Below are 461,373 nucleotides of genomic sequence, written 5' to 3'. Positions count from 1 at the left end.
ACGAACCTATTTTTCTGAATACCCAAGGGCAGATCTGTGAAGGGGCAACCACAAATCTTTTCTTTGTCAAAAAAGAAAAACTTTTCACTCCGCAGACTGAATGCGGACTCCTAAACGGTATTCTTCGCGATTATATACTCCGACACTATCCCGTGACGCAGACCGTCATCCGACCGGAACAGGTTTTCGATTATGAAGAGATCTTCCTGACCAATTCCCTTCTAGGAATCATGCCAGTCTCAGTGTGGAACCAAACGCCTCTGTCCGAGCACGCACTCACAGACAAGCTCAGGAAAGAGTATGAAGAATATTTAAATCATCTCATCTAGCTGCCGCGATCCCACAGCCAGCTTCAACTCCCCAATCCCCTCAATTTTTGAGGGCACAGCTCACTTTGCGCACCAAAGTACAATTTTATAACACAAGACAAAAGCCCTACCGTCTTTCCTTCACCGGAAACGGCAGGGCTTTTTCTTTAAATATCAATGGATTCTATTTCCGGTTCCTCCTGCATCAGCCTAAACAAATCTTCCAACCGATACTCTTTCGGAAACGAAACTGCTAACTTAACCCTCAAGCAGCCTTCACTCTCCCGTGTCACATGCACAGAGACAATCTCTATTTTTTTCGCCTGAAAGACTCTGTCCAGAAATCTGGTCAAATCCTGTTCCTGGCCGATTCGGATGACAATCTCCTCCACAGAGGCAGACTTGGCAAACGGAACATTTTTGTGAGAGAGAAGCTGCAACAAAATCACCAATACAGTGGTTACGATTCCCGCCACATACATACCGGCACCCACGGCCAGACCGATTCCCACCGTGGCCCACAGCCCTGCCGCTGTCGTCAGCCCTTTCACATTCTGTTTTCTGGTAAAAATTACACCGGCACCTAGAAAACTGACAGCCGTAATCACACTCGCTCCCACACGGGAAGGGTCTAAATTCACATTTCTTGCGAGAACATCCGAAAATCCATATTTAGACACCACCATCATCAAAGCTGCCGCGAGAGCAACGATGGAGTGAGTTCGAATTCCTGCCATTTTCATTCGATTGTCCCGTTCATAGCCGATGAAAATCCCACAAAATGCTGCCAATAGCAGACGTAATAGATACATTCCCTGTACAATCCAGAATTCTTTCATCTCTATCCTCCTCTCGCACTTTTCTTCTTCCTATTCTTCTAACAAATGAATCAATCGGCTGGTTCCCAGACGGTCCGCCCCTAGACGAAGAAACTCCTGCGCATCGTCCACACTAGAGATTCCACCGGCAGCTTTCACCTTGATATTTGCTCCCACACAACGCCTTAATAAAGCCACGTCTTCAAATGTCGCACCTCCACCTGCAAATCCAGTGGAAGTTTTGATATAATCCGCTCCTGATTCTGTCACCACCTGGCAGAGTTTCATTTTCTCCTCCTCTGTCAGCAGACAGGTCTCGATAATCACCTTCAAAACTTTTCCCTGACTGATTTTGCGAAGTGTCTCAATCTCCTGCTGAACCGCCCCATAGTCTCCTTCCTTTACCATTCCCACGTTGATCACCATATCAATCTCATCCGCACCAGCTTCCAGAACTTCCTTGGCCTCCGCTTCCTTTGCCTGCGTCGTGGTATTCCCATTTGGAAAACCGATCACCGTACAGATTGCCAGATGGTCCCCCACATACTCCTTTGCCCGTCTTACAAAACAAGGCGGAATACACACAGAAGCCGTCTGATATTTTAACCCTTCGTCACAAAGCTTTCGTATCTGTTCCCAGGTCGCAGTCTGTTTCAGCAAAGTGTGGTCCAATCTTTTTAAAATTTCTCTTTTCTCCATGTGTCTTCCCTCTCATTTCAGCTTATTTAGAATTGAAGTTCCAATGGTACCCTCAGGCATTTCCACCTGAAAATTCTCTGCTATCGTCGCTCCTATCACCGCGAAATTCTCACTCTCCGCCAGCTTTTCTCCCCCTCTCATGGAAGGAGACCAGGCTAAAAACGGCACCTTCTCACGGGTATGATCTGTACCAGAATAAGTGGGGTCATTGCCGTGGTCTGCGGTCAGAATCAGAAGGTCATCTTCTCTCAAAACCTGCATCAGCTCCCCTAATTTCACGTCAAAACGTTCCAACTCCCGGGCGTAGCCCACAGGGTCTCTTCGGTGCCCCCAGAGCACATCAAAATCCACCAGATTTACAAAACACAGGCCGTGAAAATCTCTCCCTGCAAGTTCAATGGTCTGATCCATTCCCTGAACTGAGGATTGGGATTTCTGGAATTCTGTAATTCCCTCACCGCTGAAAATATCGTAGATCTTTCCCACAGAAATCACATCATATCCCGCCTCCTTCAAAGTATCCAAGACCGTCTTTCCAAATGGCTTCAAAGCATAGTCATGGCGGTTCGCCGTCCGTCTAAACTCTCCTTTTTTCTTTCCCACATAAGGTCTGGCAATCACTCTGCCTACCTTCCACTCATCTTTCATAGTCAGCTCTCTGGCAATCTCACAGTAACGATACAGGTTTTCCAGACCCATCGTCTCCTCATTTCCGCAGATCTGCATCACAGAATCCGCAGAAGTGTAGACGATCAGATGTCCCGTAGCGATCTCCTCTTCCCCCAGCTCTTCGATGATTTGAGTACCGCTTGCGCTTTTATTTCCAATAATTACCCTTCCCGTCCTTCTAGAAAGCTCCTGAATCAGTTCCGGCGGAAATCCATGCTCTGTAAAGGTTCGAAATGCCTTCTTTGTCCAAAGCCCCATCATCTCCCAGTGTCCAGTCATAGTGTCTTTTCCTCTACTGGCCTCTCTGAGCTTTCCATAGTACCCCAAGGGCTTTTCCACACTCTTTACCTGTCGGATTGGATGCAGATTTGCGAGTCCCAGCTTTTGCAGATTCGGAATCTTAAACTCCTCCACCGACTCAGAGATATGCCCCAGAGTATCCACACCCACATCTCCGAACTGCGGGGAATCCTCCATCGCCCCCACGCCGAAAGAGTCCAGCACAATCGTAAAAATTCGTCTGTAAGCTTTTTTCATAATCATAACCTCTTTCCATTGACCCTTTGCCGCCGAAACCCTTCGGCAGACAATATTTCCGCTGATCTTTGCTTTCATGATACTATATCTGTTTCTTACTTGTAAAGGCAAAGGCTGCCGCGCTGTCCCTGACGGAAACAGCTTGGCAGCCTTTATAAATTCCCGGGTTTTTACTTCATTGCTTCCACCCGATTGGCGATATTTTGTTTGAAATTCAGCACGTTGTGCTGATATTCCTCATCCATGAACTTCGAAGTGACCATGAAGTCCGCTGTAGCCTTGTTGTTGGCTATGGGAATGTCATAGACCTGGGCGATGCGAAGCAGAGCCTTCACATCCGGGTCATGGGGCTGTGCCTCTAATGGGTCTGAAAAAAAGATAACGAAGTCGATGCCGCCCTCCACGATCTTAGCTCCAATCTGTTGGTCACCGCCCAGAGGACCACTGTTATACCCTTTGACTGGAAGTCCAGTATGCTCACTGATCAGTCTAGCTGTCGTCCCCGTCCCACATAGAAAATGCCTCTGAAGAATTTCCTTGTGCTGGGCACACCACTCAATCAGCTCAGATTTCTTTCCGTCGTGAGCGATCAGCGCAATCCTTTTTTGCTTTCCTATTGTGAATGTGATATATTTATTGTCCAAATTTTGTTCCATACTCAATCCTCCTTATTCCCATTCGATTTTTGATGCACTCCCCTGCATCTACTCTCAGTTATACGGGATTTGCATCTCTTTTTCAAGAGATACTATGTAAAAGTTTTATAAATTAGAACAGACAAGATAACTTTATTTAGACAATCTATTCCTTTTCACTCTCATTTAGAAGCGTATTCTCTTTCAAATACCTCCGCCAAGGACGCACTCAAAGGAACCTGAAGGCCTCTCATCGCACAGTCCAGAGCTTCCATGGTCTCCTTGACATTTTCATAGGTGGCATTGGCCCCCATATGTCCGATTCGAATCACTTTTCCCTCCAAAACATCGAAAGAACCTGCAAGCAGGATACCCGAATCCTCCAGCACCTTATTCAAAATCTGTGATGCCGTCACGTCCTTTGGCACGTCAAACACCGAGACCGTATTGGAGTAGCCGCTTTTCAAATGCAGCCCCAGGCCAGACTCTCTCAATGCCTTCCTCACAGCCTTTCCAATTCTCTCATGACGTCTGTAGAGATCTTTATCATTCCGAATATCTTCCATTGCTTGGTGCAGGCCATAAATGTCACTGGATGGCATCGTATACGGGAACCACTGTTTCTCATAATACCCTTCGAAGATTCGCAGATTTGCGTAAAAAGATGCGACCGGAGTCTTTCTTTCTGCCATAGCCTTTTTCGCATCCTCACTGACAGTCACAAAGGTAAGTCCAGGAGGCGCGGAAACTGCTTTTTGTGAACCACCACAGAGAATGTCCACCTGACTTTCTTCGGCATAGACTTCATTGCCGAACATCCCAGCCACAGAGTCCACTACGGTCAAAATTCCATATTTTTTCAGAAGAGGACAGATACTTCGAATATCGTTCAGCATACCGCTGGGAGTATCACAATGCACCACTGTCGCATATTTAAAGTCATGATCCTTCTCCAGATATTCTTCCAGTTCTTTTACATCCAGAGTCTCAAGATAATCTCTAGTATAGAGCACCGGAATACCGCCGTACATACTCACGAAATCCGCGAATCCCTTTCCATAGATTCCATTGTCCAGCACCAATACCCGATCCCCCGGCTCCGTCATGGATGCGCAGGCCGCCTCTAATCCTAAAATTCCTTCTCCGCTTAAAATCAGTGTCTCCTCGCTGGTATGCAAAAGACTGCTGATCAACTCACAGGTTTGCTTATAATAGTCAAAAAATGCTGGGTCCAAATCAGAGTTGGGACATTCCAGACTTCTTGCTTTTCTCACACTTTCTCTCACCTGCGTCGGCCCAGGTGTCATAATCTTGTACATCTAACTTCCTCCTCACATCAGTTTTTTTACAATCAAGTCCAACCTTCCTACAATTGGAAGAACCAACACAGCCGCCACCGCAATCTGCACGAAGTTCCCGGGAATCGAGGAAAGTGGTGCCGCCCAATTGCCGTACAAAAGTACTTCGGCCAAGTAATATCCCACAATCTTAATCACACAGACCACGAGAATTGCCAAAGCTCTCCAACGAAAAGTGCGGTGTCTCTCCGTCATGGCTCCCATCACGTAACCCATAACACCTACAATGACCAGAGTAAATGGTGCCCACATCGTCCAGCCCGACATCAGATCAAACAGCCCCATTCCTATGCCGCCGGCAATCATCCCAGTCTTTCGTCCACAGATCATCGCTGCCAAAAACAATGGTACATTTCCCAAATGAACCAGTCCTCCGTTGGCCGCTATGGGAAGGCGCACATTGATAAACGCCGTAAAAATATAGGTCAACGCTGTGAGCACAGCTGTGACCGTCAAAAAATATACCTGTGATGTCACTTTTTTCTCTGGTGTCCGTTTCAAAGTCTCCTGCATCTTTTTTCCTCCCTTCAAGCCCTCCGCGTGCGGAACCTGAGTTTTCACTCATTATAGCACAATCTGATATTATAAAAATATCCAGTTTTGTACTATTTTATAAGGTCAGATGCGCTTCTCACGAATTTCTTTTGGGAGGCCGTATCATCGCCTCATCCTCATGAATCACAATCTCGTCTCCTTCCGCCCCATCTCCCACATCAATAAAATACAGAATATCCCCGCAGGGTCTCTCTTTCCCATCTGTAAGGGAATTGATGACTCTTCCCTTGAAGACCAAGGTCGTGGAACCACCACCGTCCAGGTTATAGGCGTATTCACAGTCCAGATCCAAAAAAACCTGCTGTAACTCTTCATAAGTCATTCCCTGGGAGCCGCCCACTCCTTTTCCGTCCACAATCACGAGATAATAATCTCCCGGGCTGATCATCCCAACAGCAGTCCTCTGATACCGGTAGGTCTGCTGAAACTGTTCAGAGATCTCAAAAGCTTCCCCATTTTCCACTAAGGTAGGACCAAAGCAATAGGTATCCTTCACGTCTCTTTGTAACATCTCCTGAACTGTCATCCCGGCGGGAGCCGTGAACATTCCTCCTTCTCCGGTCACACACATAATATTTCCATTGGAGTAGACATCCTCATAGACCGTTCGGTCTTTAATCATACTTTTCCCAGGTGCCGGAATCCCACTGCTGTAAGAAAAACCGCTTCCATTGATTCCCAGTACTCCATTGTGGTCTGCCAACTCCTGAGAAACTGTTCTCCTGGGATTTCCATAGGTTCCGCCACACAGAGCAGAACAGAGCTGGTCTGTGCTGAAGGTCTGTACATGGCATATCCAGTAATGCGTATAGTCTGTCTCCACCGGTTCCACCGATATTTTCAAAGTACCAGTCTCATAATTCCAGTCATCATTGACATAATTCCACTCCTTGGAAATCCGTTCAATCACCTGGTCATACTCTGCCCTCTTTTTGGGATAATCCTTGGGTATCTTCCAAAGCTCCTGCTGCACTTTCCGAAAAATCTGACTGTTCTTTCCCGTATCCATAGCTACTGTACCATTCTTTCTATCATAGAGAACCTGGATTTTCTCTTCTATGTTACGCATCCTAAGCAGAGAATCTGCCCTCTCCTTCGCCTCTTTTAGAATCCCATTCGCGTCGGCTATAAGCTCTTCTTCGTCTTCCCGGTATTTCTCCTGAAACTCTTGAATCTCTAAAATTGCCAGATTCGCCGCCGTCCATACGCTCTGCATATCCTCGCACAGCCGTTCGTCTGAACTGGCTTGACGCAGCCGGTCCAAGACCGCCTGCGCCTCCTTTGTCCTTTGCTTTCTCTGATGTTGTAACTCTTCCTCCCGCTTCCTCGCTTCTTCTTTTTGTATTCGTGCTTCTTCTCTTATCTGATACTGATGGTATCCTGTTCCCGCCCCAACAGCCAGAATCGCCACCGCCAGTATCACACAAATTCTTCTCCTCATGCCCTCTCAAATCCTCTTTCCATCCTCTGCCTCCTAAGTCCTGACTCTTCTCCCCAATCATAACACTTGACTGACACCGGCACAAGGAAAGAATATAGCGCTCAATCCTTACTCGCGGTGGACTGCTGGACCGTATTTTACATACAGACGGAAACGTCCGGCGCCAAATTTTCTTATCTTTACAACATCAAAGCATCTCCCATCCTCACAGCTCAATTCTCTTAACTGTCTCTCCAGAATCCTGCATATTTTCCATTTCGAGAGCTCCCCCTCTCCCATATCAGGATAGGCAAAAGCTCTCAGATGACGGTTAGCATTCACAACCTTCGTGATATATTCCAGATATCCACATGGCAAAAGCCCCACAAGATCAAACTCCCCCTCGTCTCTGAACTTTCCAAAGGAAAGCAAAATACCTAAAACATTTTCTGGTAAAATGAAATATTCCTCTTTTCCTCTGATTTTTTCTCCCATACAAGCCGTCCCTCTAAAGAAGACTCAGCTCCTTTTGGACCTTGTGCAGAGAAGCCCGATACATCAGATACTGAAACGCCATCATAATCAAAGTAATCACTGCCAGGACTGGAAGCATCTTAAGCTCCTGCTTCGTGAGCCTGCCATCATTGATCTGACACATTAAAATCTCAAAGGCTAAAATCCCCAGGCCACCCACCAGAGTCGGCAAAAAGTATACCTTCTGAATCTGGCTTCGCAGAATTCTTCTCAGATATCCATGGTCAGCTCCCAGTTTTTCCAAATCTTCAAACACCTGTCTGCTGGAAAGCCCCACACTCTGGCTTCTAGCATAAGCTACCACCACCACTGCGGCCAGGCAGATCACAGACACATAGAGAAAAATCAGCAGATAAACCGCATAAGTCATCAGACCGTTTTTCTCCTTCAGCACTAACAAAGTCGGCTCATACTGCCAATCACTCTCCTTGACAGGATTATCCGCATCATAGATTGCCTCCATGGCATACATGCTGTCCGGTTCACTGGTCTTTGCCTTATATGCATCGTAGTTGCTTCCTACCTTCATGGAATCTGACATTCTCTGGGCAAAAATTTTATACAATTCGTTGTTGAATTCCACCGCCTTCTCAGGCTTGTCACTGTCAAACAGTACCTGCTTTACCCTAGGGTAAGTCATTGTATGAGCTGCGATTTTTTTATAATCTCCATCACTGACCACAAATCTGGCATTAATATCAAAGCCCCAATCCCCATTTAACAAAGACTGATAAATAACATTTCCCTGGTACTCCATAGGCAGATAGCTATCCTCTCGTTCCAAATAGATCTGGTCCATATCGTCGAATCGGTTAAAAACATTTTCGTAGGCATCCTCTGACTGTATCATGTAATAGGTTCCGTCTTCCACCGAAGCCTTCTGTCCCGTCATCTGTTCATACTGGCTGGCACTTATACATTCATACACCGCATGTTTTTTCTCATACTGTTCCAGTAGATTTCCGCTCTCATCCATATGGTCCCGATCTACGCCGCTTCCCAACACCTGTAAAAATTCCGCCTCACGGTAATTTGAAATCTGGACACCATAATCTGCCGCCAGCGCAAAGACCTCGTTTTTGGAAAGTTCCTCCGCGTCTTCCGTGTAACAGTAGGAATACATAGCCTCATAGGCATCCAAGCTCGCATTCATAGAATTCATCTGGGAGGGTGTATAAAAAACCGCAAACATTCCCCCCAGCAGCAAAAGTGTAATCACCAGCATATTGCGAACAATGGAAGCGCCCTGAAATTTTAAAAGACCGTAGCTGACCAGATGCTTATAGTATTTCTGAGGATTTCTACCTTTCTTATGACAGGAGACTGAGTAAACCATAATCCGGTACAGCCCCCACAAAGTCAGAATGTAAAAAAAGTTCGTCCACCCGCCCAGCCAGTGATGAAACACAGACGCAATCACATTCGGCACGACAAAGCCAATGACCACTCCCAGAACCGTAAGCACGATTCCTGTCAGCAAATAGCTAAAGGAGACTTGTCTTTTCAAGGGTTCCTGTTTTCTGTGTTCGTTCAGGATATCCATGATATTACTCCGCTTTAGAAAACGCGCAGTCAAAATCATGATGACTCCAAAAAGCACCGCCGTGTACAAAATCCCGTACAGCCATCCCGTGCCGGTAAACACAAAGAAACTGACCGCCGCACCTTTTGCAATCGCCTCAAACAGCTTTCCGACGAGAAAGGAAACCACTCCTCCTGCTGCCAGTCCCACCACAGAGACAACCAAGGTACATTTTCCCAGTTCAGCAAACAAAGCTTTAGATAGCTTTCCCTTGTCTGTGCCCAATGCCAGGAAAACGCCAATTTCCCTGCTCTTATAGCGCAGAAACAGGTTCGCGGCATAGACCACGAAAATCATACAGCCAACCATGGCTAGACACAGCATCATATAGACCTGTTTTCTAGAGTCTCCTCCGTCTGGGAGAGTCTTCTGCACCAGAGGGCTGTTCAGCATTAGCAGATAGGAGCTTACCAGCATCACAGCGAAGCCGACACAGAAATAAAACTGACGGTACTGTTCCCAGTTTCTTTCACGTAATTTCTTCCATACCTTTGTCAAAGTCATGCCTGATCACCACCATTCATTCTGCCTAAAACTTCCAGCAGCTCTTCCATAAACACTCTCGGCTCCCCTGAATTCACCAGCTCCTGAAAGACCTTCCCATCCTTCATCACAATCACCCGGTCACAATAGCTAGCGGAAAAGCTGTCATGGGTCACCATAAACGTGGTCGCCCCAAGTTTTCTCTTTGCCTCCAAAAATGCTTTGATCACCGCCTCACTAGAACGGCTGTCCAGATTTCCGGTGGGTTCATCCGCCAGAATCAAAAGCGGCTCATTCATCAGCGCCCTCGCCACCGCCGTCCGCTGTTTCTGTCCGCCTGAGATTTCAGCAGGATATTTATCTTTGATCTGTTCAATTCCAAACATGGCTAAAAGCTCTTTGGCTTTTTCCTCCATCTTTCTGTAGGGTTCCTCACGAATCACTTTGGGAATACACACGTTCTCAAAAACGGTCAGCCCGTCCAAAAGCATGAAATCCTGAAACACAAATCCCAGTTTCTCGTTTCTCACCTTCGCAATTTGTCGCTCCTTTAATTTAGACAAATCCTTGCCGTCCAACAAAATCTCCCCTTTGTCATGGGGAATAAAACAAGAAATACAATTTAAAAGAGTGGTCTTGCCGCTCCCTGACGGCCCCATCACTGCCACGAACTCCCCTCTTTTCACCTCAAAACTCACATCCTTCAGCACTTCGTAAGTGACAGTTCCAGTCTGATAGCTTTTATATAGATGATTCACTCTCAGCATCTTTTTTTCTCCCTTCTTACCCTAGGCGGACAAACAGATACGCGGCTACAATCCGTAAACTTGCTGTCCTGCCTTTCAATTAAGTTTATTTTATAAAAAGTTTTCCGTTCTTCCAATCTCACCGGTATGCAAGTTTTGTAGAGTTTTTTGCAAGTTTGGATGCTCCCACTTGGTGCGCCGCCGCAACAACGCTTTACTGTGAAATTCCTTATTGCGGCCTGCGCATCCTTAACGGAGCGTTTATGTTATAGGAAAGACCTTTTACGATTCAGCGTGACAAGGTCTTTCCTATAACAAAATAAATAATTACAATTACGGGGGAATGTGTTAAAATGTAACTATTCAGCCATAACAGCTCGGATTAGCTGCTACACAGCTTATATTGCCGCATATGCGGCTAAATCCTCGCTTATGGCTAAGCGTCATATACCTGATAAGAGCAAAACTCCTCTGCAAGTAAGCTTGCTCCGGATTTTTGCTCTTATCAGTCGCATGGCTGAATAGTTTCTCAGTAATTTAAGAAAGGCCCATAAAGACATGTTGGAACTGATTATTTGTGACGATGAAACCGTCTTTCGAAAAGATCTCAGAAAAACACTGGAGACTGAGCTGGATTTATCTGGAATCTCCTACAAGTCAAAGGAATTCTGCTGTGCGGAAGACATGATAAAAGATCTCTGCGCGTCTAAAGACCGACAGATCTTTTTTCTGGATATTGAAATGGATAAATTAAACGGAATGGATGCTGCCCGCCTGATACGGGCACAAAATCCCTCCGCCGTCATCATATTCGTCACCTCATACACGGATTTTGTATTTCAAGGCTACGAGGTAAAAGCCTTAAACTATATTTTAAAACCTTATAAAAAAGAGAAAATTCTGGAAGTTCTGCACTCCGCCCTAAAGGAATTGGAACTCTCTGACGATACAGGGCTCTACGTGGAGCAGCGCACCGGAGGCATCCGCCTTCCCTTTCGTACAATCCGTTACCTGTTCAGTGAAAAACATTCTGTCCACGTAGTCACCAACACAGATACCGTGACTTTCTACGGAAAACTAAACGAGGTCGAAACCCATCTGCCGAACTGTTTTGTTCGCATCCACAACCGTTACCTCATCAATCTACGCTATCTGAAGGCGATCGAGAAAACTTACGCAATTCTCGGTCAGGACGTTCTCCCTGTCAGCCGTTCCTGTAGACAGGAGTTATCCGTCGCCTACGCCAGATATCTCTTAAATTAAGGAGGAAAATACCAATGCTTTTCTTTACTGCCGCTGGCTTTCTGATTATGGTACTCTACTCCTATTGCCTTTATCTTTTGCTGAGCCAGCTGCTGGAATTTCGCCCTTCCCGCTGGGCCAGATTTTTGGCTCTGTTTATTTTGATCGGAATCGCCAACGCGATCATTTATCCTAGGGAGCTCACTGGATGTTTGATCTGCCTGGCTGGCTTTCTGCTTATGATCCTAGCCTGCTGTACCGGTGATTTAGCTGTCAGATTTTCCGCCGTCCTGATCTTTTATCCAATCATGGTATCTATCAACTATCTCACGGAAGATTTGGGCTTCACAATCTGGCTGCACCTGTTTCAGGAAAACATGACTCCTCTGTCCGAGAATCTGCTCTCGATGTCGATGGTCGCGCTGCGGATTCCTTTTTGGTATCTCCTGTATCGCTTTACCGCCGAATGGCTTCGGCAAATCCCTCAGAATTTCACCCGCCGGATGTGGGTGATTCTGGATATTGTATGCCTGTCCTCTTTTACAGGCATTCTCACAACAATCTACCACGGAGATATGTTTACCTCCTACCAGACCTATCCTGCCTGTATAGCCTGCATCATCACCAGCCTAGGCATCTGCCGACTCGGCGCGCTGCTCTCAAAAAATCTGAGAGCACAGATGGAAATCCAGGCACTCAAATATCAACAGGTCTACTATGAAGAACTAGAAAACAACCAGGAACAAATTCGCAAGCTGCGCCACGACATGAAAAACCATCTGAATGTCCTAAGCCTCCTACTGAAAGAACAAAAAGACGAAGACGCCAGAGAATATCTAAAGAGCCTGTCTGGAGAATTCTCCGCCAATCTTCGCCTTTTCTGTAAAAATCCCACATTAAACGCAGTCCTGAATGCCAAATACCTTCTGGCCTGCCAAAGACAAATTAACTGTCAGATTCAGACAGACATCGAACAACTCGGTGGCTTAGACCCTGTGGTTTTGTGTTCCTTATTTGCCAACACACTGGATAATTCCATCGAAGCCTGTGAACAGATTCCATACTCCTCCCAGCGCCGTATCCAGCTAAAAGCCCGCTGTGTAAACGGATTTCTCAGCTGTGAAATTCGAAACTCCAAATGCAATGAGATTGTCCAAAAAAACGGCAAATTCCTTACCGGCAAACCAGATGCAGTTTCCCACGGTTACGGACTTCAAAACGTTCAGGACATGGTTCGGCGCTGCAAGGGTACCGTCAAGATCAGTTACACCGATCAAGAATTCATCGTCACCGTACTGCTGCCAGTCTGAGGAGCTCTTTTTCACGGTAAAATAAGCGCCGGGTGAAAATTCAGAAAATCCCCCGATACCAGTATATAGCGGACTCCCTGAAATTCCCCGCGGATACTGTCGGCAAACCGCTGCTCCCCATGACAATGGGAATACACAACGGCAGAGGCACCATATTCCCTCGCGATCTCTGTAAAAGGTGAGGTTTCTTCCAATATATTGGTGGGAGGGTAGTGCAAAAACATGACGAACTTCCGGTATCCTGCTTCTTTGGCTTGCCAAAAAGATTCCCGAAGACGCATCATCTCCCTGGAAACGAGTTTTTTCGCCTGCTCTTCCTGCCTGAGATCCCAGCCGGTTATATTTCCCCGGCCATCCAAATAAAACGGCCCCTCAAATGTAAAGCCTTTCGTTCCCACCAGTGCATAATCTTGATAGGCTACAAAATTATTCTGAAGAAAAAACAGCCGCCCGTCGAACTTTTCGTTCAGACTCTTCGTCTTCTTGGCATCCCAGAACATATCATGATTGCCACGCAGCAGAATTTTTCGCCCGGGCAGTCTCTCAATGAAATCCAAATCTTCCCTGCATTCTTCCAGCTTTCTGCCCCATGAATGGTCCCCGGTCAGCACAAGAGTGTCCTCCGGAGACACGATCTGGCTTACGTATTTTTCTATTTTACGTTCATGGTGTTTCCATACTTTTCCAAAAACCTCCATCGGCTTCCTCACTTGAAACCCCAGATGAAGATCTCCTAACGCGTACAGTGCCATTCTCTGCCTTCCTCCGAACTTTGCCTAATACGCCCCCTCCATTCCTGTTCAGGGGACTGCAATACCATCAGCTCCTTATTTCACCTCAACCAATTCAATCTGAAAATTCAATTCTTTGCCCGCCATCTCATGGTTAGCGTCAAAGGTGATCGTCGACGCATCTTTTGCTGTCACCTTGACGGGGAAGGGCTGGCCATTTTGATTGGACAGATAGGCCTGCTGACCAACTTCTAGCTTCTCCGCTCCCGGAAGATTCGCAATCTCAACGGTAAAGACGGCATTGGGGTCTGGCATCCCATAAGCCTCCTCCGGCATTAAATGCACGTTCACAGTCTGTCCCACTTCCATATCCGCTACGGCCGCGTCAAAGCCTCTAATCATCTGGCCTGCGCCGCAGACGAACTCCAGTGGCTCTCCCCTGTCATAGGAGGAATCAAACTGCGTCCCGTCATTGAATGTCCCTCTATAGTGGGTACGGCACGTTTTTCCTACGTTGCGTCCAGTCAGAGCAGTTCCAGAGCCACAGCCGCCTCCGCAGCTATCTGAACAGGAATGCCCCTCTCCATGGTGGCCGCAGCTATGACCTTCTTCATGGTGATGGTCACAGTTTGCCCCGGTAGACACCAGCTCTCCCCTCAGATAAGCTTCCACGGCCTTGTCTGTATCTCCTGAAGCTCCAGCGCATAGCTCAACACCTGCTTCCTGGAGTGCAGCCTGGGCCCCTCCTCCGATGCCTCCACAGATCAGCACGTCCACAGACTGCCCCGACAAAAGCCCTGCCAACGCACCATGTCCGACGCCATTAGAGGCAATCACTTCACTGGATACCACTTTGCTGTCTTCCACCTCATAGACTTTAAAAAACTCCGTTCTTCCAAAATGCTGAAATACATTTCCATTGTCATAAGTCACTGCTATTTTCATTTTTCAGTCCTCTGCTTTCTTTTATATTTTAATTATCACCTTTTCTACGTTATCTAGTAGAAACAGGTTCATCGTTTATCTGAGCTTCCTCTTGCGTTGCCTCCAACTTAAAGATCACTGGGCGAAGTCCATCGTTGCAGCTACAGATCGCAACCCCCGGCTTGCGAATCCAGTCTCCATAATAAAACAACTCGTTTCCCGCGCCATGTGCCAAGGCAAACACATACTGATAGATCGCCTTCCATGCCTCGTCACACAGACCTTCTGGTTTCGCGTAGTCCGCGAAAAATACCTGACCCTCTCTCATCATCGGACAGGCAGTTAATCCCTCCACTCCATACTCTGCTGCCAGCTCCTTGTCCAAAGTCGTCTTCAATACTGTAATTTTCACTTTCTTCATCTTGAAATCCCCTAACTATAAAAAAAATCCTGCCCCGCAGGATTCTCCGCCTGCGGCGGGTTGCGTCAGTAACATTTTCGTCTCCGCCGCAGTGCGATCCTACGGAGTATTTGTGTTATAGGAAAAACATTCACGTTTCACTGTGATAATGTATTCCCTATAACACAATCAATCCCCTCAGCAAACGAGGGTAGTTTTATTATAGCATACAGTTTCTCCGTTTCCTACTCTGGATTTTTCCATTTTCCATATGTCCTCTTTCGCTAATACATAAAAAAAAACATGCCAAAAGCTTTTCTCTGACATCTTAAATATATCACATAAAAACTCCCCAGCAGTTAAGACTGGGGCATTGCTATCACAAAACAAACTCACTTTTCCTGATGCAGTTCTCACATCCATCCTCGCCAGCCCGGTATAAGTAAGAAGCAGGAACGTACCTGTATCAGGCCCATAAAAACCGTCGTAACCACCGATCAGAAAAGCGGCCGCTGTTACAATAAGATATTTTTTCCTTTTAGATATTTCTGATTTCTTCGCGTCCGTTTTTTTGTGTGCCCAGTTTATAGTCCACATACTTATTACTCATTCAGATTTTCGTATTGTAAAAATGGGACATATCAGCTTTCTTTTCTATATTAACTGCATGTATTTGTTAAGCGACATTCCTATATCTCTTCGAAATACTTCATTAATATAATGCCGACTGTACTCCATTCTGCCGGCCAATTCCGACACTGTGACGTTGCCTAAACAAGCCTTCACGTCTCTTACCATATTTCTCGTAAGTCTATCTGCATGGTTTTTTCCAAATATCCAATCCTGCTCCAAAAAATTATTGCTTATCAGCCTTCCTATGTCTCCTAAAAAGACTTCTGAAATTGATAGTATCATCTCTTGCTGCTGATTGATAATCTCATAGAATTTGTGAAACAATTCGTGTTCTGGCTTAAATTCACAATAGGTAGTATGACTGTTTTTACAAAATGTTTTAAACTCCATACTTTTCTAACCTCCAAAAGGGAATCGTGAGCCATTCCCACAATTCCCTCTTCCTCCATTCAGCCATCTGCAAAATCCACTGATTCACGCCCTGCTTAGAAATCATTCACACAGAACCCCATCCTTATACACATAGTGGCTATCCACAATGCAAGTAGGTTTCTTCATAATCAAGTCAATGTGTATCGGTGTATTGCAGTTTCCTCCGTAGGACAGATTATTCCCAATACCAATGTGCATAGTTCCAAATACACCCTCGTCTTCCAGCATTCTCCCGCTCAAGGATGCAGCAGGGTTCAATCCGAAGCCGACTTCCGCCGCTAGATATACCCTGGGATCCTGAAAAGCTTCCAAAGATTTTCTCAAGATGTCCGCTTCCTCTCCGCCCTCAATTTTTCGGAGATACCCGTCCTCAACTTCAATTCGGATCGGTTCTTTGATAATTCCAAGTCCCGGCAGAGGGATGCTTCCATCAATCACTAGAACCCCTCTTGCAGTATCTTCCACTGGCCCGACTGCACACTCAGCATCTGGTGGGGAAGACGCCTCCCCTTTATGAATCGACGTGCCGTATCCAACATCCGCATGCCGGCCTTCAATGGATGTCCAGAAGTCTGTACCGGCAGGCGTTGTAATCCTCAGTTCTTTTCCTACAATTTTCTTCGCTGTGCGGTCTACAAGTTTGCGGATTTCCTCCCAATCTGTAAATAAGCACCCTTTTTTCAGCATATCCAAACTATAGTCCGCCATGTTTATAAAACGGGCTCCTTTTTCACAGGCTTTGATTCTCGCGTCTGTGTTGTACAATGAGAAAGTCGTCGCTGAAAATATCACATCTGCCTGGGCCATAGCCGCCGCCACACAATCTGTCGGAGCTTCCCCATGGGTAGTACGATCTTTTGTACATATTAAAGTGGCATCCGTATATTCAACCGCACACTGATACATCGCCTCTCCAATCTGTCTGCTAGTCTCATCTGTTACCACCAGTACCTTCTCATTCTCCTTCACCGCCCCACATGTGTGCAGTAATATTTTGCAGCCTTCCAAAATCTCTTTTCCCATACACGTTACCTCCTGAAATAATTTTTTATCGTATCTATGACATACTGCATCTGTTCCTTCCCATACCTCTGGTCGCAAGACAACATCAGATTGTGATCGGACAGATACTGTGCCGCCTCACCAGGACGATAGTACTCCGTGGGTAAAATCCATTGGATTTCACCTATAATTCCTCTCTCTGCCAGATACCAATAAAATTCATCTCTGTTTTCAACCAGAACCACAAATCCAAATGGTACATAGTTCCCTTTTTGATCAATCTGTGCAACTGGCAGCTCAACTTCCTCTATTCCTTTCAAGCCTTCATATAAAGCGTGATAATTTTCCCGCCGTTTTTGAATTGACTTAAGGTGATCATATTGAAAGAGAATTCTTCTCGTCGCTTCTGTCATCTTCCTCGGGGTAAAGTCCAAATACCGTGCTGCATTTGCCTCTTTTTCCAATTTTATATAAGCTGCAATATCTGCATCCTTGTCCTTCTCCACCTGATCTCTGGCCAGGGAAATTAAGAGCTGTCGATAAACTGCTTCATCATATCCCTCTTCCAATGTCTTTTTTTCCAACGGCACGCCATTTCTAACCGCCAGCAGACCTCCATCCGTGACAGGCAACCATTTTCTCGTACTGGCAACTAGATAATCCCCAAAGCCAATTCTACCATCTTCCATTGTGTATAACGTTTGAGTGAGATCTTCTATAATCCATAAATCAAATTCCATCTTTGTTTTTTGAATGAATTCAACTACTTTTCTCGGCTGAGGCATCCCAAAATAATGAATCACATACAAAACTTTGACTTTTTCATCCAATTTCTCTTTTAGATCTTCCAAATCAATCGTTAAATCCCTATTGATATGATAAAACCGAAATTCTGCTTCCGTTACTTCCAGGGAGTTTAACACAGAGATACACAAATAGTCTGGAACTAAAATAATAGCACCTTTCTCTAACTTTATTCCGTTTTGTAAAGCATATACTGTCGCAGTTCGCCCATTATTCGTATATACCTTACGATCATAGTTTTGATTCCGATCACAGCGTAACGGGAACATTTTACTCTGAGGCTCGCTTTTTATCAGCTCCATATCTATGTGATAAAATCCTCCAATTAACATATCTTTTCGCCCTTTCTATTTCAGCACTTCCAGACAAGTCAACGCATAAATTTCACAAGCTTCTTTTACTTCATCCAGCAGTACATATTCATTCGGCATATGAGCCAGAAGGCCAGTCCCCGGTCCATATATTACTGTCGGAATATGACTGTAGTTGGTCAGAAAATCAGCATCATCATGTTGTGGTGTTCCACATAACGGACAATTTCTTCCTGTCGCTTCATGAGCTTTTATCACTGCTTTGACAATCTCTGCCTCCTCATCCACGATAGATGGGTTTGAATCATAGGTAAGCTCTGCTGTAGCTTGGAATGTTTCATCCTCTGCTTTTAATTTCTCTATAATCTCATTTACCTGTTGCAAGAACTGTGCCCCGGTCTCTCCCGGAACTGTAAATCTGGAAACTTTCATCTCACAGCGGTCCGGTACAACGCTAGACCGCTCACCGCCACTGATAACACCTGGATTAATGGAACCGCTGCCCGCATATTTGTTTACTCCTGGCACGATCTTTTGCAGCTCTTGATATATTTTACACATGCTGCCAATTGCATTTACTCCTTTAAATGGAGTTGCTCCATGAGCTCCCACACCGTAAGTAGTAATTTTTATTTCCAGCATTCCTTCACAAACCAGACAAACCTTCAAATCCGTATCTTCCCCATTGATGCACATATCTGCTTTAAATCCATCCTGAAGCATTTTCAGGGTACCCTTGCGGCTGATGTCCTGCACTTCCTCATCCACCGGATACATCAAGGCAATTTCTCCGGCAAAATCAATGCCTGCGTCTATCATCGACTTTGCGGCAATAATAGACGCCGCAATGGCTGCTTTACAGTCTGTGCTCCCCCTCCCATATAATTTTCCATCCTCAATTTCTGCACAGAAGGGATCTCTGCTCCAGCCATCTCCCACTGGTACCGTGTCCAAATGACTATTAAAAGCAATTCTCTTCCCTGGTCTTTTTCCTTTCACCAGAGCTAAAACGTTTCCATGCCTGTCAATTTCACTCTCAAATCCTAAATTTTTACAGTATTGATCTATGAATTTTGCTAACTCTTTTTCATTACCGCTGACACTCGGTATTTTCACTAAATCCGCTAACAACTGAATCATTTGACCTTCATTGTTTTTTACGCTCTCCAGCAATCTTTCCTTCATCTTTAAATACCTCTCTGTTCTTATATGTAATTTTAAATTTCTCCTTTAGAACATCGCAAGAATACTTTTTCCAACACTAATTAGAGCATTCAATGCAAATATTGTTGTCAAAACTGTCACACATCCCATCACAATATTTTGTCTCAAATTATTAGCATATGTACCAAGTAAGTCCTTTTTATTACACAAAATCCAACAAATCACACACACCATAGGAAGTGCAATACCATTTAAGGCTTGTGCCGCAATAATCAACTGTACTGGCGACTGTCCTAAAAAAGCGATCAAAATTACTGGAATCAACACTACTGCTGCTACCACAGCCAAATTATGTTTCGCCTTCGGGTCTTCGTCCACATGGAAGGCTGTTGGAAACAGAGTATTATGAATAGACACATGATATAATACTGAAGAAATCGCGGCTGCCCACAGACCAATAGAAAATAAAATTCCTGCAAATCGTCCCAATAATGGTACTAACTGAGTAGCCATATCTGCTGCCGAAGTTATCTCTTTTCCAGTAGGATGAATGACTGTAGCCGAGCAGACAATAATAGAACCTGTGATCAGAAATGTTACAAACATGTTCAAACCCAAGTCTGCCTTTGCCAGCTTAATATCTCTCGCTGGTGTCTGCGAATCCGCATATTTTTTACGCAGAAATGCTGAATACCCCAATACTAAGTTCGGAGTCACAGTCGTAGCCAACAAAGAGACTGCCAGTACTGCATTACCTCCTGGAATTTTAAAAGAAAATCCTTCCGTGACTAAATCTCCAATATCTGGCCCTGATGTAAAAGCAGTCAATACAAATGCAAAAACCATCATCAATATTAAAACTTGATTGACATTCTCAATAACTTTATAACGATTAAGCATGACTATAATAAACGCCAACAGTGACATAACTACTGCCCACATGAGATTAGACGTACCAGGCACAAAATACTCTAATGCCATAGATGCGCCGCTCAAGTTACCTGCTTGGAAAGCAATACTTCCAACAAAGATGACTATCCAAAGAAACTTAGCTACGCCCGGACTTAAATGTTCACGAACTCCAACCATTACCGATTCTTTGCATCCAATAGAGATACGCATTGCCGGTTCCTGAAAAAAATAGGCAATCACACAGGCAACAAGCAGAATCCACAGGGACGTAAATCCATACAGCGCGCCCTGCTGCGAAGCTGTCGTTACTGTTCCTGGACCAATAATTGCAGCCGACATAATTGCCCCTGGTCCCATCGCTTTAATATAATCTTTCAAAGTCAGTTTTCCTTCAGACATAATCTGCCTCCTCTACTTAAATCCCCGTTTCCTGTAAATGCTTAAATTACTGCCTAACATAAAACAGTCATGCTCTCAGGGTATTCTAATCATTTCGAGTATCACTCTATGTTTAAAATTTCATGGGCCCATTTCAATTTTTACGTATACAATAGTTACCTAATAAAACTCACATCTAACAAAATCGTTTACACGAATTCAAAAATCTTAGGCTTTAAAAAATTAATAAGCGTAGTTGCTGCCAATCTTGACGTATTCTGAGTCAAATCTAAATTCGGTGCTACCTCTACCACATCAATTCCACCAACATTATACTTAGACAGTTCTGACGCAATCTGCAACAACTCACATGCAGTAATACCGCCATAGATAAAAGATCCAGTGCCACAGGCGTATGCTTGGTCCACAACATCAATGTCAATCGTCACATAAATGGTGTCGCAATCTTTCCCCGCAATTTCAGCTGCTCTTTGTATCACAGCTGGAACACCCTCCCGTTTAATATCTTCTGTGGTAATAATCGTGCCTCCATTGCCAATAACATAGTTGTAGGCTTCTAGTCCTGTAGTCCCATTGATCCCAACCCATACCATGTTTTTTACATCGACACTTTCCAACTCACTAATCCGCCTTGCCGGTGAACCATGGTAATATTTTCCCCAGGTATCATTCTCGTTATAAGCATCCAAATGGGAATCTACATGGATGTATCCAATCTTCGCTTTACGGCCAAGACGTGACTGCATTCCTCTTTCAAATCCCTTCATTACTGGATAAGTAATGTAATGATCTCCGCCTAAAGTGACAGGAAAAGCCATAGCTGATACTATCTGGCAGATTCCTTCTGCTATGCTCTCCGTAGTCTTTGCAACATTAGAAGGATACACCCTCAAATCGCCTGCATCTTTCACTACACCAATCATATTTGATTTCATACGTTTCTTCGTCACAACATCTATAACTTCTCCATCAATGGCCGTCAGATGATACAAAAAGTGGCCTGACTCCTGCCGAATCGCATTCGGCGCGTATCTAGCGCCTGGTCTGGAACCCAGCGTGGTATCATACGGCGCCCCGACTACCACGTATTCTCCCGCCGAAGCTTCCTCCGGCAATATGTACGGAGAACGAAGAAATGTCGCAATTCCCGAAAACGACGGATAAGTAAACCTTTTGTCCATATAATCCTCTCCTTATCATTAGCAGAAGCAATCAAAATGACTACCTCATAAAATAGTTCTATCTGTTAAAACAACACACGATTTATTTTCAAAAAAGTCCAATAATCGTAGGAATTGATGTATAAGTAAGTAAAATTACCACAATTGCAACGACGGCCATGGCAACATTCTGTCGGAAAGAACTCGCACATTCCCCCAATATCTTTCTTCTGTTCGCCAAGATAGCAATTAAGACGACGCTCAAAGGTAAAATAAATGTATTTAATACCTGAGCTGCTACGATAATAACAGTAGGCACAGTACCTCCCATTGCGAACGTAACGATAATTGGAAAAGCTGCAATAATTAAAATACATATCCTGCTGGAAAGACTTTTAGGATTATCTTCAAATCCAAATGCCTCCTGCATCATAGGAGGAATACAGGAAGTCATGTAAACTGCCGATGAAAATCCTGCCGCCCAAAGCCCCAAAGCAAATAACACAAAGGCATAGGTTCCCAAAACTGGTGTCAGCGCCTGCGCCATATCTGCCGCCGACGACACAGTAATTCCTCTTGGAAATAAATTGGTCGCCGCACAAATTGTAACGGCGCAGGTGATAACTCCCGTCGCCACCATATTAAATTTCAAATCATTATGAGCCGCTTTCAAATCTTTTACCCCGCCAACCCATTTTTTCTTTGCAAGACTGGACATTGCAAAAGGAATATCTGGACAGACTGTTGTCCCAATCAATCCCAACACTAATAATTTTCCACCGTCTGGTATATGTGGGACTAATCCTTGGGCAATACCGGAAATACTTGGTCTCGATGCAACCATCGTAATCAAAAATGCAAACATCATCAAGGCAACCAATCCAGTGTTCACATTTTCTAACACCTTATATTTTCCTACAAAAGCAATAATCACTGAGAAGACTGCCAATATCACAAGAGCTCCTTGTATGGATAGCGCTGGGATTAATAAATTAATCGCCATAGCTGCCCCTAAGTAATTTCCCGTCTGATAAGCCAATGCTCCAACAAACAGTGCCACAAAAGTAACCTTTGCCAGAACGGGATTCATTCCTCGTATTCCTTCTAGCATAGTCGTGCGTGTTTTCAACGTCCATCTCAAACCAGGTTCATTTAAGATGTAGGCCAGTATGGCACTGATCACAGAACACCACAACAAGGCATATCCATACTCTGCCCCGGTACTGGAAGCTGTCGTCACTGTCCCGGGGCCAATAATACTGGCTGCTATAATAATAGCCGGTCCAATACAGCGAAATACTCTGGTAATTCTCAACGCCTTTAGCGCATTATCTTTTTTCTCCATATTGTTTTCTCCAATCCAAATACCTATTCTCAATGGGCTATCTCATTCCGTCTTTCCCTCCCAGTCTTTCCCATAACCTCTATGTCATTCTCTAAAACCTCATCTGCTCTTTCACCTTTACCCCTACAAACTGTACCGCTCTGGACGCCAAAACCAGCGTGGGGTCCAGTGCTGGCTGGGTGAACTTCCATCTCTGGAACGCCACTGGAAGTTCCGTACATCCCAGAACTAAGACCTGTGCCCCTCTTTGCAGAAGCTTATCCATTGCCCTCTCAAATTTTTTAGTATCAAGGCTATAGTTACCTGCTTTGACACCATCATAGATCAGTTCCATCACCGATTCCTGTTCCTCTTTCGCAGGCAGCTCCAAAGAAATTCCCCGTTCTTGAAATGCTTTCTCGTACACCCCTGATTTCACCGTACCGTCTGTAGCCAGAAGCCCTGCCTTTGTGATACCCATTTTCACTGCTGCGTCCGCAGTCTCTTCCAACATATTTAAAAAAGGAATGTCCACAAAGGGCAAAAGTTTCTTATAAAAATAGTGAGCTGTGTTGCAGGGCATAATCAAGACATCGGCCCCCATTCCTTCCAGACGTACAGCGCTTTTTATCATCTGCGGAAGAGGGTCCCTCCCTTTGTGCAGGATTGCTGCTGTCCGGTCTGGAATCCGTGTATTCCCATCTATGCAGACCCGGACATGTTCCTGGTCTTTATCCGCCTGGGTCACCTGAATAATTTTCTGATACAAATCACAGGTCGCCAAAGGTCCCATTCCTCCGACAATGCCGATGGTCTTATTCATCTTGTCGAGCTCCTTTCCTATTTTTCGATATGAATAACAAAATCCGGACAGGATATCTCACACTTATGACAGGCAATACAATCTGCTTCCCGCACAGCCTCCACGTAGTTATATCCTTTCTTATTCACCTTATGTGTGATCGCATACACATTTTTAGGACAGGTATTGATGCAGATCTTGCAGCTTTTGCACAATTCCTGATCGATATATACTGCCATAATTTTCATCCTTTCTACTTTTCTGGCGAGCCGCCTTTTACAGCAGCTCTTGCATCATGAAAGCAATGCTCGAATCACCTTTACCATCTCCACGGGATTTTTTACCACGTGTACCCCCGCGTCTTGCAAAGCTTCTATTTTCGTTTTCGCCGTTCCCACATTGCCGCTGACAATTGCACCTGCATGTCCAAGGCTCTTTCCTTGAGGTGCATTTCTGCCGACAATCAAGGACACCACCGGTTTTGTCACATGCGCTTTGATATATGCAGCTGCTTCCTCCTCGGAACCTCCTCCGATCTCCCCCAACAATACAATCACTTTCGTATCCGGGTCTTCTTCATACAATTCAATGGCATCTCTTTGGGTAAATCCCCAGATAGGCCCTCCACCGATTGCCACAACACCAGACTGCCCGATTCCATTGTCTGTCAGCGTCTTTCCGATCTCATAGGATAAGGCTCCACTCTTTGAGACAACCCCCACCTGGCCAGGACAGAAGAAGCGAACTGGATGAGCTCCCACCTTGCAAGTTCCCGGGGCGATCACTCCTGCGCACCCCGGTCCTACCAGAGTCGTCCCATGTGCTTTCGCGTACGCGATAATCTCCACCACATCCTGAAGCGCAATTTCCTCAGTGGTCAGAACCAACAGACGAATCCCTGCGTCAATGGCCTCAAAACAGGAGTCCTTTGCTGCCGCCGGCGGCACAAAGCTGATTACTGTATCAAAATCATGTTCCTTTTTCGCCTCACTGATATAGTCGTAGACAGGAACTCCATGGACTTCCTGACCGCCTTTTCCTGGAGTCACACCTGCCACAATCTTCGTTCCCGCATCCAGCATCACCTTCGTCTGCAAAGAACCGGACTTTCCAGTGATGGCCTGAACCAAAACCTTGGTCTCTTTCCCTATTAAAATTGCCATGGCTCATCCCTCCTTCACTGTCTTAGCCAGATCTTTTACAGTCTCTGTCAATACGTTGTATGTACTCATTCCCGCAGCTTCCATAGTTTTTAATCCTACTTCTTCCATGGTTCCGCACATTCTGGTATAGATAGGAATCTTTACCTGATGCTCTTTGACATACTTTGTAATTCCGAGAGCCATGTTGTCCATCCGGTTAAAGCCTCCGATCAAGACAATCAGCACCCCTTTGATCTGTGGATGTCCAGTCAAAGTCAAATCCATCGCACGGTACATGACCTCTTCCGTCGTCATCCCTCCCAATTCACAGAACGACGCCACATGAAGTCCTTCATCATTCAGCAGGTCTAAGGTCAGCATGCCGGTACCTGCTCCGTCTGAAATCAATCCGATGTCTCCGTCTAATGGGACATAAGTAATTGTCGTCATTTCTTTTTCCGGTGCCTGATACCTATAGAGTTTCTCCCGGTCCTTCTCCAATTGCTCTACAGTCCCTTGCATTTTCTTAACATGGTCGTCTAGAGAAAATTTGGAATCCATAGCCATCAGTCTGCCATCCACCACGCCCAGTGGATTGATTTCTACCAGTTTGGCCCCTGTGTCAAAAAACGCACGCTCCACTTTTCCGATAAATTGATAAAAGTCCTGCTTATCCTCAATCTCCAGCCTCTTCGCCAGATACTTTTTTTGATATCCTTTCAGTCCGGTAAATGGGTCAATCTCCATCTTTACAATTTCATCCGGGGTTTCTCTTGATATCTGTTCAATGTCCATTCCTCCCATCCTGCTGGCTATTAGAGTTGGTTTTGATACCCCTTGCAGGGTGATCGAAAGGTACAATTCTCTTTTCGCCTTCACCATTTGCTCCGCCAAAAGGCCATGTACACGATGGTTTTTGATCTCCATATTCAGAATATTCTTCTTATGGATTTCAAACTCCCTCTCATCTGCACAAACCTTTACTCCCCCGGCTTTTCCTCTGCCCCCTGTCATCACTTGGGCTTTCAGCACAAAAGGATAAGGCATCGGCGGCGTCGCTTCTGAATCGGTAATCAGACAGCTTTCGGGAACCGGAATCTCAAACTGCCTCATCAGCTGCTTTCCTTCATACTCAAATAAATCCATAGTCCTCTCCTTTTTCAGCTTTTACTTGTCAGCATACAAATTGTGTTCCTTGGCATAAGCGATCCCGGCATCCACCGCTTTGAAATTCAATTCCACAAAGCGCTCTGCCACATTTTCTTTTACCACTTCCAAAAGATCTTCCCTTTTGATAATTCCTAACGCTTCACTTAGGAAACCTAAGACCACCATATTGGCAGCCATTCGGTTTCCTAAGTCCACCGCGATTTGGGTGGCGGGAAGTTCGAAGGTATGTCTAATGGGACGGGTAATCTTCGTCACCAGTTGGGGGTCAATGACTAGATACCCTTCCTCATCTAAGGTCTCAATATATTTCTCGTAAGCGGTCTGAAACAGCGCTACGAGCAGATTTTTTGTCTCCGCGATGGGAGAATTAATCGGTTCCTTGTCAATAATCAATTCTGCCTGGCATTGTCCTCCTCTGGCCTCAGAACCATAAGATTGCGTCTGAACTGCGTAAAGATCTCCTTTTGTCACAGCTGTCGTCCCTAAAATGACCGCAGAAAGAATGATTCCCTGACCGCCAAAGCCGCACAGGCTGATTTTCTGTGGATATGCTAACATGCCTTTTCCTCCTCACATCATATTGGTTGTTCCCGCATAGACAGGTTTCTCCACGCAGATATACTGGCCGCAGCGGAGCTTACCTTCCAGTTCCTCTGGAGACATCTTCTTTGCCTGCGCATCTGTGTAGGTGTAACCCTTAATCCATTCCAGAACAGCGTTGGGGTCGCCGGTCTTCAAGGCATACCTTCCAAAATGCGTCGGGCACTGAGAGACAATCTCAATCAGTGAAAACCCTTTATGGGTAAGCGCCCGCTCCATGGCCTTTTTGCACTGTGCAGGCTGAGCTGTCGTCCAGCGCTCCACATGGGTGGCACCTGCTGCTTTTACCAGTTCGCAGACATCAAATCTAGGTTCCGCACTTCCATACGGAGTGGTCATTGTCCTGCTGTCTTCCGGGGTCGTGGGAGCTACCTGTCCTCCAGTCATTGCAAAGTTCAGATTATTCACCATAACCACTGTAACGTCTAGGTTTCTTCTTGCCGCATGAATCAGATGATTCCCTCCTATGGAAGACACATCTCCATCACCTGCAAAGATCACCACCGGAACATCTGGCCGCATCATCTTAACTCCAGTCGCCCAGCCCAAAGTCCTCCCATGGACACCGTGAAACATATCTGTCTTTAAATAAACCGGAATACGTGCCGTACAACCAACTCCACCGATATGGACCATATATTCAGGGTCCATATTCAACTCCTCTAGTGCCTGGGTATAGTAATTTAAAACCTGCCCGCAACCACAGCCTGAACAGAAAAAATGAGGCAGTTTCTCCGGTCTTAAAAACCTTCTTCTGGGATTTTCTTTCTGTACACTCATTTTACTTTACCCCCTTTTTAATCTCTTCTAGAATCTCCAGCCCTGTATGTACCAGACCTAAGTTCTTTGTCACGGGGAGTACCTGGCATTTTCCAGACGCTGCGCGTTCGATTTCACGCACGTATTTTCCCATATTCATCTCCACTGCAAAAATCTTAGATACGTTCCCGGCTACTTCATGGATCGCTTTCTCCGGCACAGGCCATACGTTGCAGAGCTTTAAGACTCCCATCTTAATTCCGCACTCTCTGGCCATCTGTGCTGCCTCCATGGAAGGTCTTACCTCACTTCCATAAGTAACAATCGCATACTGGGCATCCTCCATCATATAGCTCTCTGTCCTACAGATTTTGTCCTTATTCTCTGTGATTTTTCCGCAGACTCTTTTGTATAACTTATCAAAGACAACCGGGTCCCACTCGATATCACCTCTCTCATCGTGAGGGTTCAGTGAATAGATCGTGTGGTATCCTTCTCCCAGAGGAGCCATCTCAGGACATCCATTTTCCGGCGCCGCAAATGGTAGATATTCTTCTGGTGACTTCGTCGTGTACTTCCTGTTAAAAATAGAAATGTCCTCTGCCTTCGGTATATCCAGACGTTCTCTCATCAGTGCGATCGTCGTCTCAGACATAATAATTACCGGATTGCGGTATTCCTCCGCCAGATTAAATGCCCAGATCGTATAATCGTAAAGCTCCTGAACTGACGATGGACACACGACAATCGCCTCATAATCGCCGCTGGCCCCATATCTCATCTGATAGACATCGGCTTGACTGGCATAATTTTCACCTCTACAACGCTGTACGTCTGCTACCACCACCGGTGCCTCAATCGCGTAACAATAGCCCAGTCCCTCCTGCATATAGTTGTAACCTGCACTCGCCGTTGCCGTCATGACTTTTCCACCTGCCAGGGACGCTCCGGCACAGGCGTAGATCGAACACAGTTCGTCCTCTCCCTGAACAAATTTTCCGCCTACCTGCGGCAGCCTTTGTGACATTCTCTCCGAAATTTCGTTCGCCGGGGTGATGGGATAACCGCCGAAAAAATCACAGCCGGCGCTGATCGCTCCTTCTACCAAGGCGTAATTGCCCAGCATAAAATGGACCCCCGTCATCACCCTGTTTCGTGATGCAGTTGTAATTGGCATAGTTTTTCTCCTCTCTTTTTGTCTATTGTAGACAAAATATATTAAAAAATTATTTTAACTTTCTCAACGCAGTTTCTATCCGATTCATACCTTCTACAATTTTATCCATAGAATTCGTATAGGCTATCCGTACAGTATTTGGTGCATAAAATGCCGCTCCCGGCACAATCGCCACATGAGCCTCATTGAGAATATAATTGCAGAAATCAAAAGAATCTCTGATCTGCTGTTCTCCATATCTCTTGCCGAAATAGTAGCTGATATCCGGCAGCAGATAAAACGCTCCATCCACATTGTTGCATTTTATCCCTTCCATTCTTACCAAACGCCCATAGGCATAGTCTTTTCTCTTCGAAAACTCTTTTACCATGGCTTTGATCGTCTCATCATTGTTCTCCAAAGCCTCCACTGCCGCCCACTGCACAAAAGTGGTGCTGTTCGAGGTGGTATGTCCCTGGATAGCATTGATTCCCTGTGCGATTTCCTTCGGTGCCGCCGTATAGCCGATTCTCCACCCGGTCATGCAGTATGCCTTTGACATTCCATTGATCAGAATCGTGTGCTCATAGGCTGTCTCTGAAAATGAAGCCACACACTCATGTTTTGTGTCTCCATAAATCAGTTTTTCGTACACCTCATCAGAGATAATATAAAAATCATGCTCCGCTGCCAGTTCAGCTAACTTTTCAAGACTTTTCCTCGAGTACACGGCTCCTGTCGGATTATTTGGCGTGTTGATTAAAATTGCTGCTGTTCTTGGGGTGATTGCCTTTTCGATTTTTTCCAAATCTAGCTGATAATCCGGTCTGCATTCCACACAGACTGGAACCCCTCCCACCAGCTTTACAATTTCCACGTAGCTGACCCAGCCTGGTATCGGAATAATGACCTCATCCCCTGGATTTGTCACCGCCAATACTGCATTGTTCAAAGCTTGTTTCGCTCCGGTTGATACACAGATCTGATCTGGCTCATAATGTACTCCATTATCTCTCCGAAGCTTCTTTGCAATCGCCTCTCTCACTTCTATGATTCCCGGCACATTGACATATTTCGTTTTTCCCTCTGCCATAGCAGCTTCGCACGCACGCTGGATATTTTCCGGTGTCTGAAAATCCGGTTCCCCAGCGTTCATCCCTATGATGTCCACGCCTTTGTGCCTGAGATCAGCGACGGTTCCCTCCAGCTCACAGGTAGCTGAAGGGGTGATGTTGCTCACAATTTTACTTAACATTTTGTCTCCTCCTCGTTTCATTTGGCTGTTGCTGATTAAAGAAGACTTCCCTGCTCCGTTCGCTCCAATAATCGCATAGATTCCTTTTTTCTCTATTTCAATGGACACATTGTGCAAAGCCTGAATAACACCGTAATGACAGCTAAGATTCTCAATTTTTAGGAACATTATTTTCCACCCCGTTTTCCCAGATAAATATTGATGACATCTTCATTATTCTGAATTTCCTCCGGCACCCCTTCTGCGATTACAGCACCGGAATTTAAGACGGTCAGACTATCACACAACGACATTACAAAACGCATATGGTGTTCGATTAATAAAATCGTCTTTCCATTTTCTCTCAATTTCTGGACCAGCTCAGCCGCCTCAGCACTTTCCTGTTCATTCATCCCAGCCACAGGCTCATCCAACAAAAGTAGTTTGGGCTCTGTCGCCAATGCTCTCGCAATCTCCAAAAGCCTCTGTTGTCCATAGGGAAGATTCGTCGCCATTGTGTTCTCTTTTCCATCCAGTCCCACGAATTTCAACAATTCCCTTGCTCTGTCATACACATGGCTTTCTTGCCGCTTCAACGCCTTCGTCTGGAAAATTGCTGAACTCAGGTTAATCTTTTGGTGAATACAGGCAGCCGTGACTACATTTTCCAAAGCAGTCATCTCAGAGAAAAGATTGATGTTTTGAAAGGTCCGACACAATCCTGCTTTTGCCACCTGATTTGGCGTCCGACCAGATATCACATTCTCTCCCATCTCTACAGTCCCCTTCGTAGGCGCATAAAACCCTGTAATGACGTTGATCAGAGTGGTCTTTCCAGAACCATTAGGTCCAATCAGTCCGCGAATCTCTCCTTCCTTGACAGTCATATTCACATTGTTTAACGCTACCAGACCTCCAAAGTGCATAGATATATTCTTTACACTTAACATTGCTTCATCCCTCCAATCATCCCCATAATGCTCCTACATTTCTCTCAATTCTCTCTTTTGACTATATGACAAAATCAAACGTTCCGTCAGCTCTCCGGACTGAATCAACTGTTCTACATTGACTTTTTCATTCAATGCATGAGCATTGGAATTCCCCATTCCCACACTGATACACGGAATTCCATGCGCACAGAATATATTTCCATCACAGCCTTCCATAGTCAGAGATAACTGCGGTTCAACCCCCATTTGTTTTAACTCTTCGGCTGCCAGCTTCACGACCTCATCATCTTCACAAAAGCAGACGTTTCCATGCTGAATCTCATACTGGAACCTAAGTTCTGCTCCGGTGCCCTTGATGTGCTCTCTACAGTAATTCTCGAAATATCTCAGGTAGTTCATCAGCTTCTCCTGCTGCACACTCCTGGCCTCACATCGAACTAAAACTCTGTCACAGACAGTACCTGGTTCCTTAGGCCCGCCATGAATAACTCCTATATTTGAGGTGCTCTCAAAATCCAATCTTCCTTCTCGAATCCCTGTCAGCATCTGGCAAGTAGCAGCAATCGCATTGATGCCTTTCTCAGGACTGCCACCATGAGCTCTCTTTCCCAATACCTCAACATCAATCATTGCCTTATATGGCCTTTTTATATCTAACTGTCCCAGAGGCCCAGTCGTATCCATGATGTAGCCCATCTGTGATCTCAGACGTGACAAATCCATCAGCCTTGCTCCCAAAATTCCGTTTTCTTCACAAATCGAAAGAACAATCTCCAATGTAACATGCCTTTTACCCCCTGCTTTTATTCTGCGAACTGCATCCAGAATTACTGCGAGTCCCGACACGTCATCCGCTGCCAAAATTGTGGTTCCATCTGAGACAATCTCTCCATCCACAATGGACGGTCTAATCTCGTATCCATTGCTTACCCGGTCCATATGAGCTGATAGTAGCAAACACCCCTCAATTTCTCCTGGAAAATACGCAAAAACATTCCCGGCGTTGCCTCCTACCTTTGCCCCGGCATCATCTTCAAAGACCTCACAACCCAGCGCTTCCAAATGAGACTTCATATAATCAGCTATTTTCCGTTCATCACCAGAAGCCGCACCAATCTTCACCATCTCCAAAAAGTCTCTGACGATTTGTTCCATCCATGATCTCCTTTCTTTTTATAATCTTCTCAGTTTTGTTCTTTGATTTTTATCTATTGTTTATTGTAGACAATGTATACTTAAAAAATAATCATATCTTTACGATAAGATTTAAAAAGAAACCTATTTATTTCAGAAAATTCAAATATTATGTCTTGATTATATGCAATGTATTTTATAATGTCAATTCATTTCTGCATTTGTCTTTTATCTTTGTGAGTTTTGACCGAAATTTAAAAAATATTTTCGTTAATAATTTTTTATGCTTTAACGTCTCAAACTCTCATTTTCCCATCCCCTCAATCTTTGAGGGGCGCAGTCCCACTTTGCGCGCCGCCGCAACACCGCCTTGCGGTGCACTACCTTCTTGCGGCGTGCGCATCCTTAGCGGAGCGTTTATGTTATAGGAAAAGGCTTTCACGTTTCAGCGTGACAAAGTCTTTTCTATAACATAAAAAACGTGTGTAAAAGATTCCTTCTTAATCTCTCACACACATTTTTTAATTGTTTTATTTCTCTTAAATCGACTGATTACCACTTGATCTAATTTATTCTCTGTCATTCCTTCTTTAAATTTTGACCTGCAGAGGGAAAAATTCGTTCCCTGCTATTTATCAGATGGTCATAAACCGTCTGATAGACAGCTTTTTCGTCCTTTCGTTTTAAAGCGTCCAAAATCTGTAAATGTTCTTTCGTCGACTCAAACTCGATATCCGAGCGTATTCCAGGATGTCTGTTTTCCACAGCCCAACGCATTCTCAAAGAATGCGCTCTCATATTCTCCAGCGTATCTTTCATAAAATGATTTTCCAGATTCTGGAAGAGCATTTCATGTAGTTCTATATCTGAATCCATGTACAATTTAAGATCATCTGGATTTTCCAAGACTTTTTTTAAATCATTTTCTAGCTTTGCAATTTTCTCGTCAGAAATCAACGACATGGATTTTACTGCGGCATATGGCTCCAAAATTGCGCGCATCTCCCAGATATAATCCCGTTCTTCCTCTGTCGCCTCCGCCACAACCGCTCCTTTTCTTGGAACAATTACCGTAAAGCCGTCCCTTTCCAACATATTAAAAGCTTCACGTATCGGCGCCCGGCTGATATTCATTTCCACAGACAAATCCTCTTCTCTCAACCTAGTTCCCGGCTTTAATTCTCCACTTATAATTCTCTCTTTCAAATTGTCATAAACCAGCCTTTTCAGAGATGGTATTTTCCCAATATCCATTAAATTGCCCATTCTTTTCCCCCCTTTCATCACCTGCACTCCCTCTGACTTTTTTCTTTTCCACCCCATGACTCTTCCACCCATTACACATATGTCTCATCTATACATACCTCTCAAATCTGAAAAACCTCCCTAAGTCTTCTTTTGTCTAATTCTGTGTATTTATAATGTTATGATAGTGAGAATTCCAATTAATGTCAAGTAATTACTTTTTCACACTTTGACCAGTTAAATATAGATGTCTCTTTCCTATAACAGAAAAAAGGCAGCTTCAGATCTTCGTCTCCAAAGCTGCCTTTCGCATCTGTGCACTGATGCAATGTTCTCAATGGTTCTCTCCACCTCGTCATCTGCTATTCAGCACCGACAAATGTGCAATATTTCTTAATTCGTCAAACTCTTCAATCAATTCCCATCAAGTCACACAGAGAAAGAATATAAATCAAGCCTGCTTTCTGAACATCCTCAATGTCCACCGTCTCGTTATAAGAGTGAATTCCCACCGTGTTCGACGGTCCAAACTGAATCGTTGGAATACCTTTCTGTCGGTAATCCCTGGCATCACTGGACGCCCACTGATAAGCAGGGAGAACCTCTTCCTGCCATAGCTCTTCTGCATATTTTTTGATTGCCTCCACGATTGGCGCATCAATCTCTGTATAGTTTCCGAGCATCTGGCAGCCCAGTTCATACTCAACGCCTTCTACGCCACTCTTGGCAATCATCGCTTTGATGCGCTCTTCCACCTCTTCAATCGTCACACCGATAGGAAGACGCAGATCTACAATCGCCTCACAGTAATCCGGAACCATATTCGGTCTGGTTCCCCCTTTGATGATTCCCACATTGGCGGATACATGATCGATCACATCCCCTGTGCCCGCTCCGTTTTTCTCTCCTGCAATAATTTTAGAGTTGATTAATGCCTGCTTCTGATTCTCACCATATTTTCCTTCAATCTCCCGCAGCATATCTACATGTTCCAGAACCTTACCCAGTTTTAGGATCGCATTCTCTCCTCTATATCCTGCAAGGCTTCCGTGAGCAGATTTTCCGTAGGACTTCAGAATCAAGTCGATCTTACCCTTCTGGCCGATCTCAATAGTCTTGTGAGACGTAGGCTCCGCAACCAGGCAGGCGTCCGCATTCTCCGCATAGCCATTCGCACACAACCACTGGGTTCCATACTCCCCGCCGCTTTCTTCATCAGATACGATATGCAAACGGATATTTCCGTTTAATTCGACACCTGCTTCTACTAGAGTCTTCATCGCAAACAGAATTCCTGCCACTCCTGCCTTCATGTCAGAAGTTCCTCTTCCCAGGATGCATTTGTCCGTAATCTCTCCGGAAAACGGGTCAAAATCCCACTGATTGCGATCTCCAGCCGGAACTACATCCACATGACCATTCAAGATCACACTGAACCCCTCTTCCTTGCCGATTTTTGCCACAACACAAGGATGCTCCGGGTTACAGCCTACTTCTTCACAAGCAATACCTGCCTCAGAGAGATATTTTTTCACAAAATCCACCACATCTCTTTGCGTCCCGATGGGATTCTCGCTAGGAATCTTAATCAAATCGGAAGTAAGCTGAACGAGGTCATCCAGTTTACTTTTCGCCAGTTCTAGCACTTCATTTCTAGTTGTACAACTCATTACCTGTCTTCTCCTCTCTAATTGTTTTCATACAGGAAGCACGCTACCTGGTGTCCCTTCGACACTTCTTTTAGTTTTGGAATATCCTTCATACAGCGTTCTGTACAATTCGGACACCGCTTTGCCAACGGACATCCTATCTGATCTCCGATCGGACTGGGAATCTCACCCGTCAGCACAATTCTCTCTTTTTTCTCAAACGGAGATTCCTGGGGAATTGCTGAGAGAAGCGCCTTTGTATAGGGGTGAAGCGGATTCTCATAGATGCTGTCCGCGTCACAGAGTTCTACAATACGTCCCAGATACATAATCGCGATCCTGTCACTGATATGCTTAATCACGCTCAAATCATGGGAAATAAACACATAGGTCAAATGGTACTCTTCCTGCAGACGGTTAAAAAGATTCAGTACCTGCGCCTGAATCGACACATCCAAAGCAGACACCGGCTCATCACAGACAATCAGCTTGGGAGTCAGAGAAAGTGCCCTCGCAATATTGATACGCTGCCGCTGACCTCCTGAAAACTCATGGGGATAGCGGTGCACATGCTGTACATCCAGACCGACGGTCTGAAGAAGCTCCAAGGCTTTTTGGCTCCTGGCCTTTTTATCCGCGATAATTTTGTGAACAATCATGGGTTCTTCCACCAGTTTCCCCGCTGTCATTCTCGGATCCAGAGATGAAAATGGGTCCTGAAAAACCATCTGAATATCGCTTTTCAACTTTTTCAGCTCTTCGTTTTTCAAATCGAAAATGTTTTTTCCCTCGTATTCCACAGTACCTGCCGTCGCTTTGTGCAGTTGCACGAGACATTTTCCAAACGTAGACTTTCCACAGCCGGACTCCCCGATCACTCCCAGAGTCTCTCCCTCATAAATGTCTACCGAAACGCCTGTCAAGGCATGGAGAATCTGAGGTTTTTCCCCCAGCTTCTTGCCTCGAATTTTAAATTCCTTGGTGAGATTTCTGACTTTCAGCATTACTTTCTTTTCACTCATTTGGGTTCACCTCTCCTCTCACCAAATTCTGCTCTCCGTTTTGTCTATGACAAGCCACAAAATGTCCTGGCTCCAACTCTTTGAGCTCCGGAACTTCCTTCCCGCAGATTTCCTGGGCATAGGGACAACGATTATAAAAATTGCAGCACTTCCCAGTCAGACGTAGATCCGGCGGAACACCCGGTATCGCTTTTAGCTCTCCTTTTACCTTATCGCTGAGTTTTGGAATAGAATCCAGCAATCCCCAGGTATAAGGATGCAGAGGTTTTGCATACAGCGTTTTCGTATCTGCATACTCTACAGTCTTTCCTGCGTACAACACCATAACCGTGTCGCACATTTTCCACACAACTCCCAGATTATGTGTAATCAACAAAATAGAAGTATCCATCTCATCCTGAAGCTCCTGAAGGAGTTCCAGCACCTGAGCTTGCACCGTTACATCCAGTGCTGTCGTCGGCTCATCCGCAATGATCATCTTAGGTTTACAGCAGACTGCCATCGCAATGATAACACGCTGACACATACCTCCGGACAGCTCATAAGGATAGGATTCCATACGTTTTTCCGGCTGCGGAATTCCCACCTTCTTCAATGCCTCGATTGCCACTTTCCTGGCATCTGCTTTTGACATATCTTGATGAGCACAGATCATCTCCACCATCTGATTTCCAATTTTAAACACTGGATCTAAAGACGTCATGGGGTCCTGAAAAATGACCGCTATGTCTTTTCCACGGAAGTTTAAAAGATCTCTTTTATTCAGCTGAATAATATCCTTTCCCTCGAAGTCTATCTGTCCTCCCACAATCTTTCCAATCTTCGGAGGAAGAAGACGAATAATCGATGAGGCGGTCACACTTTTTCCAGATCCAGACTCACCTACGATGCCCATAGTCTCACCTTTTTTTAAGGTAAAGCTGACACCGTCAACTGCTTTTGAGACCCCGCTAGCTGTGAAAAAATACGTCTTTAAATCTTTTACCGTAAGCAAATTTTCGCTCATATTTTCGTCCTCACTTTTCTTCTATTTTTTCATTTTCGGGTCTAGCACGTCACGGACACCATCTCCGAGAAGATTGAATCCAAGCACTGTCACAAGGATGAAAATACCTGAAATAGTCGCAATATGCGGCGCTGTATTCAGACAGTCTTTTCCCGCACGCAGGATGTTTCCCCAGGAAGCCGTAGGCTGAGAAATTCCTAGGCCTAGGAAACTCAAAGTTGCCTCTGAAATAATCGCACCCGCCACATTTAAGGTCGCATATACAATAATCGGAGAAATCGTATTCGGAAGGATATGACGCAGCAGCATCCTCACATTGGACACACCTATTACTCTTCCCGCATTGCAGTACTCTTCGTTCTTGACAATATGTACCTGTCCTCGAACGACTCGTGCAAAACTTGGAACGTTTCCAATCCCAATTGCCAAAATTACATTTTGTAGACCGGAACCTAGAATTGTCATCAAGATAATGGCCAGCAGCACAAAAGGAAATGCCAGCATTCCATCCATGAGACGCATGATGACTGCATCTGCCGCACCGCCCAGATAACCGGCGATCAGTCCTAAAATGATACCAATAATTGCACCTACAATCGTACCTCCTATAGCTGCAATCAGTGAGATTCTAGCTCCGTAAACTACTCGTGAAAATAAATCCCGTCCAAATTCATCTGTGCCAAAAATATGCCCGTTCTCGCCCAATCCCAAATAAGTTTCTGACGGCTTAATTGCGTTGGGATCGTGAGTCGCGATCAGAGGGGCAAAAATGGCAATGATAATCATAAATACCACTATGACAAGACCAATCATCGCAGTCTTATTTCTTCTCAGCTTGTTCCAGACGTTGTTCGCCTTACGTTCTCTTTTGATTAACTGTGAATGGGCCTCAGCTCCGAGAACGGCTGTATTCGCTGTCATATTTTTCTTGCCTGCCATTTAATTCCCTCCTTTCCCACTCTCATAACTTACTTTCGGATTAATAATCGTATAGACAATGTCTACGATCAGGTTGATTACGACAAACACAACCGCAGTAAACAAAACCACTCCCTGTATCAAGGCATAATCTCGGTTATCTATGGCACTCACGATCAGGGTACCCATACCTGGCCATGAGAAGATACTCTCTGTCAAAATCGCTCCGGTGAAGGCGGAGGCCAACTGTAATCCCAACACAGTGACAATAGGAGGAAGTGCATTCTTTAACGCGTGTTTCCAAATTACAACGCCCTCTCTCAAACCTCTTGCGCGCAGAGCTTTTACCGCATCATTGTTCACTACTTCCAGCATACTAGAACGGGTAATTCTGGCAAATGTTGCCATCGGAATTGTGGAGAGACAGAAACACGGCAGAATCATATGACTGATTACATCCCAGACGCCATTAGCCATGCTTCCCATTCCCATTGCAGGAAGCCATCCTAAATTTACGCTGAATACCAGCACCAGCATCAAACCCAGCCAGAAAATAGGCATCGAGACTCCAATCAGAGCTAGTACCATAAATATGTAATCCAAAATGGAATACTGTTTCACCGCTGACACAATACCAACGATCATACCGAGAACCAACGCAATCAAAAGACTGGTCAGTGTGATCACTAAGGTATTCGGAATCCTCTCTTTAATCAGTTCTACCACTGTCTTATTATAAGAATAAGATCGGCCGAAATCTCCTTTCAAAATCTGTTTCAAATAAATAACATACTGTTCTCCCTTGCTTTTGTTCAAGCCCAGCTCTTCTTCCAGCTGCTCAACAGATTCCTTCGGCGCCTGCGGTCCCAACATTGTGAGCGCTGGATTACCAGGAATCATTCGTGTTAGAATAAAAGTGAACGTTATAACAATCAACAAGGTGGGAATGCTTTGCAAGATTCTTTTCAAAATAGTTTTTAACACGGTTTTTTCACCACCATTTCCTTATTTTCGGAATCTCAGGATTCCAGTAATGCAGGACTTGCCTCACATACTCTAACATCTGAAAGGCAGACGTAGCAAACTACGTCCGCCTTTCTGACGATATTTTGATTCATCAGCCATTGTTATTAGGCCGTCTTTTCAATTATTACTACTGAACCACCCAGACATTCTCTTCTTCAGTAAACAGATGGATAGTACCATCAGAACGCTGATGGAAATCCTGAACCTTAGGATTGATTCCCAAGCACTCCATTGGATTTCCATAGAAGATACCAGGATCATCATCTGTGATCAGCTTCAGAGCCTTCTTATAGATCTCTGCACGCTTCTCCTGATCTGTCTCAACCAAGGCATCTGCCAGGAGCTGATCTACTTCCTCATTGCTATAGCACTGTCCATTGCCCAGAGTTCCGATTGCAGATGTCGCAAACATCTTGTCAAAGAAGAAATATGGGTCTGGATACCAGGACCACGCCATCGCAAACACGTCGGCCTTTCCTGTAGAACAGGTCTCACTGAAAGTACCCCACTCTACGGTATTGATATTCAGCGTCACACCGATCTGCTGCCAATAAGACTGAAGAATTGTCGCTGCTTTCTGGCGGAAAGTTTCGTTGGTGATGTACATCTCCAGAGTAAATCCATCTCCATATCCTGCTTCTTCCAAAAGTGCCTTTGCTCCTTCTGGATCGTAAGATGGAACATCAGCTTCTACAGCTTCATCATATCCCCAGGAAACCTTCGGCAGCGGCAGACAAGCTTCCTCGCCCTCGCCGTACTGGAACACTCCCGATGCCAGCTCGGAATAATCAACTGCCTTAATCAGGGCTTCTCTCACCTTCGGATCCGCTGTAGGACCTTCTTTCATGTTAAAATAAGCATAGCTAATCTGAATTCCCGGTTTCTGAAGAAGATTTACTGTCTCATCCTCTGCCACCAATTTTACAGTCTCTCCGGTCAGCTGTGTCGCAATGTCAATGTCCCCTGTTCTTAGGGCATTTACTTCCTGGTTCGGATCTGTAATTACCTTAAACACTACAGTGTCCAGGTTTGGCTCTCCCAAGAAATATTTATCATTCTTTTTCAGCACTGTCTGCTGATCCAGCTCGAATTTTTCCATCGCATAAGGGCCAGTTCCAACCAGATGGTTTCCGAATTCGTCTCCCCATCCCTCTACTTCTTCTTTCGGCACAATCGCATTTCCTGAATTTGTCAGAGCGGTCAGGAACACGGCGCTCGGCGCCTTCAAAGTCGCCTTTACGTGAGTAGCATCAATGGCCTCCGCATGATCTAACATATCCAAACGGTTCATCGCTGACTCCTGCGCGGAACGGTTCATACTATAAGCTACATCCTCCGCAGTCATCAATCTTCCGTCCTGATATTCTCCCGGCTGAAAATACACGTCGTCACGAATCGTGAAGGTATACTCCATTCCATCGTCACTGATCGTCCAATCCGTAGCCAGCGATGGGAGAATCTCTTCCAGTTCTTTGTCATAGGTTACTACTGTGTCACAGACCTGATAGATAATCTGAGACTCGTAGGTTCCTGTGTACTTTACTGGATCTAGGTTTTTGGGAGAAGAGGTGAGAGCGATCTTCAGTTCTCCACCCTTTGTGACTTCGTCCGGTACCTCAATGGTAGCCTCTTTGTTCACGATCTTCGTGGTTTCTCCTGCTGACTCCTCGGTCGAAGCCGAACTCTGGTCTTCCGAGGCAGAGTCATCGCTCTTGCTTCCACATCCAACCAGTGCTGTAGCTACCATAGCTCCAGCTAAAAGCAAAGCAATTAGTCTCCTTTTCATACAACTTCCTCCTGAATATTTTTCATTCAATCCGCCCTTTTTCTTCATTTCTTAAGAAAAATTGTGCGAATTTCTAATAAAATTATACATGTAATGCTTTCAAAAATCAAGTCTTTCTGTTTAAATCGACAAAGCATTCACAAAAAAATGTTAAATTTCTCTCCCTTATAATCCAAAAATATATTGACTTTTTTCCGCACTATTGTAAACTTAGGTTGATATTAAATAGTAATTTCACCAAATTATTATTTGATTTCTATACTTAATCTATACGTTAATGACAGAAGGCGATTCCCGCACTGTCAAAGGAGGAGAATATGGTATTAAAACAAATCTTAGAAATCTTTGAATTAATGGATAAGCCTCAGGCAAACGGAAAAGAAATCACTGAGCTTTTAAAACAAAGAGGAGCTACGGAAGTCTCTGTGAAGACTGTCACAGGAGAACTCGGCGACACCGATTGCATCAAAATTCTGATTGCGGGTTCTGAAGGAAAAACGAATGGTGGTTCCGCTCCCACACTGGGAATTATCGGTAGACTCGGAGGTATTGGCGCCCGCCCGTCTCTGACTGGTTTTGTCTCTGATGGCGATGGAGCTCTGGCCGCAGTGGCCGCCGGTTTAAAGCTGTCTGAAATGCACGCCAACGGAGACATTTTAAAAGGCGATGTCATCATTTCCACCCACATCTGCCCGGACGCTCCCACCCAGGACCACAAACCTGTTCCTTTTATGAATTCACCAATTGATATGGCCACCTGTAATTCCAAAGATGTGGACGAGAGAATGGATGCCATCCTGGCCATCGACACCACAAAAGGTAACAAGGTCATCAATGTAAATGGCTTCGCCATCTCTCCCACAGTAAAGGAAGGTTATATTCTGAAAACTAGTGCTGATCTTTTGGATATCATGACTAGAGTCACCGGAAAGCTCCCAGCAGTTTTCCCGCTTGCACAGCAGGATATCACTCCGTATGGAAATAACGTATACCATTTGAACAGCATCCTACAGCCTGCGACTGCCACCAGTTCTCCCGTTGTCGGAGTCGCTATCACAACAGAGCAGCCCGTAGCAGGATGTGCCACCGGCGCCAGCCATCCTTTGGATGTAGAATCCGCGGCTCGTTTCGCCATTGAGGTGGCCAAAGTATTCGGAGAAGGCCAGTGTTCCTTCTACGATGAGGAGGAATATCAATATCTGTTGAAACTCTACGGAGATTTGAAGAGATTTCAAACTTTCGGAAATATGGACAAATAACAGGGGAAAACTATGGGTAAGATAAAAATTGGTGCTGTTACCATCGGACAAGCGCCCAGAACTGATATTACAGATGATATTCGTCCGATGCTTGCTTCAAATATTGAGCTGAGTGAATATGGTGCTCTAGACCCATATTCCTACGAAGAAGCCTGTGAAAGATTCGCTCCGAGCGGTGAGGGAGCTGTTCTGGTCTCTCGAATGCGGGATGGACGTCAGGTAACTATGTCCGAAAAAGCAGTAATTCCGCTGGTTCAAGACTGTATTGCACGTGCAGAACAAGACGGAGTGGATGCCACAGTATTGCTGTGTACCGGAAGATTTCCAAAACTGATTCACAGAAAGCTTCTGATACTACCTCAGTCCATCATCCATTCTCTGGTCCAAAAATTAACTCTCGGCCAGTCTATTGGTCTGTTTGTCCCTGATCGTGCTCAGATTGCCCAGGTAAAAGAATGGTTCCATGAAAGCCAAATCCCCTTTGTCCCTGTGATTGCCTCTCCTTACCAGGAAGCTCACCTGATGGGAGAACGCGCGCAAGCCCTAAATGGTCAGAACTTGTCCTGTGTTCTCTTAGACTGTATGGGATACGGCTGTCAGATGAAAAAGGATATTCAACAGGCTTGCGGTCTTCCTGTGATTTTGCCCAGAACTTTTATCGCTCGTCTGTTAAATGAAATGTTTGAACAGTAACCATGGCTGCCATCACAAGATGGCGGCCTTATTTATCAGGAGGTATTATCATGTATAAAAAAACTTCAGAAGAACTGTTGGCTTTTCTCAGAAAAAGTCCTAGCTGTTTTCACGCAATCGCACAAATCAGAGAAGCTCTGTTGACCTGCGGCTGCACAGAACTTCATGAAGAGGAAAAATGGGAATTGCAAAAAAGTCATTCTTACTTTGTAACCCGCAACGCATCCTCTGTGATCGCCTTTACAATTCCTGAACACACAGATACCGGCTACCGCATTATGGCCAGCCACAGTGATTCTCCTACTTTCAAAATAAAGGAAAACCCTGAGATGGCAGTGGAAAATAAGTACGTCAAATTGAATGTGGAACGCTACGGGGGAATGTTGTGTGCCCCCTGGTTTGACCGTCCTCTCTCTATTGCAGGCCGCGTCATTGTAAAAGAAGGAGAAAATTTCGTCACTCGTCTGGTGAACATCGACCGTGATCTGGTCATGATTCCGAATCTTGCCATCCATATGAACCGCGAGGTGAACGACGGTTACAAATATAATGCCCAGAAAGACATGCTCCCCATATACGGAGATATCACAGCCAAGGATACCTTCATGGAGACCGTCGCTAAGGCCGCCGGTGTAAAAAAAGAGGAAATTCTCGGCCATGATCTGTTCTTGTACAACCGCCAGCCTGGTACCATCTGGGGAGCTTCAGAGGAGTTCCTCTCCAGCGGAAGGCTGGATGACCTTCAATGCGCTTTCTCATCCCTCCAGGGCTTTTTAAAAGGCCAGAAAAAACAACACATTTCCATCTACTGTGTACTGGACAATGAAGAAGTCGGAAGTGGCACCAAACAGGGAGCGGCATCTACCTTCCTGTACGATACTTTGATGAGAATCAACGCCTCTCTTGGCCTCACCTACGAGGACTATCTGGTAAATCTGGCGAAGAGCTTCATGATCTCTGCGGACAATGCTCATGCCATCCATCCAAATCACACGGATATGGCAGACCCAGTCAACCGTCCTTACCTCAACGAGGGAATCGTAATCAAGTTCAACGCCAACCAAAAATACTGCACAGACGGTGTCTCCGCAGCTATGTTCAAAGCCCTGTGCCAGGAGGCCGGAGTTCCATACCAGACCTTTACCAACCGTTCTGATATCCTCGGTGGCTCCACTCTGGGCAATATTTCCAATACCAAGGTAGCCCTGAACACCGTGGATATTGGTCTTCCGCAGCTGGCCATGCACTCACCCTATGAGACTGCCGGCGTGAAAGACACTTGGTATCTGGTTCAAGCCGCGGAAAAGTTCTACTGTTAAAGAGAGCTTTTGTACTTCAATATATAACATAGCAAATAAAACCACTAAAACGCCCGGCAGGTGAAAACCTACCGGGCATCTCTTATTTTTTCCTCCATTTCAGTAAGAATGCCGAATTTATAATAACAAGGACCGAACCTGCGTTATGTACCAAGGCCCCCACGACGGGATTCAGAATTCCCGTGATCGCTAGCACAATCGCGACAAAGTTCAGCATCATGGAAAACGTCAGATTGCACTTGATCGTGACCATCATTCGCTTTGCCAGGCAAATCAGGTGGGGAAGCTCCCTGATCTCATCATTGACCAGTGCGATATCCGCTGCATCCACTGCGATGTCACTGCCGACTCCGCCCATAGCAATGCCCACGTAAGCCTTCTTCAGAGCAGGCGCGTCATTGATTCCATCACCGATCATGCAGACCTGTTTCTTGGCCCGCTGGTAGGAATCAATCCAGTTCAGCTTATCCTCCGGTAAACAGTTCGCATGTACCTCGTCGATATGCAGCTGTCCGGCGATATGATGGGCAGCATTCTCATGGTCTCCCGTCAGCAGCACCGGAGTCACTTTCGCCTGTTTCACCTCGTCGATGGTGGCGCACGCGTCCTCTCTCAGAGTATCTGCCAACGCCAGAAATCCAGCCAAACGCGCTTCCACTCCTAGATAGATCACCGTACAACCTTCTTTCAGATAGCTCTGCACTTCACAGAGCACCTGCTCGGACACTGGAATTTTTCTCTCTTCAAAAAGTTCTCTGTTTCCGGCTAAAATCTCTCTGCCTTCCACGACCGCCTGTACACCTCTGCCCGGCAGCATCTGAAATTCCTCCATCTTCGGCAGCTTTTTCTTCTGAGAATCCCGATAACAACGCACAATCGCTTTCCCCAGAGGATGCTCTGATCTCAACTCCGCGCCTGCGGCATAAGCATAGATGATCTCCTCAGAAAACTCTTCCGTAAGACTCCTCACTGCTGTGACTCGGGGCGTTCCATAAGTCAAGGTTCCTGTCTTGTCAAAAGTGATCTTAGATACAGCCGCCAGTCTTTCCAGGGCATCCCCCTCTCTCACCAAAAACCCGTGCTTCGTGGCGTTCCCAATGGCCGCCATGATGGCTGTGGGCGTAGCCAGTACCAGCGCACACGGACAAAAAACAACCAGGATGGTCACTGCCCGTATAATTTCACCGCTGATTAGCCAAGTAAGGGCTGCCGCTGTCAGCGCGATCACTACAATCCAGGTAGCCCATCGGTCTGCAATTCCTACGATTTTCGCCTTTCCTGCGTCAGCAGACTGCACCAGCCGAATCATCCGCTGTATAGAGCTGTCCTCACCCACCTTCGTAGCTCTCATATCGAAAGTTCCAAACTGATTGACTGTACCACTACAGACCTCGTCTCCTACCCCTTTGTCCACTGGCAGTGACTCACCAGTCATAACCGCCTGATTGATGGATGTCTGCCCAGACTGAATCACTCCGTCCACCGGAATTGTCTCCCCTGGCAGTACTCGTATGATATCTCCCACCTGTACTTCCTGAGCGGGAATCATTTCCTCCTTGGAATTCAAAACTCTTCTGGCCGTCCGAGGTGTTAGATGTACCAATCTCTCAATTCCTGCTCTGGCTTTTGCCACTGTCAAATCCTCCAGCAATCCACCCAACTGCATGATAAACGCTACTTCCCCAGCAGCGAAATCCTCCCCAATCACCACGGAGGCAATCAACGCAATGGATACGAGCACGTCAGCTTTGATATCAAAGGCAGTTACCAGACCGATAATCGCTTCAAGGATAATAGGCACACCACACAAGATAATCGCGATCCAGGCCGCATCAAACGGAAACGGCGTAAAATCAAAAATACTCATCACAAGAGCAAGACCGGAAATCACTAATAAAGTGACGTCACGCTTTGTCCCGCCCCATTCCAAAAGTTCCTCTAATTTTTCCAAGATGAATCCTCCTCTCATATACCCCTATGGGTATATACACATTGTACCCATAGGGGTATGGGTTGTCAAGAGGGTACTTAAAAACCTTGAACGAATTGTAACTATTCAGCCATAACAGCTCGGATTAGCTGCTACGCAGTTTCTATCGCCCAAGGTTTTTCTTTGAAGATCACCGCGACAGTCTGATTTTTCTATCATTTCCAGATAAAATTATCAGTTCCTGCCCCTATCTCAAAATGGTATTTTACAATTCCCAAATCCATCTTGCTGTAAAAGCCCATCCCCGGCTTTGCAGTCACTTTTTTATCTTCCAAAATAAAGGTAAATTTCTGTTGATTCACCGCAGTGGGAGCAAGCAGCGCCGCTTTCACACCTTCGCGAAACCAGTCTGGAATATCCCGTCCCGTCTTCGTCACTTTCTCAAAGGGTTTCGACTTATGGGGAATTCCCTGAGTCGTTCCGTAGCCAATAGAAATTACACAGTACAGCTTCTCTCCGTCTTCTAGGACAAAAGCATCCTTTACCTTACTATAGGTCAGCCCTACCCAACAGGTATTCAGACCTAAAGTCTGCGCGTACAGCACCAATTTTTCTCCATAGTAGCCGCAGGTTTCATCTAAATCCTCTGACTTTTTTCCCACCACAGCTACATAATTTTTTACACCTGAAAATTTACCATAGTGGGCTAAAAAACTGTCAAACGCCTTTGGTTCATCCAAGACAAGCTGCATATGAAGTCCACTTTCCCGATTGCATTCCTCGATCTTTTGCTGTAGCTTCTCTCTCACCGGACCTTCTATCTTTTTGTCTTCATAAGCCCTCACAGAATGCCTCAGCATAATTGCCTCTAAAAGTTCCATGTTACTTCCTCCTAACATACCCTTAGTGTAGCATTCCATTTTTCTAAATTCAAGCCCTTTACTGATTCGCTTTCATCTTCCAGCTAATCGCCTCTTTCCTGCCCAACACAAAGCCTGCATAGATTCCTTTTTGCTGAATCAAACCACCATGCTCTTTCTCTCCCAGTTCCCAAAGACGAAGCAATGGGTTCTTTAACTACATACAAATCCCTCCTTGATATTAGTTTAGCCTAATCCACATTACAAAAAAAATGGTTGCTATCTGCCTGTGAGATGTCAGACGCGCCTTCTCTTTTCAACGTATCGTCAGTTTACAGGTTCAATCTTTCATAGGTGAAAAAATGGTATCAAAACCGGCTATGTGATATTTTCCCAGCATATCCACATAGCGCAGTGCGGCATCTTTATCCAACTGATGGCGAATGATCTCAAACACACCGTTGAAATAAGCAGTAGTCACAATATGAATAAAATCTTCAGTCACTAACCCGCTTTTTACACTCTCACAGCCGATGGTCTCCATATATTTGTAAGTGTAGCTCACTTCGATGTCCACCATCTCGTCCACAAAGTTTTGAAATTCTGTACCATAGGAAGCATCCAGCAAAAGGTAGAACTCATTAAAATGTTCATACATAAAAATCACGATTCCCCTCATACCCTCGGCGCTGTAGCTTTTCATATCGGCCATCTGCTGTTCTTCGTCCATCTTATGAAAATCTTCCTGTACCTGGATAAACCTGTGTCGCATCTCCTGTACTACTGGCTCCACAATCGCTTTGAACAGACCTTGCTTGTCACCAAAACGAGTGTAAATAGAACCTGTGCTAGTCACGGCGTTTTTTGTAGGCGTTCTCAGAGACGCGTCTTTGTATCCATTGAGCAGAAACTCTTTTTTAGCGCATTTCTAAAACCCGCTCGTTCAATAACTTTTGTGGAAACGCCAAAATTGGATTCGGTTGCCTGGCAAATGTCCGTGAGTACAGCTGCTGCTGGCCAAGCTTATCGCGCAGAAAGAGACAAGAAAAAGCTTCCCGCTTTTTCCTGCCTCTTTCTTATAGTTCTCCATTTATCAAGAAAGCTCCAATTTTCCAGTGTATAGCTGGTAATAGGTACCCTTCATGGCAAGAAGCTCCTCATGGTCCCCTCGTTCTATAATTCTTCCATGTTCCAGTACCATGATCGCGTCACTGTTTCGTATCGTGGACAACCGATGAGCAATCACAAATACTGTTCGCCCTTTCATCAGATTATCCATCCCCTGCTGAACAATACTCTCCGTTCTGGTATCAATGCTTGAGGTAGCCTCATCCAGTATCAGCACCGGAGGATCCGCAATCGCTGCTCTGGCAATCGCCAAAAGCTGACGCTGTCCCTGGGAAAGCTCTTCCCCGTCTCCACTTAGATATGTGTGATATCCTTTGGGAAGCATCTGAATAAACTGATCCGCATGCGCCAGTTTTGCCGCCCGATAGACTTCCTCCTCCGTGGCGTCCAGCTTTCCGTATCGGATATTCTCCATAATCGTGCCGGTAAACAAATGCGTATCTTGAAGCACGATTCCCAAAGACCGGCGAAGATCTGCTTTCTTAATCTTATTGATATTAATTCCATCGTACCGGATTTTTCCGTCCTGCACATCGTAGAAACGGTTGATTAGGTTCGTGATTGTAGTCTTTCCTGCTCCTGTGGAGCCCACAAAAGCCAGTTTCTGTCCAGGCTTCGCGTACAGTGACAGATCGTGAAGAACCATGTGATCTTCATCGTAGCCGAAGGTCATGTCGAAAAATCTTACGTCTCCCTTTAACTCCGTATAGGTCACAGTGCCATCCGCCTGGTGGGGATGTTTCCACGCCCACATACCAGTTCGTTCCTGGGTCTCTGTAATCGTGCCGTCCGGATTCTTCTTGGCATTCACTAGCGTGACATACCCCTCATCCTTTTCCGATTCCTCATCCATCATATTGAAAATACGCTCCGCTCCTGCCAGTGCCATGATGATGGCGTTAAACTGCTGAGCCACCTGCATAAAGGGCTGGGTAAAACTCTTTGTAAACTGCAGATAAGAAGCCATAACACCCAAGGTAATATTTCCGATTCCCATAATCGAGAGAAACCCTCCGAGAATCGCAGTCAGCACGAATTGGAGATTTCCAATATTCCCGATGATCGGCCCCATCATACTGGCAAACGTATGAGCTCTAGATGCACTGACGAACAGACTCTCATTCAACTCATCGAACTCTTCTTTGGAGATTTGCTCATGATTGAATACTTTGATGACCCGCTGCCCATTCATCCTTTCCTCCACAAAGCCTGTAATCTTTGCCAGGTCCAGCTGCTGCCGGATAAAATATTTTCCACTGTTTCCACCAATTTTTCTGGATACCAGAAACATAATACCAATCATAACTACCGCCAACAAAGTCAATGCTGGACTCAAAACCAGCATGGCGATAAAAGTGACCACAATCGTAAAAGATGACATCAACACCTGAGGAATCGACTGACTGATCATCTGTCTCAGCGTATCGGTGTCATTCGTGTACAAACTCATGATGGAACCATTGGTATTCTGGTCAAAATACCGGATAGGCAGAGTCTGCATATGTTCAAACATCTCGTCACGGACCCGCTTCAGTACGCCCTGGCCAATTACCACCATCAGACGCGTATACAGAAATGTCGCCAATACTCCCAGCAAAAAGATACATCCCAGTATACCGAGGGCTGTGTACAGTTCTGAGAAATTTGGGCTCTCCTGTCCAATCAGTGGAATGATAAAATCATCCAGCAGATATCTCAGCGACAAAGAAACAGAGATCGTCGCGATGGAGCTGATCAAAATACAGATCAAAACCAAGACAAACTGAACCTTGTAAGTGCTAGTCACGTACCCCAACAGTCGTTTCGCAGTCTTAATTGTATTCCTGTTCATGGAAGCTCCTTTTTGCTCACTCATTCTCAGCGCCTCCTTTCACCTGTGACTCATATACTTCCTGATAAATCTTATTGCTTCTTAGCAGTTCTTCGGAAGTACCGATACCATTGATCTCACCGTTTTCCATGACGATAATCACATCCGCATCCTCCACAGAAGAAATTCGTTGGGCAATGATAATCTTCGTAGTGTCAGGAATCTCTTCTCGGAAAGCCTGACGAATCAACGCATCCGTCTTCGTATCTACCGCGCTGGTAGAGTCATCCAAAATTAAAATCTTTGGTTTTTTCAGCAAAGCCCGAGCAATGCATAGTCTCTGTTTCTGACCTCCTGAAACATTATTTCCGCCTTCCACAATCATAGAATTATACTTTGCTGGAAATTCCTGAATAAAGCCGTCCGCCTGCGCAAGCCGGCACACTCTTTGGACTTCTTCGTTGCTGGCCTTCTCGTCTCCCCAGCGGATATTATCATAGATACTGCCCGTAAACAGCACATTTTTTTGAAGTACCATAGAAACCTGATCGCGCAGCGCCTTCAGATTATATCTGCGCACGTCAATTCCGCCGACCTTCACGCTTCCTTTTGTCACATCATACAGTCTGGGAATCAATTGTACTAGCGTAGACTTCGCACTTCCTGTACCACCGATAATACCCACAATCTGGCCACTCTTTATATGCAGGTTCACATCTTTTAACGAGAGATTTCCATCTTTTCCGCTGTAGCTGAAATCCACATGCTCAAAGTCAATGTCCCCGCTTACCACTGTATCCACTGCATTCTCTTCGTCTTCCATCTCTGGCACTTCGTCAAATACCTCCTGAATACGCTCCGTGGACGCTTCTGCAATCATAATCATCACAAACACAAAAGATACAATCATCAAAGACATGAGAATCTGAAGCGCATACACAATCACGCTAGTCAATTCTCCCGTCTGCATGGAACCAAAGATAATGCTCTTTCCGCCCAAATATACCATAATCAGCACAACCGCGTACATGGTAAACTGCATAACAGGGGAGTTAAACGCCACAATTTTTTCTGCTTTCGTGAACAGCTGAAAGACCTTCGTAGAAATTTTCCCAAACTTCTGATTTTCAAAGTCATCTCTCACATAGGCTTTTACCACACGGGCAGCGTTGACATTCTCCTGCACTGTATTGTTTAAAACATCATACTGGTTAAAAACCTCTATGAAATGCGGATGAGCCTTCTTCGCAATATAGATCAAAAGCCCGCCCAACACAGGAATCGTAATCAGCAGCAACAATGCAATTTCTTTATTGATCGTCACTGTCATCACAAGAGAAAGTACAATCATGATTGGCGCTCTAGCTAGCAGACGAATCGTAAACATATACGCCATCTGCACGTTCGTGATATCTGTCGTCAGTCTTGTGACCAGACTCGACGTAGAAAAATGATCGATATTTCCAAAGGAAAAATCCTGTATCTTGTAGAAAATATCGTGTCTAAGATTTTTCGCATAGCCAGCTGCCGCCACAGCCGCAAGCTGACCGGCCTTCGCGCCGAAAAATAACGCCAGCATGGCCATAACTACCAGCATCAGCCCTACTTTGACAATATATCCCATGTCGCCCTGAACCATCCCGACGTCAATGATCTTGGCCATCATAAGTGGGATTAATACTTCCATCAGCACTTCGAGAGCTACCAAAATCGGTGCGAGAATGGACTCTTTTTTGTATTCCCGGACAGACTGGAGCAATTTTCTATTCATGCCTATACCCCTTTCTTTTTTCTTTACCCAACAAATTTTCGGACATTTGACTTAGTACTTTCACACAAACTGCCAGATCCTCCCTGGAAATTCCCTTCTTCAGCAGTGCCTCCATTCTAGCTATATTTTCCAGGATTCTTTCCCTTAAATTCTGCGCCTTACCTGTGGGCACTATTTTTTTGAGTCTGGCGTCCTGCTGCACGCTTTCTCTACGGATGAACCCGTTTCTTTCCAGAAGCTGCAAGGTTCCCGTCGCCGTGGACCTGCGGATTTGGAATTCTCTCTCCAAATCCTTCTGATAAATTTCACGGTGAAGCGACTCCAACAGAATATAATGCAGAACATGCTTCTGCATATTTGTCAACCCATCCTCATCTTCAAAAAAGCACATCTGTCGCCTGAGCTGGTGAGAGACAATGTTAATCAGTTTTCCAATATCCTCCTCTGACCACTCTTTTTTCTCTTCCATCTTGATTCTCCTTAATTGTTCGGTATCTAACAGTATTTATTATATGAATTTCTTTTTTATTGTCAATACCCAAAATTTCATAAATATTACCGAAAAAAGTGGTGCGGCATGCGCATCCTTAGAGGAATGTTAGTGTGATGGGAAAGAACTTTTCGCATCAGCGTGACAAGGTCTTCCCCATTACACAAAAAAGAAGGCACAGCCTTCATCTGTTCAAGCTGTGCCATCCTTTTTATAAAATTTCTGCAATCTCAACGCAATAGTGTACCACTGACTCCGCTAAAATCTGAGTGGGGTCTGCCACGGGATAATCCCATCCGTAACGACTCACCGCCACCGGCAGTTCCGTACACCCCAATATCAGTACTTCCGCTCCTCTTTCCAGCAGCTTTTCCATCGCTCTCTCAAATCGTCTTGTGTCTAGATCTGTTCTGCCTGCTTTGACTCCCTGATAGATCATCCCCATGACGGCCTCCTGGTCTTCCCCATCCGGTGTGAGAAGCTCGATGCCCTCCCGTTTCATAGCTTCCCGGTATACCCCGCAGTTCAAAGTACCGCTGGTGGCCAGCAGCCCCGCCTTCTGGATTTCCTGCGCTTTTAAGTGCTTGGCGGTCTCTCGAATCATATGAAGCAAAGGTATGTCAAAATACGGAACAATGCTGTCGTAGAAATAATGTGCCGTATTACAGGACATGACCAGTACATCCGCTCCCATCCCCTGCAGCTTGATACCGCTTCGCACAAGCTGCGGAACCGGTGAAGCCCCATGCTCTAGGATCGCCGCAGTTCGATCTGGAATGTCCGTGTTGCAGTCTACCACAAGATGCAGGTTTTCCTGATCGGTCCTAGCCTTCGTCAGCCGGATAATCTTTTCCATCAGATCACAGGTGGCCAGAGGACCCATTCCGCCTATGATTCCCACAGTCTTTTTTTCACTCTGCTTCATAGATAAACTATGCCTCCGAATCCATAAAATCTCTTCTCCCGATTCCTAAGAAAATCGTGGCGAACATCACGGCAGTCATCGCAAAAGTAAAGAAACAGTACGGAGTAATCTGAATACCGCTAAGCGGTGCCTCTGTCCCAATGGTAAAACTCAAAATATACATCATCGTACAGGTCCACGGCAAACTGTAGCACCAGGTACAGGACTGGGCGTCCATAAGATTTGCCATTCGGTAAGGGCTGATTCCCTGCTTCTTCGCGAGAGGTCTGGCAAAAGACGGTCCGACAGTCAAAATGGCCGGTGCGTTCAGTCCCATGATGGAAGATAAGATGATAATCATAAAAGAAATTACCGTCTCAGAACCTCTGGCTGTCTTGGTCATAAAGCTCAGAGACTCCAAAATCTTAATATCGCCATACCCCATCTTCATAATATGGATAGCGCTGAACAAAAGCAGCACCAGCACAATCATCTGCGTCATACTGGACAGTCCGTCAAAAACCACACCATTTACCACACGGTCCATCCCTTCCCCGCTGACTGCAAACAGAGCTGGCCGCACTGCATCTGCCTGATCAATCTGAATAAAGTCCATCAGACCAAAGACTACTGCTGTGGCGCCGGCTAAAAGAGAACCAGCCGTAGTAGCCAAAATCAAATCACCTGTACGCACTGCAATGTACATGGTAATCATCACCGGAACAATCATCAGAAGAGTCTTTGGGTCATAGGACAGTGTTTCTTTCATATTCGTGGACTGGTCTAAAAGGTTCCCCACTATGACGGTAAGCACGAGGGTGATTCCCGCTGCCGGCAGAGAATATTTCAGACGGCTGCGCACACATTTCGGCACATCCACCTTCATGGCCGTAGCGGAAGCAATGGTAGAATCAGACACTGGCGCCAGATTGTCCCCAAAGGCTGCTCCACCCAGAATTGCCCCAGCTAAAAATGCAGGCTCCACGCCCAACTCTACACCGGTGGGATATAAAACGCCCATACAGGCTGCAATCGTGCCAAATCCCGTACCTGTCGCCGAGGAAAACAGGGTTGCTGCCAGAAATGAAATGACGGTAAACAACACAGGGCCAACTCCAAAGGACCCCGCCAGACCTGCCAGACCTGCGGAAAATCCAGATTCTCTTAAAATTCTAGAAAAGACGCCTGCAAAAATCCAGGTAGCAATGGGAAAGGCGGTATCCTTGCTGGCCATCCCAGAAATCACTGCGCTGCTGTATTCCTTTTTATTTTTGGCCAGAAAAAATGGGATCACCACCCCTAAAAAAATGGGAATCCAGAGCGCTCCATCCGATGTGGACCCCCACCAAAAAGTAGTGACAAAAATCAAACCGATAAAAATAATAATCGGTGACAAAGAAACCCATTCTCCCCCATAAAATTCCAATTTCTTCTCCATACGTCTCCTCCTTCGTTCTGACATATAAGTCTAATACTGTTTAAATATTTCCCCAATTTCACCCTGTCCTGCCCCCATAGCCAGAGCAAGCGTCAGCAAAATTCTGGCCTTTACCGGCGTAAGAGTCCCGCCTGGTATCGTTCCCAGCTCCTCATCACAGTGGTCTTGGCTCACCATTCCGTTCCCCACCCGTGACGAGCGCACCACAGGAATTTCCCTCGCTATCCCCCGAATCTTTTCTTTCCAAGGCTTCGAGAATAATCCGCTGCCTGCGCCTGCGATCACCAGCCCCTCCGCCGTCTTTCCATAGAATTCCAAGATCTCAGGGTCTGCGTCCGCGCTGAAATAGGCAATCTCTACTCGCGGGATCCTCTTTAATGCCTCTGTGGTAAACCTCGTATGTGTCGTGTGATTTTCCACAGGATACTGTAAAAATTTCGGTACCGAATCCTGCATATATCCGATACAGCCGAAATCCCTGCCCGAAAACGCATCTGTACGGAAGCAGTTCACCTTCTGTATTCTGTCCGCACTTAAAATCAAATCTGAGAAAGCTGCCAATACCCCCTTGCCCTTTGCTTCTTCGCTGGCTGCCAAAGCAATCGCCTCATACAAGTTCTGTGGTCCGTCTGCACTGTTGGCAGTGGCCGGCCTCATGGACCCAGTCAGCACTACCGGTTTCTCCGTTTTTAGCACCAAATTTAAAAAATAAGCCGTCTCTTCGAGAGTGTTCGTGCCATGAGTCACCACAAAACCATCCATATCCGATCTCAGAGAAAGCTTCTCTATCTTTCCTGCCAGTGACAGCCAGTCTCCCCAAGTGATATCATCACTGGAAATATTCAATACCTGCTCTCCTTCCAGCTTCGCAAGCTTTTCCGCCCCTTTCACACGTGCCAACAAATCCTTCAGCTCAAATTTTCCATCGTGATACCCCGTTGTCTTCCCCTCGCACCCGGCGGCCGATATGGTGCCTCCAGTTGCCAGAATATACACTTTTTTCATAGTCTTCTCCTTTTCTAAATCAAAGTGGACACCCCTACTTCAACTCCCTCATTCCCTCAATCTTTGAGGGGCGCAACTTACTTCGCGCGTCGCCGCAACACCGCTTTGCGTGCCCTACCTTATTGCGGCGTGCGCATCCTTAGCGGAGTGTTTCTGTTATAGGGAAGGTTTTTCATACATTAGCGTGACAATGTCTTTCCTATAACAGAACAAAAAGGAATTTAAAAGATTTCTCTTCTAAATCCCTTCTTGAATACTCACTCTATTTTATCCTTCCACTAGGGATTCAAAGTATGCTTTTCATGCCTTTATTATCCCATCTGACCTGCTTTGGAACTATTAACTAATCTCTCACTTTATTCCACAGATCAATCCTTCTTGAATTTTCTTTGAATATATTCCTTCGGAGGAACCTGATACTTTTTTTTGAAGATTCTGTAAAAATAATTCAGATTGCGGTATCCTACACTGGCCGCAGCGTCCTTGATCGGCACTCCCTCTTCCAGCATCTCTTTTGCCTTTCTCACTCTCACATCATTATAGAATTCCGTAAAACTCATGTTTAAATATTTTTTACAGAGTCTGGCTATATTGCTCTGGCTCATATGAAACTTCCTGGCACAGTCCGCACAGTTAAGCTCCTCCATATAGTGTTCGTCAATATATTCCATCAACTGATTAAAAAAGGGATTGTCACAGTATCCGTAGCCTACGACTCTTTTCATCGTCTCACAAAATTGCTCATACATGACTGGTTTCAGCAAAAAATCCTTGGCTCCCAGACGAAGTGCCTGCTGAGCATAGGTAAAAGTGTCAAACGCTGTGATGATAATAAAATCAATTTTATGGTTTACCTCCTCATTGATCTTTTCCATCACTTCCAAACCGTTCAGCCCCGGCATCTCAATATCCAGAAACACAAGATCCGGCATCCATCTCTTAATCTTTCTCACCGCATCTTTTCCGTTACGAGCCTCACCGATAATCTCCAGCGGGAATCTGTTTTTATGAATCAGAAAACGTATGATCTCGCTGGAGGCCTGCTCATCGTCTACCAACAGTACCCGTTTCATCTACTCTCCCCTCCTGATGCTATGATCCGTATGCTCACTTCGGTGCCTTCCCCTGCCTTAGACTTCACATCATACCAGAAAGAATTTCCATAGACTGACTGAAGCTTACGGACAACCATTGAGGTTCCATGGGGTTCATTGCCCCGCTCGATCTTGTCCCTCAAAAGTTTCATGGTTTCCTTTGGGATTCCGCAGCCATTGTCTTTTACCTGAATCAAACACTGTCCTGCCTCGCTGTAGGCCCGGATTTCAATTTTCATCTTTCTGGTACGGTCCAAAAAACCATGTTTAAAACAGTTCTCCACAATGGGCTGCAAAAAATTAAATGGAACTTCCTGAGACTCCATCAGCTCCTGCGGAATTTCATAGACTACCTCCAACTGATCTTTGAACCTCAGCTTTTGAAGATTCGTATAATTGCGCACATAACTGATCTCATCTGCTAACGCCACAAAAGGACTGTTTTCCCTCAATGTATAGCGAAACAACTGTGCCAAGTCCCCCACTGCCTGATAAGTGTTCAGAGCATTCTCTTTGACAGCCATACCTGCAATCGTGTTCAGGGTATTGAACAAAAAATGCTGATTGATTTGCAGATTCAGTATCTTATCACAAGTGGTCTTTAACCTGCCCTGCAGTCTGTATTCCTCTCTGGTTTTGTCTGACAGTACTCTGGCATTCTCACTTAATTTCACCTGCATCCGGCAGTACTGGTAGTGACTGCAAATAGACTCCGCGATATTATGAATCATATTCACCATTCCGTTGGCCGTACTCTCCGGAACATTGAACAGCAATCTGTCCTCCTCCCCCCTGCCTAAGCTGGTGCGGATATGTCCCGTCTTGATAAAACCCAATAATTCCTGCTCATACACAATGGGCAGCACATACAAAGACAGCCCATGTCGACAGACATAGGCGGAAGCTCCTTCCCAATAAGGAGGCATAAAGGTGGGCAGATGGCGGTATACCTCACAATTTTCCAGCTTCTCTTCAATCTGGCAGCATTTTTTGCAGTACTGCGGAAATTTCTGGTTCGTATAGACCGGGTTATGGTTCTCATCAAAAATAGACAACGGCACCCTCAAGGGTTTTAAATTATGGCGCAGTAGTTCTTTGACCGTCTCCTTTAAAAACTCCTTTTTGTCAATACTCTCCATCTTTCGAGTTTTCTCTCTGGTATCTGGCGCTACCTTCGGAGGCATGAACACCGCAGGCAGAGAAATCAACAGTTTCACGATAGGTTCCGTACCTGTGTTAAATGTCTCATGGTCCATTCCCGCAGAGATATGAAAATATTTCCCAGGTTCTATCGAACATTTTTCTTCCCCGATTTTCTGCCACCCATGACCACTTATGATGTACATAAACTGCTCGTCTCCGTAATGAATATGACGCGGCTGAAACGCCTTCGGATACATCACACTGATTCCCACCTTCAGGTGATCTGACGACCCCTGTTCCGGCTCATAAATCCACTCAATCACTCCCCAGTCCAACTTCTGAATTTTCCCCATACCTGCCTCCTGACTGTCCTGGCTTTTCTTCTGTACTGCCTACAAATACTCATCTTTTTCTGTACATTTTCGTAACTATTCAGCCATAACAGCTTATATCGCCGCATATGCGGCTAAATCCTCGCTTATGGCTACGCCATACGCCTGATAAGAGCAAAACTCCTCTGCAAGTAAACTTGCTCCGGAGTTTTGCTCTTATCAGCCGCATGGCTGAATAGTTACACATTTTCTCGTATATATTACAAAACGAACTGCCTATGCGGCAGTCCGTTTTGCTTCTAAAATAACGAATTACACTTGGTCATTATAGCAAACCCAAATTCGAATATCTAGGAACAAAATCTTCTAATTTTTGCACTATTCTCCAAACTTTAGGCCGAAATCCACTCTTTTGCAAACATCGGATACCTCATAGCTTTCTCCCTCACTTTTGCGGAGATCTCCTGTAATTTTTCCCGATTGTCACAGTGTTTCAGCGTCTCTGCCAGAAGTCTAGCAGTCTCCCGGATATCCTCTTCTTTAAACCCTCGAGTCGTCAGTGCCGGACTGCCGATTCGGATACCGCTGGCCAGGTTCGCCGGCTGAGGGTCATAAGGAATCATATTCTTGTTTACCACAATTCCCACAGATTCCAGCACTTCCTCTGCCTGCCGCCCCGTAGAAATCAACCCTCGCACATCCACCAACACCAGATGGGTCTGCGTACCGCCAGCCACCAGACGCAGCCCGCACTTTTTCAGTTCATCTGCAAGCGCCTCGGCATTCTTCGCCACCTGCTGCTGATAGGCTCTGTATTCAGGCGTCATACACTCTTTAAACAGCACCGCCCTAGACGCAATCATGTCCATCTTTGGCGCCCCTTGCATTCCTGGAAAAATTTGCTGATCTATCCTCTTTCCCAGCCCTTCTTTGCACATGATGATTCCGCAGCCTCTCGGCCCCCGAAAAGTCTTATGCGTGGAGGTGGTCACCACATCCGCATAGGGAATCGGAGATGGGATAACTCCCGCCGCAATCAAACCCACAGGATGAGCAATGTCCGCCATCAGATAGGCACCGACCTCTCTGGCAATCTCTCCGAATCTCTTGTAGTCCACCTTTAGAGGATAAGAAGAGGTCCCACAGATAATCAGTTTTGGTCTGTGTTCCTTTGCCAGCCTCTCCACCTGTTCCATATCTATCACCTCTGTTTTGGGATTCAGCCCATACTGAATCACCTGATAGCTCTTCCCACTGTAGTGGAATTTTGCTCCGTGACTCAAATGTCCTCCCTGATTTAACTCCATGGACAATATCATATCTCCCGGCTTTAAAAGTGCACGCAAAACTGCCACATTGGAGAGAGTGGAGCTCATCGACTGGACATTCGCGTACTCACAGCCAAAAAGTTCCTTGCACCGTTTTACTGCCAACCTCTCCACCCGGTCTGCCAGTTCGCAGCCTCCGGCAAAGCGCCGTCCAGGGTAGCCTTCCGCATTTTTATTTGCCCAAACAGTACCCTCCATCCCAAGTGTCATTGGAGACGCATAATTTTCTGAGGCGATCAGACACAGCGTGTTCATCTGCCTCGTTTCTTCCTCCACAGTCATCTGTGCGATCTCCGGGTCAAATTCTCGAATGAGTTCAAAACTTCCATCCATGTACATAGGTACACTCCTCCTTATAAAATGTTAATATCAGACGCTTTCTTCAAGCATTGTCTTCTTCGCATCCAGCTCCCCTTCACTTCTTGCCACAATGGCGGAGCACATCAAATCTCCAATAATATTCACAGAAGTTCTGGGCATATCAATCAATTTATCTACACCGGCCACAATCGCTACGCCTTCCATAGGAAGCCCTACGGAAGTCAAAACCACACTTACCATAATAATGCTTGCTCCAGCCACCCCTGCAGTTCCGACAGAAGCTAAAACTGCTGTGGCAATAATCAGAATTTCCTCTGTGAGCGATAAATCCACTCCAAATAAATTCGCCACAAAAATCGCTGTCACGCCCTGGTAAATCGCTCCGCCATCCATATTCACCGTAGCCCCTAGTGGAAGAGTAAAGCTGCGAATCGGAAGCGGAATACCCAACCTTTTTCCACACTGCATGGTGGCAGGAAGAGTCGCTGAACTGCTACAGGTAGAAAAAGAAATGATAATTGCCTCCCAGCTTTTTTTCATAAATTCCAGTGGATTCATACCTACGCCAAACCGGATTCCCATGCCATAGATCAAAATCAAATGTAGAACCAGCCCAGCATACACCACCAATACAAAGCTCAAAAGCGGGAGCAGAACTTCTTTTCCGTTAGACGCAATCACCGGGGTAATCAAGGCAAACACCGCATACGGAGTAAAACTCATAACGATATCTGTGATTTTATACATGATGTCTGAAAAACCATCAATAAACCCCTTTACGGGCTCTGCCTTTTTCCCTACTATAACAATTCCTGCCCCTACGAATAGAGCAAATACAATGATCTGGAGCATGTCTCCATTTGCCATAGCCTGAATAGGATTAGACGGGATTATATTCGTCAATGTCTCCACGAAATTAGGTGTCTCCACAGCTTCAACCGCGACATCTGTCTTCAGATCAAGTCCTGTTCCCACATCCGTCAAATTACCTAAAATCACACCGATAGATGCTGCAAAAAACGTAGTCAAAAGATAAATTCCCATGGTCTTCAAGCCAATCCTGCCGAATTTTTTTACATCTCCCAGACCACAAGCTCCCATCACCAAAGAGCAAAAAACCAATGGCACAATCAGCATCTTCACTGCATTCAAATACAGCGTTCCAAATGGTTGTATAAACGTGGAAGCAAAATCCGCATACGGCTGAAGAATAATACCGATTACAATTCCCAAACCCAATCCAATAAGCACCTTTACAGAAAAATGTAATTTTTTCCGTTTTTTCTCCATGTTGCCCCTCCTTTTCTTTATCAACTTCTGATTCGGTTCCTTTTTCTAAAACCATTATCTCAAATAAAGTATTTCTAATATAGGAACAGAATTTCTCGATTCTTGCACTATTTTCTCTTCCTTAACACCTTACATTTCTGTAAGCCTGGAAGAAAAACAAAGATTCTGTGCTATAATAAGACAGTGCCCCTATACACGAAGGGCACCCTAAACTTTTATAATATCAGATAACTACAGGAGGGGATTTCACTTGAACCGACTATTCCTTTTAGAAGACGATGAAGATTTGATCGAAGGCTTAACCTATACTCTCAAGAAAAACCAATTTGAACTGGATGTCGCGCGGACGGTGCACAGTGCGAGGCGGCTGCTGGCAGACCAGAAAAATACTGCCGGCTGCTCCCTGCCAAAGCCATATGAGCTCCTGCTGCTGGACGTATCTCTACCTGACGGTACAGGCTTTGAAATCTGCGAGGAGCTCAGAAAAACAGGCAACCTGACACCGATTATCTTTCTGACGGCTGCCGACGAAGAGACCAGCATCATCCGCGGCCTGGACAGCGGAGGCGACGACTACATCACCAAGCCTTTCCGAATCGGAGAGCTGTGTTCCCGCATCCGTGCCCTATTGAGAAGAAGTTCTCATTTTTCCCATTCCAACCCCGATTTGCTGCTCTCAGGTCCTCTGACCATTGATCTTCTTGCCAGCAAAACTACATTGAATGGAGTCCCCCTAGAGCTCACCGGAGCAGAGTATCGCCTGCTGTGTCTCCTAGTTAAAAATTCTGGGAGAATTCTTGCCCGCAGCACAATTTTGGATGTTTTGTGGGACGGCAACGGCAGCTTTATCGACGACAATACTCTGTCTGTCTACATCCGACGGCTCAGGGAAAAATTAGAACAGGACCCCTCTCATCCGGAACACCTGATAACAGTCCGAGGATTCGGATATCAATGGAAGGAGGCAGAATCATGAATCCCCTGAACGAACGGCAGACCCGCGGTTACTTTTTATTTCTGGCAGTGTTTTCTGCCATTCTAGTTTTCCTCGCATTTCTGGGCGGCTGGGTACAGACGCAGCTGCTAGGGGAAGCCATTGCACAGCGGGAGGCTGCCATTGCCTCTTCTTTGACAGAACAGGGAGTGCCTCTAACTGCTCTAGCTACTGCCTTTAAAAACACCGAAGTAACGAAAAGCGGTCTGAGCTTTCTCACCAAAATTGGACACTCTAAGGACACTCCCATCTGGCTTACTGCCTCCACAGATAAGAGCTCTGCCTGGTTCCTGACCTTTGGTGTCTGCGCTATGCTGCTGACTGCCATCCTGCTGGCCGTCTCCTTTTTCCATCTTTCTAGGAGGGAACGGCTCTATACCCAGGCGGCAGATATCCTCTCCAAATTCGCTGCCGGAGACTTCAGCGTCCGGCTTCCCCGAAACCAGCCGGGCGCCCTCTATCGGATGTTCACCCGGGCTGACCAGTTGGCCATGGCCCTCTATTCTCAAAACGAAGCGGAACATAAATCCCAAGAATTTCTCAAACAGACCATCTCCGACATCTCCCATCAGCTGAAGACGCCACTATCCGCCCTCAGCATGTACCTAGAGATTCTGCAAAATGAGACAGAGAATCCCGGCACCGTACGAAAATTTTCTGAGAAAGCGTTGCGTTCCCTGTCCAGAATAGAAAATTTCATCCAGACACTCCTGAAAATCGCCCGCCTGGACGCAGACAGCATTTCCTTTGAGAGCAAGCCCTGTAACATTTCCTCTCTGGCTGCGCAGGCCACAGAGGAATTTCGGACCCAAGCCGCTTCAGAAAATAAAAAGCTTCTGATGGAAGGCCCCTCAGACGCCTATCTGCTGTGCGATTCTCTGTGGACAAAAGAGGCTCTCGCAAACCTGGTTAAAAATGCTCTGGAACACACTTCTTCAGGTAGCACGATACGAATCACCTGGCAGAATACCTCTCTCACAACCAGAATTCTTGTGTCAGACGACGGCTGCGGAATTCCCCCTGAAGACATCCATCACATATTTAAGCGTTTTTACCGCAGCCAGACTCCTAGCCACAGCCAGGGCATCGGTCTGGGGCTTCCATTGGCCAAGGCAATCGTGGAAGGCCAGAGCGGAATTCTCTCCGTCCAGAGCCATCCCGGGGAAGGAACCACCTTCACAATGTCCTTCCTTACAAAACCGTAAGCTCAAATTCACCGGAATGTAAGCGGAACGTGTTACTCTTAGTTCAGAACAACGATTCAAGAAAGGAAGCGCAAAACTATGGAAATACTGAGAGTAGAAAAACTCTGCAAGACCTATCACACAGGGGCCATCCAGATCAAAGCCCTGCAAAATGTGTCTTTCACTCTGCAAAAGGGGGAATTCGCAGCCGTTGTCGGAGAATCCGGCTCAGGAAAAAGTACTCTGCTAAACTGTATTGGCGGACTGGACGTTCCCACTTCCGGCAAAATATACCTGGACAAAGAAGATCTCTTCTCCATGGATGAAACCAAAAGAACGATCTACCGGCGACAGAACATCGGATTTATCTTTCAGTCCTTTCACCTGATCTCCGAGTTAAATGTGGAACAGAATATCATCTTTCCCCTGCTTTTAGACCATCAAAAACCTGACAAAGAACAGGTAAATGAGATTCTTCGCCTGCTTGGACTCCTCGACCGCCGGCACCATCTTCCCAGTCAGCTATCCGGCGGCCAGCAGCAGCGGGTGGCTATCGGCCGGGCCCTTATCACAAGGCCCGCCTTGATATTGGCAGACGAGCCCACGGGAAACCTGGACTCCAAAAATAGCCAGGATGTAATGGAGCTGCTCTTAGAGGCTTCCCGCCGTTACCAACAGACCGTCCTGATGATTACCCACAACGCAAACCTAGCCGCCGGCGCGGACCATGTTCTGAATGTCACTGACGGTATTCTGAGAGATCTGGGGAGGCTTGAAAATGAAACATTATCTTGATTTGATTCCTATTTCGGAAAAGGTACATCGAAGACAGAGCCGTATGACCCGGGCCTGCATCTTTCTGGCAGTTTTTCTCGTCACGGTCATCTTCAGCATGGCTGACATGCAGATTCGAACGGAAAAAAACCAGGCCATACAGTCTGATGGAAAGTGGCATGCGTGCTTCGCAGGACTCACGGAGGAGGAAGGTCAGCTTCTGTCCGCACGCCCCAAAATTCAAGAGATCTCCTGGTACGGAGTGACAAACTACGGCCTCGACATGGGGTACACCGTTTCCGGCACGCAGACCGTTCTGTGCGGTTTTGACAAATCCTTCCTTGAGCTTTTTCCCGTGGCCAAGACAACCCAAGGAACCTATCCGGTCAAGGACAACGAAGTCATAGCCACAGAAAGCCTGAAAGACCAGCTGGGCATACAAATCGGTGACACCTTGTCTTTGAAAACTCCTGACCGCGTCTTGACTCTCACGGTCTGCGGCTTTACAAAAAATACTTCCATGCTGACAAAGCATGACGCCTTCGGCCTTTTTTTCAACACCTCCGGCTACCAGAAGTTTTTTTCAGAAGACACCCTGGCCTCCGACAGTGTCTACTATGTCCAGTTCACCCCTTACTGCAACATTCAAAAAGAAATTTCTGAAATTCAGACACAGTTTGGCCTCTACGAGAAACAGATCACACAAAATACGAAGCTTCTGGCTATGATGTTCCAAAGCAACGACTCTTATATGCTTCAGTTATATCTGACTGCCGCCGTTCTCGCCTTCCTGGTGATGGTCGCCGGCATTTTGATGATCACCAGCAGCCTGAACAGCAATATCTCCCAGAGAATTGAATTCTTTGGCCTGATGCGTTGTCTGGGCGCGACATCAAAACAAATCCGGCGTTTTGTCATACGGGAAGCGCTCTGCTGGTGCAAAACCGCAGTTTTTCTAGGCCTTACGGCAAGCATCCTCGTGACCTGGGGACTGTGCGCTATGCTCAGATTCCTAAGCCCCGGCCTCTTTTTGCAGATGCCTGCCTTCAGTGTCAGCTGGGCCAGCCTCATTCTCGGTCTGTCCATTGGGCTGATAACGGTCCTGCTGGCCGCGATTTCCCCCGCAAAGAAGGCCTCGAGGGTGTCCCCTTTGACCGCCGTCAGTGGCAATACTCACGCCTTCGCCCAGCCTTCTAACAAATCTGCGAGCACCCGGCTTTTTTCTGTGGAAATCGCCCTTGGCATCCACCATGCGGCAGGGAGCAAAAAGAACTTGATTTTGATGGCTGGTTCCTTTGCGTTCAGTATCATCCTGTTCCTAGCTTTCAGTCCCGCCGTCAGTTTCTTAAACCATGCCTTTAACCCATTAAAACCCTATGCCCCGGATCTGACCATTTCCAGCGACGACAGCAGTCTCACCATCTCAAAAAATCTAGCTAGTCAGATAGCAGAACATCCGGCTGTCAAACGAGTTTATGGACGGAGTATTTCTTCAAACCTGACAGTCAGAACAAAGGGAAAAGACCTTGCTGTCAATCTGGTCTCCTATGAAGAACATCAGCTTCAATGGGCCAAAGACGCCCTGCTGGAAGGAGAAACGAAACAACCCAAGGTGGAAAGATCCTTGATCTTCACGGTCTATTCCCAGGATAATCCGCTGACGCTTCACAGCACGTTTTCTGTGAATGCAGACTCCTCAAAAGAGTTCTCTGTGGACGGAGTGGTGTCTTCCTACCCGTTTCACTCCATGGACGGGACACCGACCATAATCTGTTCAGAACCGCTGTTCCTGGAGCTGACGGGAAAGAACGGCTACTCTGTCATAGATGTTCAGCTAAAAAAAGAAGCCTCAGACGAAGATGTCCAAGAGCTTCGCACTCTGCTCCCAGAAGGCGTTTCCTTTTCCGACCTCAGATTGAGCAATCAGGAGACCACTGGAGCTTTCTACTCCTGCGCACTGTTCATCTACGGTTTCTTGGTGGTGATCGCTTTGATCTCTGTCTTCAACATCGTCAACAGCATTGCCCTGAGCGTCACCTCCAGAATCCAGCAGTATGGCTCCATGCGTGCAATCGGAATGAGCAGCCGGCAGCTCACAAAAATGGTAGCGGCCGAGGCTATGACCTACGGATTCTGTGGAATTCTCGCCGGCTGCGCAGCCGGACTCCCGCTGAACCGTTTTCTCTTTCAGCGGCTGGTCTCCTTCCGCTGGGGCGATGCCTGGACTCTGCCTGTCTTTGCGCTGCTTGTGATCCTCTCGGTCGTTTTACTGTCCGTACTGCTCTCCATTCTTGGACCCACAAGACGCATCCGTAACCTGGTGATCGTGGATACCATCAATGACTTATGAGCAAAGTGGGCAAGCCCACTTCAACTCCCCATTTCCCCAATCTTTGAGGGGTGCAGCTCACTTTGCAGTGCACTACCTTACTGCGGTGTACATCCTTCGCAAAGAGTTTCTGTCATAGGAAAGAGCTTTCACACACTAGCGTGACACGGTCTTTCCTATGACAAAACAAACCACGCTGGGTGCTAAGCACGGCAGCGTGGTTTCTCCTATTTCCCCATGCAGTCCAACATATTTTTGAGTCTCCTTAAATCTCCATCCAAATGCTGATACATCTCCACATAATAAGGATATAACTTATCATACGCCTGTACCCACTCGTCCACAGGCTGTATGATCTCATTTACCTTGACAATCTGCTCTACTGCTTTTGTCAAATTTGGAAATACTCCGACCTTATTTCCCACGATAAACACATCGCCCACTGGTACGTCGCCGGACTTTTCATCCAGCAAATACACAGGCATTTTCAGCATAGACGCTTTAATCTGTGACCAAGTACGGCTCTTTGCCCCTCCGCCACAGATCCGCAGCACCTTCGCTTTCGCCCCTGACTCCTTCACTGTCTCTATCACATGGCGCAGGGCATAGGCAGTACCTTCAAATACCGACCGTACCAAGTCCGCCCGCTTCATTTCCATTCCCATGCCGATGAACATCCCTCTGGCATATTCATTCCACAGAGGCGCTCTCTCGCCCAGCAGATATGGGAAAAAGAACACACCGCCGGCACCCGGCTTTGACTCCAAAGCCAGCTCGTTTAGGTAAGTATAGATATTTTTATCATGCTCTTTCGCGTACTGCCGTTCTTCTGCCGCCATTGTCTCTATAAACCATTTCAGCGCTGCCCCGCTGGTCTGAATCGGCGCGTCATATACCCAGGGCATCCCGCTGATGGCGCAGGGCTTCGTCACCACCGGAAGATCCGGAGCGCTTTTGATATCGCTTCCCACGAATACCAAAGAAGTCGTCCCGGAAGACTCCCCTGCTTCCCCTAAGCGGCTCATACCTGTAGCATACATGGCCGCCATGGCATCACTACAGCCTGCCACCACTGGAATCCCCGCAATCAAACCAGTTTCCTTTGCCGCCTCATCCGTGACAAAGCCAATAATCTCATCTACCAGCCGAGGCTTGGGCAGATAGTCATCCAGGTTTACTCCAATCACATCCCCGATCTCTTTTGACCATTCCATTGTGCTGATATCCAGACACTGTGTCCGGGATGCCTGGTCGATATCCGTCGTCATGTTCCCCGTAAGCTTGTAATTAATAAAAGAACTGGCCTGCAAAAAAGCCTTTGTCTTGCAAAACAGCTCCGGTTCGTTTTTCTTAAACCACAAGATTTTATTAGGCATAAAAGCCACGGAGGGCTGGCCGCCTACAATCTGTACGAAACGTTCAAATCCAATTTTATCTACAATATAGTGCAGCTCATTGGCAGAGCGCCCATCCTGATAAGTAATCGCATTGCGAAGCGGTCTTCCCTGTACGTCCACCGGCAGTAGCGTGACTGTATGGGAACTGATGGAAATTCCACGGATACGTTTCACTACATCCTCACCCGCCTGTTCCGTTATCTGGCGGAAAATTTCCACCGTATTGGCCCACCATTCCTTAGCATCCTGTTCCTGCATATCCGGTCCCGGATTTAAAAAACGGCTGGGCCTGGCAGCCTCCGCAGCAACCGTCCCATCCTCTGCCATAATAACTGCCTTTATGTTCGTTGTTCCGCAATCCATCCCCAACAGGTAGTTTTCCACTCTTCCCATGCTTATTTTCCTCCATTTTTCGTGCTCTTATCTACACATTTTTCTCCTTACACCAAGCTTAACAAAATCCTCTGTTTAACTCAAAACAGTATTTTCCTTATGCAAGCGGAAAAATTATTACTTCCGTTATATAACGGCAATTTTAAATTTGAATTTGTCCGCATCGAAACCTATACTGAGTCCATAGACAGAAAATCAAAAAAACCGAAAGGAGTTTTTACTATGGAAATGAAAGCAGCATTGATGTACGGACCAAACGACATCCGCGTGGAAATGGTGGAAAAGCCTACCTGCCCAGTGGATGGTCTGATCTTAAAAATTATGGCCGTGGGACTTTGCGGTTCTGACATCCGCAACCTGACCAGCGATTCCAGAAAAGGCAATTATCCTTTTATTTACGGGCATGAGATTGTGGGAATCGTGGATGAAACCGGGCCTAAGGAAAGTAAATATCAGGTTGGTGAACGGCTCTTTTTGTTCCCCGGTACTTACTGTATGGAATGCGAGGAATGTATCAGCGGCCACAGTGAAAACTGCTCTAACACAGAAGTAGCACACCTGGCTGGAACCGGCGGTTTCGCTCAGTTCGTAGCGGTATCCGGTGAGAAAATCCGCCGGGGCGGCATCTACAAAATTCCTGTGAATGTCTCCTTCGAAGCTGCCAGCCTCGGCGAACCGCTGACTTCCGTGTTCGCCTGCCTGGAAAATGTGAACGTGGGCTATCCTGACACCCTGGTCATCATTGGTGCCGGCCCCATCGGATGTTTCATGGCACAGCTCGCAAAACATAGAGGCGCTCAGCGTGTCATCATGCTGGACTTAAACGACAGGCGCCTGGAAATGGCCAAAAACTTCGGCGTGGACGTCACAGTGAACAGTTCAAAAGAAGATCCTATTCAAGCCGTTCTGCGGCTGACAAACCAAAAAGGTGCGGATAAGGTAATCTCAGCCACCCCCGCCAACACTACCCAGACCCAAAGCATTCATATGGTAAAAAAAGGCGGACTGGTCGTCTTCTTCGGCGGCGTGCCAAAGGGCTCCATGACCGAGCTGGACTGCAACCTGATTCATTACAACAACATCTGGATTAAAGGCCATTTCGGTGCCTCCTACAGCCAGTCCCAGAGAGCTTACCAGCTGGCGATCTCTCCTAGCTTTCCAACCGAAAAGTTCATCACCCACATTCTTCCGCTGAATAAAATCAATGAGGGAATTCAGCTCACAAAAACCGGAGAGGCCATCAAAGTGGTTCTGCATCCTTGGGATTAATTTTTTATAGAAGCAGTTCAGTTAGGAAGCTGAACTGCTATTCTTTTTTGCTATCAGCTAACTGCGGTACCACGATGGATAGCAGTAGGAAATTTTCACCGATAGCTACATACTATATGAGTAAATAGTGACCTTGTTTTCGAAAACTCCTATTTTCTATATTGACATATTGCAGATTTTATTCTACAGTCACACTAATAAAATTTTCTGGCCTCTATAATCTGTGCTGTACAGTTTATGTTCTATGGCTCTAATAGTCTTTATAGCGTTTTCCCACCTTTAAAAAAGAAGAAATGTCAGCCCATCTTTATAAATCAAATCGTAGATGCAATACTTGCTCAACAATAGATTTACCTGGACAGCCAGTAGAACGGCTATGGTTCTCCGTCCTGAGTCTTGACAGGAGGGGATGCTTATGAGTGATTATGAGATACTTATGATAATTCTGACAACTGCCAGTTTAATCGTAACAATCCTTACATACACCCATAAGAAATAGCCGCCCTGCTCTCTAGAAAAGAATAGGCGGCTAAATCCTTAGCATTATATTCACCAGGGCAGGGAGCCTTATCCTCCCTTACTGGCTGTCTTGTTAAATGTATTATATTACACAACATTTTTTTTGTCAAATCCCCAAAACGTTGTACTGTGTTCTGACCGGCATGCTGTATTTATCGTCCTGGCAGCTTTTCATAAATTCGATAGGGAAAGATCTATTCTCCCTGAGAATCCAGAGCCTGTGCATCCGTTGTCGGTGCTTTTATACATGCCACTAGACCGATCACAACCAAAGCCGCTGCAGATACCAGAAAACGGTTGGCGATATCATCGCCCAGAATGCTGGCCATGGCATTGACCACATACGCGGAAATAAAGTTGCCGACGTTATAGGTTGCCGATACAATTGCGATCGCCAGCGATGCCTGCGCCGGATGCACCATATTGGCCGCAAAGGTAACCGCTCCCGGATTTCGGATGGCGAAACCAAATCCTACAATGACCGCTCCGACACAAATCACCAGATAGCTGGTGGAAAATCCAACCATGGCAGTACCCGCCGCCATTAAGAGAATCGCCGCGCCAATGGTAAAACGCTTGAAAATTTTCACCGTCGTTCCCAGTACCAGGCCGCCCAGGATACCCACTACCTGCATAATCGCAGCCACGGTACCCGCCGTGCTGGCATCACCGATTCCCTTGCGGTCCAGATACATGGCAATGTTTGTGTTGAAGGTTGCGACAAAAATCCCGGTAATCAGGCACAGAATGCCAAAATAAACCATACTGCCGGAAATTGCGCTTCCTTTTCCTTTTTCCACCCTTGGAGTGGTTTCTCCCTTGGGAACCGTCAATAGAATGATAAGAATAATCGGCAGCGCAATTAAGAAGACCAGATATCCTCTCTTCCAGCCTGCCATTGCTGTCAAAAGACCGGAACCTTTCGCGATGATCGTGCCACCGATGCTTACAAAAATGGACTGAAAACCCATAATCCTGGATTTTTCCAAGCCAGTAAAATAATCCGAAATCAGCGACGAACTGGTAACTACTACAAAAGACAGGCCCACGCCGATGATAATGCTAGACAAATACAGCATCCAAAGCTGTGAGCTCAATACCTGCGGAAGCAGCGCACCCGCCAGCATCAAAAAAGTTCCGATCATTGCAATATCTCTCTTGGTAATTTTAGATTCCAAAAACGGCTCCAAAATCATTGCTGGCAAAGTAACTAGATTAATCAGTGTCAGAACAATCTGAATCGCAGAATCACTTGCATCTGGGAAGAATTTCCCTACTTCTGCCAAGATAGGCGCCAACGCGCTGTTGCAGGCCATGGTCAAGGACATCACCAGCAGACCGGCCGCTATTACTTTTTTGCTTTTTCCCTGTGACATTTTTCGTCCCCCTTCTTCTGGTGTATGAGCTTTTGCCGTATCCGTCGCCGAATACATCAAAAGCCCATACATCCGGTAATTGTCATCGGTTCCAGATATACTTTCTTTCTTCGCCTTTCACATAGGCCAAAACTTCCTGAGCCATCATCTCACCTGACCAGTTATCCACATCTGTAGTAAGTCCCGCCATATGAGGGGTGCAGACCACATTGCGCATGGACAGCAGCGGATGGTTTGCCGGAACCGGTTCCTCCCAGTACACATCTACGGCTGCTCCCGCTATCGCTTTATTTCGCAGAGCTTCAATAAAATCCTTCTGATCAATCACTGCCGCCCGCGCGGTGTTAATTACATAGGCCGTAGGTTTCATCTTAGAAAACCATTCCTTGTTTACCATTCCCTTCGTGGATTCCAGCACCGGCAGGTGAATGCTTAACATATCGCACTCCCTTAACATCGTATCCAAATCCACTGCTTTCGCGCCGTCTGCTTCGATCTTTTCTGCCGGCATATAAGGGTCATAGGCCAGAATCTCCATACCGAATGCCTTCGCCCGAACGGCCACCTCCCGGCCAATCGCTCCATAGCCTGCGACTCCCAGCTTCTTTCCATACAGTTCAAAGCCGATTCCATAATCTGTAAAAGGATGCTTTTCATCCAGCGGCCCAAACGTGACGTTCTTGACGTCCGGCACATCGTAAATATTTTCCTTAGCCGGTCCTGTATGCTCTCCTTTCAGCAACCCCGTAGCGCTCAAGGTCAGATGTCTGGCCGCCGCAATCATAAGTCCCATGTTAAATTCTGCCACTGCGACCCGGTTTCTGCCGGGTGTGTAGGAAAGCCTTAATCCCGCGGCTTTGACCGCTTCATTGTCCACAGTAACCGGAGTTCCCTTCGCTGCCCCGATAAATTTCATCCCGGCCTCTGCCCAGGTCTGGATCGTGTCTGCTCCGGCATACTCATCACCCAGCACCACAATCTCAAAGCCCGTACACTCTTCTTTTGTCATCTCTTCTGTCACATTGCCTTTTCCATGCTTTAATTCCCCGGCAATGGTAATATCACAAAATTCCTTGATCTCTTCCATCCTTTTTTCCGGAAGCTTTGTACATAGTACCATCTGCTTTTTCATAGTTATCCGTCCCCTTTCTTTTCTAAGCCTACACCAGAAGCGCAGAATAATAACCGTTATTTACAGCGTCATAAATTTTTCCTACCTTCCGGCAATCCCCGATGATATGGTATTCGTCCACCAAGTCTGCCAGGGCATCCACCTTGTCATAAGGAGAAGCAAATCCCAACGCACAAACTACCGTATCGCCAGCGATCACAAACTCTTTCCCGTCTCTTTTACAGAGCACGCCTTCCGGCAACACTTCTTTTACCTTTGTATTCACATGACAGACTGCCGCCTTTTCAACCTGCGGCATCAACCCGCCCCGGTAAAAAGAATTTACTTCCATGGCAATCTCCGGCTTCATCTCCACAATGACGCACTCTTTTCCTTCATGGGCAAAGCCTACCGCACCTTCCGCACCCACCAGGCCTCCGCCGAGAATAATAAGCTTCTGTCCCAGTTTCTCCGGATGCAGCTCCGCGTCAACAGCCATAACCACATGCTCGCCATCCAGCCCTTTGATGGGCGGACGCAGTTCTCTGGAACCAATGGCCACAAACAGGGCGTCCGGCGCAAATGCTTTCACGTATTCCGGAGTCACCTCCGTATGAAATTCCACCTTTACGCCCGCTTCTTTTACCCGGTTTTCCAGCACAGTAATCAGCTTACGGATATCCTCTTTGAAATAGGCAGCCCCCGCCGGATGCAGATTCCCTCCAAGCCGGTCTGTCTTCTCCACTAAGGTCACATCGTGTCCTCTCTTAGCCGCCGTAATGGCGGCTTCCATCCCTGCCGGCCCGCCTCCTGCCACCAGTACTTTTTTCCTCTGCTTCGGTGCAGACTTTGCAAATCTATCCGCCAGCTGTTCGCCCATAACTGGATTCACCGCGCATTTTACCATCTCCAGTTCACCAGTAGCTCCAAAGCATTCATAACATCTCAGGCATGGCGTGATATCCTCCTCACAGCCATAGGCCGCTTTATCCGGCAGATACGGATCCGCCAGGCTTGCGCGCCCCAGCTCCACTACATCCGCCTGTCCGGACGCAAGAATTTCTTCCATCTGCGCAGGGTCATTCAGGGAACCCACACAGGCTACTGGAGTTTTCACATGCCTCTTAATTTCCGCCGCCAGATACACATTCACTCCCCTCGGGAAAAAAGCGGAGGGATGGGTTCGGCAGAACATCGCGGGATCCTCATGATTTCCGCAGGAGACATTAATCAGATCTACTCTGCCGTCAATCATCTTGGCCAGTCTGGTGCAGTCTTCCAAATTCAGGCCGATCTCCGAAAAATCATCACCAGAAATTCTGGCTTCGATGGGGAAATGAGGTCCGACGCCTTCCCGGACCGCGTCCAGAGCCAGCAAAAAGAATCTGGCGCGATTCTCAAAGGAACCGCCGAATTCATCGGTACGCCGGTTCCAGACCGGAGACAAAAACTGCGAGAACAGCCATCCATGGGCCGCATGTACCTGCACCATGTCAAATCCTGTCTCTTTGCAGAGCTTTGCCGCTTTTTTGTAGGATTCTATAATTTCATAAATTAACTCTCTTGGCATCTCCTGTACCTCTCCGGCCGGCATCTGCATATGGCTGGGCCCGTAGGCCACCTTACAGGTGTCCACATCGCCACCCACACTGGCCAGGCCACCGTACATGCCCCCATGAGAAAGCTGTATATTCGCATAAGCACCTGCATTGTGGATGGCCCTAGCTGCCTCCGTCATACCCTGACGCACACCAAAAGCATCCAGCTGCAGTTGCTTATTGTGAGATTTTCCTGTGGCTGAATGCACAATGGCTTCCCCGTAGGTCACCACTCCTGCTCCACCTTTTGCCTTCTCCTCCAGATACGCGATCATCTCCGGTGTAAAATGGCCGTTTAAATCAATCATACTGGGGCTGGTAGGCGCGCAGATGATACGATTTTTCATTCTTATATTCCCAATTCGGATAGGTGAAAACAGGTGCGGAAATTTTTCCCCATATCTACACTTCTTTTTGATCTCCATTTTATCCTCCCTTCTCCCAATTCCTCTTTTTACTGAGGAAGGTCTCAGAACGCTTTTTTCAAAATTGACAGTATGTCTTCTTTGGTAATTCCCTGTCTTGGATTAAAATTCAGCACTGGCTCTTTTAACACATCGTCCGCCAGCATCTCGAAATCCTTCTCCTCAATCCCCTGCTGCGACAGCGTCTTGATCTGCAGCTCTTTCGTCAACCTTAAAAGTTCCCTCGAAAGCAGATATTTATCCTCTTCCAGATTTCCCGTCACCGACAGCTCAATCGCTCTGGCCAGCTCTACCATTTTTTCCGGGCAGCTCTCTGCATTATATTCCATAACATAGGGAAGTACTGCCGCGTTTGCCATACCATGCGCGAGATGAAAATGCGCGCTTAACGTATGAGCAATCCCGTGCACCAGTCCCAAATTGGCATTGGAAAAACCAAAGCCTACGATAATACATCCTAGCATCATCTGCTCTCTGGCCGCCATATCAGAACCATCCTTTACCGCCAAAGGCAGATTTTTATGAAAAATCTGCAAACTCTTTAAAGAATGGTACTCTGTCAACGGCGTCGCCATATTGGAAATATAGCTCTCCACCGCGTGTGTGATTGCGTCCATTCCCGTAGCCGCAGTCACAGAGGGCGGCGTACTCTTTGTAAATTCCGGGTCTGCAATCACCTTGTTCGCTGTGATTTTGTTGTCAATAATCACATACTTGCAGACAGCTTTTGTATCCGTCAGCGCCACCACGTTGGTGATCTCACTGGAAGTCCCTGCCGTGGTAGGAATCGCTATCAGCGGAAGAACCGGGGTTTTTACCAGTCCAATGCCGCCGTACCGTCCAATAGGCCCTTCATTTGTCATCAAAATATTCACTGCCTTAGTCAAGTCAATACAGCTTCCGCCTCCCACAGCCACAAATACATCGACGTTTTCCCTGCGCGCTATTTCAGCCGCCTCTTCCACCACCTCGTTGGTGGGATTGGGAATCACGCCCTCAAAAACCGTGATCTTTACCTGCGCTTTCTCCACTTCGTTTAGAACCTTTTGAGCAATACCAACCCGCTTCACGCTGGAACCATATACCACCATCACGCTTTTGGCTTTGTAAGCTTTCAAGATTTCCGAAAGCTTATGTACTGCGTCTTTTCCAAATACCACATCACTGCTTGCGTAAAATTCTTTCGCCATTTCGCCGTCCCCTTCCTATCAGTCAAAACGGACATTTACAGTCCGTCTTGCTGCTTGTTCATAGCCTTACTGCCATTTCTCTGCTGAGATCAAACCGCTTTGTCCGCCGCAATCAGCGCTTTCATCGCCGCCACGCCTTCTTTTGGCATGGGCTCATAGGTGCCAAGTACCTTCGCATAGAATGCGGTGGTAGCCATTTCTTCTGTATACACCGTCGCAGACATCGCTGCTTTCATATCTTTTCCACAGCAGAACATGCCATGATTTTTAATCAGAACGCTTCTTCCATCTTTACCCAGAGCTTCCACCACCTTGTCTGCAACATCGTCACTGCCCGGCATGGTAAAAGGAACCTTACGAACCGGAACAAATTCACACTGAGGCGGCGTAATCGCCTCCAACTCTTCATTTCCCATCGCCATGATCGTCGCAAACATTCCATGCGTATGCACGGTTGCCTTCACATCCGGACGGGCACGCATGACCGCTGTATGCATGGGAACCTCTGAGGAAGGTTTATATCTTCCGTCCAGCCATTTCCCATTTAAGTCAACAATGGCAATATCCTCTAACTGCATACCTTTATAGGGAATACCACTAGGTGTAATTGCAACGACATCATCTTTCTCATCCCTCAGTGCGATATTGCCGGAGGTTCCTTTAATCAGTCCCTGATCTACTGCATCTAAAATAGCCTCTAACACAATTTTGCGGATTCTCTCATATTTCATTGTCTTAATTCCTCCTGGTCTCTTTTCGTTTTCTGAGCTTATTGTATGACATCTCTCTTCCATCCAGCAATCGCATTTTTTCCTTTTTAAAGCGGAAATAAAATCCGATTTTTCTTGACTTTTCCGGTACTTACTTTTTATGATAGACTTAAATATATAATAATCTCCTCCACCATGAGGAAATTTTTAAGGAGGTTCTTATGGTAGATATCCATCTTTCTCTGCGGCAACGCAAACTGCTGCATTACATCCAAGACCAGCACAGCTATGTGACAGGCACAGAGCTGGCCAATCATCTACAGGTTTCCGCCCGCACTATCCGCAGCGATGTAGCGGAAATCAATGAAAATCTGCAGGGCACAGGAATTTCCATTATCTCCAAGCGCAGTCTGGGCTATCTGCTAAAGGTGGAAGACAAAAAGCTGTTAAAAGAACTAAATCAGGTCAGCAACACGTTTCTTACCCGTGACGACCGAACACGACATATGGCCTTTTGTCTTTGCCTGGCTGAAGAACCCATTAACCTCTATACACTGGAAGATGAAATGTTTATCAGCCGTACCACTTTGGAGCATGACCTGGCCGCCCTGCGAAAAAAATATGTGCTTCCCTATCCCCATATCAACTACTGTAGAAGCAAAAACCACATTTTCTTTGAAGACAACGAACGAAAGAGACGAATTATCTTAAATACTTTATTCTCAGAAAACTGGAACTACAATGCCAGGGGAAACGCTTTCTATCAGTATCAATATCTGGACGAAGAGCTGGTGGACTTAATTATGCTGGAAAGCCAGTTTTATCTGAGAAAATACGGTATCGTACTGGAAGATATCAACATGATCGTACTGAATCTGGCGATTGCCATCGCCTGCTGCCGTATGAATGACGGCCATTTTCTGGAAAGCAGAAAAGAACCACTGCCTCTGGACCCGGCCTGTGTTCATGCCGCGGACGATCTGCTGGAATCTCTCGAAAAAAAATTAGGCTGCATATTCCCTGATTCCGAACGCCAGGAAATTTATCTGCATCTTTCCTGTGCCCGGCTTTTGGATTCCTCCGCCTTAAGCTTTGGCACTTTAGAGCTTTACTTCGCGCCGGAGACTATCGCTTTTGCCAACGATTACCTGGCGTTGATCCGAGAAAAATTTCAGTTGAGTTTTTCGGACAATGAAGATTTTTATATTACCCTCCTACAGTATCTGCGCTATTTATCCATGCCGCTCCATTACTTAAATACCATTCAGACTCACACAGATATCGTTCGTTCCAATCTGCTCATTGAATACGAAATCGCTATCTTAATTCAGCCTCTGGCCCTGTCCTATACCGGAGACTACTGGGATGAGACAGAACTGATGTACCTGGCTTTTTGTATCTCCGGAGCACTGGAAGCCGCAAACCGCACGTATCCAAAACTGAAAACTGTAATCATGGCTCACTTGAATATGCCTGCGTCCTGGCATTTAAAGCAAAAACTTCTGAGTGCCTTTCATGATTATCTGGAACTGACTGCTCTGCTTCCGGTGTACAGCAAGGACACCTATGACTTTTCCAAAACGGATCTTATCATTACAACTGCAAATAAAACCCTGACATGTGACCCTCACTGCAAGACCCTGCTGATCTCTCCGTTTTTTACGAAGACAGATCAGATGAACTTGGAAAAACATATTTTCCAGATACACATCAACCGGCTTTACGGCCAAAAGCTGCCTTCTTTGTTTCAACTTTTGCAGGAGGCTTTCTGGCATGAGGCAATCCTGACAGACAGCCGTGTCTCCATCATTGAACTGCTGTCCCGCGATTTTCTGGATGCAGGCTACGTGGAACTGGACTATGTGGAAGACCTCTTAAGAAGAGAGGCCATCCTGCCCTTTGCCTTTCAGCCTGGCGTAGCATTTTTATCTTCCCTTGTGCCCAGCAAGAAAACCTGTCTCTCTGTGGCTACTTTGGAGCACCGTATCAAATGGAACTCTTACAAAATCCGTACCGTCATCCTCGCCGCAGTCTGTCCCGGCGACAGCACCCTGGTATTCAAGCTGCTGAATGAGCTCTATTACAGCTCCCGTAATTACGAGGATGCAAAGTTCCTAAAGACGAAAGAAGAACTGTTGAATTTCTTTGCAGACTTCGCTTATCGCACATAAACGCAAAAGCAAGCTACCCAAAAACGTGGAAGGAGCCGGCATACACATGCCCGCTCCTTCCACAGGAAGATATCATTTTATTATCATTTTTCCATCAATTCCGGATGTTTTAATTTGTCCCATTTTCCTTCTTCTGTCCTCGCCACAATCAGGATGTTTACCAGAAATAAGCACATATACACAATATAAGCCCCTGTCAGACTTCCAGTGATTTTCATAACCACCGCATTCACCAAAAAGTTAAGGCATCCGATACAGTAATTGATAGGGAAAATCACACCGTTAACCTTCGGATAATCCAGCACTCCAAAGACAGAAGCCGGAAAAGATAAGGACATATTCGTGCTGCCTCCAAGGGAGAATCCTACAATAAAAATCGAAAGATAGACAAATGGCAGCCAAAAAGCGGCCAGCAGGTTAAAGAAGATTCCAAGAGCAAAAATTCCGCAGTAGATCATACAAGCTCTTTTGGTTCCGATCTTCGTGTCCAGATAACCAATCGTATAGCTGCCTAAGATTCCTATCAGCCCTGCCGCCGTCATGGCACCGATGGCCACTTTCCCGGACAGCCCAAGAGAGATGTTGCGCTGTACGAACTGGGTAATGACTCCCAAAAGCCCCAAGGTGATAAATCCAGGCACCATGGCCGTCAGCCACACCTCTTTACATTTGAGCATCTTGGGAACCGTCCAGTTGCTGACATAGGCAGCCTGTCCGGCGATCTTCCGGTACTCTTTTTCGTATACTTCCTTCGTCACATTGTCCGGATAAACACCCGCCTCCTGGGGAGTATCCCGTAGAAATACCCACGCAAACACGCCCAGCAGCACCGCGGCCACCGCAAACACCGATAAACTCGTCTTATACTGCGCCATCGTCAAAAGCACTGTCATAAGCGGAGCCAGTACTGCCGTGCCGATATTCGCTCCGATGGTGCTGATTCCATTTACCACACCGCGTTTTTTGGGAAACCAGTCGGACTGCATAGGGCCTGTGCACAGATAAAAACAGCCCTGCCCGCAGCTTACCATGATACACTGGCTGACAGCGTACATTACAATATTCTCCGCCCGTAAAAACAAAAAATAAAATGTCAGTCCAAAAATGATAAACAGCACCGCGCTGACTTTTCTTCCGCCAAACCGGTCACGGAATTTCGCAATGACAAACATCATAATTACGCCCACAAAACCTGCCACGGTCCCCATACTCAGACACAATTCATAATCCAAACCCGCTCCTGCTGCAATCTCTGGTAGCGCCACATTTAACCCGTCGTTTACACCCGCATTCGTCACCATCATTGCCAAGATCGCAAAAATCATCAAATACCAACCTTTTCCGAGACGGAAACTCTCCCGGACCGTTAATTTTTTCTCCATTGCAACACCTTCTCCCACACCGTTTTCTCACAAATATCCTTTGCTTTTGTCGGTATTCGATGCATCAAATTTGTAACCAACCGTTGAGTTTACAATAACCTATTTTGTTGTTTTCTGACAACTAAGTTTTTTCCGCAATAAAGCGGAAAAAGAAAAGACAAGAAGTGTCATTTTGACAGCTTTCTTGTCTCTTTTTGTCATTCCTATTTCGTCAGCACAGTTCTCACGGCCTTTTTCCAGCCCTGGTACTTTCTCTCTCTGACTTCCTTTTCCATCTGAGGCTCATACTTCGTGCGTTTCAATTTACAGAAAATTTCCTGTCCCCATACGCCCAGAGCCAGCCCTGCCGCATAAGCGGGGCCAATGCCGGACAGTTCCTCTGAATCCGGAACCTGTACCCCCGCATCGGCGATATCACTTTGAAACTGCATCAGATAGGAATTCCTTGTGGGGCCTCCATCCACCCGCAGTTCTCCCACCTTGACGCCAGCGTCCTCGCTCATGGCCCGAACAATATCGGTGATCTGGTAGGCGATACATTCCACTCCTGCCCGAACCAGTTCGGCTTTCCCAGTCGTCCTGGTCATACCCACAATAGAGGCTGCCGCATGACTGTCCCAATAAGGAGCGCCCAGTCCCGAAAACGCTGGAACCAGATACAAGGAATCGTCAGAAACCGCCTTCCTCGCCAAATCCTCCGTCTCCGCCGGGGACTGTATCAGCTTCAAATCATCTTTCAACCAGGTGATGACCGCACCTGTATAATTGAGATTGCCTTCCAGCACATAGTTCACCTTTCCGCCGATCTTCCAGGCCAGGGAAGTCACAACCCCATGGCTGCTCAGCACCGGAGTCTCACCGATATTCATCATGATCGAGGAACCGGTTCCGTAGGTGGACTTCGTCATTCCTGAGTGCAGGCAGCCCTGCCCGAACAGAGAACCATGGGAGTCTCCCAGCACCCCGTGAATGGGCACCGGATGCGGCAGCGTTCCCTCAAAGTCCGTCTCTCCAAAATCAGAATCCGAGTCGCATACCTGCGCCATGTTGGCAGGGTCAATCCCAAACATCCTGCATACTTCCTCATCCCATCTCAGCTCAAAGATGTTGAACAGTTGCGTGCGGGAGGCATTGGAATAGTCCGTCTTGTAGGATTTTCCACCTGTCAGCTTATAAATCAGCCAGCTATCCACAGTTCCATGGCAAATCTGCCCTTTCTGTGCCTTTTCGGCCGCTCCATCCACATTTTCCAGAATCCAGGCAATCTTCGACGCTGGAAAATAGGGAGACAGCGGAATCCCCGTAGCCTGACGGATTCTCTCAGCATTTCCGTTCTTTTCCACACGCTCGCAGAGCTTGGTCGCCCTAGCACACTGCCAGACAATTGCCTGTCCTAGAGGTTCTCCGGTGACTTTGTCCCAGGCCAGAGAAGTCTCTCTTTGATTGCTGATTCCCGCGCAGACCACCTGAGCCGGGTCAATTCCTGACTCTTCCATCAGATTTTTCACCACGGTGATGGTGTTCTCATAAATCTCCATGGGATCATGGGAAACCCATCCTTTCTCATTGACAATTTGACGGTGAGACTTATCCGCCCTCTTTATCAGACTCCCACTCTCATCGAACAGAAGCGCCTTCGTCCCCTGGGTGCTCTGATCTACGCTGATGATATATCTCTGTGACATACTTACTTTTCACTCCTTATGCTATTCTTGGCAAAGACGGGGCCCCTACCAGTCCACACTTTCTACCTCCGCTTTTACGGGAATCGAAGCGGTCGCTCCTTCCCTGGATACCGCGATTGCAGACGCCTTCGCTGCCAGTTTAAGCCCTTCATCCACGGGCATTCCCTCCAAGATAGAGGAGATAAAATATCCGGTGAAGGTGTCTCCCGCCGCCGTCGTATCTACTGCCTGTACTGAGAAGATTCCCTGACGATATACCTGATCTTTGTACTGATATACAGAACCGTCTTTTCCCAGGGTCAGTACCACCTGCATATCCGGGTACAGCTCCTTTAAACGGACCAAAATCTTTTTCTCATCCTTCTCTCCTGTCACCTGTGCTCCTTCCACCTCGTTGAGAAGAAGCATGGAAATTTTTTTGAAATCGCAGCTGTCAAGCTTCTCATTATAAGGCGAAGGATTCAGAATAATCATCATTCCCTTTTCATAGGCCTGGTTGATGATATAGTCCAGCAGATTGATCTCATTTTGCAAAAGCAGAATATCCCCTTTCTCAAAATGAGACAGCACCTCGTCCACATACTCTCTGGTTATGCTCTGATTCGCTCCTCCGTACAGCAGAATACAGTTCTGTCCATCCTTATCCACCTGTATGATGGTGTGACCGGATTTCTCCGTGGTCTTCCGGATATACCTGGAATCTACACCGCCCTCCTGACAGGTTTTCAATAGGATCTCTCCTTCCTCCCCGATCAAACCGGCATGGTATACCTCCACTCCTGCCTTCGCCAACGCGATAGACTGATTCAGTCCCTTTCCCCCGCAGAATACGTTCATACCATAAGACGCCAGAGTTTCCCCCGGCGTCACCATATGGTCGACGGAATATACATAATCCAGATTCAGTGAGCCAAAATTTAAGACTTTCATAGTATAATTCCTTTCGATTTTTTGTTTCTATTATAGTTCCTGCCGCAACTAGAATGCAACACCCGCCCTGAGTATCATATTTGGATACGGTGTGAACTCCCCAGTACGGATGGCGAACTTTAAATCTTTTGACATCTCTTTGAGCTGTACGTGACTGACCATCTCGCTATCCACCCCTTGAAGTTTCTCCCGAATATAGCAGAGGAGTTTCGGATTATTCTCTGTGATCTCTTCTGCCAGAGTGTAAAACTCCACCTCTACCTCCTCTAACACTGCGTCCATCACCTGCTGAAAAGTGGGAACTCCCCCGCAAAGAGCCAGGTCCACAATCGTCACCCCTTTGGGAATTGGCATTCCGCCATCCGCAATCATGAAGGTATCCTTATGTCCCAGTCCTGCAATCAGCCCGGACAGCTGCGCGTTGATAATTCCTCTTTTTTTCATACGAAATCCTCTTACTTGTTCTCGTTGCGTGCCTGCAAAGCCATCTTTGCCTGCATATTTCTCTGTACCTGGTCAATGATAACTGCCAAAATAATCACGAGTCCACGGATAACTTTCTGCCAGAACTCTGTGACACCACACATGGTCATACCATCATTGATGACACCAATCACGAAAGCACCGACTACGGTACCGCCGATGTTGCCCACACCGCCTGCCATGGAGGTTCCGCCAAGTACTGCCGCTGCGATAGCGTTCATCTCCCAGGTATCTCCGGTTGCTGGATGCGCGGATACCAACTGAGAGGTCGCGATGATACCTACGATCGCGGAACAGAAGCCTGAGAAGGTATATACCCAGATCTTCACTCTGTCTACCTTGATACCGGACAGGCCTGCCGCCTTCTCATTACCGCCCACAGACAATACATGCCATCCAAACGGAGTTTTCTTTAACAAAATGCCTGCAATCACTGCAATAATCGCTAGAATGATAACACCTACCGGAATTCCGGTTCCGCCCAGATTTCGTCCGAAAAATTCAAATCCGGTATTCCCAAGTCCTTCTTTTCCGGCCAGCTCCGAAAACGTCGCACCGTCCGATCTCAAGTTTGCAAAACCTCTCCAGATATACATCGTACCCAGAGTCGCGATAAACGGAGCAACTTTAAATTTCGTGATGACGATACCGTTGATCGCTCCCAGAAGTGCTCCGATGATTGCTGTAATGATAACAACCATAGGAACACTGAAATACAGTGTCACGCCGAACATTTTCAAGGTCAGCCCCTGCTGAATCAGACCACCCGCGATCATGCCGGCCAGACCAACGACAGAACCTACAGACAGGTCGATGCCGCCGGTGATGATGACATAGGTCATACCAATTGCGAGAATACCGTACAGTGCCACGTGCTTCGCAACAGTCAAAAGTGCGTTTGCAGTCAAGAAGTTATCTGCTGCCACACTGAAAAAGATCAATAATACAATTAACACGATGAAGGTTCTGCCCTTTAAGAGGGTCATCGCCAGTTGATTATTCCCTGATTTTGTTTTCGCTGCCATGATTAATTCTCCCTTTCCTCTTTTTGGTGATGGCCCTTGTAGGATGCCAGTACCAGTGTATCCTGCTGGATCTCACTGCCATAGAATTCTCCGGTCTTCAGACCGTTTGACAATACGATGACCCTGTCCGCTATCGCCACAATCTCCTGCAGCTCAGAAGAAATGACGATAATTGACAGTCCTTTTTCTGCGTATTGATTGATGATATCGAATACCTCCGTCTTCGCGCCGATATCAATTCCACGGCTGGGTTCGTCCATCAGAAGAATCTTAGGCTCTGTCAAGAGACCTTTTCCGATAACCACCTTCTGCTGATTACCGCCTGACAAGGATAAAATCGGAAGCTTTTTGTCCGCAACCTTGATATGTATGTCAGAAATCTGCTCGTCCACCTTCTGGCCTTCCTTCTTGTGGTCGAGGAAAATTCCTTTTTTATACCGTTTCATTGCCGAAAGAGAACAGTTCTTCTCAATATCCAGAGTCTGAACCAGCCCCTGTGCCTGTCTGTCCTCGGGAATCAGCGCGAAGCCATTGTCGATCTGCTGGGAAACGGATTTAATCTTCAGCTTTTTCCCTTCCAGATAAATATCACCGGTGTGCTCCGGGTGAAGCCCCATGATACACTCAAAAACCTCGCTTCTGCCTGCCCCCATCAATCCATAAATTCCAAGCACCTCGCCTTTTTTCAGCTCGAAATTCAGATGATCTACCAAATAGCCGCCACCTGCTTTGGGAAGACAGAGATTCTTCACTTCCAGCACGTTTTCCACCTTGCTCCAGTCGACCTCCCGGTCCCTCTTGGGATAAGATTTTTCTCCGCCGGTCATCTGATGTACAATCCACGGCACGTCGATATCTTTTACATCGGCATCCGCCACATATTTTCCATCTCTCAAGATCGTCACATGGTCTCCGATCTCCATGATTTCTTCCAGTCTGTGGGAGATGTAGACAATGGAGATCCCTGACGCGGTCAACTCTCTCATAATCTTAAAGAGCACCTGCACCTCCTGCTGGCTTAGAGAGGATGTCGGTTCATCCATAATCAGCACCTTCAGATCATCCTCCACCAGATTTCTGGCAATCTCGATCATCTGCTGCTGGCCAACACGCAACTCTCCCACCTTCGTGTGAAGGTCCAACGGGTGCTCTAGTCTCTCCAGTACTTTCTTGGCACCTTCCATGTGTTTTTTATCGTCCAAGACCATCTTTCCCTTGGTCTTTTCTTTGTTCATGTAAATATTCTGATATACATTCAGATTTGGAAACAAGCTCAGCTCCTGGTGTATGATACCAATCCCATGCTTCCTGGCCTCTGTCGTATTCTTGAAGTAGACCTCCTGGTCTCCGATGTACATCTTGCCTTCATTGGGCTGCTCGATTCCAGCTATCATTTTCATCAGTGTGGATTTTCCGGCACCGTTCTCACCGATCAGCACGTTTACCTTTCCCTTTAAAAGATCAAAAGATACCTGATCTAATGCTTTGGTACCGGGATAGATCTTACTTATCTTTTCTGCATGGAGAAATACATCGTCTCTGCATTTATACATCTCACCCATAGTTCTTCTCTCCTTTTTCGCTGCATCCCTACTTTAGTTTGCTTCCAGAACAACTGGGGTAATCAATACTTCTGTACTTCCGGTGGATACCGTGAAGGCTCCCACAAAGGATACGCTTTTGCCTTCCAGAGAGCTTGGATCCGCCGGCTCCACTACGGTCTCGGCGACAACCTGGTTGATGCTCTGAGAAACAGCCGCCCAGTCTTCCTGGTTTGTGTAATCTCCGAACTTCAGGAAGCTTAAAGAATCACGAATGGAAGAGCCTCTGTACACCGGCCCGATTTGAATCTTTACTTCCTCGGTTCCGTTATAGTCATCCAGTTTTATCTTCATATATCCGGCCTGGGATTCTGTATTGACTTCCTCGACGGTTCCGGTTCCCTTCACTACATAGCTCAGCTCTCCGGAAGTTCCCATGGAATACTTGCCATGTTCCTCGGCCAAGGCAGTGAAATCCCCGTTGGACTGTGTCAGGAATTCTTTCAAATCCATGGCTTTTTCATTCAACTCCGGCAGCGCAGACGACTCCCAGATCGCCGCCACGTCGTCTCCGGCATTAAATTCCACTTCTCCGGTATATTTTCCTTCTTCTCCGATTTTTACTACTTTCACGATCCCGCACCCGGTAAACGTCGCTGAAGCGGCGAGTGCCACTGCCAGGCCCAGTGCTACGATTTGCTTCTTCATAGAGGTTTCCTCCAGTCAATATATTTGTATATCTCTTAGAAATTAGGAGACATTTCTTTCGGTTTTGATTTAATACTTAGCTCAATAAAGAGTATCTTATAGATTGGGAAGCGTCAGCGACGCTTCCCGGTCAATGTACAAAATTCTCTGTTTATTTTTCGGTATAAACGAATGTCTGCAGATTATCTACGTTGTCTGCTGTAATTGCGATACAGTCCACAAGCTGTTTTTCTTCCTGTCCTGTGGTTCCTTCTTTCAGGTACTGATCTGCCTGCTCTACTGCCATCTCCGCAATCAGTGCGAACTGCTGAAGAGCGGTACCGGTAGCCTGTCCAGATTTAATCAGAGCTGCCGCTTCGTCAGAGCCATCCACACCGATAACCGGAAGGGTCATGTCATGAGCTGCCAAAGCCGCACATACACCCTCTAACATAGTATCGTTACCACAGATGACACCGTCAAGATCTGGATTTGCCTGGATGATTGCTTCCATCTTCTCATATGCCTCTGTCTTTTCCCAGTTTGCAGTCTGCTGAGCTACCATTTCCAGGTCCGGATACTGGTCAATCACTTCATGGAATGCAGAAGAACGAACGCCAGCGTTGGTGTCAGACTCTTTCCCCAACAGTTCCGCGTATTTTCCTTTTTCACCCATTGCCTCTACCCATTTCTCGGCAATGGCTTTTGCGCCTTGATAGTTGTTTGCTACGATCTGGGAAATTGCCACGCCTTCTTCGTTGATCTCACGGTCGATTAAGAAAGTCGGAATTCCCGCTTCTCTTGCTTTTCGTACAGCTTCTACCGTCGCATCTGCACCTGCGTTGTCACAAATAATTGCTGCTGCCTTATCAGCGATCGCATTGTCAAACAGCTCTGTCTGTTTCGTCGGGTCGTCATCATGGGAAGCGGCTTTTACTTCATAGCCCAGCTCCTCTGCCTTTGCTGTCGCTGTGTCAGCCTCGGTCTTAAACGCCGGGTTGGATACAGAAGGTGTGATGACATAGATAATGTTGGAACCACCTCCCGGCAGTACTTCTGCTTCCTCTGCTGTTTCTTCTGTTGTTTCTTCTGCTGCCTGCGTGGTCTCAGCAGACGCATCACCCTCTGTACTTGCCTCCTCAGATGAAGAGCATCCCATCATCATAGTGCCGATCATAGCTGCTGTCAAAAGTCCGGCTAATAATTTTTTGACTTTCATACTTTTCTTCCTCCTTACATTTTGAAAGTATTAAATCCCTATATCAACAGGTGTCCCCTGCCAATATCCTCCTAATTATGTAACAGCCTTTTCCTCTGCGCTTTTACATGTTCTCTTTTACGGTCTTCGCGATTCCCTGTGCATTCAATCCATAATAGTCAAAGACTTCTTTGGAGGTCCCTGTGATCACCGGAGCATCCGGCAAAGACAAATTCACCACTTTTTTCGGGCATTCCCTTCCTACCACCTGGCTCACCATGGAACCCAGGCCGCCAAACGGTGAGTGCTCTTCTGCCGTCACCACCAATTTCGCATTCTTGGCTGCTTTCACGATTGCATCTTTGTCCAAAGGCTTCACACAGTACATATCCAAAACGGTGACACGGATTCCCTCTGCCTCCAACAGCTTAGCAGCATCCGCTGCCGGTTTTACCATCTCTCCACAGGCGACAATCACTGCGTCCTTTCCTTCTGTCACTACTGTAGCCTTGTCCATCTCAAAGGGAACCTTTCCCTCCTCGTATACCGGGTCTACCGCATTACGCCCCACCCGGATATAAGCTGGCTTCTCATCCTTCAGCAGAGCTTTCATCAGACACTCTGTCTGAAGATGGTCGCTGGGAAGGTAAACTCTCATATTCGGAATCGCCGCCATCGCCGCGATATCCTGTGCAGAGTGATGGCTCATTCCCAGCGCCCCATAGCTGATTCCACCGCTGATTCCAATCAGTTTCACGTTGGTGTTGGAGTAGGCAGCGTCAATTTTGCACTGTTCATAGCTTCTCGTGGATAAAAAGCAAGCCGGAGACACCGCATACGGTTTTTTGCCGCATTTCGCCAATCCCGCGGAGATGCTCACCAGGTTCTGCTCCGCAATTCCTGTCTCCACGAACTGCTCAGGATACTGCTCTGCAAATGGGGTAAACGACGCACTTCCTCTAGAATCACTACAAAGAGCCACGATATCTTTGTCCGTCTTTGCCGCCTCCATCAACACTTCACAAATCTTTTGTTTATTTGCAATCTTAGACATGAAGGGCTGCCTCCTTTCTATCTGCCAGATCTTTTCTGATCTGAGCAAGCTCTTCTTCACTTGGAACTTTATGATGCCAATTTGCCTTGTTCTCCATCACAGAGGAACCCTTTCCTTTTACAGTGTTGGCAATCAATACCGTAGGTTTTCCCTTCACGGTCTTTGCTTCCTCAAAAGCCTCGTGGAGCTGGTCGATGTCGTTTCCGTCTTTTACGTCAATCACATGCCAGCCAAAGGATGAGAATCTCTCATGCAGATCGTCATGGGCCATGACATCCTCCGTATTTCCTGAAATTTGAAGGCGATTTCTGTCCACCACTGCACACAGATTGTCCAGCTTATAGTGGCTAGCAGCCATCGTACCTTCCCAGACGGAACCCTCTGCCAGTTCACCGTCTCCCATCACTGTGTATACACGGTAGCTCTGTCCATTCATTTTTCCCGCCAGGGCCATTCCCACACAGACTGGAAGACCGTGTCCAAGGGAACCGGAGTTCATCTCTATTCCTGGAATCTTGTTGTTCGGATGTCCGATAAACTTTGAGCCAAATTTGCTGAAGGTGCTCACCAGCTCCTCCCTGTCAAAGAAGCCTTTCTTCGCCAGAACCGCGTAATAAGCTTCCACAGAATGTCCCTTACTCATGACAAATTTATCACGGTTTGGGTCATCCGCATTTTCTGGGCTGATGTTCATCTGTCTGAAATACAGCTCTGTCAGAATTTCCATCACACTCATGTCACCGCCGATGTGTCCAGCTTTCCCGGCCATAATCTCATCCATAACAGTTTCTCTGAGTTCATAGGCCAATGCTTTTAGATTCTCCATAATCATTCTCCTCTTAAATATGCTTTTACATCTTCTTCAATCGGGTCATAGAGATCCGGTTTTATTCCGATATATTTACAAGCTTCATACAGTACAGGGACCACATTCTGGTGAATTCCCACACAGTGATGGATATAAGGCCCTTCCACAATCTTCGCTTCCAGCCGTTTGATATTGTCCACTTCCACCCACAGGTAGGTTCCCATTCCCTTAGGCCCATCCACACCCTTTGCATTTCCCAGAAGCAGAGAGTACTCTCCGTTATCTCCGTCGAATCTGCACAAGGTGACATCTCCGTGCTTTGCCTCTGCCGTCAGGCTGCCCGGATGGTCAAATGCCAACGGATAGGTAAGCTGCGGTCTTTCTTTTGCCACTGAGATCGGCCATGGGCCGCAGTGCTGGAGCAGCTCTCCATTTTCGATGTCGGGATGGCGGATGGTCCAGTCTGCGAAGAAGCTTCTCTTCTCTCCCATACCTGCCGCCTCTACCATAAGAGCGGTAACTGCTCCATGGATGTCCGTCTCACACACCACCGGGATTCCTTTTTCATTCAGAATCGCGTTGGCCGCGCAAGGCATAATTCCCAACTCTGTCTGCAGAGCGTTCCAACACTGAATGGCACCTGCATTACAACCGTATTTGTCTATTAAGGATTCCATCGCCACCGCCAGGGCTGCTACATTTTCCACTTCATTTTCTTTGATCTTCACTTCCATATTTTCATGGATGTATGTAAGCAGTTCTTTTACTTTCGTTCCCTCAGCCTTGGCCGCCTTTACTTCTTCTGTCAGCTCCGTCATCGGAATCGGAGAAAGCTGAATATTGAATTTTTCCAACAGCTCTCCTTCGTTGCACATCGTAGACCAGAAATCAAAAGGTCTTGTAGAAATCTGAAGAATCCGAATATGGCGGAAGGTCTTCACCACGTTACAGACTGCCATGAAATCTCTCACGCCTCTCTCGAACACGGGGTCATTGAGTCTGCAGTTGGTCACATAGGTAAAGGGAATACGAAATCTGCGGAATACCTTTCCAGTTGCAAACAATCCACACTGTGTATCCCTAAGGCGTACTCCGCTCGGTTCCGGTCTCTCATCGAGAGGCCCCCACAGCATCACTGGAAGATTCATCTCCTTTGCCAACCTCGCACAGACATACTCCGTACCAAAGTTGCAGTGCGGAAAAATGATTCCGTCTACTCCTTCTTTTCTGAATTTCGCCACAATTTTCTTCACATCATTGTCATCGTACAAAAGACCTTCCTCATTGATGTCATCAATGTCCACAAAGTCAATCCCCAGTTCCCTTAAACGGTCTGCCGTGAGTCCTCTGTACTTGATCGCGTCCGGTGCACTGAAGATGCTTCTTCTGGTCGGCGCGTATCCCAATTTAATTGCTGCCATTTTGTAACCTCCATTCTACTTTGTCATAGCTCACAGAAGTTCTCTCACACTATCCCTCTCTGTAAACTCTGTATATACCTGAATTTTCATTTTAATCTTGCTATCAGAGTATCGAACGTGATCTAAAACCCTGCGCACAGCCACCTCCCCCATCTCCTGTTTAAATACATGGATGGTAGTGAGTGCCGGAACCGACACCGTCCCAAAATTAATATCATCGAAACCGACGATAGAAACCTGCGCTGGTATCTCAATGCCCTTTTCCTGCATCGCCTTCATCACTCCCAGGGCAATCACATCATTGTCGGCAAAAAACGCGGTCGGTAGTTTCGGATTCTTCTCCAGATAACGTCTCATCCCCTCGTAAGAACTTTCAAGCTGTGTACCCACCGTAACGATTCCATCGGGCGGACTAGAGAGACCGTGTCTTTGCAAAGCCCGGTGATAACCGTATTCCCGATATTGAAAGCCTTTAATCCGGTAATCCCCTCTCAGATAGCCAATCTCCCTATGCCCTTTTTTGATCAGATATTCCACCGCATTGCAGGCGGCATCTGTATTGTTAATCAGAATACCGTCGAAACTCATATCTTCGTCCCAGCCGTCCAGAATAATCATATGGCCTTTGAATTTGTGAAATGGAAGATAATCCTCATGCAGCATCTCCGTCCCCAATAGAATGAGCACACAACTGCTGTCCGTTAAAACCTCCTGAAGACAATATTCAAAATTAGAAGCCTCGCGATTCAAATGACTGAATATTGTCTCATACCCAAGAGCCTTGGCCTGCCTTTCCACTCCTTCAATCATCGCCGGGAAAATTTGACTGTTGTCAATAATCAATCCATTTTTCCGATAGGTGACAAATTTTATTTTTGTGACTTCTTTATCCTGTTGATATCCCAGCTTTTCCGCTGCTCTTATGATTTTTTCAGAAGTCGTCTGATTGACACCTCTCTTTCGATTCAGAGCGTTTGAGACAGTAGCCGGAGAAAACCCTGTTGCTTGACTAATCTGTCTAATACTAACTTTCACTTCATCACCGCCTCAACTCTTTATATCTGCATTATAAACATTTATATAAATATTTCAAGTATTTTTTTATAAATTTTTATGTAAATTTCATATTTCATTCAATTATCACGAAATCAACACTATATTTTTGTGTATATTTCCTATTTTCTCTCTGTGTTCTCGACAAATTCCGTCAAAACACGATTCAAAATTTTTATATAAACATTTATATAATCATTTTATAAATTTTTAACAATCGCGTTTATTGTTTGTATATATCCCATCTCCCCAATCTTTGAGGGATGTGTCCCACTTTGTGCGTTGCCGCAACACCTCTTTGCGGTGCATTACCTTATTGCGGCGTGCGCATCCTTAGCGGAGCGTTTTGGTAATAGGAAGGAACTTTCACGCATTAGCGTGACAAGGTCTTTCCTATTACACTAAAAAACAAATCTGCCCTCAGCAGGCAAGGACCCTTATGAAATACCACGCCGAGGCATGGAGGTCCCTGCCCCTGAGGGCAGATTCTTTCATGAAATAGAATGATATTTAAATGATTTGAAACTCAGCAAAATGGGCAAGCCTACCTCAGCTCCTCCCTTCCCCTCATACTTGAGGGGCTTAGTTCCTTGACGCTGTCTCTCTCGACAAAGTCTGTACATACCTGGATTTTCATTTTAATCCTGCTGCCACCTTCTGCAACGCGCACTAACTCCCGTACTGCCATCTCTCCCATCTCATGTTTGTGTACATTGATGGTCGTCAGCGGAGGCTCTGAGATCGCCCCATATGAAATATTGTCAAATCCAATAATTGAAATATCTCCAGGAATGTCGTATCCCTGCTCTTTGATGGCTCTCATAGCTCCGATCGCTATCGTATCGTTATCGGCAAAAAATGCTGTGGGTAGCTCTTTCACCTGCTGCAAATATTTTTTCATCTCCTCGTAAGCAGTCTCAATTTTCGTCCCCACTGTGGCTATATACTCTTCATTGATCTTCAGACCATACCGCTCCATCATTCTCTTATATCCGATTTCCCGATAACGGAATGCCTGAATTCGAAAATCCCCTCTGAGATAACCGATCTTAGAATGCCCCTTTTGAATCAGATATTCCACTGCCTTCGCTGCGGAGTCTGTATTGCTGATCAGAACACTATCAAAAAAATACTGATCGCTCCATCCATCCAGAAGAACAATGCGATTTTCCGCCGACTGAAACTCTTTAAAATCTTCCTCCAGCATCTCTGTGCCCAAGAGTACGACCGCACTCTCTGTGTCCGAGAGAATTTCCTGTATCTGGCTGCCGTATTCCAAGTCATGAACATCTACATGGTTAAATACTGTTTCAAGTCCCATAGCTTTTGCCTGCCGTTCCACCCCTTCAATCACTGCCGGATGAAAAGGACTGTCATCAATAATCAACCCATTCTTTCTAAATATTACAAAACGAATCTTCCGAATTTTCTCATCCATGCGATATCCCATTTCGGAAGCTGCTCTCAAAATTTTTTCTGCGGTCTCCTTATTCACACCTTTTTTGCGATTTAACGCATTTGAAACTGTCGCAGGAGAAAAACCTGTCGCTTCGCTAATTTTTCTCACACTTACTCTCATAATCCAGTCCTTCCTATCTCTGATACCACCCTGCGCAAGTACAACAAAAATGACTCACCCCACATACTCAGAATGGTCGATTTAACTGTATCACAATTAGCAGAGAAAAAAAAGAGAAATTTCATATCGTTTTTTATCGACAGTCTATTCAAGCTCTATTTTGCGCTGACACAATCAACATCATCGGCCTTCTCATCTCATCTTCCATTCCCGGAAGGTCTCTCACATTTTCCAGAGGCTGCGGCTAGCTCCACAAAGTCTTCAATTCCAAGGCTATCTTTCAGCAGAACTTTCAGATGTGCGGTCAACGTCCGATGATATTTTATCACTCTCTCCCCGAGAAAACCTGCTTCCCCCTCCCTTTCGTAATAGTACCTATCGACCGGAAAATAGAGAATCCTCTCTTCGTCAGCCACCCGTGAACGTTCTTCATCAATCCCTCATAGTCCTTTATATAGTTCAAAGCTAAAGAGTTGAAAATCCAATACTTTCTTCCACCTCTTTTCACCTTGCTTCTTATTTTTAACGCAAAACTATACAAATCCAAAGAAAAGTTACAGGTTCTCCAAAAAATCCCCATCCATAAGCGAATGCTGATTGCTTTTTTCTCGAAAATTGGATAAACTACTATGGAATAAAAAAGAAATTTCAGTCTCAGAAAGGATTTCTATGAAAAGAATTGTTATGATAAACACCGGCGGTACCTTCTCTTCCCAGCGAGGGGAGAATGGGCTATCCCCTAAGCTCACTGGAACACAAATTCGAAACTTTTTAGGAGAGTTCGAGGAAGATTTGGAGTTGTCCACAGAAGATTACTGTGCTTTGGACAGCTCCAACATCACTCCGGAAGACTGGGTCCAGCTGGCAGACAAAATTAGCCAAATTATCTATTCCTGTGACGGCGTCGTCATCATCCATGGCACAGATACCATGGCCTACACCGCCTCAATGCTTTCTTTTATGCTGCAAAATCTTCCCATCCCAGTTGTGCTCACCGGCAGCCAGCTCCCCATCGGAGTTCCCATGTCTGACGCGGTTAACAACTGCCGCTGCGCCGTACAGATGGCTGCCAGTGGACTTGGCGGGGTGTATGTCGCTTTCGACCACAAGCTGATGCTAGGCTGCCGTACCTCCAAAGTGCGCACGGTCAGCTTTAACGCCTTTGAGAGCATCAACTATCCCTACGTAGGCGAAGTCAATGCTCTGGGAATGCAACTTTATCCTACACGCTTATCTAAGCCTACCGGAGAATTTCAGCTTCAGACCGCCTACTCAGACAAGATCGCAGTCCTAAAGCTCTTTCCCGGAATGCGCCCAGATCTCTTTTCCTTTCTCCAGGAAAAAGGCTATGAAGGAATCTATATCGAGGGTTTTGGACTGGGAGGCGTTCCCTTTGTCAAAAATGACATCACCGAGGAAATCAGCAAAGCCAGCAAAGCGGGCATTCCTATCCTGGTCGGCAGCCAGTGCAGTTATGAGGGTAGCAATCTCGGCATCTATGAGACGGGACTGAGAGTTCTAGAGAGTGGTGGAATTCCTGTCCATGATATGACCCAGGAAGCAATTGTCACAAAACTGATGTGGTGCCTGGGACAGACAAAGGACCGTGAGAAAATCCATCAGCTCTTCCACACAAATCTGATACAAGAGGTAACTCTTCCCTACTAAATCATATTTTCTATCTGTGCTGCACTGCGCACCGACGCAGCAGCACAGCCCCGGTCAATCTGAATCTCTCCCGTCTTAAACCGTTTTTCCTGCAAACAAAGTCCCTACACTATTTCCTTTTACAATTTCATACAGCGCTTCCGGCGCTTTACCGTTGGTGATAATAGTGTCTATCCCTTGTGCTATGGCCATCTCAGCCGCCCGCAGTTTTGTTTTCATACCACCTGTTCCACGCTTTGAACCTGCGCCCCCTGCAAGGGTATATACTGTCTCGTCTATTTTTTCTATTCTATTTATCAGACTCGCATGAGGGCAAAACCGTGGGTCTGCATCATACAGACCATTGATATCCGACAGAATGATTAGGCGCTTTGCCCTGCACAAAACTGCCGCTACCGCTGAAAGCATATCGTTATCTCCAAACAACCTGTCTTCTGACTCTATCTCTGTGTAACTTACAGAATCGTTTTCATTCACAACGGGAATGACTCCCATTTCCAATAAAGTATCAAAGGTATTGGTCAAGTTTTCCTTTTTCTCTTCCTGCTCCACATCCTCTGCATTGAGCAGAATTTGAGCAATGGTCTTATCATAATCACTAAAAAATTTGTCATAGAGAAACATCATCTCGCACTGTCCCACGGCAGCCGCCGCCTGTTTTTTTCTCATAGTGGCAGGACGTTCCCCCATCTTCAGCTTATTTGTTCCAATAGCAATCGCGCCGGAAGACACCAAAATCACCTCACCCCCCATATTCTGAATATCTGACAGAACACACGCAAGACGGTCAAAGGAACGCAGATCACTTTTTCCCCTTTCATTGGTAAGCGTAGAGGTTCCTACTTTTACAACTATCCTATTCTGATAAAGTCCCATATCATACACTCCTACTTGACTTTTTTATATCTTCAGTTTACCATGTCTTTAACCATAACAAAATCAAATGTTTTTCATATATAACATGAGAAAATCAGATAGTAAATACCAGGTGACAACATAGATATGAACATTCAAAAATACATGGCTTTTGTCAAGGCCGTCGAGTATGGTAGCTTCACAAAAGCCGCTGAAATATTAAACTATTCTCAATCCGGCATCAGCCGCATGATTCATGATTTGGAGACAGACTGGAAGGTTGTCTTGCTAGAAAGAAGAAAATCTGGCATAAAATTGACAAGTGATGGAACAAAGCTGTTACCTTATATCCAAAAAATTTGTGCCGAGTATGAAAAACTCCAAATGGAAGTAGATGAATTAAACGGCTTGCAGTCAGGACTTATCCGTATCGGCACATTTTCTAGCGTGGCGACGCACTGGCTTCCAAACATCATCCGGGAATTTCAAAGAGCATATCCCAACATTGACTATGAATTACTGCTTGGGGACTATACAGAGATTGAACAATGGATATCCGACGGACGTGTAGACTGTGGATTTTTACGTTTGCCTACCTGCTCTGACTTTGAAACCATTTTTCTGGAACAGGACCGACTGCTCGCCATCCTGCCAGAAAATCATGCTTTGCAAAGCCTTGAAAAAATCCCCGTCACAGCTCTCTGTAGCGAGCCCTTCATGCTCTTGGAGAAAGGTGAAAAAGCGGAGATATCCGAAATATTTGAGCGCTGCGGTCTGACACCCAACGTACATTTTACAACCTGGGACGACTATGCGATCATGTCTATGGTGGAAAGTGGTCTCGGCATCAGTATTTTACCCGAATTAATTTTGAGGCGTGTCCCATACCGAATCGCCGCAAAGGAATTAGATGTGCCTGCGTACCGAAAAATAGGAATTGCCCTGCGAAGTAAAAAAAACGCCTCACCTGCGGTGAAACGTTTTTTAGAGTATCTTCAATATCGCTAAGCTCTTCCTATTTTTCCCGGATACAGATCACTGCCTCGTAGGGCTTCAGCTCTTCTCCCAGCTTGCCCTGCACATTGTGTATCAACTGCTTGGCCTGCCGCCACTCTGACAACAGCTCACAGTTGACGTTTTGACCGCTGAAATTTGCGCACACCAGCATCTCACAGCTCTCATTCGTCCGCGTATAGGCGAAAATCTGCTCGTCTTCCTCTAGAAGCAGTTCAAATTTTCCTTCCACAAAGACTGGATATTCCTTTCTCAGCTGAATCAGCCTGCGGTAATAGTGGTACACGGAATTAGGATTCTCCCTCTCTGCCTTTGCGTTGATCTGTCTGTAATTGGGGTTGACTCCAATCCATGGCGTCCCCTCGGTAAATCCCCCATGAGTACTGCCATTCCACTGCATAGGCGTGCGGGCATTGTCCCGTCCTTTCGCATAGATGGACTCCCAGATCTCACTCTTAGAATATCCCTGCTGCATACGTTCTTTGTACATATTGAAAATCTCAATATCCCGATATTGACTGATGTCCTCAAAACGCACATTGGTCATTCCCAGCTCTTCCCCCTGATAAATATAAGGAGTTCCTTGCATACCATGCAGTACCGTGGCCAACATCTTCGCGGACATCTCCCTGCATTCTCCATCATCTCCCCAGCGGGACACGATTCTAGGCAGGTCATGGTTGTCCCAGAACAGACTATTCCAGCCGCAGCCATAGAGCTGTGTCTGCCATTTCGCCAAATTCTTTTTCAGTTTCACAAAAGGCAACGGAACTAAATCCCATTTGTCTTTTCCTTCCTGCTGGTCCATCACCATATGTTCAAACTGAAATACCATGGAAAACTCACTGCCATCCGGGTTGCTGTAGAGTTTTGCATTCTGGGTGTTCGCTCCCCAGGCCTCGCCCACCGTCAAAAGCTCTCCCTTTTGGAAGGTTTCTTTGCTCAGCTCACGCAGGAAATCGTGCAGTCTCGGACCATTGTTCGTGATCTTTTTATCCGGCTCCTTCGCGATCTGATCAATCACATCCAGTCGGAACCCACCGATCCCTTTCTCCATCCACCAGAGAATCATATCATAGATCTCCCGGCGTACCTTAGGATTTTCCCAGTTGAGATCTGGCTGTTTTACGGAAAATTGATGAAAATAGTACTGCCCTAGCTGCGGTACCCATTCCCAGGCTGGTCCTCCAAAAACTGCCCTCATATCGTTTGGCAGTTCCCCTTCTTTGCCATCTCTCCAGACATAATAATCATGATAAGGATTGTCTTTGCTCTTTTTGGCCTCCTGAAACCAGATGTGTTCGTCAGAAGTGTGATTCAGCACCAAATCCATGACAATACGGATGTCTCTTTTTTGGGACTCTCGAATCAGTTCCTCCATATCTTCCATTGTCCCAAACATGGGGTCGATATTCCGGTAATCCGAGATATCGTAGCCATTGTCATCCTGAGGAGAACAATACATTGGAGAAATCCAAAGCGCGTCCACTCCCAGTTCTCTTAAATAATCCAGCCTGCTTATGATTCCCTGAATATCGCCGATTCCATCCCCATTGCTGTCCTGAAAGCTCTTCGGATAGATCTGATAGACCACCGCTGTCTTCCACCATGGCTGTTTTTTCTCTGTCATCTCATTCTTCCTCCTCGTTGTTCAGATTCCCAAGCTACGGACCAGAGTTCCCTTTGGCCCCAGCCTGCCCTCCTGATAATTTCTCGAGAACAGAACTTCTCCCGTTCCATGGATTTCAAGTTTCTCCTCAGAACAGTTCAAAATCACTTCCAACTTTCTGCCTGCCTCATCCAGCTTCACATACTCCACGCACCTTCTGTTCTCATACTCATTGGGAAAATGAAAATACAGGCTCCGGCAGGATTGATGCGTCTTTCTCATGCGTATCAGTTCCTTCATGAGCTCAATTCTTTTTTGATTCTCCTCATTCTTCAACTCTTCCCACGGCATACAGCGTCTACAGTCGGGGTCATGTCCCCCTTCTAGAGCAATCTCCGTGCCATAATAGATACAGGGACTACCCGGCATCGTAAATAAGACCGCCAACTGCTGATAAAAGATATCCAAATCTTTAAAACGGTTCATCAACCGCTCCGTATCATGGGAATCCAGCAGGTTGAACATCACATTGTTGTTCTGCTGCATATACATGGTATAACACCGGTTCACCATATACTCAAACGCTTCCTTTCCCAGAGATTTATCCAGGAAAAAGTCATGGATTCCACTCATCAGCGGATAATTCATCACCGAGTCATACTCATCTCCCTGAAGCCATTGGCTGGCATCATGCCAGATTTCACCCAACAGATAAATATCCGGCTTCAGGCTCTTTAAATGCTCCCTCAGCCTTTTCAAAAATCGGTGGGAGACCTCGTTTCCCACATCAAAACGGATTCCGTCGATCTCATAGCTGCGCACCCAATCCTCGCAGACCTTGCAGAAATACCGAATCACCTGTTCACTGTTGGTATTCAGCTTCGGCATTCCGTCCGCAAACGCAAAGGAATAGAATCTGCCGTCTCTGGTATCCGCTCTCTTTTTCAGCTCCTCCCAGTTCTGTACCATGAACCAGTCTGCATACTCTGATTCCCGGCCTTTTTTCTGTACATCCAACCAAGGACCGAATTTCCTTCCACAGTGATTAAACACGGCGTCCACCATGATTTTGATTCCCCTCTCATGGGCTTCGCTCACGAGAAGCCTCATGGTCCTCTCATCTCCAAAGGCAGGGTCAATTTTTGTGTAGTCCTTGGTGTCGTACTTATGGTTGGACTCCGCCTCCATAATCGGATTCAGGTAGATTCCTGTGATGCCTAAATCCTGCAGATAGCCGAGCCTCTGGCGTATCCCTTCCAGATTTCCTCCGAACCTCTCCTCATTGGTGACAGGCCCCAGCCTCCAGGGAGTCAGACCCTCTTGCTGATCTTCAGGCTTCCCATTGCAGAAGCGGTCTGGGAAAATCTGATACCAAACCGTCTCATTCACCCAGTCCGGCGTCCGGTTTACATCCGCCGGATTCATCCACGGCACCGTGAAGCACTGAAGCATCCGTCCTTCCAGTCCCAGCTGTTCCTCTGTGAGAAAGCCGTCCTCAAAATAGTACCAGACTTCCGTATCCGTGTGCAGCTCAAAGTAATACTTACAGCGCTTATAGGCAGGTCTTAGAGTCGTCGTCCACCAGATCTGATGAAGAAGCCTCTTTTTATAGACGATCTCCTCCCTTTTTCCAACCCACTTTTCCTTTCCGCCCAGGATACCTGCTTCAAACGGGTCTCCATAGTGTATGAAGACCCGTCTTACGTCATAGCCCGTTTTCAGATTTACCACCAGTTCTTCTTCATTTTGAGCATAACTGAACTGCTCTGAAGTTTTATGATATACTCCTGTAAATTCCATGCTGTCTCTCTCCTACTTTCGGCAGAAAATCGTATTTTTATATTTCACAAGTTCCCGTGAAGCCCTCTCAAAATCCGGCATTCGCCACTCCCAGTTGGGTGAGCCCACCGTTCCTGGCGTGTTCAGATGCCCTTGTGAGCCAAGGCCTAAAATATCCCCCATAGGAACAATCGCGTACTGTGCTTTACTTCCCATAGTATAAGCCAACAGACGGTCTTTGACGGAACCGTCTTTATATCCCTGGCGTTTTAAGAAGCCGCGGATTTTTCTCCTTCTGGCCGTACTCAAACCCAGATACCACTCCATCAGCGTATCGTTGTCATGGGTCCCTGTGTAAATAATCATATTCTCCTTGTCCGGCAGCTCGTCATAGGCATATTTCCCATCAGAGTTGATGGCAAACACCAGAATTTTCATCCCCTTCAGGTGATAGTAATCCCTAAGCTTCAGGACCTCGGGACGCAGTTCACCCAAATCCTCTGCCGCCAGATTCACGCCTGGAATTTTCTCTTTCAGCGTGTCGATCACCTCATAACCCGGCGCCTCCACCCACTCGCCTTCCATGGCAGTCGGACAGGAAGCCGGAATCTTCCAGTAAGTATCAAAAGCCCGGAAATGATCGATTCGCAGAATATCAAACATCCTGCTGTTGTAGCCAATTCGGTCCACCCAGAACTGATAACCGTCCGCCTTCAGCCGTTCCCAGTCATAGATAGGATTCCCCCACCTTTGCCCAGTCGCGCTGAAATAGTCCGGTGGAACACCCGCGATGAAAATCGGCCTGCCATCCTCATCCAGAAGGAAGTTCTCTTTCTGGCTCCAGACATCCACAGAGTCGATTCCCACGTAAAAGGGTACATCCCCCATAATTTGGATTTCCTTATCCGCGGCAAGCTTCTTAATCCGCATCCACTGCGTGTAAAAGAGATACTGCAAAAATATCTGATACTGCGCCTCTTCTTCCACAGCCTTTGACAGCTCGCCTCTTTTCTCAGGCCACTGTCTGTCTTCCTTTGGCCACTCATTCCAGCAGATGCCCCCGTTTGCCATTTTCAGCGCGCGGAATACACCATACATCTTCACCCATTCTTGTCCGGCAAAGCTCTCGTAATCTTCCGTCTTCTGAAACTTCCCATAGGCCTCCCGCAGATAAGGCTCTTTAAATGCCCGCACTGCCTCATAGTCCACCTTCCGTTCCTTTTCCCTAAAGGAAGGAGGCAGCTCTTCCAACAATCCTTCCTCATACAGACTGTCCAGACTGATGTAGATCTCATCTCCCGCACAGGATGAGTAGGGCTGATACGGGGAATTTCCGTAGCCCACCGGGTTCATGGGAAGAAGCTGCCAGATACCGACTCCATGGTCTCCTAGAAGCTCCAGCCAGCGGCAGGTCTTCTCTCCCAGCTCTCCGATTCCTGTACGCGATGGAAGAGACGACAACGGCATAAGTATTCCTGTCTCTTTCATGCTAAAAACTCCTTTGTCCTTCTACAGATGCCAGATATCACGGTTGTACTCCGCGATCGTACGGTCAGAGGAGAAAAAGCCTGCCTTCGCAATGTTCACCAGCATTTTCTGTTCCCAAGCTTTTTCGTCTTCGTAATCCTCCAGCACCTGCTCTTTTTTCTGAATATAGTCTTTTAAATCCAGCAGAGTCATGAACCAGTCTTTGCTCACAATCTCTTTGTACAAACGTCCCAAATTCACCGGATCACCGATGCGGATTAGTTCTTTGCTGATGATGAAATCCACCAGCTCTTCAATCATCGGATCGCTGTTATAGATATCCGCAGAACAATAACCGGAAGTATCGTACAGTTCAATGACCTTCTTTGATTTCTCACCAAAAATGTAGATATTGTCATCTCCCACCAGCTGATGAATCTCCACATTGGCGCCATCCTCAGTTCCCAGTGTCACCGCTCCATTGAGCATGAATTTCATATTGCCCGTACCGGACGCCTCCTTAGACGCCAGAGAAATCTGCTCTGAGATATCGCAGGCCGGTATCAGCTTCTCTGCCTTGGTCACGTTATAATTTTCCACCATCACAATTTTCAGGTATTTGTTCACCTGTGGGTCTTTCTCTACCAATTCCTGCAGACAGAGAATCAGGTGAATGATATCCTTCGCAATGGTATAGGCAGGAGCCGCTTTCGCTCCAAAAATCATCGTGAGCGGGCGTTTTGGCAGCTTGCCTTTCTTGATCTCTTTATATTTATAAATCGCATACAGCGCATTCATCTGCTGTCTCTTGTACTCGTGAAGACGCTTGATCTGAATGTCAAAGACAGAGTTTTCATCAATCTCGACACCCTGAGTCTGAAGCAGATAGCTCTTCAGCTCCTTTTTTGCATCCTTCTTGATTGCCCGCAGATTCTGAAGCACTTCCTGGTCATCTTGATAATCCAAAAGTTTTTCCAAAGCAGAAGCATCCTCCAGATAGGTCTCTCCCACCAGTTCTTTTAAATACTCCGCCAGTTTTGGATTACAGTGCATCAGCCAGCGGCGGAAGGTAATGCCGTTGGTCTTGTTGTTGAACTTCTCCGGATAGAGATCGTAAAAAGGCTTCAGCTCTGACTGTTTCAGTATCTCCGTGTGCAGGGCGGCCACGCCATTTACCGCATATCCATAGTGAATATCAATATGTGCCATGTGTACCCGGTCTGACTGGTCGATAATGTAGACTCTCTCATCGTGGAAATCTTTTCTCACCCTTGCATCCAGCTCCCGGATGATCGGCATCAGCTGAGGAACCACTTTTTCCAGATAAGACACTGGCCATTTCTCCAATGCCTCCGCGAGAATCGTATGGTTGGTATACGCACAGGTCTTTCTCACCACATCAATGGCTGTGTCCATGTTAAAGCCCTTCTTCTGCGTCAGCAGACGAATCAACTCCGGAATCACCATCGTCGGATGGGTATCGTTGATCTGAATCGCCACGTGTTCATGCAGACGGTACAGATCACAGCCTCTCTCCTCGGCCTCCTTTAAAATCAGCTGAGCTGCATTGCTGACCATGAAGTACTGCTGATAAATTCTCAGAAGGTGACCATTCTCATCTCTGTCGTCTGGATATAGGAACAAGGTCAGATTTCTTTTGATATCTGTCTTGTCAAAATCAATTCCATCCTGGATAATTCCCTCATCCACCGTGTCCACGTCAAACAAGTGCAGACGATTGCTGCCATTCTTATATCCTGGAACATCAATGTCGTACATCGTGGAAGTCAGCGTAAAGTCCCCAAACGGAACCTCAAAATGGCAGTCCGTCTTGGTCAGCCAACTCTGCTTGGTAATCCAAGGGTTGGGCTCTTCCTTTTGCTTGTGGTCCACAAAAGTCTGACGGAATAGTCCGTCGTGGTAATTCAGTCCAACACCGTCGCCGGGCAGTCCCAGTGTGGCGATGGAATCCAAAAAGCAGGCAGCCAGACGCCCCAGACCTCCATTTCCAAGGGAGGGCTCTAACTCCACCTCTTCTACTGCCGTCAGATCATGTCCATATTTTTTCAGTACCTGACGGGTCTCCTCAAATACTCCCAGATTAATCAAGTTATTGGACAACAGTTTTCCAATCAGGAACTCCGCGGAAATGTAGTACAGCTTTTTACTGCCCTCATTTCTCTTCATTCCTTTCATTTTATCCTTTACAATACACAGCAAAGCCGCATAGATCTCCTGGTCAGAAGCTTCCTGAATGCTCTTTTGGCACTGTTCTTTTAAGATTTGCGTTAACGCCTGTTCCATAGTAGCAATCTCCTTTCAAAACTCAGTTTCCTCTTTCTATTTTCTCAAAGACACGGAGCAACTCTCCCACGCTCCACGCCTGTGCGAAACATCCTTTAGAAGAAGTCGGATTTTCCCCGTCGTAAATTTCCGGCAGTTGGCCGACACAGCCCTCTCTCAGAGCACTTGCCAGCACTTCCAGCTGTTCTCTCACCGTCTCCTTCGCCTCCCCACTATTGGAATGAACCTTCAGGTAGGAAAGGTAATATGCCCCCAGCGGGAAAGTCCACACTGTCCCCTGATGGTAGGCCATATCCCTCTGCTGCATCGGCCCTCCGTAGGTTCCATGAAATTGTGGGTCTGATTTCTCCAAGGTCCGCAGTCCATAAGGAGTATACAGTTTTTCAAACACAGTTTCAACCACCTGTCTCTCCTTTTCCCTATCCAACATTGTAAAGGGCATGGACACAGCCCAAATTTGATTGCAGCGAACCTGACAGTCCGCCTCTGTTCCCGACAACACATCTTTCAGACAATGTCTGTCCTCCATCCAGAACTGGCCGCAGAAAGCCTCCTTAGCCTTCTTGGCCAGAGCTTCGTACTCTGCTCCTTCTTTGCCCAGAATCTCCGAAAAGCAGGCCATAATCTGAAGGGCATTGTACCAGTAAGCATTGATCTCCACCGGCTTGCCGTGGCGTGGTGTAGGGAGAAACTCTCCGACCCTCACATCCATCCAGGTCACCTGGTCTAGCTCCTGGCCTGCCATAATCAAGCCGTCCTCATCCATATGAATCCCAAAATGTGTTCCCTGTCGATAGCTTTTCACAATCCTCTCCGCCACCGGATACATCTCTCTTACGAAAGCCTTTTCTCCTGTGGCCTGATAATACAGGTATACACAATTAATAAACAGCAAAGCCGCGTCCACCGTATTATAGAGAGGAGCTTCTCCTCCCTCCGGAAACAGATTCGGCATCAGCCCATCCTTCTCATAGGCCGCAAAGGTTCTCAAAATCTCCCTGGCCGTCCCATACTGCCGGGTACTGATGCAGATTCCCGGAAGTGCGATCATGGTATCCCGGCCCCAGTCCTCAAAAAACGGAAAACCTGCCAAAATCGTCTCGCCGTCTGTAGACTCCCGCCTTGACACAAATTGATTGGCACTCTTAGCCAAAAACGCCGCCAGCTCAGAGGAAAAGCCTGCCAGCTCCTCCAATTTTTTCCGGTATGCTCTGTGTCCCGCCAGGATACTTGCCGCCTTCTTCTCCGTCGTTTCCATGCTGTATACCAGTTCCAAGCGGCATTTTTCCCCCGGATTTACCGTCTTGCAAATCCGGTGATTCGCCTTTGCCAGCCCAGTAGGACGCCTGCCGTCACAATCGTCGTAGCTGTAAAAGTAAACTTCGCTGATCTCCGGTATTTCTTTCACTTCCGCGTCAGTCCAAAAATACAGACTCAGTCCATTGCTGCGGACACAGCCTTCTTCTCTCTCAAAGACCTGAGAAGGCTTTGGCTCACTCCCTTTCGGAGTAAACTGAAAGAAAGGCGTCACTGTGAAGTCACACATTCTGGAACTTCGGTTCGTGATCTCATAGCACACCGCAGCAGTGTTCGTCCCCTGTTCCACAGAAATCTCTTTTCGGACCTGCACGCCTTCCACCAGGAATCTCCACACAGGCGTATCCTCATAGGAAAATTCCTCCAGATAACGCCAGCCGTCCTCCCGCGTGCCGTCCGCGAACTCCTGACTGGAAATCATGTGGCTGTCTCCTTCCAGAGTCACTTGTTCGGACAGCCGATGCACCATATTGTACCGGTGATTGGGCGCGTGCACGCAGGCCATCAGCAGCGCATGGTCGTTTCTGGAAACCGACCCGATCATAGTCGCCGAGGAAAAGCCTCCCAGCCCATTGGTCAGCAGATAACAGTTCTCCTGTCCCCTCTCAAAACTCTTCCAATCCTGTTTTCCGTAAATCCATTTCATACAGTCTGTTCTCTTTCTCCCTTTTCTTCTGACGGCTGTCCCAAAACCAGAACACTGATCGGTTCCACCTCTATCTTAGGTCCCGCCAATTTTGGCTCTCTCCAAAGATCGCTTCTATGAATATCCAGCAGAATCTCCCAGGCTCCCTCCGGGGGAACCAACTCCTGAGCTTTTCTTCTGCTATTATAAATCACATAGAGACTTTTCCACCGAGAAGTATCGTTCTCATCCCGGTTATCCACCATAAAAGACACCAGGCCCGGCCGAAGCTCTATGTCCGAAAATCTTCTCTTCGCAGCCACTGATTTGTCACACAAACCTGGCAGCCGTTTCCTCAGGCCAATCAAACCCTTATAATACTCCACTAAATCCCTCTCTCGCCAAGCCTGCTCCCAGTCCAGCCGGTTCAGGGAGATTGGAGCATTGTAAGTGTTCTCGTGCCCCTCCTTTGTTCTGGCAAATTCCTCACCTGACAGAAAGAATAAATTTCCCTGGCAAGTCATATAAAGAGCTGCGGTCATACGGTTCAGTCTCATTAGCTCCGGACGATTCGCCGTGTCGGCCAATTTATCCCAAAGAGTCTGATTGTCGTGGGAAGACACGTAAGTCACAATCTGCGAAGGCGCTTTGGCTCTGGCCGGTTCTTCTTCCCAGATCTTTTTCACATCCAAACACCAGGCCCCCGCACTCTCCAAAATATCTTTTTCCAGCCCAGAGGCTCCATTTACGAAACCAGGCTCCTCGATTCGAAGTGCAGAACCCTTGATGCCGTCCCGGGTATCATCACAAAAAATCCCCACATTCTCATCCAAGAGTCCCAAATTCCTCTTCAGCGCTGGAACAGCATCCTTCTCCATCGCTGTCTCATCCGCAGCCCAAGGCTCTCCAAAGAGAAGTTTCTCTCCTTTTCCATACCTCTGATCCAACTCATAGCGAATCCGGTTCATCAGCTCCACATCCAAAAGCCCCATCAAGTCAAACCGAAAGCCGTCGATGTGATACTCTTCCGTCCAATAAAGCACCGATTCCAGAATATACTTCCCGCACATTGGCCGTTCACTGGCGATGTCATTGCCGCAGGCAGAGCCATTAGAGACCTGCCCATCCTCCCAGACCCGGTAAAAATACCAGGGGGCCGTCCTTTGCAGCCAGGAATCCAAAGAGTAGGTATGGTTATAGACCACGTCCATAATCACACGAAACCCCTGTCTATGCAGCGACTGAATCATTTCCTTCATCTGTGTAATTCGCACATTTCCATCTGCCGCGTCCGTGGCATAGGAACCTTCCGGCACGTTGTAGTTCACCGGGTCATAGCCCCAGTTAAACGCATCCTTATCTCCGGCTTCGTCCACGGAGCCATAGTCATAAGCCGGCATCAGTTGTACATGGGTAATTCCTAAGTCCTTTAGATACTCCATTCCTGTGGCGTGAATTCCATCCTGATAAAGCGTCGTGTTCTCACAGGTAAACGCTTTGAATTTTCCTCTGTACTCTCCCGGAAAGCCCCCGGATTCGTCCCAGGAAAACTCCTTCACATGCAGCTCGTAGATGATATTCTCCGCCGGCTTCTTTGGCGCCTTGTCTTCCTCCCAGCCATCAGGGTTTGTCCTCTTTAGATTTACAGCCATGCTCCGCCTGCCGTTCACACCGCAGGCCTTCGCATAAGGGTCTGCGGACCGTACCGTCTCACCTTCGATTTTCAGCACAAAATCATAGTATATTCCGTGGAGCTCTTCTTTGGTACGCCAGCTCCACACACCTTTTTCGTTCCTTTCCATGGCCACTTTCAGATATGCCTCTTTGTCTTCTCCCTTTCGGTAAAAATTCAAGAAGACTTCCTGCGCCATGGGACTCCACAGGAGGAAGGAAGTCCCTTCCTCTGTGCAGCTCATCCCTAAATCTTTTCCCTCGTAAAAATATTTCTCATGAAATTCCGGGTTAGAATAATATCGCTTCCATTCTGCCGCTGTCCTCATATCCTGTCTCACCTTTCTGCCCTTATTTCTCAATCCGTCCTTATCAACCTTTTACAGCACCAGATACTCCATCCACATAGTATCTTTGCATAAACAGGAACAGCGCCGCAATCGGTATGGAGATCAGCACAGCGCCTGCCGCGAAGCTGGTATACCAGTTGTCAATGTATTCTTTTTCCAGCATCTTCCACAGTCCGATCGCAATGGTGTACTGGTCCGAGTTGGCACGGCAGATAACCTTTGCGAAGATGAAGTCCAGCCACGGAGCCATGAAAGAAGTCAAGACCGTGTACACGATGATCGGTTTACTCAGCGGCAGAGTGATCTTGCTGAAAATCTGCCATCTAGTACAGCCGTCCAACAGTGCTGCCTCATCGATCGCTGTGGGAATCGTGTCAAAAAACCCCTTCGCAATCTGGAAGGTCAGACCGGCACCTCCTGAGTAACACAAGATCAATGCCAGTCGGATGAGATTTCCCTCCGTCAGTCCCATGGCCTTCAAAATGAAATAGACCGCGATCATGGACATAAAGCCCGGGAACAGGCCCAGAATCATCGCCATATTCATGTAGGGCTTTCTCAGCTTAAATTTCATTCTCGACAGGCAGTAGGATACTGCCAGTACGTAGAAGGTGGCGATGATGCAGGAGCAAACCGCGATAAACAGCGTATTCGTGAACATCCTTGGGAAGTTTAAGATTGTCGTGTCTGTAAACAGTTTCGTATAATTGTCCAAAGTAAAGCTCTGTGGGAAGAACGTGGACACATAGGAGCCCTTCTCAGCGCGGAAGCTCGTGAGAATCACCCACAGAATCGGAAAGACCCAGACACACGCCAAAATCGCCAAAATCACATGGACAATACTATTGTTGATAAAGCGTTTTCTCTTTGCAGAGTGAAATTTGTTGACTGCCATGATCAGAATCCCCCTTCTTCTTTGTATGATTTACTGTTGCGGTAGGTGATAAGTGCACCGATCGCCAGGATAACAAAGGTCAAGATACCTATGACTGCACCAATATTGTAGTACTGTTTATCAATAGTCAGCTTATATAGCCACGTGACTAGAAGGTCCGTCTTGCCGGCCGTCGACGACAGGTCTGTGATCGGATCGCCTCCCGACAGCAGATAGATGACATTGAAGTTATTCACATTTCCAGTGAAAGTCACAATCAGATACGGTGTTGTCACATACAGCATATAAGGCAGCGTAATCTTTGTAAACGTCTGAAATGCGTTGGCGCCGTCCACCTTAGCTGCCTCATAGAGCTCCCCTGGAATATTTTGAAGCACTCCGGTAAGCTGCAGCAAAGTGTAAGGTACACCCACCCAAATATTGATGACGATGACTGTCACCCTCGCCCAAGTAGGGTCCGTGAAGAATGGCAGACTAGCGTCCTGGGCAATCCATCCCAGATTCCGCAAAAGCACGTTCACCGCACCGTTTGGCTGAAGCATCGTTCTCATAATCAGTAGGGAGACAAACATCGGTACCGCACAGGAGAGCACGAAACAAAATCTCCAAAAGCCTTTTGCTCTCGTCCCCTTACGATTAATCATCAGGGACAGAATCATACCAAAAATATAGTTGCTGAACGTGGCAAAGAACGCCCAGATTAAAGTCCACCCCAGGACTGACCAAAACGTACTTCCCAGGATACTGCTGCTGTCAAACAGCGCCTTGAAGTTGTCCAGACCCACCCAGTCAAACAGCATCAGATGGTTGTCCAGTCTGCTGTAATTAGTAAATGCCATACAAATCATAAAGATCAGCGGCAAAATCGTGAACATAAAGATAAACGCCATCGGCGGAGTCATGAACAGACGGTACAGATTTTCGTGGAACAAAGATTTCAGGTCCTCCGCGAAGTTGTTCACATGCTTTCCTGCCTTGTCCAGACACTCAGCCTTGTACGCGCTACGCAGTGCACCACGCCACATGCATACCATAAAAATAGTCAGCAGCACGGTTGCCACACCGTATAAAAGTATCAGCACAGACTGGTCGCCTTTTGTGTAGAGATAGACCTGACTGGCCTCATCCCAGATTTCCTTTTGGGGTTCGCTCCCCAGAGAGCCTAGCATCCGTAAAAAACCGACTCCGTTTACTGCCATGAATACAAGATAGATTACTTCCACCGCCAGATACAGGAGGCCTTTCACCTTCTGTCCATGTACCATATTTCCAAATCCCATCAGGAACATGGAAAGCTTTGTCTCCAATCCACCCTCTCTGACTGCGTTCATGCAGGTATAGGGAGTTGGAAAGTCATTGACCCTTTTTCTAAATTTTCCCATCCTCTTCACCTCATCAGATACCGTCACTGTTCATTGCATCGTTCATCGCCTCTGTCTGTTCCGCCGCATTTTCATGCGTCACACTTCCGTTTCGAATTCCTTTTCCCATATTTTCCACCGGTGTCCAGCAGTTACTCATCTTAGAGACAAACGGCTGAAGAATGGAAGTCTCTTCAAAGGTTCTCGTCTGTGCCAAAACCAGCGGCTCAGACGCCATCTCTCCGCCTTCTAACAGTTCTTCATTACATGGAATCACATTTCTCATCTCATAGTGCATTTCCTGGGCCTTCGCTGAACCCAGATAGACCGCCAGCTCCACGGCCGCCACCATATTTTTGCTGTTGGGATTCACACCGATCGCCTTGGAACCTGCGTAAGACAGCATCTGTTTTTCCTCTCCATTTAAAGTGAACGTGGGCAGAGCCGCGACTCCCATGTTTTCACCCAAGGCTTCCTTCACCGAATTCGCATCCCAGGAACCGGAGAAAATCGCGCTGATGCTGCCGTCTCGAAGTCCTGCGATACCGGAACCGTCCTGATCAATCTTGAAATTCGGATTTGACTTCAGATCAATTAAATAATTTGTCACGTCCACAGCTTTTTCTCCGCCAAAATCCACACCTTTTGACTCATCCGTTCCATCCCCGAACAGGGTACAGCCATTTCCCAGATAAAACGCCGGCAGATACCAGGAATTCACAAACGGAAATGACACAACGCCCTTTTCTAGCATCATGTCCAGATTCTGAATATCTTCCTCTGAAAACACGCTCTTGTCGTAATACATAAACCAGGTATTCGTCGTAAACGGCACTCCATACAGTTCACCGTCTTTCATGAGAGAATTCAACACACCCTCCGAATTCATGGCTTCAATCTCTTCCCTGTACTTTCCTCCGAATTTCGTCAGTCCATTGGCATCCGTCATCGTTGTGAGCGTATCATTGGCATACATAAACACATCCGCACTGGCCTCCGGGTCCTGAGCCACCTGTGTTGCCGCACTGGCCTCGTCCGCTACCCCATAGACAAAAGTAATATCCCACTCTGGATGTTCCTGGGCAAAAGCCTCACAATTGGTCTGCAGCCACTCACCACTGTCCTTTGACTGGTCCTCAGACGGCGACCATACCATCAGCCGAACTTTCTCTTTGGCACTGTCCCCGGAAGCATTTTGGCAACCTACCAGACTCACCGCTGCGAGGACAACTGCCAATAATCCAGCCAATCTTTTTTTCCACATCTTCTGCATCTCCCTCCTCAAAAGTTTCGCAATGTTTCGTATAGTCTTATCATAGTCTACCCGCAAAGCTACGTCAAGACTCTTTTGTGGTATTGCCCTGTATTTTCTCTGTTTTCCATAGATTTTTGATTTCATTTTTGTGCACTTTTATTTCCCTTTCTTCATTTCTTTTCGAAACTTTACAAAACCCCATGAAAAATACATTGATTTTACTCATTTTTTTCTATATAATAATCCAGACATCAAATTTACACTTAAAAATGTGATAAACTTTTCATTTATTTAACAGGGGGACAGACATGACGACAATTCAGGATATCGCCGATAAACTTGGCATTTCCAAGGGAACAGTGTCCAAAGCCTTGAATGGTGCCTCGGATATCAGCGAAACTTTACAAAAACAAATTTTAGAGACCGCCGTAGAACTTGGATATACGAAGCTGCGCCGTCAAAAAGGCTGTGCAAAGAAATTGTGTGTACTGGTAGAAAATCAGAATATAGAATACGAAGAACCCCATCACTTCGCTTATGACATTATCATGGGATTTCGTCAAAAAGCAGAACCTGCCGGTTTTGATGTGGACATCGTCCCGATGGATGAAAAAACTCAGCGTTCCTCCTCCTACGACGTATTTATGCTGCAAAATAACTACCTCGGAGCCTTCGTTCTGGGATTTTCCTATACCGATCCTTGGATGCAGGACTTTCAGATTAGCCACACCCCGGTAGTTCTTTACGACAATTATATTCAAGTAAATCCCACTACCGCCTACGTGGGAATCGACAACAATGAGGGAATGGAATTGGCTGTCTCCCACCTAAAACAGCTCGGACACCGAAAAATAGGCTATCTCAGCAGCGCTCTAGGTTCCCATGTTATGCAGGTGCGCCACAAAGCTTTTTTCAGTGCTATGCGCCAGTATGGACTAAAGACTGATTCTACTTATGCCGGAAGTTCTTACTATATCACCCAATGCATGGAAAAACATCTTCCTCGTCTTTTGGATATGGGAGTTACTGCCATTATCTGTAGTCACGACTTAATCGCCAACGCTGCCATGATTCAATGCCAGCAGCTGGGTTATTCCGTCCCCAAGGATATCAGCATTATAGGATTTGACGATCTTCCGATCTGCCCTTACACTTCCCCGCCTCTGACCACCGTACAGCAGGAACGGACAGAACTTGGAAAATGCGGATATTACGCACTAGACAGTCTGATTAACAACGTCTCCATTGGAACCATTCTTCTGCACACCAGGCTCATTGTGCGGGGGTCTACCGCGAAAACAGCCTCGGCAGCAGAGGAGTGTTCTTAGTTCTCAGTGTTTTCTCAACCTGATAATTTTATGCACTATGGGGGATTTCCCGCTCTGACTGCGGAAAATCCCCCATAGTAAAACAACAACCACACTTCACCAGATTTTGATATTTTTTCTAAATTCTACATAGGTAGCCACAAAGTAGACCACATAAATTCCCACAAAAATCACCAAGGAAATTCCAAAATATAAGAATACTGGCGTCTGTGTTCCCACATAAAAGTTAAATTTTCCTCCTACATAAAGTGCAATCATTCCACTGATCGCCGCCGCAAACAAGACCGGGCACAGATAATATCCAGACAACTGTTTCAAGACTATTCCAGACAATTCTTTTTTGCCAACTCCCATCTTTCCCAAAACTCCGTACCGAAATCTATATTTTGCCGAGTCACTCAGCTGCTGTACAGATAAAACTGTCAGCGCCACACATAGGAACACCAGTCCTATATAGAACATCGGAAAGATAATCGCAGACGTTACATACTTAATCTCAGGAATCAAATTGTCCACTACCAGATTCTTGGCGTAATAAGAGACAATGGTATCTGAACCACTGCAGAAGTTTCCCATGATTTCCATCATCACATCATCGTCTGTCAAACGGTCTAATTTCCCAGACAAATCAGACGGCGCCTTTCCCTGAATATCCACAACTAGCTCAGAATAATAGGGCCTCATTGTCCCCACTGCCGCATCCGGTACAATCAAAAGATAATCACCCCCATTGTGTCCATCCTGTGAAAAAGGTTCGGTATAATAACCCGCGAATTTAAGCCTTTCCATCCCTGCTTTGATCTGTAATCCCTTTGAAAAGTCTTTGGCCTCCCGATAGACCCTATCTTTTATATGAATGGCGTACTCCCCATTTTCTAAATGAATGGGCTCATAACCCAGCATCCTTCGAAGCTGATTGTAATCGGACAGCTTCATGTAGGTGTCTAAATCACAGTAAATTTTCTCCTCGTTTTTATAAATTTTGTCCATGTTCGGACTGCCGTCTCGATTTCGATATGTGTCCCCAAAGGTTTTCAGATTCGTATACAGCCAGGTATTTGCCTGGTTGGTACCGTTTTCATAGATACGATAGATATAGTGCTCTTTCATTACGGTCTCGCGTTTCAAAACCCTCAGCTCTTTTCGGAAATTATCATCCGCATTGCTGCTGTAAACCTGAACATCAAAGGGAAACTTCTCCGTCAGCACCTGATTTTGAAAGCTATGAAACATCATGGCCACCGAACAGCCTAAAAGTGACAAAGTAAACAGTGAAGTCAACGTACCCATCGTAAACCACATCGTCTTGATTTTTGACGAGAACTGCCGAAGCAAAAACAGGTTTTCTCCTCTGTAAATCCACCTTCCCTTTTTTCTGATATAACAGATGATGTAGGAAGCCAGCCCCAGATAAAACAGATAGATCACACAGATTAGCCCTACAAGGAACAAGAGCACTGTCCCAGTGTTCCAGGAGTTTCCTCGAAAAAGCCAGATTCCGAAGAATACCAACAATAGCAATGATGCCGGAAGCAACCACCTTTTCCAGCCCTCCCGCTTCTCCCTAACCTCCTCATTTTTTCTCTGGGCATTCATCAGGTCGGAAATATTCATTCTTCGGAACTTTCTTCCACATCGAACTAAAGCCAAAAGATAACATCCGGCATAGCAGGCAGCTGTCATCAGAACACAGTACTTATCCAAACCAAATTTCAGATGATAGTCCATCTGCACTACGCTGTAAAACACACTGAGCAGAATCTGCTGAAGCAGCATTCCCAAGAGAATTCCGGCCAGAAAGGCTCCCGTGCCAAGCAACGCATTTTCCCTCATATACAACCTGGAAATCTTCTTTTTTTCCATACCGATCAACAGATAGATTCCAAACTCTTTTCCGCGTTTTTCCAACATAAAGCGCACCATGTAGTTTATCAGCCACGAGATAATCAACAGAACGAAAAAAGTAGCAATTCCCACCATCACCGCGACGATGCCTGCCATCTCAAACATCCTCTGAACATCCTTCGAAAAAATCAGTCCGTCAAAGGCAAACATCAAAGCTGTAATAAACGTCATGGTAAAAAAATAGATCAGGTAGTCTCTGGCTGAACGCTTGACATTTCTCCACGCGAGTTTAGCAAACATCACAGCTCTCACCTCCTGTCAAAGACAAAACATCTAGAATCTCGTTTAAAAATTCCCTCCTGCTCCTCTCACCGCGAATCAGCTCATGGAAGAGCCTCCCATCCTTTAAAAACAGGATTCTGCTGCAATAGCTGGCAGAAAATGCATCGTGAGTCACCATGAAAATCGTCGCTTGAATGGTCTGGTTCAGCCGCACAAAGGTCTCTAGCAGCGTCTGAGCCGCCTTAGAATCCAAAGCTCCGGTGGGTTCGTCTGCCAAAATAAGCTTGGGCCTGTGTATCAGCGCCCGTGCACAGGCACATCGCTGTCTCTGCCCGCCAGACACCTCATAAGGAAATTTTTTTGCAACCGTCTCAATGTCCAGCAGCTTCATAATCTCCTGACACCGTTGCTTTGCCGTCCTTTGGTTCTCTCTTTGCAGAGTCATCGCCAGCAAGATATTCTCCTCAATGGTCAGAGTGTCCAAAAGATTGTACTCCTGGAAAATAAAGCCCAGATTTTCTTTCCGAAATTTTGCCAGGCTGTCTTCTGTCAGTTCCGTAATGTCCAACTCTTCATAAAAAATGTGACCTGCTGTCACCCGGTCTATGGTGGACAGCACATTCAAAAGTGTGGATTTTCCAGATCCAGAAGCTCCCATGACACCCATGAACTCTCCCCTGTTCACTGTAAAGCTCACACGGTCTATGGCCTTCGTCACACTCTCCCCGTTTCCGTAATATTTTTCCACATCACATACCCGGATATAATCTCTCATATTTGTTCACTCCCTACTTCTTTGATACTGTCCACTCTATCAAATCCGCCAGGCAGATGGTATCTGCTTTCCTTTCAGCCATCTTACAATTTTGAAAGATAACTGCTGACCGGGAATTCCAAGACAATCCTCATTCCCTCAAAGAGCCTTGAGTCAGCCCAAATCTGCACACCCAATTTCAGACACAGCTTTCTGCAAAGGTACAGTCCCATACCTGTGGAACGCTCCTGCCTTCTTCCATTGGTTCCGGTGAAGCCTTTCTCAAAGATTCTAGGAAGTTCCTGCACGCTGATTCCCATTCCGTTGTCCCTCACGGTAAGTCTCACCCCATGTTCATATTTCTCGGTAAAAATCCAGACGCGGGCACCTTCATCACGCTTGTACTTCATACTGTTTAAAAGTATCTGGTTCAAAATGAACCCAATCCACTTTTCATCCGTAAAGACTCGGTGCCTGCAATCCACCTCCACCTGCATCTGATTCTGAATAAAATACTGTCTATTCCGGGCCACTGTTTCCTCCGCCAATGCCTGCAAATCCGTCTCTTTTATCAAATAATCCTTATAAACCTCGTCAGACCGGGCATAATACAGCGCCATATTCACAAAGTTCTCCACTTTTTGATTCTCCTGCAAAATCATCCTGGTACACTCATCTTTGTGGTTCTCACACAGCAAAACAATACTGGTGAGCGGCGCCTTAACTTCATGCACCCAACTTTCAATATATTCCCGATATTCCTTCTGTCCGTCCTCAATCCTACGGAGCTGCTCAATCACAGACTGGTTGGACTTTCGTATCAGCTCTCGATAAAGCCTGTCTTCCAAACGAAAAGAGTCTGGCATCAGCTCTCCTAGCAAAAAACGCTGGTCCACATTTTCTAAGATGCCTTCTAGCCTTCGGAAATATCCTCTCCTTTGCCGATACTGTCCCAGCAGCCAAAAAGACAATACTGCCAGCCAGACAATCAAAATCAAAAAGACACAGTCCACAGAATATCCTGTCAGACACAAAAAAGCTGCCAATCCCAGCATACATCCGAAGTGGAACAGCAGCAAAAAAATTTTGTCTCTCAGAAAGTCTCTCAACTTCATAGGCAGTATCCCATCCCTCTCTTGGTCTTTATAAACCCGTGAACTCCTATCTCCTCTAGCTTAGCACGAATACGCGTCATATTCACACTCAAAGTGTTATCATCAATAAAAACTTGATTATCCCACAGATACTCAATCAGCTCCACACGGGAGACAATTCTGTCCGCGTTCAAAAAAAGAAAGTGCAGAATCTTCAGCTCATTTTTGGTCAATTCTACTTTCTGTTCCTGAAATTCCACACATCCCTTTGCTAAGTCCAATACCACTCCCCTGTGTTGCAAGATTGATATCTCCTCCGGCCTTTTGTATCGTTTGAGAACTGCTGCAATATGTGCCAGTAAAACTGGAGGGCTAAACGGCTTTGTGATATAATCATCGGCACCTTTTAGCATCCCAGTCAACTCATCCATAGAATCTGTTTTTCCAGTTACAAATATAACCGGGACTTCCGAAGCCGCTCGAATTTTCGCGCAGATCTCAAAGCCTGATTCCTCAGGAAGACTCAAATCCAAGAGCACAAGATCTGGAATAGTCCGAAGCACTACAGCCGCCACATCCGAAAAATCTTCCAAAGCCGTCACTTGATATAGAGAATTCTCCAAAAGTATCTTCAATTCCTGTCTAATATTCTTCTCATCTTCTACAATCAGAATATGCACTCTTCGACATCCTTTCTGTTTCCACAGCAAAGCCCTCTTTGACACCTTGTTTAGTCCCTGTGATGGTCTTCGCTAGAAAATTAAATCCTTCCGTGTTTCTTCCCTTTTATAAACCCTAAACACATCCGAAATACGATGGTTGTCACCATGATTCCCGCCGACATGCTAGCTGCAAACAGCAAAGCGTAAATGCTTTGTTCTCCAAAATCTTCTAGCTGTCTCGCCATCAGATGCTTCATCCCACGATACAAAGCCGCCCCGGGGACCAAGGGAATCGCCCCTGACACCAGAAACACCGTGACCGGTGTCTTTTGAATCCTTGCCATATACTCCGCATACACCGTCAACATGATGGAAGCTGCAAAACCACAGAAATAGTCACTGGCCCCAAACAGATTCTGTACCAATAAAAAGCCCCCCCAGCCGATCGCACCTCCCACAGCCGCCAAAAATGCTTTTTTCCCTCTGATATTAAATACGCACGCAAAGCCAAGCGCTCCGCCAAATGCGCTTGCCAACTGAATAAACTGAGCCATTTTCTCTCCCCGATCTTTCTCTCAAAATAATAACCCTGTAAAGGTAAAGCCCAGAGCAATAACAATCGCCAGTATGATGGATTCTGCGAAACGAACTCCACCAGCGATCATATCCCTGGAGAAAATGTCTCGAATCGCGTTCGTAAAAGCCATTCCCGGGATAAACAGCATAATATTGCCTATACTAATCAAGTCTGCATCCTCTCCGAGCCCGAATTTGACAGCTAAATTCGAGAGCAGCCCTCCTACCACTGCACACAGCAGCGTGATAATCATAGGATTCGAACTACCTTTCTGCAAAAAAGTTTCTGCCACTTTCAACATCACTCCAATCACTGCTGAAGCCAACGCATCTTTGAGACTACCGCCAAAAAAGATACAGAATGAGCAGGACACCAATGCATAGAAAAAAAGCTGCGCAGCAAACGGATAAGGAGGCTCACTGCTAATTCTCGCGACCTCCTCCTTGATTTCCTCCGGCTTTAATCTCTGATCGCAAATCCTTCTGGAAAGTCGATTCAGCTCGTCCAGCATGTGAAGATTATTTTTCATCTCTGCTACCCGCCGTGTCTGAGTACACGCATCAAAAGCCTCCCCATACACAGTAGCTATAATGCAGGAAGTAATAGAAAAGACATCCACTCGCTTTGCCCCATACGCCATACAAATTCTTCGAATGCTGTCTTCTACTCTTCCCACCTCGGCACCGCTAGTCAACATCTTCTCTCCAATCTCCATTGCCCAGAAAAGATAGTGCTCTGCGTCCTCTCTCTGTAAAATCTCCGTACTTGTCATTACTTTCTCCTTTCAGAGAGTTTTCATCACTGTCACCCATTCTAACACAATTTTGTTCAAAGAACACCCATTAAATATAAGGGAGGAATGAAAAAATTTATTTTTTTTTGGAAAATTCTAATCTTCTTTTAATCTTCGCTGGTTATACTACGTATAAATAAAAAACAAACAGATTGATATAGAATATTTTTAGGAGGATTCAAAAATGAAAAAGAAAATCATAACTGCATTATTGGGAACTTGTCTGACACTCTCACTGTTCACCGGATGCGGTGGCGGAAGTTCTTCGGAAAATACCGCAGAAAATCAGCCTACCACCCAGACACAGACCACTCAGGACACCACGACCCCGGCTGCTCAAAATACACAGCAGACCACTGCACCGACACAGAATACCCAGGCTTCCGTCACCGAAGAGGATGCCAAGAAAACGGCTCTGGAAAAATCCCAAGTGGCTGAAGCCGACACCATCGGCCTCACCGTCAAAATGGATTATGACGATGGAATGCAACTCTATGAAGTAAATATTTATACTCCAGAAAAGGATTATGAATACGAAATCAACGCCTCTGACGGCACAATCATAAAAGAAGACATGGAAGCCACCGATCAGGTAGCCAATATTAATTCTCAGACCAGTATCACACCAGATGAGGCTGTGAATATAGTCCTCGGCAAAGTAAGTGGAGCTACAGAAAAAAACGTGCGAATGAAGCTGGAAATGGACGACGGTCGCTCTCTCTATGAAGGAGAAGTGATCTACAACAACACCTCCTATGAATTCGAGATGGATGCAGAGACAGGTACCATCTACGAGTGGAGCCAGGAAACCTTGTAAAAAGATCGACTGCTGCTGTAAAAGTGAAATTCCCCTTTCGTTAGACCAAACAGAAGTCTAAGGAAAGGGGAATTTTGTTTCCACTTAGATATCGCCGCACGTAGATGGAACTCGCCTAATAAATTAAAATCTTGTCTTCATAGACCTGAATATGGTATGCTTCTCTCATAATGGAAAAAAAGAATCCTGCCCCGCAGGATTCTCCGCCTGCGGCGGGTTGCGTCAGCAACATTTTCGTTTCCGCCGCAGTGCGATCCTACGGAGTATTTGTGTTATAGGAAAGAGCTTTCACGCATTAGCGTGACAAGGTCTTTCTTATAACATGAAAACGATTGGCATGACTCCCAATCTGAGCAGGAGATATTATGAATATAAAAGATTACCATTTGAAATCTGGCACACTGCTAGATGAGCGTTATCAAATAGAAACTGTCATCGGTGAGGGTGGATTCGGAATCACCTATTCTGGTTTTTCTCTTCATCAAAAAGACAAAAAGATAGCAATTAAGGAATTTTATCTCAAAGATTGTATGGACCGGGACTGCCGTAGTTCTAATGTCGTCCAGATTCTGCGCGAAGAAGACGAAGAATATTGTAAACGCCAAAAACAGAGATTTTTAAAAGAAGCCCGTACCGTCAGCGATTTTGCCCAGGAGCCCGGAATCGTCCGCATCACAGATTACTTTGAGGAAAACCAGACTGCCTATATCGTCATGAATTATCTGGAAGGCCAAACTTTAAAAAAATATATGAAGACACAGCCTCCCATGGAAGCGGAATCCGCGTTTCGCCTCATGTTGCCGCTGATGGGTACTCTGGCAAAAATCCACAGCTACGGTATCATCCATAGAGATATCAGCCCTGACAACCTGATTCTCGGGCCTGACGGCAAACTGACCCTCATCGATTTCGGAGCCGCAAAGGCTTATTCTCCAACGATAGATCAGACCTGTTCCATCATCTTAAAAGGAGGATATGCCCCCTGTGAACAGTATGACAGCCGCGGAAAACTAGGGCCTTGGTCAGACATCTACGCCCTATGCGCTGTCATCTATTTCTGTATCACCAAACATGCGCCTGACGACGCGTTCCAGCGAATGCTCCACGACGAGCTGAAATCTCCCAGTGAATTGGGCATCTCTATAAGCCCGGCCCTGGAGCGTATCCTGATGAAAGGGCTGTCTATGGATATCCCCTCCCGTTATCAGCATATGCAAGACCTGATTTGCGATGTCAAAGAGCAAATCCGCGAAGTGGACCCAAAGATCATTCGACTTCGATGGATAAAACGAATCAGCTTCGCGCTTTGTATCTTAGCCGTGCTGTCTGGAATCGCCTTCTGGTACTATCAAAGCCATCTAGAACAGTTTAAATTCCACGGGGCGGAAACTTTCACCATGACCTTTGGACAGAGTCATGAGCTCTCTGACTCCGGTTACTCCCAGGCAAAGGATATCTTAAAACAGAGAGTTGAAATTCTCGCAGGTGAAAAAAACTATATCCAGTCTCAGGAAAAAAACGGCGACGTCACCTATGTCCTGCCTGCTAAGACCTTCCGTTCCATTTCCAAGAAAGCCGCAGAGCACTACGTCTCTCTCAACGATATTCTGAAACATTTTCTGGCAGGCGCAGGCCAGCTATCTCTGTCAGATCTGGATTTGAACACTGAGACTGTGAAAGGCGTTCAGATAAAAAAGGGGGTACTCGAAGGTTTCGACTCTGAGGAATACGCAGACATTCCAGAAAACGAAGCCTACTATTATCTGGAAATTACGCTGAATGATAAGACCAAAAAACAAGTTCAAACATATCTTCAGAAATATCCTGACGACTCTCTGACGTTGTTCAGAGACTACACATGGACAACCGAAAACTATTATAAAAGTTCCCTGGGTTCTTTCATATATACCATCTATGACCGCGACAATTTTCAAAAGCTGTGCCTAACCAGCTGGATTCAGGATAAATCCTTCTACGAACTGCTCACATACGATATCACCCACGAGTCCTATGAGTCAGACCTTGCCTATTCCTACCTTCCGCCCACTACCTGGGAAGAAGTGGAATCCTCCATGATCGCGGGAGATAATCAGGTCAATGAAGCCTCCATCGAAGACCCCGCCGTATACCTGCAGTATACCTGCAGTCCTCTGGCCGAGCTGTCCAATGGAGAGTGGTATGAGACACTGGCTGACTTCAAGATACTGATGGATACCCTGGATGTTCCTTACGCCTTCGGCATCTCCTCCTTTCAAGAACAAGACATTACTCTGAAAATCGCAAAGAAAGATCTATATCTTGAAATGGCGTCACTGCTGATTCAGCGCGGTGGAATCAAACTGTCCGATCTGGGAGGTGCATCCATGTACCTCTCATCTTCTTCCGCGGGAGACATGATATTTGAAGAAAAGCAGCCCGCAAATACCTGGATGATGAAATTCAGCGATGAATATGATATCGAGAATCTGCAGACATGTACCAAAACAATGCTAGACCATGGGAGAGACACTTTATATCTGACCTTTGGCGGTTATAAACTGGCCTCCTGCAAAATTTCTGATGTTATCACAGACGGAACCGTAGAATTAACCCCTGCTAAGACTGCCCGCATGAAAACGAAAACTCTCGCTGATTTCCTGTACACAATGATGACAGAAGTCAAGAGTACAAGCAACTACTCCGCAGACACCATCAGCTATACCTGTGCAGACGGAACACTGGATTTGGATGTGGACATTGACAAAGACTGGATTTTAGAAAATCCGTTTCTGGATAAGATCCAGACAGAGGCCAAGAGCATCGATCCTGATATCGAAGTCAAAAGTTCTTCCCCTGAACAGTTAACAGTCACGCTTCCCTACGAACCGGAGCAAGATCTGATATCCAAATTCACCAAAACCGTCGAAACCTTGTATGAACGCTGCGATCTCGGTAATGGTTTTTATCAGACTATCTATTTCCAGCTAGACACCAGCCTGCTAAATGACAGAGAAGACTTTTATTACCGTTTCTCCTGCTACAGTGATTATGAGGTTTCCCTATACGTGTACCTTGGTCAAAACCGCATGGAGAAATACCAAGATGAGATGGAGAAAACCCTCAAGGAAAACAGTTTCCTCCATCCATTTACCCAATCTGAATATTTCGAGTTTTATTCTGCCTCCCAGGAATCCTGAAAATTCCAGCGTTTCTACTTCGGAGGAAAATTTTGTTTGGATTTTTTCACAACACGGAACGAGGGTATCGCTCCATCATAGACAATATGATTTTGCGACACCCTCAATAAACAACTATACGGCCGATAAGTACAAAATCCAGAGCAGTTTTATTTGCAAAAAACATCCTTGTCTTTCACAATCAAATCTGTTAGAATAACTGAGTAAACCATTTCGGGTGAGCACCTACCGTATGCAAGGCTAACTTACATACGGTTTTTATTTTATAAAAAATTCCTGTTTTATATTTTACAATGCCAAATAGGGAGAAAGAAACATGGAACTTAAACATACCATAAAAAACTCAAAACAGCCATCTGCTATAGATACCCAGCACGGCATCGCCTACGCTTTGCTAAAATTCAGCCTCCCACTCATTTTAAGCGGCATACTACAGCAACTTTACAATTGGGCTGACGCCTTTATCGTCGGAAACATCGAAGGAGAATTAGCCCTGGCAGCCATTGGTTCCACCACTACAGTCATTAATTTTTACTTGACGGCAATCACCGGTTTTACCTTAGGGCTTTCCATCCTATTCGGACAAAAATACGGCAGCGGACAATTCAAAGACATCCCTCATATTTTGTCAACCTTCTGCATATTTCTCGGGGCCGTCTTCTTGTTCTTCGCCGCAGCCGCCATTTTTCTAGCTTATCCCTTGCTTCGCCTTTTACACACGACACCAGAGACCCTTCCCTTAGCAGGCAGTTATCTACAGATCGTTCTGGCAGGTATTCCCTACCTGGCCGTGTACAACGTCTACTCTGCTGCTTTGCGTGGAATCGGTGACAGCCGGACCCCGTTTCTGGCAGTTTTGTTTTCCTCTGCCATAAACGTTGTGATGGACATCCTTTTTGTGGCCTTTTTTCGCTGGGGTGTCCAAGGGGCCGCAAGCGCCACTGCGATCTCCCAAGGGGCAATGACCGTCTTCTTAATCGTCTACGCCACAAGAAAGCACACGCTCCTGTGTTTCCAACTTCATTGGTATCCACTAAATCTGTCATTGCTAAGGCAAGGGGTTCGCTTTGGCCTTCCACCCATGATTCAATCCAGCATCAGCGCCTGCGGAAGCCTGATACTCCAAAATTTCATGAACGGATTTGGCACTCAGACTGTGGCTGCCATCACCACTGCGTATCGTATTGACACCATCGTTTTGCTTCCCATCATTAATCTAGGGTCTGGGATTTCCACCTTTACCGCTCAAAGCTACGGTGCCGGAGAAGCTAAAAAGGCAAAAAAAACACTTTTCGTGGGACTTATCTTAATGGCTGCCGTCTCTTTACTGCTGACCGGGCTAGTCATTCCCACAGGCGGCCGCCTAATTGCTTTGTTCGGGGCAAGTGAGGAAGCCGTCGGAATAGGTCAAAACTTCTTCCAGAGAATCGCGTGTTTTTATATCATCTACGGTCTTGCCACCGCAGTACGCGGGTACTTAGAAGGACTCGGGGATATGGTCTATTCCAGCGCTGCAGGCATCCTATCGTTACTGTTTCGAATCACCACTTCCTACGGGCTCGTCTCTCTCTTCGGCAATATGATTATCGCCTATGCGGAAGGCTTTTCCTGGGGAGTCCTTCTGTTATTATATCTGCTTCGGCTTCCATTTAGACGTTCCTCAAAAAAAGCAAAACCCCCAACCCTCCACACCCCATAAGTACTTTTGGCACGCAAAGAACCCAGACCTTCCTAGAAGATCTGGGTTCTCCTCTTCCGCCATCATTTCAAAGCCAATCCGTCCTTAAACGCATTGCCGACTTTCTCTCCCAACTTCAAATATGCCATGTTGACAGGGTCAAACACGATCGGGTCAAGCTTTGCCGGGTCAATTTTTCCGTTCTCACCGAGTACGCTCTCATCCGCGCTGACATTCACGATCTCTCCTACCATACGGCAGGACTGCGCATCATAGCTTACCAGCCTGCACTCCACCGCCATAGGCAGCTCCTCAATAAGCGGAGCGTCCACAAATTCTGATTTTACCGCGTGAAATCCAGCTTTTTCAAATTTATTTTTTACCTTATTTCCTGACTCCACACCCACGTAATCGCAGGCCACCACATGGGCCGCGTCTGCCATGCTGACGGTGAACGCCTTGCGCGCCAAAATATTTTTTACCGTCTTATGGCCTGGACTTAAACACATGGAAATCTGGGTGTCATCGCTGATTCCGCCCCACGCAGCATTCATCGCGTCCGGCGTACCATCCTCATCGTAGGCCGCTACAATATAGACGGGCTGCGGATAGGTATATGGTTTTGCTCCAAAATTTTTTCTCATTTTGATCTCCTCCATTGACAATCATTCGCAATTTTACTTCTGTCTGACTTTTTTCAGTCATCTTTCCGTCCTCTATGATAACAGGACATGAGGCCTGTCTGCAACTGTTATTTTTCATACTGCTCTTCTGTCACTGCCTCACACCACTCATTTTCCGTATCCTCACCCGGCACTTCCACCGCCAGATGAGAAAACCAACTGTCCTTTACTGCCCCATGCCAATGTTTCACACCCGCCGGAATATTCACCACATCCCCCGGCTTTAGCTCTCTGGCTTCTTTGCCCCACTCCTGGTACCTGCCTTTTCCGGCGACACAGATTAAAATCTGTCCGCCGCCTTTTTTTGCGTGATGAATATGCCAGTTGTTCCGGCATCCCGGCTCAAAGGTCACATTGAAGATCCCCATCTGCGACGCTGACAGAGGCGCGAGATAACTCTTCCCGGTGAAATACTGCGCAAATCCATCGTTTGGCTCTCCAATGGGAAAAATCATGGACTTTGCATGGTTCGCCATGGCGTCATCCGTTTTAATCTCCTCCTCCCACACCTCCTTCGCCATATAAAATGCCGCCCAGGCTTTTGGCCAGCCCGCGTAAAAAGCCGTATGGGTCAGAATCTCAGCGATTTCCGTCCTGGTCACTCCATTGTTTTTGGCGGAAATCAGATGATACTTAAAGGAAGAGTCCACAAGCCCCTGGGCCATCAGTGCCACCACCGTCACGACAGAGCGGTCCCTGAGGGAGAGCTGCCCCTCTCTGCTCCACACCTCCCCAAACAATACGTCATCATTCAGCTGAGCGAATTTCGGTGCAAATTCCCCTAAATTTTTCCTTCCCGCTGTCTGCTTCACTGCCATTTTTCTGCCTCCTTACTCTCTATACCACTTTTCCAAAGCGCTTCCCGATTTTCCTGCTTTGCTTCCATAGATCGGCAGGCCCTTTCCCACAACTGCTCCCGGGCAGAGCCTTCGAATATCCTGCTCACTGCGCCCCATGCCGCTCCCTTCATGGGTACAGAATGGACGAATCACCTTTCCGCCAAAATCAAAATGCTCCAAAAACGTAAACACCGCCATCGGCATCGTCCCCCAATAGTTAGGGTACCCAAGATAAATCGTGTCATAGTTTTCCAAATTCCGTGGATATGCTTTCAGTTTTGGGCGGGCATCCATCTTCTGGTCTGCCTGCGCCTGAGCAATGCATTCATTATAATTGGGGGAATATCCCTGGACCGGCTCTATCTTAAACATATCCGCCTGGGTCAGCTCCCTTAAAAGCTCTGCCGCGACTTCCGTGTTGCCGACGGTCAGATTCTTCAGCATACCACTGACGTAATTTTCATCTCCCCTTGAAAAATATGCGATAAGTTCCGCCATACGTCATCCTCCTTTATCTCTCAGCGCTGTCCGTTCACGCAGCCTAGACCGGCCGGGCCGCCGTCGTCCGCTTTTACAGTGAACGGCATCCGCTATATCTTGATTCCATTATAGACCCTTTCGCTTTGACTCGGAATCTCCGTTGTGTTATCATTGTATAAACTTATTGTTCATACAAATTTATTTTCCACAGACAAGGAGGAGCCTATGTTTAACCCACAGCTAAGCGTTTTCGTCTGCGCGGCAGACTGCGGCAGCTTTACAAAAGCTGCTGATTTACTCTTTATCTCCCCCACTGCGGTCATGAAAAAAATCAACGCCCTGGAGGCACATCTGAACTTGACATTGATAGAGCGAAGCCCCGCTGGAATTCGCCTGACTCCTGCCGGAGAGTCCATCTATAGGGACGCTAAATTTCTTTTCGAGTATTCGAGACGTTCCATTGAAAGCGCCAGAAAAGCAGCCGACATCGACAGCCGCACCTTTCACGTGGGCACTTCCCTGCTGAACCCGGCAAAGCCTTTTATGGACCTGTGGTGCCAGGTCAGCGCAGAATTTCCTGATTACAGGCTCCATCTGGTTCCCTTCGAAGACAATCATGAGGGAATCCTCTCAGAGATCTCACAGCTGGGGGAGAAATTTGATTTTTTAATCGGAGTTTGCGATTCCAAGCTCTGGCTGGACCGCTGTAATATGCTGCCTCTGGGCAGATATAAAAAGATGGTCGCCGTCTCCAAAGAGCATCCTCTCGCGGGCCGGTCCCGCATCGAAATTGAAGATTTGTACGGGGAGACTCTGATGATGGTCAAACGAGGAGATTCCGACACCAACGACTCCATCCGAAAGGATTTGGAAACCTTCCACCCGCAGATTCAAATCGAAGACACGCCCCAGTTCTACGACATCTCCGTCTTCAACCGCTGTTCAGAAACCGGCAAGGTTCTTCTCACACTGGACTGCTGGACAGAAGTCCACCCGGCATTGGTCTCCATCCCCGTAAACTGGGATTACAGCATTCCCTACGGCCTGCTGTACAGCTTAACTCCCACGCAGGATGTCAGACGTTTTGTAAACACGGCAGCAGAGAACCAGAAAATCGAAGGCACCGCTCATCTTTCGCACCGCCATGGCGCCTCTGTGCGGTGAGTTGCCTTATCGCGGCATACTGTACCAGCAGCATTTTCCTCTTCGCCGCAGTGCGGTCATATAAAAGCAAAGCATCCAGCACTTATTGCTGAACGCCTTGCTTTTGTCTTCTACTGCACCGTGGAATGGCTGAGTATATAAAATTCTTCCTGGCTCGGTTGATGTCTTTTTTCCATTTTTTCCAAGCTGTCATCAAACCTCTGGGCTTCCGTTTCATCAATCTGCATAACCGGGCTGTCATAGTAGAACCATTTCCGTCCATCCAGGGCGCCCTCTTTCAGCTCCTTTACCATCATCGCCGCCGGATAGCTCCCGCCCTCCAGACAGACATTGTACTTCTTACAGCTTCGGAAGCCTCTGCTGACATAATTGCCCGGATTTCCGAATATGACGATCACCTCGTACCCAAGCGCGGCCGCTTTCCCAAAAGAGTATTCTATCAGAGCTTTTCCATATCCTTTTCTCTGGTACTCAGGTAGGATGCTGACCGGGCCAAAAGTCAGAATCTCCTTCGTCTCCCCCGCCTCGTCCCTCAGCTTTGCCTTCGTGTACATGATATTTCCAATCACCTCACCATCCAGCTCAGCCACGAAATCCAGCTCCGGCAGGAAATCCTCATGCTCTCTCATAATATGAACCAGATAGTGCTCCACACACCCTGGGACATACAAATTATAAAACGCTTTCCTCGTGATCTCTTCCACCGTTTTATAGTCCGTTCTCTTCTCGTTTCTAATCTGAAACATTGCTAACTCTCCTTTTTAATTCCTTATTAGGGCTTATAAACTCCATTTTTCTTTTATCTTTCCACTTTCTTATAAATCATTGCCGATATGGCATAAGACCCCATATACGCGGCCACTGTCACAACCAAAATAATCACCAGGCTCACATAATAAGTGAAATCAGACACCGTCTCGCCCTGAACAATCACATTGGCGAGCATACTCAGGGCAACGACAATCCCTGCCGCTCCCAGCACAGCCAAAACCATGGCGATCTCCGCCCTTTCTTCTCCCCACCAATAATACAGAGGATAGGCCACTGCACCAATCAAGAAGGCCAGGATGCCTCCTCCCAGAACCAAAGTGACCGCATCACGAAAACCATAATAAAAGTAAACATTTCCATGAATCAAGACAGACACTGTCAAAAAAAGTGCCACTGCTGCACAACCTGCCGCTCCACAGACCGCATGACTGATATATTGACTCTTCACAATATCTTTTCGTCTCACCGGTAAAGTACATTTATATTGACACCATCTCGAGGCACTCTCTTTTCTCAGACATGAAACGGCGAGAATTGCCATCACTGGAGCCGGAATAAATGCAAAAACACTGACCATGGAAGTATCTCCTAAAATTGAAAAAATCACTCCCGCAAAGACAATCACTCCTATAAATATTTTCACATTCTCCGCAATTCCATAAAAATTATTTATCAACAGACCTCTCATCTTTTCTCCCCTTTCGTCAGCAATACCACCAATTCGTCAATAGAAACATGATCGACCACCGTCCCCGGATACTTTTTCAAGATCTTTTCCCTGTCTGATACCAACACGTCGATCTGATAGTCCCGCCTGCGCCAAGCAATTTTGTCATTTTCCTCCATCGCATTAAATTGGCCCTTCCCGCATCGCATCACTCCATAATGGTAAACAATTTTATCTTTTTCCTCCGTCAGCAGGATTTTCCCTTTATGAATGAGAACGATATAGTCTGCAATCTTTTCCAAGTCACTGGTAATATGAGTAGAGAATAAAATGGAACGTTTTTCTGTGCCGACAAAGTCCAAAAAAATATCCAGCATCTCATCCCTCATACTTGGGTCAAGCCCACTGGTAGCCTCGTCCAAAATCAACAAGTCTGGATGATGGGAAAGCGCTGCTGCGATTGCCAGCTTCATTGTCATTCCCTTGGAATAGGTCTTGATTTTCTGACCTTTACTGAGCCCAAATTCTTTCAGATAAAACTGAAAAAGCGCGTCATCCCATTTCTCGTAAATTCCTCTAAAAATGTCAGAGAGCTGTCCCGCTGAATAATATCCAGGAAAATTCTCTCCATCATAGACAACCCCAATCCTCTGCTTTATTTCTACATCCTGTTCCTGCATTTCCCTTCCAAATACCTCTATGGAACCGCTGTCACGGGATATTGTGTTTAAAACGCATCCGATTGTCGTGGATTTTCCCGCTCCGTTTTCTCCAACAAATCCCACAATAGAACCATAAGGTACAGAAAAGGAAATCTGTTCGAGTCGAAAATCAGATTTTTTATAAGCCTTTGACACCTCTTTCAGTCTTAGAATACTCTCCATTTTACTCGTCCTCCATATAAAAAATCGTTAGCAACTCTTTTAAAGTCTCTAGAGAAATCTGATTGATTCTCCCTATCTCTGCCGCAATCTGTAAATGTTCTTCTGCCAACCGCTGCTGTTCTTCCTGGTAAAATTCCTTATTTCTCGCCGCCACAAAGCTTCCTCTGCCCACAGCAGTTTCTATGAACCCCTCCCTGTGCAGCTCTTCGTATGCCTTCCGAACGGTGATGACACTGACATGAATCGACTTTGCCAGCGCTCTCACAGAAGGAATTGTATCCCCGGCATGCAACTCTCCACTCATAATCATAGCTTTAAACTGTGACGTAATCTGCTCATAAATAGGTTTATCTGCATTGTTACTGATAATAATCTGCATCTTTCACGACACCTTTCTTTAAACTGTGCTTATTGAGTAAGCACATTATATTCACTTTACATAAATTTGTCAATACCTCTGCGGTATGTTTTATCGATTGTAATCAATACTTCATTCTGCTAAAATAAACATAGAACCATTTCGTTTTATAAGGAGAAAATTTATGTTTCCATTGCTCATGGATCTTCCTATGGGATTGATCTCGCTCCTTCTCGGACTCTATTTTTTCCGATCAAATGGCAAAGCTGCCTCTCTCCTGTCCGGCTACAATACAAAGTCCGTCAAAGAGCGCGAAAAATTTGATGAGAAAGAAATGTGCCGTTGTTACGGAAAAAAAATGATCATCATGGGAATAGTGTTTCTGTTCGCGGTTGTGATTGATCTAATCCAGCCAGGCCTGGGCTGTACTCTGGCTTGGTGCATATGGACTGTACTCTTTATTCTGTTGCTGAGAGACCGAGCAAGACGGGAAAAATAGTGAGCAAACCCACTTTAACTCCCCTTTCTCTCAATCTTGGAGAGCACAGTCCCACTTTGCGCGCCAAACACAATTGTCTATGGCGACCACCTCTTGTGCGACATATTGACTCACTTAGTGAACAAGTATACAAGGTAATGCTCATCTATGACGAAGTGTTACTGTTATTTAAAAATACTCTTACACATTGTCATGATAACGTCTTTCCCGTAACAAAAAAAGGTCTTCTATGCTATTTCACCATAGAAGAACCTTTTGAACTATTTATGCCTTTCATACACGAAGTATTTGTACCCCTTCACAGGCATACTGTTCTTTTCTCCTCTCTCTTTGAACAGTTATGCCTATAATCCATTTGATAATTAAGAATTTTTCCGCTTAATTATTTTTCTCACATTCCCCATCAATTCACATTAAGCATATTACTTTCTAAAGTATGGCATTTCTGTCGGATACTCTTCCCGGACATAATCCATAATAAGTTTCACAATTGCAGAGACGGGACTAGACGGATGGGTGTTTGTCAAAGTGGCAATGCCTATCAATCGGTAAGGTGCGCTCTCAATCGGATAGACATTTATGCCTCTGCTGTTCTTTTCCAGTACCAGCTCCGGCATGATACTGACACCAAGGCCACTTTCCACAAGAGCAATGATGGAGCTGTCCTCCTGTATTGAGTGTACTGACTTAGTATCAAGACCGTTTGCTTCCATGAAAGCGATTGCGTCGAAATCTGAACCTGGTCCAGGTATAATAAGTTCAAAATGTTTTATTTCCTCAAGAGTTATATAAGAGACGTTGACAGGTATAAAACTGCTAGGAGTAATACACAACAGACGATCATGCAGCAGAGGAATTGCGGCAAGGTTTTTGCGCGTAGGAAGGCTTACAAACGCCAGCTCAAGAGAACCATTAAGCAGACCGTTCTCCAGTTCGTCGTAACCACCTTGATAAATATTGATACTCACGTCGGGCAGACTCTCATGCAGCCGCTGCAAAATTGCCGGCAGCCACGCACAACAAACACTGTTGATGACACCAATCCGCACAAGGCCGTTCATATCACCTTTGATACGCTGAAGTTCTGAGTGCAGGCGCATGTCCGCGTCCAGTATTGTGCGTATATGTGGCAAAAGCATTTTACCGTACTGTGTAAGTTCCATACTGCGACGGCCACGCACAAACAGAGGCAGTCCAAATTCCTTCTCTAATTTAGCCAACGAATGACTGACTGCTGCCGGCGTCAGATGCATGGACTCTGCCGCTTTTCTAAGATTGCCCTCTTTCACGATAAGATCTAATATTTTATAATCCCACAATGACATATCTCTTCCCCCATTTGTGTTTGTACATAAATTATACAACATTTTTATAAAAAAGATATAATATTTCTATATAATTTATATTTATTTGCAAATTATATAATATTTCCATGACAAAAATATAAAATTCCAATAAATTAATCAAATATTTTTGAACTGACATTATAAAAATATTTGTCTAAAACCAATCAATGCCTGTATTTTATTTTTGATCTTTTCAGAAAATGAACCGTATTGATATCAAAACAGGATTGGAATTCTGTCTTTCATTTAAACATCCCGTTTAATATTATTCGTTTTACAGAAACGCACAGATGCATTAAAATTAAATTAGTTTCTCGATTTAAACTGATGAAAGGAGACAAATCATGACTAAAAAAAAGTGTATACATGACCTATATAAGATGAAAGAAAACGGAGAAAAGGCCTGCTGGATTGTAGTATACGACAGCGTATTCGCCTCCTATGCTGAGGAAGCTGGGGTGGATATGATACTCTGCGGTGACTCCATGGGCATGATTGTCTATGGCTGGCCGGGTACCGTTCCCGTCACCATGGACATGAGCATTGCCCATTGTCAGGGTGTGCGCCGCGGCGCTCCCAACACCTATCTTATCGGCGATATGCCGTTCGGTTCTTATCATAAAAGCTGTGAGGATGCTGTCGCCAACGCAATTCGCTTCTACAAAGAGGCAGACGTGGACGCCATTAAACTCGAAGGCGGCGTCGCCGTCGCAGATAAAATACGCGCCATCGTCAACGCAGGGATGGTCGTCTTCGGTCACATTGGCCTCACTCCGCAAAGCTCCGCTTCTATGGGCGGTTTCAAAGCACAGGGGCGCACCACAGATTCCGCCCGCGCGGTCATCGAGGATGCTGTCGCTGTTTACAAAGCCGGCGTGCGCACACTACTTCTCGAAGGCGTACCTGAAGAGGTCTGCGCCTACATACACAAAATGCTGCCTATTCCGGTCTATGGCATTGGTGCCGGCGCGGACTGTGACGGACAGGTACTGCTCAGCGCTGACCTGCTGGGTATGTACAGAAACTTCACGCCTAAGTTTGCGAAGAAGTTTGCCGACATCGGAGATATTGCTACTCAAGGCATGATCGACTACGTGAAGGAAGTCAAGGACGGAGTCTTCCCTGCACCGGAACACAAATACAAACTTTCCGGCGGTGCTGCTGAATTTGAAAAACTATTTGATGAAATGTCTCCGCTTTTCGAATGACTAAACCTTTCCCCTCTTTGTCCGATACATCGTCCTTTGCTGTATTAGAAAATTCATCGGTGGAGATAACTTTAAAGAAGGAGGAAACGCTATGCCGAAATTTGCACAGAGAATATATGACATGGAAAGCTCTGCCAAAATCATTCGCGCACTGTTCGGCGCGATGGATTCCCCTAACATTATATCTCTCGGCGGCGGCGCCCCTGCAAGCGATGCGCTGCCAGTAGAAGCAGTTCACGACATCTGTACTGATGTTATCACCCGCAACAAACGCGGCGTGGAGGCGTTACAATATGGCTCCGTTCTCGGCGTATCCGACCTCAGAAAAAACGTCGCAGACATTCTGCTCAAACCTAAGGGGCTGGAGGCAGAGCTTGACGAGATCATCATCGTTAACGGTGGTCTTGAAACCATGAACCTGCTCTGTCAAGTCTATATCAACCCCGGTGACGTTATTCTGGTGGAATCGCCCACCTTTGTCCACTGTGTGGAGATCTTCGAGATGTTCCAGGCTAGGTGCGTCGGTGTTGAGTGTGACGACTGTGGCATGATACTCGAAGATGTAGAAAAGAAAATACAAAAGCTGCATCCCAAACTTGTATATATCATTCCCACCTTCCAAAACCCAACTGGCAAGACTTTCCCTCTTGAACGTCGGAAAAAGCTGGCTGAAATAGGCAGCAAGTATGATGTTATCATCCTTGAAGACGATCCATACCAGGAGTTGCGGTATAGTGGAGAACCTCTCCCGCCCATCAAGTGTTTCGACAAGACTGGCCATACCGTATACGCCAACAGTTTTTCAAAGATATTCTCACCTGGAAGCCGACTGGGATTTTGTCATGCAAGCCACGATATCATCACAAAGCTTTTCGACGCCAAAACTGCAACGAATTCGCACACCTCTACCTTCGCTCAGGTCGTCTGCGCCGAATTCTTCAACCGCGGACTGTTTTCCTCTCAGCTCAAAAAGCTCTGTGAGATCCACCGTGAACGCCGTGATGTGATGATGAACTGCTTCGCTAAATATATGCCAGGCGGCACGAAGTGGGTACACCCTGACGGAGGGCTCTTCAGTTGGGTGGAGCTGCCAGGAGGCATTGACACTGCTGCACTGCTGCCTGAAGCCAATGCTGCCGGTATCCACTACATAGCTGGTTCCAGCTTCTACGTTCAAGGCGGTAACATGGGTTCAAATGCTATGCGCGTAAGCTTCGGTAATGTTACACCTGAAAAAATCGACATCGCCGTACAGCAGCTCGCCTCACTTGTCAAAAACAAACTGTAAGGACGCAAAACTGAAATACAATGCGCCCTCAGAAAAAGGAGGAAAACAAATGGAGAATCTTAAACTTTGGGAGGATCTCAAGAACTGGAAAAAAAACTGTGATTTTGTGGAACTCTCTCATGAGTTCTCACCAGACACGCCGCATTGGTCCGGTTTCCCAGCCATGAACGCAGAAATGATTTTTGACTATCCAGATGTATTCCGCGTTCATATAGTACAAGTCGCCACACAGTATGGCACCCACGTAGACGCCCCAGCACACTTCGTGCCTGGCAAACGGATGCTTAACGAACTACGCGCCGACGAGATGGTGCTGCCACTCTGCGTCATAGATCTCAGCGCAAAATCAGCCAAAAACTGTGACTATATCTTCACAGCCGAAGATCTGCACCAGTGGGAGGCGATCCACGGCGAAATCCCATCCGGCAGCTTCGTCGCCGTGCGCACAGACTGGAGCAAGCGCGCCGACCTGGACAACATGGATGAAAAAGGCATGAAACATTATCCCGGCTGGGGGCTTGACGCGCTTAAATTCCTCGTAGAACAGCGCAATGTCACCGCCATTGGCCATGAGACCAGTGATACTGACGCTCCAGTCAGCTCAGCAAAAATCGGTTATGTGGGAGAATACTATATTCTCGAACAGGAGCGCTATCAAATTGAACTCCTGAAAAATCTCGACAAAGTTCCCGCAACCGGCGCTGTCATCATCTGTGGTTTTCCACGCGGAGTGAATCTTACCGGTTTTACCGCCCGCTGCATTGCCGTCTGTCCTAAAGATTAAACCTTCCTGACAGAAAAAAGGAAACACCGCGGTATAGATTCAAGCTTTTGCAAAGCCATGAATCTATACCGCGGTGTTTCCTGAACTTTCCGATTCACCCTCTCCCTACCGTAGAAGGATCTGCACAACCCTCTTCTTACTCTCCGATTCCTGGAGTTGCTCTGAAAGCATTTGCCGACTTATCCATGATTACCTGGCTGTCCATTCCTGTATCCAACACGGTATTTTGTATGGATTCCTTTTCCACCAGTACCGCTATCACCTCCAACGGCACCCTTTGATCCGTCATCGTCAGCGCATCTACCTGCGCGGAAAAACAAGAATCGGATGCTTCTGTCTGCTCACTGGAAGCTTCTGTCGTGGCAACTATATGGTTGGAAGAAATATAATTTCCCATGCCCGACGTAAGATGGATAATCACCGGTTTTTCACCGGCCGGATGAATGCTTTGTCCATGAATGGATTCTGAAATATGATTGGCAATAATGGAATTATAATTGCCGCTGATACACAGAAGACCATATAGATCGTTCAAACCATTGTTATATTCTAGCATCGGCGCCCACGGTTCATTGTCACGCAGAAAATGATTGGAAGAGACCAGATTTTCTGAACAATTTCCCTCAAACACCAGCATTCCCGGATAAAAAGAATGAAAACGATTCCCGGTGATACTCGAACGTGCCACGTTGTCAAAATGAATACTGCTCTTTCCTCTGGGAAAAATATTATTGGAGCCGATCAAAAGTCCCCCAAAATTCTGGGCATAAATTGAATATCCTTTATACCCCGCTCCCATGAGGTTATCGGTAATCTTGGACGCCTGGCCCCAGCCTCTTAATTCCAGGCAGTTTCCACATTCAGCGATAAAATTATCATGCACAGACAACGCATCCGCATGATAAATCGTGACGCCATGTTCTAGATACACAATTCCCATTCCGGTAAGCCGAAAGGAGTCCTGCGCACTGGCTACATAGATTCCCGTTTTTCCATTCGTATAGGTATTTTCTGGGTTCTCCACTCCTGAGCCATCATCTGTAAAATGCAGTCCGTCAATGCAGAAATTCTCAAATTCCACCGAGCTGATACGAGGATTTCCGTTTCTCTCCACATAAAACGCTGCTCCTGCCGCTTCCTCCCCTGTGTCTTTCGCAGAAATTTCCACCAGAATACGGCTGCCTCCCGGCCATACTTCGTGTAAATCCGCCCATTCGCTCTCCGGCAGATTATAACGAATACTGGAAGACACAAACCCATGTCCTGAACCCATAATTTTCAGATAGCTGATGTCAATCACTACCTGCGTGCGAAGATGGTAATCCCCCGACGGGATATAGATCACCGCACCTGGTTTTCCGCCTTCCTCAACATCAGCCTCCGATTGTCTGCACTTTATATCTGCGATGATACTGTTGATCACTTCTCCGATGTCCTCGTAAGGATTTCCAGTGTTCCAATCTGTTACATCATAATAATTTTTACCAGCCATCCTTTTGCCCTCCTACGTGATTGTCCATACTCAGCCTTTCCCTGACAACAGCTGTTCTATCTCCACTTTTTCAGGCATCACCTTTAAAGCTCCTTTTTTCGTCGTAATCAATGCCGCAGCGGCATTGGCGAAACGAAGCATCTGCCTGAGATCTTCCTTTGTAAGTTCCTCTAAGCCCTTTTCAAGCACTGTATCCAGAATACATCCGGTGAAAGTATCCCCCGCGCCGGTGGTCTCTATGGTATTTTCCTGCAAAAACGGCTCCGCCGCGGTAATCCAGTCCTTATAGTAAGCCCTACTGCCATTTTTCCCCAGTGTCACACAGACCAGGGGAATCTGATACTTTTCTTTAAGGTACAGTGCCCCTTTGTCATAGTCCGTCTCCCCAGTTATAAACGTCAGTTCATTGTCCGCAATCTTTAAAATATCACAGCATTCCATTCCGTATTCCATGGCTTTTTTCGCTTCCTCCAGATTCTCCCAAAGCGGTTCCCGCAGATTGGGGTCAAAAGAAATCCAAGCTCCAGCCTCTTTTGCACACTGAATCGCATATTCTGAGGCTTCCTTTACACTCTCATGGGTAAAAGATAAAGTCCCAAAGTGAAAAATCCTGGAAGCCTGAATCTTTTCCTTTAAGACTTCCTCTCTTCTCAGCATCATGTCGGCTCCCGGACTACGGTAAAAAGAAAACTCCCGGTCCCCGTCAGGAAACGTATGCACGAATGCAAGCGTTGTATGTACGTCTTTGTCCATCACCAGCCCCTCAGAATTGATTCCCACAGCTTCTATCGTCTCCCGTAACGTACTGCCAAACAAATCCTGTCCTACCTTTCCGATAAACGCCGTCTTTCTTCCCAGCTTCTGTAGCATCGCCAGCACATTGCACGGCGCTCCGCCTGGATTCGCTTCCAACAGAGGATTCCCCTGCCCGCTACTTCCATTCTCTGTAAAATCAATCAAAAGCTCTCCCAAAGCCGTCACATCGTATTCCTTACGCATTCTCTTTGCCCTCCTTCGCGCCGTTTGTTCTTACGCTCTTAATCCATAAGTCTCAATATCTCTAAGGACTGCATTGCCTCCACGGGCACGAACTCTCAGCTGATTCTGCGAAGCTTTTGCGAATATATTGTTGGAATGATTATTCTGATACTGGTCCGTAAAAATTTCAAGGGAACTCTGATCAGATAAAATATGCACATCCAATTCTTTTTTCCCTTGCAAATACAGAACGCTCCTGGAAACTCCCTTACTCCAGCCGTCCGCCGCGTTTCTGTCCACACGCATTTCCCCTTTTTTGAAATGAAACAGACAGATCGTCCTTCTTTCTGCTCCGCAGCGCAGATCCAATTCCAGTTCATCCGCATTTGTTCTTTGAAGATCTATCTTCAGCTTCAGCTCAAAGCACACACCATCTCCGGCTTCCAGCTCTGTGTATTCCTCCGAGACCGCCAGTTCTGCTATTCTTTTTGGATTCTCCCGTATCGTCTCCACCTCTCTGATCGGCAAAAACTGCAGCGTGCCATCTTTCCTCATGCGCACTTCCCTTGGGATATTGAAAAATCCGCACCAACCTTCCTTATAGGTCGGCCCCCAATCTTTCCACAAAGGCATCCACTCCCATTCATTGGACCATCCGACGATAATCCTTCTCCCATCTGGGGCCAAGAAAGATTGAGGTGCATAATAGTCTAACCCCCAATCGATTTCACCGCTTACATGGCAGCAGAATTTTCCTGTCAGGTAATCAAAATCACCCACCAGATATACCGAGGTATGTTCTCCGGCACCCATGGGCGAGAACGTCAGCACATATTTATCCCCCATAGGATAAAAGTCCGGACATTCCCACATATATCCCCATTCTCCGCGGCTCTCAGCCAGTACATTAAAATAGGTCCAGTGAATCATATCCTTCGACCGGTACAGCAGCGCCTGTCCCTTATTGTCTCGGCTCGCCCCGCACACCATATAATAAGTGTCTTCATGTTTCCACACCTTCGGGTCTCGAAAACAGTCCGTCGGAACACCCTCTGGAGCAATCAGCACAGGATTTCCCGCATATTTTTCAAAATGAATTCCATCTTCACTGTATGCAATACACTGTGTCTGCTCATTTCCTTTTCCCTCATTCGTGGCCCCTGTGAACATTAAATACAGTTTGCCGTCATGTTCAATAGCGCTTCCAGAAAAGCAGCCTCCTCTCAAGTGATTATCATAGGTCTCACTGGGCGCCAATGCCAAAGGAAGGTATTCCCAGTGTAGCATATCATCGCTGACCGCGTGTCCCCAATGCATACTGTCCCAAAATCCATTATACGGATTATGCTGAAAAAAGAAATGGTATTTTCCTCTAAAATAAATCAAACCATTGGGATCATTTAACCATCCGGTCTGCGCCATAAAGTGATAACGCTGACGCATCTTTCCTTTCTTTACAATATCTTTCTTACTATCTATCTCTCGCTGAGCCTTTTCAATATTCTGTTTCATCAACTCTTTAGACATAAGACTCCTCCATTACTTTTAACCTTTTACTGCCCCTGCCGTCATTCCCTGTACGATATATTTTTGGGCTGCCAGTGAAATAATCATCACTGGGAAACTAAATAAAAATGCTCCTGCACACATTGGTCCCAAATCCAAATTATAGGCCGACAAGAACCCTGCCAGTCCAACGGTAAACGTCTTTGCGTTCGTGCTAGTCAATAACAACGCCACAAGGAAATCATTCCAGGCAAGGAATAATGTAAAAATAAATGCAGTCGCCAAACCAGGCTTACAAATCGGCAAAATCACCTTTCGGAATGTTTGCAGACTGCTCGCACCGTCCACATACGCCGCCTCGTCCAATGATGTAGGAATTCCCTCATAAAAACTCAGCATTGTCCACATCACAAAGGGCATATTAATAGCTGAATACACAATAACCAAGGCAATTCTCGTATCATATAGACCCAGATTGCAAATCAATTCATAAATTGGCACGACAATACTTGATGTAGGAATCATCTTCAGACACAGCACCAGAACGACCAACAGAATAGAAAGCTTTGCACCTGAACGCTGAATCGCATATGCTGCGAGCGCTCCAAGAATCAGCGCAATGACTGTGCTTATCAGAGAAACACTCAAACTGTTCAGCAAATACTTCATCGCATCCATTCTCTCTAACAATCCTGAAAAATTCTCAACAGAGAAAACCTTTGGGAAAAAGCTTGGCGGAACCGCAATTACTTCTGAGCCCGGTTTAAAGGAACAACAAACCACATATAAATACGGAAAAAGCCAAAATACCGTAAGAATCACTGACAAACCGATTCCCAGTCTTTTCCAGACTTCACCTTTTTTCTTCACTCTTTTTGCCTCCTCTCAAACCAACTAGCCGTTCTTTTTCTTCGGATTCCATAAGCTCTGCATAAATACCAGTGTAAAGATCACTAAAACTACGATAAAGATTACTGCCATTGAGCTCGCATAACCGATATCGTTATAACGCGTCAGTGTCTTATAGATCGTAATGCTGATTGTCTCAGAGGAACTATTCGGACCGCCCTCCGTCATCGCCCAGATAATATCAAAAGTCCTTGCAGCATCTATGATTCTCACAGACAACGCTGTGAGCAGAACCGGTTTGATCACCGGAAGCTTCACATAGAAAATCTGCTGTAACATATTGGCCCCGTCAATTTTGGCCGCCTCTACCATACTGGAATCCAGCCCTTGCAGGCCAGCCAGTATCATCAGCATCATAAAGGGTGTTGTAAGCCAGATATCTGCAATACAGCAGGCCAGCAGCGACCACCTCTCATCAGCCAGCCAGAGAATATCGCTACTGCTGGACAAAATTCCGATTCTTGTCAGAAGTTCATTGACAATTCCAAAGCTGGAACTCATCATCAGTTTCCAGGTAAGACCTGCAACCAGTGGTGCAATCATAAGAGGCGCCATCATAAGGGAACGGACAACTTTACTCCCTTTATAATTCAGTTCAAAAAACAGCGCGAACAGCAGGCCGATCACCGTCTCCACTCCCACAGCCACAACAATGTAAATCAATGTATTTTTCAACTGCTTCAAAAAACCGCCGGCTGTAAACGCATGGATATAGTTTTCCAGTCCAATAAACGTTTTATCTCCCGTGAGCCCAATTTCAAAGAAACTGTCAATTACCATTGTGATAATCGGATATATAAGAAACGCACACATGAATATGGCGCCCGGCAGAAAGAATAACAGTAAGGTTTTTCTCGAAATCAATCTCATCTTCTCTTACCACCTCTTCAAATAGAGGGCCTTCCTTTTTGTCAGCTGCCGCTTTCTGGAACGCCCTCTGTCAATTCATTTCTTATGATTATTTGCCTATCGTCTCAATTTCAGTCTTTGCCGTCTCCAAAGTTTCCTCTACATCTGCTCCGCCCAGACAGGACTCTACGACTCCAGTCAGAACTTCTTCAATCTGAGGCCAGGTGCTTACCATAGGTCTTGGCTGAGACTGCTCAGCGCCCAGAGTCTCTAAAACTGCTGTAGTGTGCTCATTGCCCGGTTCTTTTGCTGCCTCCTCATATACGGAAGTTCTGCCCGCAATCTTCAGCGTCAAATCCATGTAGTCAGCATTGTGGTCATACATGAACTCCACATACTTCTGTGCCATCTCTTTATTTTCAGAGCTCTTCATCACACACTCATACCATGGGCCAGTCGTCGCTCCGATACCGGCATCTCCTGCGATCATTGGCGCACAGCCGACTTTATCTTCTCCGAGAGCTTCCACTGCCGCCGGATACTGATGACTCCAGTTCAGCTGCATTGCAATCTTTCCATTGGTAAACAGCTCCTGAGACTCTGTAGCTGCTGTAGACAGAGAATCGTCTGGAGTATAATCCGCATTCGCATTCTCCACCATAAAGTTCAGAGCATCCACATAAGCCTGATCTGTAATGTTCACGTTGCCATCCTCGTCAAAAATCAACCCCTCTGCACCAGCTTGGCAGGCGAAGTCAAGGAAAGAACACACACCATCAGAACCACTACCAAATACCGTTGTACCAGTCATCTCCTCTGTCGTCAGTTCTTTGGCCAGGTTTTGATACTCTTCCCAGGTCTTTGGAACCTTCTCCTCAGGAATCAGATCTTTTCTGTATATCAGTATCTTCGAGTTTACCCACATCGGATATCCAAGAAGATTTCCGTCGATCGTACCGCTGTCTTCCAAAGTCGGAAGAAAATCGCTCGTGTCTGCCCCAGTCACCGGTTCGATGGCATCGGCAAATGCTGCCAGCCATACCACATCCATACATGCCACATCGTGCGCAGCCTGTTTTGCCTTGATCTCTGTAGAAAGCTTATCATACATTCCAGTATAGGCAACCGCATCCACTACAACCTCACAGCCAGTCTCTTCCTCAAAAGCTGCCGCTGTCTCCTTTGCCAGAGCCTCTGCAGGAGAGCCGCTCTCCACCAAGACTGTGATGCTGTTTCCATCACCTTTTTGTGCCTGCTCTTCTTCCTTTGAACCGCATCCAGACGCCATTGTTCCCACCATTGCTGCCGCCAGCAAAACACTTAGAATCTTCTTTTTCATTCTTGTCCTCCCTTTCGTCTTATAAATTGTTGTGATTCCGTTTCCATAATTTATTCCCCATCTCTCTCTCAGACATTCATTTTACTGCAAGCAGTGCTTGTCTGTCCACGTTCATTCACTGCCCGAAGCCCTTCTGAAATCACGCTGGAGCTGCATACGGAATTTATATAATGTCCCTTTTCCAAAATACCGTCCAAAATTTCTATCTAAATATTTTGGAATGGTTCATCATATTCTGCTTTTATAAAAAAGAATCCTGCTTGCAGGATTCTCCGCCTGCGGCGGGGCGCAAAGCGCCATCTTTCACTCCGCCGCAGTGCGATCCACGCGAAACGTTTGTGTAATTAGGAAAAGACTTTCGCGCATTAGCGTGACAAGGCTTTTCTTATTTACACAACAAATGTGGAACGCGTTCCATATCTGCTCTAAAAATATGTGGAACGCGTTCCACATAAGTTTAAAAACAAATAAAGAGAAATCCTCTTTACAATTTCATTATATTACTTATGTCCTGTTTGTCAATGTATTTTTACTTATTTCTCTACACTTTGTGCAATATACCAGATAATATACATATCATTTTGTGCAATTCTCATTAAGAAATTGTAGTATTTCCCTTTCTGATCTGTACGCCTAGAACAACCCGCTTATTTTTATATTCTCTTCCGCCTATCAGCTCATTTAACAACCGCACAGACTCTTTTGCAAGGCTGGCAATCGGCTGTACAACAGCCGTCATCTTAGGCTCCACCATCTCCGTGATAAAAGTCCCGTCATAAGCGACAAACTTCACGTCCCGGGGCACTTTGAAATGTCTCCGTATCGCCTCATTCATACATTCAATGGCCAATTCGTCTACCGCAAATACACCGTCGAAATCAATTTCTTTCGAAAACACATCTGCGACGACTTCTCGATAATACTCAGAATCAAAACGATTCCATTCCAGTTCATATGAATAGGTTTCTACCTGATTCTTCTTCATAACACGCTCAAACTCATAGTGCCTGTCATGATAGGGGGATTTCACCGCTGTCGCACCTTTAAAATGCAGAATTTTTCTGCATCCACAATCAATCAGTGTCTCTGCTGCCAAACGACCACCTTCCTTATGGTCGACTGCTACCACTGGAATATGCTCTCCCAGATATCTATCCAAGGCTACAATAGGCTTATGAATCTTTTTGTACTCTTCCACATCCAGAGAGTGGACTCCTGTAATCACCCCATCCACAATGTGACGATTCAGCATATCCAGATACTCGCGCTCTGCGCTGCATGCCTTTGCCGCATTGCAGAGCATCATCTTAAATCCGGTTTCGTATAGCTCAGCCTCCACGTGATCGACAAACTCTGAGAAAAAAGGATTCGACACATTCGGGACAAGAACCGCAATAATCCCTGTCCGCTTATGATATAGATTTCTGGCAAGTTCATTGGGAGTATAATTCAGTTCTTTCATAGCAATCTCAATCTTTTCCCTGGTTCCCTCAGCCACATAGCCGCTATCGTTCAGCATCCGGGATACTGTCCCCACACCGACACGCGCTCTCTTGGCCACATCCTTAATCCCTGCCACTTTGTTCCACCTCCGAAAAAAATGCTCTAATCTCTCGAACAAATAAATGTCTCTTCAATACAGACATTATACTTTCAACCCGTCTTTCTGACAATACCATCTGAAAAAATTCACTTTCATCGCCGCAGACAATCGAAATAAATTTCGGCAGACCACTGTAAACAGCACAAACAACAATATATTTTTAATATACGTGCCTGTCCAGACAACGGACTTGTGATTGACATCTGCTCTAAAGCAAACTATACTGATTGTATCAAAAGGCAGGGATTGATATGGATTTTCAAAATATTTTTCCAGTATGGAATCAACTGAATACGATTCAAAAAAATCAAATACTCGGCAGCCTGAACGCCCAAAAAGTCAAAAAAGGAACGCTTCTTCACAATGGAAACGCAGACTGTGCAGGGCTGTTTCTCATTAAATCAGGGCAGCTTCGAGCTTACATTCTGTCTGACGAAGGGCGGGAGATCACAATCTACCGCCTATTCGATATGGATATATGTCTGCTCTCTGCCTCCTGCATCATGCGTTCTATCCAATTTGAAGTAATTATTGAAGCTGAAAAAGATACGGAGCTTTGGGTCATACCGGCAGAGGTCTACAAAAACATCATGGAACAGTCCGCGCCCGTGGCGAACTACACCAATGAGCTGATGGCCAGCCGGTTTTCCGATGTCATGTGGCTTCTGGAACAAATTCTGTGGAAGAGTCTGGACAAACGTGTGGCAGCCTTTCTTCTGGAGGAGTCTTCCATCGAACAAGCCAGTGAACTGAAAATCACCCATGAGACCATCGCGAAACACTTGGGATCTCACAGGGAAGTCATAACCAGAATGCTCCGGTATTTTCAAAATGAGGGCATCGTCCAGCTCTCCCGCGGTACTATTGTGATTTTGGACAGAAAAAAACTAGAACAATTACAGAACCCATAAAAAAGAATCCTGCTCCGCCTGCGGCGAGCTGCATCAGCAGCATTTTCATCTCCGCCGCAATGCGGTCATGTGTTTCTTATATTTTATAGTTTTCTATTCTTCACCTTGCAGATTAATTGGGTCATTGTTCCCATAGGACAGTAAACACACCAGCTTCGCGGCTTGAACAGGATCATTGTAACAATTCCCAGCACAGTAGAAGTCAGCATCACACTGTAAAAACCAAAAGCAAACTGAGCCGCACCGGCATGAAACAAGGTACCATGATATGCCCAGTGCCACGGTACCTGAAAGGTCCACAGCAGAGTAACCATCTGTCTTAAATCCTGAGTTCCCGCAAATACTAAATATGTATTCCAAAGCATCTGGAAAAACATAAGAAAGAAAAATACCAGAAAACCATACCGAAATCCTCTGCTCTTCATCCATTTCGGGATATCCTTTTTGCGTGAAAATCCAAATCTCCCGCCCAGAAGTGAAAACAGCTGCCCTCTGCCGCAATACCGATTACAATACCCCTTGGTTCCCACTGTGACAGAAATCAAAATAGGAATAAAAAAGCAAAGCAGCCCCAGCCATGCAAAAAGAATATTAAAGAATCCCAAAGCCAGATATGTCAGTGACAAAATCCACAGATAATCATACCACTTTCTCTTCATACTGCCGCCTCCTGGATTTCAATGACTGAAGCCGGACATTCCTTCTTACATTTACCGCATCCGACACATTTTTCCGCATTCACCCTCGCTGTGATTCCTCTGATAACTTCGATTGCCTTTTTCGGGCATACCTTCACACAACACCCACAAGCAACGCATGTTTTCTCATCTACAACAGCCCTTTTCCGTCTTTTCTTTATACTCATTAAAATGTCTCCTGATTCGCAGCGGCAAAACAGCCCTAAAAGCTTTCTCAAAACCTTCTACCCGTCCATTCCGCAGGCGGCCGCCGTCTCGATCAGGCAGCGGTCATTCATCACCGCGTCGTAGAAACGGAATCCTCCTGAAAAATTATAGGCTTCATAGCCGTTTCCCTCCAGAATCCGGACAGCTATATAGCTTCGCAGGCCGCTTTGGCAGATTACATAGACGGGCTTGTCTCTCTCAATCTCTCCCAGACGCTCCCTCAGCTCGTCCACCGGAATATTCTGGAACCCGTCGATATGGCCCCTGGCAAATTCCTCTGCGGTCCTGGTATCCAGCAGTACTGCGCTGCCATCACGTGGCAGCAAAGCGGCCTCTTCCAAATGCCATTGCTTCAGCCTACCTTTGGATATATTGTCAACCATAAACCCTGCCATATTGACTGGGTCTTTTGCTGAGGAATATGGAGGAGCATAGGCAAGTTCTAAATCTTTGAGCTGCGTAGCTTTCAGACCAGCATGGATGGAAACAGCCAGCACATCTATCCGTTTGTCAACCCCTTCATAACCCACAATCTGCGCTCCCAGCAATCGGTAAGTCTCCTTTTCAAAGACCAATTTTATGGTCATTACTTTGCCTCCCGGGTAATAACCGGCATGGTTCATAGGAGATAAAATCACCGTGTCCGTATCCAGTCCTGCTTTTTTTGCGTTAGTCTCATTGATGCCTGTGACAGCCGCGGTCAGATCAAAAACCTTGATGACAGAACTGCCCTGAGAGCCTAAATAACAGCTGTCGCCGCCGCAGATATTGTCCGCGATAATTCTCCCCTGTTTATTGGCAGGTCCTGCCAATGAAATCAAGGCATCCGTTCCCGTAACATAGTGTTTTACCTGAACCGCGTCTCCCGCCGCATAGATATCCGAAACAGAAGTCTCCATTCTTTCATTGACCACAATACTCCCTTTGATTCCCAGTTCCAGTCCAGCCGCCTTTGCCAGATGGGTATCGGGAACAACCCCAATCGCAAGAATCACCATATCCGCATGGAGGGGCTTTGAATCCTTCAAGAGTACGTCCACACCACTGTCTCTTTCCTCAAAACCTTCCACCGTATACCCCAATTTCAGCTCTACACCGTGCCTGCGCACTTCATTGTGAATGAAAGAGGCCATATCCGAATCAAAAGGACTCATTAGCTGTCTAGGTCTCTGTACAATGGTAACTTTCATTCCAAGCTCTCTTAGATTTTCTGCCAATTCCAGTCCAATAAACCCACCTCCCGCCAGCACTGCTGATTTCGGCCGATATTGACTGATATATTCTTTGATGCGAAAAGTATCTTCCACTGTGCGCATGGTAAATACCCTTTCAAGTCCCACTCCTGGAATTTCAGGCTGGGCTGCCCTCGCCCCTGGTGAAAGAATCAACTTATCATAGCTCTCTTCAAACGCTTCCCCAGTTTCTAAATTTTTTACAGATACCTTCTTAGAACCGGGGTCAATCGCAGTAACTTCATGATGTATTTTCATCTTTATCCGAAACCGGGAATAAAAACTCTCCGGTGTCTGAAGAGTCAGGTCCTCAGGGTCTTCGATCACACCTCCGATATAATAAGGCAGGCCACAGTTAGCATAGGAAATATACCCTGATCGCTCAAACACCACAATCTCAGCATTTTCATCTAATCTTCGAATGCGGGCCGCAGCTGTCGCTCCTGCCGCCACTCCACCTACAATGACAACCTTCATATCATACTTCCACCTTTCCTGAATATGAGGCGATTCCGCCGATATTGACTACATTGGTATATCCCATACGCTGCAGCGCTAAGAACGCCTGACGGCTTCTAGCCCCAGAGTGACAGTATACATACAAGGGGGTCTCTTTCCCCGTGATTATAGATGCAACCTTGCCAATATCCTGCAACGGTATATTTTTACTGCCGGGAATATGGCCTTCGTTGTACTCCTGGCCAGTTCGTACATCCAGCAACACTGCACCGGAATCCGCCTGGTACTCTCTTACCCCCTGGTCAATATCTGGTTGCCTAAAGAAATCAAAAAGTCCCATTTTCTGCACCTCCTTGTAGCATTTCTAAAATCATATTTTTCGGCCTCGCACCCACCGTTTGACCGACAACCTGTCCATTCTTCACCGTTACTAATGTAGGAATGCTCATAATTCCGAACTCTCCGGCCAATTCCGGTTCTTCATCTACATTGACCTTACACACCTTGATATCGGACCGTTCATTGGAAATTTCTTCTATAATCGGAGTTACCCTGCGGCATGGGCCACACCAGGGAGCCCAAAAATCTAAAAGAACCGGTTTATCTGAGTTCATCACTTCTCTTTGAAAATTACTTTTATGAATATTAATGATAGACATCTTGTCGCCCTCCTTATTTCCTTCTGTGATATTACTATAACCAATTTTTTCATATCTTTCCGTGATCTTGTCACATTACTTTTTCGTGGTCTCTTCCCTGGCATTCGGCAAATTCCACACGCCACAAAAATAGTCACGCTGTCAGTCCCTTTTTACTCTTCAGAGATAAAAGCAGGAACATTCCAGAGAAAATGCACACCCTAAAGGCTTCCCAAAGAAATGCGAAATTTCATTGTTACCCCTGTGATAAAATGGTATAATTCATTTGCCGAAAAGATAGAACCGACCTCAGGCAAAGGAGTATCATTATGAGAAGATATATCGCATTTTTACGTGGCATTAACATAAGCGGAAAAAATAAAATTCCCATGGCTGAACTGAAAAAAAGCTTTGAAAATCAGAATTTTTCGCAGGTAAAAACATACCTGAACAGCGGAAATGTAATTTTTTCCAGCGACGAAGATCACCTGGACAAGCTGACAGGCCAAATAGAATCCACGATTAAAAAGCAATTTGGCTTTGACATCCCTGTTTTCGTTATATCAAAAGAAGAACTCCATACTCTTTTACACAACGCGCCTGACTGGTGGGGAAGCGGGGCCAAAGAAATCTATGACAATTTGATTTTCATCCTGCCTCCGGCCACCTTCAGCGAGGTGTTCCTTGAGATCGGCGAGCCCAAAGAGGCCTTTGAAAAAATTGAACACTATAAGAACGCAGTGTTCTGGTCTTTCAGCCGAAAAGATTATCAAAAGACAAACTGGTGGTCAAAGACGGCAAGCGCGTCCGTCAGCCACAAATTGACGATAAGAACGGCAAACACTGTCAGAAAAGTTTCTAAGATGTGAGGAATTTACAAAGACTGGTACATAAACAAATATCCCACTCTGGATGTGCAAGGGGACATAATCGTGCATGATCTTGTATACTCAGGGAATTTCTGTCGGAGGCTCCTTCCAAAAATGAATTACAGAAACTATACAGCAACTCAGACAACTGAATGGTACAAAATGGAATTTCAAGAAGCCTATTCTAATTTTTACAAAGAATTAGGGGAAAATAAAAAAATGGTGTTGTCAACATCCAGAAATGACGTCGTCACATCCAGAATGATGAGCATTATAGTTTTATGGTAAAAAACTGTATTTTCAAACAGATAAGACACTCAGAAAATACAGCCAGCTAAAAGAAAATCCAAATGTTTTCCCCTGTATCGACAACATACAGATTGAGGGACACTCTGAAGAAATCGGGAGCCCCCTTGAACACTTAGAATTTATCAATACTTATGAAAAATATTTTCCAAGTTCTTATGCGCGATACACTGCCTTTGACGACGAGTGTCTGTTTGCAGTAATCCAACTTTTATCGAACGTTGGCTGTATATAGAAAACATACCGTATATAGAAAAATACGACATAGCGAATCAATAACATCATTTAGAACCATACATCGGAATATAACAGATGATTTTGGAAAAGGCAGGGCAGACACAGCTGCCCTGCCACAATGCACAATCAAGCTCTTGCCATCCCATCTACACTCAGTACAACCCCAGTAATATACGAAGCCTCTTCAGAAGCCAAAAATATGAAGGCATTGGCGATATCCTCCGGCCTTCCCAGACGGCGCAGGGGAATGTTTGCAGTCAGTGGTTCCAGAACTTCTTTGGGAACCGCTTTCATCATGTCTGTCTGTGTGATGCCAGGAGCCACAGCGTTTACCCGGATACCCTTTGGCCCTAGTTCTCGTGCCAAAGATACTGTCAGCCCGTTCACCGCAAACTTAGACGCAGGATATGCAAAACCGCTGGGCTGGCCAGAAATGCTCACCATAGATGAGGTGGAAAGAATCACTCCGCTTCCCCTGGCAACCATACACTCTGCTGCTGCCCGGGTAGCATTAAAGACCCCTTTCACATTCAAATCCATGACTTTATCAAAAGTCTCCTCTGTGTATTCCATAAATGGAGTGCTCTCGGAAACACCTGCGTTGTTTACCAGGATGTCCACACAGCCATACTTCTCTGTAGCTCTCTTAAACATTTCGCGGACTGATTCTAAACTGGCCAGATTCGGGCTGATTCCCGCCACAGTCGCCTCCGGATATTTTTCTCTTAATTTTTCAACCGCTTGGTCCGCAGATTTCTGAGAACTTGCAGTTATGATTACAATAGCTCCTTCACTCAAAAACTTATCTGCAGTGGCAAATCCGATTCCACGACTTCCTCCGGTGATAATGGCAACTTTATTCTTTAATCTCATACTGAGCACCTCCTTTTTTTCTATGGCTCAACTATACCTGATTTTTTCTCTGTTTTCTGTGATATTGTCACACTGGGAACGGATTTTTTCTTTCTGTCCCATCAGCTCCCACAAGGAAGGTGTGCAGCCGCCATGACAAAACGGCCTTTCACAGCGGCTTTTGAAAAGCCGTACCTTACTCCCCCATACTCCGCTTTCAAAGACAAAAGCTTCTAAAAATGTGTCAAGACTTTTGTCTAAACCATTTCAAAGGTGCTCTTTTCCCATCGCCATGTGCCGCGCCCCCATTAAGGTGTGTACTAAGAAAATTACAGTGCAAAGCTTTTATCTGCTATAATAATTGCATCTGCCTGTGAGGAATAAAATCATATTCAAAGACAGATTCACTACTGGCGTTCCCATAAAACAGTTTAAGGAGGAAAAAAATGATTGATTTTAAAAATGGAAGCGTATTCAAATTAAAAAGAACCGGGAAATTTAACAACGAAAAAGTGATCGCCCCACTTTTTGTACCCGGTGAGATCTTTATTGGCGAGTACCAGGCAATCCGCGATTACATTATCTTCACTAACAAGCGGGCAATCGCTGTTAACGTTCAAGGTGTTACCGGGAAGAAGAAGGATTTCACAACTCTTCCCTACTCAAAAATCCAGCTTTTTTCAGTGGAAACCGCTGGTATTTTGGATTTGGACAGTGAGCTTGACCTGTACTACAGCGGTATTGGATTAGTTAAATTTGAGTTCACTGGTGAAAGCGATATCGTGAATATCGCTAGAATAATCGGCGAATATCTCTTATAAACTCTCTCACACCGGGGAGAAAATCTGGGCAGCCAGGAGCGCCGGCTTGACCCAGCATTATAAGTCTAAGGGGCCTCTTTCCACTCCCACAAATCCCGGTAAATATCCCTGCGGGGTCCAGCCTGCTCCTAATTTACCACGGAGGCCCCTTTGTTTTTGTCCGCGGATAACGTCACGATTATGTGGTTTTTTCAGCGGCCATAAGATACATAAAATTTTATTCCTTGTCCCTCTTAATAGCCACTTTACTAACACTCATGACTGCCAGCCATCTCATCCAACTCTGAAACTTCCTTTATGCATATGCATCTTTCATGAAATCAATCTTAAACTCTTTCGCTTCTTCCCTATGTGGAGTCTGGCAGTACAATTTACCTCCATCACAAAATCTTTATCTTTCTTCTTAGTATATCCTTTAAATTGCACAATTTCATCACCTATTGCAAGCAAAACTGTACTACCAATCATTCCATAATAGGATTTTTCATATGACAGATAGTGGATTCCCAGCTCATTGATCTCACTGGCCATGGTCACAAACGTGGCACCATATTTTTCGCCATACCCAGTCAATAGAGAAATGCAGACTCTCATAACTTTTCTATCTCCATTCTGATCTCAGACGGAACAAAAGCCTACATAGGATTAAATATACATAAAACTGGACAGTGCCTTTCTAAGAACAGGCTGTTAAATTTAATATCTTGGAATCACACATTGGGGGCTTTTCGTTTCTCCATCTTCCGGAAGAAATTCTTCCAGAAATGATCTTTTACAGCTGCTTGCCGCTGCCGCCTCTTGACAGAGAAGTGATCTGATATTGTGGTATATAGCCTGTAATAAGCCAGCCAATCTCTTTTTTCTTACCGCTTGTGCCATCCGCATAAAGCCTTCACAGGCTTATTCCTGCCCCCACAGAAATCATACAGAAATCCGCGACTAACATGTTTAGGAAACCAATATTTTTACAAAGAAAGCGGTTGAACACTCCTCAGATTCCTTCAGAGTGTTCAACCGCTTTCTTTGATTTTGAGGTTTTTGCGTATATTGGACAGCGTTTTGCTCTACCTCTTTTCCATGTAGCTTTTCCTGACCAGGCAGTGCTTCACCATACTTTCTGTGAAAGCTTTCATCACTTTCATCTTTTTTGATGCCTCAATCTTCCCCATCCACGCCTTAATATCATCTGTTCCCTGCCTACTTTCCATCGTCAATATTTTAAGCTGCCGTCACCTCCCATAAGGGCGGTCAGTTCCTCAATGCGCTCCACCGGGAACGGCGGTTCACACAATGGCTTCATGGCAATCGCCATAAGTTTCATCGGGTTATCATCCGCTGCCACCCGGTTGGATGACAGTTTTCCACAGATACGGCACCGGTGTATGAGGGCCCATTCGCCATTTTTTCTTACCCATACAGCAACTGGCTCCATGACTCCTCCGCAGTCTGCTTCCCTGTCCCCAGGTTCATTATCCAGATGCTGGCTGCTCAGACAATTCGGGCAGTGGTTCCTGTGTCCGGATCCTGCTCCTTGCGGAACAACTAGGCGCCCGCACACCTTACAGGTAAAAGAATCGGTGCAGGCATGATTTTTATAATAATGTTTCTCGTATTTTTTTCGTTTGTTCTCACGGTTCATTGAATTTTCCTCCTGAAAGTCTTTGATGTATCCAAATCCTCTGGGAGGTTTGCCGGGTTATTGTACGCAAGCCTCCCGGCTTGATACAATAGCACATCCGTTGTTTTTCAAACAGCATACCCCTTCCTGTATTTTATTTGTGCATACAAGATAAGTATAACAGAGAAACCTCTTTTAGACAATCTGCTGAATCGAAAAATTCCAAAGTCGGTCCAGAAAAGCCGGTGTCTTCTGCTTTATCCAACGTCCTCAAAGGGATGGGGGAAAACATAACATTTGCTTCGACTGTCACTTTCAAGACTCACTCGCAAGTCTTAGCGCGGGATTCGGGTCAGCACTAGCCGACATCATTCATCTTTGAATCCCTGCGCATCCTCGCGGAACGTTTATTAGATGGGAGATTGACGCCTGCCCCTGATACTAATTTCTTGCTCACCGCCTATAGAGGTGGGAGTCTTCCCCATCTGATAAATACAGTCCCTATAAATGTCCTCATTGTCCGCAGACAGACTTCCTCTGGCATCAGCAAATACATTTTATGTCACTCCCGCATCACCTCTTCCTTACCGGATGGCGGATCACCGTCCTCCACTTTTCCTGCGGGACGCGCCTGGCATCCGAGAGATAGATTTCATGATGCATCCGGCCATTGGAAAAATCATTTTCATATCCATTTTCTCTGAGAAAAGCATCCATCAGAGCAATGGTCCGGGGTTCTTCGTCAAAAGCGCCCATATGCATACACTGAACACACAAACCCTCTTCAACTGTAACAAACTCCACCTTTGAAAAATCTTGCTTCTTTTTCCTCTCTGCCTCCTGAACCGCCCAGTCAAAGTCCTGCTTCTTTACAAAATCCGGTAAGCGGATTACGGAAATCCACTGAAATTTTTCCTTTCTTTCATAGTCAATTCCTTCTATGCCCTCCTGCTGCCAAAAGCCTTCCAGAGGAGGCACCACATAGTCAAAATATCCCTGAATTTCGTGACTGCTTTTTTTACTCATCTTAATGGTAAACGCAATTCCATACAAAAGCCCAATCGATTCCTTATATGCTCCGCCTTCTTCATTGGGATTCCCTTTCCCCCGGACCGCAATATACTTCATCTTCGGGATCTCCACAAGCTGCGGTTTCTTACTCGGAAGATAAAATTCTCTGTATTCTTTTTTATAATCAAATGCCATTTGTCGTTCTCCTTCTTTTCCTGGTTTTCTTTGCCTTTGGCTCCGGAAGTTCCGAATACATTTCTCTGACCATCTGGCATAGCTTCCCGCTGTCTTCCAAAATCGTACAAGGAAGCAGCGCCGCCGGAGTATCCGTCCACACCTCTTCCCGACACTCCGGCATAAACCGCCTGGAAACAGAAGTGTCTTTTACGGCGAACCCATCGCCATATATCCCGCCGATCAACTTTTCACGATAGTAAAACAGCCAGCCGCCCATCATGGGTATGTATCGGATTTCTCCCAACGGAGCCAGCTGTTCTGCGACATAAAGCGCCAGTTCCTTTTGCGCCATAAATCTTCCTCCTGTCTTTTTCCTGTTTAACCTCTGTCCTCTTTTCGGTAAATAGACGCAATGCTTTCCGCCGTTTTCAGCAGTTTTTCCCTTACTTCAGCCGGCTCCAGCACCTTGGCCTTTTCCCCGAAAGTCAGCAACCAGCCTATCAGGGAACTTTCATCGGTATAATCCATCTCAAACAGTAACCGTCCATCTTTCTGCTCTTTGAAACAGTGAGGACCAAACTCTTCCACCAGCCGCCATTTTGCATCTGGCTCAAAATGAACCTTTACCCGGATATTTGCCGGAAAAATTCTCTCATTAGAAAGATCAGGCATGGGTACCTGTTTTGGGACAAATTTTCTCTCCGTCTTTTTCAGATCCTCCATCCGGTTCAGTTTGAACATACGAAAATCCTCTCTTTTCCGGCACCATCCCCAGACATACCAGCTAGACCATTTAAAAATCAGATAATAAGGTTCTACCATTCGAACACTCTCGCCACCGGGAGCAAAATAGTGAAAAGCAATCTGGCTGTGTTCTTCAATGGCTTCCTGAATCAAAGAAATTTTCGGCGCAAGAGACTCCTTATACCAGGATGACAGATCAATCAGCATAGAATCCCTGCCGCTGACAAAATCCGATGCCCCAGCCTGCAGCTTTTCCATCAGCTGCATGTAATAACTGCTCCCACTGACGCTGTCCAGACTCCGTAGCCCCGTCAAAATCATCTGCATGTCCCTGGAAGTCAGAAGAGTTCGGTCTATCCGATACCCTTCCATGATACGGATGCCTCCCTTGGCTCCCTGTACCGTGCAGACTGGAATCCCTGCTTTGCACAATGCCTCTATATCCCGATTTATCGTTCTTCTGGAAACCTCAAATTTCTCTGCCAGTTCCGGCGCTGTACACTTTTCTTTCTGCAAAAGAACGGATAAAATACCGATCAGCCTGTCTGTCTTCATTTGCTCCACCTGCCTATATCATAACAGTTCAAACACGACAACTGTATGTCATGTACATTTTAACATTATCAGAAAATACTGGCCAGCTATCCTCTGTTTCGGTTTCATATCATCGCCAGTATTCTGACAGCCTTATCTTTTCATATTCAATCCAGATTGATATCAGAATCATTTACTCATCAAACTAACTGGGTGCCTGCATAAAAACGGTATTGTTTTTCAATTTTTCAACAGAATAATCACATTCTTCATATCCCATATTTTCAATCTCATCAAGCCCCATAAACGCACCGTCGACGCCGCAATATAATGATGATATTTGAGAGTCAAGCCACTGCATCAGTCTCAAGTGTAGAAGGAATTTCCAAGATATTTCTCGGCTGTTTTCCACACTTGTATAAACAGACCATCGAGCTATAGGCCCACATCAGGATGGCTTGCATATCGGTATAAATCCTCTGTGTCTTTCTCCTCCCATGGGCGTAGAAGCAGTCTCTCTGTTTCAAAATCATATCTTGGCACCTCCCTGTAATTCGCATACCATGATATATTCTTCTTCGTTTTCATCCACTATTGCAAATCCGAGTTTTCTATACATTTTTACTGCGTAATTTGTCTTCTGTACGGACAGTGACGCTCTTTTATATCCTTGTGCCTTCAGCTGTTCTAGCATCTCCCGCATCATTCGGGATCCAATTCCTTGACCTCTATATTCTCTGTATAATGAGATGGCAATGAACGGCGTCTCATCATCTACATGCCCATAGTCATCCATAATTCTCGCCCAAACTGCCCCTATAGCCTTGCCGCCAAAATCGGCAACCAGACAATTATCCCCTGGTCTTATTCCAAACTCTTCGATATAAAGCTTCCGTTCAGGCAGCTCTATAATCTCTTTTGCAGGAGGCTTTACTCTCTCTGGAACATATATGGCCTCAGAAAGGAAATCCTCCCACAATCCAATCTCATCATGACGCAGATTACGGATTATATACTGATTCTTATTGTCTTTTTTATCCACTGGTTTCTCCGCCCTATCTTTTCATTTTTTCAAACTGCAAAAATATTTTCCCAAATTCTCTCTCATAAATCTATCTGAAGTTCAAGACTCGCGAGCGAGTCTTGGCGTGGGATTCGGGTCGGTATTAGCCGACATCGTTCATCTTTAAATCCCTGCGCATTCTGGCGGAGCGTTTATTAGATGGGGAATTGACACTCGCCACTAATACTAATTTCTTGCTCACCGCCCATAGGGGCGGAAGTCTTCCCCATCTTACAAAAAGAATCCATATGCTGTATCATACCATGAGATTCAAATTCTTTCTACGGTTCCGTTCACAGAATTCATCGGCTGTTGATATAAAAAAATTCCGCATACAGCCAATCTTTCCAGATCAGCCATATGCAGGATTTTCAATCATTCTCTATATCAAGTTTTCTTCGCATAGTCCAGCAAGATCTAACCAACACCAGATTTCAACCTGGCCCAACGGGAAGCTCCCTGGCCAGAGTGATGCGGTCTTTGCCGTTCCTCTTTGCTGACCATATTCCAAAAGATGTGCCAGCCGGCAGACTACTGGATGTCTTCCGGACCCTCTTCACCACCCAGCTTTCACTATAATCTCCGGTATCCTTCGGGGCGTTGGCACGGATTTCCTTTGCCATTGATCTGAACGAAGATATTGATTTCAAAAAACATGATATGTGTGAAAGACAACGGGTAGCTCGTAACCCCGGATTCTTTCAAATACCGTGCAAAGGTTATTCACCATGAATTGAGAAATGTCCTCACAAAGAAAACGCGGCCGTACACTCCTCATATCAGTTTAGAGCGTTCAGCCGCTTTCTTTGATTTTCTGCTCAATTTTATTTTGCAGGTGGCAAATAAACTGAATCACCGCATAAGAAGCCCGAAAATCCGTTTATTTGCGTTCTAAAAGGCAGATTGTCTCCACATGCACCGTCATCCCAAATTGGTCAACCGGGCACACCTTCTCCAGCCGATACCCTCCATCTCCGCACAGATACTTCAAATCTCTGGCTAAGGTCGCGCTGTCGCAACTAACATACACCACACGTCTTGGTCCCATTTCCAGGATGGTATCTAACAAAGCCCTGTCGCAGCCTTTCCGGGGCGGATCCACCACAATGACATCCGCATACACCCCTTCACTTTTACGCTTCTTCGGCAGAATTTCCTCTGCCTTTCCCACGAAAAACTCCACATTCTTCATACCGTTGATCTTCGCATTCCGTTTGGCGTCTCTGACGGCATCCGGCACAATCTCCACACCGTAGACTTTTTTCGCTTTCTGAGCCAGAAAAAGAGAGATCGTACCAATTCCGCAATACAAGTCCCAGACAACCTCATTGCCTTGCAGCTTGGCATACTCCAACGCTTTTTCATATAGCTTACGGGTCTGCAAGGGGTTTACCTGATAAAAAGACAGTGGAGAAATCTCATAAGATACCTCCCCGATCTGGTCGGTAATATAAGTCTGGCCCCAGACTGGCAAAATCTTCTCGCCCAGAATCACATTGTCTCTCCTGGTATTCACATTCGCTGTAATACTGGTCATCCCATTTATTTCGATGAGCGTGCGGATTAGTCTTTCCTTAGCAGGCAGCTTGTCTCCATTTATCACGAGACAGACCATCCACTCACCACTGGAAAAACCATAGCGAATCAAGATATGGCGTACTAAGCCAGAACCGCTCTTTTCATCATAGGGTTCCACTTGATTTTCTTCCATCCAGTCGATCACCCGATTTAAGATCTCTTCATTTCCCAAAACTCCCAAGTAACACCTGCGGGTTTCCACAATGCTGTGTGTACGGCCCGCATAAAAGCCCGTGACAATTCTTCCTTCTTTATTTCTTCCTACAGGAAATTGAGCCTTATTGCGATAGTAATAAGGCTCTTCCATTCCAATAATCGGCTCCATAGGGATGTCAGAAAACCCGCCGATTCTCTCCAGGTGACTTTTCACCCTGTTCTGTTTATATTCTAGTTGCTTCTCATAAGACAAAGCTTGAAGCTGACAGCCTCCGCAGGGCCTAGCCTGCGGACACAAAGGTTCCACCCGATCCGGAGAAGGCTCCAACACTTCCATCAACCGACCATAGCCATAGCTTTTTTTCGCCTTGATAATTTTAACTTGCACTTTGTCGCCAATCACCGCATCTTTGACAAACAAAGTGTACCCGTCTTCTGTCTTCCCAATCCCCTCACCGTCATTTCCCATATCGGTGATTCTCAGGCAAAGAATATCATTTTTCTGATAGTTCATCTTTTATAAATCCCCTGTCGTTCTTCTCAGGTTTGACTCAAACAGCCGATTATACCCCAGCCACTCCTTCTTTTCCTTGCCGGAGAAAATCTCAGTCAATGTCTCCATCCTGGCATCCGTATTGTCTGCCAGATTCAAAGCCACAGCCTCCACCAACGCCGGCTTTTTCGGTGAACCGAACTCCAATTCTCCATGATGGGCCAAAATACAATGTTTTAATTCATTGGCCAACACCTCCGGAAAATCTGGAATCTCTCGTATCAGATCATGAAGCATCTCGGTTCCGATAACAATATGTCCCAGAAGCTGCCCTTCATCTGTGTAATCATTCAGCGGAAACTCTGATAACTCCCTCGTTTTCCCAATATCGTGGCACAAAGCTGACGTAATCAGCAAATCCCTCTTAATAATCGGATACGCATCTGCCATATAATCGCAAAGTCTTACAACACCCAAAGTATGCTCCAACAAGCCTCCTATATATCCGTGATGCACCGTCTTAGCAGCAGAATGGTTTTTGAAATTTTTCACAAATTCCAGATCATCCACAAATAATTTTTTCAAGAGCAAATTCAAGTGAGGATTTTTTACACTGTTCACATACTCTAAAATTTTATGGTACATCTCCTCTGTGCTGTTTCCGCTGACCGGCAGGTAATCCGCAGGGTCAAATTCCCCATCCTCGGCCTTTCGAACTCTTTTTATATTCGCCTGACGAGCCCCTGCAAAGCTGATCACATCTCCGATCACCTCTATATAATCCAGAGCATCAAAATCACAAATCCCCTGGGAATTTGGATCCCAAATTTTCCCGTCCAGGACTCCTGTCTTATCCTGTAGGATAATACTGTCATAAGGTTTTCCATTTTTTGTAACTGCTGACTGTTTCTGCTTACACAGATAAATTCCGCTAATTCTGTCGCCCTCACGTAATTCTTCCAAATATCTCATAATTTCTATCCTTCCACTTTCTCTCTGCCTTTTGTTCTCATAACATATACTGTGACCATCTCAGGCCAACAGGCACTTCGCATATAACAACGTGGCCTCACTTCAGCTCCTCTATCCGCCGCGATATTTCGGGCAGCTCACGATTCCGCCGTTATCTGTCCGATAAATGCTTGCCCGTGCAAGTACGGCAGGTCTTCGCTCCGCTACGATCCGTTCTAGACGCGTACCACCAGCACGCAGCACCGCTTGCCGGCCTTATTGCGCTGAAAAGGCAGTGCCAACCTTTCTGGACAGCACTGTCTCTCTAACGGGATTCCACCTCTGCCTCTATTTTCATTTCCGCATAGCCTTCCGCACCCTTGCTTCGCATGACTGTCAGACTGACTTTCTGACCTCCTTCGCACTTTTGAAGCTGGCTGCTGTACTGCTGCATCGTCTCAATCTCTTTCCCATCAATCTTCTGAATCACATCACCGCTTTGGAGCCCCGCCTCCATTGCGGGAGAGTTATCCTCCACCGATTTTACATAGACGCCTTGAGGAATGTCAATACTATTCGATACATTTTCTGAAATATCCTTTCCCCGCACACCCAGATACTGTATCGCCTCCCCATTGGATAAAGTTTCAATCAATGGCTTGAGCTGGGATACTGCCAGAGCTTTGACCATGGTCTTCGACTCATTCTTCTCATCTCCGTAATCCTGGGCAATCAATCCAATCACTTCTCCGTCCGTGTCCAAGAGGACGCCGCTGCCTTGCTGACTTCCCAGAATATCTGTAATTAGCAGATTGTACTCCGTGTCTGTCACGGCTACCTTGTTCGATACAGAAGTAATTGTTCCAAAGTACACGGAATCGTCATAACCAGAAGGGCTTCCAATGGCTATCACCGTTTTCCCCTGAATCAGACTGTAGGAATTCCCCAGCACCGCCACTGAAACTCCCTCTTGGGTCTTTTTATCAACATCTCTCTTATGCACAGTCACAACTGCCAAATCTGTACGGCTGTCGCTCTTCTTTATTGCTCCATTGACGATCGTCCCGTCCTGGAAAGTCACCTGAATATTTTCCGCCTTTTTCACCGCTGTCTGTTGAGTCAAAATATAATAGTCCCGATAGTCTTCCAGAATGATAATTCCCATTGCCTTTCCACTAGTCAGTAGTGTATTATCCAGAATATCCTCTTTTTCTTTTTGTCCTACCACGGAGACAATCGCCTTCCTAGGCTCCTCCGAAATCTGAAGCGCTTCCTGGTAAGCTCTCTCAGCTTGCTCCATCGCGCTTTCTTCGGACGGCATTGCCACCGGTACCGGCGTTGCGGTGGGTGTCACAGAAGGATCATCCTGAGGAATGTCAATCTTGGCCTGCTGCTTTCCCTCATCCAATTTTCTCACAAGTCTCGGCGCGGCCACCGAAAACGCCAACGCCGCCGTCACACCAATGATAATTCCGGCACCTGCCAAAGCTCCAATCCTATATAAAAGTCTTTTTTTGTCCAGTGGCCTATTCTTGATTGTCTCTCTGATAAAATCGTAATTTTTCTCTTCACCCTTTGAAGATTTCTTGTCCCGCGAATTTATATTCTTCTCATTTCCCATGCTACATCTCCCTGCAGAAATAAGTCACGCTTAACTATGCAATCTCAATATACGTAACCATTCACCCATAAGCTAAGACCTGCTCGTGCGAGCATGGCAGGTCTTCGCTCCACTACGGTTTGTGCTAGACGTGTGCCACCGGCAAGCAGCGCCGCTTGCCGGCCTTATTGCGTACCCTCTCATGCCGCCTGTCGGCGGCACCTCCAAAAAGTATAAGCCGTGGATTGCTCCGTACATCGCACTCCCGCAAATCTGAACCCACATGGCTGAATGGTTTACATACACTCCATATCTCACATACATGGCATGTAAATACATGCAAGCATTGAACATATTTTACCAGCAAGTTATGAACAATCTATGAATAAAAAAGCTTCCCTCTATGAAAAATACGGTAACTATTCTGCCATAACAGCTCGGATTAGCTGCTGCGCAGCTTATATCGCCGCATATGCGGCGAAATCCTCGCTTATGGCTAAGCGCCATATGCCTGATAAGAGCAAAACTTCTCTGCATGCAAGCTTGCTCCAGATTTTTGTTCTAATCAGTCGCAAGGCTGAATAGTTACAAAATGCGTAACCATTTTTCTTTATTGCTTGTAAAGGTGAGGGCCATCTTGTATACTTATGATGGGAGTTTTTTTGTACGAGAAAAACCTATTTGAAACATCCCGAACAGTTTTTGAGGAGATATTATGAACGAAAAAGCATTAAAAGCGTTAGAATACGATAAAATTATTGATCAGCTCACAGCCAAGGCATCTTCCCCGATGGGCAAGAACCTCTGCAAAGATTTAAAGCCTTGCCGTGATCTGGAACAAATACAAACGATGCAGACACAGACCAAAGACGCTCTCTCCCGTCTGTTTCAGAAGGGAACTCTGTCTTTCCACAAAGTAAAGGACATACGAGGTTCGATCAAACGATTGGAGATCGGCAGTACTCTGGGAATTGGCGAACTGCTAGACATCTGCTCTGTGCTGGAAAACACAGCAAAGGCAAAATCTTATGGCCGCTTTGACCGTGAGACAGAAACCTGTGATTCCTTAGATGCCATGTTCCAAAATCTGGAACCTCTGACCCCGTTAAGCAGCGAGATTCGCCGCTGTATTCTCTCAGAAGAAGAGATCAGTGATGATGCCAGCCCAGGACTAAAACAGGTACGCAGAAGCATGAAAATCACAAATGACCGCATTCACAGCCAGTTGAACAGTCTGCTAAACGGAAGCGCACGCAGCTACCTTCAGGACGGCGTGATCACCATGCGAAACGGCCGCTATTGTCTGCCTGTCAAAGCGGAGTACAAAGGCCAAGTACCAGGAATGATTCACGATCAGTCCTCCACTGGTTCTACTCTATTTATTGAACCGATGTCTGTGGTAAAGCTGAACAATGATCTGCGGCAGCTGGAAATTCAGGAGCAAAAAGAGATCGAGATCGTCTTGTCCGACCTCAGCGAACAGGCCGCTCAATATCAGGAAGTCTTAACAGACAACCTGAATATTCTGATAGAATTGGATTTCATCTTTGCCCGAGCCGGCCTGGCATTGGAGCACAATGCCTCGGAACCGCAATTTAACACAGATGGAAAAATTCAACTAAAAAAAGCTCGCCACCCGCTGATACACAAAAAACAGGTGGTTCCCATCGACATCCGGTTGGGGGACGATTTTGACCTTCTGGTAGTCACAGGCCCTAATACCGGCGGTAAAACCGTGTCTCTGAAAACGGTGGGCCTGCTCACTTTGATGGGACAGTCCGGCCTTCATATCCCGGCTGGCGATCACTCAGTCCTCTCGGTCTTTGAAGAGGTTTACGCCGACATTGGAGACGAGCAGAGCATTGAACAAAGCCTGAGTACCTTTTCCTCTCATATGACTAATGTAGTCTCTTTTTTGGAGAAAGCCACTGATAAATCTTTGGTGCTTTTCGACGAGTTGGGAGCAGGTACAGACCCAACCGAAGGAGCCGCACTTGCCATCGCAATCCTTTCCCACCTCCACAGACAGGGAATCCGCACCATGGCGACGACCCACTACAGCGAGCTGAAGGTTTATGCTCTATCCACTCCCGGGGTGGAAAATGCCTCCTGCGAATTCGATGTGGAGACACTGCGCCCCACCTACCGGTTATTGATCGGTGTTCCCGGAAAGAGCAACGCTTTTGCGATCTCTTCCAAGCTAGGCCTTCCCGACTTTATCATTGAAAAAGCCAAAGAACAGATTAGTGAACAGGACGAAAGCTTTGAGGACGTAATCAGTAAACTGGAAGCTAGCCGAATTACCTTGGAGAAGGAACAGTTGGAAATTCAGCAGTACAAAGCTGAAATCGAGAGTCTGAAAAAACAATTGGAAGAAAAACAGGAAAAATTCGACGCGCGCAAGGAAAAAATTATCCGTGAGGCCAATGAGCAGGCTCACGAAATTCTCCGTGAGGCAAAAGAATACGCGGACCAGACCATGAAGACTTTCCATAAATTCCAAAAAGAACATATCTCCACTGCCGATGTAGAGAACGAACGCCAGAATCTGCGCAAAAAAATGTCAAAGCTCGAGAAAAACATGGCTATGAAGCCGAAAAAGTCTCAGCCTGGAAAGCGTCTGCGTCCCTCTGACCTGTCCATTGGAGCCTCTGTAAAAATCATCAGTATGAATCTCACTGGCACAGTCAGCACGAAACCGGACGCAAAAGGTAATTTATTCGTACAGACCGGTATTTTTCGCACCCAAGTCCATCTGTCCGATCTGGAATTGGTGGATGAAGTCGTGGTAAACACTCCTCTCATGCAACGCACCAGGGCAGGTAAGATTAAAATGTCCAAGTCCGCCAACGTTTCCACAGAAATCAACCTGCTGGGCAAGACTGTGGATGAGGCTATCGCGGAGCTGGACAAATATCTGGACGACGCCTACATCGCCCATCTGTCCAGTGTCCGCATCGTACACGGCAAGGGCACAGGCGCATTGAGAAAAGGTGTTCACAACTATCTGAGACGCCAGAAACATGTGGCAACTTACCGTCTCGGTGAATTCGGCGAAGGGGATGCCGGCGTAACTATTGTTGAGTTCAAAAAATAAAGGGGATTATGAAATGGCAGCAAAACAAAAAATTCTAATCGTAGATGATGACAATAACATTGCAGAGCTCATCGCTCTGTACCTGACAAAAGAATGTTATGATACCTGCATTGTCAATGACGGAGAGCAGGCTTTGCGGGAATTTGAGCATTTCCGACCAGATTTAATCCTGCTGGATCTGATGCTGCCAGGTATGGACGGCTATCAGGTATGCCGCGAAATCCGCCACACCTCAGATGTTCCGATTATCATGCTCTCCGCAAAAGGGGAGACCTTTGACAAAGTACTGGGCCTGGAGCTGGGAGCAGACGACTACATCATCAAGCCCTTTGACTCAAAAGAACTGGTCGCTAGGGTAAAAGCAGTGCTTCGTCGTTTCCATGTCAAACAGCCTGCTGCAGCTCCCGACGAAAAATGCGTCAGCTATCCAGATTTAACCATCAATCTGACCAATTACTCCGTCATCTACATGAATGAGCGGGTAGACATGCCTCCTAAAGAGTTAGAACTGCTCTATTTCCTAGCCTCCTCACCCAACCAGGTATTCACCAGAGAACAGCTTTTGGACCATATCTGGGGCTACGAATACATCGGAGACACCCGTACCGTAGATGTACACATCAAACGACTGCGAGAGAAAATCAAAGATCATGACAAATGGTCCATTGCCACCGTATGGGGAATCGGTTATAAATTCGAGGTGAAACCTTAATGTACAAGCACACACTCTTTATCAAATTTATCCTGGCCTATCTGATCTTTGGAATTCTGGGGTTTCTGCTGATTGCCACCGTCGGATCTCAGATGGTGGAAAAACGGCTGGAATTCTCCATCGGAGAAGATCTGTACAGAGAGGCTACCGCAATCTCTGAAGATTCTCTGGTTCAGAGCAACACTTCTGCCAGCAATCTGCTCTCCTTGAAACATTATTTGGAGGCTCTCTCTGAGTATCAGACTTCTGACATCTGGATTTTAAACAAGCAAGGGCAAAGAGTTTTAAGTACAGAGGAAGGTTTCAGCTATTATGATCCTATCACCATTGATGGCTTCGATCCTACAAAATGGGGAAGCTATTACCGCACTGGAAATTTTTATGGATTTTTTGATGAAGACAGACTCAGCGTGTTGGCCCCCATCACTGATGGGAGCACACTGACTATCCGCGGATATGTGGCTATGCACTATCCCATGAGTGAATTGTATTACCAAAGGGAACTTTTTCTCAGCATCAGCTATATCTTATTCCTATTGCTGTTTTTGCTGTCCCTGTCTATCCTTTTGCTGTTTCGAAAAATTGTCTATACTCCGCTGAAAAAAATCACAGAGGGCACCAATGAATTTGCCGCCGGACACCTGGACTACCAGATTCCCATCTCTTCCAACGACGAGATGGGCGCTCTGGCCGCTTCCTTGAACTACATGTCTGATGTCTTAAACCAAAGCGGGGAATACCAGAGAAATTTTATAGCCAATATTTCCCACGACTTTCGCTCTCCTCTGACTTCTATCAAAGGTTATGTGGAAGCAATCGCAGATGGAACGATTCCCGTCGAAATGCAGGGAAGATATTTAGAAATCGTATCCAGAGAAGTAGAACGCCTAGAAAAACTGACCAGCAGTCTTTTGACCTTGAATAACCTGGAAGTAAAAAGTCGGATTATGAATATCCGACCTTTCGATATCAACAAAGTCATTAAAAATACAGCTGCCTCTTTTGAGGGAAGCTGCCGTGCCCGTAAAATCCTAATTGAACTGATTCTCACCGGTGAACAACTGTCTGTCACCGCTGACATGGAACAGATTCAACAGGTTCTCTACAACTTACTGGACAACGCAATTAAATTCAGCAACGATAATTCCACAATCACCATCGAGACTACGGAGAAAAATGGAAAAATCTTCGTCTCTGTTAAAGATCACGGCTGCGGAATTCCCAAAGAAATCCTTCCCAAAATCTGGGAGCGCTTCTACAAACAAGACAGCTCCCGAGGCAAAGACCGTAAGGGAACTGGATTGGGGCTTTCCATCGTCAAAGAAATCATCAGCTCCCACAACCAGAACATCAATGTCATAAGTACAGAGGGAGTTGGCACAGAATTCCTATTTACTCTGGAAAAGACAAAGTGAGCCGCGCCCTCACCATTGAGAGGCGCAGCTCACTTCCACTGATATTTCGTCAGATGTCCTTCCGACTGCATATGATCAAATTGATGCTGCCTCAGCGCTTCATAGAGAACGATAGCCACTGAATTGCTCAGATTCAGCGAACGGATATCCCCAATCATCGGAATCCGAATGGCCGTGGCCTGATTTTCCAGCAGAATTTCCTCTGGAATTCCAGCGCTCTCCTTTCCAAACATGATGTAGCAGTCCTCCTCAAATCTCACGTCGGTATAACGCTGCGGCGCTTTCGTCGTAGCATAGTATATCTTTGCCCCAGGATTTTTTTCCAGAAAGTCATTGTAATCCAAATAAGTAGTCACATCCAAATCTTTCCAGTAATCCATTCCTGCCCGCTTGATCGCCTTCTCATTCAGGCGGAACCCCAGCGGCTCAATCAGGTGCAGCCTCGTCCCTGTGGCCACACAGGTTCTTCCAATGTTTCCTGTATTCGCCGGTATCTCAGGCTCGTGCAGCACAATATTCAGCTTCGCCATTTTGTTTCTCCTCTTCTATTCCTGTTCAAGACTCGCCCGCGGGTCTTGGCGCGGGATTCAGGTCGGCATTCACCGACATCATTCATCTTTGAATCCCTGCGCATCCTCGCGAAGCGTTTATCAGATGGGGATTGACACCCGCCACTGATACTAATTTCTCACTCACCGCCTATAGAGGCGGGAGTCTTCTCCATTTGATAAATCTTATACAGCTCATCGCTTTGCGGCCGGTCCAGATAACGGATCTCCTCTCCGTTTCTCAGAATCCGGCTGCTGCCTTCTACTGCCTGTCCGATCACAGTCCCTGGAATTCCAGCCTCTTGAAGCTTTCTTACCAGAATCTCTCCCTGCTCTGTCCCAATCAGCATGGCTCCGCTAGACATCAGTAAATACGGATTCAAGCCGAACTGCTCACAGACTTCCACTGTCTCTTGCCGAATCGGTATCTTTTTCAAATCCACATCCAAACCCACGTCCGCGCCTTGCGCAAGCTCCCAAAGAGCACCAAAGACGCCTCCCTCCGTGATGTCATGCATCACACTGACTCCGTGTTCCATGGCTATCCGGCTCTCCGGCAATACAGAAAGATACTGATCAAAGTTCTGTGCCGTACGGACAAAGCTTTCTGCAAACACTTCTCTGAGCTTTTGAGCTCTCTCCTTAGCGACGATGGAAGTCCCTTCCAGCCCAATCCACTTGGTCACCACCAAGTCCTGTCCTGCCTTTAGTTTCTTCTCATACAGAGCTTCGCCAGCCTTCATCTTCCCCACACCAGTCACTGACAAAAGCGGCTGTTTCACCGTATCTGTCACCTCCGTGTGGCCTCCGATGACTTCCATATCCAAAGCTGCACAAGTCTTCTCCATATCTTCCACAATCCCGCGCAGGTCCTTTTCCTCTGTTTCAGGCGGCAATAGCGCCGTCACCATCACCGCCACTGGCTCTGCGCCGGCAGCTGCCAGATCATTGGCTGTGATATAAATACAATGACTGCCGATATCTTTTACTGTCCCGGTGATCGGGTCACTAGATATCACGAAAATTTCATCCTTCGCCAGTTTTAAGGCTGCGCAGTCCCGTCCCACTCCGGGCCCAAACAGTACTTCATCCCGGCGATGGGAAATCTTTTTGATCACGGAACGCACCAACACCTGCTCCGGCAATTTTCCTATCTTCATCGTCTCTCTCCTACCAGACAATCAGTGACAAAATCGTGGGAACCACCAACGCCAACACTAAAATTGCCACAATCACTGCTGTAAAAATTCTTCTCTTCTTAGGGTCAAACATTCCCATACCAGACATCTTTTCTCACCTCTTTTTATACTCGCTGCAATATTTTGTCAAAAAGCATTCCTCACACTTTGGACTCCTGGCAAAACAGATCTGCCGCCCAAAAGTAATAATCTGTATATTATACAAAATCCAGTGTTCTCTCGGCAAGACTTTCATCAAATCCTTCTCGATTTTCACTGGGTCCTCTTCCCTGGTCAACCCCAGCCTCCTGGAAATTCTCTTCACATGGGTATCCACAACCACACTAGGCTCATGAAATATATTTCCCCGAATGACGTTCGCAGTCTTGCGCCCCACTCCTGGCAGGGAAACCAAGGCTTCCAGATCACTGGGTACTTCCCCGCCGTACTCATTCACCAACCTCTGAGCACAACCAATAATATTCTTCGCCTTGTTGTGGTAAAAACCTGTGGGTTTAATATCCTGCTCCAACTCCCTTAAATCCGCCTGGGCAAATTTCTCCATGGTATCATACTTTTGAAACAAATCTTTTGTCACCACATTTACTCGGGCATCCGTACACTGGGCTGAAAGCATCGTCGCAATCAGAAGCTGTCCAGGATTTTCATAGTTCAGATAGCACTTGTACTCTCTTGTGTACTTCTCATCCAGCAAAGCTAAAATTTCTTTGGTTCGTTTTGTTGCCATAGTTCAACCTCCGTCACCTTCGCGTTTCGAGTCAGCGGATTTCTCTGCTGATAATCAAACAGCAGAGCCCGGCCGTCAGGAAAAACTTCCACATGTGCGGTTTTCGGCACTTTATATGCCTTCCGATAAGCCCAGATCTCCCGTTCGTACTTCCTTTGATCATCGGCCCAAACCGGACGACTCTTTAAATTCTCCCTCAGATATAAATCCACAATCATAGCTTCCTTCAGTGCCTTTTGGTCCCCCTCTGGGACAGTCAAAAGAAACTCCAAAAGAATCTCATAACGCCGCAGTCTGGAGTGAGACACAGACGCATAACCCCTCTTCTCATAAAACTCTCCCAGCTGCTCATAGAAATCAAAGGGATGGGAAAAATATCGTTCCATAACCGGAAGCGTTTTTGTGAACTGACCACTATTATAATACACTTCCACCATGCTTTCCACCCTTTTCAGCCTCAAAATTTCTCCATAAGACAGCCACTTGGTCCCCAAAACCTCATACGGCTCCTTCGCCTGGTAGACACAGCCGTAATCTTCGGTCTTCGCAGCCATATACGACCCCTTCAGCACTTTCAGAAAGCCTAACTGAAGCTGTTCCGGCCGCAGTTCATAGACCTCATGAAAAGAATGCCGAAAGCTCTGAAAATCCTCTTTTGGAAGCCCTGCAATCAGATCTAAATGTTGATGGGTATTTTCCATCTTCTGCACTTTTCGCACCACTTTGGTCACCTTCTTAAAGTCCATCACCCTGCGAATTTCCAGAATCGTCTCTGGATTCGTGGACTGCACTCCGATCTCTAGCTGTATCAGTCCTGGCCTCATCTTCGAGATCAGCTCTAACTCTTCTTCTCTCATCAGATCAGCCGCTATCTCAAAGTGAAAATTTGTGATTCCATTGTCATGTTCCAAAATATATTTCCATATAGCCATGGCGTGTTCGTGGCGGCAGTTAAACGTTCGGTCTACAAATTTTACCTGAGGTACCTTCCGGTCCAGAAAGAACTGCAATTCCTTGCATACCAATTCCAAAGACCGAAATCTCAGTTTTTTATCCACAGATGACAAACAGTAACTGCAGGAAAACGGGCATCCTCTGCTGCTTTCATAATAGATAATCCGGTGCTCAAAATCTGTGAGCTCTTCATAGGCAAATGGTACCTGACTTAAATCCATCACCGGCCTGTCTGGATTCTCATGGAGCTCTCCCCTGCTGTCTCGCCAAGTAATACCCAGAATTTCTCCCTTGGATACCGTATGGTCCATATAGCACTGTACCAGCTCCGATATGGTCTGCTCACCTTCCCCACGCATGACTCCGGCAATCCAAGGATTTTCTTTCAGAAATACCAGGCTGTCATAAGTGACTTCCGGGCCGCCTGCCCAGACTGGAACTGTGGGACAGATTTTCCCATAATCCTCCAAAATCTCTTTCAGAAAAGAAATATTCCAGATGTAACACGACACACACAAAAGATCTGCCCGGCACTCATAGAGATCCCGGAGAATCTCATCTTTTCGCTGATTAATCGTATATTCTCGCAGAATCACCTCTGCTCCCACCTGTCTAAGACAGGCTCTCAGATTATAGACTGCCAGATTTGAATGAATATATTTCGCGTTGCACGCGGCCAGTATCACTCTCATAGTTCCCTCCAATGAAAACCGATCTTCTTCCTTCCCAGCCAGCTCAGGCCTACTGCTTTTCAGATACCCTTGCCTGATTCGTCATTGTGACTATTATAAGAAGACAGGAAAAACTTGTCAACAGCCGCCTTTCATGATAGACTGACACAATATTGCATCCCTGCCCCTTCGTGGACAAAAAATACAGAATATAAGGAGAAATGAAATGGTTAAAAGAATAGACCCTCATGAAACCAATCGCGCCCTAGCATTCGAGCTGTGGATGAAAGCCCCCATGCCGATGGTGACGCTTTTCAAGACTCTGAATGTAACACGGCTTGTGAAACTAAACCGTAGGCGTCAGCTTAAATTCAACCTGCTCATGTGCTGGTGCATTGGAAAAGCTGCTTCTCAGACAGAGGAGTTCTATCTGCTACCTGTCGGAGAACATCTATACGCCTATGAAAAAATTGCTGTGAATACAGTCGTCAGTACCAAAAACGGAGAAATCAGTACTTGCGATATTCCTTTCTCCGACGACTTCAGGCAATTTCAGAAAGACTATCTCCGCCTGACTGTCCAGGTTCATGATACCTGTAAAGCATATGACCTAGGAGATGATTATATGGTAATAGGAACCTCCGCTCTGGCCGCCTATGAAATTGACGGAGCTGTAAATATCTACGCCGGGTTTTACAACAATCCTTTCCTGATTTGGGGAAAATATAGAAAAAAGCTGCTCAAAGCTACTCTTCCTGTATCTTTTCAGTTTCACCACACACAGATGGACGGCGCTCCGGCTGCTCGCTTTCTGGAATGTCTGCAGACAGAAATCAATCGGCTAGAACTATAACAAAGTGGGCTGCCACAGCATTAAAGCGGACAAGCCCACTTCCGTTTTTTTCCCCCATCCCCTCAATCTTTGAGGAGCGCAGTCCGCTTTGCGGTGAACTGCCTTCTTGCAGCGTGCGCATCTTTAGCGAAGCATTGCTGTTCTAGGAAAGAGCTTGCGTGACAAGGTCTTTCCCAGAACAGAAAAATACCGTGCCGTCTATGAGTCATCTTCTTGATAATCTCAAAAACGGCACGGTAAAACTTTCTTCTTAACCTACCAACGGATATCTGTCTGTCAGTGATTTCACAATCTCTCTCGCTCGCTCAGCGTTTTCCCTGCCATCGAGCACCAACGCAATCGCTTCGGCAATCTGATCCATATCCGACTCATTCATCCCCCTAGAAGTCACCGCAGCCGTCCCCAGACGCACGCCGCTGGTCACAAACGGAGACTGAGGATCATTGGGAATCGCATTCTTATTGCAAGTGATATTCACTTCATCCAGAAGATTCTCCATCTCTTTTCCCGTAACTCCTTTGTCCACCAAATCCACCAGCATCAAGTGATTATCCGTACCTCCCGACACCAGCTTCACACCTCTTTTCAGCAGACCTTGACTGAGTGCCTGTGCGTTTTTCACAACATTTTCCGCATACACCTTGAACTCGGGTTCCAGAGCTTCTTTCAGGCAGACCGCTTTCGCCGCGATCACATGCATCAGAGGACCACCTTGAATGCCCGGGAAAATCGCCTTATTAAAATTGAATTTCTTGGCATTCTCCGCACTGCTCAAAATCATTCCTCCGCGGGGACCTCTCAGCGTCTTATGCGTCGTCGTTGTCACCACATCGGCATAGGGAATTGGACTCGGATGCTGTCCTCCTGCTACCAGCCCTGCAATATGAGCCATGTCTACCATCAGATAAGCCCCTACCTCATCTGCAATCTCACGAAACTTTTTGAAATCAATCGTACGTGCATAGGCACTTGCGCCAGCGACAATCAATCTCGGACGGCACTCTTTTGCAATCTCCAAAACCTTGTTATAGTCAATATATCCCTCATCATTCACACCATAGCTAACCGCCTTAAAATAAGCCCCTGACATATTCGCAGGACTTCCATGTGTCAAATGTCCGCCATGGGCTAAATTCATGCCTAAGATGGTGTCACCAGGTTTTAACATCGCATAGAACACTGCCATATTCGCCTGTGCCCCAGAGTGTGGCTGTACATTAACATACTCACAGTGAAAAAGCGCTTTCGCGCGCTCAATCGCTAAAGTCTCCACCTCATCCACACAGCCACAGCCTCCATAATAACGTTTTCCCGGATATCCTTCCGCATATTTATTCGTCAGAGTACTGCCCATAGCTGCCATCACAGCTTTACTCACCCAGTTTTCTGACGCAATCAGCTCAATATGGGAATTCTGTCTCTGTGTCTCCGCCTCAATCAGATTTGCGATTTCCGGATCTACCTTCCGTACTTCCTCTATAGAATACATGTCTTTCAATCTCCTTTTCTATGTTAGTAACACTTTTTTTATTATATCCAGATTTTTGGGCTATGTCAATTACATAAAGACATTATTCCGCCACAGAAATACATTTTAGTTGCGGTTCAGGTCTCCGATATCCCGCGAGGTGTTTTTTCACAATTTGTACAAAAAGCTTGAGACATACTCGAACCAAACTGCTGTTTACAGCAGTTTGTGTGCATCGCGAAGCGTATTACTGCTCTCGAAACGCAAGTGAGTGAACAGTAACATATATTTTTTTTAATTTATCGAAATAAAGTCTTGAAATTTAAAATAAACTGTGCTAGTATATAGGTCGTGGCAAGGTTGCCATGTTTCGCCTAGTTAGCTCAGTTGGTAGAGCAGAGGACTGAAAATCCTCGTGTCTCTGGTTCGATTCCGGAACTAGGCACGATCAGAAAGGCTGTCGACGGCAGCCTTTTTGTGTATCCAGCATATGAGAATCTGTTTCTGGCGGTTTTTCATATGCCAAGCACAGGAGTCCATGACATTTTGTTATGGGCTTTTCGTATATATGTCTGAACACCGCTCATAAAGGCTTACACCTCTTCCAGTTTACATAGCAACCAGTCTTTCACTAAAGCCTTTCCGGACAGGAAGTCAAAATTATTCTATCCGGTTATGTACGCTTTTATCCGCCGGGGCAGGCGTAAGAAAACTATCGCAATTTATTAAGAAAGGATATACGCATATGAGTGACTACAAAATCGAAACCAAATGTCTACACTCCGGCTGGGTTCCCAAAAAAGGAGAGCCTCGGATGCTCCCAATCATTCAGAGTACCACATTTAAGTATGACACCACTGATGAGATGGGACGGCTTTTCGACTTGAAAGATGACGGTTACTTTTATACCCGGGTGCAAAATCCAACCAACGATATGGTTGCCGCTAAAATTGCTGATCTAGAAGGCGGTGTCGCAGCCCTTTTAACCTCCTCTGGACAGGCTGCCAATTTCTACGCAACTTTGAATCTGTGCGAGGCAGGCGATCATCTGATCTCCACTTCCACCATCTATGGCGGCACCTTCAATCTCTTTGCTGTCACTTTCAAAAAACTGGGCATCGAATGTACTTTCGTCGACCCAGATGCCAGCTCTGAAGAAATTGAAAAAGCGTTCCGTCCTAACACTAAGCTGGTCTTCGGCGAGACAATTGCCAATCCCGCTTTGACTGTCCTGGATATTGAGAAATTCGCAAAACTGGCCCACAGCCACAAAGTTCCTTTGATCGTCGACAACACTTTTGCCACTCCGGTCAACTGCCAACCTTTTAAATGGGGAGCTGATATCGTGACTCACTCCACCACTAAGTACATGGACGGCCATGCTGCCCAAGTAGGCGGTGCCATCGTGGACAGCGGCAATTTTGACTGGGAATCCAACGCAGAAAAGTTCTCCTGCCTGACCACGCCTGATGAGTCTTACCATGGGCTGATTTACACCCAAGCTTTTGGCAAAAAAGCCTATATCACAAAGGCCACCGTCACCTTGATGCGTGATTTAGGTTCCATCCCGTCTCCAATGAATGCTTTCATCTTAAATTTGGGACTGGAATCTATGCCTCTGCGCGTGGAGCGTCACTGCTACAACGCACAGAAAGTGGCAGAATTCTTAAACGCTCACGAAAAAGTATCCAGCGTAAACTATGCTGGTCTTCCCAGTGATAAATACCATGAACGCGCGAAAAAATACATGCCGAAGGGGACCTGTGGCGTCATCTCCTTCGAACTAAAAGGCGGACGGGAATCAGCAGTCCATTTCATGGACAGTCTAAAGCTTGCCACTATTGCTACCCACGTGGCAGACGCAAAGACTTGTGTGCTCCATCCGGCCAGCCACACACACCGCCAGATGAACGACGAACAATTAAAAGAGGCAGGAGTTTCCCCAGGAATGATTCGTTTTTCTGTCGGTATCGAGAACATTGATGATATTCTCTCTGACCTAGAGCAAGCACTGAAAAACGCGTAAAAATGAACAACATACAAAGATTCTGACCTGCCAGGACCTGTCTTTGCGAGAACAGTATGTCTCTGCTCCGCTACGTTCCGTGCTAGAGGTGTGCCACCAACAGGCAGCACCGTTTGCCAGGCTTATCACCTAAAAAGCCAGCTGTGCATACAGGGAAACTCCCCGACGCACAGCTGGCTTTTATGCGTAGCTATTAAATTTTTTCACTATTCCTGCAACAGATAAACATCCGTATAGTAGACTCCTAAATCCTCACCCTCCTGGTGACTCGCCACATAGATGTCGATGCAATTGTCCACAATTGCGCCTCCACAATCCTCAGCCACATACACCTGTCCGTTGATAACCACCTTAGAGCCATAGGGAATCTGGCTTGGATTCACCGCAATCGTATGATTCGTCGTCGCCGTCACTCCTGTGGAAGTGATACCATCTGACCACGGTCCGCAACAGATACTACACGGACAATAATGCGTGATTCGGAAATTTCCGAGAGGCAGTAGCTTAGCATCCGCTGAAACGGGAACTGCTTCTCCGATCTGAACACCGGTGACTTCATCTGTAGACACTGTCACACCATCCACCGCATCCGCAAAAAGACTGTCCCCTTTGCTTTTATGAATCGTTCCTTCTTCCTGCGCATCCGCGACTTCCTCTTCGTCCTGCTCTTCTTCCAAATCCAAATATGTATTAGGGATATAACCTGTCACCTTGCTGCCATCAATCTCTTCATAACTGATACGACTCCAGTCACCATTACAATCCCCGGTCCGCTGAACCACATCATTCTCCAGAAGCTCTCCTACCTGCTGTCCGTCCTTTCGTCCTGGAAAATCCAAAACTGTACAGTCTGCCGTCACTGTCACCTCTTCGTTGACTTTGTTGATCTGGGAAGTCTCATTCAGAGAAGAGTTTAGAATATACCCCGTACTTTTCTTTCCGCTCTTTGTCTTAAAACCAACCTTACTCCAGCCGTTATCACAGATTCCAACCCGATGCACCTCCGTCCCCAGAGGAATGGTCTTCAGGCATTTAGCCCCCTCCTGCGGTGCCTTGCAAATCTGCGCCGTCTTCGATGAGACGTAGAGTACATCCTCATATCTCACCATCTCCGTTCCTTTTACGGAACCGTCTTTCACATTTTCAGTCTGATACTCCTTGTTATCCTGTTTAAACGCATTGGTTATGCTCTCGTAATCCGCTACCGATGCCTGAGCTATTGTCGCCGTAAAAATGGAGGCTGATAGGATCAGGCTCCCAATCCACAATTTTTTCTTCATACCTTGTGCCTCTATTGTTCCTTTCTGCTGATTTCCCCTCAATAGCTGCCTGTGTTAGTGTAAACTAATGCGTAATATCACTCGCATGAGTTATTATAGCACAAAAAAACAGGTCTTGCAATTAGAGAACTTTCCATAAGAAATATGCAATGCCTCACGAAAAGACTGAAAAGCCCATGACTACGATGCCTAAGACAACCAATATGATTCCTGTCACACGGTTTAAAGTTTTTGGCTCGGCCTTATTCGCAAAAACCGCAGCAACTCTTGCCCACAGGAAGGTAAAAATAACACACAGAATCCAGATCAGCCAATCCGGTGTTCCGCCGATCAGGAAATGTGAAACTGCTCCAGTCAAAGCAGTAAAAGTCATCACAAAAACACTGGTGCCCACGGCAGTCTTTAATTCGTAGTTCAAAACAGTTGTAAGCAGCAAAAGCATCATCATTCCGCCTCCCGCTCCTATAAATCCACAAATAAAGCCTATCACAATACCGCACAGCATTGACTGTATGGCATGTTTTCTTGCAGAGACAGATCCCATTGACTCCTTTGTGGTCATCACGGGCCTGACGATAAATTTAATTCCCAGGAAAAAGGTCATAATTACAGAAAAATTTCCCATGGCCGCAGAAGGCACCAGGCTCGAGACGTAGCTTCCAACCACTGTGAAAATCAGGACACTGGCCATCATGATAAGGCCATTTTTGATATCCAGATTTTTGTTTTTTCCATAAGTATAGGCGGATACGGCGCTCGCAAGGACATCCGAGGACAAAGCAATGCCGACAGCTATATAAGGCTTTACCCCCAGAAACGTAATCAGCATAGGCGTTATGACAGCCGCAGCACTCATCCCGGCAAAACCGGTTCCCAGCCCTGCGCCCATTCCCGCAAAAAAAGTTACCAAAATTGACAGCAGTAGTTCCATATTTTTTCGTCTCCTCTATCATACTTCATTCCAGCGTGTGTATCCCGTCCAGCAGGACTTTTTGTATCATAGGAGATTCAAAGGTATTTCCTATGACATAAGGAAACAGCATAGCCTTTCGGCTATGCTGCCTGCTCAGTTAGGGGTTATCTGCAAAGATCAGCTACAACCTGATTGATCAGCTTGCCATCTGCCTTTCCCTTCAGATCTCCCATCACTGCCTTCATAATTTGGCCTTTATTTTTTGTTGCTACAATTTCAGAGAATTTATCCATGATATAAACTTTAATTTCTTCCTCTCCCATTTGAGCCGGCGCATACTCACTGATGACATCGTAACGGAACTGGTATTCTGCTCTCAAATCGTCTCTCTCGGCTGGGCAGGTATCAATCTGTTCTTTCACTGTCTTTAGTTCTTTTAAAATAACCCGATCTACTAGTTCTGCAGAGATATCGTCTCTACACCCTTCGTCGATAGCTACTTTTTTGACCGCCGATATTACAGAGGAAATCGCTTCTTTTCTGGGTTTGTCCTTGGCTTTCATCGCCGCAACCATATCTTTTCTTAGTTTCTCCAATTCCATCTTTCTGTTCCTCCTGTTCACTTTTTCTACCTATTATAATACGATTTATTGTAAAAACAAAGCCCTAAAAGATAACTATTCAGCCATAACAGCTCGGATTAGCTGCTGCGCAGCTTATATCGCCGCATATGCGGCTAAATCCTCGCTTATGGCCAAGCGCCATATGCCTGATAAGAACAAAACTCCTCTGCAAGCAAGCTTTCTCCGGATTTTTGTTCTTATCAGCCGCATGGCTGAATAGTTACAAAGTTTTTCATTTTTTTTAAAATATCTATTGACAAATCCTGGACTTTAGGATAGAATAATCTTCGTTGCAAGGGCAACAACAAAACAAAATATAAATGCGGGTGTAGTTCAATGGTAGAACACTAGCCTTCCAAGCTAGATACGTGGGTTCGATTCCCATCACCCGCTTCTGCGATAGTGGCGTAGTTGGTAACGCGCGACCTTGCCAAGGTCGAGACCGCGGGTTCGAGCCCCGTCTATCGCTCTTAAAAACTCCTGAGATATCAGGAGTTTTTTGTATTCCAGGAAAGATAAAATTCCTTCCTAAAACAGAAACTCTTCTTTATAGATATGTATACTACTCTAAAGCGCTTCAACGAGCAGCCATGTTACAGCGACACAAAATGCGAGCTGCCTCCCTCAAAGTTTAGGACATGGGAAAATTGAAGTGAACTTGCATCTTTGAATTATGTTAAGAAAACTAGCAAATCTGATGATTTTAATCGGTAGAGTTTATCCTTATCCAATAGTATAATAGGGCTACAGACAAATAGGAGGAAATTCAATGAATCTAGGAAACAGTTTATTTCACGCAAGAAAAAAACGCGGGCTTTCACAGGAAGATGTCGCTGAAAAACTAGGGGTAAGTAGACAAACTATTTCAAAATGGGAAACCAACGAAACCGTTCCAGATATTTATCAGTCAAAAAGAATGGCAATGCTTTATAACATGTCATTGGATGAACTGATTGACTTTGACATTGACATCAGGGAAATCCAGGAAGTGATTGATAAAACAAATGAGAAAACTGAAGAAAAAATCAACTGGACAAACGCCTGGGGAAAGAAATATCCTATTCTCCTTAAATATCAGGCAGATGTGGATGTCCCAAGCTATGCCTACAAAATCAGTGCAATGCTGGACGAATTAAAACTGGAACATCAATTCAATGAACAAGATGCGATGCTGGTTCTCAAAGATATTTTGTACAGCGTCTGGAAAGACCGAAAAAACAGAGCAAACTAGTAAATAGGAAGTTTTCCCTCATTTACAAGGGCCAAGGCGGTAGAAATACCGCTCTGACCCTTCTGACTGATCAGTTCTCCCAATCCCAGATACTCTCTTTTTCCAGCTCTTTTGGCCGCTTAATTACCAGCTCTGGACTTTTCGCGCTCACCCGAGTATTCGGCGGTATAGACTCCGTGATGAAGGTGTTGCCTCCGATCGTGCTGTTTTCCCCAATAACCGTCTCGCCGCCTAGCACCGAAGAATTAGAATAGATTGTTACATTATTTTCAATCGTCGGATGACGCTTTACACCGGACAGCTGCTGCCCGCTTCTGGTGGAGAGCGCCCCCAGGGTCACTCCCTGATACAGCTTCACGTTATCCCCGATATAGGTGGTCTCTCCGATTACCACACCAGTTCCATGGTCAATAAAGAAATACTCTCCGATCGTAGCCCCAGGATTGATGTCGATTCCGGTCTTATTGTGAGCATACTCCGTCATAATACGCGGAATATAAGGCACGTTCTCTACGTAGAGCTCATGGGCAATCCGATACACATAGATCGCAAATAACCCAGGATAGCAGAAAATAATCTCTTCCTTGCTCTTTGCTGCCGGGTCCCCGTCAAAGCCGGCCTGGACATCTTTGATAAGCCTTTCCTGCACCTTGGGCAGATTTCTGAAAAACTTTTCGCAGATCTGCGCAGAGCGCTCGGAAACCTTCTGTGTGTCTTCCTCCCCCTGATATAGCAAAGCGATCTCCACCTGTTCCTTCAATTTGTCGTAGAGATGATTCAGCCAAAACCCCACATGGTATTCCGGCTGCACCCTAGCCATACTGTCGTCTCCGAAATATCCTGGAAACACCACCTGTTCCAGCTCTTGAATGACCTCAATAATCGCGTCCCGGTCAGGAAGGCAACGTTTCACATCCATGCCGCAGCGGCAAGTTCCCGATTTGCCCAGAAACAAGTCCTCACTTTCATAAATCTTCTGTATCTCCTCAGCTGTCTTTAATATAATTTCTCTTTTACGCTCCATTGCTCTTCTCCTTCTCTCATTCCTGAAACAGCGCCGTCGAATAATATCTGTCACCAGAATCCGGGAGCAAAGCCACAATCGTCTTTCCCTCATTTTCCGGTTTCTTTGCCAGTTCCATGGCTGTCCAAAGGGCTGCTCCTGAGGAAATTCCCACCAGCATTCCCTCCTGCTTTGCCAGCAGCTTTGCGCTCCAAATTGCATCCTCGGTCCGCACTGTCGCAATCTCATCATAGATTTCCCTGTTCAGCAATTTCGGCACAAAATTTGCCCCGATTCCCTGAATTCCATGGCTCCCTGCTCTTCCCTCAGAAAGCAAAGGGGAATCCGCAGGTTCTACGGCGATCACTCGGATTTTGGAATTCCTGCTCTTTAAAAATTCTCCGGTACCAGTCAACGTGCCTCCAGTACCTACTCCAGCCACAAAAAAGTCCACGTTTCCTTGGGTGTCCTCCCAGATCTCCGGCCCCGTGGTCTCCACGTGAGCTCGAGCGTTCGCTGGATTCTCAAACTGTCCCGGTATAAAGCTATCCGGTATCTCTTCTGCCAACTCTTCTGCCTTATCCACAGCACCTTGCATCCCTTTTTTCCCATCTGTGAGCACGATCTCGGCTCCATATGCCTTTAGAATATTAATCCGTTCCTGACTCATAGTCTCCGGCATCGTCAAAATCATCCGATACCCCAAAACCGCTGCGATGGATGCCAACCCAATTCCTGTGTTTCCCGAAGTCGGCTCGATGATGACGGAACCCGCCTTCAGCACCCCTCTTCTTTGGGCATCCTCAAGCATGGATTTCGCAGCCCTGTCTTTCACGCTGCCAGCCGGGTTCAAGTACTCCAATTTTACCAGCACTCTCCCTTTCAGTTTCTCTTTTTCTTCTATATGGCAAATTTCCATCAAAGGTGTATTTCCAATGAATTCTGTCACATTTTTATATATTTTAGACATACGTATCCTCCTTTTTCCAAACCCTTTTATAGCATACCATATTTTTAAAACTTCCGCCTTCTTTTTTTGTGAAAACACCAGAAATAATTGACAGTTTTCCAACCTTTCGTTATAGTAGAAGAAAGAAATTACAACACTTTTTAGAACCGCACAATCGCTTTGAAACTGCTCCTTCAACCGGAAAAGTTAAGAACAAAGGAATGTGCAAAAATTTTCAAAGGAGGGCTAAGGCCATGGAAGATAAGAAAAACAAAGGAACCCAGGAGACTGCCGCTGCCTCGGCTCCAGAGAAACAGGAGCAGGAATTGTCCCCAACCTGGGCGCAGGACAATATTCAGGATTTGGAAGATTTTATCGAGTCTCAGGGAATCTATCTTCGTCAGTAAACTACTTGACCAAATGCAGATTTATCGCTATAATAGGGATGTTGACCATGGAGAGTTGTCCGAGTGGTTTAAGGTGCGGCTCTCGAAAAGCCGTGACGGTTTATCCCGTCCGAGGGTTCGAATCCCTTGCTCTCCGTAAAGAGGCAGCAGCGCACTCACAGGAAAGAATCTGGTTTTCTAGTGTGAGTGCGCTCTTTTTATATAATGGAAAAGACCTTATCACGCTAATGCGTGAAAATCCTTCCTTATTACGTACACGCCGCGCAAAAGCCGCCGGACTCAATCAGTCCAGGCGGCTTTTGCGTTATAGGTTAAAGCTTTCTCATAGGCAGGTTAAATATTTATTTGTTAACCACATTCACAGGACTTCCCTTCAGGAATTCCTCCAAATTGTTCACTGCGATATCCATCAGCCTCTTTCTGGATTCCTTCGGAGCCCAGGAAATGTGTGGTGTGATGATGCAGTTTTTCGCGCCTAGCAGCGGATTATCTCCTTTGATAGGCTCTGTGGACACCACATCCAATCCGGCAGCGGCTACTTTTCCGCTGTTTAGAGCATCTACCAAATCCTGCTCCACAATCAATGGGCCCCTGGAATTGTTCAAAATAATCACTCCATCTTTCATCTTCGCGATGTTCTCTTTGTTCACAATCCCTTCTGTCTCCGGAAACAGCGGGCAGTGGAGAGCAATCACATCGGACTGGCTCAGAAGCTCATCTAGCTCTACATACCTGCAATTTTCATTTTCCAGAGCAGGATTCTTATAGGCATCATAGGCCAGCACCTTCATACCCAGGGCCTGGGCAATCTTGCCGGTAGCCTGTCCGATTCTGCCATATCCAATGATTCCCATATTCTTTCCGTCTAGTTCGATCAGCGGGTAATCCCAAAAACACCAGTCTGGATTGCTCTCCCATTTTCCTTCATGCACCACCTGGTTGTGGTGGCCGACATGGTGGCAGATCTCCAGCAGCAGAGCGATAGCGAATTGTCCCACAGAAGCAGTCCCATAGGTAGGAATATTAGCAACCGGAATTCCCTTTTCCTTCGCTGTGTTCACATCCACCACATTATACCCGGTAGCCAGCACGCCCACAAACCGAATATTGGGGCATTTCTCAAATACCTCTCTCGGCATCGGTGTTTTATTCGTATATACAATATCGGCATCTCCGATTCTAGAAATCACTTCCTCCATATCAGTTAGAGAAGTCCGGTCATATACAATACACTCGCCCAGAGCTTCCAGGCCCTTCCAATCCAAGTCTCCCGGATTCAGGCAGTAACCATCCAAAACAACTATCTTCATTGTCTTCCTCCCTAGATCTGCGGTTTATCAGGATGCAGCATCGTGGCAATCACTTTGTTCAGAACCTCATCGTCCCAGATCTTTTTCCAGTCTTCCCTCATTACCAGACGGTTTCCAAGTCCGATGGCTACCTTGCAGGCATCGGATACCGGCGGATTGCCTGGAATGTATCCCAGGAAATTCGCTGACAGATTGTAAATATGTCCTGTCAGGAAGGAGACAGCCGCCTCCTTAGGAATCCCTCTCTTCACCGCCTCATCCACAGTCTCTGCCATCGCGTACAAGCAGGTGGCTCCTAACAATTCTACCAACGTAGGCTCCAGGAAGGCAATCTGCTCGGAAGACATCACATAGGCATGTTCCACAGGAGCATACATCTGTTTCGCTACCTCTACACACTGAGCAAAGCGGTCATCATTTCCCTGAATCTTAGACATTACAATATCCTGTTTTCCGCCACAGCCTCCGAAACGGTCCTGACGTGCCTCATAGGTATCCTGATCTAAGAAATAAGAAGGATGACAGGGATGGGCTACACCAAAGGTACAGTCATCTCTAAGTGTCAGCTCTCTGGCCACTGCCGCGGCCGGGTCGAGGATGATAAATCCCGTTCCTGGTTTTAATTGTGGCACATAGATCGCGGAGAGTTTTCCAATCAAGGTATCTGGAACCGCAAACACAACGACATCGGATTTTTCCAGCGCCTCTTCTACCGGAGTCGGCTCAAATCCACGGTCTTTGATACTCTGGATACCAGCCTCAGAAGCCTCTACCAAAAGCAAGTCAAACTCCTCTGGTTTCTTTGCTAGGTTATTGCTTGTGCGGGTCCCCATCTTTCCACCGGCGCCGATTACACTTACTACTATTTTTCCCATAATTCTTTTCCTCGCCTTTCTATGTAAGTAATTATTTACAGATTATCTTTCACCACATCCGCAATGTTTTCTGCCGAGAACCCGTAATGATCTGCCAGGACACCTGCCAGGCCGGACTCTCCGAAGGTGGTCAGTCCCATTCTCTTTACCGGCTTAGGATCGTTTTCCACAACCAGCTTACTGATATAGGCACCCAATCCACCGTGAACGTTATGGTCTTCCACCGTCACAATCTTCTTTGCTTTTTTGATCGCCTCCAAAACCTTTGACGGGTCCTTTGCATTGATAATATTTACATCTCCCACAGTCACATGGACACCATTTTCTTTTAGAATGTCCGCAGCTTTCAGCACTCTGTCCAGCACAAAGCCGCTGGAGAGAAGAAGGGTATCGTCCCCATATTCTCTCAGGATACGAATTCCGTCCATGGTAAAAGGAACATCTTTTTCATACACGTCGTTCTCACGTCCGCTTCCAGCTCTCACATACACGGGTCCTGGAATCTCAGCCGCTGCTTTCACTGCGTGATAAGTCTGAGGACCATCCGCTGGAGTCAGAATTGTGAAGTTCGGAATATTGGAGAGAATACCAATGTCCTCATAAAACTGATGGGTAACTCCCTCGCGTTCGCCACCTAAGAGGCCTGAATTGATTCCCACAAATTTCACATTCAGATTCGGATACGCCACAAAAGTACGCATCTGTTCGCAAGCTCTCATAGTCATAAAACCTGCGTAAGTTCCCACAAACGGCGTCAGCCCGCTGGCTGCCAGCCCTGAAGCCACATCTACTGCTGCCTGTTCCGAGATTCCCACCTCTACGTACTGTTCCGGGTGAAGCTCGGCAAACTTCGTCGCGCGCATCGCCTTTAAAGAATCCGGCGATACAAACATAATCTTGTCATCCGTCTCCGCCATATCAATGATTGCCTGGGCAAAAGCCTCTCTCGTTCCTTTGAAATCTGCCATTATCTTGCACCTCCCAATTCTTCCACTGCAATTTTATACTGTTCATCCGACGGAACTCCCTTATGCCAGGAATTATCATTCTCCATATAGGACAACCCTTTTCCCTTGACACAGTCACACACAATTGCATGGGGTTTCCCTTTTACCGTCTTCGCCTTTTCGATTGCTGCCTTGATCGCGTCAATATCATGTCCGTCAATCTCTTGCGTATCCCACTGGAATGCCTCGAAACGTTCCTTCAAATTGTTGGAGCCGATGGTTTCTTCCACTGTGCCGCCGCTCTGCCATCCGTTCTTGTCCAAAAATACAATCAGATTATCCAGCTTATGTCCTGCCGCTGCGTTGATTCCTTCCCAGCAGACACCTTCCTGCAGCTCTCCGTCTCCTACGATGGCATAGACCGTATAGTCTTTTTTTCGATATTTTCCGGCAATGGCCATGCCACTGGCAATGGCGATTCCATTTCCCAAAGACCCAGAAGTCATGTCCACACCTTTGGTCTTATTCATAACCGGATGCCCCTGAAAAGTGCTCCCCAGCGCACGCAGTTTAAAGTCTTCTACCGGTTCGCCGAAATAGCCTCTCTCGGACAATGCCGCGTAATAAATAGGGCAGGCATGTCCTTTTGACAGAATAAAACGGTCTCTGTCTTCCCAGTTGGGCTCCTCCGGACGAATGTTCATCTCGTCAAAAAATAAGGTGGCCACAATATCCGCGATGGACAGCGCCGGACCTGGATGTCCATCCTTTCCCTTGTAAACCATATCAACCGCTAAAAACCTGAGATGCTGCGCTATCTTCTTTAATTCTTCTGTTTTCATAAGAATCCTCCTAATCATTTTTTTGTTTTGATTAATTATATACGTTTATTTCATGCCATTTGTTTTTCGTTAAACATCTGATGTTTTATGTATAACATATTTTGGGGTTTCTGTCAATACTTTTTCATAAATATGCATTCATTCGCCGATTCGCTTTTAAAATGATATTTGACGGATTATGTCTGAATCGCTATAATAATTGTACAAATATTACATAGGAGGCATTATATGGAAAACCTGTTTACAGCTGTAAAACGGGAATCCGCCGTGGACATAGTCATAAACAATATCAAACAGCTTCTCATTGACCGCCGTCTACTCCCAGGAGATAAACTCCCCAGTGAATTAGAGATTTCCGAAGGACTCGGTGTAAGCCGCGGTTCGGTACGGGAAGCTATGAAAATTTTGTCTGCTTTCGGCTTAGTGGACATTAAAGTTGGAAACGGAACTTACGTCTGCGAATCACCAGGTCACGGCCTGATAGATTCCCTGCTTTTTTCATTTTTTATCACAAACCCCAATATAGAAAGTCTATACGAATTCCGACAATTTTTTGAAATCGACATCTTAGAGCTCATCTTAAATCACTACGACAAAAATTTCGAGATTCGCGCAAAGATAAAGCGAAATTTAAATCACCTTCAGACTCTTATCAAAACTCAAGCCCCAGCAGAAAAAATTTTAGAAAATGATATTGAATTTCATCGGCTCCTCGCCAGCGCTTGTTGCAATCCAATGGTCGAGAAAATTTACAATTTCATCATGGATTCTCTTCGTGCTTCCATCTCCAACACGCATAGACATCAAAATGGAGAATATGTTCTGAATGCTCATCAAAGTATCTATGAGATCATCTGTGAAAAAGATTATCAAGGAATTGAATCCTGTATCAAAAAATCCATAGATATCTGGTACAAGCTTCAGGATTGAAATAACCGAAGCCCCGGTTCCTCTTACACCGGAGCTTCGTTCATTCACCACAGGAAATGCTGTTCACATCTTTAGCTGATACAACTCTGCGGTATTTTTATACAATACTCGTTCCAAATCATCCTCATTTTTGATAACTGAACGATATTTGGCTAGCTCCACGGGAATTTGGTAAACGTTATCGGAGGAAAACATGATTTTAGAGCATCCAACCCGCTTTACCATGTTCATGACACCGATGACTCCCACCCAACTCGGCTCCAGATACACATTGTCATACTTCGCAGCCAGATAAGTGGCCTGCTGATTGTGCATCTCTGAACCTGCATGAGCCAGAACGCAGGGAACATCCGGAAAACTCTCTAGAGCTTTTTGCACACTGATGGGATCTGAAAATGGAATTCCTGCCCCTGTGTGAATCATCAGCGGCACTTTGAGATGACGGCATACTTCCCACACGTGCATACAGTCTTTGGAAGACGGATGCGCTGCATGGCCGATGGGCGTGATCTTGATTCCCACAAATCCCAATTCCTGAATACAACGCTGCGCTTCTTCGTCATAGTCTTCTGGCCGAAAATGAGGATTGATAGACGCCATTCCCCAGAATTTGACTTCCTTGCTCTCTTGGCAGAGGCGATGAATTCTGTCGTGAATCTGCCTGTGATCTTCCATATAAATTCTCGGCAGATATGGCTGTACAATCGCTCCGCCTACATGATTTTCCTGATAAGCCGTAATCAACTCTTCCTCTGTTTGTTCCTCATCAAAAACAACATCCTCCCCCAAATGGGCATGTAAATCAATGATCATCCTTTCAAAACCTCCCTTTATGCTGATTTTTTCTTAAATCGTACAGATCTTTCGGCCTTTCCCTGTCCTGTTCCCAACAAAAGTACGATGATAATCAAAGCTCCTTTCGCAATGTTCTGCGCACCCACAGAAAAGCCCATAATCTGCATAGCTGTCACAATCAAGCCCAAAAACAGGCAGCCCGCAAGCGTTCCCGGCACGTTTGCCTTACCGCCGGAGATCAATGTTCCTCCCACGACGATGCTTGCCACCGTCTCCAGACTGTAGTCATCTCCCATTCCCAAAATCGCACTGCCGACCCTGGCAGAAATCAGCATTCCTGAAATCGCTGCCAAGACACTGCTGAGTGCATAGGTCAGTATCTCTACCCGGTTTACCTTGATTCCGGCCAGCTTCGCTGCCTCGCGATTCTGCCCGATCGCCAGCAGAGATTTCCCGTAGGAGGTTCGACGAAGCAGAAACCAGAACAGAACTGCCAACAAAATCACCAGATAAATCATCAACTGAACTCCAAAAATTCTGGTCTTAATCAGATCATCCAGTACAGGTGCAATTGCAAAAATGGAAAAATTCTTGTTGATGAGAAGAGCTGCCGTCGTCAAAATATAGTTCATTGCCATGGTTGCAATAATCGCCGGAATCTGGAGATAAATCACCATCAGACCGTTCAGAACTCCAATCAAAGCTCCCAGGGCCACAATCACAAAAATGGCCAACGGCACGTTTTTATTTTCTCCGTTAATAATACTCATGGACACAAAAGCCATAAGCGTCAAGACGCCGGGAATCGACAAGTCAATGGCCCCTCTCCCAGAAGTGACCACCAGCATCTGTCCAAAAGAAAGTATCGCCAGGAAAGAAGCAATATACGCGTTTGAGAGAAAACTTTCCAGATTCAGCCGTCCTGAGGAAATTCCCATGATAAACCACAGGAGAAACGCACCAACTGCCGCCCAAATCCAAGTATTTTCTTTGATGTATCTGCTCACTTTTTTACTCATTGCAGCTTCTCCTTTCTAATCAACCTCATAGACAGTATCAATATCAGAACCAGCCCTTGTATTGTCGCCGTATAGTCCGTGCTCACCTTCAATAAGCCCAAAAGCACACTGATCATCGTCAAAGAGATGCCTCCAAAGACGGTGCCAATGTGAGTGACTACACCGCCAGAGAAATACCCTCCGCCAATGATAACTGCCGCGACCGTCAGCATCGTATAAGTGGAAGATGCATTGACATCAGAGGCCGCAGTGATAGACGATTGAGCAATCCCTCCCATGGCTGCAAAGATTCCGGCTATCAGATAAGTCAACCAATATGCCTTTGCCTTAGACCATCCGCTGTTTCTCATCGCAGACTCGTTATTTCCAAATCCTCGTAGTACTGTTCCATACCTAGAGCGGTAGATCAAAAGCGCAAGTGCAATAAAGACAATCAGCCAGAGTAAGACTCCCTGCAAAACTGGATTGTTAAAATTAAACAGACTGACCATCCAGTCCGGCACGTGTCCGCCAGGCACGTCCTGAAGCACATAGGCGATTCCTGTCCACACAAAAGACATTCCTAAAGTGACAATAATCGGAGGAACTCCCCGCAGATGAATCACCAGTCCCATACAGGAGTACGCTGCAATCAGCCCCACCAGGCATAAAATTCCTAATCCTGTATTTTGATCCAAAATTGTCGCACAGATGACGTTTACCAGGCCCATAAACGCTCCGACTCCCAGGTCAATGTGTCCAAGCCCGATGATGAACGTCTGAGAAAGAGCTGCAAAGATAAACGGGGCAAATCCCACCGCCAGAAGCTCCACTCCAAATTTCGTGAAGATGGAATTCGACATCATGCCGCATACAAAATACAAAACAATCATAGCGATGAGAGAAAACAGATACAAACGAGGCTTCTTCGCCTTCTTTGTCTCTAACTTTTCTTCCTTTGCATTGCTTCGAAACGCCAGTTTTAACATGGAAGAATGCTCAAATTCTTCACTGGAAAACTCTCCTGCCACCGTCCCTGCGTTCATAACCAACAATCTCGTACAGTATTCCAACTCTGCGTCGTCTGAAGTTCTCCAGATCACTAATTTGCCACTCTTAGCGGTTTCCCTGAAAACTTCGTATAATTCCAGTTTTGTTCCGATATCCACGCCTCTTGTAGGATCATCCAGAAGAATAATGTCCGCGTCCAGAGCCAACGCCCGGGCAATCAATACTTTTTGCTGATTCCCGCCGCTCAGGCTAGTAATCAAGTCTTCGGAAGACGCACACTTTGTCTTCAATCTCGAATTCCAGTGTTTTACCGTCTCATCCACATTTCCCATGGAAATCGGCCGAAATAGTCCAGAATCCGCAACCTTCGAGATTACAGTGTTGTCTGTGATGGACCAAAGCGGAAATATTCCCTCTTTTTTTCTGTCACCGGCCACATAGGCCACTTTCCCCTTGATCTCAATTCCTTCTTTTTTCCTGCCTGCCTGAAAGAAAATCTCCTGCAACAATTCTAACTGTCCATTTCCCTCCAGACCGGTGAGGGCGATAATCTCCCCGCCGAACATCTCTTTTGAAATATTTTTCAAGTTCTTTGAAGAATAATTCGTAAGTCTCACTCCGACATTTGCATTCGTCTCAGGCGCTGTAAACCGTTCCGCTTTTTTCTCTATCGCGCCGTCGCCCATGCGCTGAACAATATCCTCTTCATCGGTTTCACTGATTTGACATTGATACTTCTGTGTACCATTCTGCATGATATAGACATAGTCAGCCAAAAACATGATCTCTTTTAGCCGATGAGAAATATAGATATAGGCAATTCCCTGTTCTTTTGCGCTCTTTTTAATATAGTCCTGAAGCTGGCTGGTTTGTTCCGCCGGCAAAGAAGAGGTAGGTTCATCCAACACCATCATCTTTACATCCGGGTCACTGGTCGCTCTGGCAATTTCCACCATCTGTTGCTGAGCGATGCTCAATGTGGCAAGTCCCGCATTCACATCAATCCCGTGTCCTGGAAACACGTTGTCCAAAGCTGCCTGTGCCATCTCTTTGGCCTGGTTTCTCCATTTCACATTTCCTTTGTCAAATCTTTGAAACTGTTCGATATAAAAATTCTCATAGACTGTCAGATTCCTGCAAAGAGACAATTCCTGATGTACCACTCGAATTCCCTTTGTCCTGGCAACTGCCGGAGTGTACTTATTCAGATTAATCTCTTCCCCTTCAATCTGAATGCTCCCCTGATCGCTGGAAATCACCCCAGATAAAATTTTCGTCAAAGTACTTTTTCCCGCTCCATTTCCGCCAACCAGCGCAAGTACTTCTCCTTTATACACATGAATGCTTAAATGATTCACGGCTACCGTCGGGCCGTAAACCTTCAGCAGGTCTTTTGCTTCAAGAAAAATGTCTCTCAACTTCCGTCACCATCCTTTTTGCTTGTTGCTGCCTTTCATTTATCCGCTAACTTTATCATACTTTGCGAAACGGTGCGGTTGTCTCGCAATCGCACCGTTTCAGTCTTCCACCTATCTGATTTTTAGTGATTACTTTTTCGCCGCGTCAATGATGTTTTCAAGCACATACTCGTTAGTAAAATCCGGTGACACAAAGGTTCCGGCGCTCATGCCTGAATAATCCTTCAAATTTTCAGAGGTCACATGAGGCACGCTCAGCATCATCTCTTCCGGAACCTCATAGCCGTTTAAGATATCCAAAGCAGTCCACAGCGCTGCTGCTCCGCAGCCCGGGGTAGATCCCTGACTCAAAGTGTCATAGTCCTCCTGTTCCATCCACCAGTTGATAAACTCAGCCGTGTTATCTCCAATGATAATCGGCATGTCTTTTCCAGACTGCTCAAAGGCATTGACTGCGCCAATCGCATCGCCGCCGCAGTGTGTAATGACAGCGTCCACATCTGGAAGAGAAGCCATAACCTTTGTCAGTTCTTCCTGAGTCTTCGTCGCACTAGCCTCACCGATTACTTCCTGCACAATCTCTAAATCCGGATAAGCTTTCATCGCCTCCGTAATACCCGCATAGATTCCCTGATCCGGAGCCGCTCCAGACACACCTCTGACAACCACAATATTTCCCTTTCCTTCCAGTTTATCAGCAACAAACTCTACACTGTCCTTACCGATCTGTTCCCAGGGATAATCCATCGTATAGACACCATCCAGGTCAACGATGGAATCGAAGGCCACTACCGTAATGCCTGCATCCAAAGCTTTTTGAATGGTACTGTTCAAAGCTGTGGGTGAAGCCGCACAGATACAAATCGCGTCCACGCCGTCTAAAATAAAACTGTTAATCTGGGCAATCTGTGAATTTACCGTGTTATCTCCATTTTGAATCTCATAGTCAGAAATGTATCCTGCTTCCTTCGCAGCTTCTGCCGCATTGGTAAATGCATCCACCATCTGTTTTCTCCAGGTGTTTCCAAAATAGGAATTGGACAATCCAATTACGTAATCACCTTTTTTCAGAACAGAGTCCCCAGCAGTACTAGAACTGCTATCATCAGAAGCCTGGTCTTCGCTCGTCTCACTGACGGTATCCGTAGGCTCCTCCTTCCCACCGCAGCCTATTAATACACCAGAAACCAACACCAAACTCATTAAAATACTGATTAGCTTTTTCTTCATTTTTTCCTCCTCTAAATACTTTTCTTTTTTCCGTTTCGTATATAATTAATCATTAGATGTTTAACATATAACATAATTCATTTTAGCTGTCAATACTTTTAACAATTATTTTCCTACACTCTTTCTTTTTTTGTCTACTTTTCATAAATTCTAAAAAATCTTTTCGGTAAAAATTCTATACACAAACAATCTTCTTAAATCAATACGAAAATGAAACAGAGTGGGCAAGCCACCTTAACTCCCCCTCCCCTGAATCTATAAGACCCCTTCCTCTTTACAACATGCGTATTCTTAGCTGAACGTTTTTGTGATAGGAAAGGGATATCACGCTTCAGAGTGACAAGGTCTTTCCTATCACATAAAGAAGGTATTATATGCACCATGGTACATATAATACCTTTTAAGAAGAAAATATTACAAAACGTTTGACGTTTTATGTTTTCTCATGGTAAACTAAGCTTATCGAGTATTATTAATACAGATATATGTAATGAGGAGGTAACTATTCTATGTCAAATCTTTTTGAAGGCCGTAATAAGAGAGAATCGGCTGTGGATATCGTAGTCAATAATATAAAACAGCTATTGATGGACCGCAAGTTAAAACCCGGCGATCGTCTTCCAAGTGAACTTGAAATCTCAGAGGGTTTATGTGTCAGCCGTGGCTCTGTACGAGAAGCGATGAAAATTCTGGCTGCTTTTGGGTTGATCGATATCCGTGTCGGCAATGGAACTTATGTCTGTGAATCCATTGGCAATGGAATGATGGATTCCTTTCTTTTTAGTTTTTTTCTGTCTAATCCCGACGTGGAGAATCTCTTTGAACTGCGCAGGTTTTTTGAAATCGATATTATGGAACTGATAGATAAACATTATCTGGAAAATGAAGAAGAGCGAATTGCTTTGAGAAAAAATTTGGAGGACCTGGAAAATATGATTAAGGATGGTTCGTCACCTAAAAAACTGGCTAAAAATGACATAGAATTTCATCAACTTCTTGGTAAAGCCACTCACAACATTCTAATCGAGCGCATCTACAATTTTATCATGGATTTCATGGAAGCCTCCATCATTGCTACTCACAAACACCAACATGGGGAAGTCGTTTACAAAATACACAAGGACGTAGTCAATGTCATCGAGAACCGAGATATCGCACGAATTCCTGAAGTAGTGACAAATTCTGTCGTTACCTGGTCTGTACTTCAAGACCCATCAGAGAAAGTCGAAATCTCCGTATCCTAATAAGTTTTTGCAAAAAAGTCAGGAAGAGCTGTTATCAAATAAGCACTATTTCAACGACAGCTCTTCTTCTCAAATAAGCATAGTTAACTTCCAGTCTCCCCGCACCGCTCTCGGCAGGTTTTTGTACGTCTCACAGCAATGGCAGAGCCTGTCTGCAACAAGCTCTGCCATTGAAAAATCTCAATAAATTTAATTTCTTTTCTTACACACTAAATCCACTGTATTTTTCGAAAAGCTTCAGGGCGTAATTATACTCCATGGATTTTCTGCGAACTGCGATATAATAAGGCAAAACGGGAACTTTTTCCTGAATCTGATATACCTTTACCTGACCGTCCCGGCGAATCTCATTTGCCAGAGACTCCGGTAGAACACACCAGCTCCCCTCTTTCATGGAATTGACTATCATCACCGGGCTGTCTACATTGATATCCGCAGAATTTGCACGTGGAAAGTTTAAATCATGCCATTTTGCCATCTCAGGTACATTGTTTACCACCCCTCGTACCTGTATTTCCTTTTCCGGATCCAGCTCTTTGACGCTGATGCTCCCTCCCCTGTCGGAATCCGAAGTTTTCATGGCGACATTCATACCCTGCTCCCCGATTTTCAGCATATGGATTTCCTTGGACTCAAAAGACAGATAAGTAAAACCAACCTCGATATTTTTGTCCAAAAGCATAGGGACGACTTCATTGGAATGACAGGTTCTCACATACAAAGAAATTGCCGGTTCATTTTCCACAATTTCTTTGTAGAGCTTTCCCAACAGCCGGTTAATACTCTCCGGTCCCGCAAAACTTACCGACTGGAATTTTTGTTCCTGACTCAGCCTCCGGGTTCTCTCATAGACTTCCACCCATTGCTTTGCAATGTCGATAAATTCCTCTCCTTTTTCAGTGAGCGTCACCGTAGACATTCCTTTTTTTCGAATTACCAGGACAAGATCCAGCTCTTCTTCCAGAGATCTCAGACGATTGCTCACCGTAGACTGAGACACATATAAGACTTCACTACTTTTGGTGAAGCTTTTATATTTTGCGATCGTTAAAAATGTCTCAATCTGTTTGAAATCCATCCAAAATCTCCCCATCCTTTAAATTTTACTATAAATTTAACACTATCGGGGTTTTACGTCAACTTTCAATTTTTCCATCGCCTGCTCTACCCATGGCCTTTCAAATTTTCCAGCCAGCATTTGAGCCAGGACAACTTTTTCTCCTTCTTCTTTTTCCTTTGTCTCCGCAGCTATTTCTTCCGCATACTCCTGAGGAACCACTACAATTCCGTCCTGATCGGCACAGACAATATCTCCGGGCCTTACAATCTGTCCTCCCACCGCAATCGTTGTATTGATTTCGCCCGGGCCGTTTTTCCATGGTCCGTTGGGCGATGTACATCTGGCATAGACCGGTATCCCCTCAATTTGAGAGATCTCCTCGCTGTCCCGAATTGCTCCGTCCACAATGATTCCTCTTGCGCCTTTTTCTTTCAGATTATTCACCAGAAGAGAACCGAAAATTGCCCGGTTCAAACTGTTTTCACACTGTATTACCAAAATGTCTCCAGGCTTTATCATGTCTACACTCTTATGAAGCATCAGATTATCTCCATAAGGAACCTTAATCGTAAAAGCCGGTCCTGCCAGCTTGCCCTTACTATAAGCATGAATTCCACTGTCCATGGCAGACATCCGGTTCATGCTATCATCTAGTGTAGCCACTGGAAGTTCCTTGAATTTTTCCAAAAGTTCTTTGCTGGGTCTTTCAAAGTCCAGCACAATTCTGCAGTTTACCGTAGACATTTATCACTCACCTCCGTTTAAATAAGTTCTCACCGCACTGTCAATTCTCTTGGCTGCCTCCTGCAAATCCTTCTCCGCAGTTGCAAAAGACATCCGCACACATTTGTCTGTTCCTTTTCCATAAGACGCCCCGGGCACAGTAGCCACATGCGCTTTTTCCAGAAGAAATTCACTGACCGCCACACTGTCCATGTCTCCCAGCTCAAACTTTGCCCAGGCGTAAAAGGCCCCCTGTGGAAGATGGCAGGTCACGTGGGGAATCTCATTTAATTTTCCCACAAACATATCTCTTTGGTTCTGATAACTCTTCACCATTTCTTCTGCCTCTTCCTGACATTCAAAGGATGCGGCTGCTCCTTCCTGGCAGAAATCGCTCAGGCAGGAAATCGTATGCTGGGAGTACAGCAGCGCTTTGTCAATCAATTGTTGCGGGCCGCACAGATAACCAATCCTCCAGCCAGTCATCGCCATGCTCTTGGAAAAACCATTGATGGTAATCACCCGGTCTTTCACCTTCTCGATGCTGGCGAGGCTTTTGTTTTTGCGTCCGTCAAAGCAGATTCTCTCATAAATCTCGTCAGAAATCACAATCAAATTATGGGTAATCGCGAAATCTGCGACAATCTGTGCCTCTTCCTCTGTCAGGATACAACCTGTAGGGTTGTTGGGATAATTGATAATCAGTGCTCTTGTCCGTTCGCTGACATGCTGTTCTAAGATCTCCCGGCTAATTTTATAGTTATTCTCAAAAGAGAGTCCTACTTCCACAGGAACTCCGCCTGCTGCAATGACCATCGGCCCATAGGAAACCCAGGCAGGATTCAAGATCATAACTTCATCACCACTTTGAGGCGTAACCAAAACCGCGATTGCTTCATAAACCGCATACTTGGCGCCTGGAGTCAACAAAATCTGCTGGCTGTCGCAGGAAATCCCGTTCTCCTTCCTTAATTTCTTTGCGATACAGTCTCGAAGCTCTTCGATTCCTCTGGCCTGGGAATAATGGGTATGTCCCTCGACCAGCGCTTTCACTGCCGCAAACCTGGCAGCGTAGGGCGTGTCAAAATCCGGTTCTCCGGTAGCCAGCGTGATTACGTCAATCCCCTTTTTTTTCAGCTCTCTTGCTTTTTCCGAAACCGCCAGAGACGCAGACGGCGGAATATTTTTCAGATTTGCATTAAAATAGTATTCCATTTCCTTCTCCTTTTTTCTGTTCTCTTTCCTCACAATTTATCTGCCTTATGTCTGCCTTTACTCTACTAGCTGTCCTCGCTGTTGTCCAACGATATTTCTAAATATTCTTATCTGTTTTTTGAATAATGAATAAACCTATCTATTTTTCGCATAAATTAAACCATTTTTTTCATTTTACTTGTATTAAGGAATATATTAAAATTTAATAAAATAAATCTTAATTCACATTTTATTTTATCTGCCTTATGTTCCAAATGGTATTGGAACTGAGAAACTTCCCTTAGCTAGCAAGGGTACCTGAAAATTTTTCTACTCATTAAAAAACGATTCTTTTAAAGGAAGTGCTTTCTCAAAGGAAAGTATCAGCGGAGGTAGCAAAAATATGAACGAAAAAAAACAATTTTATGGAAAGACACTCGGCCCCTGGATTCCGATTATCGTCATGATCGTCGGCATGATTGCCAGCGTAATACTCGGCAGCGGCGGACTTTTACGTTTCTCTCTGTTTGGTTTCTTTGGCCTGGTTGTCGGTCTGTTTCTAGCCAAAGACAAAAAACACTACGGCGATATTCTCATGGCAGGACTGCAAAACCATATGCTGGCCGTCATTATCATGGCGTTTCTGCTGGCCGGCGTCCTGTCTCAGCTTTTGAAAATGAGCGGTCTGATTAACGGACTGATCTGGGCGATGAGCATTCTACATCTCCCTACAGGTTTTATTCCTGTCATTGCTTTTTTAACCTGTGTACTGATTTCCACTGCCTGCGGCACGTCTTCCGGTTCTGTGACCGCAGTTGCCCCGGTCTTGGTTCCTCTGGCAGCCAGTCTGGACTGTAACGTCGGCCTGGTATGCGGTGCAATTATCAGCGGCGCTATCTTCGGCGATAACCTGGCGCCTATTTCTGACACCACTATTGGCTCCGCCCTGACACAGGAAGCAAAAATCAACGAAGTGGTCGCCACCCGGCTCCCTTATTCTCTTATTGCCGGTGCAATCTCTGCAGTCCTCTTCATCATTATGGGACTTAGCACCACTGTGGAGCAGGCCGCTAATATCCAAATGGACTCTTCTGACGCAAAAGCGTTGGTTCTGCTGATAATTCCCATCATTATGATCGTGATGATGAAAAAAGGATGGGGATTGGTTCCCACTCTTCTGATCTGCAATGTCACCGGCATCCTGATCAATCTCATTTTAGGCTGTATCTCTGTGGAAACCATGCTCAGTGAAACCGGACCTATTCTCGCCGGCATGACTGGTATGTTAAATATCATTTTATTCATTATGCTTTTATTTGGTATCCTGGAAATTTTGAACCAGACCGGTTCTTTTGATAAACTTCTCAATGGCCTGGTAAAAATCTGCAAAACTCCCAGATCCGCAGAGCTGGTTTGTATGCTGGCTTCTGCCATCGGCAGCCTGGCATCCGGCGGCAGCTCCACAGCAGTAATGTTCTTTGGACCAATGGTAAAAGAAATTATGCGAAAATTCAAAATTGACCGGAACCGCGGCGCCAACTTTCTGGATGCGACAGCCTGCGCAGTTACAGGCCTAATGCCTTATGGGACTCCATGTATGCTGGCTATCAGCTTTGCAGTTCAATGTGAAGGTGTCAGTCCTGCTTTCTCTTTCAAAGATATCATGCCTTACAATTATCACTGTATCTTCCTGTTTTTAATTTTCCTGCTCAGCGCCATTACTGGTATCGGGCGGAAATATGAAAAAGAGGCATCCGCGCTGGATTCCTCCGAAGCATAAGAACCTGTTATGCCCTAATTTTTCTCAAAAGAACAAAGTGGGCAAGCCCACTTCAACTCCCCATCCCCTCAATCTTTGAGGAGCACGCCCCGCTTTTGCGCGCCGCCGCAATACCGCTTCGCGATAAACTGCCTTATTGCGGCGTGCGCATCCTTAGCGGAGCGTTTTTTGTAACAGGGAAGTGCTTTTACGCATTAGCGTGACAAAATCTTTCCTGTTACAAAAATAAGAGGCTGCCCTGGCAGCCTCTTATTTTTCCAAAGAACTTCTTTTAAACCGTAACAAAATAGCAGTTCTTTTTCTACATAATACGTTTTTCCCTATCCATGATTATTAAATCTCCTGTCACACCAACAAGCTTTCTATCTCCCGCACCGTTTTCTCCACCGTGCGATTTTCTACCTGGAAATCACTCCAAGAACGGTAGGCATCGATTCTCTCTTCATAGATCTGCTCCAAGGGACGAGACTGCGATACGGGCCGACCCGCCACAGTTAACTCTCTCAGATCTCTTTTCAAGAAGATCACTTCACCATTCTGGCGAACCAACTCACAGTTCTTTGGAGTCACCACCACACCTCCGCCGGTGGCGACTACCTGGCCTGTCTGCTTCGTCACCTCACTCAGAACTTCACTTTCCATCTTTCGGAACCCGGTTTCCCCAGACTCTCTGAAGATCTCCGGGATTTCTTTTCCCATTCTTTTGACAATCTCCCGGTCAATATCCACAAACTTTTTGCCAAGCCTTGCGGCCAGCCGTTCTCCCACGGTCGTCTTTCCGCAGCCTGGCATCCCGATCAGGCACACATTACTCACTTTTCTTCGCAGACACCCCGTAATTTCCTCTACCTTTTCCTCCGGCAAAGATATCTGCTGAAAAATCTCACAGGACTTCTTCGCCTGTGCCACCAACATAGACAGACCATCCATACAGGGAATCCCTAACTTTTCCGCCGACAACAGCAGTTTAGTCTTCAGCGGATTATAAATCAGATCGTAGACGGCCTCACACTGTTTAAAAGGCCCTAAATCCACTGCGGCCTCTCCATTCCCCGGGTACATCCCCAGCGGAGTCGTGTTCACGAGAATCTTCGCATCATAGTGTCTAGAAATATTATTATAATTATTCTCGCCCCGCCGTGAGACAGTCACAATTTCTCCGGCTCCCTCATCTTCGAGGGCTGCTCGTACTGCCGGAGCGACGCCCCCGTTTCCCAAAACAACCGCTTTCTTTTCTGCCACGCTGACACCCAGCCTATGTATCATATAGCGGAATCCATAATAGTCCGTGTTATCCCCATACAGCCACCCACCGCGATTCGCAATCGTATTGATGCTGCCAATCCGCCGTGCCAGCTCTGAAACCTGATCACAGCAATCAAACACCTTTTTCTTATAGGGAATCGTCACGTTCAGGCCCTGAAATTCTCTCTCTTTGAGAAATACCTCCACTTCCTGGGGCGTTTTCTCCACCAGTTCATAGCTGTAGCCCGCCAGCTGACTGTGTATCTGAGGAGAAAAGCTGTGGCCTAGCTTCTCCCCCAAAAGTCCATATTCCATCAGATAACCTCCGAATAACTTCCAAGATAGCGGAAACTCTCACAGATATTGTCCATCTCACAAACTGCCTGGATAAACTCTTCAGAATAGACAGATGTCTCCAAATCTACATAGAACATAAATTCAAAATCCCGATCAGGAATCGGACGGCTCTCCAACTTCGTCAGGTTAATTCCCAGCACGAAGAATCTGGAAAGAATCTTGTACAGCCCGCCTGGTTTATGGCTCACGCTCATCATCATGCTGGTCTTGTCAGAACCAGGATAAATCTCCAAATTTTTGGAAATGCAAATAAATCTCGTGTAATTGTTCTCCTGGTCCTGAACGCATTTGTCCAGCATTTCTAGATCATACAACTCCGCACAGCTTCTAGAGGAGAGCGCCGCCACATCACTGCGTTCTGACTCTGCCACCATCTTGGCAGCGACCGCAGTATTCTCGCAGACGGTCACTTTCACATCTGGGAACTGTTTCAGATACTGGCTGCACTGGCTGATCGCCTGCTCATGAGAAAAGATCTCCTTGATGTCTGCCACCTTCGTCCCGTGCTTTGCCAGGAGGTTGTGGTCTATCCTCAGGCGCAGCGCCCGCACAATGTAGAAATTATATTTCGTCATTAGATCGTAAATTCGATTGACAGAACCTGCGGTGCTGTTTTCCACCGGCAAAATGCCGTAGCGGCACATTCCCTTGTCCACGGCCGCAAAGACCCCTTCAAAATCCGTGCAATACATAATGTTGGTCTTTGTCTTGAAAATTTTGTCTGCCGCGATCTGAGAGTAGGCTCCCTCCACACCCTGACAAGCTACAAATGGATATTTCGGCAAGGTTTTCTCTGTGTTCTCTATGGCTTCGCTGATCACCTTTTCCCACTCGCTGTGCGCACGGTTCAGCTTCTGCTGGTATGCTTTGCTCAAATCCATGACAACACCGAAGAGGTTCCGGTTATAGTCCGTCATTCCTTCCTCGGATTGTTCTGTCACCATCGCCAGCTTCTGGCGCTCTCTGGACTCATCCAAAATCGGAATCTCTTTTTTCTTCTTATATTCTGCCAGCTCGGCGCAGGTCTTCATTCTCTTCTGAAACAACTCTAAAAGTTCCTTGTCTATTCCATCGATCTCCTGTCTCAAATAGTCCATGTCTTTTCTCCTTTACTGTCCTAGTTTATTTCTCCATTTAAAATCCCTATGCTGTCTCGGCTTGCTCCGCATTTCATGCTCCAAAATCCCAATTCCATGCAAGCATGAAACGCATGGTCTTTTGACCCTAGCAGCATAGCATATCATAAATCGTCAAGGCTGCGACTGCTTCCACACAGGGCACCGCCCTAGGCACGATACATGGGTCGTGTCTGCCTTTGACTACCAGTTTCGCATTCTCCATCTCACGCATCCGAATACTGTCCTGCTCCTGGGCTATGGAGGAGGTTGGCTTTATTGCCACCCGGAATACGATGGGCATTCCCGTGGAAATCCCCCCTAAAACTCCACCGCTGTGGTTCGTCTTAGTCACCACGCGGCCTTCCTGAATTTCATAGCTGTCATTGTTCTGGGATCCTCTCAAATTCGCACAGCCGAACCCATTGCCGAACTCAATCCCCTTGACAGCTGGAACCCCAAAAGCCGCAGCTGCCAGACGGTTCTCCACTCCTGCGAACATGGGACTGCCGACTCCTGCAGGGACTCCTGTGATCACACACTCTATGATTCCTCCCACAGAGTCCAGCTCGTCCTTCGCCTGTGCAATCGCCTGACGCATCTTCTCACCCTTCTCATCTTCCAGCACGGGAAACTCTTTTTCCCTCACCTTCAAAAGCTCCGCCTGAGTCAGATCTGTCAGATTCGCCGGCCTGTCCTGCACATGAGCGATTCGATAGATATGGGCTGCCACCTGTATTCCCCTCTCTCTGAGAGCCTGCATACAAATATTTCCCGCTACACACAGAGGCGCTGTCAGCCGTCCAGAAAAATGACCACCGCCGGCCACGTCCTGGAAGCCTTGAAATTTTATCTGTGCCGGATAGTCCGCGTGTCCCGGCCTGGGAATATTTTTTAGATTTTCATAGTCTGACGATCTCGTGTCTTTGTTGTGAATCACTGCACACAATGGCGCACCGCAAGTGGTATTCTCCACCAGCCCAGAGAGAAACTCCGGCACATCCGCTTCCTTTCTCGCCGTGGCATACGCCTTTCCTCCCGGCGCTCTGCGCTTCATAAAGGCTTTCAGTTCCTCCATATCTATAGTAAGTCCCGCCGGAAGCCCATCAATCACCACTCCAATGGCTTTAGAATGAGACTGCCCAAACACTGAGACTTTGATATTTTCTCCCACGATTGAACTCATATCTGCTCCATAACCACCTTTCCACCTAAGCTCTGATAATCCTCAAAAAATCCCGGATAGGACTTATTGACCGCCTGTGCTCCGCAGATTTCCACCGGATTTTCACAGACCATAGCCGCTACTGCGGCCATCATTGCGATCCGATGATCTCCGGCAGCATCCACCCGGCCCCCGGCGAGTCTCTCCCGCCCTGTAATTTCCAGCCCGTCTTCCAACTCTCTCACCTGTCCGCCCAGGCCATTCAGTACCTGAGACACCGATTTGAGCCGGTCGCTCTCTTTGAGCCTGAGCCGTCCTGCATTGTAGATTCTCGTTTTTCCCCGACTGACCGCAGCCGCGGCAGCCAGAATCGGAACCAAGTCCGGGATGTCTCCCGCGTCAATATCCGTTCCATCCAATCTTTCCGGAGTCACAGTGGCCTCCCAATCCCTTTGCTCCACCTTCGCGCCCATACGCTTTAGGATATCCAAAATCTTTTTGTCTCCCTGTGTAGAATTCTCATCCAGACAGGTGACTGTGATCTTCTTTCCCATTGCGGCAGCCGTCAGCCAGAAAGCGGCGTTAGACCAGTCTCCTTCAATCTGTACACTCTGCTGTGCCAGATAGCTCTGTCCGCCTGGAATCTGAAATCCTTCCTCTGTGCAGGAGACAACTACCCCATATTGTTTGAGGACTTGAAGGGTCATATCCACATAGCGAGCCGATTCCAGCGCAGAAGTAAGGCGAATCTCACTGTCTCCTTTCAGCAGCGGCAAAGCGAACAATAATCCCGTGATAAATTGTGAGGATATATTGCCTGGAATCTCATAAATCCCCGCTTCCAATTTTCCCTGGCACCGAAGCGGTGTCACTCCCTGAGGCGACAATCTACACCCATGCTTTTGAAGCTCCTCATATAAAGGGGACAGAGGTCTTTGAGGTAGTCGTCCCTCCTCGTGAAATTCCACTTTGATTCCCAGTGCAGCCACCACTGGCAACAAAAAACGCAGGGTGGAACCGCTCTCCTTGCAAGGAAGCTTCAAAGCTTCATCCGCCCCTGCGCTCCATTTCTTTGTCTCAGACATTACTTCATACTCTGATTTCTTCCTATTAAACATGACACCCATAGCTTCCAGACAGTCCATGGTGGCTTTTATATCCTCCGACATCCCCGGACAGACGACCCTAGAAGGAGCCTCTGCCAGAGCTGCCGCGATAAAATGACGGTGAGCCATGGACTTCGACGGAATCGCCCGAACACTTCCACCCAGAAGCCTGTTCTCAATCAATACTCTCATCCTTCATCCCCCAAAATTTCCCTAACTGCCTCGTCCATCTCATTGATTGTCATTTTTCTGGAAAAGCACTGTCCGATTTCTCGTAGCAATATAAAAGATACGGTATTCCCGCTTCTCTTTTTGTCCGCCTTCATAGGACCGATAAGCTGCTCAGCGGAATAGTCCGTCGTCGTCGGCAGTTCGTATCTCTCCAACATTTCCCGCATCTGCCCCAGGCACTCCTCCCCGCACTCTCCTTGCTTCACTGAAAGCTTCGCAGCCAGCACCATTCCTATCGCCACGGCTCTCCCATGGCTGATCTCATACCCGCTGTTCTTCTCGATGGAATGCCCAATGGTATGTCCAAAATTTAAGTACTGCCGTACTCCCAAATCAAATTCATCCTGCTCCACGATATCTCTCTTAATCTCCACACAGCGCGCCACAATCTCCTCGATCTGTGGCCATATGGGAGCTCTCAGCTTCTCCCAAAGTTTTCGGTCCGCAATCGCTCCATACTTAATCACTTCCGCCATTCCCTCCGAGAAGGTCTCTGGTTTCAGAGATTTCAAAGTCTCACAGTCACACAGAACCAAAGATGGCTGGTAAAAGCACCCTGCCAGATTTTTTCCCGCTTGCAGGTCTATCGCCGTCTTTCCTCCCACGGAGGAGTCCACCGCCGCCAACAACGTTGTCGGAATCTGTACAAAATGGACACCCCTCAGAAAAGTCGCTGCGGCAAATCCTGTCAGATCTCCGACTACTCCACCGCCCAAAGCCACCAGGACATCGCTTCTGGTCACAGTTTTCTCTGCCAGAAATTCCAGGAGCTGAATATAATGTGCCGCATCCTTGGATTTTTCACCGCTGGGAATCACAAAAGAGTCTGTCTGAAAACTCGCTCTGCTCAGACTTTCCTCCACTGTATCTAAATACAACTCCTTGACTGTACTGTCAGTAACAATCACCGCGTGGCGGCCCGCAACCACCTGGCCAATATACTCTCCTGCCTTTTTCAGGCTCCCAGACTCAATCCGTATCTCATAGTCTCTCGATGCCTTTACTTCCACACAAATCATCTTCCGTCTACCTCTACCTTGCGTTCTTTTCCTTCTCTCAGAAGCTCTCTCATCTTCTCAAAATCCTGTTGCTCCAAAGCGTTCTGATACTTCTTTAATTCCTCTCTTAGAAAACGGATTTCTTCTGTTAAGTAATCCCTGTTTTCCATAAAAAGCTCGGTCCACATCACCTCATTCAGCCAAGCGACCCTGGTCAAGTCCTTGTAGCTGCCTGCCGAATAACCGTGGTGCTCTCTGGCCGTAGGGCTTTTGATATATGCGTTTGACACCACGTGCGCGAGCTGAGAGGTAAATGCAATCATCTTGTCATGGTTCTCTGCCGTAGTCACTGTGACCGTGCCAAATCTCGCAGGCTTCAGGAGATCTTTGATGTGTTCCAGCCAATTCATATCGTCACAGGTCTTAGGTATAATAACCATCGCCATTCCATCATACAGATTTGCCAGACTATACTTGTACCCCGTATAATGCCTGCCTGCCATGGGGTGTCCTCCAATAAAGGTAAATCCGTACTTTTCAGCAATCTGGAATCCAGCCTCACAGATCTTCCTCTTCGTCCCCCCGCAGTCAATGACCACGGTATCCTTGGATATATACGGCGCGTTTTTTTCCAGATATTCAATCACCGCCTGTGGGTAAAGTGCAATCAATAGAAGATCGCACTGGGAAATCGTCGTCTCATCCAAAACACCGTCCAAATCTTCCGCCAGCAGAGCCAAGTCCAGGATTCTCTTATCGCTGTCCATCCCGTAGACCTCCCAGTCCTTGCTCTCATGGTATGCCTTTGCGAAGGAACCGCCGATCAAGCCCAAGCCAACAATTCCTACTCGCATTCGTCCACGACCTCCTTGATCTTTCTCACTTTCCCCATCACCTTAGCGAACTGCTCCGGCGTCAGGGATTGAGGTCCATCACACAGCGCCTTCGCCGGATTGTTGTGCACCTCGATCATCAGGCCATCCGCCTGGCATCCTACAGCCGCACAAGCCATCGGCTCCACCAACCTTGCCATTCCTGTGGCGTGACTCGGATCTACAATCACTGGAAGATGCGTCAGCTCATGAAGCATCGGCACTGCCGACAAATCCAGGGTATTTCTCGTGTAAGTCTCAAAGGTACGAATACCTCGCTCACATAAGATCACATTTTCATTTCCACCAGCCATAATGTACTCGGCACTCATCAGCCATTCCTTCATCGTGTTCGCCAGTCCACGTTTCAGAAGAATTGGCTTTTGCAGTTTTCCCAGTTCCTTTAGCAGCTCAAAATTCTGCATGTTTCTGGCTCCCACCTGAATTAAATCCACTTCTTCGAACAGCGGAATATGGTTGGCATTCATGATCTCCGTTACAATAGGAAGTCCAGTCTCCTTCTTTGCCTCCAGTAAAAGCTCGATTCCCTCTGCCCGCATTCCTTGGAAATCGTAGGGTGAAGTTCTCGGCTTGAATGCACCGCCTCTTAGCAGAGTAGCCCCGGCTGCTTTCACCTTCTGTGCCACCTCGATGATCTGTTCTTCTGATTCCACGGAGCAAGGCCCCGCGATCACCGCGAAATTACCTCCGCCGATCTTCACCTTGGACTCTCCCACTTCGATCACAGAATCTTCTGGATGGAATTTACGGTTTGCCTTCTTAAACGGGTCCGTGATTCTCTTGACTGCATCCACAATATCCAGCATTCTCAGTAAATCCACGTCAATATCACTGGTATCTCCCACCAACCCGAGCACTGTCTGGTAGATACCTCTGGAAACATGGACATCCACTCCCTGGTCCTTGAACCATGCAATCAGGTTCCTCATCTGCTGTTCCGTCACACCATGTTTCAATACTACTATCATCTCTAATTCCTCCTGTTTTTTGATTCTGTAATTCAAGACTCACTCGCGAATCTTGGCGCGGGATTCGAGTCGGCATTAACCGACACCATTCATCTTCGAATCCTCGCCGAGCGTTTATCAGATGGGGACTTGACTCCCACCACTGATACTAATTTCTTACTTACCGCCTATATAGGCGGGAGTCTTCCCCATCTGATAAAATTTTCTTTTTTGTCATAAGGGAAATCGCCTTGCGGCGGATAACTAACACTTTCGCACTGAATATCCTGCTTATCACGACAAAAAGCCGATGCTTGCTACGCAAACACCGGCTCAAAATCACACGCTCATATCAACGATCTGTGTCAATCACCATAAAATGTTTTATCGTAGCAAAAAGAACCAACGCCTTTATAAAAATAAAAGCCCTGGAAGTTAAAAAAGTAATATGCATTTGCAATTGTCATATTTCTTTTTTGATTTGCCATGATAAAAGCATCCTTTCGTTTTTTTATGATTTTACACCTTTCAGAAAAATTGTCAAGCATTTTTTACAAAAAAGTAGGTGAGTTTGATTCTTGCATTTTTTTAATACGCATGGATTGTAGAAAAAGCTCTAAGGCCCCCGTGACGGGCCGCCCCAGTCTTTTTATAACTTCCTCGTAAATTTTCTGAATATTTTCCACACTTTCCTCTAAAACATCCGCAATCTCTGCTGCTGAAAATCCTTTTTGGCGTTTTTTCTAATAAACAGTAAGAAACCCTACCCTCACCTCTCCGGCAAAACCTCCCGGAACACCCGACGAGCATTCTGATACCAGAGCTTTTCCAGTACCCGCCAGGACATCCCGTGCCTGCGCAGGGCCCTGGCCAGATACTCAATCTGATCGCAACTGTTCAGCTGAAGCTTGCCGCTGATTCCATCCAGGTCGCTACCCAGAGCCAGAACGTCCTCGCCGCCCACCTGGTAAATATGGTGCAGATGGCGAAGCATACCTGCGACAGTACTGATCTTCTTTTCGCTTAAAAAGCTCGGACAGAAATTCAGGCCGATGACTCCACCGCTTTCTGCCACCGCCCGTATCATCCTGTCAGTCAGGTTTCTGGGATGGGAGGTCACTGCCCTGGCATTGGAGTGGGAGGCGATAAACGGCTTCTTGCTCAGCCTCACCACATCCCAGAACCCTCCATCAGACAGATGCGAGACATCCACCAGAATTCCCAGATAGTTCATCTCCTCCACCACCTCTCTTCCAAAGGGCTTCAGCCCCCTTCCCATCACCGTACGATTCGTGGAATTCGGCCATCCAACGGAATTCTCATGATTCCAGGTCAATGTCACCAGCCTCACACCCAAATCATAAAATTCCTTCAGCCGCCCCAAATCCTGTCCAAAGGGTACCGCATCCTCCAAAGTCAGCAGGCTCCCCACACATCCGTATCTTTCGCAGAAATCCACATCCTGCCAGCTCCGAATGGGTTCCAGCCTGCCTCCTGTCTCGATTCTCCACCTGTGATACGCCCTGATTCTGCGTCTCGCCGTCTTATAGGCCCACTCTTCCCTCAGCGGCCCTGGCACCATTCCCGTCATGAAGAAGACTGCGAAAGCCTGTACCAAGGAATCCGCCTTCTCCAGCCGGCGCACATCCACACCAAAAGGATTTTCTGCCAGGCCGCCCCGGCGCCCCCGCAGCCCGTCGGGCCGGCACAGACGCCACAGCGTATCGCAGTGAAGATCTATCATTCTTATTCTCTCTTTCTCTGTCCTTTTCAAGCTGCTCCTCCCTCCTAACCGCAAGCTCTTTCTATTCCGGCTCATCCTGACTCGGTTTCGTATACTCTTGTCCCAACAGATAACTCTCCAGCACTGGCCGCAGATTGTCCACCACATAGCCGCTGCCGCCTCGCTCTTTCACATCCTGTACCATGGTCAGAAGCAAAAGCGGTTTCTCCGTGTCAGGGTCTGTCGTGTAGACGGCCATCCAGCCCAGCTCCGTGCCGCTGGTGTCCTCCACCGTATCCTTGATCTCCGCCGTTCCGGTCTTGCCTGCCAGCTCCACACCCTCTAAGTGGAGTCCATAGCCGGTTCCCTCCGGGCTGTTCACCACATCCTTTAAATCCTCTGCCACCGTCTGAACCGCTTCTTCAGTAAACGCGTCAGAAATCCAGACTTCTCCCTGGGGATTCTCTTCCTGCAAAAGCTTCGGCTTCAGCATATCTCCCTCATTCAAAAATGCAGTGTAGATGCTGGCCAAATGAATAGGATTCACCAGCATCTGGCCCTGCCCGTACCCGCTGTCCGCCAGCTGAACCTCGGTGGATATGTGTTCCTCGTTAGAGTACTGGGACGAGGTGACGCTGATAGGAAATGGAAGCTCCTGACCAAAGCCGATTTTTTTCAATTGTTCCTCTAGAGTATCTGCGCCAATTTTTAGCGCAGCTTTCGCAAAATAAATATTATCCGAATAAACCAATGCGTTTCGCAGGGTGACATCCTCACCGTAATCATGCAGAGTGGTCACGTGATAGGATCCCCAAGAGCTGTCTTTTTGCCAGCTCGTACCACTGTAGCCTAGATTCTCATCCGCAGCCAAACGCCCTGTACTCAGCCCTATAGCCGCCGTCATCGGCTTAAAGGTAGAACCAGGCGCCCAAGTCTGCCTAAACCGGTTATACATCGGCTGATCTTCATCTTCATTCAAACTGTCCCAGACAGATTGCGACATTCCCAGCACAAAATCATTGCTGTCATAGGACGGCGTGCTGACCAGAGCCAAAATTTCTCCTGTGAAGGGGTTCATGGCCACGCTGCAGCTTTTGTCATTTTCAAACTGCCGGTACAGCATCTCCTGAAGCTCAGAGTCAATGGTCGTGGTGATATCCAGCCCGTTTTCCGTCTCTTTCTTCGCCAGCACCGTCCGCTCCTGTCCATCCTGGTCTACGATGGAAATCTTGCAACCATCTGTGCCGCGCAGTTCATCCTCATAAAGACTCTCCAGCCCACTTTTTCCCAGAACGCTGTTCGCGTCATATCCTTTGCCTTTTCGTTCTTCCAGATCTTCCGCCGTCACACTCTGCACATATCCGGTCAAATGGGAGGCCACTTCCCCCAGAGGATAGACTCTGTCCTCAGCATCCGTCACCATGACGCCCGGAATCTCCACCAGCTGTTTCACCAGCTCACTGTCGAAATTCTCTCCCAGCAGCGTGTTCTCCACTGTATGGTTCTTCTCTATCTTTTTCACGGGGACGAAAGAATCATCCTTGACCCAGGACGCATCCAGAGAATTCTCTATACTCTCTGCGGATATTTCCAGAAGATCAGCCATTTTTTGAATATCTTCCTCCCTCTGCGTAGGGTCTACGCTCATCTTTCCCGGGACCAGCCCCACCGATGAGACAATCCCTTGGCCTGCCAGAGTCTTCCCCTCACGGTCGTAGATTCCCCCTCTTTGAAACTCCGAGGAAGATACCTGCACCTTGTCTGTGGAGTGCAGCTCTGGAAAGATAGAGGTGTCCTCCCACTGAAGTTTCAGGCCAAGCCCCTCCCGATGGACATACATCTGGTTGTCAAAGGTCAGCTCTCCGGCCACCGTATTCATGGTCGCCGTGTATTTTATCCATTTCTTGTCGCCGTCTTTTTTCTTAAACTCCAGCTTCAAATCCTCGACTTCAATCCCCTCATAGATATTCTGATTCCGGGTGAGAAAGCTCTCCTGATCGATTCTCTCCTGACTGTCCGCGTCCAACATCTCATACATTTTCTCATAATCCCTGGCCTCAATACAATCCATATATGCCTGGACAAAATCCTGGGGCGTCTGTCTGAGAAACAGAAACCAGCATCCAGCCCCCAAGCCTACAGCTGCAGCCACTCCCAGCGCCAGTCCCATCTTTTTCCTGCTCTTTTTCTTTGTATTATTCTGCAATGTCATCCTCCTCTCATAGTCTAATTTTCATCCTTACGCCGCCTTGTTTCATGCTCTCTGCATTTAAAAAGGCGTCAGACCATTCTATAACAGCGTAACACATTCTTTTCTCATAAAGGTTCCCCCTTGTACACTGAGGGTATCAGTTCTCTAAAAAAATGTAAAGAAAAAAATCATTTTTTGAAGACAGAATGGAAATCCTCTCGTTATAATAGGTGAAGACAGCAAAGAGGGGAGGTGTTTTCGATCCAAGCTCAAAAACAACTGGAATATCTGATTGACACTTATGAAAACTTAATTTTTACGGTTTGTTACCGGCTGACAGGAAATTATTTTGATTCTCAGGATCTGACGCAGGAGACGTTTCTCTCTGCCTACAAACACCTCTCCCACTTCGACGGTAGAAATGAAAAAGCTTGGCTTACCCGGATAGCGACAAACAAATGTATCGACTACTTAAAGCGTGCTGGGCGAAACACTTATCCTACAGAAGATGAATATTTTCTTCAGCTTCAGACCAGGGGGCCTACTTTGGAAGAAAACATTCTGGAACAGGAGGTTCGCACACAGTTGTTGCAATACTGTCGTCTTCTCAAAGAACCTTACCGAGAAATCGCAGTCTTATATTTCTACCAGGAGCTCGGATTCAGCGAGATCGCCCAGCGAACAGGAAAAAATTTAAAGACGGTTCAAACTCAGGTCTACAGAGCCAAAGCAATGTTAAAAAAATTCTACGAAAAGGAGGGATATGGCCATGGACAAAAAGCACTGCCAGCTGGAAGAACTGCACAAAATCGCGGCTGACGACTATAGCGCTCATGCCTTTGCATCCCGTTTGGAAAGCCAAGGACTCTTACATGCTCCTAAAAATTTGAAAGAAAGCATTTTGCTTCAAAGTCAGTCGCCTACTGTAGGTGCAGAACAGCTTCTAAACAGAACGACAAAGAAACTGGAACTTTTGTTCTACAGCCTAAAAATTTCATTTGCGGTCCTGAGTGCACTCACCCTTCTGTTCACCAGCAGTTTTGCTCTGAATTTGGCCCATTCTATGCCCGCACAGACCGCAGAGCTTTCCTGGTCCGCCAAACTCTCGCAACACACAGACAGAGCAGGCGATCAGTTGAGAGCTTTCACAGACAAATTAACAACTATGGAGGTATTTCATTATGATGACAAGTAAAAAAAGTGGATTTTGGACTTTTCTTTTCTCGCTTCTGCCTGGCGCAGGCGAGATGTATCTAGGCTTTCTGAAACAGGGAGCCAGTATCATGATTGCATTTTGGGGGGTTTTCGCCCTGATTTCCGGTTTTAACCTGAATTTTCTGATCTTCCTGCTGCCGGTGCTCTGGTTTTACAGTTTTTTCCACACACACAATCTGCGCGCCTTGCCGGATGAAGAATTCTACACCATCGAAGACCGTATTCTTTTCTTTGATACCTGCGACGAGTATTCCTGTCAGAACATGAAAGATTTTTTCCAAAGGCACAAAACAGCAACCGCGTGGGTGTTGATCTTACTTGGAATCAGTCTGCTGTGGAACAGCCTTCTAGACTTCTTAGGTTGGTTCCTCCCGAACGCTCTCTACAACGTGTTGAACAGCTTCAGCTATAATCTACCCCAGATCTTCATCGCCGTGGCAATCATTGCTTTTGGTCTTTACCTGATCTCCGGAAAGAAAGACCAGCTGAACAAAGAGCAGGACTATGGTCAGGAGAAAAATCCTGATTTAAACATAGATTTTCCATTTTCTCAGGATGCGGATTTCGAGCAAACAAATCCCCTGATTCCTTCAAAATCCCAAGACGTCTCAGACGAGAACAACCACACAGAAGCACCGACCGGGGAACCAGAGGAAAAGGACAACACGCAGCCACAGTCAAAGGAGTTGGATGAAGATGACAAGAATCTATAGAGTTGGAAGTCTAACACTGGGATGTCTTCTCGTTGTCTTTGGAAGCCTGTTTTTGGCTCACATGTTTTATCCCTCGTTGTCCTATGAGTTTATCTACCGCCTCTGGCCTTTTATCTTCATTCTGCTAGGATTGGAAGTCCTAGGGTCCAGATTGCGCAGTGAAAAAGTTCAGTTCGTGTACGACAAAGGTTCCATCTTTCTCTTAATTTTACTGACCTTTTTCTCTATGGCCTTGGCTTTCTTAGACACGGCTTTTCAGTATCACAAATTTTACCTTTAAACATACAGACCGCAGACATAAAAGCACCACGGACAAAAATGTCTGCGGTGCTTTCTGTATTCAGTCTAATGAATATTCAATAATCTCTCTCAGTGCCCTCTCATCCACTGAGAACGGGCAGTTCTTCAGTTTCTCAGCATTTTCTAGAAGTCCTCTCACCGCCTGCGCCCGTAACTCCTCTGGCATCATCACCTCGCCCAGAACACGGCCGATATAGGCGCGGAACTCTTCGATCTCCTGGAATCCTATGAGTTCCAAAAGCTCTCGGCTCGTCTGGGAATCCGCCGCCTTTAGATACCCTGGAAGAAAAATTCCCACTGCCTTGCCATGGGCAACCTTCTCCTCATAAGTCACATAGTAACTCAAACCATGAGGAAGAGAAGTCCCCGTATGAGTAATCGCCATCCCGCCCAATGTAGCAGCGTTTAGCATTTCCTGGTAATCCTCCTCTATGAGTTCTCTCTTTCTATCCAGAACATCCCGAAATTTTGACCAGATTCTCATTCCCCCACGGACCAGCATCCGACTATAGTCTGTGGCATTGCTGTTTAGATAACTCTCCAAAAAATGTCCCAGCGCGTCAATCGCTGTGGACTGCAACACACTCTCAGGAGCAAATTTCAAATAACCTGGGTCTGCCAGAGCCAATGACGGATAGATTTTATGAGAAATACTAGATTTCGTTCTCTTGGCATGAATGGTCAAAATCGCATAAGGAGTCACCTCTGACCCAGTTCCGCAGGTAGTGGGAATCTCCACCACCGGACAGGCACTGCTGTCCACCCCTTTCTGGTACAGATAATCCATATCCTGGTCAGGATGACGCATCATCAATGCAATCGCCTTCGCCGCATCCATGGGTGAACCACCGCCGATTCCAACGACAAAATCTGCTCCCTGAACTATCCCCAGGTCTCTCGCTCTCATAATTGTTTCCATCGAAGGGTTCTCCTCGATCTCATCAAACAGGATATATCCTGTCCCATTAGACTCCAAAGCCTCTTCCACATCTTTGAGAGAACCGTTGGAACGGGCAGAGTGTCTCCCTGTCACAAGCAAAGCCTTCTCTCCCAGAGCTGCCAACTCACTCCCATGTCTCTTCACGCATTGTTCTTCTGAATACACCTTCGTAGGCATATAAAAAAACATTTTTCTCACCTGTCCTTTCTTCGTCTGATATATCCCCCAAAGCCAAATAAGCACGTGTGTTCTTTTAACAGTATAATACAATTTGCTTGATTTTCCAACACATTATAGTATGATAAAGATATCTCATCGTAACTATTCAGCCATGCGACTGATAAGAGCAAAAATTCGGAGCAAGCTTGCTTGCAGAGGTGTTCCACTCTTATCAGGCATATGGTGTTTCGCCACATATGCGGCAATATAAGCTGTGTAGCAGCTAATCCGAACTGTTATGGCTGAACAGTTACATTTTATCAGAACCTATTTGGGAGGACCAATATGTCATTTTATTACCATACAGAACTGCCGCTTCCCTCTGATTTCAAAGAGACTTACCCTCTCTCTGAAAAAATGAAAGAAGCCAAATGCCGGCGTGACAGAGAAATTTCCGATATTTTCACCGGTAAATCTCATCGTTTTCTGGTTATCATCGGTCCCTGCTCTGCGGACCGAGAAGACGCTGTCTGCGAGTATGTCTGCCGCCTAGCTAAAATCAGTGAGAAAACTAAAGACCGCCTGCTGATCATCCCTCGCATTTACACCAGCAAGCCCAGGACCACGGGCACAGGCTATAAAGGAATGCTTCATCAGCCAAATCCCCTCCTTTCTCCCGACCTGGCTAAAGGACTTGTGGCTGTGCGAAAGCTTCATCTGCGCGCTTTTTATGAAAGCGGCCTCAGCGCAGCCGACGAACTTCTATATCCAGAAATCCGCAGCTACCTGGATGACCTGCTGTCCTATGAGGCAGTGGGAGCTAGATCAGTGGAAAACCAACAGCATCGTCTGACTGCCAGCGGAATGGATATTCCTGTAGGAATGAAAAACCCTACCAGCGGAGATCTGTCTATCATGTTTCATGCCATCTATGCGGCTCAGCAGTCCCAACGTTTCATTTTTCGCGGACATGAAGTCACAACCGATGGAAATCCACTGGCCCACGGAATTCTAAGAGGCGGCCAAAATCGTTATGGAATGCCTCTTCCTAACTACAGTCTTCATGATCTGGAATACTGCCGCAGGGAATACGAAAAAAAGTGCCTGCGGAATATGGCGGTCCTGGTTGATACCAACCATGCCAATTCCAACAAGCACTTTAAAGAACAGATTAACATCGCTTTGGATGTGCTTCACTCCCGCCGGACAAACTCTGGACTTCACACCCTAATCAAAGGGTTACTCATCGAGAGCTATCTGGTGGAAGGCTGTCAACCCCTTTCTTCCTCCCAGACCTACGGACAGTCCATCACTGACCCTTGTCTGGGCTGGGAAGATACGGAAACTCTTCTATATCGAATCGCAGAACTCTGCGACTGATAAGCTCAGGAACCTGAATACTCATTCTGAGAATCCGATTTGTTCAAAATCTCCATGAACTCTTCTCCGGTGATCGTCTCATTTTCATAGAGATACTTCGCCAGTTCATGGAGTTTTTTCATGTTATCTCGCAGAATCTGCCGCGCCTTCTCATGCTGAGTGCTCACCAGTTCTACGACTTTCTTATCAATCAGCGTCTGAGTCTCAAAGGAACATGCCAAAGAACTGTCTCCACCCAGATACTGGTTGCTGACATTTTCCATAGCCACCATGTCAAACTCATCACTCATGCCATATCTCGTAATCATTCCCCTCGCCAACTTCGTCGCCTGCTCAATGTCATTGGACGCTCCGGTGGTGATGGAATGAAAGATCAGCTCCTCCGCTGCTCTTCCTCCTGTAAGAGTAGCAATTTTATTTTCCAGTTCTTCTTTGCTCAGCAGATAATGTTCTCCATCCTCCACCTGCATCGTATACCCTAAAGCTCCGGAAGTTCTAGGAATAATCGTAATCTTATGCACCGGCGCAGACTCTGTCTGTTTCGCCGCTACCAAAGCATGACCGATCTCATGGTAAGACACGATCAGTTTCTCTTTATTAGACAGGACACGGTTCTTCTTCTGATATCCGGCAATGACCACCTCAATGCTTTCTTCCATATCCGCCTGAGTCGCAAATCTTCTACCGCTTCGAACTGCTCTTAAAGCCGCCTCATTTACGATGTTGGCCAACTCAGCTCCGGAAGCGCCGGCGGCTGCTTTCGCAATCTCATAGAAATTCACATTATCAGCAATTTTTATCTTCTTCGCATGTACCTTTAAAATCTCTTCCCTTCCTTGCAAATCAGGGAGTTCTACTGGAATTCTCCGGTCGAAACGTCCCGGTCTTAAAAGCGCCGGGTCCAGGGAATCTGGCCGGTTCGTCGCCGCCAAAATCACGACTCCCTTAGAACCGTCAAATCCATCCATCTCCGTCAGAAGCTGGTTTAGAGTCTGCTCTCTCTCGTCGTTACCGCCGACCTGTCCATCTCTCTTCTTTCCAATCGTATCAATCTCATCAATAAACACAATGCAGGGCGCTTTCTCATTGGCCTGCTTAAACAGATCCCGCACCTTCGCGGCGCCCATACCTACAAACATCTCCACGAACTCGGAACCGGAGATGGAAAAAAATGGCACGTTAGCTTCACCTGCTACTGCCTTTGCCAGCAGAGTTTTTCCTGTACCTGGAGGTCCAACCAAAAGCGCTCCTTTCGGCATAGAAGCTCCGATGTCCCTGTATTTTTCTGGGTAATGCAGGTAATCTACAATCTCTGTCAGCAATTCCTTAGCCTCGTCTTCACCGGCCACATCTGAAAACTTAATTCCGGTGGATGACTTCACGTATATCTTCGCGTTGCTCTTTCCGAACATCATAGCTCCCGGACCGCCGCCCATACTCTTTGCCATCTTTCTGCTGAGCATCTGCCCGATAAAGACAAAAATTAAAATGGGAACAATCCAGCTAAACAGCATCGTCAACAGCGGAGACTGCTGTGTGGGAATCTCTTCCGTAAATTTTGCCCCAGATTCATATAACCTAGTTACCAAGTCCCCATCGTCAGGGATTCGTCCCGTCTTGCAGACAACCTCTTTTCCGTCTTCTTCCACGGAATAGTAAATCACATTCTCTTCCAACTGGACTTCTTCTATTTCTTTATGATCCAATCCGTCCAAAAAATCCGAATACGTGGTTTCCCGAATGCTTCCTTCCCTGATAGACGGAAACACCAATGCGTTCAGCAGCAAGAGAATCACTGCCGCAATCAAATAGTAAAACAGTATCGGTTTTTTGGGTTTGTGTTTTTCCTGCAAATCCATATAGCTTCCTCCAACGGTATCTTCAACAAGTTATCTACAATTTACTCCATTGTTTGATTTTTGTCAACTATTGATTAGTATCAAATATGTGAAAATTCTATGAAAATTCATAATTCCGTCTAAAAATAAAACAAAAGGGGATTACTTAATATTATTGATGAATATCAATTATTGACGTTTGACTATAATAAAACTATAATGATGTTATATTCTCGTAGTACAAGTATGGAGGAACTGTTATGAGCAATCCAAAAGATACCAAGATGACTCCGATCTCCGCCCTGATAGAAGTATTTCCTCTCTGTCAGAAAGTTATTCTAAATACCGTCGACTTTAAGGATCACGGTTTCACTAAGACCCAGCTTTGCATTCTACTCTCTCTGACTGCTAAATCACCGCTAACGATGTCGGAACTCGCCGCCTACATCGCATCTTCCAAGGAACAGGCGACCCGAGCTGTTGCTCCCCTGGTGAAAGCCGGCTACCTGGAACGAATTCAGGACGAAAAAAACCGTAAGCTGGTTTTGGTACAGCTGACACTCTACGGAAAAGAGATGATGCAAATCGAAGAAGTGAAATTAAAAGAGACGATGGCGGCCAAAATAAACAACCTCTCCCCTGAGGACCGGGAGGCGTTCGCCCAGGCTGTGAACACCACGGTTCAAATTTTAAAAAAGCTACAGTAAAAAGCTAATGGGAAGCTAACGAGAGCTTCCCATCTTCCATGTCAAAATTCTCTATTTTAAAACTCACAGTCCCTTTATGAACTCGACCAATGTATCCACATTTTCCTCCCGAGTGGCCCAACTGGTGCAAAGGCGGATTGCACTATGGTTCTCATCCATTCGGCAGTGCGGACAATAACCAAACCTTTCGCCCAGTTTTTGTATCTGATCATCCCTCAGAATGACGAAAATCTGGTTTGTTTCATTTTCCACCAAAAAATTGAATCCCTTCTCCCGAAAAGCCCCCCGAATCCGATCGGCCATCCGGTCTCCGTGAGCTCCCAGCTTCTCATAGAGTCCGTCTTTCATCAGCTCATCAAACTGGATTCCTAGAATTCTTCCCTTCGCCAGCATACCGCCTTTTTGCTTGACGATGTACCGAAAATCCTCCTGAAGCTCCAGATTCGTCAGCACCACGGCCTCTCCCAGCAGGGCTCCCACCTTCGTGCCACCTATGTAGAAGGCATCGCAGTACTTCGCGATCTTAGCCAATGTCAGATCATTGTCCTTTGCGGCAAGACCGTATCCCAGACGTGCCCCATCCATATACAGGTACAGGCCGTACCTTTGGCAGACCTCATGAAGTTTTCTCAACTCTCTTTCATGGTAGATCGTGCCCAGCTCCGTGGGATTGGAGATATAGACCAGCTTTGGCTTCGTCACATGCTCAAAAGCATCATTTTCCAAAACTTGCTCCCGGTACAGCTCCTCCACCTGGGAAGCGGTCAGTTTTCCGTCCAGAGACGGCACCGTGAGAATCTTATGGCCTGTGGCCTCCACTGCTCCGGTCTCATGTCCATTGATATGGGCGGTGACCGCTCCTATGGCCGACTGATGAGGCCGCAGCGCAGCTGCGATCACCGTCAGATTTGCCTGCGTACCTCCTGACAAAAAATATACTTTCGCCTGGGGAGCCTCACACAACTTCTGAATTCTTTCTTGAGCCGACAGGCAGTATAGGTCTTCCCCATAACCTGCCGTCTGCTCCATATTCGTCTCCGCCAGACGTCGGAGAATCGACTCATGCGCTCCTTCATTATAATCACAGTTAAATAAAATCATATCAAATCTCCTTTAAAAACGCCCGATAACCTCTGTATGCCTCATAAATGTCTACTTTGCTGGCTACCTCGTAAGGTGCATGCATGTTCTGGACTGCCACTCCGCTGTCGATAACTTCCATCCCGTAGTTTGCCAGAATATAGGCGATCGTGCCGCCTCCTCCTTGGTCAACCTTGCCAAGCTCCGCGGTCTGATAGGAGACATCTTCCTGGTCAAACACCCTGCGCAGACGGGCGATGTACTCCGCGTTGGCATCGTTGGAGCCGGATTTTCCCCGGGCCCCGGTATACTTATTAAAGGTCAGCCCCAGCCCGAAATAAGCGCTGTTGTTCTTTTCCATCACTTCTGGATAGTTGGGGTCAAAAGCCGCGCTCACATCGGAGGATAACATGCAGGAATTGCGCAGCGCCCTCCTTACTTTCAGCTCACTGTATTCTCCCATGCAGTTGAGCACCTCGGCCACTGCATTTTCAAAAAAGCGGGACTGCATTCCAGTGGCTCCCACACTTCCGATCTCCTCTTTGTCCACCAACAGACACACACAGGTTTTCTCAGGCATCTCCAGGTCCAAAAGAGCCTGGTAAGATGGATACGCACAAATTCTGTCGTCATGTCCGTAGGCGATCAGCATACTGCGGTCCAACCCATAATCCCTGGCCTCACCTGCCGGAACCGCCTCCAATTCCGCCGACTGAAAATCCTCCTCCAAAATTCCGTACTTTTCTTCCAGAAGTCTTAGAACCATCTTCTTAACCGGCTCCTTTTCTTCTCCCTCCAACGGAATACTTCCTACCAGGATATTTAAGCTCTCTCCTTCAATTACCTTGTCTGCTGTTTTCTCCATCTGAGTTCTCCCCAAATGTGGAAGCAGATCTGAGATGCCCAGCACCGGGTCCGATGCCTCCTCCCCCAGCGCAACCTGTACAGTACTGCCGTCTTTTTTTGCCACCACACCGTGAAGCGCCAGCGGTAGAGCTACCCATTGGTATTTTTTTACGCCTCCATAATAATGGGTCTTTAGCATACTCAGCCCTCCGTCCTCATACAGAGGATTCTGTTTTAAGTCCAGACGCGGAGAATCCACGTGTGCCCCCACAATGTTCATTCCCGCTTCCATTGGCTTTTTACCCAGACTGAAAAGAACAATACTCTTGCCCATAATCGCGGAATACACTTTATCCCCCGGCCTTAGAGTCTCACCCTGGGCAATCACCTCTTCTAAATCCCGATAGCCACGTTCCTTGGCATCGGCAATTACCTGGGCAACACATTCCCGTTCTGTCTTGCAGACGCTAATAAATCTACGATAGCCTTCGCAAAATTCAAAAATCTCTTTCTTATCCTGATATTTCAGCCATGCGTTTCTGCGCTCCATAATTCTTCTTTTCTCTCCTCTCTTTTTCTGCCGCGCTCTCCTGGAATTCCCCTTGTCCTTAGGTCTCCATCCCGTGCGCCAATTCATAGTCTAAAATCTTCTTTGCATTTTTTTGTTCCGTGGAATTCAGTAGCGCTGTATCGTTAAATTGACTCCCCGGAATACTCGGCACATACCAACTCTTACTGCGAAAATGCGAATCCAGACCAGGCGTATCAAACATTCGACCATGACGGGCATAGATCTCATTTCTCGCCACCTTCAGCTCCCACTCCGTCTTATCGGCAAAGTCCGCCTCGGTCAGCTCTCTAACTGCACTGTCTGGAAAGATGTAGTCATTACCCAGATACCCTCCCGTGCTAGACATAGCCGGTGCGGTTGCAGGCACAGGCGTAGCCGTCGGTACAGGAGTAGGCATAGGTGTCGGTGTAGCCTGAGGTGTAAACTCACTTTCCACAGTATCCTCATCCGTATCCTTCTGTTCATCCGCCTGCTGACTCTCAGCCACCGTCTCTTCTTCCTCAGAGTTCAGACTCAGCAGCGCTTTCAGTTCAAATGCGATAAACACTACCAGCAATGTCACCACCACACCTAAAACCACATAAAGCCAGGGCTTGTTATTTTTTTTCGGTGAATTGCCGCCAGAATAGCCCGATTCCCCGCGATAGCTCTCTCTATATGGTTCTGATTCCCCATATGACTGATGATTATACCACTGACTATCATAATTTTGCTCCGTGAAATCTTCTCTGCTTCGGCTTTCTTTCCCATAACGGGGCTGTTGATAAGCCGTCTCATAGTAAGCGACCGTCTTATCCTCGTCCTGTTCATGGTAGGCAACGGTTTTCTCCTCTTCCTCGTGATAAGCCACTGTCTTGTCTAAATCACCGTAAGGTTTTCCTGAATTCTGACTTTTTACCGGCGCGCCGCAGTTTTGGCAGTACATCATCCCGTTCTCCAATTTCGCACCACATCGCTCACAAAACATACTCTCTCCCCCTTACCTCTTACTTAGTCAAAAGCTTTCTGATATCTTATTGTAACACTTTTCTCTTGTCATCTCAATTACTGGATTCCGAAAAAACTCCCGCCTTCTCACAATAAAGATTGGCTTCACCCCCTGAACCGTATATAATGTTATACGATACCTGTAAATACAACACACTGCGAAAAGAGGGAAAACTGAATGAAGCGCATCTTATTTGTCGAAGACGACCTCAGCCTGATACATGGCCTTTCTTATGCTCTGAAAAAGCAAGGGTACGAGCTCCATATCGCACGGACCTACCTGGAAGCCAAAACACTATGGAGCAAAATAAACTGTGATCTGATTATCCTAGATGTATCGCTTCCAGACGGTTCCGGCTACGACCTGTGCCAGGACATCAGAAAAACATCCAAGGTACCAATTCTGTTTCTCACGGCTGCCGACGAGGAGACCGAGATTACCATGGGGCTTGACATCGGAGGCGACGACTATATCACAAAACCTTTCAAGCTGGCGGTTTTGCTCTCCAGAATCAACGCTCTTCTGCGCAGGAGCGAAAACTTCAGTCAGCCCAGTATAGAACTAAACTCCAACGGAATTCAAGTACAAATGCTGAAACGGGAAGTATTCAAGGACGGGATGAAAATCCAGCTAACTGCCGGCGAATATAAACTGCTATGCTTTTTTATGGAAAACCCAAATATTGTTCTTTCACCGGAACAGATTCTGGGCAGACTCTGGGACTGTGAGGAAAACTATATAGACAACAGTTCCCTCACCGTATATATCCGAAGATTGCGGGCAAAAATCGAAGATAACCCAAAAACCCCCAGCAGAATCGTCACGGTCCGGCGCATGGGCTACAAATGGAATATCCTAGATGGAGGTGAAGTATGAACGTATTGGCAAATCAAAAAATCAGACGGCTTTTTCACGTTCTGACTCTTATCCTTGTTTTTTTTGCCCTATTTTGCATTGTCTTTATAAAGCTTACGCCTAAATACGCATCTTTTAGCGTATTAATCTTATCTCTATGCACAGGACTTGGCATATTGACAGCTGTCTTTCACTATTTTTCTGAACAGGACAAACTCATAGAAAATGCCATCGTACAGATGAGAGAATTCCTTGGCAAAAACCAAGAAGCGCGAATCGAATGTGACCAGGAAGGCGAGCTCTACCTCCTGTTTCACGAGATCAATTCCCTGGCTGCTGTCCTAAAAGCTCATGCTGAAAATGAAAAAGCGCAAAAAAAATATTTGAAAGATACCCTCTCCAACATCTCTCACCAACTAAAGACTCCCTTGGCCGCCCTGAATATCTATAACGGGATTATGCAGGAAGAATCCAAAGCGCTGCCCACCATCCAGGAGTTCCTTTCCCTGTCCGAACAAGAATTGGACCGAATCGAGACACTCGTGCAAAATTTGCTAAAAATCGCAAAACTTGACTCCGGCACCATTGTGATGGGCAAACACGCTGAAATGATCGCTGAAATGATGGATGATATCCAAAGACGATTCGCCTACCGCGCAAAACAGGAGGAAAAAATTTTTCTTCTCTTGGGAAACGATTCCGTAACCTTTCCATGCGATCGCAACTGGTTTTTAGAAGCGATCGGCAACATTGTCAAAAATGCTTTCGATCACACAGAAAAAGGCGATACCATTCAGATTGAATGGAAACAGTTTGCGTCTGTGGTCCAAATCCTCATAAAAGACAACGGAAGCGGTATCCACCCAGAGGATCTTCCCCATATCTTTAAGAGATTTTACCGCAGTCGTTTCTCTCAGGATGTTCAAGGCGTCGGCCTTGGCCTTTCTCTTGCAAAAACGATTGTCGAAGCCCACAGCGGAACCATCGAAGCAGACAGTTATCCAGGAGGTGGCACAACCTTCACCATCAGCTTTCTAATTTCTGCATCAGAATAGATCATTTCCTACAAAATTGTAGGCTGTCTGTCACCTGACAGTCATGTCGGTGTATTAACCTTTCTATATCAAGACAGAAAGAGGTGTAAACCAATGAATTTACTGGAAGTAAAATCCGTCTCTAAAACTTACGGTAACGGTGAAACTTGTGTCCGTGCATTGAAAAGAGTCACTTTTTCCGTACCGAAAGGAGAATTTGTCGCGATCGTCGGGGAATCCGGTTCTGGAAAAAGTACGCTCCTGAACATGGTAGGCGCCCTCGATGTACCGACAGCCGGCAAGGTATTCATCGACGGCAAAGACATCTTCGCCATGAAGGAGAGCAGTCTGACTATCTTTCGCCGCAGAAACATCGGCTTCGTTTTCCAGAGTTTTAATCTGATACCTGAACTGACGGTGGAGCAAAACATCATCTTTCCCGTACTTTTAGACTACCAAAAACCGGACCGAAAATACCTGGAAGAACTGCTCACAGTACTACGCTTAAGAGACCGCCGGCACCATCTGCCCAATCAACTCTCCGGCGGACAGCAGCAGCGTGTGGCGATCGGACGTGCCCTGATCACAAGGCCATCACTGATTCTCGCCGACGAGCCCACCGGCAATCTGGACACACGCAATACCAGTGAAGTGATCTCTCTGCTAAAAGAAGCCTCAAAACAGTATGAACAAACAGTAATCCTAATTACCCACAGCCGAAGCATTGCTCAGACTGCGGACCGGATACTCCAAGTCTCTGACGGAGTTGTCACTGATTTTGGGAGGTGCTATGAATGAAAAGCTATCTCAGCCTAATCCCTATCTTTGCCAAAGTCCACCGCCGTCAGAATCGTATGACCCTCCTGTGCATTGTTTTTTCCGTATTTTTAGTTACTTCCGTCTTCAGCATGGCAGAAATGGGAGTCAGGATGGAACAGACCAGACTGCTGTCCAAGCACGGAAACGTTAGCCTGCAAGATTTAAGCCACAGTGAAATGGTTCAGTCACTCTACCTGGCCGCAGCCATTCTGTTCGTACTGATACTGGTCGCCGGAGTACTGATGATCTCTAGCAGCCTCAACAGTACCGTGGCCCAGAGGACAAAATTTTTCGGAATGATGCGCTGCATCGGAATGAGTCGTCAGCAGATTATTCGCTTTGTGAGACTAGAAGCTCTCAACTGGTGCAAACCAGCAATTCCGGCAGGAGTGTTGCTTGGAATTTTGGCTGCTTGGATTCTGTGCGCAGCTTTACGTTTCCTCGTAGGAGAAGAATTTTCTTACATTCCTCTCTTTGGAATCAGTAAAATCGGGATCGCCAGCGGAATCCTCATGGGACTTATCACGGTATTACTCGCCGCCAGCTCTCCTGCCAGAAAAGCTTCAAAAGTCTCCCCCATCGCAGCCGTCGCTGGAAACCCGGAATACAAAAAGAAGCTGCATCATGCGGCTAGCACACGTTTTTTCAAGATTGAAACCACCCTTGGCATCTCCCACGCGGTTTCTTCCAAAAAAAACTTAGCCCTCATGATGAGCTCCTTCGCCCTGAGTATTCTTCTTTTTCTGTGTTTCTCGGTTCTGGTCGATTTCGTCGGCTATCTCATGCCCCAGTCCTCCAGCGCCGCTGACATTACCATATCCACCAAGGATGACTCCAATTCTCTGGACAGCCAGCTGCCTGACACCATCTGCAATATGGAAGGCGTAAAACGTGTCTTTGGACGCAGAAGCTGCTTCCAGCTTCCCGTAAAACGGAACGAGAAATCCGGCTCTGACACCGCAGATCTCATCTCCTACGATAATTTTGACCTAGAATGCCTTGCAAAAGACGATATGCTGAAAACGGGCAGCGATCTCTCAAAAGTGTACGAAAACGACAATTATGTCCTTGCAACCTGGGATAAAGACAGCCCTCTCAAAATCGGAGATCAAATACAGATCGCTGGCACAGAGCTTATCATCGCAGGTCTATTGAAATACGATCCCTTCAGCAGTGATGGGCTCACTGACGGGCAAATCACCCTGATCGCCTCCAGCGCCACCTTCGTCCGACTGACCGGTATTTCTGATTACTCGCTCATTCTGATACAGACTACAAAGAACGCGTCGGACGGGGATGTCGCTGCGATCCAGGACCTTATAGGCAGCAGCGGTGTCTTTCATGACAGCCGCAGTCAAAGCACTACAGGAACCTACACAGCCTTTGTGTTCTGCATATACGGGTTCCTGGCCGTCATCACTTTAGTCACCATCCTAAACATCGTCAACACCATCTCCATGAGTGTCTCCGCCAGAATCAAAGCTTATGGAATTATGCGTGCTGTCGGTATGGATGAACATAAAATATCCAAAATGATCGTTGCCGAAGCGTTTACCTATGCTCTGTCCGGCTGTCTTGTCGGCTGTGCGGTAGGACTGCCGGCAAATAAATGGCTGTACGACTGCCTCATCACTTCACACTTTGACTATGCAACCTGGACCCTTCCGGTCAAGCCTCTGCTGATGATACTTTTGTTCCTCTTTCTCGCAGTCGCCGCGGCATCCTGTGCACCGTCAAAACGAATACGAAGCCTGTCTGCCGTCGAAATGATCAACGATCAGTAGCGCCTTCTGCTCTGCCCTACTCCGTATATTCGTCAAACTCCGCCGATTTCTTTGCTGTCTCGGGGATTCCTAAAGCGGGAGTCCCCGCTAATTTACTGGTCATGCTGAAAATCTTCCATTCGCCGTCATAGCAGTCCACAGTAAATCCCTGGATATAGGAAGTCTCTCCCACCGTGTACAATGCCACATATTCTCTGCGCTCCTGTGCCCCGTAAACAGCTCCTTCTTTGTTCAGCTCTTTCTGAGTCTCATCCGTATTTTGTTTCTTCTGAGCCGCCAGCTCTACTCTCTCCACGGACAGCTTTTTTAAATTCTTACTGTCCACATTTTCTACGTATTCCTTTTTGCTAAGTCCCAGCTTTTTCCACGGAGTGACCCCTTCCGCCGAGAGCCGGCCGGCCGTCTCGCCCAAGCCAATGACACGGATTGTGGAAGCAACCTGGTCTGCCGCCTGCCCTTCCAGCTTTCTTTGATTAATCAGAAGCACCTTTTCATCCTCCGCAGGAAGCAAAGTGTCCGCGGATTCCTGGTCATAAACCTCCACATATTTTTCATACTGAAAATTCCCGGCCGCCTCTTCAGAAGAAAAACAGGCCAAAGCCCCTTCCATATCCTGTGCTTCCAGTTGTTCCAGTAGACTGCCAACGATCTTCTCCGGAGAGCTGGTGTCTATTCCTTTGCTGTGCTTCGCAGCCACAAACAGAATTAGAGACACCAACAAAATTACCGCAAACACTGAAAATGCCGCTGCCAGCGGAATTAGACTTTTGGGAAGTCCGCTTTGTCTCTTCCCGGAATTTCTTCTCCCCTTTAAGTCTTTCTTGACCTGTTTCCCCTGCTCAAAATTCCGGCGAGGGGGTTCCTCAAGCATCACCGGGGGGGTCTGTTCGCGTTCTCCCTGGTCGAAATCCCGGCGAGGCGGTGTCTTAGGCATCCCTGTTTTTTTCCGTCCTTGTTCCGCCTGACCAGCCCTCGGCACGGGCTTTTGTACAGGCCGTCCGCATTTTCCGCAGAAGCTACTTCCACTTTTCAGCGGTTCCCCACAATACTTACAAAAATTTGCCATTTTTTCTCCTCCAATCCCTTTTTCTTTTCCATCACAATACTTCTATCCATGCAAGAAAATCACAGGCAGATTCTAAAATCAATTCTTCCCCAGAAAGAGGGTGTCTCATCCATACTTTTGCCGCATGTAGCCCAAGTTTTTTGTGTCTGTCTCCTGCAATCTTCTGCTCATTCTCCAAAGTCTTTGCAAAATCGTCCTGTTCCCCCAGTCCATAGATCACATCGTTGACTAGTGGATGTCCGATACTCTGCATATGAACCCGTATCTGATGGGTTCTTCCAGTATATAGCCGGCAGCTTACCAGTGCATATCCTCTGTTCTGGGCAATCACATGGTACTGAGTTTTTGCCGGTTTACCCTGAGCGCAGACTTTCATTTTCAGAGGATGTCCTTGAACCCGCGCGATCGGTTCTCGAAGGAACCCGTCAAAATCTGAAAACTCCCCGTGGACCAACGCTAGGTATTCCTTTCCAAAAATCCCCCTGTCACGCTGCCAGGAAAGTTTCTGCGCTGCTATCTTATGTTTCGCAGCCACCACGATTCCTGATGTGTCCTTATCCAGCCGTCCAATGATTCGAACGGAAGTGTTTTCCTGACGGTTTTGAAAATGCCAAACCAACTGATTCGCCAGGGAATCTCTGTAATGCATCCCGCTGGGATGGCACACCTGACCAGAACGCTTTTCTACGACAACCAAAGATTCATCCTCATAGAGAACCCGCGGTTCCTCTTTCAACTCTTCTAGCGTGCCTCCCTGTCTGTCCATCAGACTAACCGCTAAAGTCTCTCCTCTTCTAAGCCAATCCGTGCTCCTCCTTTGGCATCCGTCCACGCTCAAACCATTCTCCTGAAACTTCAAACGGCTGATCTGCTTCCTGTTCAATCCCAACTCTCTTTTCAGAATTCGCTCAATAGAATCTTCCTGCTTAGAATCTCTGACATAATAATACCACATTTTTCCCATCCTGCCGTAAATTTCTCTTTCCTCTATTTCACCACTTTTTCCTATTAAAGCACCATAATTTAAAATTTTTTAGATATTTTCTACAATATATTGAATTCCACAAAAAGATATGCTATAATAATTTCACATAAAGCCGAAGTTAATCTATATTCGGTATGTTCATTTCTTCCTATATGTATGAAAAAGACTTCCGTCTCTGAGACCAACCAAAGGCTCTCATCGCGGAAGTCTTTTTCATTTAACTCTTCGTCATAGGTTTTCTATTCTCCTCTGCTGTCCCCGTCACTGTCCGCAAAGCCAGATCGCTCGCCCATTGGATGATTTTCGGATATCTAATGACACGACGCACCAAATCCAGAAAATGAGAACACAAAAGTGTCGCTGCCACTAAGACCAGCTCGATTAATAGTGCATGTTTGAATGAGTAGAGCCAACCCTCAAACCAAATTCCCCGGAAAAACGTGTGTATAAAAAACATATCACCGGAATGATTTCCCAGATAAATCAAAACCCTTTGAACTGGTTTCATATGGTCCAAAATGGAATAGGCCAGCAGAATCAAAAGAAAGCCCAAAAGCCCCACCAGCGGATATTCCATATATTTGACTCCCCAAGAGGACTTTCTCACATAGGCCACAGCCGCAGCCAACAGAAGCGTCCAGGTCACTTTGAGCAGTCCGTCCAAAACTGGTTTCTTACACCAGGACCAATTCTTATATCTCTCCAAAATTCCCTGATCTGCACAGCAGATGGCCAATGGAACCACCAGCAGATATCTAGACATATTCTTTCCTGTGTCCAACAGCATCGGAGGCAGCATCACAAACAATCCTATGAGCACAAGTCCGCCAAATCTTCGATAGACAGCCAAAAGCAGCGGCAGCAATACCACCAACAGCACCGCCAAGCTGATATACCACCAAGTCCCGATGTGTTTGGCCGTCCCAAAGAACTCACTCAGCCCCAGAGCTTCCACGGCCATGTTAGCCGCGACTCTTGGAACAGAAGAGCCATACGCTGAAAAAGAAGAGGGACTCAAAATCAAGGACGCAACCTCACAAAAAGCAAACGGAATCCAAAAAGAAGACATCAGCTTTATATATCTGACACAGACAAACTCTGTACACTGTCTGGAAGTCATCCGGTAATCTGGAAACGCTTTTTTCGCAGATACGGTCATTCCATAGACGGACAGAAACAAAAACATGGACACGCATACATTCATCTGACCTGCCAAATACATGCCAAATTCTTTTGAGAACGGATAAAAACTTACATCCACTCCCTGCATCCTGTCTATCGTTGAAAAACAATGGTAGGCAAACATTAAAAGAATTGCAATTCCTTTTACTGCCGAGGTATCTTTCTTCGAAAAACTCATCTGTTCTTCCTCTTCATTCTGTAAATCAGGAGTTTCCCCTGTCGCACAAAAGTATACCATCTAACTATAGGAATTGCAATTCTTCATTTTTCCATTTACGAAAGAGCCTTCACCTCTCACGCAACCTCTAAAGTACTGGTCGCCTCCGCCATCTCTTCCCCGATATTTAAGATATGGTCTCCGATTCTCTCAAAGTCCGTCAACATCTCAGAATAGATCACACAGCCCTCATCAGAACACTTACCGGTACGCATGCGGTCCATCTGGCGTTTTCTACACTGATCTGTCATATCATCAAATTCTTGCTCGATCTCCACGATCTCCTCATATCCCTCATGGGTTGGATGTCCGATACAGCTTAACAGCTTCATCGCCTGCATACTCATCTCATGCATCGCATCCAGCTCATTCATTGCGGTCTTAGATAGACTGATTTCCTTTTTCTTCAGCATCTGCGTGTATTCACACAAATTCATCGCATGATCTCCCACCCGTTCTAGGTTCGTGGAAGTCTTAAAATAGGCACTAATCAGCCGTGAATCCTCCTCGTTGGTCTCCGTCACAATGATATTCGATATATACTTTGAGATTTCTTTGTTCAGGTAATCAATATATTCCTCTCTTTGGGAAACCTCATCTAAATACTCTGGTTTCTCCTCCTTGATTGCTCGGAAACTCAAATCTACATTTTTCTGAACCATATCCGCCATTCTCTCTAGCTCCTTACGGATACCATTGATCGCGATCGAAGAGTTACCAATGGAACGTTCTCCTTTGTTTTCCATATAGCGGATGTATTCCAAATGCATCTCCTCATCGTTCTCTCCTTGTTTTTCCGGCAGAATCCGTTTTGCCAGTCGAGCCAGATAACTGCCAAACGGAACCAACAACAAGGTTGTCGTAATATTGAACAGTGTGTGCATATTGGCAATCTGGGATGCTGGGTTCCCCGGCGTAAGATTCTCGATCACATGTGCCAGCGGGAAGAAAATGCAGATGACTGTAAAAATAATAGTACCTATGATGTTGAACATCAAATGGATAATCGTCGCACGTTTTGCATTTCTGCTGGTTCCGATAGATGCTAAAACCGCTGTGATACAGGTACCGATATTCTGGCCAAACAAAACAAACACTGCACTAGACAGACTGATCGCACCACTGACTGCCAATGCCTGTAGGATACCCACAGACGCAGAAGAAGACTGAATCAATGCTGTAAACGCTGCACCGGCTAAGATTCCCAAAATTGGATTTGAAAACTTGGTCATCAGGCTGACAAATGCCTCTGAGTCTCTCAACGGCATCATCGCACTGCTCATCATTTCCATGCCAATGAACAGGATACCTAACCCTGCAATAATCATTCCGTAATGGTGAAGCTTAGGATTTTTCAGGAAAACTACCATTGCCACACCTAAAAACGCAAACATCGGAGCGATAGCTCCCACATCCAGGGCAATCAACTGACCTGTGATTGTAGTACCAATGTTCGCACCCATGATAATCCAAACCGCCTGCTCCAGTCTCATCATCCCTGAATTTACAAAGCCTACGACCATAACTGTCGTCGCCGATGAAGACTGAATCACCGCTGTGATACCTGCACCCACAGCAATTCCTAGAAAACGGTTCGCTGTCAATTTTTCCAGAATTTTTTTCATTTTGTTTCCAGCTGCTGCTTCCAAGCCATTGCTCATCATCTGCATTCCGTACAGAAACAGTGCCAGTCCACCCAAAAGACTTAAAATATCTGTGATTTCCACCTTGTTCCCTCCATACTCTTTTGTATAACCACAACTTTTTGGTTACCTTTGTCGTCTCCCTCCTCAGAAAGGCTTTTCAGAATTATTATCTCTCGGTCAAATTTCTTTCTTCCTTAGGATTTCCACAATCGCAATTTATTATGATACGATTAATTTTATCATAACATCGAAGCCCTGTTCGTCAATAGATTACACATAGATTTTACATTACATTGATTAATATTTTACATTCCTTCCATTTTCACCTAAAAATAGCCGCTTTTTCCTCAAAATCGTTCGTCTTTATCTTTTATATTTTACATTCAAAAAATTTTCCTTACACTGATTACTCGACACATTTACATATATGAAAACAGCGCCCAAGGATTTCAATAATACTAAAATTGTAACGATTCAGGCATAACCGCTCGAATTAGCTGCTGCGCAGCTTATATCGCCACATATGCGGCGAAATCCTCGCTTATGGCTAAGCGCCATATGCCTGATAAGAGACAAACTTCTCTGCAAGCAAGCTTGCTCCGGATTTTTGTTCTTCTCAATCGCATGGCTGAATAGTTACAAAAAATTTGTATATTTATACTATAAAACTTTACATAACAAAAGCTTTATGCTAAAATATGTATAAATAGTCACTAAAAAATCCGCCGAGTGTTATACAAAACAACGGGAGAACCAATCTCTGGGGTGAATTCTTTTTGAAAGAGAACCTTCTTCTCTAACCCGTCAGCTAATCTCGTAGGCGAAGAAGGTTTTGTTCTGTGAAAAAATTTCTATATCTATCCTAAATCAGCATAGTTCACACAATCTTTTTCGCCGTTCATCTTTTCGTGGACGGTTTTTTCACGTCATAAGATAAGTTTTTTCATGCTAACGTGTGAAAGCTTACTCCTATAAATAAACGATATTTCAATCATAAAATTTCAAACGTTTTTATGAAACTCGGCTCCACCAAAGAAAGGAGTTATCGTATGCTCGAGCTTACATTGCTGGACCTTCTTATCATCGGAGCCTACCTGATCGGTATGCTTCTCGTGGGCGTTTATTTCGTAAAACGCATTAAGAACCCTGGAGACTACTATGTTGCCGGCAGAACCTTAGGCCCTGTAGTACTGACTGCCACCGTATGCGCTACAATCATAGGCGGAAGTGCTATGATGGGACGCGCCGGACTCGCCTTCACTGACGGATTCAAATGTGTGATGACTGCTGTTCCCTATCTAATTGGTATGTTCATCTTTTCCGGTCTGGCCGGACGAATTCAAAAGGTCGGAGCTACCTATGGAATTACTTCCATTCCCGAACTTTTCTCTCGGCGCTTCGGAAAATCCTCCAAGTGCATCCTGGCAGTCATGGTCGCCTTGACAATGATGGGAACTGTGGCAGCACAGGTGACTGCCACGGCTACGATCATCCGCCTTCTGGGAGATCAGGTGGGAATTTCTTATGAGATGGGCGCTCTAATTGCCACGATTATTTTCTTCGTCTACACTGCCGCCTCCGGATTATTCGGCGTCGTGTACACCGATGTCCTGCAATTTTTTATGCTACTGATCTTCGTCTATCTCATGGTACCGACAGCCAGTGTGATCGAGATCGGAAGCATCTCCGAGTTCTGGACCAACCTAGACAAGAGTTATCTGATTCCTCGCATAGACGGCGAAATTCTGGGAGACATTGTGACCTACCTGGTATTCACCATGGCCGGCGCTGAGATGTGGCAACGCTCCTTCGCCGCAAAAGACGCCAAATCCGCGCGCAGAGGCATGTTCTGTGGAACCGCCGTCTATGCCGTGACGATCTTTCTGATTCTCTTCATGGGATTAGCCGCACAACAGATACTTCCCACCGTGGTGAGCGATTACGGTAGTCCTGATGCCGTGATTCCTGCCCTAGCTGTGAAGGTTCTGCCTCCTGGTCTCACCGGTCTAGCTGTGGCCGGAATTCTCTCCGTTATGATGAGTACGGCTGACAGCTACCTCCTAGTGTCTGTACAGACCTGTGTACACGACCTAGGCAAGACTGTGAAAAAAGATATGGATTCCAAGATGGAAATCCTTTTATCCAGAATTTTCTCCATAATTCTGGCCCTGGGAGCCCTTATCATCGCGCTTTACATCAAGAGCGCCTACGATGTGCTGATGTTCGCCTGGTCCTTCTACGCGGCAGCCGCCGGCCTGCCCGCTCTGGCCGCTCTCTACTGGAAGAAAGCCACGACTGCTGGTATCCTGTCAGCGATGATCGGCGGCTTTGTGGTATGCGTCGGCTGGAAACTGGCAGGACAGCCCTTCGGCCTCGGAGCCGCCGTCCCGGGCGCGATTGCCTGTGGAGTCTTGCTGCTCACCGTAAGCCTCGCTACTTGTAAAAAACACCCCTCTGTAATGCTGGAATAGTCAACATAAGAACAAAGGGGCAAATCTACTTCAATTATGTAATAGGAAAGAACTTTCATGCATTAATGTGGCAAAGTCTTTCCTAATTACATAAAAAAAGATGCAGATTCTTTGTCTTTGAATTCTGCATCTTTTTTCTGTCATCGCGTAGGACATTCGTGTGACAAGTTCTTTTCTGTGACATACCTCTGGACAATCTTATGGACTTCCTCGATCACTCTTTTGCGGGTCTCCACCGGTGTCCAGGCCATATGAGGTGTAATCAGCAGTCTACTGCTGTCCTGTATCTGAAGAAGCGGATTCTCAGGGTTCATGGGTTCCTGGGACAACACATCCAGACCGGCCGCCCGAAGTTGCCCCGTCTTCAAGGCTTCCGCCAAATCTCCCTCATCCACAATCGGTCCCCTACCCACATTGATTAGAATCCCGGTGGGTTTCATTTTCGCAAAGGCCCTCCTATCCAAAAGTCCTTCCGTCTTCTCATTCAAAGGCGCGTGAATAGACAGGATATCCGAGCGGGCAAGGAGCCCGTCCAAATCTACACACTCATAAGGCTGCTCCCGGTTTTCCCCGGAGGTGGAGTAATAAATCACGTTACATCCAAAATTCTCTGCCAGTGCTGCCACTCTCCTGCCGATCGCACCCATCCCTATGATTCCCCAGGTCTTTCCCTGCAATTCAAACAGACCTCTCTCAAACTCATACAAACCTTCCGTGCCGCAATACCCTCCACTTTTTACAAAGCGATCATAGTAACAAATCTTATGAATCAATGCCAGAGCCAGAGCAAACGTGTGCTGTGCCACTGCATTGGTAGAATACCCTCTGACATTTTCCACCTGGATTCCCCGACTCCTGACATAATCCCAATCAATCATATTCGTCCCTGTAGCCGTTATGGCGATAAGTTTTAGATTCCCTGCGTCTTTCAAAGACTCCTCATTCATCCGCAGACGGTTGATCACCACAACCTCCGCATCCGCCACTCTCCTAGGCACCTCCTCAGAAAGCGTTGTATCGTAGCAGACCACCTCGCCAAATTTCTCGAACGCAGACAGATCGATATCCTTTCCCACTGCTGCTCTCTCTAAAAACACAATCTTCATCCTCTATCCCTCTCTAAATTAATTCTGTCACCAGCTTTACCATCAAAATCGCCAGCACTACCAGGATTATCGGCCGAACAATCTTCGTCCCGTTCTTAATCACCATCCCTGCTCCGATATAATGGCCTGCGATGCTGAACACGGAGGCAGCCAATCCCAGCGTAAAAAGAATCTTTCCATTCATGAAAAAAGTCACAAAAGCTGACACGTTAGAGGCCAGGTTCACCAGCTTAACATTGCCCGCCGCAGTCCGCACATCCATCCTGGCAAGCCCCGTGTAGACCAGCAACAGAAACGTCCCCGTCCCTGGGCCATAGAAGCCGTCATAACCGCCAATCACAAAAGCTGCCACAGTGACAATCACATATCGGAGCACTCCCTGGACCTCCTGCTTACCGTCTTGCCCCATCTCCTTGTTCTTCAGGACATAGAAGGCAGCTACCGGAAGAACGCAGAGCAGGACAATTTTCATCACCCTCTCATCTACCATCAAGGCCAGATGCGCCCCGATGGAAGAACCGATTAACGAGGCGACAATCGTAGGCAGGACAATCTTTCCGTCCATAAATCGATTCCGGCACAGGCGGAATGTGGAAAAGCAGGTTCCTGTCATGGAGGAAAGCTTGTTCGTCCCAATGGACATATGTACCGGTACGCCCGCCAAGATATAAGCCGGAAGTGTAATCAGCCCTCCTCCGCCGCCGATGGCATCTACTAAGGCCCCCAAAAAGACCAGAGGACATACAATCAAGAAAGTAATAGGAGTCAGTTCCATAAATTTTCATCCTTCCCGTTTTTAAGCCGGTCCCTATACTCTTTGCGGACCGGCTCAAATTTACTTTCTTTTATTTTAACAGATTACAGCAGAGAAGTCCAGAAATAATCAATACTGTTTTTTCTCCATAACATGCAAACTAATTCTGTAGGAAATCCACAGTAGGGCCAGCAACACCGCAACCAGCAGACCATAGCTGAAAACGCTGTGAGCGGCAATCCACTCTACAGTCCCGCTGGCATCCACATTGGCTCTTTCCATGAATTTTGCACTTCCAATCGCCACACACAAAATCACTGCGACAGCAATCACAATCACAAGTCTTCCTTTCTCTCCTCCATATTTAAGCTGGACCGGCAGCATCAATGCCAGCATCGCAAATAAAACGGTCAGATAGAGCAGACACTCCCAGATAAAATCTACAGGTGCTGTCCCTCGATTTCTCACAGCTGTGACGATTCCCACTACCACAGCGGACACAAGCCAAAAACCAATTCCATTCAACAGACCCAGACAGTATTTCTCCTTTACATAGATCTTTCTGGTGACTGGCAAAGTCAGCAAAAACTGTATTCCTTTCCCGCCCTCATCCTGGCTCAGAGTCGAAAGTACCATAAAAGCCGACATGATGGTCATATAGCTGATCACAAAGCCCTCACCCCCTGAATTAGTAATCAGCAACAAAAGCCCAATCACTGCCATCATGCCCGCGAATTTCTTCATCTCCAGCAGCATATAAAAATCTTTCATCAGAAGTCCTCTCATACCCCTTCTCCTTTCACCAACATCATAATCACATTATCCATGGAACCAGTCTCCACCACCATGTCCGGGTAATTTTCCAAAAAGAACTGACCGTGCCGTGTCAGACAGTTGTAACCATAACTTTCCTTTTTGACTCTAAGCAGGTACTTTCGTTCCAGTCTCCGGTATTGCGCTTCGCTCACCTTCAGTAGAGCATAATTGTTGAGGAGTACGTCCGTCTCCTCATGAAGAATCACTTTTCCCCCATGTATCATATAGAGATCGTCGCACAGACCCTCCAAATCGCTAGAAATATGAGAGCTGATCAGAATCGACCTCGTGCCATCTTCCATATATGTCCTGAGCATATCTAGAATTTCTCCTCTCGCCACCACATCCAACCCCGCTGTCGGCTCATCCAGAATCAAAAGTCTGGGATTGTGACTGATTGCAGTCAGCAGCTTCAGTTTCGCGGACATACCGGTGGAAAATTCTCTTAGCTTTTTATCCCCAGGAAGTCCGAAACGACCACAGAGCTTTAAAAATTCCCCGCCGGAAAACTGTGGATACATCTGCTCCATGACACTAGCAATCTGCCTCACGTTCAGCCCATCATAGAAACTACTCCCTGCAAGCACCACGCCAATCTTTTCTCTGTCCTTCTGATTCAATTCCTGGTGATCTTTTCCCATCACCGTGATCTTGCCAGAATCCACAGAAATCAAATCCAAAATAGCTTTGAAAGTCGTGGTCTTTCCTGCTCCGTTCTGCCCGATCAGACCTGTAATATATCCCTCTGGAACTTCCAACGAACAGTCTAGCAGAAATCCCGGGTATTGCTTCCTCACGTTTTCCAATTTCAGCATCTTATTCATCCTCCATAATCAAGTCAAACAGTTCTCGAATCTCTTCATCCTTCATCCCGCAGATCCTGGCTCTGCGCACTGCCACCTCCAGATCTGCCTCTACTTCTTTTCGGTGTTCCTCCATCAACAGCTCTTGATTCGTGCTCGCCACAAAACTTCCCTTTCCATGGACAGTCGTGACAAAGCCCTCTTCTTCCAGACGATCATAGGCCTTTTTGACCGTCAAGGCGCTGATTCTCAGCTCTTTAGAAAGCCCTCTCACCGATGGCAGCATCGTGTGTTCTCTCAGCTCCCTAGCAATAATCAGGGATTTTATCTGTTCTACAATCTGCTCATAAATGGGCTGTTGAGAAGAGTTATTGATTATTATTTTCATATTGCCCTCCTGTTAATAAACAGTATATAACAGTATATATCACTTGTCAATTTCTTTTTTTAGGAAATCCAACGGTATTTTTTAGTAAATAAAAAAGCCTGTGAGAGCTCCCGCTCTCACAGACTTTTTCATTTTTTCTCCTTTCTCCGGTTCAGCAGCTGCCTCTCCGCCGCTAACACTTTCTCGTATCCATTGATCTTCTGATTCAGACGGTCCAATGAAGCCTGCATCTCATTCATCTTCGCCGTCAGACGTTCCCGCTGCTCGATCAGAATCTCCTTGCGTGCATCAATGGTGGCATCCCCCTGCTGGAAGAGCTCCACATACTCCACCAGTGCCTCGATCTGAACTCCAGCCTTTCTCATACAGATCATCAGCTCAATCCACTGGCAGGATGCCTCGTCATAGTTTCGTATCCCACTTTTGTTTCTGGGAACGGGTGGTATCAGGCCGATTCTCTCATAGTAGCGCAGCGTATCCGCCGAAATTTCATATTTTCTGCTCACCTCAGCGATGGTCATCCCTTCACCTCCCGGTGCCAAACACTTCTCTTGCCTGTCTCATGTTTTCAATCACTGCCACCTCAAAGGGACATCTCTTCTCACAGGCCCCACACTCTACACATTCATCGGCCTTGTGAGCCAAAAGCTGATAGTGCTCTCTCACAGTCTCTGGCACACTGCCCTGGGCCTTAGAAAGATTTAAAAACTTTGTAACCGCAGCCACATCGATTTCCTTAGGACAAGGCGCACAGTGGCCACAGTACATACAGTGGCCCTTCCAGCTCATCCTAGGAAAACCAGCGAATGCCTTGGCAAAGTCCCTATCCTCCTCTGAGGCTGTCACATAAGCTAGACTTTCCTGCAGCTCCTGCTCTGTGCGGGCTCCTGACAGCACGGTGGCCACCGCCGGCCTAGTCAGAGCATAATGGATGCACTGACAGGGCGTCAGGGATTTTCCTGCGGGAGACAGCTGTTCATTCAGAAGATCTCCTCCTCCAAAAGCTTTCATGACGGTGATTCCAACCCCAAGCCTGCTGCAAGTCTCATAGAGCTCCTGCCTGTCTGCATCCATATTTAAAAGCTGCCCCTGATAATTCTTTTCATCCCAGAGCTCCTCACAGTTCTCACTGGCCGGCTGCAAATCGTAGCAGGGGTTCACACTGAACATCAACACCTGAATCAGGCCACTCTTTACCGCTTCCAAAGCAACCACAGGATTATGGCTGCTCAGGCCGATACACTGTATTACGCCCCGCTCTCTCAAATCACGGGCATACTCCATGACCACCCCTTCTGAGACGGCCTGCCAGTCCTCCATTGTGTCCACATAGTGGACCATGCCGATCTCTACATGATCTGTCTCCAGGCGCAGCAGCAAATCCTCAAAACCCGCCTTCACCTCCTGAATGTTTCGTGTCCTCTCATACTGCCCGTTCTTCCAGATTGTGCACAGATGAGCCTGCAGGAGGAACCTCTCCCGCCGTCCTCTCAGAGCCTTCCCAAGCCCGCTTCTGACCTGAGGATTTGGCGTATACAAATCCAGGTAATTCACACCTTCCCGTTCCATCAAATCCACCAGTCCCGCGATCTGTTTCTCATTTTTGTCCACAAACCCTTCGCAGCCCATTCCAATCTCACTAACTTCCAAAGTGGTATTTCCCAGTCTCCGATAATCCATTTCTTTCTCCTCCAACTTATTTGTATTCTCAGAATACCACTTGGAGCCTACTCTAAGTCAAGAAGAAATTACTCCAGACTATCTGCCCCAAAGGCCCAGGGTAAAAGTTCCCGAATACTCGTGGTCTTCGCCACCCCATCGCTCATCAGATAAATTGGCGTATCCGGGTCCAGCAGTTCCGCCAAGACTTGACGGCAAGCCCCGCAGGGAGTCACCAATGTCCTTCCCTCACTGACAATCGCCAGCTCTTCGATATCTTCCTTCCGATATCCCCGGGAATACGCGCCATATACCGCGTTTCTCTCCGCACACATACTCGACCCATAAGCCGCGTTCTCCACGTTGGCCCCGGGAATGAACTCCCCGTCTGCCAGTTTCACACAGGCACCCACACGATAATTTGAATAGGGGGCATACGCATTTTCCATGGCCTCGTAAGCTTTTATCAAAATTTCTTTCATTTTCCAACCCTCGTTTCAATCTGAACAAAGTGGGTAAGCACATTCCAGCTCTCCTTCCCCTCAGTCTTTGAGGGGCGCGTCCCACTTTACGCGCCGCCGTAACACCGCTTTGCGGTGCACTACCTTATTGCAATGTGCGCATCCTTAGCGGAGCGTTTATGTGATAGGAAAAAACTTTCACGCATTAGCGTAACAAGTTTTTTCTCATCCCATTAAAAAGTCTGCTGCTCCTGGCGAATCAAAATTCTCAATGCCTCCACCGCAGTCTGAATCGCCCTTTCCGTGTCATGCACCACGGGATTTTCCAACCCTGCTTTTTCTCTCTCCTGGTTTGCCATAGTCAAAAATACCGCCCCACAGCGCACCCCCAGGGCTGCGCCCACGGTGAACAGAGCGGCTCCCTCCATCTCTGACGCCAGGCAGCCCAAACGTTTCCACGCCTCCCACTTCGCACTCAGCTCATAGCCTACTGGACTCGCTTCAGGGGAATGCTGTCCATAAAAAGAGTCTTTGCTCTGAACTACGCCCACATGGTATCTCTGTCCCAGCTTCCTCGCTCCCTCCGCCAGAGCAGACACCACCCGGAAATCTGCCACGGCGGGATACTCGATGGGAGCATACTCTCGGCTAGTCCCCTCCATACGCACAGAGCCTAGGGCAATCACTGTATCTCCGCTTTGAATCTGCTTCTGCATCCCGCCGCAAGTGCCCACGCGGATAAAGGTGTCCGCTCCTGCTTTCACCAGCTCCTCCACCGCAATCGCCGTGGACGGGCCTCCGATTCCCGTGGAAGTCACGCTCACCTTTTGTCCATCCAAAAAACCGGTGTAAGTCACGAATTCCCGGTTATCCGCCACAAATCGGGAGTCCTCAAAATGTTTTGCGATTTTTTCACACCGTTTAGGGTCTCCCGGAAGAATCACATATCTTCCCACATCCCCTTTTTTAAGTCCAATGTGGTATTGAAGCCCTTCTTCTGCGTATTTCATACCTTCACCTCTCCTTTTTACATTTTTCTATCTTAAAAAATCAAACTCATATCATACCAGACTGCCCCTCCATGGACAGACTGGGAAACTCCCTCATTTCGGTATCCAAACCTTTCATAAAACGGCAAGAGTTCCTCCTTGCAGGTCAGAATACACCCCTTCCTGCCCTGGACCTTCGCGTCTGCAATGACCTGACGCATCACCAAAGACGCATACCCTTGTCCCTGGTACTCAGGAAGCGTATTCACACCAAAAATCGCCTGCCATTCCCCGCCTTCCTCATGAAGCTCCGCTCGACAAAACATCTCGTCGCGGATGGTTCGCTCATTGGTCACCATGCCATTGATGAAGGTAACTATTTTTCCTTTTTTTTCCAAGATCCAAAAATGATCTGGGTAAACCTCCAGCCTTCTTCTCATCTCCTCGGCTGACGCAGCCTCCGCCTCCGGAAAACAGCGTGCCTCAATCCTCGCAAGTTCCTTCAAATCCCCAGCCATAGCTGTTCTGATTTTCATTTTGTTTCCTCCAATCTTTTTGCCTCACACTTTGGTCTTCTCACGGAAGGGGAATCTGAATTGTCACTCGATGTCCGTCCTCCTCAATCTCAAGCCTTCCTCCATGGGCATTTACAATCTGCTTGACAATCCTAAGCCCCATGATATGTCTCTTTGGCTCTTCTCCCCCTTCATTGATATAACGACAGATCTCAGCCGGTATCCCCTGGCCCGTGTCTGTGACCGCCACCCTCATCCACTTTTTCGAGCAGTCCGCCTCCACGTCAATCTCACAGCCTTCTTCGTTGTGCCGGACACAGTTGCCAATTACATTTCGAAAGGCCCTGGCCATCAACTTCTCATCCATCTTCAAGTTCAGAGATTCAAACTCCCTGCTGACGCGCAGCTGAATCGGATAGCTCCCCTCCTCCATAACAATGGAATTCAGCAAGTCCGCAACCGCTTTGCGCAAAATTTGAACCGGATACACCTGCTCCATCCTCAGAGGTTGCATATGATATTCCAGCTTTGAAGTAAGGTTCAAATCTTCAATCAGATCTCGAATTTTCAGACTTTCTTGCCGTATCACAGACGCTTCCTTCCGAATCTTCTCATCTGTGCAGGCCTGCTCCTCCAACAGATTGGAGTACCCCAGTACCAAAGACAGTGGAGTTCTGATATCGTGGGACACTCCGCTAATCCACTCTGTGCGGGCCTCATCCCGTCTGCTCAGCATTTTAGCCTGTTTTTTCAGCTTATCGGAAGTCTGATTAATGCTGCGAGCAAACTCCCGCATACTTCCAGTCTCTGACAAGAGAACCTCCCGACCGGCAGCCAGATCTTCCATAGCTACTGTGAAAACCATCATTTTACGGTAATAGCGATATCCCAGAAATCCAATGGTCAGCAGAGTGAAAAGAATAAAAATCAGAAAAGCATTCCTAAACAGCGAAAGTGTCATATAGAAAGTATCAAAATCCTGATAGAAACTGTAGCGAAAGACGCTTCCCGCAGGATAACCGAGCACCAGGAGCTGCCCATTGATCTCCCAGGACGTCACTGGATAATCTCCCAGATACCATCTCGAAAAACTTGCTATTTCCGCCGCTGAATAATTGTGATTCAATTCCCTGGGAAGACGATAACTCCAGGTAATCTCTCCTCCCTCATTTAAAAGCATCAAAAATTCCGCCCCGGCCTGCTTTGCCATTTCCTCCACCTGCCGTACATTCACAATTTCCTTGTCCGCATTCAATTTCATATTCTCAGCCAGCGTCTGTACCGAGTATTTTTGAAAATTTTCACTTTTCACATAACTCTTTCCCGCCGACCACGCAACCATGGCAAAGACCAGACTTAAAAAAAGGAAAATAATCGCCACCGCCGAGCCTGTATACTTCAAATATATCTTAATCAAGCCTTTCATCTATGCCTTCCTCTCACTCTTTTAAAAGCCGATATCCCAATCCTTTCACGGTAATCAAATACCGGGGACTGGAGGGATTTTCCTCAATTTTCTCCCTCAGCTTTCGGATATGTACCATCAGGGTATTTTCATATCCATAGTAGTTTTCACCCCACACAGATTCTGAGAGCAGATCAAAGGTTAGAATTCTGCCTCGATTCTCCAAAAACAGCTTCAAAAGCTGAAATTCCTTGTTGGTCAGTCCCAGCTCCTTCGTCTGACTGCCGTCAGGAATCCGTACCACACCGGCTGCCAAATCCACCTCTCTCTCCCCAATCTGATACCTTAATTCCTCCCAGGAATCCTCCTCTCGATAAGTTCTCCGAAGAATCGCCGCCACACGCAGAGTCAACTCCTTTGGCAGAAACGGTTTTGTCATATAGTCATCCGCCCCTAAGCCAAGCCCGGTAATCCTATCTTCATTCCCGTCTCTGGCAGAGAGAAACAATACGGGCAGATCGGTGCGCTTTTGGATTCTCTGAAAAAAGGAGAAGCCGTCCTCTCCTGGAAAGTTCACATCTAAAATCATAAGATCTGGTTTTTCTCTTTGAATCTCCATCTCGGCACCCGCACAGCTATAGACAGCTCTGACCTGCTCATAGCCTTCTTTTCGCAGGATACCCTCCAACAGTTCACAGAGCTCACGATTATCATCCACAATCAGTAATTTTGCCTGTCTCATCCTTTTTACGTTACTGGATGCAGTAACTCTCACCTCCATCTCTTTTCTATATTATAAGTATATTTTCATCCTCTTAAAAGTCCTGATTTCGAAAATTAAGGGAAATTTAAGAGAGAATGCTGGATTTGCGCTGTTTCGCGTATCCTTAGTGGAGCATCTATGTTATAGGAAAAGCCTTGTCACACCTCAACGTGACAAGGCTTTCCTATAACATAAAAAAACTGCTAACAATATTATTATCTAACAGTCTTTAGTCTTTGTTGTTCTACCGATACCCAGCAACTCTGTCCAACAAAGTCTTCATCTGTCCCACCATCTCGTATAGTAGATCAGTGCAATCACTTCCGCCTCCCTATTTCTTTTATAACCTTGGCTGGAACCCCGCCTGCTATCACTCTTGGCGGAATATCTTTTGTCACCACTGCTCCGGCAGCTACAATCGCTCCATCTCCGATGGTAACTCCTTGAGTTACCGTCACGTTTGCTCCAATCCAGACATTTTTCCCAATGTAAATCGGCTTTGGAAGTAAATCCGCTCTGTGCTCTGGGTCTTGTTCATGATTCAACGTAGCCAGAGTGACGCAGTGACCAATCAACGTACCGTCGCCGATATAAATACCACCTTGGTCCTGAAAATGACAGCTGGAATTGATGAAAACCTGTCTGCCCAAATGTATATTTTTACCGCAGTCCGTGTAAAAAGGCGGAAACAGGCCAAAACTCTCATCTACCTCTTTTCCTATCAGCTCTGAGAATAGCTCTCGAATTTCCTCCGGTTCATGGTACCCTTGATTCAGACATGCCGTCACCTTCATCGCCTCAAAACTTAGCTTTGTCATATACCGATGTGTCTCTGAACCCGCAGCAATTTTCTCACCCGAATTCATTATTTCAATAAATCTCCCTGTCTCCATAAATGCCCGTCTCCTTTCTCACCCATCTTTATACTACACAATACCTCTGCATCGCCTCAATGGACATTTTACACTCAGAAGGCGTGGTTATCAAATACTTGTACTTAATAAATTTATATAGTCCTCGTCCATACGATCTTCCAAACTTAACTTTAAACACATTTCTTAAGTTTATTCGCAGATTACATTCCTATTTTTTACTCTTTCTATTAATATATCATTTCCTAAAAAAATCCTTGAAACTCCCCGTTTTACGGAATTTCAAGGATTAACCTCAGCGTTCTTTTATCCTATTTTTCCTCCAGCACGGAAGTACAATGGGCACACCGCGTAGCTTCAAGAGGAATTTCACTCAGACAAAATGGACATACTTTCGTAGAAATCTTTTCAACCGCCTCCTCTTTCTTCTGCCCTAGCGACATCAATTTGTTGATTCCTTTTAAAAGGCAAAATAACACAAACGCCAGAATCAAAAAATTCACAAAATCCGATATAAATTTTGATCCAAAACCGGCGATATTCTGTAAAGTATAAGTTTCTGCCCCTGTTATGAAATTCAAAAGCGGATTAATACCATTATCGGTAAGAGATGTCACAATTCCTGTAAATCCACCACCGATAATAACACCAACTGCCATATCCATCATATTTCCCCTGAGAGCAAATGCTTTAAACTCTTCAATAAACTTTTTCATCTGTATATTATCTCCTTATCATCTCGCAATTCAGACAAAACCCGTGGGTATTATTCCCACGGGTCTCACTCACTTCGTTATAAATATATTTGGGATTTAAAATTCTCTCAATTTCCTGCCATCTGTTTTGCGACTTCCTCAGCAAAGTTCTCTTCTCTCTTCTCGATTCCCTCGCCGGTCTCCCAACGAACAAAACCTTTGATCGTGATCTTTGCATTGTTTTCTTTTGCAACGCTCTCAACGTATTTGCCAACCGGCTGTTTTCCGTCTTCAGCCTTTACATATACCTGATCCAGCAGACAGATCTCTTTCAGCTCTTTATTGATACGTCCCATAACCATACCATTGATGATCTTATCGTTTGCATCTGGTTTCTCATTCTTAGCCTGTACAGTCAGAATCTCTTTTTCATGCTCGATATAAGAAGCGTCCACCTCATCTCTGCTGGTATACAGAGGTTTCAAAGCTGCACACTGCATAGCCACGTTCTTAGCCATCTCGCGAACTGCATCGTTCACAACATCAGTCTCGACATCCACAAGCACGCCGATTTTTCCACCCATATGAGTATAAGAAGCGACAAAACCATTTTCCTCAGTCATCTGATAGAATCTGCGGATGTTCATATTCTCACCGATCACTGCGATCTGTCCAGCCAGAGCTTCATTTACAGTCTTAGAAGTATCGAACTTCCATGGCTCAGCCAGAAAAGCCTCGATATCTGTTGCGCTGGTATCCATAGCCTGCTCAGCCACCTGTGCCACATAATTCTGGAATTTCTCATTCTTCGCAACGAAGTCGGTTTCCGCATTGACCTCAACGGCAACTGCCTTTTTGTCATCAGCAGATACTAGAACTTTTACCAGACCTTCAGCCGCAATACGGCTGGCTTTCTTCTGTGCGGTAGCCAGTCCTTTTTCTCTCAGGAACTCGACTGCTTTATCCATATCGCCTTCTGTCGCTGTAAGAGCCTTCTTACAGTCCATCATTCCGGCGCCGGTCATCTCTCTTAACTCTTTTACCATTGCTGCTGTGATAGCCATCTCAAATTCCTCCTAATTTTATGTTCTTACTCTTCCTCAGCCTGTGTCTCTTCCACAAACTCTTCCTCGGTTACCTCTGCCTCCTCAGCAGTACCCTGGTTCGCCTCGATCACAGCATCTGCCATCTTGGATACGATCAGTTTTACCGCACGAATCGCGTCGTCATTTCCTGGAATTACATAATCCAGTTCTTCTGGGTCACAGTTCGTATCACAGATTCCGATCAGCGGAATCCCAAGGCTGTGAGCTTCCTGAACACAAATTCTCTCCTTCTTCGGATCTACAACAAAAATAGCATCTGGAATCTTCTTCATTTCTTTGATTCCGCCCAGGTTCTTCTGCAGCTTCGCCATCTCTTTTCTCAGCTCGATAACCTCTTTCTTAGGCAGAACATCAAACGTTCCATCAGCCTCCATAGCCTCAATCTCTTTTAATCTTCCAATTCTGCTCTGAATAGTCTTGAAGTTGGTCAGCATACCGCCCAACCATCTCTCATTTACATAGAACATTCCGCAGCGCTCTGCCTCAGTCTTGATGGCATCCTGAGCCTGTTTCTTAGTTCCCACAAACAGAATGGTTCCACCGTCTGCCACGATATCTGCTACTGCATTGTAAGCATCGTCAACCATTCCCACAGACTGCTGCAAGTCGATGATGTAGATACCGTTACGCTCGGTGTAGATATATGGAGCCATTTTCGGGTTCCATCTTCTGGTCTGATGTCCAAAATGAACACCTGCTTCTAAAAGTTGTTTCATTGAAATAACGCCCATTTTAAAAATCTCCTTTTGGTTTTTCTTCCGCATAATTCCTATTTTTCTGAAACCTGCCGACGTTTTACAGGCACCGTTCTTCAAAATCCTTATGCGTGTTTATTTTTTTGCGACTCTCAGAGTATAGCACAAAACCTTTACTTGCGCAAGCTCTTTTCCCGGAAAATGCCCAAAATATGCCGCTATCCACACTTTTATTCTCTTTAATTTTAATAAAGCTGGGAAATGAACAGCTCTCACTTCCCAGCTTTCAGTATCCCCCTGATAATAAAATAAAATTAACCGTCTTTTTTATCAAGGTTTACAAAGGGTGTCTCATATTACCTTATTCTTCAGGCACTAAATAATACCCATAGCGAATATTCTGTTCTGAACCAGCCTTATCCTTTAATACGATTTCCACATTCCGACTGAGATCTCTTACATCCAACCATGCTGTCCAAGTATTCGCCAACTTCAGTCTAGGAAGCAGTTTCTTGATATCTTCCTGGTTTGTATATGTCTCCATCTCTTCTTGGTTCTCTTCATCCCATTGATAGATATTAATCTGTTCGATCTGAGACAATTTCAACTCATCCTTTGGCTCAATTCCCAGTTCTTTCAGATATTCACAAGTTCTGCTGAATCCTGGATAAATCAGTAGTGCCTCATTTCCATACCCATCGCTACTAAACATTGTGGATATTATATTGCTGTACGAGACATTGAGAACGCCTATGGGTTCTTCCTCAAAGACTGAGCTATCTGCTTCCTGTACGTCCTGAGCAAGCAAGCTTAAAAGCTTATTCTTTTCCTGGCCGGTTTTCATCGCAATTTCACCTTGACTGTACACAGTATAATAAACACCGTTTTCATAGCCGATATCCGTCACATATTTGCTTTTCTCTTCTAACTGAGGGTAAAGCGCCTCTTTCAGCTGTCCTGTCTTCGGAATAGTCTGAGCAGCCTCTTTTAGAGCTTCCTGCATCACACTATAGGATCTATATACCTTCTTTCCGTTTTTCAGGCAATAGCGTACTTGAATCTGTATCTCCTCGTTCTCCGATGTTTTTTCATCCAAATTATTTATCGTGTTCTCAATCAAATCATACATTCTATCTCCGGCATCCAATTTCAAATAATCACTTTCGGAATCTGTATGATTCTCAAAAGTCACCAGATCTCCTTGTTTCGTCAAATGTACATGGTAACTCCCTGTCAGACTTTCTGAAGATACATCCAAACTTTCTAGCTTATCCTGGGCCGGAAGATAACGGTCATATCCTATCAAATCCGCTTTATAAATCACACAGATCACAGCGACCACAACCGCTGAAATTCCTAGGTGACCCAGATGTCTGAAAAACTTTCGAAAATCCGCATAATAGATCACTTCTATCACACCATGAATAATCACTAGCCCCACTACCATAGAGATTACCCACCAAATATTTTGGTGCTTTATTACCATCTCATGTCCTATAAGTCCCATAATCAAAACCAGAGGGATTTCAATGAAATACTGAATGACACGCGCTGCCATAGAAAATGCCATAGAATGCCCTGCCGCTTCTGTAGGTCTCCTGTGATAGATCCAATAGTTTAAGATCAAAAGCAAAATTCCCACTGTCAAACCGCCAATCAGCAATACCAGCACAGATTCTCCATTTCTATTTCTGTCAGCTACATTTACCCACCAGCTCAATGGAGAACCATAATTTTCCAGCACCTTGAAAATTCCGCCTGCCTTTGCATACTCAGCTGCACAAGTCTTGAAAAATACTGATTCATATCCTTTGAACATCTGCATAAGCGCAGGCATATAGACAAGCAGTACGCAGGAACCCAATATTCCAACCAACACTCTGCCTGTCAACATCATTGCCAGTAAACTGACCCCATAGACCAACAAAAACAGCACAGAATACCCCACAATATTTAGCAAACCAAGTTTTACGAAGTGAAAACTGAAATAGCCATGTGAAGCTCCCACGCAAATTGCAAGAAAAACAGCTAAAATTAGCGGTACGATAAAGCTTAGCAATCCAGCCCACACATGCTGCCAATAAATCTGTCCTCGCTTGACCGGAAGGCTGTGATAACAATCCAACTTCTTCTTAGAATGAAGATATTCAAATCCTGCCACTGCACAGATCAATCCTGCCACCACTGCCACAATCCCTGTGTGCATGTTCATTCCTGAGACAGCCAGAAATCTCTCATATCCTCTCTGAATCATCTCATAAGTAAGTTTTTGGTCACACCACAAATCAAATTGAATCATCAGATAAATTGGATATAAGACAATCAATCCTACCGTCACCAGCGCTGGAATCCATATCCGTTGTTTCAAGTTCTCTTTCACCATACTAGAAGAGAAGATTCTTGACTTCATAGCCAGCCACCTCCGTTTCGCTGATAAAGATTTCTTCCAAGGTTAACGGGATGATTTCGCAGAAAAGCGGATTTTTGCTCTGAATTCTCTCCATAATTTCTGTCTTCGTCCCTCTCGCCGTAATCATAAGTAAAGATCCCTGTCTCTCACATGCCAGGATGTCCAACTCTTTTCTAAGCTGTTCCTCCATTCGCTCTTCTGTCAGCACGCATTGAACTTTGTGGATATGGAACTTCATATCCTCTAAATCTCTCGACAGCAAAATTCCTCCTTGGTGCAGCAGACCCACATGGTCACAGATATCCTCTAATTCCCTTAAATTGTGAGATGCTATTACCGGTGTAAAATTTCTATTTAAAATTTCTGAAGCCATCAGGCTTTTTACAGCCTGACGCATCACAGGGTCTAACCCGTCAAAAGTCTCGTCACACAGCAAGTATTTGGTATTGGCATTCAACCCCAAAAGCAGACTGAGCTGCTTTTTCATGCCTTTGGAAAATGTATGTATTTTCCGGTCACTTTTCAGATTAAACTGCGAGAGCATTTTATAAAATCTTGTGGAGTCAAAAGCCGGGTAATATCTGCGATAAAACTCTTCCATCGCTGAGGGCGTGGCGTTTGCCGGAAAATAGCTATCATCAGATATATAAAATACCTGCTCTTTCATTTTGGGATTTTCATAAATCTGCTCTCCATCCACCGTGATTTCTCCTTCATCCGGTCTGAGGATTCCACAGATCATCCGCATCAACGTACTTTTTCCTGCACCATTGGTTCCCACCAATCCAAAAATTTCCCCTTCTACTATCTTCATCGTCAAATCCGAAACTGCCTGCACATCCTCGAACCTTTTGTTTATCTCTTTTATCTCAATCATAAGCCTTCCTCCTCATAATATGCTGCTACCTGTTCCAGCAATTCTTCTTTGGAAATTCCCAGCTTCTTACAGAGGCGCACTATCTTTTTCAAATCCCTGTAATATAATTCTTTTTGGCGTTGAATCAATTCCGCATTTGGCGAGACAAAATTCCCCCGGCCTTTGACAGGGTATATGAACCCTTGCTGTTCCAATTCCGCATAAGCCCGCTGTATTGTGTTTGGATTAATAGACAGCTCCATAGCCAGCTTTCTTACCGATGGAAGCTGACTATCCGGAGCAAGAACTCCTCGGACTATGAGGAGCTGAATTTTCTCCACCACTTGTTCATAGATGGGCCTTCTATCTTGATAGTCCAATATAATCATGGCATAGCTCCTTTCCCGGCAATATAATCGGCATGTATTCCGTGTTTTAAGTGTATTATATATCTTAGTACACTCATTATAGTTTATTCTGCCTTTTCTGTCAACACAAAAATGAAAGCAAAGTGGACCTCTCACGCTAATATTTGAAAAATTCTTTCCTCTAACAAACAAAGTGGACAAGCCCACTTTAACTCCCCCATCCCCTCAATCTTTGAGGGGTGCAGTCCCACTTTGCGCGCCGCCGCAACACCGCCTTGCGGTGAAATTCCTTATTTCAGCGTGCGCATCCTGAGCGGAGCGTTTATGTAATAAGAAAGGGCTTTCACACATTAGCGTGACAAGGTCTTTCCTATAATAAATAACACCACCCCTGGCTCTTTAACCAGGAATGGTGTCACAATCCTCTCTCAGCTCTCGCTGGCAGTTCTGCTCTTCTATTTATTTTCTACAAAAGCTCTATAAATTGCCTTGATCGCAGTATTGAAATCACGGTCTTCTATACCAATAATAATGTTCAGTTCACTAGAACCCTGGTCAATCATCTTCACATTGACTTTTTCTTTTGCCAATGCTTCAAAGATTTTACCTGCTGTACCACTGCTGGATTTCATTCCACGGCCTACGACTGCAAGCAAAGCCAAATCTGATTCCATCTCCACAAAATCTGGCTGAACAGCCCGATGAATTGCTGCAATCACCTGTTGCTCTTTATCTTCGAATTCCTCCTGGTGAACGTAAACAGTCAACGTGTCAATCCCTGAGGGCATATGTTCAAAGGAAACTCCGCAGTTTTCAAAAGCTTCCAACACTTTTCTGCCAAAACCAATCTCCGAATTCATCATTGACTTCTCAATATTGATAGAACAGAAGCCTTTTTTACCCGCAATACCTGTGATGGTATACTTCGGCTTTTTGCATGTACTTTCCACAATCATCGTTCCTGGATCCTGTGGAGCATTGGTATTTTTGATATTGATCGGTATACCTTCTTTGCGCACTGGGAAAATCGCATCTTCATGGAGGACCGTAGCCCCCATATAGGACAGTTCTCTTAATTCTCTGTAAGTAATCGTCTCGATGGATTCTGGGTCTTTTACGATTCTTGGATCGGTTATCAAAAATCCTGATACATCCGTCCAATTTTCATACAGATCTGCATGAATAGCGCTGGCCACAATAGAGCCAGTTACATCCGAACCACCTCTGGAAAAGGTCTTAATTGTCCCGTCTGGTTTAGCCCCATAGAATCCAGGCACCACTGCATTTTCACAGACACTCAGCCTTTTCCCCATCAGTTCCTGGGTTTTTTCAGCTAAAAAGTTTCCATTTTCATCAAAGCAAATTCCTTCCGACGGGTCCACGAACTCATATCCCAAATAAACTGCCATAATTTTTCCATTGAGATATTCCCCTCTGGAAGCTGCGTAGTCTTCACCCGCCTTATTTTTAAAGTTTTCCTCGATCACCTGAAATTCCTCGTCCAGAGACATATTCAGTTCCAGCCCATCAATGATCTCATTATATCTTTCTTTTATTACCTTCAATTCATTGGCAAACTCTTTGCCCGCTGCCGCAAGCGCATAACATCCATACAGCATATCCGTCACTTTCACGTCATCTGAGTAACGCTTTCCAGGTGCGGACGGCACCACATACCGCCTGCTGGCATCACTGTGGATAATATCACCGACTTTTTTAAACTGCTGAGCATTGGCCAGCGAACTTCCTCCGAATTTTACCACTTTTCTCATCTTTTTCGGTTCCTCCTCATCTCTTCTGAATAAGTCTATCTTAGTGGTTTCCATTGAAAATGTCCAGTAAAAATTTCTGCTCAGATCATTTTTCACTTTTGCCCTCAGTTTTCTTCTCATCCATGTCCGCCAGCAGGAAAGGAAAGGTATTATGTGAATTGAACATATTCGAATCATATGAGAGAACAAAGTGGGCAAGCCCACTTCAACTCCCCACCCCTCAATCTTTGCGGGGCGCGTCCTACTTTGCGCGCCGCCGCAACACCGCCTTGCGGTGAAATTCCTCATTGTGGCGTGTGCATCCATAGCGGAGCGTTTATGTTATAGAAAAGGGTTTTCACGCTTCAGCGTGACAAGATCTTTCCTATAACAGGACAAAAAGGGGATTTTCGTCCCCTTTTTCCCTACCGGCAAATAACGTAGAAAAAAGCTGAAACCCTTGATTTTCCAAGGAATTTCAGCTTTTCTCTTATTACTCTCACTCATAAAAAACTGCCGCAGACCGGAATCGAACCGGTACGAAGTTTAACCCTCGCAGGATTTTAAGTCCTGTGCGTCTGCCAGTTCCGCCACTGCGGCATCTCTTGTGCTTCCTCAGCTCCCCACGGACATGCACACTTGGTACTGTCCCGCTAGCCTCGCACAAATGGACGGGGGTGGATTCGAACCACCGAAGCAATTTGCAGCAGATTTACAGTCTGTCCCCTTTGGCCACTCGGGAACCCGTCCGTGTACTCTAATGATACAAGCCTCATCATTTCTGACGGGTATAATTATATAAGATTCTTTGCAAAAAAGCAAGGGTTTTCTCTATTTCTTTTGTATTTATTGTAACATTTCGTTACAGTCCAGATCTCCAATATCCCGCAAGGTGTTTTGTACATTTTGTACAAAAATCCCGAGACATATTCGCGCCAGACTGCTGTTTACAGCAGTTTGTGTGCGTCGCAAAGCGTGTTACTGTTCACGAGCCGCAAGTGAGTGAACAGTAACAACGTTTAGTCCTTATGATAGAGTACAACCGCACTGTAAGCCGGAAGCTTTAGCCGCAAAACTCCTGCGATGGCCGTACAGGTAATCGGTTCCACCGTAAATCCCTCTCTGGTAGTCATCACCAATTGTCTCAAATCCTCATTGTAAAATCTCGAAATTCCTACATTCCAGACAGGAATTTCCACTTCATTTTCTTTCTCATCGTTGTTGACAGAAACAATCACCTGCTCATCAAAGGAAAATCTTCCATAACTCAGCGTTTGATATCCATTCTGCAAAAATAGTAGAGAACCTGACTTCAGCACTTCATACTTTTTGTGAAGCTGAATCATTATCTTATGAAAGGCCAAAAGTTCCTGGTTCTCTCTTCCCCAAGGGTAAGTACGCCGATTGTCAGGATCGGTAAACCCACAGACACCTACCTCATCTCCGTAATAGACAGTAGGTGCCCCCGGCCATGTCATCTGAATTACCACCGCTTCGCGCATCACCGCCGGATTAATCCCCTCTTCTGCCGCATAGTGCCCAAGATGCTGAACTCTTCCCACCTTCCGGTTTGTTCTCGTCAAAAACCTGGAATGATCATGGTTTGACAGTTCATTCATTGCCGTCTGCAAAGAACCTGTGTGAAAATTCGACATATGCGTTTTCATCGCGCCGATAAAAGCATCACTGTTTCCTAGAAGATCATGCCGATACTCGTCGCTGTGTTTCTCCATACCTGTCAGAAACCAGGTCACTGGCTCCATAAACGCATCGTAGTTCATCACCGTGTCCCATTCATCTCCCCGCAGCCATCCTCTGGAATCTCCATAGTGCTCTGCTAAAATAATTGCTTCTGGATTTGCCTCTTTCACAGCTTTGCGAAAATCTTTCCAAAATCGGTGATTAAACTCATTCCCATATCCTAAATCTGCCGCCACATCCAGGCGCCATCCGTCTGTATTATAGGGCGGAGATACCCATTTCTTTCCAATATCCAAAATATACTGATACAATTCTGGTGAATTTTCATAGTTGAGCTTCGGAAGGGTATCAAAAGCCCACCATCCATCATAGGTAGGGTTATAAGGCCATCTGCTCTCATCAAAAAACTTAAAATAAGAACGGTAAGGGCTATCCGCAGACACATACGCCCCCTTAGGGTACCCTTCCTGACCTTCGTAGATTCTCTCCCGATCCATCCACTTATTGAAAGAACCACAGTGGTTGAACACTCCGTCTAAGATAATTCTCATTCCACGGGCATGAACCTCCTCCACCAACCGAGCTAAAAGCTGATTGCTGGCCTCTAGATTTTCCTTATTAGTCACCCGCTGAATATATTTTGTCGCACGTATATTTTCTCGGTCTCCCTCGTGAAGACATTCCCCGCCGTCGCTGACAATTTTCCCATAGTGAGGGTCTACATAGTCATAGTCCTGACAGTCGTATTTATGGTTACTCGGAGATACAAAAATCGGATTCAAATAGAGTACCTCTACTCCCAAATCCTGCAAATAGTCCAATTTATTTAGGATTCCCTGCAAGTCTCCACCATAGAACTCTCTGACGCCCATCATAGCCGGCAACTTTTCCCAATCGTCAACCTTCACACTGTAGTCACCAATGTAAAAATACTCCCTGGTCTCCACATCGTTGGTTTTGTCACCGTTGCAGAAACGGTCCACATAAATCTGATAGAAAACAGCCCCTTTGGCCCAGTCAGGAGTTTTAAAACCTGGCCGTATCACAAAAGCATTTTCTTCTTGGGGCTCCAGACAGACCCCCAGTTTGTGGTAATAACAGGTAAGCTGCCCAGAATGAATCTCAAAATAATAACGGCACTCTTTCTCTCCCAGGGAAATCTTCGCCGTGTAGTAATCAAAACCCTTATCCGTCCTGCTGATATACATCTGCGTAGCCTCATGGTCATGAATTAAGTAGACATTATCCACGTTGTTGCGCAGAGTTCGAAAACGAATTTTTACCTCTTCTCCAATTTCCGGCTCCATCGGTATTCTATAATACTTACTTCCATCGCTAAATAAAGCGTCCTTGTTAAACACTGGACGCATCTGTAATATATATTGCTGAGTAATGATAGGATCTAAATCCCTTGAATTCATATAGCCATCCCCTTAATAGTCATCATTATTTATATTTTATCTTAATACACAAAAATATACAACATCTATTATCAAAAAGTTACAATCCCCTCTCAGTCTTGAGAGACATGTTCATCTTTAGTGGAACGTTTATATCATAGGGAAGAACTTTCACACATTAGGGACCAAGTGCTTTCCTATAACAGAACGAAATGGGCAAGCCCACTTCAACTCCCCCTTTCCTTCAATCTTAGGGGCGCATTCCACTTTGCGCGCCGAGCACAGCCGCCTGCGGCGGCTGCCTCTTGTGCGAGTGCACATCCACAGCGGAGCACTCATGTAATCGGAAAAATCTTTCACGCATCAGCGTGACAAGATCTTTCCTATGACATGAAAAAAGGCAGTCTTTCGACTGCCTTTTTTGGAGAAGGTATTTCTTCTTATGGGGTGTAGCAAAAACTATATAATGTATTGGGGGGTTTTTACGATGTTTATTATAGCAATGGTCAATCGAAAAGTGTGCATAAATATCACAAAATTTTAATTTATTTTTTGTGCATCTTTTTCCTACTTCTCTAAAACCACACCTTTTTCCTCTGTGAAAAGTGCTTCAAATTCGTCTCTGTGAATCTTTTCCTTTTCCAGGAGAAGCTTCGCACACTTATGGAGCACTTCTTCGTGGGACATAATCATCTCTCGTGCCTTTTCGTGGCAATCCTCCACAATACTGTGCACTTCGCTGTCGATCGTTTTCGCCACATCCTCACTGTAGCCTCTCGTGTGAGCCAGGTCTCTTCCGATGAACACTTCATCGCCGTCATTTCCATAGACCACCAATCCCACTTTTTCCGACATTCCGTACTTCGTCACCATGGCGTGAGCAGTACTTGTCGCCCGCTTGATATCATTGGAAGCCCCCGTCGTGATATCCCCGAAGATAATCTCCTCTGCCACGCGTCCTCCCAGCAGAACAGTGATATCCTGAAGCATTTTCTGTTTTGTATTAAACATCTCATCGTTCTCAGGCAGAGGCATTGTATAGCCGATCCCTGTAGGAATGATAGAAATCGTATAGACTGGCCCCACATCCGGCAGTAGGTGAAACAAAATCGCATGGCCTGCCTCGTGATATGCAGTAATCCTCTTCTCTTTTTCTGAGATCAGCTTGCTCTTTTTTTCCGCTCCAATGGCGACCTTGGTAAACGCGCCTTTAATATCTGCCTGTACCAGATATCCTCGATTCTGCTTAGCTGCCCCGATGGCTGCCTCGTTCAAAAGGTTCTCCAAATCCGCGCCGGTGAATCCCGCGGTGGTCTGAGCGATCTGTTTTAAGTCCACATCATCTCCCAAAGGTTTATCATGGGCGTGAACCTTCAGAATCTCTTCTCTGCCCTTCACATCCGGCCGTCCAACACCTACTTTTCTGTCAAAACGTCCAGGCCTTAAAATCGCCGGGTCCAAAATGTCCACGCGGTTTGTGGCCGCCATGACTATGATGCCCTCATTGACTCCGAAGCCATCCATTTCCACCAAAAGCTGATTCAACGTCTGCTCCCTCTCGTCATGACCTCCGCCCATTCCAGTTCCTCTCTGTCTGGCGACAGCGTCAATCTCATCAATGAAAATAATACAGGGAGCGTGTTTCTTGCCGTCCTCGAACAAATCACGGACTCTCGAAGCGCCCACGCCGACAAACATCTCTACGAAATCTGAACCGGAAATGGAAAAGAACGGAACCCCTGCTTCACCTGCTACTGCTTTTGCCAGCAGAGTTTTTCCAGTTCCAGGAGGGCCCACCAACAGGACTCCTTTCGGAATTCTAGCTCCAACCTTGGTATACTTCTGGGGCGCCTTTAGGAAGTCGACGACTTCCTGGAGGTCTTCTTTCTCCTCATCCAGCCCTGCCACATTGCTGAAAGTCACCTTTTTCTCATCCGGGCTTGTCATCTTTGCGCGGCTCTTTCCAAAGTTCATCATCTTTGCATTGCTCCCGCCGCCTCCGCCGGACATCTGACGATTCATCCACATAAAGACGAAGATAACGATACCCGCCACTAACAGAGATGGAAATACTGTAGACATAAATACACTATCCTGAGGCACATCGGAGATCACAGGGTCGATGGAGGAATCCCTCAGAATCTCCTCTACTTCCTTGACGTCCGTCACATAGAACTGTCTCTGCTCGCCATTTTTCAGCTCCACGCTCACTCTTCCGGTGGGAACCTGCCGATTCTGGTGGATGCTCACCTGTGACACCTGATTTTCATCGAGAGCCTTCTCCATCTGTTCCAGTGTATAGCTGCTCTGATCATTAATCTGTTCATTTAAGTACAAATAGCCTGCAATCATCATAATAATCAGTATGAGATATAGGCCGACTCTACTGGATTTTCTATTCACTTATCTTAAATCTCCTTTCATCTGCTCTCCACCACACCAATAAAGGGAAGGTTCCTATATTTCTGTGCATAGTCCAGACCATAACCTACCACAAATTCGTCTGGAATCTCAAAACAACAATAGTCCACCTTCACCTCTTTGACTCTCCGGTCTGGTTTATCTAAAAGCGTACACAGCCGCAAGCTGTCAGGATTCCTGCCCTTTAATACCTTGATTAGATAACTCAAAGTCCGCCCAGAATCAATGATATCCTCCACAATCATGACATCCTTTCCCTCCAGAGGCTGATCTAAATCCTTCACAATACGCACAACTCCGCTGGATTTCGTATCGTCTCCGTAGCTGGATACCGACATAAAATCCAGACTCACCGGAACTGTAATCCTCTTTGCCAGCTCACAGGTAAAAAAAACGCCGCCTTTTAAGACGCAGATTAAGTGCAGCTCTTTTCCCGCATAATCCCGGCTGATCTTTGCTCCGATCTCCTTTATTCTGCGCTCTACCTCTTCCTCAGTGATTAACACACTTATCTTCTCACTCAACTTCCCGTCCTCCTTGGTATTTTACCTCTAGCACTCTCTTCGTAAACTCAGTGATCTTATAAGCCTCGCTGATCCTCTTTCCCACAATCCATAGAACTTCCTCTTCTTCTGCCAGAAGAATCAGCTCATCTCTTTGCTCTCGCGGAATTTTCTCATCTATAAAATAATCTTTTAATTTCTTTCTTCCGCCTTGGGCTGTCACCATAATCCGGTCCCCTGGTCTTCGATTTCGAATTTGCAGAGTTTTTTTTATTCTATCATAATCAAACCATTTCGTATATGCCTTTTCTGGAATCTTCTGGGATTCATAGGAAAAAATTCTGGTCTCCCAAAAGGCTTTTCCACATTGAATTCTCCCTGGAACCGGCAGTGTCCACATTTTTTTTCGCGTTTCCACTTTCTCTTTCACTGTTTTCCGGATGATAATCCCACCGTAAACCCGAACCGCAGTTGTCCCCCCTGGAAGACTCACCTGTTTTCCAGTCTCTTTTTGAAACAACCTCGAAATTTGTTCCAGATGTTCTCCTGACAAATCCTTGCGATAGCCGCTGACTTTTTCCAAAGCCTGCAAAAATCCATACATTCGGAGAATAGAAGGCTCTCCCAGACAATCATCCGAAATTCGAATCTCCCCCGGCAAAAGTTCTCCGTATTGGGCCAAAATCCGTTCTCCCTGTCCGCACAGATATTCCTCTGCCTGAGCCGCTATCCCTGCCGTCCAGGCCATATGGGAAACCGTTTTAGAATTCACATTTCTTTCCAAATATTCTACTACATGCTTCCTGATTCGGTTCCGAATATACTGATCTGAAAAATTTGTGCTGTCCGTTCGATAAGGAATTTTTTTCTCCTTTAGATAATGATCAATTTCTCTTCGTTCTATACAAAGAAATGGGCGAATCATCCCGTTCTGCACTGGCAGCATCCCTCGGATTCCCCGAAGGCCGCAGCCCCTGGACAAATTATGCAGCATTGTCTCCGCCTGATCGTTCTGGTGATGAGCCAGAGCGACTTTGTTCCCCTTCCACTGCCTCAACACCTGTTCATAGGCCTGTCTGCGCAAAATCCGGCCGGCCTCTTCCTCACTCCACCCGTATTTTTTTACAGCTTCCGGCACAGAACAATGAAAAACCTCGCAGTCCACATTTCTGTCGGCACAGTATTTCGTCACCAGAGTCTCATCTCTAAAAGCCTCATCCCCTCTGATACCATGATTGACATGAACCGCGCACACCTCATAACCGCAGCGCTCCCGAAACTTCAGCAGCAGAAAAAGCAGGGCCATAGAGTCCCCGCCTCCTGAGATGCCAGCCACAATCCGGTCTCCTGCCTCCAACATATGATGTTTCTGTATAAATTGCCAGACTTTCTCCTCCATCTTCTCTCCTACTTTTTCCACACTCCTGCTACCAGGATTGTCATATCATCCTGGGCTTTATAATCACTGTACCCTAACACTCTTTCCAGTATGCCTCTGCTCATCTCCCGAGGTGCCTCTTCGTGCACATCCATAATAATCTCTTTCATCGTCTCTTCCTCTTTTTCCTGGGGAAGCGCATCCAACACGCCGTCTGTCACCATGATAACATAGTCCCCATGGTACAGCTTTCTGGCGGTAGTCTCAAAATCTATCTGCTGGACTAATCCCGCTGCCAGGCTCGTAGACGTAATCGCCTCCACCCAGTGATCTCTTTTGATAAATGTCGTAGCTGCCCCCGCTTTGAGAAAATTGCAAATTCCTGTATACAAATCCAGCGCACAGATATCTACAGTAGAAAACATTCCATCCTGTCTTTTCAGTACCAGCGCTGAGTTCACCATCTTCGCCGCTGTCTCCTGAGAAAATCCTGAATTCATGAACTGTTCCAACAGTTCCACGACAACTTCGCTCTCTTTGCACGCGTCCATGCCAGAACCCATTCCGTCTGAAAGGCACATGACAAATCTGCCGCCTTCTTCCATATTGCAGGTATAATTATCTCCTGAGACTTTCTCCTGCTCTTTCGTTATCTTGGCTGCCCCATACAGCACCTCGTAGCTCATATCTTCCACAAAATGAACCGTATGATACTCTCCATTTACGATGCACCGGCTATCCTTCACCGGAGCCATCGGACAACCGCAGATATCTGAGAGCTGCTGTGCCACTTCCAACATAGAAATGCACTGGCCACTCCTGGCACGCATATTCAAAAAAATCTGTCTGCGCCCCTCCACCTTGTCCATCACCCATACACTTTTTACAAGAACCTGTCGTTTCTTCAGCTTCTTTTGAATCTCGTCCCGAAATTCCGGCTCCGCCTGCGAGATATCATAGAGATCATCCGCCACTGTCCGCATAATCTTTGATACCTCATTGAGCTGTTGCGCCACTGCCAGTCTTCCCTCAATCAGCCGGTTATTCCACACCAGATTCTGTTTTTCCTTCTGAAAATACTGTCTGGCTTCCTCATAAAACTGTCCAGCTCTGGCACACTGTCCCATCCAATCAGCTTTCGTTTTTCGAATTCTCTCCTCCTGCCCATCCTCAATGGCCCGGATCAGAGAACACGCACCTTCGTACATCTCATTTTTCTGCTCACCCCAGCAAAAATCTCTCTGATAGCATTTTGAACAGATTTTTCCGCTGGCCTGGCAAAAAACCCAATCCACCTGCCCTGCACTTAGATAGTCCTTCCGAAATGGCATTCCATAGAAGGTATCCGCCAGTTTCTGAAATGACTGCGCATATCGCTCAACTTTTTCTTTCTGCGGATGACTTTCGCACAGCTGCATCACATCGTCTTCCTTGGACCGTCGGTTTGACAAAATAGTTTTTGCCATGTCCCGCAAGATTAACAAACCTATAATCGCGAGCATGGCAATCATCCATTCCTGCATATGTTCCCCTCCCCTTCTGCATTCTTTATCAGAAGGGATTATACGGGATTTTCCTTAAAATCTTTGTCAAATCCAGATACCTGAAACGAAAAACTTTCAGACAAAAATCAACTTATTCTTCGTAACTATTTTTCTTCTTCAAAGACAACTTCATTGTCTTTCACCAGCCCTAGCTTGTTACGAGCGACATCCTCTGCATACTCATCAGTCTCCATATACTCTTTTGTCTTATCGATCTCCTCGGTCCGCTCCTTCTCTTCCTCGATCTGGTCGTTCAGACTGGCCTCTTTTTCCTGGTAAAAGTTTAACTGGCTCTGCAAATTCTGTCCCTCGTACAACAGTGCTCCTAACAGAATCACTGCGACGACGCCGATGCTCGCCATTCCCATGCGGATTCTTTTTCTTATGCCTCGACTGTTTCTTGATCTTCTCAAACCTATTAACCCTCTTACTATATTTCTTTCGCCCCGATGGCTGAAGTATATCTGAATCGGTGTATTTCTTTCTATGTCTGTATTTCAATCTCATCTTAAGATTATACACAAAAATCTTACATCTTTTTTCGAGAAATAGCAACCTTTTTATCAAAAAAACAGCACCGTTAACAGGAATTCGTAAAATTCCTGCAAGAAAATCTACAAGAAACGTACTTACTGTCATATGATAGACTACAGCCCCTAATATAGTACCCAATACTGCAAAGCTCCGGATACTGCCGTCACATTTTAAAAATATTTGGCGAAACAGAAACAAGCCGCTGGCAATCCAAAAAATCAAGTCCTGAATGCCAATCACTAATCCACTGTGAGGTATTATGCGTCTTACTACTCTGAGCAAATCATAGATAGCCGTCAATAAAATCCCGCTGATCAGAAAATAGATCAATGCCTGGAGTTCATACTGGATATATCCACTCATAGGCTGCTACTGGAAAAGTCTTGACAATAAAGACTCGCTTTTTTGCCCCAGTGTTTTCTCCTCCGTATACACAAGGCTGTCGATTTTCCCTGTAAGCTCCACTTGGCCATGTTCGAGATTCAGTTGTTCCACGTGAAGGTTCTCTCCTTTTATCGTGATAACTCCGCTGCCTGACGCCAAGACAATCAATTTTTCGTCAAACGATCTGACATCTGACACACCCGTAATTTTTCCTCGTTCTCTCTGTTCCAGAAACACACTGTGAGAAAAATTCTTTTTCTTCTCTTCCAAACTGACTTCTCCTGGATCCCTTTATCAATAGTCTATGAGAATCCAGGAAAATCTATTCCTGCTCCCGGTCACAGATACCTGTACAGGTTCTCCGCCTCCTCTTTGCGTACGGTCTCCGCAATACTTAAGACCTCCACTTTTACATTTCTACTCCCAAACTGGATTTCAATTACATCCCCAGGTTTTACTTTCGCCGACGCTTTCGCAGGTTTCTCATTCACCAGAACTCGCCCTGCATCGCAGGCCTCATTGGCCACCGTTCGTCTCTTAATCAGACGGGATACTTTTAAAAATTTGTCTAATCGCATAGGATCTCCTTTCCTATTACACAAAAAAGGCTGGTGCACAAGGAATCTCCTCCTGCAACAGCCTTCTAAATCAATTATTGTTACTGTTCACAGCAACCAATTATTCTTCGTTTACCAGATCTTTTAATGCTTTTCCAGCTTTGAATTTAGGAGCTTTAGAAGCACTGATCTTCATCGTCTCACCAGTCTGAGGATTTCTTCCTTCTCTTGCAGCTCTCTTACTTACTTCGAAAGTTCCGAAACCAACTAACTGAACTTTCTCACCTTTCTTCAGTTCGTCAGACACTACATCGATAAAAGATTTTAAAACAGCTTCTACATCTTTTTTTGCCAGTTTAGTCTCTTTAGCCATAGCTGCAACTAATTCTGTTTTGTTCATGGTGTTTCCTCCTCTAATTGTTGTTCTCATGCTTGGTTTTGACTCTCTTGAGCCCAAAGAGTCCTATCATTAATTTATATACCCTTTCTCTATGTTTGTCAAGGAGTTTCCTTGATTTCCAATCAGAAATGTGTGACTTTCTGATACATTTCTGAAAATTACAAAAATCCCTTATTTTTCTCTCTGGCTTCTTTTTCCAGACGCTTTATTTCCTCCCAACTGGGTATCCCATCATAGTCCTTATAAAACTCAGATTTTCCAAAAATATGCGGATGTCTGCGAACCATCTTACGGGCTATCCCAGTTACCACATCCTCCAGGGTAAATAATCCTTCTTCCTGAGCAATCACACTGTGGAGCACCACCTGAAGAAGCACATCTCCCAGCTCTTCACACAGATTGTCCCACTCTCCAGTACTTTTCAAAAGATCAATTCCCTCGATCACCTCCGAGGCTTCTTCCTCCATACATACTTTCAGGCTTTCATGGGTCTGTGTGCTGTCCCATGGGCATTTCTCGCGCAGTATCTTTACAATCTCAGTCAACTCTTCGAATGTGTATCTCTTTTCTTCCATCATCACATCATAGAGTCAACCATATCCAAGACTGCTTTTCCCAACATATCTGATTTTTGATCTGCGTCCTCTAAAGAGGCTCCTTTGATTCCATAATAGAATTTAACCTTAGGCTCTGTTCCGGAAGGTCTCACGCACAGCCATGCGTCATCTGTCAGCTCGTAATACAGCACGTTGGAGGACGGAAGGCCGGTCGGTTTCACTTCTTTTGTGTCCAAATCTGTGATCGTGTCGTTTTTATAGTCTCTCACAGCAGTTACTTTGTAGCCTGCAATCTCCACCGGTGGTTTCTCTCTGAGCGTATTCATGATCTCCTGAATCTTCTGAAGTCCTTCAATTCCCTTTAAAGTTACCGACTGAATGGAATCTTTGTAATATCCATACTCTTCATACAGATCTATCATCGCGTCCCAAAGTGTCTTGCCTTGCGTCTTATAATATGCTGCCGCCTCACACAGAGCCATCGTAGCAACAATCGCGTCCTTGTCCCTTGCATAAGTTCCGATCAGACAGCCATAACTCTCCTCAAATCCAAACAGATAAGTTCCCTTCTTGCTGTTTTCGAATCCGAGAATCTGCTGTCCGATAAACTTGAATCCAGTCAGGACTTCAATCAGACGGATGCCATAGCCTTTCGCGATGGCGTCTGCCAGATTTGTAGTCACAATCGTCTTTATCAGCGCTCCGTCTTCTGGAAGGCCAAACAAAGCTTTCTTCTGGCTGATTTCATAATTTGCCAGAAGGCAGCCAGACATATTTCCTGTCAGATCATGGTACACTCCATCTTTATCTTTGACACGAACACCCAGTCTGTCCGCATCCGGGTCTGTAGCCAGGACCAAATCTGCATCCACTTCTTTGGCTAATTTCAATCCCAGCTCAAAAGCTTCCTCTGCCTCAGGATTTGGGTAGCTCACTGTAGGAAAGTTTCCGTCAGGCAGCTCCTGCTCCTTCACCACATAGACATTTTCAAACCCCAGCTCTTTTAAGATGCGACGGGCCGGAATATTTCCAGTTCCATGCAATGGAGTATATACAATTTTCAGATTTTTACTCTCCGCCTGAATGGCATCCATATGCAGAACCTGTTTTTTCAGCTCTTCCATATATGCATCGTCAATTGCCTGTCCGATTACTTCATAAAGTCCTGCCGCCGCTGCCTCGTCCTTGTCCATGGTTTTCACACGATTAAAATCTGTTACCTTCTTTACTTCTCCCATAATACCGGTATCATGAGGCGGAGTAATTTGGGCACCATCTTCCCAGTAGACTTTATAGCCATTGTATTCCGGCGGATTATGGCTGGCTGTGATGTTGATACCAGCCGCACAGCCCAGCTTTCTCACCGCGAAGGAAAGTTCTGGTGTTGGTCTGAGAGATTCGAAAATATACGCCTTGATTCCATTAGCCGCCAGACAAAGAGCAGCCTCCTGAGCGAACTCCGGCGACATGTTTCTGGAGTCATAAGCAATCGCAACTCCCTGCGCCCCTTTTCCCACAGAGAGGATATAGTTTGCTAACCCTTGCGTTGTCTTACGCACAACATAGATGTTCATACGATTTGTACCTGCGCCGATAACTCCGCGAAGACCTGCCGTTCCGAACTCCAGGTCCATATAGAACCTTTCCTTGATCTCATTCTCATCTCCTGCGATGCTTTTTAATTCCGCTTTGGTATTTTCGTCGAAGTACGGATTTTCTAACCACTCCTGATATACTTCTTTGTAATCCATGCTGGTACCTCCTATGACATTTATTTTTTGTAACGATTTCACCTTTTAGGAATGTTACATTTACCTAATTATATAACAAACCATCGAAAAAATAAATTAGAATTCCCAATTACAAAAACATTTTTTCTCAAAATCTTCCCACAGATTCTTCTGCTCTATCAGCTGCAGAATCTTTTCGACATTTTTCTCTGAAATCCAAGATTTTCTGTGTGTAAAATAATAGTTACCCAGCTTCCAATACTTTTCTGGATAGGAGAACCGTATCTGAAGATTTTCCAGTTCTGCCGCCGTAAGAGGCTTCTGTCTGTGGTACGCTTTGAGAATTTCTCTTGCCAATGAAACATCCCAGTTGTTCTTCTCTAAAACTTTTCTCATAAAGCGATACAAATCCGCCATGGGAACGTCAAAAGACCATTTTTCAAAATTGGTGACAGCGGTTCCCCGCTTTAGCATCAACACATTGTGCTGGTTATATTCCCCGTGACAAATACTTCCTTCTTCCAGTGCAGTCTGGCGCAGTTGCTGATACCCGGAAGTCTCCAGTCTTTTCAATGCTTGAGTACCCCTTTCCAAAAACCATTCTACACTGGACAGATAGGCTTTCTCAAAAGAATTACCCGCGCCCTTTTTGCGAATAAACTTTTGAATCCGCCTCAATTCCCGGTTATGCCTGAGATACTCCTCATCCAGTGGCTCCGCCACATACTCCTCACACACCGGTAGTTTCATAACTCTATGTAATCTAGCCAGCGCTTCCACGCTCTTTATCACATCCTCCTGTGATTTCGTGTCGCACTCTTTTCCTTCGTACCAGTTTTTCAAAACGTAGGGAATTCCTTCTTTGTCCACGCTGACCAGTTCTCCAGCCTGATTGACCAGGATCTGATCTACGTTTTCCCCACTCTGCTTCTGTACCTGCAGCAGAAACTCTCTTTGCTTTTCCAGTCTTTTTGCGGAACCGCGGAATTCTCTGAGAATCAACAGTCCTTTTTCTGTCTGGCACAACAAGGCGCCACGGCCCCGATAACTGCTCTTAGCAGTCAATCCATACTGTTCCAGTACGCTCAGTCCCCGATCATACAAAAGCAAATCCCCCTCATATTTTTGTACCTTCTATCTTATGAGACAGAATTGCTTTCTATGCGCGCCGCCGCAACACCAAGTTCCTTCCTATAGCATAGCAAAGTGGGCAAGCCCACTTCAGCTCCCTCATTCTTAAACGGTGCGCCCTGCTTTGCGTGCCGCCGCAACACCGCTTTGCGGTGAACTGCCTTGTTGCGGCGTGTACATCCATAGCAGAGCGTTTATGTTATAGGAAAAACCTTTTACGCATTAGCGTGACAAGTCTTTCCTATAACATAAAACAGAAGGGATTATTTGTCTGCCGCAAAAAATCCCTTCTGCAAATTTAATTTTACCTGCTCTGACTCTCCAACCGTCTCTTAGCCAAGGACAGCAGATATTCCTTTTTATTGTAATCTGGTTCGTCCAAAACTTTCTCCAGCAAAAAATCCAACATTTGGCCAATGCCTTTTCCCGGCTGCATTCCCATAGCAATCAAGTCTTTCCCTGTCACAGCCAAAGACTTCAGACTCAGACATTGGTTTGCCTCTAGAATTCCCTCATAGATCTGCTGTGTCTTTGTGATCTGTTCCAGCCTCTTTTCCCTGCCGAAATCACTCTTTGCCATGGTGTCCGCCAGCTGGACCTGCAAAAGAAATGGAAAAATATCTTCCCCCACCCGATTGACGGCTCTGCGAATTCCTTTTTCTACCGCTACAGGCTGGTAATCATGCCAATGTATGAGCCTGCACACTTTAGAGATCGTGTCATTGTCCATCTTCAGCCTCTTTAAAATCTCTGAGGCCATCCGCTCTCCCACGTCCTCATGTCCTTTAAAATGGTCCTGTCCCTGCTCGTCTGTCGTCCTCACCACGGGTTTCCCTACATCGTGCAGCAACATCGTCAACCTCAGCACTTTATCCGCCGGTACTGCCATCAGACTCACCAAGGCATGCCTTCCCACGTCGTAGCAGTGGTGAGGTGTATTCTGCGCCGTCTCCATCATCGCATCAAATTCCGGAAGAATCACCCTCGTAATTCCCGTCTCCCAGGCCGCCTCTAAATACTCTGGATGCTTTGAAGTCAATATTTTAACCAGCTCTACCTGAATCCGCTCCGCACTGATATGTTTCAGATTGGGGGACAACTCTGCCAAAGCCTCGTAGGTTTTTTCGTCTATAGTAAAGCCTAACTGGGCACTGAAACGAACGGCCCTCATAATGCGCAGCGCATCCTCTGTAAACCGCTCTTTAGGCTCGCCCACGGCCCGAATGACCTTTCCTTGGAGATCTCTCATACCTCCAAAAAGATCCACAAGGCCCTCTTCCTGATTATAGGCCATCGCATTGATCGTAAAATCTCGTCTCTTTAAATCCTCTTCCAGACTGGAAGTAAACGTCACCTCCTTTGGGTGACGAGAGTCCTCGTATTCTCCATCCAACCGATAGGTAGTCACTTCATATCCGTCATTTCCCAAAAGAACTGTGACCGTCCCATGCTGCAGCCCCGTGTCTACAGTCCTTCGAAACAGCTTTTTTACCTCTTCCGGTTTTGCGGAAGTCGTGATATCCCAATCGTCCGGCGTACGGGCCAGAATACTATCCCGCACACAGCCGCCCACCACATAGGCCTCGTAGCCATGGCTGTGGAGAATATCCAAAATCTCAGATACCTTCGGCGGAATCCAAAGTTTCATTTAATATGCTTTACCCCAGTAAACCATCTTCTTAGCCGGCTTTCCACAGCAAACACATTTGTCTGAAATCTGCTCCTGTTCAAATGGGATGCAGCGTGAAGTCGCCTGAGTGTCTTCTTTTATCTTGTCCTCACATTCCTGGCAGCCACACCACATCGCTTTTACAAAGCCCGGTTTCTCTTCGATGGTCTTCCTAAATTCCTCATAATCTCTGGCCTCATAGGTGTGGGCATCTCTATGGGCTCTCGCTCTTTCCAGCATCTCACGCTGCATGGTATCCAGAGTCTCCTGAACTTTCTGAGCCAAATCTTCAAAGCTCACGACAATCTTCTCCCTGGTATCACGGCGCACGATCACTGCCTGTCCATTCTCAATATCTTTCGGACCACACTCGATACGAACTGGAATTCCCCTCATTTCCTGTTCTGAGAATTTCCATCCCGGACTCTTATCACTATCATCCACCTTCACTCGGATTCCCGCTTTCTTGATCGCCGCCATCATCTCATCCGCTTTTTCGAGAACCCCTTCCTTCTTCTGCTGAATTGGAATAATCATCGCCTGAACCGGAGCGATTCTAGGCGGCAGCACCAGGCCACTGTTGTCTCCGTGAACCATGATAATTGCCCCGATCATACGGGTGGTCATTCCCCAGGAAGTCTGATGTACGTATTTCAGGGTATTGTCTCTGTCCGCATACTGAATGCCAAAAGCTTTCGCGAACCCATCTCCAAAGTTATGGCTAGTTCCGGACTGAAGAGCTTTTCCGTCATGCATCAACGACTCAATCGTATAGGTCGCCTCTGCTCCCGCAAACTTCTCTTTGTCTGTCTTTCTTCCTTTGATGACAGGAATCGCCAGCTCCTCCTCACAGAAATCCGCATACACATTCAGCATCTGAATCGTGCGCTCCTCGGCTTCCTCCGCCGTTGCGTGAGCCGTGTGTCCTTCTTGCCATAAAAACTCTCTGGAACGCAAAAACGGACGTGTTGTCTTTTCCCAGCGAACGACAGAACACCACTGGTTATAAACCTTAGGCAAATCTCTGTGTGAATGGATATCTCTAGCATAAAAATCACAGAAAAGTGTCTCTGATGTCGGCCGTACGCACAGTCTCTCCTGAAGTTCTTCCAATCCTCCATGTGTCACCCAAGCCACCTCCGGCGCAAAACCCTCCACATGATCTTTCTCCTTTTGCAGCAAACTCTCCGGGATAAACAGTGGCATGTACACATTCTCTACCCCTGTCTCTTTGAATCTGCGATCCAGCTCTCTTTGAATATTCTCCCAAATCGCATACCCAGCCGGCTTAATCACCATACACCCTTTTACGCTGGTATAATCCACCAACTCCGCTTTCTTCACAACATCCGTATACCATTGCGCAAAATCTTCTTCCATAGAAGTAATTGCTTCCACAAGTTTCTTTTCTTTCGCCATAATCCTACTCCTCTTTCATTATTAAAACAAAACGGGCAAAAGCTTTCCTATTACATAAAAAAGAATCCTGCCCCGCAGGATTCTCCGCCTGCGGCGGGTTGCATCAGCAACATTTTCATCTCCGCCGCAGTGCGATCCTACGGAGTATTTATGTTATAGGAAAGAATTTTCACGCATTAGCGTGACAAGGTCTTTCCTATAACAGAACAAAGTGGGCAAGCCCACTTCAACTCCCCCCAACCCCTCAATCTTTGAGGGGCGCGTCCCTCTTTGCGCGCCGCCGCAACACCGCCTCGCGGTGAAATTCCTCATTGCGGCGTGTGCATCCTGCCCGGAGGGCTTTTTATTGCATAGGGAACGAAGTTTCCTATGCAATAAAAAAAGCCCTCCAGTCCCAAAGGGACCGAAAGACTTCGGCGGTACCACCCTGTTTCACAGCTATCCAAAGAACACTGTGCACTTTCTCTCCGTTATCGCCGGAATACGCCCCGCTTTCGCTGGGAGGCTCCAAGGCCGGTTCCACTGGTCGCTCACAAGACTCTCTCACCATATGACTCTCTCTCTGGGGATCACTCACAGTGTACTATTCTTTTCATCGCCCGTATTTCATATTTAAAACACATTTTATTTAAAAAAGAATAAAATGTCAAGACCAAATTCGTCTGCTCTTTCAGTCCAAGATAGCCATTCAGCCATAGCAGCTCGGATTGGCTGCTGCACAACTTCTATCGCCGCATGACTGAATGGTTACAATCAAAGCTGTATTGTAATCTCTCTTCCCGTAGGACTGTACTGATAGTACCTAACCCCAGACGCGTCCAGCATTCTCTTCGAGGCAATCACCGCCGGAGTATTCGCATACTTGTCATTTCCATAGACAATCGTCTTAATTCCCGACTGAATAATCGCCTTTGCACACTCATTGCAAGGAAACAGCGTCACATAGAGCTTAGCCCCCTCCAGGCTGCCTCCGCGGTAATTAAGAATCGCGTTCAGTTCACTGTGTGTGACGTACAAATATTTTGTTTCCAGTTCCTCTCCTTCCCTGGCCCACGGAAAATCATCATCCGAACACCCAATCGGAAATCCATTATACCCCATTGACAAAATTTTATTATCCTCGCTGACAATGCAAGCCCCTACCTGAGAGCTCGGGTCCTTAGAACGCATCCCGGCCAACTGAGCCACTCCCATAAAGTACTCATCCCAGGTAATATAGTCAGAACGTTTCCGTATCTTTTTTATCATATCCTTCTCCTGTTTCCCGGCGAAGACTCGCCATTCCTACAGTCTCCGCCGCTTTGTCCCACCCTGTTTTAGTCCTCTTCCATCATACGGATTCTTCTGGCATGTCTCTCCTCGCCTGAAAACGGAGTATGTAAAAACGTATCCACAATTTTCACTGCCAGACCAGGCCCTACTACTCTTCCTCCTAATGCCAGCACATTGGCGTCGTTGTGAAGCCTCGTGGCCTCTGCACAGAAACAATCTGTACACAGCGCAGCCCGGATTCCCTTCTGCTTATTCGCTGTTATAGAGATTCCGATTCCTGTTCCACAGATCAGAATTCCCTTCTCACACTCTCCGTCTGTGATCGCTTTGCAGACTTTCTTTGCATAGACAGGGTAATCCACCGATGCTGTGCTGTCACAGCCAAAATCCTTATACTCGATTCCCTTCTCGCGCAAATATGCCAAAATCTCCTGTTTCAGTTCAAATCCGCCATGGTCACATCCAATCGCAATCATATTTTTTTCCTCCTGTTATCATCTGTTTATGCTGAATTTTCTCCCGGCCGGAGAAAAACTCCTCATCTTATCTGTCGTTTATTTTTTTCTCAGCCTGAACTACACGATGTCCTGCTGCCTTCAGCAGACGATTCATAATCGCCTGCCCCATTTTGGGAGTGTCAAAGGACTCCGAATAGATTGCCTCTACCTCGCATTGGTCAAAATCTCTGAGCACTTCATATAGATGCAGCGCAATGCCTTCTTCCTTTTTCCGGCTGCCGATACACCGGACAACTCCACTGGAATAGTAGGGGAAAGTCTCCTCTGTACCGATAATTCCTATCTGTCTTCCTCTTTTTGATGCCTCTTTCGCCTTTTGGTTGATGTAGGCCACCACGTATTCCGTACTGCCTTCCACGATCGTCAATTCCGCTTTCGGAGCATAATGCCGGTATTTCATTCCCGGCGCTTTCGGTCTCTGACTCGCATCTGCCCGCAGCAGGCCTTTGTCCATCTTCACCTCACCTAACAGCTCTTTCAGCTTTTCCAATGAGATATACCCGGGCCGTAACACAGTCGGTATTTTTTCTGTAAAGTCCACAATCGTGGACTCAATTCCGATTCCTACTTGGCCTCCGTCCAAAATCATATCCACCGCCCCTGTCAGATCTTCCTGTACATGAGCTGCCGTGGTTGGACTCGGCCTTCCGGATGTGTTTGCGCTTGGGGCAGCTACGAATCCTCCTGCCGCCAAAATCAGTGCCTGGGCCACCGGATGGCTGGGATAACGGACAGCAACACTGTCCAATCCTCCGGTCGTCTCATAAGGCACCTCCTCGGACTTAGGCAAAATCATCGTGAGCGGTCCCGGCCAACATGCCTCAGCCAGTATCTTTGCTTTCTTCGGGACTCCCGTCACAATTTTTTCCAAATCCTCCATCCGAGCAATATGTACAATCAGCGGATTGTCTGACGGCCGCCCTTTCGCAGCATAGATTTTTTCCGACGCCGCCGCATCCAAAGCATTTCCGCCCAATCCATAAACCGTCTCGGTGGGAAACGCAACCAGACCGCCTTCTCTAAGAATTTTCCCCGCCTGGCTGATGATATCCTGTTCCGGCTTCTCTGCATTCACTTTACAAATCAATGTCTTCATCTTTCATCCCTCATTCGTGAAAGCCGTTCAAGCTTCGTGGTTAATTCAATAACATTCTTTTATTTTACCTTATTTTCAAAAAACCATCAACTGAAACATTTTTCATCGGTCAAATAGGTAAGGGACCGCTGTCCGGGAGCTTATACAGTAAAGAAACCTCTGCCGGCAGAGCAAAGGTTTCCTTTATCAACTAAGCAAAAACTATTGTTTTTTCCTGACTTATCTTTTGAAAAATACTGTCATCTCTGACTGTACCTGCACTAGCTTTGAGGTATCTGCCAAAAACACGATTCATATGTGAATGATCTGCATACCCCGCACACTGCGCTACATAGGATAATGGCAGCCCCGGATAACATTTCATCAACAAATAAGCATACTGAACTTTGATAATATTGCACAAATTCTTTGGACTCGTCCCCACATACCGCTCAAACAGCATATCCAGATATCGCTCCGTATAGCCAGTCTCCACTGCCAGCTTCTTCACAGCAATCAAGCCTCTCGTCTCATACATACGCTTGCAGCAATAGCCCACAATCCGTTCGCTTCCATCTTCCTCCAAAAGCAAGCTTCTTACGAATTTCACTGCCAAGTGAATTTTCTGCTCGAAATCTGGTGTTCTCACAATTTTCTCTGTGTAACCTTTAGTGTCTCTTAAAAACTGCTTCAGCTCTGTCGGTTTATACACAATTTCCCCGATAGAATTATGAAAAATATGACATGTAGCCCCCGGCATAAATCTCACACCAAATATACTCTCCGGATTTGTAAACTGAAAATTCTGAGGTTCCAACACCCCTGCACTGACATACACTTTTGCTTCTCTTCCACTCGAGACAAAAATTAAATCTGTACACCCGTCTGGAATTACCGGTATCTTTCCTTCCCGCTGCTTTCTGCCATCAATCTCATAAAAATCTGCCACAATCCCGGCCATCCCATCCTGACTTTCGGCAATTCTTCCTCTATATCTTCCAGCCGTCCGTTCAAATCCCGGTTGCCAAGGAAGGTATTTATAATCCTCAAACACACCACAGCGTTCCAATAGCTTTATCTTATTGACTCTCTCTTCCATATCCACTCCTCGGGACAAGAAGAGTAAGAAAGCAATATACAAAAGACTTAGCAGCTACGCATATTTTCTAATTGATGGAAGCTTTGTCCTCAACTCCTAATACGTTGCGGTACACTTCAAATGATTCCCGCACAGCCTCTGATACCTTATCTTTTTCCTTCACACCTTCCTCAAAAATGCTAATAATCATCTGGTGATCTCTCAGAGCACGCTGTGCGTCATATGGAGAGGTCTTCGTCATTGGTTCCTCAAAAATCTCGATCAGTAAATTTCCAATCTCATAGATAAATGGATTGTCGCATATCTCTAACAACAACTTATGAAATGCAAAGTCGTCCTCTACTGTTGCTGTTCCAGCTTCACTTTTTTGACGAAAACGTTCCACTTCTTCTTTCAACCTTTCCAGGCTACTTTCCTCTATACGGTTTCTCGCAAAACGCACAACAGCTTCTTCAAACATCACGCGAAAATCATACAAATTCTGAGGTGAACTGTCCAACATCGCAAGTTTAAAAATCAACGGCATCATAATATTCGGTTTGACTGTATCACATACCCTGCTTCGTTTTCCCTGGCGAATCTCCACGACTCCGATCATCTGAAGCATTTTTAACGCCTCTCGGATACTGGATTTTCCAACTCCCAGCAGATTACACATCTCCTGTTCGGAAGGCAGTTCATCTCCTGGCCGCAGTTCTCCATGAACAATGGCTTTTTCCAACCATACTACCACACGTTCTGACAGGTTTTCCGTTTTTAACATCATTCCCTGTACTTTCGGCTGCTCCACTTTTTTCACATCTCCCCTCTGAAATCTACTGGTACTTTTTGGTATTCGGCTATTATTATAACAATTTTCAACCATCATTACAACAAGGTTTACAGGAATTATAAGCCTTGACGTAACAGTTCAGCCTTTCGGCTTCACTGTCATAAATGCATGCACACAGACTGCGATTCTCTCAGTCTGGCGCCTGCAGTCCTCGGGGTCCCGCTGCAAATGCAGCGTGACGCCTCGCGGGACAGTGTCAGGCTGTCTGTTACGCTTTGACAACTATACCTCTCTGCCTTGTCAGCTAGTCTTCTCACTTTTCTTGCCCCTCATATAGCATCAATTCCATCTCTGCATCGCTGCACCCTCGTCAGATGAAAGACTATTATTCGCATACAATCTGAGAATTCCTGCCCTCACATCTGTCTCTTTCAGCTTTGTAGTCTGTTTTCTCCTATCCAATTCCTCTTCTCCTACATCCACACGAAGAGTCCGATTGGGAATATCCACCTCTATCATATCTCCATCTCTCACATAGGCAATCATTCCTCCCTCACTTGCTTCCGGTGATACATGTCCTACAATCGGTCCATAATTAAACCCTGAAAATCTTCCATCCGTCACCAGCCCAACACTGGTATCCAACCCTAAATCTACCAGGGCATCTGCTGTCAGCATCACCTCTACTAGACCAGGAGCTCCTCTTGGCCCTGCATACCGTATTACGATGACATCTCCTGCATAAATCTTCCCTGAAATCAGCGCTTCAAAAGCTTCCTCATCACTGTCATACACCCTGGCCGGCCCCTTAAAATGGCGCATATTCTCTTTGACTGCTGCTGTACGAATAATCGCCCCTCTTTCGGCAAGATTTCCCTTGAGTACAGCCAATCCGCCATCCTCACAGATTGGCGATTCCACACTATGCACGATCAAATTTGGTTTTTTAGAAACCTCCCGAAGAATCTCTTCCCAGGTCTGCCCCGTACATACCTGCGCCTGTGTATTGATTAAATTTTCCAGTTGTTTCAAAATGGCAGGAACTCCTCCCGCAAGGTATAGCTTGTCTACCGTATACTCTCCCGCAGGCCTAAGATTCGTAATCGTCGGCGTCCTTCTACTGAGTTCATCAAAATCCTGAAGTGTGACCGGAAGCTCCAATTCCTTTGCAATACTCAGAATATGCAAAACCGCATTGGTAGAACCTCCGATTGCCAAGTCCGCCATAATCGCGTTTTTCAGTGCACCTTCCGTTATAATAGAAGAAACTCTTCTGTCGTTTTTGACCATCTCTACAATCTGTCTTCCCGTTTTCCTAGCACTGACAAACTTATCTGTCACGACACCAGGAATCACAGAAGTACCTGGAAGTGTCATTCCCATGGCCTCGGCTATAATCTGCATGGTATTCGCTGTCCCCATCACAGGACACGCACCAAAAGAAGCACATGCCTTCTGTTCCATTTCCAAAAGCTCCTGGGAATTTCCTTCTTTCTTCGCGGCAGCTCTCCCAAACACCCTTTCGTTGACATCAGATAAAACCAGCTCTTTTCCCTTCCTATTCCCCGCCAACATCGGGCCGGCTGTCAGCAACAATGACGGTATGTCCAGCCGCGCGGCGGCCATCAAAGTTCCCGGAACAATATTATCACAGCCACAAGTCATCACTACACCGTCAAACAACTGTATCTTGCTGACGATCTCAATGCTACTGCACACCACATCTCTTACAGCCATCTCGTAACGCAGACAATTTGTGCCAATTGCTATGTTTCCACAGGTGGAAGGAACACCAAATTCAAAAGGAATTCCCCCAGCCTCCCAAATACCTGCTTTCACAGCTTCTACCAATGGCCTGAAATGCGCGTGTCCAGGTGACGCCTCACTGAACGTATTGGCAATCCCAATATGAGGCTTGTTCATATCCTCCGGATCATAACCACATCCTTTATAGACAGCTCTTCGGTGCGCTGCTTTTTGCCCGTTAAAATATTTACTCTTAAATCCTCTGTCCTTCTCCATATACCCTCCATCTTCTAACAGCCAAACACTTTTTGCCTTCTAACGAAATGGAGTCGGCCACGAAAAGCCAACTCCATCTCTCATGCCCCAGAGACAGACCAGTAAAGACTCGCTCTATCGATATGACTTTTCCAAAATCTCCTCCACATCCTCTTTTGTTAAAACGTACGGGTCAAAGTCAAAGCCTATCCCTGTCGAGATCTCCGCGATACGTTTGATGTCCTCTTTTCTCACACCAAACTGCGACATTGGCAAATCCCGCATTTCTGTCTGAGCCATCAGTTTTGTCAGACCACTTAGGAAAGAACTTCCTGGCCTTCCCTCTTCCTGTTCCTCTCCCATAGCTCTTCCCAGCTCTTGGAATTTATCTGAAACATAGCCTCTGTCTATCACTAATTTATAGTAAGCCTCCGCCGTCACAATCAGGCTTGCTCCATGAACAAAACCTGGAAAAAGCCCACTCATACACTGACCGATAATATGAGGAGAAATTGTTGCGGAAAGTGACTGTGCAAAACCACACAGCACGTTCGCAGCATAAGAAATATTCACCCTAGCCTCTAGATTCTCCCCATCTTCTGCCACCACAGGCAGCCATCTCGTGATGAGCTTCACGGCCTCCAGACAATAGATGTCTGTCAATTTGCATCCACAGGTTGCTATATAACACTCCACTGCATGGAACAAAGCGTCAAAACCTTGATATAAAGTCAAAGTCCTAGGCAATGTCAACATTAACTCTGGGTCAATCACAGAAATCACCGGAAACACGGCGTCTGTTCCGAAATCTAGTTTCTCTTTTGTCTGCTCATTGGTAATCACACACCAAGGATCACACTCTGTCCCAGTACCGGCTGTCGTCGTAATAGTCATCACAGGAAAAGCGCCTTTTACCTCTTTGCGGCCGCCGGTTCCTGCCTGTGCATAATCCCACAAATCCCCTTCATTGACCATCATAATGGAAGCCGCTTTTGCAGTGTCGATACTGCTGCCTCCTCCCAATCCGATAAAAAAGTCACAATTTTCTGTCTTTGCCAGCTCTGCCGCCTCCATGACTCCTTTTCTAGTAGGATTAGGAGTCACCTTATCATAAACGACACTCTCTATCTGATTTTGGCTTAAATATTGCAGAACTCTACCCTGAATCCCTAATTTTTCCATCAGACCATCTTCCGTCACACAGATCAATGCCTTCTTGCCCGGCAACTTCATAGACGCCAACTCTTTTAATTTCCCCGGACCAAAAACTACCTTTGTCGGAATATAACTGCAAAATTCAAACATAGGTTTTTCCTCCTGTTTCTCAACACTTCACATTTTCTGCTTTTTTCAACAGTTTCTCCGCAGTTCGTTTTGCCTCCTCTGACACTTCAGGTACCGGTTTTCTCGGCACTCCACAGTCGAAGCCCTGCAAATTCAGACAGTATTTGCACAATCCCGGCTCCGTATTTCCGTCTTTCTCCTGATATAGGAGAATAGGAAGAATCTCTTCATAAATACGACGGGCTTCCTCATATTTTCCTTCTTTTGCCAACTCATATATCTTCACATACTGTCTCGGCGTAATATTAGAACCGGCATTGATCAGAGCATCCGCACCTGAGGCCAACGCTGATAAGGCCAGTGAATCAAATCCATTGGATATCTTCAAATTCGGGTTGTGTGCATTTTCTAAGATCAACTCCATAGTGTGTTCCATACCAGTCGTGTTCTTAACGGCCACAAACAACCCTTCTCTGCCCCAACTTACAATTTCCTCCGGTGAAAACTCAATGCCAGTCTCACCAGGAAAATGATAGAGAATTAATCCCGCTGTTGTATTTTCTTTAATCGCACGAAAATGTTCCAACATCGCTTCTTTTGTCACTGGAATTGCAAAAGGCGGCAGAGCCAATACATAATCTGCCCCTATTTCACCAGAATACTTCGCTAACTCCACCGTATCCTTCGTCGTGTTGCAGGTAATCCCTGCTACAATGAACACCTCTGTATCTTTTGCAGTCTCCACCGCGGCAGAGATCACTTTCTTCCGCTCATAGATATCCATCATCGTAAACTCTCCAGTTCCCCCGCTCACAAGAATTCCATGCACTCCCTGATCTATAAAATGTCTGGTTAACATCCTCACCATCTCTTCGTTTACACTTCCATCCTCATGAAATGGAGTCACCATTGCCACTACTACGCCTTTGAATTCTTTCATCTTTCTTCATCCTTTCTCAATGATTTGCCAGTTGATATATCTTCTCAATTTGCGGTTCCTTCATCACGATTAAATTTCCTATCGTGCGCTTTCCGCCAAAGGTGCATTTGCGCGCTAACTTCGTAATCTCTTCCTGCGTCATTTTACGTCCTATTAACTGTGAAACCGAGATCGGCATTCCAAGCCCGGCAAAAAAGCCCTCTGTAGCCTGAATTCCTGCCTCAGCAGCCTTCCTATCTTCACTTTCTGCTATTTTCCAGACATTACGGGCATATCGTGCGAACCGTCTTTCCCCTGCATCTAAGGTGTAATTTGCCCAAGAGCCCCACACTGCGGCCAGTCCAGCTCCATGGGCCACCTGATACTCCGTACTCAACTCATGCTCAATCTGATGAACTGCCCAGTCCCCCGGCATTCCGAGCCCTGTCAAATCGCAATGGGACAGACTGCCACACCACATAAGTTCCGATCTCGCCTGATAGTCATCCCCTTGCTTCAATGCTATCGGCGCATATTTTATTACCGTTCTCAACAAACTTTCTGCAATGTTATCTGTAATTTCATTGTCCCATCCATACGACAAATATCTTTCCAGCGTGTGCATCATGATATCTACAACTCCGCAGGCTGTCTGATAGGCAGGAAGAGTATAGGTCAATTCTGGATTTAAAATCGCAAATTTGGGTCTGAGAATCGGATGATTCAACCCCTTTTTCATCCCCCCATTTTTCTGCGAGGTGATTACAGATGCCTGGCTGCTCTCGCTGCCAGACGCTGGAAGGGTCAAAATACACCCCACTGGAAGCATCTTTTTCGGTTCCGCTAAGTGCTCATAAAAATCCCAAACATCTCCCTTATATTCCGCCCCCAAAGCGGCAGCTTTGGCCGTGTCAATCACACTTCCGCCTCCTACGGCCAACACAAAATCAATTTTTTTCTCTCTTATCAGCTCGATACCATCATACACTCGTTCCAGCAACGGATTCGGCTGTACATTCCCCAAGCACCAAAAAGAAATTCCCTCGTCTGCCAAAGCGCTTTCTACCCTGTCTAGAAGCCCGCTTTTTCTCGCACTGCCACCTCCATAGACAAGCAATACCCTAGAGCCTCCTTGGGCTGCAATCTCACGCCCCACCTCCCATTCCATGTCCTTTCCAAACAAAATTTTGGTGGGAGAATAATAGACAAAACCATTCAAAGCTCTTCCCCCTTTTCAAATACATAGATCTTACCTTGTTTCATTTTCATAATCTGGTGGTCCTGTATCCTGTCATAATTTTCTCTCTCCACTGTGTAGACCGGCACATCGACACCATACAGCTCCTGTCCTATCACAGCCCCCATTGCCAATATCCCTTCAGCCTTACACAGTATGAATCCGGAAGGCGCGATTCCCACCCGAATCATCTCCAATAAAATGCCTGTAGATGAACAGGACCCCTTGCTCTGGGGCATACATAGTATCTTACCTGTCAAGCTCTGCCCACACAGTTTGCTTCTTTGGTCAATCACACATCCTGTCTGCGCGTCTACACCGCCCCAGAAGCTTAGCCCTCTTTCTTCTTTCAGTACTTCCGCGAAAGCACTGCCTTCCACCACAGAAAACGCAGTCATTTCCCACAAGGTCCCATCACCCTTCCTTCCACTGCGCTTCGCACACAATCTACCATTCCTCTAAAGTACACCGATGCTTTCAGATGTCCCGGCGCATAGTAGGCCATCTTCCCTGAATTTGTCACCACTCGCTTCAGCTTCCAGTCATTCATCGGTTGGTTTAAAATACAGCCGTCCCGCATAAACTCAATGCCCCAATCTTCCATTTTTCGCGCCAAGCCACTCCTAGACAACAATTGGTAGACCATATCGCTCGTCTGTACAAGAAACCGTACCTGTTCATTCTTTTTTCCTATTTTCAAATACCTGTACAGATATTCCATCTGGTCATAAGACAGGTGGGGACACCCAATTAAGACCAAATCCGCGCTTTGCGCTTCTTCTCTCTTCTCACTAAGATGCGTCAATTCTTCATACGCATGCCAATACATTTCCTCATCCACCGCCACATTACGCGTATCCTCTTTTCCCTGCGTCGCTTCTTTCAGGGTCCGCGCTTCCGGAGTACAACCTATCACATGGAACATCCCAACCGACCCTGATGCGGCTGAGGCAGCACTAAAAGCCTTCAAATGTTCCTTCCCGACAAAACTTTCCGCGCCAACGACAGCCGGTATCTCCTCCTTGACATCCTTTCCCACCAGGTAGCCCAACACAGCGAAGGCAGAAGGGTCTTCCAAATATTTCATCGGTATTTGACTGATATCATAGACGACTTTCGCCGCCCGATTTTCCGTTTTGTGAAGTCCCATATATGGAGCTCTCCCGACCAAAGCACAGCAAAGATCTATCAAATCTCCATATCTCTCTGTGCGTGCCCCCAGAATGGAATTCGCATAATTCACCGCATTCGACTCAGCCCAGGCGATATGTGTTCCAAAACGCGGTACATTGCCATATTGATAGGGCGAGCAGGTCCAAGTGGGAATACACCCCATATTTATGTAAGCGTTTTCCATTCTCTCGCACTTCTTTGCAAATCCCACAGGAACTTGAAATTTCTCCCATTCGCGAATATCACGGGAAGTAATATTCAAAGAAGTGGGGACTGCCACTTGTCCTCCCAGCTTTTCCATCTTTTCAGCAAAATCCAATCCCGCGTCCCAGACCGCTGAGTAGGAGCATCCGTCAATATGCGCTGACTCCACAGAAATCATTTCTTCGGCGCCGTAGATTTCTCCCATTCTGCTGAGGATTTTCATAGCGACGCGCTTCGCCTCGCCATGCTTCCCCGACAGCATCTCCTGTTCATATGTATTAAGCTTCACAGCCCTTCCTTTCTCAGAGTCCCAGATAAGCTTTCTTCACCTCTTCGTTTTCCAGCATCTCTTTTCCAGTTCCCTGTGTAATAATAGAACCCGTTTCCAGCACATACGCCCGATCGCAGATTCCCAGGCTCATCATTGCATTTTGTTCCACCAACAGTACCGGGATTCCTTCTTCTTTGATCTTCACAACGGTCTTTGCTACAACCTCCACATTCATAGGAGAAAGTCCCAACGATGGTTCATCCAACAATAAAATCTTAGGATTGGACATCAGCCCTCTTCCAATTGCCAGCATCTGCTGCTGTCCTCCACTCAGGGTTCCTCCCTGCTGCTTATAACGTTCTTTCAAAATCGGAAACATATCGTAAATTCGAGCTTCATTCTCCGCGAACCTGGCTTTATCCTTGCTGAGATAGGCCCCCATTTCCAGATTCTCCCGGACTGTCATCGTGGAAAAAATTCTTCTTCCCTCTGGAACCAGGCAGACCCCTTCTTTGACAATCTTATTTGTTTTCATCTGCGTCAATTCTTTTCCCTGAAAGGTAATGGAGCCAGAGTTTACACAGACCAATCCAACGATAGACTTTTGGGTGGTACTCTTCCCTGCCCCATTATTCCCAATCAACGCCACGATTTCATTCTCATTCACTTCGAGAGACACATTTTGTAAGGCGCGAATCTGTCCATAGGACACATTGATATTATCAATTTTTAACAAATCGGTCCCTCCTTCCCATGGCACTGCCCAGGTAAGCTTCTATAACCTTAGGATCTTGACGTACCGTCTGCGGAGAACCCTCACAAATCTTTTCCCCCTGAGCAAGTACATTGATTCTGTCACAGAGATTCATAATCACCTTCATATCGTGTTCGATAATCAACACAGTAATCTTTAATTTTTCCCGAATATCCGCCACTAAAATTTGAAGGGCGTCCTTCTCCACCTCATTCATACCAGCCGCTGGCTCATCCAGCAGCAAAACTTTAGGTTTCGCTGCTAACGCTCTGGCAATCTCAAGGCTTCTCTGCTCTCCATAGGGAAGGTTTCTGGCAAAAACATCTTTTTTCTCAATCAGATTTACAAATTCCAGCATTTGAAGGCTGTATTCTCGACTACGTCTCTCGTCTTCCTTTATCTTTGGCAGTCCCAGAATGATAGGCAGCCATTGGCTTTTCGACCAGTTATGACATCCTGCCAGCACATTTTCCAAAGCGCTGACATTGGAAAACAGTTTGATATTTTGAAAAGTTCTGGCCATCCCCATCTTCACGCGATTGTGAGTGGGAACTGTATTGATATTTTTTCCTAAAAATTCCACGTTTCCAGAGGTCGCCGGATAGACACCTGCGATAATATTAAACATCGTAGTTTTTCCCGCTCCATTCGGTCCGATCAAGCCAATGATCTCTCCCTCTCGAATCTCAAAACTAACGTCGTTCAATGCTTTTACACCGCCAAAAGCCTTGCACACATGTTCTGCTCTCAATATCACTGACATTTCACCGACCTCCTTGCTGTCCCTTTTTCGCTTTTTTTCGTTTTCTCGAAAGGGTATCCCAGATCGAGGTGCCACCTACCACATAGGAACCAATGATTCCCTGTGGTCTGAAAATCATACACAGTACCATGAGTAGACCAACAATAATCATGCGATAGACATCGAAGGTTCTCATCACCTCCGGTAAAAGCGTCAGTACAATTGCTCCCAGTACTGGGCCGATAGTCGTGCCCATCCCCCCTAAGATCACCATACAGAAAATGTTTACGGAAATCTGAAACGTATACTGGTCTGGGCTGATAAAGGTAATATAATGCGCATAGACACTGCCCATCAGGCCTGCGCAGAACGTTCCAATTCCAAAGGCCAGTATCTTATAATTTCTCACATTCACACCGATAGCCATGGCTGCCAGGTCATCCTCCCGAATCGCAATCAGTGCCCGGCCAACGCGAGATTTCACCAGCCTATAAATCACCAGCATCACCAACAACGTAATGGCTAAAGCTAGATAGAAAAACTGCACGCGTCCAAATTTAATTCCAAACAATGCCGGCTTCGGTATCGCAGTGATTCCCATCGCTCCATTTGTCAGCCATTGTTCATTCAGCTCAATCAAACGTACAATCTGTCCAAATCCCAGCGTTACGATCGCTAGATAATCTCCTCTTAAATTCAGCGAGGGAATCGCGATAATCATCCCGAAAATGCAGGCGACGACACCCGACAACAAAACCCCCACCCAGATTGGAAATCCAAGCTTTCCCACCAGAATCCCCGAAGTGTAGGCTCCAATCCCCCAAAACGCTGCGTGAGCCAGGGAAAACAACCCTGTATATCCTAAAATAATGTTCATAGAACAAGCCAGTCCCGCATAGATGGCGCACATCACCATCAAGTGAATGATATAATTCTGGTGTATCACCAAAGGACCAATTAGGGCAAAGGCCAGGAGAAAGATTCCGATGACTTTTTCTCTGTTCCAAGTTCTAAACTTTTCTCTCATCTTATTCTCCTCCTTTACACCTTACTCTTCTTAGCCATGATTCCAGTAGGTTTAATCAGCAGTACAAGAATCAGGACAATAAACGCAACTGCGTCCCGATATTGAGAAGAAATATAAGTAGCCCCTAAAGACTCTGCAATACCGATTAAAATACCTCCCACCATTGCTCCGGGTATATTTCCGATTCCGCCTAAAATCGCCGCGGCAAACGCTTTATTTCCTACAGACTGACTCATGGTAGGATAAATGGCGTCATATTGTGCTGCCACGAGAAATCCTCCAATAGCTGCAAGCCCTGAACCGATGGCAAAGGTCATGCTGATTACATGGTTTGTGTTGATTCCCATCAGTCTAGCAGCCTCGTTGTCCAAGGCGGTAGACCTCAGAGCTTTTCCCGATCTTGTCCTTCGCAGATACAAAGTCAGCCCGAGCATCATGACTATAGCTACCGCTAAGGTAATGATCTGCAAATTGCTAATTGTAATTCCACCAGGAAGATTAAGCTGTGTCACTGAGAAATCTAAATGAGAACGAATACTCTTCGTACCGGACCCCCAAATCAATTGGGCCAACACCTGTAAGATAATAGATACCCCCATCGCACTGGTCATAGCGGCCAACCTCGTAGAGCCTCTCAACGCTCTGTAGGCTAAAAACTCTATCAAAACACCCATAATCGCGCACATGGTCACGGAACACAAAATCGCTATCGGAAGCGGCAAATTTGAGCCCAGTAAAATCAATGAAAAATATGCTCCGAACATCATTACATCTGCATGGGCAAAATTTACAAAGAATAGGACGCCGTATACCATACTGTATCCCAATGCAATCAGAGCAAATACGGACCCCAAAGTAATACCGTTTACTAGATTTTGAATAAACAAATTTCCATCCCCCTTTCCTTATTGTTCTGTACTAGAGGCCCCAGTCAGGATAACTTTTTATCCTGACTGAATAGCCCTCCCATCCCTATTCACTGGCTTCGCAGTCTGCTCCTATTCTTCTAAAAGTACAAATTCTCCCTCTTCCACGATACAGCGTTTCAAAGGAATATTGACATCTCCATTTTCATCAAACGTACAGTCTCCTGTCACTCCTTGATAAGACATCGTCGCCATGTAATCCCTGATAGCTTTGCGGTCCGTTCCCGCATTCTCAATCGCTTCGATGACAATCTTTCCACAGTCGTATCCCTCTGCCTGGAAAATAGAAGGCATCTCGCCGTCATATTTTTCCTGATATTTTTTGATAAAATTCTGCACATTTTCACTTTGGTCTGATGTGATAAAAGAGGTCAAAACCGTGGTTCCGTCTGCCGCCTCGCCACCTACTTCGATGAAAGCATCTGTAAACAGCCCGTCCGTCGCATATCTTGGTAAATCAAGTCCTGCATCTTTCATCTGTTTCATAACCAAACCGGACTCGTTGTAATCTACGCCCATTAAAATCGCATCTGCCCCAGATTCTCTAATCTTAGAGATAATAGAACTAAAGTCTGTCTGCTCTCCTGTCAAAATCGACTCCGTACACACAATCTCACAGCCTGCCTCTTCTATGGCAATCTGAGATTGCTCCAATACTCCTGCCCCGTAATCATTATTCTCATACAAAATAGCAAATTTCGTGTGCCCGTCCGAGATTGCACCTTTCGCCATTGTCTGAGCTAAAACCACATCAGAATTTTTGATTCTGAAAATATATTCTCCTGCATTCGTCACTTCTGGTGAGGAGGAGTCTGGTGATAGAGCTACTACTCCCGCTTCCTCGTAGATAGGGGCCGCTGCAAGGGTACAGGAGCTCTTCAGACTTCCTATGATAGCTACAATCTTCTCATCCGCACTCATCATATTTGCCACACTGGCAGCCTGATTAGGCTCCGCCTGGTCATCCTGGGCATCAATGACTACTTCTTTTCCATCAATTCCCCCAGCCTCATTGCACTCATCCACAGCCATCTGAATCCCTTCCAATATCATTTCTCCGTTCAAAGCCACAGAGCCTGTCATAGGAAGGCTCGCACCGATGGTGATCGTATCACTGCCGCCTGCAGATGCCTTCTCTCCCCCATCGGAAGAACTCTCAGTCTCTCCCCCACATGCCATCATACTTACTAAAACAGCCGAGACCAACAGTACACTTAACATTTTCTTTAACTTCATCTGGTTTCCTCCTCATTTTCTTCTTCCCGGAAATACAATCCCACGAACAGTAAATTTGTGAGATTCCTGCTTTATGTGTTACATATTGTCAACGGGCCTTACACTGCCGGCTGCGAAAGACCCAATTTCCAATCTTAGTTTTTGCTTTTTTATCTATATCTCATCTCTATATAATCTCTGAATAGTCCTAAAATCTACTCAGTCTCAAAGGTTCCATATCAAACTCCGTGACTTCTCCCGACAGCAGTTGGGTCATCAAAACACCTGTAATTGCTGAGAGTCCAACCCCATCCCCCTCGTGTCCGGTAGCCACATAATAACCGTCAACCACTGTATCTGAAATAATCGGCATATGATCCGGTGTATACGCACGAATTCCCGCATAACTACGAATCACTTTCACATCAGCCATAGCCGGAAAGAATCGGATTCCTCTGAGTGCAATCGCTTTCATCACTTCTATATCTACTTTTACATCATCCATATCTGTGAAGTAGCGGCTGCTGCCCAGGAGAAAATTGTTTCCTCCGGTCGGTTCATAGACCAGAGCAACCCCATACTTCTCCATCAGAGACGTCACAGGGCGTACATAGTCAGAACTTTGGAATTTCGCCATCATATAACCGAATTCCATGACTTTTTGCTTCGCCAGCTGGACGGTCGGCTCCGACACCAAAATCTGTCCCTGCCTAGGCTTTACAGGAATCTCAATCCCTGACATCGCCCCTACCCTTGCCGACTGAATTCCTGCGCAGTTCACCACCCGTTCTGTCCAAATTTCATAGTCAGGTGTGGACAATACAAAGCCTTTTCCGCTTTTCTTCACCATCGTCACGGGCTGATGAAGCAGAAGTTCTCCCCTGTATTTTTTCAGTCCCTCCGCCAATCCGTAACACAGCCCCATCGGATACAGACAACCATCACCATCAAACCACATGCCCCCAGCCAAATCCCTGGCCAGATAGGGCTCTCTCTGGGCCAATTCGTTTGGGTCCATCATATGGACCCCAGTAATGCCGTTTGCCTTAAAATCCTCGCACAGCTTTTGGCCCATTTCCATCTCTTGCTCATTTTCCATAACCAACATGCTGCCCCGTCGTTCCCACTGGAAGTCATAATCCAACTCGTCACTCAATTCATCCAGAAGCTCCTGGCTTCTCGCCGTCAGACTCGTATCATAACCAGGCATTTTATCACTGACCAAAACATTTCCATCACAGCGGCTGGAAGTAAACTGTGCGCTGTCTCCAGCGTCAATCAAAGCCACCTGAAAACCTGCCTTTGCCGCATAATAGGCAACCGCAGACCCGATCACCCCTGCTCCGATCACGGCTACCTCGGTCTGTCTCTTACTCATCTTTTGTTCCCCCTCTCGCAAGCTCGCCGAATGTAACCGGACGAACCGGCGGTCTGCTGGTAGCTGGTGAAATTTCCTCAGACATTCTACCTGTCTCCTCTGCCAAAATCTTCATTGTCAGCTTTGAGCAGGTTCTGCCCTGGCAAAGACCCATTCCACTTCTTACGCGTCTCTTCACCTCAGTGACTGTCCTCGCCCCATGCTCCCGGATTGCTCTTCGAATCTCGCCGGCAGTGACTTCCTCACATCTGCAAACAATCATCTCATCCGGTATCTTGTCATTTCCCTTCGCATTCTCCCAGGGATCTTTCACCTCTGCCACACCTTCCCTTTGCATGGTTCTCACCTGGTCCGCATGTACTTTCGGAATCGCAATGGTGATTACTGCTGTGTGATCGTTTTTTTTCTTATTTACAATTCTCACGACTCGTCCGGTACACACAAATTCTCCCGCCCGGTTCAGCGCCTGTATCTCATCCCCTACAACGGGCTGAGGCAAATATTCAAACGGAAACGTCACCGTCGCCTCCTGCTCACTGTATGTCTTGTCTACCACAAAAATCGCGAGACCTGGACATAATGCCACACAGTTTCCACATCCCACGCACAAATCCAGATCAATTCTCGGTGTGTTGGTGATCGGAGACCCCACATGAATCGCGTGCACAGGACAGGATTTCTCGCAGGGATTGCAGGGAATCTGCTGCACACACTCTGAAATTGCCACCGGCCCTCTACGAAATCGTTCTTCACTCGGCCAGTTGTTTGCCTCTTTGATCTCAAGAATAGACGGATAGCCGTCATATAAAATTCCTCGATTTTCCACTCAGCACCCTCCCCCCATAATTCTATCCTTCGCATTCCTTCTTTTATCTCCAAACGGCCCCATACGCAGCGCCATAAGTCGTTGGCGCGTCTCTTCCTGCCTGTCTGCACTTTCCTTAGTCGTCAGATAGCCAAGACTCTCAGCAATGGAAATTCCTGCTAATCTGCCCTCATCCATTGCTGTGCTAGCCTCCTCCACTCCAGCAGTATCACCTGCCACATAGATACCTTTCACGCTGGTCTGCATATTCTCTGAATGTTGCGGCATCCATCCACCCAATTCCGGCACAAAAATATGTTTCACGCCAGCCATCCAGGCCAGCTCAGAAGTAGGTCTAAGTCCAGCAGCAATGCAGACCACATCCACATCAAAGGCTTTCTCGGTTCCTGGTATGGGAGTCCACTGATCTAATTGGGCTATGACTGCTCTTTTCACCTGACTTTCCCCTTCTGCTCGGATAATCGTATGATTCAGATAAAATGGCACTCCCGCCCTCCTCACTTTTGCCGCATGAACCCCATATGCGCCTATTTTGGGGGCCGCCTCCACGATTCCAACCACGTTTGCACCTGCCTGAAGCAACTGGTAAGTAACGATGACCCCCACATTTCCTGAGCCCACCATCAGCACATTTTTTCCGGGAAGAACATGATTTACATTTACCATCGTCTGAGCCGCCCCAGCTCCCATAACACCGGGCAGCGTCCAACCTGGAAAATTCAAGGCATTCTCAGCTCCGCCAGTACAAATTAAAATTGCCTCAGCCTCCACCGTCACAGTCTCCCCGTTCCTGAGAACTGCCACCCGTCTTTCCTCGAAAATTCCGATGGCAGCACTGTTCAGCCACACTTCCACGCCTAAGGTCTCTGTCTCTTCTAGGAGCTTCTTGCCGATATCCACACCCCTGATACCTGCGTTATGCACTCTGGAACCAAAAAATTTATGTATCTGTTTAAAAAGCTGTCCTCCAGGCTGCCTATTCTCATCAATCAAAAGCACTTGTGCTCCTGTCTCGGCAAGTTCAATAGCGGCAGATAAACCAGCCGGCCCTCCACCGATGATTACGACTTCTCTTCGCATCCGCATTCACCTCTTTTTCTGCCGCAGCCCTCCTGCGTCTCTATGACCATTCCATCTTCCACAGGGGTAATACAAGTCCTTACGTTTGGCTTGCCATTCACAATCATCACACAATCTGTACACTGACCAATTCCACAGTAAATTCCCCTGGGTTCATGGGCCTTTGTGGTATATCTGTGAACCTTAATTCCATGCGCCATCAAAGCCGCCGCAATCATCTCTCCACGCACCGCAGACAATTCCATCCCATCTACTGTGATTTTCACTTTATCCTTCCAATCTATCGTCCCCAAAATAGGATGTTTTTTCACTCTCATCTCTCATTCTCCGTTCTCTTTTAAGACAACTGGAATCCTATCGGAAATGGGTCATCAGGATCTAAAAAGAAGGTGCTCATTCCCATCATATAAGCGCTTCCAGTCACTTCCGGTATCACCGCCGGTATACCGGCCACCTCTGTCTCCTTCACTGCTTTACATCGAAACAGACTTCCGATAAAACTCTCATGTACAAAACTTTCGCCAACTCTTAGTTTTCCCTCCGCCACAAGCTGAGCACATCTGGCCGAAGTACCGGTCCCACACGGTGAACGATCAATATCCCCCGGCGGAAAAACTACCGCATCTTTGTTGTAGACACCTGGGGTATCCGATGGACCTATAAATTCAATATGAGTTGTCTCATTGATAAATGGTTTCTCCGGATGTACCACTGGAAGCTGTTCATTGATGTATGTTTTCAGCAGATTACCAGCGTCGATCAAGCTTCGGTAATTCTCTCTCTTTAAATCCAGTCCCACCGCCTGTACGTCGACAATCGCATAAAAATTTCCGCCGTATCCGATGTCCACAGTAACCTTCCCGTATTCTTTTGTGTCCACAGTTTCCTGACTCCTGAGCATGAAAGCCGGCGCATTCACAAAACTCACCGTTTCCGCCTTTTGTCCGCTCACTTTTATCTTCAGAGTCACAACGCCTGCCGCTGTGTCCAGCTTCAGCTCTGTATAAGGCTCGGCAACTTTCACCATTCCGCATTCCACCAGAGCAGTTCCCACTCCAATGGTGTCGTGCCCGCACATAGGCATCCATCCGCCTACTTCCATGTACAAAACCCCCACATCCGTCCCCGGGGTACAAGGTTCTGTCAAAATGGCCCCCGACATCACATTGCTGCCTCTAGGCTCACACATCAAAAGCGTCCTCACCCAATCGTATTTTTCCTTTGCATACAGCAATTTTTCTTCCATCGTTTTCCCCGGAATCGGCGGCAGCCCCGACACTACGGTCCTGGTGGGCTGTCCTGCCGTATGGGTATCCACAGTTCGAAATACATGTTTTGCTCTCATATGTCTCCCTCTTTTTTTACTCTTCCTTGTTTACCGCTCTCGCCAAAGATCTCTCAATAATTCCGACGCAGTCTTCCAGCGGCATCGGATGGATATCGCTGTCATGTAGAACCTGTGTCACCTCGTAAGAGTTCCTCGCATATTCCTCTGCACGCTCCGGTGTAATTCCCCACTGTGTATAGTCAATACGTGCCAGCCCTACCTGTTCCAGGAGATCTTCCAAAAATTCCACAAAGCTTTCCGGCGTCTTAGGGTATCCCACCGCCTCAGCCATATCTGCAAGCAGCTGTGGCACATACCTCGCGTAGTATTTGAAACATTCTACACAGACTAGGCACAGCGCCATCCCATGAGGCGTAGAAGTATGCATAGCGCCCAGAGAATGGCCTATCGCATGTTCTGACGTGGATGCGGACGTAGACTCTACAATTCCTGCATAAAGGTTTGCCAGACACATCCCTTCCCGTGCCTCTAAATCAGAGCCATCCTTTACCGCCCTAGGAAGATATCGGGCTACCAGCTTAATACTCTCTAACGCATACAAATTACTGATAGGTGTTGCACAGTTGGCAATATAGCCTTCGGCAGAATGAAACAGCACATCCATTCCCTGACATGCTGTCAAAGCTGCCGGTACTGTCATCTGAAGAGTAGGGTCGATGATTGAGATTGCAGGGTAGACAGCCTCGCTACTCAAATCTATTTTTTCACAGGTCTCTTCTTTCGTAATCACAGCGAATGGATTCACCTCCGTACCTGTCCCAGATGTGGTGGAAATAGCTACCACCGGCAATGCTCTCTTAACCGGCTTTAATTTCCCAGTCATTCCCCCCATATATTCCCATACATCTCCACCATTCGCCATCACCACTGCGGCTGCCTTCGCGGTATCTACACTAGAGCCCCCTCCTAAGCCGATCAGAAAGTCTACTCCATTTTCCTGGGCCAAAGCTACCGCCTTCATTACTCCCGTACTGTTCGGATTCGGCTGCACTTGATCAAAAATCACAGTGGACACCCCATTTTGTTCCAACAATTCTACAATTTTTCCCGCATACTGCCTCACCCCCTCTGTCATACAGATCATCGCTTTTTTCCCTGGTAAATCCATAGTCGCAAGTTTTTCAAGACTCCCATTTCCAAAATATACTTTTGTCGGAACATAGTACTGAAAATCGCTCATTTTCCAATCTCCTTTCCATTTTTATCCAGTTTTCATATTATATGTTATCACATATCTGATATGTTGTGTTGTAATCAAAATACTATATACTTCTTATATTTGTCAAGACAATTAAGTTTTATTTTCATATGTTTACTATAAATATTAATATTTTCTGTAATATGTGCCAAAAAATATTCTACTATTTTATCTATTTTTTCCAGATACCTCTCACTTTTTCTCACTAACTACGCTCCCATCCTTTTGCTCTGTCCACTGCCTGTTTCCACCTTCCCAAGAGAGCCTCTCTGTTTTGCCGACTCATCTGAGGTTCGTATCTCCTATACCGCTTCCATCTCTTTTCAATTTCTTCTCTTCTGGTGAAAGTCCCAAGTCCCACTGCCGCCATATAAGCCGCTCCAAGTGCAGTTGTCTCCCTAATTACTGGAACATCTACGGCGATGTCTAAGATATCCGCCTGAAACTGCATGAAAAAGCTATTGCCACTCATCCCGCCATCAGCTCTTATCACCTGAATTTCTCTCTGTAAGTCCTGCCTCATCACCTGAATATTCTCGGAGACTTGATAGGCAATACTTTCCAACGCTGCTCTCACAATATGCTCCTTTTGAGTTCCTCCGGTAAGTCCGACTAAGGTTCCTCTGGCATACTGATCCCAGTGAGGCGCTCCCAAACCTGAAAAAGCCGGCACAAAAAATACTCCCCCCGTATCAGCCACGCTTTTAGCCATCTGCTCTGTCTCTTCCGGCTGTTCAAATAAACGCAGTTCATCCTGCAACCAAGAAATAGCTGTTCCCGCAGTGTATACACCACCATCCAGAGCATAGGTCGTCCTATAATCCGGAAGTTTCCACGCAACGGTAGGCAATAAACCTCCTTTCGAAAATACTCTCTTGTCTCCCGTATTCATCAACAAAAAGCATCCCGTTCCATAAGTGGCTTTCACATCTCCTGGTTGAAAACAGCATTGACCAAACAAAGCTGCCTGCTGGTCTACCAAAATTGCTCCTACTGGAATTCGTTCTCCCAAAAAACAGTCTGGATCTGTATATGCATATACCCCGGCACTCGGTATAAGCTCCGGCAGGATTCCTCTTGGAATACCCAGCAAATTCAGCATTCCTTCATCCCATTGTTCTGTCTCTAAATTCAGCAGCATAGTTCTAGATGCTGTAGAAAGGTCGGTAACATGGTGTCTTCTCCCTGTCATATTCCAGATTAGCCAGCTGTCCATCGTCCCCGCCAGGACTCTGCCGCTTCTCAATCTTTCAGCCATTCCCGGCACCTGCTCTAATATCCATTGTATCTTCGTCCCGCTAAAATAGGCATCTGCCTTCAACCCTGTCGTATTCTCTATGTAGTCTCCATAGTTTTTTCTTAGCTCATCTGCCTGTCTTGAAGTCCTCCTATCCTGCCAAAGTATTGCCGGATAAACCGGTTCACCTGTGATACGGTCCCAGACAACCACCGACTCTCCCTGATGATCTAATCCAATTCCTCTGATCTCGCCGGGTCTTATTCCTGCCTTTCTCACTGCCTCCTGCACGCTTTGTTTTGCATCCTTCCACAGCTCAACTGCATCTTGTTCTACCCAGCCTGGCTTGGGATAATACTGACGATGTCTCCGGTACCCCTTTGCAACAACCTTCCAGGACTTATCCAGCAAAAGAGCCATAGTCCCCGTCGTCCCCTGATCGATTCCAAGATAATATTCCGCCATCGCTTTCCTCCTAAAATTTTCGCCTTACCGCATAGCAGATATCAGATAACTTATTCAAATTATACTCAATTATATGACGAATTCCTAGAGGTGAGTTCCGATTTGTTCTATAATCTCCTTCTATTTTTCGATAATATCAGGTTATCAGATATATGATAATTAAATTCATTTTAGGAGGGAATGTGATGAAAAAGCAAAAATTATTCAGCCCGGGACCTGTCATGGTGGAAGACAATGTACGAAAAGCTCTGCTGCATCCCGATATATGCCACAGAAGCTCTGAATTTGAAGAACTATTCCAAAAGCTTCAAAAAAAGATCTGCACACTCTTCGGTGCAGACGACAGCTATTATTCTCTCGTGATCTCTGGTTCAGGCACTGCTGCCAATGAAACCGTATTATCTTCTCTTTTCGCTTCTTCCCACGACAAGGTCCTTTTAATCAGTAACGGCGTCTTTGGGGAACGCTTAGAGGAAATTATCCAGAAATATCAAATTCCTATGCTGAAAATTGATACTCCATGGGCAACGCCACCAGATCTGAAAGATGTGGAACAAGTTTTGCGAGAAAATCCTGATATTAAAGTAATCGCAATGGTATTCCACGAGACTTCCACCGGAATGATTAATCCTGTCCATGAAGTGGGGGAGCTTTCACAAAAATATGGAAAAATTTTCTTCGTAGATTCTGTCTCCGCAGCAGCCGGACAGAACATTGACGTAGCAGAAAACCACATTGACATTACCACTTCTGTGGGCGGAAAATGTCTCGGCGCCTTCCCTGGCTCCGCCTACATCTGTGCCAAAGAAAGCATATTGCAGTCTTTGAGTCCGGACCAATGTAAGAATGTATACCTAAACCTCTACAAACACTACAGCGCCGCCAAAGAAAACAGTCAAACCCCAAACACACCAAACGTAACTCTGTTTTGGGCCTTGGATGCTGCTCTTGACAATATTTTGAATGAAGGAGTAGAAAACCGCGTTCAGCGTTACGCGAAAAATGCTGAAATCTTAAGAAACGGACTCAAAGAATTGGGATTAGAACTCTTAATTCAGGAGCATTTATCCAACACTGTGACTTCCGTTTTTCTCCCTAAACATTTAGACTTACACAAATTCCTCTCGCAAATGGAAATGGATGGCTACACGTTATATCCAGGAAAAGGCAAATATCTAGAGATGGGAATGTTCCAGGTTGCAAACATGGGGGCAATCTCTGAAGAAGATTGTTATGAATTTCTAGATTGTCTCAAAAGAAATCTCCTCTCCTGAGAACTCCTCCCCCTCTCGATACCGTAGTCAACTCACTAGGAACGTAGTTCCTTAAAATCATCCCCTGTGGGGGGGACGGAATGTAACGGTCTCAAACGCGAAAAAGCAGCCTGCTTTCACAGACTGCTTTTCGCAGTATCCATTATTCAGTTCAAAATTCACTTGGAGAATAGCGAACTGTCACCACAATCACCATTTTCTTTGCTTCATCAATCCGAAAAACGGCGGTGTAGTTCTCCACAAAGAGATGCCGGTATCCCCGGTTAGCATAACCCCCTCGTTTCCGTTCCGGGCAGCGGTAGGGCATCGTCGTATTTATCCAAAATGCCTCCTCTTTAAAGAAACCAACGCCTCCCTTGCGTCATAGAGCTGCCCATCCCGTTCATATTCGGCCTCTGCTTCTGAAATTGCGGTGTCCATCGCTGCGTTTTCCACCATTGCTTCGTAGGTTTCGATACTCATCACCACCAGATCGCCATAGCCGTTTTTCGTGATAAATACCGGCTCCCGTTTGGCATGGCAGATGTCTGAGATCTCGTTGGTATTACGAAGGTCAGTAATCGGTCTGATCTGCGGCATATCGCCACCTCCTTTTTGTACAGTTTTATAACATAATTATATTAAAAATACAGAAAATCTGAAAAAAGTTCACAAAGATTTTTTGTCAGGCCGCGCCGGCCCTTTGAGCGCAAAAATCGGCAGCAGAAACCTAGGTTTCTGCTGCCAATATATTTATATATTCTCTTCTACTATCAAGCTTTGTCAACGGAGCCAAACAGTTCCATTTTTTCTTTCACCGTGGCTTTGATAGCCTCGAATCCAGGAGCCAACAGCTTACGCGGGTCATAGCCTTTGCCCTGCTGATCTTTTCCCTCTTCCACATATTTGCGGGTCGCCTCAGCGAATGCCAGCTGGCACTCTGTATTCACGTTAATCTTAGCAACACCCAGAGTGATGGCTTTCTTAATCATATCTGCCGGAATTCCTGTACCTCCGTGAAGTACCAGAGGAAGCTCACCTGTCAGCTGCTGAATGCCGTCCAAAGTCTCGAAAGAAAGTCCCTGCCAGTTCTCCGGATATTTTCCATGGATATTTCCAATACCTGCTGCCAGGAAGTCAACGCCTAAATCTGCAATCGCCTTACACTCTTTCGGGTCAGCACACTCACCCATTCCGATAACTCCGTCTTCTTCTCCGCCGATGGAACCCACCTCAGCTTCTATGGAGACACCTCTCTTGTGAGCCTCTCCCACCAATTCCTTTGTCTTTGCCACATTCTCTTCAATCGGATAGTGAGAACCGTCAAACATAACAGAAGAAAATCCTGCGTCCATACATTTGTAGCAGTGTTCATAAGAACCGTGATCCAAATGAAGAGCAACTGGAACAGTAATTTTAAGTTCTTCCAGCATACCATTCACCATACCCACAATAGCCTTATAGCCACCCATGTATTTACCTGCACCCTCAGACACTCCCAAGATCACCGGTGAATGATTCTCCTGCGCGGTTAAGAGAATCGCCTTTGTCCATTCCAGGTTATTGATGTTGAACTGTCCTACCGCATAGTGACCAGCTTTCGCCTTTTTCAGCATTTCTGTAGCAGATACTAACATATTGTTTACCTCCGTATTCTTTCAATATCTCGCTTCTCTTATTATACCCTAAAATCTGTAAACTGCAAAGACTTTTGTTTATCTGCCGTCTCAAAAGCTACCCTCGAACCATAGTACCATAGACCGGACAGCTTTTCGTCATTTTTACTATTTTTTCCAGTTATCGCTTGTTCATATATACAAAAATAATTCACATAAGTAAATACTTATATAATTACTTCCTCAGGCTGCTCCTCTAACACAATCTTCATAAACTCTTCCATGCTCCTGGTCAGATATCTATTTCTGCGGTAAAACAGATAGACATCCCGCACCGCCGCCAGGTCATCCAATTTGTAATAGAGCACCGTATCATTTGAGGGAAAGCATTTGACAATCGTGTCACTGACAAAAGAAGCTCCCAGTTCGAACTTTAAGAGATGATACACCGTCATCAACTGATTCAGTTTCAGTGTCACATTCAGAGAAATGTTTGCACGCTTACAGATCGCCTCCACTCGGTCCCTGGTATCGTTATTCTGTCTCATGACCATAAAGGGCTCATCTTGAAATTTTTTCAGCGGAACCGCTGGAAAAGAAGGATTCAGATGCACATCATTAATAATATCATTCACCGTCAGCTGGTAAGTCGAGGCACGGCGGTTACTGGAAAAAGACGCCGGGACAGCCAAAAGCAGCCGCTCCTTCATCATAGATATTCTGTCATATACCTTTTCGTCCAACAGATAGTTGTCCACAACAAAGTCCAACTCCCCATTGGCCAACTTTTTCTCCAAAAGATTACTGTTTCCTTCAAACAAACTCACCTTTACATCCGGGTAAGACGCTTTAAATTTCTTGATATATTTCGGTAGTACAAAAGAAGAAAACAGGTATGTACTTCCCACCGTAAGACGCCCCGTCTTTAATTCATCTAATTTGCCCACATAGTAGGCAAACTCGTCCTCCAAGCTCATAATTTTCTCGGCGGTTTTAATATATTTCTTTCCACATTCCGTCAACTGAATCGGCGTCGTGCTTCGGTCAAACAGAGGCATTCCAATATTTTTCTCAATCTTCTTAATCATTCCACTCAGAGCAGGCTGGGAAATGTAGAGATTTCGCGCCGCATTGGAGAAACTTCTTTCTTTATATACCTCGTAGACATACTTCATACCGTTAAACATAGGCACCCTCCTTTTATAAGCAAATACTTATAACTTTTATAGTTTTATAAATATTTGCTATTGTCCTGGTATATTTCTATAATAAACTCATCAAATGCGGAGGAAAAATATAACATTTCAACAATTTTCAAAAAAGCAGTTCTTTTTACAGAATTAACAATAACACAAAACAGAACGCATGTCGAATAAAAAATGATCTGAAAATCACCTCGACTCCCCCCAACATACGCCCCGTTGACTTCACTGTACCAGGTGGTTTTTAAGATAGAAGACTCTGCCCTGCGTGGGCGGTGTCTTCAATACCAAAAAAGAAAGGAGGATACAATGACCCCCATTAACAATTACACACAAGAAGAACTTACCAAAGAACTCCAAAAAGCAAAAGAGGAATATGCTTCTTACCAAAGACAAAATTTGAATCTGAACCTGACCCGCGGAAAACCTAGCCCTTCACAGTTGGATTTGAGCAACGATCTGTTAAAGGAGATGGACGGCTACCTTCTGGAAGATGGGACAGATGCCAGAAACTACGGCATCCTGGACGGAATTCCTGAATGCAAAAGACTGTTCGCCCTGCTCTTGGGGCTAAAAGAAGAAGCTCTGATTATCGGCGGCAATTCCAGCCTGAATCTGATGTTTGATACCTTATCCAGTCTCTGTCTATTTGGCACAGGAGGCGAAAAACCTTGGATATACTATTCTTTAAACGGTACTCCTGTCAAGTTTCTCTGTCCGGTTCCAGGATATGACCGACATTTTACCTGTTGTGAAGAGTTAGGAATCGAGATGATTCCTGTCCCACTGCTGGATGACGGCCCGGACATGGAGCAAGTCAAGAAGCTGGTCAAAGCCGACCCACTGATCAAAGGCATCTGGTGCGTGCCTCTTCACTCAAACCCCAGCGGTGTCTGCTATAGTAACGAAGTAGTGTCCATGCTTGCTTCCATGGAGACCGCAGCCCCTGATTTCCGAATTTTCTGGGACAACGCCTATGGAGTACACCACGTATATGAAGAGGTCTCTCTGAAGAACATTTTTGAAGAATGTCAGGTCGCAGGTTACCCAGAACGGGTATATTACTTCTTCTCCACATCCAAAATAACATTTCCAGGAGCAGGCGTAGCCCTTGTGGCATCCGGACCGTCCAATATTGCTGAATTGAAAAAACACATGTCTGCGCAAACCATTGGTCACGATAAGGTCAACCAACTGCGTCATGTAAAATATTTTAAGACACCAGAAAACATACGTCTGCACATGGGAGAACTGGCCAAGCAGCTCCGTCCTAAATTCGATCTAGTAGAAACCTGGCTCGATCGGGAGCTTCGCGGTACCGGCTTAGCCGATTGGACTTCTCCGAAAGGAGGATATTTCGTGTCCGTCAATACACTCCCCCACTGTGCAAGACGTACCGTACAGCTGGCCAAGGAAGCCGGCGTAGTTCTCACCAAAGCCGGTGCTACTTATCCTTATGGAAAAGACGAAGCCGATTCCAACATCCGAATCGCGCCTTCTTACCCAAATCTGGACGAGCTAGAAACTGCAATGAAAATTTTTACCCTCTGTGTAAAAATAGCTGGCATGGAGAACATTTTAGAGACAAAGTACAATCACTGATCGAGGAGGGGTATCAATGAAGAAAAAAAGACTGTCGCTGCCGCATTTTATTCTCATAAGTATGATCTTGGGAATCATCGTCGGCATTCTGATGCAGAAACACGCGGACATCGCCAACACTTATATCAAACCTTTCGGCACTATTTTCCTGAATCTCATCAAGATGATCGTCGTGCCTGTGGTTCTAAGTTCCATCATATCCGGCGTCATCTCTATGCAAGATATCAAGAAAGTAGGAAAAGCCGGTGTCAAAACGATCGTATTTTTCATGGCGACCACCGTCTTTGCTGTCACCTTAGGTCTGATTTTCGCAAATCTTTTGAATGTAGGAAGTGGTTATCAACTGTCTGGTGAGTCGCTTACTTACGAGGCAGTAGAGGCACCTTCTATGGGTGAAACCTTTATGAACGTCTTTCCATCAAACGCATTTGAGCCGCTCGCCAGTGCTGATATGCTACAGGTCATCGTCATCGCGTTGTTTTTCGGAGCCGGTATCTTGATGGCTGGTGAGAAAGGGAAAACGTTCGGAGACTTCGTGGACAGTGCCACAGAAGTATGTATGAAAGTAATGGAAGTCATCATCAGACTGTCTCCGATCGGTGTATTCGCTCTGCTGGTACCGGTTATCGCAGAGAACGGACCGGATGTTTTGCTTCCTTTGCTAAGACTCATTTTAGTCTGCTACTTTGTGTATGTCCTGCACATGGTACTCACCTATTCCACACTCACGAAATTTTTCGCAAAAATACCAATTTTGCGTTTCTTTAAAATTGCAATGCCTGCAACAGTTATGGCTTTCTCCACTTCCAGCAGTATGGGAGCTCTGCCAATGGCTCTAGATTGTTCTGAGAAAATGGGAAGCCGGCGAGACATTTCTAGTTTCGTCATACCACTGGGAACCACCATCAACATGGATGGAACCGCAATTTATCAAGGTGTATGTGCCATCTTTATCGCACAGATTTTCGGGCAAGACTTAAATCTGGCCCAGCAGATCACCGTTGTCGCAACTGCCGTTCTGTCATCTATCGGAACAGCTGGAGTCCCAGGTTCCGGTATGATTATGCTTTCCATGGTTCTCCAGTCTGTAGGCCTGCCTTTGGAGGGCATCGCATTGGTCGCTGGTATCGACCGTATCTTAGACATGGGAAGAACCGCAGTAAATACCACTGGAAATATGGCTTGTGCAGCCTGCATCTCCTTTATGGAGGACCGAAAAGAAGGCAAACTTCCGCCTAGCTCCAAGCAAGCTGCTCAATAGCCCCCCTAATTTATAGCCGAGGAAGATGATAAATGCGAAAGACAATTGGAATTCTAGGAGGAATGGGGCCGCTGGCCACCTGTGACTTATTCAGCAAAATTATACAAATCACCGACGCCAGTTGCGATCAAGAGCATGTTCGAATCTGTATCGACAACAACACTGAGATTTCCGACAGAACCAACGCGATCATCCGCCATGGCAAAGACCCGGTTCCCGAGATGGTAAAAAGCGCTGTTCGGCTACAAAGTTTCGGAGCCGACGTCCTGATTATGCCATGCAACACGGCTCACTATTTTTACGACAGGATTCTGCCTTTCGTGGACATCCCTTTTTTAAGCATGATTGATGAGACGGCCAAAGCCATTTCCGACAGAGGGCTAAGGAAAATAGGGCTTTTGGCCACAGACGGAACGCTTCAAACCGCTGTCTACGAAAAGGCATTTAAAAAGCGGGGCATCTCTATCGTGGTGCCCCCTCCTGAAAACCAGGTACATATCATGGATTTAATCTACAACGGCGTCAAAGCCGGAAACAAAGAGATTGACACAAAACCAACTAAAAAAACTATCGAAGACCTTTTCCGAAAAGGCGCACAGACCTTGGTCCTAGGCTGCACGGAGCTTCCCGTCGCCTTCGACCTATATGGGTTTGATTACCCCAAAACAGACCCCACCTTAATTCTAGCATCAAGAGCCGTGCAATTCGTAGGGGCCAAGGTCAAAAAAGAATATCTATAGCAAAACCACTTATTCTCTCTTTTAGAAGAGGGGTACCGCACACCCATAGCGGTACCCCTCATTTCTTATATAAAATCTTATATAAAATAGGAAAGACCTTGTCACGCTAATGCGTGAAAGCTCCTTCCTATTACAAAACGCTCCGTTAAGGATGCGCACGCCGCAATAAGGAATTTCACCGCGAGGCGGTGTTGCGGCGGCGCGCAAAGTAGGACGTGCCCCTCAAAGATTGAGGAGATGGGGGATCTGAAGTGGGCTTGCCCACTTTGTTCTATAGCAGGAAAGAGCAACCGCCACAGGCGGATGTGCTCGGTACAGGCAGGTTTATCTTCTCTACTCTACCTGCAAGATATAAGTTCCGTAGATCTCATCCTGAAACACAACTGTCCCCAGGCTCTGGAGCAAATCTTCATTCAGACTGCTGCCATACTTGTCCCACTCCGTGCTTCCCACAAAAATATAAGACACATCATATTTTTCCAACAGGCTTCTCACCCTTTGTTCCTCTGTGGATGTATAGATTTCCTGTACCTCTGCGCTCTTTTCATTGAGATCTTCCACATCGTTTCCTCTCCAGAGTTGCTCATGAGTATACCATCCCAGAATCGTCGGCAGCCCAGTCATCGCTGAGACTCTCTCGTACTCCGTATAGCTCAGTCCATTGGCCTCCAAGACCACAGGACTCCCCTGGATATTCTCTCTCAGCCACCGAATCGCAGCCGCATCCGCTGGAAAATCCACTTCCAGAAAGCTCGTGGCATCTAATCCCTGATAAAGAGATGGTCTCCACACCTCGCCGTACCAATGACGCACCGCATTTCCAAAATACCCGGAAGTCATCAACAGTAGACTAAGACCCACGGCCCCGGCGACCTTCTTCCACCTTTTCCTGCAAACTGCCAGCAGCCAAAAGAGGATATATCCCATGCTGATTCCGAACATTAGATACGCCTGATAAGTCAGTTTAAACATCGTGTTGGACCTGGCATTTCCGTTCTCATAAATATCCCTGACATAGACTAACTCTGGTATCAAAATCAAACCAACAGCACAGAGTCCCAAAATCAAAATATAGAGATCTGGCGTACGGATTCCTTCTAAGAACGCCCATCGTCTGCTCCTGACTTTCTCCCACAACAGAGTGACTCCATAGATCAACACCAACACCACAGGCAATCCCCATAAAATACATAACTGATAAAACGCTGAGTGGTTTTGAGCCAGCGCAACTCCCTGAGTCATGGAATCAAAGGTGAGGGTAAACGGCAAAGCCACAACCATGGCGACGGCCATCACTTCCACCGCCTGCAAAAAAGTCACTGCCGCGATCCGGCGCACCCGACCTTCATAGACGATGATATTCGTAAACAGCACAACTGCGCCGGTGACTACATAATAGATAACGAAATCCCAATAATTCGTCCACTGATAGACACCCAGCAACACCGCCGCAGCCAAAATTCCAGGCTGAAGCAGCTCCGCTACCACCTGACTCTTACCGAACTGCCGAAATGTCTCCCTATCCTGCTTTCTCTTCTGTCTCATCCAGGCGTAGAGTATTCCCAGAATCAAGATCACGAAGATTAGATTCACCATGTGCGCATGCAGATCGCCCAGCACAAAAGAGTAGCTGGGAAATTCATGAATCGTCTTGTCCGCAGTCTCTGGGTCATGTCCAATATACCTGGTCGCATCTGGGAACCAATAGTCATCCCTCTCGGAAACGATCCCCAGATCGGCCAGCCTGGGCCAAATCCAGGCATAGATCACATAATGCATGTTTCCGGCCATACTCACGGCCACACCGGTCAAAAGTCCTCCCAGAACCGGGATAGATTTCTTCTTTCCTACCAGGCTCTTTCCCATTCTGTCCCGCAGCAGCTGCCAGACCAGAGAACAGGGAAGCGCAAACATCAGACCAGCCTCAAACGTCCTCATCAGATTGTAAGTCACCGCCACCTGTGTTCCCGTCAGCTTCGTCAAAAAGACGGCAAAATACTGTCCGCCGTAATAATAGTTGATATTCTCCAAAGAATACCAAAGATCTTTTGCCGGAAGCGTCACGCTGCGCATCATCGCCTCCATAAAACCATAGTCCATAAATTTTTCCGTCCCATAGGCCTGTGGGCGAAATCCCGCCAGATAAGTCCACAGCAGGAACATCACGAGGAAAATAAGCTCCTCCCAATACACCAGGTTCCACTGGCCCTCCGGCAGGGTCAGAATCCTCTTTTTCGCGTCCTGAAAGCACCATACAATCAGCAAGACCGCGCACACCGCCGTGACTCCTATACAGGAGGCAGTGGTAAACGGAAGAATTCCTCCAACCACCAACACCCAAGTCAAGTATCCAGGAATCAGCACTCCGATCACCTTCGAGAACATCCAGCCTCGATCGGCAAAGCCGCTGAACAGCCGCGCAGTCAGCGGCTGAAACAAAAGTCCCAGTATCCCTGCCAGCATCCACCAGCTATAAAAAGAAATACTGTCTTTGCCCAGCAAAAAGCCAGCCAGAGCCATCACAGCGACTGCTAAAGTTCCCTTTCCTATCCAAGCTTTCTTCAAATTTTCACCTCCCGACTCACAGTTCCTTGCGTATTCTTCTAAAGTCCTTCACAGCCTGCCAGCCAATCCGTGAGATCTTCCTTAAATTAATGGAATTCACACCGCCTTGCCTGGGCCGAAATGTAATCGGATAATAGGTCACCTTATTTTCCTTCTCATAGATCACCGTCATAATCACATTGGACAAGTTAAATCCCTCTGGAATCTTCTTCAGCACCTGTTCTAGCTCACTCGCCTTCATCAATCGAAATGGTGTGTTTGCATCCTTTACCCACACACGAAATACAGCGAACAAGACCAGCCGGAGCACCCGCGTGACAAAAACCCTGGATATCCCATCTTCGCGGCCTTTTCTCTGTCCGATCAGCAGCCCCCCTCTCTGCCTATTCTCCCAGAGAGGCCAAAATTCTTCTGGCAAAGTCTGCCCGTCTGAATCCGTCTGAAAGACATAATCCGCTCCATGATCGACGGCATAGTGGTAGGCCCTGAGCACTGTCGCCCCATGCCCCTCATTTTCCTTCGTCACCCCCACCAGCTGTGGAAACTTCTTCTGCAAATCTTTTAATTTCTCATAGGTATGGTCCTTGCTGCCATCATCCATCACTACCAGTCTGCTGTCACTTCCGATTTTCTCCACCAAAGGATGCCACTGTGAGACCACAGCCTCTATGTTTGCCTCTTCATTGTACGCAGGCATCACAATGTATAACTTATCCATCTTTTCTTACCTCTTCTGCCCTTTCTCTCGATTCGCTTGTCCGATATATTCTCAAAGTCCCATCCTCCGAACAATAAGCCTGGGGATAAGTCTCAGAAATTGTCCCTTCCTCACAGCTCTGGCCATCTAACTGCATATTATCTTCATATATAACATAGGTGATTCCCTCATCCCTCACCAATTCTCTCAGTCTCCCGGAGTCCTCTGTCTGGTAGATTTCCAGTGCCACCGCCGTTCTGTAATCCGTATCATATCCTGCGGACCACCCATAGTACGGCCACCCACAATACATCATAATCCCTGACACCGTCACACGAGTAAGGCTGTACTGGGGTGTCAGCACCAAATCCTCGCTGTCTATATTTTCCCGCAACCATTCTGTCACATCGTCATCCTTCGCAATCTGAAAACTGTGCGAAGCATCATTATCCTTATAGATGACTACCATATCATAAAGTCCTGTCACCGTCAGCATCAGTACAAGAAATCCCGCCAAAACTTTTTGGCCAGCCTTCTTTCCCAAAAGCTGCGTCAGTCCTTTTGCCACCAAGATTGCACAGAGCAGTATGGAAATCATCACATATTTATGATTTACCGCGATATCCGGTGTCAGCGATACGGTAAACGCAAACACCAATGGCAAACTAAAGGCAAAGGCCAGACACTTCTCCAGCTTCCCCAAAAACGGAATTGTGAGCCCCAAAAGAGGAAAAAAAAGTCCTGTCAAAGCCAGCAGATAGACTACGCATCCTTTCAGTGTAGGCTCCTGTGCCAGAAAACCGAACTGAAACTGCAGTTCCATCCCTGCTCCGTCCATGAAAAAAGCAGATTGGAATGCGGACGCCGCCAGCGTAATTCCCGCAGTCACCACGTAGTCCAGCTTTCCGTCTGAAAACATTGCAAAGCCTGCTAAAACCAGCAAGGCTGCGATGACAACCGCCCCATTCCAAAACACGCTCGCTCCCAGGAGAACTCCCAGAAATATGGCCCGTCCGATATTTCTGCTCTTCCAAGACTCCACGCCAAATACACGGTTCCAAAACCACCGCCAGCCCTTCTCCTGCCTGGAACAGCCGCGGTCCAAATCCGGCAGATACAAAAGCAGCGCCAGTCCCAGCGCGCACAAGCCAAAGGCCAGGTGTCTCTGATTCAGATACACATTCAAATTCCAAAGTCCCCAGCTTTCATTGGCCGTGTACCCGATAAACTCCGTATTTGTCTTCAAGGTTTCCCACAAGTCTCCTGCTTCCAAGTGTTCCCAGACAAACCTCCAAAAAGAAAAAGAACTGCGAAAGCACAGAAGGATTCCTGCTAACACTCCAATCGAAAATCGTTGAAAAATCCACTGGGCCAACGTGCACACCAAAATCACCATTCCGGTGAAAAACACTGCTCCCGTCAGCAAAAATCCTATCTCCATGGGAATCCCCAAATATTCCAGATTTCCTGTGAGAAATTGAAACATAAAGTGATATTTTACGTCTTCTCCGCCAAAGTACGGATATTGTGTGGGAAAATTATTCCCCCAGGAGAACGAACGTATCATCGCTGTGTGAGGCGAAAAATCCCCAAACACCGTGAAACCGGCATACAGAACTCCTTCCGATGCATGAAAGACATACCACATCCACCAACTGATAAAAAGAAAAACCGCCAGGTAGAAGGCCCCCTCTCTCCAAAAAAGCTTTCGGTCTGTAACTCCCGAAAGTTTTCCTGCCTTTCCCCTTCTCCTGTCCATCCACAATACAGCCGCCGCGCAGACCGCGGTCGCAGGCAGGACAATTCCATTTCCATAGGCCAGCGGATGCCGCTCTGCCTGAAAGCAGTACGAGACGCCATATACCAGCCAGGTAACGCACAAGGTCCCGCAAAAGAGTTGTAAGACGCCACGCAGCCAAAAAGGATTGGGCAGTCTTTGGGCTGCCTCCTCCCAGACAGACCTTGTGAGTGTCTCAATTGCCCTTCCCATCACAAGACAAATAACAAAATAAATGATTCCCAGCATAAAAGCTCCTTATAAACGCAAAGGGACTGAATGCAACCTCAGCCCCCTTTCTTTCACTTTGTCAGTATATCAAAAAAAAACATTTTTGAACAGACAAAATACTATTTTTTTAGCCTTGTGTAACAGTGCAGTTTTACAAATGGCGCTGGCTGAACTGTTACAACTTTTGCAGATACTCCACGATTCCATCCTTAATCGCCCCAGCTATTCTCTTTTGATACTCTTTCGTCTGTAAAAGCTCCGCCTCCTGCGGATTCGTCAAAAAGCCGCACTCCACAATATTCAAAACGCCCTCACTGCGTTTCAGCAGATAATAAGTAGAATTTCCTTTTACCTGTCTGGGCCGTTCCACCTCCAATTGCTGGTTTAGCTGTTCTTGAATACAGACTGCCAACTCTTCCCCCTGTGCAGAGTGTTCATAGTAAAACACCTGCGGGCCCTTCACCTCAGGGTCGCTGTAGCTGTTCTGGTGGATGCTGACACTCACCGCCGGCTTTTCCTCGGCAATCAAAGCACAACGATTCTGCATATCCTGCGCCTTCTTATTACTGCTCCCCTCCTGATACAAACCTTTGTCCTCTTCCCTAGTCATGACTACCTGGTATCCGTCTTTCTCCAAAAGTTCCTTTAATTCCTGTGCAATTGCCAGATTAATCCCTTTTTCTTCCAGATCACCGATTCCTACCATTCCCGGGTCTGCCCCGCCATGTCCTGCATCCACAACAATCACTTTTCCCGCCGCCTGGCTGGTCACCGATGCCGCTTCTTTAGAAAGCGCAAGAAAACACACTAAAAGAAGCACTCCCATCCCCAATTCCAGTATCTTCTTTTTCAAATCAAAAACACCTCTCGGGTCTACTCTGTTAAGTATATGACCCAAAAGGTGTCTTTAGCATGTTACGCCTCCTCAAATTCCTCATCCAAATCCACTCCACCGAGAGGCTCCGGTGCCGCGTTCACAATACTATGTATTTTTTTGTAGGAAGCCATAAACCTTTTCTGTGCGTGGTTAATCACATCGACAATCTCATCCATTTCTTTTTGAATCGCCAGATAACACTGCTTCCCTTCCAAAAGATTTTCATCGATCTCTTTTCGTGCCGTCTCACGGGCCTCTTGCACTTCAGACTCCGCCTCTTCTCTCATGCGCTGGCACTCTTCCTGCGTGTCTTTTTTCTTTCTCTCACACTCCTCCATCGTCTGCGCCAGTATCTCATCCGCCCGAACCTGCGCATCAAACACGAGCTTTAGAATACTGTCATATTTATCAATGTACTTCTGATATTTTTCCCGTATGTCCTGTTCCAAACGTAGCTGCTGCATATCTTTGAGATCTAAGCGTCTCTGAAGTTCCGCGATTTTCGCATCCTTCTCAGAAATCGTCTTCTTAAACCGCGCCCGTTCGTCCATCGCCGCATCTTTCATTTTCTGCACCTGCTCCAACACATCATCTTTGTCAAAACCTCCCATCAGCGTCGTCTTGAAAACCTCCTGGTCCATCGCTACCCCTTCCTTTCTGCCTATCCTACTTCGTGCTCAAATTTTCATTAATGACACTCCATATGCCGGGATCTTCAAATCCTAACTTCCACTCGGCAACTCCGGCCAGCCCGTATTTAGGCACCAGTTTTACCTTTTCTGCTATGGAATCTGCATCCTCCAGCCAAATCTCATAGACATCATTTCCTTCTTCATATTTCCCGTAGTTCTGATGAACTTCCTTGTTCCAGTAAGTCTCCACTTTATGCACCTCAATCACTTCCTGTGCCTGGGGCATGGAAATCGCCTCACTGGTCACAATCCCCGCCGAGGTTTTCCACAGCCGGGTATACAAAGGAATACCATGAATAATTTTCTCTGCCGGCACTTCCTTCAATGTGTCCTCCACTCCCTCGATCACCCACGGAAGGGAAGCCACAGAACCTGCCTCCTCAGAACCATTGTAATGCTCATCGTATCCCATAATCACGACATAATCAACCACCGAAGCCTGTTCTTTGCGGTTATAATACTTCGTATAATTCTGCGGCGGCGGATTGTCCACTGAGAGCGTCAGTCCCCGCTCCCTGCACTCGATAGACAGCTCTCTTAAAAATTCCAGAAAATGAGGAACCGCTTCTTCTGTCATGGATTCAAAATCCACATTAATTCCATCCAAACCAGTTCTCTTTGCGGAAGTCATCAGCTGTTTCACAATCTTGGCCCGTGCGCTAGAGCTTGCCAAGACCTTTTCTGTACTGATATCTGCACTAAAATTATCAATTAGTCCCCAAACTTCCATGCCTCTTTGATGGGCCTTCGTCACATATTCCTTGCTGGCAATGGATTTAATATTCCCCTTATTGTCTGTAATCGTATACCAGGTAGGCGAGATTACATTAACTCCCTGAACACTGGCCAGCGTGTCATCCAAAGTGGCATTAGCCTCCTTCGTCGTCACCTGATGCCATGCCAGGTTAATCGTAAAGTCCTTCTGAATGCTGGTATAGTCCTCTAGAGTATACTTTACCTCCCTATCTGAGTCCTTCGCACTGCCAATGGCTTTTTTGGGAATATAACCAATATACCCGTCCGCCGTCGCCACTTGGACCCAATTCTCATACTCTTCCATCAGCCACATCTCATCTTTGGCCTTAACGGAAGTCAGCACCTCACTCTTAATTCCGCCCCGGTAACGAACATATTCCTCGTTTTTCGCCTCGACAATCGGATGATCGAACTTGTAATTCACCACCAACCTCTGCGGAGCTTCACAAAGCTTGGTATCCATGTCTGTGTACTCCTTCACAAAGTCCAAAGACAGGTAGACCTGATCGTTCTCATATAATACTTTTCCTGACTTGTCATTTGCAGGTACCTTCTCAACCTCATTTGGGTGAGCATAAAAAATTTTCTTTTCGTCTGCAGCCCAGTAATATTTGGGATTCAAGTATGAATTGACCACCCGCAATGGAAGATAGGGAACTCCGTCTTTCAGAAGCCCTCTGTCTTCTAAAATTTCGGTCTCAAATACCAATGGGATTTCATTCTCCGACATCTCTCCAAAATATTCTGTCTTATCCATCTCTTTTTTCGTGGGGGTGTGTTTTTTCACGTACATCGAAATGACGCCTGCAATTCCAATCACAAAGATTAAAAGCAGCACTATCAAAATCGGTACTCCTCGTCTTCTCATATTCTTACCTCCTGGAGAATCATTATATCATATTTTTTGCACACATCGGTACCATTTTCGACATTTTATACTTTTTTTATATATTTTCGTCACTTTTTCTTAAAAAAATTGTAACTTTTATAAAGAGCCTGCGAAGGGGTTATGTATGAGGGGACCTTACAAAAACCTTCACAAGCTCTCGCACTTTTAAATTATTTCTTTGTCTTTACAAAATCAAATTTTAACTTAGCAATCTCTCCTTTCTCATTCTCAACATAATCTCTCATGTAAACACCGTTTTCCGCAAGCTTATGAGCTTTTACGATTTTCTTCGGCGTACTGGGATGACCATCGAGCCACAATGTGACTCCCGCCTCCTGATAGTCTCTCAACTCTTTTTTCAGAGGCTTTCCCGTTTTTCGTGACATACTTTAAATACGTAGACCTCCTTTCCTGAATTTTTTAGAAAACACCACACAGGTTTCGAAAAAGATCTGATGAGACGAGAAAATAAAAATTGGGATTTTCACCGCAGCCAGAATGCTGCAAGAAATTCAAGACATGATTGTCAGACTAACTTAGATGTATTATTATGCAACTTTGATCATTTCTCTCATCACCCGCCGCACCACACCTTTTTCTAACCTCTATTATACTCAAAACTTTTTCCATTTCAACTGTTTTATACAATTTGCGCAAATTTTTCTCTTTTCTTTCCATATATTTTATAAATTGGTTTCCTGATTTGCTTTACATTCGAAAGACCTATGTATATAATAAGATTAGGATCCCATAACATGAAAGAATTGTTTAGAGTCATGGACTAGGAACAGGATGTGATGTTATGAAAATAGAAAAAATCAATGATAATCAAATTCGCTGTACGCTGACAAGAGAAGATCTGGAAAACCACCAAATTCGTCTCAGTGAGCTCGCCTACGGTACTGAAAAAGCAAAGTCTCTGTTTCGGGATATGATGCAGCAGGCACAGGCGCAGTTCGGTTTTGAAGCCGACAACATTCCGCTGATGATTGAAGCGATTCCTCTGAATTCTGAGAGTATCCTTCTCATCATCACAAAGGTGGAGGACCCTGAAGAACTGGACACTCGTTTTTCTAAATTTGCCCCCACCGCCGGCACTAACGACGCTGTGCTCCAATTAGACGGCGCAGACAGCATAATCGATATTTTCCAAAAATTATACGAAGCCAGGACAAAGAATTCAGGTAAAAAACCAGAAGCCAAGACAAACAGCAAGACGGTCCCACCTAAGACAGAGACACCATCGGTCAATCTGGTCTACATCTACCATTTTGCGGACCTGGATACTATTATAGAAGCTTCCAAAAGTCTGAATCAATTTTACAAGGGAGATAACGCTCTCTATAAAGACGAAAAAAGCGGCAGTTATCAGCTGGTAATTCATCAGTCTTCTTATACTCCAGAAGAATTTAACAAAGTATGTAACATTCTTTCAGAATACGGCCGAGGAAAAGTGTTCTCAAACGCTGGTGAAGCTCACCTCATTGAGCACGGCGAGATCATTCTCCCTCAAAAGGCCCTTCAACAACTATCAGAACTTTAGTCCATGACTCAAAACGCAGAAAAGTTTATCCACGATAAACTTTTCACATACTTTGACAATTTCATAAACTTTTCCTTTCTGAAAAAAGGGACCGCCTCTGCTTGCAAACAGCAGTGCGGTCCCCTTTTCATATAAAACTATTCATTAACATTTATTTTATTTGTTTTCCAGAAAATCATTGATCTGCGCAACCAGCACGTCCACATCCAGCCCATGAACCATAGCAGCTTCTGCTAAGGATTCCATCTGCGCGGATGGACAACCCAGGCAGTGCATTCCAGCACGCATCAGAATTGGCGCAACATTAGGGTCCAAACGGATTAATTCTCCGATTAACATGTCTTTCGAAACCTGTGCCATGACGATTTACCTCCTTTGGTTATCTTAGTAACAATTTTATCAAATCGTTCAAATCTTATTATATAATCTTTTTAGTCAAGAATCAAGGTACATCTATGAACTCCCCCATTTTTTGCACTGTTTTTCATACACTTTTTATAAAAATTTCCCTTGTAATCTAAGGTTTTATATATTAGAATGAGGATAAACCACAAGGTTAAAAATATATCATAAAAGGAGGATAATATCATGGCATACGTTATTACAGATGAGTGTGTAAGCTGTGGAACCTGCGAAGCAGAATGTCCATCAGAGGCTATTTCTCAGGGAGAGGACAAATACGTAATCGATGCTGACGCTTGTGTAGATTGCGGTACTTGTGCTGATGCCTGTCCAACTGAGGCTATTGTAGCTGGTGAATAATAAGATACACTTTGCAAAAGCCATATGGTAAGTCTGCCATCGGCAGCTTTCCGATACATCATGGCACTTAAAATGAGGCTGTCATAAAATATATGACAGCCTCATATTTTTGTGTTATCGGAAAGCACTTTCGCGCATCAATGTGACAAATTCTTTCCGATAACACAAAAAATCATAGAATCGCACTGCGGCGGAGACGAAGATGCTGCTAGCACAGCCCGCCGCAGGCGGAGAATCCTGCGAGCAGGATTCTTTAGAATTCTTTCTTATTTCATTTTCCTCTTCGTTTTTGTTTTTTTCTCCTCCGCAGCCGCGGCTTCGCGTCTCACTCTCTGGTGATGTCGAATTGCCTCATCTAGCTTACGGCATCGGAGCTCATCCTTGCTCTTTTCTTGCAGGCCCAGAGTAATTAGTTTGTCCAAAATCATCTGAAACTCCTGCATTCGATCCGAATACTGTACTCCCATCTTGGTATGATCCGCTGTCTCTACTTCTTTCTCTGTAGTCAAAAGCTGTACTTTACTGTAAGGGCTTCCTGGGGCCTGATGATAAATACTTGGAATCACATCTCGAATTGCTCGAAGTTGTAATCCCCTTCTCTTCAGCTCTTTTATATTCAAAAATAATTGAATATCATATCGAGTGTAGTAGCGATGCCCCATCTCATTGCGTGCGATCCGCAGGTTTAATTCTTCCTCCCAGTACCTGAGCACATAGGACTTGACGCCTGCCAATTCTGCTGCCTGTGAGACAGTATAGCGTTCCTCTTCCATACTATCCCTCCTCAGAAAAATCCTTGCGTTTCTTGCCGTTCAAAGCGGGCAAACCCACTAATGAAAACGGCTGCGCTGCTTATATTATATCAGAGGAAGAACAGATTGCAACGAAATCCCTTCGACAAATTCCCTCTCTATTTCTTCATATTGACGAATTGTGTATATTTTGCCAGCCATACCAGCTCTACAGTTCCAATCGGGCCGTTTCTCTGTTTTGCTATAATAATCTCTGCGACACCTGGCTTCGTCGTATCTTTGTTATAGTAATCATCCCTGTATATAAACATCACCACGTCCGCATCCTGTTCAATCGCCCCTGACTCACGCAGGTCGGACAGAATTGGTCTGTGGTCCGTCCTCTGCTCCACCGCCCGGCTCAGCTGAGAGAGAGCCACAACCGGAACATTCAGCTCCCTGGCCAAAGCCTTCAAAGATCTGGATATCTCCGAAATCTCCTGCTGTCTGGAATCGCTCCTTCCGCTCCCTCCCATCAGCTGTAAATAATCAATAAAGATAATTCCCAAATTTTGTTCTAGCTTATACTTTCTGCACTTAGAGCGCATCTCAGCTACAGAGATTCCCGGAGTGTCATCAATAATCAAATGAGAACGGCCAATGATATCCGCTCCTTCCACCAGCTTTGTCCAGTCCTCATCCTTCAGATTTCCCGTTCGAAGTGTCTGAGAATCTACTCTGGACTCACTGGCCAACAGTCGGTTTACCAGCTGTTCCTTTGACATCTCTAGGCTGAAAATCGCCACTGTGATATTCTTTTTTACTGCCATGTACTGAGCAATATTTAGGGTAAACGCGGTCTTTCCCATGGAAGGCCTGGCAGCTATCAAAATTAAATCTGAATTTTGAAAACCTGAAGTCTTGTAGTCTAAATCCACAAACCCCGTGGGAAGTCCTGTGACACTTCCCTTGGTCTTAGATGCCCTCTCGATATTGCTTACTGCATTTAAGACAATCTGTTGAATCGGCACAAATTCACCGGAAGTTCTCCTCTGAAGAAGCTGGAAAATCTTCTTCTCCGTCTCCTCCATAATCTCCTCTGTACTTTGCTTATCCAGATAACAGGTATTGGCAATCTCTTCGCTGGTCTTAATCAGCCGCCGAAGCATTGCCTTCTCACTGACAATATTCGCATAGTATTTCACATTCGCTGATGTGGGCACTACATCCATCAGATCTCGAATGTATTCCATACTGCTGATATCCGGCGGAAGATCTTTCTCCTTTAGCCGATCTTGAAGTGTTATCAAGTCCACCGGCTTTCCCTCATTGCACAGCTCAACCATCGCATCGAAAATAATTCCGTACTGATTCTGATAGAAGTCTTCTCCTGTCAATATCTCTGAAGCCACCAAAATCGCTTCGCGGTCCATAATCATAGACCCAATCACAGACTGTTCGGCCTCCAGACTATTCGGCAGAATCCGTTTTATCAGGGCTTCTTCCATGCACCCTTCCTCCTATGCTTCTTTTACAAACACTTTCAGAGTCCCAGTTACCTGCGGGTGAAGCTTCACTGGAACCTGGGTCACTCCCAAAGCCTTGATCGGTGACGGAAGCTGTAGTTTTCTCTTGTCAATATCCAAATTCAACTGCTCTTTCGCGGCCTCTGAGATCTCTTTCGTGGAGACGGAGCCAAAAATTTTTCCGCCCTCTCCCACTTTCAGTTTGACAATCACTTCTTTATCTTCCAAATCTTTGGCAAATGCCTGAGCCGCTTCTAGATTTTCCTGGGCAACTTTTTCTTCATTCGCCTTTTGAAGCTTCAGATCATTCAGATTCTTCGGAGTAGCCTCCACGCCTAATTTCTTCGGCAAAATCATATTTCTGGCATAACCGTCGCTTACCTTCACAATATCCCCTTTTTTTCCCAAAGATTTTACATCCTGCAATAAAATTACTTTCATTCTAATTCTCCTTCTCTTTGCATTTCATCGATAATCCCTTTTACCATATGCAGGGTCTCCTGCATCGTATATCCGCTGACCTGCGCGCCTGCCACATTCATATGGCCTCCGCCGCCCAGCTTCTCCATAATTACCTGTACGTTCACTTCGTCAATCGCACGGGCGCTGATATAAATCACATTGTTATAGTCTGTCAGGACAAAAGATGCCTTCACACCTTCCACATTCAGCAGCTCATTAGCCGCCTGAGCTCCTACGACCGTCGGACTTTTTAATCCTTCACTTGGACACATGCCAATCGCATAACTGCCTTTGTAGATCTCTGCATTGCTGATTGCCATCGCTCTGGCTTTATAAGACTCCATGTCGTCCCGAAGCATCTTACGCACTCTGGTCACATCAGCCCCGCATCTACGCAGAAAAGCCGCCGCCTCAAAGGTTCTTACTCCTGCTTTTGACAGGAAGTTATTCGTATCGATCATAATCCCAGCATACATACTATCCGCCTCAATGCTGCGGATTCGAATTCCATCCGGCATATACTGAAGGATCTCCGCCACCATCTCACAAGCAGAAGACGCATAAGGCTCCACATACGACAGCACCGCATTCTGAATCACTTCGCTGCCTCTGCGGTGATGATCGAGCACCACGATGGTCCTCGTCATGTACAGTAGATCTTCACATTCTGTATAACTGGGCTTATTGGTATCCACCACCACAACCACTGTATTCTGATCCACCAATTCTTTTGCCTCATCGCTGGTCACAAACATGTTCGCCTCATACTCAGAGTTCTCCATAAAGCCAGCCATCAGTGGACGAATTGATGTAGTCGGGTCATTGACCACAATATGTGCCGGCCTCCCCAATGTCTTTGCAGCCCGGTAGATTCCCACCGCCGCCCCAAAGGCATCCACATCTGTAATCTTATGCCCCATAACCACAACACGCTCCTTCGTGCTGATAAACTCCGTCAGAGCCTGCGCTTTCACACGTGCTTTTACACGGGTAGTCTTTTCCATCTGCTGTGACTTCCCGCCAAAATACGTAATATTATTGCCATTTTTGACAACTACCTGATCTCCGCCTCGTCCCAGTGCCATCTCCATCGCAATCCGGGAGTACTCATAGTTCTGTCCATAATTCGAACCGTTCACCCCGATACCGATACTCAGAGTCAGAGACATTTCATTTCCTATATTGACTGTCTTAACTTCCTCGAGTATATGGAATTTCTCCTCCTGCAAAGTTCGAAGAGAAGACATTCTCATAATCAGGAAATATTTGTCTTTGTCCATTTTGCGGACCAAACCGCCATAATTCGAAAAATATTTTGTGATTTTCCGGTCAATCAACGCGATCAGCAGAGCTCTTCTCACTTCTTCCACACTCTCAAGCGCTTCATCGTAGTTGTCCAGATAAGCGATCGCAACTACCAGTTTGTCATCCTCATTCTTTTTCTTATAGACATTCAGTTCTGTCACATCTAGCAGGTACATTGCATACAGATATTGCTTCTCCCCCATTGCCTCCAACAAACCTGTCTTGTCCAACAATTCTTCCAGGGAAATTCTGTGCATAACCGCATTGTACACCCGATCTTCATACTCTACCAGGATTTCCACCTGCTTTTTCCCTTTGGGAAGTTTATTCGGTGTAATCTCAGGAAACAAATAAGAAACCATCTTCTTCTCTGGATTTTTTCCAAGGAGTTCTGCGAGCATCCGGTTTCCCCAAAGCAACTTTCCATCCGAATCCAGCAGGCCATAAGGCAAAGCCAAATTTTCCAACATCCGCTGTTCCAGCTGGTCATACTGATTCGCGAAAGCAATCAATTCATTGAGGATAATCGGTTTGTTGTAGAAATACAACAGTCCTGCGGCGATTAGATAACACACAACCACCACCGTCACTAAGACTCCCGCCTTTACACTTACAAAATAGACCGCAATATTCATGCCGATCAAAAGAATGGATAGAAAGATCGGCCACTGCATAAATTTTTTCAGTTGTCCTCGTAATTTGAATTCTTTTTTCATTTTCATACCTACATTTTAGTATTTTACCGCTGCATCACTGTATTGTTTCACCGTGTGCAAAGATCTACACATATATTTATTATATCAGATATTTCCCGTTTTTGGAATAAAAATGTGTACTGCCATCATGCCCCTCATAAAAAGGAATCCTGTCCCGCAGAATTCTTCGCCTGCGGTGGGTCGCTTCAGCGACAACTCCTTCCCCTCCACGGTGGGATCTTGTAATTTTTTGTATGATAAAAAAGCATTTTCACGCATCAGTGTGACAAGATCTTCCTTATCATACAAAAAATACCTCTGTACTTCTCCTAGAAGACAAAGGTATTTTTTACATTCTACTTCATGACCAATCATCGGCATGAACTTATTCCTCTTCATTTTTTAATAAACGCTGCTCCTCAATCAGAGATTCCCTTAAATGCTGCCGCATAAGGGCCATCGCCTGAGTAATCTCTCCTTTTTCATAAGCTTCAAAAATATGTTCATGAAACCAACATATCTGTCTTTGCAGCTCCATATACTTTCCACATTGGTTACTCATAATCGCCAACTGACTTCTGACACCTTCTGCGGCCTCTCTTAGCCTCGAGTTCCTACAGTATTCAAAGAAAAGTATATGAAATTCATCCGTACAAGCATTCCAAATATCTGCATTCTCCGCTCCCATCAATTCTCTAGAGCGCGTTAAATTTTCTCTTAATTTTTCTATCAATTCCTGATTATTCGGATGCAAAGATGCGTAATAAATAGCTAGACTGTCCACTTCTCCGACAAACTCATAGATCTCACGCAGATCATTATCCGTCATCTCAATTACACTGGCACCAACATTGGGGTGATAGGTAACCAGCCGTTCCTGAGACAGACGAATCAATGCCTCCCGTATGGGAGTCGCACTGACCTGAAAACGCTCCACCAGCATTTTCACAGTCATTTTCTCTCCACACTTGATTCTCTGATACACAATGTCATCTTTCAACATCTGATAGATCTGGTCTGATAAATTTACTCTCGCAAGCCCCATCACTGCTTCCTCCTACTACTGGTACTTATATTGTACAGCAGAACCCTCAACCTTTCAAGAGAAATATAGACAGATTTCGTACCCTTTCGTGCTATTTCATCACATATTTTTTGTATGTCTGCAATAGTCTAAATCGTAATCGCTATTTTCCTGCTTTACACCTGATTCGCTGCCTGAAGTTTTTCATATCCGCCGCTCTTTAAAATTGCCACTCCAATCACCAGACTAGCCGCCTCAATCACACCGCAGACCACGAACGCAAAAAAGTAACTTCCAAACTGATCGTAGATCATTCCAGATAACGTGGGCATTAAAATCGGACCCAAAAATGTAAAAATCGTCACGGTCCCATAGATGTCTGCAAAGTCTTTTGCGCCAAACGCGAAAGTTGTCAACAGAGGTGCCAGCACAAAAGGCGCTGCCATAGCAAATCCAAACAAAAAAGAAGACAAAATCGCGATCGCTCCCACAGTAGAAAAATTCAACAGCACAATTCCCAGCGTAGAAAGACCCACCAAGAGAATATAACATTTCTGAAGCCCAATCTTATCTGTCAACCATCCAGCTCCAATCTTTCCGACTGCCAGAGTGAAGCCTACGATTCCAATAAAAGAAGCTGCTCTCACCTGCTCATAGCCAATGTCTGTAAAGTATGCTGTCATATGCTGATAAAGTCCCTGACACGCTCCGCTCAGCGCAAAAGCTATGAAACAAATTCCATAAAATTCTGGACGTTTCATCGCCTCTGCCCTGGTCAGCCCAGTAATCACAAGAGGTGCCTCTTTTTTGCTCTCTTTCTCTCTCGACTGATTCTCTGCTCCTAATGGACTTGCTCCAATCTCAGAAGGCTGATAACGGAATAACAGCATATACGGAAGCAAAGCCAAAATACAAATCAGTCCCAACCAACGGTAAGCAGCCTGATATCCGCACTCCACAATCAATTTGCTGGCAACTGGATTAAAGATCATACTTCCAATTCCAGTACCGGTCAACGCAATTCCCATCGCTGTGCCTTTTCTCTCCACGAACCAATTGTTCATCAGAATGCTGACACACACCATACCGGTAAGAGAAGAACCGGTACCGATCAAAAGTCCCAATACATAGAACAGATAAATATTATTTGCCACAGACAGCCCCAGCCAACACAGCACCATCAGTAAACCACCGAAAATGGTAACTCTCTTTGGGGGAAACTTGGTAAATATCTTTCCGATAAAAGGACTTACAATCATAGAGGTAATGGAAATACAGGATATGTAAAACGAGAATTGTCCGCGAGAAACCCCAAAAGCCTCTGTCACCGGTTTTAGAAACTGGTTTGCAGAGTTGATGATGATTCCCGCCCCTCCTGTCAGCATCAGACAACTGGCAAAACATAAAATCCAGCCATAATGTAGTTTACTTGTCTTTTTCATTTACCTTTTAATCCTTTATATTTTATTTCTGTCTCCATAGACCCGTATGAAACTATGAAGGGCGGATAAGGAAAAAAGTCTTCCCTATCCGCCGCGATATTGCGGCCAGCTCACAGCGCTGCTGTTCGCTGTCCGTTGCCCGGCAAATATCTGCCCGTGCAAGCACAGCAGCTGCCTGCCGGGTTTATCGCTTAAGATTGCTGAGCATTTGAACGGTTCAAACTACTCAGCAATCTAATTCTTATTTCACTGTAATTTTATATGTATCACTATTGTTCCATAGATCACACTTGTTTTGATCTCTTTGTAATCATTGGGCACTTCTTAGAATCAAATGAGCTAACCGCTACTAATGCGATTAAAGATCCAAGATATGCTACAAACAGTCCTAAATCAGCATTCATGCCAATGAAACTTCCAATGAAAGCTCCTGTTCCAATGACTGCTCCAACACCCATTGCAGCGAAACAGCCTTTAACGGTAGCCCCTTTATAGAATACTGCACCCAACAATGGTACCAACACAGATCCCATGTAAGGATAGTTAAAGAGAATAATAGCATCCAGCAAGTTGTCAATCTTGAAGCTGAGAAGTACACCAACGATACAAGCAACAACCACCGTTACTTTTGCGATTACTTTTGCTTTCGGAAGCTCGCTCATTTCTTTATCCGGGTGCATAACACCTCTGTACAAGTCAGCAGAGAAAGATCCACCAAGTCCAATGAGCAATCCACTACCAGAAGACATTGCCGCTGCCAACACAGCCGTTACTACCACTGCTGCCAGTACTGGATTCAACAGTTCAGATACTGTAAATGCAAAGATACTGCTATGATCTGATCCTGGGAACACTGCCTGCCCTGCAGCACCTACCAAAGAAGCTGCAAATCCAACAACGATTGTAATTACTCCACCTAAGATACAAGCTCCCTTTGCGGTCTTTACATCTTTTGCTGCCTGATAACGCAGGAATGCGTCATAAGAAACAGAAATAGAAACCAACATAGGAGTTACTTTGTAGATAAATTTACTAAACAGTCCATCTGGAATGAATGGAATTGCAAAAACTTCTCCAACCGGCACACCATTGTTGTTCAATGTCACCAGTGCTGCAATCGCTGCAACCGGAATACCAACCATAATGATGATAATCTGAATCGTATTTCCGATGGCTACTGACCACATTCCACCCATAACAGCAGACACCAAAATAACTACTGCACAGATGATTACACTTCCAGAAAACGGAAGACCAAACGCTGACAAAATACTTCCACAAGCAAGCAACTGGGAAATAAAGATACCCAACATAGACGGTACATTACTCAGCCATGCCCATCCACGAACTACTTTATACTTTCCAAAACGTGCCTCGAAATAGTCCATCGGCACAACGCCTTCGACCTCTCTCATACGGCCTGCAATAAAAATACCAGCAATAATACATCCTAGACCACAGCCTATCGCATAATACATTCCCGGCCATACACCAAACTGAGATCCATCGGTTGCACCGCCAACGATGATACCTGCTCCAATCTGTACAGATGCGATGGAGAATCCGCCAACCACAAGCCCTACATTACGACCTGCTACCAGGAAATCATCCACTTCATTATTCTTGTTCCTCGTGAAGAAACCAATCCCTAACAAAACCACAAAATAGATAGCAACAACTACGATAATAAACATTTTATGATCCATATCTTATTCTCTCTTTCTCACAATATGGAATCGAGTCGCTTTTCCTCCTCAATTCAGCAACATGTTACCCTTCATTCTGGGGGCAATCCCCTCTGCCTCCAATGTTCAAAATATCCTATTTCACGCTTCATGTCCTGCAAACACCGCCTTGATTTTTCCTGCTAATCCCGGAACCTTATCTGTCGGTACAGCACTCAAAGCTAAGCGAATTCCTTCTTTTAACGGAATTACGAAAATGTTATTCTGCGCAAGCTTATTTGCCAGACCGGCTGAATCCTTCGCAGGAATCGTGATGAAAAATCCTGCCTCATACGGAAGAATTTTTAAATTTTCCTCTGCTGCTTCCTTGATAAAGATTTGGGCACGATTTGCCAGCATCTCGCTGAACTGTGCGCGCTCTTTGTCCACGCTTGCTTTCAACTGCGGATCTGCTGTAATCTCTGCCAGCATTTTCTGTGCACCGCGGCTTCCGTTTGACCAAGTTGCACGGTTTGAGAAAGTATTTACGTTTGCAAACTCTTCTGCAACTGTCTTAGAAGAAGACACACCAATCAGTGCACCTGAGCGCATTCCATATACTAAGAAAGATTTTGACATACTGTATGCCACTGCCAATAAAATATTCTCCGGCAGATCTTCAAAGTATTTTAAGAAACTTCTCACTTCATCTGGGTCACCTGCATAGTCGATATATGCCATATCCCACAGAATGATAATTTTCTTATTTGGTTTTTTCGCGCACTCACGATAGAAGTTCATAATGTCTTCCCAATCCTCGTCAGTCATGGTATAACCAGATGGATTATGGGCCGGAGTATTAAAAATGGTCATGACACTGTCTTGTGTCTCTAATAACTTGGAAACTGCATCTTTTAAGTTCTTTCTGGAAAACTCGTTGTTCTCATCGAACATCTGATACATTTCCCATTCTCTTTCATTTTCCTCGGCGATCTCACGATATGGTCCCCAGTGCCAGTTTGGAATCACAAACTTCTGGCCTTTTTCCACATAGTTAAAGATCATATGATGAATTGCACCTGTTCCTCCTGGTGTTGCCACAGCGCCTGTATAAGTTCCTTTCGGCTGATGGCCTTTAAACGCATTGGCAATCGCTGCATCCAAGTAGTCTTTTAATCCTGGAATTGGAGCGTAATCCATCAGTTCATTTGCCGGAAGCTCGCGATAACATTTGTTGACGGTAGGCAAAGATAAGAAATCTCCATTCTCATCCTTTAACACACCTAAGGTGGCATCCGTCACATTTTCTTTTCCGTACTTCGCAATCGCGGTTCCTGCATTTCCTGCTGAACTGAAACTGGGATCTGGTTTTCCCTTGCCAGTAGCATTTGATGCTGTCATGGTAAATTCTGCCATTTTTATTCCCCCTGTCTTTTTCCTTTGAGATGCTCTCACATCTCTATTTTATTTTCAGGTATGCAAAATGATAACCTATTCTCCTTGTGAATTTCACAGCTACCATTTCGCATACCAATTCATAAAGCACTGAATTATTTATATTTCACGATCAACGCGTCTACCGCGCAAACCCCCTGGCCTTCTGGATATACAAATACCGGATTAAGATCCATCTCTTTGATCTCATCTTTGTGCTCGTATGCGTAATTTGCGATTTTCACCATCATATCTGTGAGTGCATCCAAATCACATGGAGCAGAGCCACGGTATCCAGTCAGCATTTTGTAGCTCTTCAGAGATTTCAACATGTTCATAGCCTCTCCCTTGTTCAGAGGAACCGGATACAATGCCGCATCTTTGAAGACTTCTACATAAATTCCACCCAATCCTACTAAAAGCATAGGACCAAACTGTTTGTCATTTGTCACACCAATAATAATCTCTACACCAGAAGCTGCCATCTCCTGAACTAAAATTCCATCGGTCTTCTTTCCAGGATTGGTTCTCGCCACATTCGCCATAATTTCATCGTATGCAGCAACAGCCTCCTCCTCATTTTGAATACGAAGTTTTACACCGCCGGCTTCTGTCTTGTGCAGAATCTCAGAAGAATTAATCTTCAGCGCCAATGGATATTTCATCCCTTTGACAGCCTCTTTGATCTCATCTGTACTTCTCGCAATCGCCTGTGCGGGAACTGGAACTCCATATTTCTTCATCTCTTCTTTGCTGTCGAACTCTGAGAGCGCATAAGTCTCAGCTCCCTCGTGATCCTTCGGAACACAGGCTTCCAGATTATGCTCTTCATAGTTATAAGTAGCGAAGGTTAGCAATTTCTTTAGCGCTGAGAAAGAAGTACCCATAGAAGACATCAACGGAACCCCCGCATCTTCCAGAATTCTTCTGGAACCGCGGAAACGATAACCTTCCAGCGACGGAATCGCCACAACTGGCTTATCCACACCCAATTCTTTTGCATGAGCGATGCTCTTACACATATCAGAAGTGGTCAAATCATCGTCTTTCTTAACGTTTACACCCACAGTAATTAATCCTACCGCAGGGTCATCATTAAATGATTTCAGAACACCTACTGTACGCTCGTCATCGTGGAACAAAGTGGTAGTAGCATCCAGAGGATTCTTAGCCGAAGCGTAGCCCGGGATGAAGTTTTTCAACTTGGCCTTTGTCTCGTCAGAAATCTCTGCCAAATCCACGCCCACTTCCTCAGCGATGTCGGCACTCAGAGTACTCTCTCCACCGGAGAAGCTAATCACTGCCACTTCTTTCTTCTTCGGGAAGTTACCGTTCAGCACGCTCAGAGTCTGTGCCAGACACATGAACTCTTCCAAAGTCTCTGCGACAACAACGCCGTATTTTTCAAAGATACTCATGTAAGATTTATTAGATCCCGCCATACTTCCAGTATGGGATGCCGCTGAAATCGCGCCTCTCACAGATCTTCCTGATTTCAGAATTACCACTGGTTTGCGCATCATCGCAGCTTTCTTTAATGCACGTACAAATCTCTCCGAGTCACGAACACCTTCAAGATAAAGGGCAACAACAGATACGTGTTCGTCTTCCACAACAAACTCGAGGAATTCTTCCAGTGTGACAATATTTCCATTTCCTGAAGAGATTGCGTAAGAGATATTGAAGAAATCTGTGTTCAATATCTCTGCACAGATAAATCCACTCTGTGCAATAATCGCAATTCCATGAGCATCATCTTCCAAATCCCAATGTGTATGGCCGCCCCACATATTGACTTTATCCACATTGTTCAGCATACCCATACAGTTTGGTCCGCAGATACACATGTCATATTTTCTGGCGATGCCTTTTATCTGCTCTTCCAGTGCGATTCCCTCTTCAGTGTTCTCCTCTGAGAAACCGCTGGCATAGATCACAGCCGCCTTCACTCCAAAGGCACCGGCCTCTTCCAGCAGCGCCGGTATTGTATGGCAGTTTGTTGCAAGTACCACACACTCAGGAACTTCTGGCAATGCCGAAATACTAGGATAGCATTTTTTTCCAAAAAGCTCTGTCTTTTTGGGATGCACAAAATATGCGTGCTCTACTATCCTACTATTCAATGCACCCTGAGCTGCACCACGTCCAAAACCAGGTCTATCCGTTACCCCCACAACTGCAATACTCTTAGGTTTAATCAGTTTTTGTATATCCATCTTTGCCTCATACCTCCGCTACATTCTTTGCTCTATACTGCCGCTTACTGAACGTAGTTATAACCTTCGTTAAACGCCGCCTCATTCGCTGCAGTAAATTTCTCTTTGCCTTTCTTCACGAACATTTCCTTCAGAACTCTTCTGGCCATATCTGGCTCGAACAGTCCGCATTTTTTAATCAATGCACCAATTGCAACAATGTTAGCTGCTTTCGGATTGTTCGCTTTCATTGCCAGCTCCATACATGGAACTCTAATGATGTTAAAATTTCCTTCCACTGTCTGATCGTCAGCAACCTCATCGCTGTTGATAATCAACGTGCCGCCTTCTTTCAGGTAAGCCGCATATTCCAGGGAAGGGGCATTCATAGCTACCAGTACGTCGGATTCCTCAATATCTGGTCCGCCAATCACGCCATCTACATATTTCACTACGCTGTATGCTTTTCCACCTCTCATGGCAGGTCCATAAGTGGGCATCCAAGTCACTGTCTTTCCTTCTTCCAGAGCCATCTCAGCCATGATCATGCCTGATGTCAAAACTCCCTGTCCACCAAAACCAGCGAATACTAATTCCATACTCAATCACCCTTCCTTTCTCTCAACTCGCCCAAGGTGTAATAAGCAGAAACCTCCTTATCCATCCATGCAAGAGCTTTGTCGATCGGCATACCCCAGTTGGTAGGACATGGCGCCAATACTTCCACCAGAGAATATCCCTCGTTATTCAACTGTGCCTCGATTGCGTTCTTTACATATTTGCGTAGTTTACGGATCTCTTTCGGACTCTGAACAGATCCTCTAGCTACATATGCCACGTTTGGCAAAGAAGCGATCATTTCCGGCAACTTAATCGGCATACCAGTCCAGTTTGTATCTCTTCCGTGAACACTGGTCGTAGTTTTCTGATCTGGCATGGTAGTCCAAGACATCTGTCCACCTGTCATACCAAAGTTATTGTTATTTACCACAAATACAGTAATATTCTCGTTACGATATGCAGCGTTCATAGTCTCCGCAAGACCGATTACATATGCATCTCCATCTCCTTGATAAGCGATAGAAAGAAGGTCTGGTCTCGCAACTTTAATACCCATAGCGGTAGCTGCACCTCTTCCGTGAGCAGTCTGGATTTTGTCACCATTCCAGCTCATGTTCATATTACAGGAACATCCAACTCCAAGAGTCAAAATTGTCTTATCTTCGTAACCATTCTCTTCGATTACTTCTGCAATCAGACGGTTCAAAATACCATGGCCACATCCTGGGCAGAAACTATTCGGTATACTAACCATCTTCGGTGTTTTTCTCAACACTGCCATTTAGAACACCTCCTTCATCTGTCCGGCTTTTACCTGCTCATAAAACTTCACAACTTCTTTTGCTTTCGGAATATGCTGATTTGTAAACTGTCCATAGATCGGAACATCTATTCTCGTCTTCTTCGCTGCCAAAGCTACGTCCTCTACCAGCTGACCAGCATCTGTAGACTCTACGGAGATAAAGCCTTTTACATCTTTGTTTACCTGCTCAAAAGCTTTGTATGGGAATGGCCATACAGTGATAGGACGAATGATGCCGACTTTCTCACCCTGAGCGCGCAGAATATCAACTGCGTTTTTAGCTGTTCTGGAAGGAAGTCCAAATGCTACAAATACGTAGTCTGCATCCTCTACCTGATATGCTTCGTATCTCTGCTCGTTCTCAGTAATCAACTCATATTTTGCTTTTGTTGCACCTGGTTTATCTGGATTTGCCAATCTGCCGTGATCACGGTTTGTTCCATCCCAGGTCCATCCTAAGTCCTCAGTTCTCTCTTTGAACTCTGGGAATTCCACTGCTTCCATCATCTGTCCCAGAGCAGCCTCTGTCAGAATCTCTACTGGATTGCGGTATTTCTCTGCCAGATCAAATGCTATGTACATTAAGTCGATAGTCTCCTGAATGCTGTTCGGTGTCAAAACGATCACACGACAGTCACCATTGCCGCCACAGCGGGTATCTCTCAAATAATCTGTCTGAGAAGAATCCAAAGTTCCAAGTCCAGCTCCCCAGCGCTGAACATTCACCAGTACTGCTGGATAGTTGTTCGCACACATATAGGAGATACCTTCCTGTTTCAGTGAGAATCCTGGGCCTGAGGAACTAGTCATAGATCTCATACCACAAGCATAGGACCCAAAAATCATATACATTGCAGACATCTCATTTTCTGCCTGCAAAAAAGTTCTTCCAAGTTCTGGCATACGCCAGGACAAATACTCTCCGACCTCTGTCTGAGGAGTAATCGGATATCCTGCATAAAACTGACAACCTGCACGCATAGCTGCTTCACCGATTGCATGGTTGCCTTTCCACATCTTCTTCATAGTCTTTCACTCCCTTTCACTCTTCAACGATCTCAAATACATTATCTGGGCATACAATATAGCAAGTTCCACACTGCGTACATTTCTCATGGTCCACCGCTACATGATCATATCCTGCTGCATTGAGCTCACCGGACAGGGATAATGATTTGGTTGGACATGCTACGATACAATACTTACAGCTCTTACACCTCTCGGGACTAATTGTAAGTTTGGCCATAATGCTCCTCCTTTCCCATCTACTATTCCTCTTTAATTTTACTGGAATAGAGAATCCATTCTCCTAATTTTCTTTCGTTTATAGTTCGCATTATATATTATATATAATATATAATCAATGGTTTTTATGCATTTTACATAAATTCGTCAAAAGTTATCAATTTTTCATATCGTTTTTGTACAAATTTCAATCATCATTTACTTTCTTCATTATATGACAATATTTGTTTACAATTTCAATTTTACAACTTATTTTTGACTAAAAACATCTGCATTAGGGCTTTAAGTGCCCATTTCTACAGGATATAGCCCCTTTAAAAATCCTTTCAAAATACATATACTTTGCTATTGTAAATTTTTATCAAAACCCAGCGATGTCTTGCCATATTTTCAAAGAACAAAATGAGTAGGCCCATTTCAGCTTCCCCTCAATCTTTGAGGGGCGTGTGCATTCTGTCCGGAGGTTTTTCATCTACTAGGATATCCATCGCAATTTCCTAGTAAATAAAAAAACACCAACCACATAAAATGGTTGGTGTCTGTCTTTCACAAATTAATCCTGCACGTAAGGCATCATAGCCATATGACGTGCTCTCTTGATTGCAACAGTCAGAGCTCTCTGATGTTTTGCACAGTTTCCTGTGATTCTTCTCGGAAGAATTTTTCCTCTCTCAGATACGTATCTCTTTAACTTTGCTACATCCTTGTAATCGATCTCATTGTTCTCTTTTCCACAGAATACACATACTTTTTTTCTTCTGCGGCCGCCTCTTCTCTTCATCGGAGAATCTGGTCTCTCGCCTCTATTGTATGCCATGAGTATAACCTCCTTCTATAATTCAGTTAAGCGGACATCTGAAATGTCACCAGACACACATCCGCTCTGCTACTTTTTTGTGAACGCAGGCTTTTCCTGCCTGTCCATGCCACCTACCTAGCTTTCTAGTTAAATGGCAATTCTTCATCAATTCCATCCGGAATGTTCATAAAACCGTCGATGGAAGCCGCCGCACTGCTGGGTGCCGCTGGCGCTTCTGCCGGCGCAGGAGTTCTCGGATGTGACGCCGCATAGCTGTCACTGGCAGATTTACTTTCTGCAAATTCCTGCTCTTCCACAACTACCTCTGTCGTATACACCTTCTGGCCTTCCCTGTTTGTATAACTGCCAGTCTGAATTCTTCCGCTGACTACTATACGAATTCCCTGGTGGAAATACTTCTCTGCAAACTCTGCACCTCTGCCGAATACGACACAGGAAATAAAATCTGCAGTCGCCTCTCCATCACGGCGGAATCTGCGGTCAACGGCTAAGGTGTATCTAGCAATTGCCAGAGAATTTTCTCCTGCCGAATAACGAACTTCTGGATCTCTTGTTAAGCGTCCCATTAAAATTACTTTGTTCATAAAATCTACCTCATATCTTTCTCAAGAGTGCATTATTAATGGTGCTTTCCAAAATTCCCTATAAGGTCTTATGCGTCTTTCCGAACGACTAAGTATCTTAATACATTGTCCATGATACGAACGTGTCTTTCCACTTCTGCTGGACAATCTGCGTCTGCTTCAAACTGAATAAAATAGTAGAAGCCTTCATGCATTTTCTGAATTTCGTAAGCTAATTTCTTCTTACCCCATTCTTCTACTTCTGTGATATTGCCATTGTAACGGGTGATGTATCCTTTTGCTTTTTCTACAACTGCCGCACGTACATCGTCCTCTACCTTGGCATTCACAACTAATGCTAACTCATACTTGTTCATGCTCTTTTACCTCCTTATGGTCTTTTGGCCCCTTGCCTGTGCAGGGAGCAAGGATATTTAAAATATATCACGATTGCTAATTTTAACATAAATCGCGCTTTGTGTAAAGTATGAATTTACTGATTTTTTTTAATCAGTCCCCGTTCATTTTTTTCTACCAACTTACGCGCCATCATAACCTGGTGTCCGCACCCCATACATTTCAAGCGAAAGTCGGCTCCTACCCTCAAAATCTCCCATTCGTGGCTCCCACAAGGATGCGCTTTTTTCAGAGTTACCACATCTCCGATTTCATAGTTCTTCCCCATGAATTCTTACGCTCCCTTCACAGTAATCTGAGAAAACACTCGGCCGATCGGCTGCTGAATCAGCAGATTTGCATAACGGTCCCTCGGCGTCGGCGATTTATTAATTACCACCAAATGTTCGCCTTGATAATAATCAATCAAACTGGCAGCCGGATAGACGGCCAATGAGGTCCCCCCAATAATCAGTACCTCCGCCTGTGAGATCGCCATGACTGCCTCCGATAGAGTCTGCGTGTTCAGTGCCTCTTCATAAAGAACCACATCTGGCTTGACAATCCCGCCACAGTCACATTTAGGAGTGCCTTTTGCGTTCTTCATATAAGCAAAGTCATAGGCTTTTCCACATCTCATACAGTAATTTCTATGTACGGAACCATGCAGCTCTAGCACTTTCTTGCTGCCTGCCATCTGGTGCAGATTATCAATGTTCTGGGTGATCACTGCCTTCAATTTTCCAGCTTTCTCTAGCATGGCTAATTTCTGATGTGCAGCGTTAGGCTTTGCTGTGTCACACAGCATCTTGTCCCGATAAAATCGAAAAAATTCTTCCGGCTTTCTCATAAAGAACGTATGGCTTAAAATAGTCTCTGGCGGATAATCATATTTTTGATTATACAGCCCATCCACACTCCGGAAATCTGGAATCCCACTCTCTGTGGACACCCCTGCTCCACCGAAGAATACAATATTACTGTGCGTGTCAATCAATTCCTGAAGTTTCTCAATTTCCTTCTCCATCATTCAGAACTCCTTTCAGATTGTCAATTTAACCTCTTTCCCTGAACCACATAGCGCGTAGAAGAGTTTCCTGTACAGGTAGACAATGTCACTACTTTGTCCTTGATGCCCAAAGAAATATCCCCTGTGTCAATGGAAGAATTGCTCCTCATGTTCGCAATCCAGTCTTTAAATTCTTTGCCCGGCCCCTTAAACAATGTGTAGGTATCGCTGTTTACCGCCGTCACATAGGCTGAAAAAATTTCATATTTATAATTTTTTTCCGGGGTAAGTATCCAGAAGTAGTGACTTTTGCTGTACGCGTCCCCCTCGGAAAACTGCTTCAGCGTACCAAACATAGAGCCATTTTTCATATTATGTCCATATACAAGCGTATTACAGTCATTGAAATCATCGTTATTTTCATAGTCGACGAAAATCGTCCCCGCAAAATTATAAGTCTTTTCATAGGTTCTGTGAAGATAATACTCATTGTCGATTCCCCGGACCACTGGATAGCTAATATCAAGCCCCTCCACATATATCCAGCCGATCACATCCTCATTCACCTTCCGCAGCGACTCAAAGTCCACATCAATCGGCGGCTGCAATTCACCGTCATCTTCTTCGTCTCTCGCATTAGGATCTCTCTCGGTGACTGCCATCTTCTCAATCGCGTCATACTCATCGGACCCCTTTTTGTACTCTAAATAGATATGTATGAGATTATATGCCGCAAAAATGAAAATTCCAATGGCTATAATCAGAACAACTGTGAGTACATAGTCAATCGCTTTTTTCTTCTTTTTTGTCTTTTTACCCATATTCTCTCCCATCTTAGTTTCTGGTAACTCTTCTATGTTACGTCCACTCGCTTGTAGTTCGTGAGCAGTAACACGTTTCGCAACGCACACAAGCTGCTGTAGACAGCAGTTCAGTGCGAGTATATCTCGGAACTTTTGCACATAAGGTACAAAAACACCTCGCAGGACATTGGAGGGCTGAACTGTAGCTCTTTTATCATTATAATAAGAATGGACAAATCTTGCAATGTATAACAGTACCACAGGACAGTCCGAAGGACTTTCCTAAGGAATCAAAAAAGGCTCTGTATCTCCCACAGAGCCCTTGCTACAAATAGCGGGGACAGGATTTGAACCTGCGACCTTCGGGTTATGAGCCCGACGAGCTTCCAGACTGCTCCACCCCGCGTCATCTAATAATTAGTATATGTACTTAATAAGGTTATTATACTTCTTTTATCTACATTTGTCAATACTTCGCCTTTTGGCATTACTTCACTTGTAACTATTCAGCCATGTGAATAGTTACGTTCACTTACTTGCGGTTCATGAGCAGTAACACACTTCACGGGATATTAGAAGCCCGAACTGTAACTCATACGCTGTGTGCGCTGCAAAGTTTACAGCGCACACAAAAATTTCTGGCTCACATCTCACTGAGCTGCTCCTGACACAGAGGACGGTATTTCTTTGCCAAAAGCGCTTTAATCGCTCTCTCGTTGTCTTCCACTCTGAAAATCACATAGGCTACATTCTTTCTCTTTGTGATAAACGCATACATATACTCTATGTTGATGCCCTCATCTCCAAGCGCACGGATGGCCCCTGCCAGACCTCCCGGCGTATCTGGAATCTCGACCGCCAAAACCTTTGTGATGGAACAGATATAGCCTTCATCTTTCAGTACCGTTGACGCCTTATAAGGGTCATCTACAATCAACCTTACAATTCCAAAATCTGTAGTCTCCGCCAGAGACAAAGCTTGCATATTAATTCCATATTTTTCCAAGATATCGCTGAGTCCCTGTAATTTCCCGGGGCTATTTTCCAAAAAAATAGAGATCTGTCTTACTGTCATAATTGTACCTCCTTTTCCACCTAACGGTGACAACCGACACGCTGACACCCTATATCAAATGAACTTTTTAATACAGATGACGCTTATCAACCACGCGAACAGCCTTGCCTTCACTTCTAGCAATGGATTTTGGCGCTACCAGTTTTACGTTTGCATAGATGCCCAGCATTGCCTTCAGAGCATGTACCAGTTCTTTCTCCCTCACTGACATCTGCTTCAAGCTGTCGGAGAACATCTCTGGTGTCATCTCCACCTGCACTTCAATCGTGTCACTGTTGTTTACACGATCAACGACAATCTGATAATTCGCCGGATATCCTTTGTTCATCAGAACAGTCTCAATCTGAGACGGGAAGACATTCACACCTTTGACAATCAGCATATCATCACTTCTGCCCATCGGTTTGCTCATCTTTACGTGCGTTCTTCCACACGAACACTTCTCCCTAGTCAAAACACAGATATCACGGGTGCGATAGCGAAGAAGAGGAAATGCATCCTTCGTTATGCTAGTAAATACCAGCTCCCCTTTCTGTCCGTCTGGAAGAACCTCCTCCGTAACCGGATCAATGATCTCCGCAATGAAGTGATCCTCATTGATATGCATGCCTGTCTGCTCACTGCACTCAAAAGAGACTCCCGGCCCTGAAATCTCCGTCAGGCCATAAATGTCATATGCCTTGATTCCCAGCTTTTCCTCAATATCGTGCCGCATCTCCTCTGTCCATGCCTCAGCTCCAAAAATTCCAGCTTTTAACTTAATCTGGTCTTTCACACCACGCTCGATGATGCTCTCAGCCAGGTAGGCAGCATAAGACGGTGTACAGCACAAAATGGTGGAGCCTAAATCTGTCATAAACTGAATCTGACGGTCTGTGTTCCCTGAAGACATCGGCAGCGTCAAAGAACCCACCTTATGAGAACCTCCGTTCAGCCCCGGCCCTCCGGTAAACAGTCCATAACCATAGCAGACATGCACAACATCCTCTTTGCTTCCTCCGGCTGCCACAATTGCCCTAGCACAGCATTCCTCCCATAAATCCAGGTCATGCTGTGTATAAAATGCTACTACTCTTCTTCCAGTCGTGCCGCTAGTAGACTGAATACGCACACACTCAGACAGAGGCGTCGCTAAAAGTCCATAGGGATACGCTGCACGAAGATCTTCTTTTGTCAAAAAGGGAAGCTTATATAAATCTTCCCTGGATTTGATGTCTCCGGGCTCCACACCTTTTTCCTTCATTTTATTTCGATAGTATTCCACGTTGTCATATACGTGTCTTACCTGTTTTACCAGACGTTCGTCCTGCCATTCTCTAATCTGTTCCTGGGACGCACATTCGATTTCTGGCTGGAAATAATTTCCCATTTTAACCACTCCTTTCCTTATCTTTAAGATCTCACGTCAACATTCCAAGTTATCAATCTCCTCACCTTCTTGAACTTTCATTCAAAAAGTACCCCTCGCTTTGCTCGGTCAATTCTCATTTGACACTGCGATGATTTCTTCTGAAAGCCTATCTCTTTCGCAGATTAGCTTGACAAACCCCAAAAGTAAGATCTAGTTTCATATTAGCTTAAAATATATAAATGCGCAAGAATTATATAGCACTTCATCCCTGCGAATTTTTTAACTGCTATTGTCCATCCCATTCACAGTAACTTCCAGTTTTCTTATCTCCCAAAATATGGTATAGTGTGAGTACTAAATTACGATGGGAGAATATGAATGGCTATGAAAAATTTAATCGTTGGACAATCAGGCGGCCCTACTGCTGTCATCAACAGCAGTCTCTACGGGGTAGTCTCTGAAAGCTTTGCTCACAGCGACCAAATTGGGCACGTATATGGAATGGTAAATGGAATTGAAGGTTTTCTAAACGACACAATTTTAGATTTCGCCAAGGAACTGCCCGGTGAAAAATTAGAATACTTAAAGACAACTCCTGGAGCTTACTTAGGGTCCTGCCGGTACAAACTTCCAGAAGATTTAAAAGATCCGGTCTATCCCCGGCTGTTCCAAAAATTTCAAGAGATGAATATCGGCTATTTCTTCTATATCGGCGGCAATGATTCCATGGACACCGTCAGCAAGCTTTCCCGCTATGCTCAGCAGATTGACAGCGATATTCTGGTGCTAGGAGAACCCAAGACAATAGACAACGACCTTATTTTAACTGACCACACCCCTGGATTCGGCAGCGCTGCACGTTACGTTGCGACCACAGTCCGTGAGATCGTAGTAGACGCCAGTGTCTATGAGAAAAAAGCCGTGACTATCGTAGAGATCATGGGCCGTGATGCCGGCTGGCTAACTGCCTCTAGCGCTCTTGCCAGAAGATACGAAGGTGACAATCCTTTCCTGATTTACCTGCCAGAAGTGGATTTTGATGTGGAAAAATTTCTGAAGGACGTAGAAAATTCCTTCCAGAAGTCTGCCAGCGTCATCGTCTGTGTATCCGAGGGAATCCACGATGCCTCTGGAAAGCTGATCTGTGAGTATGACAGCGATGTAGGCTGCGATACCTTTGGGCACAAAATGCTGTCTGGCTGCGGCAAATACCTGGAAAATCTGCTGCGAAATCGCCTGAATGTAAAAGCTCGTTCCGTAGAACTGAACGTGTGTCAACGCTGTTCCTCCATGACCATCTCCGAGACAGACCAAGAGGAAGCTGTCATGGCAGGCCGTTTCGGTGTGAAATCCATTTTAGATGGAAATACTGGGAAAATGATCTCTTTCGTCCGTGAGAGCGACAGCCCTTACCGACTGACCTGCGGACTGGAAGATGTGAACAGAATCTGTAACCAGACAAAAACCGTTTCTCTGTCCTGGATTTCTCAAAACGGCTCCGATGTAGAAAAAGAATTCCTCACCTATGCCAAACCACTGGTACAGGGTACCGTAAAGGTTCCCATGGACAAAGATGGTCTGCCTGCTTTCGTATACCGAAAATAGTCTGGATAAGGGCTTCCTCAAGTCAAGAAATAACTTGGGGAAGCCCTCTTTTTATGCTATAGAAAAGAAACCCAGTACAGTTCATTCTCACGTTAGAAGCTCAAATACCCGGTACAAGTCCAGTCTTCCGTATCCCCAATCTGGATTCGGATAAGTCAGGCCCTCGTCTCTTGCCGCAGCCCTGGTCAAATAATTTTTAGCACTGGTCCCGTTTAAATAAGGAGCATTTTTCCTGACCACCGCCCACTCCATGAGAAGCGCCACTGCTCCCGCCGTCTGAGCAGCTGCCACGCTAGTACCCGAGCGCTGCACATACCTACCTTGGGAACCAGGCCCTGTCAGCAGCACTCCCGGAGCAGCCAAATCTGGCTTCACCACTCCATTGGGTGTATATCCCCTACTAGCTTCCAGATACAAACTTTGGTCCCGGTTGTCATATGCTGTCACCGTTATGGAGTCCTCCGAATCTCCCGGATTTGTCACTGTGTTATAAGGAGACGGTTCTAAAAAATAAGTTTCTGTGCGAAAAGTTGTATGTACCGGCAGCCACATATGAAATTCTACAGTGTCCAAACTCTCGCTATAGACTAAAAAGCGCCAGATTCCCGCCACAGGACTTATGAAGCGAAAAAAAATCAGGGTACTCCCAGATTGCAGTTCTATAGCCGAATACCCCACCTCTACTTTTGTCTCCACAAACACAAAAGACAAAGTCTGCGTGCCAGTTCCTCTGATCGTACTCACATCCAGAATTTCACCCGACGGAGATTGAAGCCTGACCCGGTAAAGATACAGCGAGCTCCCCCAAAACTCCACAAAAAAGCCTCGTTCTTCCTCCCCTACCCGCATCTCTACGGTCACGTTTCTCTCTTGTGGCCGAATTTCTCCCATGTAATGCCTCCTGGAGTTTCCTTCATTGCCAGCCGCCACCGTGACAGCTGTCTGCGGGTTCCTGGTCACGCTGTCCATATACAATGCCAACGGATTCTTTCCCTGGTGAGTCCCCTGATTATTTCCAAGCCCTATGCAAATGACCAGTGGCATCTGAAGCTGCCTGGCACATTCCAAAGCAAAACTAATTCCAAACATAATATCATTTTCCTGATAATAATCCACCCCTTCTGGAAGAAAATAAAACTCTCTCAGATAGTTTTTAGCAGGTTTTAGTTTCACAATAATTAAAGTAGCTTCCGGTGCAGCCCCTGAAAACTCCTCCGTCGGCTCCGGAGTCCCTGCCGCTATTCCCGCCATAAATGTTCCATGACCATTTTCATCCCTAGAAGGCACTATTTCCCAAGGGTCCTCTGACTGTAACGCTGCATTGATCTGTTCCTCTGTATACACACTTCCATAGGGAACGGTCGAGTTATCAGACGGGATTCTTTGGTCCCATAGATAGGCGATCCTGGTACGCTCATAGCTCAAAAAAGCCGGATGCGTGTAATCTATCCCCGAATCAATCACAGCAATTGCAGTATTTCTTCCTTGAAGATTAAGATACGGATGATTTTGAAGGTTCGTAATCCTAGAGGCTGCCAAAGCCTGGCTGTCCATATAGGTAAAACAATTGGGAATGGTGTTGTAGGTATAGCTATCCACTCCAAGACCATTGAGCTCCGACAACGGCGTATACAAGACCGCATAAGTCCCATCAATCCTTTGAATATAGTCTTCCGAAAAATCCGAAAAAATTTCTCCTACATTTTGGTCATGCCGTACGATAAAATCCGCATAGCTTTCATCCAAAGCAGGTGATATATAATCCATCGCACTCAGCGTCATCACTCACTCCCACAGTTTCTTTTTTCAATAATTTATGCTATTTTCTTCTATACTATGTAACAGATTCGTCACTTGGACCTTCACCTTTGCTGCACGGATGCCTAATTCCCCCAAAATGTTAATATATAAACAATTACAGATAGATATATTGGCTTGTAACAGTTCAACTCGTACAGATATCTGCTTTCAAAAACATGCACTTATGTTTTATGCTACCTCGCACGGTATGGATGAACTATTACGTGAAATCATGTTAATTAATAGACTCTTGTTGATTTTTTATTCCCGATCAGTTAAGATTAAAAAAACAACTGTAATCTCAGAAAAGGAAATTATTGCTATGGAAAACACTAAGATAGACCGCCGCGTGCGCAAAACAAAAGCCCTTCTTTTAAAAGGACTGACTCAGCTTATGGAAGAAAAAGACGTCAATCACATCTCTGTACGGGAGTTAACAGACCTGGTAGATCTAAACAGAGGCACCTTTTATCTTCACTACAGAGACATCTTTGACATGGTAAACCAGGTGGAGGATGAACTGTTTCAACAGTTCGACGAACTTTTTCACGAAAATGCCTCCGGCGATGACTCCACCACCACCACGTTAACCGTACTGACGAACGTCTTCACCTTTCTGGCAAACAATGAAAAAACCGTGCGTGCCTTTATGGGCCCACACGGCGATTTAACTTTTATCAATCGTCTGAAAGAACTCGTCAAAACCAGAGTCCGCCATTCCTGGGAAGACCGCGGCATGGCCCCTGACAAATTCGAATATTTCTTCGCCTACACCGCCGCCGGTTGTATCGGCCTGATGGAAGCCTGGCTTAGAGGCGGCTTCCAGGAATCTGCCGAAGAGATGGCCTCTCTAGCAGATGTTCTGCTGCTCAATGGGATTCATCCTCTGCTGAAATAGCGCGGCGTCTGCCCAGGCAGACCACCATGATAATTCCCGCAAAAAATGTAAAAATTGAGATAAACTGCGAGGTGGAAAGCGCTCCCACGCTTCCCCTCACCAGATCTCCTCTAAAAAATTCCAGTACAAAGCGGCCCGCGCTGTAGAAGACCAGATAAAAACCAGCTACCTGTCCGTCCGCCTTACATTTTCGCGCCAAAAACAGCAGCAGTCCAAAATGCAGAAAATCCAGCGCGCTGGAAATCAGCTGTGTTGGAATCAGCGCAACCCCATTAGGCGCATAGGCAGAATCTGTAAACGTGATTCCGATGCAACTGTTCGTGGGCTGCCCGTAACAGCAGCCTGCCAAAAAGCATCCGATTCTCCCAAAGCCCTGCGCCAGCGCTATGGACGGCATTACCAAATCAAAGTATTTCAAAAACGGCAACTTCAGCACCCGGCAGTACAGCCAGCCTGCCAAAATCCCGCCGAATATTCCTCCGTAGACCACAAAACCGTCCGCAAAATCCCGGAAGATCTCCGCGGGGTCCGCCAGAATTTCCCGATACTGTGTAATCAAATACAAAAGCTTGGCTCCCAGAATCCCGCCAATCACACACCAGATCACTAGGGAAAATACCCGTTCTCCATTGTCCAGTCCCTGTTTTTTCGCCCGCATCTCTGCTGTGAGATATGCTGCTATCACTCCAATCCCTATCATCAGACCGTATCCATACACGGTAAATGGCCCAATCGTCAACAACTCATTCTTCAATAATTACATCCCTTCTCTCTTCCCGCCATTTTCCACCAGCGGCAGGTTTCATACTAACTTTTTTTAATAAACTTCGTGTGACATTTCGGACAGGAAATTTCCACCTTTCCCTTGCCTCGCGGCATTCGAATTTTCTGTCTACACTGAGGGCAGGTATAGATATGATAATCCTTTCTCTGTTCCATCACATACCTTTGTTTCCCGAAAACCTTTCTGATCTTCCCGGTCAATTCCAAAAATTTCTGGTTTTCTGCATATCTGCGGCTATAATCCTTTGAAAAAGCTCTCACAAACGCAAGAACCACTAAAATCCAACCCAGCAACAGAAAAAACACCTCAAAAATAAAGTTTGATAGAATGACGAGAACCGCTCCTCCAATCAGCATGACCCTGTACAACTGGTCCGCCCCGTATCTCCCCTGCATAAAATGTAAAAACTTTTCTCTCATCCACATACCTCTCTATTTTTAGTTTTCATGTTAAAATGTATCTTATACCTACACCCCTGTTTCGTCAACTAAAATTTTCCCGCTGCACTAGAAGCCCGTGTATAACCAAAATGTCACAGGCAATACTGTTGACTTGCCATCATGCTTTGTGTATGATGAGAGCACAGAAAATGAATTACTTACAGGAGGATTCTCTATGTTAAAAGCTGGAATCAAAGGAACTCAGGAAGTACTGGTGACAGAAGCCAACACCGCAAAAACCATGGGAAGCGGCACCTTGGATGTCTTCGCCACCCCGGCCATGATCGCCTTGATGGAGCTGACTGCCTGGAAGAGCGTCGCTCCCTACCTGGAAGAGGGAAACGGTACCGTCGGCAGTTACCTGGATATTCACCACAACGCCCCGACTCCGGTAGGCATGACCGTCACCTGCGAGAGCGAGCTTATCCAAGTGGATGGACGAAAGCTGACCTTCCGTCTGACCGCCCGGGATGCCGCCGGCGTCGTAGGCGAGGGAACTCATGAGAGGTTCATCGTGGACAACGCAAGATTTTCCCAGAAGGCAGAAAAAAAGTTAGGCTAAAACTAAGACGAGACTGGATGTTCCAGTCTCGCCTCAGACGGAGAATCCTGCACCGCAGGATTCTTTTTCGTGTAATAGGAAAGACCTTATCACGCTAATGCATGAAAGTCCTCTCCTATTACACAAACGCTCCTCTAAAGATGCGCACGCCGCAATGAGGAATTTCACCGCAAGGCGGTGTTGCGGCGGCGCTCAAAGTGAGCTGCGCCCTCAAAGATTGAAGGGATGGGGGAGTTGAAGTTGGCTTGCCCACTTTATTCCTTACTTATTTTTCCACTCTCTCTCCAAAAATTTTGCCACACCGTCATGGTCACAGTCATCCAGCACTCCGGTCACGCGCCCTTTGATTTCCTCCAAGGCATTGGCCGGAGCATAGCTTCTGTCAGCAATTTCAATCATCGGAAGATCATTGAGATTATCTCCAAAAACCACCACCTGGTCGCAACCTGTCATCTCTTTTAGCTTTAACAGAGCCTCTTTTTTGCTGGCCTGGTCGCTGAACACCTCTAGACAGTAAAGGCCATTATAGATATTCAGGTAATAGGCATATCTAAGTCCGGAAACCTGTCCCAGCTCCTCCAAGACAGGACTTAAAGTCTCCTGGCAGTCTGTCACTGCCAGATAAACCACTTTCCCTTCCTGCAAAATTTCAAATAAGTCATCCACTCTTTTTACTTCGCTGCAGCTTTCCAACGCCCGTTCGCTGTAATACTGAACCTGAGATTCCATCTTCTGATCTTCATAGTAAAGGCTGAGCTGTTCTTTCTTATATAAATAGAGGAAACAAGAAATTCCAAACCTTCTAAAAATTTTTAGCGCATTTTTTACTACCTCTGGCTCCATTGCCTGGACATCCAAATACCTTTGCTGGTTAAAATCATAGAGGAAGACTCCATTCGTCAAAATCCCCGGTGTCGTCATGGCAAGATCTTGCAATCTGTAATCACAGCCATAAGGCATACGGGCCGTCGCCACAGAGAACTTCATACCTTCGCGAATACACCGATTCAAAATTTCAGCGGTTTTCGGCGTGATTTCTTTCTTCTTGTTAAGTAAAGTCCCATCCAAATCGGACACATACAGTGTTTCCATCCAGTTCTACCTCTCATCCTAACATTTTCTTCCCGCTCAGATATGAATCATCCAATCTTCATATCCTCTACAACATTCCATCACTGCCTCAGAGAGCGTTGGGTGCGCGTGCACCATCTTCGCCACTTCTTGAACAGGAATCTTCTTCCAGGCAGCCAGAACCAGCTCATGAATCAGCTCTGTCGCGTCTGCTCCTATGATATGTGCGCCGACAATCTGCCCGTCCCGATCCGTGATAATCTTGACAAATCCCTCACTCTTACCAATGGCAACTGCCTTTCCTGCTCCCTTAAACGGAAATTTGAAAACCTTCGCCTCAGAATCCTGAGCCAAGGCGCTTTCCTCCGTGACACCAAAACCGGCCACCTGGGGTTCGCAGTACACACACCCTGGAATATAAGGCACAAAAGGAGCCTCCGTACCTGACTTTCCGGCGATATACTCCACCGCCAGTTCCCCTTCTTTCGAGGCAACATGGGCGAGCATAGGCGTCGGCACAACATCCCCAATTCCATATATGGAAGGTACGTTAGTCTGATAATATTCGTTGACTTTCACAAAGCCTTTTTCCAGTTCCACTCCGACTTCTTCCAATCCCAGATCCTCTGTATTCGGTACTCTTCCTGTCACCACCAGGACTTTTTCCACTGTGGTTTCCTTGGCTTTTCCTTTTACATCTGTAATTTTCACTGTCACACCCTGGTCGTCTTTCCGGACAATCTCAGCTTTTGATTTCAGGTGCACGCTGATTTTTTTCTTTTTAAATGCCATGGCCAAAGCTTTCGCCACCTCCGCATCCTCATTCGGCAGCAAATGTTCCGTCATCTCCACTAAGGATACCGATGCCCCAAAAGAGTTTAAAATATAGGCGAACTCACAGCCTATCGCTCCGCCGCCAATGATGCAGATGCTCTTCGGCAACTCTTTGCACAACAGCATATCGTCCGAGGAAAAAATCTGTTCGCCGTCTGCTTCCAATCCTGGTATCTGTCTCGGCCTGGAACCTGTGGCAACGATAATATTCTGAGCACTCAGTTTCTCGCCTGAAGCTGTCGTAACTTCTCTCGGCCCGGTAATCCTTCCAGCCTCTTCCACCAAAGTCACACCGTTTTTGTCCAGCAGATAACGGATTCCCTTTGACAAAGTCTCAGCTGCCATCCTAGACTGAGCATGTACACTGCCATAGTCAAAGCCTGTGAAGTCCGTCCGAACTCCAAAACCTGCCAACTTCCCGGCTCCACTCACCAAAGCCGCGCTGGAAATCAGATTTTTGGACGGGATACATCCGATATTCAGGCAGACTCCGCCCACATGTTTTTTCTCTAGAACCGCCACTTTCATCCCTAGCTGCGCTCCTCGGATTGCCGCCACATAACCTCCCGGCCCAGCTCCTAGCACAATCAAATCAAACGTACGTTCCATCTTCCTCTCACTCCTTCCCTCTTATCTTAATCCTGCCGTTCTTTCAAAAGAGTCAGCAATTCTTCCAAAATAGGTCTCATATCTGCGTTCACTGCGTAATCCGCCACCTGGAAAATCGGTGCGTCCTCAGCAGTATTCACAGCAATATACAAAGCTGTATTCTTGATTCCTTCTGTGTGCTGCACTGCCCCGGAGACCCCAAAAGACAGACAGATCTTTGGACGAATCGTGCAGCCCGTCTGGCCAATCTGATTCTCAAAAGGAACCTCTCCCATATCCATGACCGGGCGGGTTCCGCCCACTGCTGCTCCCAACTGGCCTGCCAGCTTTCGCAGCAATTGAAAATTATCCTTCTCCAGTGCTCCTCTTCCGCCCACAACCACCACGTCGGCTGCTTGCAAACTTCCAGCCTCCGCAGCTGGAGGCAGTACTTCCAGCAGCTCCACCAAAACCTCTTCCTCGAGACTGCCGTCCATCCAGATCACTGGGATATCTCTTTCCTTGCCGTCCAACTGCCATGCCTCGCAAACCCCTTCCCTCAGTGTCGCGATCTGAGGATAAATCCCTGTTTTACACTCAATGCACACTTTGACATTCGCCTCGAAGGAAGGCTTGATCTGACGCAGTCCATGGGAACCATCTTCCCTTTTTCTAATTTCCAGCTCCGTACAGTCCGCAGTCATCCCAGCTCCCAGCCGATACGCTACCCTGGGGAAAATCGATCTCCCTTGGTCACTGGCAGGCACTAATAACACACTAGGAGAAATCTCCTTCAGCATCTCACTATAAACCCTGGCCAAACGCTCCTCCTGAAAACAGATTTCCCTGGGAAGCTTTACCGCATAGATCGCGTCAATCGGCAGTCCTTTCATTTGAGTCATCAGAGTCTCTGGCTGTGCCGCGGCCAAAAGTACTTGTATCGGTTCCTGCGTTTTTTCCTTCAGCTCCCAGGCCGCCGTGATCAATTCAAAGAAAGCGGGGCTCAGTTCCTGATTCCAATGTTCTGCAAAAACACAGATTCCACTCGCCATTATGTATTACCCCTCTCTTTCTCAACCAATTCCAAAATCTTCTGTGCGATTTCTCTGGCATTTCCTGTCAGAAAATTCTCCGTCTGAACGCGTTCCGGCAGAAAAGACTCCGTCACCATTGTGGGAGACCCTTGCAGGCCAGCCAGCTCTTTTGGAATCTGCAATTCTTCGTTGGTATAGACAACAATTTCCTTCTTCTTAGCAGCCATCTTAGAGCGCAGAGTGGGAAGGCGAGGATCGTTGCATCCATATACGACTGTGACCACTGCCGGCAGTTTTACACGCAGACGCACCGCAGATTGATGAAATTTCTTCAGCACCTGTATCTCTCCCTCACTCACCTTCTCTATCCGCTGAACAGAGGAAACATGAGGAAGCCCCATGGCCTCTGCCAACATCGGTCCGACCTGTCCCGTCGCCCCATCCGAAGATTCCGCACCCGCTAAAATCAAGTCATAGGTTCCCAGTCTGCTCAGCCCCTTTGCCAAAGCTCTGGCAGTGGCAATCGTATCTCCCCCTGCCAGACACCGGTCCGTGAGCAGGCAGCCCCTGTCAATCCCCATGGCCATTGCTGTGCGAAGCTCTTCCTGAGCTCCAGGCGGCCCCATGGTAATTGCGGCAGTCTCACAGACGCCCTGATTTTCTTCTTTTATACCCAAGGCCATCTCCAAGGCATTGAGATCCGATGGATTCATCATCGTCCCTGATTTCTCCCGAATCAGGTTATGAGTCACTGGATCCACCGATACCTCACTGGAAGACGGCACTTGTTTGATACATACAGCAAGTTTCATCTTTGCCTCCCTTTGCCCTTCGGCCTTTATGCACGTTCCACCAGACGCATGAACGCCCAATCCTCCAACAGAGGCGTCTTCTCCCCTGTCATGATGTATTTCGCCAAGTCCCTGCTGGCTGCCGGTGCCTCAATGATTCCATTTCCACCGTAACCGGAAGCCACCAGATATCCCTCCACTGGAGTCTCTCCCAGAATTGGCAGGAAATCCTTCGTCTCTGCCCGATAAGACAGCCAGGAGGACACCAGACCGCTGTCCAAAATTCCAGGAACTGTTGTCTCTAACTGTTCAAATAAGAACTCGATAAAATACTCGTCGGTTCCTCCTGTCGCCGGAATCTCGTCTGGATTCCAGTTGCCCGCATGCATCGGATTGTTTAAATCCATGGACAGATGGGATTTACAGATAAAAATGTTATCACCTGCACGCAGAGCGTAAAAAGCCGGGTATTTCAGTACTGGAAAAACATAGTCCAGTTTTTTACCAGGAGGACTCAGGAAAAACGCTTCCGCCTTCGTATGCCATACCGGCACGTCAATTCCTGCCATATTCCCTGTTATGCGGCTCCACGGACCTGTACAATCCACCACATAATCAAACGCATAGGAAGTCCCATCCTCTGTCTTTAAGCCTATGACCTTGCCGTTCTCTTTCAACAGCTCAATCACCTTCGTCATGGTCAGAATTTTGCCGCCATTCTCTTTTAATTTCCGGGCATAAGTATTCGAAATCATCGTCCCGTCAAAGTAGCCGTCATCTTTGGTGTAGCCTGCTCCGAGAATATGTTCTGTGTCGATATCCGGGAGAATCTGCTGAATCCGCGCTTTATCCGTGATATACTCTCCCTGATAGCCGGCTGCTTTTGCCAGGGCAATACCGGTTCGTATCACCTGCTCCACTTCCTCGTTAGTAGCCACCACCAAAGTTCCAGTTTGGTCAAAACCTGCGGAGCCCTTCTCCTCCTCTTCCATCTTCCGATAAGTCTCAAAGCCATACAGCCGCACGTCCCAGTAACGGTTGCTCAAAGAGTCGTCAAACAGGCAGACCGTCCCCGCTGATTTTGCAGTAGAACCACATCCAATTCTATCTTTCTCAAAAATTGTGATTTCCGCATTCTCATAGAGGCTGAGATAATAACCTAGCGCTGTACCAGCGACTCCTCCTCCAATAATTCCAATTTTTCTTATTTTCATACACTTATACCTGCTCTTGTCCTATTTTCTTCCAATAATTACTTCATCCAAAGTCCGTTTTCTCGGTGTAGGGTCTGCCGATTCGGCGCTGTAACCCACAGGTATCACGACCATCATATCGTATCTCTCTGGATCTACTCCACATTCCTCAGCCACCCGATCTTTATTTTTGCGAATCTCTGCAATCCATACGGCCCCCAGCCCCATGGCATGTGCAGCCAATAACATGTTCTCTGCGCACGCACCGATGGTGTTGGAATCCTTCACCAGATCGTATCCTACCTCGTTGTCCATAAACAGACAGATCAAGACATCCGCACCTTCCAGAACTTTGGTGTGTTTTGTAAGTTGCGCGATATTTCCCTTCACCTGAGGGTCACGTACAATCGCAAATCTCCAGGGTTCATTTGCCAGACCTGAAGGCGCTCTCATGCCAGCCTCAATAATCTGCTGAACCTGCTGATCTGTCACCTTCTGTCCTGTATAGCTGCGGACACTCTTTCTTGTCAAAATTGCCTGCATTGCATCCATTTTCCTTCCTCCCTCGCTCTTTTCCATGACAGTTTTTTCACTTTATAAAGTTCTCACAATCTCATCAAAAATTTCCAGCGTATCGTCGATGTCTTTTTCTGTATGGGAATAAGACATACAGAATGGTTCTCTCGGGTCCTCGTCGATGAGAATTCCCTTCTCAAAAGCTCTCGCTGCAATCTTCTTATATATGGAAGCATCTGCTTTTGCCCACTCTCTGGCATCCAGATTACTCTCAATCCCAAAGCTAACTGAGAAAATTGCAGGCATAGAGCTGAGAAGGCACGGAATTCCAGCTTTTTTAAAGATCGCCCGCAGCCCATTTTGAAGTCTGCTTCCCATAGCGTCAATGTACCCGTGGACATTCTGCGTACTCATAATTTCCAATGTGGCCTTAGCCGCTGCGGCTGCCACCGCGTTTCCGGCGTAGGTACCCCCTTGGGTCACACCTTGCCCTACGATATCCATGATCTTGGCCTTACCTCCGTAAGCTGCCACAGGATAACCGTTCCCCAATGCTTTTGCGTAGGTGGTAATGTCTGGCTGATAGCCATATTTCTCCTGTGCTCCACCCTTCGCAATTCGAAATCCTGTCTTCACCTCATCCAGTATCCAGACAATTCCATATTCATCACAGAGTCTACGCACGCCGTCCATAAATCCTGGAAGCGGGTCCGCGCAGCCGAAATTGCCCAGCATCGGCTCCGTGATAATTGCCGCCACCTCATTTCCGCAGCGTTTCAACGTCGCCTCCAAAATTTCCAGATTGTTAAATGGAAGCGTAATGATCAAATCTCCCAAAGCTGACGGAATTCCAGAGCTGGCCGGGACTGTGATAGGACTTCTGGAATTCCCATAGGTGGATGGCGGTGCGTAAGTAGAGAACAGTACATAGTCATAAGAACCATGGTAGCCCCCTTCGAATTTAATGATCTTCTCTTTTCCTGTGTAGGCCCGTGCCACCCGCAGAGCATGTTGCGTGGCATCCGAACCACCGTTTACCAGGCGCACCTTCTCTGTAGCTGGACAAAGCTCCACAATCTTCTCGGCCGCCTCTAATTCCAATTGAGACGTAATTCCTGGCGTCACTCCATCCCGAATCGCGCTGATTACCTTCTCGTCCACCTCATCGTAGGCATATCCCAAAATTACCGGTCCAAAAGCCAGTCGATAGTCGATATACTGATTTCCATCCACATCCCAGACATAGGCCCCTTTGCCTCTCTGGAAATATGGAGTCACTTTCTTTCCCCAGTAACGTCCGTTGGAATTCACACCCAACGGCATCGTCTTCATTGCCCGTTCCTGCATTTGGGACGTTTTTTTTCTTTTATCCATCTATGACACCTCTTCCATTATAATATGTAATCACGGTCTTTACCGCCTGTTTCCACTTCCTATAACCATCCTGACCATCTGCCTCCGGAAATACAATCTCAGCTTTTGTCTCTTCTCCTATTCCCGCTCTCACTCCCAGGCTTCTGGTGCACAGATGGGCAATTCCCAGCAAAGTACCTTCTTTTTCCAGAGATTTCTCCACCGGTCGCTGCAAAACATTTGCCTGTTTTTGAACTAGATACTCGTTGGCTGACATTCCTCCATCCAAAACCAATTTCTTGATCAGAGGCATACAGTCCAAAATATCTCGAACCGTGTAGGCCACCGCATCCAATCCAGCCCTTAATATATGTTCCGGCCGGGTACCTGCTGTGATTCCAAACAGCGTCCCCTTTGCTTCCTTCCAATATGGCGCTGACAAACCTCCAAATGCAGGGACAAAAAGCAGAGACTCCTGATCGTCATAGCTTCTGGCGATCTGTGAGAGATCTTCCAGCCTCCAATCTGTGGAGAAATTTCTGAGAAGCCAAGTGACAATACTGCCGGAAGCTCCTCCTTCCGCTGCCAGCCCGTAGGTGTATTCCTCCCCGATTTTCCAGGCTATACTCGTCGTCAGGTTTTCATCCAGTACAAGCTTGGAACCCAGATTCATCCAACAGGCACAGCAGGTACCGTAAGTCACCTTTGCATCTGCCGGCTGCGTACATCCCTGGCCAATCAATGTCACCGACTGATCCAGACCGCCGGCAATCCAGGGAATTTCTTTGCCAATTCCCAAATCCAGCCCTTCTATCCGGCAGACATTGTCTGTCAATTCCGGAAAGATCAAAGAATCCCCGCAAAAGAATTCGATCAGCTCTTCATCCCATTTTCCCTGTCTTAGATTATAGAATCCAGTCCGGCAGGCAGTTCCATGGTCCGAGGCAAACCTCCTGTGCCCAGTCAAAACATACAAAAACCAAGCGTCCAACTGGCCAAAAGCGATTCTACCGCTTCTGCACCGCAAATCTAACTTTTCATCTGATCTGCGCAGCTCTCGCACTTTCAACGCTGGCCATTCACTGGACAGATGCAGACCTGTCCTCTCATGGAACCATCGCCCTCTCCCCTCCTGTTTTAGCTGAGCGCAGTAGTTCTCACTCCGACTGTCTTGCCAGCTTATTACAGGAGTGACAGGTTCCCCGGTCTGCGTATCCCAGAGCAGAAAGGACTCTCCCTGATTCGCGAGTCCGATTCCTGCCAAACCTTCTAGACATTCTGGATTTCTTTCCATCAGCCGTTTGGCACCGTCCCGGACAGAATTCAGCAGCTCCCACGGGTCCTGCTCTACCCAGCCGTATCTTGGTGTAGCGACAGACACCGGAATATCCACACAGTCCACCTGTCTTAAATCCCCATCAAACAGCGCACTCATGGTTCCGGAAGACCCTTGGTCCACCGCAATCAGATAGATATCCTGTCTCATAAGCTCCTCCAATGGGATAACCCCTTACTCTAAACTGAAATCCCGGTTCACAGGTTTGTAAAGCAAATATCTCAGAGGTTCTGGCCCGTAAGCAACCACATAGTGAGGTGCATAAGGCGCCATATAACAGAAGTCATCCTCGTGAACCTCGTAATTGATTCCATTAATCCAGAAATTTCCTCTTCCGTCCAGGAAGTATCCACCATGTTCAAACACATGGGTCTCCGTAAATGGGAAGGTAACACCTGGGTAGAACGTCAGCATATTCATAGCCATATCAAAACCTCTGTTTTTCTCAAAAGGAACACACTGCTGTTCTTCTTCCGCCGGACTGTGAATCGGCGTGATATCCAGTACGCTGGAAATAATCGGGTCCGGCACAGAGAAAAATTTCGTTTCCTGATACTTTTTACGTACCCAGAGAATCTCCGCTGTCTCCTCCTTTTTATTTTTGATCTCAAAGTCTACCATCGGCGGCAGCCAGAAATATCCTTCTTTCTCCATGGAATATGTCTTTCCGGAAATGATAACTTCCACTTGCCCGCGGATAATATACAAAAAGTTCTCATATCCATTCAAAATCCGTTCTTTGCTGCCACCATCTTTCTCAATGGCTAATTTACACTCAATAAACTTCGCCCCAATCTCAGGCGTCGCATACACGTATACCTTCGTGTTTTCCCATTCCGGGAAAAAGCTGTCCAGTACAAAGGCTTTCGGCAGCAGATTCGCGGAAAACGGTGCGACTGTCGCACGGGTAATGCTCAAATGATTTCCTTCTATCAATTTCATTCCTGGGTTTTTCATTGATAAATCCATACTCTCATCCTCCTAATTAATGTTTTGCCATGTAATCGCAAACCAATTCCAAATTTTCACGGAAGCTTCCATCCTTTTTAAACTTCTGGGCAAACAGTGCGGAACCCATGGTCATCCCATCTGCTCCGGTACCTACGACTTCCATGATTCTCTCATAAGTATCAATGCTGCCCGCTGAGACAACCGGAATGTTCACAGCCTTCACGACCTCTCCCAATAACGTCACGGCATCTCCGGTATAACGGTAAGACAGCAGATCAATTCCATCTACGCCTTTCGCTTCCAGCTCTCTTGCATGAGCCGTGACCTCCTCGATCGTTCCGTCCAAAATGGAAGGATGACCATAGACTTTTCCGCAGAAAGGATAGTACTTCACACCGGTTCCTTTCAGATAATCCCGAATGGAATCATAGTAGACCGTCCCCATCAGCACATCGAAGCCTGCCTCCACAGCGATCTTAGCTCCAGCGAGGCCTTCCTCCTCCGATAAAGATACGATCTCTAGGTTCGTCACCTTTCCCTCTGCTTTCATAGTCTTTACTAGATCCACCATCTCATCTCTAGGAAGGCCGATGTCTTTAAATCCCCAGTCCTTTACTGGCAGATCTTTGCATGCCAGAAAACACTCCTTGGCATTCTTTACGGTTTCATCATTAAACGTCAGCATTACAATTAAATTCTGTTTCATTCCTGTTCTCCTCTCTCTCACAAATTCATAATCTTTCGCATATTTTCACCGGCAATCTTCTGATAAACCTCTTGGTTTCCCTCCGATGCAATCTCGATCTTCAAAAGTTCCATCCGAAAATCATTGCCTGGCCAGTCTGTACTCATGACAATTCTGTCTGCCCCTACTTTTTTAATCGCCGCTTTTACACTGAACAATTCCGCCGTAGAAGTATCCAGATAAATATTGGAATTCCGTGCCGCAACCGTGATCGCATCATCACAGTAATTAAGCGCACACATATGCCCCAAAATCACTGTCACCTCAGGAAAAGCTCTCGCCAGCTCTTCAAAGTAAAACGGGTGGTCATTCTCCTCAGAGCCCCCATGGGAAAATACTGGTACCTGATACTCCCGACATACCTCCATCAGAGGGTCCATCAATTCATGATCGCCTAACTGGTAGCCGTGCAGCCGGGGATGCAGCTTCAGCCCCCGAAGTCCCTGATCTAGATAATGGCGCAGTGTGGATACAGCCTGTCCATCCCTGGGATTTACCATACAAAAGCCAAAGAAACGGTCTGGATGTTCCCGACACGCATTCACCACATAGTCATTGTCTATGGACTGGGCTACTGTACATACGCCAGCCACATCCACTCCGGCTTGGTCCATTTCCTTTAGAATCCTCTTTACACTCATTCCCTCATCCAGAAAGCCCCCTGTAGACTCGCCTTCCCAGATGTGGTTGTGGTGATCTATAATCATAACCTGCCTCCTCGCATTACCATTCCTGTTTTGGATTTACCATCCTTCCATGTCCTGGTTTTCCTACAATCTTGCCGTCTTCCATGACAATAGAGCCCATGACAATGGTCATCACTGGTTTCCCTTTTAACTGGAATCCATCGTAAGGAGTGTACTTTGTCTTGCTGTACATTTCCTCGTGAGTCACTGTCCACTCTTTTTCCATGTCCACAATCGTCAAGTCGGCATCTGCTCCTGGCTGGATACACCCTTTTCTGGGATACAAACCAAAGATCTTCGATGGCTGGGCTGCCATGCAATCAACGACCCGGTTGATGGTGATCTCACCTTTATTTACACGGTCCAGAAGAATCGGCAGACTGGTCTGAACTCCAATAGTTCCAGGCAGCGTATCCCACCAGGTACGGTTAAACTTCTCATCATTGGAGTGGGGTGCATGGTCCGTGGCCAAAACCTCGATGTCTCCACTGGCCAGTCCTTTCCACAAAGCATCCGAATCTTTCCGGTAACGGATGGCTGGAATCACTCGGATTCCGCCGCCAAATTTCTCATAGTCCTCTGCACTGAAAGTAAACCAGGCAGGACCCACGTCAGAAGTCACCGGTGTTCCCTTTCTCTGGAATTCTTTGATGAGTTCCAAGCCCCGTTTCGAAGTCAGATGGGTGATATGTACTCTACATCCGGACACCTCTGAGAGCACAAATGTACGGTACAGGGCCGAAAGTTCTACGATATCCGGCCTTGCTTCCACGTGGGAATAGAAGTCTTTCTCATCTCTTCCCTCTTCCTTCAGATGCTCCGTATAGTTTTTCACTAATTCCATATCCTCTGCATGGACAGTCACTACATAATCGTGCTTTGCGATTGCTCGGAAAATATCTGCCGCCTCATTGTTGTCCGGAAGATAGTAACCTTCCGGTAGTTCCCAGTCAAAGGTGCTTAAATCCCATTTAAACCCGCACACTCCTGCGTCAATCAATCCATCAATCTGATCTAAGTTATTGACCAGATACGCATAAATTCCATAATTTACATAGGATTTTTCTTCCGCGATTTTTTTCTTAATCTGAAAATTTTCCACACTCAACGTAGGAGGCTGCACATTGGGCATGTCAAAGACGGTCGTGATTCCTCCCGCAGCTGCCGCCATGGAACCCGTGCTGAAATCTTCCTTGTAAGTTAGGCCCGGGTCCCGAAAATGTACATGCACATCCACACCTCCAGGCAGTACATATTTTCCGCCTGCATCGACGATCTTTTGGGCTTTTGCCCCTTCTGCGCTCTCACCTACTGCGGCAATCTTCCCATCCTTCACGAAAACGCAGCCGTCTGTGATGCTGTCAGGGCTGACAATCTTAGCATTTTTTACAATCAAGTCATATATCATTTTTATCCACTCCTTCTCTATATGATGTACTTTCCGAAACTCAGATCTGAATCTGAGATCTTGGATAGCTGTCTGTCCCCTGGCGCAGTCCCATGGCAACTGTCATATACGCCTGATACGCAGAAATCTCAAATGGTTTAAAAATCACCACATCCATCCCGTTTTCCCTTAATTTCTCATTTAGTTGAGGTGCCAGGTCTTCAAAATCCGTACATCCCAGAATGTATCCGTCACAGCCTGTCCGCTCATAAAGCTCCTGAATCTCTCGGTAAAGGGCATTTACCACTCTTTCTTCCCCGTTGCTAATCTCCGAGAAATCTATCTCCACAGAGCTCACCTCACACAGCCGTTCTTCTATCCCCAATTCCCTGGCTATCCTATGAAAGCGGTTGTTGATCTTTTTGGTAAAAGTCAGCACACAGAACTGTTCTACAAGCTGCATAGCATAGAGCATTGTACTTTCCGTCGGACCGATCACCGGAATGCGAACTGCCTCTCGGCAGGCCCTCAAGGCAGTGTCTGCGCTGCAATTAATCACGACTGCGTCAAACCCTCTTTTTTCATATTCCAGGACCTTTCGAAGCAAAGCTGGCGCAGCCAGCGCATCGTCATAGGCATTCAGAATAAATCTAGGCCCTTTCTTGATATACGAAAATTCAAACTCTGCCGGAATACCGGTACAATCTCTCAGCCGATACTTGCTCCGATAGTCATCCTCCGGTGCTAAAATCGGTGATATAATAGCAATCCGAATCATCTTACCTCCTCCTTAACGCTCCTGTTCCTCTTCCCATTCCGTATAAAACCGAGCAATCTTATGAATCAGCTTCTCATTGGCTGGCTGACCCTGTTTTGCCTTTTCCTGGGCAAACTGCCCCACTCTCTTCGCTGCCTGATCTTCTTTTCCGGAACACGATTTTCCTCTCTCCACAATCAGTTTTCCGCCGCAGTACACGGCTGCCACAGACATCCTGCTGCCCCTTTGTAGGATCTTTTCTTCCCAGGTCAGTGATTCACTTGCATAAGGCCCGTCTAGAACTTTCCCATCGAAGCAGATGAAATCCGCTAGATCACCTTTTTGAAGCCTCCCCGGTGAAAGCCCAGATCCCACGGCCTGTACCCCTGCTTGGTAAGCCATGTTCCAAATTTCTCTGGGGGTGATCTGTCCTCTTATCCCTGGAATCGCTGGATTGTGGAGGGCCAGGCGTAACTCCCTCCCATAATCCTGGTCATCGTCCAAGCTACACCCATCCAACCCCACGGCGCAGGGAATCCTCTCGTCTAGCATTTCACGCAGCGGAAATATTCCGCTCCCCAGCCTCAGATTTGAAGAAGGATTCGTGACTGTTTTCACTCTTTTGTCTCTTAGCAGTCTGCGGTCTTTCGCGGTCAGCCATATCCCATGTGCAATCGTCAGCCATGGCCCTAAGACACCTAAGTCTTCCATATGGGAGACCATCGTCTTTCCCCAGCGTTTTTCACTGTAAATACGCTGATACTTGGTCTCCAACAGGTGCATATGAATTCTCATCCCATGCTTCCTTGCGTAGTCTCTCATCTCACATAGGGCCTGGTCACTGCACCACTGTCCTCCCACCGGATGAAGCTGTACGTCAACTCTCTTTTGCTGAATCTCCTCTGCCAGCTCCTGCTTCAATTCCTCCACCAGTGCGAAATACTCTTGGAGTGTCATAGGCTCATCCTGAATCATTCTAGAAAACACCTCGACACAGTCTGGTTCCAGAGTTTGAGAAAATTCCTCCCTGCCGGTATAGATCAAGCTATTCTGATCTGTGTACGGCGGGCACAAAGCCACCCGTACTCCCGCATCCAAATAGCCTCTGACTGTATCCAACAGCTCCTCTTTCATCTTGGCGATATTCATAGGGTTATGGCAGTGTACTACCGTCGTCACCCCCGATTTTGCCAGTTGGATTCCGTCATACAGAGCCGCCTCGTAAACTGGAACTGCCACCTGACCGAGCCTGGGAATCCACAATTCCAGCGGACAGTCCTTCACCCCGAACCAAAATGGGGACAGAGCCCGTCCATGGTCATGGGCATCCAGATATCCAGGTGCGATCACCCATCCCGGTTCCTCTCTCACCTTGGAATCCGGATATGTCTGCAAAAGCTCCGTCGCCGGCCCCACATCCCTCACCTGCTGGCCTTGAAACAGAATTCCCCAGTCTTTGTGCTGTTCTCCGGTTCCGTCTAAGAGCCAGCCTGCACAGATCAGTTCCCCCATCTCTTTCTCACCTCTACATCGCATCTTTGTAAAGGGCAATGACATCCTCTCTGGTAAATTCCACCAGGCTGTTATTCAGCACACCGCCCATGGTGTGGAATACCGAATCTGTCATCGGCCCGATCATCTCCTCTGTCACACCCAGATCTTTCATTGTCAGATCACAGCCAAATTTTTTCAGTACCCCTCGCATCGCCTCCGGGCAAAGAGCGGCCAGTTCCTCCGTACTCATGGTGTCCTCTCCATAACCAAATACTCTGGTGAGGTTCGCGTATTTCTCCATGTCTGCTCTCCAGGTTCTCTCGATATAGGGAACTGCCAGAGGGCACATTGTCAGCCCGTGAGGCGCATTGGTCTGGCCGCCGATGCTGTGTCCCAGCGCATGAATCGCCACAGTTCCAGAGTTTCCCTCACCGATCACGATTCCTCCCAGGGTATTGGCCCAGGCCATTCCTTCCCTCGCCTCTCTATCCTCTTTTCCATTTTCAATCGCTCTTCCCAGATATTTCATCACCAATCTCAGGGCTTCCAGCGCTGCCATATCCGTAAACGCGTTGGCACATTTTGCCACATAGGCTTCCATCGCATGAAACAGCACGTCTATCCCACAGGAACGGGTCACATTTGCCGGGAGGGACATCATAAATTCTGGGTCTACGATGGAGACAGACGGCATCAAAAGGTCGTGGCCCACTCCAGGTTTGTCATGATTCACAGTGTCCGTGACCACAAACCACTTCGTCGCCTCTGAACCAGTCCCCGCTGTAGTTGTGATACAGATCACCGGATACGGCTGTTTTACCTCTTCCAGAGCAGATTTCACCCCGCCTGCCACATAGTCTCTCACAGAGCCGTCGTTCTGCGCCGCCAGAAACGCCACGGCCTTCGCGGTATCCATGGAACTGCCTCCTCCCAATCCCACCGTGAAGTCACAGCCTTTTTCCAGGAAATAAGCCACTTGGCGGTCGATATCCACATCTTTGGGATTCGGCTGTACATCGTCTATGACTTCTACCTCCACACCTGCCTCCTTCAGCAGATTTTTTACTTTCTCCAAAAATCCCAGTTCTCCCATCGTGGAGTCCGCACACAAAAGCGCTTTCTTTCCATACTCTCCTGCAATCTCTCTGAGGACATTTACCTGTCCAAAGCCAACATAGAATTTCGTTGGCATCGTAAAATTAAACTGGTTCATCTTCTATTCCTTCTTTCTCATCTAAACTCAAAACGGTCTCCAACAAGACATTTACGCCGTTCTCCAAATCTTCCTGCTTGGTGTACTCTCTGGGAGAATGGCTGATTCCGTCCACACTGGGAACAAAGATCATCCCCGACGGAAATCTCTGTGTCAGCCACAGTGAATCATGAAACGCGCCGCTTGGCATCCTCAGATAAGGCATACCCTGTCTTTCGCTGGCTTTTGCAATTTCTTCTTGAATCTGTCGATTCATCTTTCCTGGCACATGGGAAGAAAGATGCTCCATCTTCATCCGCAGCCCTCCGCCATCGCAAACAGTCTGTAAGCGCCTTTGAAATTCCACGGCCAGCCGTTCCATCACGGCCTCGTCGGAATCCCTAAATTCCAATAAAAATTCACACCGCCCTGGAATCACATTGACTGCCCCGGGCAAAGCTGTAATCTTTCCCACAGTTCCCACTGAAAATTCTTCTCCCAGCTTCCGAACCAAATCCGGCAATCCACCGATTACCTTCGCCGCTGCCACCAAAGCGTCGTGTCTGTCTTCCATCTTGGTACTCCCAGAGTGATTCGCCTCTCCTGTCAGAGATACCGCATAGCGCCTCACCCCCGCGATGGAGGTGACGACTCCTATGGGAACGCCTCTGCGGTCCAGATTTCCTCCCTGTTCCACATGCAGCTCCAAGGTACATAGGACTGACTCTTTTTTCCTGGCTGCCTTAGCCGCCTCTTTCAAATCCACACCGCAAGTCTTTAAAACTTCTTCCCTGGTCATCCCATAGATGTCCCGTTCTTGTCCATCCAGTTCACTCAGCGAAGCTTTGCAAAAAGCACTGCTCCCGAACATTCCATTGCCGAAGCGGATCCCTTCTTCGTCTGCAAAAACTATGATTTCCAGCGGATGGTTCAATTTCCTCTTCTGTTCCGTCAGCAGCTGGACGATCTCTAGTCCACCCACACAGCCGTAGACTCCGTCATATCTGCCTCCGTCCAGCACGGTGTCCAGATGAGAACCTATGACAATCGCCGGAGCCTGTTGGTCGTTTCCTTCCAGACGGGCAATCAGGTTTCCTGCGGCATCCTCAAAAACTGTGATTCCCAGTTGACGAAAATATTCTGAGAAAAGCTGTCTTCCCCTGCGTTCCTGTGGCGTATAGGCCACTCTGGAATGGGTGCCGTCCGGCATCTTTCCACATTCGTACAGCTCTTCTAGCCTAGATAAAATACGGTTTCCATCTGCTCTCATGCTCATCTTCAATAATACAGGCAGGCTTCCGTTCCACCGTCCACGACCACTGGCTGACCGGTGACTGCCCGCGCCTCCTCACATGCCAAAAATACAGCCATATTGGCGATGTCGTCCGCCTGTACTTTCAAATCCATAGGCTGATAGGTTTTCAGGAAATTTTCCCTCTCCTCACCCACAAAATCTTTGTTCAAAGGTGTGTCCACAAATCCTGGACATATCGCATTGCAGCGTATGTTGTCCTTGGCCATGTCAATGGCAACCGATCTAGTCAGGCTGATCACCCCTGCCTTTGCGCAGGAATACCCCACTTTATTGGGAATCGGTTTGATTCCAAAGGTTCCCGCTGTGTTGATAATGACTCCCCCGCCTCTCTTCCTCAGATATGGAATCACATGCTTACACCCCAGAAACACACTGTATAAATCAATCGCCAGCACTTTCTGAAAATCCTGATAAGTCGTGGTCTCCACAGTTCCCACAGGACTCACTCCCGCATTGTTGTACAGAAGGTCGATACCTCCGAACTCTCTTTCCACTTCTGCAAACATTTTCTGTATCTGCTCTTCACTGGTGATGTCTGCCAAAAACGCCGCAGCCTCACCTCCTGTCTTTTGAATCTCCTCAGCTGCTTTTTGGGCATTTTCCATGGAAATATCTGCCAGAGCTACTTTTGCTCCTTCTGCCGCCAGCTTCTGGGCAATGGTCTTTCCCAGACCGCTGCCCGCTCCGGTCACGATCGCTACTTTTCCCTTTAATCTCATAACTCCATCTCCTTTATCCTGATTGTCTTTTTTCATGCATTTTAACAGTGGGTGATCTGTCCACCATCCACCAACAGCTCTGCTCCTGTACAGTAAGCCGCTTCGTCAGAAATCAGAAACAAAATCGCGGAGGCAATCTCCTGGGAAGTTCCGAATCTTCCCATAGGAATCGACGACACCGACTGCGCATGCATTTTGGGGTCCTTGATAATCCAATCGTTCATCGGTGTGGCAATCGTCCCCGGTGCCACCACATTCGAACGGATTCCACTTGGCCCGAATTCCAGAGCAATCGCTTTGCTTAACTGACGTACAGCCCCTTTCGAAGCACAGTAGTGAGCAGATTTTGTAAATCCTATGTACCCGCTGATGGAACTTAAAAATACCAAAGAGCCTCCGGTTTTCTGATTCAGAAGCTGACGAATAAACGCCTGTGAGCACAGAAAAGAGCCTTTCAGATTGATGTCCAGCATTCTATCCCAGTCTTCTTCTGTCAGCTCTAAAAACGGAATGCTGGAAAAAATACCCGCACAATTCACCAGAGCGTCCACCTGTCCAAAAGTGTCTACTGCCTTTGTAAGCATCTGTCCAATACTTTCCTGACTGCACACATTCACCTGGCTGCAAAGAGCCTTCTGCCCGTTCTCTCTGATCTCCTGAGCAGTCTTATTCATTGCGTCTTCATTGATATCCGCCAGGACCACCGCTGCGCCTTCCTTGGCTGCCGCCACAGCCACTGCCTTTCCAAGACCGCTTCCTGCCCCGGTTACGATTACTGTTTTATTCTCTAATCTCATGGTTTCCTCCATTTTCTATCTTATTTCGTCCCTGCCGCCGCATCTTCCACGGTATAGCTGCGCTCAGGTTCCTTCACAAACATATCCACGACCTCCGTCTGAAATTCTCCCAGCAGTTCTTCGGATACAAATCTTGGATTCCACTCCTGATTTTCGTCATAATGGAACTGAAAACCGGACCCTTCAGGCGTATGGAAACCATAGAAATAGGTTCCACCCTGCAAATCGCCATTCATGGTTCTCTTCACCAGATCCACATATTTTGTGTCCCAGTTATATTCCGTGTAAGTTAAAATCTGATCTGGCGCGTACTCCTTATCTGCCTCACTTCTTCCCAAAACGCAAATGCCGCTTTCTTTACACACATCTATGACGCCTTGCATTCCCGCATTCAACTCATGCATAATCACATCACAGCCGGCTGCCTGCAAAGACAGTGCCGCCTCCCTGGCCTTCGCCACATCTCCCATGTCACTGATATATACCACAGATGTCTCCACTTCTGGATTGACAGTCTTCGCTCCATCTCTCCAACTTCCCACCAGATTATTCATGACGGATACGCCCTCCATCCCTGTGATAAAGCCGATCTTACCAGTCTTCGTGATCTTGGCCGACATCCAGCCATAGGCATACCCATACTGCCAGGGGGCATTATCCACAGACAGTACATTCGGTTTCGCTCCTGTTCCTCCGCAGATCACATAGAACTGCGTATCTGGAAACTCTTCACTGACTTTTATCATGTCGTCCTCAAACTGTCCGCCATGTCCAATAATCGGATTGTGTCCTTTGGATGCATAATCCCTGATCGCCTGCAACTGATCTGTGGTGGTCACGTTCTCGGAATAGGTAACTTCTATTCCCAATTCCTCCTTTACCCTCATCAATGCCTCATAGCCAAATTGATTCCAGCTATGGTCATTGGAGCTGCCGCTCAGCAACAAGGCCGGCTTTATATCTGAAGAGAGCTCTTTTTCTTCGGTCGCTGTCTGTGCTGTCTCAGTATCTGAACTGTCCAAATTCCTGCCACAGCCAGAAAGCATGCTCCCTGTTATTCCTATCGCAAAAATCAACGCAAAAATTTTCTTCTTCATTCATCTCTCGCCTCCATCTGCTGTACAGACAGAGACATTTCCTGTCCTCCTTCCCCTCTCTCAAATACTCTCGGGGATCTGCGGGCAAAGCTTTTGCCCGCAGATATCAAAATCTCTCAAGGAGTAACGAGATTATGACCGTCTTTACTCTTTACTTGGTACCTCCTGCTGCGTCCTCCGCAGTGTACGTGCGGTCTGGACTCTCCACGAACATCTCTTCTACTTCTGTCTTAAATTCTTCCAGCAGCTCATCGGAGACTACTTCCGGATTCCAAGAATGTTCCTCATCATAATGGAACACAAATCCTGGTGCCTCTGGTGTATGGAAACCGTAGAAATAAGTACCGCCTGACAACTCACCGTCCATGGTCTTCTTCACCAAATCCACATATTTGGGTGCCCAGTCAAATTCCGTATAAGTCAAAAGCTGATCTGGAGCATACTCTTTATCAGACTCGCTTCTTCCCAGCGTATAAATATTGTTTTCCTTGCACACGTCAATCACACCCTGCATTCCTGCATTCAGCTCATGCATGATCACATCGCAGCCAGCCGCTTTCAGTGATAGCGCCGCTTCTCTGGCTTTTGCCACGTCTCCCATGTCACTGATATATACCACAGAAGTCTCCACATCCGGGTTCGCTGATTTTGCTCCGTCTCTCCAGCTTCCCACCAGGTTATTCATCGTGGACACACCTTCCATGCCTGTGATAAATCCAATTTTATTAGACTTGGTAATTTTCGCTGCCATCCAGCCATAGGAATACCCATACTGCCAGGGCGCATTGTCCACAGACAATACATTAGGTTCTGCCCCGGTTCCCCCGGCTACCACGATAAACTGAGTGTCAGGAAATTCCTCGCCAACTTTAATCATGTCATCCTCAAAGGCACCACCGTGGCCAATGATCGGATTGTACCCCTTGGAAGCATAGTCTCGGATTGCCTGCAGCTGGTCCACTGTAGTGACATTCTCCGAGTAGGTGACTTCCACTCCCAGCTCCTCTTTTACCTTCATCAAAGCCTCATAGCCGAATTGGTTCCAGCTATGATCGTTGGCGCTACCGCTCAGCAACAAAGCCGGCTTTACCTCTGAGTCTGACTTTCCTTCCTCTGTAGCCGTCTGCGCAGCTTCCTTGTCAGAACTTCCGGAATTACCTCCACAGCCTGCTAACAATCCCACGGTCATTCCCACTGCCATCACCAACGCCAGGATTCTTTTCTTCATACTTCCTTCCTCCCTTTCTTTGCCCACAGGCAATATCATTTACTGTTTCTTATAATGTTTTCCCATAGCCTCCGGATGTCTCCGCGATTTTCCGATAAACAGGATAAACAGCAGTGCCACCAGATAGGGAATCATTAAGATCACATAGGATGAGATATTGATGGTACTCATAATCTGTAAACGAAGCTGTAAAGATTCCGCCGCTCCGAAAATCACTCCGGCACCGGCTGCCCCCAATGGATTCCAGCCTCCAAATGTAGCTGCGATTAGCCCCAGCCATCCACGTCCACCAGAGATATTCTCCACAAAGCTTTGAACTTGTGACAGAGACAGTACCGCACCGCTCAGTCCACAGAAGGCTCCACTGGTCAAAACACCCAGAATTTTCGTCTTTCTGACATTGATTCCTAGAGTGTCCGCACAGCTTGGATTTTCACCCACTGACCGTAGGTTCAGACCCCAGCGGCTCTTGAACATTACCCACCAGGCTGCTGGAATCAGAATATAGGCCAGATAGGTGAGTACTGGCTGTTCAAAAAGCATCGGTCCAATAAAGGGAATCTCAGACAGTCCTGGAATCGCCACCGGGTTCATTCCCCGTATTCTCGGTATCCCTGTCACTCCCCATAGCAGTTTCTGAAGTGAACTCGTCAGACCTAGCATCACAAAATTTGAGCCGAGTCCACAAATTACCTGATCTGCGCCCAAAACCACTGCAAAGTATGCATAAATCGCTGATGCCGTCACTCCTGTCAAAATTCCGATACATACACTGATCAGATGATTGTCCGTCCCGATCATCATCACCACACTGGTGAATGCGGAGATCAGCATAAACCCTTCCGAGCCCATGGCGTACACTCCGGACTTCTCTGAGTAACAGACACCCACCGCAATCAAAATAATCGGCACAGAAATTCGAATCGTCGAGTTTAAATATTCTACTAGTACACTGATATCCAATACAGTTATCCTCCTTTCGCTCCTTAGGTACTCCCGGAATCTCTTTGTGCCCAGATTTCCGAGAGTATACCCTTAACAGGATGTCTCATTGGAAACCGTTTTCACGGTCTTTTCTTTTTTCTTCTTGTAACCTTTTGTGCGGACATGCAGCTTGACCGCATTTCCCACCATGATGGAAATCATAATGGAACCTTTAATCAAGTCCAGCAGAGCACTGGGAATTCCCAAGGAGCGCTGCATCGTCTGCATTCCGGCACGAAGGGCACCAAAGAATAAACCTGCTGGGAGCACCCCGAAAGGATTCGTGCCGCCCAAAAGCGCCACAGCCAAGGAATCAAAACCTAAATTCGTGCCAAATCCCTGTCTCAGACAATCGCTCTTTCCGATTACTTCGATACTTCCTGCCATACCACACAGACCACCACTGATCAGCATCGCCGCCACGAATAATATCGTCGGATTATTTCCTGCAGTCTTACACGCCATAGGCGAAAGTCCCGCCGAACGAATCCGCATTCCCATTGGGGTATACCAGAGGAAATAGCCGAAAATAGCGATGACCACAATTGCAATGAAGATACCACTATGTACATACCCCATCTGCGGCCAGTTTTTTAGCAAAAACTGTTCCCCGAATGTGTCCGTCTGTGGAAAACTCACATTGGTGGAAGACTGGAATGGTCCATTGACCATAGCTGAGATCAAATAACTACCTATGTAGTTCAACAGCAACGTAATCAGCAGCTCATTGACCCCCTTAAACAGTCGGAATAAAACCGCAATCCCCGCAAAGGCCATACCAAACACAAAAGAGAGAACTAATATTGCTGGAATTCCAAGCGCCCTTGGAAGACTCGGCATCATCAAAGCAATCGTCGCCGCAGCCAGACCGCCCACAAATAACTGGCCTTCCTGTCCAATATTGTTTGCACCTGCCCGAAACGCAATCGCTGTTCCTGTTCCTGCAATTAAGAGAGGTACTGCACAGTTTAAAGTACTTCCAATCTCTAGCTTTCCTCCGAAAGCGCCTTTTATCAATTCTGAAAAGAAGGTAGCAGGATGTATGCCCCACAGCATGACGAAAATCGCCCCGATCGCCATCCCGATCACTGCACCGATGACAGGCATCATATCCAAGACTACGTCCAACACCGATTTCTTTTTTCTCTTATCTTTCATTCTGCCACCTGCTCTCCCGCCATCATCAGTCCGATTTTCTCCACTTGCGCTCCCTCTCCTGGGATAATTCCCATCAGAGTACCTTCGTAGAGAACACCAATTCTGTCACTGACGCTGAGTATCTCCTCCAGTTCCGTGGAAATGTAGAGGACTGCTGCCCCCTCATCTCTGGCTTTCAACATGGTATCAAACACAAAATGAGTCGCGTCGATGTCCAGCCCTCGTGTCGGATAGACTGCGATAATCAAATCCACCTTCTCTCCTACCTCTCTGGCCAGAACCACCTTTTGCTGGTTGCCGCCGCTTAGATTCCTCGCCTGCTCTGCTGGCCCTGAAGCCGCCACGTGAAACTGTCTTAATTTTTCTTCTGTAACCTGTGTGATCTTCCTGTGATTCATCACCCAGCGATTCCCGTATGGCGGCTGGTCTGGATGATTCAATGCCACATTCTGCTGAAGAGAAAAGTCCAATACCAAGGCCGCATGATTACGGTCAGCCGGTATGTAGCCGATGGGCATTTTCCGCATTTTCTTCGTGTTGTATTTGCTGACATCCTTTCCTAGAACTGTAATTTTCCCGCTGGTCAGCCTGCGAAGTCCCATAATCAGTTCTGAAAGATCTTCCTGCCCATTTCCATCCACGCCCGCTATTCCCAGAATCTCTCCTCTTCTCAGCTCCAGAGAGATATCCTTTACTCCTGAAGACTCAAAGACTGGGTCTGCACAGACATGTTCCAGCTTCAACACCACTTCCCCAGGCTCACACTTGGATTTCTCCACCTGAAGATTGATATCTCTTCCCACCATGTAGGCGGCCAGCTGCCTGGAATCCAAATCCGGCGTGTTGTCCAAAGTCCGTATCATTTTTCCGTCGCGCATGATAGAAATCCGGTCGCACAACTCTAAGACTTCCGGGAGTTTGTGACTGATAAAGATAATGGATTTTCCTTCCCTGCGCAGACGGTTTAAGATTTCAAACAATTTTGTGACTTCTTGCGGTGTGAGTACCGCAGTGGGCTCGTCCATAATCAGTAAGTCTGACCCCCGATACAGTGCCTTCACAATCTCCACTTTCTGCTGCTCTCCCACCGCTAGATTTTCAATCACTGCTCTGGTCTTAATGTCCAGCCCATATTCCTTTGACAGACTCAGAACTCTCTTCTCTGCCTCATCTAGAGGAAGCTCTATAAATTTGCCTTCCTTTCTCCCCAGAATAATATTCTCCAAAACTGTAAATTTTTCCACCAATTGAAAATGTTGATGAATCATGCCAATTCCAAGCTCTATGGCCTCAGCTGGGGAATGTACTGTGACTTCTTTTCCCTTCCAGATAATTGTGCCTTCATCCCGTTTCAGCAAACCGTACAGCATGTTCATCAAAGTCGACTTTCCTGCACCGTTCTCACCCAACAATGCGTGAATCTCTCCTTTGCGTATTTCCAAGCTCACATCATCGTTTGCCACAATCTTTGCAAAGCGTTTTGTGATATGGTGCATCTCCAGCAAATTTTCCTTGCTGCCGTTCATAAACCTCCCCCTTTCATATAAAAAAGAATCCTACGGAGTGTTTGCATACTTTCGTATACACCGATGGCGCAGTAATCCTGCGCCATTTCCTTATCTCGGCTCCTTCTATTCACTTAAAGAAGATGGGTGTTCCAACACCTTCGCAAATTCTTCTAGGAGTTCTGCCGCGTCTTTTCCATCCAATACCTGATGGTCAAAGGTCAGGCTGAAACCAATAGTTTTTGCCGTAGTGATCTTATCGTCCTCCACCCACGGCACCGTATTCATTCTTCCCACTCCCAGAATCACTGTCTCAGGGAAATTCAGAATTGGTGTAAAGAAATCCACGTTCTGTGGTCCCAAATTCGTCAGGGTAGCTACTGCGTTTCCTGTCTGTTCTGGCAGCAGACTGCCATCTCTAGCTGCCTTCACTAAGTTTTTGCGTTCCTTCGCAACGTCTTCCAGGCAGAGTTTATCCGCACCGCGGATCACAGGAACAATCAGTCCTTCCTCCATCGCCACTGCCAATCCAATGTCCATGTTGTTCTGTTCTATCGCACGCCCATCTGCCAATTGCACACATGCTTTCGGATACACTGACAGCGCCTTTGCCAGTGCTTTCACCAACAGGTCATTGTAGGAGACTCCCGTCAGTCCTGCTTTATATTCTGCCAGCTTGTCCACTCGAATTGTGCGCAGCAAGGTGAGCTGAGCCGTCTTTTGCAAACTAGATTTCATATTATCAGCAATCGTCCTGCGAATTTTAGAAAGCTCTTTTCCTGGCTGAAGATCAGGCTCTTTCGTCTCCTCCTGAGCCTGCATATTCTCCTGAACCTCTGTCCCCTCAGCAGCCTCTTCCTCTGTATCCGCCACATAGACCAGAATTGTTCCAACTTCTACTTCTTCTCCTACCTCATACAAGGGATTCGTCAAATACCCGTTGCAGGGAGCCTCAATGTCTACCGTCGTCTTCTCTGTCTCTATGGAGAGCAGGGGATCTCCCTGGGTGATTTCCTCCCCTTGTTCTACATACCATTCCATGATTTCTGCCGCCATCATGGTCATACCAAATTTCGGCATATATACCGGTGTTTTTGCCATCTTTATTCCCTCATTTCCACTTACTTTTGAATCATCTCTTTTACTTTTGCCTGAATCGTCTCCACACTGGGAACTGCATATTTTTGAAGTGCCGGGCTAAAAGGAATCGGAATCTCCACTCCATCCAGCCGGGAAGCTGGGCACTTCAGGTCGTGGAAGCCTTCTTCCGCCACCGTTGCCACCCACTCCGCTCCTGCGCCGCAGGTATGATAGCTTTCATCCACTGCCAGAAATCTTCCTGTCTTTCTCACACTCTCCAGAACCAATTCCTTATCCCAAGGCTTCAAAGTCCGCAAATCCACCACTTCCGCGTGAATTCCTTCTTTCTCCAATTTAGCCGCCGCTTTCAGGCAGGTATTCACCATCAGTCCGACCGCGCAAAGCGTAATATCACTGCCCTCTTTCTTAATCTCCCCTTTTCCCAGAGGAATTGTAAACTCACCCTCCGGAACTTCTCCCTTCATTCCACCTATAGAAGTGTGATTGAAAAAGATCACAGGGTTGTCATCCCGTATCGAAGACTTCAAAAGTCCCTTCGCATCCTTTGGACAACTGGGCATTACCACTTTTACCAGAGGAATATTCATAAACATCGGGTGTACGGAGTTACTATGATGCGGACCTACACAAGGGCCAGTTCCATTCTGAACCAAATAAGTAATCGGCACTTTTGTCTGGCCGCCGAACATATAACGCATCGCGTTGGCCTGATTGGAGACCTGGTCATAGGCCAGCATCAGAAACTGTCCAAACATCAAATCTACGATCGGCCTCGAGCCAGTCGCTGCCGCTCCTACTCCCGCTCCGGCCACAGCCAGCTCTGAAATCGGTGTGTCAATCACTCTCTCTTCCCCGAACTCCTGACAAAGTCCTCTTGTGGCCGCAAAACAGCCAATTCTTACATCTTCCCCCATGAGAAACGTCGTGTCATCACGGGCCATCTCCTCAAACAAAGCCTCCTGTACGGCTCTAATATAATATTTTCTCATCTCACTCACCTCAAACCCATGTATCTGTGTACAAGTCCTCTTCTGTGGGGAATGGACTGTTCTTCGCGTACTCCACAGCTGCCTCGATCTTTTCCTGGGCAGCTCTTTCCACCTCTTCTAGCTCTTCTTTTTGTGCCAAATCATGATCTAGCAGGTATTTCTTCAGATTCTCAATGGGACAAGTCTCCATCGCGATTTTCTCCTCCTCTGGGAGACGGTAAGTCTGTCCGTCCAAAAATGCGCTCTCTCCCTCAGAGTGCCCTACTTTTCTGTGCGTCTTCGCCTCAATAAGTACCGGTCCTTCCCCATTTCTGAGCTTCTCTACCCATTCTTTTGTGGTCTCATAGACTGCCACTGCATCCATTCCATCCACGATCACTCCTGGAATTCCGTACCCCGCCGCACGGTCCGCTATATTTTCAATTCGCGTCGATCTGTTCTGAGGCGTGAACTCCCCGTAGCCGTTGTTTTCCACCAGGAAAATCACGGGCAGATTCTGTGCCGCCGCAAAGTTGATAGACTCATGGAAACTCCCCTCATTGGAAGCCCCATCTCCAAAAAACGTCACAGCGACCTGATTGGTGTGTTTTCGTTTAATCGTCAACGCTGCCCCTACTGCAATGGGGATTCCGCCACCCACGATTCCGCAAGCTCCCAGCATTCCTTTAGAAAAATCTGCCACGTGCATGGAGCCACCTTTTCCCTTGCAGTAGCCAGTACTCTTTCCGAAAAGCTCCGCCATAATTTTGTTCACGTCACCGCCTTTGGCGATCAAATGACCATGGCCACGGTGTGTGCTGACAATATAGTCATCATCATTCAGGGCCGCACACACGCCTGCACCGACTGCCTCTTCTCCAATATATAAATGGAGAAATCCAGCCAGTTGTCCCTGAGAAAAAATAGTACCTGCTTTTTCCTCGAACTTTCGAATCATAACCATACGGTTATAGATGTCCATGAATTTTTCTTTGTTCATCGTACTTCCCATTCCTTCTCGCTTCCTTTTTTTTCTTTGCTACACTGTGTTAACTTAAAAAAAATTATAGTCTATACCTTTTTCGTTTTATATGGACCATTGGCACAAAATATTTTTAACTTTTGTGCTTTTAACATATTTATGTCATTTATCTATTATTTTTCAGACAATTACAGGCGCAATCCTAACACTTATCGGTAAATACCAGACATAGCTGTACCTGAAAACAGTAATCCGGGTCTCTCAGATCATTCTCCAAAATCTCTTCACACCGTTTGATTCTGTACCGAATTGTGTTTCGATGAACAAACAGTAAATTGGCAGTCTCAATGATACTGCAATGACAGTCCAGATAAGTTTTCAGCGTTTTACGCAGCTCCAACGACATTTCATCCTGGGGATAGGCAAGACTCTTTAAAATTTGCACACAGACATCTTGGATTTGATTATCAGACAGACTTTTTAACAACTCTAAGATATTTTGAGGTTTGTAATGGTGGATATAATCGACGCCATTTTTCAGCTCTCCATTGTGGAAACTAGCCTTCGCTTTCCAATAAGAGTTACTTAACGTCTCTAACTCATATACCTCATTTCCGCAGGAGAATTCCAATTGCAATCCCATCACCTGCCATAGATACTGGTGAAGCTGCCTCATATTTTCCTCCGCCATATGTCTTCTCTCCTGCACCAAAAAGATATAGCTCCAACTGGTTGTGTCGGGAAATACTAGAACTTCTCTGTGATAAACTCCCTCCAACTGTTCTTTCAGCCACTCATAAATCAAAATATATTGTTCTTCTTTTTTCATAAATTTGGGTGTGTGAAAGCGCCTGCCCTCCATCTGAGATAGTCTTCCTATGATTACCTGATAATAAGAACACTTCTTGATTCCCAGTTCCTTTCCCTCCAACAAAAGATTCTGACTCTCCCCGGCATCCTTTTTCTTCTGTTCTGTTAAACGACACCAAAAGGATTCTCTTTGTTGTATTTCGTTATAACAGAGATAAAAATCTTTATAAAAATACATTCCAAAAATAAGTAGCACCTGTTCCAGCACAAAACTGGACACTGTATTCATCCTCTTCTCTGTCTCTAAAATCATCAGATAATGAGTGTTATAGCTGGCAGCGCGAATCGGGTAGATCGAGTAATCTCTCACCCCCTTATTTTCTTCTCCTGCCGCCGTCTCATCCTGAGCCAGCAGCTCCCCCACCATCATGGAAAAAGAATTTTCCGCCATTCTCTCCTCCTGCTTCGTGGCATTGCTAGAACCACGAAGACTCCCAAACAAATCAAAAATAAAGATTGGCTGTTTCAAAGCCATTCCTAAATTACTCAGCAGCTTATTCAAAGAAGCATTCTGCAAAACCAGATTGTAAAACCTTTTCTGTATGTTCAAAGCATACAAAAGATCCTCATTCTCGTTGTCCCATATATAAGCCAGCATGTGGTGATAGACTTCTCCCAACGTCTGATACATTGGAATCTGTAGCAGCGGAAATCCCAGTTCGTCCGCCACCTGTACCACCTGTGGTTCCAGTTCACCGATGAATCTCCCAATTTTAATCGCCATTCCCGCACAAGGAAGCTGGTTTAAACTGACTATGAGTTTACATAGCTCTCCTTGGCAGTTTTGGTACGCCATCGCAGTCGTCAGCAGCAGGGTGTGCGGCGGCACATACGCAACCACATCCGGTGTCTCTGTGGATTCCACCGTTGACACAACCCGGTCTAGGTCCGCCTTTTCATTAATTACCACCAAGTCTCTCAGTGTCTTCTCTTTCAGTAAATCTCTCAGTATCATTTCATCCATCCTTTCCCTTCTAACTGTTCACATGATGTATCTCAGACGTTGTCCGAATGGCACACTGCGCTCAAAGGTCAGACTCCTCCTATTTTCCATTTCATTTTATGAAATGAGTATGTGAATTTCATTGGATGAGACCGCCAATTAAATTTTCCTTTTTGTCTATTTTGTACAATGACTTTTACACTGTAATAGATTACACTAGAGAGAGACTTGTATAAGCGCAAGTTCACTGCTATATGAAAGAAAGGAAGAACCATCTATGAAAATCGTCTTACTGGAATCTCTGGGTATCTCCCAGGAAGTTCTCGAAAACTATGCCAATACACTTCGCTCACAAGGCCATGAATTCGCGGCCTACGAAAAAGACACCTCTCCCGCTGTACAGTTGGAGCGAGCCAAGGATGCCGACATCCTCATGATTGCCAACATGCCTCTGTCCGGTGAGGTCATTCGCGGCTGCAAAAACCTGAAATTCATTGACGTGGCCTTCACTGGTGTGGACCATGTAGACCTAGAGGCTGCAAAAGAAAGAGGGGTCGCAGTCAGCAACGCTTCCGGCTATTCCAACGAATCTGTCGCGGAACTGACACTCTGCATGATGCTTTCTCTTCTGCGCAATGTTCCCCAGGTGGAGGCAAGATGCCGCCAGGGTTCCACCAAGGACGGCCTGGTTGGACGCGAACTGAAAGGCAAAACTGTGGGAATTATCGGGGTCGGCGCCATCGGCGCAAGAACTGCTCAGCTCTGTCTCGCTTTCGGCTGCAAAGTGTTAGGATACTGCCGACACCCTGAGAAAAATCCTGTTCCGGGTGTGACCTATGTCGGTCTGGAAGAACTGCTGAAGTCCTCTGACATCGTATCCCTTCACTGCCCTCAGACACCTGAGACCATCGGTCTAATCAACCGCGAACGGCTGGCTCTGATGAAAAACACTGCGATTTTAATCAACGCCGCCAGAGGTCCGATCGTAGATTCTCAGGCATTGGCAGACGCATTGAACGAAGGACGGTTGGCTGGAGCAGGTATCGACGTCTTTGAGCAGGAACCGCCGCTCGACACCAAACACCCTCTGCTGCACAGCAAAAATGCTCTGGTGACTCCCCATGTGGCATTTGCCTCCGAAGAATCCATGGTGATGCGCGCGGAGATTGTATTTGACAACATTCAAGCTTGGCTTAATGGCAGTCAAAAAAATATCATATTATAGGATTTTAGAATGAACAAAGTGGGCAAGCCCACTTTAACTCCCCCATCCCCTCAATCTTTGAGGGCGCGTCCCACTTTGCGCGCCGCCGCAACACCGCCTTGTGGTGCACTACCTTATTGCGGCGTGCGCATCCTTAGTGGAGCGCTTATGTTATAGGAAAGGGCTTTCACGCTTCAGCGTGACAAGGTCTTTCCTATAACATAAAAAAGAATCCTGCCCCGCAGGATTCTCCGCCTGCGGCGGGTTGCGTCAGCAACATCTTCGTTTCCGCCGCAATGCGATCCTACGGAGTAAAAATGGAGAGAATGTTATGTACGAAGCCTGTCTGTGGCCGGTGAGTAACGCCGGAGTCATTTTGAAATTGGGACATCTGTCAATTGGTATTGATCTGTTCACGGAGACTGAGATTGCGCCCTACCGTGAGATGCCAAAAGAGTTATACCTTCCGCTTATGGGAAGTACAAAATCTCTGGATTTACTCTTGATTACCCACACTCACAAAGATCACTATCAAAAATCGAAAATCGAGGCCTATCTGTCTCTACATCCCCAGTGTCAATTTTACGTCCCTTCGTTTCTCCTTTCAGCTTCACAGCAGACTGCCAATGACCAAAACCAGGCAAATCGTTACTCAGATATAACAAAAAAAGTACCCAAAAAGGTACTCTCTTCCTCGTATACTAGCAGTTCCCTCACAGAACCTTTTCTTGACGTCTGTTCTTTTGGACATGGAGATACTCTTCTGCATTTTCTTTCCACAGAACATATGGGACAGTCAAAACTTGTCCATTCCAGTATACTAATACAGTGGCAGAATCACTCGATTTTTATCTCCGGGGATGCCCGCCCCAGCCATCAGCTCTATGAAACTCTGCACTACCTCACACCGCAGCTAGACGTGCTGATCGCTCCTTTCCCCTGTCTTAGCTTAAAAAGCGCCAGAAAAAACCTGAGCAGTTACTTTCTGCCCAGGCAAATATTTCTCGTCCATTTGGCAGACCCCAACCAAGATCTGGAACAATGGACACTCTCTGCGAAAAACATCTGTAAGATGGCCGATGACTCTCTGCCCTTTCCCGTTTTCTGCGAGACCTTCGGCCTCTGTCACAAGCTCTTTTGACTTCACCATTCTTCTCCCGCCATTTCAGTATTTACGAATGATACTGGCTGAACTGTTACGTTTTTACCACATCTGTGCTTCCAGCAGTCCGATAATATCCCTTCTGCACTCCTGAAAAACACCAGCTTTCTCCATTCCCGCCTCTAAGGCTTGGAGAATCTCTGCTTTCCCATACTTTATTCCTCGAAGGTTCTCTCCCAATCGGTATATATGGCTGTCTAAACTGTCAGAAAACACATTGACGTTCTCAATCCTCCCAGCCTCCACCTGAAGCTGTAACTCAAAATCTCCCCAGGAAAACCGTCTAGAAAAGGTATGCGTGAATGGAATTTTTCTGCCATACGTCCACTCCCAGGAACGGTATTTCCTTTCCAGCTCCTCAATTCTCCTTCTGGGGAGCTCTTCTTGCGTCATCCTCTGAGGACAGCAGCCATAAATCAGAGAAAACGCATAGATGAGACTTTGTTTCATATTTTCCACAGTCACATCCCGACAATAGGTCTGAAGATTTTCAATCCGGGAACGGACAGATTCCACCCCTTTGGACTTTAGCTTCTGCATATCTACATTCAAAAAACGTGCGGCCTTCTCCTTGTCCGCTGATATGAGGATGGTCCCGTGGTGATAACATTTTCCTTTCGCCTCATAAAACGCGTTGCCTGAAAATTTCTTTCCGTCCAACGTCAAATCATTTCTTCCATTTTTCTGCGCATTCAGCCCAAAGGCCCTCACAGCCCTTTGGATTACTTCCATCTGCTTACCCAAATGATAATCTTCCTTCGAAGCCAAAAACGTGAAATTTAAATTTCCCAGGTCATGGTAGACAGCACCTCCCCCTGAAAGTCGTCTCGCCAGATGTCCGCCACTTTGTTCTAACTCTTCCACCGCACACTCTTTCCAACAGTTTTGATTTCTGCCTATCACAACTGTATTTTGGTTCTGCCACAGGTACAAAATACACTTCCCAGGCGCTGCTTCTTCCAGCAGCGCCTCCTCCAAGGCCAGATTATCATATGGGTCTGTGCTGTCCGTCTCTAGGTAAACAATTCGTTCCGTCATCTTCTTCCTCCTGTCTGGCAGCCCCTATGCTCTAAGATCTACTCCTTTTCACAGCGGTACCGTATCCTATTTTTCTGTACCGCTCAGCTCTGCTGCTCCCGCCATTTTGTACCGTAGAATGGGGGTTCGGGCCGCTCTCACTTCGTCGGGCCTACCCACAACCGCAGACGCAGGCGCCTCCCGCACCATTTCCGGGGCTGTTTTCGCTTTTTCAAAAATTTCTCGAAAAGCCTCTGCCGCCTCATCCAACGTCTCTTTTCCCTCTGTCTCTGTGGGCTCCACCATAAGCGCCTCGTGGACGATCAGCGGGAAATACATCGTGGGCGGATGAATCCCGGCATCCAGCAACGCCTTTGCCACATCCATTGCGCTGATTCCCATTTTTTCTTTCATAGCAGACAAATCCATCACAAACTCATGCATACAGAGTCCACCCACAGCCATCGGGTAGCAAGCTTCCAATTTTTTCTTTAGATAATTCGCGTTTAACACGGCATTCAGAGACGATTCTTTGATCCCATCCGCCCCTAAAGACATCAGATATGCCAAAGCCTTCACGACCACCAAAAAATTACCATAAAACGTTTTCACAGAACCGACACTTTGACTGCCTCCCGCAAGACAACCCGCTGCGTTTTTCATGCCTGGCAGAAATTGAGATAGATATTCTTTGCAGCCCACAGGCCCGCTGCCAGGTCCCCCGCCCCCGTGCGGAGTAGAAAAGGTCTTATGTAGATTCAGATGGACCACATCAAATCCCATATCTCCTGGCCGGGTCCAGCCCATGATTGCATTCAGATTTGCCCCATCATAGTAATTCAAACCTCCCGCCTTTTTCACAATTTCTGTGATTTGTAGGATATTTTTGTCAAAAATGCCCATGGTATTCGGATTTGTCAGCATCAGCCCAGCCGTATCCTCACCAACAGCCTCCCTCAACTTTTCCAAATCCACACACCCCTCTGAGTCAGAGGGAATATTCACCGTCTGAAAGCCTGCCATCACTGCGCTGGCCGGATTGGTCCCATGGGCAGAATCCGGCACGAGTATCTTCGTTCTTCTAAAGTCCCCCTTACTTTCATGGTAAGCTTTGATTAAGAGTAGTCCAGTAAATTCTCCGTGAGCTCCGGCTGCCGGCTGAAAGGTCATGGCATCCATTCCAGTCAGTTCACACAGTCTCTTCTCAGCCAATTCAAACACTTCCAGACATCCCTGTGCTGTGTGCGCAGGCTGCAATGGATGTATCTGTGTAAACCTGGGCAGTGCTGCCAAAGCTTCATTTACTTTGGGATTGTATTTCATTGTACAGGAACCTAGCGGATAGAACCCGTCATTCACCCCATATGCTCTTTTTGACAGCTCTGAGTAATGGCGGCTCACCTGCTGCTCAGACACCTGTGGAAGCTTCGGAGCACAGGAGCGTACCTGCCCATCGAAATTCACCTGGCAGATCGTTTCCTGCGGCAAAATATCGGCTCCCCGTCCTTCGACACTCTTTTCAAAAATCAGTTTCATCTCAGGCACACCTCCCTTAAAATCTCTGTCAGCTGGTCCATCTCCTCTTTCGTATTCTTCTCCGTAGCACACCACAAAATTTCCCGATCAGACAATGGCAATCCTCCCAGATAGCCTTTTTCTTCCAATTTCTTCATCACTGTCCCTGTCTCCACAGGTGATACTGTGACAAATTCATGAAAAAAGGTTCCTGGATATTTTCTTCTGAATCCCAGTTCTTCCAACCGCCCGCACAGGTAATGGGCATTGGCAGCACAATGTCTCGCCGCCAACTCAATTCCCCTCGCCCCCATCACAGACAGATATACCGCTGCATGCAAAGCACAGAGCGCTTGATTCGAGCAGATATTGCTGCTGGCCTTTTCTCTTCTTATATGCTGTTCCCGGGCCTGAAGTGTCAGCACAAAAGCTCTTCTCCCCTGAGCATCCGTGGTCTCTCCAACAATTCTTCCCGGCAGCTTCCGCATCAGTTTCCCCGTCGTAGCCATAAAACCGAGATATGGGCCGCCAAAGCTCAGCGGAATTCCTAGAGGCTGCCCCTCACCAACCGCGATATCTGCCCCATACTCTACCGGAGCCTTCAGCCAGCCAAGCGCAATGGGGTTGCACCCTAGAATATACTTGGCTCCCTTGTCTTTTGTCAGCCTTCCAATCTCGCCGCACTCTTCCAGAAGTCCATAATAATTGGGATTCTGCACATAGACACAGGCCACATCATCCCCCAATCTTTTTCTCAGTTCTTCCAGATCGGTCCGTCCCTCCTGCTCTGGAATCAGTTCCACCTTCATTCCATTTCCATATCCATAGGTCTCCACCACCTGAATCACCTTGGGATCTGCCGCAGCACTGACTAAAACCCTTTTTCTTTTCCTCTCCTGACACATGGCAATCGCCTCAGCAGCCGCAGTCGCTCCGTCATACACAGACGCGTTGGACACTTCCATACCCGTGAGCTCACAGATCATCGTCTGATACTCAAAAATGGACTGCAAAATTCCCTGGCTGATCTCTGCCTGATAGGGCGTGTAGGAAGTCACAAACGTCTCTTTTTTCACCACGCTGTCCACAATAGCCGGAATATAATGGGAGTATGCTCCCGCTCCCCGAAAAATGTGTGGAAAAATCTGATTCTTCCCAGCCAGCTCTCTTAAATGGGCCGATGTCTCCATCTCACTAAGGCCCTTCGAATATTTCCAGGTTCCCTGATACCGGACTTCCTCAGGAATCTGAGAAAACACCTCCTGAGCTTTCGTCAGTCCAATTTCCTCTGCCATCGCCTGTTGTTCAGACTTTGCAGAAACCACATAGGTTCCCATACACTTCCCTCCTCTATGCTTTTGCCTCGTCTGTCTCTAAATAGGCTTCGTAGGTCTCACTGTCCATAAACTCCTCGTGTTCCTGCACTTCTGATACCTCTATCATCCACGTACCATAGGGATCCTGGTTCACCAGCTCCGGATGATCTGCCAATTCCCCATTGACCTTCACAACCACTCCGCTGACAGGAGAATATACATCTGACACCGCCTTCACAGACTCCACATCCGCAAAAACTTCCCCCGTCTGGACCTCGTCTCCTTCCTCCGGTAGATTGATAAACACCAAGTCTCCCAATGATTCCTGAGCAAAATCTGTGATTCCAATCTTTACGGTATCTCCTTCTTCTCTCACCCATTCATGGGATTTCACATACTTTAATTCCTTTGGACACTTCATAGCTTTTTCCGGCAGCAGTCTGCCTCTCCTTTCTTCTTTCCTCTTGTTCTGTCTTTCCAAGACTTTCCCATTAATTTTCACTTCTCCGATAAAACGGCAGTTTTACCACCTCCGTCTGAACACGTCTGCCACGCACCATAGCCTCTAACTGTGTCCCAGGTCTTTGATACTCCTCAGACACCAGAGCCATAGCCACAGGATAACCCAGATAGGGACAATGAGTCCCTGAGGTGGTAATCCCCACTTTATGTTCTTCAACATACAGTTCCATATTTTCCCGGACAATGCCTTTTCCGATCACCTTCAATCCCACACGGCGGCGAGCGTGGTCCTTTTTCTCTTCCAAAGCACGTTTCCCGATGAAATCCGCCTTCTGCATCTTTACAAATGTGCCAAGTCCAGCCTCAAAAGGGGTAACCTCCTCATCCATCTCATGTCCGTACAGCGGCATAGCAGCTTCCAGACGCAGAGTATCCCTGGCTCCCAGGCCGCATGGTATGATACCTTCTTCCCGTCCTGCCTCCAGCAAAAGTTTCCACAGCCTCTTTGCATCTTTCGCATCCAGGTAAAATTCATATCCGTCCTCTCCGGTATAGCCAGTCTTTGAGATCACACAAGAAATCCCTTGTATCCTGCAGTCAAACTTTGCTGTATAGTACTTCTTTGGCAGATCTTCCGCCTTGACCAATTTTCTCAGTACATTGCCTGACTTTGGCCCTTGAAGAGCGATCTGAGCCACCCGCTCCGAGATATCCTCAAAGCTCACCCTTCCAAAAGCGTGCGACTGCATCCACGCAAAATCTTTTTCTCTATTGGCCGCGTTTACCACAATCAGATAGCGGCAGGGGTGGATTTTATAGACAATCAGGTCATCCACCACCCCTCCTTCCTCAGTACACATAGGGCTGTACCGCGCCTGTCCATCACACAGATCTTTAAATTCATTGGTTAACAGATTGTTCAAATTTGCCAAGGCATCTTCACCCTCGCAGATCACCTCTCCCATATGAGACACATCAAACAGCCCGCAGTTTTCTCTCACTGCCATGTGCTCTGCAATCACTCCCTCATACTGGACCGGCAGTAGATACCCTGCAAAAGGTACGATTTTCCCTTTTGCCTCCAGATGTGCTTCATAAAGCGGCGTCTTCTTTTCCATAAAATCCTCCTTCCATCTTGCCTATAACATAAAAAAGAATCCTGCTTGCAGGATTCTCCGCCTGCGGCGGGGCACAAAGCGCCATCCTCCACTCCGCCGCAGTGCGATCTACACGGAGCGTTTATGTAATAGGAAAGGACTTTCACGCATTAGCATGACAAGGTCTTTCCTATCAAAAAAGACATTATCAAAAGTCGCATGTTTTCCATACGCTCTCAATAATGTCTCTGTCCTGTTACCTGAAAGATTTTACAGAAGGTTTCTCGCTTGTTCTGCTTTTCCCCTCTCCCCCTTCGGTGCTTGCGCTCTCCAGAGTCTCGTCCAAACCCGGTCTTTTTGCCTGAGAGTTTCCACCTTTCCCCTTCGGCGCCGTCTTTTTAGACGGTCTCTCCCGAATTCTTCTTCCGAATACAGATATCCAATTAAACACTTTATCTGTTTTCGAGTATAGCACAAATCGCAGTGCTCAGCTTTGGTCCTTCTGCACAAAAAATATCTCCTAGCTACAAACTCCTTTTTCCGTGTCAGAGGCTCTCTTTGATGGGGAATATTACCTGAGTCTCCCAATCCTGCACAGGCAGCCCGTCAAATCCATTTTTCCGATAGATTTCATAAGGGCATCCATCCAGCTGATAGCCGTTCTGACTCACCCACCTGACCAAAGCTCCGTATGCATCAGATAATCCAGAGTACGCTCCTCGATGAACAGTGGACGCACACAGACCTCCCCGCAGTATTCTGGTGGCTTTCTCCGGCTCCCGAATTTCCGCTGCCACTTCAATATCGGTCTTCTCATGGTGAAATTCCTCATCGTGATAGATTGCCAAGACTCTCCCGGCCGCAGTCGCTTGCTTCTTTACAATTTCCATAAAAACCTTTTCGAAATACTTCCCAAAATCCTCTACAGACATCTCCTGCCTGCTGCTGATAATCATCAGATCCTCCGTCCATATTTTTTCCACCTCATAGGTATCCTGATATCCCATAATATTGCTCGTCCTTTCAAAATTTTGCAGATGCCGGCCCATCTCCTCGACAGTCTTCAATCCCTCTGTGCACTGTCTCTCTAGTTCCAGCTTCTTATCTTTCAGTTTCTGATAAAGAACGTCCTTATCTTCACAGCCCAGAAAATTTTTAATCTCTGTCAGCGTGAATCCATACCTCTTCAACCTCTGAATCAGCAGCATCAACGGTAGCTGTTCCTCCGAATAATACCGATAACCAGTAAACTTGTCTGTCTGTTCCGGCTTCACAAGGCCAATCTTATCATAGTGATGCAGAGTCTTTGTACTCACCTGACAAATTTTAGAGAATTGTCCCACAGTCAACATCTCACTACCTCCTGGCTGAACTTGATTCGAATCTGTATTCAGTATAATGCCTCCCCTTAGAGGAAAGTCAAGTACCAATAAAAAAGAATCCTGCAAGCAGGATTCTCCGCCTGCGGTGGGCGCAAAGCGCTATCTTCCACTCCGCCACAGTGCGATCCATGCGGAGCGTTTTTGTTATAGGAAAGGAGGCTCACGCATTAACGTGACAAGGTCTTTCCTATGGCAGATATAAAGTGAGCAAACCCACTGTACTCCCCCATCCTCTCAATCCTTGAAGGATGCAGCTCACTTTGCGCGTCGCCGCAACATCGCTTTACGGTGAACTACTTTATTGCGGCGTGTGCATCCTGCCCGGAAGACTTTTTATTTACTAGGAAATCCAACGAATTTTCCTAATAAATAAAAAGCCCAGACACAAGATCTGGACTTTGGGCAGAGGCTCTATCGGATATCAAACTAGTCTAATTACACCGTAAAAAGACGATGTACATGCTATTGGGGTCACATCCGGCTGTCTGTCTATTCCGTCATTCCCTGGCCTCTGATACCTATTATTATATCCAATAGAAAAAACTCCGTCCATTGATAAAATCATCAAATTTTTAGACAATATTCTCTGATCTTTAGGAATACCCACAATTCTGTTTTCCTTTCGTGGACATAACCAGTTCAAGACTCGCTTGCGAGCCTTGGCACGGGATTCGGGTCGGCATTTGCCGACATTATTCATCTCCGAATTCCTGCGTATCCTCGTGGAGCGTTTATCAGATAGGGGATTGACACCTGCCGCTGATACCAATTTCTTGCTCACCGCCTATAGAGGCGGGAGTCTTCCCCACTGATAAATATGCGTCAAACTTCCTTTTCTGTCTGAACCCGCTGAAGCTGGCTTCGAAAAAACGCCTTTCTTTTCAACGCCTGATGAGGGCAGCTTTTCAGACAATCACCGCACCGCACGCAATCCAGACTATTGGGGTTCTTCCAGACCTCGATATCCATCTTACATACTTCCCGACACCTTCCGCAATTCGTACATAGCTCCTCGTTCACCTGATAGCGATAGAAGGAAATTGGATGAAAAAGCCCATAGACTGCTCCCAGAGGACACAGATATCTGCAAAACGGCCGATAGACTGCCACTGACAACAGAATCAAAAATATCAGTAAGGCAAACTTCCCCAAAAACAGTCCGCCCATCGCCGCCCGGAGCTGCGGGTTCGTGGCTCCCAGAGGTATTCCAGCCGTCAAGGTACCGCTAGGGCAGATATATTTACAGAACCACGGACTTCCCTGCCCAATGATGTCCACGGCAAACATCGGCAGTAAAACGACAAAACCAATCAGTATCGCATACCGGAGCAGCCGCAGCCCTCTCTCCCCGGGCAGTCTTTTCCATTTTCTCACAAAGGGAATTTTATAGAGTAAATCCTGTATTAAGCCAAAAGGACAAAGCCAGCCACACACAAACCGTCCGAACACAGCCCCAGTCAGCATCAAAAAGCCAACCACATAAAAGGAAAAATTCATATTTCTGCTGCCAATTACAGCCTGAAGGGAACCGATGGGGCAGGAGCCCAAGGCTCCTGGACACGAATAGCAATTTAATCCAGGCACACAATACTTCTTAAAATCTCCTGTGTAGATCTTCCCTTTGAGAAATCCTGCTGCATACCCATTCGTCAGCGCTGTAAATCCAATTTGAATCCAAGTTCTCAGCTTACCCAATTCCAATGCACTCCAGACAGACATTGATGGCCTTCATCCAAACGATCAGCAGCTCGCCTCTGACTGCTCCGATTCCCATGAACAGTAAAGCGAGCCCGGCCACTCCCCACCGCAGATAAATTCTGGTCTTTTCCTTCATTCCTCTTCTGCCTCCATCTCACTCAAAACGCCGTCTATGATTTCTTTCCACTCTTCCTTGCTGTGAGCGCTGCTGTAAATCTCACCTACCTGTCTGCCCTCACTGTCCAAAAAGATCGTCGTGGGAACATACTGCATATATCCGCCCAATTTTTCCCACAAAGGCTGATTCAAAAGTAGGTGGGTATAATCCGCCTTTGTGGCATCTATGATGACTCTCGCAGTCTCCATGTTTTCTTCGATCACCTTCTGAATTTCCTCACTCTGCTCCTGGCTGTACACATCGGAAATCAATCCAACGATCTGAAACTTCTGGGAATCATATTCCCTATTCAGCTCTCCCAAGCCCTCCATTTCCTGAATACAAGGACCGCAGAACGTCGCCCAGATATTCAGCATCGTGAGCTGGGACTTTTCGAAAATCTCCTGCGTCGCTGCCTCTTTGCTCAGTGTCTCAGCCTCAAACTCTCCCATTTGAATTGTCGCCCGCCCAGCGTCATCCGTATTCGTTTCCTCTACACTTTCCTCAGTAATCTCCTCGTTGGGAACACTCTTAGATAATTCCTTCTCTTCCTGCTGTGCAGCAGAGCCTCCACAGCCTCCCATCGCGATCAGTACCATACACAACAAACACAAAATTTTTTTCTTCATATTTTACCTCCAAACAAAAATCCCCTTCTGGGCAGACAATTTTTCTTTTTTTTGTCTCCCCAGAAGGGAATCTACTCTTTACCTCATATATGACTCTCTCAACGCCATTGGAAAATATTCTCTGTACCTTCGTTTTGACAAGTGCAGTGTTTCCAATACAGCACAGATCTTATCTGCCAGACATACAATCCATGCCTCCCTGCATGTAGGCGGAACGACTGTCAGCGGAAACATATGACGGAGTATAATATTTTTCTCCCTCTTTGTCAACTCATAGTCCTCACACGCATTGCGCATTGCCAATCTAGGGTGCCTCAGCCCATGCAGACAATGTCTCCTATCCTTTTCATGCCAGTCATAGAGAAAATAGTCATGAAGCAAGGCCCCGCGTATCAACACCATATGGTGAAGCTTCACATGTAAAGATCTCGCAATGAAGACACTCATATACGCCACTCCCACACTGTGTTCAAAGACACTGATATCTCCATGCTGGATATAAGAAGCCATCTGGAGAAATCTTCCATTTTCACACAAATTTTCGATCTCTTCACGAATCAAAATTTCATAAAATCTCAATTCTACATCTCCCATTTCTGTGCATCTCCTACTTGTAAAAGTCGCTATCTGCATCCAGTATATACTCCGTCCTTGCAAAATTCAAGTACTATTTTTCCGACTTTTTGCGCCTAAATAGAACCACTACAGCAGCCATTACAGAAAGTATCGTCAGCGCCGACCACTGTCCTATAGGAGTCTCGTCAGCAGTCTTTGCTCCGTCTGCTTTGTCAGCTTTCGTTGTGTTCACATCATTGGAATTATTTGTCACTGTCCCCGTGACGCCAGGCTTCTGTGTGGGAATCGCAGAAGAACTTATTTCCGGTTTTGCTGTCGGAGTGACTTTTGTCCGCTCATCCTGAATTTTAACCATAATTGTATCTGTCCTGTTTTGGTCCGCCGCACTGACCGCAGTCAAGGTAATCATTCCTGCTTTTTTCGCGGTAAAAAGGCTGATCTGTTGTCCGCTTGCGCTTCTTAGAGGTACCTCTCCTTGTTCCACACTGTCCAGATCGCCAGATAATTCCCAGGTGATGACATCTGTCGCGGCAATGTCGGTGGATAGTTCTGCCAAAGCCTCATAGGTTACCGTGGAATTTTCATCTGTAAGTAAAATCGTGTCCTCCCCTTGAATCTGAACGTCCATCGGATAAGTATAACAAGCATTTTCATTTCTCATTAGTACACTTTCCGCAGAGCCCATTGCCGCGAAAGTCCAACAAGAACCCATATCATACTGGTTCCTTATAGGAGTCACTGCACCGATCTGTCTTAAATCAAACTGCTCCGGTAATTCCGTAATCGGTGCCTCTTCGCTGGCAACCTCCGTCTGATGCTCCACGATCTTAGCGCCCAGAGCTCTTCCATCTTCTGTCATCCTTTGACTTTTTGATTCCGTTTCTCCTCGTTCTCCCAGAGAAAAGCCGCCGATCTGTCTTGGACAGTCGCTGACAGAGTCGCCGTTTATATTGATATTTATAGACGAGTCCACCCCTTCCGCCAAAGTACCATCTAGCTCTTCATTGTAGGTAAATGCTTTGATACACGGATTTGCTTTAAACGAGTACAAATCCTCCCAATTCTCTCCGTCCTCAGAAATCCAACTTATGCCTTCTTTACTCTCCGCCTTTGCGCTATATCCCTCCACTGGATACTCTATAGGAATTTCAAAGAAACCAGACTCCTTGCTGAATTTTATTATGATAGAAAATTCCTGCCCCTGCTTCAACGCGATCTCATTTTGAAGACGTACTGTCTTATATCCCGCGTACCTAGTGCTTCCGCTCGCCACCCTTTGACGTTCTTTACCCAATTCCACATAAATTTCATAATCCAAATTCTCTGTCATTGTAGAAAAGGATACCGCCCTTAAATTCTCCTTCCCATTCGCCGTAAACGCATTGGCCATATATAACGGCTGCTCTGACTGGATTGTGTTTACCACACCAAAAGTATCATACTGATAGATCGTATTGTAATTGTCAGCGCCTTCTTCCATAAAGTATACTGCCCCTGGATTTGCCAGAAGATTGTGGGAATAATAGGACAGATAATAGTATCCGTTTTCTCCTGCCTCTTCTCCCCAGCTGTTCTTAAAAATAAAAGCGCCGTCCCCGGGCGGAGTCGCCGGTGTGAAATTCTCCTTTGGATAATTGTCATCCCAACCCACTAAGGTAATACAGTGCCCCCCTGCACTATACTGTCCCAATTCCTCATCCGTAAGCTCTGGCACATAGATGGCAGCCTCTCTTTCATTTCTGAATTCATACGCCTCCAGATAGTAGGCATCTACACCACCATACGTATATATTGCAGATTTCACGTAATCATTGTCCAGAGCATCCTCCCTCTGAGGCAACCAGATAGCATCCTGGAGATGGTAAACCGGCGTCTGATCTATCAAAATCTCAACCTCATCTTCCGACGGCTGGAATTGGTATCCTCCCTCTTGCGTTTCTACCAGCGAATACTCAGGATATGGATTCTGTTCCTCTGTCAACGGGCCACCCCAACGAGAAAAATATGCCGTCGACATCATAAGGTGCCCTCCACTGTTCAGTCCCCCTCCCAGGTCAAACGCTACAGCCGAATCCGGATGCAGGGACTGTGTCAACAAATTTTGTTCTGAAAAATCCAAGCCTGTATTTGCGATTTTACTTAACCGAAGCACATAAGGTTGACTCGAAAATCCACCGTTCAGAGAGGATACCGTAATGTAGTAAGTGCCTTTTTTCAAATTTTGGACAATGGATTGATCTAAATTCATCTGAGATTTTTTGATTACATCGTAATCTCCATTATACAAGGCAATATCACAACACATGTCCTTATCATTTGGCTGTGTCAAGCGGATCGAAATTTTTTCCTCCTCACGCAACGTAAACCGATAGTAATCCACATCCTCAGAATCCGAGATGTAGCTCTCTGTCTTAGATGGAACTCTCAGCTTTACTGCCGTCTTCCAAGAATCATTTGGTTCCAGGTTATCCTTTCTCCACTTGGCATAAACAGTGATATCCTCTTTTGTTCCCGATGCAATCTCATCACATGGACTTTTAAATTTCTTATCCAAATACCATCCTTGGAACTGATATCCCTTTCGTGAAGGCTCTTTTAACACAATTGTATCATCATTTTCCCGGAAGCTCTCAGGATTCCCTTTGTGATTAACACCACCGTTTAACACATACGTAATCTTATAACTTTCCAGAGGAGCACAGCTTCCATCGTCTTTATAAATCAAATTCGGCAGCGCTGAGCTCTCTGCCTGAAGCCCGTTTCCAGAATAATTATTCAGATAGACTTCAGCCTGGTCTTTAGCCAGCTTTACTGCATGCGGTCCCCGCGGCAACGTGACAGTCAGCAGACCATTTTCATCGGTCGTACCGTTGTGCCCTCTATCACTGTCTATATAATAAGACATCTCCTGATTCGGAATTAGATTCCCCTGTGTATCCGTAACACGAATGTGAGCCTGATATTCCTCTGGGGAAGCGTCTTCTTCAATCTGAATACGTCCTCCCTGCACTGGGTAAGCCCCGATCACTCCCTGATCAAACACTTCCGTCAGATAGCTCTCCACAGCTTCTAATTCACCGCCAATCTCTGCCTCCAACGGCAGTTCTCCCAGCATCGTATATTCATTCCCTCCGGTCATAATAAAGTTATTAGATACCAACATGATTTCTGTCTGAGTATCGTCCTTGGACAAAGTCACCGTATCATTTCCTGTCTCATCCGGCACTTGAATAGAAGTCACTTTCTCACCTGCTCCCGCAGAAGGATTGTAACTTACCTGAAATCCTGAAATCTGCAAATAACCGCCTGAAGCGCCTCCCAATAGTGTTCCTGTACCCTGTTCCTGTCCAGTCTGATAAGACACTGAATTCTCCATAACCTGATAGAGAATTGCCGGAGTAATCTTTTTTACCATCAAAGTGTTCGAAAAAGGAAAAACTGTCACCAGATTTCCCACGGTAATCTCTCCTGCCGGAATACTCTCGCGGACTCCTCCACCATTGATCACCCCAAAGATATATTTCGTCTCTTTTCCCTGCTTTGCCAGATAGGTCTCTGCCGCCCAGGCATAGGCATCTGCCGATAAATCTCCCAGATTTGTCTCATACATCCGTGCCTCTGCAAGATCGTTCACCCAGCCTCCCCACAGGGAAGTGTCTGTGTCAGACACCTTCTGAGCCAACACCGGCTCCTGCCCTTCTTGAATCTCCTGAATTTTTCTCAGTACCTGGGCATCCGGCTCAATCTCTGATAAATCTTCCTCATACAGTGGCTCTTCCACTGCCTGGACTTCTCCGTCCTCCTCAAAACTCAAAGTCACCTTTCCAAGCTCTGTCATACCACTGCCAGTCTGTACAATCAGCACTTCATTTTCCACTGTATTTTCTTTGGTATGACTATGCCCATCTATAATCAGATCTAGCTTTCCTTGGTATTCCCCAGTCAGAGCATTTGCTAACATATCGCTAGTACAATCCACAACCGGTTCGTCTCCCATATGACAAACTGCGACAATAGCATCTACATCCTGTTCTTCCAAAGCGTCGATCTGCGCCTTCGCAGTCTCCACTTCATCTCTGAATTCCAGCTGACTGACAGCATCCGGATTCGTAGAAGTCTGAGTTCCCACAGTCAAAAGGCCAAAAAATCCAATTTTTTTCTCACCCACATCGAGGACCGCATTTTCTCCATTATTTTCTGCGGCTGTCTTATCCAAAAACAGCGGATTTCCATCTCGATACACATTTGCTGCGAGAACTGGAAACTCTGCCAAGCTGACATTCGAAAACAGTTGTTCGAGACCATAGTCAAACTCATGATTTCCCGCAGCCATCAAATCATAGCCTGCGGTATTCATAAGCTCAATCGCAGAAGTTCCCTTAGACAAAGATACTAACGGCAACCCTTGGGTACAATCCCCAGCATCTACCAAAAGAGCATTCTCCGTCTCTTTTTTCAGGGTAGCGGCTTTTGCCAGTCCCACGCTGCCCCCTTCTTCCTCTGAAAATGCACCATGAATATCGTTTGTGTGATAAATAATCACTTCATTGGTACTTTCTTTTGTACCTCCTCTTTCGTCCAAAGCCGCCTCTACTGAGAACTTATCACTTGACTTTACAGAAAAATCTTCCTGCTCATCTCCCGTATCGCTCTGCACTTCTTCCTCTTCTGTCTGAACAGTATTCTCCGTATCAAACTCGGCCTGTTTTTTATTCTCCTGCTCTACTTCTTCAAGCTCCGGAGGTTTCTCTTCATTTTGCTCAGCAAAGACACTGCATCTCGGTACAATACCACCTACAATCAGCGAAGCTGCCAAGAAGTAACAAAATAATTTCTTCTTCATATTTTCCTTTCTCCCACTTTATTCGTTCATTATGTAAGACCACATCCATCAATTCCGTGTTCTTTCATCTTAAATCAAAATGAGTAAATCAGCAACGGCTAAATATAGTTTCTTACTCGCCGTAAACAGAACAAAGTGGGCAAGCCCACTTCAGTTCCTCCATCCCCTCAATCTTGAGAGGCGCAGGCCCACTTTGCGCACCGCCGCAACACTGTTGTTACAGTTAATGATTTTATTCCTCACAGGTAGGAAAAAGTTACGGTATTGGCTTACACATTCAAATTTGCGGTGAAATTCCTCATTGCGACGTGTGCATCCTGCCCGGAGGGCTTTTTATTACATAGGGAACGAAGTTTCCTATATAATAAAAAACCCAGAGAATTCTCTCTGGGTACCACTAAAGGCGACAGCCGGATTTGAACCGGCGATAAGGGTGTTGCAGACCCGTGCCTTACCACTTGGCTATGTCGCCATATTCTATTCTATTCCATCTTTCTGTCAAAAATGACTCCAAGGGGATTTGAACCCCTGTTACCGCCGTGAAAGGGCGGTGTCTTAACCGCTTGACCATGGAGCCTTAGCATTTTGCCAGGCAGCCATTGCTGTCTCCGGCTTCATGAGACCTCCCCCTGTTGGACTCGAACCAACGACACTGCGGTTAACAGCCGCATGCTCTACCGACTGAGCTAAGGAGGACCATTCCTTTGAAAGTATTCCCTACTTCTCTCGTATCTCCTACCTTCAAAACTGCATACATGATTCCTTGGAAATCTGGCTGCCAGAAGCCTTCTCTTCCTCTCCTGGCTATTGGTCAAGCCCTCGACCGATTAGTAGCAGTCAGCTCCATACGTTACCGCACTTCCACCTCTGCCCTATCTACCTCGTCGTCTTCAAGGGGTCTTACTTCCTAAGAATGGGATATCTCATCTCGAGGGGGGCTTCACGCTTAGATGCCTTCAGCGTTTATCCCTTCCCGGCTTGGCTACTCTGCCATGCTCTTGGTAGAACAACAGATACACCAGCGGCCAGTCCATCCCGGTCCTCTCGTACTAAGGACAGCTCCTCTCAAATATCCTACGCCCACGCCGGATAGGGACCGAACTGTCTCACGACGTTCTGAACCCAGCTCGCGTACCGCTTTAATGGGCGAACAGCCCAACCCTTGGGACCTACTACAGCCCCAGGATGCGATGAGCCGACATCGAGGTGCCAAACCACTCCGTCGATGTGAACTCTTGGGAGTGATAAGCCTGTTATCCCCAGGGTAGCTTTTATCCGTTGAGCGATGGCATTCCCACTTAATACCACCGGATCACTAAGTCCTACTTTCGTACCTGCTCCACCCGTCGGTGTCGCAGTCAAGCTCCCTTCTGCCTTTGCACTCTTCGAATGGTTTCCGTCCATTCTGAGGGAACCTTTGAGCGCCTCCGATACCCTTTCGGAGGCGACCGCCCCAGTCAAACTCCCCACCTGACATTGTCCCCCAGCCGGGTCACGGCTGCTGGTTAGAAACCCAATACCGCAAGGGTGGTATCCCAACGCCGACTCCGTGAAAACTGGCGTCCTCACTTCTTCGTCTCCCACCTATCCTGTACATGCAATACCGAATCCCAGTATCAAGCTGGAGTAAAGCTCCATGGGGTCTTTCCGTCCTGGCGCAGGTAACCAGCATCTTCACTGGTACTTCAATTTCACCGGATGCATTGTCGAGACAGCGCTCAAATCATTACGCCTTTCGTGCGGGTCGGAACTTACCCGACAAGGAATTTCGCTACCTTAGGACCGTTATAGTTACGGCCGCCGTTTACTGGGGCTTCAATTCAGAGCTTCGTTTCCTGACTCCTCCTCTTAACCTTCCAGCACCGGGCAGGCGTCAGCCCATATACCTCACCTTTCGGTTTTGCATAGACCTGTGTTTTTGCTAAACAGTTGCTTGAGCCTATTCTCTGCGGCCACATCTTCTGTGGCACCCCTTCTCCCGAAGTTACGGGGTCATTTTGCCGAGTTCCTTGACAATGCTTCTTCCGTCGGCCTTAGGATTCTCTCCTCATCCACCTGTGTCGGTTTCCGGTACGGGTACTGTATAAACAATAGCGGCTTTTCTTGACACATGGCTTACGCTCTTCGCTACTAACTTTCGCTCCGCATCACGTCTTCCCATTGCCACGCGGATTTGCCTACGTGACTGGTACCTCGCTTGCACCGGGCTTCCCATTCCCGGCTCGCACTCACCACATATGTCCCCACAGTTCTGTTACACAGCAGTGCAGGAATCTCCACCTGCTGTCCATCGACTACGACTTTCGTCCTCGCCTTAGGCCCCGACTTACCCAGAGCAGATCAGCTTTACTCTGGAAACCTTGGATATTCGGCCATAAGGATTCTCACCTTATTCTCGCTACTCATTCCGGCATTCTCTCTTCCATGCAGTCCACAGCTCCTTCCGGTACTGCTTCGTCCCACATGCAATGCTCCTCTACCAATCTTTCGATTCCTCAGCTTCGGTGTCGTGTTTTAGCCCCGGACATTTTCGGCGCAGGACCTCTCGACTAGTGAGCTATTACGCACTCTTTGAATGTATGGCTGCTTCTAAGCCAACATCCTAGTTGTCTTCGAAATCCCACATCCTTTTCCACTTAACACGCACTTTGGGACCTTAGCTGGAGGTCTGGGCTCTTTCCCTTTTGACTGCCCAACTTATCTCGTGCAGTCTGACTCCCGATCATCAATTACACGGCATTCGGAGTTTGATATTCTTCGGTAAGCTTTGACGCCCCCTAGGAAATTCAGTGCTCTACCTCCGCAAATCTAAATCGAGGCTAGCCCTAAAGCTATTTCGAGGAGAACCAGCTATCTCCGGGTTCGATTGGAATTTCTCCCCTATCCACACCTCATCCCCACCCTTTTCAACGGATGTGGGTTCGGCCCTCCATTGCCTTTTACGGCAACTTCAGCCTGGACATGGATAGATCACCCGGTTTCGGGTCTACTCTTACTGACTTTGGCCCTATTAAGACTTGGTTTCCCTACGGCTCCAGACCTTTAAGTCCTTAACCTTGCCAGTAAGCGTAACTCGCCGGACCGTTCTACAAAAAGTACGCGGTTCACCACATAAGGGTGTTCCACAGCTTGTAAACACAGGGTTTCAGGTTCTCTTTCACTCCCCTCCCGGGGTTCTTTTCACCTTTCCTTCACAGTACTATCCGCTATCGGTCACTAAGTAGTATTTAGCCTTAGGGGGTGGTCCCCCTGATTTCCCGCAAGGTTCCACGTGTCTCGCGGTACTCTGGATCCTGCTCAGTCTCTTCGGTTTTCGTGTACGGGGCTTTCACCCTCTCTGGCCGGCTTTCCCAAAACCGTTCTTCTAACCTTAGAGAATCTTAAATGCAGTCCGTAACCCCAGTGTGCACGCACACTGGTTTAGGCTCCTCCCATTTCGCTCGCCGCTACTTTGGGAATCGAGTTTTCTTTCTTTTCCTCCGGGTACTTAGATGTTTCAGTTCCCCGGGTTCCCTTCCATACACTATGGATTCATGTATGGATGACAGAGGTCTTCTCTGCCGGGTTTCCCCATTCGGACATCCGCGGATCAAGGGATATTTGCTCCTCCCCGCGGCTTTTCGCAGCTTATCACGTCCTTCTTCGGCTCTTAGTGCCAAGGCATCCGCCCTGCGCTCTTTTTGCTTGACCATCTGCTGTTATAGCGTTAACAGCTTGGCCTTCTTTCCTCTTGATGATAACTTATCATCGATGTCTTCCTATCTTGCGCGTTACCTAAGTAAGTGCACCATTGAATGCGTCCCTACCAGGCAACACGGCGTTTTTCAAGGATTTATTTCTCATGTATGCAATTTTCAAGGTACGAGTTTCAGCAGTTCTTCCTGCTGAGTGGAGATGAAGAGATTCGAACTCTCGACCCCCTGCTTGCAAGGCAGGTGCTCTCCCAACTGAGCTACATCCCCTCATTGGGTATTTTCAAATTTTTATTGGTCTTTTGTGAAAGACCTATGGGCTTAAGTGGGCCTTTGTTCCTCCATGCACGGTATCCCAAAGACCTATGGGCTTAAGTGGACTCGAACCACCGACCTCACGCTTATCAGGCGTGCGCTCTAACCAGCTGAGCTATAAGCCCTTCCTTTTTTCTAATCTGGCAGCCACCTACTCTCCCACACCGTCTCCAGTGCAGTACCCTCGGCCGTCTGGGTCTTAACCGTCGTGTTCGGGATGGGTACGGGTGTCTCCCCCAAACGCATCGCCGCCAGAAGCATTGAGTACTTAGTGAGGCGCTCCGCACCGAACTTAGTACGAAAGCTGTTCTTCGCACCCCTGTGCGCAAGAACTTCCTCCTCCCTTAATACCTCAACAGTAAAACACATGTCTCCTCTACTCCTTCTCTTTTCCTTAGAAAGGAGGTGATCCAGCCGCACCTTCCGATACGGCTACCTTGTTACGACTTCACCCCAGTTATCAGTCCCACCTTCGGCAGCTCCCTCCTTTCGGTTGGGTCACTGACTTCGGGCGTTACTGACTCCCATGGTGTGACGGGCGGTGTGTACAAGACCCGGGAACGTATTCACCGCGACATTCTGATTCGCGATTACTAGCGATTCCAGCTTCATGTAGTCGAGTTGCAGACTACAATCCGAACTGAGACGTTATTTTTGAGATTTGCTCCAGGTCACCCCTTCGCTTCCCTTTGTTTACGCCATTGTAGCACGTGTGTAGCCCAAATCATAAGGGGCATGATGATTTGACGTCATCCCCACCTTCCTCCAGGTTATCCCTGGCAGTCTCCCTAGAGTGCCCAGCTCTACCTGCTGGCTACTAAGAATAAGGGTTGCGCTCGTTGCGGGACTTAACCCAACATCTCACGACACGAGCTGACGACAACCATGCACCACCTGTCTCCTCTGTTCCGAAGAAAAGGGAACATTACTTCCCGGTCAGAGGGATGTCAAGATTTGGTAAGGTTCTTCGCGTTGCTTCGAATTAAACCACATGCTCCACCGCTTGTGCGGGTCCCCGTCAATTCCTTTGAGTTTCATTCTTGCGAACGTACTCCCCAGGTGGAATACTTATTGCGTTTGCTGCGGCACCGAATGGCTTTGCCACCCGACACCTAGTATTCATCGTTTACAGCGTGGACTACCAGGGTATCTAATCCTGTTTGCTCCCCACGCTTTCGAGCCTCAACGTCAGTTACCGTCCAGCAGGCCGCCTTCGCCACTGGTGTTCCTCCTAATATCTACGCATTTCACCGCTACACTAGGAATTCCGCTTGCCTCTCCGGCACTCAAGTCTGACAGTTTCCAATGCAGTCCACAGGTTGAGCCCATGCCTTTCACATCAGACTTGCCAAACCGTCTACGCTCCCTTTACACCCAGTAAATCCGGATAACGCTTGCCCCTTACGTATTACCGCGGCTGCTGGCACGTAATTAGCCGGGGCTTCTTAGTCAGGTACCGTCACTTTCTTCCCTGCTGATAGAAGTTTACATACCGAGATACTTCTTCCTTCACGCGGCGTCGCTGCATCAGGGTTTCCCCCATTGTGCAATATTCCCCACTGCTGCCTCCCGTAGGAGTTTGGGCCGTGTCTCAGTCCCAATGTGGCCGTTCACCCTCTCAGGCCGGCTATGGATCGTCGCCTTGGTGGGCCGTTACCTCACCAACTAGCTAATCCAACGCGGGTCCATCCTATACCACCTCAGTTTTTCACACCGCTTCATGCGAAGCTGTGCGCTTATGCGGTATTAGCAGTCATTTCTAACTGTTATCCCCCTGTATAGGGCAGGTTACCCACGCGTTACTCACCCGTCCGCCACTCAGTCAATAGAAAACTTCAACCGAAATCTCCGTTCTCTATCGCTTCGTTCGACTTGCATGTGTTAAGCACGCCGCCAGCGTTCATCCTGAGCCAGGATCAAACTCTCTGAATTAGTGTTTGATGTCTCAGGATAACCCTTGGCTATCCTAATTCCTCATTACTGCTTTTGGTTCGTTCAAACCGTTCTTGAATGTAAAGAATTTTCGAGTTCTATGTGTTTTACTGTTCAGTTATCAAGGTTCTTTGCTTCCCTCTCGCGAGTCAGCTTGATTATCTTACCAAACCGCTTTCTGTTTGTCAAGAACTTTTTTAGCTTTTTTAAACTTTTTTGTCAGTTCCTGGCGCCTCGCTTGAAGCAGCTTTGTTATATTACCATGTCTTTCCTCTCCTGTCAAGAACTTTTTTCAAGTTTTTTTGACTTTCTTTTGACTGATTAATATAACGAACGGAGAAGGAGGGATTTGAACCCTCGCGCCGCTGTTAACGACCTACTCCCTTTCCAGGGGAGCCCCTTCGGCCAGCTTGGGTACTTCTCCAAAATGCCCTAATCTAAAATCTATATGTTTGACACGTGCGCCTCATTTTCCTCAAATGTTCGCAAATGCCGAACGGAGAGGGTGGGATTCGAACCCACGCGCCCTTGCGGACAAACGGTTTTCAAGACCGCCTCGTTATGACCACTTCGATACCTCTCCAGCTAATCTTTCACACCGACTTTGTCAGCGCAAAATGTATATTACCATCATTGTTCTTTCATGTCAATATACTTTTACAAGTTTTTTTCTGTTTTTCCTCGTTTTTCCGAAATTCCCTATTCTTTATAATGATATCCGCAATTTCAAGGTCTTCTGGTGTCGTAATTTTTATATTTTCATAGGAACCTAAAACCAATTTCACCTTGCATCTACCTTCTTGTTCTACCACCATGGCGTCATCTGTAATCAGATGCATTTTTCTCTTCCGAATATTTTCGTGAGCTTCGCGCAGTATATTATAGGAAAAAACTTGTGGCGTCTGCACATTCCACACCAGTTCTCGCGACGGTGTCTCAGACACATATCCTTCACTGTCTGCTACCTTCACCGTATCCTTCGATGGTACCCCCACAACACAAGCCCCGCACTCTCTCACCGCCGCAAAAGCCCTATCCAAAATATCCTCTGTGATCATCGGTCGTGCTCCATCATGTACAAAGACATAATCTGTGTCTGCACACGCCAGCAGTCCCTGATAGACAGAGTCATACCGCTCTTTTCCTCCTGGAATGATCTTGGCTACTTTCGTGATTTGATATTTTTCTACAATCTCTTTTCGACAGTATTCCAGACTCTCTTGCCCTGTCACCAGGATAATTTCATCCATCCACTCACATTCCTGAAAACATCTCAGAGAATAATAGAGAACCGGATGCCCTTGAATTGACAAAAATTGTTTCTGTATTTTTGTCTTCATTCTCTTTCCCTGTCCTGCCGCCAGAACAATCGCCGTACACTTCTCACCCATCTTAACGCTCTCCTAACTTCAAATTCGGAATCGCATTCAAATCCCAGCCGTGCCTGGTCCCTTTTTGATACTCATAGTAAGCAGCTACGCCAATCATCGCAGCATTATCGGTACAGAAAATCGGTGACGGATGATAAAACAGGCAACCATTTCTCTCACAGGCATCCTTCATCGCCTGTCTTAAATGACGGTTTGAAGCCACCCCTCCCGCCACAGCTACTTTTTCCATCTGATAGTCTTTTGCTGCCTGCATCGTATGTTCCACCAGTACTTCTATCACAGCCTTCTGGAAGGATGCTGCTAAATCTGCTGCATTTACCTCCTGCCCCCGCATTTTAGCTTGATTCAGATAATTCAGCACTGCCGATTTCACTCCGCTGAAGCTAAAATCGTAGGGTGCTCCTTCGATTTTTCCCTTTGGAAATTCGATTGCCTCTGGATTTCCCTCATCAGACAACTTGTCAATTTTCGGACCTCCCGGATATCCCAAACCGATTGCGCGGGCCACCTTGTCAAAAGCCTCCCCCGCAGCATCATCCCTAGTCCTGCCCAAAATTTCAAACTCCCCGTAATCTTTTACGATCACCAGATGCGTATGTCCCCCTGACACAATCAGACATAGAAAAGGAGGTTCCAAATCCGGATGTTCAATATAATTGGCAGATACATGCCCTTCGATATGATGTACTCCCACCAAAGGTAGCTTTTTCGCATAGCTGATGGCTTTTGCCTCGGCAACTCCCACCAAAAGAGCCCCCACCAATCCGGGGCCATAAGTAACCCCTACTGCGTCCAGATCCTCCAAAGTTACTCCAGCATCTGCCAGCGCCTGTTCTATCACCTGATTAATTTTTTCAATGTGCTTTCTAGACGCAATCTCAGGAACTACACCACCATAAAGTTTGTGCAATTCAATCTGTGAAGAAATCACATTCGATAAAATTGTCCTTCCGTTTTTCACCACTGAGGCCGCAGTCTCATCACAAGAACTCTCTATCGCCAAAATTAACGTATCTTTTTCCATCTCTTCTCCATCCTAATCTATAAAATTCAGCTCGACACTTTTCCCGTCTTTTCCCAAATACGTTTCCGGGAAAATTTCTCTGGCTTCAGGAAGAAATTCATCCGGCCGCACCAAAGACGGACTATAATGTGTCAGCCACATTTCTTTTACCTTGGCTGCCTTCGCAAGAGTAGCCGCTTCTGTAAAAGTCATATGTTTATATTCTTTCGCTTTTGCTTCCTTTTCCTTTCCGCCATACATTCCTTCACAGATAAATAGGTCAGAGTTCACCGCGTTTCGCGCAATGGATTCCGTGGGCCTCGTATCCGTGGAATAAGTTACCTTAATTCCTTTTCGATCCGGACCTAACACCATATCAGGCGTATAAGTTTTCCCCGCCTCCTCGATCGTTTCCCCATTTTGCAGACGGCTCCAAAAACGCTGCGGTATCTCATGGGCATGGGCATTCTCCACCGAAAACTTCCCTTTTCGCAATATCTCCAGCGAATACCCATAGCAAACTACATTGTGGTTCACCCGAAATGCAGTAATCCGATACCCGTTCAACTCCAACACCTCTTCAGCCTTGGTCAATTCTATATACTGAATCGGAAAAGGCAGTTCCGGCGCAATAATCCTGAGCGCGTTCACCACACGTTCCACTCCTCTTGGCCCTACCAGTGTCAAAGGTTCTGTGCGATCCGCATTTCCCATTGTCAACAGCAAGCCCGGCAAACCACTAATATGGTCTCCGTGAAAATGTGTAAAACAAATCACATCAATGGGTTTAAAACTCCACCCTTTTTCCTTGATGGCCACCTGAGTCCCCTCGCCACAATCAATCAAAAGAGTACTTCCATTATATCTCGTCATTAGTGCAGTCAGCCATCTTCTCGGCAGCGGCATCATTCCACCGCATCCTAACAAACATACATCCAACATTCTTATTCAACCTTTTCTATTAATCTCAATTACATAAGCTCCGTCTCTGTCTCAATAGTAACTGGAACTTGAAATCCCTTGATAAACCGATCATAACACGCTTCACACAGAACAAAGGAATGAATCTCTCCATCTTTTTTGGAAAAGTATCCCCACTTTTTTTGTATACAGCAGACATCTTCCCGCAAAATTCCATTTTGCTTTACAATTACTCTCCCACATTGATTGCAGGTAACTTTTCTCGGTTCTCCATAGCTATCTCTCTCATAATTTCTCATAAGTACCCTCCTGCTTCTGTTCTGTCTCCAAGTATACCTGGATGAACCCAAAAGTCCAGCGGGAAATTATGTCAACTTCCACTCATAAGTATTGCATCTTCCACGGGATTTTCATAATAGTTCTTTCGAGTCCCGTCTCTTACAAAACCCAGCTTTTCATACAAGCCGACTGCCGCTTGATTACTCTCTCGGACTTCCAAATGAAAAACACGAACACCCTTTTCTCGCATCTTCTCCATCGTTCCTTGCAGCAACCTGCGCCCAACACCTCTGCGCTGATATTTTCCAGAGACAGCGACCTTTACAATATCTCCTTCATCCAAAACCGTAACAATTCCACAGTAGCCTACGAGCTTCCCTTCTTCCTCAGCCACAAAAAAACAGACATCCTCTCTTAGAAAAAAAGAAAACAACCCATTCAAAGACCAAGGCACCTGAAACAATTCTTCTTCCAAAACAGCTACGCTCTCTAGATCATCCATCTCCATCTCTCGTATCTTTACCACGGTACCACCCACCTTTCTTTCGTTATTGGTCTCCTTGCTGTCTCTGTTGCCTTTCGCGCTCGGCCTGAGACAATCTTAAATATTCCGGCTGGTGTTCCGCCGCCGTCTGAACCTTTCCTTTCATATAATAGATAGTTCCCAGAGAAGCCACTGACGCAGCCCTCTGACGGTTTAGGTGCGCCGGTGCGAAATATACTGGTACCTGACTCGCAGTCATAATCGTTTCCTTAAAGACTGGTACCCCGTCTCCTAGAAAAGTCACTGCCTCTCCCAGTTCATTAAGTTCTTCCAAAATCTCATGGATTCCCACAGCCTTCTGTGCCTCTACGATCTGAAAATCCCCATTCACAAAACGGTATATCCCTGTATAGACTTGACTGCGACGCGCATCCATAATAGGACAAACAACACCTTGCGCGCCATATAGATTATATGCCAAAGCATCTACAGTTGGTACGGAAATCAACGGTTTTTTCAATGCCAGCCCCAGCCCTTTTGCAGTCGCCGCCCCTATCCTAAGCCCTGTAAACGATCCGGGACCCGCTGCCACCGCAATCCCGTCGATCTGTTCTAAATCCAACTCCAGCATCTTCACAATCTCATCCAACATTGGAAGCAGCGTCTGTGAGTGTGTTTTCTTGTGATTGACCGTGTACTCACTCAAAAGCACATCGTTTTCCACTATTGCCACAGATGCCACCAGCCCGGAACTGTCAATTCCTAAAATTTTCATTCCAAATTCACCCCTTCCAACGTAATTCTGCGGTAATCAAATCCTTTTTCCAAATTTTTTTCTATAACAATAGAAATTACATTCTCTGGCAGGATTTCCTGAATTAAATTCGCCCACTCGATCAGACAGATACCGTCTCCAAAAAAATAATCGTCATATCCGATCTCCTCCATTTCTTCCACGTCACCAATTCGATAGACATCAAAATGGTAAAAAGGGAGGCGTCCCTCTTGATATTCCTGTAAAATCGTAAACGTTGGACTGCTAATCGGCTCTGTAATCTTCAACCCTGCTGCCACCCCCTGGGTCAACACGGTTTTTCCCACTCCCAGATCCCCTTCTAAGGTATAGATTTGTCCTTTCTTCGCTTGCTGACCAATTCGTCTGCCCAACTCAAAGGTCTCCTGTGCACTGTTGGTCTCATATATCATTTTATCATCCTCATTGACTATTTCTTAATTATCTCTTAACTTTTGCATTATAGCATTCCCACAAAAAATGTTCTACCTTTTTCTTGCATGATTTTTCCGATCATATTATAATAGAATTTATTCCTGTTAGATAGATCTAGGAAAATACACCAATATATAAAGGAGATTATCATGGCAAATCCAGTTGTAACCATCACCATGGAAAACGGTGACGTAATGAAAGCAGAATTATATCCGGAAATCGCGCCTAATACAGTAAATAACTTCATCAGCCTCGTCAAAAAAGGTTTTTATGATGGACTTATCTTTCACCGTGTCATCAACGGTTTTATGATTCAAGGTGGATGTCCCGACGGAACTGGAATGGGCGGTCCCGGTTACAGCATCAAGGGAGAATTCACTCAGAATGGTTTCGTAAACCAGTTAAAACATGAACCAGGCGTTCTCTCCATGGCAAGAGCCATGCATCCAGATTCTGCTGGCTCCCAGTTTTTCCTGATGCACAAGACTTCCCCTCATCTAGATGGAAGCTACGCAGCCTTTGGAAAAGTCACTGAAGGTCTGGATGTAGTTAACAAAATCGCCGAAGTTCCCACTGATTTTCGTGATAAACCTCTGGAACCCCAAGTTATTAAATCTATGGTTGTCGAGACTTTCGGCGTTGACTATCCAGACCCAGAAATACTCCATTAAGATCGGATAGGAAAAGATCTCCAAGGCACTGCTAGAGCGGTGCCTTTTTCATAATTATAGGAAAGGCCTTGTCACGCCAATGCGCGAAAATCCTTTCCTATAACATAAACGCTCTGCTAAGGATGTGCACACAACAATGAGGAATTTCACCGCAAAACGGTTTTGCGGCGGCACACAAAGTGGAACACGCCCCTCAAGATTGAGAAAGAACAGAGAACCGAAGTGGGCTTGCCCACTTTGTCTCGTTATAGGAAAGCCTCTATTACACAGAGATTCTTCTTCTCAAATCTCATAGAGCAGATACTCTCCGTCTTTTTCTGCAAAATACAGTTCCTTTACTTTCCTCATCTTAGCCTTACCGCTCGTTCCCTCAGTGATGGCCTTTTGAATCTCATCCATACTATTGACCGGAACCAAGAGCTTCAGACATACTTTTTCTGTATACTCAGCTTCCTGTATCGGAATTCTTCTCTCCCCCGCCAAATATTGTATCCTGCCGATTCCATTGTAATCTGTCTCCACAGCCAATAAGATCCCGTGCTTTCTCTCTATGATGCAGCTATTAGCCAATCCTTCCTGAACGGCTTTTGAATATGCGCGCACCAATCCGCCGGTACCCAGCAAAGTACCACCAAAATAACGAGTTACCACAACCGCCGTGTCATACAAATCTTCTCCTAACAATACATCTAACATAGGACGTCCCGCCGTCTGACTCGGCTCCCCATCATCGCTGCAACGAGTATATTCTCTGTGCTCTCCGATCACATAGGCTGAACAATTGTGTCTGGCATCCCAATATTTTTTCTTCATCTCCTCTATAAAAGCCTGGGCCTCTTCCTCACTCTTCACTGGGCGGACGTTTGCGATAAATCGAGATTTTTTCTCTACAATCTCTCCTTGTCCCCCCTCGTAGACCGTTTTATATCTCTCCAACATAACGATACCTCTAATTGTCTATTTCCTTAATATTTTGATTATATTTATATAAACTATTTAAGCCATGCGACTGCTAAGAACAAAGTGAGCAAGCCTAATTCAACTCCCTCATCCCCGCAATCTTGAAGGGCGCGTCCCATTTTCGCGCCGCCGCAAACTCTTTTTGTGGTGCATTACTTTATTGCGGCGTGCGTATCCTTATCGGAGCGCTCGTGTAGTAAAAAAGGTCTTTCATGCATTAGCGCGACAAACTCTTTCCTATTACAGAACATAACTCCAGCGCAATCTTGCTTGCAGAGAAGTTTTGATCTTATCAAACATATGGCGCTCAGCCATGAGCGAAGATTCCGACGCGTATACGGCTGAAAAGCAGTAGTTACAAATCTGAACTTACATGGCTGAATAGTTACCATTTATTCTATCATACTTTTTTTCAAAAGTCTCTGCCTGTTATTTATTAATCATTTCTAAAATGTTATCTATATTTTGTGAAGTTTTCGCTATGGGGGTTTATTTCATTTTTTTTATTTGCTATAATAAGTAGGATTATAAGGAGGAGTGCTATGAATTACGGAAAAAAATCGACTTCTAAGAAGCGTAAGGCTTTGACTTCTCGATCTTCCATGATAGAAAAACGGGCACACGTATCCGCTTTGCGGGTTTTATTCATATCTTTGCTCACCTTAGGCGTCATCGTCATCTTCGGCGGAATCGGTGCCTTTAAAGGAGTTATTGATAATGCGCCTGATGTGGATGACATCGACATTATGCCCCTCGGCTACGCGTCTTTCCTGTACGACGGAGACGGTAATCAGATTCGAAAGCTGGCAGCTCCAGATTCAAACCGTCTTCCTGTGTCCATTGACGATATCCCTCTGGATCTCCAGCACGCTGTAGTCGCCATCGAAGATGAACGTTTCTATGAACACAACGGAATAGACGTGCGCGGAATCCTCCGTGCATTTGTCAAAGGCGTCTCCGACGGTACCTTTTCAGAAGGCGCCAGTACCATAACCCAGCAGTTATTGAAGAACAATGTCTTTACAGACTGGACAAACGAATCTACCTGGCTGGAAAAATTCACACGAAAATTCCAGGAACAGTATCTGGCAATTCAGGTGGAAAAAAAGATCAATGACAAAGAAGTCATTTTGGAAAATTATCTGAATACCATCAATCTCGGTGCTGGAGCCTATGGTGTGCAGGCAGCCGCCCAGCGCTATTTTAACAAAGACGTCAAAGATTTAACCCTTTCTGAATGTGCTACCATAGCCGGTATTACACAGAACCCTACCAAATACAATCCGATCATTAATCCCGAAGACAATGCAAAACGTCGAAAGGTTGTCCTGGAACGAATGCTGGAACAAGGGTATATTTCCCAATCGGAATACGAAGAAGCATTGGCAGACGATGTCTATTCCCGTATTCAACAAACAGAATCACAAACGACAACCACTTCTGTGTACACTTATTTCGAGGACGAAGTAATTGATCAGGCCATCGATGCCTTAGTAAGCGTCAAAGGATATACTGAGACGCAGGCCAGAAACGCTCTTTACAGCGGAGGGTTAGACGTATACACCACCTTGGATCCAGAGGTTCAGACTATCTTAGATGAAGAGTATTCGAATCCTGACAATTTCCCAAGCGGTACTCAGTATGCCCTGGACTTTGCTCTCACTGTATCGAATCCTGACGGCGAGGAAGTAAACTACAGCAAAGAGATGCTGACTCTTTACTTCAAAAACCAAGACCCTGATTTTGATTTACTGTTTGATTCTCCTGAAGAAGGACAATCTTATGTAGACCAGTATAAGGCTTCTATCCTTGCCGACGGCAGCACGGTAATCGCTGAGAGAGTCAGCTTCGCTCCGCAGCCGCAGTCTTCTATGAGTATCATTGACCCAAGCACTGGTTACGTAAAGGCTCTGATCGGGGGCCGTGGTGAGAAAGCTGCCAGCCTGACCTTAAACCGTGCCACAGACACTACCCGTCAGCCTGGTTCTACTTTTAAGATACTATCCACCTACGCTCCAGCGTTGAACGAAAAAGGTATGACACTGGCCACTACTTTTGAGGACGAGCCCTACGAGTATCCTGACGGGACTCCCGTTCGAAACTCAAACAACAGTTACGGCGGAGAGACGACGATTCGAAAAGCAATCCAAAACTCTGTCAATGTAGTTGCTGTAAAATGTCTCGAAGAAGTAACTCCTAGTCTGGGATTGGAATATCTAGACAGCTTTGGGTTCACTACACTGGCTCACGGTGATGCCTCTGATACAGATTCTGATGGCAACGTCTACAGTGACGCTAACCTTCCCTTGGCATTGGGCGGAATCACTTACGGTGTCACGAACGTGGAGCTAAACGCGGCTTATTCAGCAATCGCAAATGGCGGTAAGTATATCAAACCTATTTATTTCACAAAAATTTTGGACAGGGAAGGAAATGTTCTTATAGACAATACCCCGGAAGAGACCGAGGTAATCAAAGAGAGTACCGCCTGGCTCCTAACCAATGCAATGGAAGATGTTGTCAAATACGGAACTGCTACGAACTGTCAGTTGAGCAACATGCCAGTGGCCGGTAAAACTGGTACCACCGACACCTACAACGACCTGTGGTTCGTGGGTTACACACCTTATTACTGCTGTGCTGTATGGTCCGGTTACGATAACAATGAAAAAATTCCGTCTGACTATATGTCGAGGAATTTTCACAAACTTTTGTGGCAAAAGGTCATGTCGAGGTTACACGAAGATCTGGATTACAAAGATTTTGAACAGCCGCCGACCGTCGAAAAAGAGAGCGTTTGTTCTACGACTGGACTGCTTCCCAGATTGGGCTGCCCAACAGTCACAGAATATTTTGATATCACCTCTCTTCCGACCCAGCGTTGTGAAAAACACTATTACACTTACACACCACCAGCTACAGACTACGACGATGATGACACAGATAAGTCCAACACGGATACAGGCACTACCGGCACCCCCACTCCTGACCCTGGCGAAAATCCCGGAGACGACAATACTGGAGAGGAACCTGGTGAAGATCCTGGTGAAAATCCCGGCGGCGAAGATCCGGGAACGGATCCCGGAGAAGATCCCGGCACTGAAGACCCGGGAGACATCCCTACAGAACCAACTGGTTCTAGCTGAGTTATAATATTGTGAAAACATAAAAAATCGCTTAGACCGTACAGCCTAAGCGATTTTTTTATATGAACTCCTGATAAAATTTACAAAACCATCTTAGCAGCTCCATAAATCCCAGCATCATTTTCTAATTTTGCCAGCACAATCGGTGTATTTTTACAGGAAGAAAATGCATATTTCTTAAAATACTTTTCAACACAATCTGTCAAGATCTTTCCTGCTTTTGATACACCACCGCCCACAACTATTACACTGGGGTCTGTCACGCAAGCAATACAGGCAAGCGCTCCACCAAGATATTCTCCAAAGATTTCCACAACTCTCTGTGCCAGCTGATCTCCCTGCTTATAAGCATCAAAGACGGTTTTCGCAGTGATTTCTTTCTGCCTGAGCATGCTCTCATCCTCACAACTACATAGAATTTTCTTTGCCATTCTGACAATTCCTGTGGCTGACGCCATCTGTTCTAAACACCCTTGATTCCCACAATTGCAGGACTCCGTCTCCTCATGATTCACATTCATATGCCCAATCTCTCCGCCCGCGCCGTGCGTACCTGACAGAATACGGCCGTTCACAATAATTCCGCCGCCAACTCCGGTTCCCAGAGTTACCATAACTACATTGTCCTCTCCTGCTGCCGCACCTTTCCACGCTTCTCCCAATGCAGCTACATTGGCATCATTTCCGGCCATGGCCGGAATCCCTGTCAGCGCCTCTAGCTCTTCAGAGACTTTCTTATATCCCCAGAAAAGATTGACAGCTTGTATCACATCTCCCTGCGAATTCACCGGTCCCGGTACTCCTACACCGATACCGATTACTTCCTCTTTGGAGATCTCTTTTTCCTGTAATTTTTTTTCCACTGTATCCGCAATATCCGGCAATATTTTTTCCCCAGAATTTTCCGTACGGGTCTTGACCTCCCATTTTTCTAACAGCTTTCCATCTGTCTGAAATAAGCCGCATTTGATCGTAGTTCCACCCACGTCTATTCCAAAACAATATCTCTTCATTGTCTTCTGTCTCCTATCGTTTTCTTGAGATACTTTCCTGCACACGGCGATACAGTTCTTCAGCCGCATTATATCCCATTTTCTTCTGACGGTGATTTACCGCCGCTGACTCTACAATAACCGCCAGGTTACGTCCCGGCCGAATAGGAAGTGAATGACAGACAATTTTATTTCCCAAATACTCAATATACTCTTCATGAAGCCCTAGGCGATCATATTCTCTATCTTTGTCCCACTCTTCCAACTTAATCACTAAATCCACAGCCTGTGTATTTTTAACGCTCTCCACACCAAATAAAGTCTTCACATCGATAATTCCAATCCCTCGAAGCTCAATAAAATGACGAGTGATGTCTGGCGCTGAACCAACCAGAGTCACATCACTGACTTTGCGTAGCTCCACTACATCATCACTTACGAGACGATGTCCCCTCTTAATAAGCTCCAGAGCCGCTTCACTTTTACCGATACCACTCTCACCAGTGATCAGCACACCCTCTCCATAGACGTCCACAAGCACACCATGAATAGAAATGCAAGGCGCTAGTTTCACGCCCAGCCACCGAATCAGCTCTGCCATAAAACTGGACGTCGTACGGTCTGTGATAAAAGTCGGCACCTCATATTGCACCGCTAATTTTAGCATATCCTCTGTCGGAGTCGTCATTGTACTAAAGATCACACATGGAATTTTACTGGAGATAAAACGCTCATAGGTAAAATGCCGCTCTTCCTCTGACATCTGCTGTAGGTAAGTATACTCCACATACCCTATAATCTGAACTCTCTCATTGTCAAAGTGTGCCAAATACCCCGCCAGCTGCAAAGCCGGACGATTAATCTCTGATGTTGTAATAATCTTATCAGACATGTCGATATCAGGAGTCGCATTTTTAAGATTCAGCTCCTGCATCATTTTCGTAAGTTCTACGCCTTTCATATGATTTCTCCTTTGACTTAGTCTCATTTTGTATTGAGTGCTTCAAACACAGCGCCATTTCATAGATATGTTAACCAGGCTTTCTTTGTCCCATTCTATCACAAGTCATCCCCTCTATCAAGAAATCTCTCCGACGAGTAGCAAGAGCAACGTGAGTAATCTCCTTTCAACTCCCCTCATCCCCCAGCTTTCCTATAGCATGAAAAAACTCATAGACCTGACGAGCGCTGCGCTCATTCATCGCCTCTGTCTGGATAAGCTCCTCTAAGGAAGCATCCCTGACCGCCTCTAGCGACTTAAACTTTCTCATCAAAGCTTTCCTCCTGGCCGGCCCAATTCCAGGTATCTCATCTAAAACAGAATGAACCTGTTCTTTGCTTCGAAGCGATCTATGAAATTCAATGGCAAAGCGGTGAGCCTCATCCTGAATTCTGGTTATCAGCCGAAAACCTTCACTGGATGTATCAATAGGAATTTCCTGATTCCTGTAATATAAACCTCTGGTTCTGTGATGATCATCTTTTACCATACCACACACTGGAATTTGAAGATTTAAATTTTCCAAAACCTTCAGTGCCACATTGACCTGCCCCCTCCCTCCGTCCATCATAATCAAATCCGGCAGAAGAGCAAAGCTATCATATTCTTTATCACTCTCATGGGTGAAACGTCTGGTCAGTACCTCTTCCATACTGGCATAGTCATTTGGCCCCTGAACCCACTTAATTTTAAATTTTCGATAGTCACTCCGCTTAGGTTTTCCCTTTTCGTAGACCACCATAGAGCCTACTGACTCAAATCCACTGATGTTGGAAATATCATAGGCCTCTATACGCTGCACACCTTTTAATCCAATCCAACTCTCAATCTCTTTTACTGCTCCAATCGTACGGCCTTCTTCCCTTTTGATTCTTTCCTTATCCTTAGACAAAACCATCCATGCATTTTCGGCCGCCAATTCCACGAGTTTCTCTTTCGTCCCTTTTTTGGGTACTCTCAGATAGACTCTCTGCCCCCTTCTCTGAGTCAGCCATTCCTGGATAATGACGCCATCCTCAATTTCATCCTGCAGCATCACTTCTCTGGGAATAAACGGCGTTCCTGCGTAAAACTGTTTCAAAAAACTGGACAAAACCTGAGCCCTGCTGTCGCCCTGCGCCACTTTGAGATAAAAATGATCTCTCCCAATCAATTTGCCTTCTCGGATAAAGAAGACTTGGACTACCGCATCCGTCTCTTCCATAGCCATGGCAATCACATCCTTATCCTCTTCCCCATAACTTGTAATTTTCTGGCGTTCCTTGATTTTCCGTATACTGTTGCACAGATCTCTGTATTCCATTGCATCTTCAAATCTCAGCTCCTCAGAAGCCAACAGCATCTTCTCCTCCAATTCCCGAAAAATATCGTCGGAATCCCCATTTAGAAACTTCAAAGCCCCTTGAATCTGGCTCCGATACTCGTCCTGGCTTACTTTTCCCTGACAAGGGCCATGGCATTGATGAATATGGTAAAACAGACAAGGCCTCTCCTTTCCGATATCTCTGGGAAGATTTCTGTTACAGGTTCGGATATGATAAAGCTTTTGAACCAACTCAATCACATCTTTGACAGCTCCTGCACTTGTATAAGGGCCAAAATATTTCGCCTTGTCTTTTTTCATTCTACGCGCAAATAAAACTCTCGGAAACGCCTCATTTACCGTAACCTTTATAAATGGATAGCTCTTGTCATCCTTCAGCATCGTATTGTATTTGGGGCGATGTTCTTTGATCAAATTACACTCCAGAACCAGAGCCTCCAACTCAGAATCTGTGACAATATACTCAAACCGTGCGATGTGAGTCACCATGGACTCAATTTTCGCCCCCTTATTTCTGCTGGTCTGAAAATATTGTCTCACACGATTTCTCAAACTAACCGCTTTCCCCACATAAATAATCGTGTCTTTTTCATCGTGCATAATGTAGACTCCTGGCCTGGCTGGAAGTTTTTTCAACTCCTCTTGTATATCAAACACTAACTTTCCCTCCCTTCCATCTTGATCAGATAAAGAAAGATGTTCTTCCCCTATCCACAGCGATAACACAGCCAGCTCACAGCATGGTGCCCATCCCCCAGCAAATAGTGCTGTGTACCGGGGGGTACACGTCTAGCACAGACCATAGCGGAGCAAAGATCTGCTCGCGCGAGTACAGCAGCTTGCTGGGCTTATCGCTTAGAAAAGAGCCGCAGTACAAGTTGATTTCAACTACCCACGGCTCTCTGTGTGCTTAACTCCCCTCTCTGACAAAAAAGGAAGTTTCTCTATTCCTTTGCACCGTCTTCCTCAAAGACATCTTCCGGAAGTACTTTTGACGCATATCCTGATGTCTCCTCCTGGTATTCTTCTTTCTCAGACGGCAAATCTTCCTCTGTTTTTAGCAATCTGACTTTCTTCTTTTCCTCTGGAATTTCAATCTGGTCTATCTCATCTGGATTCTTAGGAATCTCCATTCCCATCTGCACCGCTCTGAAAATCTTCATAAATTCTTTTCCAGTGATGGTCTCCTTCTGAATCAGATAATCCGCAATTTTATCCATCGCTACCCGGTTCTCACTCAGCAGCCTCTTTGCCTCCTCATAGGAATCATGAAGCAGCAGCATCACTTCATGATCAACTTCTGTCGCTGTCTGATCTCCGCAATTCAAAACCGTCCTCCCTTGCAGATATTGATCCTGCTGTGTGGCTAATCCCATCAGGCCAAACTTCTTAGACATTCCATACTGGGTAATCATAGCCCTGGCCACTTTTGTCGCCTGTTCAATATCATTGGCTGCCCCAGTGGTAACCGTATCAAACACCAGCTCTTCCGCTGCACGGCCGCCCAGATATCCCACCAACATTGCTTCCAACTCTTTTTGAGTATTCAGGTATTTCTCCTCTTCAGGCACCTGCATTACGTAGCCTAGTGCTCCCATTGTCCTTGGCACAATTGTGATCTTTTGAACAGGCTCTGCGTCTTTTTGCAATGCATTCACTAGAGCATGACCTACTTCATGGTAGGAGACAATTCTTCTCTCCTCAATGCTGAGAATCCTGTCCTTTTTCTCCTTGCCCACTAAAACTACTTCCACTGCCTCAAAGAGATCTTTCTGTGAAACGGCATTTCTTCCATTTTTCACCGCGAGGATTGCGGCTTCATTGACCATATTAGCCAAATCCGAACCAACTGCCCCAGAAGTAGCCAGAGCAATCGCATCAAAGTCAACCGTCTCATCCAGAAGTACATCCTTCGCATGCACCTTCAGTATCTCAATTCTGCCTTTCAAGTCTGGACGATCCACAATCACCCTACGGTCAAAACGCCCGGGTCTCAGCAAAGCCGGGTCCAGTACCTCCGGCCGGTTTGTAGCTGCCAGAATCAGTAAACCTTTCGATGTGTCAAATCCGTCCATCTCCGCCAAAAGCTGATTCAGTGTCTGTTCCCGCTCGTCGTTGCCGCCGAATCTGGAATCACGACTCTTACCTATGGCATCAACCTCATCAATAAAGATGATACAAGGAGCATTTTTCTTTGCCTCTTCAAACAAGTCGCGGACACGGGATGCTCCCACACCCACGAACATTTCCACAAAATCGGAACCGGACAGTGAGTAAAACGGCACATGAGCCTCTCCCGCCACAGCTTTCGCGAGCAAAGTCTTTCCAGTTCCCGGAGGTCCCACCAAAAGCGCTCCCTTCGGTAATTTTGCTCCAATCCCCGTATATTTCCCAGGATTGTGCAAGAAATCCACCACTTCCTGAAGGGACTCTTTCGCCTCATCCTGTCCTGCCACATCTTTAAATGTAACGCCGGTCTCCTTCTGGACGTAAGCCTTCGCCTTACTTTTGCCTACACCCATCATCCCTCCACCTTTGTTCATTCTCTTCATCAGAACCATAAACAAACCGAATAATAGCAGTGTGGGAACCACAATACTGATAATCATTGACAGAATACCTGCCGTCGGGTCTGGAGGCTCCTTCTTAAATTTTATTCCTGTTCCTTCCAGTCTCTTGACAAGATCTGAGTCATCCTCCGCCAAGGTGACCTGCACAGTCCGACTGCCATACACCCCACTACCCTTTGACTCCTTTGGTGTAATCGTCAGCGTATCATCCTGTAGAACAACTTTCTCTATCTCTCCCTTATCCACCATGTCGATGAATTCGTCATATGTAGTCTCCTCAGAAGCGCCGCCTCTGAGCATATTCGTAAAGAAACTCAGACATGTCAGCGTGACCAGCAGACAAATCAAAAACGCAAAAATAGGCTGTCTATTTTTCGGGCCATTATTATCGGGATTTTGGTTCCCATTTTTACGATTGTCTGGTTTATTATCCATCTTATTCCTCCTGTTATCTAATCCACAGCCCAATAATCAATTGTTGATTATCTCATAAACTGAAGATTTTATCTCTTCCATTATAATTACCCTTTCAAAATAAATCAACTGTCAGATCTTACATTCATCTGAGTTTTTCTAAAACTTTTCTAAATTTTTTTCCACAAATTTGTTTTTTTGTAGTATACTACCCTCAGTGGACATATGCCAAAAGTTCTTTCCGGTTTACTCAGTCACAACCGGCATTGATCTTCTGGTATATTGTTTTTTCAGCACTTAACTATCCGGTTCTATGCCGGCAAAGATTTCATTACATATAAGGAGAAATGGGTCTATGAAACTAGGGTTTGACAATGAAAAGTACCAAATTATGCAGTCCGAACACATCCGCCAGAGAATCAGCCAATTTGACAACAAATTGTATCTGGAGTTCGGCGGAAAATTGTTTGATGACTACCATGCGTCACGGGTTCTGCCCGGTTTTGCTCCTGACAGCAAACTACGCATGCTTAAACAGCTCTCTGACCAGGCGGAGATCGTCATCGTCATCAGCGCCGGAGACATTGAAAAGAACAAAGTTCGCGGTGATTTGGGAATTACCTATGAGACCGACGTGTTGCGTCTTATAGACGCCTACACCAATGAGGGATTCCGTGTAGGCAGTGTCACCATCACACAGTATACTGGACAAGAAAGCGCGCTTCTATTCAAACACCATCTGGAAAAACTGGGAATCAAAGTTTATATACACTATTCTATCCCCGGTTATCCCAACAATCCTGCACTGATCGTGAGCGATGAGGGCTATGGAAAAAATGAATACATCGAGACAACACGCCCTCTAGTTATCATAACGGCTCCTGGACCCGGAAGTGGAAAAATGGCTACTTGCCTCTCCCAGCTATACCATGAGCACAAACGTGGAATTCGCGCTGGCTATGCCAAATTTGAGACCTTTCCTATCTGGAACATCCCGCTGAAACACCCGGTCAATCTGGCTTATGAAGCCGCCACCGCTGATCTCAACGATGTAAATATGATCGACCCCTTCCATCTGGAAGCTTACAACGTCACCACGGTTAACTATAACCGGGATGTGGAGATCTTCCCCGTACTTCAGACTATCTTCGAAAAAATCTATGGGGAATCTCCCTACAAATCGCCTACAGATATGGGAGTAAATATGGCTGGTAACTGTATTATTGACGATGAGGTCTGCCAAAACGCCGCACGCCAAGAGATTATTCGCCGTTATTACAAAAGTCTGAATGCCCTGGCCCAAGGCACTTGTCCAGAAGAAGAAACCCGGAAAATCGAACTTTTGATGAATCAGGCACATGCCTCCGTGGAAGACCGCGCTGTCGTGAAAGTCAGTCTGGATTTGGAAGAAAAAACAGGGGCTCCTGCCGCTGCTTTAGAACTGCATGATGGAAGAATCGTACACGGAAAAACCTCCGACCTGCTGGGACCTTCCGCTGCTCTGCTGCTAAATGCCCTGAAAGCTCTGGCTGGCATAGATCACGATTCACACCTGATCTCTCCTCAGGCCATTGAACCAATTCAAACTCTGAAAACCCAATATCTGGGCAGCAAAAACCCAAGACTGCACACAGATGAAACTCTAATCGCTCTGTCTATCAGTGCGGCCAGCAACGAGAAAGCCCGCGCAGCCCTAGAACAGCTTCCAAACCTACGGGGCTGTCAGGCACATACCTCTGTAATGCTTTCTTCCGTGGACATTCAGGAATTTATGAAATTGTCCATTGAACTGACCTCGGAGCCCAAATACGAACACAAAAAGATCTACCATTAATTCATAAATTTACTAAGACCGCAGCAGACATAGAAATTCTCTATGGCTGCCGTGGTCTCTTTATATAGTAGAAAACATTCCAGAGGATATTTCGATGAAATTAAGAAAATACCAAGCATCCGACTGCGAAAAAATTGTGGAATTATTCTATCACACCGTTCACACAGTCAATGCAAAAGATTACACAAAAGAACAGTTAAACGTATGGGCAACCGGACAGATTGATTTGGAAATGTGGAATCAGTCGTTTCAGGAACATTTCACCATTGTCGCAGTGGATAATAACCTTATTGTGGGCTTTGGAGATATCGACAAAACAGGTTATCTCGACCGTTTATACATTCATTCCGATTATCAGCGCCAAGGAATTGCCGCTGCCATCTGCGATCAACTGGAACAGGCAGTTCCAGGAACTATCGTCACCCATGCCTCTATCACAGCTAGGCCTTTCTTTGAAAAAAGAGGTTATATAATTGTGAAAAAACAAGAAGTGGAGCGCCAGGGAATTTTTCTTACAAACTATGTTATGGAAAAATCAAAATAAACAGCAAGCCCTCTTCAGCTCCTCATCTTCTCAATCTAAGAAGGCAGCCCCATTTTGCGCGTCAGTACAATATCACTGCGTATTGAAATATTCCAACGTCCACATCCACAACGGAGTGTTTAGTAATAGCCAAGAGCTTCCACGCATTAGTATGACGGAGTCTCGCCTATTATAGAAACAAAGTAGGCGAATCCATTTTCCCCCCCTTCCCTTCAATCTTTGAGGAGGCGCGTCCCGCTTTGCGTGCCGTCGCAACATCGCCTTGCGGTGAAATTCCTCATCGCGGCGTACGCATCCTTAGCGGAGCGTTCATGTTATAGGTAAGGGCTTTCACGCATTAGCGTGACAAGGTCTTTCCTATGACAGAACAAAAATATAACAAATTATTTTCATCTTAGTGAAGGAGATTGTTAATGGAAACAGAAGAAATGATCGCTGAATTAGTAATAGGAATCTTTTTAATTTTCCTATCCTATCAGGTGGGAATGAAAGGAAATATCGCATTGCTGCACAGTTATCACTATACAAATTTAGACCCAAAAGACCATAAAAAATTCACACAAAAAATAGGGTTAAGTAATCTGCTTGTGAGTATTGGTGTCATCATGATTCCTGTCATCAATCTCATCTCTAAATCAGAATTGGGATATTATGTGGGAGTTGTCATGATTTTTCTCGGCATTTTTTTTATAATCTTTTTCATTGTAACATATAATGGGAAATTAATCAGTTTTAAGAAGAAATAGCAGAGACATTGTGTAGATTTAGTATATATTCTGTTTCTCCGTAAACAACTCAGAGATTGGAAAGCGTTACCAAGTATTTAAAGTTTAAAAGTACTTTCTATATTGTATTATATATCGTATATTTTCTCATTTTCATCTAAGACTTTTGCAATAATGAATCTATTTTTATAAATTCAATTGTAATTTCATTTTATCCATGGTAAATTGAATGAGGAAATATTTCAATGCGTACTAAAAAAATAATATAAAGGAGAAGATAATTATGAGAGTGATCAAAACCAAAGACTACGCCGACATGAGCCGTAAAGCAGCAAATATTATCTCTGCACAGGTTATCTTGAAACCGGATTGCGTATTGGGGCTTGCAACCGGTTCCACACCAATCGGCACTTACGACCAGTTAGTTGACCGCTATGAGAATGGCGATCTAGATTTTTCCAGAGTAAACTCTGTAAATCTGGACGAATACCGCGGTTTAGATAAAGACAATGACCAGAGTTACCGCTATTTCATGAATAAGCACCTGTTCAGCCGGGTCAATATCGACGTGGCTCATACTTATGTGCCGGACGGCAGCGAGCCTGATAGCTCTAAGGCCTGTGCAGATTATGAGGCGATTATCGAAAATTTCGGCGGAATTGATCTTCAGCTTCTCGGCCTCGGCCATAATGGGCACATTGGATTCAATGAGCCAACCGATCATTTTCCCAAGAATACTCACTGTGTAGATCTGGCTGAGAGTACCATCAATGCCAATAAACGTTTCTTTGAAAAAGAAGAAGATGTGCCGAGACAGGCATACACCATGGGAATCGGAACCATCATGAGAGCAAAATCTATTCTTGTAGTCGTGAGCGGTGCAGACAAAGCTGAAATTTTAAACAAAGTAATCAACGGTCCCATCACGCCAGAGGTACCGGCTTCCATCCTTCAGCTTCATCCAAATGCAACGATTGTAGCAGATGAGGCTGCCCTGTCAAAAACTTCTCTGTAAATTGCGGAATATTTCTGTTATAGGAAAGAACCTTCACACATTAGCGTGATAAGTTTTTCCTCATAATGGAATGAAGCGGGTGGGTTTGAAAACTGCTTGCCGGGTTTTTCGTGAAAACCCTCGTGCCACCTGTCGGCGGCACCTCCAAAAAGTATAAGCTGGATATAGCCTCTTGACCTATATCCAGCTTTTTGCGTCCTGTATTCCGGCACCACATATATTCGTCTATACTTCTCATTTTCCCTCTCTGCGCAGATAATTCCAAAATGACTGGCAGCCTTCCCGTATATCCTCGTATGTAGTGTCAAAATCTCCTGTGTACCAGGGATCTGCGATATCTCTTGGATGCTCAGAAAAATCTAAGAACTTAAAGACTTTCCCTTCCGGGTCTTTCCTGATAATTCTCATGATATTACTGATATTCCACTGATCCATTCCAATCAGATAATCATAATACTCATAGTCCTGTTTTCTCATCTGTCGGGCATGCTTCCCCGCACAGGAAATCCCCAGCTCCTCTAAAATCCGGCGTGTTCCCCTGTGAACCGGATTGCCGATCTCTTCTGTACTGGTGGCAGCCGACGCAATCTCAAACTCCGCCTCGGCTCCTTGTTTTTTTACATAATCTCTGAATAAAAATTCCGCCATGGGGGAACGGCAGATGTTGCCGTGGCACACGAAAAGCACTCGTATCATATTTTAAAGTCCTCCTGATTTGCTAAGATTTGCCCTGTTTTGCCGCGATTTGCCGAATATGTAGCTGTCACTGAGATTGTTAAAGTAATCACAGAATAAGCAAAACACGGCAAATCGGGGCAAGTTGAGGCCGTCAAAAGTAGTAAAAACGTAGTAGAAATCGGGGGTTTTTACTACTGCGATTATTTGCAGTTCTTATTTACTTACATATTTATTTACGATTTTCAAATTGGATTGTGCCGAAAATATAAGCGCATCACTTTTGGCATCCATCTTCTCAAATCTACTTATAACTCTTTGTTGAGATTCCGGACTCCAGTATATTTTCAAATTAGTTCTAGCCCTTGTAATAGCCGTATAAAAAATATTGTGTGTGATCATTTCATCAATATCTTCTGTAATGACCAACTTAACTGATTCATATTCCAAGCCCTGTGCCTTATGAATAGAAACTGCATAGGCAATTTGAAAGGGGACTACAGCATCAATTTCTGTATCATAATCTTCATCAGAATCATGATTTTTATTTACATAAAACTTAACCACAGATTTTCCTACATTTATTGGATCAAGTAACTCTAAATCCATCTCTGCGGTATCTAATTCACTAATTGCTTTTTCAATTTCAATAGAAAACCAGATACGTTCATTAGCCTCTTCAACTTCTATATCTATAATCTTACCTTTCAAATTATTGAACAATACAGGTGCAAATCTCCTATTTTCATTAAAAAGAATTGGATCTCCAATTTTATAAGTCCATAACCCCCATCTTACTCCCGGATTAGAATTGTTATTTTGCAAAAATCGATTAATATTATTAATTCCATATAATCCATTATAATTTAAGCATAAAATAATCTCATCATCTGCACTTTTCTTAAATATACTTTCATCAAGTACTGATGAATATTTATAATGAACCAGATGTTCTGTAACATCATCCTCCAAATTTCTAACCTTTTCCCAAAGCACAAGAAGTTCATTATTTTTTGCCCTATATGGTGTAACTAATTCGTTCCATGTTTTTTTCGGCAAAAAATATCTAGCAAGTGAAAACCAATTTCCAAATGAAATTGCTTCAATTTGATACGTATCGCCTACCAATACAAGAAGTTTGTACTTTGCTTTTTCAAGAACTTTTCTCATATCAGAATTACTGATCATACTACATTCGTCCATAATCAAAAGGTCAAAGCTAATATCTAACGTACTTCTTCCAAGAAATTTTGCGATAGTAGAAAATTTACAATTCTGAGCCTTTATTTTCCGACGTAAATTATCTACCGCAGGGTTAGTATTTGACAAAAACAATTTTCTCCTGTCGTCAAAAAGTTGAGCTACATGATTTAATAAATATGTTTTTCCAGTTCCTGCTGCTCCATAGATAAGAGATACTTTAGAACTATCAAACATTTCTAGTAAAATCTGCTTCTTCTCATCGCAGTTTACTGTTTCTGGATTTTCACTAATCCAATAGTTTGCAAAGTTTCTATATCCAGAAACACCTTCTTTTGATAATTCAATCAGATTTTCTATTATTTGTTTTGTGTCTTCATAATGCTCCTTAATATATAAATAATTTTTTCCGAATTTGCAAAGTTCACGTGAATGGTGTTTATAGTATAGCTTTTGATTATACTCTGTAATTAACTTATCAATGTCTCCTAAATGTTCTACATCTTTACACTTTGTATAAAGGTGGCCTCTACTACTCGTATTGATTTGTAAATATTTTGCCAATAACTGTGCTTCATTATTGTTAGCTGGAATGCAAGCAAATACATCTTGTGGTTCTGGATTATGACCTATTAATGAAGTGCAAAATGGCATTTCTTCAAATGGAATTGTACCATATTGCAAATTTAATTTAGACAATATAGCATTCTCTTCATCGGATATTTGATCCTTAATCACTTTGTTTCGCATTATGTAAGATAAATATCTAACAATATTGCTGCCATGCTTATTATTCCAAACGACTATTCTAGCTTTATCTATGGCATCAAAAAATTTTATAGTTCTTGCTTTTTGTGTGATGTATGATTTTATTTCTTTATACTCCACATCATTAGCAAGAAGAATGTCTGTCAAACTGCCGCCAGTTTTAGTTAAGTATTGCATCAATCCATTGTACTCTGCCAGTCCCTGATTCATCTTAATTTTGAGTCCAAATATCTTCGCAAAATTATTTAATTCACATGGCCTAATAGACACTTGATAATCAACTAATATATTTACAGGCATTTTCTGATTCTCAACAATAATTTGAGTACCTCTTATATCCGCTCTTATGGCATAATGGTCAGGTATCATAAAAGTCGAGAATGTAATAAATCTATCAAATTTACTAGAAACATCATTGGCCGGTATCATAGTATTTTCATAGAGAATTCTACCATCTATAATTACAGGCTTGGATCTCATTACATAAAGACGTTCATTTCTGTTAAAATCCACAAATCCATATTGTTTCCCTAAACTATTTAAAACCGCTCTATAATATCCGATAACGGCTTTATCCATATTTACTGGAAATTTTTCAATATTATGAAGTATATCTAAACCATATTCTTTTTTTGAAAATTCTCGGAGCATCATATAATATTCATAATACTTCAATGTAAGTCGTTCTGCCCCATCCTCATCTGGTGTATAATGAGATTTAGATTCCTGCAAAAAGTTATGAAATTTTCTCAAAAATAAATATTTATAGTCACGTTTTATATAGTTTAAAGCTAATGGGATGGTTTCCCAGTTAGCCATTATATCTGTACCATTCCCATATGCCTTTACAGCAATATGCTCCACAAGATTTCTTGATTGTGCTAAAAGATTTTGAGATATGAAACCTCTTGTTACTCCAGCAGTCTCTAACAAATCAATATTACTACAAATCACATGATCTATATTGAAAATTTGTCTATCTATATTCATCATTAGTAACCATCCTTATCTTTCTTCCATATGTTCACTAAACTTTTATGGGCTTCTAACGACAATTCAAATATAATAACCTACAGAAAATTGTTTATAACTATCCATATATAAAATGAATATACCCCAATAGCAGACATACACTATTTGTCACATTACTAATTAACGGCCCTCAAATGCTCCCATTTGCCGCAGTTTGCAGCAAATATTTTATAAATGTAAAATCTCTCTTTCTCAATAGTAGTTAAAACGGTGTATATACAGTTCCATCTGCTGCAATTTGCTCCATTTTACCACATTTTGCATTCGCTATGAACATATGGCAGTCGGTTTGCCGTGGCACACGAAAAGCACTCGTATCATATTTTAAAGTCCTCCTAATTTGCGTTAGTTTGCCCTGTTTTGCCGCAATTTGCCGGGTATGTAGCTGCCGCTGAGATTGTTAAAACAATCACAAAATAAGCAAAACGCGGCAAAATGTGGCAAGTTGAGGCCGTCAATCGTAGTAAAAACGTAGTAAGAATAGGGGTGTGTTACTACCGTCTTATTTTAGCATAAATTCAATGGTCCGTAATGTAAAAATCAATATTCAAAATACTACCTCAAATCAGCCTATCCTCAAAACAGCTTTTTTACTATATTTTTAATACTTTCTTCATCTATTCCCGCATTTTTCAATATCATTATATAAATCAATGCTCTGGCCACTTCAAAAAGCACACAATGAATCTTTTCTATATCTGGTGGATTTCCGTGGGCAATTCCATTCCTAAAATCTGCAAATATTTTCCCTGCCTCATTTGCACTTGGAAATGCCACGCCATTAGCGGAACTCATTCTATCTATAACAGGTTTTACCAAATCCATATGCATATTTAACGCATTCTTATACTTTTCGCCCAAGCTATAATCTATTTTTGACAATGCATCAACTATTTTTACATAATAGCTTTGGTATGATTTAGCTTTCGTTTTTGACATACTGTCAAAAAAAATTTTCAATCTTGAATTTACATCACCATAAAAGCATTTTTCAAATTCATCACGCGATATTCTATTCTCCGCTGCTAAAGCAAACAACATATCCATCTTGTCTGCGGATTCTTGAAACAATCCTTGTATATATGCAAATTTTTCATTTTCATCCTTTTTACTTGGATATAGTCGTGCATACTCACTTTCCAAACTTAATGCACATGATAAAAATTTTTCATAGGTAAGCTGTGAACTCTCTTTCCCGTTTTTTGGTATATAAAAATTATCATAAATTTTTTGAGAACGCCTTTGAACCACACACTTAAATAAACTACCAAAATTTTTACGACAGTCATCAATAATAATAGAATTTCTTTCTGTATTATTGTAATCTCCAAAATTCTTCGAATTTACTATTACTTCTGCAGCTTTAGCATATTTCCCCTCAATTTTTCTCTGAATATATATTTTATCAAAAGTGACATTTCTCCTAAAACTTAAAAAAGAAAAGAAGTCATATACCTGTAAATATATTGCTGGTATATTTTTTATTGATAAGGTCTTGTTATATTCAATGCAAAAACGAGGAATTGCTTCCCCCATTGAAGTCTCAATAAATTTTTTATTATGCCAAATACAATAATCTATTGATAATTTCATTTCTCTATTTTTAATTTTAAGATTTGTCTCTGTATTAAGATCATCCCAATTTCTAGGAGTTATCGATTTCATCCTTTCCGATATATCATAACCATCTTCCGAAATATATGCCCTTCCCGGTCCTGCAAACACATTTACCGGCTTGCCTTCAAAACAAATCCTATCAAATGACGATATATCTTCATATAACCCTGTATTACACGATGAAATTATCAAAACTTGATATGCAAGCCTATTGCTAGAATACTTACAATTCAAAAATGCAACTTCTCTATTTCCTGTTGTAATTCCTTTTATAATTTCTTTTTCTTTAATCTCACTTGGAATAAGTGCCGAGTATGTATCAAAAGGTATCAGTGTCACCTTATCATCAACCAAATGATAAGGCACATTCTTCCTATTTATCTTTATGTGCCCTGTATGTTCCATATAATAAACCTCTTTCATAGCTGATAGCACCTACGCTTTAATAGCATTAATTTTACCATATAATTGCAGATATGTAATGAAAAAATTGTTAAAAAACGCCCTGCCATAGCAGAGCGCCTTCATTCTTTCCATATTATATTATCCGGAACATTTTCTGTGAAACTGTCCCCTCTCCGTTTATCTTTTCCATTTCCTTCCTGGCATTCTCCAGTTCTTCCACCCGCTTTAACTCATCCATGGCATCCTCCAGCCCCAGATGGGTATAGGTGTTCAGCGTTACTCCGATATCGCTATGCCCCATCAGATACTGGAGTGTCTTTGGATTCATACCTGACTTCGCCATATTGCTGCAGTAAGTGTGGCGGCAGACATGAGGTGTGATATTCGGCATCTGAACCCGGTAAATATCGTTGTACCGCTTTACCATATGGTTAAACCGATGCTCCCAATGCATCGCCACCAGGGGAAGACCCTCCTTATCCGTAAACAGAAATCCTGTGTATCCGTCCACCACTCTCTCATATCTTGGTGCTTCCCGGTCCTCAATGATAGCCTGGAAACACCGGAATACATCTTCGGACATAGGCAGTTTTCTGGTTCCTGCATTGGTTTTCGTTGATTCGATTATCAGCCGCATATCGGAAGTTCTTTGTAACTGGTGGTCAATATTTATAATCCGGTTCTTCATATCCAGATCCTTCAGTGTCAGTCCGCAAAATTCCGAAATACGCATTCCTGTATGAAAAAGGATATAAACTACTTCGTAATACTTACAGTACACATTATCGTCATGGACGAATTTCAAGAACTGCCGCATCTGTTTTCTGGTAATCGCCTCCCTGGTCACGCTGTCGTTGACTACCACCGTGGCAAGCTCAAACCCAAATGGGTTTTTGCGGAGAACATCATCATCCACCGCCATCTGAAAAGCGGGCCGCAGCACGCCCCGGACTGTCTTGATTGTGCTGTACCTTCTGCCGTCCTGCTGAAGTTTGATCAAAAACAGCTTTGCGTCCGAAGTCTTGACTTGGGAAATCTTCTTACCATTAAATGGCTCCTTTTTCATAAGATTCTTCACAAAATTGTAATTCGCCAGGGTATTCGGCTTTACTCCCGTTTTCGTTGACAGATACCTTTCTACCAGTTCCTCCACTGTCATGTTCTTTCCTGTGGGATCAGATAAAGAATCCAAGTCATAACCGATCTGCTTTTCCAGTTCCCGAAGGGACAGGCAGGGCTTTTTCCCTGCCGGCAGTTTGTCCGTCGGCTCCAGCCGCCAACTATATACAAAATGCGGAGTCCCATTCACATGGTACTTAAACTGGTATTTCCCATCCGCCCGGATGGATTCTCCCCGACGGAGAACCCGGTGCTTGGAGTCACGCCTCCTGCCTGCCATCAGCTTCCCCTCCTTTTTAATTCTGGGTGCTTATCCAGGTATTTCTGGAATTCTGACCGGATAATCAGCTTTCTGGAACCATACATAGCCAGAAATCCCAGATTCCGGTTTTCTTTCAGCAGCTTATAAAACTTTCTTCTGCTGAGTACAAATAGTTCAATCGCCTCATTTGGATTTAAAATATCTTTTTCTTTAAGAATCGGTTTGCTCATCCGGTTCGTCCTCATTTTCTTCATTGATTAAAGAATCAATATATTCTTCAAATTTTTCCCGGACAATAAGGTATCGGCTGCCCATTGTAATCGCAAACTTTCCCTCATTGTCTTCTGCCATTCTCCTTAACTTCTTAACTCCAATACTGAAATAGGCAGCCGCCTCGTTAATAGTCAGCATATACTTTTCGCTGATCGGAATCTCTACCTTCCGGCTTCCTGGAGTCTTATGAATTTCCTGCATCGTGCCACCTCCTGTCTCTTTGGTCATGACATTCATCACTCTAAACAGGAGAAATAGCAACTACTTTTGGCAGAGAAAAAGAAGTTATATCGTAGAAGTTTCCTCCATAAATTTTTCAAATTTTGTGCGGATTATGAGGTAGCGGTTCCCGCTATAAATCGCAAACCTGCCCAGATTATCTTCCGCCAGACGTCTCATTTTCTTTGTGCCAATGCTGAAATATTCCGATGCTTCCCGAATCGTCAGTGCATACTTTTCCTGCACCGGAACTGCTCCTGTGTTCTTGTTGCTTTCCTGCATGGTATTCCTCCTATCCGAAGGATGCCTCCTTCAGAATACGGAGATTTCCCCGGTGCTTTGAGGGGGTATCGCAGACAAAAAAATAAGGCCCGCAGGCCATGCAGCTATCGCACAGCCCACGGGCAAGCCCATTCTTCCTCTTTTCTTTACTTAAAGACGCTTGCAGTAATCCAGAGAAATCCAGCCAGAGCCACTCTTGAGTTTCCCCCATCCTGCGGTGGAACCCGTGCCGGATTTCACCTCTGTAATCGTAAACACGCCTTTCCCTGTATACTTGCCGATCTTGGCGTAATTCGTACCGGGACCTTTGCGGATATTCAAATCCGTTGCTGTGACCTGTACCAAGAAGGAACCGGTGGAACCTCCAGAGCCAGTCTGCTTTCCAGTGTAAACTACCTTCCCACTTTCATCATAAACGGAATAGCCTGCATTGGAGTCAGCACATCGCTTGGCGTTATCCAGATTGTTGAAAGCTCCCTTCTGGCTCTTGGCATCCGACCAGCTTTTGCGGACACGGTATAAAACCGAGCCGGTCGAACCGGAAGACGAGCCCCCCCAGCGCTGCCGTTACCTTGGAGGCCAGATCCCCAAGCCGGGAATACAGCCAGTCTCCCGGACAGGACTTGTTGGCAAACCAGCGATGGACGGTCAGCACCATCTCATCGGACTTCGGGGAATAGTTTAGCGTCTTATTCTTATCCCCCAGCCAGAGAAGTTTCTTCTTCCCATTCCGTTTACAGATGTCCGTACACAGCTTCACAAGGGAATTGTAAACGGCAGTGGTCATTGCGTAGGGATGATTCAGATCGCTGGCACACTCGATGGTGACCGCCCTCTGGTCGTTAGCGCTGCTGGAAGAACACCAGGAGCGGTTCTTTTCCTCCACGCAAAGGGCGATCTTTCCGTCTTTTCCAATGCCATAGTTACAGCTGGCCTCTCTGGATGGGCTGGTGAAGCATCCGCAGATGCTCTCTGCCGTCAGCTGGCCGACCACGCAGTGGGGTGTGATCCTGTCGATAGAATGTGTCCTCTGCCCGGAATGGTTCGGACTAAGTTTTGTGTAAGATACCAATGAACTGTTTGTGTAAGCCATTATTCATTACCTTCCTTTCCGTTTTCTGCTCTGTCATGGAGCTGCTCTAATACCGTTTTGATCTTCTCCGGGATGGGGAGTCCCAGATGTCCCGCATTCTCTAGCAGGCTCACGCCTTCATTGGAGATGTAGAAAAAGATGACCGCTGTCCGTAAGACTGCTCCCGTACCAATCACCTGCACATCGATGATGTTCGCAATCCCGACCAGCAGGAAAATCAGCACTTTGCGGAAGATCCCCTTAAAACCGACTGCGCTGGATAACTCCCGGTTGATGATGGCGCACATCACACCCGTGATGTAGTCGATCACCACGAAGGCGATGAGGGCATAAAGCAAGCCGTCACAGCCTCCGAGGAAATACCCCAGCCAGCCGCCCACAGCGGAAAAGATGAGTTGGATGGTGTTCCAGAATTCTTTCATGGTGCGTTCCTCCTTTGAAATGTTGGTATGAAAAAAGCGGCCGCTCCGAAGAACAGTCGCTGATTTCCAGAAAAAATATGAAGTTATGCTGTCCGCTTCCACATATAGCAAACGATATAGGGCTGCAGGTTATTGTGGGCGCTGCCGGAACCTGCTGCCGCCGTAGAACCGGAAATGGTGTGCGTATGCGCCCCTCCAGAGGTTGTGGTTTTATTGGTCACTGCCGTATATCCGGACGTTGCGTCTACAAGGCATCGGTTGCCTCCACCGTCAAGGCCCCACGGAGCTTTCTGGTTCTGGATATTGTGCGTATGCGCCCCGGCGCTCGCCGTGGCCAGAGAACCTTTGGCATGGCTGTGGCTTGGCATCTGCGCTGTAGTCAGTGCCACCGTGGATGCACCACCGGTTTTTTCCACCGTATTGAAGTTGCTGTCCGATGTGTTAATTCCCACCGGCACCCGGCCGCTGCCCCAAGCCACCCAAGTACCTCCAAAGTAGGTGGAGGGATTGGTAGACTTGGTACTCATATAGATACTGCCTACCGGATACATCGTTTTGGCGAACTGCTGGATATATTCTTTCAGGAGCATCCCATAGACCTTCACATCCCAGTTCTCGGCCACCTCAAAGGTATTATCCCTTTCCGATACCTTTCCAATCGCCACACCTTTGCCGCCGCTCTTAAAGTCCATGACCACAGCGGCTGTGGAGACGATCTCCTGCACAGAGATACTGGAAAAAGCATCTTCCAAGGTATAGCGCACATCGTAGGAGGTCTCCGTAGAGATCTGCCCCTTGCCGTAAGTGAAGGCCGTATTGGAGGCAAAGGTTACCCCGGCATCCGTCCACTGCTCCGCTGATACCTGCTTGTACTGGCCGGAGGTTTTGAGGGTATTCTTCCCACTGCAGGTCGAATAGCCAAAGGATACGAGCGCATGGATATATGTCCCGTCATCGTCCAGCGTCCCGTCGCTTAAGCACCGCTGGGACAGAGAAGAATTAAAATATGGCGAGGAATAGGCGGTCACCGTGATGGAAACAGAAGCCTCCGCCGATACCCTTCCTCTGGAATCGGTTACCGTTGCTTTAAACGTGATTGTCCCTGAATTGTTGAGGAAACCTGTGGTCAGCGTAGATGCAGAACCGCTGTATCCGCCGCCCGTAATGGAGTAAGACTTGATCGTGGAACCGTAACTTCCCGCCGCCCCATTAATCGTCAGTTTCACCTTGGACTTGGTCTGCACATAAAGCCCCCACGTGCTGGGCACCTCCCCGTCAATCCGTGAGGCGGTCAGACTGGAAATGGTGGGTTTCACACTGGCCGGGACGCTTAAACTGAGCGTACAGGTCTTGGAGCCGATATTCGTATTCCCGTTATAGGTGGTGCAGGTAATCGTACAGGTGCCACTGGTGGCATTCGGGATCTGGTTTGCCAGCGACAATGACGGCGTCCATGATACGGAAGTAGCCGTTGTCTTGGTCGCAATCGTCCCGCTGGTATTGCCAAAGGAATAGGTCAGCGTATGCGTAAAGGACGAGGAAGCACGGCTGATATTGATCTTCCCGGCAGATCCCAGCGTCATGTTCCCGGCGGATACACTGGAGGCACGGGGGATGCTGTCCAGCGTGATGTTAGCGCTGGCCGAGATTGTCCCGTAATACGTTCCGCTGATGGTCGCCCGGATCTGGAACACAGCGGAAATCGTCAAGGTCTTACTGCCATCACTGGCGTGGTTCACCGTCCTCGATACCGTTGCCAGAAGATGTGTTCCCGTACTGCTGATCGCCGGGGAGGAAAACGTCTGCGCCGATCCATCAATGGTGCAGGTATTGTCGCTCCGCCCGCTGATGCTTAAACTCCAGTCATTGACCAGATACAGCTTACAGGTAATCGTAGACGTATTGGCAGAGACATTCTTGCTCTGCGACCAGTCCACCCGCAGCTTATAATGTCCATCCCGGATGGAACCGGAAAAACTGCCGCTGGATGCCATTGTCCTCACCCCCTTCCTTTTCTCAGATTAGACCGGGCCTCTCCACTTGATCGAGAGGTTCCCATTGGTTCTCGGTATAAAATCAAACCACCCCCGGCTCTCATTGCCAAGGGACAGCTTGTTGCGGATCTCCGCATTGGTAATCACAAGGCTCTGGTTGGAGATATAAGCGATCTTCTGCCCATTCTCTTTAAAGGCCAGTTCCTCGTTGGAAAGTTCTGCCGTGAAGGCGTTCCCCACCTTCCCCAGTTCAATGAGCGCCCCTTTAAACCGGATATACTCCTCCAAGAGCAGCTGGTTCGTAGAGACGTTTTCTTTGATCTCATCCGTGATCGCCGTGAAATCCATCCGGATCTCCGTGCTGTTCTGGGTAATGCTGGTCTCAAAATCCTTCTGAATCGCCTCCAGTTCCGAGCGGGAAATGAATTCTTCCCGGACGGACGAGTTGATCTGCTCCGAGGTTTTGGTGATCTCAGAGTAGCATTCCCGGATGTTTTCCTCCAAGGAAGCGATGTCATCCTCATAGCCGGAAAAGTTCTGGAAGGTGGCCTGACAGCTGGTGATGAGCGCCATGCGATCACCTCCCGTTAATTCGATACATCACACTGCAGCGTCAGGATACTGTCGATGTCCGAAGCGGAAAGGTAGATCACCTTCCCGGTCTTCTCAAACTCTGCAGCGTGTCCGTCCTTGTCCTGCGCATACCATGTGTAGGTCAGGGACTGCTTTTCCGTGGCAGCCGCCCACGCCGTGCCGGAATACTTCATCAGGGTCACTGTCTGCCCGGAGTGATCCACCTGATACCAGAAGTCCCCTTCCTTTGGATTGGACGGGGCGGTCTCCGAGATATTTCCAAGCAATGGATCGACTTCCTTCTGGTTGGTACGGACGATCACATAAGGCACCACACCGCCGAGATTGTTCTTGACCGTAAAACCTCCGATGGAAAGCATCTCCGACACATACGGATCGGATTTGTCTTCCACCGTGATCACGTCCTCATAGGTATTGCCCTTATAGGTCATCGTGCAGCGGTAGGACTGGATGTTCACGATATCCGCCCCGGACACCGACAGGGTGGAGGAGGTCTCGCCGCTGATATTCTCCCATTCGCCGCCTGTGTATCTCGCCCACTGGTAAGTGGCTCCCGTGGTAATCTCTGAAGCGCCATCATAGCCAACTGCCGCCAGCGCAAGGCTGCCGCTCTGGTTGATCACTACCGTGCCTTCCGGCGCATACACAGAGAACACAATCGCATTGGCACCGCTGGCCCCGTTACTGCCCTTGTTGGATTTCGTCCATGCGAACTTCTTCACCACAGAAGTTCCGGAAATGGTAAAGGTCAGGTCAATCGTGCCATTTAAGACCGTAGCCCCGCCAAGGGTCGCATTGGCGGCAAAGGTCAGCACCACTGACCCGGCCCTGGAAGCAGTCGCAGCGGTATTGCTTTTGACCGTCACCCCAGAGGGCAGTGTCCCTACCGTACAGGTACAGGCGGTCTGTGTGATCCCCAAATATCCCATAAAGAGAATGGTTACCTCTGTAGCCGTTGCTACCAAGCCCCCGGAAGTACAGGCGATATTCTGCGCCTCATTCCCAAGGATGACAGAAAGCCCTCCGATTCCGGCAGCTCCCGGCTCCCCCTGAGAGCCGTCATAGATCTTCGTGAGGGAAGTGGTATCATACACATCCGGGTCATCCGTAGCCAGCTTAATCTGGGCTACTCCGTTAAAGAACACCGCATGCTCTGGTTTCACTACCAAGGTGCCGCCGGAAATGCTGGCGTTGTCCGGCGTGGTAGGATAATCCTTCCATTCCCCAGCACTGTCCTTATACTGCCATGCCGTGATCGTCACACCCTGCACCTGTGCCGTCAGTGTTGCCTGCTTGGCCCCGACCAGAGAAGAATTGGAATCGTACTTAAACACATAGGTGTCCGCAGACAGATAGGCCAGCTTGGCGTTCTGTGCATTGCGGATCAGCGTATAGGTGATATCAGCGGAGATATTGACGGTATTCTTCGTCTCCGAGTCGTAATAGCTGATATAGCAAAGATAGGTGAGCATACCAGATGTAGCTGCCGCCAGCTTATTGGCATTGACCGTCAGGACGCCTTTGGAAACGCTCTCCCCGGAGGTCAGCGCCGCCTCTGCTCCGTTTCCCTCCTTCCGTTTCCACGAAATCGTAAGCCCCGATGCGTCCAGCGCCAGATTGGTCTGATCGAGGAACACCACCGGGGTAAGGGTCAAAGGTGTGCTGGTCCAGTCCGGCGCATAGGTATGGGGCAGCACATTAGGGTCTTCAATCTGCGACTTGGGCAGATTGGAGGTAATATAAGCTGACAGTTTCCTCTGGTCTGTGATATCCACAAAGGTCTGCTGGCTGGAAGTTAAAATTGCCATGTTCATCTCCTCCTGTTTAAATCGTGATTTCACAATAAAATGATGCGTTGTCCGTCACATCTTCCGTGGTAACTGTGATGGATTTCATGCCCGTATGGGAACTGTCCCAGTCGGCATCGAGGTCTTCCCGGCCGGAATTCCGGTGCCAGACAAAACTGCTGGCCGGAAGGGTATCCGTGATCTCTTTGTCCCACGAATACACCCGGCAGCGAAGGATGCTTTTCTGCCCCTTATCCCGGAAGATATTCACCCCATCCACCACCAGTTCTGTCCGGTACATCTTCTGGGCATTGATGTGATCCACTTTCCCCGTAATCACCTCGATCTTGGAAGTCTGCCCCAGCAGGTCATCTTCAATGGAAGTGATGTTCTGGTCTTGTTTGGCAGACTGGGAAGTCAGCCGGACGCCTGCAGCCCCGATGGTGATGGTATTGCCGGAAGGGTCAAGATAATCCCGTGTCCGGCTGAGACACAGGTATGTCCCGTCAATCCCGTGGGGTTTAGAAATGCAGCGCACATACATCCTTGCCCGGATATCCCCGATATCCGCACCCGTATCGGACTCATCTACGATGGTCAGTTCCATACTGGTGACGCCTTTGGCCAGTTCTGCGATCCGGGCATTGGCTTTTCGCAGCAGGTTTCCCGCCAGCGTCACATCCTCCCAGACTTCAGTTGTCCAGATCCAGCCGATTTCTTCGACCGCTTCCGCATCATACACATAGTTCTTGCCATCGTTCACCGCCGTTATATCCAGCCGGGTTTCCGTCTCGGTTTCGTTGTCGTCCTCATCGGTCTCCGTCAGTTTCGCTCCCAGCGGGATCAGCGCCGTCACCCGCTCCGTATGGTCACGGGTGATCTTCACATCGGTCAGGTTCTTTCCAAACTCCACCGTCTGTAATGACCGGTCAGGGAAGTCCTCCAGATAATCCAGCACCTTCCCATCTTCCGTATAACGCACCTGCAGGTAGCCGCCGTGCGTTTTGATCAGCTTGTCCTGTATCGCGTCCAGCGTCACGGAGTAATCGGAATTGCTGTAGCTGATATAGTCGTTGTTGTCTTTAACCGTTACAGTACCAAGAGTGAACTGCTTCTTCTCCTCCACGGCAGCATTATGCACGGCGAGGAATTGCTCCAGCAGTCCACGGAGCGGCCCCTGATAGGAAAACGGCGGCTGCATCGTGTCCTTCAGATACGCAAGGCAGGACTCGCACGTCCATGTGTGGGTGTTATAAAAATCCGTGCCATCATCCAAAGCCCGCCCCTCAAAGACGGTCAGATCATCCTTCTTACATACAATCGTGGAAGCCATCGGCTGAATGGAAGAAAGATAGGGATGGTTGAACGGTGCAGAGAGGGTCAGGCTGTCGATATTCTCCGCATCCTCCTGTACCTTTGCCTCCGTGATGGAAAGCTGGGACAGATGGGGGTGGTAAAACAGCTGCCCGTCCACAAACACTCGAAACAAACTCATAGGCGTCCCTCCCGGTACCGGAAGGTGGTCGTGCCTTCTCCCGTAATGCTAACCGAGTTTTGCCCTTCCTGCAGTTCCAGTTCCGGGAACGTCCACGTCCCGGCGCTGACAGACTTCTTGAATACATCTTCACCGATACTCCAACTGAGCGCCGTCTCCACTGTCGTAATCACCGTGGGCACCACAGGCATGTAGTCATTATTCAGGATCACCGTGCCGCCCCCGGTAATGGAAACTTCCGTTTCTTCCGTATGGTACCGGTAGGCATCCCCGTCCGAGCAGGACAGCACCATCTGGCCTTTCCCAGTCAGAGGATCGTAGGCTGGCTCCAGTTCCAAGGTACCTACAGCATACAGATCCGGCTCCTCACTTAAAATCACCTGACACAGCTGTCCGGCACAGAGATTGGTAAGGATGTCCTTCCTCTGATTGAACTTCTCCCGGCTCCCCAGCATGGACAGGGTAATGGTAAAACTCCGGGGCTGGTAGGACACCCGCCCCAGCGCCTCGGTAAAACGGATCGGGGCATTGCGCCCCGGCACCACCACCGTATTGGTCTGCGACTGCGGCGTGGGAAAATCGATCTCCTCCCGGAGCCAGCCCATTGCATACATCCAAAGGTCATTGATTTTCACATCTGGTCTCATAGGCTCAGCCTCCTTTGCAGTTTCTGTGTTTTCCCAAGGCCGCTGTCAATGGCAGGGAGCAGATGCCCCACCAGCGTCCCGTCATCCAGATACAGCCCCTTGCAGCTGTTCTCTGCAATGATCGCCAGATACTTCTCCATTGCGCTGGTATTCATTCTGCTGGATAAAATATTTTCCAGCTGCTGGTAAAAGCCTTTCAGAGGAAGAACCGCTTCCCGTCCAGCTTCGCCGCCTGCCATCAGACTGCTGCCGTTCATGCCAAAGATGGTCGGTTTCGTCAGGATACCGCCTTTCTTATACCAGTCAATCGACAGGTGGGGAACACTCGGCGGAGCAAGGGATAACTTACCCGTGATCTTGAAATGGGGCAGCTTGATCTTTGGCAGTTCCAGCTTCATGCCGGAGAAGAAACCGCTGATCTTGTCCACGATCCCTTTGATCGTATTCTTTGCCGCTTCAATGGGCTTCGTGATGGCAGTCTTGATCCCATTCCACACCGTAGTAGAGGTACTTTTGATCCCGTTGAATACACTGGATACCGTACTTTTTACCGCATTGAATACGGAAGAAACCTTGCTCTTGATCCCATCCACCACCGTGGAGATCACCGATTTGATCCCGTTCCAGACAGTGGAAGCCACCGACTTGATGGCGTTAAAGACAGAGGTCACGGTATTTTTGATGGCGTTCACCACTGCGGACACCTTACTGCTGATGGCGTTCCAGATGGAACTGATCACGTTCTGGATCGCCCCCATAATGCTGGAGATCACACCAGAGATAGCCGACAGCACGGAACTGACCGTATCCTTGATCCCATTCCAGACGGAAGTGACGATGTCTTTGCAGTTCTCCCAGATAAACCGGAACGGCAACGTGATGATGTCCACAGCCCCTTGGATAATGGAGCCAAGCAGCATCACGGCCGTCTGCACCACGTTGCAGATGCCGTTCCAGACATTCTGCAGGTGCGTCCAGAGGTTGGAAAACCACGTTTTCACGCTCTCGATCATGGTGCCAATCCCATTGCAGATGGTATTCCACAGGTTCCCAAACCACTCCGTGATGGCACCCCAGTTTTGGATAATGGCGATGATCCCGGCAATGGCCGCCGCTACCGCCGCAATCACAGCAATGATCGGCAGAAGGAAGATATTCAACGCGCCTACGGAAACCGCCAAGGCCGCAATGACCGGAGTCAGGGCTGTAAAGGCTGCAAGTAACACCCCAAGAATAACGATAAAGTTCTGCACCGGCCCCGGCAGCTGCTGGAACCAGCTGCTTACCGTCTGGATCACCGCAACCAGCGGCGGCAGAATCGTATTAGCAATCTCCGCCAGTTTCTCTCCCAGAGGAACAAGGGATTGCTGCAGCTTCCGGGTGTTGGATTCCATCTCCTGCATAGGTGTGGTCGTTGCATCAAACAGCCCCTGTGCGGAACCTTTTACACTGTCATAGGTACTTCCCACCGAAGTCAGGGAAGTAATAAATTTCAGGTTCCCGTCCTCGGCCATGGTGCCAAAGGCCAGTGCCGCAAGGTTTAAGGCTTCCTGCTGGTTTGTACAACCGGCAATATCTGCTACGATAGAGTCTATGACCTGTTTCTGCGTAGCGCCGCCATTCTGCCAGGAGGTAAACAATTCCTGTGTTTTCGTGGAGAACATCCCAATGGATTCCCCGATGGTGCCGTCCACCAGACGGGTGGTCACCTCATTGATGGCATCGTTGACCTTGTCAAGATTGTAAGCGCCGTTCTTCAGGCCGTTATCCAAAAGCTGGAAATACTCCGAGGCAGAATAGCCAGCTTGTGCGAACTTCCCGGCATACTCAGAAAGGTTATCGCCCAGCTCATTGGTCTTATCCAAACCGTTCTGAGTACCCACCACGATGTAATCCATCGCTTCCTGCGCCGTCAGTCCATACTGCTGCATCAGGGAATTGACACCCCGGAGGGTTTCATTCATATCAATTCCATACAGTTCTTCCAGTGTGATCGCCTGCTGGGTCAGGTTGGTGAGATCCGTCTCGCTCAAATCGCCAAGGTTCTTCTTTACCATCAGAACTGCATTGGCCACAGCATCCATGCTTTCGCCGACACCGGAGGAGTACACGTTTTTAATCACGTTGGCGGACTGCTCCGCAGCCTGTCCCGTCTCGCCAAAGTAGGCATTCACCTTGGTCACTGCGCTCTCGGTATCCGTATAGGCATCCAGCGCCTTATCGCCGATTTCCTGTATCTTATCGCTCACGGCGGACAGCTGATCCGCCGCCTGCATGAGCGCAGCGCCCTTGGTATTTTCCGCAATCTGGCCCACATCGTCCGCTGTATTTTCCGCAGCGTCCCCGGCTTCGTTCAGCTGCTGGATCAGGTTTTGGATCGCCTGCCCGTCATCCACAGTATCCAGAGCGTCTGTCAGCTGTCGGATATCGGCTTTACCGCCTGTGGCGGACTTCCCGATCTTCTCAAGGGCCGTCCGCAGCTGATCAGAATTGGCAGTCCCGTTTTTAATCGCTGAAGTCAGCCGACTGCCAAGGATATCCGCATAATCATCCACCTCTGTCCCCGTAGCGGCAAACAGCTTTTCCAGCCGTGCCGTGTTCTGGGAAAGGGCATCCTGCTCCGTCTGCAAATCGGAAAGGTCAGCCTTATATTTGTTCAGCTTTCCACGGGTCTCCTCGATCTCCCGCTGGAACGCCTGATACTTATCCGCCCCGATATCCCCACGGGCAAAGGCTGCGGCCACCTGCTCCTGTGCGGCTTCCAGCGCCGACAGCTTTTCTTCCGTCTGGCTCACCGCCTGCGCCAGCAGTTCCTGTTTCTGCGCCACCAACACCGTATTGGAAGGATCGAGTTTTAAGAGCCGGTTCACATCATTTAAGGCAGACTGCGTTTTCGTGATGGAAGAATTGACGCTCTTTAACGCTTTGTCAAGACCAGTGGTATCGCCGCCTATCTCTACTGTGATACCTTTGATACGGTTTGCCACAGCTTTCACCTCCCTCATAAAAAATGAACATTTTGTAAAATAACTGCTTTTGTATTGCTTTTAGCAATCAAAAGAGATATAATAAAGCCAGAAAATCAAAGTGAGGTGATTATCATGGCACGAACTGCATCCAGAACCGCAAATGTATATACGAGAGTAGACCCTGAAACAAAAGAACAGGCAGAGGCGATTCTGAACCAGCTTGGGATTCCTATGTCGAATGCAATCGGAATGTTCCTAAAGCAGGTCGTTCTCCATCGCGGCATACCGTTTGATATGAGACTTCCGGCTGCAAAACCGGTTGCAATCGGCGGTATGACGAAAGAGCAGATTGATATGGAACTCCAAAAAGGTATGGATGATATCGCAGCAGGCCGCGTTGTCTCCGCAGATGAAGTAGACGCAGAAATGAGGAGACTATACGGCATATGAAAATGAAGATCGTTTATACCTTTCAAGCCCAGCAGGATTTAAAAAACATTTACGAATACATTGCCTATTCGCTTCTTGTCCCGGATACCGCCCGCAATATGTCCCAGCAGATCATGCAAAGCGTACGGTCTCTTGAAACCATGCCGGAGCGAAATCCGCTCTATAAAGAAGAACCCTGGCACAGTCAGGGTGTACGTTTTATATCGGTAAAAAACTATCTGCTGTTTTATACCGTAAACAATGAAACGCACACGGTATCCATCGCCCGTATTCTTTACGGCGGGATGGATATCAACCGTCAGCTGGAAGAAACCATTGACTTTTAATATTGCAGTAGAGAGTGAAAGCGCCGATTCCGACCGACGCTTTTTCTCTGCTTAAAATTTGTCAAAGTCCTCCTGAGTGGCAAGCCTCTTATATTTCACGCCGTCATTGGCTTTTTCCGTCCACATATCCAGAACCAGCCCAATCGTGAGCAGATCCAGATCACGGATGGAAATCCCAAGTTCCACACTCCGCAGAAGGAACAGCGGCATGGTCATTTCCCGCTCACTTCTGCCAATCTTTTTTTTGACGTCACATCCGTCACAAGGTTCTCACCCCACAGTTCCAGAATCTGCGGCAGCACCTCATAAATGGAAAACATATCAAACTGATCCAGCCAGTCTTCAATATTCGCCGGTATGCTGTTGTCGGCATGATAGGCCATCACATAGGCCACGTTCTCGAAGATCTCCAGATCCTCGATCTGCAACTCCTCACCGTTTTCCGTCTTACCCTTATAGGATTTTTCCAGCTTAGACAGATCCTTGAAAATATCCCTCTTGAACTTTGCCCGGTACAGACGGGGGATCGTGGCAGAGGAACGGAAGGGAACCTTTTTCCCACTGATTTCTATCTCACGCTTGATCATACGCTACCTCCCTGACCACTTGTTTCCTTCGGTTCCTCCTCGGTAGGAATATACACAGTCTTGTACCAGTTCGCATAAGTCCCAGCATCTGTGGTATCGCCGGTTCTGGCCTTCACCAATCCATCGGAACGGGGATCGGCCGTGATCGACAGCGTCTCCGTACCCGGCTCAATCGTGTCCTCCTTCGTCTCCGACTCGATAGACGGGCGGGAGGCAGAACAGTTATACAGCACATGTCGGATAGCGTTCACATCCCCGTCAAATTCAAAGAGCAGGGCAAATTTCACGCTCTCCCCGACACCGCTGTTTTCGACCAGCACCCCTTTTGCATCCAGCTTCTCCTGCAAAATCTCTGTGCGGAACCACTCCGGGATCAGGGCGATCTCCAGATCACCGCTGTAGCCGTTGTTGGTCACGCTGCGGAAATACACAATACCGTCCGCATAGAACGGGCTGGTTTCGCCCTCCGCATCCAGACTGATGCTCACCGCACCGGGGATTGCCTTTGGTTCCGCATACGAAAAGGTAGTCGTACCATCGGAATCCGTCTCGGTCAGCTTGGCGGCATGGACGTTTTTCAAGTTATACTTGACCTTGTTTCCCATAAAAATCAAACCTCCATTTCAAACGAGTAAAGGACTTCATAGAGCTTTTCACTCTCAATCCAGACCTCTGTTTTGTCATAAAAAATACCGTGCGTATCCAGCACGGCTTCCAGCTTCTGTTCCACATCCAGCTCCTTACTGTCTGTGTACAGTTCGATATTCACGCTGCTGACCTTCAGATAAACCTTCCCGTCTGCGGAAAAGTTATCGCTCTGGGGCAGAAGGTAGCAGATAAACGGAGGATCGGGGGATTCCCCTTCCGCAAAGTGGTCATAAGCAAAAGGGACGCCCGTTTCCTCTAAAAGTCTTACCACATCATCCATTCGTCAGGCTCCTCTCAATCTCGCGCTCCAGCTGTTCGATACCGGCCTTTTCCGCATCGACGATGTGAGACCTTGCAGCCACCCGTCCGCCGCCCCGCTTCGCATGGCCATACTCCAGCAGATGGGCAAGCTGATACCGGTTCCGGGAATGCACCGTTACCTGCATGGCGTTGGAGCTTTCCTTTGTGGTCTTTACCGCCCAGCTTTTCGCATAGTCCCCGGTATCCTTCGGTGCGCTGGCTTCGATATCCTTCCGGACGGTTGCCGCCGCTTTCTTTACCGCAGATTTCATATCTTCCGCAGCCAGATCCGCATATTCTTCCAATTCCTCCATCACCGCCGTAGAAAGCTGGCTGATTGCAATTCCTCTGCTCATCCTTACCGTCTCACTTTCTCACAGGACAGCTTGATGCTTTTGCGTCTGTAATTCATGTGATCCACAGCGGCAATGTTGTAAAGTTCCCCATTGAACTCCACACGGAAATGGGTAGAATCGATCTCCGCTGCTTTCTTACACCACCGGATCGTAAAATCAATGCTGGAATCATCTACTACCATTCCTGCATCCGTTTGCTCCTTCCCGGCTTCGCCGCTGACAGTCGCATAGCAGGTATAGAAAGGCTTCCATTCATTCCGGCGGTTTCCGATGGCATCCGTGACCACCGTATTCTTTGAAATGAAAATCCTGACGTTCAACAGTTCAATTTTCATCAGAAAGCCTCCTTCCTTGAGCCAAACAAGAGGGAGCGGATTGTCAGAGCCAAGTCATGGTGGTCCGCTTCCTCCCGGTGTTCATAAAAATATGCGGCTGCATACATAACAGCAGTTTTTACGGTCTCATCCTTTTCCAAATCCGCTGTTTCATCAGCCCGGAGGATATCCCGGCAAAGCTGCTCCGCAGATGCTATAAAGCCTGTAATCAACTGGTCATCATCTTCATAATCGACCCGGAGATACTGTTTCATCTCTTCCAGCGTTACCACCATCATCCTCACCTCCAATCAGAACCACCCGTCCAACGGGTGGTTTGTTCTGGGGCTATAAGCCCATGTTGCTAGGCCAGCGTCTTAAGGCGCTGGCTTTCACTTTTAGCTACAAGAAATGTGTTTTCACACATTTCTCGCAGCTCCGTTCAAGCCTAATTGCTTTTGACGCGTCGCTACCCCTCAAGGGGTGTTGTTACTACTTAGCCTCTACCCTTAAAAGGGTCTTCGTACTCTTTTACGCTTAACTTGTCCATTGCAATATCATGTTTTTCCTGATCTTGAATGTACTTTTTTATCGTCGCTTCATTTAATCCTACTGTGCTGACATAATATCCCTCCGCCCAGAAATGGCGGTTCCCAAACTTGTACTTTAAGTTTGCGTGCTTGTCGAATATCATAAGCGCACTTTTCCCCTTTAAATATCCCATAAACGAAGACACACTAATCTTCGGCGGGATACTTACCAACATATGAATCGACGCGCACCCGCAAAGCGGGTGGTTCTTTGTTTCGCGAATTTCCGTTTTTCGGATCAGCGAAAAGCTCCAATTCGCTCAACAGGCTAAAGCCCATAACAGGGAGGAAGATCGTGGATGCTATCTTCACGCCCTTCCACTGCTATCTGTATCCTTAACCTGCAGATCCGGCCTTCTGTACCAGCACCTTCACAGCCTCCGGCAGAATCATCTTGCCGTCCACTCTCTGGGAGCCAAGGAAACCGACCTGTCCGTTTGCCGCATACAGTTCATTCAGACGCTTAAAGGAACGCCCCTGGCGGTCTGCGATCCAGTAATAAGAGAAATCGCCAAAAGCGATGGTTTTCGCCCCAGCCGCAATAACAGGCATATAGGCAGAGGTTTTTACCGGTCGGCCAAGGATTGTGTCCGGCGTACCGGATACCAGAGATGGCTGCCACAGATACTGGCCGTTGTTATCCTTCAGCTTACGGATGGCTTTGATGGTAGAGTCATTCAAAACCCATACCGCATTTTTACGGTACGGGGATTTCAGAGAGTAGAACAGATCCATCAGTTCATCCGCTGTCACCGCAGTGGCGGATGCAGCTGTCACACCGGTCTCCGCACCGCCGGAGGCAGTCAGGATGCCCAGCGGCTTTCCGGTACCGTCCCCGGTAAAGAAGGCTTCCTCCTCTTTGGCTCCGATCCTTCTCGCAAACTCCCTGGCAATATAGGACTCCAGGTCAAACACACTGTCGTTTAACAGTTCCTCGGAAACCTTAATCATCGTGCCCAGCTTGTAGGCTCCAATAGATACCTGCGCAAAGGAGTCATCGCTCTCGGTATAGACTCCTTCCTCGTCAATCCAGGATGCAGTCCCCTTGGACGCCACTACGGGGATCTTCCGGTCACCGCTGGAGGTCTGGATCACCTTGGCAAGCTGACGGAATACATTCTCTTCCTCCAGCGCCTCCACCAAAGTACGCTCATATTCATCCGGCACCAGATAGCCGCCCTCGGAGTCTGTACCGATCTGCAGCGCGTTCAGCACTGTGGGCATGGGCGCTTTGGAACGCATCATGTTCCAGAAGTTCTGGCGATACTCATCCGCCGCACGGCCGGTCTTAGTATCTTCCTTGCCATTCATGGGCTTTCCCGTCAGGGGCTTGTTCACCGGACGGTTCAATTCCGCCTCCAGCGCCTCCTGACGTTCCAAACGGTCGATCTCCTTGCCCAGGTCGGTGATCTCCTGCTCCATGCGGGTATAGGCGGCGTCATCCTCAGCGGACAGGACGCCCTTATCGTTTCTGTGGGAATCCAGAAAGGCTTTCGTGGCTTCCCATGCTTTGGCGCGCTTCTCGCGCAGTTCCAAAATCGTCATAGTCGTTATCCTCCTTAATGTTTCAAAAGATTGAGCCGCTCGTAGAGACTGTCTACAGAGCGGCCCGTGGGGTTGGGATTTTCAGTTTTCTTCGGGTTGGTCCTGCACTTGGCTGCGATCTTATCCATGAGGGAATTGACCACAGCCGCTTTGGAATACAGCATGGATACCGCAGGCGGCTCTATGTCCTCCGGGATCTCCGCCCGGCTTAAGACGCCGTCGGCAAAGCCAAGCTCTACCGCCTTGCCTGCGTCCATCCAGGTCTCCGCGTCCATCAGATGGGACAGCTTGGCGCGGGATAGCCCGGTCTTGATCTCATAGGCGTTGATGATGGAATCCTTCACGCTCCCAAGCATCTCGATGGCCTTCTGCATCTCTGCGGTATCGCCCATGGCCACAGTCATAGGATTGTGGATCATCATCATGGACACCGGCGATACCAACACACGGGTCCCAGCCATAGCGATCACGCTTGCAGCGGATGCCGCGATGCCGTCAATCTTGACTGTGACATTGTGCGGATAGTCCATCAGCATGTTATAGATCTGGGCGGCCGCCACGCAGTCCCCGCCGGGGCTGTTGATCCAGACGGTAATATCGCCGGAGCCTGCCATCAGCTCCTCTTTGAAAAGCTGCGGCGTCACGTCATCGTCAAACCAGCTTTCCTCGGCGATGGTGCCGTTCAAGAACAGCGTCCTCGCTACCGGAGCCGTTTCCGTCTCCGCCTGGTTCTTCCACTTCCAGAACTTCTTCATCGGAATCTTCCTCCTTTCCGTCATCGCTAACTTCGGTATTTGCAAAAGCCCCGGCGTTTCCAAGCGGGAGCATATTGCCATTGATCAGGTACAGATCTCCGCCCTCCTCGGCGGGGATACGGTCCATGTTCTCCAGTTCCCGGATGTCATTGGCGCTCATCCAGCCGTTCTGCCTTGCTGTGGCATAGCCGGTCATGCGGCTTGCATAGTCGCCCCGGAGCAATCCTTCCACGTTGAATTTGGCAAAATATTGTTTCTTTTCCTCTGGGGAAAAGAGCGTTCGCTGAATGGACTGCTCCCAGCGCACCAGCCAGGGTTCCAGCGTGTATTTCACGAACTCCAGCGACTGCTGCTCGATGTTGGAGAAGCTGGATTTTTCCAGGTCGCCTACCATGTGAGGCGGCACTCGGAAAATACGGGCGATCTCGTTAATCTGGAACTTCCTTGTCTCCAGAAACTGCGCCTGTTCCGGAGAGATGCCGATGGGCGTGTATTTCATGCCCTCTTCTAAGACAGCAATCTTATTGCTGTTGCCGCTGCCGCCGAAGGTGGACTGCCAGCTTTCCCGGACACGCTGTGGATCTTTGATGGTCCCCGGATGCTCCAAGACGCCGCCAGGAGCCGCACCGTTGGCAAAGAACTTCGCTCCGTACTCCTCACAGGCAATCGTCATGCCAATGGCGTTCTTAGCCATAGCAATCGGCGAATATCCCACCAGACCGTCAAACCCCAGTCCTGGGATATGCAGCACATCGGAAGGCTTCAGACGGACAACGCTTCCTTTTACCGTAGGCGCATCATCCATGCTGACGGTGTACTCGTAATACAACTGCCCATTCCCATCCCGGTCCACTGTCATCCGATCTGGCATCAAAGGATAGAGAGCAATCACTTCTCCCTTTCCATTGCGAATGATCTGTGCATAAGCATTGCCCCACAGGAGCAGATGCGTCATCAGCGTCTCCCGGAATACGAAAGAACTCATCTCCGGGTTCGGTTCATCATGGAGCAGCCTGTATAACGAATGATCCAGAGCCTTTTCCTTACCTCCATCCTCCTTATACCGGTACAGATGAAGTGGCAGACCGGCGATGGCCTCTGAGAGAATACGCACACAGGCATAGACGGCCGTCATCTGCATGGCAGACCGTTCATTGACCCGCTTGCCTGCAGAACTTCCCCCGAAGAAAAAGCTATAGGCACTGCCGGAGGTACGGTTCTGAGGTTTATCTCTGGAACGAAAAAGTCCTGAAAGTAATCCCATTTCTAATCACCATCCAATCTCAAAAAGAGCATAAGAAAAACACCTGCCATTTCTGACGGGTGTTCTCCTTGTACTGCTTGTTCTGTTTATTTGCTTTCCTTCATTTCTTTTACCAGACGATCCAAATTGACGCCATCCCGGACTCCCGCCCGATAGAATAACTCATTTTCTTTCGACAGGTCTGCACTGATTGCATTGATATAGTCCCTTAAGATTTTCTGGCTCTCTGTATCTAACTTTTCTACGACACGCTCAAATGCACGTTCGATCCGATCTTTCCGATGGATCTTTGCCGGTTCTGCCGGATTTTCCTTTCGGAATTCCCCGTAGTGCATCTGCATCCGTTCTGTCACAAGCATTGCCTTAAAATCTTCACTGTCCATGTGCCACCTCCTTTACCAGCAAGGATAAAGGATTTCCTGCAAAATAGCCATACTAGATACTACCAAAGATATCGGGCACAGACCGGTAAATAGCAACAACCCTTAGAGAAACAAAAGGCCCCGGCTGTCATACACCGAAGCACTTTTATCATTTCCACAGCGGATTGCACGGTCCAAAGCCATAATGGTGGCAACAGCTCCGTCAATCTTCTCTGTAGATTTTTCCTTATCCGCTTTAATATTTCCCGCCGGGTCTGTGCGGATATAGATGTTATCCATCATCCAACGCAGCACCGGATGCCCGCCATGGGCGATCCGCTGCTCCAGCGTCAGCTTCATCAGTTCTTTGGTAGGAGGGGACATATCCTTAAATCCCTGCCCAAAGGGAACCACCGTAAAGCCCATGCCCTCCAGGTTCTGCACCATCTGCACGGCTCCCCAGCGGTCAAAGGCAATCTCACGGATATTAAACCGTTCCTCCAGACTTTCAATGAACTTCTCAATATATCCGTAATGCACCACATTTCCTTCCGTAGTCTGCAGGTATCCCTGCCGCTCCCATACATCATAGGGAACATGATCTCTGCGCACACGCAGCTCCAGCGTTTCCTCCGGCACCCAGAAATAGGGAAGAACACAGTATTTGTCATCTTCATCCTCCGGAGGGAACACCAGCACAAACGCAGTGATATCCGTAGTGGAAGAAAGATCCAGACCGCCATAACAAATCCTACCTTCCAGGTCATCCTCAGAAACGGGAAATGCACAGGCATCCCACTTCTCCATTGGCATCCAACGCACTGCCTGTTTTACCCACTGGTTCAGACGAAGCTGCCGGAAGGAGTTTTCTTCCCCTGGGTTCTGCTTGGCCGATTCACAGGCAGCCTTCACCTTGTCGATGCCAACTGTAATATCCAACGAAGGATTTGCCTTCTTCCACACCTTCGGGTCTGTCCAGTCATCAGATTCTTCCGCCCCATAGATCACAGGATAAAAGGTCGGGTCAATCTTCCGGCCTTCCAGGATGTCTTTCGCTTTCTGGTGTGTCTCATAACAGATCGAGTTGGTATCCGTTCCCGCTGTCGTGATCAGAAAATACAAGGGCTGCATCCTGGCATCCCCGGAGCCCTTTGTCATGACATCAAAAAGTTTCCGGTTCGGCTGGGTATGCAGCTCATCAAAGACCACACCGTGGATATTAAACCCATGCTTGGAATACGCCTCCGCTGACAGCACCTGGTAAAAGGAATTGGTCGGCTGGTAGATGATCCGTTTCTGTGATGCCAGGATCTTCACCCGTTTGGAAAGAGCCGGACACATCCGCACCATATCGGCCGCAACCTCAAAGACAATGGACGCCTGCTGCCGGTCGGCGGCACAGCCATATACCTCGGCCCGTTCCTCCCCGTCCCCACAGCACAACAGCAGAGCCACAGCCGCTGCTAGTTCTGATTTTCCCTGTTTCTTCGGGATCTCAATGTAGGCCGTATTGAACTGCCGGTACCCATTGGGTTTCAGCGTTCCAAAAAGATCCCGGATGATCTGTTCCTGCCAGTCGATCAGTTCAAAGGGCTTTCCCGCCCAGGTGCCTTTGGTATGGCAGAGGCACTCAATAAAAGCCACCGCATAGTCTGCCATCTCCTGGCTGTATACGGAGTCTTTTGCCTTAAACTTCGTTGGTCTGTATTTCTTCAGTTTCCGTATCGCCATCGGCGGCATCCCCTTTCTTTTCTTCTTCAACCACTCCCAGCCAGGACGGATCTGCCACCATGGCATCATAGGGGAGCTGCGTCCGGTCAATCAAGAATTTTGCCATTTACCACACCTCCTACTGGGCATAAAAATGGCCTGCCCTGTGGCAAGCCGTCAATCGATTGCAAAGAGATACAGAAGCCTGGCGGCTTCCGTACTCTGGAATATTCAATTATGAAAGAATTCTATTTTTTATTTGCTTTCTTTTGGAGAACCTTTTCCCCGACTGCAATTTTATATCCCATAATGTTTGTGATCTCCCAAGCCTCAAAGTCTGTCGCATCCTTATCTGCTTCTTTTCTTGCCCTGGAAATCGCATCCTCCGCATCCCTGCCGACTGCAAGCATTTCTCTCCAATTCTTACCGGAAAAAGTATGGTTCCATTCCCTGTAAGTCACCTTAAATAATCTAAGTTTCATAAACCGATGCCTCCTTTGTTTATCCACCCATCTGCGCTTAAAGTACCAGTTCTTTTAAATCCGTACCAACGCTGCGTATCTGGCATAATCGTAGCCATCGCTCTCCACGGCGATTGCCGTATGCTTCGTTCCGGCTTTCCTAACAAGGATGCATAAAAACTGCCCATCTTTCACTCCGGTTTTCTGCGTATGCTGGCTGATAAATCCATAATCCTCCATAAGGTCTTCCCGGAATCTATCGTATTCTTTTTTAGATAATGTAACCTCTGCGACTACCCGGATCTCCTGGGCCTCGCCCCATCCCTTTGCTCTTTCCAGATCCTCCAACGTTTCCGGCTTTCTTGCAAAATATCCTCTCATCTGTGTACCTCCGTTTCCTTTGTTTTCCTTTTGGTAGTACACATATTCGCTCTGAATGCGGATATTATCAAGTTATTTCGGAGCATAATCTACACAATCATTTTCCAAGAAACTGTGTATTTTATCCTATATTTTCTCCGGAAAATATGAGTGCCCGATCAATCTTCCTTTCTTCCAATATCGAATTCTCAGATTACCTTCTTCTGTTTTCAGAATCGCCGCATATGGATTAAGTTGTATTCTTAGAATAGATGGACATTCCTGTTGCACATCTTCCAGAACTTCCTTCAAATCAATCATTTCACCACCACAATAACGAGAATACCAATATCCAAGGATATCTGGAGCAAAACTATTTTCGAATTTTTCAGCCGCATCTTCCCAGATGCCTTTTAACATCTCTCGTTTCATAATCCCCTCCTGGTCCGATGAATAATGGCGAGGATTTCCTCCTGTTCTGTCTGATCAACATCGATACTTTCCAGTGCCTCCCTGGTGCCGCAGTCCGGGCAGATCAGCGTTTCGTTATCCATTCTGGAAATTGCTGGAACATCATGGTATGGTTTTCCGCACTGCGGACATATCTTAATCCTGGTAATATTATTTTCTTTCATGGCTCATCCTCCTGCTGGTTTTTATGGCATCAAGTAAATACGTTTCATCAAATCCAAAACTCCGGTAACCTTCCAGGCAGGTGGCCATATAAAATCGGCTCGGCACACCGAAGGGCCGGTTCTCATGCATGATGTACACAAAGGTGTTTCTCATCCGTATTCTACCGCTCCGGATTCCTTTAATGGGCAGCTTCATTTCCGTCTTGTAATAAAATGTGGGGAAACCCTCATATCGGTCGAGGGCCTGCTCATCCTCCACAGTCACTTCCCAGGCTGCCACCGGAACCCGGCTGCCTTTTTTCGGCTCAATAGTCAGATAGGAGCCGGTGCGGCTGCCTTTAAAAAGTAGCTCATAATCTGGGATCTCAGAAGTCCCAATGATCCTTGCAGAAGGGCAGCGCATCCGCATCTGTCGGATATTTAAATTGCTGCCATAAGCGATGTAGTATCTTTTTTTCATTCTGGTATCCGTCCTTTCCGAAGGGGTTACCCTTCTACCACCTTAAGACCGCCGAAGCGGCCAGGGGAAAGGTGGCAGGAGGCTAACTCCTGCGGTTCCTTCAAGCGGCGGCTCTGCCGTTTCTAAAAGCTGTATCGCCAGCCAGTCTCTTTGTCAGGATCTCCCTTGCAGTTTTGAACTCGTCCCCGATAAATCCAAGCCGGAGGAGCCAAGTCCTCATGGCATATTTTGGATTCTCATTCTGCTGAGGTTTGGGGCTTGCGTTTTTTACTGTCTTTGCCATCTGGCTGAGAGCCAGGCAAAGCTGGATGTAACTCTTAAGCTGTCCGGCATGAAGTCCGCCCCGACGTTCTGCAGTAGGCTCGTCAAATTGGAAAAGCCGGAATTCAATGGTCCCTTTTGTGAAAGTCGCATGATAGTTGAGCATATGGTATCGGCTACCGTTATAATGGTGGTTTCTCCCGTAATCCTCCCCGTGGGAAGTGTACCAGATGTCTGCCAGTGCTGACATGGTCTTCGGCTTCTTCCGGTTCAGGGTTTCCAAAAATCGGGGATCAACCGTCCGGCAGTATCGTCTCATCCGCCCCCGGTCGAGGTTCAGCGCATCTGCGATCAGGCTCTCATGGCTTGCCATAATATTCGCAAGGTTGCGGAGGGTCTGCGGCGTATGCCCTTTGGCTCCGATGTGGATGTGGACTCCGCAGCCTCTGGAGGCATCGCTCTTTGCGCCTGCGTGCCGAAGCTGCCGGATCAGTTCCTGAAGGGTTGCCATATCCGCATAAGTCAGGATCGGGGTAACCAGTTCACACTCCTCACTTTCCGGCCCTGCAATGCTGACGTCCTTCTGGAACTTCCATTCGCGATTCTGTGTGTCCCAGGCCGACCAGGTGCAGTATCCGTTACGCCGTGCTGTGTTTTCATACCTACCGGTTCCAAAGAACCTGGCTGCTATCTTTGCCGCTTTTTCCCTTGTAATGTTGTTCATCTCTACCTCAACCCCGATGGTCTGTTTTTTCATTTCCTCAATCTGCCTTGCGATTTTCTCATTCATGGTGTAATCCTCCGTTTTCGTTTTGTGTGTTTTCCCTTTCGGTGTACACATATTCGCTCTAAAAGAGGATAATAGCAAGTCAATTTGAAGGCATATATTACGCAAGGATCTGGGGTAGAAATTGTGTAATTTATACCGCCCTGTCCTTATAAATCCACAAAAATTTCCCCATCGGACATACGCTCAAAGTTACAGTTTTCGGCATTCATCCTCCCCGTAAACTACATGGAGGCCGTTACCGTTATCCCATCGGACCATAATGGAGGCAGTATCGTCCACCCCTGTCACTGTCCCTCTTGTTCCGGTGGGTGGCGCTTGTGGATCATCCATCCGTATCAATTCCACCCGTGTTCCTGTGGGGTATTCTCTACGGACACGCTCCACAATTTCTCTACTCGGAAATTTCATTTCTATCATCCTCCATCTCACGATTGACCTGTTGGATTAATATCTCGTCCAGTAAAGCCTCCGTCAGATCGGGGTTCTCATCGGCAGCCACATACATAGCGGATGGTACCGGTTCTGGCTGAAGAACGTCTACCTTGGTTTTAAATGCCGAATTCCCAGAAAGGTTCTTCAAAAGGATTTTTCGCTCCATCTTGTACTCAGCCCCAATAAATCCAAGCCGCAGAAGAAAACACCGGAAAGCGTATTTCTCATTATCCACTGGCTTCTCGGTTGCTGTTACTCGCTTTGCATTCTTGCTCATCTCGCAGAGAGCAGAAATGAAGTGGGTGTAGGCGGCTGCGGAGTCTGCATCCACCTGAGAAAACCAGGGGAATGCCACCCGGTCGTCCAGCACCTCGATGCGAAGGTCGGTGATACCCAGGGCTTTCCGTATCAAATTCCCTTTGGCATCCAGCAGCTTGGTGAGGTTTCCCACTGCCACTTTGTCGAGCGGAATTTCCACGGTAAGCCCCACGTTTTCCTCCTGCGGTTCAGTTCCGCTTTCTTCGGATAATTCCGCCGCCCTTGCGTCAAACCAAGCCTGTGCCATTTCCGGCGATGCCGCAACAATTCCGTAATCGGCCAGCCGCTCCAGAAGATTTTCCAGTATTGCATCATCAAGAGTGTCGTCAAATTCCAAAGTGCCATCCTTCGTCACTGTAAAATTCCCAACCTCATAGGCTGCGCTCGGCATTCCTTTGTATTTTGGTCTGGTCTCTAAAATCTCAGCCAGAGCCGTTACCAATGCTTTTCTTTCTGCTCCGGTTCTGTGAAATTCAATTTTCATGTCCATGTACCTCCTTTTGTTTCGGTACTACATTAATCACTCTGAAGGTCAGAAATAGCAAGCAAATTCAACACAAAATATGTCACAACATATCATCTGGAAATTGTAAGTAGTACACAACACCTAAATTACAGTGTATCTCTGTGGGAGATGCCGGACTTCCTACTATGGATATATATAGTATCCATCACACCTCCACTTCCTTCACCAGTGCGGAGTAGGGGATCTGCTCATCCCCACGGATCACATATACATTCTCTTTATCCCCGGTATCTTCCACATATCGGCGCAGAATAACGGAAGCATACTTCTCATCCAGTTCCATCATATGGCAGATCCGGTTTAACTGCTCACAGGCCATCAGCGTGGAGCCGCTGCCACCAAAGGTATCCAGAACGATAGCGTTCTCTTGGGAGGAATTACAGATGGGATACCCCAACAGATCCAGCGGTTTGGAAGTCGGATGGTTCTTGTTCCGCTTCGGTTTGTCATAGTTCCAGATGGTGGTCTGCCTGCGGTCGGAGTACCAGGAGTGTTTGCCGCCTTTCTTCCATCCAAAAAGAACAGGCTCATGCTGCCACTGGTAATCGCTGCGGCCAAGCACGAGGCTGTTCTTTACCCAAATGCACACACCCGCCAGGTGAAACCCGATGTCAATGAATGCCTTCCTGAAGTTTAGTCCTTCCGTATCCGCATGGAACACATAAGCGGAGCCGCCGTTCTCCAGATGCTCCGCCATGCACTGAAATGCCGTCAGAAGGAAGGTGTAAAATTCCTCATCCTTCATACTGTCGTTCTGGATAGTCAGACCATCTGAACTTTTGAAGGAAACACCATAGGGAGGATCGGTTACGACCAGGTTGGCTTTTTTCCCGTCCATCAGTCTTTCCACATCCTCCGTCCGGGTAGCGTCTCCACACAACAGCCGGTGCCTGCCCACGATCCACAGATCGCCCCGCTCTACAAAAGACGCTTTCTCCAGTGCAGCAGACAGTTCAAAATCATCATCCTTTGCCGCCTTGTCGCCTTCTATAGCAAACAGATCCGCCAGTTCTTGTTCCTCAAAGCCAGTCAGGGACACATCAAAATCCTCACCCTGCAAAGACTCAATCTCAATCCGTAGCAGTTCCTCGTCCCATCCGGCATCTAATGCCATACGGTTGTCCGCCAGGATATAGGCTTTCTTCTGTGCCTCAGTAAGATAATCCACAAACACACAAGGGACTTCCATAATGCCTTCTTCCTTCGCCGCCAGTACCCGGCCGTGCCCCGCAATGATGTTATAGTCCCGGTCAATGATGACAGGATTGATAAACCCAAACTCCCGCAGAGACGAGCGCAGCTTGGTAAGCTGCTCCGGCGAGTGTGTCCGGGCATTATTAATATAGGGCACCAGCTTTCCCAATGGCACAAGCTGCATCTCCGTTGTTGTCTTTCCCATCAGCCACACCTCCGTTTCAGTACCTTCTGGAGCCCTTTTCTGGCATCCATCACATCACCTTTCAACGCCTGGCCACGGATAGTGCGATACTGCTGACGGGTCAGATTCTTTTTATTGTATTTCAGCGTATCCAAAAACTGTGTTAGTTCTGTTTTCATCTACATTCCTTTCCGCGTCCTTAACAGCCGCTCCATCACATCATCCTGCGGGGTATTGCCGCTAAACTCCACCGAGCAGTTTTCCTTGACAATCTGGTAAATCTGATACCAGATCTGGTTGACCTGTTTCATATACGTCTGGCTCATGGAGACATAAGGGGAAGCAATCGCATTTCCTGTGGTGGGATGCTTTGCCAGGAAACCATACTCAGAAATACATTCCTCGCACTGTATCCATCGGCTCACCGACATGGCGTACTGCTCCACAAGCTGGGAATTGACCAGCCTGTCACAACCACGCTCCTTCAGCCATTTCCATGTTTCCTCATACACCTCCGCCGTACAGAGGTCCTTGCCGTTTTTCTGTCTCGCTTTCAGATATTCTTTGATGGGCGGTACATCCGCACCCTCAAATGCAGGCGGCTCCGGCAGCTCCATGACCATGGCAGATGTACCTTTGCTGATCTTATCCGCCAGTGCCTTGGGTTTTCTGCCAGAGCCGACCCGCGCACCGCCCCTGTTCGTACCGTCTTTCGCCATGGTTTCCTCACCTCAATTCACGAAAGGGGTTAATACCCCGTTTGATTTTCTATTTTTGCGCGTTTGACCCCGCGCCCGTTCCCACGGGGCAGAGCCGTAGAGATTTTGACCACCCCTGGGGCTTTAGTGATTGTGCCAGCGGTCCCCACGTTCTGCATGGATTTTTGCATGACAGGAAGAACATAAGGACATAAGATTCGTTTCGCTATGATCACCACCCTCTGCAAGAGGCTTAATATGATGCACCTGCTCTGCCTTGACGAGCCTGCCTTCCCGTTGGCACCGCTCACAAAGCGGGTGTGCATTCATGTACCGGTCACGGATGCGTTTCCATGCCCGGCCGTACTTTTCGTACCGTTGATTCTCCAGCTTCTGATGTTACTCACAAAACCTGCCGTCCGTCAGCTTGGGACAGCCGGGGTAGGAACACGGCCGCTTTGGTTTCCTTGGCATCGGCTCACCTCCTCCAGACATAAAGAAAGCCCCACAGGATTTCTCCCATGAGGCTGGATGTCTTTATGCAGTTTTCGATGTTACTATCGTACCATGTCCAACTGGGAACTTCATCTCACAAAGTGGACATCAGGCTTTCCCAAACAGTAGGATGGTCAGACGCTCCAGCGCCCGGTTCTTCCTGCGGTAAGCGGAAGCCCGTTCAATCTGGAAATAGTCTGCCACATCGTCAGCGGCATTACTTCCGTACTGATTGTCCTCACTATAGAACGCTTCCAGCACATACCGTTCATCCTCCGTCAGTTCTTCCCAGGCTGGGACGAACCACGCCATGTATTCTACCGCCTGCCGGTAACGCTCCTTCAAAACATCGATCTCCTCAATGCCCTTGACAATTCTGTCCTCTGAAGCCTGCGGATTATGACTGTGGGGCATCCCGTCAAACTGCGGGCTGCTGACACCTTCCATCTTCTCATAAGCGCTTTTAATCTCGTCATCCGTGTGGCCGATAATAAATTTCATGCTGCCGTAATCCTTCAATGCGTCCACAGCGGCCGACCGTTTATCAAGATACTTCCAGATAATGCTCATACCCGGTACCTCCAATCAAAGATTTTTTTATTTCCCCCGGATTTTCACAGATTGTCTTTGATTGGCTCTTGTTTTCATGGCTTGGCTCAGATTTTCAAATCCGCTTTTACGGCTTCTATCAACGCAGCCTGTGTGGTATCCTTTTCCGACAGGGCTTTCATGATCCGCTCGTCAATCGTGCCTTTCGTGATGATATGCTGGATCACCACGATATCGGACTGCTGCCCCTGCCGCCAAAGACGGGCGTTGGTCTGCTGGTAAAGCTCCAGGGACCAGGTCAATCCAAACCACACGAGAGTGGAACCCCCGCTTTGAAGGTTCAGCCCGTGTCCCGCCGATGCCGGGTGGATCAGAGCCACGGGAAGCTCCCCGGAATTCCATCTGCGGATGCTTTTCGAAGAATCCAGCCTGGAAAACGGGATCTTCAGCTTATGGAGCCGCCCCGTGATCCGTTCCAGATCGTGCCGGAACCAGTAAGCCACCAGGAGCGGCTTTCCTCCCATGCTCTCGATGATGTCTTCCAGGGCATCCAGTTTCCGGTCATGGATGGCGATGGTCTCTCCTTCATCCGTGTATACCGCGCCGTTTGCCATCTGGGAGAGCTTCCCGGAAAGGGCTGCGGCATTGGCAGCGGTTATTTCCCCGTCCGGGAGCTGTAGCAGCAAATCCCGCTTGAATGAAACGTACCGTTGCGTTTCCTCCTCAGAGAGATACACCTCATAACCGGAGGAAACGAACTGTGGCATCTGCAGGTAATCGGTAGATTTCATGGAAATCGTGATGTCGGAGATCAACCGGTAGATCTGTTCCTCCGCACCTGGAAGGGGCTTGTAGGAGAACACCACCTGCCCATTGCGCTTGTCCGGCAGGAAGAACCGGGTGCGGTACTGGCCGATGAACCTCCCAAGCCGCTGCCCCATATCCAAAAGTTTAAACTCGGCCCACAGGTCCATCAGCCCGTTGCTGCTTGGCGTTCCGGTCAGCCCTACGATCCGTCCCACCTTCGGCCGCACCTTCATCATGGCACGGAACCGCTTGGACTGGTGGTTTTTGAAAGAAGATAACTCATCGACTACCACCATATCGTAATCAAAGGGGATACCGCTTGCCTCTACCAGCCACTGCACATTCTCCCGGTTGATGATGTAAATGTCGGCCTGCCGTCTCAGCGCCGCCAGCCGCTCCGCCTCTGTTCCCACAACCACGGAATAGATCAGGCTGCCCAGATGGTCCCACTTTTCAATCTCTGCCGGCCAGGTGTCCCGCGCCACACGGAGGGGTGCGATCACGATGGCTTTGTGGATCTCAAAGCCATCAAACAGCAGGTCGTTCAAAGCGGTCAGGGTAATGCTCGTCTTGCCAAGCCCCATTGATAGAAACACCGCCGCAACAGGGTGTGTCTCAATATACTCCGTGGCATATTTCTGATACTCATGTGGACTGTATTTCATCAATAATCCCTCCGATCTGCTTCTCATCATCCAGCACATACACCTGGAAACCTAACCGCCGCAACATCCGGTGCCTTGCTTCTTGGAGCGGGCGGGGCTTCTTTCCGGGGGCCTTGACCTCCACAAATGCCATCCTTCCACCAGGGAGAAGTGCCAACCGGTCCGGCATCCCATCCAAACCGGGCGACACAAACTTGACTGCCACACCGCCGGCAGTCCTGACTGCTGCCCGGAATTTCTGCTCTATGATTTTTTCTTTCACGAAAACACCTCCGATTCCTTGTATTCCCGGCATTCCAGGTATCCAGGGTGGAGGTTGTACCTAAAACTCTCCTATAAGTGATTTTTTCTGAAAAACTGCCCTAAAGGGGGTTTTCTACCAAGACTTCCACCGACCTCCACCCTTATGGCAAAATGCCCCGTCAGAAGTCTTCTATAATCCGCAGGCCACGGATAAAATTACCCGTTTTTGTCTTCTGGCGCATAAATCCTGCCAGCTCCAGCGCATTATAAAAATCTGCCGTACTTCTGGCATATTCACCCGTCCGCATACAATAACTACGGTACTCCTGATACAGTTCCCCCGACTTTTCCCGGTAAACCTTATCCACCTCACAGCACTCGCCCAGGAAATGCCCCAGCCAGTCATTGTCCTCCCGGTAGGATTTGATGGCATCCTCCACGCAGGCAGGCGCAGGGATATGGAAATTCCGGCTGATCGCCTTCTTCGCCCCCTCAATAATCCAGGTCATGATCGAAGGCGCAGCTTCTGACACAAGGTAATCCGCATAATTCTTTATATCGCCGCTGCCCTCGATTTTGGCATTGAAGGGTATCACGATCAGTCTCCGCCACGTCCCCGGATCGTTGGCACCCACCCTCGGCAGGTGGTTAGTATACAACACCAGCGTATGGCTCGGCGTAAAGGAAAACGGGTCTTTATACTTCTTCTCCGCAAAAATCTCGTCTGTAGAACACATCTGCTTTACCACAGAGGTATTCAGGCGCATTCCTTCCTCCAACTCGGCCGCAATGATCAGCCGCTTGCCTTTGACCTCGGCAAGCTCCGGCTTCACGTTCCTCTTGCAGCCTACCGTCAGGGTATCGGCAGACATATTTCCACTGTAGGTTCCAAGCACACGGGCAACTGCGTTCCAGAAGGTGGACTTGCCGTTCCGTCCTTCTCCATAGGCAATGATCAGTGACTCCAGATACACTCGTCCGACTGCCGCCATGCCCACGATCTGCTGCACATAGTCGATCAATGCCTGGTCCTGACAGAAAATCGTATCCAGCGCATCCAGCCACAAATCCTTTCCCTGGTCACCTGGCCCAGCCGCCGTAATCTTTGTGATATAGTCCTCCGGGCTATGGTCACGCCGGCCTTCCAGCCCGTCCGGCAGGTAATAGGTCCCATCCGGCGTGTTCAAAAGGAAACCGTCCCGGTCCAGGTCAGACACGCTGATCTCCAGCATAGGCTTTGCCGCCTGCAGGGCAGACACCACATATTTCATATCCCGCCGCTTCATCACAAACGCCTGATATGCCAATGCGGATAAGTAAGCAAGGTAGACATTGGTCTGACCGCCGCTGATTTTCTTTTCCAGCGCCTTGCCGCCGGCCATGATATCATCCTCAGCAACGCCTACATCCAAAAGTGCCTGTCTTGTCCACCGAACATCATCCTTTGCATCTGCAAGCTGCAGATCCAGAAATTCCTCCGCAGCACCGACCGCCTGCTGTTTGGATTCTACCCAACATGCGCCGCAGAAACGAATGTAATCGGTAGCCGCCGTATAGCGCAGCTCCATCCCATACTCTTTTGCCAGTACCTTGGCCTGTCCAATATCTGAGTAATCTGCAGGCTTTAAAGACTCCCGGCAAAACTCATCATTGTAATCCTCCGGAGACACATATCCTTCCTGACTCTGCACTTTCCCGGCAAACCGGCAGGCACTCTGCCAGATGGAGGCAAGCTCCTCATCCGGGAGCGGCGGATTACACTTATCTGCCTCCTCCATAAAAATTTGATGTGCTTTCTCGGTTGCTCCATACCGTTTCACTACACGCCCCGCAAAATGCGACAGGGTGGAATTGCGCTGCCCCTGGGGAATACTTTTCTCCTGGGGCTTCACAATACAGTCGATGGTGATCTCGCCTTCATGCCACAATATTTCCTCTGTGGGGTTGCCAAAGATGAACCGGGCAGCATCCAAAGCATGGGAGTCGAAAAAAGGAAATTTCTGCTGGATTGCCCGTTTCAGTGCCGCACAGGTCTCACTGTCAGTGATCGGATCGTGGGGGAAGTACACATGGAACCTGGGCCGTGCGGTTTTCCCATCCTTTGGCTTTCCATTGTTGCGGCTCGGCACTATAGCAAATGCCACCTCATGTCCAATCTGCTCTGACAGATCTTCCGAACGAATCCAGTCTGCCGGATCATCAGAGTGGTCGTTATCACAATCCATGACCTCTGTATCAGCAGAGAGGAAGTTTTCACCGCTCCTCCGATAGTTCTTAAACTCCGCGCACACATGGTCGAAGGCCATTACTTCCAGAAAGTCCTGTTCGTTATCCACCACACGCTTATTGGGATACAGGCTGTTTTTCGCATTCCCCCGGCAGTTCGCCGTATAAAAAGTCATTCGCATTCTCCTTTGACCTCCTCCAATTCTTCTGTAAAATACCGCATCGGTATGTTCTTCTTTTCCGCTTTCGCAATCTCTGCCCGCATACCCGATGATACGACGCTGCCGAACACCCATACCTGCTCGCACTTGGTAAGTAGCACCAGCCCCATGAACAGGGCAAGTTCCCGCTCTGCCGGACTGCCGGCATCCATGAACTGCGGATAGAGCAGATGCGGGGTAATGGGAATACAGGTATTCCGCACCGCAAAACGGCTGTAGACCCTTGCCATGTTCACATTCCGTTCCACATCACCAGCGTAGGGAGAGCATATATAGACCAGCGGCCGGTATACACGCCTTGCTGCTTTTTCCTCTTTCGCAATATTGGAAAGGGCTTCATAGACCGTAGGATCATAGTAGCCCTCACTGTTATATTTGTTGAGGCCCATAGGCTGCACCTCCTTCTAATCCTTCTGATAAAACTCGCATTCGTATCCGTCCGCCCGGAGCTTCAACCCTTTCGCCCAGGACGGCGTCCTGCCCATCTGTTCGCACACCGCAGAAAGCGACATCCGCCGGTCGGCCTCGATGATAATCTCATCATGCACATGGGCCACGATGGCGCAATTACGCAAAGTTCGCATGGCATAGCAGAGAATATCGCGGGCGGTACCCTGGACAATGTTCTCCACAAACTTGGGACCATAGCTTTCCAGCCGTTCCCATTTCTTCGCACCGCTCACGCCCATGTAAGTCACCGACTCCCGGCCAAACTGGTTCTCTCCGATCCTCGGTTTCACATAGGCAAGCCGTCGGCCGGAAGGAAGGGTGATGAAGAGCATGGCGCTCCGGTAATCAAAATGGAGCCCATGTGACTCCATAGGAACTCTCTTTTTGACGCATTCCTTTACTGCCCGGTCCACATCCCACCAGAACTGCGTGATCATGGGGTTGGAAGTTCTCCACGCATCCACCAAGGGCTGCAGTTCCTCCTCGGCAAGTCCCATCTCCAGCGCACCCATGGATTTCAATGCACCCACCGAGCCGCCATAACCCAGGGCCAGTTCTGCGATTTTCCCTTTCTGCCGGAGATGCCCGTTGACGCCATGCTTCTCTACCGGCACATGGAACATCTGACTTGCGGAGGCGCTGTAAATGTCATCGCCATCTTCAAAAACCTTAAGCCGCCATCGCTCCCCGGCAAACCAGGCGATCACCCTGGCCTCAATAGCGGAGAAGTCCGCTACAATGAACTTCCTGCCATCCTGCGGCACAAATGCCGTGCGGATAAGCTGGGAAAGAGTATCCGGGATATCTTCATAAAGCATGGAAATGGCTTCATAATTACCGCCACGCATCAATGCCCGTGCCTGCGCCAGATCCGACATATGGTTCTGGGGTAGGTTTTGAAGCTGAATGAGACGTCCGGAGAACCTGCCTGTCCGGTTGGCTCCGTAAAACTGGAACATTCCGTGCGCCCGTCCGTCTGCGCAAACCGCATTCTCCATCGCTGCGTATTTCTTCACGCTGCTCTTGGCAAGCTGCTGCCGTAAGGACAGTACCGTCTTTAGCGGCTCCGGTGCAGACCTGACCAGTTCCGCTACCACTTTCTTGCCCAGAGTATCCGTTTCCAGCCCGTGGTCTGCCAGCCACTGTTTCATCTGCTGTACGGAGTTCGGATTATCTAATCCCGTCAACTCCTGCAAAGCATCCGTCAGCTGTTCACGGGAACGGGCATCCATGGCAATGGCCTGCCGGACCAGTTCCATATCCACTCCAATACCCCGGTCATTGATTTCCTGGTCGAGGTGGTATTCCTCCCAAATGGCATCCGGCACCGGAAAGTTAGAGAGCCGTTTTTGTATCTGCATCTCCGTCTCCACATCCCGAAGGTTATATGCCTTGAACCGTTCCCATTTCTCTGGGTCATGCTCCGGCCGGTTCCGTGTCCTGCCGCCGTTTGCTTTGGTCGGTCTGCAGGGGACACAAAAATACCGGATCAAGTCTTTGCCTTCCGTCAGCTTCTGTTTCTCCAATCCCAACGCTGCCCCCGCGCTTTCCAAAGAGAGGGGAAGTCCCAGTGTGGCAGACCACACCATTGTGCAGTGCCAGCCTTCCGGCTCCAGCCATTCCCCCAAGAAGTTTGACAGGCACACCCGCTCAAACATGGCGTTAAACGCCCACTTGGTCACAGAGGTATCAGACAATGCAGAAATTACCTCTTCCGGGATCTGTTCTCCGCAGGCAAGATCGACCACGCGCACATCCCCGCCGTCTGCGGTATAACCAAACAGCAGGACTTCAAAAGCAGGGGAGGAAGCATATTTATATACACCGCACTTAGACAAATCCACATCCGAGTACGTTTCAATATCGATGGACAATGTCCTCATTTTTATCATCTCCCTTCAACTACCTTATGGGCGGCAGGAAAGATCCCCGCCGCCCTGTCGTAAGGCTATCTTTCTGTCAGGAGAGGAAATCTTCATCCTCCTCTGCAAAATCATCCTCCGGACGGGACTTTCCGCCTAACGGTTCTCCGTCCCGGATCTTTTGCAGGTTATTCAGCCCACAGGCGATTCCTTTATTTCCATTGGAATTGAAGGCATAGAAGTTGATACTCGCCCTGCCGTACACACCGCTGTAAACTTCGCTTCGTTCCAGGATCGGCTGCCGGTCTGCATCCACGATTCCCGGAGCCGTGGTGCTATTAGCATTGACGAAATAGGCGTTTGCGTAGGCTTCATCATCCGGGCGTTCCACATCCCCGTCACGAAGCGGAGTTTTTAAAACAGAAAGCGCCGGGACACTCCTGCCGTTTCCTTTCAGCTTAGCTTCTCCCTCTTTGTAAGCAGCTTCGATAGCGGCTTTGATCCTGTTGATGGTCACCGTATCCGACTTGGGGATGATCAGGCTGACACTGTATTTTGGAGTGCCGCCGTTGATAGCCTTTGGTTCCCACACGTTGGCATAGGACCAGCGGGTATTCGGGCCAGTGATCAATTTCATCGGGTTATTGACTTTATTTGACATTCTGATTTCCTCCTCAATCTTTAAAATCATTCTGTGCCGTATTCATAGGCTGCCGCTTATCGGACAATGGCACAAGGACAGGCTTGCCCTGGGGCTTTTCGATCAGACCGCCCAGCAGCTCGTCAAACTTCTTTTTACCTAAGAGCCTCTGCATCTCCGTAAGGCCCAGCACCTTTTTGGCATAGGGATCATATCCTGCCTGGGAAACGGCATCGGCCACTGCATCCTCGCTGATGTATCGGCGGTTGGAACGTCCCTCCACCACTTTATAGCCGGGATACTCCGTCCCACTGAGTGCCTGCCGGAGCGCGTATTCCTTCACATCCGCTGCCCAAGCAGTCAGTTCATCTACCTTGTCCAGGATGGCGGCAATCTCTGCATCTTCCAATGTGTCAGGCATCTCAAAATCGTATTTTGCCAGTTCCAGGTTGTACTCTGCCCGCTTCCGGCAGGCCGCCTTTGCTTTGCAGAATCGGCACCAGTCCCCGCAGGCAAACTCCCCACGACCCTCATAGGCCAGCTTCGCTTTATAGGTCAGCTCGTTATAGGCCCACTGCAAAAGATCATCTTTTGCCATGATGCAGACACTCACGTTATCCCGGCGTGGCTGGAAGATGGTCATGCGGACAGTATCAATATCATGGATACCGTCAAACAGTTCCAGAGCGCCCAGGGCATACAGCATCATCTGGGGATTTTCTACGGCGGACACCTCCACACCTTTTCCGTGCTTATAATCCACGATATCCAGAATCCCGTCTGCGATGATGACGCAGTCGCCGGTTCCAAAGCCGTCTTTGACGAAACGTGAAAAGTCCAGACGCTGCTCGATCAGCACCACCGGATCTTTACAGGTTTTCTTTGCGTCCTCCACCAGTTCCAGCACATAGGCCGCATAGTCCAAGGCACACTGCTCCATTTCCTCGTTGTAGAAGGAAAGGTTTTCTGTTGGGTCAGCAGCATCCATGCCAAGCGCCCGTTTTAGCTTGTATTCGCACAGGCTGTGGGCGTCCGTCCCTTCCTGGGCATATTCGCTGCCCGTATCTTCATACTTCTCACAAAGCCTTGCGGAGGGCGGGCAGTTCAGCCACCGGTGGCTGGAAGATGCAGACAATAACGCATGTTTTCCCATCACAACACCTCCGCTTCCGCAAGGAGCGCCGGGTACTCTGCCGGGTCAATGTCCGACAGCTTATCCGCACCGTGCTTGATCAGGAGCGCCTTTACCTCTGCCGTATGACCGGCACGGGACTTCTCTGCCAGAGCCGCCCGCACCTGTTCTAATGTCAGCGGCTTTGACTGCTGCCCTGCCTTCTCTGTTGGCGGCTCCTCTTTCTTTGCGGTAGTTCTCTTTTCCGGTTTCTGAACCGGCTTTTCCTCCGTGGTTTGATCCATCTGTTCCTGCCCGCCCTGTGCTACAGCGTCAGCCACTGCCTGCAGGCTGTCTGCCAGGGAGCGGAGATCGGATACCACATCCAGAAGAAGTTTCATCTTACTCATGCGCCAGCCCTCCTTCCGCAACCTCCCGGATGGAAAGTTTCTCTACGGAACTGCCTGGAACAATAACCGTCAGTTTGACCTTGTCCCCAAGGAGAAAACGCATGAACCGCTCCCGCACAGAGACATTCCGCACACTGACCGCGCCGCTGTTCACAGGCTTTTTTGAAACACGGATCTGTAATGTGTGTTTCATCTCATCACCTCTGCTTTCTGAAGGACGGTATCGGGATGTCCTTCAACATACGGAGATTTGAAGCACGGTTTGAGGGGGGAGGTCTCAGAAAAATTTCAAAAACTTTCTTCTGGCCCCTTCGATGGATTCCCGAATGGTCTTGATGTCCTTACCCTCCCGGCGGGCGATCTCCCGGAGGAACAGTCCCTCAGCCGCCATCAGAAGCCTGCGCCGCTGCACCTCCGAGAGACGTCCAAAAGCCTCTTTGATCCGCTGGTTTTCCAGCTGCAGGAACAGGGCTGACTCCGGGGTCTCGCCGTCTGCGTAATCCCTGCCCTCGTACACTGCCGCATCCAGGGAATAGCAGTGGTACCGCTCCTTCCGGTCCTGGTTGCTTTCTTCCCGTCTGGAGTCCAGGATCAGGTTTCCGATTTCCTCATTGACCTCTACATCTGAGGTCTCTCCGTTTGCAAACGTGTAATTGATTTTCATTTTGCCGTTCTCCTTTCGGAGCCCGGCAGACGGCACCTTAGCCGCTAAAATAAAAAAAGAGCCTGACAAGCAGCACAAAAGTGCCGCTTGCCAGGCTCAATGTCGTCTCCATCATCTTTCAGATGGTATCGTGAGGGTTTAACCGATAACTAGGGAATGAAATCTCCCCCTCGTGCATCATGCTCAAACAAACGAATGATCCTTGTCCCGATTTAGCTATCCGTTTCCCTATCCCATATACATTCCTTATGAGACTTGCCGTATTACCGTAGCGCCTCGGTCAGCTCCCTGCGTAAACATTTGGAGCGAATCAGATTTCCTCTATTCAGTTTTAATTACCCCGATTTCTGAACTGCAATGCTTGCACTTTATCACGAAATCGGGATTACAGTTCTTTGTCGGGGTAACCAACTGTACTTTTGTATTTACAGATGCATCCAATAGCCTGTGTCCGCATTTTGGACATAGAATGGATCTCCTTTTCTTCTCTAGTCCATTGGCCTGTACCTCCTTCTTTCTTTGCATATCACATACACTCCTTTCTTGGCTGCTATCCGGCATTCAGGGGTAGGGAGTATATGAATCATCTTGATTCCTTTTATTTTACAAGGTCTGTCAGCCAGGGAGCTATCGGCCTTGATATTACTCTGGCATTCAAATAAGCCATTTCCAGTGTCAGGCATGTATTACCCAAATAATATCCTTCCATAACTGTCAGTGTCAGAGCAAGATCTGGCTTTTTCTCATTCGTCAGATATATCGGGAGAAGATACTGCATCTTTCCCTGATACCCTTGCGGCACTATAAGCCCCGGCTCAACTACTGTCTTTCTCCTGCCAATTTCCACTGCCGTTTCAAATAAAAGTGGCAAATTCCTGGCTTTACGGATTTTCGCTGGAATACGCTCCAGATTTTCTGTGTCTCCCAATATGTGTTCCACGTTGACCCTGATAGGCCAGTCTGGTTGAAAACCTGCGCCGTTCTGCGCCATATAGTAGGAGGGCATCTGCGGCAATGGCTGCACATATTTCAGAAACGGTGACAGTTCATCGCAGAATCCCCTGAAGTACCAATCTTTCATCGAAGTCTTTTTATGGTTTCGATCAAAGCAGGCATAAATCCCTTTGTATCGGGATGTGTATAATCCTGTATGAAAACAGGCACACTCATTTTCCACATGAAAATAACCTGCCGCTTTCCTGGCATCCCTTTCTGAATTAAAATCAATGCTCTGCTTTCGGAAAACAATATGTATGTACCGCTCCAGTATGGGGGTATCCTCATTTTTCGTTTTATAAATTGGCTTCTTGAACCGCCATGGCTCCGGCAGAGCCATTTTCGACAACTCGTCCAATTGTCCGTACCAGTCCGGCACATAGGCAAAATCAAATAAATCCGTTTCTATCATTCTTATGTTCCTTTCATAACAGTCTGTATTTTCCACCGTCCAATCTCTTCCAATGGCACTCTATCTCATGTATTCATATATCTGACTATTATTTCTATGGTCCCATTTCTTCCTCACTCCTTTCCCATGTCCCATACTCCCTGAAATACAAAATAGGGAAAAGGCGTTCCTGCAGACAACACTGCGTTCACGCCTTTTCCCTATGTGAGATAATAATTTTGTGGAAGTATGGCTCTGCCATACTATTGATGGTGCAGTTCTCTACGGATATTGCCTGAATTTTTTTAACCGTAAAGCCACTCCTCTATCCATTAAAAACATCTCCATTCTTCCAGTAAGTATGGTTGTACCATTCTCAAAAAGTATTGTATCTCCATTTTTACTTTTCAAAGGTATGGCACTAACATACTTACAGGAGGTGATATCATGGCTATTCATCCAAGACAGTTCGGCATCGTGCTGAAAAATGCACGAATGGATAAGAAACTCACACAAGCAGAATTAGCTGAAATACTGGATATTTCTTTACCATATCTCAAAGACCTGGAGCGCTTCCGGAACAATCCGAGCTACGATGTCTTCGAAAAAGTAATCCGCTACTTCAACCTGTCAGCAGATACTGTTATCTATCCAAACGAGAATCTGACCAATACTACATATCAGCAGATTGAGCGTCTACTTACTCGCTGTGATGAAGGGCAACTCCGTGTCATCCTTGCCACCACAGAAGCGTTGCTGTCCGAGAGTGAAATGCCTTCAGATTCAGAGTAACAGATAAAGGCTGTATTCAGGCGGTGTTTACATCACGTTTTTCCTGTAATTTTAAAGGCTCATCCCTGCACCGGAATCCTCCTGCAAAAATGAGCCTTTTCGTCACTGTATCTGTTTCATCAATTCCTCTGGAGATATCTCCTGCCGGAAAAGTCCCAGACCGCTTAATAGAAGGATGCAGTCTACATATCCTTGGCAGTATGCCTTCTGCCCCTCCATAGAATTCATATCTTCCAGCTTTGCCATCCACTCCAACAACGTTTGCCACTGATCTTCAGGAAGACTACGAACTATCTCCTCACACGTTTCACGTATCTCCTCCAATTCCTGCTGTGTATCTCTATATCCCGGCACCTCAACTGCGGTGTCCCTCGTCACATTTTCACAACGGAGCTTATTCAAAAAATATCCAACCTGTTCCCATACTTTGTTCTGCATATTCCATTCCTCCAGTCTGCTAATTATTATTAATATATCCTCAGATATTACACCATACCAAACCCTACTCGTTTCTAAAAAAGGAATAGGCAGCATTCCAAACGTTACGCTTCAGAACACTGCCTATTCCTTTTTTACCATATTCATTCGATAACCAACCCCTCGTACAGTCTGGATATACTCAGGCCGGCTAGGGTCATCTTCAATTTTCTTTCGAAGGCGGCGGATATGGGAAGTGATGTTGCTGTCATCCCGGAGATACTCCCCATTCCAGACGAAGTTATAAATTTGTTCTTTAGAAAGAATACTACCTTGATGAAGAGCCAGTACATACAGAATTCGGAACTCAATATTTGTCAGTCTCACTTCCTGATCTCGTTTCAAAACTTTATGCTGTTCCGACTGAATATATAATTCGCCGATTCGCATTGGTTCCTGCTCTTTTAATAATGTTTTATCCACACAAATGTCTGATTCTCCTACAATTTTCATTATTTTGTCATATATAATTTTTTCTGATTCATCCAACGAAAGTACAATTAGCTTTCCCACATACTCACCTCGCTGTGCCACTAAAGTTATAAGAGCAAACTTGCTGTTTCTATTTTATCTGCCACTTAATCCCGCAGCATGATATGAAAAGCACATTCCTCATGCTCTCTCAGTTTCTGGAAAAAAGGAATATATTTTTCCGAATTCCCAAAGGACATATTCCCTACATCTTCTATGAACCCCCCGACAATTGTCTGTATAATTTCCCCACTGCACTCAAAACAATAGGCGGCATCCTCCCATCCCGGCACTCCAAAAGAACCCTGATATTTTAGCAACGCCTGCGCTAATTTATCTCTTGACGCCCGGTGAGGATTTATAATTCCGGACCGACTGCCACTAATTTCATACGGTAATTCCGGCAACACACTCCCTGTATACTCGATAAAGTGGAGATATATTTTACAAAGTGCCTCCTGTGCAAACACATTCTTCCACTTCGGGAACTCTTTCATAAATTTATCCAACCCTTTTTGTCCAACAAAACTCAAAGCTGAATGTAAGTACATTTCTGCATTTGTTGCCATTCCCTTTTGTACGATCTGCGAAATGTCTGTTTCTGGCGATTTCATGTTAATCCCAAAATATGTATTTTTCTTGCTGATGCCAATATAGCTCTTTGCCCATGCCTGTTCAAGATTTGAAAGGGGAACTGGCTGAACCCCTTCTTTGGAGTTGTCGTGGATATACGCATTTTCATCATCATATCCAACCATCAAGACTACGTGTCCTAGTATATGCTGTTTCTGATAAAATTTCTGTTGATACGGCAGGTAAAACATATCAAGGCCAAAAAGTATCGTTGGTATCTCCCTATCCAATAATGCACATATTTCCTTCCAGGTTGTTCGAAAACATTTTCCCTCTCCAAACATTATTTCGTATCCGATAATCTCTTTCCAGAATTCATATTCCCGTTTTCCAATACTGCCCTGACCTAAGAAAATCATTTTAGGTGCATCAGCTCGTTTCTGAGAAATCATCTGAAAACCTGCCTTTGCATAAAAAATGAGTTCTTCCGGTATCCGCTTTCCGGTTTTCCATTCGTAAACATCGCATAATCCATTCACCGGACATAGATAGTCGGCCATTCGATGCGGTAATTCCAATCGTTTCATTCTCCAACCTCCTTTGCGACCTTCACTATAAGCCCTCGCATAGTCTGAGAGTCAAGAGCATATTCGCAAAAGTTCTGGTAAGACAATTGCAGGCAACATCAAATTGGACTAACTGGAAAACATACTTCTGTAACCATCTCATCTTCTAACTGCTCCATTTCAGGCGATATATGGTATATATTAAAATGATTTCCATTCAATTTATAGCAGTTATCTCCAATCCAACGTATGATTTCCTCATTTGCCTGTGGCAATAACGCATATCTTCCTTTAAATGTAAGTGTTGCAGCAGTAATTTCTTCAACCTTTTTGTACTTCATAATATCTGAATCACGGCATTTTCCAATGACCGCCTGCTGAATTTCTACATCTAAATTTCTATCCTGAAATCCCTCATCATGGAAAACTGCAATATTCCACGCTGGATTCGTAAATTGTATTTTTTGTTTTTTTCTTTCCTGCGCCAATCTTTCCCAAAGCTCCGCTTCCTTGTCTGGTGTTTCGATAATTCCTCTCACACTGATTACATAATGAGCAGGGATTTTTTTGAGTGCCACACTAAACAAAGGAATATCCGAATCACGATCCAAATTGGCTATCGTCGTTTCAAGCAGATTCAATTTTTTCCGCATATGCTCTATCTTCTCTTTCTGCTCTATGGCCTGAAGCTCAAGATAGTTTTTTAACCCTGTGTTGTCCGAGTACTTTGTCAATATCTCCTTAATCAAATTCAGACTCAAGCCCATGCTTTTCAATGCCTGTATCTTTCCCGCAATTGGTAACTGCCTTTCACTATAATATCTGTACCCCGTAAACTCATCTACCTGCTCTGGAATCAACAGACCAATCTCATCATAATGCCTCAACATATAGATACTGATTTGAGACAGGACTGAAAATTCTCCTATTTTCAACAAAAAAACACCTCCCGTTCTTCATTATAAACCTTCACATTATACGAGAGTCAAGCGACTCCCGTACTTTAGTAGGTGACACTATAAATCATCGTTGGCACAAAGTCAACTAGAAATTCCGCATCTATTCCCATTTAAAGAAACGGATGGCAATGCCTCCACAGACCACTGTGACCACCGCCATGATTGCAATTGGAAACCAGACTGATTCTAACGGTAGGCCCAACGAAGTTGCTTTCAGCAACTTAATTCCCTGTGTCAAAGGCAAAACATCTGCAATTTTCTGCAATACAGACGGCATCACTTCATAAGGTAAGGTTGCCCCTGAAAAAATGAGCATCGGAAAATACAGGAGGCTGGCAGCCACACTGGCTGTTTTCGTATCAGGCGCAACACCTCCTACCATAAGTCCGATGCTGAACATCGAAAACATCACCAGAAGATACATGAACAAGAAAATTCCTATCGATCCGTTGAACCTGCATCCAAAAAAGATGGACAAAACTCCAAAAACAAGGCACAAGGACAGCAACGAGTAGATTGCATAAATCGTCACCCACACTGCGAGCAGAAATGCCGGACTTGTAGGCGTAACTTTATATCTTTTTAATATCTTTTTCTGACGGTAATCGGAAATCAACAGCGGAAGCCCCATCACACCACCTGCA

General features: G+C 46.5%; 425 protein-coding genes, 14 tRNA genes, 3 rRNA genes, 2 pseudogenes and 2 riboswitches (2 of these 446 only partly in view). Of the genes and pseudogenes, 71 read left to right on the top strand and 373 right to left on the bottom strand.

Features of this window, described 5'->3' with window-relative positions:
• Positions 1-329: the end of an aminotransferase class IV gene (locus BLHYD_RS05220; protein WP_005949661.1), read on the top strand. The gene continues 418 nt to the left of window position 1, outside the view; the window shows 329 of its 747 coding nt (coding positions 419-747); its start codon lies beyond the left edge, outside the window; its stop codon occupies positions 327-329.
• Positions 330-475: 146 nt separating this feature from the next.
• On the opposite strand, the gene BLHYD_RS05215 is transcribed toward BLHYD_RS05220, so the two are convergent.
• From BLHYD_RS05215 to BLHYD_RS05170, 10 genes are all read right to left on the bottom strand, one after another.
• Complete coding sequence (locus tag BLHYD_RS05215) at positions 476-1,147, bottom strand: MgtC/SapB family protein (protein ID WP_005949659.1); 672 nt, start codon at positions 1,145-1,147, stop codon at positions 476-478.
• Between the two features lie 30 nt (positions 1,148-1,177).
• Positions 1,178-1,825, bottom strand: coding sequence for a deoxyribose-phosphate aldolase (gene deoC / locus BLHYD_RS05210; RefSeq protein ID WP_005949658.1), 648 nt, complete (start codon positions 1,823-1,825; stop codon positions 1,178-1,180).
• A 12-nt stretch (positions 1,826-1,837) separates the two neighbouring features.
• Positions 1,838-3,031 carry a phosphopentomutase gene (locus BLHYD_RS05205; RefSeq protein WP_040350707.1) on the bottom strand — a complete coding sequence of 398 codons (1,194 nt, stop codon included), beginning with the start codon at positions 3,029-3,031 and terminating at the stop codon, positions 1,838-1,840.
• Between the two features lie 170 nt (positions 3,032-3,201).
• A complete protein-coding gene (locus tag BLHYD_RS05200) occupies positions 3,202-3,687 on the bottom strand; it encodes a methylglyoxal synthase (RefSeq protein ID WP_005949656.1) in 486 nt (161 codons plus the stop codon).
• 161 nt (positions 3,688-3,848) lie between these two features.
• Positions 3,849-4,985: a pyridoxal-phosphate-dependent aminotransferase family protein gene (locus tag BLHYD_RS05195; protein ID WP_005949655.1), complete on the bottom strand. Its 1,137-nt coding sequence runs from the start codon at positions 4,983-4,985 to the stop codon at positions 3,849-3,851.
• A 12-nt stretch (positions 4,986-4,997) separates the two neighbouring features.
• On the bottom strand, positions 4,998-5,537 hold the full coding sequence (locus tag BLHYD_RS05190) for an ECF transporter S component (RefSeq protein WP_021845407.1): 540 nt from the start codon (positions 5,535-5,537) through the stop codon (positions 4,998-5,000).
• Positions 5,538-5,655: 118 nt separating this feature from the next.
• Positions 5,656-7,020, bottom strand: a complete 1,365-nt coding sequence (locus tag BLHYD_RS05185) for a phosphodiester glycosidase family protein (protein WP_005949653.1) — start codon at positions 7,018-7,020, stop codon at positions 5,656-5,658.
• A 108-nt stretch (positions 7,021-7,128) separates the two neighbouring features.
• Positions 7,129-7,494, bottom strand: a complete 366-nt coding sequence (locus BLHYD_RS05180; protein WP_005949652.1) for a hypothetical protein — start codon at positions 7,492-7,494, stop codon at positions 7,129-7,131.
• 13 nt (positions 7,495-7,507) lie between these two features.
• Positions 7,508-9,619: an ABC transporter permease gene (locus BLHYD_RS05175; RefSeq protein ID WP_005949651.1), complete on the bottom strand. Its 2,112-nt coding sequence runs from the start codon at positions 9,617-9,619 to the stop codon at positions 7,508-7,510.
• Entirely contained in the window at positions 9,616-10,365 is a 750-nt protein-coding gene (locus BLHYD_RS05170; RefSeq protein ID WP_021845410.1) for an ABC transporter ATP-binding protein, read from the bottom strand. The genes BLHYD_RS05175 and BLHYD_RS05170 overlap by 4 nt, the downstream gene beginning before the upstream one ends.
• A 537-nt stretch (positions 10,366-10,902) precedes the next feature.
• Here BLHYD_RS05170 and BLHYD_RS05165 point away from each other — a divergent pair.
• Both BLHYD_RS05165 and BLHYD_RS05160 read left to right on the top strand, forming a co-directional pair.
• Positions 10,903-11,607 carry a LytR/AlgR family response regulator transcription factor gene (locus BLHYD_RS05165; RefSeq protein WP_021845285.1) on the top strand — a complete coding sequence of 235 codons (705 nt, stop codon included), beginning with the start codon at positions 10,903-10,905 and terminating at the stop codon, positions 11,605-11,607.
• Positions 11,608-11,621: 14 nt separating this feature from the next.
• Complete coding sequence (locus BLHYD_RS05160) at positions 11,622-12,896, top strand: sensor histidine kinase (protein WP_005949592.1); 1,275 nt, start codon at positions 11,622-11,624, stop codon at positions 12,894-12,896.
• Between the two features lie 11 nt (positions 12,897-12,907).
• Here BLHYD_RS05160 and BLHYD_RS05155 read toward each other — a convergent pair whose 3' ends face one another.
• The 27 genes from BLHYD_RS05155 to BLHYD_RS05020 form a co-directional block, all read right to left on the bottom strand.
• The gene (locus tag BLHYD_RS05155) at positions 12,908-13,648 is read right to left on the bottom strand and encodes a metallophosphoesterase (protein WP_005949590.1); all 741 of its coding nucleotides are present in this window, start codon (positions 13,646-13,648) and stop codon (positions 12,908-12,910) included.
• 75 nt (positions 13,649-13,723) lie between these two features.
• The gene (locus tag BLHYD_RS05150; protein WP_005949588.1) at positions 13,724-14,572 is read right to left on the bottom strand and encodes an FKBP-type peptidyl-prolyl cis-trans isomerase; all 849 of its coding nucleotides are present in this window, start codon (positions 14,570-14,572) and stop codon (positions 13,724-13,726) included.
• A 49-nt stretch (positions 14,573-14,621) separates the two neighbouring features.
• Complete coding sequence (locus BLHYD_RS05145; RefSeq protein WP_005949585.1) at positions 14,622-14,972, bottom strand: TIGR04076 family protein; 351 nt, start codon at positions 14,970-14,972, stop codon at positions 14,622-14,624.
• A gap of 633 nt (positions 14,973-15,605) precedes the next feature.
• A complete protein-coding gene (locus tag BLHYD_RS05135; RefSeq protein ID WP_005949581.1) occupies positions 15,606-15,974 on the bottom strand; it encodes a hypothetical protein in 369 nt (122 codons plus the stop codon).
• Between the two features lie 102 nt (positions 15,975-16,076).
• The gene (locus BLHYD_RS05130) at positions 16,077-17,039 is read right to left on the bottom strand and encodes an aminopeptidase (protein WP_005949579.1); all 963 of its coding nucleotides are present in this window, start codon (positions 17,037-17,039) and stop codon (positions 16,077-16,079) included.
• Positions 17,040-17,044: 5 nt separating this feature from the next.
• Positions 17,045-18,154 (bottom strand): aminotransferase class I/II-fold pyridoxal phosphate-dependent enzyme, encoded by a 1,110-nt coding sequence (locus tag BLHYD_RS05125; RefSeq protein ID WP_005949577.1) that lies wholly within the window; start codon positions 18,152-18,154, stop codon positions 17,045-17,047.
• 15 nt (positions 18,155-18,169) lie between these two features.
• Positions 18,170-19,318: a M20 family metallopeptidase gene (locus BLHYD_RS05120; protein ID WP_005949575.1), complete on the bottom strand. Its 1,149-nt coding sequence runs from the start codon at positions 19,316-19,318 to the stop codon at positions 18,170-18,172.
• Positions 19,319-19,363: 45 nt separating this feature from the next.
• Positions 19,364-20,608 carry an Nramp family divalent metal transporter gene (locus BLHYD_RS05115; RefSeq protein WP_005949573.1) on the bottom strand — a complete coding sequence of 415 codons (1,245 nt, stop codon included), beginning with the start codon at positions 20,606-20,608 and terminating at the stop codon, positions 19,364-19,366.
• Positions 20,609-20,796: 188 nt separating this feature from the next.
• Positions 20,797-21,789, bottom strand: a complete 993-nt coding sequence (locus tag BLHYD_RS05110) for an agmatinase family protein (RefSeq protein ID WP_005949571.1) — start codon at positions 21,787-21,789, stop codon at positions 20,797-20,799.
• 88 nt (positions 21,790-21,877) lie between these two features.
• The gene (locus tag BLHYD_RS05105) at positions 21,878-23,113 is read right to left on the bottom strand and encodes an Nramp family divalent metal transporter (protein WP_005949569.1); all 1,236 of its coding nucleotides are present in this window, start codon (positions 23,111-23,113) and stop codon (positions 21,878-21,880) included.
• Between the two features lie 91 nt (positions 23,114-23,204).
• Entirely contained in the window at positions 23,205-23,915 is a 711-nt protein-coding gene (gene cuyB, locus BLHYD_RS05100) for a cysteate racemase (protein WP_005949567.1), read from the bottom strand.
• A gap of 17 nt (positions 23,916-23,932) precedes the next feature.
• Complete coding sequence (locus BLHYD_RS05095) at positions 23,933-24,133, bottom strand: 4Fe-4S binding protein (RefSeq protein ID WP_021844805.1); 201 nt, start codon at positions 24,131-24,133, stop codon at positions 23,933-23,935.
• A gap of 54 nt (positions 24,134-24,187) precedes the next feature.
• Positions 24,188-25,057 carry a succinate--CoA ligase subunit alpha gene (gene sucD / locus BLHYD_RS05090; protein WP_005949563.1) on the bottom strand — a complete coding sequence of 290 codons (870 nt, stop codon included), beginning with the start codon at positions 25,055-25,057 and terminating at the stop codon, positions 24,188-24,190.
• Positions 25,058-25,060: 3 nt separating this feature from the next.
• Complete coding sequence (locus BLHYD_RS05085; RefSeq protein ID WP_005949561.1) at positions 25,061-26,182, bottom strand: ATP-grasp domain-containing protein; 1,122 nt, start codon at positions 26,180-26,182, stop codon at positions 25,061-25,063.
• Positions 26,183-26,203: 21 nt separating this feature from the next.
• A complete protein-coding gene (locus tag BLHYD_RS05080) occupies positions 26,204-26,764 on the bottom strand; it encodes a 2-oxoacid:acceptor oxidoreductase family protein (protein WP_005949559.1) in 561 nt (186 codons plus the stop codon).
• 12 nt (positions 26,765-26,776) lie between these two features.
• Positions 26,777-27,586 (bottom strand): thiamine pyrophosphate-dependent enzyme, encoded by an 810-nt coding sequence (locus BLHYD_RS05075; protein ID WP_005949557.1) that lies wholly within the window; start codon positions 27,584-27,586, stop codon positions 26,777-26,779.
• Position 27,587: 1 nt separating this feature from the next.
• Complete coding sequence (locus tag BLHYD_RS05070; RefSeq protein WP_021844803.1) at positions 27,588-28,742, bottom strand: 2-oxoacid:acceptor oxidoreductase subunit alpha; 1,155 nt, start codon at positions 28,740-28,742, stop codon at positions 27,588-27,590.
• Between the two features lie 49 nt (positions 28,743-28,791).
• A complete protein-coding gene (locus BLHYD_RS05065) occupies positions 28,792-30,144 on the bottom strand; it encodes a pyridoxal phosphate-dependent aminotransferase (RefSeq protein ID WP_005949553.1) in 1,353 nt (450 codons plus the stop codon).
• Positions 30,144-30,905, bottom strand: coding sequence for an ABC transporter ATP-binding protein (locus BLHYD_RS05060; RefSeq protein ID WP_005949551.1), 762 nt, complete (start codon positions 30,903-30,905; stop codon positions 30,144-30,146). Before BLHYD_RS05060 ends, BLHYD_RS05065 begins: the two co-directional genes overlap by 1 nt.
• A 33-nt stretch (positions 30,906-30,938) precedes the next feature.
• On the bottom strand, positions 30,939-32,063 hold the full coding sequence (locus tag BLHYD_RS05055; RefSeq protein ID WP_005949550.1) for a M20/M25/M40 family metallo-hydrolase: 1,125 nt from the start codon (positions 32,061-32,063) through the stop codon (positions 30,939-30,941).
• 558 nt (positions 32,064-32,621) lie between these two features.
• The gene (locus BLHYD_RS05050) at positions 32,622-33,308 is read right to left on the bottom strand and encodes a GntR family transcriptional regulator (protein ID WP_172676831.1); all 687 of its coding nucleotides are present in this window, start codon (positions 33,306-33,308) and stop codon (positions 32,622-32,624) included.
• A 389-nt stretch (positions 33,309-33,697) separates the two neighbouring features.
• Positions 33,698-34,957, bottom strand: coding sequence for a M20 family metallopeptidase (locus BLHYD_RS05045; RefSeq protein ID WP_005949542.1), 1,260 nt, complete (start codon positions 34,955-34,957; stop codon positions 33,698-33,700).
• Between the two features lie 17 nt (positions 34,958-34,974).
• On the bottom strand, positions 34,975-35,958 hold the full coding sequence (locus BLHYD_RS05040; protein ID WP_005949541.1) for an ABC transporter ATP-binding protein: 984 nt from the start codon (positions 35,956-35,958) through the stop codon (positions 34,975-34,977).
• The gene (locus tag BLHYD_RS05035) at positions 35,951-36,964 is read right to left on the bottom strand and encodes an ABC transporter ATP-binding protein (RefSeq protein WP_005949539.1); all 1,014 of its coding nucleotides are present in this window, start codon (positions 36,962-36,964) and stop codon (positions 35,951-35,953) included. Before BLHYD_RS05035 ends, BLHYD_RS05040 begins: the two co-directional genes overlap by 8 nt.
• A gap of 21 nt (positions 36,965-36,985) precedes the next feature.
• On the bottom strand, positions 36,986-37,903 hold the full coding sequence (locus BLHYD_RS05030) for an ABC transporter permease (protein ID WP_005949537.1): 918 nt from the start codon (positions 37,901-37,903) through the stop codon (positions 36,986-36,988).
• Positions 37,904-38,866 carry an ABC transporter permease gene (locus BLHYD_RS05025; protein WP_021844793.1) on the bottom strand — a complete coding sequence of 321 codons (963 nt, stop codon included), beginning with the start codon at positions 38,864-38,866 and terminating at the stop codon, positions 37,904-37,906.
• A 169-nt stretch (positions 38,867-39,035) separates the two neighbouring features.
• Complete coding sequence (locus tag BLHYD_RS05020) at positions 39,036-40,694, bottom strand: ABC transporter substrate-binding protein (RefSeq protein ID WP_021844792.1); 1,659 nt, start codon at positions 40,692-40,694, stop codon at positions 39,036-39,038.
• Positions 40,695-41,011: 317 nt separating this feature from the next.
• Between BLHYD_RS05020 and BLHYD_RS05015 the strand changes: the two genes are divergently transcribed.
• Genes BLHYD_RS05015 through BLHYD_RS05005 form a run of 3 tightly spaced genes read left to right on the top strand, consistent with a single transcriptional unit; the run spans position 41,012 to position 43,965 of the window.
• Complete coding sequence (locus BLHYD_RS05015) at positions 41,012-41,953, top strand: DUF1177 domain-containing protein (RefSeq protein ID WP_005949527.1); 942 nt, start codon at positions 41,012-41,014, stop codon at positions 41,951-41,953.
• A 12-nt stretch (positions 41,954-41,965) separates the two neighbouring features.
• Positions 41,966-42,646, top strand: coding sequence for an AroM family protein (locus BLHYD_RS05010; protein ID WP_005949526.1), 681 nt, complete (start codon positions 41,966-41,968; stop codon positions 42,644-42,646).
• 50 nt (positions 42,647-42,696) lie between these two features.
• Positions 42,697-43,965, top strand: coding sequence for a M18 family aminopeptidase (locus tag BLHYD_RS05005; protein WP_021844790.1), 1,269 nt, complete (start codon positions 42,697-42,699; stop codon positions 43,963-43,965).
• Positions 43,966-44,047: 82 nt separating this feature from the next.
• Here the strand turns inward: BLHYD_RS05005 and BLHYD_RS05000 are convergent, their stop codons facing one another.
• From BLHYD_RS05000 to BLHYD_RS04935, 14 genes are all read right to left on the bottom strand, one after another.
• Positions 44,048-45,916 carry a heavy metal translocating P-type ATPase gene (locus BLHYD_RS05000; protein WP_021844789.1) on the bottom strand — a complete coding sequence of 623 codons (1,869 nt, stop codon included), beginning with the start codon at positions 45,914-45,916 and terminating at the stop codon, positions 44,048-44,050.
• A 194-nt stretch (positions 45,917-46,110) separates the two neighbouring features.
• Positions 46,111-46,776 (bottom strand): nitroreductase family protein, encoded by a 666-nt coding sequence (locus BLHYD_RS04995; RefSeq protein WP_021844788.1) that lies wholly within the window; start codon positions 46,774-46,776, stop codon positions 46,111-46,113.
• 58 nt (positions 46,777-46,834) lie between these two features.
• Complete coding sequence (locus BLHYD_RS04990; protein ID WP_005949518.1) at positions 46,835-46,960, bottom strand: hypothetical protein; 126 nt, start codon at positions 46,958-46,960, stop codon at positions 46,835-46,837.
• Between the two features lie 135 nt (positions 46,961-47,095).
• Positions 47,096-47,485 (bottom strand): TetR/AcrR family transcriptional regulator, encoded by a 390-nt coding sequence (locus tag BLHYD_RS04985; protein ID WP_313901928.1) that lies wholly within the window; start codon positions 47,483-47,485, stop codon positions 47,096-47,098.
• A gap of 363 nt (positions 47,486-47,848) precedes the next feature.
• Complete coding sequence (locus BLHYD_RS04980) at positions 47,849-49,738, bottom strand: ABC transporter ATP-binding protein (RefSeq protein WP_005949512.1); 1,890 nt, start codon at positions 49,736-49,738, stop codon at positions 47,849-47,851.
• The gene (locus BLHYD_RS04975) at positions 49,731-51,464 is read right to left on the bottom strand and encodes an ABC transporter ATP-binding protein (protein WP_005949510.1); all 1,734 of its coding nucleotides are present in this window, start codon (positions 51,462-51,464) and stop codon (positions 49,731-49,733) included. Before BLHYD_RS04975 ends, BLHYD_RS04980 begins: the two co-directional genes overlap by 8 nt.
• Positions 51,457-51,933, bottom strand: a complete 477-nt coding sequence (locus BLHYD_RS04970) for a MarR family winged helix-turn-helix transcriptional regulator (protein ID WP_005949508.1) — start codon at positions 51,931-51,933, stop codon at positions 51,457-51,459. The genes BLHYD_RS04975 and BLHYD_RS04970 overlap by 8 nt, the downstream gene beginning before the upstream one ends.
• Before the next feature lie 232 nt (positions 51,934-52,165).
• Positions 52,166-52,879 (bottom strand): cysteate racemase, encoded by a 714-nt coding sequence (gene cuyB / locus BLHYD_RS04965; RefSeq protein WP_005949504.1) that lies wholly within the window; start codon positions 52,877-52,879, stop codon positions 52,166-52,168.
• A gap of 7 nt (positions 52,880-52,886) precedes the next feature.
• Positions 52,887-54,296: a Na+/H+ antiporter NhaC family protein gene (locus BLHYD_RS04960; RefSeq protein ID WP_005949502.1), complete on the bottom strand. Its 1,410-nt coding sequence runs from the start codon at positions 54,294-54,296 to the stop codon at positions 52,887-52,889.
• 30 nt (positions 54,297-54,326) lie between these two features.
• Positions 54,327-55,301 carry an asparaginase gene (locus tag BLHYD_RS04955; RefSeq protein ID WP_005949500.1) on the bottom strand — a complete coding sequence of 325 codons (975 nt, stop codon included), beginning with the start codon at positions 55,299-55,301 and terminating at the stop codon, positions 54,327-54,329.
• Between the two features lie 368 nt (positions 55,302-55,669).
• Entirely contained in the window at positions 55,670-56,374 is a 705-nt protein-coding gene (locus BLHYD_RS04950) for a response regulator transcription factor (protein ID WP_005949498.1), read from the bottom strand.
• Positions 56,371-57,891 (bottom strand): histidine kinase, encoded by a 1,521-nt coding sequence (locus BLHYD_RS04945; protein ID WP_005949497.1) that lies wholly within the window; start codon positions 57,889-57,891, stop codon positions 56,371-56,373. The genes BLHYD_RS04950 and BLHYD_RS04945 overlap by 4 nt, the downstream gene beginning before the upstream one ends.
• A 371-nt stretch (positions 57,892-58,262) precedes the next feature.
• A complete protein-coding gene (locus BLHYD_RS04940; protein WP_005949495.1) occupies positions 58,263-59,537 on the bottom strand; it encodes a serine hydroxymethyltransferase in 1,275 nt (424 codons plus the stop codon).
• Positions 59,538-59,567: 30 nt separating this feature from the next.
• Positions 59,568-60,809 (bottom strand): dicarboxylate/amino acid:cation symporter, encoded by a 1,242-nt coding sequence (locus tag BLHYD_RS04935; RefSeq protein WP_005949493.1) that lies wholly within the window; start codon positions 60,807-60,809, stop codon positions 59,568-59,570.
• 250 nt (positions 60,810-61,059) lie between these two features.
• Here BLHYD_RS04935 and BLHYD_RS04930 point away from each other — a divergent pair, with 250 nt between their 5' ends.
• From BLHYD_RS04930 to BLHYD_RS04915, 4 genes are all read left to right on the top strand, one after another.
• Complete coding sequence (locus BLHYD_RS04930) at positions 61,060-61,785, top strand: response regulator transcription factor (RefSeq protein WP_005949491.1); 726 nt, start codon at positions 61,060-61,062, stop codon at positions 61,783-61,785.
• Positions 61,782-63,008 (top strand): sensor histidine kinase, encoded by a 1,227-nt coding sequence (locus BLHYD_RS04925; protein WP_005949489.1) that lies wholly within the window; start codon positions 61,782-61,784, stop codon positions 63,006-63,008. Before BLHYD_RS04930 ends, BLHYD_RS04925 begins: the two co-directional genes overlap by 4 nt.
• Before the next feature lie 78 nt (positions 63,009-63,086).
• Positions 63,087-63,782 carry an ABC transporter ATP-binding protein gene (locus BLHYD_RS04920; protein ID WP_005949487.1) on the top strand — a complete coding sequence of 232 codons (696 nt, stop codon included), beginning with the start codon at positions 63,087-63,089 and terminating at the stop codon, positions 63,780-63,782.
• A complete protein-coding gene (locus BLHYD_RS04915; protein WP_005949485.1) occupies positions 63,766-66,111 on the top strand; it encodes an ABC transporter permease in 2,346 nt (781 codons plus the stop codon). The genes BLHYD_RS04920 and BLHYD_RS04915 overlap by 17 nt, the downstream gene beginning before the upstream one ends.
• A 206-nt stretch (positions 66,112-66,317) precedes the next feature.
• Here BLHYD_RS04915 and BLHYD_RS04910 read toward each other — a convergent pair whose 3' ends face one another.
• Positions 66,318-67,880 carry a xylulokinase gene (locus BLHYD_RS04910; RefSeq protein ID WP_005949483.1) on the bottom strand — a complete coding sequence of 521 codons (1,563 nt, stop codon included), beginning with the start codon at positions 67,878-67,880 and terminating at the stop codon, positions 66,318-66,320.
• Between the two features lie 222 nt (positions 67,881-68,102).
• Here BLHYD_RS04910 and BLHYD_RS17405 point away from each other — a divergent pair, with 222 nt between their 5' ends.
• The gene (locus tag BLHYD_RS17405) at positions 68,103-69,149 is read left to right on the top strand and encodes a zinc-binding dehydrogenase (RefSeq protein ID WP_242648399.1); all 1,047 of its coding nucleotides are present in this window, start codon (positions 68,103-68,105) and stop codon (positions 69,147-69,149) included.
• 713 nt (positions 69,150-69,862) lie between these two features.
• Here the strand turns inward: BLHYD_RS17405 and BLHYD_RS04900 are convergent.
• The 5 genes from BLHYD_RS04900 to BLHYD_RS04880 all read right to left on the bottom strand — a co-directional run bounded on the left by BLHYD_RS04900 (position 69,863) and on the right by BLHYD_RS04880 (position 76,099).
• A complete protein-coding gene (locus BLHYD_RS04900) occupies positions 69,863-71,044 on the bottom strand; it encodes an MFS transporter (RefSeq protein WP_040350655.1) in 1,182 nt (393 codons plus the stop codon).
• A gap of 82 nt (positions 71,045-71,126) precedes the next feature.
• A complete protein-coding gene (locus tag BLHYD_RS04895; RefSeq protein ID WP_005949476.1) occupies positions 71,127-72,176 on the bottom strand; it encodes a 2-hydroxyacid dehydrogenase in 1,050 nt (349 codons plus the stop codon).
• 28 nt (positions 72,177-72,204) lie between these two features.
• Complete coding sequence (locus BLHYD_RS04890; protein WP_005949474.1) at positions 72,205-74,178, bottom strand: oxidoreductase; 1,974 nt, start codon at positions 74,176-74,178, stop codon at positions 72,205-72,207.
• Positions 74,179-74,222: 44 nt separating this feature from the next.
• Positions 74,223-75,368: an iron-containing alcohol dehydrogenase family protein gene (locus BLHYD_RS04885; protein WP_005949471.1), complete on the bottom strand. Its 1,146-nt coding sequence runs from the start codon at positions 75,366-75,368 to the stop codon at positions 74,223-74,225.
• A gap of 89 nt (positions 75,369-75,457) precedes the next feature.
• A complete protein-coding gene (locus BLHYD_RS04880; protein WP_021845189.1) occupies positions 75,458-76,099 on the bottom strand; it encodes a class II aldolase/adducin family protein in 642 nt (213 codons plus the stop codon).
• A 200-nt stretch (positions 76,100-76,299) separates the two neighbouring features.
• Here BLHYD_RS04880 and BLHYD_RS04875 point away from each other — a divergent pair, with 200 nt between their 5' ends.
• Positions 76,300-78,249, top strand: coding sequence for a BglG family transcription antiterminator (locus BLHYD_RS04875; protein WP_005949468.1), 1,950 nt, complete (start codon positions 76,300-76,302; stop codon positions 78,247-78,249).
• 83 nt (positions 78,250-78,332) lie between these two features.
• On the opposite strand, the gene BLHYD_RS04870 is transcribed toward BLHYD_RS04875, so the two are convergent.
• The 14 genes from BLHYD_RS04870 to BLHYD_RS04805 all read right to left on the bottom strand — a co-directional run bounded on the left by BLHYD_RS04870 (position 78,333) and on the right by BLHYD_RS04805 (position 93,511).
• A complete protein-coding gene (locus BLHYD_RS04870) occupies positions 78,333-79,631 on the bottom strand; it encodes an MFS transporter (protein WP_040350654.1) in 1,299 nt (432 codons plus the stop codon).
• A gap of 203 nt (positions 79,632-79,834) precedes the next feature.
• Positions 79,835-81,316: an FGGY-family carbohydrate kinase gene (locus tag BLHYD_RS04865; protein WP_005949464.1), complete on the bottom strand. Its 1,482-nt coding sequence runs from the start codon at positions 81,314-81,316 to the stop codon at positions 79,835-79,837.
• A gap of 45 nt (positions 81,317-81,361) precedes the next feature.
• Positions 81,362-82,246 (bottom strand): ribokinase, encoded by an 885-nt coding sequence (locus tag BLHYD_RS04860; RefSeq protein ID WP_005949461.1) that lies wholly within the window; start codon positions 82,244-82,246, stop codon positions 81,362-81,364.
• 48 nt (positions 82,247-82,294) lie between these two features.
• Positions 82,295-82,690, bottom strand: coding sequence for a D-ribose pyranase (gene rbsD, locus BLHYD_RS04855; RefSeq protein WP_005949459.1), 396 nt, complete (start codon positions 82,688-82,690; stop codon positions 82,295-82,297).
• Positions 82,691-82,701: 11 nt separating this feature from the next.
• Positions 82,702-83,754 carry an ABC transporter permease gene (locus BLHYD_RS04850; RefSeq protein ID WP_005949457.1) on the bottom strand — a complete coding sequence of 351 codons (1,053 nt, stop codon included), beginning with the start codon at positions 83,752-83,754 and terminating at the stop codon, positions 82,702-82,704.
• Positions 83,755-83,756: 2 nt separating this feature from the next.
• The gene (locus BLHYD_RS04845) at positions 83,757-85,316 is read right to left on the bottom strand and encodes a sugar ABC transporter ATP-binding protein (RefSeq protein ID WP_005949455.1); all 1,560 of its coding nucleotides are present in this window, start codon (positions 85,314-85,316) and stop codon (positions 83,757-83,759) included.
• 33 nt (positions 85,317-85,349) lie between these two features.
• Positions 85,350-86,003, bottom strand: a complete 654-nt coding sequence (locus BLHYD_RS04840) for a DUF2291 domain-containing protein (RefSeq protein WP_005949453.1) — start codon at positions 86,001-86,003, stop codon at positions 85,350-85,352.
• A gap of 151 nt (positions 86,004-86,154) precedes the next feature.
• Positions 86,155-87,201: a D-ribose ABC transporter substrate-binding protein gene (locus BLHYD_RS04835; protein WP_005949451.1), complete on the bottom strand. Its 1,047-nt coding sequence runs from the start codon at positions 87,199-87,201 to the stop codon at positions 86,155-86,157.
• Between the two features lie 103 nt (positions 87,202-87,304).
• Positions 87,305-88,234, bottom strand: coding sequence for a transketolase family protein (locus BLHYD_RS04830; protein ID WP_005949449.1), 930 nt, complete (start codon positions 88,232-88,234; stop codon positions 87,305-87,307).
• Positions 88,227-89,060 carry a transketolase gene (locus BLHYD_RS04825; RefSeq protein WP_021845182.1) on the bottom strand — a complete coding sequence of 278 codons (834 nt, stop codon included), beginning with the start codon at positions 89,058-89,060 and terminating at the stop codon, positions 88,227-88,229. Before BLHYD_RS04825 ends, BLHYD_RS04830 begins: the two co-directional genes overlap by 8 nt.
• A gap of 2 nt (positions 89,061-89,062) precedes the next feature.
• Positions 89,063-90,463, bottom strand: a complete 1,401-nt coding sequence (locus BLHYD_RS04820; protein WP_005949445.1) for an L-fucose/L-arabinose isomerase family protein — start codon at positions 90,461-90,463, stop codon at positions 89,063-89,065.
• A 30-nt stretch (positions 90,464-90,493) separates the two neighbouring features.
• Entirely contained in the window at positions 90,494-91,498 is a 1,005-nt protein-coding gene (locus BLHYD_RS04815) for a LacI family DNA-binding transcriptional regulator (RefSeq protein ID WP_260784485.1), read from the bottom strand.
• A gap of 562 nt (positions 91,499-92,060) precedes the next feature.
• The gene (locus BLHYD_RS04810; RefSeq protein ID WP_021845179.1) at positions 92,061-93,095 is read right to left on the bottom strand and encodes a LacI family DNA-binding transcriptional regulator; all 1,035 of its coding nucleotides are present in this window, start codon (positions 93,093-93,095) and stop codon (positions 92,061-92,063) included.
• A 197-nt stretch (positions 93,096-93,292) separates the two neighbouring features.
• Positions 93,293-93,511: a hypothetical protein gene (locus BLHYD_RS04805; protein WP_005949436.1), complete on the bottom strand. Its 219-nt coding sequence runs from the start codon at positions 93,509-93,511 to the stop codon at positions 93,293-93,295.
• A 253-nt stretch (positions 93,512-93,764) separates the two neighbouring features.
• Between BLHYD_RS04805 and BLHYD_RS04800 the strand changes: the two genes are divergently transcribed.
• The gene (locus BLHYD_RS04800; RefSeq protein ID WP_021845178.1) at positions 93,765-94,763 is read left to right on the top strand and encodes an asparaginase; all 999 of its coding nucleotides are present in this window, start codon (positions 93,765-93,767) and stop codon (positions 94,761-94,763) included.
• Between the two features lie 75 nt (positions 94,764-94,838).
• Here the strand turns inward: BLHYD_RS04800 and proB are convergent, their stop codons facing one another.
• Positions 94,839-95,639: a glutamate 5-kinase gene (gene proB / locus BLHYD_RS04795; RefSeq protein WP_005949430.1), complete on the bottom strand. Its 801-nt coding sequence runs from the start codon at positions 95,637-95,639 to the stop codon at positions 94,839-94,841.
• A 120-nt stretch (positions 95,640-95,759) separates the two neighbouring features.
• Between proB and BLHYD_RS04790 the strand changes: the two genes are divergently transcribed.
• Positions 95,760-96,626: a LysR family transcriptional regulator gene (locus tag BLHYD_RS04790; RefSeq protein WP_040350653.1), complete on the top strand. Its 867-nt coding sequence runs from the start codon at positions 95,760-95,762 to the stop codon at positions 96,624-96,626.
• A 7-nt stretch (positions 96,627-96,633) separates the two neighbouring features.
• Here BLHYD_RS04790 and BLHYD_RS04785 read toward each other — a convergent pair whose 3' ends face one another.
• The 9 genes from BLHYD_RS04785 to BLHYD_RS04745 are packed head-to-tail and all read right to left on the bottom strand — an operon-like array spanning position 96,634 to position 111,274.
• Positions 96,634-98,262: a glycoside hydrolase family 13 protein gene (locus tag BLHYD_RS04785; RefSeq protein ID WP_005949425.1), complete on the bottom strand. Its 1,629-nt coding sequence runs from the start codon at positions 98,260-98,262 to the stop codon at positions 96,634-96,636.
• 21 nt (positions 98,263-98,283) lie between these two features.
• On the bottom strand, positions 98,284-100,041 hold the full coding sequence (locus tag BLHYD_RS04780) for a glycoside hydrolase family 13 protein (RefSeq protein ID WP_260784486.1): 1,758 nt from the start codon (positions 100,039-100,041) through the stop codon (positions 98,284-98,286).
• 12 nt (positions 100,042-100,053) lie between these two features.
• Positions 100,054-101,508, bottom strand: coding sequence for a 4-alpha-glucanotransferase (malQ, locus tag BLHYD_RS04775; protein WP_005949420.1), 1,455 nt, complete (start codon positions 101,506-101,508; stop codon positions 100,054-100,056).
• 21 nt (positions 101,509-101,529) lie between these two features.
• Positions 101,530-103,791 carry a glycogen/starch/alpha-glucan phosphorylase gene (locus BLHYD_RS04770; protein WP_005949418.1) on the bottom strand — a complete coding sequence of 754 codons (2,262 nt, stop codon included), beginning with the start codon at positions 103,789-103,791 and terminating at the stop codon, positions 101,530-101,532.
• A 22-nt stretch (positions 103,792-103,813) separates the two neighbouring features.
• Complete coding sequence (locus BLHYD_RS04765) at positions 103,814-105,754, bottom strand: amylo-alpha-1,6-glucosidase (protein ID WP_005949416.1); 1,941 nt, start codon at positions 105,752-105,754, stop codon at positions 103,814-103,816.
• Positions 105,751-107,733 carry a type I pullulanase gene (pulA, locus tag BLHYD_RS04760; RefSeq protein WP_260784487.1) on the bottom strand — a complete coding sequence of 661 codons (1,983 nt, stop codon included), beginning with the start codon at positions 107,731-107,733 and terminating at the stop codon, positions 105,751-105,753. The genes BLHYD_RS04765 and pulA overlap by 4 nt, the downstream gene beginning before the upstream one ends.
• Before the next feature lie 43 nt (positions 107,734-107,776).
• Positions 107,777-108,649, bottom strand: coding sequence for a sugar ABC transporter permease (locus tag BLHYD_RS04755; RefSeq protein WP_005949410.1), 873 nt, complete (start codon positions 108,647-108,649; stop codon positions 107,777-107,779).
• A gap of 2 nt (positions 108,650-108,651) precedes the next feature.
• A complete protein-coding gene (locus tag BLHYD_RS04750) occupies positions 108,652-110,031 on the bottom strand; it encodes a carbohydrate ABC transporter permease (RefSeq protein WP_021845169.1) in 1,380 nt (459 codons plus the stop codon).
• Between the two features lie 13 nt (positions 110,032-110,044).
• Entirely contained in the window at positions 110,045-111,274 is a 1,230-nt protein-coding gene (locus BLHYD_RS04745; RefSeq protein WP_081447150.1) for an extracellular solute-binding protein, read from the bottom strand.
• A 299-nt stretch (positions 111,275-111,573) separates the two neighbouring features.
• On the opposite strand from BLHYD_RS04745, the gene BLHYD_RS04740 reads away from it, so the two are divergent.
• Positions 111,574-112,593 (top strand): LacI family DNA-binding transcriptional regulator, encoded by a 1,020-nt coding sequence (locus tag BLHYD_RS04740; RefSeq protein ID WP_005949403.1) that lies wholly within the window; start codon positions 111,574-111,576, stop codon positions 112,591-112,593.
• A 96-nt stretch (positions 112,594-112,689) separates the two neighbouring features.
• Here the strand turns inward: BLHYD_RS04740 and BLHYD_RS04735 are convergent, their stop codons facing one another.
• The 6 genes from BLHYD_RS04735 to BLHYD_RS04710 form a co-directional block, all read right to left on the bottom strand.
• A complete protein-coding gene (locus tag BLHYD_RS04735; RefSeq protein WP_005949401.1) occupies positions 112,690-114,738 on the bottom strand; it encodes an FtsX-like permease family protein in 2,049 nt (682 codons plus the stop codon).
• Positions 114,728-115,495, bottom strand: a complete 768-nt coding sequence (locus tag BLHYD_RS04730) for an ABC transporter ATP-binding protein (RefSeq protein WP_005949399.1) — start codon at positions 115,493-115,495, stop codon at positions 114,728-114,730. The genes BLHYD_RS04735 and BLHYD_RS04730 overlap by 11 nt, the downstream gene beginning before the upstream one ends.
• An 83-nt stretch (positions 115,496-115,578) precedes the next feature.
• On the bottom strand, positions 115,579-116,589 hold the full coding sequence (locus tag BLHYD_RS04725; protein ID WP_005949397.1) for a sensor histidine kinase: 1,011 nt from the start codon (positions 116,587-116,589) through the stop codon (positions 115,579-115,581).
• Positions 116,586-117,248 (bottom strand): response regulator transcription factor, encoded by a 663-nt coding sequence (locus BLHYD_RS04720; RefSeq protein WP_021845167.1) that lies wholly within the window; start codon positions 117,246-117,248, stop codon positions 116,586-116,588. The genes BLHYD_RS04725 and BLHYD_RS04720 overlap by 4 nt, the downstream gene beginning before the upstream one ends.
• Before the next feature lie 80 nt (positions 117,249-117,328).
• Positions 117,329-117,784, bottom strand: a complete 456-nt coding sequence (locus tag BLHYD_RS04715; protein WP_005949393.1) for a threonine/serine exporter family protein — start codon at positions 117,782-117,784, stop codon at positions 117,329-117,331.
• Between the two features lie 21 nt (positions 117,785-117,805).
• Positions 117,806-118,579, bottom strand: coding sequence for a threonine/serine exporter family protein (locus BLHYD_RS04710; protein ID WP_005949391.1), 774 nt, complete (start codon positions 118,577-118,579; stop codon positions 117,806-117,808).
• Positions 118,580-118,784: 205 nt separating this feature from the next.
• Between BLHYD_RS04710 and BLHYD_RS04705 the strand changes: the two genes are divergently transcribed.
• The 3 genes from BLHYD_RS04705 to BLHYD_RS04695 all read left to right on the top strand — a co-directional run bounded on the left by BLHYD_RS04705 (position 118,785) and on the right by BLHYD_RS04695 (position 124,292).
• On the top strand, positions 118,785-119,417 hold the full coding sequence (locus BLHYD_RS04705) for a PepSY domain-containing protein (RefSeq protein ID WP_005949389.1): 633 nt from the start codon (positions 118,785-118,787) through the stop codon (positions 119,415-119,417).
• 365 nt (positions 119,418-119,782) lie between these two features.
• Positions 119,783-122,593 carry a serine/threonine protein kinase gene (locus BLHYD_RS04700; RefSeq protein ID WP_005949387.1) on the top strand — a complete coding sequence of 937 codons (2,811 nt, stop codon included), beginning with the start codon at positions 119,783-119,785 and terminating at the stop codon, positions 122,591-122,593.
• 316 nt (positions 122,594-122,909) lie between these two features.
• On the top strand, positions 122,910-124,292 hold the full coding sequence (locus BLHYD_RS04695) for an MATE family efflux transporter (protein ID WP_005949385.1): 1,383 nt from the start codon (positions 122,910-122,912) through the stop codon (positions 124,290-124,292).
• Between the two features lie 62 nt (positions 124,293-124,354).
• On the opposite strand, the gene BLHYD_RS04690 is transcribed toward BLHYD_RS04695, so the two are convergent.
• From BLHYD_RS04690 to BLHYD_RS04680, 3 genes are all read right to left on the bottom strand, one after another.
• Positions 124,355-124,915: a flavin reductase family protein gene (locus BLHYD_RS04690; protein ID WP_040350651.1), complete on the bottom strand. Its 561-nt coding sequence runs from the start codon at positions 124,913-124,915 to the stop codon at positions 124,355-124,357.
• A gap of 107 nt (positions 124,916-125,022) precedes the next feature.
• Complete coding sequence (locus BLHYD_RS04685) at positions 125,023-125,772, bottom strand: carboxymuconolactone decarboxylase family protein (RefSeq protein WP_005949381.1); 750 nt, start codon at positions 125,770-125,772, stop codon at positions 125,023-125,025.
• A 12-nt stretch (positions 125,773-125,784) separates the two neighbouring features.
• Positions 125,785-126,291, bottom strand: a complete 507-nt coding sequence (locus BLHYD_RS04680; RefSeq protein ID WP_005949379.1) for a flavodoxin — start codon at positions 126,289-126,291, stop codon at positions 125,785-125,787.
• A gap of 207 nt (positions 126,292-126,498) precedes the next feature.
• On the opposite strand from BLHYD_RS04680, the gene BLHYD_RS04675 reads away from it, so the two are divergent.
• Positions 126,499-127,437: a LysR family transcriptional regulator gene (locus tag BLHYD_RS04675; protein WP_260784488.1), complete on the top strand. Its 939-nt coding sequence runs from the start codon at positions 126,499-126,501 to the stop codon at positions 127,435-127,437.
• A 110-nt stretch (positions 127,438-127,547) separates the two neighbouring features.
• On the opposite strand, the gene BLHYD_RS04670 is transcribed toward BLHYD_RS04675, so the two are convergent.
• The 4 genes from BLHYD_RS04670 to BLHYD_RS04655 are packed head-to-tail and all read right to left on the bottom strand — an operon-like array spanning position 127,548 to position 130,138.
• Positions 127,548-128,183: a GNAT family N-acetyltransferase gene (locus tag BLHYD_RS04670; protein WP_005949373.1), complete on the bottom strand. Its 636-nt coding sequence runs from the start codon at positions 128,181-128,183 to the stop codon at positions 127,548-127,550.
• Between the two features lie 53 nt (positions 128,184-128,236).
• Positions 128,237-128,896, bottom strand: coding sequence for an ABC-2 transporter permease (locus BLHYD_RS04665; RefSeq protein WP_005949371.1), 660 nt, complete (start codon positions 128,894-128,896; stop codon positions 128,237-128,239).
• Positions 128,893-129,759: an ABC transporter ATP-binding protein gene (locus BLHYD_RS04660; RefSeq protein WP_005949369.1), complete on the bottom strand. Its 867-nt coding sequence runs from the start codon at positions 129,757-129,759 to the stop codon at positions 128,893-128,895. The genes BLHYD_RS04665 and BLHYD_RS04660 overlap by 4 nt, the downstream gene beginning before the upstream one ends.
• Before the next feature lies 1 nt (position 129,760).
• Entirely contained in the window at positions 129,761-130,138 is a 378-nt protein-coding gene (locus BLHYD_RS04655) for a GntR family transcriptional regulator (protein WP_005949366.1), read from the bottom strand.
• 163 nt (positions 130,139-130,301) lie between these two features.
• On the opposite strand from BLHYD_RS04655, the gene BLHYD_RS04650 reads away from it, so the two are divergent.
• A complete protein-coding gene (locus BLHYD_RS04650; RefSeq protein WP_005949364.1) occupies positions 130,302-130,616 on the top strand; it encodes a DUF3784 domain-containing protein in 315 nt (104 codons plus the stop codon).
• A gap of 422 nt (positions 130,617-131,038) precedes the next feature.
• On the opposite strand, the gene BLHYD_RS04645 is transcribed toward BLHYD_RS04650, so the two are convergent.
• On the bottom strand, positions 131,039-131,941 hold the full coding sequence (locus BLHYD_RS04645) for a LysR family transcriptional regulator (protein ID WP_005949361.1): 903 nt from the start codon (positions 131,939-131,941) through the stop codon (positions 131,039-131,041).
• A gap of 365 nt (positions 131,942-132,306) precedes the next feature.
• On the opposite strand from BLHYD_RS04645, the gene panB reads away from it, so the two are divergent.
• From panB to BLHYD_RS04630, 3 genes are all read left to right on the top strand, one after another.
• On the top strand, positions 132,307-133,170 hold the full coding sequence (panB, locus tag BLHYD_RS04640) for a 3-methyl-2-oxobutanoate hydroxymethyltransferase (protein ID WP_005949357.1): 864 nt from the start codon (positions 132,307-132,309) through the stop codon (positions 133,168-133,170).
• A 91-nt stretch (positions 133,171-133,261) separates the two neighbouring features.
• The gene (locus tag BLHYD_RS04635) at positions 133,262-134,458 is read left to right on the top strand and encodes an aminotransferase-like domain-containing protein (RefSeq protein WP_040350649.1); all 1,197 of its coding nucleotides are present in this window, start codon (positions 133,262-133,264) and stop codon (positions 134,456-134,458) included.
• A 49-nt stretch (positions 134,459-134,507) separates the two neighbouring features.
• Positions 134,508-135,242, top strand: coding sequence for a cyclase family protein (locus tag BLHYD_RS04630; RefSeq protein ID WP_040350648.1), 735 nt, complete (start codon positions 134,508-134,510; stop codon positions 135,240-135,242).
• Positions 135,243-135,378: 136 nt separating this feature from the next.
• Here BLHYD_RS04630 and BLHYD_RS04625 read toward each other — a convergent pair whose 3' ends face one another.
• The 7 genes from BLHYD_RS04625 to BLHYD_RS04595 form a co-directional block, all read right to left on the bottom strand.
• Positions 135,379-136,734, bottom strand: a complete 1,356-nt coding sequence (locus tag BLHYD_RS04625) for a NosD domain-containing protein (protein ID WP_005949352.1) — start codon at positions 136,732-136,734, stop codon at positions 135,379-135,381.
• 30 nt (positions 136,735-136,764) lie between these two features.
• Complete coding sequence (locus BLHYD_RS04620) at positions 136,765-137,733, bottom strand: carbohydrate kinase family protein (protein WP_005949350.1); 969 nt, start codon at positions 137,731-137,733, stop codon at positions 136,765-136,767.
• Between the two features lie 30 nt (positions 137,734-137,763).
• Positions 137,764-139,239, bottom strand: a complete 1,476-nt coding sequence (locus tag BLHYD_RS04615) for a glycoside hydrolase family 32 protein (protein ID WP_005949348.1) — start codon at positions 139,237-139,239, stop codon at positions 137,764-137,766.
• Between the two features lie 18 nt (positions 139,240-139,257).
• Positions 139,258-140,088: a carbohydrate ABC transporter permease gene (locus tag BLHYD_RS04610; RefSeq protein WP_005949347.1), complete on the bottom strand. Its 831-nt coding sequence runs from the start codon at positions 140,086-140,088 to the stop codon at positions 139,258-139,260.
• A gap of 24 nt (positions 140,089-140,112) precedes the next feature.
• On the bottom strand, positions 140,113-140,997 hold the full coding sequence (locus BLHYD_RS04605) for a carbohydrate ABC transporter permease (protein WP_005949345.1): 885 nt from the start codon (positions 140,995-140,997) through the stop codon (positions 140,113-140,115).
• Between the two features lie 88 nt (positions 140,998-141,085).
• Positions 141,086-142,315 carry an ABC transporter substrate-binding protein gene (locus tag BLHYD_RS04600; protein ID WP_021845151.1) on the bottom strand — a complete coding sequence of 410 codons (1,230 nt, stop codon included), beginning with the start codon at positions 142,313-142,315 and terminating at the stop codon, positions 141,086-141,088.
• A gap of 595 nt (positions 142,316-142,910) precedes the next feature.
• Complete coding sequence (locus tag BLHYD_RS04595; RefSeq protein ID WP_021845150.1) at positions 142,911-143,894, bottom strand: LacI family DNA-binding transcriptional regulator; 984 nt, start codon at positions 143,892-143,894, stop codon at positions 142,911-142,913.
• Positions 143,895-144,169: 275 nt separating this feature from the next.
• Between BLHYD_RS04595 and BLHYD_RS04590 the strand changes: the two genes are divergently transcribed.
• Entirely contained in the window at positions 144,170-144,829 is a 660-nt protein-coding gene (locus BLHYD_RS04590) for a Crp/Fnr family transcriptional regulator (RefSeq protein WP_005949336.1), read from the top strand.
• Between the two features lie 83 nt (positions 144,830-144,912).
• On the opposite strand, the gene BLHYD_RS04585 is transcribed toward BLHYD_RS04590, so the two are convergent.
• The 5 genes from BLHYD_RS04585 to trxA are packed head-to-tail and all read right to left on the bottom strand — an operon-like array spanning position 144,913 to position 148,084.
• Positions 144,913-145,488 carry a hypothetical protein gene (locus BLHYD_RS04585; RefSeq protein WP_005949334.1) on the bottom strand — a complete coding sequence of 192 codons (576 nt, stop codon included), beginning with the start codon at positions 145,486-145,488 and terminating at the stop codon, positions 144,913-144,915.
• Complete coding sequence (locus BLHYD_RS04580; protein WP_005949333.1) at positions 145,485-145,694, bottom strand: 4Fe-4S binding protein; 210 nt, start codon at positions 145,692-145,694, stop codon at positions 145,485-145,487. Before BLHYD_RS04580 ends, BLHYD_RS04585 begins: the two co-directional genes overlap by 4 nt.
• A 57-nt stretch (positions 145,695-145,751) precedes the next feature.
• Entirely contained in the window at positions 145,752-147,443 is a 1,692-nt protein-coding gene (locus tag BLHYD_RS04575; protein ID WP_005949331.1) for an FAD-dependent oxidoreductase, read from the bottom strand.
• Between the two features lies 1 nt (position 147,444).
• On the bottom strand, positions 147,445-147,765 hold the full coding sequence (locus BLHYD_RS04570; RefSeq protein ID WP_005949329.1) for a rhodanese-like domain-containing protein: 321 nt from the start codon (positions 147,763-147,765) through the stop codon (positions 147,445-147,447).
• Positions 147,752-148,084 (bottom strand): thioredoxin, encoded by a 333-nt coding sequence (gene trxA, locus BLHYD_RS04565; protein ID WP_005949327.1) that lies wholly within the window; start codon positions 148,082-148,084, stop codon positions 147,752-147,754. Before trxA ends, BLHYD_RS04570 begins: the two co-directional genes overlap by 14 nt.
• A 308-nt stretch (positions 148,085-148,392) precedes the next feature.
• Between trxA and BLHYD_RS04560 the strand changes: the two genes are divergently transcribed.
• A complete protein-coding gene (locus BLHYD_RS04560) occupies positions 148,393-148,932 on the top strand; it encodes a DUF1697 domain-containing protein (RefSeq protein WP_005949325.1) in 540 nt (179 codons plus the stop codon).
• 669 nt (positions 148,933-149,601) lie between these two features.
• Here BLHYD_RS04560 and BLHYD_RS04555 read toward each other — a convergent pair.
• Positions 149,602-150,348 carry an SDR family NAD(P)-dependent oxidoreductase gene (locus BLHYD_RS04555; RefSeq protein ID WP_005949321.1) on the bottom strand — a complete coding sequence of 249 codons (747 nt, stop codon included), beginning with the start codon at positions 150,346-150,348 and terminating at the stop codon, positions 149,602-149,604.
• A 425-nt stretch (positions 150,349-150,773) separates the two neighbouring features.
• On the opposite strand from BLHYD_RS04555, the gene BLHYD_RS04550 reads away from it, so the two are divergent.
• Positions 150,774-151,148 carry a PH domain-containing protein gene (locus BLHYD_RS04550; protein ID WP_005949319.1) on the top strand — a complete coding sequence of 125 codons (375 nt, stop codon included), beginning with the start codon at positions 150,774-150,776 and terminating at the stop codon, positions 151,146-151,148.
• A gap of 312 nt (positions 151,149-151,460) precedes the next feature.
• Here the strand turns inward: BLHYD_RS04550 and BLHYD_RS04545 are convergent, their stop codons facing one another.
• The 10 genes from BLHYD_RS04545 to BLHYD_RS04500 all read right to left on the bottom strand — a co-directional run bounded on the left by BLHYD_RS04545 (position 151,461) and on the right by BLHYD_RS04500 (position 161,094).
• Positions 151,461-151,742 carry a hypothetical protein gene (locus BLHYD_RS04545; protein ID WP_005949315.1) on the bottom strand — a complete coding sequence of 94 codons (282 nt, stop codon included), beginning with the start codon at positions 151,740-151,742 and terminating at the stop codon, positions 151,461-151,463.
• Between the two features lie 616 nt (positions 151,743-152,358).
• Positions 152,359-152,787, bottom strand: coding sequence for an RNHCP domain-containing protein (locus BLHYD_RS04540; protein WP_005949309.1), 429 nt, complete (start codon positions 152,785-152,787; stop codon positions 152,359-152,361).
• Positions 152,788-153,339: 552 nt separating this feature from the next.
• Positions 153,340-153,972 carry a GyrI-like domain-containing protein gene (locus BLHYD_RS04535; RefSeq protein WP_005949303.1) on the bottom strand — a complete coding sequence of 211 codons (633 nt, stop codon included), beginning with the start codon at positions 153,970-153,972 and terminating at the stop codon, positions 153,340-153,342.
• Entirely contained in the window at positions 153,962-154,306 is a 345-nt protein-coding gene (locus tag BLHYD_RS04530; protein WP_005949301.1) for a TfoX/Sxy family protein, read from the bottom strand. Before BLHYD_RS04530 ends, BLHYD_RS04535 begins: the two co-directional genes overlap by 11 nt.
• Positions 154,307-154,332: 26 nt before the next feature.
• Entirely contained in the window at positions 154,333-155,253 is a 921-nt protein-coding gene (locus BLHYD_RS04525) for a helix-turn-helix transcriptional regulator (RefSeq protein WP_005949300.1), read from the bottom strand.
• Between the two features lie 326 nt (positions 155,254-155,579).
• Complete coding sequence (locus BLHYD_RS04520) at positions 155,580-155,765, bottom strand: hypothetical protein (protein WP_005949296.1); 186 nt, start codon at positions 155,763-155,765, stop codon at positions 155,580-155,582.
• Positions 155,762-156,274: a GNAT family N-acetyltransferase gene (locus BLHYD_RS04515; RefSeq protein WP_005949295.1), complete on the bottom strand. Its 513-nt coding sequence runs from the start codon at positions 156,272-156,274 to the stop codon at positions 155,762-155,764. Before BLHYD_RS04515 ends, BLHYD_RS04520 begins: the two co-directional genes overlap by 4 nt.
• 901 nt (positions 156,275-157,175) lie before the next feature.
• Positions 157,176-158,543 (bottom strand): 23S rRNA (uracil(1939)-C(5))-methyltransferase RlmD, encoded by a 1,368-nt coding sequence (rlmD, locus tag BLHYD_RS04510; protein ID WP_005949291.1) that lies wholly within the window; start codon positions 158,541-158,543, stop codon positions 157,176-157,178.
• A gap of 3 nt (positions 158,544-158,546) precedes the next feature.
• A complete protein-coding gene (locus BLHYD_RS04505; protein WP_005949288.1) occupies positions 158,547-159,494 on the bottom strand; it encodes a 3'-5' exoribonuclease YhaM family protein in 948 nt (315 codons plus the stop codon).
• Between the two features lie 304 nt (positions 159,495-159,798).
• Positions 159,799-161,094, bottom strand: a complete 1,296-nt coding sequence (locus BLHYD_RS04500; protein WP_005949285.1) for a S1C family serine protease — start codon at positions 161,092-161,094, stop codon at positions 159,799-159,801.
• Positions 161,095-161,788: 694 nt separating this feature from the next.
• On the opposite strand from BLHYD_RS04500, the gene BLHYD_RS04495 reads away from it, so the two are divergent.
• Genes BLHYD_RS04495 through BLHYD_RS04485 form a run of 3 tightly spaced genes read left to right on the top strand, consistent with a single transcriptional unit; the run spans position 161,789 to position 166,297 of the window.
• Positions 161,789-164,170, top strand: coding sequence for an endonuclease MutS2 (locus tag BLHYD_RS04495; protein ID WP_005949283.1), 2,382 nt, complete (start codon positions 161,789-161,791; stop codon positions 164,168-164,170).
• A 13-nt stretch (positions 164,171-164,183) separates the two neighbouring features.
• Positions 164,184-164,882: a response regulator transcription factor gene (locus tag BLHYD_RS04490; protein WP_021844249.1), complete on the top strand. Its 699-nt coding sequence runs from the start codon at positions 164,184-164,186 to the stop codon at positions 164,880-164,882.
• The gene (locus BLHYD_RS04485) at positions 164,882-166,297 is read left to right on the top strand and encodes a sensor histidine kinase (protein ID WP_005949280.1); all 1,416 of its coding nucleotides are present in this window, start codon (positions 164,882-164,884) and stop codon (positions 166,295-166,297) included. Before BLHYD_RS04490 ends, BLHYD_RS04485 begins: the two co-directional genes overlap by 1 nt.
• 29 nt (positions 166,298-166,326) lie before the next feature.
• Here the strand turns inward: BLHYD_RS04485 and BLHYD_RS04480 are convergent, their stop codons facing one another.
• The 4 genes from BLHYD_RS04480 to BLHYD_RS04465 form a co-directional block, all read right to left on the bottom strand.
• Positions 166,327-166,827, bottom strand: a complete 501-nt coding sequence (locus BLHYD_RS04480; RefSeq protein ID WP_005949278.1) for a tRNA (cytidine(34)-2'-O)-methyltransferase — start codon at positions 166,825-166,827, stop codon at positions 166,327-166,329.
• A 158-nt stretch (positions 166,828-166,985) separates the two neighbouring features.
• Positions 166,986-168,005, bottom strand: coding sequence for an AIR synthase family protein (locus BLHYD_RS04475; RefSeq protein ID WP_005949277.1), 1,020 nt, complete (start codon positions 168,003-168,005; stop codon positions 166,986-166,988).
• Positions 168,006-168,138: 133 nt separating this feature from the next.
• Positions 168,139-168,771: an endonuclease III gene (nth, locus tag BLHYD_RS04470; RefSeq protein WP_005949275.1), complete on the bottom strand. Its 633-nt coding sequence runs from the start codon at positions 168,769-168,771 to the stop codon at positions 168,139-168,141.
• A complete protein-coding gene (locus BLHYD_RS04465; protein WP_005949273.1) occupies positions 168,741-170,417 on the bottom strand; it encodes a B12-binding domain-containing radical SAM protein in 1,677 nt (558 codons plus the stop codon). Before BLHYD_RS04465 ends, nth begins: the two co-directional genes overlap by 31 nt.
• Before the next feature lie 205 nt (positions 170,418-170,622).
• Here BLHYD_RS04465 and BLHYD_RS04460 point away from each other — a divergent pair, with 205 nt between their 5' ends.
• Positions 170,623-171,249, top strand: a complete 627-nt coding sequence (locus BLHYD_RS04460) for a CatA-like O-acetyltransferase, family 2 (protein ID WP_005949270.1) — start codon at positions 170,623-170,625, stop codon at positions 171,247-171,249.
• 250 nt (positions 171,250-171,499) lie between these two features.
• Here BLHYD_RS04460 and glyA read toward each other — a convergent pair whose 3' ends face one another.
• The gene (gene glyA / locus BLHYD_RS04455) at positions 171,500-172,738 is read right to left on the bottom strand and encodes a serine hydroxymethyltransferase (RefSeq protein WP_005949266.1); all 1,239 of its coding nucleotides are present in this window, start codon (positions 172,736-172,738) and stop codon (positions 171,500-171,502) included.
• 351 nt (positions 172,739-173,089) lie between these two features.
• Between glyA and BLHYD_RS04450 the strand changes: the two genes are divergently transcribed.
• Positions 173,090-173,162 (top strand) — tRNA-Phe (locus BLHYD_RS04450).
• Positions 173,163-173,462: 300 nt separating this feature from the next.
• Positions 173,463-174,743 (top strand): O-acetylhomoserine aminocarboxypropyltransferase/cysteine synthase family protein, encoded by a 1,281-nt coding sequence (locus BLHYD_RS04445; RefSeq protein ID WP_005949260.1) that lies wholly within the window; start codon positions 173,463-173,465, stop codon positions 174,741-174,743.
• Positions 174,744-174,949: 206 nt separating this feature from the next.
• Here the strand turns inward: BLHYD_RS04445 and BLHYD_RS04440 are convergent, their stop codons facing one another.
• From BLHYD_RS04440 to BLHYD_RS04430, 3 genes are all read right to left on the bottom strand, one after another.
• The gene (locus tag BLHYD_RS04440; protein WP_021844621.1) at positions 174,950-176,023 is read right to left on the bottom strand and encodes a 3D domain-containing protein; all 1,074 of its coding nucleotides are present in this window, start codon (positions 176,021-176,023) and stop codon (positions 174,950-174,952) included.
• Positions 176,024-176,177: 154 nt separating this feature from the next.
• Positions 176,178-176,954 carry a sulfite exporter TauE/SafE family protein gene (locus BLHYD_RS04435; RefSeq protein ID WP_005949256.1) on the bottom strand — a complete coding sequence of 259 codons (777 nt, stop codon included), beginning with the start codon at positions 176,952-176,954 and terminating at the stop codon, positions 176,178-176,180.
• A gap of 146 nt (positions 176,955-177,100) precedes the next feature.
• Positions 177,101-177,538, bottom strand: a complete 438-nt coding sequence (locus BLHYD_RS04430) for a GatB/YqeY domain-containing protein (RefSeq protein WP_005949252.1) — start codon at positions 177,536-177,538, stop codon at positions 177,101-177,103.
• Between the two features lie 343 nt (positions 177,539-177,881).
• Here BLHYD_RS04430 and BLHYD_RS04425 point away from each other — a divergent pair.
• The 3 genes from BLHYD_RS04425 (at position 177,882) to BLHYD_RS04415 (ending at position 178,790) form a co-directional block, all read left to right on the top strand.
• Positions 177,882-177,952: transfer RNA gene (locus BLHYD_RS04425), tRNA-Gly, on the top strand.
• A gap of 3 nt (positions 177,953-177,955) precedes the next feature.
• Positions 177,956-178,028, top strand: a tRNA-Gly gene (locus BLHYD_RS04420).
• Between the two features lie 300 nt (positions 178,029-178,328).
• Positions 178,329-178,790, top strand: a complete 462-nt coding sequence (locus BLHYD_RS04415; RefSeq protein WP_005949250.1) for a helix-turn-helix domain-containing protein — start codon at positions 178,329-178,331, stop codon at positions 178,788-178,790.
• A 70-nt stretch (positions 178,791-178,860) separates the two neighbouring features.
• Here BLHYD_RS04415 and epsC read toward each other — a convergent pair whose 3' ends face one another.
• Both epsC and cysK read right to left on the bottom strand, forming a co-directional pair.
• Entirely contained in the window at positions 178,861-179,814 is a 954-nt protein-coding gene (gene epsC / locus BLHYD_RS04410; RefSeq protein WP_005949248.1) for a serine O-acetyltransferase EpsC, read from the bottom strand.
• A 16-nt stretch (positions 179,815-179,830) separates the two neighbouring features.
• Positions 179,831-180,763, bottom strand: a complete 933-nt coding sequence (gene cysK, locus BLHYD_RS04405) for a cysteine synthase A (protein ID WP_040350646.1) — start codon at positions 180,761-180,763, stop codon at positions 179,831-179,833.
• Positions 180,764-180,996: 233 nt separating this feature from the next.
• Here cysK and BLHYD_RS04400 point away from each other — a divergent pair, with 233 nt between their 5' ends.
• Together BLHYD_RS04400 and BLHYD_RS04395 are read left to right on the top strand one after the other, a co-directional pair.
• On the top strand, positions 180,997-181,149 hold the full coding sequence (locus tag BLHYD_RS04400) for a hypothetical protein (RefSeq protein ID WP_021844618.1): 153 nt from the start codon (positions 180,997-180,999) through the stop codon (positions 181,147-181,149).
• A gap of 49 nt (positions 181,150-181,198) precedes the next feature.
• Positions 181,199-181,285: transfer RNA gene (locus BLHYD_RS04395), tRNA-Ser, on the top strand.
• A 205-nt stretch (positions 181,286-181,490) separates the two neighbouring features.
• Here the strand turns inward: BLHYD_RS04395 and BLHYD_RS04390 are convergent.
• From BLHYD_RS04390 to BLHYD_RS04375, 4 genes are read right to left on the bottom strand one after another with little or no spacing between them, the layout of a single operon-like run.
• Positions 181,491-182,459, bottom strand: coding sequence for a D-2-hydroxyacid dehydrogenase (locus BLHYD_RS04390; protein ID WP_005949244.1), 969 nt, complete (start codon positions 182,457-182,459; stop codon positions 181,491-181,493).
• Between the two features lie 11 nt (positions 182,460-182,470).
• Positions 182,471-183,334 (bottom strand): phosphogluconate dehydrogenase C-terminal domain-containing protein, encoded by an 864-nt coding sequence (locus BLHYD_RS04385; RefSeq protein WP_005949243.1) that lies wholly within the window; start codon positions 183,332-183,334, stop codon positions 182,471-182,473.
• Positions 183,335-183,369: 35 nt separating this feature from the next.
• A complete protein-coding gene (locus BLHYD_RS04380; RefSeq protein ID WP_005949242.1) occupies positions 183,370-184,302 on the bottom strand; it encodes a transketolase family protein in 933 nt (310 codons plus the stop codon).
• Positions 184,302-185,123: a transketolase gene (locus tag BLHYD_RS04375; protein WP_021844614.1), complete on the bottom strand. Its 822-nt coding sequence runs from the start codon at positions 185,121-185,123 to the stop codon at positions 184,302-184,304. The genes BLHYD_RS04380 and BLHYD_RS04375 overlap by 1 nt, the downstream gene beginning before the upstream one ends.
• A gap of 228 nt (positions 185,124-185,351) precedes the next feature.
• Between BLHYD_RS04375 and BLHYD_RS04370 the strand changes: the two genes are divergently transcribed.
• Entirely contained in the window at positions 185,352-186,053 is a 702-nt protein-coding gene (locus BLHYD_RS04370; RefSeq protein ID WP_005949240.1) for a FadR/GntR family transcriptional regulator, read from the top strand.
• Between the two features lie 63 nt (positions 186,054-186,116).
• Here BLHYD_RS04370 and BLHYD_RS04365 read toward each other — a convergent pair whose 3' ends face one another.
• The 4 genes from BLHYD_RS04365 to BLHYD_RS04350 form a co-directional block, all read right to left on the bottom strand.
• Entirely contained in the window at positions 186,117-186,866 is a 750-nt protein-coding gene (locus tag BLHYD_RS04365) for an amidohydrolase family protein (protein WP_021844613.1), read from the bottom strand.
• A 17-nt stretch (positions 186,867-186,883) separates the two neighbouring features.
• Positions 186,884-187,867, bottom strand: coding sequence for an ABC transporter permease (locus BLHYD_RS04360; RefSeq protein WP_005949221.1), 984 nt, complete (start codon positions 187,865-187,867; stop codon positions 186,884-186,886).
• Entirely contained in the window at positions 187,864-190,275 is a 2,412-nt protein-coding gene (locus BLHYD_RS04355; protein WP_005949219.1) for an ATP-binding cassette domain-containing protein, read from the bottom strand. The genes BLHYD_RS04360 and BLHYD_RS04355 overlap by 4 nt, the downstream gene beginning before the upstream one ends.
• Positions 190,276-190,404: 129 nt before the next feature.
• Positions 190,405-191,505, bottom strand: a complete 1,101-nt coding sequence (locus BLHYD_RS04350) for an ABC transporter substrate-binding protein (RefSeq protein WP_005949217.1) — start codon at positions 191,503-191,505, stop codon at positions 190,405-190,407.
• A gap of 509 nt (positions 191,506-192,014) precedes the next feature.
• Here BLHYD_RS04350 and BLHYD_RS04345 point away from each other — a divergent pair.
• On the top strand, positions 192,015-192,749 hold the full coding sequence (locus BLHYD_RS04345) for a FadR/GntR family transcriptional regulator (RefSeq protein ID WP_005949215.1): 735 nt from the start codon (positions 192,015-192,017) through the stop codon (positions 192,747-192,749).
• 202 nt (positions 192,750-192,951) lie between these two features.
• Here the strand turns inward: BLHYD_RS04345 and BLHYD_RS04340 are convergent, their stop codons facing one another.
• The 3 genes from BLHYD_RS04340 to BLHYD_RS04330 are packed head-to-tail and all read right to left on the bottom strand — an operon-like array spanning position 192,952 to position 195,747.
• Entirely contained in the window at positions 192,952-193,827 is an 876-nt protein-coding gene (locus BLHYD_RS04340) for a LysR family transcriptional regulator (protein WP_040350643.1), read from the bottom strand.
• A gap of 42 nt (positions 193,828-193,869) precedes the next feature.
• Positions 193,870-194,553 carry an RraA family protein gene (locus BLHYD_RS04335; RefSeq protein ID WP_005949212.1) on the bottom strand — a complete coding sequence of 228 codons (684 nt, stop codon included), beginning with the start codon at positions 194,551-194,553 and terminating at the stop codon, positions 193,870-193,872.
• Positions 194,554-194,556: 3 nt separating this feature from the next.
• Entirely contained in the window at positions 194,557-195,747 is a 1,191-nt protein-coding gene (locus BLHYD_RS04330; protein WP_040350684.1) for a pyridoxal phosphate-dependent aminotransferase, read from the bottom strand.
• A gap of 382 nt (positions 195,748-196,129) precedes the next feature.
• Here BLHYD_RS04330 and BLHYD_RS04325 point away from each other — a divergent pair, with 382 nt between their 5' ends.
• Positions 196,130-197,506, top strand: a complete 1,377-nt coding sequence (locus tag BLHYD_RS04325) for a Na+/H+ antiporter NhaC family protein (protein WP_005949208.1) — start codon at positions 196,130-196,132, stop codon at positions 197,504-197,506.
• A 345-nt stretch (positions 197,507-197,851) separates the two neighbouring features.
• Here BLHYD_RS04325 and BLHYD_RS04320 read toward each other — a convergent pair whose 3' ends face one another.
• The 9 genes from BLHYD_RS04320 to BLHYD_RS04280 form a co-directional block, all read right to left on the bottom strand.
• Positions 197,852-199,066, bottom strand: coding sequence for a shikimate kinase (locus BLHYD_RS04320; RefSeq protein WP_005949206.1), 1,215 nt, complete (start codon positions 199,064-199,066; stop codon positions 197,852-197,854).
• A complete protein-coding gene (gene pheA / locus BLHYD_RS04315) occupies positions 199,066-200,205 on the bottom strand; it encodes a prephenate dehydratase (protein ID WP_005949205.1) in 1,140 nt (379 codons plus the stop codon). The genes BLHYD_RS04320 and pheA overlap by 1 nt, the downstream gene beginning before the upstream one ends.
• A 127-nt stretch (positions 200,206-200,332) precedes the next feature.
• Entirely contained in the window at positions 200,333-201,409 is a 1,077-nt protein-coding gene (gene aroC, locus BLHYD_RS04310) for a chorismate synthase (RefSeq protein ID WP_005949203.1), read from the bottom strand.
• Positions 201,406-202,686 (bottom strand): 3-phosphoshikimate 1-carboxyvinyltransferase, encoded by a 1,281-nt coding sequence (aroA, locus tag BLHYD_RS04305; protein ID WP_005949201.1) that lies wholly within the window; start codon positions 202,684-202,686, stop codon positions 201,406-201,408. The genes aroC and aroA overlap by 4 nt, the downstream gene beginning before the upstream one ends.
• Complete coding sequence (gene aroB, locus BLHYD_RS04300) at positions 202,683-203,744, bottom strand: 3-dehydroquinate synthase (protein WP_005949199.1); 1,062 nt, start codon at positions 203,742-203,744, stop codon at positions 202,683-202,685. The genes aroA and aroB overlap by 4 nt, the downstream gene beginning before the upstream one ends.
• On the bottom strand, positions 203,741-204,577 hold the full coding sequence (locus BLHYD_RS04295; RefSeq protein ID WP_005949197.1) for a prephenate dehydrogenase: 837 nt from the start codon (positions 204,575-204,577) through the stop codon (positions 203,741-203,743). Before BLHYD_RS04295 ends, aroB begins: the two co-directional genes overlap by 4 nt.
• Positions 204,568-205,584 (bottom strand): 3-deoxy-7-phosphoheptulonate synthase, encoded by a 1,017-nt coding sequence (gene aroF / locus BLHYD_RS04290; protein WP_021844606.1) that lies wholly within the window; start codon positions 205,582-205,584, stop codon positions 204,568-204,570. The genes BLHYD_RS04295 and aroF overlap by 10 nt, the downstream gene beginning before the upstream one ends.
• Positions 205,585-206,332: 748 nt before the next feature.
• Positions 206,333-207,337 (bottom strand): dipeptidase, encoded by a 1,005-nt coding sequence (locus BLHYD_RS04285; RefSeq protein WP_050769896.1) that lies wholly within the window; start codon positions 207,335-207,337, stop codon positions 206,333-206,335.
• Between the two features lie 31 nt (positions 207,338-207,368).
• Positions 207,369-209,498 carry a penicillin-binding transpeptidase domain-containing protein gene (locus BLHYD_RS04280; protein WP_005949188.1) on the bottom strand — a complete coding sequence of 710 codons (2,130 nt, stop codon included), beginning with the start codon at positions 209,496-209,498 and terminating at the stop codon, positions 207,369-207,371.
• A 231-nt stretch (positions 209,499-209,729) separates the two neighbouring features.
• Between BLHYD_RS04280 and BLHYD_RS04275 the strand changes: the two genes are divergently transcribed.
• Genes BLHYD_RS04275 through BLHYD_RS04260 form a run of 4 tightly spaced genes read left to right on the top strand, consistent with a single transcriptional unit; the run spans position 209,730 to position 211,685 of the window.
• A complete protein-coding gene (locus tag BLHYD_RS04275) occupies positions 209,730-210,296 on the top strand; it encodes an RNA polymerase sigma factor (protein WP_005949186.1) in 567 nt (188 codons plus the stop codon).
• Positions 210,247-210,672, top strand: coding sequence for a hypothetical protein (locus BLHYD_RS04270; RefSeq protein WP_005949184.1), 426 nt, complete (start codon positions 210,247-210,249; stop codon positions 210,670-210,672). The genes BLHYD_RS04275 and BLHYD_RS04270 overlap by 50 nt, the downstream gene beginning before the upstream one ends.
• Positions 210,659-211,405, top strand: coding sequence for a hypothetical protein (locus BLHYD_RS04265; protein ID WP_005949181.1), 747 nt, complete (start codon positions 210,659-210,661; stop codon positions 211,403-211,405). Before BLHYD_RS04270 ends, BLHYD_RS04265 begins: the two co-directional genes overlap by 14 nt.
• On the top strand, positions 211,389-211,685 hold the full coding sequence (locus tag BLHYD_RS04260) for a LiaI-LiaF-like domain-containing protein (RefSeq protein WP_021844601.1): 297 nt from the start codon (positions 211,389-211,391) through the stop codon (positions 211,683-211,685). The genes BLHYD_RS04265 and BLHYD_RS04260 overlap by 17 nt, the downstream gene beginning before the upstream one ends.
• A gap of 60 nt (positions 211,686-211,745) precedes the next feature.
• Here BLHYD_RS04260 and BLHYD_RS04255 read toward each other — a convergent pair whose 3' ends face one another.
• On the bottom strand, positions 211,746-212,834 hold the full coding sequence (locus tag BLHYD_RS04255) for an iron-containing alcohol dehydrogenase family protein (RefSeq protein WP_021844600.1): 1,089 nt from the start codon (positions 212,832-212,834) through the stop codon (positions 211,746-211,748).
• A gap of 315 nt (positions 212,835-213,149) precedes the next feature.
• Between BLHYD_RS04255 and BLHYD_RS04250 the strand changes: the two genes are divergently transcribed.
• Entirely contained in the window at positions 213,150-214,184 is a 1,035-nt protein-coding gene (locus tag BLHYD_RS04250; protein ID WP_005949175.1) for a 3-deoxy-7-phosphoheptulonate synthase, read from the top strand.
• 5 nt (positions 214,185-214,189) lie between these two features.
• On the opposite strand, the gene ftsH (BLHYD_RS04245) is transcribed toward BLHYD_RS04250, so the two are convergent.
• Positions 214,190-216,043, bottom strand: a complete 1,854-nt coding sequence (ftsH, locus tag BLHYD_RS04245; protein ID WP_005949173.1) for an ATP-dependent zinc metalloprotease FtsH — start codon at positions 216,041-216,043, stop codon at positions 214,190-214,192.
• 239 nt (positions 216,044-216,282) lie between these two features.
• Here ftsH (BLHYD_RS04245) and BLHYD_RS04240 point away from each other — a divergent pair, with 239 nt between their 5' ends.
• On the top strand, positions 216,283-216,729 hold the full coding sequence (locus tag BLHYD_RS04240; RefSeq protein WP_005949171.1) for a MarR family winged helix-turn-helix transcriptional regulator: 447 nt from the start codon (positions 216,283-216,285) through the stop codon (positions 216,727-216,729).
• Between the two features lie 63 nt (positions 216,730-216,792).
• Here the strand turns inward: BLHYD_RS04240 and BLHYD_RS04235 are convergent, their stop codons facing one another.
• From BLHYD_RS04235 to BLHYD_RS04225, 3 genes are read right to left on the bottom strand one after another with little or no spacing between them, the layout of a single operon-like run.
• Positions 216,793-217,830, bottom strand: a complete 1,038-nt coding sequence (locus BLHYD_RS04235) for a threonine aldolase family protein (RefSeq protein ID WP_005949169.1) — start codon at positions 217,828-217,830, stop codon at positions 216,793-216,795.
• 1 nt (position 217,831) lies between these two features.
• Positions 217,832-219,205 (bottom strand): aminopeptidase, encoded by a 1,374-nt coding sequence (locus tag BLHYD_RS04230; RefSeq protein ID WP_040350681.1) that lies wholly within the window; start codon positions 219,203-219,205, stop codon positions 217,832-217,834.
• A 58-nt stretch (positions 219,206-219,263) separates the two neighbouring features.
• Positions 219,264-220,193, bottom strand: coding sequence for a YARHG domain-containing protein (locus tag BLHYD_RS04225; protein WP_005949165.1), 930 nt, complete (start codon positions 220,191-220,193; stop codon positions 219,264-219,266).
• 198 nt (positions 220,194-220,391) lie between these two features.
• Between BLHYD_RS04225 and BLHYD_RS04220 the strand changes: the two genes are divergently transcribed.
• The 4 genes from BLHYD_RS04220 to BLHYD_RS04205 all read left to right on the top strand — a co-directional run bounded on the left by BLHYD_RS04220 (position 220,392) and on the right by BLHYD_RS04205 (position 224,706).
• On the top strand, positions 220,392-221,090 hold the full coding sequence (locus tag BLHYD_RS04220) for a response regulator transcription factor (protein ID WP_005949161.1): 699 nt from the start codon (positions 220,392-220,394) through the stop codon (positions 221,088-221,090).
• Entirely contained in the window at positions 221,087-222,124 is a 1,038-nt protein-coding gene (locus tag BLHYD_RS04215) for a sensor histidine kinase (protein WP_005949159.1), read from the top strand. Before BLHYD_RS04220 ends, BLHYD_RS04215 begins: the two co-directional genes overlap by 4 nt.
• 93 nt (positions 222,125-222,217) lie before the next feature.
• A complete protein-coding gene (locus BLHYD_RS04210; RefSeq protein ID WP_005949157.1) occupies positions 222,218-222,901 on the top strand; it encodes an ABC transporter ATP-binding protein in 684 nt (227 codons plus the stop codon).
• The gene (locus tag BLHYD_RS04205; protein WP_005949155.1) at positions 222,898-224,706 is read left to right on the top strand and encodes an ABC transporter permease; all 1,809 of its coding nucleotides are present in this window, start codon (positions 222,898-222,900) and stop codon (positions 224,704-224,706) included. Before BLHYD_RS04210 ends, BLHYD_RS04205 begins: the two co-directional genes overlap by 4 nt.
• A 16-nt stretch (positions 224,707-224,722) precedes the next feature.
• On the opposite strand, the gene BLHYD_RS04200 is transcribed toward BLHYD_RS04205, so the two are convergent.
• From BLHYD_RS04200 to BLHYD_RS04185, 4 genes are all read right to left on the bottom strand, one after another.
• Positions 224,723-225,772 (bottom strand): zinc ribbon domain-containing protein, encoded by a 1,050-nt coding sequence (locus tag BLHYD_RS04200; RefSeq protein WP_005949154.1) that lies wholly within the window; start codon positions 225,770-225,772, stop codon positions 224,723-224,725.
• Between the two features lie 31 nt (positions 225,773-225,803).
• Positions 225,804-226,727, bottom strand: coding sequence for an RluA family pseudouridine synthase (locus tag BLHYD_RS04195; protein WP_196795178.1), 924 nt, complete (start codon positions 226,725-226,727; stop codon positions 225,804-225,806).
• Positions 226,728-226,974: 247 nt separating this feature from the next.
• Positions 226,975-228,117, bottom strand: coding sequence for an acyltransferase family protein (locus BLHYD_RS04190; protein ID WP_196795177.1), 1,143 nt, complete (start codon positions 228,115-228,117; stop codon positions 226,975-226,977).
• 116 nt (positions 228,118-228,233) lie between these two features.
• Positions 228,234-229,883, bottom strand: coding sequence for a Na/Pi cotransporter family protein (locus tag BLHYD_RS04185; RefSeq protein ID WP_005949146.1), 1,650 nt, complete (start codon positions 229,881-229,883; stop codon positions 228,234-228,236).
• Positions 229,884-230,515: 632 nt separating this feature from the next.
• A riboswitch (cyclic di-AMP (ydaO/yuaA leader) is annotated at positions 230,516-230,640 on the top strand.
• A gap of 211 nt (positions 230,641-230,851) precedes the next feature.
• On the opposite strand from BLHYD_RS04185, the gene BLHYD_RS04180 reads away from it, so the two are divergent.
• A complete protein-coding gene (locus BLHYD_RS04180) occupies positions 230,852-232,273 on the top strand; it encodes a sodium:solute symporter family protein (RefSeq protein ID WP_021844590.1) in 1,422 nt (473 codons plus the stop codon).
• 140 nt (positions 232,274-232,413) lie between these two features.
• Here the strand turns inward: BLHYD_RS04180 and BLHYD_RS04175 are convergent, their stop codons facing one another.
• The 60 genes and pseudogenes from BLHYD_RS04175 to glpK form a co-directional block, all read right to left on the bottom strand.
• Positions 232,414-233,379 (bottom strand): D-2-hydroxyacid dehydrogenase, encoded by a 966-nt coding sequence (locus tag BLHYD_RS04175; RefSeq protein ID WP_005949140.1) that lies wholly within the window; start codon positions 233,377-233,379, stop codon positions 232,414-232,416.
• A 13-nt stretch (positions 233,380-233,392) separates the two neighbouring features.
• Positions 233,393-234,154 (bottom strand): sulfite exporter TauE/SafE family protein, encoded by a 762-nt coding sequence (locus BLHYD_RS04170; RefSeq protein ID WP_005949138.1) that lies wholly within the window; start codon positions 234,152-234,154, stop codon positions 233,393-233,395.
• 108 nt (positions 234,155-234,262) lie between these two features.
• Positions 234,263-234,919 (bottom strand): ABC-2 transporter permease, encoded by a 657-nt coding sequence (locus BLHYD_RS04165; RefSeq protein ID WP_005949136.1) that lies wholly within the window; start codon positions 234,917-234,919, stop codon positions 234,263-234,265.
• Positions 234,916-235,764 carry an ATP-binding cassette domain-containing protein gene (locus BLHYD_RS04160; protein WP_021844587.1) on the bottom strand — a complete coding sequence of 283 codons (849 nt, stop codon included), beginning with the start codon at positions 235,762-235,764 and terminating at the stop codon, positions 234,916-234,918. The genes BLHYD_RS04165 and BLHYD_RS04160 overlap by 4 nt, the downstream gene beginning before the upstream one ends.
• Position 235,765: 1 nt before the next feature.
• Entirely contained in the window at positions 235,766-236,140 is a 375-nt protein-coding gene (locus BLHYD_RS04155; protein WP_005949132.1) for a GntR family transcriptional regulator, read from the bottom strand.
• A 128-nt stretch (positions 236,141-236,268) separates the two neighbouring features.
• Positions 236,269-236,661, bottom strand: a complete 393-nt coding sequence (locus BLHYD_RS04150) for a MerR family transcriptional regulator (protein WP_005949130.1) — start codon at positions 236,659-236,661, stop codon at positions 236,269-236,271.
• 4 nt (positions 236,662-236,665) lie between these two features.
• Positions 236,666-237,820 carry an aldo/keto reductase gene (locus BLHYD_RS04145; protein WP_040350642.1) on the bottom strand — a complete coding sequence of 385 codons (1,155 nt, stop codon included), beginning with the start codon at positions 237,818-237,820 and terminating at the stop codon, positions 236,666-236,668.
• Positions 237,821-237,888: 68 nt separating this feature from the next.
• Positions 237,889-238,281 (bottom strand): cytidine deaminase, encoded by a 393-nt coding sequence (cdd, locus tag BLHYD_RS04140; protein ID WP_005949127.1) that lies wholly within the window; start codon positions 238,279-238,281, stop codon positions 237,889-237,891.
• Positions 238,282-238,493: 212 nt separating this feature from the next.
• Positions 238,494-239,270: a uridine phosphorylase gene (gene udp, locus BLHYD_RS04135; RefSeq protein ID WP_005949125.1), complete on the bottom strand. Its 777-nt coding sequence runs from the start codon at positions 239,268-239,270 to the stop codon at positions 238,494-238,496.
• A 32-nt stretch (positions 239,271-239,302) separates the two neighbouring features.
• The gene (locus BLHYD_RS04130; RefSeq protein ID WP_005949122.1) at positions 239,303-239,785 is read right to left on the bottom strand and encodes a GNAT family N-acetyltransferase; all 483 of its coding nucleotides are present in this window, start codon (positions 239,783-239,785) and stop codon (positions 239,303-239,305) included.
• A gap of 40 nt (positions 239,786-239,825) precedes the next feature.
• Entirely contained in the window at positions 239,826-241,190 is a 1,365-nt protein-coding gene (locus tag BLHYD_RS04125) for a sensor histidine kinase (RefSeq protein WP_005949121.1), read from the bottom strand.
• Positions 241,191-241,203: 13 nt separating this feature from the next.
• A complete protein-coding gene (locus BLHYD_RS04120; protein WP_005949120.1) occupies positions 241,204-241,950 on the bottom strand; it encodes a response regulator transcription factor in 747 nt (248 codons plus the stop codon).
• A 299-nt stretch (positions 241,951-242,249) separates the two neighbouring features.
• Positions 242,250-242,825: a sugar O-acetyltransferase gene (locus tag BLHYD_RS04115; protein WP_005949119.1), complete on the bottom strand. Its 576-nt coding sequence runs from the start codon at positions 242,823-242,825 to the stop codon at positions 242,250-242,252.
• Between the two features lie 290 nt (positions 242,826-243,115).
• The gene (gene mscL, locus BLHYD_RS04110; protein ID WP_005949117.1) at positions 243,116-243,520 is read right to left on the bottom strand and encodes a large conductance mechanosensitive channel protein MscL; all 405 of its coding nucleotides are present in this window, start codon (positions 243,518-243,520) and stop codon (positions 243,116-243,118) included.
• Between the two features lie 107 nt (positions 243,521-243,627).
• The gene (tsf, locus tag BLHYD_RS04105) at positions 243,628-244,563 is read right to left on the bottom strand and encodes a translation elongation factor Ts (protein WP_021844582.1); all 936 of its coding nucleotides are present in this window, start codon (positions 244,561-244,563) and stop codon (positions 243,628-243,630) included.
• Positions 244,564-244,589: 26 nt separating this feature from the next.
• Positions 244,590-245,336: a 30S ribosomal protein S2 gene (rpsB, locus tag BLHYD_RS04100; protein ID WP_021844581.1), complete on the bottom strand. Its 747-nt coding sequence runs from the start codon at positions 245,334-245,336 to the stop codon at positions 244,590-244,592.
• A 325-nt stretch (positions 245,337-245,661) separates the two neighbouring features.
• On the bottom strand, positions 245,662-247,710 hold the full coding sequence (locus tag BLHYD_RS04095; protein ID WP_040350640.1) for a DUF6449 domain-containing protein: 2,049 nt from the start codon (positions 247,708-247,710) through the stop codon (positions 245,662-245,664).
• Positions 247,685-248,587: an ABC transporter ATP-binding protein gene (locus BLHYD_RS04090; protein ID WP_021844579.1), complete on the bottom strand. Its 903-nt coding sequence runs from the start codon at positions 248,585-248,587 to the stop codon at positions 247,685-247,687. Before BLHYD_RS04090 ends, BLHYD_RS04095 begins: the two co-directional genes overlap by 26 nt.
• Positions 248,584-248,955 carry a GntR family transcriptional regulator gene (locus tag BLHYD_RS04085; RefSeq protein WP_005949102.1) on the bottom strand — a complete coding sequence of 124 codons (372 nt, stop codon included), beginning with the start codon at positions 248,953-248,955 and terminating at the stop codon, positions 248,584-248,586. The genes BLHYD_RS04090 and BLHYD_RS04085 overlap by 4 nt, the downstream gene beginning before the upstream one ends.
• A 434-nt stretch (positions 248,956-249,389) precedes the next feature.
• A complete protein-coding gene (locus BLHYD_RS04080) occupies positions 249,390-250,706 on the bottom strand; it encodes an aspartate kinase (RefSeq protein ID WP_021844577.1) in 1,317 nt (438 codons plus the stop codon).
• 493 nt (positions 250,707-251,199) lie between these two features.
• Positions 251,200-251,285 (bottom strand) — tRNA-Leu (locus tag BLHYD_RS04075).
• 68 nt (positions 251,286-251,353) lie between these two features.
• Positions 251,354-251,435, bottom strand: a tRNA-Tyr gene (locus BLHYD_RS04070).
• A gap of 269 nt (positions 251,436-251,704) precedes the next feature.
• Positions 251,705-253,807 carry a glycoside hydrolase family 13 protein gene (locus BLHYD_RS04065; protein ID WP_005949093.1) on the bottom strand — a complete coding sequence of 701 codons (2,103 nt, stop codon included), beginning with the start codon at positions 253,805-253,807 and terminating at the stop codon, positions 251,705-251,707.
• A gap of 546 nt (positions 253,808-254,353) precedes the next feature.
• The gene (gene ftsH / locus BLHYD_RS04060; protein WP_005949091.1) at positions 254,354-256,141 is read right to left on the bottom strand and encodes an ATP-dependent zinc metalloprotease FtsH; all 1,788 of its coding nucleotides are present in this window, start codon (positions 256,139-256,141) and stop codon (positions 254,354-254,356) included.
• A gap of 65 nt (positions 256,142-256,206) precedes the next feature.
• Complete coding sequence (gene hpt / locus BLHYD_RS04055) at positions 256,207-256,731, bottom strand: hypoxanthine phosphoribosyltransferase (RefSeq protein WP_005949089.1); 525 nt, start codon at positions 256,729-256,731, stop codon at positions 256,207-256,209.
• Positions 256,724-258,130, bottom strand: a complete 1,407-nt coding sequence (gene tilS / locus BLHYD_RS04050) for a tRNA lysidine(34) synthetase TilS (protein WP_005949087.1) — start codon at positions 258,128-258,130, stop codon at positions 256,724-256,726. The genes hpt and tilS overlap by 8 nt, the downstream gene beginning before the upstream one ends.
• Positions 258,118-259,611: a SpoIIE family protein phosphatase gene (locus BLHYD_RS04045; RefSeq protein WP_021844773.1), complete on the bottom strand. Its 1,494-nt coding sequence runs from the start codon at positions 259,609-259,611 to the stop codon at positions 258,118-258,120. Before BLHYD_RS04045 ends, tilS begins: the two co-directional genes overlap by 13 nt.
• 125 nt (positions 259,612-259,736) lie before the next feature.
• Positions 259,737-260,045 carry an FtsB family cell division protein gene (locus BLHYD_RS04040; protein WP_021844772.1) on the bottom strand — a complete coding sequence of 103 codons (309 nt, stop codon included), beginning with the start codon at positions 260,043-260,045 and terminating at the stop codon, positions 259,737-259,739.
• A gap of 271 nt (positions 260,046-260,316) precedes the next feature.
• A pseudogene (gene yabQ, locus BLHYD_RS17485) lies at positions 260,317-260,529 on the bottom strand (spore cortex biosynthesis protein YabQ); the annotation flags it as partial.
• 6 nt (positions 260,530-260,535) lie between these two features.
• Positions 260,536-260,820, bottom strand: coding sequence for a sporulation protein YabP (gene yabP / locus BLHYD_RS04035; protein WP_005949081.1), 285 nt, complete (start codon positions 260,818-260,820; stop codon positions 260,536-260,538).
• A 68-nt stretch (positions 260,821-260,888) separates the two neighbouring features.
• Complete coding sequence (locus BLHYD_RS04030; protein ID WP_005949079.1) at positions 260,889-261,128, bottom strand: RNA-binding S4 domain-containing protein; 240 nt, start codon at positions 261,126-261,128, stop codon at positions 260,889-260,891.
• Positions 261,129-261,228: 100 nt separating this feature from the next.
• Positions 261,229-261,507, bottom strand: a complete 279-nt coding sequence (locus BLHYD_RS04025; protein ID WP_021844771.1) for an HU family DNA-binding protein — start codon at positions 261,505-261,507, stop codon at positions 261,229-261,231.
• 158 nt (positions 261,508-261,665) lie between these two features.
• The gene (locus tag BLHYD_RS04020; RefSeq protein ID WP_040350675.1) at positions 261,666-262,082 is read right to left on the bottom strand and encodes a MazG nucleotide pyrophosphohydrolase domain-containing protein; all 417 of its coding nucleotides are present in this window, start codon (positions 262,080-262,082) and stop codon (positions 261,666-261,668) included.
• Between the two features lie 2 nt (positions 262,083-262,084).
• Positions 262,085-263,815 carry a phospho-sugar mutase gene (locus tag BLHYD_RS04015; RefSeq protein ID WP_005949074.1) on the bottom strand — a complete coding sequence of 577 codons (1,731 nt, stop codon included), beginning with the start codon at positions 263,813-263,815 and terminating at the stop codon, positions 262,085-262,087.
• A gap of 96 nt (positions 263,816-263,911) precedes the next feature.
• Positions 263,912-264,898 carry a CotS family spore coat protein gene (locus tag BLHYD_RS04010; RefSeq protein WP_021844770.1) on the bottom strand — a complete coding sequence of 329 codons (987 nt, stop codon included), beginning with the start codon at positions 264,896-264,898 and terminating at the stop codon, positions 263,912-263,914.
• Between the two features lie 331 nt (positions 264,899-265,229).
• Entirely contained in the window at positions 265,230-266,573 is a 1,344-nt protein-coding gene (locus BLHYD_RS04005) for a CCA tRNA nucleotidyltransferase (protein ID WP_005949069.1), read from the bottom strand.
• On the bottom strand, positions 266,574-268,013 hold the full coding sequence (gene proS, locus BLHYD_RS04000; protein WP_005949067.1) for a proline--tRNA ligase: 1,440 nt from the start codon (positions 268,011-268,013) through the stop codon (positions 266,574-266,576).
• 753 nt (positions 268,014-268,766) lie between these two features.
• Positions 268,767-269,261 carry a deoxycytidylate deaminase gene (locus BLHYD_RS03995; protein WP_005949063.1) on the bottom strand — a complete coding sequence of 165 codons (495 nt, stop codon included), beginning with the start codon at positions 269,259-269,261 and terminating at the stop codon, positions 268,767-268,769.
• Between the two features lie 68 nt (positions 269,262-269,329).
• Positions 269,330-269,761, bottom strand: coding sequence for a ribose 5-phosphate isomerase B (rpiB, locus tag BLHYD_RS03990; RefSeq protein ID WP_005949062.1), 432 nt, complete (start codon positions 269,759-269,761; stop codon positions 269,330-269,332).
• Positions 269,762-269,828: 67 nt separating this feature from the next.
• Complete coding sequence (locus BLHYD_RS03985) at positions 269,829-270,899, bottom strand: L-threonylcarbamoyladenylate synthase (RefSeq protein WP_005949060.1); 1,071 nt, start codon at positions 270,897-270,899, stop codon at positions 269,829-269,831.
• 190 nt (positions 270,900-271,089) lie between these two features.
• Positions 271,090-271,977: a helix-turn-helix domain-containing protein gene (locus BLHYD_RS03980; protein ID WP_005949058.1), complete on the bottom strand. Its 888-nt coding sequence runs from the start codon at positions 271,975-271,977 to the stop codon at positions 271,090-271,092.
• Between the two features lie 67 nt (positions 271,978-272,044).
• On the bottom strand, positions 272,045-272,776 hold the full coding sequence (locus BLHYD_RS03975; RefSeq protein ID WP_021844500.1) for a FadR/GntR family transcriptional regulator: 732 nt from the start codon (positions 272,774-272,776) through the stop codon (positions 272,045-272,047).
• Between the two features lie 312 nt (positions 272,777-273,088).
• Positions 273,089-274,771, bottom strand: coding sequence for a dihydroxy-acid dehydratase (gene ilvD, locus BLHYD_RS03970; RefSeq protein WP_021844501.1), 1,683 nt, complete (start codon positions 274,769-274,771; stop codon positions 273,089-273,091).
• Between the two features lie 114 nt (positions 274,772-274,885).
• A complete protein-coding gene (locus tag BLHYD_RS03965) occupies positions 274,886-276,055 on the bottom strand; it encodes an iron-containing alcohol dehydrogenase (protein ID WP_005949048.1) in 1,170 nt (389 codons plus the stop codon).
• 19 nt (positions 276,056-276,074) lie between these two features.
• The gene (locus BLHYD_RS03960) at positions 276,075-276,974 is read right to left on the bottom strand and encodes a dihydrodipicolinate synthase family protein (RefSeq protein ID WP_260784490.1); all 900 of its coding nucleotides are present in this window, start codon (positions 276,972-276,974) and stop codon (positions 276,075-276,077) included.
• 16 nt (positions 276,975-276,990) lie between these two features.
• On the bottom strand, positions 276,991-278,172 hold the full coding sequence (locus tag BLHYD_RS03955) for an iron-containing alcohol dehydrogenase (protein ID WP_148391242.1): 1,182 nt from the start codon (positions 278,170-278,172) through the stop codon (positions 276,991-276,993).
• Complete coding sequence (locus tag BLHYD_RS03950) at positions 278,169-278,588, bottom strand: aconitase X swivel domain-containing protein (RefSeq protein ID WP_005953593.1); 420 nt, start codon at positions 278,586-278,588, stop codon at positions 278,169-278,171. Before BLHYD_RS03950 ends, BLHYD_RS03955 begins: the two co-directional genes overlap by 4 nt.
• The gene (locus BLHYD_RS03945) at positions 278,585-279,856 is read right to left on the bottom strand and encodes an aconitase X catalytic domain-containing protein (RefSeq protein ID WP_260784491.1); all 1,272 of its coding nucleotides are present in this window, start codon (positions 279,854-279,856) and stop codon (positions 278,585-278,587) included. The genes BLHYD_RS03950 and BLHYD_RS03945 overlap by 4 nt, the downstream gene beginning before the upstream one ends.
• 13 nt (positions 279,857-279,869) lie before the next feature.
• Positions 279,870-280,574, bottom strand: coding sequence for an ABC transporter ATP-binding protein (locus BLHYD_RS03940; RefSeq protein WP_005949038.1), 705 nt, complete (start codon positions 280,572-280,574; stop codon positions 279,870-279,872).
• Complete coding sequence (locus tag BLHYD_RS03935; protein WP_005949036.1) at positions 280,561-281,355, bottom strand: ABC transporter ATP-binding protein; 795 nt, start codon at positions 281,353-281,355, stop codon at positions 280,561-280,563. The genes BLHYD_RS03940 and BLHYD_RS03935 overlap by 14 nt, the downstream gene beginning before the upstream one ends.
• Position 281,356: 1 nt before the next feature.
• Complete coding sequence (locus tag BLHYD_RS03930; RefSeq protein ID WP_055165737.1) at positions 281,357-282,361, bottom strand: branched-chain amino acid ABC transporter permease; 1,005 nt, start codon at positions 282,359-282,361, stop codon at positions 281,357-281,359.
• 14 nt (positions 282,362-282,375) lie between these two features.
• The gene (locus tag BLHYD_RS03925) at positions 282,376-283,248 is read right to left on the bottom strand and encodes a branched-chain amino acid ABC transporter permease (RefSeq protein ID WP_040350637.1); all 873 of its coding nucleotides are present in this window, start codon (positions 283,246-283,248) and stop codon (positions 282,376-282,378) included.
• A 111-nt stretch (positions 283,249-283,359) separates the two neighbouring features.
• Positions 283,360-284,523, bottom strand: coding sequence for an ABC transporter substrate-binding protein (locus tag BLHYD_RS03920; RefSeq protein ID WP_005948998.1), 1,164 nt, complete (start codon positions 284,521-284,523; stop codon positions 283,360-283,362).
• A 187-nt stretch (positions 284,524-284,710) separates the two neighbouring features.
• Complete coding sequence (locus tag BLHYD_RS03915; RefSeq protein ID WP_005948996.1) at positions 284,711-285,880, bottom strand: NAD(P)/FAD-dependent oxidoreductase; 1,170 nt, start codon at positions 285,878-285,880, stop codon at positions 284,711-284,713.
• Positions 285,873-286,706 (bottom strand): (2Fe-2S)-binding protein, encoded by an 834-nt coding sequence (locus BLHYD_RS03910; protein ID WP_005948994.1) that lies wholly within the window; start codon positions 286,704-286,706, stop codon positions 285,873-285,875. The genes BLHYD_RS03915 and BLHYD_RS03910 overlap by 8 nt, the downstream gene beginning before the upstream one ends.
• Positions 286,707-287,786, bottom strand: a complete 1,080-nt coding sequence (locus BLHYD_RS03905; RefSeq protein ID WP_005948991.1) for an NAD(P)/FAD-dependent oxidoreductase — start codon at positions 287,784-287,786, stop codon at positions 286,707-286,709.
• On the bottom strand, positions 287,768-288,103 hold the full coding sequence (locus BLHYD_RS03900; RefSeq protein ID WP_005948989.1) for a (2Fe-2S)-binding protein: 336 nt from the start codon (positions 288,101-288,103) through the stop codon (positions 287,768-287,770). Before BLHYD_RS03900 ends, BLHYD_RS03905 begins: the two co-directional genes overlap by 19 nt.
• 20 nt (positions 288,104-288,123) lie before the next feature.
• A complete protein-coding gene (locus BLHYD_RS03895; protein WP_005948987.1) occupies positions 288,124-289,131 on the bottom strand; it encodes a proline racemase family protein in 1,008 nt (335 codons plus the stop codon).
• Between the two features lie 16 nt (positions 289,132-289,147).
• Positions 289,148-290,314, bottom strand: coding sequence for an iron-containing alcohol dehydrogenase (locus tag BLHYD_RS03890; RefSeq protein ID WP_005948985.1), 1,167 nt, complete (start codon positions 290,312-290,314; stop codon positions 289,148-289,150).
• A gap of 223 nt (positions 290,315-290,537) precedes the next feature.
• The gene (gene glpK, locus BLHYD_RS03885) at positions 290,538-292,034 is read right to left on the bottom strand and encodes a glycerol kinase GlpK (protein WP_260784492.1); all 1,497 of its coding nucleotides are present in this window, start codon (positions 292,032-292,034) and stop codon (positions 290,538-290,540) included.
• A 185-nt stretch (positions 292,035-292,219) separates the two neighbouring features.
• Here glpK and BLHYD_RS03880 point away from each other — a divergent pair, with 185 nt between their 5' ends.
• Positions 292,220-293,308: a pyridoxal-phosphate-dependent aminotransferase family protein gene (locus BLHYD_RS03880; protein WP_021844517.1), complete on the top strand. Its 1,089-nt coding sequence runs from the start codon at positions 292,220-292,222 to the stop codon at positions 293,306-293,308.
• Positions 293,309-293,459: 151 nt separating this feature from the next.
• Here the strand turns inward: BLHYD_RS03880 and BLHYD_RS03875 are convergent, their stop codons facing one another.
• The 4 genes from BLHYD_RS03875 to BLHYD_RS03860 all read right to left on the bottom strand — a co-directional run bounded on the left by BLHYD_RS03875 (position 293,460) and on the right by BLHYD_RS03860 (position 296,090).
• Entirely contained in the window at positions 293,460-293,615 is a 156-nt protein-coding gene (locus BLHYD_RS03875; RefSeq protein WP_005948975.1) for a hypothetical protein, read from the bottom strand.
• A gap of 8 nt (positions 293,616-293,623) precedes the next feature.
• A complete protein-coding gene (locus BLHYD_RS03870) occupies positions 293,624-293,887 on the bottom strand; it encodes a type II toxin-antitoxin system prevent-host-death family antitoxin (RefSeq protein ID WP_005948973.1) in 264 nt (87 codons plus the stop codon).
• A 173-nt stretch (positions 293,888-294,060) separates the two neighbouring features.
• Positions 294,061-294,924, bottom strand: a complete 864-nt coding sequence (fba, locus tag BLHYD_RS03865) for a class II fructose-1,6-bisphosphate aldolase (protein WP_005948971.1) — start codon at positions 294,922-294,924, stop codon at positions 294,061-294,063.
• Positions 294,925-295,130: 206 nt separating this feature from the next.
• A complete protein-coding gene (locus BLHYD_RS03860; RefSeq protein ID WP_005948967.1) occupies positions 295,131-296,090 on the bottom strand; it encodes a LysR family transcriptional regulator in 960 nt (319 codons plus the stop codon).
• Between the two features lie 324 nt (positions 296,091-296,414).
• On the opposite strand from BLHYD_RS03860, the gene BLHYD_RS03855 reads away from it, so the two are divergent.
• Genes BLHYD_RS03855 through cuyB (BLHYD_RS03845) form a run of 3 tightly spaced genes read left to right on the top strand, consistent with a single transcriptional unit; the run spans position 296,415 to position 299,708 of the window.
• Positions 296,415-297,707 (top strand): aspartate aminotransferase type Ic, encoded by a 1,293-nt coding sequence (locus BLHYD_RS03855; RefSeq protein ID WP_040350636.1) that lies wholly within the window; start codon positions 296,415-296,417, stop codon positions 297,705-297,707.
• Between the two features lie 16 nt (positions 297,708-297,723).
• Positions 297,724-298,968: a dicarboxylate/amino acid:cation symporter gene (locus BLHYD_RS03850; protein WP_005948963.1), complete on the top strand. Its 1,245-nt coding sequence runs from the start codon at positions 297,724-297,726 to the stop codon at positions 298,966-298,968.
• Positions 298,969-299,000: 32 nt separating this feature from the next.
• Positions 299,001-299,708 (top strand): cysteate racemase, encoded by a 708-nt coding sequence (cuyB, locus tag BLHYD_RS03845; RefSeq protein WP_005948961.1) that lies wholly within the window; start codon positions 299,001-299,003, stop codon positions 299,706-299,708.
• A 333-nt stretch (positions 299,709-300,041) separates the two neighbouring features.
• On the opposite strand, the gene BLHYD_RS03840 is transcribed toward cuyB (BLHYD_RS03845), so the two are convergent.
• From BLHYD_RS03840 to BLHYD_RS03810, 7 genes are all read right to left on the bottom strand, one after another.
• Complete coding sequence (locus BLHYD_RS03840) at positions 300,042-302,273, bottom strand: DUF2298 domain-containing protein (RefSeq protein WP_005949910.1); 2,232 nt, start codon at positions 302,271-302,273, stop codon at positions 300,042-300,044.
• Between the two features lie 16 nt (positions 302,274-302,289).
• The gene (locus BLHYD_RS03835; RefSeq protein WP_005949908.1) at positions 302,290-302,991 is read right to left on the bottom strand and encodes a glycosyltransferase family 2 protein; all 702 of its coding nucleotides are present in this window, start codon (positions 302,989-302,991) and stop codon (positions 302,290-302,292) included.
• Positions 302,984-304,996, bottom strand: coding sequence for a hypothetical protein (locus BLHYD_RS03830; protein WP_055165772.1), 2,013 nt, complete (start codon positions 304,994-304,996; stop codon positions 302,984-302,986). The genes BLHYD_RS03835 and BLHYD_RS03830 overlap by 8 nt, the downstream gene beginning before the upstream one ends.
• Positions 304,997-305,153: 157 nt before the next feature.
• Positions 305,154-305,831, bottom strand: coding sequence for an N-acetylmuramoyl-L-alanine amidase (locus tag BLHYD_RS03825; RefSeq protein ID WP_040350725.1), 678 nt, complete (start codon positions 305,829-305,831; stop codon positions 305,154-305,156).
• 62 nt (positions 305,832-305,893) lie between these two features.
• Positions 305,894-306,496, bottom strand: a complete 603-nt coding sequence (locus BLHYD_RS03820; protein WP_005949900.1) for a hypothetical protein — start codon at positions 306,494-306,496, stop codon at positions 305,894-305,896.
• A 25-nt stretch (positions 306,497-306,521) separates the two neighbouring features.
• Positions 306,522-308,171 carry a glycosyl hydrolase family 18 protein gene (locus tag BLHYD_RS03815; protein ID WP_005949898.1) on the bottom strand — a complete coding sequence of 550 codons (1,650 nt, stop codon included), beginning with the start codon at positions 308,169-308,171 and terminating at the stop codon, positions 306,522-306,524.
• A 191-nt stretch (positions 308,172-308,362) separates the two neighbouring features.
• Positions 308,363-308,578: a hypothetical protein gene (locus BLHYD_RS03810; protein ID WP_005949895.1), complete on the bottom strand. Its 216-nt coding sequence runs from the start codon at positions 308,576-308,578 to the stop codon at positions 308,363-308,365.
• Between the two features lie 416 nt (positions 308,579-308,994).
• On the opposite strand from BLHYD_RS03810, the gene BLHYD_RS03805 reads away from it, so the two are divergent.
• Positions 308,995-309,735: an adaptor protein MecA gene (locus tag BLHYD_RS03805; RefSeq protein ID WP_005949892.1), complete on the top strand. Its 741-nt coding sequence runs from the start codon at positions 308,995-308,997 to the stop codon at positions 309,733-309,735.
• 156 nt (positions 309,736-309,891) lie between these two features.
• Here BLHYD_RS03805 and BLHYD_RS03800 read toward each other — a convergent pair whose 3' ends face one another.
• Positions 309,892-310,095, bottom strand: coding sequence for a DUF1858 domain-containing protein (locus BLHYD_RS03800; RefSeq protein WP_005949888.1), 204 nt, complete (start codon positions 310,093-310,095; stop codon positions 309,892-309,894).
• Between the two features lie 228 nt (positions 310,096-310,323).
• On the opposite strand from BLHYD_RS03800, the gene BLHYD_RS03795 reads away from it, so the two are divergent.
• Positions 310,324-310,497 carry a DUF362 domain-containing protein gene (locus BLHYD_RS03795; protein WP_005949884.1) on the top strand — a complete coding sequence of 58 codons (174 nt, stop codon included), beginning with the start codon at positions 310,324-310,326 and terminating at the stop codon, positions 310,495-310,497.
• Positions 310,498-310,763: 266 nt separating this feature from the next.
• Here the strand turns inward: BLHYD_RS03795 and BLHYD_RS03790 are convergent, their stop codons facing one another.
• From BLHYD_RS03790 to BLHYD_RS03680, 23 genes are all read right to left on the bottom strand, one after another.
• Complete coding sequence (locus BLHYD_RS03790) at positions 310,764-311,270, bottom strand: MerR family transcriptional regulator (RefSeq protein ID WP_005949882.1); 507 nt, start codon at positions 311,268-311,270, stop codon at positions 310,764-310,766.
• Between the two features lie 137 nt (positions 311,271-311,407).
• A complete protein-coding gene (gene dnaB / locus BLHYD_RS03785; RefSeq protein WP_005949880.1) occupies positions 311,408-312,736 on the bottom strand; it encodes a replicative DNA helicase in 1,329 nt (442 codons plus the stop codon).
• A 12-nt stretch (positions 312,737-312,748) separates the two neighbouring features.
• On the bottom strand, positions 312,749-313,195 hold the full coding sequence (gene rplI, locus BLHYD_RS03780; RefSeq protein ID WP_005949878.1) for a 50S ribosomal protein L9: 447 nt from the start codon (positions 313,193-313,195) through the stop codon (positions 312,749-312,751).
• Entirely contained in the window at positions 313,192-315,237 is a 2,046-nt protein-coding gene (locus tag BLHYD_RS03775) for a DHH family phosphoesterase (protein ID WP_021845197.1), read from the bottom strand. The genes rplI and BLHYD_RS03775 overlap by 4 nt, the downstream gene beginning before the upstream one ends.
• Positions 315,238-315,321: 84 nt before the next feature.
• Positions 315,322-315,525 carry a hypothetical protein gene (locus tag BLHYD_RS03770; RefSeq protein ID WP_260784493.1) on the bottom strand — a complete coding sequence of 68 codons (204 nt, stop codon included), beginning with the start codon at positions 315,523-315,525 and terminating at the stop codon, positions 315,322-315,324.
• Positions 315,526-315,601: 76 nt separating this feature from the next.
• The gene (locus tag BLHYD_RS03765; RefSeq protein ID WP_005949873.1) at positions 315,602-316,261 is read right to left on the bottom strand and encodes a GntR family transcriptional regulator; all 660 of its coding nucleotides are present in this window, start codon (positions 316,259-316,261) and stop codon (positions 315,602-315,604) included.
• Positions 316,262-316,416: 155 nt separating this feature from the next.
• Positions 316,417-317,682, bottom strand: a complete 1,266-nt coding sequence (locus tag BLHYD_RS03760) for an MFS transporter (protein ID WP_021845199.1) — start codon at positions 317,680-317,682, stop codon at positions 316,417-316,419.
• A 284-nt stretch (positions 317,683-317,966) separates the two neighbouring features.
• Positions 317,967-319,388: a sodium:solute symporter family protein gene (locus BLHYD_RS03755; protein ID WP_005949867.1), complete on the bottom strand. Its 1,422-nt coding sequence runs from the start codon at positions 319,386-319,388 to the stop codon at positions 317,967-317,969.
• A 120-nt stretch (positions 319,389-319,508) separates the two neighbouring features.
• Positions 319,509-320,762, bottom strand: coding sequence for a pyridoxal phosphate-dependent aminotransferase (locus tag BLHYD_RS03750; RefSeq protein ID WP_005949865.1), 1,254 nt, complete (start codon positions 320,760-320,762; stop codon positions 319,509-319,511).
• A gap of 134 nt (positions 320,763-320,896) precedes the next feature.
• A complete protein-coding gene (locus BLHYD_RS03745) occupies positions 320,897-322,996 on the bottom strand; it encodes an acetate--CoA ligase family protein (RefSeq protein WP_021845201.1) in 2,100 nt (699 codons plus the stop codon).
• Positions 322,997-323,040: 44 nt separating this feature from the next.
• On the bottom strand, positions 323,041-323,574 hold the full coding sequence (locus tag BLHYD_RS03740) for a 2-oxoacid:acceptor oxidoreductase family protein (RefSeq protein ID WP_005949859.1): 534 nt from the start codon (positions 323,572-323,574) through the stop codon (positions 323,041-323,043).
• A gap of 2 nt (positions 323,575-323,576) precedes the next feature.
• A complete protein-coding gene (locus tag BLHYD_RS03735) occupies positions 323,577-324,317 on the bottom strand; it encodes a thiamine pyrophosphate-dependent enzyme (RefSeq protein ID WP_005949857.1) in 741 nt (246 codons plus the stop codon).
• Complete coding sequence (locus BLHYD_RS03730) at positions 324,318-325,364, bottom strand: 3-methyl-2-oxobutanoate dehydrogenase (protein WP_021845202.1); 1,047 nt, start codon at positions 325,362-325,364, stop codon at positions 324,318-324,320.
• Between the two features lie 16 nt (positions 325,365-325,380).
• A complete protein-coding gene (locus BLHYD_RS03725) occupies positions 325,381-325,584 on the bottom strand; it encodes a 4Fe-4S binding protein (RefSeq protein ID WP_021845203.1) in 204 nt (67 codons plus the stop codon).
• Between the two features lie 552 nt (positions 325,585-326,136).
• The gene (gene rpsR, locus BLHYD_RS03720) at positions 326,137-326,400 is read right to left on the bottom strand and encodes a 30S ribosomal protein S18 (RefSeq protein ID WP_005949852.1); all 264 of its coding nucleotides are present in this window, start codon (positions 326,398-326,400) and stop codon (positions 326,137-326,139) included.
• A 125-nt stretch (positions 326,401-326,525) separates the two neighbouring features.
• On the bottom strand, positions 326,526-326,987 hold the full coding sequence (locus tag BLHYD_RS03715; RefSeq protein ID WP_021845204.1) for a single-stranded DNA-binding protein: 462 nt from the start codon (positions 326,985-326,987) through the stop codon (positions 326,526-326,528).
• Between the two features lie 68 nt (positions 326,988-327,055).
• Positions 327,056-327,343, bottom strand: coding sequence for a 30S ribosomal protein S6 (rpsF, locus tag BLHYD_RS03710; RefSeq protein ID WP_005949649.1), 288 nt, complete (start codon positions 327,341-327,343; stop codon positions 327,056-327,058).
• Positions 327,344-327,459: 116 nt separating this feature from the next.
• Positions 327,460-327,651 carry a DUF951 domain-containing protein gene (locus BLHYD_RS03705; protein ID WP_005949648.1) on the bottom strand — a complete coding sequence of 64 codons (192 nt, stop codon included), beginning with the start codon at positions 327,649-327,651 and terminating at the stop codon, positions 327,460-327,462.
• Positions 327,652-327,657: 6 nt separating this feature from the next.
• A complete protein-coding gene (locus BLHYD_RS03700) occupies positions 327,658-328,389 on the bottom strand; it encodes an NAD-dependent protein deacylase (protein WP_021845205.1) in 732 nt (243 codons plus the stop codon).
• A gap of 23 nt (positions 328,390-328,412) precedes the next feature.
• Entirely contained in the window at positions 328,413-329,192 is a 780-nt protein-coding gene (gene srtB, locus BLHYD_RS03695; RefSeq protein ID WP_040350660.1) for a class B sortase, read from the bottom strand.
• Positions 329,193-329,506: 314 nt separating this feature from the next.
• Positions 329,507-329,580: transfer RNA gene (locus BLHYD_RS03690), tRNA-Met, on the bottom strand.
• Positions 329,581-329,817: 237 nt separating this feature from the next.
• On the bottom strand, positions 329,818-330,249 hold the full coding sequence (locus BLHYD_RS03685; RefSeq protein WP_005949645.1) for an ACT domain-containing protein: 432 nt from the start codon (positions 330,247-330,249) through the stop codon (positions 329,818-329,820).
• A gap of 67 nt (positions 330,250-330,316) precedes the next feature.
• Complete coding sequence (locus BLHYD_RS03680) at positions 330,317-331,618, bottom strand: phenylacetate--CoA ligase family protein (protein ID WP_005949644.1); 1,302 nt, start codon at positions 331,616-331,618, stop codon at positions 330,317-330,319.
• Between the two features lie 360 nt (positions 331,619-331,978).
• Between BLHYD_RS03680 and BLHYD_RS03675 the strand changes: the two genes are divergently transcribed.
• Positions 331,979-333,205 (top strand): 6-phosphofructokinase, encoded by a 1,227-nt coding sequence (locus BLHYD_RS03675; protein ID WP_005949643.1) that lies wholly within the window; start codon positions 331,979-331,981, stop codon positions 333,203-333,205.
• 87 nt (positions 333,206-333,292) lie between these two features.
• Here BLHYD_RS03675 and BLHYD_RS03670 read toward each other — a convergent pair whose 3' ends face one another.
• A complete protein-coding gene (locus BLHYD_RS03670) occupies positions 333,293-334,987 on the bottom strand; it encodes a S8 family peptidase (protein ID WP_005949642.1) in 1,695 nt (564 codons plus the stop codon).
• A gap of 340 nt (positions 334,988-335,327) precedes the next feature.
• Here BLHYD_RS03670 and BLHYD_RS03665 point away from each other — a divergent pair, with 340 nt between their 5' ends.
• Complete coding sequence (locus BLHYD_RS03665) at positions 335,328-335,903, top strand: TetR/AcrR family transcriptional regulator (RefSeq protein ID WP_040350659.1); 576 nt, start codon at positions 335,328-335,330, stop codon at positions 335,901-335,903.
• Here BLHYD_RS03665 and BLHYD_RS03660 read toward each other — a convergent pair.
• Both BLHYD_RS03660 and BLHYD_RS03655 read right to left on the bottom strand, forming a co-directional pair.
• Complete coding sequence (locus BLHYD_RS03660) at positions 335,875-336,657, bottom strand: prolipoprotein diacylglyceryl transferase (protein ID WP_005949640.1); 783 nt, start codon at positions 336,655-336,657, stop codon at positions 335,875-335,877. The two genes, BLHYD_RS03665 and BLHYD_RS03660, sit on opposite strands and share 29 nt — an antisense overlap.
• A 53-nt stretch (positions 336,658-336,710) precedes the next feature.
• Positions 336,711-337,112 (bottom strand): hypothetical protein, encoded by a 402-nt coding sequence (locus BLHYD_RS03655; protein WP_005949639.1) that lies wholly within the window; start codon positions 337,110-337,112, stop codon positions 336,711-336,713.
• A 190-nt stretch (positions 337,113-337,302) separates the two neighbouring features.
• Between BLHYD_RS03655 and BLHYD_RS03650 the strand changes: the two genes are divergently transcribed.
• A complete protein-coding gene (locus tag BLHYD_RS03650; protein WP_040350658.1) occupies positions 337,303-337,689 on the top strand; it encodes a thioesterase family protein in 387 nt (128 codons plus the stop codon).
• 261 nt (positions 337,690-337,950) lie between these two features.
• Here the strand turns inward: BLHYD_RS03650 and BLHYD_RS03645 are convergent, their stop codons facing one another.
• From BLHYD_RS03645 to BLHYD_RS03515, 27 genes are all read right to left on the bottom strand, one after another.
• Positions 337,951-338,781: an HAD-IIB family hydrolase gene (locus BLHYD_RS03645; RefSeq protein WP_005949636.1), complete on the bottom strand. Its 831-nt coding sequence runs from the start codon at positions 338,779-338,781 to the stop codon at positions 337,951-337,953.
• Positions 338,782-338,817: 36 nt separating this feature from the next.
• Positions 338,818-340,203 carry a dihydrolipoyl dehydrogenase gene (lpdA, locus tag BLHYD_RS03640; protein ID WP_005949635.1) on the bottom strand — a complete coding sequence of 462 codons (1,386 nt, stop codon included), beginning with the start codon at positions 340,201-340,203 and terminating at the stop codon, positions 338,818-338,820.
• A gap of 26 nt (positions 340,204-340,229) precedes the next feature.
• Entirely contained in the window at positions 340,230-341,234 is a 1,005-nt protein-coding gene (locus BLHYD_RS03635) for an electron transfer flavoprotein subunit alpha/FixB family protein (protein WP_005949634.1), read from the bottom strand.
• The gene (locus BLHYD_RS03630; protein WP_005949633.1) at positions 341,234-342,028 is read right to left on the bottom strand and encodes an electron transfer flavoprotein subunit beta/FixA family protein; all 795 of its coding nucleotides are present in this window, start codon (positions 342,026-342,028) and stop codon (positions 341,234-341,236) included. The genes BLHYD_RS03635 and BLHYD_RS03630 overlap by 1 nt, the downstream gene beginning before the upstream one ends.
• A gap of 26 nt (positions 342,029-342,054) precedes the next feature.
• On the bottom strand, positions 342,055-343,221 hold the full coding sequence (locus tag BLHYD_RS03625; protein ID WP_005949632.1) for an NAD(P)/FAD-dependent oxidoreductase: 1,167 nt from the start codon (positions 343,219-343,221) through the stop codon (positions 342,055-342,057).
• Between the two features lie 21 nt (positions 343,222-343,242).
• On the bottom strand, positions 343,243-343,752 hold the full coding sequence (locus BLHYD_RS03620; protein ID WP_021845211.1) for a nitroreductase family protein: 510 nt from the start codon (positions 343,750-343,752) through the stop codon (positions 343,243-343,245).
• Between the two features lie 42 nt (positions 343,753-343,794).
• Positions 343,795-345,090, bottom strand: coding sequence for a guanitoxin biosynthesis PLP-dependent transaminase GntE (gene gntE, locus BLHYD_RS03615; RefSeq protein ID WP_005949630.1), 1,296 nt, complete (start codon positions 345,088-345,090; stop codon positions 343,795-343,797).
• Positions 345,083-346,555, bottom strand: a complete 1,473-nt coding sequence (locus tag BLHYD_RS03610; protein WP_005949629.1) for an FGGY family carbohydrate kinase — start codon at positions 346,553-346,555, stop codon at positions 345,083-345,085. Before BLHYD_RS03610 ends, gntE begins: the two co-directional genes overlap by 8 nt.
• Before the next feature lie 24 nt (positions 346,556-346,579).
• Entirely contained in the window at positions 346,580-347,374 is a 795-nt protein-coding gene (locus BLHYD_RS03605) for a cupin domain-containing protein (protein WP_005949628.1), read from the bottom strand.
• Positions 347,375-347,390: 16 nt separating this feature from the next.
• Positions 347,391-348,062, bottom strand: coding sequence for a beta/alpha barrel domain-containing protein (locus tag BLHYD_RS03600; protein ID WP_005949627.1), 672 nt, complete (start codon positions 348,060-348,062; stop codon positions 347,391-347,393).
• 17 nt (positions 348,063-348,079) lie between these two features.
• A complete protein-coding gene (locus tag BLHYD_RS03595; protein ID WP_005949626.1) occupies positions 348,080-348,808 on the bottom strand; it encodes an amidohydrolase family protein in 729 nt (242 codons plus the stop codon).
• 16 nt (positions 348,809-348,824) lie between these two features.
• Positions 348,825-350,195 carry a dihydroorotase gene (locus tag BLHYD_RS03590; RefSeq protein WP_005949625.1) on the bottom strand — a complete coding sequence of 457 codons (1,371 nt, stop codon included), beginning with the start codon at positions 350,193-350,195 and terminating at the stop codon, positions 348,825-348,827.
• 40 nt (positions 350,196-350,235) lie between these two features.
• On the bottom strand, positions 350,236-350,952 hold the full coding sequence (locus tag BLHYD_RS03585) for an aspartate/glutamate racemase family protein (protein WP_005949624.1): 717 nt from the start codon (positions 350,950-350,952) through the stop codon (positions 350,236-350,238).
• A gap of 12 nt (positions 350,953-350,964) precedes the next feature.
• Entirely contained in the window at positions 350,965-352,443 is a 1,479-nt protein-coding gene (locus tag BLHYD_RS03580) for an amidohydrolase family protein (protein ID WP_040350657.1), read from the bottom strand.
• A gap of 13 nt (positions 352,444-352,456) precedes the next feature.
• Positions 352,457-353,638, bottom strand: coding sequence for an iron-containing alcohol dehydrogenase (locus tag BLHYD_RS03575; RefSeq protein ID WP_005949622.1), 1,182 nt, complete (start codon positions 353,636-353,638; stop codon positions 352,457-352,459).
• Positions 353,625-354,887, bottom strand: a complete 1,263-nt coding sequence (locus tag BLHYD_RS03570; protein ID WP_040350701.1) for a Zn-dependent hydrolase — start codon at positions 354,885-354,887, stop codon at positions 353,625-353,627. The genes BLHYD_RS03575 and BLHYD_RS03570 overlap by 14 nt, the downstream gene beginning before the upstream one ends.
• A gap of 8 nt (positions 354,888-354,895) precedes the next feature.
• On the bottom strand, positions 354,896-355,651 hold the full coding sequence (locus BLHYD_RS03565; protein ID WP_021845216.1) for an SDR family NAD(P)-dependent oxidoreductase: 756 nt from the start codon (positions 355,649-355,651) through the stop codon (positions 354,896-354,898).
• A 41-nt stretch (positions 355,652-355,692) separates the two neighbouring features.
• On the bottom strand, positions 355,693-356,448 hold the full coding sequence (locus BLHYD_RS03560; RefSeq protein WP_021845217.1) for an SDR family NAD(P)-dependent oxidoreductase: 756 nt from the start codon (positions 356,446-356,448) through the stop codon (positions 355,693-355,695).
• Between the two features lie 20 nt (positions 356,449-356,468).
• Positions 356,469-357,545: a BMP family protein gene (locus BLHYD_RS03555; RefSeq protein ID WP_005949617.1), complete on the bottom strand. Its 1,077-nt coding sequence runs from the start codon at positions 357,543-357,545 to the stop codon at positions 356,469-356,471.
• 151 nt (positions 357,546-357,696) lie between these two features.
• Positions 357,697-358,773 (bottom strand): BMP family protein, encoded by a 1,077-nt coding sequence (locus BLHYD_RS03550; protein ID WP_021845218.1) that lies wholly within the window; start codon positions 358,771-358,773, stop codon positions 357,697-357,699.
• A 39-nt stretch (positions 358,774-358,812) separates the two neighbouring features.
• Entirely contained in the window at positions 358,813-359,736 is a 924-nt protein-coding gene (locus tag BLHYD_RS03545) for an ABC transporter permease (RefSeq protein ID WP_050769899.1), read from the bottom strand.
• A gap of 72 nt (positions 359,737-359,808) precedes the next feature.
• A complete protein-coding gene (locus tag BLHYD_RS03540; protein ID WP_005949611.1) occupies positions 359,809-360,915 on the bottom strand; it encodes an ABC transporter permease in 1,107 nt (368 codons plus the stop codon).
• Positions 360,912-362,441: an ABC transporter ATP-binding protein gene (locus tag BLHYD_RS03535; protein ID WP_005949609.1), complete on the bottom strand. Its 1,530-nt coding sequence runs from the start codon at positions 362,439-362,441 to the stop codon at positions 360,912-360,914. The genes BLHYD_RS03540 and BLHYD_RS03535 overlap by 4 nt, the downstream gene beginning before the upstream one ends.
• A gap of 105 nt (positions 362,442-362,546) precedes the next feature.
• Complete coding sequence (locus BLHYD_RS03530) at positions 362,547-363,521, bottom strand: dihydrolipoamide acetyltransferase family protein (protein WP_005949607.1); 975 nt, start codon at positions 363,519-363,521, stop codon at positions 362,547-362,549.
• Between the two features lie 20 nt (positions 363,522-363,541).
• A complete protein-coding gene (locus BLHYD_RS03525) occupies positions 363,542-364,510 on the bottom strand; it encodes an alpha-ketoacid dehydrogenase subunit beta (RefSeq protein ID WP_005949605.1) in 969 nt (322 codons plus the stop codon).
• A gap of 10 nt (positions 364,511-364,520) precedes the next feature.
• Positions 364,521-365,501, bottom strand: coding sequence for a thiamine pyrophosphate-dependent dehydrogenase E1 component subunit alpha (locus BLHYD_RS03520; RefSeq protein ID WP_005949603.1), 981 nt, complete (start codon positions 365,499-365,501; stop codon positions 364,521-364,523).
• A 172-nt stretch (positions 365,502-365,673) separates the two neighbouring features.
• Positions 365,674-367,305, bottom strand: coding sequence for a PucR family transcriptional regulator (locus BLHYD_RS03515; protein WP_005949601.1), 1,632 nt, complete (start codon positions 367,303-367,305; stop codon positions 365,674-365,676).
• A 256-nt stretch (positions 367,306-367,561) separates the two neighbouring features.
• On the opposite strand from BLHYD_RS03515, the gene BLHYD_RS03510 reads away from it, so the two are divergent.
• Both BLHYD_RS03510 and BLHYD_RS03505 read left to right on the top strand, forming a co-directional pair.
• Positions 367,562-368,509: a 2-hydroxyacid dehydrogenase gene (locus BLHYD_RS03510; RefSeq protein ID WP_005949597.1), complete on the top strand. Its 948-nt coding sequence runs from the start codon at positions 367,562-367,564 to the stop codon at positions 368,507-368,509.
• 310 nt (positions 368,510-368,819) lie between these two features.
• Positions 368,820-369,629: an MBL fold metallo-hydrolase gene (locus tag BLHYD_RS03505; RefSeq protein WP_005949235.1), complete on the top strand. Its 810-nt coding sequence runs from the start codon at positions 368,820-368,822 to the stop codon at positions 369,627-369,629.
• A 63-nt stretch (positions 369,630-369,692) separates the two neighbouring features.
• Here BLHYD_RS03505 and BLHYD_RS03500 read toward each other — a convergent pair whose 3' ends face one another.
• The 28 genes from BLHYD_RS03500 to tsaE all read right to left on the bottom strand — a co-directional run bounded on the left by BLHYD_RS03500 (position 369,693) and on the right by tsaE (position 395,565).
• Positions 369,693-370,688 carry a lipoate--protein ligase gene (locus BLHYD_RS03500; protein ID WP_005949234.1) on the bottom strand — a complete coding sequence of 332 codons (996 nt, stop codon included), beginning with the start codon at positions 370,686-370,688 and terminating at the stop codon, positions 369,693-369,695.
• A 66-nt stretch (positions 370,689-370,754) separates the two neighbouring features.
• Positions 370,755-372,203 carry an aminomethyl-transferring glycine dehydrogenase subunit GcvPB gene (gcvPB, locus tag BLHYD_RS03495; RefSeq protein ID WP_005949232.1) on the bottom strand — a complete coding sequence of 483 codons (1,449 nt, stop codon included), beginning with the start codon at positions 372,201-372,203 and terminating at the stop codon, positions 370,755-370,757.
• Positions 372,200-373,519 (bottom strand): aminomethyl-transferring glycine dehydrogenase subunit GcvPA, encoded by a 1,320-nt coding sequence (gene gcvPA / locus BLHYD_RS03490; RefSeq protein ID WP_005949230.1) that lies wholly within the window; start codon positions 373,517-373,519, stop codon positions 372,200-372,202. The genes gcvPB and gcvPA overlap by 4 nt, the downstream gene beginning before the upstream one ends.
• A 13-nt stretch (positions 373,520-373,532) precedes the next feature.
• Positions 373,533-373,919: a glycine cleavage system protein GcvH gene (gene gcvH, locus BLHYD_RS03485; RefSeq protein WP_021845225.1), complete on the bottom strand. Its 387-nt coding sequence runs from the start codon at positions 373,917-373,919 to the stop codon at positions 373,533-373,535.
• A gap of 70 nt (positions 373,920-373,989) precedes the next feature.
• Positions 373,990-375,078: a glycine cleavage system aminomethyltransferase GcvT gene (gene gcvT / locus BLHYD_RS03480; RefSeq protein WP_005949226.1), complete on the bottom strand. Its 1,089-nt coding sequence runs from the start codon at positions 375,076-375,078 to the stop codon at positions 373,990-373,992.
• Positions 375,079-375,396: 318 nt separating this feature from the next.
• Positions 375,397-375,482, bottom strand: a riboswitch (glycine riboswitch).
• 120 nt (positions 375,483-375,602) lie between these two features.
• On the bottom strand, positions 375,603-376,409 hold the full coding sequence (locus BLHYD_RS03475; RefSeq protein WP_021845227.1) for a MerR family transcriptional regulator: 807 nt from the start codon (positions 376,407-376,409) through the stop codon (positions 375,603-375,605).
• An 852-nt stretch (positions 376,410-377,261) separates the two neighbouring features.
• Positions 377,262-378,158: a 4Fe-4S binding protein gene (locus BLHYD_RS03470; RefSeq protein WP_040350638.1), complete on the bottom strand. Its 897-nt coding sequence runs from the start codon at positions 378,156-378,158 to the stop codon at positions 377,262-377,264.
• On the bottom strand, positions 378,127-378,273 hold the full coding sequence (locus tag BLHYD_RS03465) for a CD1871A family CXXC motif-containing protein (protein WP_005949028.1): 147 nt from the start codon (positions 378,271-378,273) through the stop codon (positions 378,127-378,129). The genes BLHYD_RS03470 and BLHYD_RS03465 overlap by 32 nt, the downstream gene beginning before the upstream one ends.
• Entirely contained in the window at positions 378,270-378,923 is a 654-nt protein-coding gene (locus tag BLHYD_RS03460; RefSeq protein WP_005949026.1) for a TlpA family protein disulfide reductase, read from the bottom strand. Before BLHYD_RS03460 ends, BLHYD_RS03465 begins: the two co-directional genes overlap by 4 nt.
• Before the next feature lie 78 nt (positions 378,924-379,001).
• Positions 379,002-379,517 (bottom strand): HD domain-containing protein, encoded by a 516-nt coding sequence (locus BLHYD_RS03455; RefSeq protein WP_021845229.1) that lies wholly within the window; start codon positions 379,515-379,517, stop codon positions 379,002-379,004.
• A 73-nt stretch (positions 379,518-379,590) separates the two neighbouring features.
• A complete protein-coding gene (locus BLHYD_RS03450; protein ID WP_005949022.1) occupies positions 379,591-384,342 on the bottom strand; it encodes a lectin like domain-containing protein in 4,752 nt (1,583 codons plus the stop codon).
• 401 nt (positions 384,343-384,743) lie between these two features.
• A tRNA-Cys gene (locus BLHYD_RS03445) sits at positions 384,744-384,814 on the bottom strand.
• A 33-nt stretch (positions 384,815-384,847) separates the two neighbouring features.
• Positions 384,848-384,919, bottom strand: a tRNA-Glu gene (locus BLHYD_RS03440).
• Positions 384,920-384,965: 46 nt separating this feature from the next.
• Positions 384,966-385,038: transfer RNA gene (locus tag BLHYD_RS03435), tRNA-Asn, on the bottom strand.
• Between the two features lie 110 nt (positions 385,039-385,148).
• Positions 385,149-388,033 (bottom strand): 23S ribosomal RNA (locus BLHYD_RS03430).
• Positions 388,034-388,231: 198 nt separating this feature from the next.
• Positions 388,232-388,304, bottom strand: a tRNA-Ala gene (locus BLHYD_RS03425).
• A 96-nt stretch (positions 388,305-388,400) separates the two neighbouring features.
• Positions 388,401-388,474: transfer RNA gene (locus tag BLHYD_RS03420), tRNA-Ile, on the bottom strand.
• A 13-nt stretch (positions 388,475-388,487) separates the two neighbouring features.
• Positions 388,488-388,605 (bottom strand): 5S ribosomal RNA (gene rrf / locus BLHYD_RS03415).
• Between the two features lie 142 nt (positions 388,606-388,747).
• Positions 388,748-390,281: ribosomal RNA gene (locus tag BLHYD_RS03410) — 16S ribosomal RNA — on the bottom strand.
• The 16S, 23S and 5S rRNA genes sit together here with 7 tRNA genes alongside, the layout of an rRNA operon.
• Before the next feature lie 334 nt (positions 390,282-390,615).
• Positions 390,616-390,705 (bottom strand) — tRNA-Ser (locus BLHYD_RS03405).
• Between the two features lie 73 nt (positions 390,706-390,778).
• Positions 390,779-390,864 (bottom strand) — tRNA-Ser (locus BLHYD_RS03400).
• 58 nt (positions 390,865-390,922) lie between these two features.
• The gene (ispD, locus tag BLHYD_RS03395; protein ID WP_005947712.1) at positions 390,923-391,672 is read right to left on the bottom strand and encodes a 2-C-methyl-D-erythritol 4-phosphate cytidylyltransferase; all 750 of its coding nucleotides are present in this window, start codon (positions 391,670-391,672) and stop codon (positions 390,923-390,925) included.
• Between the two features lies 1 nt (position 391,673).
• On the bottom strand, positions 391,674-392,696 hold the full coding sequence (gene tsaD / locus BLHYD_RS03390) for a tRNA (adenosine(37)-N6)-threonylcarbamoyltransferase complex transferase subunit TsaD (protein WP_055163863.1): 1,023 nt from the start codon (positions 392,694-392,696) through the stop codon (positions 391,674-391,676).
• A 12-nt stretch (positions 392,697-392,708) separates the two neighbouring features.
• Positions 392,709-393,617: a ribonuclease Z gene (locus tag BLHYD_RS03385; protein WP_021844284.1), complete on the bottom strand. Its 909-nt coding sequence runs from the start codon at positions 393,615-393,617 to the stop codon at positions 392,709-392,711.
• 29 nt (positions 393,618-393,646) lie between these two features.
• Entirely contained in the window at positions 393,647-393,895 is a 249-nt protein-coding gene (locus BLHYD_RS03380) for a hypothetical protein (protein WP_005947706.1), read from the bottom strand.
• Between the two features lie 71 nt (positions 393,896-393,966).
• On the bottom strand, positions 393,967-394,401 hold the full coding sequence (gene rimI, locus BLHYD_RS03375) for a ribosomal protein S18-alanine N-acetyltransferase (RefSeq protein ID WP_021844282.1): 435 nt from the start codon (positions 394,399-394,401) through the stop codon (positions 393,967-393,969).
• A 22-nt stretch (positions 394,402-394,423) separates the two neighbouring features.
• Complete coding sequence (gene tsaB, locus BLHYD_RS03370; RefSeq protein ID WP_005947702.1) at positions 394,424-395,134, bottom strand: tRNA (adenosine(37)-N6)-threonylcarbamoyltransferase complex dimerization subunit type 1 TsaB; 711 nt, start codon at positions 395,132-395,134, stop codon at positions 394,424-394,426.
• Positions 395,131-395,565: a tRNA (adenosine(37)-N6)-threonylcarbamoyltransferase complex ATPase subunit type 1 TsaE gene (gene tsaE, locus BLHYD_RS03365; protein ID WP_005947700.1), complete on the bottom strand. Its 435-nt coding sequence runs from the start codon at positions 395,563-395,565 to the stop codon at positions 395,131-395,133. The genes tsaB and tsaE overlap by 4 nt, the downstream gene beginning before the upstream one ends.
• A 171-nt stretch (positions 395,566-395,736) precedes the next feature.
• Between tsaE and BLHYD_RS03360 the strand changes: the two genes are divergently transcribed.
• The gene (locus BLHYD_RS03360) at positions 395,737-396,258 is read left to right on the top strand and encodes a peptidylprolyl isomerase (RefSeq protein ID WP_021844280.1); all 522 of its coding nucleotides are present in this window, start codon (positions 395,737-395,739) and stop codon (positions 396,256-396,258) included.
• 282 nt (positions 396,259-396,540) lie between these two features.
• On the opposite strand, the gene BLHYD_RS03355 is transcribed toward BLHYD_RS03360, so the two are convergent.
• On the bottom strand, positions 396,541-397,197 hold the full coding sequence (locus tag BLHYD_RS03355; protein WP_005947695.1) for a YigZ family protein: 657 nt from the start codon (positions 397,195-397,197) through the stop codon (positions 396,541-396,543).
• A 563-nt stretch (positions 397,198-397,760) separates the two neighbouring features.
• Here BLHYD_RS03355 and BLHYD_RS03350 point away from each other — a divergent pair.
• Positions 397,761-400,364, top strand: coding sequence for a transglycosylase domain-containing protein (locus BLHYD_RS03350; protein ID WP_040350468.1), 2,604 nt, complete (start codon positions 397,761-397,763; stop codon positions 400,362-400,364).
• An 80-nt stretch (positions 400,365-400,444) separates the two neighbouring features.
• On the opposite strand, the gene BLHYD_RS03345 is transcribed toward BLHYD_RS03350, so the two are convergent.
• The 4 genes from BLHYD_RS03345 to ftsH (BLHYD_RS03330) form a co-directional block, all read right to left on the bottom strand.
• Positions 400,445-401,377 carry an ROK family glucokinase gene (locus tag BLHYD_RS03345; protein ID WP_005947691.1) on the bottom strand — a complete coding sequence of 311 codons (933 nt, stop codon included), beginning with the start codon at positions 401,375-401,377 and terminating at the stop codon, positions 400,445-400,447.
• A gap of 13 nt (positions 401,378-401,390) precedes the next feature.
• Complete coding sequence (hprK, locus tag BLHYD_RS03340; protein WP_005947689.1) at positions 401,391-402,317, bottom strand: HPr(Ser) kinase/phosphatase; 927 nt, start codon at positions 402,315-402,317, stop codon at positions 401,391-401,393.
• A gap of 166 nt (positions 402,318-402,483) precedes the next feature.
• Positions 402,484-404,337, bottom strand: a complete 1,854-nt coding sequence (gene uvrC, locus BLHYD_RS03335) for an excinuclease ABC subunit UvrC (RefSeq protein ID WP_021844277.1) — start codon at positions 404,335-404,337, stop codon at positions 402,484-402,486.
• A gap of 287 nt (positions 404,338-404,624) precedes the next feature.
• Positions 404,625-406,685, bottom strand: coding sequence for an ATP-dependent zinc metalloprotease FtsH (ftsH, locus tag BLHYD_RS03330; RefSeq protein WP_005947685.1), 2,061 nt, complete (start codon positions 406,683-406,685; stop codon positions 404,625-404,627).
• A 334-nt stretch (positions 406,686-407,019) separates the two neighbouring features.
• On the opposite strand from ftsH (BLHYD_RS03330), the gene BLHYD_RS03325 reads away from it, so the two are divergent.
• The 4 genes from BLHYD_RS03325 to nagB all read left to right on the top strand — a co-directional run bounded on the left by BLHYD_RS03325 (position 407,020) and on the right by nagB (position 410,782).
• Positions 407,020-408,498, top strand: a complete 1,479-nt coding sequence (locus BLHYD_RS03325; RefSeq protein ID WP_005947683.1) for a DUF1846 domain-containing protein — start codon at positions 407,020-407,022, stop codon at positions 408,496-408,498.
• 94 nt (positions 408,499-408,592) lie between these two features.
• The gene (locus BLHYD_RS03320) at positions 408,593-409,042 is read left to right on the top strand and encodes a GNAT family N-acetyltransferase (RefSeq protein ID WP_005947679.1); all 450 of its coding nucleotides are present in this window, start codon (positions 408,593-408,595) and stop codon (positions 409,040-409,042) included.
• Between the two features lie 413 nt (positions 409,043-409,455).
• A complete protein-coding gene (locus BLHYD_RS03315; protein WP_005947677.1) occupies positions 409,456-409,788 on the top strand; it encodes a hypothetical protein in 333 nt (110 codons plus the stop codon).
• 262 nt (positions 409,789-410,050) lie between these two features.
• Positions 410,051-410,782 (top strand): glucosamine-6-phosphate deaminase, encoded by a 732-nt coding sequence (gene nagB / locus BLHYD_RS03310; protein ID WP_005947675.1) that lies wholly within the window; start codon positions 410,051-410,053, stop codon positions 410,780-410,782.
• Positions 410,783-411,016: 234 nt separating this feature from the next.
• On the opposite strand, the gene BLHYD_RS03305 is transcribed toward nagB, so the two are convergent.
• From BLHYD_RS03305 to BLHYD_RS03235, 15 genes are all read right to left on the bottom strand, one after another.
• Positions 411,017-411,478, bottom strand: coding sequence for a low molecular weight protein-tyrosine-phosphatase (locus tag BLHYD_RS03305; RefSeq protein WP_040350467.1), 462 nt, complete (start codon positions 411,476-411,478; stop codon positions 411,017-411,019).
• Positions 411,479-411,673: 195 nt separating this feature from the next.
• Positions 411,674-414,418 carry an ATP-dependent DNA helicase gene (locus BLHYD_RS03300; protein WP_260784482.1) on the bottom strand — a complete coding sequence of 915 codons (2,745 nt, stop codon included), beginning with the start codon at positions 414,416-414,418 and terminating at the stop codon, positions 411,674-411,676.
• A gap of 615 nt (positions 414,419-415,033) precedes the next feature.
• Positions 415,034-416,479 (bottom strand): hypothetical protein, encoded by a 1,446-nt coding sequence (locus BLHYD_RS03295; protein WP_040350466.1) that lies wholly within the window; start codon positions 416,477-416,479, stop codon positions 415,034-415,036.
• Positions 416,480-416,612: 133 nt separating this feature from the next.
• Positions 416,613-417,878, bottom strand: coding sequence for a tyrosine-type recombinase/integrase (locus BLHYD_RS03290; protein ID WP_005947664.1), 1,266 nt, complete (start codon positions 417,876-417,878; stop codon positions 416,613-416,615).
• Complete coding sequence (locus tag BLHYD_RS03285) at positions 417,878-418,090, bottom strand: MerR family transcriptional regulator (protein ID WP_260784481.1); 213 nt, start codon at positions 418,088-418,090, stop codon at positions 417,878-417,880. Before BLHYD_RS03285 ends, BLHYD_RS03290 begins: the two co-directional genes overlap by 1 nt.
• Positions 418,071-418,334 (bottom strand): excisionase, encoded by a 264-nt coding sequence (locus BLHYD_RS03280; protein ID WP_050769874.1) that lies wholly within the window; start codon positions 418,332-418,334, stop codon positions 418,071-418,073. Before BLHYD_RS03280 ends, BLHYD_RS03285 begins: the two co-directional genes overlap by 20 nt.
• 84 nt (positions 418,335-418,418) lie before the next feature.
• Entirely contained in the window at positions 418,419-418,634 is a 216-nt protein-coding gene (locus tag BLHYD_RS03275; protein WP_005947658.1) for an excisionase, read from the bottom strand.
• A gap of 454 nt (positions 418,635-419,088) precedes the next feature.
• Positions 419,089-419,727, bottom strand: coding sequence for a peptidoglycan recognition protein family protein (locus BLHYD_RS03270; protein ID WP_330361124.1), 639 nt, complete (start codon positions 419,725-419,727; stop codon positions 419,089-419,091).
• A complete protein-coding gene (locus tag BLHYD_RS03265) occupies positions 419,727-420,149 on the bottom strand; it encodes a phage holin family protein (RefSeq protein WP_004605754.1) in 423 nt (140 codons plus the stop codon). The genes BLHYD_RS03270 and BLHYD_RS03265 overlap by 1 nt, the downstream gene beginning before the upstream one ends.
• 83 nt (positions 420,150-420,232) lie before the next feature.
• Positions 420,233-422,143, bottom strand: coding sequence for a DUF859 family phage minor structural protein (locus BLHYD_RS03260; RefSeq protein ID WP_260784480.1), 1,911 nt, complete (start codon positions 422,141-422,143; stop codon positions 420,233-420,235).
• Positions 422,144-422,170: 27 nt separating this feature from the next.
• On the bottom strand, positions 422,171-422,716 hold the full coding sequence (locus BLHYD_RS03255) for a hypothetical protein (RefSeq protein WP_005947647.1): 546 nt from the start codon (positions 422,714-422,716) through the stop codon (positions 422,171-422,173).
• A 14-nt stretch (positions 422,717-422,730) separates the two neighbouring features.
• Complete coding sequence (locus BLHYD_RS03250; RefSeq protein ID WP_040350465.1) at positions 422,731-424,545, bottom strand: hypothetical protein; 1,815 nt, start codon at positions 424,543-424,545, stop codon at positions 422,731-422,733.
• Between the two features lie 16 nt (positions 424,546-424,561).
• Positions 424,562-426,019, bottom strand: a complete 1,458-nt coding sequence (locus tag BLHYD_RS03245; protein ID WP_005947643.1) for a phage tail spike protein — start codon at positions 426,017-426,019, stop codon at positions 424,562-424,564.
• Complete coding sequence (locus BLHYD_RS03240; RefSeq protein WP_005947641.1) at positions 426,016-426,666, bottom strand: hypothetical protein; 651 nt, start codon at positions 426,664-426,666, stop codon at positions 426,016-426,018. The genes BLHYD_RS03245 and BLHYD_RS03240 overlap by 4 nt, the downstream gene beginning before the upstream one ends.
• Positions 426,663-429,671 carry a phage tail tape measure protein gene (locus BLHYD_RS03235; RefSeq protein WP_005947639.1) on the bottom strand — a complete coding sequence of 1,003 codons (3,009 nt, stop codon included), beginning with the start codon at positions 429,669-429,671 and terminating at the stop codon, positions 426,663-426,665. Before BLHYD_RS03235 ends, BLHYD_RS03240 begins: the two co-directional genes overlap by 4 nt.
• Before the next feature lie 96 nt (positions 429,672-429,767).
• Between BLHYD_RS03235 and BLHYD_RS03230 the strand changes: the two genes are divergently transcribed.
• Together BLHYD_RS03230 and BLHYD_RS03225 are read left to right on the top strand one after the other, a co-directional pair.
• Positions 429,768-430,085 (top strand): type II toxin-antitoxin system RelB/DinJ family antitoxin, encoded by a 318-nt coding sequence (locus tag BLHYD_RS03230; protein WP_040350463.1) that lies wholly within the window; start codon positions 429,768-429,770, stop codon positions 430,083-430,085.
• Complete coding sequence (locus BLHYD_RS03225) at positions 430,082-430,411, top strand: type II toxin-antitoxin system RelE/ParE family toxin (protein WP_005947635.1); 330 nt, start codon at positions 430,082-430,084, stop codon at positions 430,409-430,411. Before BLHYD_RS03230 ends, BLHYD_RS03225 begins: the two co-directional genes overlap by 4 nt.
• 51 nt (positions 430,412-430,462) lie before the next feature.
• Here the strand turns inward: BLHYD_RS03225 and BLHYD_RS03220 are convergent, their stop codons facing one another.
• The 38 genes and pseudogenes from BLHYD_RS03220 to BLHYD_RS03035 all read right to left on the bottom strand — a co-directional run bounded on the left by BLHYD_RS03220 (position 430,463) and on the right by BLHYD_RS03035 (position 456,912).
• Complete coding sequence (locus BLHYD_RS03220) at positions 430,463-430,621, bottom strand: hypothetical protein (protein WP_196795174.1); 159 nt, start codon at positions 430,619-430,621, stop codon at positions 430,463-430,465.
• A 2-nt stretch (positions 430,622-430,623) separates the two neighbouring features.
• Positions 430,624-430,998 (bottom strand): hypothetical protein, encoded by a 375-nt coding sequence (locus tag BLHYD_RS03215; protein ID WP_005947633.1) that lies wholly within the window; start codon positions 430,996-430,998, stop codon positions 430,624-430,626.
• Complete coding sequence (locus BLHYD_RS03210) at positions 430,995-431,603, bottom strand: major tail protein (RefSeq protein ID WP_005947632.1); 609 nt, start codon at positions 431,601-431,603, stop codon at positions 430,995-430,997. Before BLHYD_RS03210 ends, BLHYD_RS03215 begins: the two co-directional genes overlap by 4 nt.
• 5 nt (positions 431,604-431,608) lie before the next feature.
• Entirely contained in the window at positions 431,609-431,926 is a 318-nt protein-coding gene (locus tag BLHYD_RS03205; protein ID WP_005947631.1) for a hypothetical protein, read from the bottom strand.
• Positions 431,919-432,302, bottom strand: coding sequence for an HK97 gp10 family phage protein (locus BLHYD_RS03200; RefSeq protein WP_005947630.1), 384 nt, complete (start codon positions 432,300-432,302; stop codon positions 431,919-431,921). Before BLHYD_RS03200 ends, BLHYD_RS03205 begins: the two co-directional genes overlap by 8 nt.
• Positions 432,303-432,304: 2 nt before the next feature.
• Positions 432,305-432,637, bottom strand: a complete 333-nt coding sequence (locus BLHYD_RS03195) for a phage head closure protein (protein WP_005947628.1) — start codon at positions 432,635-432,637, stop codon at positions 432,305-432,307.
• Entirely contained in the window at positions 432,637-432,912 is a 276-nt protein-coding gene (locus tag BLHYD_RS03190; protein ID WP_040350523.1) for a head-tail connector protein, read from the bottom strand. Before BLHYD_RS03190 ends, BLHYD_RS03195 begins: the two co-directional genes overlap by 1 nt.
• A gap of 200 nt (positions 432,913-433,112) precedes the next feature.
• Positions 433,113-433,388: pseudogene (tnpA, locus tag BLHYD_RS03185) on the bottom strand (IS200/IS605 family transposase); the annotation flags it as partial.
• Positions 433,389-433,542: 154 nt separating this feature from the next.
• Complete coding sequence (locus tag BLHYD_RS03180; protein ID WP_005947617.1) at positions 433,543-434,751, bottom strand: phage major capsid protein; 1,209 nt, start codon at positions 434,749-434,751, stop codon at positions 433,543-433,545.
• 14 nt (positions 434,752-434,765) lie between these two features.
• On the bottom strand, positions 434,766-435,506 hold the full coding sequence (locus tag BLHYD_RS03175) for a head maturation protease, ClpP-related (RefSeq protein ID WP_081447125.1): 741 nt from the start codon (positions 435,504-435,506) through the stop codon (positions 434,766-434,768).
• A complete protein-coding gene (locus tag BLHYD_RS03170; RefSeq protein WP_005947614.1) occupies positions 435,403-436,770 on the bottom strand; it encodes a phage portal protein in 1,368 nt (455 codons plus the stop codon). Before BLHYD_RS03170 ends, BLHYD_RS03175 begins: the two co-directional genes overlap by 104 nt.
• Positions 436,771-436,856: 86 nt before the next feature.
• On the bottom strand, positions 436,857-437,153 hold the full coding sequence (locus BLHYD_RS03165; protein ID WP_005947612.1) for a hypothetical protein: 297 nt from the start codon (positions 437,151-437,153) through the stop codon (positions 436,857-436,859).
• A gap of 102 nt (positions 437,154-437,255) precedes the next feature.
• Positions 437,256-438,863, bottom strand: coding sequence for a terminase large subunit (locus tag BLHYD_RS03160; RefSeq protein WP_040350462.1), 1,608 nt, complete (start codon positions 438,861-438,863; stop codon positions 437,256-437,258).
• Positions 438,820-438,969 carry a hypothetical protein gene (locus BLHYD_RS03155; RefSeq protein WP_154648383.1) on the bottom strand — a complete coding sequence of 50 codons (150 nt, stop codon included), beginning with the start codon at positions 438,967-438,969 and terminating at the stop codon, positions 438,820-438,822. Before BLHYD_RS03155 ends, BLHYD_RS03160 begins: the two co-directional genes overlap by 44 nt.
• Positions 438,970-439,090: 121 nt before the next feature.
• Positions 439,091-439,324, bottom strand: a complete 234-nt coding sequence (locus BLHYD_RS03150; RefSeq protein ID WP_005947608.1) for a hypothetical protein — start codon at positions 439,322-439,324, stop codon at positions 439,091-439,093.
• Positions 439,325-439,378: 54 nt separating this feature from the next.
• A complete protein-coding gene (locus BLHYD_RS03145; RefSeq protein WP_242648386.1) occupies positions 439,379-439,684 on the bottom strand; it encodes a DUF6329 domain-containing protein in 306 nt (101 codons plus the stop codon).
• Positions 439,685-439,810: 126 nt separating this feature from the next.
• Positions 439,811-440,095: a hypothetical protein gene (locus BLHYD_RS03140; RefSeq protein WP_004605778.1), complete on the bottom strand. Its 285-nt coding sequence runs from the start codon at positions 440,093-440,095 to the stop codon at positions 439,811-439,813.
• Positions 440,092-440,298 carry a hypothetical protein gene (locus BLHYD_RS03135; protein WP_260784479.1) on the bottom strand — a complete coding sequence of 69 codons (207 nt, stop codon included), beginning with the start codon at positions 440,296-440,298 and terminating at the stop codon, positions 440,092-440,094. The genes BLHYD_RS03140 and BLHYD_RS03135 overlap by 4 nt, the downstream gene beginning before the upstream one ends.
• Positions 440,285-440,758 carry a gamma-glutamylcyclotransferase family protein gene (locus BLHYD_RS03130; RefSeq protein WP_005947600.1) on the bottom strand — a complete coding sequence of 158 codons (474 nt, stop codon included), beginning with the start codon at positions 440,756-440,758 and terminating at the stop codon, positions 440,285-440,287. Before BLHYD_RS03130 ends, BLHYD_RS03135 begins: the two co-directional genes overlap by 14 nt.
• Before the next feature lie 100 nt (positions 440,759-440,858).
• The gene (locus BLHYD_RS03125) at positions 440,859-441,809 is read right to left on the bottom strand and encodes an amidoligase family protein (RefSeq protein ID WP_040350461.1); all 951 of its coding nucleotides are present in this window, start codon (positions 441,807-441,809) and stop codon (positions 440,859-440,861) included.
• Between the two features lie 189 nt (positions 441,810-441,998).
• Positions 441,999-442,217 (bottom strand): DUF4314 domain-containing protein, encoded by a 219-nt coding sequence (locus tag BLHYD_RS03120; protein ID WP_040350460.1) that lies wholly within the window; start codon positions 442,215-442,217, stop codon positions 441,999-442,001.
• The gene (locus BLHYD_RS03115) at positions 442,201-443,043 is read right to left on the bottom strand and encodes a virulence protein (protein WP_330361123.1); all 843 of its coding nucleotides are present in this window, start codon (positions 443,041-443,043) and stop codon (positions 442,201-442,203) included. The genes BLHYD_RS03120 and BLHYD_RS03115 overlap by 17 nt, the downstream gene beginning before the upstream one ends.
• A 187-nt stretch (positions 443,044-443,230) precedes the next feature.
• The gene (locus BLHYD_RS03110) at positions 443,231-444,484 is read right to left on the bottom strand and encodes a site-specific DNA-methyltransferase (RefSeq protein ID WP_005947593.1); all 1,254 of its coding nucleotides are present in this window, start codon (positions 444,482-444,484) and stop codon (positions 443,231-443,233) included.
• On the bottom strand, positions 444,484-444,642 hold the full coding sequence (locus BLHYD_RS03105) for a hypothetical protein (RefSeq protein WP_005947591.1): 159 nt from the start codon (positions 444,640-444,642) through the stop codon (positions 444,484-444,486). Before BLHYD_RS03105 ends, BLHYD_RS03110 begins: the two co-directional genes overlap by 1 nt.
• Complete coding sequence (locus BLHYD_RS03100; RefSeq protein WP_005947589.1) at positions 444,643-445,182, bottom strand: P27 family phage terminase small subunit; 540 nt, start codon at positions 445,180-445,182, stop codon at positions 444,643-444,645.
• Positions 445,183-445,305: 123 nt separating this feature from the next.
• Positions 445,306-445,551 carry an HNH endonuclease gene (locus BLHYD_RS17400; protein WP_462804527.1) on the bottom strand — a complete coding sequence of 82 codons (246 nt, stop codon included), beginning with the start codon at positions 445,549-445,551 and terminating at the stop codon, positions 445,306-445,308.
• Positions 445,552-445,764: 213 nt separating this feature from the next.
• Positions 445,765-446,226, bottom strand: coding sequence for a hypothetical protein (locus BLHYD_RS03090; RefSeq protein ID WP_005947585.1), 462 nt, complete (start codon positions 446,224-446,226; stop codon positions 445,765-445,767).
• Positions 446,227-446,312: 86 nt separating this feature from the next.
• Complete coding sequence (locus BLHYD_RS03085; protein ID WP_005947583.1) at positions 446,313-447,677, bottom strand: DEAD/DEAH box helicase; 1,365 nt, start codon at positions 447,675-447,677, stop codon at positions 446,313-446,315.
• A complete protein-coding gene (locus tag BLHYD_RS03080; protein WP_040350520.1) occupies positions 447,658-447,939 on the bottom strand; it encodes a VRR-NUC domain-containing protein in 282 nt (93 codons plus the stop codon). The genes BLHYD_RS03085 and BLHYD_RS03080 overlap by 20 nt, the downstream gene beginning before the upstream one ends.
• Before the next feature lie 160 nt (positions 447,940-448,099).
• Positions 448,100-450,328, bottom strand: coding sequence for a phage/plasmid primase, P4 family (locus BLHYD_RS03075; protein WP_040350459.1), 2,229 nt, complete (start codon positions 450,326-450,328; stop codon positions 448,100-448,102).
• The gene (locus tag BLHYD_RS03070) at positions 450,319-450,756 is read right to left on the bottom strand and encodes a DUF7768 domain-containing protein (protein WP_005947577.1); all 438 of its coding nucleotides are present in this window, start codon (positions 450,754-450,756) and stop codon (positions 450,319-450,321) included. Before BLHYD_RS03070 ends, BLHYD_RS03075 begins: the two co-directional genes overlap by 10 nt.
• A 15-nt stretch (positions 450,757-450,771) precedes the next feature.
• The gene (locus tag BLHYD_RS03065; protein ID WP_196795170.1) at positions 450,772-452,700 is read right to left on the bottom strand and encodes a DNA polymerase; all 1,929 of its coding nucleotides are present in this window, start codon (positions 452,698-452,700) and stop codon (positions 450,772-450,774) included.
• A gap of 76 nt (positions 452,701-452,776) precedes the next feature.
• On the bottom strand, positions 452,777-453,370 hold the full coding sequence (locus BLHYD_RS03060; RefSeq protein ID WP_005947574.1) for a DUF2815 family protein: 594 nt from the start codon (positions 453,368-453,370) through the stop codon (positions 452,777-452,779).
• Positions 453,354-454,472 carry a DUF2800 domain-containing protein gene (locus tag BLHYD_RS03055; RefSeq protein WP_005947572.1) on the bottom strand — a complete coding sequence of 373 codons (1,119 nt, stop codon included), beginning with the start codon at positions 454,470-454,472 and terminating at the stop codon, positions 453,354-453,356. Before BLHYD_RS03055 ends, BLHYD_RS03060 begins: the two co-directional genes overlap by 17 nt.
• Positions 454,472-454,840, bottom strand: a complete 369-nt coding sequence (locus BLHYD_RS03050; protein WP_005947570.1) for a hypothetical protein — start codon at positions 454,838-454,840, stop codon at positions 454,472-454,474. The genes BLHYD_RS03055 and BLHYD_RS03050 overlap by 1 nt, the downstream gene beginning before the upstream one ends.
• Entirely contained in the window at positions 454,833-455,033 is a 201-nt protein-coding gene (locus BLHYD_RS03045) for a hypothetical protein (RefSeq protein WP_005947568.1), read from the bottom strand. Before BLHYD_RS03045 ends, BLHYD_RS03050 begins: the two co-directional genes overlap by 8 nt.
• An 84-nt stretch (positions 455,034-455,117) precedes the next feature.
• On the bottom strand, positions 455,118-455,504 hold the full coding sequence (locus BLHYD_RS03040; protein ID WP_040350457.1) for a hypothetical protein: 387 nt from the start codon (positions 455,502-455,504) through the stop codon (positions 455,118-455,120).
• A 598-nt stretch (positions 455,505-456,102) separates the two neighbouring features.
• On the bottom strand, positions 456,103-456,912 hold the full coding sequence (locus BLHYD_RS03035; RefSeq protein WP_005947564.1) for a DUF3825 domain-containing protein: 810 nt from the start codon (positions 456,910-456,912) through the stop codon (positions 456,103-456,105).
• Positions 456,913-457,338: 426 nt separating this feature from the next.
• On the opposite strand from BLHYD_RS03035, the gene BLHYD_RS03030 reads away from it, so the two are divergent.
• The gene (locus BLHYD_RS03030) at positions 457,339-457,683 is read left to right on the top strand and encodes a helix-turn-helix domain-containing protein (RefSeq protein ID WP_005947561.1); all 345 of its coding nucleotides are present in this window, start codon (positions 457,339-457,341) and stop codon (positions 457,681-457,683) included.
• A 102-nt stretch (positions 457,684-457,785) separates the two neighbouring features.
• Here the strand turns inward: BLHYD_RS03030 and BLHYD_RS03025 are convergent, their stop codons facing one another.
• From BLHYD_RS03025 to BLHYD_RS03005, 5 genes are all read right to left on the bottom strand, one after another.
• Complete coding sequence (locus BLHYD_RS03025; RefSeq protein ID WP_005947559.1) at positions 457,786-458,121, bottom strand: hypothetical protein; 336 nt, start codon at positions 458,119-458,121, stop codon at positions 457,786-457,788.
• 123 nt (positions 458,122-458,244) lie between these two features.
• Complete coding sequence (locus BLHYD_RS03020; protein WP_242648385.1) at positions 458,245-458,583, bottom strand: winged helix-turn-helix domain-containing protein; 339 nt, start codon at positions 458,581-458,583, stop codon at positions 458,245-458,247.
• Between the two features lie 155 nt (positions 458,584-458,738).
• Complete coding sequence (locus BLHYD_RS03015; RefSeq protein WP_155799547.1) at positions 458,739-459,791, bottom strand: BtrH N-terminal domain-containing protein; 1,053 nt, start codon at positions 459,789-459,791, stop codon at positions 458,739-458,741.
• 98 nt (positions 459,792-459,889) lie between these two features.
• Positions 459,890-460,660 (bottom strand): MerR family transcriptional regulator, encoded by a 771-nt coding sequence (locus tag BLHYD_RS03010; RefSeq protein ID WP_005947554.1) that lies wholly within the window; start codon positions 460,658-460,660, stop codon positions 459,890-459,892.
• Positions 460,661-460,829: 169 nt separating this feature from the next.
• On the bottom strand, positions 460,830-461,373 hold the 3' portion of the coding sequence (locus BLHYD_RS03005) for an ABC transporter permease (RefSeq protein ID WP_005947552.1). 200 nt of this gene lie beyond the right edge of the window; 544 of the gene's 744 nt are visible here — the last part of the coding sequence; the start codon falls outside the window, past its right edge; it ends in the stop codon at positions 460,830-460,832.

This window comes from Blautia hydrogenotrophica DSM 10507 (assembly GCF_034356035.1).
In the GTDB taxonomy this organism is placed as follows: Bacteria; Bacillota; Clostridia; order Lachnospirales; family Lachnospiraceae; genus Blautia_A; species Blautia_A hydrogenotrophica.
Note: the sequence above shows the minus strand (reverse complement) of the source record. Positions and strands in the feature narration are given on the sequence as shown.

Coding starts and splice junctions, on each gene's coding strand:
- BLHYD_RS05215 (WP_005949659.1), bottom strand. CDS start 1,147: ATGAAAGAATTCTGGATTGTACAGGGAATGTATCTATTACGTCTGCTA.
- deoC (WP_005949658.1), bottom strand. CDS start 1,825: ATGGAGAAAAGAGAAATTTTAAAAAGATTGGACCACACTTTGCTGAAA.
- BLHYD_RS05205 (WP_040350707.1), bottom strand. CDS start 3,031: ATGAAAAAAGCTTACAGACGAATTTTTACGATTGTGCTGGACTCTTTC.
- BLHYD_RS05200 (WP_005949656.1), bottom strand. CDS start 3,687: ATGGAACAAAATTTGGACAATAAATATATCACATTCACAATAGGAAAG.
- BLHYD_RS05195 (WP_005949655.1), bottom strand. CDS start 4,985: ATGTACAAGATTATGACACCTGGGCCGACGCAGGTGAGAGAAAGTGTG.
- BLHYD_RS05190 (WP_021845407.1), bottom strand. CDS start 5,537: ATGCAGGAGACTTTGAAACGGACACCAGAGAAAAAAGTGACATCACAG.
- BLHYD_RS05185 (WP_005949653.1), bottom strand. CDS start 7,020: ATGAGGAGAAGAATTTGTGTGATACTGGCGGTGGCGATTCTGGCTGTT.
- BLHYD_RS05180 (WP_005949652.1), bottom strand. CDS start 7,494: ATGGGAGAAAAAATCAGAGGAAAAGAGGAATATTTCATTTTACCAGAA.
- BLHYD_RS05175 (WP_005949651.1), bottom strand. CDS start 9,619: ATGACTTTGACAAAGGTATGGAAGAAATTACGTGAAAGAAACTGGGAA.
- BLHYD_RS05170 (WP_021845410.1), bottom strand. CDS start 10,365: ATGCTGAGAGTGAATCATCTATATAAAAGCTATCAGACTGGAACTGTC.
- BLHYD_RS05165 (WP_021845285.1), top strand. CDS start 10,903: ATGTTGGAACTGATTATTTGTGACGATGAAACCGTCTTTCGAAAAGAT.
- BLHYD_RS05160 (WP_005949592.1), top strand. CDS start 11,622: ATGCTTTTCTTTACTGCCGCTGGCTTTCTGATTATGGTACTCTACTCC.
- BLHYD_RS05155 (WP_005949590.1), bottom strand. CDS start 13,648: ATGGCACTGTACGCGTTAGGAGATCTTCATCTGGGGTTTCAAGTGAGG.
- BLHYD_RS05150 (WP_005949588.1), bottom strand. CDS start 14,572: ATGAAAATAGCAGTGACTTATGACAATGGAAATGTATTTCAGCATTTT.
- BLHYD_RS05145 (WP_005949585.1), bottom strand. CDS start 14,972: ATGAAGAAAGTGAAAATTACAGTATTGAAGACGACTTTGGACAAGGAG.
- BLHYD_RS05135 (WP_005949581.1), bottom strand. CDS start 15,974: ATGGAGTTTAAAACATTTTGTAAAAACAGTCATACTACCTATTGTGAA.
- BLHYD_RS05130 (WP_005949579.1), bottom strand. CDS start 17,039: ATGGGAAAAGAGATTTTGGAAGGCTGCAAAATATTACTGCACACATGT.
- BLHYD_RS05125 (WP_005949577.1), bottom strand. CDS start 18,154: ATGTTAATTGGAGGATTTTATCACATAGATATGGAGCTGATAAAAAGC.
- BLHYD_RS05120 (WP_005949575.1), bottom strand. CDS start 19,318: ATGAAGGAAAGATTGCTGGAGAGCGTAAAAAACAATGAAGGTCAAATG.
- BLHYD_RS05115 (WP_005949573.1), bottom strand. CDS start 20,608: ATGTCTGAAGGAAAACTGACTTTGAAAGATTATATTAAAGCGATGGGA.
- BLHYD_RS05110 (WP_005949571.1), bottom strand. CDS start 21,789: ATGGACAAAAGGTTTACTTATCCGTCGTTTTCGGGAATTGCGACATTT.
- BLHYD_RS05105 (WP_005949569.1), bottom strand. CDS start 23,113: ATGGAGAAAAAAGATAATGCGCTAAAGGCGTTGAGAATTACCAGAGTA.
- cuyB (WP_005949567.1), bottom strand. CDS start 23,915: ATGAATAAGACCATCGGCATTGTCGGAGGAATGGGACCTTTGGCGACC.
- BLHYD_RS05095 (WP_021844805.1), bottom strand. CDS start 24,133: ATGGCAGTATATATCGATCAGGAATTGTGCAAAAGCTGCAAGATCTGC.
- sucD (WP_005949563.1), bottom strand. CDS start 25,057: ATGGCAATTTTAATAGGGAAAGAGACCAAGGTTTTGGTTCAGGCCATC.
- BLHYD_RS05085 (WP_005949561.1), bottom strand. CDS start 26,182: ATGGATTTATTTGAGTATGAAGGAAAGCAGCTGATGAGGCAGTTTGAG.
- BLHYD_RS05080 (WP_005949559.1), bottom strand. CDS start 26,764: ATGTTAGCATATCCACAGAAAATCAGCCTGTGCGGCTTTGGCGGTCAG.
- BLHYD_RS05075 (WP_005949557.1), bottom strand. CDS start 27,586: ATGAGTGTACAGAAAGAAAATCCCAGAAGAAGGTTTTTAAGACCGGAG.
- BLHYD_RS05070 (WP_021844803.1), bottom strand. CDS start 28,742: ATGCCAATTACAACTGCATCACGAAACAGGGTGATGACGGGGGTCCAT.
- BLHYD_RS05065 (WP_005949553.1), bottom strand. CDS start 30,144: ATGTTCCTAAAAATTGAGAATCTTAGCTGTCATTACGGTGTTATTCAG.
- BLHYD_RS05060 (WP_005949551.1), bottom strand. CDS start 30,905: ATGTTAAGTGTAAAGAATATATCTATGCACTTTGGAGGTCTGGTAGCG.
- BLHYD_RS05055 (WP_005949550.1), bottom strand. CDS start 32,063: ATGGAACAAATCGTCAGAGACTTTTTGGAGATGGTGAAGATTGGTGCG.
- BLHYD_RS05050 (WP_172676831.1), bottom strand. CDS start 33,308: ATGGGCAATTTAATGGATATTGGGAAAATACCATCTCTGAAAAGGCTG.
- BLHYD_RS05045 (WP_005949542.1), bottom strand. CDS start 34,957: ATGAGTTGTACAACTAGAAATGAAGTGCTAGAACTGGCGAAAAGTAAA.
- BLHYD_RS05040 (WP_005949541.1), bottom strand. CDS start 35,958: ATGAGTGAAAAGAAAGTAATGCTGAAAGTCAGAAATCTCACCAAGGAA.
- BLHYD_RS05035 (WP_005949539.1), bottom strand. CDS start 36,964: ATGAGCGAAAATTTGCTTACGGTAAAAGATTTAAAGACGTATTTTTTC.
- BLHYD_RS05030 (WP_005949537.1), bottom strand. CDS start 37,903: ATGGCAGGCAAGAAAAATATGACAGCGAATACAGCCGTTCTCGGAGCT.
- BLHYD_RS05020 (WP_021844792.1), bottom strand. CDS start 40,694: ATGAAAAGGAGACTAATTGCTTTGCTTTTAGCTGGAGCTATGGTAGCT.
- BLHYD_RS05015 (WP_005949527.1), top strand. CDS start 41,012: ATGGTATTAAAACAAATCTTAGAAATCTTTGAATTAATGGATAAGCCT.
- BLHYD_RS05010 (WP_005949526.1), top strand. CDS start 41,966: ATGGGTAAGATAAAAATTGGTGCTGTTACCATCGGACAAGCGCCCAGA.
- BLHYD_RS05005 (WP_021844790.1), top strand. CDS start 42,697: ATGTATAAAAAAACTTCAGAAGAACTGTTGGCTTTTCTCAGAAAAAGT.
- BLHYD_RS04995 (WP_021844788.1), bottom strand. CDS start 46,776: ATGGAACTTTTAGAGGCAATTATGCTGAGGCATTCTGTGAGGGCTTAT.
- BLHYD_RS04985 (WP_313901928.1), bottom strand. CDS start 47,485: ATGGACGAAGAACAGCAGATGGCCGATATGAAAAGCTACAGCGCCGAG.
- BLHYD_RS04980 (WP_005949512.1), bottom strand. CDS start 49,738: ATGAGTGAGCAAAAAGGAGCTTCCATGAACAGGAATACAATTAAGACT.
- BLHYD_RS04975 (WP_005949510.1), bottom strand. CDS start 51,464: ATGAATAGAAAATTGCTCCAGTCTGTCCGGGAATACAAAAAAGAGTCC.
- BLHYD_RS04970 (WP_005949508.1), bottom strand. CDS start 51,933: ATGGAAGAGAAAAAAGAGTGGTCAGAGGAGGATATTGGAAAACTGATT.
- cuyB (WP_005949504.1), bottom strand. CDS start 52,879: ATGAAGCAGAGTGAAAAAAAGACTGTGGGAATCATAGGCGGAATGGGT.
- BLHYD_RS04960 (WP_005949502.1), bottom strand. CDS start 54,296: ATGGAGAAGAAATTGGAATTTTATGGGGGAGAATGGGTTTCTTTGTCA.
- BLHYD_RS04955 (WP_005949500.1), bottom strand. CDS start 55,301: ATGAAAAAAGTGTATATTCTGGCAACTGGAGGCACCATATCGGCCGCC.
- BLHYD_RS04950 (WP_005949498.1), bottom strand. CDS start 56,374: ATGAAACGGGTACTGTTGGTAGACGATGAGCAGGCCTCCAGCGAGATC.
- BLHYD_RS04945 (WP_005949497.1), bottom strand. CDS start 57,891: ATGGGGAAAATTCAGAAGTTGGACTGGGGAGTGATTGAGTGGATTTAT.
- BLHYD_RS04940 (WP_005949495.1), bottom strand. CDS start 59,537: ATGTACATGGATGGAAGTTTTGAACTCATTCGAGAATTTGACCCGGAG.
- BLHYD_RS04935 (WP_005949493.1), bottom strand. CDS start 60,809: ATGGAGAAAAAACGGAAAAAATTACATTTTTCTGTAAAGGTGCTTATT.
- BLHYD_RS04925 (WP_005949489.1), top strand. CDS start 61,782: ATGAATCCCCTGAACGAACGGCAGACCCGCGGTTACTTTTTATTTCTG.
- BLHYD_RS04920 (WP_005949487.1), top strand. CDS start 63,087: ATGGAAATACTGAGAGTAGAAAAACTCTGCAAGACCTATCACACAGGG.
- BLHYD_RS04915 (WP_005949485.1), top strand. CDS start 63,766: ATGAAACATTATCTTGATTTGATTCCTATTTCGGAAAAGGTACATCGA.
- BLHYD_RS04910 (WP_005949483.1), bottom strand. CDS start 67,880: ATGGGAAGAGTGGAAAACTACCTGTTGGGGATGGATTGCGGAACAACG.
- BLHYD_RS17405 (WP_242648399.1), top strand. CDS start 68,103: ATGGAAATGAAAGCAGCATTGATGTACGGACCAAACGACATCCGCGTG.
- BLHYD_RS04900 (WP_040350655.1), bottom strand. CDS start 71,044: ATGTCACAGGGAAAAAGCAAAAAAGTAATAGCGGCCGGTCTGCTGGTG.
- BLHYD_RS04895 (WP_005949476.1), bottom strand. CDS start 72,176: ATGAAAAAGCAGATGGTACTATGTACAAAGCTTCCGGAAAAAAGGATG.
- BLHYD_RS04890 (WP_005949474.1), bottom strand. CDS start 74,178: ATGGAGATCAAAAAGAAGTGTAGATATGGGGAAAAATTTCCGCACCTG.
- BLHYD_RS04885 (WP_005949471.1), bottom strand. CDS start 75,368: ATGGCGAAAGAATTTTACGCAAGCAGTGATGTGGTATTTGGAAAAGAC.
- BLHYD_RS04880 (WP_021845189.1), bottom strand. CDS start 76,099: ATGAAATATGAGAGAATCCGCAAAATTGTGTTAGAGGCTATTTTAGAT.
- BLHYD_RS04875 (WP_005949468.1), top strand. CDS start 76,300: ATGGTAGATATCCATCTTTCTCTGCGGCAACGCAAACTGCTGCATTAC.
- BLHYD_RS04870 (WP_040350654.1), bottom strand. CDS start 79,631: ATGGAGAAAAAATTAACGGTCCGGGAGAGTTTCCGTCTCGGAAAAGGT.
- BLHYD_RS04865 (WP_005949464.1), bottom strand. CDS start 81,316: ATGTCACAGAGATATATCATCAGCGTAGATCAGAGCACCCAGGGGACG.
- BLHYD_RS04860 (WP_005949461.1), bottom strand. CDS start 82,246: ATGAAAGTCTTAAATTTTGGCTCACTGAATCTGGATTATGTATATTCC.
- rbsD (WP_005949459.1), bottom strand. CDS start 82,690: ATGAAAAAAAGAGGAATTATCAACGCGCAGCTGTCCGGGCTGATTGCA.
- BLHYD_RS04850 (WP_005949457.1), bottom strand. CDS start 83,754: ATGGCAGCGAAAACAAAATCAGGGAATAATCAACTGGCGATGACCCTC.
- BLHYD_RS04845 (WP_005949455.1), bottom strand. CDS start 85,316: ATGGGTGAGATGTATAAATGCAGAGACGATGTATTTCTCCATGCAGAA.
- BLHYD_RS04840 (WP_005949453.1), bottom strand. CDS start 86,003: ATGAAGAAGCAAATCGTAGCACTGGGCCTGGCAGTGGCACTCGCCGCT.
- BLHYD_RS04835 (WP_005949451.1), bottom strand. CDS start 87,201: ATGAAAGTCAAAAAATTATTAGCCGGACTTTTGACAGCAGCTATGATC.
- BLHYD_RS04830 (WP_005949449.1), bottom strand. CDS start 88,234: ATGTCTAAGATTGCAAATAAACAAAAGATTTGTGAAGTGTTGATGGAG.
- BLHYD_RS04825 (WP_021845182.1), bottom strand. CDS start 89,060: ATGGAGAATCTAAAAGCATTGGCCTATGAACTCAGAGAAACTGTTATG.
- BLHYD_RS04820 (WP_005949445.1), bottom strand. CDS start 90,463: ATGGCAGCAATTAAATTGGGATACGCGCCGACCAGAAGAAGCATCTTC.
- BLHYD_RS04810 (WP_021845179.1), bottom strand. CDS start 93,095: ATGAGAGTAAGTGTGAGAAAAATTAGCGAAGCGACAGGTTTTTCTCCT.
- BLHYD_RS04800 (WP_021845178.1), top strand. CDS start 93,765: ATGAAAAGAATTGTTATGATAAACACCGGCGGTACCTTCTCTTCCCAG.
- proB (WP_005949430.1), bottom strand. CDS start 95,639: ATGGGACTTTATCAGAATAGGATAGTTGTAAAAGTAGGAACCTCTACG.
- BLHYD_RS04785 (WP_005949425.1), bottom strand. CDS start 98,262: ATGACAGAGAAAAAACAGCCATGGTGGAAGACAGCGGTGGTCTATCAG.
- BLHYD_RS04780 (WP_260784486.1), bottom strand. CDS start 100,041: ATGGAATTTACAGGAGTATATCATAAAACTTCAGAGCAGTTCAGTTAT.
- malQ (WP_005949420.1), bottom strand. CDS start 101,508: ATGAAAGAGACAGGAATACTTATGCCGTTGTCGTCTCTTCCATCGCGT.
- BLHYD_RS04770 (WP_005949418.1), bottom strand. CDS start 103,791: ATGGAACAGGCGTTAACGCAAATCTTAAAAGAACAGTGCCAAAAGAGC.
- BLHYD_RS04765 (WP_005949416.1), bottom strand. CDS start 105,754: ATGAAATGGATTTACGGAAAACAGGATTGGAAGAGTTTTGAGAGGGGA.
- pulA (WP_260784487.1), bottom strand. CDS start 107,733: ATGAGGACAGCGGCAGAATGGAAGCGATATTATTCTAACCCGGAATTT.
- BLHYD_RS04755 (WP_005949410.1), bottom strand. CDS start 108,649: ATGGCAGTCAACAAATTTCACTCTGCAAAGAGAAAACGCTTTATCAAC.
- BLHYD_RS04750 (WP_021845169.1), bottom strand. CDS start 110,031: ATGGGAAAATTTAGAAAAAGGGTCAATGACTTTCCAACTCCCTATACC.
- BLHYD_RS04745 (WP_081447150.1), bottom strand. CDS start 111,274: ATGTGGAAAAAAAGATTGGCTGGATTATTGGCAGTTGTCCTCGCAGCG.
- BLHYD_RS04740 (WP_005949403.1), top strand. CDS start 111,574: ATGACGACAATTCAGGATATCGCCGATAAACTTGGCATTTCCAAGGGA.
- BLHYD_RS04735 (WP_005949401.1), bottom strand. CDS start 114,738: ATGTTTGCTAAACTCGCGTGGAGAAATGTCAAGCGTTCAGCCAGAGAC.
- BLHYD_RS04730 (WP_005949399.1), bottom strand. CDS start 115,495: ATGAGAGATTATATCCGGGTATGTGATGTGGAAAAATATTACGGAAAC.
- BLHYD_RS04725 (WP_005949397.1), bottom strand. CDS start 116,589: ATGAAGTTGAGAGACTTTCTGAGAGACAAAATTTTTTTGCTGCTGTTC.
- BLHYD_RS04715 (WP_005949393.1), bottom strand. CDS start 117,784: ATGGCTCAGTTTATTCAGTTGGCAAGCGCATTTGGCGGAGCGCTTGGC.
- BLHYD_RS04710 (WP_005949391.1), bottom strand. CDS start 118,579: ATGACAAGTACGGAGATTTTACAGAGAGAGGACGCAGAGCACTATCTT.
- BLHYD_RS04705 (WP_005949389.1), top strand. CDS start 118,785: ATGAAAAAGAAAATCATAACTGCATTATTGGGAACTTGTCTGACACTC.
- BLHYD_RS04700 (WP_005949387.1), top strand. CDS start 119,783: ATGAATATAAAAGATTACCATTTGAAATCTGGCACACTGCTAGATGAG.
- BLHYD_RS04695 (WP_005949385.1), top strand. CDS start 122,910: ATGGAACTTAAACATACCATAAAAAACTCAAAACAGCCATCTGCTATA.
- BLHYD_RS04690 (WP_040350651.1), bottom strand. CDS start 124,915: ATGAGAAAAAATTTTGGAGCAAAACCATATACCTATCCGCAGCCCGTC.
- BLHYD_RS04685 (WP_005949381.1), bottom strand. CDS start 125,772: ATGGCAGTGAAGCAGACAGCGGGAAGGAAAAATTTAGGGGAATTTGCA.
- BLHYD_RS04680 (WP_005949379.1), bottom strand. CDS start 126,291: ATGGCGGAACTTATCGCATATTTTTCAAGGGGAGATGAAAATTACGTC.
- BLHYD_RS04675 (WP_260784488.1), top strand. CDS start 126,499: ATGTTTAACCCACAGCTAAGCGTTTTCGTCTGCGCGGCAGACTGCGGC.
- BLHYD_RS04670 (WP_005949373.1), bottom strand. CDS start 128,183: ATGTTTCAGATTAGAAACGAGAAGAGAACGGACTATAAAACGGTGGAA.
- BLHYD_RS04665 (WP_005949371.1), bottom strand. CDS start 128,896: ATGAGAGGTCTGTTGATAAATAATTTTTATGGAATTGCGGAGAATGTG.
- BLHYD_RS04660 (WP_005949369.1), bottom strand. CDS start 129,759: ATGGAGAGTATTCTAAGACTGAAAGAGGTGTCAAAGGCTTATAAAAAA.
- BLHYD_RS04655 (WP_005949366.1), bottom strand. CDS start 130,138: ATGCAGATTATTATCAGTAACAATGCAGATAAACCTATTTATGAGCAG.
- BLHYD_RS04650 (WP_005949364.1), top strand. CDS start 130,302: ATGTTTCCATTGCTCATGGATCTTCCTATGGGATTGATCTCGCTCCTT.
- BLHYD_RS04645 (WP_005949361.1), bottom strand. CDS start 131,941: ATGTCATTGTGGGATTATAAAATATTAGATCTTATCGTGAAAGAGGGC.
- panB (WP_005949357.1), top strand. CDS start 132,307: ATGACTAAAAAAAAGTGTATACATGACCTATATAAGATGAAAGAAAAC.
- BLHYD_RS04635 (WP_040350649.1), top strand. CDS start 133,262: ATGCCGAAATTTGCACAGAGAATATATGACATGGAAAGCTCTGCCAAA.
- BLHYD_RS04630 (WP_040350648.1), top strand. CDS start 134,508: ATGGAGAATCTTAAACTTTGGGAGGATCTCAAGAACTGGAAAAAAAAC.
- BLHYD_RS04625 (WP_005949352.1), bottom strand. CDS start 136,734: ATGGCTGGTAAAAATTATTATGATGTAACAGATTGGAACACTGGAAAT.
- BLHYD_RS04620 (WP_005949350.1), bottom strand. CDS start 137,733: ATGCGTAAGGAATACGATGTGACGGCTTTGGGAGAGCTTTTGATTGAT.
- BLHYD_RS04615 (WP_005949348.1), bottom strand. CDS start 139,239: ATGTCTAAAGAGTTGATGAAACAGAATATTGAAAAGGCTCAGCGAGAG.
- BLHYD_RS04605 (WP_005949345.1), bottom strand. CDS start 140,997: ATGAGATTGATTTCGAGAAAAACCTTACTGTTATTCTTTCTGCCGGGC.
- BLHYD_RS04600 (WP_021845151.1), bottom strand. CDS start 142,315: ATGAAAAAGAAGATTCTAAGTGTTTTGCTGGCGGCAGCAATGGTGGGA.
- BLHYD_RS04590 (WP_005949336.1), top strand. CDS start 144,170: ATGGATTTTCAAAATATTTTTCCAGTATGGAATCAACTGAATACGATT.
- BLHYD_RS04585 (WP_005949334.1), bottom strand. CDS start 145,488: ATGAAGAGAAAGTGGTATGATTATCTGTGGATTTTGTCACTGACATAT.
- BLHYD_RS04580 (WP_005949333.1), bottom strand. CDS start 145,694: ATGAGTATAAAGAAAAGACGGAAAAGGGCTGTTGTAGATGAGAAAACA.
- BLHYD_RS04575 (WP_005949331.1), bottom strand. CDS start 147,443: ATGAAGGTTGTCATTGTAGGTGGAGTGGCGGCAGGAGCGACAGCTGCG.
- BLHYD_RS04570 (WP_005949329.1), bottom strand. CDS start 147,765: ATGGGACTTTTTGATTTCTTTAGGCAACCAGATATTGACCAGGGGGTA.
- trxA (WP_005949327.1), bottom strand. CDS start 148,084: ATGTCTATCATTAATATTCATAAAAGTAATTTTCAAAGAGAAGTGATG.
- BLHYD_RS04560 (WP_005949325.1), top strand. CDS start 148,393: ATGAGAAGATATATCGCATTTTTACGTGGCATTAACATAAGCGGAAAA.
- BLHYD_RS04555 (WP_005949321.1), bottom strand. CDS start 150,348: ATGAGATTAAAGAATAAAGTTGCCATTATCACCGGAGGAAGTCGTGGA.
- BLHYD_RS04550 (WP_005949319.1), top strand. CDS start 150,774: ATGATTGATTTTAAAAATGGAAGCGTATTCAAATTAAAAAGAACCGGG.
- BLHYD_RS04545 (WP_005949315.1), bottom strand. CDS start 151,742: ATGAGAGTCTGCATTTCTCTATTGACTGGGTATGGCGAAAAATATGGT.
- BLHYD_RS04540 (WP_005949309.1), bottom strand. CDS start 152,787: ATGAACCGTGAGAACAAACGAAAAAAATACGAGAAACATTATTATAAA.
- BLHYD_RS04535 (WP_005949303.1), bottom strand. CDS start 153,972: ATGGCATTTGATTATAAAAAAGAATACAGAGAATTTTATCTTCCGAGT.
- BLHYD_RS04530 (WP_005949301.1), bottom strand. CDS start 154,306: ATGGCGCAAAAGGAACTGGCGCTTTATGTCGCAGAACAGCTGGCTCCG.
- BLHYD_RS04525 (WP_005949300.1), bottom strand. CDS start 155,253: ATGAAGACAGACAGGCTGATCGGTATTTTATCCGTTCTTTTGCAGAAA.
- BLHYD_RS04520 (WP_005949296.1), bottom strand. CDS start 155,765: ATGATTTTGAAACAGAGAGACTGCTTCTACGCCCATGGGAGGAGAAAG.
- rlmD (WP_005949291.1), bottom strand. CDS start 158,543: ATGAACTATCAGAAAAATGATATTCTTTGCCTGAGAATCACCGATATG.
- BLHYD_RS04505 (WP_005949288.1), bottom strand. CDS start 159,494: ATGAGATATTTGGAAGAATTACGTGAGGGCGACAGAATTAGCGGAATT.
- BLHYD_RS04500 (WP_005949285.1), bottom strand. CDS start 161,094: ATGGGAAATGAGAAGAATATAAATTCGCGGGACAAGAAATCTTCAAAG.
- BLHYD_RS04495 (WP_005949283.1), top strand. CDS start 161,789: ATGAACGAAAAAGCATTAAAAGCGTTAGAATACGATAAAATTATTGAT.
- BLHYD_RS04490 (WP_021844249.1), top strand. CDS start 164,184: ATGGCAGCAAAACAAAAAATTCTAATCGTAGATGATGACAATAACATT.
- BLHYD_RS04485 (WP_005949280.1), top strand. CDS start 164,882: ATGTACAAGCACACACTCTTTATCAAATTTATCCTGGCCTATCTGATC.
- BLHYD_RS04480 (WP_005949278.1), bottom strand. CDS start 166,827: ATGGCGAAGCTGAATATTGTGCTGCACGAGCCTGAGATACCGGCGAAT.
- BLHYD_RS04475 (WP_005949277.1), bottom strand. CDS start 168,005: ATGAAGATAGGAAAATTGCCGGAGCAGGTGTTGGTGCGTTCCGTGATC.
- nth (WP_005949275.1), bottom strand. CDS start 168,771: ATGGCAACAAAACGAACCAAAGAAATTTTAGCTTTGCTGGATGAGAAG.
- BLHYD_RS04465 (WP_005949273.1), bottom strand. CDS start 170,417: ATGAGAGTGATACTGGCCGCGTGCAACGCGAAATATATTCATTCAAAT.
- BLHYD_RS04460 (WP_005949270.1), top strand. CDS start 170,623: ATGGTTAAAAGAATAGACCCTCATGAAACCAATCGCGCCCTAGCATTC.
- glyA (WP_005949266.1), bottom strand. CDS start 172,738: ATGTATTCTATAGAGGAAGTACGGAAGGTAGATCCGGAAATCGCAAAT.
- BLHYD_RS04445 (WP_005949260.1), top strand. CDS start 173,463: ATGAGTGACTACAAAATCGAAACCAAATGTCTACACTCCGGCTGGGTT.
- BLHYD_RS04440 (WP_021844621.1), bottom strand. CDS start 176,023: ATGAAGAAAAAATTGTGGATTGGGAGCCTGATCCTATCAGCCTCCATT.
- BLHYD_RS04435 (WP_005949256.1), bottom strand. CDS start 176,954: ATGGAACTACTGCTGTCAATTTTGGTAACTTTTTTTGCGGGAATGGGC.
- BLHYD_RS04430 (WP_005949252.1), bottom strand. CDS start 177,538: ATGGAATTGGAGAAACTAAGAAAAGATATGGTTGCGGCGATGAAAGCC.
- BLHYD_RS04415 (WP_005949250.1), top strand. CDS start 178,329: ATGAATCTAGGAAACAGTTTATTTCACGCAAGAAAAAAACGCGGGCTT.
- epsC (WP_005949248.1), bottom strand. CDS start 179,814: ATGGAGCGTAAAAGAGAAATTATATTAAAGACAGCTGAGGAGATACAG.
- cysK (WP_040350646.1), bottom strand. CDS start 180,763: ATGTCTAAAATATATAAAAATGTGACAGAATTCATTGGAAATACACCT.
- BLHYD_RS04400 (WP_021844618.1), top strand. CDS start 180,997: ATGGAAGATAAGAAAAACAAAGGAACCCAGGAGACTGCCGCTGCCTCG.
- BLHYD_RS04390 (WP_005949244.1), bottom strand. CDS start 182,459: ATGAAGATAGTTGTTTTGGATGGTTACTGCCTGAATCCGGGAGACTTG.
- BLHYD_RS04385 (WP_005949243.1), bottom strand. CDS start 183,334: ATGGGAAAAATAGTAGTAAGTGTAATCGGCGCCGGTGGAAAGATGGGG.
- BLHYD_RS04380 (WP_005949242.1), bottom strand. CDS start 184,302: ATGGCAGATTTCAAAGGAACGAGAGAGGCTTTTGCCCAGGCAATCATT.
- BLHYD_RS04375 (WP_021844614.1), bottom strand. CDS start 185,123: ATGAAAACAGAAGAATTAAAGAAGATAGCGCAGCATCTCAGGTTTTTA.
- BLHYD_RS04370 (WP_005949240.1), top strand. CDS start 185,352: ATGGAAAACCTGTTTACAGCTGTAAAACGGGAATCCGCCGTGGACATA.
- BLHYD_RS04365 (WP_021844613.1), bottom strand. CDS start 186,866: ATGATCATTGATTTACATGCCCATTTGGGGGAGGATGTTGTTTTTGAT.
- BLHYD_RS04360 (WP_005949221.1), bottom strand. CDS start 187,867: ATGAGTAAAAAAGTGAGCAGATACATCAAAGAAAATACTTGGATTTGG.
- BLHYD_RS04350 (WP_005949217.1), bottom strand. CDS start 191,505: ATGAAGAAAAAGCTAATCAGTATTTTAATGAGTTTGGTGTTGGTTTCT.
- BLHYD_RS04345 (WP_005949215.1), top strand. CDS start 192,015: ATGTCAAATCTTTTTGAAGGCCGTAATAAGAGAGAATCGGCTGTGGAT.
- BLHYD_RS04340 (WP_040350643.1), bottom strand. CDS start 193,827: ATGGATTTCAAACAGATTGAGACATTTTTAACGATCGCAAAATATAAA.
- BLHYD_RS04335 (WP_005949212.1), bottom strand. CDS start 194,553: ATGTCTACGGTAAACTGCAGAATTGTGCTGGACTTTGAAAGACCCAGC.
- BLHYD_RS04330 (WP_040350684.1), bottom strand. CDS start 195,747: ATGGAATACTATTTTAATGCAAATCTGAAAAATATTCCGCCGTCTGCG.
- BLHYD_RS04325 (WP_005949208.1), top strand. CDS start 196,130: ATGAACGAAAAAAAACAATTTTATGGAAAGACACTCGGCCCCTGGATT.
- BLHYD_RS04320 (WP_005949206.1), bottom strand. CDS start 199,066: ATGGAATATGGACTTTTGGGGGAGAAGCTAGGCCACAGCTTTTCTCCT.
- pheA (WP_005949205.1), bottom strand. CDS start 200,205: ATGGACTATTTGAGACAGGAGATCGATGGAATAGACAAGGAACTTTTA.
- aroC (WP_005949203.1), bottom strand. CDS start 201,409: ATGAGTTCAATCGTGGGAGAAAATATCAAAGTCTCAGTGTTTGGGCAG.
- aroA (WP_005949201.1), bottom strand. CDS start 202,686: ATGAGAGTATTGATTGAGAACAGGCTTCTGGGTGGAAGTGTTCGGGCG.
- aroB (WP_005949199.1), bottom strand. CDS start 203,744: ATGATTTGTGTGGAAGTAAAGGCATCGAGAGACTATGAGATACGGATT.
- BLHYD_RS04295 (WP_005949197.1), bottom strand. CDS start 204,577: ATGCGAGTAGGAATTGTTGGCTTGGGCTTGATCGGCGGTTCCTTCGCA.
- aroF (WP_021844606.1), bottom strand. CDS start 205,584: ATGATAGTAGTATTGAAACATGGTGTGACGGAACAGCAGATGAGGAAC.
- BLHYD_RS04280 (WP_005949188.1), bottom strand. CDS start 209,498: ATGACATTGCAGAATAATACAAAGAAAAAGAGCAGGAAAAAGATGGGA.
- BLHYD_RS04270 (WP_005949184.1), top strand. CDS start 210,247: ATGGACAAAAAGCACTGCCAGCTGGAAGAACTGCACAAAATCGCGGCT.
- BLHYD_RS04265 (WP_005949181.1), top strand. CDS start 210,659: ATGATGACAAGTAAAAAAAGTGGATTTTGGACTTTTCTTTTCTCGCTT.
- BLHYD_RS04260 (WP_021844601.1), top strand. CDS start 211,389: ATGACAAGAATCTATAGAGTTGGAAGTCTAACACTGGGATGTCTTCTC.
- BLHYD_RS04255 (WP_021844600.1), bottom strand. CDS start 212,834: ATGTTTTTTTATATGCCTACGAAGGTGTATTCAGAAGAACAATGCGTG.
- BLHYD_RS04250 (WP_005949175.1), top strand. CDS start 213,150: ATGTCATTTTATTACCATACAGAACTGCCGCTTCCCTCTGATTTCAAA.
- ftsH (WP_005949173.1), bottom strand. CDS start 216,043: ATGGATTTGCAGGAAAAACACAAACCCAAAAAACCGATACTGTTTTAC.
- BLHYD_RS04240 (WP_005949171.1), top strand. CDS start 216,283: ATGAGCAATCCAAAAGATACCAAGATGACTCCGATCTCCGCCCTGATA.
- BLHYD_RS04235 (WP_005949169.1), bottom strand. CDS start 217,830: ATGATTTTATTTAACTGTGATTATAATGAAGGAGCGCATGAGTCGATT.
- BLHYD_RS04230 (WP_040350681.1), bottom strand. CDS start 219,205: ATGGAGCGCAGAAACGCATGGCTGAAATATCAGGATAAGAAAGAGATT.
- BLHYD_RS04225 (WP_005949165.1), bottom strand. CDS start 220,193: ATGTTTTGTGAGCGATGTGGTGCGAAATTGGAGAACGGGATGATGTAC.
- BLHYD_RS04220 (WP_005949161.1), top strand. CDS start 220,392: ATGAAGCGCATCTTATTTGTCGAAGACGACCTCAGCCTGATACATGGC.
- BLHYD_RS04215 (WP_005949159.1), top strand. CDS start 221,087: ATGAACGTATTGGCAAATCAAAAAATCAGACGGCTTTTTCACGTTCTG.
- BLHYD_RS04210 (WP_005949157.1), top strand. CDS start 222,218: ATGAATTTACTGGAAGTAAAATCCGTCTCTAAAACTTACGGTAACGGT.
- BLHYD_RS04205 (WP_005949155.1), top strand. CDS start 222,898: ATGAAAAGCTATCTCAGCCTAATCCCTATCTTTGCCAAAGTCCACCGC.
- BLHYD_RS04200 (WP_005949154.1), bottom strand. CDS start 225,772: ATGGCAAATTTTTGTAAGTATTGTGGGGAACCGCTGAAAAGTGGAAGT.
- BLHYD_RS04195 (WP_196795178.1), bottom strand. CDS start 226,727: ATGTGGTATTATTATGTCAGAGATTCTAAGCAGGAAGATTCTATTGAG.
- BLHYD_RS04190 (WP_196795177.1), bottom strand. CDS start 228,117: ATGAGTTTTTCGAAGAAAGATACCTCGGCAGTAAAAGGAATTGCAATT.
- BLHYD_RS04180 (WP_021844590.1), top strand. CDS start 230,852: ATGCTCGAGCTTACATTGCTGGACCTTCTTATCATCGGAGCCTACCTG.
- BLHYD_RS04175 (WP_005949140.1), bottom strand. CDS start 233,379: ATGAAGATTGTGTTTTTAGAGAGAGCAGCAGTGGGAAAGGATATCGAT.
- BLHYD_RS04170 (WP_005949138.1), bottom strand. CDS start 234,154: ATGGAACTGACTCCTATTACTTTCTTGATTGTATGTCCTCTGGTCTTT.
- BLHYD_RS04165 (WP_005949136.1), bottom strand. CDS start 234,919: ATGAGAGGACTTCTGATGAAAGATTTTTATATGCTGCTGGAGATGAAG.
- BLHYD_RS04160 (WP_021844587.1), bottom strand. CDS start 235,764: ATGCTGAAATTGGAAAACGTGAGGAAGCAATACCCGGGATTTCTGCTA.
- BLHYD_RS04155 (WP_005949132.1), bottom strand. CDS start 236,140: ATGAAAATAATAATCAATAACTCTTCTCAACAGCCCATTTATGAGCAG.
- BLHYD_RS04150 (WP_005949130.1), bottom strand. CDS start 236,661: ATGACCATCGCTGAGGTGAGCAGAAAATATGAAATTTCGGCGGATACG.
- BLHYD_RS04145 (WP_040350642.1), bottom strand. CDS start 237,820: ATGGATTATCGGAGACTGGGAAATACCACTTTGGAAGTTAGTGAGATT.
- cdd (WP_005949127.1), bottom strand. CDS start 238,281: ATGAAAGAAATTTTGATAAAAGCTTACGAGGCCATGGAAAATGCGTAT.
- udp (WP_005949125.1), bottom strand. CDS start 239,270: ATGAAATACGCAGAAGAAGGGCTTCAATACCACATTGGACTTAAAAAA.
- BLHYD_RS04130 (WP_005949122.1), bottom strand. CDS start 239,785: ATGAAAATCAGAACAGCTATGGCTGGGGATTTGAAGGAACTTGCGAGG.
- BLHYD_RS04125 (WP_005949121.1), bottom strand. CDS start 241,190: ATGAAAGGCTTGATTAAGATATATTTGAAGTATACAGGCTCGGCGGTG.
- BLHYD_RS04120 (WP_005949120.1), bottom strand. CDS start 241,950: ATGGAGGTGAGAGTTACTGCATCCAGTAACGTAAAAAGGATGAGACAG.
- BLHYD_RS04115 (WP_005949119.1), bottom strand. CDS start 242,825: ATGGAGACAGGGAGATTTATTGAAATAATGAATTCGGGTGAGAAAATT.
- mscL (WP_005949117.1), bottom strand. CDS start 243,520: ATGAAAAAGTTTATTGAAGAGTTTAAAGCATTTGCTCTCAGGGGAAAT.
- tsf (WP_021844582.1), bottom strand. CDS start 244,563: ATGGCTATCACAGCAGCAATGGTAAAAGAGTTAAGAGAGATGACCGGC.
- rpsB (WP_021844581.1), bottom strand. CDS start 245,336: ATGGGCGTTATTTCAATGAAACAACTTTTAGAAGCAGGTGTTCATTTT.
- BLHYD_RS04095 (WP_040350640.1), bottom strand. CDS start 247,710: ATGAAGTCAAGAATCTTCTCTTCTAGTATGGTGAAAGAGAACTTGAAA.
- BLHYD_RS04090 (WP_021844579.1), bottom strand. CDS start 248,587: ATGATTGAGATAAAAGAGATAAACAAAAGGTTCGAGGATGTGCAGGCA.
- BLHYD_RS04085 (WP_005949102.1), bottom strand. CDS start 248,955: ATGATTATATTGGACTATCAAGATAGAAGGCCCATCTATGAACAAGTG.
- BLHYD_RS04080 (WP_021844577.1), bottom strand. CDS start 250,706: ATGAGAAAAGTGGTAAAATTCGGAGGAAGTTCGCTGGCCAATGCTCAG.
- BLHYD_RS04065 (WP_005949093.1), bottom strand. CDS start 253,807: ATGAATTCAAGGGATTTAGATCCTATCATTACTCAGCAATATATATTA.
- ftsH (WP_005949091.1), bottom strand. CDS start 256,141: ATGATGATTGCAGGCTATTTGTACTTAAATGAACAGATTAATGATCAG.
- BLHYD_RS04045 (WP_021844773.1), bottom strand. CDS start 259,611: ATGCAGGAATGGATGATTGCCATGCTCGCGATTATAGGTTTGTTAATC.
- BLHYD_RS04030 (WP_005949079.1), bottom strand. CDS start 261,128: ATGCGATTAGACAAATTTTTAAAAGTATCCCGTCTGATTAAGAGACGA.
- BLHYD_RS04025 (WP_021844771.1), bottom strand. CDS start 261,507: ATGAACAAAACAGAATTAGTTGCAGCTATGGCTAAAGAGACTAAACTG.
- BLHYD_RS04020 (WP_040350675.1), bottom strand. CDS start 262,082: ATGGAAGAAAAGAGATACACATTCGAAGAGTTGACTGAGATTGTAAAG.
- BLHYD_RS04015 (WP_005949074.1), bottom strand. CDS start 263,815: ATGGATTACAAAGAAGTATATCAGGAGTGGTTAGAAAATCCGTACTTC.
- BLHYD_RS04005 (WP_005949069.1), bottom strand. CDS start 266,573: ATGAAACTTTGGATTCCGCCGAAGGTATCTGAGATTTTGGATATTCTC.
- proS (WP_005949067.1), bottom strand. CDS start 268,013: ATGGCGAAAGAAAAGAAACTTGTGGAAGCAATTACTTCTATGGAAGAA.
- BLHYD_RS03995 (WP_005949063.1), bottom strand. CDS start 269,261: ATGATAAAAAAGATACGGAAACGTTCTGACTATATTACCTGGGATGAG.
- rpiB (WP_005949062.1), bottom strand. CDS start 269,761: ATGATTGCGATTGGATGTGACCATGGCGGATTTGAACTGAAACAGGAG.
- BLHYD_RS03985 (WP_005949060.1), bottom strand. CDS start 270,899: ATGAAGACATTGATTTGTAAAGTGAATGCAGAGAAGCCGGAACAGGAT.
- BLHYD_RS03980 (WP_005949058.1), bottom strand. CDS start 271,977: ATGGAAGAGAGAGTCAATAAGATAAAGCTATTGGAACGCTGTGGTGTG.
- ilvD (WP_021844501.1), bottom strand. CDS start 274,771: ATGGAGAAGGACAGAGGATTTAAGAGTAAATATTTTAACGGGCAAAAA.
- BLHYD_RS03965 (WP_005949048.1), bottom strand. CDS start 276,055: ATGTTTGAATTTTGCAGTTATATTCCGACAAAGGTAGTTTTTGGTCCG.
- BLHYD_RS03960 (WP_260784490.1), bottom strand. CDS start 276,974: ATGAAAGAATTCAAAGGCGTAGTAGTGGCAATGGTGACTCCATTTCAT.
- BLHYD_RS03950 (WP_005953593.1), bottom strand. CDS start 278,588: ATGACTGCGTTTTCTGTGGTGGAAGGCAGTGCTTTCGCGGAAGTACTG.
- BLHYD_RS03935 (WP_005949036.1), bottom strand. CDS start 281,355: ATGTCAGTGATATTGAGAGCAGAACATGTGTGCAAGGCTTTTGGCGGT.
- BLHYD_RS03930 (WP_055165737.1), bottom strand. CDS start 282,361: ATGAGAGAAAAGTTTAGAACTTGGAACAGAGAAAAAGTCATCGGAATC.
- BLHYD_RS03920 (WP_005948998.1), bottom strand. CDS start 284,523: ATGAAGTTAAAGAAAATGTTAAGTGTACTGTTGGTCTCGGCTGTTTTA.
- BLHYD_RS03915 (WP_005948996.1), bottom strand. CDS start 285,880: ATGAGTAAGAGACAGACCGAGGTAGCCGTGATCGGAGCAGGGGTGATC.
- BLHYD_RS03905 (WP_005948991.1), bottom strand. CDS start 287,786: ATGCGAAGAGAAGTCGTAATCATCGGTGGAGGGCCGGCTGGTTTATCT.
- BLHYD_RS03900 (WP_005948989.1), bottom strand. CDS start 288,103: ATGAGAGTGAAAAAACATCCTATTTTGGGGACGATAGATTGGAAGGAT.
- BLHYD_RS03895 (WP_005948987.1), bottom strand. CDS start 289,131: ATGAGAGCAAAACATGTATTTCGAACTGTGGATACCCATACGGCAGGA.
- BLHYD_RS03890 (WP_005948985.1), bottom strand. CDS start 290,314: ATGAGCGATTTTCAGTACTATGTTCCGACAAAAGTATATTTTGGAAAT.
- glpK (WP_260784492.1), bottom strand. CDS start 292,034: ATGGCGGAATATTATCTTGGAATCGATCAGGGGACGACGGGGACTATG.
- BLHYD_RS03880 (WP_021844517.1), top strand. CDS start 292,220: ATGAAAAAGCAAAAATTATTCAGCCCGGGACCTGTCATGGTGGAAGAC.
- BLHYD_RS03875 (WP_005948975.1), bottom strand. CDS start 293,615: ATGCCCTACCGCTGCCCGGAACGGAAACGAGGGGGTTATGCTAACCGG.
- BLHYD_RS03870 (WP_005948973.1), bottom strand. CDS start 293,887: ATGCCGCAGATCAGACCGATTACTGACCTTCGTAATACCAACGAGATC.
- fba (WP_005948971.1), bottom strand. CDS start 294,924: ATGTTAGTATCTGCTACAGAAATGCTGAAAAAGGCGAAAGCTGGTCAC.
- BLHYD_RS03860 (WP_005948967.1), bottom strand. CDS start 296,090: ATGTTTAACGGTATGAAGTATGTCTACGAGGTATATAAAGAAAGAAGT.
- BLHYD_RS03855 (WP_040350636.1), top strand. CDS start 296,415: ATGACCCCCATTAACAATTACACACAAGAAGAACTTACCAAAGAACTC.
- BLHYD_RS03850 (WP_005948963.1), top strand. CDS start 297,724: ATGAAGAAAAAAAGACTGTCGCTGCCGCATTTTATTCTCATAAGTATG.
- cuyB (WP_005948961.1), top strand. CDS start 299,001: ATGCGAAAGACAATTGGAATTCTAGGAGGAATGGGGCCGCTGGCCACC.
- BLHYD_RS03835 (WP_005949908.1), bottom strand. CDS start 302,991: ATGGATAAGTTATACATTGTGATGCCTGCGTACAATGAAGAGGCAAAC.
- BLHYD_RS03830 (WP_055165772.1), bottom strand. CDS start 304,996: ATGCTGGGAATCATTTATTTTGTTATTTGTCTTGTGATGGGAAGGGCA.
- BLHYD_RS03820 (WP_005949900.1), bottom strand. CDS start 306,496: ATGGACCAGGAGGTTTTCAAGACGACGCTGATGGGAGGTTTTGACAAA.
- BLHYD_RS03815 (WP_005949898.1), bottom strand. CDS start 308,171: ATGAGAAGACGAGGAGTACCGATTTTGATAGTGCTGCTTTTAATCTTT.
- BLHYD_RS03810 (WP_005949895.1), bottom strand. CDS start 308,578: ATGTCACGAAAAACGGGAAAGCCTCTGAAAAAAGAGTTGAGAGACTAT.
- BLHYD_RS03805 (WP_005949892.1), top strand. CDS start 308,995: ATGAAAATAGAAAAAATCAATGATAATCAAATTCGCTGTACGCTGACA.
- BLHYD_RS03800 (WP_005949888.1), bottom strand. CDS start 310,095: ATGGCACAGGTTTCGAAAGACATGTTAATCGGAGAATTAATCCGTTTG.
- BLHYD_RS03795 (WP_005949884.1), top strand. CDS start 310,324: ATGGCATACGTTATTACAGATGAGTGTGTAAGCTGTGGAACCTGCGAA.
- BLHYD_RS03790 (WP_005949882.1), bottom strand. CDS start 311,270: ATGGAAGAGGAACGCTATACTGTCTCACAGGCAGCAGAATTGGCAGGC.
- dnaB (WP_005949880.1), bottom strand. CDS start 312,736: ATGGAAGAAGCCCTGATAAAACGGATTCTGCCGAATAGTCTGGAGGCC.
- rplI (WP_005949878.1), bottom strand. CDS start 313,195: ATGAAAGTAATTTTATTGCAGGATGTAAAATCTTTGGGAAAAAAAGGG.
- BLHYD_RS03775 (WP_021845197.1), bottom strand. CDS start 315,237: ATGAAAAAAGAATTCAAATTACGAGGACAACTGAAAAAATTTATGCAG.
- BLHYD_RS03765 (WP_005949873.1), bottom strand. CDS start 316,261: ATGGGGCTTGCGAGAGTAAATTTATCAGACCAGATCTATCAGATGTTG.
- BLHYD_RS03760 (WP_021845199.1), bottom strand. CDS start 317,682: ATGAAAAAGACAAGTAAACTACATTATGGCTGGATTTTATGTTTTGCC.
- BLHYD_RS03755 (WP_005949867.1), bottom strand. CDS start 319,388: ATGGATCATAAAATGTTTATTATCGTAGTTGTTGCTATCTATTTTGTG.
- BLHYD_RS03750 (WP_005949865.1), bottom strand. CDS start 320,762: ATGGCAGAATTTACCATGACAGCATCAAATGCTACTGGCAAGGGAAAA.
- BLHYD_RS03745 (WP_021845201.1), bottom strand. CDS start 322,996: ATGGATATACAAAAACTGATTAAACCTAAGAGTATTGCAGTTGTGGGG.
- BLHYD_RS03740 (WP_005949859.1), bottom strand. CDS start 323,574: ATGGAATTAGTATTCGCTGGTTTTGGTGGACAGGGAGTTTTGACATCA.
- BLHYD_RS03735 (WP_005949857.1), bottom strand. CDS start 324,317: ATGGCAGTGTTGAGAAAAACACCGAAGATGGTTAGTATACCGAATAGT.
- BLHYD_RS03730 (WP_021845202.1), bottom strand. CDS start 325,364: ATGAAGAAGATGTGGAAAGGCAACCATGCAATCGGTGAAGCAGCTATG.
- BLHYD_RS03725 (WP_021845203.1), bottom strand. CDS start 325,584: ATGGCCAAACTTACAATTAGTCCCGAGAGGTGTAAGAGCTGTAAGTAT.
- rpsR (WP_005949852.1), bottom strand. CDS start 326,400: ATGGCATACAATAGAGGCGAGAGACCAGATTCTCCGATGAAGAGAAGA.
- BLHYD_RS03715 (WP_021845204.1), bottom strand. CDS start 326,987: ATGAACAAAGTAATTTTAATGGGACGCTTAACAAGAGATCCAGAAGTT.
- rpsF (WP_005949649.1), bottom strand. CDS start 327,343: ATGAACAAGTATGAGTTAGCATTAGTTGTGAATGCCAAGGTAGAGGAC.
- BLHYD_RS03705 (WP_005949648.1), bottom strand. CDS start 327,651: ATGGGGAAGAACTATGAAATCGGAGATGTGGTAACTCTGAAAAAAGCG.
- BLHYD_RS03700 (WP_021845205.1), bottom strand. CDS start 328,389: ATGGAGAAGGAAATTGAGAAACTTCAGGAATTGATTGACACGCACAGT.
- srtB (WP_040350660.1), bottom strand. CDS start 329,192: ATGGGTAAAAAGACAAAAAAGAAGAAAAAAGCGATTGACTATGTACTC.
- BLHYD_RS03685 (WP_005949645.1), bottom strand. CDS start 330,249: ATGACAGTAAGACAGATCTCTATTTTTTTGGAAAATAGCCCCGGGAAA.
- BLHYD_RS03680 (WP_005949644.1), bottom strand. CDS start 331,618: ATGGGAAATTATTTCCAGCCAGAAATCGAATGTGCGTCCCAGGAACAG.
- BLHYD_RS03675 (WP_005949643.1), top strand. CDS start 331,979: ATGGCTATGAAAAATTTAATCGTTGGACAATCAGGCGGCCCTACTGCT.
- BLHYD_RS03670 (WP_005949642.1), bottom strand. CDS start 334,987: ATGACGCTGAGTGCGATGGATTATATATCACCTGCTTTGGATGAAAGC.
- BLHYD_RS03665 (WP_040350659.1), top strand. CDS start 335,328: ATGGAAAACACTAAGATAGACCGCCGCGTGCGCAAAACAAAAGCCCTT.
- BLHYD_RS03655 (WP_005949639.1), bottom strand. CDS start 337,112: ATGTGGATGAGAGAAAAGTTTTTACATTTTATGCAGGGGAGATACGGG.
- BLHYD_RS03650 (WP_040350658.1), top strand. CDS start 337,303: ATGTTAAAAGCTGGAATCAAAGGAACTCAGGAAGTACTGGTGACAGAA.
- BLHYD_RS03645 (WP_005949636.1), bottom strand. CDS start 338,781: ATGGAAACACTGTATGTGTCCGATTTGGATGGGACTTTACTTAACAAG.
- lpdA (WP_005949635.1), bottom strand. CDS start 340,203: ATGGAACGTACGTTTGATTTGATTGTGCTAGGAGCTGGGCCGGGAGGT.
- BLHYD_RS03635 (WP_005949634.1), bottom strand. CDS start 341,234: ATGGCGAGTGGAATCTGTGTTTTTGCAGAACATTGGAATCAGGAACTG.
- BLHYD_RS03630 (WP_005949633.1), bottom strand. CDS start 342,028: ATGAAACTTGCTGTATGTATCAAACAAGTGCCGTCTTCCAGTGAGGTA.
- BLHYD_RS03625 (WP_005949632.1), bottom strand. CDS start 343,221: ATGAAAATAAGAAAAATTGGAATTATTGGAGGAGGAGTCGCTGGTACA.
- BLHYD_RS03620 (WP_021845211.1), bottom strand. CDS start 343,752: ATGGATGCAATGCAGGCAATTTTGACAAGAAAGAGTGTCCGCAGCTAT.
- gntE (WP_005949630.1), bottom strand. CDS start 345,090: ATGGATAAAAGAAAAAAAACGTCCCAAATGCAGGAACGGGCAATGAAG.
- BLHYD_RS03610 (WP_005949629.1), bottom strand. CDS start 346,555: ATGAGACAGGATATCTATCTGATTGCGGTGGACCAAGGGTCTTCCGGA.
- BLHYD_RS03605 (WP_005949628.1), bottom strand. CDS start 347,374: ATGGATTTATCAATGAAAAACCCAGGAATGAAATTGATAGAAGGAAAT.
- BLHYD_RS03600 (WP_005949627.1), bottom strand. CDS start 348,062: ATGAAACAGAATTTAATTGTAATGCTGACGTTTAATGATGAAACCGTA.
- BLHYD_RS03595 (WP_005949626.1), bottom strand. CDS start 348,808: ATGATTATAGATCACCACAACCACATCTGGGAAGGCGAGTCTACAGGG.
- BLHYD_RS03590 (WP_005949625.1), bottom strand. CDS start 350,195: ATGATATATGACTTGATTGTAAAAAATGCTAAGATTGTCAGCCCTGAC.
- BLHYD_RS03585 (WP_005949624.1), bottom strand. CDS start 350,952: ATGATTCGGATTGCTATTATATCACCGATTTTAGCACCGGAGGATGAC.
- BLHYD_RS03580 (WP_040350657.1), bottom strand. CDS start 352,443: ATGGGGGAACTGATCTGTGCAGGCTGGCTCTTAGACGGAACCGGAGAA.
- BLHYD_RS03575 (WP_005949622.1), bottom strand. CDS start 353,638: ATGAACCAGTTTAATTTTACGATGCCAACGAAATTCTATGTTGGCTTT.
- BLHYD_RS03570 (WP_040350701.1), bottom strand. CDS start 354,887: ATGAGAGCAGATGGAAACCGTATTTTATCTAGGCTAGAAGAGCTGTAC.
- BLHYD_RS03565 (WP_021845216.1), bottom strand. CDS start 355,651: ATGAGATTAAAGGGAAAAGTAGCGATCGTGACCGGAGCGGGCAGCGGT.
- BLHYD_RS03560 (WP_021845217.1), bottom strand. CDS start 356,448: ATGAGATTAGAGAATAAAACAGTAATCGTAACCGGGGCAGGAAGCGGT.
- BLHYD_RS03555 (WP_005949617.1), bottom strand. CDS start 357,545: ATGAAGAAGAAAATTTTTGCGTTGATTTTTGCGATAGGAATAACAGGG.
- BLHYD_RS03550 (WP_021845218.1), bottom strand. CDS start 358,773: ATGAAGAAAAGAATCCTGGCGTTGGTGATGGCAGTGGGAATGACCGTG.
- BLHYD_RS03540 (WP_005949611.1), bottom strand. CDS start 360,915: ATGAAAGATAAGAGAAAAAAGAAATCGGTGTTGGACGTAGTCTTGGAT.
- BLHYD_RS03535 (WP_005949609.1), bottom strand. CDS start 362,441: ATGAACGGCAGCAAGGAAAATTTGCTGGAGATGCACCATATCACAAAA.
- BLHYD_RS03530 (WP_005949607.1), bottom strand. CDS start 363,521: ATGGCAAAAACACCGGTATATATGCCGAAATTTGGTATGACCATGATG.
- BLHYD_RS03525 (WP_005949605.1), bottom strand. CDS start 364,510: ATGAGAAAATATTATATTAGAGCCGTACAGGAGGCTTTGTTTGAGGAG.
- BLHYD_RS03520 (WP_005949603.1), bottom strand. CDS start 365,501: ATGGGAAGTACGATGAACAAAGAAAAATTCATGGACATCTATAACCGT.
- BLHYD_RS03515 (WP_005949601.1), bottom strand. CDS start 367,305: ATGGATGAAATGATACTGAGAGATTTACTGAAAGAGAAGACACTGAGA.
- BLHYD_RS03510 (WP_005949597.1), top strand. CDS start 367,562: ATGAAAATCGTCTTACTGGAATCTCTGGGTATCTCCCAGGAAGTTCTC.
- BLHYD_RS03505 (WP_005949235.1), top strand. CDS start 368,820: ATGTACGAAGCCTGTCTGTGGCCGGTGAGTAACGCCGGAGTCATTTTG.
- BLHYD_RS03500 (WP_005949234.1), bottom strand. CDS start 370,688: ATGACGGAACGAATTGTTTACCTAGAGACGGACAGCACAGACCCATAT.
- gcvPB (WP_005949232.1), bottom strand. CDS start 372,203: ATGAAACTGATTTTTGAAAAGAGTGTCGAAGGACGGGGAGCCGATATT.
- gcvPA (WP_005949230.1), bottom strand. CDS start 373,519: ATGGGAACCTATGTGGTTTCTGCAAAGTCTGAACAACAGGCGATGGCA.
- gcvH (WP_021845225.1), bottom strand. CDS start 373,919: ATGAAGTGTCCAAAGGAATTAAAGTATGTGAAATCCCATGAATGGGTG.
- gcvT (WP_005949226.1), bottom strand. CDS start 375,078: ATGGAAAAGAAGACGCCGCTTTATGAAGCACATCTGGAGGCAAAAGGG.
- BLHYD_RS03475 (WP_021845227.1), bottom strand. CDS start 376,409: ATGTTGACTGTGGGACAATTCTCTAAAATTTGTCAGGTGAGTACAAAG.
- BLHYD_RS03470 (WP_040350638.1), bottom strand. CDS start 378,158: ATGTCTGTCTGGAGTGCATTGGAATTGGGTAAGCTGAGAACTTGGATT.
- BLHYD_RS03465 (WP_005949028.1), bottom strand. CDS start 378,273: ATGAAGGAAAAGACCAGAATTTATCTGCGGTGGGGAGTGGCCGGGCTC.
- BLHYD_RS03460 (WP_005949026.1), bottom strand. CDS start 378,923: ATGAAGAAAAAAATTTTGTGTTTGTTGTGTATGGTACTGATCGCGATG.
- BLHYD_RS03455 (WP_021845229.1), bottom strand. CDS start 379,517: ATGGGAGATGTAGAATTGAGATTTTATGAAATTTTGATTCGTGAAGAG.
- BLHYD_RS03450 (WP_005949022.1), bottom strand. CDS start 384,342: ATGAAGAAGAAATTATTTTGTTACTTCTTGGCAGCTTCGCTGATTGTA.
- ispD (WP_005947712.1), bottom strand. CDS start 391,672: ATGGGTGAGAAGTGTACGGCGATTGTTCTGGCGGCAGGACAGGGAAAG.
- tsaD (WP_055163863.1), bottom strand. CDS start 392,696: ATGGAAAAAGATACGTTAATTTTGGCGATAGAGAGTTCTTGTGATGAG.
- BLHYD_RS03385 (WP_021844284.1), bottom strand. CDS start 393,617: ATGTTGGATGTATGTTTGTTAGGATGCGGTGGAATGATGCCGCTGCCG.
- BLHYD_RS03380 (WP_005947706.1), bottom strand. CDS start 393,895: ATGAGAAATTATGAGAGAGATAGCTATGGAGAACCGAGAAAAGTTACC.
- tsaB (WP_005947702.1), bottom strand. CDS start 395,134: ATGAAAATTTTAGGAATTGACAGTTCCGGGCTGGTGGCATCTGTGGCA.
- tsaE (WP_005947700.1), bottom strand. CDS start 395,565: ATGATATATGAGACCAACAGTGCACAGGAGACCTTTGAGTTGGGCAGA.
- BLHYD_RS03360 (WP_021844280.1), top strand. CDS start 395,737: ATGGCAAATCCAGTTGTAACCATCACCATGGAAAACGGTGACGTAATG.
- BLHYD_RS03355 (WP_005947695.1), bottom strand. CDS start 397,197: ATGTTGGAGAGATATAAAACGGTCTACGAGGGGGGACAAGGAGAGATT.
- BLHYD_RS03350 (WP_040350468.1), top strand. CDS start 397,761: ATGAATTACGGAAAAAAATCGACTTCTAAGAAGCGTAAGGCTTTGACT.
- BLHYD_RS03345 (WP_005947691.1), bottom strand. CDS start 401,377: ATGAAGAGATATTGTTTTGGAATAGACGTGGGTGGAACTACGATCAAA.
- hprK (WP_005947689.1), bottom strand. CDS start 402,317: ATGAAAGGCGTAGAACTTACGAAAATGATGCAGGAGCTGAATCTTAAA.
- ftsH (WP_005947685.1), bottom strand. CDS start 406,685: ATGGATAATAAACCAGACAATCGTAAAAATGGGAACCAAAATCCCGAT.
- BLHYD_RS03325 (WP_005947683.1), top strand. CDS start 407,020: ATGAAACTAGGGTTTGACAATGAAAAGTACCAAATTATGCAGTCCGAA.
- BLHYD_RS03320 (WP_005947679.1), top strand. CDS start 408,593: ATGAAATTAAGAAAATACCAAGCATCCGACTGCGAAAAAATTGTGGAA.
- BLHYD_RS03315 (WP_005947677.1), top strand. CDS start 409,456: ATGGAAACAGAAGAAATGATCGCTGAATTAGTAATAGGAATCTTTTTA.
- nagB (WP_005947675.1), top strand. CDS start 410,051: ATGAGAGTGATCAAAACCAAAGACTACGCCGACATGAGCCGTAAAGCA.
- BLHYD_RS03305 (WP_040350467.1), bottom strand. CDS start 411,478: ATGATACGAGTGCTTTTCGTGTGCCACGGCAACATCTGCCGTTCCCCC.
- BLHYD_RS03300 (WP_260784482.1), bottom strand. CDS start 414,418: ATGATGAATATAGATAGACAAATTTTCAATATAGATCATGTGATTTGT.
- BLHYD_RS03295 (WP_040350466.1), bottom strand. CDS start 416,479: ATGGAACATACAGGGCACATAAAGATAAATAGGAAGAATGTGCCTTAT.
- BLHYD_RS03290 (WP_005947664.1), bottom strand. CDS start 417,878: ATGGCAGGCAGGAGGCGTGACTCCAAGCACCGGGTTCTCCGTCGGGGA.
- BLHYD_RS03285 (WP_260784481.1), bottom strand. CDS start 418,090: ATGAGCAAACCGATTCTTAAAGAAAAAGATATTTTAAATCCAAATGAG.
- BLHYD_RS03280 (WP_050769874.1), bottom strand. CDS start 418,334: ATGCAGGAAATTCATAAGACTCCAGGAAGCCGGAAGGTAGAGATTCCG.
- BLHYD_RS03275 (WP_005947658.1), bottom strand. CDS start 418,634: ATGCAGGAAAGCAACAAGAACACAGGAGCAGTTCCGGTGCAGGAAAAG.
- BLHYD_RS03270 (WP_330361124.1), bottom strand. CDS start 419,727: ATGGCTTACACAAACAGTTCATTGGTATCTTACACAAAACTTAGTCCG.
- BLHYD_RS03265 (WP_004605754.1), bottom strand. CDS start 420,149: ATGAAAGAATTCTGGAACACCATCCAACTCATCTTTTCCGCTGTGGGC.
- BLHYD_RS03260 (WP_260784480.1), bottom strand. CDS start 422,143: ATGGCATCCAGCGGCAGTTTTTCCGGTTCCATCCGGGATGGACATTAT.
- BLHYD_RS03255 (WP_005947647.1), bottom strand. CDS start 422,716: ATGGCGCTCATCACCAGCTGTCAGGCCACCTTCCAGAACTTTTCCGGC.
- BLHYD_RS03250 (WP_040350465.1), bottom strand. CDS start 424,545: ATGGCAATTTTAACTTCCAGCCAGCAGACCTTTGTGGATATCACAGAC.
- BLHYD_RS03245 (WP_005947643.1), bottom strand. CDS start 426,019: ATGAGTTTGTTTCGAGTGTTTGTGGACGGGCAGCTGTTTTACCACCCC.
- BLHYD_RS03240 (WP_005947641.1), bottom strand. CDS start 426,666: ATGAGACCAGATGTGAAAATCAATGACCTTTGGATGTATGCAATGGGC.
- BLHYD_RS03235 (WP_005947639.1), bottom strand. CDS start 429,671: ATGAGGGAGGTGAAAGCTGTGGCAAACCGTATCAAAGGTATCACAGTA.
- BLHYD_RS03230 (WP_040350463.1), top strand. CDS start 429,768: ATGGCACGAACTGCATCCAGAACCGCAAATGTATATACGAGAGTAGAC.
- BLHYD_RS03225 (WP_005947635.1), top strand. CDS start 430,082: ATGAAAATGAAGATCGTTTATACCTTTCAAGCCCAGCAGGATTTAAAA.
- BLHYD_RS03220 (WP_196795174.1), bottom strand. CDS start 430,621: ATGCCGCTGTTCCTTCTGCGGAGTGTGGAACTTGGGATTTCCATCCGT.
- BLHYD_RS03215 (WP_005947633.1), bottom strand. CDS start 430,998: ATGATCAAGCGTGAGATAGAAATCAGTGGGAAAAAGGTTCCCTTCCGT.
- BLHYD_RS03210 (WP_005947632.1), bottom strand. CDS start 431,603: ATGGGAAACAAGGTCAAGTATAACTTGAAAAACGTCCATGCCGCCAAG.
- BLHYD_RS03205 (WP_005947631.1), bottom strand. CDS start 431,926: ATGGATGATGTGGTAAGACTTTTAGAGGAAACGGGCGTCCCTTTTGCT.
- BLHYD_RS03200 (WP_005947630.1), bottom strand. CDS start 432,302: ATGAGCAGAGGAATTGCAATCAGCCAGCTTTCTACGGCGGTGATGGAG.
- BLHYD_RS03195 (WP_005947628.1), bottom strand. CDS start 432,637: ATGAAAATTGAACTGTTGAACGTCAGGATTTTCATTTCAAAGAATACG.
- BLHYD_RS03190 (WP_040350523.1), bottom strand. CDS start 432,912: ATGGTGGTAACGCTGGAAGAGATGAAACAGTATCTCCGGGTCGATTAT.
- BLHYD_RS03180 (WP_005947617.1), bottom strand. CDS start 434,751: ATGACGATTTTGGAACTGCGCGAGAAGCGCGCCAAAGCATGGGAAGCC.
- BLHYD_RS03175 (WP_081447125.1), bottom strand. CDS start 435,506: ATGAAGAAGTTCTGGAAGTGGAAGAACCAGGCGGAGACGGAAACGGCT.
- BLHYD_RS03170 (WP_005947614.1), bottom strand. CDS start 436,770: ATGGGATTACTTTCAGGACTTTTTCGTTCCAGAGATAAACCTCAGAAC.
- BLHYD_RS03165 (WP_005947612.1), bottom strand. CDS start 437,153: ATGGACAGTGAAGATTTTAAGGCAATGCTTGTGACAGAACGGATGCAG.
- BLHYD_RS03160 (WP_040350462.1), bottom strand. CDS start 438,863: ATGGCGATACGGAAACTGAAGAAATACAGACCAACGAAGTTTAAGGCA.
- BLHYD_RS03155 (WP_154648383.1), bottom strand. CDS start 438,969: ATGGCAAAATTCTTGATTGACCGGACGCAGCTCCCCTATGATGCCATG.
- BLHYD_RS03150 (WP_005947608.1), bottom strand. CDS start 439,324: ATGAAACTTAGATTATTTAAGGTGACTTACAGGGAATGGAACCATACT.
- BLHYD_RS03145 (WP_242648386.1), bottom strand. CDS start 439,684: ATGAGAGGATATTTTGCAAGAAAGCCGGAAACGTTGGAGGATCTGGAA.
- BLHYD_RS03140 (WP_004605778.1), bottom strand. CDS start 440,095: ATGAAACGAGAGATGTTAAAAGGCATCTGGGAAGATGCGGCTGAAAAA.
- BLHYD_RS03135 (WP_260784479.1), bottom strand. CDS start 440,298: ATGAAAGAAAATAATATTACCAGGATTAAGATATGTCCGCAGTGCGGA.
- BLHYD_RS03130 (WP_005947600.1), bottom strand. CDS start 440,758: ATGAAAAAAAGATACTACATCGCTTATGGCAGCAATTTAAATATCCGA.
- BLHYD_RS03125 (WP_040350461.1), bottom strand. CDS start 441,809: ATGAATGAGAAAATCGCAAGGCAGATTGAGGAAATGAAAAAACAGACC.
- BLHYD_RS03120 (WP_040350460.1), bottom strand. CDS start 442,217: ATGAAATTTCCGAGTAGAGAAATTGTGGAGCGTGTCCGTAGAGAATAC.
- BLHYD_RS03115 (WP_330361123.1), bottom strand. CDS start 443,043: ATGAAAATTGAATTTCACAGAACCGGAGCAGAAAGAAAAGCATTGGTA.
- BLHYD_RS03110 (WP_005947593.1), bottom strand. CDS start 444,484: ATGGGAAAGACAACAACGGAGATGCAGCTTGTGCCATTGGGAAAGCTG.
- BLHYD_RS03105 (WP_005947591.1), bottom strand. CDS start 444,642: ATGAAAACAGAACTAACACAGTTTTTGGATACGCTGAAATACAATAAA.
- BLHYD_RS03100 (WP_005947589.1), bottom strand. CDS start 445,182: ATGGCGAAAGACGGTACGAACAGGGGCGGTGCGCGGGTCGGCTCTGGC.
- BLHYD_RS03090 (WP_005947585.1), bottom strand. CDS start 446,226: ATGAGCATTATCTGGAAGTATCTTGATAAACGGTCGGCCGCTGTGGAC.
- BLHYD_RS03085 (WP_005947583.1), bottom strand. CDS start 447,677: ATGAAATACAGTCCACATGAGTATCAGAAATATGCCACGGAGTATATT.
- BLHYD_RS03075 (WP_040350459.1), bottom strand. CDS start 450,328: ATGCGAATGACTTTTTATACGGCGAACTGCCGGGGGAATGCGAAAAAC.
- BLHYD_RS03070 (WP_005947577.1), bottom strand. CDS start 450,756: ATGGGCCTCAACAAATATAACAGTGAGGGCTACTATGATCCTACGGTC.
- BLHYD_RS03065 (WP_196795170.1), bottom strand. CDS start 452,700: ATGAGGACATTGTCCATCGATATTGAAACGTACTCGGATGTGGATTTG.
- BLHYD_RS03060 (WP_005947574.1), bottom strand. CDS start 453,370: ATGATTTTAAAGATTGAGGAGGAAATCAGAATGTCAAATAAAGTCAAT.
- BLHYD_RS03055 (WP_005947572.1), bottom strand. CDS start 454,472: ATGGGAAAACATGCGTTATTGTCTGCATCTTCCAGCCACCGGTGGCTG.
- BLHYD_RS03050 (WP_005947570.1), bottom strand. CDS start 454,840: ATGAGTAAGATGAAACTTCTTCTGGATGTGGTATCCGATCTCCGCTCC.
- BLHYD_RS03045 (WP_005947568.1), bottom strand. CDS start 455,033: ATGAAACACACATTACAGATCCGTGTTTCAAAAAAGCCTGTGAACAGC.
- BLHYD_RS03040 (WP_040350457.1), bottom strand. CDS start 455,504: ATGAAAATCAATTACACGTTTGCAAACGGAGAGACCTCAGATGTAGAG.
- BLHYD_RS03035 (WP_005947564.1), bottom strand. CDS start 456,912: ATGATAGAAACGGATTTATTTGATTTTGCCTATGTGCCGGACTGGTAC.
- BLHYD_RS03030 (WP_005947561.1), top strand. CDS start 457,339: ATGGCTATTCATCCAAGACAGTTCGGCATCGTGCTGAAAAATGCACGA.
- BLHYD_RS03025 (WP_005947559.1), bottom strand. CDS start 458,121: ATGCAGAACAAAGTATGGGAACAGGTTGGATATTTTTTGAATAAGCTC.
- BLHYD_RS03015 (WP_155799547.1), bottom strand. CDS start 459,791: ATGAAACGATTGGAATTACCGCATCGAATGGCCGACTATCTATGTCCG.
- BLHYD_RS03010 (WP_005947554.1), bottom strand. CDS start 460,660: ATGTTGAGGCATTATGATGAGATTGGTCTGTTGATTCCAGAGCAGGTA.